Annotated in this window: 415 protein-coding genes, 7 tRNA genes, 3 rRNA genes, 2 pseudogenes and 1 riboswitch (1 of these 428 running past the window's edge); of the genes and pseudogenes, 234 read left to right on the plus strand and 193 right to left on the minus strand. The window is 61.0% G+C overall.

What is annotated here, in order from left to right:
* Positions 1–80 precede the first annotated feature (80 nt).
* From ilvD to J3P92_RS01860, 6 genes are all read right to left on the minus strand, one after another.
* Entirely contained in the window at positions 81–1,922 is a 1,842-nt protein-coding gene (ilvD, locus tag J3P92_RS01835) for a dihydroxy-acid dehydratase (RefSeq protein ID WP_420765062.1), read from the minus strand.
* A 267-nt stretch (positions 1,923–2,189) separates the two neighbouring features.
* Positions 2,190–3,395, minus strand: coding sequence for an MFS transporter (locus J3P92_RS01840; protein ID WP_434649740.1), 1,206 nt, complete (start codon positions 3,393–3,395; stop codon positions 2,190–2,192).
* Positions 3,388–4,341 carry a diiron oxygenase gene (locus J3P92_RS01845; protein ID WP_434649742.1) on the minus strand — a complete coding sequence of 318 codons (954 nt, stop codon included), beginning with the start codon at positions 4,339–4,341 and terminating at the stop codon, positions 3,388–3,390. The genes J3P92_RS01840 and J3P92_RS01845 overlap by 8 nt, the downstream gene beginning before the upstream one ends.
* A complete protein-coding gene (locus J3P92_RS01850) occupies positions 4,338–5,405 on the minus strand; it encodes a SagB family peptide dehydrogenase (RefSeq protein ID WP_434609009.1) in 1,068 nt (355 codons plus the stop codon). The genes J3P92_RS01845 and J3P92_RS01850 overlap by 4 nt, the downstream gene beginning before the upstream one ends.
* A gap of 423 nt (positions 5,406–5,828) precedes the next feature.
* Complete coding sequence (locus J3P92_RS01855) at positions 5,829–7,025, minus strand: class I SAM-dependent rRNA methyltransferase (protein WP_434609011.1); 1,197 nt, start codon at positions 7,023–7,025, stop codon at positions 5,829–5,831.
* A 109-nt stretch (positions 7,026–7,134) separates the two neighbouring features.
* Positions 7,135–7,674: a type 1 glutamine amidotransferase domain-containing protein gene (locus J3P92_RS01860; protein WP_434561773.1), complete on the minus strand. Its 540-nt coding sequence runs from the start codon at positions 7,672–7,674 to the stop codon at positions 7,135–7,137.
* A 178-nt stretch (positions 7,675–7,852) separates the two neighbouring features.
* Here J3P92_RS01860 and J3P92_RS01865 point away from each other — a divergent pair, with 178 nt between their 5' ends.
* Genes J3P92_RS01865 through J3P92_RS01875 form a run of 3 tightly spaced genes read left to right on the plus strand, consistent with a single transcriptional unit; the run spans position 7,853 to position 9,942 of the window.
* The gene (locus J3P92_RS01865; RefSeq protein ID WP_420765056.1) at positions 7,853–8,722 is read left to right on the plus strand and encodes an HDOD domain-containing protein; all 870 of its coding nucleotides are present in this window, start codon (positions 7,853–7,855) and stop codon (positions 8,720–8,722) included.
* Positions 8,723–8,752: 30 nt separating this feature from the next.
* Entirely contained in the window at positions 8,753–9,565 is an 813-nt protein-coding gene (gene mutM / locus J3P92_RS01870; protein WP_420765055.1) for a bifunctional DNA-formamidopyrimidine glycosylase/DNA-(apurinic or apyrimidinic site) lyase, read from the plus strand.
* Positions 9,566–9,621: 56 nt separating this feature from the next.
* Positions 9,622–9,942 carry a multidrug transporter gene (locus J3P92_RS01875; RefSeq protein WP_420765054.1) on the plus strand — a complete coding sequence of 107 codons (321 nt, stop codon included), beginning with the start codon at positions 9,622–9,624 and terminating at the stop codon, positions 9,940–9,942.
* Positions 9,943–10,064: 122 nt separating this feature from the next.
* On the opposite strand, the gene J3P92_RS01880 is transcribed toward J3P92_RS01875, so the two are convergent.
* The 5 genes from J3P92_RS01880 to J3P92_RS01900 form a co-directional block, all read right to left on the minus strand.
* A complete protein-coding gene (locus tag J3P92_RS01880) occupies positions 10,065–10,316 on the minus strand; it encodes a YfhL family 4Fe-4S dicluster ferredoxin (protein ID WP_009683359.1) in 252 nt (83 codons plus the stop codon).
* A 145-nt stretch (positions 10,317–10,461) separates the two neighbouring features.
* The gene (coaD, locus tag J3P92_RS01885) at positions 10,462–10,941 is read right to left on the minus strand and encodes a pantetheine-phosphate adenylyltransferase (protein ID WP_007897855.1); all 480 of its coding nucleotides are present in this window, start codon (positions 10,939–10,941) and stop codon (positions 10,462–10,464) included.
* Between the two features lie 115 nt (positions 10,942–11,056).
* Positions 11,057–12,652 carry a GMC family oxidoreductase N-terminal domain-containing protein gene (locus J3P92_RS01890; RefSeq protein WP_434649744.1) on the minus strand — a complete coding sequence of 532 codons (1,596 nt, stop codon included), beginning with the start codon at positions 12,650–12,652 and terminating at the stop codon, positions 11,057–11,059.
* A 49-nt stretch (positions 12,653–12,701) separates the two neighbouring features.
* Positions 12,702–13,247, minus strand: a complete 546-nt coding sequence (locus tag J3P92_RS01895; RefSeq protein WP_434649746.1) for a twin-arginine translocation pathway signal protein — start codon at positions 13,245–13,247, stop codon at positions 12,702–12,704.
* A gap of 27 nt (positions 13,248–13,274) precedes the next feature.
* Complete coding sequence (locus tag J3P92_RS01900) at positions 13,275–14,705, minus strand: coniferyl aldehyde dehydrogenase (protein WP_434609020.1); 1,431 nt, start codon at positions 14,703–14,705, stop codon at positions 13,275–13,277.
* 148 nt (positions 14,706–14,853) lie between these two features.
* Between J3P92_RS01900 and J3P92_RS01905 the strand changes: the two genes are divergently transcribed.
* Together J3P92_RS01905 and J3P92_RS01910 are read left to right on the plus strand one after the other, a co-directional pair.
* A complete protein-coding gene (locus tag J3P92_RS01905) occupies positions 14,854–15,525 on the plus strand; it encodes a TetR/AcrR family transcriptional regulator (RefSeq protein ID WP_420765050.1) in 672 nt (223 codons plus the stop codon).
* 37 nt (positions 15,526–15,562) lie between these two features.
* Entirely contained in the window at positions 15,563–16,417 is an 855-nt protein-coding gene (locus tag J3P92_RS01910) for a sulfurtransferase (protein ID WP_434649748.1), read from the plus strand.
* A gap of 122 nt (positions 16,418–16,539) precedes the next feature.
* Here J3P92_RS01910 and J3P92_RS01915 read toward each other — a convergent pair whose 3' ends face one another.
* Genes J3P92_RS01915 through J3P92_RS01930 form a run of 4 tightly spaced genes read right to left on the minus strand, consistent with a single transcriptional unit; the run spans position 16,540 to position 21,019 of the window.
* The gene (locus tag J3P92_RS01915; RefSeq protein ID WP_434649750.1) at positions 16,540–17,538 is read right to left on the minus strand and encodes a hydrolase; all 999 of its coding nucleotides are present in this window, start codon (positions 17,536–17,538) and stop codon (positions 16,540–16,542) included.
* Between the two features lie 31 nt (positions 17,539–17,569).
* Positions 17,570–18,181, minus strand: a complete 612-nt coding sequence (gene rsmD, locus J3P92_RS01920; protein WP_420765047.1) for a 16S rRNA (guanine(966)-N(2))-methyltransferase RsmD — start codon at positions 18,179–18,181, stop codon at positions 17,570–17,572.
* Entirely contained in the window at positions 18,181–19,671 is a 1,491-nt protein-coding gene (locus J3P92_RS01925; protein ID WP_420765046.1) for a M16 family metallopeptidase, read from the minus strand. Before J3P92_RS01925 ends, rsmD begins: the two co-directional genes overlap by 1 nt.
* Positions 19,664–21,019 (minus strand): M16 family metallopeptidase, encoded by a 1,356-nt coding sequence (locus J3P92_RS01930; RefSeq protein ID WP_434649752.1) that lies wholly within the window; start codon positions 21,017–21,019, stop codon positions 19,664–19,666. Before J3P92_RS01930 ends, J3P92_RS01925 begins: the two co-directional genes overlap by 8 nt.
* Before the next feature lie 344 nt (positions 21,020–21,363).
* Between J3P92_RS01930 and ftsY the strand changes: the two genes are divergently transcribed.
* The 4 genes from ftsY (at position 21,364) to rpoH (ending at position 25,445) form a co-directional block, all read left to right on the plus strand.
* A complete protein-coding gene (ftsY, locus tag J3P92_RS01935; RefSeq protein ID WP_434649754.1) occupies positions 21,364–22,791 on the plus strand; it encodes a signal recognition particle-docking protein FtsY in 1,428 nt (475 codons plus the stop codon).
* Entirely contained in the window at positions 22,788–23,459 is a 672-nt protein-coding gene (ftsE, locus tag J3P92_RS01940) for a cell division ATP-binding protein FtsE (RefSeq protein WP_024778908.1), read from the plus strand. Before ftsY ends, ftsE begins: the two co-directional genes overlap by 4 nt.
* A complete protein-coding gene (gene ftsX / locus J3P92_RS01945; RefSeq protein ID WP_420765043.1) occupies positions 23,456–24,478 on the plus strand; it encodes a permease-like cell division protein FtsX in 1,023 nt (340 codons plus the stop codon). Before ftsE ends, ftsX begins: the two co-directional genes overlap by 4 nt.
* Before the next feature lie 112 nt (positions 24,479–24,590).
* The gene (gene rpoH / locus J3P92_RS01950) at positions 24,591–25,445 is read left to right on the plus strand and encodes an RNA polymerase sigma factor RpoH (RefSeq protein ID WP_003177476.1); all 855 of its coding nucleotides are present in this window, start codon (positions 24,591–24,593) and stop codon (positions 25,443–25,445) included.
* Between the two features lie 193 nt (positions 25,446–25,638).
* Here rpoH and mtgA read toward each other — a convergent pair whose 3' ends face one another.
* The gene (mtgA, locus tag J3P92_RS01955) at positions 25,639–26,361 is read right to left on the minus strand and encodes a monofunctional biosynthetic peptidoglycan transglycosylase (RefSeq protein ID WP_420765042.1); all 723 of its coding nucleotides are present in this window, start codon (positions 26,359–26,361) and stop codon (positions 25,639–25,641) included.
* A 73-nt stretch (positions 26,362–26,434) separates the two neighbouring features.
* Here mtgA and J3P92_RS01960 point away from each other — a divergent pair, with 73 nt between their 5' ends.
* The 4 genes from J3P92_RS01960 (at position 26,435) to trmB (ending at position 28,691) form a co-directional block, all read left to right on the plus strand.
* The gene (locus J3P92_RS01960; protein WP_420765041.1) at positions 26,435–26,815 is read left to right on the plus strand and encodes a DUF423 domain-containing protein; all 381 of its coding nucleotides are present in this window, start codon (positions 26,435–26,437) and stop codon (positions 26,813–26,815) included.
* Between the two features lie 91 nt (positions 26,816–26,906).
* The gene (gene thiS / locus J3P92_RS01965; RefSeq protein WP_420765040.1) at positions 26,907–27,107 is read left to right on the plus strand and encodes a sulfur carrier protein ThiS; all 201 of its coding nucleotides are present in this window, start codon (positions 26,907–26,909) and stop codon (positions 27,105–27,107) included.
* 54 nt (positions 27,108–27,161) lie between these two features.
* Complete coding sequence (locus tag J3P92_RS01970; RefSeq protein ID WP_003177480.1) at positions 27,162–27,956, plus strand: thiazole synthase; 795 nt, start codon at positions 27,162–27,164, stop codon at positions 27,954–27,956.
* Positions 27,957–27,965: 9 nt separating this feature from the next.
* On the plus strand, positions 27,966–28,691 hold the full coding sequence (trmB, locus tag J3P92_RS01975) for a tRNA (guanosine(46)-N7)-methyltransferase TrmB (protein WP_434649757.1): 726 nt from the start codon (positions 27,966–27,968) through the stop codon (positions 28,689–28,691).
* A gap of 143 nt (positions 28,692–28,834) precedes the next feature.
* On the opposite strand, the gene J3P92_RS01980 is transcribed toward trmB, so the two are convergent.
* The 9 genes from J3P92_RS01980 to J3P92_RS02020 all read right to left on the minus strand — a co-directional run bounded on the left by J3P92_RS01980 (position 28,835) and on the right by J3P92_RS02020 (position 35,614).
* On the minus strand, positions 28,835–29,158 hold the full coding sequence (locus tag J3P92_RS01980) for a DUF3392 domain-containing protein (protein ID WP_014340681.1): 324 nt from the start codon (positions 29,156–29,158) through the stop codon (positions 28,835–28,837).
* Between the two features lie 18 nt (positions 29,159–29,176).
* Complete coding sequence (gene hemW, locus J3P92_RS01985; RefSeq protein WP_434651079.1) at positions 29,177–30,310, minus strand: radical SAM family heme chaperone HemW; 1,134 nt, start codon at positions 30,308–30,310, stop codon at positions 29,177–29,179.
* A 62-nt stretch (positions 30,311–30,372) separates the two neighbouring features.
* Positions 30,373–30,969: an RdgB/HAM1 family non-canonical purine NTP pyrophosphatase gene (gene rdgB / locus J3P92_RS01990; RefSeq protein WP_434649759.1), complete on the minus strand. Its 597-nt coding sequence runs from the start codon at positions 30,967–30,969 to the stop codon at positions 30,373–30,375.
* Positions 30,966–31,400, minus strand: coding sequence for a DUF4426 domain-containing protein (locus tag J3P92_RS01995; RefSeq protein ID WP_434561797.1), 435 nt, complete (start codon positions 31,398–31,400; stop codon positions 30,966–30,968). Before J3P92_RS01995 ends, rdgB begins: the two co-directional genes overlap by 4 nt.
* Before the next feature lie 25 nt (positions 31,401–31,425).
* The gene (gene metW, locus J3P92_RS02000) at positions 31,426–32,046 is read right to left on the minus strand and encodes a methionine biosynthesis protein MetW (RefSeq protein WP_420765036.1); all 621 of its coding nucleotides are present in this window, start codon (positions 32,044–32,046) and stop codon (positions 31,426–31,428) included.
* A 7-nt stretch (positions 32,047–32,053) separates the two neighbouring features.
* Positions 32,054–33,193, minus strand: a complete 1,140-nt coding sequence (gene metX, locus J3P92_RS02005) for a homoserine O-succinyltransferase MetX (protein WP_420765035.1) — start codon at positions 33,191–33,193, stop codon at positions 32,054–32,056.
* A 281-nt stretch (positions 33,194–33,474) separates the two neighbouring features.
* Entirely contained in the window at positions 33,475–34,065 is a 591-nt protein-coding gene (locus tag J3P92_RS02010; RefSeq protein WP_420765034.1) for a YggT family protein, read from the minus strand.
* A 10-nt stretch (positions 34,066–34,075) separates the two neighbouring features.
* Positions 34,076–34,894, minus strand: coding sequence for a pyrroline-5-carboxylate reductase (gene proC, locus J3P92_RS02015; RefSeq protein WP_420765033.1), 819 nt, complete (start codon positions 34,892–34,894; stop codon positions 34,076–34,078).
* Positions 34,895–34,921: 27 nt separating this feature from the next.
* Complete coding sequence (locus tag J3P92_RS02020) at positions 34,922–35,614, minus strand: YggS family pyridoxal phosphate-dependent enzyme (protein WP_434649761.1); 693 nt, start codon at positions 35,612–35,614, stop codon at positions 34,922–34,924.
* Positions 35,615–35,670: 56 nt separating this feature from the next.
* Between J3P92_RS02020 and J3P92_RS02025 the strand changes: the two genes are divergently transcribed.
* On the plus strand, positions 35,671–36,705 hold the full coding sequence (locus J3P92_RS02025; RefSeq protein WP_198796877.1) for a type IV pilus twitching motility protein PilT: 1,035 nt from the start codon (positions 35,671–35,673) through the stop codon (positions 36,703–36,705).
* Between the two features lie 156 nt (positions 36,706–36,861).
* Here the strand turns inward: J3P92_RS02025 and J3P92_RS02030 are convergent, their stop codons facing one another.
* Positions 36,862–37,473, minus strand: a complete 612-nt coding sequence (locus J3P92_RS02030) for a C40 family peptidase (RefSeq protein WP_434649763.1) — start codon at positions 37,471–37,473, stop codon at positions 36,862–36,864.
* A 249-nt stretch (positions 37,474–37,722) separates the two neighbouring features.
* On the opposite strand from J3P92_RS02030, the gene J3P92_RS02035 reads away from it, so the two are divergent.
* On the plus strand, positions 37,723–38,151 hold the full coding sequence (locus tag J3P92_RS02035; protein WP_420765029.1) for an NINE protein: 429 nt from the start codon (positions 37,723–37,725) through the stop codon (positions 38,149–38,151).
* A 133-nt stretch (positions 38,152–38,284) separates the two neighbouring features.
* On the opposite strand, the gene J3P92_RS02040 is transcribed toward J3P92_RS02035, so the two are convergent.
* The 7 genes from J3P92_RS02040 to gshB form a co-directional block, all read right to left on the minus strand.
* Positions 38,285–39,556: a dihydroorotase gene (locus J3P92_RS02040; RefSeq protein ID WP_434649765.1), complete on the minus strand. Its 1,272-nt coding sequence runs from the start codon at positions 39,554–39,556 to the stop codon at positions 38,285–38,287.
* Entirely contained in the window at positions 39,553–40,557 is a 1,005-nt protein-coding gene (locus tag J3P92_RS02045) for an aspartate carbamoyltransferase catalytic subunit (RefSeq protein ID WP_420765027.1), read from the minus strand. Before J3P92_RS02045 ends, J3P92_RS02040 begins: the two co-directional genes overlap by 4 nt.
* Before the next feature lie 24 nt (positions 40,558–40,581).
* Positions 40,582–41,088 carry a bifunctional pyr operon transcriptional regulator/uracil phosphoribosyltransferase PyrR gene (gene pyrR / locus J3P92_RS02050; protein WP_420765026.1) on the minus strand — a complete coding sequence of 169 codons (507 nt, stop codon included), beginning with the start codon at positions 41,086–41,088 and terminating at the stop codon, positions 40,582–40,584.
* Between the two features lie 82 nt (positions 41,089–41,170).
* Positions 41,171–41,608 (minus strand): Holliday junction resolvase RuvX, encoded by a 438-nt coding sequence (ruvX, locus tag J3P92_RS02055; protein WP_434649767.1) that lies wholly within the window; start codon positions 41,606–41,608, stop codon positions 41,171–41,173.
* Positions 41,608–42,177, minus strand: a complete 570-nt coding sequence (locus tag J3P92_RS02060) for a YqgE/AlgH family protein (protein ID WP_186612059.1) — start codon at positions 42,175–42,177, stop codon at positions 41,608–41,610. The genes ruvX and J3P92_RS02060 overlap by 1 nt, the downstream gene beginning before the upstream one ends.
* A 180-nt stretch (positions 42,178–42,357) precedes the next feature.
* Positions 42,358–43,254 (minus strand): TonB family protein, encoded by an 897-nt coding sequence (locus J3P92_RS02065; RefSeq protein WP_434649769.1) that lies wholly within the window; start codon positions 43,252–43,254, stop codon positions 42,358–42,360.
* A gap of 96 nt (positions 43,255–43,350) precedes the next feature.
* Positions 43,351–44,322, minus strand: a complete 972-nt coding sequence (gene gshB / locus J3P92_RS02070) for a glutathione synthase (protein ID WP_420765023.1) — start codon at positions 44,320–44,322, stop codon at positions 43,351–43,353.
* A gap of 222 nt (positions 44,323–44,544) precedes the next feature.
* Between gshB and pilG the strand changes: the two genes are divergently transcribed.
* The 15 genes from pilG (at position 44,545) to madM (ending at position 62,146) form a co-directional block, all read left to right on the plus strand.
* Complete coding sequence (gene pilG / locus J3P92_RS02075; protein ID WP_434561813.1) at positions 44,545–44,973, plus strand: twitching motility response regulator PilG; 429 nt, start codon at positions 44,545–44,547, stop codon at positions 44,971–44,973.
* A 45-nt stretch (positions 44,974–45,018) separates the two neighbouring features.
* Complete coding sequence (gene pilH / locus J3P92_RS02080; RefSeq protein ID WP_420765021.1) at positions 45,019–45,384, plus strand: twitching motility response regulator PilH; 366 nt, start codon at positions 45,019–45,021, stop codon at positions 45,382–45,384.
* 10 nt (positions 45,385–45,394) lie between these two features.
* A complete protein-coding gene (locus J3P92_RS02085; RefSeq protein ID WP_420765020.1) occupies positions 45,395–45,934 on the plus strand; it encodes a chemotaxis protein CheW in 540 nt (179 codons plus the stop codon).
* Positions 45,935–46,087: 153 nt separating this feature from the next.
* Positions 46,088–48,148 (plus strand): methyl-accepting chemotaxis protein, encoded by a 2,061-nt coding sequence (locus tag J3P92_RS02090; protein WP_434561815.1) that lies wholly within the window; start codon positions 46,088–46,090, stop codon positions 48,146–48,148.
* Positions 48,149–48,349: 201 nt separating this feature from the next.
* On the plus strand, positions 48,350–54,277 hold the full coding sequence (locus J3P92_RS02095; protein ID WP_434649771.1) for an Hpt domain-containing protein: 5,928 nt from the start codon (positions 48,350–48,352) through the stop codon (positions 54,275–54,277).
* Positions 54,270–54,731, plus strand: coding sequence for a chemotaxis protein CheW (locus J3P92_RS02100; RefSeq protein WP_434561819.1), 462 nt, complete (start codon positions 54,270–54,272; stop codon positions 54,729–54,731). Before J3P92_RS02095 ends, J3P92_RS02100 begins: the two co-directional genes overlap by 8 nt.
* 162 nt (positions 54,732–54,893) lie before the next feature.
* The gene (gene mdcA, locus J3P92_RS02105) at positions 54,894–56,564 is read left to right on the plus strand and encodes a malonate decarboxylase subunit alpha (RefSeq protein ID WP_434649773.1); all 1,671 of its coding nucleotides are present in this window, start codon (positions 54,894–54,896) and stop codon (positions 56,562–56,564) included.
* Positions 56,565–57,440 (plus strand): triphosphoribosyl-dephospho-CoA synthase, encoded by an 876-nt coding sequence (locus J3P92_RS02110; RefSeq protein ID WP_434649775.1) that lies wholly within the window; start codon positions 56,565–56,567, stop codon positions 57,438–57,440.
* Positions 57,440–57,739 carry a malonate decarboxylase subunit delta gene (locus J3P92_RS02115; RefSeq protein WP_420765013.1) on the plus strand — a complete coding sequence of 100 codons (300 nt, stop codon included), beginning with the start codon at positions 57,440–57,442 and terminating at the stop codon, positions 57,737–57,739. The genes J3P92_RS02110 and J3P92_RS02115 overlap by 1 nt, the downstream gene beginning before the upstream one ends.
* Complete coding sequence (locus J3P92_RS02120; protein WP_434649777.1) at positions 57,732–58,583, plus strand: biotin-independent malonate decarboxylase subunit beta; 852 nt, start codon at positions 57,732–57,734, stop codon at positions 58,581–58,583. Before J3P92_RS02115 ends, J3P92_RS02120 begins: the two co-directional genes overlap by 8 nt.
* Positions 58,580–59,383, plus strand: a complete 804-nt coding sequence (gene mdcE / locus J3P92_RS02125) for a biotin-independent malonate decarboxylase subunit gamma (RefSeq protein ID WP_434609060.1) — start codon at positions 58,580–58,582, stop codon at positions 59,381–59,383. Before J3P92_RS02120 ends, mdcE begins: the two co-directional genes overlap by 4 nt.
* Entirely contained in the window at positions 59,377–60,000 is a 624-nt protein-coding gene (locus tag J3P92_RS02130) for a malonate decarboxylase holo-ACP synthase (RefSeq protein ID WP_434649779.1), read from the plus strand. Before mdcE ends, J3P92_RS02130 begins: the two co-directional genes overlap by 7 nt.
* Entirely contained in the window at positions 59,997–60,917 is a 921-nt protein-coding gene (gene mdcH / locus J3P92_RS02135; protein ID WP_420765009.1) for a malonate decarboxylase subunit epsilon, read from the plus strand. Before J3P92_RS02130 ends, mdcH begins: the two co-directional genes overlap by 4 nt.
* A gap of 66 nt (positions 60,918–60,983) precedes the next feature.
* Positions 60,984–61,376, plus strand: a complete 393-nt coding sequence (gene madL / locus J3P92_RS02140; RefSeq protein WP_434649781.1) for a malonate transporter subunit MadL — start codon at positions 60,984–60,986, stop codon at positions 61,374–61,376.
* A gap of 5 nt (positions 61,377–61,381) precedes the next feature.
* Positions 61,382–62,146 carry a malonate transporter subunit MadM gene (gene madM, locus J3P92_RS02145; RefSeq protein WP_420765007.1) on the plus strand — a complete coding sequence of 255 codons (765 nt, stop codon included), beginning with the start codon at positions 61,382–61,384 and terminating at the stop codon, positions 62,144–62,146.
* 119 nt (positions 62,147–62,265) lie between these two features.
* On the opposite strand, the gene J3P92_RS02150 is transcribed toward madM, so the two are convergent.
* Positions 62,266–63,180 (minus strand): LysR family transcriptional regulator, encoded by a 915-nt coding sequence (locus tag J3P92_RS02150; RefSeq protein WP_420765006.1) that lies wholly within the window; start codon positions 63,178–63,180, stop codon positions 62,266–62,268.
* Between the two features lie 172 nt (positions 63,181–63,352).
* Between J3P92_RS02150 and trhA the strand changes: the two genes are divergently transcribed.
* Positions 63,353–63,970: a PAQR family membrane homeostasis protein TrhA gene (gene trhA / locus J3P92_RS02155; protein WP_420765005.1), complete on the plus strand. Its 618-nt coding sequence runs from the start codon at positions 63,353–63,355 to the stop codon at positions 63,968–63,970.
* Here trhA and J3P92_RS02160 read toward each other — a convergent pair.
* A complete protein-coding gene (locus J3P92_RS02160) occupies positions 63,958–64,881 on the minus strand; it encodes a LysR family transcriptional regulator (RefSeq protein ID WP_434561833.1) in 924 nt (307 codons plus the stop codon). The genes trhA and J3P92_RS02160 overlap by 13 nt on opposite strands.
* Positions 64,882–64,986: 105 nt before the next feature.
* Here J3P92_RS02160 and J3P92_RS02165 point away from each other — a divergent pair, with 105 nt between their 5' ends.
* Both J3P92_RS02165 and J3P92_RS02170 read left to right on the plus strand, forming a co-directional pair.
* Entirely contained in the window at positions 64,987–66,225 is a 1,239-nt protein-coding gene (locus J3P92_RS02165) for a D-amino acid dehydrogenase (RefSeq protein WP_434651081.1), read from the plus strand.
* A gap of 23 nt (positions 66,226–66,248) precedes the next feature.
* Positions 66,249–67,151 carry a transporter substrate-binding domain-containing protein gene (locus J3P92_RS02170; protein ID WP_434609066.1) on the plus strand — a complete coding sequence of 301 codons (903 nt, stop codon included), beginning with the start codon at positions 66,249–66,251 and terminating at the stop codon, positions 67,149–67,151.
* Between the two features lie 115 nt (positions 67,152–67,266).
* On the opposite strand, the gene J3P92_RS02175 is transcribed toward J3P92_RS02170, so the two are convergent.
* Entirely contained in the window at positions 67,267–67,986 is a 720-nt protein-coding gene (locus J3P92_RS02175) for a 16S rRNA (uracil(1498)-N(3))-methyltransferase (protein ID WP_434561837.1), read from the minus strand.
* Between the two features lie 88 nt (positions 67,987–68,074).
* On the minus strand, positions 68,075–69,481 hold the full coding sequence (locus tag J3P92_RS02180; protein ID WP_434609068.1) for an adenosylmethionine--8-amino-7-oxononanoate transaminase: 1,407 nt from the start codon (positions 69,479–69,481) through the stop codon (positions 68,075–68,077).
* A gap of 248 nt (positions 69,482–69,729) precedes the next feature.
* Here J3P92_RS02180 and J3P92_RS02185 point away from each other — a divergent pair, with 248 nt between their 5' ends.
* The 3 genes from J3P92_RS02185 (at position 69,730) to J3P92_RS02195 (ending at position 73,695) form a co-directional block, all read left to right on the plus strand.
* Complete coding sequence (locus J3P92_RS02185; RefSeq protein WP_434649783.1) at positions 69,730–71,490, plus strand: flavin monoamine oxidase family protein; 1,761 nt, start codon at positions 69,730–69,732, stop codon at positions 71,488–71,490.
* Between the two features lie 1,039 nt (positions 71,491–72,529).
* Entirely contained in the window at positions 72,530–73,081 is a 552-nt protein-coding gene (locus tag J3P92_RS02190) for a cytochrome b (RefSeq protein ID WP_434609071.1), read from the plus strand.
* A 32-nt stretch (positions 73,082–73,113) separates the two neighbouring features.
* Positions 73,114–73,695: a YceI family protein gene (locus J3P92_RS02195; RefSeq protein WP_420764999.1), complete on the plus strand. Its 582-nt coding sequence runs from the start codon at positions 73,114–73,116 to the stop codon at positions 73,693–73,695.
* Between the two features lie 244 nt (positions 73,696–73,939).
* On the opposite strand, the gene J3P92_RS02200 is transcribed toward J3P92_RS02195, so the two are convergent.
* The 5 genes and pseudogenes from J3P92_RS02200 to ahcY form a co-directional block, all read right to left on the minus strand.
* Positions 73,940–75,829, minus strand: a complete 1,890-nt coding sequence (locus tag J3P92_RS02200) for a DEAD/DEAH box helicase (protein ID WP_434649785.1) — start codon at positions 75,827–75,829, stop codon at positions 73,940–73,942.
* 233 nt (positions 75,830–76,062) lie between these two features.
* A pseudogene (locus tag J3P92_RS02205) lies at positions 76,063–76,871 on the minus strand (substrate-binding periplasmic protein); the annotation flags it as partial.
* 55 nt (positions 76,872–76,926) lie between these two features.
* Positions 76,927–78,009 (minus strand): hypothetical protein, encoded by a 1,083-nt coding sequence (locus J3P92_RS02210; RefSeq protein WP_434649787.1) that lies wholly within the window; start codon positions 78,007–78,009, stop codon positions 76,927–76,929.
* A gap of 81 nt (positions 78,010–78,090) precedes the next feature.
* Positions 78,091–78,936, minus strand: a complete 846-nt coding sequence (gene metF / locus J3P92_RS02215; protein WP_420764996.1) for a methylenetetrahydrofolate reductase [NAD(P)H] — start codon at positions 78,934–78,936, stop codon at positions 78,091–78,093.
* Between the two features lie 180 nt (positions 78,937–79,116).
* Positions 79,117–80,526, minus strand: a complete 1,410-nt coding sequence (gene ahcY / locus J3P92_RS02220) for an adenosylhomocysteinase (protein ID WP_420764995.1) — start codon at positions 80,524–80,526, stop codon at positions 79,117–79,119.
* Between the two features lie 23 nt (positions 80,527–80,549).
* Positions 80,550–80,656: riboswitch (S-adenosyl-L-homocysteine riboswitch) on the minus strand.
* Between the two features lie 189 nt (positions 80,657–80,845).
* On the opposite strand from ahcY, the gene J3P92_RS02225 reads away from it, so the two are divergent.
* Both J3P92_RS02225 and J3P92_RS02230 read left to right on the plus strand, forming a co-directional pair.
* The gene (locus J3P92_RS02225; protein ID WP_420764994.1) at positions 80,846–81,247 is read left to right on the plus strand and encodes an acyl-CoA thioesterase; all 402 of its coding nucleotides are present in this window, start codon (positions 80,846–80,848) and stop codon (positions 81,245–81,247) included.
* A gap of 91 nt (positions 81,248–81,338) precedes the next feature.
* A complete protein-coding gene (locus tag J3P92_RS02230; protein WP_434561847.1) occupies positions 81,339–82,223 on the plus strand; it encodes a formate/nitrite transporter family protein in 885 nt (294 codons plus the stop codon).
* On the opposite strand, the gene J3P92_RS02235 is transcribed toward J3P92_RS02230, so the two are convergent.
* Positions 82,174–83,343, minus strand: coding sequence for an MFS transporter (locus tag J3P92_RS02235; protein WP_434561849.1), 1,170 nt, complete (start codon positions 83,341–83,343; stop codon positions 82,174–82,176). The two genes, J3P92_RS02230 and J3P92_RS02235, sit on opposite strands and share 50 nt — an antisense overlap.
* 190 nt (positions 83,344–83,533) lie before the next feature.
* Between J3P92_RS02235 and J3P92_RS02240 the strand changes: the two are divergent.
* Together J3P92_RS02240 and J3P92_RS02245 are read left to right on the plus strand one after the other, a co-directional pair.
* Positions 83,534–83,632 (plus strand): annotated as a pseudogene (locus J3P92_RS02240) (EamA family transporter); the annotation flags it as partial.
* 45 nt (positions 83,633–83,677) lie between these two features.
* Positions 83,678–84,061 (plus strand): MAPEG family protein, encoded by a 384-nt coding sequence (locus tag J3P92_RS02245; RefSeq protein WP_420764991.1) that lies wholly within the window; start codon positions 83,678–83,680, stop codon positions 84,059–84,061.
* A gap of 80 nt (positions 84,062–84,141) precedes the next feature.
* On the opposite strand, the gene mltA is transcribed toward J3P92_RS02245, so the two are convergent.
* Complete coding sequence (gene mltA / locus J3P92_RS02250) at positions 84,142–85,329, minus strand: murein transglycosylase A (RefSeq protein WP_434561853.1); 1,188 nt, start codon at positions 85,327–85,329, stop codon at positions 84,142–84,144.
* Between the two features lie 123 nt (positions 85,330–85,452).
* On the opposite strand from mltA, the gene J3P92_RS02255 reads away from it, so the two are divergent.
* Positions 85,453–85,902: a c-type cytochrome gene (locus J3P92_RS02255; protein WP_420764989.1), complete on the plus strand. Its 450-nt coding sequence runs from the start codon at positions 85,453–85,455 to the stop codon at positions 85,900–85,902.
* 69 nt (positions 85,903–85,971) lie between these two features.
* Here J3P92_RS02255 and J3P92_RS02260 read toward each other — a convergent pair whose 3' ends face one another.
* Together J3P92_RS02260 and ligB are read right to left on the minus strand one after the other, a co-directional pair.
* Entirely contained in the window at positions 85,972–86,367 is a 396-nt protein-coding gene (locus tag J3P92_RS02260; protein ID WP_420764988.1) for a DUF1090 domain-containing protein, read from the minus strand.
* 91 nt (positions 86,368–86,458) lie between these two features.
* Entirely contained in the window at positions 86,459–88,132 is a 1,674-nt protein-coding gene (gene ligB, locus J3P92_RS02265) for an NAD-dependent DNA ligase LigB (RefSeq protein WP_434649789.1), read from the minus strand.
* A 207-nt stretch (positions 88,133–88,339) separates the two neighbouring features.
* Here ligB and J3P92_RS02270 point away from each other — a divergent pair, with 207 nt between their 5' ends.
* On the plus strand, positions 88,340–88,960 hold the full coding sequence (locus tag J3P92_RS02270; protein WP_434649791.1) for a LysE family translocator: 621 nt from the start codon (positions 88,340–88,342) through the stop codon (positions 88,958–88,960).
* A gap of 75 nt (positions 88,961–89,035) precedes the next feature.
* Here the strand turns inward: J3P92_RS02270 and metK are convergent, their stop codons facing one another.
* Both metK and J3P92_RS02280 read right to left on the minus strand, forming a co-directional pair.
* A complete protein-coding gene (gene metK, locus J3P92_RS02275) occupies positions 89,036–90,226 on the minus strand; it encodes a methionine adenosyltransferase (RefSeq protein WP_030137860.1) in 1,191 nt (396 codons plus the stop codon).
* Positions 90,227–90,245: 19 nt separating this feature from the next.
* The gene (locus J3P92_RS02280) at positions 90,246–91,241 is read right to left on the minus strand and encodes an ArsR/SmtB family transcription factor (RefSeq protein WP_420764985.1); all 996 of its coding nucleotides are present in this window, start codon (positions 91,239–91,241) and stop codon (positions 90,246–90,248) included.
* A gap of 247 nt (positions 91,242–91,488) precedes the next feature.
* On the opposite strand from J3P92_RS02280, the gene tkt reads away from it, so the two are divergent.
* The 6 genes from tkt (at position 91,489) to fba (ending at position 97,855) form a co-directional block, all read left to right on the plus strand.
* Positions 91,489–93,486, plus strand: coding sequence for a transketolase (gene tkt / locus J3P92_RS02285; protein ID WP_420764984.1), 1,998 nt, complete (start codon positions 91,489–91,491; stop codon positions 93,484–93,486).
* Between the two features lie 167 nt (positions 93,487–93,653).
* Complete coding sequence (gene epd, locus J3P92_RS02290; protein ID WP_420764983.1) at positions 93,654–94,709, plus strand: erythrose-4-phosphate dehydrogenase; 1,056 nt, start codon at positions 93,654–93,656, stop codon at positions 94,707–94,709.
* A gap of 24 nt (positions 94,710–94,733) precedes the next feature.
* Positions 94,734–95,897 (plus strand): phosphoglycerate kinase, encoded by a 1,164-nt coding sequence (locus J3P92_RS02295; protein WP_434649793.1) that lies wholly within the window; start codon positions 94,734–94,736, stop codon positions 95,895–95,897.
* A 31-nt stretch (positions 95,898–95,928) separates the two neighbouring features.
* Positions 95,929–96,153 (plus strand): hypothetical protein, encoded by a 225-nt coding sequence (locus tag J3P92_RS02300; protein WP_420764981.1) that lies wholly within the window; start codon positions 95,929–95,931, stop codon positions 96,151–96,153.
* A gap of 56 nt (positions 96,154–96,209) precedes the next feature.
* Entirely contained in the window at positions 96,210–96,545 is a 336-nt protein-coding gene (locus tag J3P92_RS02305; RefSeq protein ID WP_434609082.1) for an MliC family protein, read from the plus strand.
* A 245-nt stretch (positions 96,546–96,790) separates the two neighbouring features.
* Positions 96,791–97,855 (plus strand): class II fructose-bisphosphate aldolase, encoded by a 1,065-nt coding sequence (fba, locus tag J3P92_RS02310; RefSeq protein ID WP_003177554.1) that lies wholly within the window; start codon positions 96,791–96,793, stop codon positions 97,853–97,855.
* 106 nt (positions 97,856–97,961) lie between these two features.
* Here the strand turns inward: fba and J3P92_RS02315 are convergent, their stop codons facing one another.
* From J3P92_RS02315 to J3P92_RS02335, 5 genes are all read right to left on the minus strand, one after another.
* Positions 97,962–98,276, minus strand: coding sequence for a type II toxin-antitoxin system RelE/ParE family toxin (locus J3P92_RS02315; RefSeq protein WP_434561869.1), 315 nt, complete (start codon positions 98,274–98,276; stop codon positions 97,962–97,964).
* The gene (locus J3P92_RS02320) at positions 98,277–98,555 is read right to left on the minus strand and encodes a ribbon-helix-helix domain-containing protein (RefSeq protein ID WP_420764978.1); all 279 of its coding nucleotides are present in this window, start codon (positions 98,553–98,555) and stop codon (positions 98,277–98,279) included.
* A gap of 177 nt (positions 98,556–98,732) precedes the next feature.
* Positions 98,733–99,017, minus strand: coding sequence for a fructose-bisphosphate aldolase (locus J3P92_RS02325; RefSeq protein ID WP_434649795.1), 285 nt, complete (start codon positions 99,015–99,017; stop codon positions 98,733–98,735).
* 460 nt (positions 99,018–99,477) lie between these two features.
* Positions 99,478–100,146, minus strand: coding sequence for a polysaccharide lyase family 7 protein (locus tag J3P92_RS02330; protein WP_420764976.1), 669 nt, complete (start codon positions 100,144–100,146; stop codon positions 99,478–99,480).
* A gap of 334 nt (positions 100,147–100,480) precedes the next feature.
* Entirely contained in the window at positions 100,481–101,152 is a 672-nt protein-coding gene (locus J3P92_RS02335) for a polysaccharide lyase family 7 protein (protein ID WP_434561871.1), read from the minus strand.
* 323 nt (positions 101,153–101,475) lie between these two features.
* On the opposite strand from J3P92_RS02335, the gene J3P92_RS02340 reads away from it, so the two are divergent.
* From J3P92_RS02340 to J3P92_RS02350, 3 genes are read left to right on the plus strand one after another with little or no spacing between them, the layout of a single operon-like run.
* A complete protein-coding gene (locus J3P92_RS02340) occupies positions 101,476–103,599 on the plus strand; it encodes a putative bifunctional diguanylate cyclase/phosphodiesterase (RefSeq protein WP_434649797.1) in 2,124 nt (707 codons plus the stop codon).
* Between the two features lie 42 nt (positions 103,600–103,641).
* Entirely contained in the window at positions 103,642–104,145 is a 504-nt protein-coding gene (locus J3P92_RS02345; RefSeq protein WP_434649799.1) for a M48 metallopeptidase family protein, read from the plus strand.
* A 3-nt stretch (positions 104,146–104,148) separates the two neighbouring features.
* A complete protein-coding gene (locus J3P92_RS02350; RefSeq protein ID WP_420764972.1) occupies positions 104,149–104,445 on the plus strand; it encodes a winged helix-turn-helix domain-containing protein in 297 nt (98 codons plus the stop codon).
* 99 nt (positions 104,446–104,544) lie between these two features.
* Here J3P92_RS02350 and J3P92_RS02355 read toward each other — a convergent pair whose 3' ends face one another.
* Entirely contained in the window at positions 104,545–104,997 is a 453-nt protein-coding gene (locus J3P92_RS02355; RefSeq protein WP_434609094.1) for a GNAT family N-acetyltransferase, read from the minus strand.
* A 260-nt stretch (positions 104,998–105,257) separates the two neighbouring features.
* Between J3P92_RS02355 and J3P92_RS02360 the strand changes: the two genes are divergently transcribed.
* The gene (locus J3P92_RS02360; protein ID WP_434561875.1) at positions 105,258–105,995 is read left to right on the plus strand and encodes a substrate-binding periplasmic protein; all 738 of its coding nucleotides are present in this window, start codon (positions 105,258–105,260) and stop codon (positions 105,993–105,995) included.
* A 67-nt stretch (positions 105,996–106,062) separates the two neighbouring features.
* On the opposite strand, the gene yccS is transcribed toward J3P92_RS02360, so the two are convergent.
* From yccS to betI, 9 genes are all read right to left on the minus strand, one after another.
* Complete coding sequence (gene yccS, locus J3P92_RS02365) at positions 106,063–108,246, minus strand: YccS family putative transporter (protein ID WP_434609096.1); 2,184 nt, start codon at positions 108,244–108,246, stop codon at positions 106,063–106,065.
* A gap of 176 nt (positions 108,247–108,422) precedes the next feature.
* Positions 108,423–109,601 (minus strand): NAD(P)/FAD-dependent oxidoreductase, encoded by a 1,179-nt coding sequence (locus tag J3P92_RS02370; RefSeq protein ID WP_420764968.1) that lies wholly within the window; start codon positions 109,599–109,601, stop codon positions 108,423–108,425.
* Positions 109,602–109,747: 146 nt separating this feature from the next.
* Positions 109,748–111,085, minus strand: coding sequence for an ATP-dependent RNA helicase DbpA (gene dbpA, locus J3P92_RS02375; RefSeq protein ID WP_434651083.1), 1,338 nt, complete (start codon positions 111,083–111,085; stop codon positions 109,748–109,750).
* Positions 111,086–111,405: 320 nt separating this feature from the next.
* Positions 111,406–112,833, minus strand: coding sequence for a multidrug transporter subunit MdtD (gene mdtD, locus J3P92_RS02380; protein ID WP_420764967.1), 1,428 nt, complete (start codon positions 112,831–112,833; stop codon positions 111,406–111,408).
* 174 nt (positions 112,834–113,007) lie between these two features.
* Positions 113,008–114,345 carry a TldD/PmbA family protein gene (locus J3P92_RS02385; protein WP_434649801.1) on the minus strand — a complete coding sequence of 446 codons (1,338 nt, stop codon included), beginning with the start codon at positions 114,343–114,345 and terminating at the stop codon, positions 113,008–113,010.
* Complete coding sequence (locus tag J3P92_RS02390; RefSeq protein ID WP_434649803.1) at positions 114,345–115,787, minus strand: TldD/PmbA family protein; 1,443 nt, start codon at positions 115,785–115,787, stop codon at positions 114,345–114,347. The genes J3P92_RS02385 and J3P92_RS02390 overlap by 1 nt, the downstream gene beginning before the upstream one ends.
* 255 nt (positions 115,788–116,042) lie before the next feature.
* The gene (gene betA, locus J3P92_RS02395; RefSeq protein WP_434649804.1) at positions 116,043–117,746 is read right to left on the minus strand and encodes a choline dehydrogenase; all 1,704 of its coding nucleotides are present in this window, start codon (positions 117,744–117,746) and stop codon (positions 116,043–116,045) included.
* Between the two features lie 218 nt (positions 117,747–117,964).
* Entirely contained in the window at positions 117,965–119,437 is a 1,473-nt protein-coding gene (gene betB / locus J3P92_RS02400) for a betaine-aldehyde dehydrogenase (RefSeq protein WP_420764963.1), read from the minus strand.
* 79 nt (positions 119,438–119,516) lie between these two features.
* Positions 119,517–120,137 (minus strand): transcriptional regulator BetI, encoded by a 621-nt coding sequence (gene betI / locus J3P92_RS02405; protein WP_434561885.1) that lies wholly within the window; start codon positions 120,135–120,137, stop codon positions 119,517–119,519.
* Positions 120,138–120,502: 365 nt separating this feature from the next.
* On the opposite strand from betI, the gene J3P92_RS02410 reads away from it, so the two are divergent.
* Positions 120,503–122,032, plus strand: a complete 1,530-nt coding sequence (locus tag J3P92_RS02410; RefSeq protein WP_434651085.1) for a BCCT family transporter — start codon at positions 120,503–120,505, stop codon at positions 122,030–122,032.
* Between the two features lie 243 nt (positions 122,033–122,275).
* Here the strand turns inward: J3P92_RS02410 and choV are convergent, their stop codons facing one another.
* From choV to J3P92_RS02425, 3 genes are all read right to left on the minus strand, one after another.
* On the minus strand, positions 122,276–123,454 hold the full coding sequence (gene choV / locus J3P92_RS02415; RefSeq protein WP_420764961.1) for a choline ABC transporter ATP-binding protein: 1,179 nt from the start codon (positions 123,452–123,454) through the stop codon (positions 122,276–122,278).
* Entirely contained in the window at positions 123,451–124,296 is an 846-nt protein-coding gene (gene choW, locus J3P92_RS02420; protein ID WP_420764960.1) for a choline ABC transporter permease subunit, read from the minus strand. The genes choV and choW overlap by 4 nt, the downstream gene beginning before the upstream one ends.
* A gap of 66 nt (positions 124,297–124,362) precedes the next feature.
* On the minus strand, positions 124,363–125,310 hold the full coding sequence (locus J3P92_RS02425) for a choline ABC transporter substrate-binding protein (protein ID WP_420764959.1): 948 nt from the start codon (positions 125,308–125,310) through the stop codon (positions 124,363–124,365).
* Between the two features lie 433 nt (positions 125,311–125,743).
* Here J3P92_RS02425 and J3P92_RS02430 point away from each other — a divergent pair, with 433 nt between their 5' ends.
* Complete coding sequence (locus J3P92_RS02430) at positions 125,744–127,120, plus strand: L-serine ammonia-lyase (RefSeq protein WP_434649806.1); 1,377 nt, start codon at positions 125,744–125,746, stop codon at positions 127,118–127,120.
* Positions 127,121–127,597: 477 nt separating this feature from the next.
* The gene (locus J3P92_RS02435) at positions 127,598–128,701 is read left to right on the plus strand and encodes a GlxA family transcriptional regulator (protein ID WP_013694424.1); all 1,104 of its coding nucleotides are present in this window, start codon (positions 127,598–127,600) and stop codon (positions 128,699–128,701) included.
* Between the two features lie 94 nt (positions 128,702–128,795).
* Here J3P92_RS02435 and J3P92_RS02440 read toward each other — a convergent pair whose 3' ends face one another.
* The 6 genes from J3P92_RS02440 to choX form a co-directional block, all read right to left on the minus strand.
* Positions 128,796–129,059: a hypothetical protein gene (locus J3P92_RS02440; protein ID WP_434561889.1), complete on the minus strand. Its 264-nt coding sequence runs from the start codon at positions 129,057–129,059 to the stop codon at positions 128,796–128,798.
* A 370-nt stretch (positions 129,060–129,429) separates the two neighbouring features.
* Positions 129,430–130,593, minus strand: a complete 1,164-nt coding sequence (locus J3P92_RS02445; RefSeq protein WP_434649807.1) for a gamma-butyrobetaine dioxygenase — start codon at positions 130,591–130,593, stop codon at positions 129,430–129,432.
* A gap of 20 nt (positions 130,594–130,613) precedes the next feature.
* The gene (locus tag J3P92_RS02450; RefSeq protein ID WP_434649809.1) at positions 130,614–131,090 is read right to left on the minus strand and encodes a thioesterase family protein; all 477 of its coding nucleotides are present in this window, start codon (positions 131,088–131,090) and stop codon (positions 130,614–130,616) included.
* Between the two features lie 160 nt (positions 131,091–131,250).
* Positions 131,251–132,216, minus strand: coding sequence for an L-carnitine dehydrogenase (locus tag J3P92_RS02455; RefSeq protein ID WP_420764954.1), 966 nt, complete (start codon positions 132,214–132,216; stop codon positions 131,251–131,253).
* A gap of 142 nt (positions 132,217–132,358) precedes the next feature.
* On the minus strand, positions 132,359–133,246 hold the full coding sequence (locus tag J3P92_RS02460; protein WP_045157164.1) for a 3-keto-5-aminohexanoate cleavage protein: 888 nt from the start codon (positions 133,244–133,246) through the stop codon (positions 132,359–132,361).
* A gap of 227 nt (positions 133,247–133,473) precedes the next feature.
* Positions 133,474–134,418: a choline ABC transporter substrate-binding protein gene (gene choX, locus J3P92_RS02465; RefSeq protein WP_420764953.1), complete on the minus strand. Its 945-nt coding sequence runs from the start codon at positions 134,416–134,418 to the stop codon at positions 133,474–133,476.
* A gap of 187 nt (positions 134,419–134,605) precedes the next feature.
* Between choX and J3P92_RS02470 the strand changes: the two genes are divergently transcribed.
* Positions 134,606–135,565 carry a GlxA family transcriptional regulator gene (locus J3P92_RS02470; RefSeq protein WP_420764952.1) on the plus strand — a complete coding sequence of 320 codons (960 nt, stop codon included), beginning with the start codon at positions 134,606–134,608 and terminating at the stop codon, positions 135,563–135,565.
* Positions 135,566–135,695: 130 nt separating this feature from the next.
* Here the strand turns inward: J3P92_RS02470 and J3P92_RS02475 are convergent, their stop codons facing one another.
* The 3 genes from J3P92_RS02475 to J3P92_RS02485 all read right to left on the minus strand — a co-directional run bounded on the left by J3P92_RS02475 (position 135,696) and on the right by J3P92_RS02485 (position 137,449).
* Positions 135,696–136,112: a DUF3010 family protein gene (locus J3P92_RS02475; RefSeq protein ID WP_420764951.1), complete on the minus strand. Its 417-nt coding sequence runs from the start codon at positions 136,110–136,112 to the stop codon at positions 135,696–135,698.
* Positions 136,113–136,161: 49 nt separating this feature from the next.
* Positions 136,162–136,938 carry a DUF4239 domain-containing protein gene (locus J3P92_RS02480; protein ID WP_434561901.1) on the minus strand — a complete coding sequence of 259 codons (777 nt, stop codon included), beginning with the start codon at positions 136,936–136,938 and terminating at the stop codon, positions 136,162–136,164.
* Positions 136,939–137,047: 109 nt separating this feature from the next.
* The gene (locus J3P92_RS02485) at positions 137,048–137,449 is read right to left on the minus strand and encodes a lysozyme inhibitor LprI family protein (RefSeq protein ID WP_434649812.1); all 402 of its coding nucleotides are present in this window, start codon (positions 137,447–137,449) and stop codon (positions 137,048–137,050) included.
* Between the two features lie 233 nt (positions 137,450–137,682).
* Here J3P92_RS02485 and J3P92_RS02490 point away from each other — a divergent pair, with 233 nt between their 5' ends.
* The 9 genes from J3P92_RS02490 to J3P92_RS02530 all read left to right on the plus strand — a co-directional run bounded on the left by J3P92_RS02490 (position 137,683) and on the right by J3P92_RS02530 (position 153,310).
* A complete protein-coding gene (locus J3P92_RS02490) occupies positions 137,683–138,660 on the plus strand; it encodes a dipeptidase (RefSeq protein ID WP_420765167.1) in 978 nt (325 codons plus the stop codon).
* A gap of 79 nt (positions 138,661–138,739) precedes the next feature.
* On the plus strand, positions 138,740–139,270 hold the full coding sequence (locus J3P92_RS02495) for a DUF5943 domain-containing protein (RefSeq protein WP_018612374.1): 531 nt from the start codon (positions 138,740–138,742) through the stop codon (positions 139,268–139,270).
* 15 nt (positions 139,271–139,285) lie between these two features.
* Positions 139,286–141,346 carry a dimethylglycine demethylation protein DgcA gene (gene dgcA / locus J3P92_RS02500; RefSeq protein ID WP_434649814.1) on the plus strand — a complete coding sequence of 687 codons (2,061 nt, stop codon included), beginning with the start codon at positions 139,286–139,288 and terminating at the stop codon, positions 141,344–141,346.
* 163 nt (positions 141,347–141,509) lie between these two features.
* Positions 141,510–143,459 (plus strand): dimethylglycine demethylation protein DgcB, encoded by a 1,950-nt coding sequence (dgcB, locus tag J3P92_RS02505; protein ID WP_434649816.1) that lies wholly within the window; start codon positions 141,510–141,512, stop codon positions 143,457–143,459.
* Positions 143,459–144,679: an electron transfer flavoprotein subunit alpha/FixB family protein gene (locus J3P92_RS02510; RefSeq protein ID WP_434649818.1), complete on the plus strand. Its 1,221-nt coding sequence runs from the start codon at positions 143,459–143,461 to the stop codon at positions 144,677–144,679. Before dgcB ends, J3P92_RS02510 begins: the two co-directional genes overlap by 1 nt.
* A 15-nt stretch (positions 144,680–144,694) precedes the next feature.
* Complete coding sequence (locus J3P92_RS02515; RefSeq protein ID WP_420764945.1) at positions 144,695–145,465, plus strand: electron transfer flavoprotein subunit beta; 771 nt, start codon at positions 144,695–144,697, stop codon at positions 145,463–145,465.
* Positions 145,466–146,563: 1,098 nt separating this feature from the next.
* Positions 146,564–150,016: a GMC oxidoreductase gene (locus J3P92_RS02520; protein ID WP_434649820.1), complete on the plus strand. Its 3,453-nt coding sequence runs from the start codon at positions 146,564–146,566 to the stop codon at positions 150,014–150,016.
* Between the two features lie 153 nt (positions 150,017–150,169).
* On the plus strand, positions 150,170–152,038 hold the full coding sequence (locus J3P92_RS02525; protein WP_434649822.1) for a hypothetical protein: 1,869 nt from the start codon (positions 150,170–150,172) through the stop codon (positions 152,036–152,038).
* Between the two features lie 27 nt (positions 152,039–152,065).
* Positions 152,066–153,310 carry a metallophosphoesterase gene (locus tag J3P92_RS02530; RefSeq protein ID WP_420764942.1) on the plus strand — a complete coding sequence of 415 codons (1,245 nt, stop codon included), beginning with the start codon at positions 152,066–152,068 and terminating at the stop codon, positions 153,308–153,310.
* A 115-nt stretch (positions 153,311–153,425) separates the two neighbouring features.
* Here the strand turns inward: J3P92_RS02530 and gbcA are convergent, their stop codons facing one another.
* The gene (gene gbcA, locus J3P92_RS02535; RefSeq protein ID WP_434561915.1) at positions 153,426–154,721 is read right to left on the minus strand and encodes a glycine-betaine demethylase subunit GbcA; all 1,296 of its coding nucleotides are present in this window, start codon (positions 154,719–154,721) and stop codon (positions 153,426–153,428) included.
* Positions 154,722–155,005: 284 nt separating this feature from the next.
* Between gbcA and gbcB the strand changes: the two genes are divergently transcribed.
* Positions 155,006–156,106, plus strand: coding sequence for a glycine-betaine demethylase subunit GbcB (gene gbcB, locus J3P92_RS02540; protein ID WP_434561917.1), 1,101 nt, complete (start codon positions 155,006–155,008; stop codon positions 156,104–156,106).
* Positions 156,107–156,286: 180 nt separating this feature from the next.
* Here the strand turns inward: gbcB and J3P92_RS02545 are convergent, their stop codons facing one another.
* Positions 156,287–157,327 (minus strand): low specificity L-threonine aldolase, encoded by a 1,041-nt coding sequence (locus J3P92_RS02545; protein ID WP_420764939.1) that lies wholly within the window; start codon positions 157,325–157,327, stop codon positions 156,287–156,289.
* Positions 157,328–157,520: 193 nt separating this feature from the next.
* On the opposite strand from J3P92_RS02545, the gene J3P92_RS02550 reads away from it, so the two are divergent.
* From J3P92_RS02550 to fdhA, 8 genes are all read left to right on the plus strand, one after another.
* A complete protein-coding gene (locus J3P92_RS02550) occupies positions 157,521–158,231 on the plus strand; it encodes a TraX family protein (protein ID WP_420764938.1) in 711 nt (236 codons plus the stop codon).
* Between the two features lie 191 nt (positions 158,232–158,422).
* Complete coding sequence (gene glyA / locus J3P92_RS02555; RefSeq protein WP_420764937.1) at positions 158,423–159,676, plus strand: serine hydroxymethyltransferase; 1,254 nt, start codon at positions 158,423–158,425, stop codon at positions 159,674–159,676.
* 22 nt (positions 159,677–159,698) lie between these two features.
* Positions 159,699–160,949 (plus strand): sarcosine oxidase subunit beta, encoded by a 1,251-nt coding sequence (locus tag J3P92_RS02560; protein WP_030139293.1) that lies wholly within the window; start codon positions 159,699–159,701, stop codon positions 160,947–160,949.
* A 14-nt stretch (positions 160,950–160,963) separates the two neighbouring features.
* Positions 160,964–161,293 (plus strand): sarcosine oxidase subunit delta, encoded by a 330-nt coding sequence (locus tag J3P92_RS02565; RefSeq protein WP_434561923.1) that lies wholly within the window; start codon positions 160,964–160,966, stop codon positions 161,291–161,293.
* Complete coding sequence (locus J3P92_RS02570; RefSeq protein WP_434649824.1) at positions 161,290–164,307, plus strand: sarcosine oxidase subunit alpha; 3,018 nt, start codon at positions 161,290–161,292, stop codon at positions 164,305–164,307. The genes J3P92_RS02565 and J3P92_RS02570 overlap by 4 nt, the downstream gene beginning before the upstream one ends.
* A 146-nt stretch (positions 164,308–164,453) precedes the next feature.
* Positions 164,454–165,086, plus strand: a complete 633-nt coding sequence (locus J3P92_RS02575; protein ID WP_434649825.1) for a sarcosine oxidase subunit gamma — start codon at positions 164,454–164,456, stop codon at positions 165,084–165,086.
* Between the two features lie 211 nt (positions 165,087–165,297).
* Positions 165,298–166,155, plus strand: a complete 858-nt coding sequence (purU, locus tag J3P92_RS02580; RefSeq protein ID WP_420764933.1) for a formyltetrahydrofolate deformylase — start codon at positions 165,298–165,300, stop codon at positions 166,153–166,155.
* A 226-nt stretch (positions 166,156–166,381) separates the two neighbouring features.
* The gene (gene fdhA / locus J3P92_RS02585) at positions 166,382–167,581 is read left to right on the plus strand and encodes a formaldehyde dehydrogenase, glutathione-independent (RefSeq protein WP_434649827.1); all 1,200 of its coding nucleotides are present in this window, start codon (positions 166,382–166,384) and stop codon (positions 167,579–167,581) included.
* A 45-nt stretch (positions 167,582–167,626) separates the two neighbouring features.
* Here fdhA and J3P92_RS02590 read toward each other — a convergent pair whose 3' ends face one another.
* The 4 genes from J3P92_RS02590 to J3P92_RS02605 form a co-directional block, all read right to left on the minus strand.
* Entirely contained in the window at positions 167,627–168,202 is a 576-nt protein-coding gene (locus tag J3P92_RS02590) for a hypothetical protein (RefSeq protein ID WP_434609135.1), read from the minus strand.
* A gap of 98 nt (positions 168,203–168,300) precedes the next feature.
* Positions 168,301–168,729 (minus strand): DUF3757 domain-containing protein, encoded by a 429-nt coding sequence (locus tag J3P92_RS02595; protein WP_434649829.1) that lies wholly within the window; start codon positions 168,727–168,729, stop codon positions 168,301–168,303.
* A 311-nt stretch (positions 168,730–169,040) separates the two neighbouring features.
* Complete coding sequence (locus tag J3P92_RS02600) at positions 169,041–169,415, minus strand: hypothetical protein (protein ID WP_434649831.1); 375 nt, start codon at positions 169,413–169,415, stop codon at positions 169,041–169,043.
* A 154-nt stretch (positions 169,416–169,569) separates the two neighbouring features.
* Positions 169,570–170,463: an acyltransferase gene (locus J3P92_RS02605; RefSeq protein ID WP_434609142.1), complete on the minus strand. Its 894-nt coding sequence runs from the start codon at positions 170,461–170,463 to the stop codon at positions 169,570–169,572.
* A gap of 189 nt (positions 170,464–170,652) precedes the next feature.
* Here J3P92_RS02605 and J3P92_RS02610 point away from each other — a divergent pair, with 189 nt between their 5' ends.
* The 4 genes from J3P92_RS02610 (at position 170,653) to creD (ending at position 174,825) form a co-directional block, all read left to right on the plus strand.
* The gene (locus J3P92_RS02610) at positions 170,653–171,159 is read left to right on the plus strand and encodes an ATP-dependent zinc protease family protein (protein ID WP_420764927.1); all 507 of its coding nucleotides are present in this window, start codon (positions 170,653–170,655) and stop codon (positions 171,157–171,159) included.
* 69 nt (positions 171,160–171,228) lie between these two features.
* Entirely contained in the window at positions 171,229–171,909 is a 681-nt protein-coding gene (creB, locus tag J3P92_RS02615) for a two-component system response regulator CreB (RefSeq protein WP_434649833.1), read from the plus strand.
* Positions 171,909–173,327 (plus strand): two-component system sensor histidine kinase CreC, encoded by a 1,419-nt coding sequence (gene creC, locus J3P92_RS02620; RefSeq protein ID WP_434649835.1) that lies wholly within the window; start codon positions 171,909–171,911, stop codon positions 173,325–173,327. Before creB ends, creC begins: the two co-directional genes overlap by 1 nt.
* A 124-nt stretch (positions 173,328–173,451) precedes the next feature.
* Complete coding sequence (gene creD, locus J3P92_RS02625; RefSeq protein ID WP_420764924.1) at positions 173,452–174,825, plus strand: cell envelope integrity protein CreD; 1,374 nt, start codon at positions 173,452–173,454, stop codon at positions 174,823–174,825.
* Between the two features lie 179 nt (positions 174,826–175,004).
* On the opposite strand, the gene J3P92_RS02630 is transcribed toward creD, so the two are convergent.
* The 8 genes from J3P92_RS02630 to J3P92_RS02665 all read right to left on the minus strand — a co-directional run bounded on the left by J3P92_RS02630 (position 175,005) and on the right by J3P92_RS02665 (position 184,308).
* Complete coding sequence (locus tag J3P92_RS02630; RefSeq protein WP_434561937.1) at positions 175,005–175,634, minus strand: glutathione S-transferase; 630 nt, start codon at positions 175,632–175,634, stop codon at positions 175,005–175,007.
* Positions 175,635–175,732: 98 nt separating this feature from the next.
* Positions 175,733–175,912 (minus strand): hypothetical protein, encoded by a 180-nt coding sequence (locus tag J3P92_RS02635; protein WP_420764922.1) that lies wholly within the window; start codon positions 175,910–175,912, stop codon positions 175,733–175,735.
* Positions 175,909–177,039, minus strand: coding sequence for a PepSY-associated TM helix domain-containing protein (locus J3P92_RS02640; RefSeq protein WP_434649837.1), 1,131 nt, complete (start codon positions 177,037–177,039; stop codon positions 175,909–175,911). Before J3P92_RS02640 ends, J3P92_RS02635 begins: the two co-directional genes overlap by 4 nt.
* Before the next feature lie 248 nt (positions 177,040–177,287).
* Positions 177,288–179,726: a TonB-dependent siderophore receptor gene (locus J3P92_RS02645; RefSeq protein WP_434561941.1), complete on the minus strand. Its 2,439-nt coding sequence runs from the start codon at positions 179,724–179,726 to the stop codon at positions 177,288–177,290.
* Between the two features lie 227 nt (positions 179,727–179,953).
* A complete protein-coding gene (locus J3P92_RS02650; protein WP_434649838.1) occupies positions 179,954–180,934 on the minus strand; it encodes a FecR domain-containing protein in 981 nt (326 codons plus the stop codon).
* Complete coding sequence (locus tag J3P92_RS02655; protein ID WP_434649840.1) at positions 180,931–181,449, minus strand: RNA polymerase sigma factor; 519 nt, start codon at positions 181,447–181,449, stop codon at positions 180,931–180,933. Before J3P92_RS02655 ends, J3P92_RS02650 begins: the two co-directional genes overlap by 4 nt.
* A gap of 220 nt (positions 181,450–181,669) precedes the next feature.
* On the minus strand, positions 181,670–182,377 hold the full coding sequence (locus J3P92_RS02660) for a 3'-5' exonuclease (protein ID WP_434561945.1): 708 nt from the start codon (positions 182,375–182,377) through the stop codon (positions 181,670–181,672).
* Positions 182,374–184,308, minus strand: coding sequence for a putative nucleotidyltransferase substrate binding domain-containing protein (locus J3P92_RS02665; RefSeq protein ID WP_434611501.1), 1,935 nt, complete (start codon positions 184,306–184,308; stop codon positions 182,374–182,376). Before J3P92_RS02665 ends, J3P92_RS02660 begins: the two co-directional genes overlap by 4 nt.
* Before the next feature lie 259 nt (positions 184,309–184,567).
* On the opposite strand from J3P92_RS02665, the gene J3P92_RS02670 reads away from it, so the two are divergent.
* Entirely contained in the window at positions 184,568–185,014 is a 447-nt protein-coding gene (locus J3P92_RS02670; RefSeq protein WP_060740319.1) for a response regulator, read from the plus strand.
* Between the two features lie 217 nt (positions 185,015–185,231).
* Here the strand turns inward: J3P92_RS02670 and J3P92_RS02675 are convergent, their stop codons facing one another.
* Positions 185,232–187,409, minus strand: a complete 2,178-nt coding sequence (locus tag J3P92_RS02675) for a malate synthase G (protein WP_434649842.1) — start codon at positions 187,407–187,409, stop codon at positions 185,232–185,234.
* A gap of 438 nt (positions 187,410–187,847) precedes the next feature.
* Between J3P92_RS02675 and J3P92_RS02680 the strand changes: the two genes are divergently transcribed.
* Entirely contained in the window at positions 187,848–188,366 is a 519-nt protein-coding gene (locus J3P92_RS02680) for a glycine cleavage system protein R (protein ID WP_420764915.1), read from the plus strand.
* Between the two features lie 217 nt (positions 188,367–188,583).
* On the opposite strand, the gene rarD is transcribed toward J3P92_RS02680, so the two are convergent.
* The 5 genes from rarD to J3P92_RS02705 form a co-directional block, all read right to left on the minus strand.
* Complete coding sequence (gene rarD / locus J3P92_RS02685; RefSeq protein ID WP_434609165.1) at positions 188,584–189,471, minus strand: EamA family transporter RarD; 888 nt, start codon at positions 189,469–189,471, stop codon at positions 188,584–188,586.
* Positions 189,472–189,592: 121 nt separating this feature from the next.
* Positions 189,593–190,567, minus strand: a complete 975-nt coding sequence (locus J3P92_RS02690) for a serine/threonine protein kinase (protein WP_434649844.1) — start codon at positions 190,565–190,567, stop codon at positions 189,593–189,595.
* Between the two features lie 129 nt (positions 190,568–190,696).
* The gene (locus J3P92_RS02695; protein WP_434561951.1) at positions 190,697–192,598 is read right to left on the minus strand and encodes a PhoX family protein; all 1,902 of its coding nucleotides are present in this window, start codon (positions 192,596–192,598) and stop codon (positions 190,697–190,699) included.
* Between the two features lie 67 nt (positions 192,599–192,665).
* Positions 192,666–193,430, minus strand: a complete 765-nt coding sequence (locus tag J3P92_RS02700) for a TOBE domain-containing protein (protein ID WP_420764911.1) — start codon at positions 193,428–193,430, stop codon at positions 192,666–192,668.
* 54 nt (positions 193,431–193,484) lie between these two features.
* Positions 193,485–194,225, minus strand: a complete 741-nt coding sequence (locus J3P92_RS02705; RefSeq protein WP_434649847.1) for a double zinc ribbon domain-containing protein — start codon at positions 194,223–194,225, stop codon at positions 193,485–193,487.
* A 92-nt stretch (positions 194,226–194,317) separates the two neighbouring features.
* Here J3P92_RS02705 and bioB point away from each other — a divergent pair, with 92 nt between their 5' ends.
* The 11 genes from bioB to J3P92_RS02760 all read left to right on the plus strand — a co-directional run bounded on the left by bioB (position 194,318) and on the right by J3P92_RS02760 (position 207,494).
* Positions 194,318–195,373 carry a biotin synthase BioB gene (gene bioB, locus J3P92_RS02710; protein ID WP_434561957.1) on the plus strand — a complete coding sequence of 352 codons (1,056 nt, stop codon included), beginning with the start codon at positions 194,318–194,320 and terminating at the stop codon, positions 195,371–195,373.
* Positions 195,374–195,535: 162 nt separating this feature from the next.
* A complete protein-coding gene (gene bioF, locus J3P92_RS02715) occupies positions 195,536–196,714 on the plus strand; it encodes an 8-amino-7-oxononanoate synthase (RefSeq protein WP_434649849.1) in 1,179 nt (392 codons plus the stop codon).
* Positions 196,707–197,438 (plus strand): alpha/beta fold hydrolase, encoded by a 732-nt coding sequence (locus tag J3P92_RS02720; protein WP_434649851.1) that lies wholly within the window; start codon positions 196,707–196,709, stop codon positions 197,436–197,438. The genes bioF and J3P92_RS02720 overlap by 8 nt, the downstream gene beginning before the upstream one ends.
* Complete coding sequence (bioC, locus tag J3P92_RS02725; protein WP_434609174.1) at positions 197,431–198,243, plus strand: malonyl-ACP O-methyltransferase BioC; 813 nt, start codon at positions 197,431–197,433, stop codon at positions 198,241–198,243. Before J3P92_RS02720 ends, bioC begins: the two co-directional genes overlap by 8 nt.
* Positions 198,240–198,920, plus strand: coding sequence for a dethiobiotin synthase (gene bioD / locus J3P92_RS02730; RefSeq protein WP_420764905.1), 681 nt, complete (start codon positions 198,240–198,242; stop codon positions 198,918–198,920). The genes bioC and bioD overlap by 4 nt, the downstream gene beginning before the upstream one ends.
* Before the next feature lie 119 nt (positions 198,921–199,039).
* Complete coding sequence (locus tag J3P92_RS02735) at positions 199,040–199,336, plus strand: pyrroloquinoline quinone biosynthesis protein PqqE (RefSeq protein ID WP_434649853.1); 297 nt, start codon at positions 199,040–199,042, stop codon at positions 199,334–199,336.
* 275 nt (positions 199,337–199,611) lie between these two features.
* Positions 199,612–201,417, plus strand: coding sequence for a phenylacyl-CoA dehydrogenase (locus tag J3P92_RS02740; RefSeq protein WP_420764903.1), 1,806 nt, complete (start codon positions 199,612–199,614; stop codon positions 201,415–201,417).
* A 368-nt stretch (positions 201,418–201,785) separates the two neighbouring features.
* The gene (locus J3P92_RS02745; protein ID WP_420764902.1) at positions 201,786–203,075 is read left to right on the plus strand and encodes a GGDEF domain-containing protein; all 1,290 of its coding nucleotides are present in this window, start codon (positions 201,786–201,788) and stop codon (positions 203,073–203,075) included.
* 91 nt (positions 203,076–203,166) lie between these two features.
* A complete protein-coding gene (locus J3P92_RS02750; protein WP_434649855.1) occupies positions 203,167–204,963 on the plus strand; it encodes an acyl-CoA dehydrogenase C-terminal domain-containing protein in 1,797 nt (598 codons plus the stop codon).
* 251 nt (positions 204,964–205,214) lie between these two features.
* The gene (locus J3P92_RS02755; RefSeq protein WP_434649857.1) at positions 205,215–206,993 is read left to right on the plus strand and encodes an acyl-CoA dehydrogenase C-terminal domain-containing protein; all 1,779 of its coding nucleotides are present in this window, start codon (positions 205,215–205,217) and stop codon (positions 206,991–206,993) included.
* 342 nt (positions 206,994–207,335) lie between these two features.
* On the plus strand, positions 207,336–207,494 hold the full coding sequence (locus J3P92_RS02760) for a YqaE/Pmp3 family membrane protein (protein ID WP_038436734.1): 159 nt from the start codon (positions 207,336–207,338) through the stop codon (positions 207,492–207,494).
* A gap of 133 nt (positions 207,495–207,627) precedes the next feature.
* Here the strand turns inward: J3P92_RS02760 and J3P92_RS02765 are convergent, their stop codons facing one another.
* The 11 genes from J3P92_RS02765 to J3P92_RS02815 all read right to left on the minus strand — a co-directional run bounded on the left by J3P92_RS02765 (position 207,628) and on the right by J3P92_RS02815 (position 220,849).
* The gene (locus J3P92_RS02765) at positions 207,628–209,454 is read right to left on the minus strand and encodes an alpha/beta hydrolase family protein (RefSeq protein WP_434649859.1); all 1,827 of its coding nucleotides are present in this window, start codon (positions 209,452–209,454) and stop codon (positions 207,628–207,630) included.
* Positions 209,420–210,550, minus strand: coding sequence for a pyrroloquinoline quinone biosynthesis protein PqqE (pqqE, locus tag J3P92_RS02770; RefSeq protein WP_434649861.1), 1,131 nt, complete (start codon positions 210,548–210,550; stop codon positions 209,420–209,422). Before pqqE ends, J3P92_RS02765 begins: the two co-directional genes overlap by 35 nt.
* Positions 210,543–210,818 carry a pyrroloquinoline quinone biosynthesis peptide chaperone PqqD gene (gene pqqD / locus J3P92_RS02775; RefSeq protein WP_420764897.1) on the minus strand — a complete coding sequence of 92 codons (276 nt, stop codon included), beginning with the start codon at positions 210,816–210,818 and terminating at the stop codon, positions 210,543–210,545. The genes pqqE and pqqD overlap by 8 nt, the downstream gene beginning before the upstream one ends.
* Positions 210,815–211,567, minus strand: a complete 753-nt coding sequence (gene pqqC / locus J3P92_RS02780) for a pyrroloquinoline-quinone synthase PqqC (protein WP_434609184.1) — start codon at positions 211,565–211,567, stop codon at positions 210,815–210,817. The genes pqqD and pqqC overlap by 4 nt, the downstream gene beginning before the upstream one ends.
* An 11-nt stretch (positions 211,568–211,578) precedes the next feature.
* Positions 211,579–212,490 (minus strand): pyrroloquinoline quinone biosynthesis protein PqqB, encoded by a 912-nt coding sequence (gene pqqB / locus J3P92_RS02785; protein WP_434609186.1) that lies wholly within the window; start codon positions 212,488–212,490, stop codon positions 211,579–211,581.
* Positions 212,491–212,569: 79 nt separating this feature from the next.
* On the minus strand, positions 212,570–212,644 hold the full coding sequence (gene pqqA, locus J3P92_RS02790) for a pyrroloquinoline quinone precursor peptide PqqA (protein ID WP_003177660.1): 75 nt from the start codon (positions 212,642–212,644) through the stop codon (positions 212,570–212,572).
* A gap of 170 nt (positions 212,645–212,814) precedes the next feature.
* Positions 212,815–215,250 carry a pyrroloquinoline quinone biosynthesis protein PqqF gene (gene pqqF, locus J3P92_RS02795; RefSeq protein WP_434649863.1) on the minus strand — a complete coding sequence of 812 codons (2,436 nt, stop codon included), beginning with the start codon at positions 215,248–215,250 and terminating at the stop codon, positions 212,815–212,817.
* A 48-nt stretch (positions 215,251–215,298) separates the two neighbouring features.
* The gene (locus tag J3P92_RS02800) at positions 215,299–216,093 is read right to left on the minus strand and encodes a carbon-nitrogen hydrolase family protein (protein ID WP_420764893.1); all 795 of its coding nucleotides are present in this window, start codon (positions 216,091–216,093) and stop codon (positions 215,299–215,301) included.
* 10 nt (positions 216,094–216,103) lie between these two features.
* Positions 216,104–217,786 (minus strand): flavin monoamine oxidase family protein, encoded by a 1,683-nt coding sequence (locus J3P92_RS02805; protein ID WP_420764892.1) that lies wholly within the window; start codon positions 217,784–217,786, stop codon positions 216,104–216,106.
* 274 nt (positions 217,787–218,060) lie between these two features.
* Complete coding sequence (locus tag J3P92_RS02810) at positions 218,061–218,522, minus strand: Lrp/AsnC family transcriptional regulator (protein WP_434649865.1); 462 nt, start codon at positions 218,520–218,522, stop codon at positions 218,061–218,063.
* A 35-nt stretch (positions 218,523–218,557) separates the two neighbouring features.
* Positions 218,558–220,849: a hypothetical protein gene (locus J3P92_RS02815; RefSeq protein ID WP_434649867.1), complete on the minus strand. Its 2,292-nt coding sequence runs from the start codon at positions 220,847–220,849 to the stop codon at positions 218,558–218,560.
* Between the two features lie 312 nt (positions 220,850–221,161).
* Here J3P92_RS02815 and J3P92_RS02820 point away from each other — a divergent pair, with 312 nt between their 5' ends.
* Positions 221,162–221,869 carry a CatB-related O-acetyltransferase gene (locus J3P92_RS02820; RefSeq protein ID WP_434651088.1) on the plus strand — a complete coding sequence of 236 codons (708 nt, stop codon included), beginning with the start codon at positions 221,162–221,164 and terminating at the stop codon, positions 221,867–221,869.
* A gap of 99 nt (positions 221,870–221,968) precedes the next feature.
* On the opposite strand, the gene J3P92_RS02825 is transcribed toward J3P92_RS02820, so the two are convergent.
* The 5 genes from J3P92_RS02825 to rpsU form a co-directional block, all read right to left on the minus strand.
* Positions 221,969–222,045 (minus strand) — tRNA-Ile (locus tag J3P92_RS02825).
* Between the two features lie 15 nt (positions 222,046–222,060).
* Positions 222,061–225,804, minus strand: coding sequence for a bifunctional diguanylate cyclase/phosphodiesterase (locus J3P92_RS02830; RefSeq protein WP_420764888.1), 3,744 nt, complete (start codon positions 225,802–225,804; stop codon positions 222,061–222,063).
* A gap of 123 nt (positions 225,805–225,927) precedes the next feature.
* Positions 225,928–227,775, minus strand: a complete 1,848-nt coding sequence (rpoD, locus tag J3P92_RS02835; RefSeq protein ID WP_420764887.1) for an RNA polymerase sigma factor RpoD — start codon at positions 227,773–227,775, stop codon at positions 225,928–225,930.
* Between the two features lie 67 nt (positions 227,776–227,842).
* The gene (dnaG, locus tag J3P92_RS02840) at positions 227,843–229,801 is read right to left on the minus strand and encodes a DNA primase (RefSeq protein WP_420764886.1); all 1,959 of its coding nucleotides are present in this window, start codon (positions 229,799–229,801) and stop codon (positions 227,843–227,845) included.
* Positions 229,802–230,281: 480 nt separating this feature from the next.
* Positions 230,282–230,497 carry a 30S ribosomal protein S21 gene (gene rpsU, locus J3P92_RS02845; protein ID WP_002551877.1) on the minus strand — a complete coding sequence of 72 codons (216 nt, stop codon included), beginning with the start codon at positions 230,495–230,497 and terminating at the stop codon, positions 230,282–230,284.
* Positions 230,498–230,696: 199 nt separating this feature from the next.
* Between rpsU and tsaD the strand changes: the two genes are divergently transcribed.
* Positions 230,697–231,722 carry a tRNA (adenosine(37)-N6)-threonylcarbamoyltransferase complex transferase subunit TsaD gene (tsaD, locus tag J3P92_RS02850; RefSeq protein WP_434609198.1) on the plus strand — a complete coding sequence of 342 codons (1,026 nt, stop codon included), beginning with the start codon at positions 230,697–230,699 and terminating at the stop codon, positions 231,720–231,722.
* 8 nt (positions 231,723–231,730) lie between these two features.
* On the opposite strand, the gene plsY is transcribed toward tsaD, so the two are convergent.
* On the minus strand, positions 231,731–232,300 hold the full coding sequence (gene plsY, locus J3P92_RS02855) for a glycerol-3-phosphate 1-O-acyltransferase PlsY (protein ID WP_420764884.1): 570 nt from the start codon (positions 232,298–232,300) through the stop codon (positions 231,731–231,733).
* A 74-nt stretch (positions 232,301–232,374) separates the two neighbouring features.
* On the opposite strand from plsY, the gene folB reads away from it, so the two are divergent.
* Both folB and folK read left to right on the plus strand, forming a co-directional pair.
* Positions 232,375–232,728, plus strand: coding sequence for a dihydroneopterin aldolase (gene folB, locus J3P92_RS02860; protein ID WP_420764883.1), 354 nt, complete (start codon positions 232,375–232,377; stop codon positions 232,726–232,728).
* Positions 232,719–233,237 carry a 2-amino-4-hydroxy-6-hydroxymethyldihydropteridine diphosphokinase gene (gene folK / locus J3P92_RS02865; RefSeq protein ID WP_434649869.1) on the plus strand — a complete coding sequence of 173 codons (519 nt, stop codon included), beginning with the start codon at positions 232,719–232,721 and terminating at the stop codon, positions 233,235–233,237. Before folB ends, folK begins: the two co-directional genes overlap by 10 nt.
* Before the next feature lie 46 nt (positions 233,238–233,283).
* Here the strand turns inward: folK and J3P92_RS02870 are convergent, their stop codons facing one another.
* From J3P92_RS02870 to J3P92_RS02920, 11 genes are all read right to left on the minus strand, one after another.
* The gene (locus J3P92_RS02870; protein ID WP_434561988.1) at positions 233,284–234,513 is read right to left on the minus strand and encodes a multifunctional CCA addition/repair protein; all 1,230 of its coding nucleotides are present in this window, start codon (positions 234,511–234,513) and stop codon (positions 233,284–233,286) included.
* Positions 234,514–234,577: 64 nt separating this feature from the next.
* Positions 234,578–236,143 carry a SpoVR family protein gene (locus J3P92_RS02875; RefSeq protein ID WP_434561990.1) on the minus strand — a complete coding sequence of 522 codons (1,566 nt, stop codon included), beginning with the start codon at positions 236,141–236,143 and terminating at the stop codon, positions 234,578–234,580.
* Positions 236,140–237,411, minus strand: coding sequence for a YeaH/YhbH family protein (locus J3P92_RS02880; RefSeq protein ID WP_420764879.1), 1,272 nt, complete (start codon positions 237,409–237,411; stop codon positions 236,140–236,142). Before J3P92_RS02880 ends, J3P92_RS02875 begins: the two co-directional genes overlap by 4 nt.
* 117 nt (positions 237,412–237,528) lie before the next feature.
* Positions 237,529–239,451: a PrkA family serine protein kinase gene (locus J3P92_RS02885; RefSeq protein WP_420764878.1), complete on the minus strand. Its 1,923-nt coding sequence runs from the start codon at positions 239,449–239,451 to the stop codon at positions 237,529–237,531.
* A 299-nt stretch (positions 239,452–239,750) separates the two neighbouring features.
* Positions 239,751–240,080, minus strand: coding sequence for a thiosulfate sulfurtransferase GlpE (gene glpE, locus J3P92_RS02890; protein WP_420764877.1), 330 nt, complete (start codon positions 240,078–240,080; stop codon positions 239,751–239,753).
* A gap of 33 nt (positions 240,081–240,113) precedes the next feature.
* Complete coding sequence (locus J3P92_RS02895) at positions 240,114–240,989, minus strand: symmetrical bis(5'-nucleosyl)-tetraphosphatase (protein WP_420764876.1); 876 nt, start codon at positions 240,987–240,989, stop codon at positions 240,114–240,116.
* Positions 240,989–241,369 carry a Co2+/Mg2+ efflux protein ApaG gene (gene apaG / locus J3P92_RS02900; protein ID WP_420764875.1) on the minus strand — a complete coding sequence of 127 codons (381 nt, stop codon included), beginning with the start codon at positions 241,367–241,369 and terminating at the stop codon, positions 240,989–240,991. The genes J3P92_RS02895 and apaG overlap by 1 nt, the downstream gene beginning before the upstream one ends.
* A 108-nt stretch (positions 241,370–241,477) precedes the next feature.
* Complete coding sequence (gene rsmA, locus J3P92_RS02905) at positions 241,478–242,296, minus strand: 16S rRNA (adenine(1518)-N(6)/adenine(1519)-N(6))-dimethyltransferase RsmA (RefSeq protein ID WP_420764874.1); 819 nt, start codon at positions 242,294–242,296, stop codon at positions 241,478–241,480.
* Positions 242,293–243,282: a 4-hydroxythreonine-4-phosphate dehydrogenase PdxA gene (gene pdxA / locus J3P92_RS02910; RefSeq protein ID WP_434609208.1), complete on the minus strand. Its 990-nt coding sequence runs from the start codon at positions 243,280–243,282 to the stop codon at positions 242,293–242,295. The genes rsmA and pdxA overlap by 4 nt, the downstream gene beginning before the upstream one ends.
* Entirely contained in the window at positions 243,279–244,595 is a 1,317-nt protein-coding gene (surA, locus tag J3P92_RS02915) for a peptidylprolyl isomerase SurA (protein ID WP_420764872.1), read from the minus strand. Before surA ends, pdxA begins: the two co-directional genes overlap by 4 nt.
* On the minus strand, positions 244,576–247,374 hold the full coding sequence (locus J3P92_RS02920; RefSeq protein ID WP_434649871.1) for an LPS-assembly protein LptD: 2,799 nt from the start codon (positions 247,372–247,374) through the stop codon (positions 244,576–244,578). Before J3P92_RS02920 ends, surA begins: the two co-directional genes overlap by 20 nt.
* A 130-nt stretch (positions 247,375–247,504) precedes the next feature.
* Here J3P92_RS02920 and J3P92_RS02925 point away from each other — a divergent pair, with 130 nt between their 5' ends.
* The 3 genes from J3P92_RS02925 to J3P92_RS02935 are packed head-to-tail and all read left to right on the plus strand — an operon-like array spanning position 247,505 to position 249,967.
* Positions 247,505–248,530 (plus strand): aminoglycoside phosphotransferase family protein, encoded by a 1,026-nt coding sequence (locus tag J3P92_RS02925; RefSeq protein WP_434649873.1) that lies wholly within the window; start codon positions 247,505–247,507, stop codon positions 248,528–248,530.
* On the plus strand, positions 248,527–249,198 hold the full coding sequence (murU, locus tag J3P92_RS02930; protein ID WP_434649875.1) for an N-acetylmuramate alpha-1-phosphate uridylyltransferase MurU: 672 nt from the start codon (positions 248,527–248,529) through the stop codon (positions 249,196–249,198). The genes J3P92_RS02925 and murU overlap by 4 nt, the downstream gene beginning before the upstream one ends.
* Position 249,199: 1 nt before the next feature.
* Positions 249,200–249,967 carry a TerB family tellurite resistance protein gene (locus tag J3P92_RS02935; RefSeq protein ID WP_420764868.1) on the plus strand — a complete coding sequence of 256 codons (768 nt, stop codon included), beginning with the start codon at positions 249,200–249,202 and terminating at the stop codon, positions 249,965–249,967.
* 172 nt (positions 249,968–250,139) lie between these two features.
* Here J3P92_RS02935 and J3P92_RS02940 read toward each other — a convergent pair whose 3' ends face one another.
* Positions 250,140–251,135, minus strand: coding sequence for an alpha/beta hydrolase family protein (locus J3P92_RS02940; protein WP_434609215.1), 996 nt, complete (start codon positions 251,133–251,135; stop codon positions 250,140–250,142).
* A 74-nt stretch (positions 251,136–251,209) separates the two neighbouring features.
* On the opposite strand from J3P92_RS02940, the gene J3P92_RS02945 reads away from it, so the two are divergent.
* The 14 genes from J3P92_RS02945 to J3P92_RS03010 all read left to right on the plus strand — a co-directional run bounded on the left by J3P92_RS02945 (position 251,210) and on the right by J3P92_RS03010 (position 266,954).
* The gene (locus J3P92_RS02945; RefSeq protein ID WP_434649877.1) at positions 251,210–253,606 is read left to right on the plus strand and encodes a PAS domain-containing sensor histidine kinase; all 2,397 of its coding nucleotides are present in this window, start codon (positions 251,210–251,212) and stop codon (positions 253,604–253,606) included.
* A 57-nt stretch (positions 253,607–253,663) separates the two neighbouring features.
* Positions 253,664–254,341 carry a response regulator gene (locus J3P92_RS02950; protein ID WP_434649879.1) on the plus strand — a complete coding sequence of 226 codons (678 nt, stop codon included), beginning with the start codon at positions 253,664–253,666 and terminating at the stop codon, positions 254,339–254,341.
* A 345-nt stretch (positions 254,342–254,686) separates the two neighbouring features.
* Entirely contained in the window at positions 254,687–255,811 is a 1,125-nt protein-coding gene (locus J3P92_RS02955) for an ABC transporter ATP-binding protein (protein WP_434649880.1), read from the plus strand.
* Positions 255,812–255,861: 50 nt separating this feature from the next.
* Entirely contained in the window at positions 255,862–256,905 is a 1,044-nt protein-coding gene (locus tag J3P92_RS02960; protein WP_042730717.1) for an ABC transporter substrate-binding protein, read from the plus strand.
* 225 nt (positions 256,906–257,130) lie between these two features.
* Positions 257,131–258,378: an ABC transporter permease gene (locus tag J3P92_RS02965; protein ID WP_434649881.1), complete on the plus strand. Its 1,248-nt coding sequence runs from the start codon at positions 257,131–257,133 to the stop codon at positions 258,376–258,378.
* A gap of 12 nt (positions 258,379–258,390) precedes the next feature.
* Entirely contained in the window at positions 258,391–259,215 is an 825-nt protein-coding gene (locus tag J3P92_RS02970) for an ABC transporter permease (protein WP_420764862.1), read from the plus strand.
* Between the two features lie 204 nt (positions 259,216–259,419).
* Positions 259,420–260,568 carry an iron-containing alcohol dehydrogenase gene (locus tag J3P92_RS02975; RefSeq protein ID WP_434562012.1) on the plus strand — a complete coding sequence of 383 codons (1,149 nt, stop codon included), beginning with the start codon at positions 259,420–259,422 and terminating at the stop codon, positions 260,566–260,568.
* Positions 260,569–260,646: 78 nt separating this feature from the next.
* On the plus strand, positions 260,647–261,321 hold the full coding sequence (rpe, locus tag J3P92_RS02980; RefSeq protein ID WP_420764860.1) for a ribulose-phosphate 3-epimerase: 675 nt from the start codon (positions 260,647–260,649) through the stop codon (positions 261,319–261,321).
* Positions 261,318–262,136 carry a phosphoglycolate phosphatase gene (locus J3P92_RS02985; protein ID WP_434609226.1) on the plus strand — a complete coding sequence of 273 codons (819 nt, stop codon included), beginning with the start codon at positions 261,318–261,320 and terminating at the stop codon, positions 262,134–262,136. The genes rpe and J3P92_RS02985 overlap by 4 nt, the downstream gene beginning before the upstream one ends.
* Positions 262,137–262,206: 70 nt before the next feature.
* Positions 262,207–263,688, plus strand: a complete 1,482-nt coding sequence (gene trpE / locus J3P92_RS02990; protein ID WP_420764858.1) for an anthranilate synthase component I — start codon at positions 262,207–262,209, stop codon at positions 263,686–263,688.
* 85 nt (positions 263,689–263,773) lie between these two features.
* The gene (locus tag J3P92_RS02995; RefSeq protein ID WP_420764857.1) at positions 263,774–264,367 is read left to right on the plus strand and encodes an aminodeoxychorismate/anthranilate synthase component II; all 594 of its coding nucleotides are present in this window, start codon (positions 263,774–263,776) and stop codon (positions 264,365–264,367) included.
* 9 nt (positions 264,368–264,376) lie between these two features.
* Positions 264,377–265,426: an anthranilate phosphoribosyltransferase gene (gene trpD / locus J3P92_RS03000; RefSeq protein ID WP_420764856.1), complete on the plus strand. Its 1,050-nt coding sequence runs from the start codon at positions 264,377–264,379 to the stop codon at positions 265,424–265,426.
* Positions 265,423–266,259 (plus strand): indole-3-glycerol phosphate synthase TrpC, encoded by an 837-nt coding sequence (gene trpC, locus J3P92_RS03005; RefSeq protein ID WP_434562020.1) that lies wholly within the window; start codon positions 265,423–265,425, stop codon positions 266,257–266,259. The genes trpD and trpC overlap by 4 nt, the downstream gene beginning before the upstream one ends.
* Before the next feature lie 2 nt (positions 266,260–266,261).
* On the plus strand, positions 266,262–266,954 hold the full coding sequence (locus J3P92_RS03010) for a lipoate--protein ligase family protein (RefSeq protein ID WP_434649882.1): 693 nt from the start codon (positions 266,262–266,264) through the stop codon (positions 266,952–266,954).
* On the opposite strand, the gene crp is transcribed toward J3P92_RS03010, so the two are convergent.
* Positions 266,951–267,595 carry a cAMP-activated global transcriptional regulator CRP gene (gene crp / locus J3P92_RS03015; protein ID WP_420764853.1) on the minus strand — a complete coding sequence of 215 codons (645 nt, stop codon included), beginning with the start codon at positions 267,593–267,595 and terminating at the stop codon, positions 266,951–266,953. The genes J3P92_RS03010 and crp overlap by 4 nt on opposite strands.
* Before the next feature lie 238 nt (positions 267,596–267,833).
* Between crp and J3P92_RS03020 the strand changes: the two genes are divergently transcribed.
* Complete coding sequence (locus tag J3P92_RS03020) at positions 267,834–268,256, plus strand: OsmC family protein (RefSeq protein ID WP_008061600.1); 423 nt, start codon at positions 267,834–267,836, stop codon at positions 268,254–268,256.
* A 238-nt stretch (positions 268,257–268,494) separates the two neighbouring features.
* Positions 268,495–269,289: an adenosylmethionine decarboxylase gene (gene speD / locus J3P92_RS03025; protein WP_039590886.1), complete on the plus strand. Its 795-nt coding sequence runs from the start codon at positions 268,495–268,497 to the stop codon at positions 269,287–269,289.
* 82 nt (positions 269,290–269,371) lie between these two features.
* Here the strand turns inward: speD and coq7 are convergent, their stop codons facing one another.
* From coq7 to hemJ, 6 genes are all read right to left on the minus strand, one after another.
* On the minus strand, positions 269,372–270,019 hold the full coding sequence (gene coq7 / locus J3P92_RS03030) for a 2-polyprenyl-3-methyl-6-methoxy-1,4-benzoquinone monooxygenase (protein ID WP_420764852.1): 648 nt from the start codon (positions 270,017–270,019) through the stop codon (positions 269,372–269,374).
* 74 nt (positions 270,020–270,093) lie between these two features.
* On the minus strand, positions 270,094–270,432 hold the full coding sequence (locus J3P92_RS03035) for a histidine triad nucleotide-binding protein (RefSeq protein ID WP_305498431.1): 339 nt from the start codon (positions 270,430–270,432) through the stop codon (positions 270,094–270,096).
* An 81-nt stretch (positions 270,433–270,513) separates the two neighbouring features.
* Positions 270,514–271,302, minus strand: a complete 789-nt coding sequence (locus J3P92_RS03040) for an SDR family NAD(P)-dependent oxidoreductase (RefSeq protein WP_420764850.1) — start codon at positions 271,300–271,302, stop codon at positions 270,514–270,516.
* Positions 271,303–271,364: 62 nt separating this feature from the next.
* Entirely contained in the window at positions 271,365–272,324 is a 960-nt protein-coding gene (locus tag J3P92_RS03045; protein WP_420764849.1) for a DUF805 domain-containing protein, read from the minus strand.
* Between the two features lie 42 nt (positions 272,325–272,366).
* Complete coding sequence (locus J3P92_RS03050; protein ID WP_434649883.1) at positions 272,367–273,335, minus strand: NAD(P)H-dependent flavin oxidoreductase; 969 nt, start codon at positions 273,333–273,335, stop codon at positions 272,367–272,369.
* Positions 273,336–273,367: 32 nt separating this feature from the next.
* Entirely contained in the window at positions 273,368–273,799 is a 432-nt protein-coding gene (hemJ, locus tag J3P92_RS03055; protein WP_434562028.1) for a protoporphyrinogen oxidase HemJ, read from the minus strand.
* 134 nt (positions 273,800–273,933) lie between these two features.
* Between hemJ and argC the strand changes: the two genes are divergently transcribed.
* Together argC and erpA are read left to right on the plus strand one after the other, a co-directional pair.
* A complete protein-coding gene (gene argC, locus J3P92_RS03060; protein WP_420764846.1) occupies positions 273,934–274,968 on the plus strand; it encodes an N-acetyl-gamma-glutamyl-phosphate reductase in 1,035 nt (344 codons plus the stop codon).
* Between the two features lie 146 nt (positions 274,969–275,114).
* Complete coding sequence (gene erpA, locus J3P92_RS03065; protein ID WP_420764845.1) at positions 275,115–275,465, plus strand: iron-sulfur cluster insertion protein ErpA; 351 nt, start codon at positions 275,115–275,117, stop codon at positions 275,463–275,465.
* Positions 275,466–275,531: 66 nt separating this feature from the next.
* Here the strand turns inward: erpA and J3P92_RS03070 are convergent, their stop codons facing one another.
* Together J3P92_RS03070 and J3P92_RS03075 are read right to left on the minus strand one after the other, a co-directional pair.
* The gene (locus J3P92_RS03070) at positions 275,532–276,623 is read right to left on the minus strand and encodes an anhydro-N-acetylmuramic acid kinase (protein ID WP_434649884.1); all 1,092 of its coding nucleotides are present in this window, start codon (positions 276,621–276,623) and stop codon (positions 275,532–275,534) included.
* Positions 276,624–276,626: 3 nt separating this feature from the next.
* Positions 276,627–278,033 carry a peptidoglycan DD-metalloendopeptidase family protein gene (locus J3P92_RS03075; RefSeq protein WP_434649885.1) on the minus strand — a complete coding sequence of 469 codons (1,407 nt, stop codon included), beginning with the start codon at positions 278,031–278,033 and terminating at the stop codon, positions 276,627–276,629.
* A 212-nt stretch (positions 278,034–278,245) separates the two neighbouring features.
* Between J3P92_RS03075 and tyrS the strand changes: the two genes are divergently transcribed.
* The 56 genes from tyrS to bfr all read left to right on the plus strand — a co-directional run bounded on the left by tyrS (position 278,246) and on the right by bfr (position 321,925).
* Positions 278,246–279,445: a tyrosine--tRNA ligase gene (gene tyrS / locus J3P92_RS03080; RefSeq protein ID WP_434649886.1), complete on the plus strand. Its 1,200-nt coding sequence runs from the start codon at positions 278,246–278,248 to the stop codon at positions 279,443–279,445.
* Between the two features lie 561 nt (positions 279,446–280,006).
* A 16S ribosomal RNA gene (locus tag J3P92_RS03085) occupies positions 280,007–281,545 on the plus strand.
* Between the two features lie 65 nt (positions 281,546–281,610).
* Positions 281,611–281,687, plus strand: a tRNA-Ile gene (locus J3P92_RS03090).
* Positions 281,688–281,714: 27 nt separating this feature from the next.
* A tRNA-Ala gene (locus J3P92_RS03095) sits at positions 281,715–281,790 on the plus strand.
* Between the two features lie 250 nt (positions 281,791–282,040).
* Positions 282,041–284,932 (plus strand): 23S ribosomal RNA (locus J3P92_RS03100).
* A 154-nt stretch (positions 284,933–285,086) separates the two neighbouring features.
* Positions 285,087–285,202 (plus strand): 5S ribosomal RNA (gene rrf / locus J3P92_RS03105).
* The 16S, 23S and 5S rRNA genes sit together here with 2 tRNA genes alongside, the layout of an rRNA operon.
* A gap of 134 nt (positions 285,203–285,336) precedes the next feature.
* Positions 285,337–286,293: a bifunctional biotin--[acetyl-CoA-carboxylase] ligase/biotin operon repressor BirA gene (birA, locus tag J3P92_RS03110; protein WP_434649887.1), complete on the plus strand. Its 957-nt coding sequence runs from the start codon at positions 285,337–285,339 to the stop codon at positions 286,291–286,293.
* Complete coding sequence (locus tag J3P92_RS03115) at positions 286,283–287,032, plus strand: pantothenate kinase (RefSeq protein WP_434649888.1); 750 nt, start codon at positions 286,283–286,285, stop codon at positions 287,030–287,032. The genes birA and J3P92_RS03115 overlap by 11 nt, the downstream gene beginning before the upstream one ends.
* A 7-nt stretch (positions 287,033–287,039) precedes the next feature.
* Positions 287,040–287,495, plus strand: a complete 456-nt coding sequence (locus tag J3P92_RS03120) for a hypothetical protein (protein WP_434562040.1) — start codon at positions 287,040–287,042, stop codon at positions 287,493–287,495.
* 142 nt (positions 287,496–287,637) lie between these two features.
* A tRNA-Tyr gene (locus J3P92_RS03125) sits at positions 287,638–287,722 on the plus strand.
* Positions 287,723–287,746: 24 nt separating this feature from the next.
* Positions 287,747–287,820: transfer RNA gene (locus J3P92_RS03130), tRNA-Gly, on the plus strand.
* Between the two features lie 26 nt (positions 287,821–287,846).
* A tRNA-Thr gene (locus J3P92_RS03135) sits at positions 287,847–287,922 on the plus strand.
* 84 nt (positions 287,923–288,006) lie between these two features.
* Positions 288,007–289,200, plus strand: coding sequence for an elongation factor Tu (gene tuf / locus J3P92_RS03140; protein WP_339481469.1), 1,194 nt, complete (start codon positions 288,007–288,009; stop codon positions 289,198–289,200).
* A gap of 53 nt (positions 289,201–289,253) precedes the next feature.
* Positions 289,254–289,329 (plus strand) — tRNA-Trp (locus tag J3P92_RS03145).
* Positions 289,330–289,374: 45 nt separating this feature from the next.
* Positions 289,375–289,743 carry a preprotein translocase subunit SecE gene (gene secE, locus J3P92_RS03150; RefSeq protein ID WP_024776457.1) on the plus strand — a complete coding sequence of 123 codons (369 nt, stop codon included), beginning with the start codon at positions 289,375–289,377 and terminating at the stop codon, positions 289,741–289,743.
* 9 nt (positions 289,744–289,752) lie between these two features.
* Positions 289,753–290,286: a transcription termination/antitermination protein NusG gene (gene nusG / locus J3P92_RS03155; protein WP_010443972.1), complete on the plus strand. Its 534-nt coding sequence runs from the start codon at positions 289,753–289,755 to the stop codon at positions 290,284–290,286.
* Positions 290,287–290,403: 117 nt separating this feature from the next.
* The gene (rplK, locus tag J3P92_RS03160) at positions 290,404–290,835 is read left to right on the plus strand and encodes a 50S ribosomal protein L11 (RefSeq protein ID WP_003176435.1); all 432 of its coding nucleotides are present in this window, start codon (positions 290,404–290,406) and stop codon (positions 290,833–290,835) included.
* Positions 290,835–291,530 carry a 50S ribosomal protein L1 gene (rplA, locus tag J3P92_RS03165; RefSeq protein WP_030138521.1) on the plus strand — a complete coding sequence of 232 codons (696 nt, stop codon included), beginning with the start codon at positions 290,835–290,837 and terminating at the stop codon, positions 291,528–291,530. The genes rplK and rplA overlap by 1 nt, the downstream gene beginning before the upstream one ends.
* Positions 291,531–291,727: 197 nt before the next feature.
* On the plus strand, positions 291,728–292,228 hold the full coding sequence (rplJ, locus tag J3P92_RS03170; RefSeq protein ID WP_003206099.1) for a 50S ribosomal protein L10: 501 nt from the start codon (positions 291,728–291,730) through the stop codon (positions 292,226–292,228).
* Between the two features lie 78 nt (positions 292,229–292,306).
* A complete protein-coding gene (rplL, locus tag J3P92_RS03175) occupies positions 292,307–292,672 on the plus strand; it encodes a 50S ribosomal protein L7/L12 (RefSeq protein WP_007970414.1) in 366 nt (121 codons plus the stop codon).
* A 220-nt stretch (positions 292,673–292,892) separates the two neighbouring features.
* On the plus strand, positions 292,893–296,966 hold the full coding sequence (gene rpoB, locus J3P92_RS03180) for a DNA-directed RNA polymerase subunit beta (RefSeq protein WP_420767524.1): 4,074 nt from the start codon (positions 292,893–292,895) through the stop codon (positions 296,964–296,966).
* A 64-nt stretch (positions 296,967–297,030) separates the two neighbouring features.
* The gene (gene rpoC, locus J3P92_RS03185) at positions 297,031–301,230 is read left to right on the plus strand and encodes a DNA-directed RNA polymerase subunit beta' (RefSeq protein ID WP_420767525.1); all 4,200 of its coding nucleotides are present in this window, start codon (positions 297,031–297,033) and stop codon (positions 301,228–301,230) included.
* Between the two features lie 216 nt (positions 301,231–301,446).
* Positions 301,447–301,818 (plus strand): 30S ribosomal protein S12, encoded by a 372-nt coding sequence (rpsL, locus tag J3P92_RS03190; RefSeq protein WP_003186084.1) that lies wholly within the window; start codon positions 301,447–301,449, stop codon positions 301,816–301,818.
* A 102-nt stretch (positions 301,819–301,920) separates the two neighbouring features.
* A complete protein-coding gene (rpsG, locus tag J3P92_RS03195; protein ID WP_003186074.1) occupies positions 301,921–302,391 on the plus strand; it encodes a 30S ribosomal protein S7 in 471 nt (156 codons plus the stop codon).
* Positions 302,392–302,421: 30 nt separating this feature from the next.
* Complete coding sequence (gene fusA, locus J3P92_RS03200; protein ID WP_434562044.1) at positions 302,422–304,527, plus strand: elongation factor G; 2,106 nt, start codon at positions 302,422–302,424, stop codon at positions 304,525–304,527.
* A 31-nt stretch (positions 304,528–304,558) separates the two neighbouring features.
* Entirely contained in the window at positions 304,559–305,752 is a 1,194-nt protein-coding gene (gene tuf, locus J3P92_RS03205) for an elongation factor Tu (RefSeq protein WP_339481469.1), read from the plus strand.
* A gap of 155 nt (positions 305,753–305,907) precedes the next feature.
* The gene (gene rpsJ / locus J3P92_RS03210) at positions 305,908–306,219 is read left to right on the plus strand and encodes a 30S ribosomal protein S10 (protein WP_003186070.1); all 312 of its coding nucleotides are present in this window, start codon (positions 305,908–305,910) and stop codon (positions 306,217–306,219) included.
* An 80-nt stretch (positions 306,220–306,299) separates the two neighbouring features.
* Positions 306,300–306,935, plus strand: a complete 636-nt coding sequence (gene rplC / locus J3P92_RS03215) for a 50S ribosomal protein L3 (RefSeq protein ID WP_003186059.1) — start codon at positions 306,300–306,302, stop codon at positions 306,933–306,935.
* 12 nt (positions 306,936–306,947) lie between these two features.
* The gene (rplD, locus tag J3P92_RS03220; RefSeq protein WP_003186057.1) at positions 306,948–307,550 is read left to right on the plus strand and encodes a 50S ribosomal protein L4; all 603 of its coding nucleotides are present in this window, start codon (positions 306,948–306,950) and stop codon (positions 307,548–307,550) included.
* A complete protein-coding gene (gene rplW, locus J3P92_RS03225; RefSeq protein ID WP_002555488.1) occupies positions 307,547–307,846 on the plus strand; it encodes a 50S ribosomal protein L23 in 300 nt (99 codons plus the stop codon). Before rplD ends, rplW begins: the two co-directional genes overlap by 4 nt.
* Before the next feature lie 14 nt (positions 307,847–307,860).
* Positions 307,861–308,685: a 50S ribosomal protein L2 gene (rplB, locus tag J3P92_RS03230; protein WP_007924198.1), complete on the plus strand. Its 825-nt coding sequence runs from the start codon at positions 307,861–307,863 to the stop codon at positions 308,683–308,685.
* Positions 308,686–308,701: 16 nt separating this feature from the next.
* Positions 308,702–308,977, plus strand: a complete 276-nt coding sequence (gene rpsS, locus J3P92_RS03235; protein ID WP_002555486.1) for a 30S ribosomal protein S19 — start codon at positions 308,702–308,704, stop codon at positions 308,975–308,977.
* Between the two features lie 11 nt (positions 308,978–308,988).
* Positions 308,989–309,321 (plus strand): 50S ribosomal protein L22, encoded by a 333-nt coding sequence (rplV, locus tag J3P92_RS03240; RefSeq protein ID WP_003103908.1) that lies wholly within the window; start codon positions 308,989–308,991, stop codon positions 309,319–309,321.
* A gap of 13 nt (positions 309,322–309,334) precedes the next feature.
* Entirely contained in the window at positions 309,335–310,021 is a 687-nt protein-coding gene (gene rpsC / locus J3P92_RS03245; RefSeq protein WP_003176422.1) for a 30S ribosomal protein S3, read from the plus strand.
* A 12-nt stretch (positions 310,022–310,033) separates the two neighbouring features.
* Entirely contained in the window at positions 310,034–310,447 is a 414-nt protein-coding gene (gene rplP / locus J3P92_RS03250; protein WP_003186052.1) for a 50S ribosomal protein L16, read from the plus strand.
* The gene (rpmC, locus tag J3P92_RS03255) at positions 310,447–310,638 is read left to right on the plus strand and encodes a 50S ribosomal protein L29 (RefSeq protein ID WP_002555481.1); all 192 of its coding nucleotides are present in this window, start codon (positions 310,447–310,449) and stop codon (positions 310,636–310,638) included. Before rplP ends, rpmC begins: the two co-directional genes overlap by 1 nt.
* Positions 310,639–310,640: 2 nt before the next feature.
* Positions 310,641–310,907, plus strand: coding sequence for a 30S ribosomal protein S17 (gene rpsQ, locus J3P92_RS03260; RefSeq protein ID WP_003194644.1), 267 nt, complete (start codon positions 310,641–310,643; stop codon positions 310,905–310,907).
* A gap of 23 nt (positions 310,908–310,930) precedes the next feature.
* Entirely contained in the window at positions 310,931–311,299 is a 369-nt protein-coding gene (gene rplN / locus J3P92_RS03265; RefSeq protein ID WP_420767526.1) for a 50S ribosomal protein L14, read from the plus strand.
* A gap of 11 nt (positions 311,300–311,310) precedes the next feature.
* Positions 311,311–311,625: a 50S ribosomal protein L24 gene (gene rplX, locus J3P92_RS03270; protein ID WP_003186046.1), complete on the plus strand. Its 315-nt coding sequence runs from the start codon at positions 311,311–311,313 to the stop codon at positions 311,623–311,625.
* 20 nt (positions 311,626–311,645) lie between these two features.
* Positions 311,646–312,185, plus strand: coding sequence for a 50S ribosomal protein L5 (gene rplE / locus J3P92_RS03275; RefSeq protein WP_030140492.1), 540 nt, complete (start codon positions 311,646–311,648; stop codon positions 312,183–312,185).
* A 13-nt stretch (positions 312,186–312,198) separates the two neighbouring features.
* Positions 312,199–312,504 (plus strand): 30S ribosomal protein S14, encoded by a 306-nt coding sequence (gene rpsN / locus J3P92_RS03280; protein ID WP_003186042.1) that lies wholly within the window; start codon positions 312,199–312,201, stop codon positions 312,502–312,504.
* A 210-nt stretch (positions 312,505–312,714) separates the two neighbouring features.
* The gene (rpsH, locus tag J3P92_RS03285; protein ID WP_017848802.1) at positions 312,715–313,107 is read left to right on the plus strand and encodes a 30S ribosomal protein S8; all 393 of its coding nucleotides are present in this window, start codon (positions 312,715–312,717) and stop codon (positions 313,105–313,107) included.
* A gap of 12 nt (positions 313,108–313,119) precedes the next feature.
* Complete coding sequence (gene rplF, locus J3P92_RS03290; RefSeq protein ID WP_003186039.1) at positions 313,120–313,653, plus strand: 50S ribosomal protein L6; 534 nt, start codon at positions 313,120–313,122, stop codon at positions 313,651–313,653.
* A gap of 10 nt (positions 313,654–313,663) precedes the next feature.
* The gene (gene rplR, locus J3P92_RS03295) at positions 313,664–314,014 is read left to right on the plus strand and encodes a 50S ribosomal protein L18 (protein ID WP_003186037.1); all 351 of its coding nucleotides are present in this window, start codon (positions 313,664–313,666) and stop codon (positions 314,012–314,014) included.
* A 3-nt stretch (positions 314,015–314,017) separates the two neighbouring features.
* Complete coding sequence (gene rpsE / locus J3P92_RS03300; RefSeq protein WP_003186035.1) at positions 314,018–314,518, plus strand: 30S ribosomal protein S5; 501 nt, start codon at positions 314,018–314,020, stop codon at positions 314,516–314,518.
* Positions 314,519–314,520: 2 nt separating this feature from the next.
* Positions 314,521–314,697 (plus strand): 50S ribosomal protein L30, encoded by a 177-nt coding sequence (gene rpmD, locus J3P92_RS03305; RefSeq protein ID WP_003176408.1) that lies wholly within the window; start codon positions 314,521–314,523, stop codon positions 314,695–314,697.
* Positions 314,698–314,700: 3 nt separating this feature from the next.
* Positions 314,701–315,138, plus strand: coding sequence for a 50S ribosomal protein L15 (gene rplO, locus J3P92_RS03310; RefSeq protein WP_003186032.1), 438 nt, complete (start codon positions 314,701–314,703; stop codon positions 315,136–315,138).
* Positions 315,139–316,467: a preprotein translocase subunit SecY gene (gene secY, locus J3P92_RS03315; protein WP_018612224.1), complete on the plus strand. Its 1,329-nt coding sequence runs from the start codon at positions 315,139–315,141 to the stop codon at positions 316,465–316,467. It begins immediately after the preceding gene.
* Between the two features lie 30 nt (positions 316,468–316,497).
* On the plus strand, positions 316,498–316,614 hold the full coding sequence (rpmJ, locus tag J3P92_RS03320) for a 50S ribosomal protein L36 (RefSeq protein ID WP_002555468.1): 117 nt from the start codon (positions 316,498–316,500) through the stop codon (positions 316,612–316,614).
* A 130-nt stretch (positions 316,615–316,744) separates the two neighbouring features.
* Positions 316,745–317,101 (plus strand): 30S ribosomal protein S13, encoded by a 357-nt coding sequence (rpsM, locus tag J3P92_RS03325; RefSeq protein WP_009045849.1) that lies wholly within the window; start codon positions 316,745–316,747, stop codon positions 317,099–317,101.
* A gap of 30 nt (positions 317,102–317,131) precedes the next feature.
* Positions 317,132–317,521, plus strand: coding sequence for a 30S ribosomal protein S11 (gene rpsK, locus J3P92_RS03330; protein WP_002555466.1), 390 nt, complete (start codon positions 317,132–317,134; stop codon positions 317,519–317,521).
* An 18-nt stretch (positions 317,522–317,539) separates the two neighbouring features.
* Positions 317,540–318,160 (plus strand): 30S ribosomal protein S4, encoded by a 621-nt coding sequence (gene rpsD, locus J3P92_RS03335; RefSeq protein ID WP_003176404.1) that lies wholly within the window; start codon positions 317,540–317,542, stop codon positions 318,158–318,160.
* A 22-nt stretch (positions 318,161–318,182) separates the two neighbouring features.
* Positions 318,183–319,184 carry a DNA-directed RNA polymerase subunit alpha gene (locus J3P92_RS03340; protein WP_420767527.1) on the plus strand — a complete coding sequence of 334 codons (1,002 nt, stop codon included), beginning with the start codon at positions 318,183–318,185 and terminating at the stop codon, positions 319,182–319,184.
* A 42-nt stretch (positions 319,185–319,226) separates the two neighbouring features.
* On the plus strand, positions 319,227–319,613 hold the full coding sequence (gene rplQ, locus J3P92_RS03345) for a 50S ribosomal protein L17 (RefSeq protein ID WP_003176402.1): 387 nt from the start codon (positions 319,227–319,229) through the stop codon (positions 319,611–319,613).
* Between the two features lie 240 nt (positions 319,614–319,853).
* Entirely contained in the window at positions 319,854–321,302 is a 1,449-nt protein-coding gene (locus J3P92_RS03350; protein WP_434562046.1) for a catalase, read from the plus strand.
* A 158-nt stretch (positions 321,303–321,460) separates the two neighbouring features.
* Positions 321,461–321,925: a bacterioferritin gene (gene bfr / locus J3P92_RS03355; protein ID WP_420767529.1), complete on the plus strand. Its 465-nt coding sequence runs from the start codon at positions 321,461–321,463 to the stop codon at positions 321,923–321,925.
* Positions 321,926–322,004: 79 nt separating this feature from the next.
* On the opposite strand, the gene uvrA is transcribed toward bfr, so the two are convergent.
* Positions 322,005–324,839, minus strand: a complete 2,835-nt coding sequence (gene uvrA, locus J3P92_RS03360; RefSeq protein WP_420767530.1) for an excinuclease ABC subunit UvrA — start codon at positions 324,837–324,839, stop codon at positions 322,005–322,007.
* Between the two features lie 168 nt (positions 324,840–325,007).
* On the opposite strand from uvrA, the gene J3P92_RS03365 reads away from it, so the two are divergent.
* Both J3P92_RS03365 and J3P92_RS03370 read left to right on the plus strand, forming a co-directional pair.
* Positions 325,008–326,405, plus strand: a complete 1,398-nt coding sequence (locus J3P92_RS03365) for an MFS transporter (protein ID WP_420767531.1) — start codon at positions 325,008–325,010, stop codon at positions 326,403–326,405.
* Positions 326,406–326,414: 9 nt separating this feature from the next.
* Entirely contained in the window at positions 326,415–326,930 is a 516-nt protein-coding gene (locus J3P92_RS03370) for a single-stranded DNA-binding protein (RefSeq protein ID WP_024778338.1), read from the plus strand.
* Positions 326,931–327,021: 91 nt separating this feature from the next.
* On the opposite strand, the gene J3P92_RS03375 is transcribed toward J3P92_RS03370, so the two are convergent.
* Positions 327,022–327,579 (minus strand): cysteine hydrolase family protein, encoded by a 558-nt coding sequence (locus J3P92_RS03375; RefSeq protein ID WP_434649889.1) that lies wholly within the window; start codon positions 327,577–327,579, stop codon positions 327,022–327,024.
* Positions 327,580–327,677: 98 nt separating this feature from the next.
* Between J3P92_RS03375 and J3P92_RS03380 the strand changes: the two genes are divergently transcribed.
* The 3 genes from J3P92_RS03380 (at position 327,678) to J3P92_RS03390 (ending at position 330,721) form a co-directional block, all read left to right on the plus strand.
* A complete protein-coding gene (locus J3P92_RS03380; RefSeq protein WP_434649890.1) occupies positions 327,678–328,673 on the plus strand; it encodes a GlxA family transcriptional regulator in 996 nt (331 codons plus the stop codon).
* Positions 328,674–328,863: 190 nt separating this feature from the next.
* Positions 328,864–329,973: a DUF3182 family protein gene (locus J3P92_RS03385; protein WP_420767534.1), complete on the plus strand. Its 1,110-nt coding sequence runs from the start codon at positions 328,864–328,866 to the stop codon at positions 329,971–329,973.
* Positions 329,963–330,721 (plus strand): alpha/beta hydrolase family protein, encoded by a 759-nt coding sequence (locus tag J3P92_RS03390; protein WP_305498458.1) that lies wholly within the window; start codon positions 329,963–329,965, stop codon positions 330,719–330,721. The genes J3P92_RS03385 and J3P92_RS03390 overlap by 11 nt, the downstream gene beginning before the upstream one ends.
* A gap of 44 nt (positions 330,722–330,765) precedes the next feature.
* On the opposite strand, the gene J3P92_RS03395 is transcribed toward J3P92_RS03390, so the two are convergent.
* Genes J3P92_RS03395 through J3P92_RS03410 form a run of 4 tightly spaced genes read right to left on the minus strand, consistent with a single transcriptional unit; the run spans position 330,766 to position 334,790 of the window.
* Positions 330,766–331,767: a lysylphosphatidylglycerol synthase domain-containing protein gene (locus tag J3P92_RS03395; RefSeq protein ID WP_420767535.1), complete on the minus strand. Its 1,002-nt coding sequence runs from the start codon at positions 331,765–331,767 to the stop codon at positions 330,766–330,768.
* The gene (gene clsB, locus J3P92_RS03400) at positions 331,754–333,052 is read right to left on the minus strand and encodes a cardiolipin synthase ClsB (protein ID WP_420767536.1); all 1,299 of its coding nucleotides are present in this window, start codon (positions 333,050–333,052) and stop codon (positions 331,754–331,756) included. The genes J3P92_RS03395 and clsB overlap by 14 nt, the downstream gene beginning before the upstream one ends.
* A complete protein-coding gene (locus J3P92_RS03405) occupies positions 333,049–333,867 on the minus strand; it encodes an endonuclease/exonuclease/phosphatase family protein (RefSeq protein ID WP_420767537.1) in 819 nt (272 codons plus the stop codon). Before J3P92_RS03405 ends, clsB begins: the two co-directional genes overlap by 4 nt.
* A complete protein-coding gene (locus J3P92_RS03410; RefSeq protein WP_420767538.1) occupies positions 333,864–334,790 on the minus strand; it encodes a DUF72 domain-containing protein in 927 nt (308 codons plus the stop codon). The genes J3P92_RS03405 and J3P92_RS03410 overlap by 4 nt, the downstream gene beginning before the upstream one ends.
* Before the next feature lie 320 nt (positions 334,791–335,110).
* Here J3P92_RS03410 and J3P92_RS03415 point away from each other — a divergent pair, with 320 nt between their 5' ends.
* Positions 335,111–337,198: a mechanosensitive ion channel family protein gene (locus J3P92_RS03415; RefSeq protein ID WP_434562054.1), complete on the plus strand. Its 2,088-nt coding sequence runs from the start codon at positions 335,111–335,113 to the stop codon at positions 337,196–337,198.
* Positions 337,199–337,325: 127 nt separating this feature from the next.
* Here J3P92_RS03415 and J3P92_RS03420 read toward each other — a convergent pair whose 3' ends face one another.
* Complete coding sequence (locus J3P92_RS03420; protein ID WP_434649891.1) at positions 337,326–341,639, minus strand: Lhr family helicase; 4,314 nt, start codon at positions 341,637–341,639, stop codon at positions 337,326–337,328.
* A gap of 339 nt (positions 341,640–341,978) precedes the next feature.
* Here J3P92_RS03420 and J3P92_RS03425 point away from each other — a divergent pair, with 339 nt between their 5' ends.
* A complete protein-coding gene (locus J3P92_RS03425; RefSeq protein WP_434649892.1) occupies positions 341,979–342,863 on the plus strand; it encodes a sugar nucleotide-binding protein in 885 nt (294 codons plus the stop codon).
* The gene (locus J3P92_RS03430; RefSeq protein ID WP_434649893.1) at positions 342,856–343,785 is read left to right on the plus strand and encodes an NAD-dependent epimerase/dehydratase family protein; all 930 of its coding nucleotides are present in this window, start codon (positions 342,856–342,858) and stop codon (positions 343,783–343,785) included. The genes J3P92_RS03425 and J3P92_RS03430 overlap by 8 nt, the downstream gene beginning before the upstream one ends.
* A 204-nt stretch (positions 343,786–343,989) precedes the next feature.
* Here J3P92_RS03430 and J3P92_RS03435 read toward each other — a convergent pair whose 3' ends face one another.
* From J3P92_RS03435 to J3P92_RS03455, 5 genes are all read right to left on the minus strand, one after another.
* Positions 343,990–344,688, minus strand: coding sequence for an OmpW/AlkL family protein (locus tag J3P92_RS03435; RefSeq protein ID WP_434649894.1), 699 nt, complete (start codon positions 344,686–344,688; stop codon positions 343,990–343,992).
* 138 nt (positions 344,689–344,826) lie between these two features.
* Positions 344,827–345,345, minus strand: coding sequence for a DUF3299 domain-containing protein (locus J3P92_RS03440; RefSeq protein WP_420767543.1), 519 nt, complete (start codon positions 345,343–345,345; stop codon positions 344,827–344,829).
* An 11-nt stretch (positions 345,346–345,356) separates the two neighbouring features.
* The gene (locus J3P92_RS03445) at positions 345,357–346,622 is read right to left on the minus strand and encodes an ABC transporter permease (RefSeq protein WP_434649895.1); all 1,266 of its coding nucleotides are present in this window, start codon (positions 346,620–346,622) and stop codon (positions 345,357–345,359) included.
* A gap of 1 nt (position 346,623) precedes the next feature.
* Complete coding sequence (locus tag J3P92_RS03450) at positions 346,624–347,334, minus strand: ABC transporter ATP-binding protein (RefSeq protein WP_434562066.1); 711 nt, start codon at positions 347,332–347,334, stop codon at positions 346,624–346,626.
* A gap of 147 nt (positions 347,335–347,481) precedes the next feature.
* A complete protein-coding gene (locus tag J3P92_RS03455) occupies positions 347,482–348,078 on the minus strand; it encodes a DUF2796 domain-containing protein (protein ID WP_434562068.1) in 597 nt (198 codons plus the stop codon).
* A gap of 120 nt (positions 348,079–348,198) precedes the next feature.
* Here J3P92_RS03455 and J3P92_RS03460 point away from each other — a divergent pair, with 120 nt between their 5' ends.
* On the plus strand, positions 348,199–348,546 hold the full coding sequence (locus J3P92_RS03460) for a hypothetical protein (protein WP_434562070.1): 348 nt from the start codon (positions 348,199–348,201) through the stop codon (positions 348,544–348,546).
* On the opposite strand, the gene trxA is transcribed toward J3P92_RS03460, so the two are convergent.
* The 3 genes from trxA to J3P92_RS03475 all read right to left on the minus strand — a co-directional run bounded on the left by trxA (position 348,540) and on the right by J3P92_RS03475 (position 350,719).
* Entirely contained in the window at positions 348,540–349,412 is an 873-nt protein-coding gene (gene trxA / locus J3P92_RS03465; RefSeq protein ID WP_420767548.1) for a thioredoxin, read from the minus strand. The genes J3P92_RS03460 and trxA overlap by 7 nt on opposite strands.
* 186 nt (positions 349,413–349,598) lie before the next feature.
* Positions 349,599–350,258, minus strand: coding sequence for a class I SAM-dependent methyltransferase (locus J3P92_RS03470; protein ID WP_420767549.1), 660 nt, complete (start codon positions 350,256–350,258; stop codon positions 349,599–349,601).
* Positions 350,255–350,719, minus strand: coding sequence for a YbaY family lipoprotein (locus tag J3P92_RS03475; protein ID WP_420767550.1), 465 nt, complete (start codon positions 350,717–350,719; stop codon positions 350,255–350,257). Before J3P92_RS03475 ends, J3P92_RS03470 begins: the two co-directional genes overlap by 4 nt.
* A gap of 128 nt (positions 350,720–350,847) precedes the next feature.
* On the opposite strand from J3P92_RS03475, the gene nrdR reads away from it, so the two are divergent.
* The 12 genes from nrdR (at position 350,848) to J3P92_RS03535 (ending at position 359,508) form a co-directional block, all read left to right on the plus strand.
* On the plus strand, positions 350,848–351,312 hold the full coding sequence (gene nrdR, locus J3P92_RS03480) for a transcriptional regulator NrdR (RefSeq protein WP_013694316.1): 465 nt from the start codon (positions 350,848–350,850) through the stop codon (positions 351,310–351,312).
* A complete protein-coding gene (gene ribD, locus J3P92_RS03485) occupies positions 351,309–352,442 on the plus strand; it encodes a bifunctional diaminohydroxyphosphoribosylaminopyrimidine deaminase/5-amino-6-(5-phosphoribosylamino)uracil reductase RibD (protein WP_434562074.1) in 1,134 nt (377 codons plus the stop codon). The genes nrdR and ribD overlap by 4 nt, the downstream gene beginning before the upstream one ends.
* Before the next feature lie 46 nt (positions 352,443–352,488).
* A complete protein-coding gene (locus J3P92_RS03490; protein ID WP_420767552.1) occupies positions 352,489–353,151 on the plus strand; it encodes a riboflavin synthase in 663 nt (220 codons plus the stop codon).
* 16 nt (positions 353,152–353,167) lie between these two features.
* The gene (gene ribBA, locus J3P92_RS03495) at positions 353,168–354,259 is read left to right on the plus strand and encodes a bifunctional 3,4-dihydroxy-2-butanone-4-phosphate synthase/GTP cyclohydrolase II (protein WP_434649896.1); all 1,092 of its coding nucleotides are present in this window, start codon (positions 353,168–353,170) and stop codon (positions 354,257–354,259) included.
* A gap of 89 nt (positions 354,260–354,348) precedes the next feature.
* Complete coding sequence (ribH, locus tag J3P92_RS03500; RefSeq protein ID WP_434649897.1) at positions 354,349–354,825, plus strand: 6,7-dimethyl-8-ribityllumazine synthase; 477 nt, start codon at positions 354,349–354,351, stop codon at positions 354,823–354,825.
* Entirely contained in the window at positions 354,822–355,322 is a 501-nt protein-coding gene (gene nusB / locus J3P92_RS03505; protein ID WP_039594265.1) for a transcription antitermination factor NusB, read from the plus strand. Before ribH ends, nusB begins: the two co-directional genes overlap by 4 nt.
* A gap of 22 nt (positions 355,323–355,344) precedes the next feature.
* The gene (gene thiL / locus J3P92_RS03510) at positions 355,345–356,310 is read left to right on the plus strand and encodes a thiamine-phosphate kinase (protein WP_434649899.1); all 966 of its coding nucleotides are present in this window, start codon (positions 355,345–355,347) and stop codon (positions 356,308–356,310) included.
* Complete coding sequence (locus J3P92_RS03515) at positions 356,307–356,810, plus strand: phosphatidylglycerophosphatase A family protein (protein WP_420767555.1); 504 nt, start codon at positions 356,307–356,309, stop codon at positions 356,808–356,810. The genes thiL and J3P92_RS03515 overlap by 4 nt, the downstream gene beginning before the upstream one ends.
* Positions 356,811–356,821: 11 nt before the next feature.
* The gene (locus J3P92_RS03520) at positions 356,822–357,580 is read left to right on the plus strand and encodes a substrate-binding periplasmic protein (protein ID WP_420767556.1); all 759 of its coding nucleotides are present in this window, start codon (positions 356,822–356,824) and stop codon (positions 357,578–357,580) included.
* 109 nt (positions 357,581–357,689) lie between these two features.
* A complete protein-coding gene (ribA, locus tag J3P92_RS03525; RefSeq protein ID WP_434649901.1) occupies positions 357,690–358,307 on the plus strand; it encodes a GTP cyclohydrolase II in 618 nt (205 codons plus the stop codon).
* A complete protein-coding gene (locus J3P92_RS03530) occupies positions 358,304–358,723 on the plus strand; it encodes an MFS transporter (protein ID WP_420767558.1) in 420 nt (139 codons plus the stop codon). Before ribA ends, J3P92_RS03530 begins: the two co-directional genes overlap by 4 nt.
* The gene (locus J3P92_RS03535) at positions 358,723–359,508 is read left to right on the plus strand and encodes a cobalamin-binding protein (RefSeq protein WP_434562080.1); all 786 of its coding nucleotides are present in this window, start codon (positions 358,723–358,725) and stop codon (positions 359,506–359,508) included. Before J3P92_RS03530 ends, J3P92_RS03535 begins: the two co-directional genes overlap by 1 nt.
* 137 nt (positions 359,509–359,645) lie before the next feature.
* Here J3P92_RS03535 and J3P92_RS03540 read toward each other — a convergent pair whose 3' ends face one another.
* The 4 genes from J3P92_RS03540 to J3P92_RS03555 form a co-directional block, all read right to left on the minus strand.
* Positions 359,646–361,526: a TonB-dependent receptor domain-containing protein gene (locus J3P92_RS03540; RefSeq protein ID WP_434649903.1), complete on the minus strand. Its 1,881-nt coding sequence runs from the start codon at positions 361,524–361,526 to the stop codon at positions 359,646–359,648.
* A gap of 149 nt (positions 361,527–361,675) precedes the next feature.
* Positions 361,676–363,574, minus strand: a complete 1,899-nt coding sequence (gene dxs, locus J3P92_RS03545; RefSeq protein ID WP_434649905.1) for a 1-deoxy-D-xylulose-5-phosphate synthase — start codon at positions 363,572–363,574, stop codon at positions 361,676–361,678.
* Between the two features lie 113 nt (positions 363,575–363,687).
* Entirely contained in the window at positions 363,688–364,575 is an 888-nt protein-coding gene (gene ispA / locus J3P92_RS03550) for a (2E,6E)-farnesyl diphosphate synthase (RefSeq protein WP_420767562.1), read from the minus strand.
* Entirely contained in the window at positions 364,572–364,814 is a 243-nt protein-coding gene (locus tag J3P92_RS03555) for an exodeoxyribonuclease VII small subunit (RefSeq protein ID WP_003185917.1), read from the minus strand. Before J3P92_RS03555 ends, ispA begins: the two co-directional genes overlap by 4 nt.
* A 435-nt stretch (positions 364,815–365,249) precedes the next feature.
* Between J3P92_RS03555 and J3P92_RS03560 the strand changes: the two genes are divergently transcribed.
* From J3P92_RS03560 to cyoD, 12 genes are all read left to right on the plus strand, one after another.
* Entirely contained in the window at positions 365,250–366,041 is a 792-nt protein-coding gene (locus J3P92_RS03560) for a YfaP family protein (RefSeq protein ID WP_420767584.1), read from the plus strand.
* Positions 366,042–366,077: 36 nt separating this feature from the next.
* Complete coding sequence (locus J3P92_RS03565) at positions 366,078–367,787, plus strand: DUF2138 domain-containing protein (RefSeq protein ID WP_434562086.1); 1,710 nt, start codon at positions 366,078–366,080, stop codon at positions 367,785–367,787.
* Positions 367,772–368,431 carry a DUF1175 domain-containing protein gene (locus tag J3P92_RS03570; protein ID WP_420767564.1) on the plus strand — a complete coding sequence of 220 codons (660 nt, stop codon included), beginning with the start codon at positions 367,772–367,774 and terminating at the stop codon, positions 368,429–368,431. The genes J3P92_RS03565 and J3P92_RS03570 overlap by 16 nt, the downstream gene beginning before the upstream one ends.
* Positions 368,428–372,996, plus strand: coding sequence for an alpha-2-macroglobulin family protein (locus J3P92_RS03575; RefSeq protein WP_434651091.1), 4,569 nt, complete (start codon positions 368,428–368,430; stop codon positions 372,994–372,996). Before J3P92_RS03570 ends, J3P92_RS03575 begins: the two co-directional genes overlap by 4 nt.
* 1 nt (position 372,997) lies before the next feature.
* Positions 372,998–374,617 carry a DUF2300 domain-containing protein gene (locus J3P92_RS03580; protein WP_434649907.1) on the plus strand — a complete coding sequence of 540 codons (1,620 nt, stop codon included), beginning with the start codon at positions 372,998–373,000 and terminating at the stop codon, positions 374,615–374,617.
* A 3-nt stretch (positions 374,618–374,620) separates the two neighbouring features.
* Entirely contained in the window at positions 374,621–375,451 is an 831-nt protein-coding gene (locus J3P92_RS03585) for a YfaP family protein (RefSeq protein ID WP_434609297.1), read from the plus strand.
* Positions 375,452–375,722: 271 nt separating this feature from the next.
* The gene (locus tag J3P92_RS03590) at positions 375,723–376,607 is read left to right on the plus strand and encodes an MBL fold metallo-hydrolase (protein ID WP_420767567.1); all 885 of its coding nucleotides are present in this window, start codon (positions 375,723–375,725) and stop codon (positions 376,605–376,607) included.
* Between the two features lie 163 nt (positions 376,608–376,770).
* The gene (locus tag J3P92_RS03595) at positions 376,771–377,013 is read left to right on the plus strand and encodes a DUF465 domain-containing protein (RefSeq protein ID WP_434649909.1); all 243 of its coding nucleotides are present in this window, start codon (positions 376,771–376,773) and stop codon (positions 377,011–377,013) included.
* A gap of 14 nt (positions 377,014–377,027) precedes the next feature.
* Positions 377,028–377,954 carry a ubiquinol oxidase subunit II gene (gene cyoA, locus J3P92_RS03600; RefSeq protein ID WP_434649911.1) on the plus strand — a complete coding sequence of 309 codons (927 nt, stop codon included), beginning with the start codon at positions 377,028–377,030 and terminating at the stop codon, positions 377,952–377,954.
* 22 nt (positions 377,955–377,976) lie between these two features.
* On the plus strand, positions 377,977–379,950 hold the full coding sequence (gene cyoB / locus J3P92_RS03605; RefSeq protein ID WP_434649913.1) for a cytochrome o ubiquinol oxidase subunit I: 1,974 nt from the start codon (positions 377,977–377,979) through the stop codon (positions 379,948–379,950).
* A gap of 2 nt (positions 379,951–379,952) precedes the next feature.
* Positions 379,953–380,567 (plus strand): cytochrome o ubiquinol oxidase subunit III, encoded by a 615-nt coding sequence (gene cyoC, locus J3P92_RS03610; protein ID WP_434609307.1) that lies wholly within the window; start codon positions 379,953–379,955, stop codon positions 380,565–380,567.
* Positions 380,567–380,896 (plus strand): cytochrome o ubiquinol oxidase subunit IV, encoded by a 330-nt coding sequence (cyoD, locus tag J3P92_RS03615; RefSeq protein WP_420767572.1) that lies wholly within the window; start codon positions 380,567–380,569, stop codon positions 380,894–380,896. The genes cyoC and cyoD overlap by 1 nt, the downstream gene beginning before the upstream one ends.
* Before the next feature lie 142 nt (positions 380,897–381,038).
* On the opposite strand, the gene J3P92_RS03620 is transcribed toward cyoD, so the two are convergent.
* The 6 genes from J3P92_RS03620 to J3P92_RS03645 form a co-directional block, all read right to left on the minus strand.
* Complete coding sequence (locus J3P92_RS03620; protein ID WP_039594237.1) at positions 381,039–381,971, minus strand: phosphatidate cytidylyltransferase; 933 nt, start codon at positions 381,969–381,971, stop codon at positions 381,039–381,041.
* A gap of 1 nt (position 381,972) precedes the next feature.
* Positions 381,973–382,593 (minus strand): lysophospholipid acyltransferase family protein, encoded by a 621-nt coding sequence (locus J3P92_RS03625; RefSeq protein WP_420767573.1) that lies wholly within the window; start codon positions 382,591–382,593, stop codon positions 381,973–381,975.
* 196 nt (positions 382,594–382,789) lie between these two features.
* Entirely contained in the window at positions 382,790–383,254 is a 465-nt protein-coding gene (locus J3P92_RS03630) for a hypothetical protein (protein ID WP_434649915.1), read from the minus strand.
* Positions 383,251–384,588, minus strand: coding sequence for a phosphatase PAP2/dual specificity phosphatase family protein (locus J3P92_RS03635; RefSeq protein ID WP_434649917.1), 1,338 nt, complete (start codon positions 384,586–384,588; stop codon positions 383,251–383,253). The genes J3P92_RS03630 and J3P92_RS03635 overlap by 4 nt, the downstream gene beginning before the upstream one ends.
* Positions 384,588–386,345, minus strand: coding sequence for a bifunctional alpha/beta hydrolase/class I SAM-dependent methyltransferase (locus tag J3P92_RS03640; RefSeq protein ID WP_434649919.1), 1,758 nt, complete (start codon positions 386,343–386,345; stop codon positions 384,588–384,590). Before J3P92_RS03640 ends, J3P92_RS03635 begins: the two co-directional genes overlap by 1 nt.
* Positions 386,346–386,355: 10 nt before the next feature.
* Positions 386,356–386,979 (minus strand): CDP-alcohol phosphatidyltransferase family protein, encoded by a 624-nt coding sequence (locus J3P92_RS03645; RefSeq protein ID WP_420767576.1) that lies wholly within the window; start codon positions 386,977–386,979, stop codon positions 386,356–386,358.
* Positions 386,980–387,135: 156 nt separating this feature from the next.
* On the opposite strand from J3P92_RS03645, the gene J3P92_RS03650 reads away from it, so the two are divergent.
* Positions 387,136–387,594, plus strand: a complete 459-nt coding sequence (locus J3P92_RS03650) for a GNAT family N-acetyltransferase (protein WP_434609323.1) — start codon at positions 387,136–387,138, stop codon at positions 387,592–387,594.
* 13 nt (positions 387,595–387,607) lie between these two features.
* Here J3P92_RS03650 and J3P92_RS03655 read toward each other — a convergent pair whose 3' ends face one another.
* The 12 genes from J3P92_RS03655 to exaC all read right to left on the minus strand — a co-directional run bounded on the left by J3P92_RS03655 (position 387,608) and on the right by exaC (position 403,229).
* Positions 387,608–387,844 carry a hypothetical protein gene (locus J3P92_RS03655; RefSeq protein WP_420767578.1) on the minus strand — a complete coding sequence of 79 codons (237 nt, stop codon included), beginning with the start codon at positions 387,842–387,844 and terminating at the stop codon, positions 387,608–387,610.
* 181 nt (positions 387,845–388,025) lie between these two features.
* Positions 388,026–388,424 (minus strand): hypothetical protein, encoded by a 399-nt coding sequence (locus tag J3P92_RS03660; protein ID WP_434649920.1) that lies wholly within the window; start codon positions 388,422–388,424, stop codon positions 388,026–388,028.
* Positions 388,421–393,268, minus strand: a complete 4,848-nt coding sequence (locus tag J3P92_RS03665; protein WP_434649922.1) for an RHS repeat-associated core domain-containing protein — start codon at positions 393,266–393,268, stop codon at positions 388,421–388,423. The genes J3P92_RS03660 and J3P92_RS03665 overlap by 4 nt, the downstream gene beginning before the upstream one ends.
* 464 nt (positions 393,269–393,732) lie before the next feature.
* Positions 393,733–394,464, minus strand: a complete 732-nt coding sequence (locus tag J3P92_RS03670) for a LexA family transcriptional regulator (protein ID WP_420767356.1) — start codon at positions 394,462–394,464, stop codon at positions 393,733–393,735.
* Between the two features lie 193 nt (positions 394,465–394,657).
* Positions 394,658–395,185 (minus strand): inorganic diphosphatase, encoded by a 528-nt coding sequence (gene ppa, locus J3P92_RS03675; RefSeq protein WP_434649924.1) that lies wholly within the window; start codon positions 395,183–395,185, stop codon positions 394,658–394,660.
* 121 nt (positions 395,186–395,306) lie between these two features.
* Entirely contained in the window at positions 395,307–396,119 is an 813-nt protein-coding gene (locus J3P92_RS03680; RefSeq protein WP_420767355.1) for a zinc-dependent peptidase, read from the minus strand.
* 7 nt (positions 396,120–396,126) lie between these two features.
* A complete protein-coding gene (locus J3P92_RS03685) occupies positions 396,127–396,783 on the minus strand; it encodes a DedA family protein (protein ID WP_434562106.1) in 657 nt (218 codons plus the stop codon).
* A 388-nt stretch (positions 396,784–397,171) separates the two neighbouring features.
* A complete protein-coding gene (locus J3P92_RS03690) occupies positions 397,172–397,633 on the minus strand; it encodes a GNAT family N-acetyltransferase (protein WP_420767353.1) in 462 nt (153 codons plus the stop codon).
* 106 nt (positions 397,634–397,739) lie between these two features.
* A complete protein-coding gene (gene eutC / locus J3P92_RS03695) occupies positions 397,740–398,564 on the minus strand; it encodes an ethanolamine ammonia-lyase subunit EutC (RefSeq protein WP_434649925.1) in 825 nt (274 codons plus the stop codon).
* An 11-nt stretch (positions 398,565–398,575) separates the two neighbouring features.
* Positions 398,576–399,970 carry an ethanolamine ammonia-lyase subunit EutB gene (locus J3P92_RS03700; RefSeq protein ID WP_434609367.1) on the minus strand — a complete coding sequence of 465 codons (1,395 nt, stop codon included), beginning with the start codon at positions 399,968–399,970 and terminating at the stop codon, positions 398,576–398,578.
* A 57-nt stretch (positions 399,971–400,027) separates the two neighbouring features.
* A complete protein-coding gene (gene eat / locus J3P92_RS03705; RefSeq protein WP_434609370.1) occupies positions 400,028–401,476 on the minus strand; it encodes an ethanolamine permease in 1,449 nt (482 codons plus the stop codon).
* 232 nt (positions 401,477–401,708) lie between these two features.
* Positions 401,709–403,229 (minus strand): acetaldehyde dehydrogenase ExaC, encoded by a 1,521-nt coding sequence (exaC, locus tag J3P92_RS03710; RefSeq protein ID WP_434562114.1) that lies wholly within the window; start codon positions 403,227–403,229, stop codon positions 401,709–401,711.
* Between the two features lie 470 nt (positions 403,230–403,699).
* Here exaC and J3P92_RS03715 point away from each other — a divergent pair, with 470 nt between their 5' ends.
* The 4 genes from J3P92_RS03715 to J3P92_RS03730 all read left to right on the plus strand — a co-directional run bounded on the left by J3P92_RS03715 (position 403,700) and on the right by J3P92_RS03730 (position 407,994).
* Entirely contained in the window at positions 403,700–405,604 is a 1,905-nt protein-coding gene (locus J3P92_RS03715) for a sigma-54-dependent Fis family transcriptional regulator (RefSeq protein WP_434649927.1), read from the plus strand.
* Positions 405,605–405,723: 119 nt separating this feature from the next.
* Positions 405,724–407,073 (plus strand): UDP-N-acetylmuramate:L-alanyl-gamma-D-glutamyl-meso-diaminopimelate ligase, encoded by a 1,350-nt coding sequence (gene mpl, locus J3P92_RS03720; protein WP_434562118.1) that lies wholly within the window; start codon positions 405,724–405,726, stop codon positions 407,071–407,073.
* A complete protein-coding gene (gene ubiX, locus J3P92_RS03725; protein ID WP_420767346.1) occupies positions 407,070–407,717 on the plus strand; it encodes a flavin prenyltransferase UbiX in 648 nt (215 codons plus the stop codon). The genes mpl and ubiX overlap by 4 nt, the downstream gene beginning before the upstream one ends.
* Positions 407,710–407,994, plus strand: a complete 285-nt coding sequence (locus J3P92_RS03730; protein WP_045157038.1) for a YceK/YidQ family lipoprotein — start codon at positions 407,710–407,712, stop codon at positions 407,992–407,994. The genes ubiX and J3P92_RS03730 overlap by 8 nt, the downstream gene beginning before the upstream one ends.
* A 155-nt stretch (positions 407,995–408,149) precedes the next feature.
* On the opposite strand, the gene J3P92_RS03735 is transcribed toward J3P92_RS03730, so the two are convergent.
* The 3 genes from J3P92_RS03735 to J3P92_RS03745 form a co-directional block, all read right to left on the minus strand.
* Entirely contained in the window at positions 408,150–408,791 is a 642-nt protein-coding gene (locus tag J3P92_RS03735) for an oxidoreductase (RefSeq protein ID WP_420767345.1), read from the minus strand.
* A 27-nt stretch (positions 408,792–408,818) separates the two neighbouring features.
* Entirely contained in the window at positions 408,819–410,537 is a 1,719-nt protein-coding gene (locus tag J3P92_RS03740; protein ID WP_420767344.1) for a C13 family peptidase, read from the minus strand.
* Positions 410,538–410,630: 93 nt separating this feature from the next.
* Positions 410,631–411,086, minus strand: coding sequence for a MaoC family dehydratase (locus tag J3P92_RS03745; protein ID WP_039594307.1), 456 nt, complete (start codon positions 411,084–411,086; stop codon positions 410,631–410,633).
* Between the two features lie 189 nt (positions 411,087–411,275).
* On the opposite strand from J3P92_RS03745, the gene J3P92_RS03750 reads away from it, so the two are divergent.
* From J3P92_RS03750 to J3P92_RS03760, 3 genes are read left to right on the plus strand one after another with little or no spacing between them, the layout of a single operon-like run.
* Positions 411,276–411,641 (plus strand): CidA/LrgA family protein, encoded by a 366-nt coding sequence (locus J3P92_RS03750; protein WP_434609378.1) that lies wholly within the window; start codon positions 411,276–411,278, stop codon positions 411,639–411,641.
* Positions 411,638–412,354, plus strand: a complete 717-nt coding sequence (locus tag J3P92_RS03755; protein ID WP_420767341.1) for an LrgB family protein — start codon at positions 411,638–411,640, stop codon at positions 412,352–412,354. The genes J3P92_RS03750 and J3P92_RS03755 overlap by 4 nt, the downstream gene beginning before the upstream one ends.
* A gap of 10 nt (positions 412,355–412,364) precedes the next feature.
* The gene (locus J3P92_RS03760) at positions 412,365–412,955 is read left to right on the plus strand and encodes an LON peptidase substrate-binding domain-containing protein (RefSeq protein ID WP_420767340.1); all 591 of its coding nucleotides are present in this window, start codon (positions 412,365–412,367) and stop codon (positions 412,953–412,955) included.
* Positions 412,956–412,957: 2 nt separating this feature from the next.
* Here the strand turns inward: J3P92_RS03760 and J3P92_RS03765 are convergent, their stop codons facing one another.
* Together J3P92_RS03765 and J3P92_RS03770 are read right to left on the minus strand one after the other, a co-directional pair.
* Positions 412,958–414,274, minus strand: a complete 1,317-nt coding sequence (locus tag J3P92_RS03765) for a bifunctional DedA family/phosphatase PAP2 family protein (protein ID WP_434649929.1) — start codon at positions 414,272–414,274, stop codon at positions 412,958–412,960.
* Between the two features lie 45 nt (positions 414,275–414,319).
* Positions 414,320–415,000 (minus strand): DNA-3-methyladenine glycosylase, encoded by a 681-nt coding sequence (locus tag J3P92_RS03770; protein ID WP_420767338.1) that lies wholly within the window; start codon positions 414,998–415,000, stop codon positions 414,320–414,322.
* Positions 415,001–415,198: 198 nt separating this feature from the next.
* Between J3P92_RS03770 and J3P92_RS03775 the strand changes: the two genes are divergently transcribed.
* The 13 genes from J3P92_RS03775 (at position 415,199) to J3P92_RS03835 (ending at position 428,294) form a co-directional block, all read left to right on the plus strand.
* A complete protein-coding gene (locus tag J3P92_RS03775) occupies positions 415,199–416,470 on the plus strand; it encodes a glutamate-5-semialdehyde dehydrogenase (RefSeq protein WP_434649931.1) in 1,272 nt (423 codons plus the stop codon).
* A 28-nt stretch (positions 416,471–416,498) separates the two neighbouring features.
* Positions 416,499–417,170, plus strand: a complete 672-nt coding sequence (gene nadD / locus J3P92_RS03780; RefSeq protein WP_434649933.1) for a nicotinate-nucleotide adenylyltransferase — start codon at positions 416,499–416,501, stop codon at positions 417,168–417,170.
* Between the two features lie 71 nt (positions 417,171–417,241).
* Positions 417,242–417,736 carry a ribosome silencing factor gene (rsfS, locus tag J3P92_RS03785; protein WP_420767336.1) on the plus strand — a complete coding sequence of 165 codons (495 nt, stop codon included), beginning with the start codon at positions 417,242–417,244 and terminating at the stop codon, positions 417,734–417,736.
* Between the two features lie 9 nt (positions 417,737–417,745).
* Positions 417,746–418,213, plus strand: coding sequence for a 23S rRNA (pseudouridine(1915)-N(3))-methyltransferase RlmH (rlmH, locus tag J3P92_RS03790; RefSeq protein ID WP_003185785.1), 468 nt, complete (start codon positions 417,746–417,748; stop codon positions 418,211–418,213).
* A 10-nt stretch (positions 418,214–418,223) separates the two neighbouring features.
* Positions 418,224–420,119, plus strand: coding sequence for a penicillin-binding protein 2 (gene mrdA, locus J3P92_RS03795; RefSeq protein ID WP_420767335.1), 1,896 nt, complete (start codon positions 418,224–418,226; stop codon positions 420,117–420,119).
* A gap of 31 nt (positions 420,120–420,150) precedes the next feature.
* Positions 420,151–421,254: a rod shape-determining protein RodA gene (rodA, locus tag J3P92_RS03800; protein WP_045157031.1), complete on the plus strand. Its 1,104-nt coding sequence runs from the start codon at positions 420,151–420,153 to the stop codon at positions 421,252–421,254.
* A gap of 17 nt (positions 421,255–421,271) precedes the next feature.
* Positions 421,272–422,282, plus strand: coding sequence for a lytic murein transglycosylase B (mltB, locus tag J3P92_RS03805; RefSeq protein WP_420767334.1), 1,011 nt, complete (start codon positions 421,272–421,274; stop codon positions 422,280–422,282).
* Positions 422,282–423,307, plus strand: a complete 1,026-nt coding sequence (locus tag J3P92_RS03810) for a septal ring lytic transglycosylase RlpA family protein (protein ID WP_434711767.1) — start codon at positions 422,282–422,284, stop codon at positions 423,305–423,307. The genes mltB and J3P92_RS03810 overlap by 1 nt, the downstream gene beginning before the upstream one ends.
* A 168-nt stretch (positions 423,308–423,475) precedes the next feature.
* A complete protein-coding gene (locus J3P92_RS03815) occupies positions 423,476–424,633 on the plus strand; it encodes a D-alanyl-D-alanine carboxypeptidase family protein (RefSeq protein ID WP_420767332.1) in 1,158 nt (385 codons plus the stop codon).
* An 82-nt stretch (positions 424,634–424,715) separates the two neighbouring features.
* Positions 424,716–424,991 (plus strand): DUF493 domain-containing protein, encoded by a 276-nt coding sequence (locus J3P92_RS03820; protein WP_420767331.1) that lies wholly within the window; start codon positions 424,716–424,718, stop codon positions 424,989–424,991.
* A complete protein-coding gene (gene lipB / locus J3P92_RS03825; RefSeq protein ID WP_434649935.1) occupies positions 424,991–425,638 on the plus strand; it encodes a lipoyl(octanoyl) transferase LipB in 648 nt (215 codons plus the stop codon). Before J3P92_RS03820 ends, lipB begins: the two co-directional genes overlap by 1 nt.
* Position 425,639: 1 nt before the next feature.
* A complete protein-coding gene (gene lipA / locus J3P92_RS03830; protein WP_014340371.1) occupies positions 425,640–426,662 on the plus strand; it encodes a lipoyl synthase in 1,023 nt (340 codons plus the stop codon).
* Positions 426,663–427,355: 693 nt separating this feature from the next.
* A complete protein-coding gene (locus J3P92_RS03835) occupies positions 427,356–428,294 on the plus strand; it encodes a S66 peptidase family protein (protein WP_434649937.1) in 939 nt (312 codons plus the stop codon).
* Between the two features lie 112 nt (positions 428,295–428,406).
* Here the strand turns inward: J3P92_RS03835 and J3P92_RS03840 are convergent, their stop codons facing one another.
* From J3P92_RS03840 to leuS, 5 genes are all read right to left on the minus strand, one after another.
* Complete coding sequence (locus J3P92_RS03840) at positions 428,407–429,729, minus strand: lytic murein transglycosylase (protein ID WP_434649939.1); 1,323 nt, start codon at positions 429,727–429,729, stop codon at positions 428,407–428,409.
* Between the two features lie 72 nt (positions 429,730–429,801).
* Positions 429,802–429,966: an alternative ribosome rescue factor ArfA gene (gene arfA, locus J3P92_RS03845; protein WP_030140368.1), complete on the minus strand. Its 165-nt coding sequence runs from the start codon at positions 429,964–429,966 to the stop codon at positions 429,802–429,804.
* Positions 429,967–430,133: 167 nt separating this feature from the next.
* The gene (gene holA, locus J3P92_RS03850; protein WP_420767327.1) at positions 430,134–431,171 is read right to left on the minus strand and encodes a DNA polymerase III subunit delta; all 1,038 of its coding nucleotides are present in this window, start codon (positions 431,169–431,171) and stop codon (positions 430,134–430,136) included.
* Positions 431,172–431,223: 52 nt separating this feature from the next.
* On the minus strand, positions 431,224–431,829 hold the full coding sequence (gene lptE, locus J3P92_RS03855; protein WP_420767326.1) for an LPS assembly lipoprotein LptE: 606 nt from the start codon (positions 431,827–431,829) through the stop codon (positions 431,224–431,226).
* Between the two features lie 90 nt (positions 431,830–431,919).
* Positions 431,920–434,526, minus strand: a complete 2,607-nt coding sequence (gene leuS, locus J3P92_RS03860) for a leucine--tRNA ligase (RefSeq protein ID WP_434649941.1) — start codon at positions 434,524–434,526, stop codon at positions 431,920–431,922.
* Positions 434,527–434,830: 304 nt separating this feature from the next.
* Between leuS and J3P92_RS03865 the strand changes: the two genes are divergently transcribed.
* Together J3P92_RS03865 and J3P92_RS03870 are read left to right on the plus strand one after the other, a co-directional pair.
* Positions 434,831–435,151, plus strand: a complete 321-nt coding sequence (locus tag J3P92_RS03865) for a hypothetical protein (protein WP_420767324.1) — start codon at positions 434,831–434,833, stop codon at positions 435,149–435,151.
* Positions 435,152–435,254: 103 nt separating this feature from the next.
* Entirely contained in the window at positions 435,255–436,016 is a 762-nt protein-coding gene (locus tag J3P92_RS03870) for a YdcF family protein (RefSeq protein ID WP_434649943.1), read from the plus strand.
* Between the two features lie 147 nt (positions 436,017–436,163).
* Here J3P92_RS03870 and lnt read toward each other — a convergent pair whose 3' ends face one another.
* The 5 genes from lnt to miaB all read right to left on the minus strand — a co-directional run bounded on the left by lnt (position 436,164) and on the right by miaB (position 441,600).
* Positions 436,164–437,687 carry an apolipoprotein N-acyltransferase gene (gene lnt, locus J3P92_RS03875; protein ID WP_434649945.1) on the minus strand — a complete coding sequence of 508 codons (1,524 nt, stop codon included), beginning with the start codon at positions 437,685–437,687 and terminating at the stop codon, positions 436,164–436,166.
* 27 nt (positions 437,688–437,714) lie between these two features.
* Positions 437,715–438,554, minus strand: coding sequence for an HlyC/CorC family transporter (locus J3P92_RS03880; RefSeq protein ID WP_420767321.1), 840 nt, complete (start codon positions 438,552–438,554; stop codon positions 437,715–437,717).
* A 40-nt stretch (positions 438,555–438,594) separates the two neighbouring features.
* Positions 438,595–439,053, minus strand: coding sequence for an rRNA maturation RNase YbeY (ybeY, locus tag J3P92_RS03885; protein WP_434562148.1), 459 nt, complete (start codon positions 439,051–439,053; stop codon positions 438,595–438,597).
* Positions 439,046–440,056: a PhoH family protein gene (locus J3P92_RS03890; protein WP_434609410.1), complete on the minus strand. Its 1,011-nt coding sequence runs from the start codon at positions 440,054–440,056 to the stop codon at positions 439,046–439,048. Before J3P92_RS03890 ends, ybeY begins: the two co-directional genes overlap by 8 nt.
* Before the next feature lie 215 nt (positions 440,057–440,271).
* Positions 440,272–441,600, minus strand: a complete 1,329-nt coding sequence (gene miaB, locus J3P92_RS03895; protein ID WP_420767318.1) for a tRNA (N6-isopentenyl adenosine(37)-C2)-methylthiotransferase MiaB — start codon at positions 441,598–441,600, stop codon at positions 440,272–440,274.
* Positions 441,601–441,732: 132 nt separating this feature from the next.
* On the opposite strand from miaB, the gene J3P92_RS03900 reads away from it, so the two are divergent.
* The gene (locus tag J3P92_RS03900; RefSeq protein WP_003185742.1) at positions 441,733–442,062 is read left to right on the plus strand and encodes a DUF1820 family protein; all 330 of its coding nucleotides are present in this window, start codon (positions 441,733–441,735) and stop codon (positions 442,060–442,062) included.
* A gap of 138 nt (positions 442,063–442,200) precedes the next feature.
* On the opposite strand, the gene J3P92_RS03905 is transcribed toward J3P92_RS03900, so the two are convergent.
* From J3P92_RS03905 to J3P92_RS03920, 4 genes are all read right to left on the minus strand, one after another.
* On the minus strand, positions 442,201–442,755 hold the full coding sequence (locus tag J3P92_RS03905; protein ID WP_420767317.1) for a tetratricopeptide repeat protein: 555 nt from the start codon (positions 442,753–442,755) through the stop codon (positions 442,201–442,203).
* A 218-nt stretch (positions 442,756–442,973) separates the two neighbouring features.
* Positions 442,974–444,257: a glutamate-1-semialdehyde 2,1-aminomutase gene (hemL, locus tag J3P92_RS03910; protein ID WP_434609412.1), complete on the minus strand. Its 1,284-nt coding sequence runs from the start codon at positions 444,255–444,257 to the stop codon at positions 442,974–442,976.
* 26 nt (positions 444,258–444,283) lie between these two features.
* Positions 444,284–444,910, minus strand: coding sequence for a thiamine phosphate synthase (thiE, locus tag J3P92_RS03915; RefSeq protein WP_434609415.1), 627 nt, complete (start codon positions 444,908–444,910; stop codon positions 444,284–444,286).
* Positions 444,911–444,925: 15 nt separating this feature from the next.
* Positions 444,926–445,723: a hydroxymethylpyrimidine/phosphomethylpyrimidine kinase gene (locus tag J3P92_RS03920; protein ID WP_420767314.1), complete on the minus strand. Its 798-nt coding sequence runs from the start codon at positions 445,721–445,723 to the stop codon at positions 444,926–444,928.
* A gap of 299 nt (positions 445,724–446,022) precedes the next feature.
* Here J3P92_RS03920 and J3P92_RS03925 point away from each other — a divergent pair, with 299 nt between their 5' ends.
* The 4 genes from J3P92_RS03925 to J3P92_RS03940 all read left to right on the plus strand — a co-directional run bounded on the left by J3P92_RS03925 (position 446,023) and on the right by J3P92_RS03940 (position 452,493).
* On the plus strand, positions 446,023–448,407 hold the full coding sequence (locus J3P92_RS03925) for a 7TM diverse intracellular signaling domain-containing protein (protein WP_434562156.1): 2,385 nt from the start codon (positions 446,023–446,025) through the stop codon (positions 448,405–448,407).
* A 74-nt stretch (positions 448,408–448,481) separates the two neighbouring features.
* Entirely contained in the window at positions 448,482–450,131 is a 1,650-nt protein-coding gene (locus J3P92_RS03930) for an acyl-CoA dehydrogenase family protein (protein WP_434649947.1), read from the plus strand.
* Positions 450,132–450,288: 157 nt separating this feature from the next.
* Complete coding sequence (amn, locus tag J3P92_RS03935) at positions 450,289–451,788, plus strand: AMP nucleosidase (protein ID WP_305501175.1); 1,500 nt, start codon at positions 450,289–450,291, stop codon at positions 451,786–451,788.
* Between the two features lie 138 nt (positions 451,789–451,926).
* On the plus strand, positions 451,927–452,493 hold the full coding sequence (locus J3P92_RS03940) for a pseudouridine synthase (protein WP_434651093.1): 567 nt from the start codon (positions 451,927–451,929) through the stop codon (positions 452,491–452,493).
* On the opposite strand, the gene J3P92_RS03945 is transcribed toward J3P92_RS03940, so the two are convergent.
* Entirely contained in the window at positions 452,488–452,697 is a 210-nt protein-coding gene (locus J3P92_RS03945; RefSeq protein ID WP_003228500.1) for a DUF2788 domain-containing protein, read from the minus strand. The two genes, J3P92_RS03940 and J3P92_RS03945, sit on opposite strands and share 6 nt — an antisense overlap.
* A 251-nt stretch (positions 452,698–452,948) precedes the next feature.
* Complete coding sequence (locus tag J3P92_RS03950; protein ID WP_039594083.1) at positions 452,949–453,428, minus strand: Lrp/AsnC family transcriptional regulator; 480 nt, start codon at positions 453,426–453,428, stop codon at positions 452,949–452,951.
* A 413-nt stretch (positions 453,429–453,841) separates the two neighbouring features.
* Here J3P92_RS03950 and J3P92_RS03955 point away from each other — a divergent pair, with 413 nt between their 5' ends.
* Entirely contained in the window at positions 453,842–454,846 is a 1,005-nt protein-coding gene (locus J3P92_RS03955) for a DUF6515 family protein (RefSeq protein ID WP_434649948.1), read from the plus strand.
* Positions 454,847–455,024: 178 nt separating this feature from the next.
* Here the strand turns inward: J3P92_RS03955 and J3P92_RS03960 are convergent, their stop codons facing one another.
* Together J3P92_RS03960 and J3P92_RS03965 are read right to left on the minus strand one after the other, a co-directional pair.
* Positions 455,025–455,918 (minus strand): cation diffusion facilitator family transporter, encoded by an 894-nt coding sequence (locus tag J3P92_RS03960; protein ID WP_420767310.1) that lies wholly within the window; start codon positions 455,916–455,918, stop codon positions 455,025–455,027.
* A gap of 27 nt (positions 455,919–455,945) precedes the next feature.
* Positions 455,946–456,091: the end of a polyribonucleotide nucleotidyltransferase gene (locus tag J3P92_RS03965; protein WP_420767309.1), read on the minus strand. 274 nt of this gene lie beyond the right edge of the window; the window shows 146 of its 420 coding nt (coding positions 275–420); its start codon lies off the right edge, out of view; its stop codon occupies positions 455,946–455,948.

The following is a 456,091-nucleotide window of genomic DNA, read 5'->3' on the forward strand; positions in this document are numbered from 1 at the left end:
GCACTTGGCCCAAAAGGGTCAGACTGAAGCCCAAAAAATGCCCCGCGCTTGGCGGGGCATTTTGTTCGAAGCTAGGACGCTTATAACCCGTCAAGCATCGCCTTGTTGCGCACCGCACCTTTGTCGGCGCTGGTGGCGAGGAGGGCGTAGGCCTTTAGGGCGGTGGTGACTTTGCGCGGACGCACTTCCACCGGCTTCCAGCCTTTCTTGTCCTGCTCGACGCGGCGTTCGGCCAATTCTTCGTCGCTGATCAGCAGGTTGATCGAGCGGTTGGGAATGTCGATCAATACCTTGTCGCCATCGCGCACCAGGCCAATGGCGCCGCCAGCCGCCGCTTCCGGCGAAGCGTGGCCAATGGACAGGCCAGAGGTGCCGCCAGAGAACCGCCCGTCCGTCAGCAGCGCGCAGGCTTTGCCCAGGCCTTTGGACTTCAGGTAGGACGTCGGGTAGAGCATTTCCTGCATGCCCGGGCCGCCTTTCGGGCCTTCGTAGCGAATGATCACGATATCGCCGGCCTTCACTTCATCGGCAAGGATGCCGCGCACGGCGCTGTCCTGGCTTTCGAAGATCTTGGCGTTGCCTTCGAATACATGGATCGACTCGTCGACGCCGGCGGTTTTTACCACACAGCCGTCCAGGGCAATGTTGCCGTACAACACAGCCAGGCCGCCTTCCTTGGAGTAGGCGTGCTCGACGCTGCGGATGCAGCCGTTTTCACGGTCGTCATCCAGGGTTTCCCAGCGAGTCGATTGGCTGAAGGCAGTTTGGGTCGGGATGCCCGCCGGACCGGCCTTGAAGAAGTGATGCACGGCTTCGTCGGTGGTCTGGGTGATGTCCCACTTGGCGATGGCCTCGGCCATGGTCTTGCTGTGTACCGTTGGCAGGTCGGTATGCAACAGACCGCCTCGGGCCAGGGAGCCGAGGATGCTGAAGATGCCGCCGGCGCGGTGCACGTCTTCCATATGGTACTTCTGGATGTTCGGCGCGACTTTGCACAGCTGCGGTACGTGACGGGACAGGCGGTCGATGTCGCGCAGATCGAAGTCGATCTCGGCTTCCTGAGCGGCAGCGAGCAAGTGCAGGATGGTGTTGGTGGAACCGCCCATGGCGATGTCCAGCGTCATGGCATTCTCGAACGCCTTGAAGTTGGCAATGTTGCGTGGCAGCACCGATTCATCGTTTTCGCCGTAGTAACGCTTGCACAGCTCGACGATGGTCCGGCCGGCCTGCAGGAACAGTTGCTCGCGGTCGCTGTGGGTGGCCAGGGTCGAACCGTTGCCTGGCAATGCCAGGCCCAGGGCTTCGGTCAGGCAGTTCATCGAGTTGGCGGTGAACATGCCGGAGCACGAACCGCAGGTCGGACAGGCGCTGCGCTCGTACTCGGCGACCTTCTCGTCAGAAGCGCTGGAGTCGGCGGCGATTACCATCGCGTCCACCAGGTCGAGGCCGTGGCTGGCGAGCTTGGTCTTGCCGGCTTCCATCGGGCCGCCGGAAACGAAGATTACCGGGATGTTCAGGCGCAGTGCGGCCATGAGCATGCCGGGGGTGATCTTGTCGCAGTTGGAGATACAGACGATGGCGTCGGCACAGTGGGCGTTGACCATGTACTCGACCGAGTCGGCGATGATCTCGCGACTGGGCAGCGAATAAAGCATGCCGTCGTGGCCCATCGCGATGCCGTCGTCCACGGCGATGGTGTTGAATTCCTTGGCAACACCGCCGGCACGTTCGATTTCACGGGCAACCAATTGGCCCAGGTCCTTGAGGTGGACGTGACCCGGTACGAACTGGGTGAAAGAGTTGGCAATGGCGATGATCGGCTTCTTGAAGTCGTCATCCTTCATCCCCGTGGCGCGCCACAATGCACGGGCGCCGGCCATGTTGCGGCCATGGGTGGATGTTTTCGAACGGTAATCAGGCATGGAGCACTCCGGGCGGCTAATCAGGTACTTATCAGGTATCAATGGGGAGTGAGCTTCTGTCGACGTCTGGAACACTCGGGATTGGCGGTGTGTCCGGAAGTGGCCGATGACTTTGCAGGATCGCTGCGTGCCTCAGCATGAGCTCATAAACCCGCCGGGGATGAATGGCGATGAATGCCCCGATTCTACACCGCTGGCGCCAGGATGAAATGACGCAAAGCGCCGATCTGTCGCCAATCTCACGCTCGGGATGACGACTGGCAGCGTTCAGCCGGGCAATAACCTTCGGTGACGAAGCCTGACCAGCGTGTTGAGCGTCATGCCAAGGAGGCTGAACGCGGTCAGGCATAGCGCAAGCGTGAAAGGCAAGGGTAAGGGAGAGAGGCTGATTCCGGCGCTGGCCAGGCCGCCCGTGATGAAGATCAGCACGCTGCCCGCCGATGCGGAGGTACCCGCTTGCTCCGCAAAGGTGTTCATCGCCCGGGTATGGGCGGCCGCGCGCGCAATCGTTGTGCCAGTGGTGCATACAACCATGGGCAGCAGAACGGTCGTGATGGACAGGCCAATGATGTAGAAAAGCACCAGCATCGATAGACCCGCCGTCAGGATCAGGCTCAGGCCGGTGATGATCTGGGTGTGCGAGTCGATTCGGTTGTCGAGTACGGTCGCGAATGCGCCGCCGCCGATATAGGCCAGCCCGTAGCCCAGGAGCATCACTGAGAAAGCCTGCTGCGAGAGCTGCAATTGGTCGATGAAGATCAATGGCGAAATGACAATGAATGAAAAATGACAGGAAAACGCAAGTGCCGAAATCAGCCAATAGGCCATGAAGCTGAAATGACCGCAGACTCTGCGATAAGACGCAAAGAAGTTCATCCGCGTGGATCGGCAGTTTTGGGCCGGGCCTTCAAGTAAAAGACAGGCGCCGGCAAATGCGCCGATTGCCAGTACGATGAACACCAGAAAACTGCCGCGCCACCCCATCCAACCTTGTAGGCCAGTGCCGGCCAGTGGCGAGATGGAAATAAAGACGCCGCCGCAGGTGACCAGAAAGATACGCAGCCGCTGCTGTTGCGTTCCGGTAAACAGGTCCTGGACCAGTGCCTGGGAGAGCACAAAGCAACCGCACCCCAACGCCTGGATGATCCGAAAAACCAGGAACAGCCGGAAGTCGTCAGTCAAGGTGCACCCCGCTGCGCCGACAACCGAGACGGCGATGCCGACCAACAACAGTGTCTTGCGGCCCATGGCATCGGAAAGCGGGCCAATCAATAGCTGTGAGAGCGCAATGCCTACGGCAAACAGGCTGACAGACAGGGCAATGTCTGAGGATGAGTTGCGAAAGTGCCCAGCCAGCGCCGGAAACGAAGGCAGTACAACATCGATCGGAAACACGCCAAGCAGCGTCAACATCGTCAGGAGCCCGACGATGGCTGGCTTGTCCACAGATGGACGACTGGATAGGTCAGCCATCAAGGAACCCCGCCTCGCAAAAGAGCGCTCGGTTGTGGTCATTGTCAAAAAAACCGGCTCGTTGCATGGCCGCGAATGTCGATACCGCACCTGAGCGAACCCGTGCGGCATGGGCATGTGGCGGCACGATGTCGGCAACGACCTGAAGGGATGCCGTCTCGTCGAAGCCCACGCTGGCGAGGCTGCCCATCAACCAGGGGATATCCGGTTCGAAATAGAGCCCGATGATCTCCAACAGCAGCCTCGCCGCCCACTCGTGTTGTGTTGCGTCGAGAATCGGCCAGAGGTAGCCGAAGACCTCGCTGAAGTATCGGCTGTGGCGCGCTTCGTCCTGCAGATGAGTTTTGAACATGCGGTAGACCGTACAGACCAAGGTTTTCCGGGGGAGGGTGAGCAGCTCCCGGGCAATGATCGTTTCGGAGACAAACCCCAACAGGAACCACGCGAGGGGGCGGTCTGGGGGTGGGCATTTTTGGATCACGCCCAACAGCCGACCGATTCGCCTGGCCGGAGGGCGATCCTGGATGCCGTACAAGGCAGCGATCTGTTCAGCCACCTCGTTGGAAAACAGTGCGTGGTAGCCCTCGTCCGTATACAGCTGCAGGGCCGCGGTTTTCATTTCGGTCGGAATCGGCACGGCCAGTTCGCCATGGACCAGTGCCTCCACGGAGCGGTTGACGATCCGGTGTTCCAGCATCGTCGTGTAATCGAGGAAGTACACCAGGTGATTGGCCGCCAGCCGTTGGGCAACGGATTGACCTGCGTGTATGACCAACGGGTGTTCGACATAGGGAATGAAGGCTGGTGGAAACCAGTGCCGGCTCGATAACTGTCGCTCCAGATCGTCAGGCAGGCGATAGTCGTCCTTACCTGCTCGTACGGCGGCTTTGCGATTCCAGTCGGCCAAGGAGTAAAGCGGTGGCTGGACAAAGGTCTGCTCGCTCATGGCGCAGCGTCCTGTTCGTCGAGCAACGATATCAACTCGCGGCAGTGGACCTGGCCGTCACCGTGGCCGCAGCCGACAAAGAACAACGGTTGTTCGGGGGTTCCCTCAAGGCCGAGCAAGTGCTCCACCTGGCAGTCGGCCAAGGCCCCTGTCAGCCATGTATCGAGGCCCATGGCGGTGGCTACCATCAGGAAGCTCTGGGAGACATGGCCGGTCTCGACAAAAGCCATCCGATAGGCGCGCGAATGTTCGTACTTCCACCAGAGCTTGTCGAAGCGCGAAGTAATGAACAGCCCGAACGGCAGGTTGTTGATGAAATGCTGGCCGCACAGCAGCTGGCCCAGGGATTCATCCGGCAGCGTCCGGATCAGGCTGACCGAATGTTCGTCCGGGTGATAGGCATAGAGGCCCGCATCAAGTCCCGTGACGTTACGCACGTACAAATAACCTTCGCAGGCATTAAGACCACCACCCGAGGGGCTGCTTCTTCGCGCGGCGAACCGTTCGAGAGGGCATGATCGTTCGTTCAGGTAACCCAAGGCCAGGTAAAGGAGAGTGCTGACCTGAGCAATGGAAATGGCGCGATTGTCGAATGAGCGGGAGGTGCTTCGGCTGACGAGCGTCCGTACCAGCGACACCTCTTTGAGTTCATCCCATGAAGGGCGCTCAAGGACGGTTCGCCCGACGGGACAGGGTGTTGTCCTGGCTGGGGGCGCGGGAGAGGAGAGGACTTCGGCGCAATGGTGCAGGTAAAGCGTCGCCCATTCGTCCACATCCTGGGGGACGCTCTCGCAGGGAATGTTTTTTGTTCCGATATGAAAGATCCTGGAGAGTTCGTCCCACTTCCAGTCAATATTCTTAGTCCGACCCTCGACCAATATATCGACTTTGGCAAATTCCCTGTCGATGGGGTTTGAACGATCGAATCGTGAAGGGTCGTTTATAAGTTGCGCCAGTCTGGTTGCGTAATAGATGTCCAGTTCGAACTGGGTGTGTTGTTCATAATTCCATACGACTTGATGGGGTGGGCGCGCCAATATGAACAGGCAAGGGTTTATTTGCATGGCATCGTTTCCGCTGTGGCGAAGAGAAAGAAGGGGGCGAGGCGCCGGCAACCGCGTCCCCGTCGTCTTGCTTAGCGGGCTTTAGGCGTCACCAAGCCTGCCAGGTTGGCGATTTTGCTGACTTCGAGGGTAATTGTTTTCATGACGAAACTCCTTGTTCGTTAAGTGTTGTTTTTTACTATGGGTTGTCACTTCCGGTGTGACAGCTCAATCATAGTTTCTAACGAATGCATGGCAAGCAAATATCAGGTAGGACGGCTCCAGTAATTGCGTGGGATAGTTCATACAAGATCCACTAATACAATTATTTGCTTCCTGAAGGGGGTAACTTTTCTTACGACCAAAAAAAACGCAGCCTGGGCTGCGTGGGGACGTTCTAATTGTTGCAGGCTGGGCGCAGCAGCGGCTACGCCCAACAAGGCCTTAGCTGTTGGGCAGCAGACGGCAGGTAATGCTCTTAATGTAGCGCGTTTCGGCGATTGCCGGATGCACCGGATGGTCTGGGCCTTGGCCGCCGCGTTCGAGCAATTGGATGTTGCGGTCCAGGTGACGGGCGCTGGTCAGCAGGATGTTTTGCAGGTCGTCCTCGGGCAAGTGCATCGAGCACGAAGCGCTGACCAGGATGCCGTCCTTGCTGAGCAGGCGCATGGCTTGCTCGTTGAGGCGTCGGTAGGCGCCTTCGCCGTTCTTCAGATCCTTCTTGCGCTTGATGAAGGCGGGCGGGTCGGCCACGATGACGTCGAAACGCTCCTCGCCGGCCTTGAGCTCCTTCAAGGCTTCGAATACATCGCCTTCGATGCAGGTCAGCCGTTCGGCGAAGCCGTTCAGGGCAGCGTTGCGCTCCACGCCGTCAAGGGCGAATGCCGATGCGTCGACGCAGAAGACTTCGCTGGCCCCGAACGCGGCGGCTTGCACGCCCCAGCCGCCAATATAGCTGAACAGGTCCAGCACGCGCTTGCCCTTGGCATACGGCGCCAGGCGCGCGCGGTTCATGCGATGGTCATAGAACCAGCCGGTCTTCTGGCCTTCCATCACCGGGGCTTCGAACTTCACGCCGTTCTCTTCCAGGGCGACCCATTCCGGTACCAGGCCGAACACAGTCTCGACGTAGCGTTCGAGGCCTTCGGCGTCACGGGCCGCGGAGTCGTTCTTGAACAGGATGCCGCTGGGCTTGAGGACCTGGGTCAGGGCGGCGATCACGTCGTCTTTATGGGCTTCCATGGTGGCGGAAGCGATCTGGACCACCAGGATGTCGCCGAAACGGTCGACCACCAGCCCCGGCAGCAAATCGGAATCACCATAGACCAAGCGATAGAACGGCTTGTCGAACAGGCGCTCGCGCAGGGACAACGCCACGTTGAGGCGATGCACCAGCAGGGATTTGTCCAGGGGCAGCTTCACGTCACGGGACAGCAATCGGGCGCAGATCAGGTTGTTGGGGCTCATCGCGACGATGCCCAGCGGCTTGCCGCCCGCAGCCTCCAGGATGGCCTGGTCGCCAGCCTTGAAACCGTGCAGCGGGGTGGCGGCTACGTCGATTTCGTTACTGTAGACCCACAAATGGCCGGCGCGCAGGCGACGGTCGGCGTTGGCTTTGAGGCGCAGGCTAGGCAGGGACATGACGTCGCTCCGGAAAAAAGAGCGGGAGTATACCGTGTTGCAACCGTTGCGGGGCTTATGCTGGACATGCGGCGAAGGAGCGCGCTCGCCTCGCCGCAATGTAACGGCTTCAGGCGGACAGCGCGCTGATCAGCTCGCGGTTGAAAGCAGGAATGTCATCAGGCTGGCGGCTGCTGATCAGTTTGCCATCCTTGACCACTTCCTGATCGACCCAGTTCGCGCCGGCATTGGTCAAATCATCCTTGAGGGTCTTGTAGCTGGTCATTGTCTTGCCTTTGACCAGCCCGCTCGACACCAGCAACCAGCCGCCATGGCAAATCACTGCGATGGGCTTGCCGGCCGCCTCGAAGCCCTTGACCAGGTTCTGGGCGTCGGGGTCGATGCGGATCGTGTCGGAGTTCTGTACCCCGCCGGGCAGCACCACGGCATCGTATTGCTCGACATTGGCGGCCTTGAACGTCAGGTCGACCTGGAAATCGTCGGCCGGCTGGTCATGGTTCCACCCTTTGACCTGGCCTTCGCTGGCCGAAACGATTTCCACCTTGGCCCCGGCCTGCTCCAGCGCCTGCTTGGGACCGGTCAGTTCGGCCTGTTCAAAACCATTTGTCACCAGGATGGCCACGCGTTTGTCATTCAGGGAGCCGGGCATGAAAAATCTCCTCAAGCTGAGTGGGTGAGCTGCCGACCTAAGCCGGTAAGCAGGCTTGGTTGTCGGTCCTACAAAATCCGAAGCCGAGGCTTGAATGAAAGTTCCGCCGGTCTACCCGGCGGTGTGCCGGATTTATCTTTAAGGGTTAGAATCCCCGCCTGGCCCAGAGCGCGTACCCATGTCCAAAGAGCTTTCCACCGAACAGATCCAACAGTCCCTGCAAGGGATCAGCGTCCCGCCGCAGCCGCAAATCATGGTGGATCTGCAGATGGAGCAGTACATGCCCGATCCGGACCTGGAGACCATCGCCAAGCTGATTTCCCAGGATCCGGGCCTCTCCGGGGCCTTGCTCAAGATCGTCAATTCGCCGTATTACGGCTTGAGCAACAAGATCACCTCGATCCAGCGCGCGGTGAACCTGCTGGGCAGCCGTTCGATCATCAACCTGATCAATGCCCAATCGATCAAGGGAGAGTTGCACGACGACACCATCGTGACCTTGAATCGTTTCTGGGACACCGCCCAGGACGTGGCGATGACCTGCCTGACCCTGGCCAAGCGCCTCGGTATGCAGAATGGTGACGAAGCCTACGCCCTCGGGCTGTTCCACGACTGTGGCGTGCCGCTGATGCTCAAGCAGTTCCCAACCTACATGAGCGTGCTGGAGGAGGCCTACGCCAACGCCAGTGCCGAATGCCGGGTGGTGGACACCGAAAACCGTGTGTTCAATACCAACCATGCCGTGGTCGGTTACTACACCTCCAAGTCCTGGCGCCTGCCGGACCATGTCAGCCAGGCCATCGCCAATCATCACAACGCCCTGGCGATCTTCAGCGACGAAAATGCGCGCAATAACTGCCCGCTGAAAAATCTGCTGGCGATCCTGAAGATGTCGGAAAACATCTGCGCGTCCCACCGCGTGCTGGGTAACCAGGCCGACGATCACGAGTGGGAATGCGTCGGACCGCTGGTGCTCGACTATATCGGGTTGTCGGAATATGACTTCCAGACCCAGAAACAGGAAATACGCGACCTGGCCAGTCGTTGAATGCCAGTCTTCGCCTGATTCGAGAACCCCATGCCAGAACTGCCGGAAGTCGAAACCACTCGCCGCGGAATCGCGCCACACCTCGAGGGGCAGCGGGTCAGCCGCGTGGTGGTGCGCGATCACCGCTTGCGCTGGCCGATTCCTGAAGACCTCGATGTGCGCCTCTCGGGGCAACGCATCGTTCAAGTGGAACGGCGGGCCAAGTATTTGCTGATCAACGCCGAAGTCGGCACGTTGATCAGTCATCTGGGCATGTCCGGCAATTTGCGGCTGGTTGAAACCGGCATGCCCGCCGCGAGGCATGAGCATGTCGATATCGAACTGGAGTCGGGCCTGGCTCTGCGCTACACCGACCCTCGTCGCTTCGGCGCGATGCTCTGGAGTCTTGATCCGCTCAACCACGAACTCCTGATCCGCCTTGGGCCTGAGCCGCTGACCGATCTGTTCGACGGCGAACGGCTTTTCCAGCTTTCCCGCGGCCGCTCGATGGCGGTCAAGCCGTTCATTATGGATAACGCGATCGTCGTGGGCGTGGGCAATATTTATGCGACGGAAGCGCTGTTCGCCGCCGGAATCGACCCGCGCCGCGAAGCGGGGGGCATTTCCCGGGCGCGCTATTTGAAACTGGCGATCGAGATCAAGCGCATCCTCGCCCATGCCATCGAGCGCGGCGGGACCACGCTGCGGGATTTCATTGGCGGCGACGGCCAGCCTGGGTATTTCCAGCAGGAATTGTTCGTGTACGGACGAGGCGGGCAGACGTGCAAGATGTGCGGCACGGGGCTGCGGGAGATCCGCCTGGGGCAGCGAGCGAGTGTCTGGTGTCCACGCTGCCAGAGTTGATTCGTCCTACGGTCTATAGTCAGTAGTCATATTGATTTAGCCGAAGGATCGCACCCATGAGTCTGATTCGACCTGTCGTTCTGGCGCTCTCGCTGAGTGTCGGTTTGCCTGTATTCGCAAACACCGAAAGCGGTGATCCGCGCTACACCATCCAGAACCCACCGGCCTACGCCATGATCGGCGACTTGCTGATCGCGCGACCGCTGCTGCTCGCTGCCACTGTGATCGGCGCCGGCGCGTTTGTCGTTTCGTTACCCTTTACCGCGCTGGGCGGCGGCGTGGGCGATGCGGGCAAGGCGTTGGTGGTGGACCCGGCGAAGGCCACATTCGTGCGATGCCTGGGGTGTATCGGTGAGGGGTTCGAGCGGCAGGAGTGAATCGTCACTTGTGTGCATTTGTGGTGTGGCTGATGGCCCTGTCGCGAGCAGGTTCGCTTCCACAGAGATTCGCTGTGTGGCAGAAATAAATCACTTGCTCGCGATAGGGCCGGCAAGGCCGCTCAAGCCTTGCCAGTAATCCTGCGATATTTCGCCATCAGCTGTTCTTCCGTCTCCGGATGAGCCTCGTCCAGCGGGATGCAATCCACCGGGCAGACTTGCTGGCACTGGGGTTCGTCGTAATGGCCGACGCACTGGGTGCACAGGTTCGGGTCGATGACGTAGATCTCTTCGCCTTGGGAAATGGCCTCGTTCGGGCACTCGGGTTCGCAGACGTCGCAGTTGATGCAGTCGTCGGTGATGATAAGGGACATGCAGACTCCGGCCGGGGCGTAGGGCCCGGGCAGTTGAAAACGAATAGACGCAATTGTGCCGCAATCACGCGCGCAGTGCACGCGGGCGCGATGGACTGCGCACGCATGACTGTCGAGCCGCGTTAGGGATCGTCGCCCGGAGGGGTTATTTCTTGAAGCGCAGGGTCAGCGCGTCGGCCACCGCCGGGTGGACGAACTTGGTGATATCGCCGCCCAGGGCCGCGATTTCTCGCACCAGCGTCGAAGAAATGAAGGAATAGCGTTCCGACGGCGTCAGGAAAAGACTCTCGACGTCCGGCGCCAGCTGGCGATTCATGTTCGCCAACTGGAACTCGTACTCGAAATCCGAGACCGCTCGCAGGCCACGAAGGAACACGTTGGCGTTCTTTTCCTTGGCAAAATGCGCGAGCAGGGTCGAGAAACCGACCACTTCCACGTTGGGCAGGTGCTTGGTGACCTCGCGGGCCAGCTCCACTCGTTGTTCCAGCGGGAACAGCGGGTTTTTCTTCGGGCTGGCGGCGACGGCGATGATCACATGGTCGAACAGGCGCGAGGCGCGTTCGACCAGATCGCCATGGCCCTTGGTAATAGGGTCGAAGGTACCTGGGTACAACACTCGGTTCATCGCGTCGTCCTGGCGGGAGTCCGTTGGGGAGTCGGATGGTATCGCAGCCATCTCGGCCGGCCAAGTCGGCTGTTGGCGAAGAAAGCACTATAGACGCTGCGAATAATCCATGTTTTCAAGGTTTTTCCAGACGTTCAACCAGGGATGTCGCCAGTTGTGCCGTCAATCCATACACCGACAATTGCGGGTTGGCGCCGATGCTGGTGGGGAACAGCGAGCCGTCGTGAATGGAGAGATTGCCCAATTGATGATGTCGGCCGAGGCTGTCTGTCACGGCAGCCTTCGGATCTTCTCCCATGGCGCAGCCGCCCATGACATGGGCACTGCCCAGGCGCGTGCGGTACAGGACCATATCAAGCCCGTCGATCATTTCGCGGGCCTGCGCCAGGGTTTTCACATAATGGGCATCGCTGTGCAGGGGCATCACGGCCCGGGCGCCTCCGGCGAACTGGATTTCGGCCATGCTGTGAAATGCCCGGCGCAGGCCATCCCAGGCGTAGGGCGACAGCTGATAGTCGAGCACTGGCGTGCCGTCGCTGCGCAATTCGACGCTGCCGCCGGGGCTATCCGGATGGAAGCCGTCACGCAGCAACGCCAGCATGGCATGGGTATGGGGCAGGTGAGCCATGTGCGCCGCATTTTCGCCGCCGAAGCCACCCAGCAGCGTGGCGGCAAGGGCGGGATGTAATGGCGGCACTTCCAGCTTGTACGACATCCTGCCGCTGACGCCGTCCTGCCATTGGAAATGATCCGAATAAATCGACTGCGGAGCGCCGTAGAACGGGTTGATCACTTCATCGAACTGGCCGGCCGACATGTTCACGAGGTGCAGGAACGTGCGCTGGCCCAGCCGTCCGTGCGGGTCCGGTGCCTCGGAGCGCAACAGCAGGGCAGGGCTGTTGATACCGCCGCCGGCCAATACATAATGCCGCGCCTTGATCGTGATGCGCCGCCCGGTCGGTGCCACGCAATGCTCGTCCATGGCCAGGCAATCCAAGCCGACGACCGCATCGTTTTTGATGACCAGACGCTCAGCCCTCGCGAGGTAAAGCAGCGCGCCGCCCTTGTCCAGCGTGGCGGGTATGGTGGTGACGAGCATCGATTGCTTGGCGTTGGTCGGGCAGCCCATGCCGCAGTATCCCAGGTTCCAGCAACCTCGCACGTTGCGTGGGATGACATGCCAGGCGTAGCCCAATTGTTCACAGCCCTTGCGGATCACGTCGTTGTTGGCGTTGGGTGGAATCATCCAGGGTGCCACGCCGAGGCGTTGTTCCATCCGTTCAAACCAAGGGGCCATGTCGGCGGGGCCGTGGCCTTTGACGTTGTGTTCGGCCGCCCAGTGCTCAAGGGTTTGCGTTGGGGTGCGCAAGCTTGAAGTCCAATTGATCAACGTCGTGCCGCCCACCGCACGTCCCTGGAGGATGGTGATGGCGCCGTCCTTGCTCATGCGTCCGAGGCCTTCCTGGTACAGGCTGGTATAGGCCTGGTCCTCCCGCAGCGTGAAGTCGTGGCTGGTCTTCAGCGGACCTTCTTCGATGAGCAATACCTTGTAACCGGCGGCGCTGAGGATTTCCGCCGTGGTGCCACCGCCGGCGCCGCTGCCGATGATCGCCACGTCCGCTTCCAGCGTGAGGTCCTGGCTCAGTTGCGCGCCGTTGTAGGTGGTCCAGCCACGGGCGAGGCCTTCACGGAACGGGTCGGGTACGGGCATGCTAGGGGTCCCTTGTTGTTATGGACGGCGCTGGAGTCCACTGTGGCTTTCAAACCATCGGTGGTCCCGGGTACCCGCAATGGGCCCAGGACTCGGGCCGGCTGTACCACGCCATCATCACCATTTGCAGCAACGAGCCGTGGCCTTGGCGCAACAAGCTCAGCGAGCTGTTTTCCCACCGCGTCAGAAACTGTCGAATGTCATCGGCGCTGGCGTTTTCCCACGCGCCCCAGATCCCGGTCAGCGGCCCGCGGGTAATCCCCAGCGTCAGCACGTCGAATAGCTGGTGCGTTAGCTTGAGCATGGCGGGCGACAGGTGCGCCAGCCCTCGATCCAGGCTTTGCAGCGTGGCATCGGTGGCGGCGGGGAGCGTTCCAGCTGTTGTGGCCCCGTCGAGCATGACGGCAATCACGGCACGCAAGAACGGCAAGTCGCTGTCGCGCAATGCCGCCAGCCCGCGGGCCGGTTGGCTGGAGGAGCAGCCGCTCAGGCTGGCGCCCAATCCCACCGTGGCCAGGAAGGCGCTGGCGCCGAAGCTCAGTTGCAGTAAACCGCGTCGTGACAGGGCGGGCTTATCGGTCAGGCTTGGGTTCATTATTGTTATTACCCGGGAAGACACTGGTTAGCGGATAAACAGCTTCTGGATCAGTTTCTGCAACGGCTTTCCATAGGGCGGGTAGATCAGTTTCGCCGCGTTGAACCGCTGCTTGACCAGCACACCCTTGGCCTTGCTGAAGGTCAGGAACCCCTCATGTCCGTGGTAGTGCCCCATCCCCGAGGCGCCAATACCGCCAAACGGCATATCGTCCTGGGCCACGTGCAACAGCGTGTCGTTGAGGCAGACGCCGCCGGAATGGGTTTCGTCGAGCACGCGATTCTGTTCGGTCTTGTTGTAGCCGAAATAGTAGAGCGCCAAGGGGCGAGGTCGCTGATTGATGTAGGCAAATGCCTGGTCGAGGTTCTCATAAGGGACGATGGGGAGCAGCGGCCCGAAAATCTCGTCCTGCATGACCGTCATGTCGTCCGTGACATTGAGCAAAAGGCTGTGGGCCATGCGTTGTCCCTGGCTTTGCTCGAACAGCTCGATCAGCAACGCCCCTTTGCTTGTTGCATCGCCGATGTAGCCGTTAAGCCGTGCCAGTTGTCGTTCGTTAATTACGGCGGTGTAGTCCGGGTTGTCAATCAACGTCGGATAGAACCCGCGTACGGCCTCGCGATACGCCTCGACGAACGCCCCGACACGATTTTGCGGCACCAGCACGTAATCCGGTGCGACACAGGTTTGCCCGGCGTTGAGGGTCTTGCCGAAGGCGATGCGCTCGGCAGCGTGTTCAAGCGGGACGTCATCGGAAACGATGGCCGGAGATTTTCCGCCCAGTTCCAGGGTGATGGGCGTCAGGTTTTCCGCGGCCGCACGCATGACGTGCTTGCCGATGCTGGTGGCGCCGGTAAACAGCAGGTGATCGAACGGCAGCCTGGAGAACGCGATGCCTACGTCTGCTTCGCCAAGCACGACGGACACCAGGTCCTGGGGAAATATCCGGGCCAGCAGTTGCTTGAGCAACAAGCCGGTGGCAGGGGTCGATTCGCTGAGTTTTAGCATCACCCTGTTGCCCGCCGACAAGGCTCCGACCAAAGGCCCTATGGCCAGGAAGAGCGGATAGTTCCAGGGCACGATGACCCCGACCACCCCCAGCGGTTGATAGACCACTTTGGCCGATGCCGGCTGGAAGGCCAGGCCAACCTTGCGTCGAGAGGGCTTCATCCAGCCTTTGAGGTGTCGCCTGGCGTAATGGATACCGTGCAGGCTCGGCATCAGCTCGGCCAACAATGTTTCGTCCGCGCTGCGGTGGCTGAAATCCTCGCTGATGGCGTCGATCAAGGCCTGCCGTTCATTGCTCAACAGTTCGCCCAATGCCTTGAGCCATTGCAGTCGCTGCGCCGCCGGTGGCATCGGGTGAGCCGCGTAGGCTTGGCGCTGGGCGATGAAGAGCGCTTGGAGCTCGTCCAGCTGCTGTTGAGACTCGTGCAGGTAAGCGACATCGGCAGGCATGGCGGGCACCGGATTATTATTGGAATCGGTGTTTTCTAGAGCTTATGCTCTAGAAAGTCAAATGAGCCTCTGTAAATCCCTTGGGTTTTATCCTGTGACCGATAGGTCGTAAGATGCCCTTCGATCACTTTTTATTAAAGCCCAAGCCATGGCCCCACGAATGAAAACCAGCGAGCGCATCGTGCAGAACAGCCTCGAGTTGTTCAACCGCCAGGGCGAGCGCAGCGTCAGCACCAACCATATTGCCGCTCACATGGAGATGTCCCCCGGCAACCTCTACTACCACTTCCCCAACAAGCAGGCGATCATCGCCGTGCTGTTCAGTGAGTATGAAAACCTGGTGGACAGCTTCTTGCGCCCGCCCCAAGGCCGCCTGGCCACGGTGGACGACAAGCGCTTTTATCTGCAAGAGCTGCTGTCGGCGATGTGGCGTTACCGGTTCCTGCATCGCGACCTGGAACACCTGCTCGACAGCGACCCGGAACTTGCGGCGCGTTATCGGCGGTTTTCCCAGCGCTGCCTGATCCATGGCACCGCCATCTACGAGGGCTTCGTCGAAGCCGGTATCCTGAAGATGGACCGCGTGCAGATCGAATCCCTGACCCTCAACGCCTGGATCATCCTCACGTCCTGGGTACGGTTCCTGTGCACGACCCGTGAAAACTCCAGCCACTTGAGCGAACAAGCCATCAAGCGTGGCGTATACCAGGTCCTGGTGCTCGAGGCGGGTTTCGTGACTGACCAGGCCCGTGAAGCGGTGGATGCGTTGTTCAAAGAATTTTATGTCCCCCTGGCCCAGACCCTGGAGGAAGGGCAATAAGGATCGGACCTGCTTGATTCAGCCACAGGAGTTCACCATGCCCATCGCGCAACTCATCAGCCCCCAGGCCTTAGAACAGAGGCGATCACAGCCTGGGCTGGTGATCCTTGATTGTCGTTTTGCCCTGGAGGACCCGGACTACGGCCAGCGCAGTTATGCCGAAGGCCATATCGCCGGTGCGTCTCACGCGGACCTTGAGCGCGACCTGAGCGGTCCGGTGGTCAAAGGCGTGACCGGGCGCCATCCTTTGCCCGCACCTGAGGCCTTGGTTACGCGTCTGCAGACCTGGGGCATCAACAATGAGAGTGACGTCGTGCTGTACGACGATGGTCCCGGTACCTACGCTGCCCGGGCCTGGTGGCTGCTGGCCTGGCTGGGCAAGCGCGAGGGCGTCTACATTCTCGACGGCGGCCTCAAGGCCTGGCACACGGTCGGTTTGCCCCTGAGTCTCGATCCGCCGGCCATCCAGGCCGGCTCCTTCAGTGGTTCGCCGGACGCGAATCTGCTGGTCAATGCCGACATATTGCAACAACGTCTCGGCCAGCCGGACATGACGTTGCTGGATGCGCGGGCGTTGCCGCGATTCAAAGGTGAGGTCGAGCCGATCGATCCGGTGGCCGGGCATATCCCGGGCGCGCAATGCGCGGCCTTCACCGATAACCTTGGCGCCGATGGGCGGTTCCTGCCGACCGACCAGCTCAAGCAGCGCTTTGCCGCAAAATTCGGCGATCGCTCGCCGAGCGGCCTGGTGGCCTATTGCGGCTCGGGCGTGACAGCATGCCATAACCTGTTCGCCTTGTGCCTGGCAGGGTATCCGTTGGGCAAGCTGTACGCCGGCTCGTGGAGCGAGTGGATCAATGATCCGCGGCGGGGCGTGGCGAAGGGCGAATAACGAGGCACCTACAACCAATTGGGAGCGAGCTTGCTCGCGATGGCGGTGTATCAGTCATGTCGCTGATCTGTCGCTATCGCGAGCAAGCTCGCTCCCAGAAAAGTTTTCTCGCTTGCGAATCGTCAGCCATGGCCCAGGGTGGCGAGCCATTTGGGGATGCGTCGTTCCAGATAGTAGCCGGGACGCCGTAACGTCCCGTCGACGAATCCGACATGTCCGCCTCGGGCATGCAATTCAAGCCGGGTCGACGCTGACAACTCTTCAGGGGCGGGCAGGCTGTGGGGAAATACGAACGGATCGTCGGCGGCCTGGATAAGCAAGGTCGGCGTTTTGATCTCCGCCATGAAATAGCGGCTGGAGGCGCGACGATAATAGTCCGCCGCATCCGAGAATCCGTGTAGGGGCGCGGTGACGCGCCCATCGAAATCCCAAAACGTGCGCATATTGTCCAGCGAGCCCAGCGCGGCCAGGGCCGCAAGCCCTTCCTGGCGTCCGTCGTGCTGGAATTGGCGCTGTTTGTTGCGCATGTAGGCGACCATCTCCCTCATGAAATGCGCTTGGTAGAATTTGGAGAAGCCCTGCCCGATACGATCGGCGCACTGGTCCAGGCGAAACGGCACCGAAACGGCCACCGCGCCCAGCAGTTGGCTGTCGCTGCCGGTCTCGCCCAGATGCTTGAGCAAGACGTTGCCGCCCAGTGAATAGCCCACGGCAAACAATGGCGCCAGAGGTCGCCGGGTGCGCAGATGCGTCAGGGCGGCGGCCAGGTCTTCGCTCACTCCTGAATGGTAGCTGCGGGGCAGCAGGTTCGGCTCCCCCGAACACCCGCGCCAGTTCAACGCGACGCTGGCCCAGCCTTGGTCGTTGAGTGCTTGTTGCAGCCCGGTCACGTAGGGCGAGTTGGAAGAACCGGTCAGCCCGTGAAGTACCAGTACCAATGGCGCCTCGGCGCTATGGGGTCCATACCAGTCGAGGTCGAGAAAGTCGCCGTCTTCCAGCCACAGCCGCTCCCGTTCGCGATCGATGGGGCAGGACTTCCGCCATAACGGCCCCCACAATGTTTGCAGGTGCGGGTTGCCAAGCCCAGGGGCAGGGACGAAAGGTTCGGATGCGGCGGACATTCTGACTATTTCTCGATGCACGGCCAGCCGTTCAGCCAATGTCCTTTGGTAAACGCTGCCACAACGCGTAATGCACCTGTCCGGATTTCTGCTCGCGATGCAAGCGCCAATTGCTCGGCAAGCCCAGGGTGGACGGAGCGGTCTCGCTTTCAGTGTAGACCCAGGCATCCTCGGCCAGCCACTGACGTTCCTCGAGCAAGGCGCATACCGTCGGCAGCAGATTCTGGTTGAATGGCGGGTCGAGGAAGACGAGGTCGAATGGAGTTGCCGGCTGGCTGTCAAGGTAACGCAGCGCATCGGCTGTCTGCACCTGGCCGACGGTGCAGCGTAGGGTGCCGAGGTGTTCCTTCAGGCTGGACACGGCCAGGCTGCTGGCGTCCAGCGCCTGGCCCATGGCCGCACCACGGGACAACGCCTCGAGAAACAGTGCGCCGCTGCCGGCAAACGGGTCGAGCACCTTGGCGCCCGCCACGTAAGGCGCTAGCCAGTTGAATAGGGTTTCACGAACCCGGTCCGGTGTCGGTCGCAACCCTGGAGCATCCGGAAAACTCAGCCGCCGGCTGCGCCATTCGCCGCCAATGATGCGCAACTGGTTCACGCCGTTGTGCACGGGTTTCTTGCTGGAATTGGATGGGCGGGCCATTAATGCTCCGGAACCCCGAGCGGCTGCTCGGCAGGTTTGTCAGTGGGGGCCGGCAATGGCTTTTGCGGCACGGTCGGGCCAGCGGTGACGATGACCATCTTGTCGGTGCTCAGGTGTTTATTCAACGCAGCCTTGACCTGCTCGACCGTCAGCGCCTGGGACTGGCGCATGAAATCTTCCAGGTAGCTCAGCGGCAAATCATAGAAGCCCATCGCGCCGAGCTGGCCAACGATGTCGGCATTGCTGGCGGTGGACAGCGGGAAGCTCCCGGCCAACTCGCGCTTGGCGTCATCGAGTTCTTTCTGGGTCGGGCCATTGTTGAGGTAATCGGCAAACACGTCCTGCACCAGCTTGAGCGTGCCCTCGCTCATTTCCGCGCGGGTTTGCAGATTGATCATGAACGGACCGCGAGCCTGCATTGCCGTGAAGCCGGAGTACACGCCATAGGTCAGGCCGCGTTTTTCCCGGACCTCGGTCATCAGTCGTGTACCGAAACCCCCGCCGCCCAGGATCTGGTTGCCCAGGGACACGGCGGCATAATCCGGATCGTCCCGGTCGATGCCCAACTGCGCGAGCATAAGGTTGGTCTGCTTGGACGGGAACTCGATATGGTTGACGCTCGCTTTCGGCTCCACCGGTGGCGGAGTCTTGGCCAGCGCAGGGCCCTTGGGCAGCGCGGCTGATACTTGGTTGGCGATGGCTTCGGCGTCAGCGCGGGACAGGTCCCCCACCAGGGCGATCACGGCGTTGCCGGCGGCATAGGCCTTGGCATGGAAGGCCCGGGTTTGGGCCAGGGTAATCGGTGGAATGCTCTGTTCGGTGCCGTCGCTGGAGTGGGCGTACGGATGATCGCCATACAGGCGCTTCATCAACTCCAAGCCCGCCAGTTTGCCGGGGTTCTGCTTCTGATACTCGAAACCGGCGAGCATCTGGTTCTTGATTCGGGCGAACGAGTCGGCGGGGAAGGTCGGTTTGCCGACGACTTCGGCAAACAGCTTCAGCGCCGGCTCACGCTTGTCCGTCGCGCTGAGGCTGCGCAGGGAGGCCACGGCCATGTCCCGATAGGCGCCGTTGCCGAAGTCCGCGCCGAGGCTTTCGAAGCCTTGGGCGATGGCGCTGACATCCTTGCCGGCCACGCCTTCGTTGAGCATGGCATTGGTCAGCAGGGCCAGGCCGGGGGCGTCGCCGTCCTGGCTGCTGCCGGCGGCAAAGGTCAGGCGCAGGTCGAACATTGGCAATTCCCGGGCCTCGACGAACAGGACCTTGGCGCCGTCAGCGGTTTTCCAGGTCTGCACATCGAGCTGGCGGCGGCTCGGTGCCTTGTCATCCAGTTCGGCCAGCGATTGCAACTTGTTGCCTGACTTGGCCTTGTCCAATGCCTGGCTGGCATCGGTGTTCTTCGATGGCGATAGGTAGACGGCCAGGGAACCGGCCAGGGCAACCAACACCAGGCCCATCAGCACCAGGCGTGATGATTGGCGCTTACTCATGGGCTTTCTCCTCGGGCAGGACGTGCGCAACGCTCAAGCGCGAGCGGGTGAAATACAGCTGGGCTGCCTTCTGGATATCCTGCGGGGTCACGCTTTGCAGTTCGGCAAGCTCGGTGTCCATCAGCTTCCAGGACAGGCCGACGGTTTCCAATTGCCCGATGGCGGTGGCCTGGCTGGTGATCGAGTCGCGCTCATACACCAACCCGGCGATGACCTGGGCGCGGACGCGCTCCAGTTCGTCGACGGTCGGGGCCGTGGTTTTCAGTTGTTCGAGCAAGCGCCACAAACCTGCTTCGGCCTGGGCGAGGGTTTTGTTTTTCTGTGTGTTAGGCGTTGCCGACAAAGTGAACAACGAGTCGCCACGGGTGAATGCGTCATAATTCGACGAGCCCCCCGACACCAGTTCCTCGCCACGCTCCAGCTGGGTCGGAATCCGGCCGCTGTAGCCGCCGTCCAGCAAGGCCGAGATCAAGCGAAGCGCGTTGACCGAACCCTTATCCGTCGCGGTGGCGATGCTGGGCACGTTGAAGGCCAGCATGACGCTGGGCAGTTGGGTCTGTACATGCAGGGTGAGCTTGCGCTCGCCCGGTTCGGCCAGCTCCAGAGGGATCTTGGCGGCGGGCACCGGGCGCCGCGCTATCGGACCGAAATAGCGCTGGGCCAGGTTCTTGACCTCATCCGGCGTCACGTCACCCACCACCACCAGGGTTGCGTTGTTCGGGGCGTACCAGGATTCGTACCAGTGACGTAGCTCGCCGACGGTCATCCGGTCCAGATCGGCCATCCAGCCGATGGTCGGCGTGTGATAGCCGCTGGCTGGATAGGCCATGGCCTTGAAGCGCTCGAAGGCCTTCGACATCGGCTTGTCGTCGGTGCGCATGCGGCGCTCTTCCTTGATCACCTCGATCTCGCGGCTGAACTCTTCCGGCGGCAGGCGCAGGCTGGCCATGCGATCGGCTTCCAGTTCGAAGGCCACACCCAGGCGATCCCGGGCCAGCACTTGGTAGTAGGCAGTGAAGTCATCGCTGGTGAAGGCGTTTTCTTCGGCGCCCAGGTCGCGCAGGATCAACGATGCTTCGCCAGGGCCGATTTTATCGCTGCCTTTGAACATCATGTGTTCCAAGGCATGGGACAAACCGGTCTGGCCCGGCGTTTCGTAGCTGGAGCCGACCTTGTACCAGACCTGGGAAACCACGACCGGGGCGCGATGGTCTTCACGCACCACGACCTTGAGGCCGTTGTCGAGGGTGAATTCGTGGGTAGGTTGTGGATCGGCAGCAAAGGCTGAAAAGGGCAGACAAACCGTGCTGAGCAGCAGGCCTGCGGCGCGGCGGGCAAGAGCATTCATTCGTGTTTAAACCTGTCGGGCTGCCTGCCGGGTCTTAGCCTCAGCAGGCGAGGAGGTGCTAGGATAACGGTCCGTTTTACTGGCGGCCACGCCTATCGGGTCTTTTATCGGCCCAAGGCTGTCTGGGTTCCGTGCACAAACGTTGGGTTTGTTCCTGTATCCCCGCGTTTTCGCCGACGATGCCGTACCAGTCCTTCGAAAAAATCGACCATGAGGTGTCCTGGCGACATTTCGACAATCTGTTGCGCGTGAACAAGCTCGATGAAACGCAGTCTGTTCAGCATCGAATATTTATCACCGAGGCGCCCTCCAGGCGCGTCGCTACCGTGAGATAGCCGTCCTCCATGTTTGGTTCCAACGACGACAAGAAGACCCCAGCTGCGGCTGGCGAGAAAAAAAGCCTGTTCGGATGGCTGCGCAAGAAGCCGCAGGAAACCGTGGGCGAACAGCCGCAACCGCAGCCTGAGCCCGCCGACGAGACGGTGGTCGAAGAGGCTGCGCCCATTGTCCTGCCGATCGCCGAGCCGGTGCTGCAACCGGCCGAGGCCGAAGCCGAGCCAGTGGCTGAACCGGTGGATGAGCCGGTGATCGAGCAACCCCTGACCCCGCCTCCCGGGCAGGCCCCTTGGCTCACCTTGCCCGTGGCGGAAGAACCGGTCGCGCTGGTAGAGGACGCCCAGGCACCCCACGTCACGCCGCCAATCCCAGCCCCGACGCAACCGGAGGAGACGCCGGCTGCCGTGCTCGCGCCTTCGACCCCGGAGCTCGCCCCCGAGCCTGAACCTGTCGTGGTAGAGGCTTCGGCCCCGGTCGAACCGCCGCGGCCCGTTGAAGAGAGCAAGGTCGGTTTTTTTGCCCGCCTCAAGCAGGGCCTGTCCAAGACCAGCGCCAGTATTGGCGAGGGCATGGCCAGCCTGTTCCTGGGCAAGAAAGTCATCGATGACGAGCTGCTGGAAGACATCGAGACCCGCCTGCTCACCGCCGACGTAGGCGTCGAGGCCACCTCGGTGATCATCCAGAGCCTGACCCAGAAAGTCGCGCGTAAACAGTTGACCGATGCCGATGCGCTGTACAAGTCCCTCCAGGGCGAACTGACCAACCTGCTCAAGCCCGTGGAGCAGCCGCTGGTGATTGCCTCGCAGAACAAGCCGTTCGTGATTCTGGTCGTTGGCGTCAACGGTGCCGGCAAGACCACCACCATCGGCAAGCTGGCGAAGAAGCTGCAGCTCGAAGGCAAGAAGGTCATGCTTGCCGCCGGCGACACCTTCCGCGCCGCCGCCGTCGAGCAACTGCAAGTGTGGGGCGAGCGCAACAAGATCCCGGTCATCGCCCAGCACACCGGTGCCGACTCCGCTTCGGTGATCTTCGACGCCGTGCAGGCCGCCAAGGCCCGTGGCGTCGATGTGCTGATCGCCGACACGGCCGGTCGCCTGCACACCAAAGACAACCTGATGGAAGAGTTGAAGAAGGTCCGCCGGGTGATCGGCAAGCTCGACGCCGATGCGCCCCACGAAGTGTTGCTGGTGCTGGATGCCGGGACCGGCCAGAACGCCATCAACCAGGCCAAGCAGTTCAACCAGACCGTCGAACTGACCGGGCTGGCCCTGACCAAGCTCGACGGTACCGCCAAGGGCGGGGTGATCTTCGCCCTGGCCAAGCAGTTTGGCCTGCCAATTCGCTACATCGGCGTGGGTGAAGGCATCGATGACCTGCGCACCTTCGAAGCCGAGCCCTTTGTCCAGGCGCTGTTTGCCGAGCGGGAGCATTCATGATTCGTTTCGAACAGGTCGGTAAACGCTATCCGAACGGTCACGTCGGCTTGCACGAGCTGAGCTTTCGGGTCCGTCGGGGCGAGTTTCTGTTTGTGACCGGCCACTCCGGTGCCGGTAAAAGTACCTTGCTGCGCCTGCTGCTGGCGATGGAACGGCCCACCACCGGCAAGCTGCTGCTGGCCGGCCAGGATTTGAGCACCATCAGCAACGCCCAGATCCCTTATCTGCGGCGCCAGATCGGCGTGGTATTCCAGAATCACCAACTGCTGTTCGATCGCACGGTATTCAATAACGTGGCGCTGCCTTTGCAGATCCTTGGGCTGTCCAAGGCCGAAATCAACAAACGCGTGGATTCGGCCCTGGAGCGCGTGGCTCTGTCGGACAAGACCGATCTGTACCCGGGCGACCTGTCCACCGGCCAGCAACAGCGCGTCGGCATTGCCCGCGCCATCGTCCATCGCCCGGCCTTGCTGTTGGCGGACGAACCCACCGGTAACCTCGACCCGCGACTGGCGGCGGAGATCATGGGCGTATTCGAAGACATCAACCGCTTGGGCACCAGCGTGCTGATCGCTAGCCACGACCTGGCACTGATCGCGCGTATGCGTCACCGCATGCTGACCTTGCAACGCGGTCGACTGATCGGCGACGGGGAGGCAGGCGTATGAGTGCTACTCGCAGCCCGAAAGTGGCCGAACGCGTGGCCCCGAAGGGCACCGATCCGCAGCCGCAGAAGAAAAAGCGCGACGATGACGATGGCCCGGATTTCACCACGCTGTTGCACGCCTGGATCGAAAGCCATCGCGCCAGCCTGCTGGACAGCCTTCGGCGCCTGGGCAAGCAACCGATCGGCAGCTTCTTTACCTGCATGGTGATGGCGGTGGCCTTGAGCCTGCCCATGGGCCTGTCATTGCTGCTGAGTAATGTGGAGCGCCTGGGCGGTTCCTGGCAGCGCGCGGCGCAGATCTCCCTTTATTTGCAACTGGATGCGACGCCAGGCGAAGGCGAGGCGCTGCGTGAGCAGATCAAGACCATGCCGGGCGTGGCCGATGCCGAATACGTGGGTCGCGAGCAGGCGCTGGAAGAGTTCCAGCAGCAGTCGGGCCTGGGCGAAGCCCTCAAGGAGCTGCCGGAGAACCCGCTGCCAGGCGTTGTGCTGGTCACCCCAAATGAGGTCGACAAGCCGACCCTTGAAGCATTAAGACAAAGACTTTCCGAGCTGCCGAAGGTACAACAGGCGCAACTTGATCTAGTCTGGGTCGAGCGTCTTGCGGCGATCCTCAAGCTCGGCGACAGGTTTGTCTTCGGCCTGACGGTGCTCTTGGTTTCTGCATTACTTTTGGTGATAGGCAATACCATTCGTCTTCATATTGAAAACCGCCGCACCGAGATAGAAGTGATTAAACTCGTCGGCGGTACGGACAGTTATGTACGCAGGCCTTTCCTTTATATGGGAGCGTTGTATGGCTTCGGCGCAGGCATCCTGTCCTGGGGTGTATTGGCGTTCGGCCTGGACTGGCTGAACGATGCGGTAGTGGGACTGGCCGGTTTGTATGGCAGTGACTTCGCGCTGGCCGGAGTGCCAGTCGCTGACGGTCTGTCGCTCTTGCTAGGCGCGGTGCTGTTGGGTTATATCGGTGCATGGATTGCGGTAGCACGCCACCTACGTGAGCTTGCGCCAAAATAGTTGTTTTTGCGCGTATTGACCTTTCGGTTTTTGTGGGAACTTGTCCTACGGTTCCCGGTCAATTTTCGCAGTGCTGAACTGCACGAGTTATGTGAGTCGGAGGTTTTTTCGTATGACCACTTCTTTGCAACCTGCTTATGCTCTGGTCCCAGGTGCGAACCTGGAGGCCTATGTGCACACGGTCAACAGCATCCCGCTGCTGACCCCCGAGCAGGAGCGTGAACTGGCCGAGAGTCTCTACTATGAGCAGGATCTTGAGGCGGCTCGGCAGATGGTGCTCGCCCACCTGCGTTTTGTCGTACATATCGCCCGCAGCTATTCCGGCTACGGGCTGGCCCAGGCCGACCTGATCCAGGAAGGCAACGTTGGCCTGATGAAGGCGGTCAAGCGTTTCAACCCGGAAATGGGTGTGCGCCTGGTGTCGTTTGCAGTGCACTGGATCAAGGCGGAAATCCACGAGTTCATCCTGCGCAACTGGCGCATCGTGAAAGTCGCGACCACCAAGGCCCAGCGCAAGCTGTTTTTCAACCTGCGCAGCCAGAAGAAGCGCCTGGCCTGGTTGAACAACGAGGAAGTCCATCGCGTGGCCGAGAGCCTCGGTGTGGAACCTCGTGAAGTGCGCGAAATGGAAAGTCGCCTGACCGGCCATGACATGGCTTTTGACCCGGCCGCCGAAGCGGACGACGACAGCGCTTTCCAATCGCCGGCCAACTACCTGGAAGACCACCGGTACGACCCGGCGCGTCAACTGGAGGACGCCGACTGGAGTGACAACTCCAACACCAACCTGCACGAAGCGCTGGAAGTGCTGGACGAGCGCAGCCGCGACATTCTCTACCAGCGCTGGCTGGCCGAGGAGAAGGCCACGCTGCACGACCTGGCGCAAAAGTACAACGTGTCGGCCGAGCGAATTCGCCAGCTTGAGAAGAGCGCGATGAACAAGCTCAAGGTGTCGATTGCGGCTTGACCTGCGACAGCTATCACAAAAACGCCCCGATCATTACTGATCGGGGCGTTTTTGTTTGTGCGATGCAAGCGTCAACTCAGCCTTTGTGGGAGCGAGCTTGCTCGCGATGGCGGTGGGTCAGGCGACATCTCTGCTGAATGCTCGATTGTCATCGCGAGCAGGCTCGCTCCCACAAGAATCCGTGGTATCGCGGCTATTGAGCCCAGGGCGCCGGCCGAGACTCATCTAACCGCAACAGATAACCATCACCTCCCAATTGGCTCATCTGCTGGCGAATCCAACTCGCACGCCTGAGCACATAAGGGCTCGGCCGACTGGCGCTCCAGGCCCTCGGGTTGGGCAGGACTGCGGCGAGCAGGCTGGCCTGTTGTCGGGACAAGGCGTTTGCACCGACACGAAAATGATGCCGCGCCGCCGCTTCGGCCCCAAACACCCCGTCGTCCCACTCGACGCTATTGAGGTACACCTCGAGGATCCGCTGCTTGGGCCAGAACACTTCGATCAGCGCGGTGAACCAGGCCTCCAGCCCCTTGCGCAGCCAACTGCGGCCCGACCACAGGAAAAGGTTCTTGGAAACCTGCTGGCTAAGGGTGCTGGCGCCACGAATCGAACCGCCGCGCCCGTTGTGGGCGAACGCGGCCTGGATTGCGCCGATGTCAAAGCCCCAATGCTCGGGAAATTTCTGGTCTTCCCCGGCAATGACCGCAACCTTGAGATGATTGGAAATCTTGTCCCAGGGTTGCCAGTCACGCTGCAGGTCGATCGGTTCGCCTCCGAACCAGGATTGCACCTTGCGCTCGATCATCAGCGCGGTGAACGGCGGTGGCACCACGCGAAACAGCAGCACCAGCACAACGCTGCAGGCGGCGAACCAGAACAGGGCTTTAATGAATCGTCGAAACAATGAACGCAGCATAGAGATGGCTTGGCCGAACCCGTCGAGCGGGCCATTATACAGACCCTGTCCATCGAGTCTGACCGGAGTTCCCATGTTGCGTAGCTTTCTGATGCTGGCGGCTTTTTTCGGCTTCACGGGCGTGGCGCTGGGGGCGTTTGCCGCCCATGGCCTGAAAAACCGCCTGAGCGCCGATTATCTGGCGATTTTCCACACTGGGGTGACCTACCAACTGGTGCATACCCTGGCGCTGTTCGGCGTTGCGCTGTTGGCCACGCACATCCCGGGTCGTATCGTCACTTGGGCCGGAATTTCATTCGTGATCGGCATTCTGCTGTTCTCCGGCAGCCTGTATCTGCTGACCCTTACCGGTGTCACCAAGCTGGGCATGATCACGCCCCTGGGCGGCGTGGCTTTTCTGATCGGTTGGTTGTGCCTGGGCATCGCGGCCTGGCGCCTGCAACTTGCCGCTTGAAGCTTGTCGCTCGTAGCTGACCAAGGGGCTTGGGTCACCCAGACTGATCGGGCTAGAATGCCAGCCCCTAAAAATGATGGCGGCATCCGGCATGCGCATTCAGTTGAACGGCGAACCCCTTGATCTGCCCGACGGTGAAACCGTCGCGGCCCTGCTGACCCGTCTGGAACTCACCGGACGCCGCGTCGCGGTGGAACTCAATCTGGATATCGTCCCGCGCAGCCAGCACGCCGAAACCAAATTGAACGACGGTGATAGCGTCGAAGTGGTCCACGCCATCGGTGGCGGTTAGTCGCCTCGGTTTCGCAGCCTTTCGCAAGAACCTCACCCCAACAGAGGATTTCCCATGAGCATCGTTCGTAGCGACAAGCCCTTCGTCCTGGCCGGTCGTACCTACCAGTCGCGCTTGCTGGTAGGCACCGGCAAATACCGCGACATGGAAGAAACCCGCCTGGCCATCGAGGCCTCGGGCGCCGAAATCGTGACCGTCGCCGTGCGCCGCACCAACATCGGCCAGAACCCGGGCGAACCGAACCTGCTGGATATCCTGCCGCCGGATCGCTATACCATCCTGCCGAACACCGCTGGTTGCTTCGACGCCATCGAGGCCGTGCGCACCTGTCGCCTGGCCCGTGAACTGCTCGACGGTCACAACCTGGTGAAGCTGGAAGTGCTGGCGGACCAGAAAACCCTGTTCCCCAACGTGATCGAAACCCTCAAGGCCGCCGAGACCCTGGTCAAGGAAGGTTTTGACGTGATGGTCTACACCAGCGATGACCCGATCATCGCCCGTCAGTTGGCGGAAATCGGCTGCATCGCGGTCATGCCGTTGGCCGGCCTGATCGGCACCGGCCTGGGGATCTGCAACCCATACAACCTGCAGATCATCCTGGAAGAAGCCAAGATCCCGGTGCTGGTGGATGCCGGTGTCGGTACCGCATCCGACGCCACCATCGCCATGGAGCTGGGTTGCGAAGCGGTGCTGATGAACTCGGCCATCGCCCATGCCCAGCAGCCGATCCTGATGGCCGAAGCCATGAAGCACGCCATCGTTGCCGGCCGCTTGGCCTACCTGGCCGGCCGCATGCCGAAAAAACTCTACGCCAGCGCGTCCTCGCCGCTGGATGGTCTGATCAAGTAAGAGCCATTGATGACTGAATCGAACGACACGCCTGTCCTGCCGGAAGAAGGCGAAGAGCGCCAGCACCGCCGCATCAAGAGTTTCGTGATGCGCGCCGGGCGCATGACCGAAGGCCAGCAACGCGGCCTGGAACAGGGCGCCCCGCTGTATGTCCTGCCCCTGGCCGATGCACCGGTCGACTTCGACCAGGTCTTCGGACGCTCGGCGCCGCGCTCGCTGGAAATCGGTTTTGGCATGGGCCACTCGCTTCTGGAGATGGCCGCCGCCGCGCCGGAACAGGATTTCATCGGCGTGGAGGTCCATCGTCCGGGTGTCGGTGCGCTGCTCAACGGCGTGCTGACCCAAGGGCTGACCAACCTGCGGGTCTACGATTGCGACGCTATCGAAGTGCTTAATCGTTGCGTGGCCGATAACAGCCTCGATCGGCTGATGCTGTTCTTCCCGGATCCGTGGCACAAAAGCCGACACCACAAGCGCCGGATCGTCCAGGCGTCGTTCGCTGAGCTGGTGCGCAGCAGGTTAAAGGTCGGCGGTGTGTTGCACATGGCCACCGACTGGGAGCCCTACGCCGAATACATGCTGGAAGTGATGAACGTCGCGCCGGGTTATCGCAACCTGGCCGAGGACGGCAAGTGCGTACCGCGCCCGGCTGAACGGCCGATCACCAAGTTCGAACGTCGTGGCGAACGGCTCGGGCATGGGGTTTGGGACTTGAAGTTCGAGAAGGTCGCTTAAGCACCCGAAGACTCTTTGAAAAGCGCCCCCCTGTGGGAGCGAGCTTGCTCGCGATGGCGGCCTGACAATCGACAAAAATGTTGAATGTCATGGCCTCATCGCGAGCAAGCTCGCTCCCACAATTGTTTTTGGTTGTGGCTGGCTCAGCGCCGATCCGCCACCACGCCGATCAACACCAACACCACCAATAACACCGGCGCCAGGCTGTAGTTGTTGAACTGGCTCAAGCCCCGGACGATCCACGGCGTGGCGTAGATCAGCGCGGCGCCGCTGCCGATCATGCACAGCAGGGCGATCAGCGGGACGCGCAAGGCGCCGGCGATGCTGCCCAGGCGCTGTTCGACCCAGCCCTTAATATCCGCACCAAACAACACCAGCAGGCAGCCTACCAACGCCAGGGAGATTTCCGACAGGTTGCTGCGGCTCCAGCGGGATACGGTGGCGAGCAGGTCGAGTACCAGATCCATTCGATTTCCTTGTGTTGATCAGCTCAGAAATTTCTGCAGCAAGTCGTTGAGAAACAGCTGTCCGCGCTCGGTCGCCACCAGACGTGACGGTTCGACCTGCAACAACCCACTTTGTTCGGCCTCGCGCCGGCCGTCGGCCAGGCTTTCCAAAGACAGGCCGGTGCGCTGCGGATAAAGCTGCGCCGCTACACCTTCGGTAAGACGCAGCGCGTTCATCAGGAACTCGAAAGGCAGTTCTTCGTTGGCCAGGCTCTTTTCGCCGGCCAGGAAACGTTTGGCCGGGTTGAGATAATCCTTGGGCAGGCGAGTCTTCCAGGTGCGCACGATGCGCCCGTCCGGATGGCTGAGCTTGCCGTGGGCCCCGGCGCCGATGCCGATGAAGTCACCGAAGCTCCAATAATTGAGGTTGTGACGCGCCGCGCGCCCTGGCTGGGCATAGGCGGAGACCTCATATTGGTCGTAGCCATGCTCGGCGAGCAGCGCCTGCCCGGCTTCCTGGATGTCCCACAGCGTGTCGTCTTCCGGCAAGATTGGCGGCTGGTTCCAGAACACCGTGTTCGGCTCCAGCGTCAGTTGATACCAGGACAAATGGGTGGGCTTCAGGGCAATGGCCTGGCGCAGATCGCTCAAGGCATCTTCGAGGGATTGATCCGGCAGGCCATGCATCAAGTCGAGATTGAAATTATCGAACCCGGCCTGGCGGGCCATGCCAGCGGCACGCACCGCCTCGTCGCCGTTATGGATTCGGCCAAGCGCTTGGAGCTTGGCCTGTTGGAAGCTCTGGATGCCAATGGACAGACGATTGATGCCCAGCGCCCGGTAGGCGACGAATTTCTCTTGCTCGAAGGTGCCTGGGTTGGCTTCCAGGGTGATTTCAATATCGGGCGCAAAAGGGATGCGCGCCTCGACGCCCCGCAGCAGACGCCCCAGGGCTTGGGCGCTGAACAGGCTCGGCGTGCCGCCGCCAAAGAAAATGGAGGACAACGGCCGGCCGTGAACCCCATGCAAATCCTGGTCGAGATCGGCCAGCAAGGCGTCGACGTATTCCTCCTCCGGCAGCTGCGGGCTGGCGGTGTGGGAGTTGAAGTCGCAATACGGGCATTTGCGCACGCACCAGGGGATATGGATGTACAACGCCAAGGGCGGCAGCATGGGCAGCGGCGCCCGAGGTGTCTGTGCGCCGCCGTGGATCAGCGGTGCGGGGGAGTCGGTGGTCATTGCAGGCCCAGGCGTTGGCGCAGCAGGGCCATGGCGCGGGCGCGGTGGCTCAGTTGGTTCTTTTCAACGGGGCCCAGCTCGGCGCTGGAACAATTGCGCTCAGGCACCCAGAACAACGGGTCGTAGCCAAAGCCGTGTTCGCCGCTGGCCTTGGCGAGGATGCGCCCGTGCCACAGGCCTTCGCAGAGGATCGGCAGTGGATCGTCGGCATGGCGCACAAGCGCCAGCACACAAACGAATTGCGCGCCGCGCTCGGCTTCGGGCACGTCCTTGAGGGCTTCGAGCAGCTTGGCGTTGTTCGCTGCGTCACCTTTGCCATCGGCGTAACGGGCCGAAAAGATGCCCGGCGCGCCGCCGAGGAAGTCCACCGCCAGACCGGAATCGTCGGCCAGCGCTGGCAGGCCGGAAATGCGCGCCGCATTGCGGGCCTTGAGGATGGCGTTCTCGACGAACGACAAACCGGTTTCCTCCGGCTCGACCTGGCTGAATTCACCGATCGAGCGCAGCTGCACCGATCCGCCGAGCATCGCCTGGAGTTCCTTGAGTTTGCCGGCGTTGTGGCTGGCCAGTACGAGTTGGGTAAGGTTGATCATTGGCCCGGAAACAGTTCCTGGTTGAAGTTGATGGTGTTGATTTTGTCGCCGGTTTGCACCTTGATCTCGAAGGTGCGGGTTTCCTGCTGTTCCACTGGATACTGGGCGATGTAGTAGATCGCGCCTGCTTCGGTGACCTGGCGGAAGGTGAGCGGGACTGTCTTGCTGGTCAGGTCCTTGACCGTACCGCTGACCTGGGCCATCAACGGCTTGCCTTCCTTGATCACCGAGACGTTGATGACGCCCTGGTGCTTGCTGCGAATCAGCTCGGCGCCCTTGGCGATGTCCGGGGTCAGGAAGGTGGAGTTGAACGTGTTGTAGTGAACGGTGACGTCACCGAACACTTCCTTGCGCTCGGCCTTGATGACATCGGCGGCCATGGCGCCGATGCTCAGGCAGGAGGTGATTAACAGCAACGCTAGACGCTTCATGTCGTGCTCCTGAAAAGGCGGGTGCTCACACCGCGACCTGATGGTCGGCAAGGCCCGGGCTGCTGACCCGGTAAATGCCAATCTCACCTAACAGATTAGGCCATAGCTTGCTGGCCCACCCGTGGCGGTGCTGCTGGTCCACCGCCAGCCGGTCGATGACCTTGGCCTTGCGCTCGCGGCACAGTTCTTCGAAATCCTCGAACGTACAGAAATGGATGTTCGGAGTGTTGTACCAGGTATAGGGCAGGAATTCCGACACCGGCATCCGTCCCTTGCTCGCCAGGTACCAGCGGCAGCGCCAGTGACCGAAGTTGGGGAAGGTAATGATGCACTGGCGCCCGACGCGCAGCATTTCGTCGAGAATCTTGTCTGGGTAATGCACGGCTTGCAGGGCCTGGGTCATGACCACGATGTCGAAGCTGTTGCTGGCGAAGTTGCCCAGCCCTTTGTCCAGGTCTTGTTCGATGACGTTGATGCCCTTGGCCACGCATTCGGCGATGTTGTCCGGGTCGTTTTCCAGCCCGTAGCCCGTCACTTGCTTGTTGTCGCGCAGCCAGGTCAGCAATTCGCCGTTGCCGCAGCCCAGGTCGAGCACGCGGCTGCCGGCGGGGATCCATTCCTGGATGATGTCCAGATCGGCTCTCATGGCGTCCTCACAGCGTAATACGGTTCATGTAGTTGCCGAACGCCTGCAGGTAGCGCGGGATCGGAATCAAAAAGGCGTCGTGGCCCTGGGGTGCGTCGATTTCCAGGTAGCAGACGTCCTTGCGCGCGGCCATCAGTGCGTCCACCAGCTCCCGGGAACGGGCCGGGGAGAAGCGCCAGTCGGTGGTGAACGACATCACGCAGAACTTGGCGGTGGCATTGGCGAAGGTTTTCGCCAGGTCATCGTCGAAGTTCGCCGCCGGATCGAAGTAGTCCAGCGCCTTGGTCATCAGCAGGTAGGTGTTGGCGTCGAAGCGCCCGGAGAATTCCTCGCCCTGATAACGCAGGTAGCTCTCGACCTGGAATTCCACGCTGTGGAAGTCGTAGTTGAGCTTTTCGCTCTTGAGGCCTCGGCCGAATTTTTCACCCATGGAATCGTCGGACAGGTAGGTGATGTGCCCGACCATCCGCGCCAGCATCAACCCGCGCTTGGGAATCACGCCATGTTCCTGGAACGAACCTCCGTGAAACTCGGGGTCGGTGAGGATCGCCTGGCGCGCCACTTCGTTGAAGGCAATGTTCTGCGCCGACAGCTTGGGCGCCGAGGCGATTGCCAGGCAATGGCGCACGCGATCCGGGTAGGTGATGGTCCATTGCAGGGCCTGCATGCCGCCGAGGCTGCCACCGATCACCGCCGCCCATTGACCGATGCCGAGGCGGTCGGCCAGGCGGGCCTGGCTGTGGACCCAGTCTTCCACGGTCAGTACCGGGAAATCGGCGCCGAAGGGCTTGCCGGTGTCGGGGTTGAGGCTGCTGGGGCCGGTGGAGCCGTTGCAACCGCCGAGGTTGTTCAGGCTGACCACGAAGAACCGGTTGGTGTCGATGGGCTTGCCGGGGCCGATGCAACTGTCCCACCAGCCGGGCTTGCGGTCATCGACGCTGTGGTAGCCGGCGGCGTGGTGATGCCCCGACAAGGCGTGGCAAATCAGCACGGCATTGCTCGCCGTGGCGTTGAGGGTGCCGTAGGTTTCGTAGATCAGGTCATAGGCTGGCAACGAACGGCCGCAGGCCAGGGCCAGGGGCTCGCTGAAATGCGCCGTTTGCGGCGTCACCAGACCAACGGAATCGGGGGGAAAGGCAGCTGGCATCGACCCTGCTCTCGTTGAAATGAGGCGTAAGTCTAAAGACCGCTGGGGTTAGCGGCAAGCAAAGGGCGGCGCTGATTGTCCGCTGATGCAAACCCTGTGGTGACTGGATCAATCTGTGGCGAGGGAGCTTGCTCCCGCTGGGCCGGGCTGGCGCTCCAGCGCGAAGCGGCCCTGAATGCTGCCGCCCGGGGCTGTCTGGACGACGGTGGCGCCCGGCTTGGGGCTGCTTCGCGGCCCAGCGGGAGCAAGCTCCCTCGCCACAGGAAAAGTTGCAGCGTGCTTTAGATCAGCACCCGCAGGATCTCCGGCATCATCGTCATCGCCGCCAGGTTGTTGATCACCAGCATATCGATCAGTTTGAGCACCATGAATGCCAGGATCGGCGAGATGTCCAGGCCGCCGAGGTTCGGCACGATGCGGCGGAACGGCGCCAGGGCCGGCTCGCAGATCTGGTTCACCAGTTCGGCGCCCGGGTTGTGGCTGCCCGGCGCGACCCAGGACAGGATCACGCTGATGATCAGGGCAAAGAAAAATATCTTCAGGAACAGTGCGGTAACGCCGATGATCGACCAGATCAGCAATTGCAGCGGATTGCCGGTGATGCCATAGGTCAGCAGCAGCGTCAGGGCCATCAGCGCCATTTGCAACAGGATCGCCAGCAACAGCGAGGACATGTCCAGGCCGAACAGGCTCGGAATGATCCGGCGCAATGGTTTAAGCAGCGGTTGGGTCGCCTTGACGATGAACTGGCACAACGGGTTGTAGAAGTTGGCGCGCACCAGTTGCAGCACGAAGCGCATCAGCACGATCAGCAGGTACAGACTGCCGAGGGTTTGCAGGACATAGACCGCTGCAGTGTTCAATCCAATCATGAATGGCTCCTTATTGGCCCAGTTGTTCGGCCATTTCGGCCGAGCGGTGCGCGGCGGCGCCGAGTGCTTTTTCAACCAGGGCTTCGAAGCCTCCGGCCTGGAATGATTTGATGGCCGCTTCGGTGGTACCGGCCGGCGAAGTCACGCGGCGACGCAGCTCCGCCGCATCGACATCGCTGGCGACCGCCATATGCGCGGCGCCCAGGGCAGTCTGCAAGGTCAGCTGAGCGGCGGTTTCCCGGGGCAGGCCGAGTTTCTCGCCGGCGGCGGTCATGGCTTCGATCAGCAGGAAGAAGTACGCCGGGCCAGAGCCGGAGACGGCGGTGACCGCGTCCAGTTGCTGCTCGGTTTCCAGCCACAGCGCAAGACCCACGGCCGACAGCAATTCTTCAGCCTGCTGGCGTTGGGCGGCCGTCACCTGTTCGGTGGCGAACAGGCCGCTGACGCCCTGGCGCAGCAGTGCCGGGGTGTTGGGCATGCAGCGCACGATGGGCTGGGCGCCGAGCCAGTTGTTCATGCTCGCGCAAGTAATACCAGCGGCAATCGACACGATCAGTTGATGTGGCTTGAGATGCGGGCGAAGGGCTTCGCACACGCTTTTCATTGCTTGCGGCTTGACCGCGAGCACCACGACGTCCACGCCGTCGATGGCCTGGGCGTTGTCGGCGAAGGCTTCGATGCCGTGCTCTGCGCTCACCCGCTGGCGGGTTTCTTCACCCGGATCGCTGGCGCGGATCTGCGCTGCATCCAGGCCCTTGGCCCGCAGGCCGCCGATCAGGCTGGCGGCCATGTTGCCGGCGCCGATAAAGGCAATACGCGTGTTGCTCATGACGGATCCTTATGAAAGATGAGTGAGTCAGCTGGGCGATTGACCGTAGTCGCGAGCCCCAAACAGCGCAGTACCGATGCGCACCCAGGTGGCGCCTTGAGCAATGGCGGATTCGAGGTCATGGCTCATGCCCATGGACAGCGTATCCAGGGGCAGGTCCAGGCTGGCTTGCAGGCGCTGGACAGCAGCAAAAGCCGCGTCCTGTTCAGCGCGATCGTCGGTCGGTTCGGGAATCGCCATCAACCCGCGCAACGTGAGGCGTGGCAACGTGCTGATGGCGCTGGCAAGGGCGGGCAGGTCCGCTGGCGCGCAGCCGGATTTACTGGCTTCGCCGCTGACGTTGACCTGAATGCAGATGTTCAATGGTGGCAGCTCGGCTGGCCGCTGCTCGGACAGGCGCTGTGCAATTTTCAAGCGATCCACGGAATGCACCCAGTCGAAATGTTCGGCGATAGCGCGCGTCTTGTTCGATTGAATGGGGCCGATGAAGTGCCAGATCAAGGGCAGGTCAGTCAGTTCGGCCTGCTTGCCCAAGGCTTCTTGCAAGTAGTTCTCGCCGAAGTCACGCAGGCCGGCGGCGTAGGCTTCGCGCAGGGCCTGGGCGGGCTTGGTCTTGCTGACGGCCAGTAGATGGACGCTGTGTCCGGCGCGTCGGGCGGCCTGTTCCGCCGCATGGATGCGCGATCTAACCTGAGCAATGTTGTCTGCTATCGTGGTCATAAAGAAAGGCCAGCGGGTCTGAGGTTCGCGGCATTCTACTGGAATTGAGGAGCGCTATGGATATCACTGAACTGCTGGCGTTCAGCGCCAAACAGGGGGCGTCGGACCTGCATCTGTCCGCCGGGTTGCCACCAATGATCCGTGTCGATGGCGATGTGCGGCGTATCAACCTGCCGGCGTTGGACCACAAGCAGGTCCATGAACTGATCTACGACATCATGAATGACCGGCAACGAGTGGATTACGAAAAGTTTCTGGAGACCGACTTTTCCTTCGACGTGCCAGGCGTTGCGCGGTTTCGGGTCAATGCCTTCAACCAGAATCGTGGCGCGGGGGCGGTGTTCCGGACCATCCCTTCGAAAGTCCTGACCATGGAAGACCTGGGGATGGGCGAGGTGTTTCGCAAGATCACCGAGGCCCCACGTGGGCTCGTGCTGGTGACCGGGCCGACGGGGTCCGGCAAGTCCACCACCCTGGCCGCGATGATCGATTACCTGAACAGCCACAAGCATCATCACATCCTCACCATCGAGGACCCGATCGAATTCGTCCATGAACCGCGCAAATGCCTGATCAACCAGCGCGAGGTGCACCGCGATACCCAGGGCTTTTCCACGGCGCTGCGCTCGGCCCTGCGGGAAGATCCGGACGTGATCCTGGTGGGGGAAATGCGCGACCTGGAAACCATCCGGCTGGCGCTGACTGCCGCAGAAACCGGGCACTTGGTGTTTGGCACGCTGCACACCACATCGGCGGCCAAGACCATTGACCGGGTGGTGGACGTGTTTCCCGGTGACGAGAAGTCCATGGTTCGTTCGATGCTGTCGGAGTCGTTGCAGGCGGTGATCTCCCAGACGCTGGTCAAGAAGATCGGCGGCGGCCGGGTTGCGGCGCATGAAATCATGCTCGGCACCTCGGCGATCCGCAATCTCATCCGGGAAGACAAGATCGCGCAGATGTATTCGTCGATTCAGACCGGCGGCTCGCTGGGGATGCAGACGCTGGACATGTGCCTGAAGGAGTTGGTGAACAAGGGACTGATCAGCCGCGAGCATGCGCGGGAGCGGGCGCGTACGCCGGATAATTTCTAGCGGGGCAAGGAGGCCTTGTGGCGAGGGGATTTATCCCCGTTGGGGTGCGAAGCGCCCCCAACAATGCATAGGCTTGAATCTTTATTTCAGACTGACCATCTTGGGGCTGCTTCGCAGCCCAGCGGGGATAAATCCCCTCGCCACAGAGGCCGATGATCAGCGCTGAACCACCCGCATCGCACCCGGCTCTTTGGGCAGTACCCGCTTGGCAACCACGTAATGGGTGTTCCAATACGGCTTGTTCAGCGTGTCGATGGTCACCGACTTGCCACGGCGCGGGGCGTGGATGAAGCGGTCATTGCCCAGGTAGATGGCCACATGGTTGACTCGCCGGCTCTTGAGCTTGAAGAAAATCAGATCCCCAGGCTTCAAGTCCTTGCGCTCGATTTTTTCACCGTGGCCGGCTGCCATCGCGTTGGATGTGCGCGGCAAATCGAAGGTGGCGTCGTTGAAGGCGTATTTCACCAGCCCACTGCAATCGAAACCTTTACTTGGGCTGCTGCCGCCCCAACGGTAAGGTGTGCCGAGTACATTCACGGCGCGGCTCAAGACATTGCTGGTGGTCTTGGTCGCCATGGGTGGCACCAGTCGGCTCTGAGCCGTGCTCACGCGCTGGACGCCTTGCTTGTTCTTGCTCGACGGAGCAGAAACATGGGATTTAGGGGTGTAGCCATTGATGTTGGGAAGACGTTGCTCACGGTTGGTGGCGTGGGCGGCCAGTGGCAATAATAGGCAGATAGTCAGCCATGTCTTTAAAAATGGACGCATTAGGCAGGGCTCATAAAGGTTAGCGCGCAACTTTATAACAGCTTTTTTTCGCTTTCCGAGGCCGTTTGTCGATCCGGAACCCAGCGTAAACGCCGCACAATACCGTCATTTTGGCCTGATTGTCCGACACAGGCCCCGTAGTACGGGCGTTTCCCCGGCTCGGGTCGACCAGTACCGCTTGTCGGCGAGACACAAAAAAGTCACAAAAAGTCCGAACAAATTTTTCTATCGAGGCAAAAGAGACCATTCATGAACAGCTATCAACAGGACGCAATCCGCGATACCCACAGCAAAGTCATCGGGTATCTGCTCTGGATTCTCGGGTTTACCGGCGCTCACCGTTTCTATTACGGCAAGCCGGTGACCGGCACGATCTGGTTTTTCACCTTCGGCCTGCTGGGCATTGGCTGGCTGATCGACCTGTTCCTGATCCCGGCCATGGACCGCGAAGCGGACCTGCGCTTTACCCCTGGCCCCATCGAATACAGCGTGGCGTGGATCCTGCTCACGTTCCTCGGGGTGCTTGGTGTGCATCGCATGTACCAAGGCAAGTGGCTCAGTGGGCTCCTTTACCTGCTGACCGGCGGGGTGTTTTTCCTGGGGGTGCTGTATGACTTCTGGACGCTGAATGACCAGGTCTCGATTCGTAATGCGCAGAAGCGTGGGGCTTTCCATTAAGACAGGTAGATCGTGTCGCCTGCATTTGCGAGCAGGCTCGCTCCCACACTGGATCGAGGGTGTTCACATATCCTGTGTTCACCAAAGATCCCCTTGTGGGAGCGAGCTTGCTCGCGATAGGGACGACGCGGTATCAAACCTGGTGAGTGATCCGCCCATCCATCAGGGTATAGCGCACCACCCCCGGCAGGCTGTGACCCAGGAACGGACAGTTGTCACCCTTGGAGCGCCAGGCTTCACCGGCCACGGTGGACGCGGCGGGATCGAACAGCACCAGGTCCGCCGCGGCACCCACGGCCAGTTTCCCGGCAGGCAATTGCAGCGCCTGGGCCGGGCCGGTGCTCAGGCGTGCCAGCAGGGTCGGAAGATCCAGTAATCCGTCTTCCACCAGTGTCATGGCCAGCGGCAGCAACAGCTCGACGCTGCTGATGCCCGGCTCGGTGGCGCCGAAGGGGGCCAGCTTGGCATCGCGCTCGTGGGGTTGGTGATGGCTGGAAATGGCCGAGATCACCCCGGACTTCACCGCCTCGCGCAAGCCATCGCGGTCGGCGCGGGTGCGCAGCGGCGGCTGGACGTGATAGACGCTATTGAAGTCGATCAGCGCTTCGTCGGTGAGGATCAACTGGTACAGCGCCACATCGGCGGTCACTGGCAAACCACGTGCCTGGGCCTGGGCGATCAGCGCGGCGCCGCGGGCGCTGGTCAGTTGGCTGAAGTGCGCGCGCACGCCGCTTTGCTCCACCAGCAGCAGGTCCCGGGCAAGTGCCACGGTCTCGGCTGTTTCCGGGATGCCCGGCAGGCCAAGGAAACTGGCGGTGGGGCCTTCGTGGGCCAGGCCGCCTTCGGCCAGGTCAAGGTCCTGCGAGTTGAAGATCACCGTCAGGCCGAAGGTCGCCGCATATTCCAGCGCGCGGCACAGGGTACGGGTGTTGCGGAAATTGTTCAGGCCATTGCCGAACGCCACGCAACCGGCGTCGCGCAGGGCGATGAGCTCGGCCAGTTGCTCGCCTTCCAGGCCCTTGCTCAGTGCGCCAATGGGGAAGACCTTGGTGTTGCCGGCTTCGCGGGCGCGGTCGAGGATCAGTTCGGCCACGGCCGAGGTGTCCAGCACCGGTTTGGTTTGCGGTGGGCAGCACAGGCTGGTCACGCCACCGGCGGCGGCCGCCCGGGTTTCGCTGATGATGCTGCCTTTGCGGCTGTAGCCCGGCTCGCGCAGGGCGACGTTGAGGTCAACCAGACCGGGGGCGGCTACCAGGCCGTGGGCGTCGAGGGTCTCGACCGCCGCGAAGCCTGTCGGCGCGGCGCCCAGAGCGACGATCTTGCAGGCATCGATATGAATGTCAGTCACTTGATCCAGGCCGCTGGCCGGATCGATCACGCGTGCGCCGAGAATGCTGAGCTTCACTGGGCGTTCTCCTGGTCGAGTTGGCGCTGGGCCGTTTGCCCGCTCATGGCCATGGACAGCACGGCCATGCGGATGGCGATGCCGTAGGTCACTTGGTTGAGAATCACCGAACGCGGCCCGTCGGCCACCGCCGACTCGATCTCCACGCCGCGGTTGATCGGCCCCGGGTGCATGACGATGGCGTCCGGCTTGGCTCCGGCCAGGCGTGCCGTGGTCAGGCCGAACAGGCGGTAGAACTCGCCTTCGCTGGGCAGCAGGCCGCCGGTCATACGCTCGCGTTGCAGGCGCAGCATGATCACCACGTCCACGTCCTTCAAGCCTTCGGTCATGTCGGTGTAGACCTTCACGCCGTACTGCTCGACGCCGATGGGCAGCAGGGTTTTCGGCGCGATTACGCGGATGTCCGGGCAGCCCAGCGTCTTGAGGGCCAGCATGTTCGAGCGCGCCACCCGCGAATGCAGGATGTCGCCAACGATCGCTACCGACAGGTTTTCAAAGCTGCCTTTGTGACGACGGATGGTCAGCATGTCGAGCATGCCCTGGGTCGGGTGGGCGTGACGGCCGTCGCCGCCGTTGATGATCGCCACTTGCGGGCAGACATGTTCAGCGATGAAGTGTGCCGCGCCGGAGTCACCGTGGCGCACGACGAACATGTCGGCGGCCATGGCCTCGAGGTTGCGCAGAGTGTCGAGCAGGGTCTCGCCCTTGCTCGCCGAGGATGTGGACACGTTGAGGCTGATCACATCCGCCGACAGCCGCTGGGCCGCCAGTTCGAAGGTGGTGCGGGTGCGGGTGGAGTTTTCAAAAAAGACGTTGCACACGGTCTTGCCGCGCAGCAACGGGACTTTCTTCACCGCTCGGGCGCCGACTTCGAGGAATGAGTCGGCAGTGTCGAGGATTTCCGTCAGCAGCTCGCGGCGCAGGCCGTCGAGGGACAGGAAATGCCGCAGCTGGCCCTGATCGTTGAGCTGCAGCGGGCGCTTGGTTTCGAGAGGCGTCATCGCGATGGACTCTTACAAGGGCAGTTAAAGGGCAAGGTCTTGCAGTTCGAGTTGCAGCGGCGACGGCCCGGAGAGCTTGACCCGCTCATGGGTGGCCAGCGTCAGCGTCGCGCCGACCACGTTCGGGCGGATCGGCAGCTCGGCGGCGTCCAGGTCCAGCAGGCACACCAGCGTCACGCTGGCCGGGCGGCCATAGTCGAACAGTTCGTTCATGGCGGCGCGGATGGTCCGGCCGCTCATCAGCACGTCGTCGATCAGCACCAGGTGCTGGCCTTCGATCTCGAACGGCAGGGCCGAGGGACGTACTTGTGGATGCAGGCCGTTCTGGCTGAAGTCATCGCGGTAGAAGGACACATCCAGGGTACCCAGCGGCGAATCGCTGCCCAGTTCATCGAGCAAGGCCTGGGCAACCCAGACGCCGCCGGTGCGAATGCCGATGTAGCGCGGTTCGCTAATGCCGCGTTGTTCCAGGTGCGCCGTGAGACGGATCGCCATCTGGCTGATCAGTTCGGCGGGATTGGGCAGGCTCATGCTGGCTCCTTCAGGTTTCCGGGTCGGTGCTGGTGACTCGGTTTATCGCTAAAAGAAAGCGCCTCGCGGCGCTTTCAAAAAATCAGGTTTCGAACAGGGCGGCGTTGGCATCGAGCCAGCCTTGCAGCAGCAGGGCGGCGGCGATGGCGTCCACCGGGTTGTCGCGGTAACTGCCTTTCTGCCCACCGCGGACCAGGCGTTCGCCCTTGGCCTCGAACGTGGTCAGGCGTTCGTCATGGGTATAGAAGGGCAGATTGAAGCGGCCGTTGAGCCGTCGAGCGAACTTCTCCGCGCGCACGCACATGTCGCTGGGCGTGCCGTCCATGTTCAACGGCAGGCCGACCACCACGGCGTCGGGTTTCCATTCCTTGATCAGCGCTTCGACCTGGTTCCAGTCCGGAACGCCGTTCTGTGCTTTCAAGGTGCACAGTTCGCGGGCCTGGCCGGTGACGACCTGGCCGACCGCAACGCCGATCTGTTTGGTGCCGTAGTCGAAGCCCAGCAGCAGGCGGAGAGCCATCAGGCGTGTCCTGCCTGGCTGGTGAGCAAGCTGAGGTTGACGCCCAGCCTGCTGGCGGCCGCTTCCAGGCGCAGTTCGCTGCTGGTGTTGAACAGGATGTCGGCGTCGAACGGGCAGGTCAGCCAGGCATTGTCGGCCAGTTCGGCTTCCAGTTGCCCGGGTTCCCAGCCGGCATAGCCAAGGGCGATCAGGCTCTTTTCCGGGCCGACGCCGTCGGCGATGGCAAACAGCACGTCCTGGGATGTGGACAGCGACACACCGTTCAAATCGACGGTGGCCTGGAATTTGGGACCCGACGGGTGGAGCACGAAACCGCGATCGGTCTGCACCGGGCCACCGATGAAAATCGGCACATGCTGGCACAGCAATGGCGGCTCGACCTCGGGGCGCAGTTGCTCGAGGATATCCGCCAGGTTCAGCTCCTGTGGGCGATTGACCACCAGTCCCATGGCCCCATTGGCCGTGTGCTCGACGATGTAGGTCAAGGTATGGGCAAAATTCGGATCGGCCATGTGCGGCATGGCGATCAGGAAGTGATGCTTGAGGTAGGTGGGGCTGACGTTTTTCATAGGCGCTAGTGTGGCGGCGTGGGGGCGAACTGACAAGCTGGGAAATGCTTGGGGCTGTCACCAATCCCCTGTGGGAGCGAGCTTGCTCGCGATGCGGTGTGTCAGTCGCCATTCATGCTGAATGATCGATGGCAATCGCGAGCAAGCTCGCTCCCACAGGGTATTGATACTGTCTGAAGATCAGTTACTGGACAGCCGATCACCCCGGGCGAACTTCCAGGTGCGGATGATTTCCAGGCGGTCGATGTCCGACAGGTCACCAGTAAACGGTGCGAAGGGCGCGGCCAGGCGCACGATTCGCTGGGCCGCCTGGTCCAGCAGCGGCTGGCCGGAGGATTCGAGCACCAGCACTTCGTACAGCGAGCCATCACGGTTGATCGAAACCATCAATCTCAGGTTGCCGTAGATCTGCTTGCGCCGGGCTTCGTCGGGGTAGTTCAGGTTGCCGATGCGCTCGACCTTCTTGCGCCACTCGTCCTTGTACCAGGCGCCCTTGTCGCGCATGGTCGAAGCTGCGCTCAGGCGATGGATGCGCGGGCGCTTGGCGTACAACTGCTGTTCCTGGGCCAGTTCGGCTTCCAGGCTGGCGATATCGCTGGACAACTGCGAGCTGTCGAAAGTCGGTTCTGGCGCCTTCGGTTTCGGATCGGGCTTGACCTCTTCCTTTACCGGGGCTTTTTTCGGCTTCGGCGCCACGGTGGTCACGGCAGCCTTGGGCGCCGTCTCCTGGACTTCCGGCTTGGCCGTGGGCGGCGGGGTCACCTTCTGCACTTTATTGTCTTGAAACGGCGCGATCTCGGTGGTCTTGGGGGTCGCTTTCGTTTCCAGGGTGCCACTGCCCTGCTGGTTTTCCTGGGCCAGGAAGTCCGCCTTCTGTGGCTTGGTTTCGCTCTTGAAGGTGGCCAGGGTGATTTCCAGGGTCTGGCTGATCTGCTTGGGTTCGACCGTGGCAAAGCCGACGCCCAACAACACCGCCAGGTGGATCAATGCCGCCAGGAAAAGGGTGAAGCCAAGGCGATCAGCCGGGCGCACGCCACGATGGGCGAGCTCTTGGGGCAGATCGGACGGGAGTGTCATGGCAAAAAAACCAACATCGCGGGTTTCACAGGCCGGGCATGATAACGCAATGTTGGTTTTTAACTTCAAGCCTCAAGCAGCAAGCGACAAGCTGCATCAAGCTTGCCGCGTGTGGCTTGCCGCTTGCAGCTGCTTCTCGATGGCGTCCATCAGCATGCCGCCGATGTCCGTGCCGAAGGCATTGTCGATCTCGCGGATGCAGGTCGGGCTGGTGACGTTGATCTCCGTCAGATGCTCGCCGATCACGTCCAGGCCGACGAACAGAAGGCCTTTCTCGCGCAGCGTCGGGCCGACCTGGGCGGCGATCCAGCGATCCTTGTCGGTCAGCGGACGAGCTTCGCCACGACCACCGGCCGCCAGGTTGCCACGGGTTTCGCCGGCCGCCGGGATGCGCGCCAGGCAATAATCGACGGGTTCGCCGTCGATCATCAGGATGCGCTTGTCGCCGTCGACGATAGCCGGCAGGTAGCCCTGGATCATGATCTGTTGCTGGCCATGCAAGGTCAGGGTTTCCAGGATCACCGACAGGTTCGGATGGCCTGCGGTGTGGCGGAAGATCGAAGAGCCGCCCATGCCGTCCAGGGGCTTGAGGATGACGTCGCCATGATGATCGGCAAATTCGCGCAACACGTCCGGGCGACGGCTGACGATGGTGGGCGGCGTGCATTGCGGGAATAGCGTGGCGAACAGCTTTTCGTTGCAGTCGCGCAGGCTCTGCGGCTTGTTGACCACCAGCACGCCGGCGCTTTCAGCTTGTTCCAGCAGATAAGTGGAATACACGAATTCCATGTCGAACGGCGGATCCTTGCGCATCAGGATCACGTCCAGGTCGCTTAGCAGCGCGTCGTTCTCGTCACCCAGTTCGAACCATTTCTCGGGGTTGGCGAAGACTTTCAGCGGCTTCATCCGTGCCCGGGCCTGGCCTTCGGCCTGGTAGAGGTCGCGCTGTTCCATGTAGAACAACTCCCAGCCGCGCTTTTGAGCGGCCAGCAGCATGGCCAGCGAGCTATCCTTCTTATAGGAAATGCTGGCGATTGGGTCCATGACAATGCCGACGCGTACGCTCATGGCTTGGTTCCTCGAAATTTGATGGGCACAAATGGCTGAAAAAGTGGCGTCAGAGTGGCGCCCCGAAGATTGGCGGTCAAGGAAAAACCACCGTACCGAGCGGCGGATAGATCGTTGCTGGAGACTGTGCTAAAAAGGCTGCCATGTGACGTGCGGACCTTGAACATCAAGGGTTTGCGCTGTCGATCACACTTATGCGTTAAAAACCGGTTCGCAGTGGCAATGGCAGAGCATCTTACGCAGCAGCAACCCAGCGCTTTGAAGGTGATGGTCATCGACGACTCGAAGACCATCCGCCGCACCGCCGAAACCCTGCTGCGCAACGTTGGTTGCGAAGTGATAACGGCGGTCGACGGCTTCGATGCCCTGGCCAAGATCGTCGATCATCATCCAGGCATTATCTTTGTCGATATCATGATGCCGCGCCTGGACGGTTACCAGACCTGCGCCCTGATCAAGAACAACAGCGCCTTCAAGGCGACGCCCGTGATCATGCTGTCGTCCCGCGATGGTCTGTTCGACAAGGCCAAGGGGCGCATCGTCGGCTCCGATCAATTCCTGACCAAGCCTTTCAGCAAGGAAGAACTGCTGGGCGCGATACAGGCCCATGTCCCGGGCTTTGCCGCTGTCCAGTCGCACCAGGCACATTAATGACGCTCGGCCTCGGGCCCGAGGTCCAGAAGAATGGGGAACACCATGGCACGCGTTCTGATCGTCGATGATTCGCCGACTGAGATGTACAAGCTCACTGGCATGCTGGAAAAGCACGGCCACGAGGTCCTGAAGGCCGAAAACGGCGCCGATGGCGTGGCATTGGCCCGCCAGGAAAAACCCGATGCGGTATTGATGGATATCGTCATGCCCGGCCTCAACGGTTTCCAGGCCACGCGCCAGCTGACCAAGGACCCTGATACCGGACACATCCCCGTGATCATCATCACGACCAAGGACCAGGACACCGACAAGGTCTGGGGTACGCGCCAGGGTGCGAAGGACTATCTGACCAAGCCGGTGGACGAGGACACCCTGATCACGACCCTGAACAAAGTGCTGGAAGGCTGACGACGCGGGCATGAGCCACTCCCTGACCGCATTCGAACTGTTGCTTCAGATCGATCGACGCTGCCGGTTGCTGGGCGCGGACCTCCCGTCCCAGCCCATGCACCGGGACAGCTGGAGCGGCATCGGTTTTCGCCTGGGCGAACATTGGTACGTGGCGCCCATGGGCGAAGTGAGTGAAGTGCTGCATGAGCCGCGCCACACCTCGTTGCCCGGGGTCAAGCCATGGGTTCGCGGAGTCGCCAACCTGCGGGGGCGCTTGTTGCCACTGATGGACCTGTGCGGTTTTTTCGGCCATGAACTGTCCAGCGTGCGCAAGCAGCGGCGGGTATTGGTGGTGGACCATGACGAAGTCTTCGCCGGTTTGCTGGTGGACGAAGTGCTCGGCTTGCAGCATTTTGCCAAGGACAGCCTTGAAGCGATTCCCACGGCCTCCTTGGATCGCCCGGAATCGGCGTACGTCCAGGGCCGTTTCGCCGGCGAGCGGCAATGGCAGGTGTTCAGCCCGTTTGCCTTGGCGCGTTCGCCGGGGTTCATGGATGTGGCGGTTTAACAGGCCGCAGCGCGGCCCCTGTGGGAGCGAGCTTGCTCGCGATGGCGCCAGTGCAGTCAACATTGATGCAAGCTGTACCGCCGCTATCGCGAGCAAGCTCGCTCCCACATTTGAATGGCGGTGGTTTGGGGTTTTGGGGACAGGCGAGAACCGATGATCAAAGCAAAAACAGGCAAGCCACTGGAAGCGTCGCGCAGTCGTTCGCAGATCATCGTGCTGTTCGTCGCGCTGATTGTCTTCATCATGCTGTTGTTCGCCAATTTCGCGTACCTCAACGTCCAGTCCACCTATGACAAACAGTACATCGGCCATGCCGGTGAGCTGCGGGTGTTGTCCCAGCGCATCGCCAAGAACGCCACAGAGGCCGCGGCCGGCAAGGCGGCTGCGTTCAAGCTGCTGAGCGATGCGCGCAACGACTTCGCTCAGCGCTGGGGCTACCTGAAACAGGGCGATCCGGTGACCGGCCTGCCGCCAGCGCCCGCCACCCTGCGGCCGCAGATGCGTGCCGTGCAGTTGGACTGGGAGCGGCTGCTGAAGAATACCGATGCCATCCTCTCCAGCGAGCAAACCGTCCTGTCGCTGCATCAAGTCGCGGCGACCCTGGCCGAAACCGTTCCGCAACTGCAGGTCGAGTATGAAAAAGTCGTCGAGATCCTCCTGCAACGTGGCGCGCCGGCCGCCCAGGTGGCCATGGCCCAGCGCCAGTCGCTGCTGGCCGAACGAATCCTCGGCGCGGTGAATACCGTATTGGCCGGCGATGAAAATGCCAGCCAGGCCGCCGATACCTTTGGCCGCGACGCCGCGCGTTTCGGCCAGGTGCTCAACGGCATGCTGCAAGGGGACCCGACCTTGAAGATCCCCCAGGTACAGGATCGCGATGCCCGGGCGCGCCTGTCGGAAATCAGCGAGCTGTTCGAGTTCGTCTCGGGCTCGGTGGATGAAATCCTCGAAACCTCCCCGGAACTGTTCAAGGTCCGCGAGTCGGCGAGCAATATCTTCAGCCTGTCGCAAACCCTCCTCGATGAGGCCTCGCACCTGGCCACGGCGTTTGAGAACCTGGCGGGCGGGCGTTCGGTCAACACCATTGGCGGCTATGTATTGGGCCTGCTGGCGCTGATGTCGATTATCCTTATCGGCCTGGTCATGGTTCGCGAAACCAACCGCCAGTTGAGAGAGACGGCGGAAAAGAACGAGCGCAACCAGAATGCAATCATGCGATTGCTCGACGAAATCGAGGACCTGGCCGACGGCGACCTGACCGTCACTGCCTCGGTCACCGAGGATTTCACCGGGACCATCGCCGACTCGATCAACTACTCGGTGGATCAGTTGCGTGATCTGGTGGCGACCATCAACCTCACCGCCGGCCAGGTCGCTGCCGCCGTGCAGGAAACCCAGGCCACAGCGATGCACCTGGCCCAGGCATCCGAGCACCAGGCCCAGCAAATTTCCGAAGCATCGACTTCAATCAATGAAATGGCCCAATCCATCGATCAGGTGTCGGCCAATGCCGCCGAGTCGTCGGCGGTGGCCGAGCGCTCCGTGGAAATCGCCAACAAGGGCAACGAGGTGGTGCACAACACCATCCATGGCATGGACAACATTCGCGAACAGATCCAGGACACCGCCAAGCGCATCAAGCGGTTGGGCGAGTCGTCCCAGGAAATTGGCGACATTGTCAGCCTGATCGACGACATCGCCGACCAGACCAACATCCTGGCACTCAACGCGGCGATCCAGGCGTCCATGGCCGGTGATGCCGGTCGCGGCTTCGCAGTGGTGGCCGACGAAGTGCAGCGGTTGGCGGAGCGTTCCTCGGCGGCGACCCGGCAGATCGAGACGCTGGTGCGGGCGATCCAGGCCGACACCAATGAAGCGGTGATTTCCATGGAACAGACCACCACCGAAGTGGTGCGCGGTGCCCGACTGGCCCAGGACGCCGGCGTCGCCCTGGAGGAAATCGAAGGTGTGTCCAAGACCCTGGCGGCGCTGATCCAGAGCATTTCCAACGCGGCGCAGCAGCAGACCACCTCCGCAGGGCAGATTTCCTTGACCATGAACGTGATTCAGCAGATCACCTCGCAGACCTCGTCCGGCTCCACCGCCACCGCCGAGAGCATCGGCAACCTGGCGAAGATGGCCAGCCAACTGCGCCGCTCGGTGTCGGGTTTCACCTTGCCGCCGGCACCGGCTGGCGATGAGGACAAGCAGTGACTGACCAGCGCTGCACATTGAAAAAACGCATCTGGCGAGGAAGTTTTTGTGGCGAGGGAACTTGCTCCCACTTGAGCGCGCAGCGCTCATAAAATCCTTGGCCGCTGCGCCCGAGGCGTCGAACCGGCCCAGCGGGAGCAAGTTCCCTCGCAATAAGGGCTGAGGTGCTCTGCTGCATATGACTGTTGATTTGGAGTGGATATGGGTGATCGGCACGACTACGTGGCCCTGGAGTGGGTCAAGGGCGAGATTGCCGAAACGCTGAGGCAGGCTCATCTGGCACTCAATCGTCCGGAGGACGACCCGCAGGCGCCGGATGCACTTGCCCTATGCCTGGCCTGTATCCATCAGGTCCACGGTGGCCTGCAGATGGTCGAGTTTTATGGCGCGGCGTTACTCGCCGAAGAAATGGAGCAACTGTGCATCGCGCTGCAGGACAATCGTATTGCCCACCGCGACGAGGCCGTCAGCCTGTTGCGCCAGGCCCTGGGCCAATTGCCGGCCTATCTTGAACGTGTGCAAGGCGCCCGTCGCGACCTGCCGCTGGTGGTGCTGCCGTTGATCAACGACTTGCGCAGCGCCAGGGGCGAAAGCCTGTTGTCGGAGACCAGTCTGTTCAGCCCGCAGTTGCCTGATGTCGCGCCTCTCAGGGATGACGCCTTGAAACGGCTCGAACCCGCCGACCTGCCAGGCACCCTGCGCAAGCTGCGCCAAACCTTGCAGGTCGCGTTGGTGGGGTTGTTGCGCGAACAAGACGACGTCACTCACCTCGGCTACCTGGCCAAAGTCTTCCACCGTTTGGAAACGCTGTGCGCCGGGGCGCCACTCAATGCGTTGTGGCAGGTCGCTTCGGCATTGGTCGAGGGCATGCGCGAGGGGCGCATCGCCAACAGCCCGGCGTTGCGCAGCCTGTTCAAGGATGCCGACAAGGAGCTCAAGCGCCTGCTGGTGCAGGGCATGCCAGGCGTCAATCAACCGGCCCCGTCACACCTGGTCAAGAGCCTGTTGTTCTATATTGCCAAGGCCGAACATCCCAGCGGGCAGATGCAGATCATGAAAGAACGCTACTCACTGGACGACGCGCTGCCCGACAGCGCCATGGTCGATGAGGAACGGGCCCGCCTGGCCGGGCCCGACCGCGATGCCATGCGCTCGGTGCTGGCGGCGCTCTGCGAGGAACTGGTCCGGGTCAAGGAACGCCTGGACCTGTTCGTGCGCAGCGATCGGCAGCACGTCACGGAGCTGGACAGTTTGCTGGCGCCCCTGCGCCAGATCGCCGACACCCTGGCGGTGCTGGGTTTCGGCCAGCCCCGAAAAGTGATCATCGACCAGTTGGCGGTGGTCCTGAGCCTGGCCCAGGGCCAGCGCGAGCCGGATGACGCGACCCTGATGGACGTCGCCGGAGCCCTGCTCTATGTCGAGGCGACCCTGGCCGGCATGGTCGGCACTGTCGAGCCGGAGAGCCGCGAAGACAACCGTCTGCCGACCACCGACCTGACCCAGATCCACCAGATCGTCATCAAGGAAGCCCACACTTGCCTGCAGCAGGCCAAGGACCTGATCGTCGACTACATCGACGCGGACTGGAACAGCGAGCAGCTCCAGCCATTGCCGGCGCTGCTGACCCAGGTGCGCGGTGCGCTGGCGATGATCCCGTTGACCCGTGCTGCCAGCCTCGTAGAGGCTTGCCACGGTTTCATCCACGAGCACCTGTTGCTCGAGCATGCCCGACCGGGCTGGGAAGAGCTGGATCACCTGGCCGACGTGATCACCGGCCTGGAATATTACCTGGAGCGCTTGAGCGAAGACCCCCACAAGCCTGCCGAGAACCTGCTTGATGGGGTCGAGCGCAGCCTGGGCGCCCTCGGGTATTTCCCCGACGAAGCCCGCGTGCCGTTACTCGATGACGTGCTCAGCCCCAACGAAGCCCAGGTCATGCAGGATCTGCAAGAGCTGGACGACCCGCAGACCGTGCAATCCTTGGCCGAAGTCCTGGCCAGCCCGGTCTCGGCGGTCAACCCGCCGGCGAGAAACATGCCGGCCAGCCTGCTGCCGCCCCCGGCGGACGAAAGCCCGATAGACGATGAGCTGCGCGAGGTGTTCCTCGAGGAAACCGCCGAAGTGCTCGATGTCTTGAATGAGTACCTGCCGCGCTGGGCTGCCCATCCGGACGATCACGGCGCCCTCACAGAACTGCGCCGAGCCTTCCACACCCTCAAGGGCAGCGGCCGGATGGTTCGGGCGCTGATCCTCGGTGAGTTGGCCTGGGCCGTGGAAAACCTGCTCAACCGGGTGCTGGAACGCAGCGTGGAGCCGGGCGCTTCGGTCCGGCAGTTGATTGAAGAAACGGTGCAACTGCTGCCGGCCCTGGTCGCCGAATTCGCCGCGCACCGCCAATCCCAGCGTGACGACGTCGATCGTCTGGCGGCTCGCGCCCATGCCCTTGCCAAGGGCAGCGATGAAGACGATGACGACGAGCGAGACGTGACGGCTCTCGATCCGCTGCTCCTGAACATTTTCGACAACGAAGCCCAAGGGCACCTCGCCACGCTCGATCGCTTCCTTGATCAAGCCGCCGAACAACTGCCGTTGCAGGCCAGCGACGAACTGCAACGGGCGTTGCACACCCTCAAGGGCAGCGCATCGATGGCCGGTGTGCTGCCCATTGCCGAGCTTGCCGGGGCGCTGGACGAGCTGGCCCGGGAATACAAGGCGCATTCGCTGGCGCTGGACCTGGATGAGATTGAACTGCTGCTTGAGGGCGAGGGGCTGTTGCGACGCGGCCTGCGCCAGTTGCACAGCGAACCGTTGGCTTCGATAGCCGGTGCCGCCGACTTGATCCAGCGGGCCCGGGCGCTGCTGGCCGAGCGCTTGCAGGCGGCGGTGGGCGCGGCGGATCAAGGCGCGCGGACCAAGCGTGATCCGCAGTTGATCAATAACTTCCTCGCCCAAGGCATGGATATCCTGCTGGACGCAGAGAACCTGTTGCAGCGTTGGCAGCAGCATCCCGCTGAAAGCCAGGAATTGAGTGCCTTGCTCGATGAGCTGACCACCCTGGGCGAAGGCGCGCACCTGGCCGACCTGCACCCGGTGGACGAGCTCTGCGAAGCGTTGCTCGACCTCTACGGCGCGGTGGAGGAAAGCAGCCTCGCAGTCAGCGACGCCTTTTTCCAGGAAGCGCAACGCGCCCACGAAGCGTTGATCGACATGCTCGACGAGTTGGCGGCCGGCCAGCATGTGCATTCGCGGTCCGAGCGGGTGCAAGCCCTGCGCAAACTGCTCGAAGAGAGTCTCGACCCAGCCGCCACGGGGCTGATTCGCAGCGACGGCAGTCGCACCCTTAGCATCCGCGAGCTGGGACAGGCGACCGCCGAAATGGAGCAGGGCGCGACCACCGAGACCTCGGTCGACGACGACATCGCCTCGATCTTCCTCGAAGAGGCGCAGGACATCCTGGAAAGCGCCGCCCAGGCCTTGCAGCGCTGGCTCGCCGATCCGGACAACGGCGCGCCGCTGTCGTCGCTGCAGCGCGATCTGCATACGCTCAAGGGCGGCGCGCGCATGGCGAATATCCGGCCGGTCAGTGACCTCGCCCAGGAGCTCGAAAGCCTCTATGAGGGACTGGTGGATCGCCGCTACAGCTACAGCGAGGAACTGGCGCAACTGCTCGACAGCAGCCACGCGCGCCTCGATCTTTTGCTCGGGCAGTTGCAGCAAGGCCAGCCACTGGGCGATCCCGTTGCGCTGATCGACGCTATCCACCGGTTCCGCCAGGACCGGCCGAACGCCATCGAGACACCGGGGGCGAGTCCGAGCGATGCCACGGGGCATGACCCGGAGCTGCTGGAAATCTTTCTCGAGGAGGGTTTCGACATCCTCGACAGTTCCGGCGCTGCTTTGCTGCGCTGGCAGGAAGACCCGGGCAACCGCCAGGCCGTGGAAACCTTGCTGAGGGACTTGCATACCCTCAAGGGCGGCGCACGGATGGTGGAAATCGCCCCCATCGGCGATCTCGCCCATGAACTGGAAAACCTTTACGAAGGCCTGTCGGCGGGTCTGCTGCAACCGGGCCCCGAGCTATTTGTCCTGCTGCAAAGCAGTCATGACCGACTGGCGCAGATGCTCGACGCGGTCCGCGCAGGGCAGCCGTGTCCGCCAGGCGATCGGTTGATCGCGCGGATCCACGCGGTGGGCCATCCGCAGGAGAACGAGGCGCCCGAACCTGTTGCAACACCGGAGCCTGCCTCGATCCAGGCGCCAGCAACGCTGCCGTCGCGACCCGAGCCCGCAATGTCGGGCGACGGCGTGGACACAGTGAAGGTCTCCGCCGAATTGCTCGACGACTTGGTCAACCTCGCTGGCGAAACATCGATCTTCCGTGGCCGTATCGAGCAACAAGTCAACGACGCGCGTATTGCCCTGGGCGAGATGGAAACCACCATCGAGCGCATGCGCGATCAGTTGCGTCGCCTGGATACCGAAACCCAGGGGCGCATTCTCAGCCGCCAGCAAGCGGAAGCCGAGCGGTTGGGCTACGAAGAATTCGACCCCTTGGAGATGGACCGCCATTCCCAGTTGCAGCAATTGTCCCGGGCGCTGTTCGAGTCCGCTTCGGACTTGCTCGATCTCAAGGAAACCCTTGACCGCAGCAATCACGACGCGGAAAACCTGCTGCAACAGCAAGGGCGCATCAATACCGAGCTCCAGGAAGGCCTGATGCGTACGCGCATGGTGCCGTTCGAGCGCATGGTGCGGAGACTCAAGCGCATCGTCCGGCAAGTCGCCCAAGAACTGGGCAAGGACGTCGAGTTCGTGGTCGACAATGCCGAGGGCGAGATGGACCGCAACGTGCTCGAACGCATGGCGGCGCCTTTGGAGCATATGTTGCGCAACGCCGTCGACCATGGCCTTGAACCCGCCGATGTGCGTATCGCCGCCGGAAAGCCGGCCAAGGGGCGCATCAGCCTCGACTTGTCCCGGGAGGGGGGCGACATCATCTTCGACATTCGCGACGACGGTGCGGGAGTGCCACTGGACGCGGTGCGGCGCAAGGCGATCAAGCGTGGCTTGCTGGCGCCCGACAGCGACATCAGTGACCGTGATGTGCTGCAGTTCATTCTCCAGCCAGGCTTTTCCACGGCGGAAAAAATTACCCAGATTTCCGGGCGTGGCGTCGGCATGGACGTGGTCCACGAAGAGGTGCGGCAGTTGGGCGGCACCATGTCCATCGACTCGACGCCGGGGCAGGGTGTGCACTTTCGCATTCGCCTGCCGTTCACGGTGTCGGTGAACCGGGCGTTGATGGTGCAGTGCCATGAAGACCAGTACGCAATTCCGTTGAACACCATCGACAGCATCGTCCAGGTATTGCCCGCTGAACTGGACGGCTATTACCAGCTCGATCCGCCCACCTACACCTACGCCGGGCAGCGCTACGAGCTGTGTTATTTGGGGGAGCTGCTGAAAACCGCGGCCCGCCCGAAATTACTGGGGCAAAGCCAGCCCTTGCCGGTGCTGCTGGTGCAGTGCAACGAACGGCACGTCGCGGTGCAGGTGGACGCCACCGCTGGGACCCGGGAGATCGTGGTCAAGAGTCTCGGCTCGCAGTTCTCAGCGGTACGGGGTTTGTCCGGGGCGACAATCCTGGGAGACGGCCGGGTGGTGCTGATCCTCGACCTGCTGGCGCCGATCCGCGCCTTGCCGCACCAGGTGCCGCGCCGCCAGTTGTCTACCCAAAGCGAGAGCGAACCCCAGCGACCGCTGCTGATTTTGGTGGTGGACGACTCGGTGACGGTGCGCAAGGTTACCAGCCGCTTGCTGGAGCGCCATGGCATGCATGTCCTCACGGCCAAGGACGGAGTTGACGCCATGGCCCTGTTGAGCGAACACACGCCTGACCTGATGCTGTTGGACATCGAAATGCCGCGCATGGATGGCTTCGAAGTCGCCACCCAAGTGCGCAACGACCCAAGCCTGGCGCACTTGCCGATCATCATGATCACCTCCCGCACCGGCCAGAAGCATCGCGACCGCGCCATGACCATCGGTGTCAACGATTACCTGGGCAAGCCGTACCAGGAATCGGTGCTGCTCGACAGCATCGCCTACTGGAGCAAAAACCATGGATGAATTTCGCGCCAGTCATCTCACCGGGTTATTGCTGCCCTTGGCCGACCGGCATCTGGTATTGCCCAATGTCGCGGTGGCGGAGCTGATCGACTACCAAAGCAGCGCGTTCGACATGGACACACCGCCCTGGTTTCTGGGCTGGGTGAGCTGGCGCGAACGCCAGATCCCACTGCTGAGTTTCGAGTCGGCCTGTGGCCAGAAAACCATGATCGGCGAGCGCGCGCGCATCGTCGTGCTCAACGCCCTGGGCGGCCGCCCGGAGTTGCGCTTCATTGCCCTGCTGGTCCAAGGCATCCCGCGCTCCTACAAGCTCGACAGCCAGTTGAGCTACGTTGACGTGCCGCTGTGCGGGCTGGAGCAGGCCGCCGTGCAGGTCGGGGAACATGTGGCGAAAGTACCGGATCTGTTGGCGTTGGAGGAGCTGGTCCTTGCCGCGGGGCTGTCCCAGAGCTGATATGCGTGGCGGGGAGCAAGCTTTCTCGCCACGAAAAGCGCTGTCCATCGCGCCGCACCCAACCATTACTCCCACCGTAACGATCCACCATCGAGCTTGATTGATGCCCTCGCCACAACACTCCTAAGGTAAGCCCCACGAAAGCGAACCCGTGGAGTGGTCATGACAACAACAATATCCCCCGACTCGCGATGGACGCGGCGGCGCGGCGAAAAGCAGCGGCGCCTGGCGTTGGTCAAAGACCTTGCCGATGGCGTGGTGTTGCCCACCGATAACATCGTTGCGGCGTTGGAGGCATTGATCTTGCCCGGCGACCGTGTGGTGCTGGAGGGCAATAACCAGAAGCAGGCGGATTTTCTTTCGCGCTCCCTTGCCAAGGCCGATCCATCGAAGCTGCACGACCTGCACATGATCATGCCCAGCGTCGGCCGTTCCGAGCACCTGGACCTCTTCGAGCGTGGCATCGCTCGCAAGCTGGATTTTTCCTTTGCCGGCACCCAAAGCCTGCGCATCAGCCAATTGCTGGAAGACGGCCTGCTGGAAATCGGCGCGATCCACACCTACATCGAACTCTATGCCCGGCTGGTGGTGGATTTGATTCCCAACGTTGTGCTCTCGGCCGGTTTCATGGCCGACCGCGCCGGCAATATCTACACCGGCCCCAGCACTGAAGACACCCCCGCGCTGATCGAGCCGGCGGCTTTCAGCGATGGCATCGTCATTGTCCAGGTCAACCAATTGGTGGACGACGTCAGCGACCTGCCCCGTGTGGACATCCCGGCGTCCTGGGTGGATTTCGTGGTGGTGGCCGACAAGCCGTTCTACATCGAGCCGCTGTTCACCCGCGACCCGCGCCACATCAAGCCTGTGCATGTGCTGATGGCGATGATGGCCATCCGTGGGATCTACGAAAAACACAACGTCCAATCCTTGAACCACGGCATTGGGTTCAACACGGCCGCCATCGAATTGATCCTGCCGACCTACGGCGAATCCCTCGGCCTCAAAGGCAAGATCTGCCGCAACTGGACCCTCAACCCGCACCCGTCCCTGATCCCGGCCATCGAAAGTGGCTGGGTCGAAAGCGTGCATTGCTTCGGCACCGAACTGGGCATGGAGAACTACATCGCCGCCCGGCCCGACGTGTTCTTCACCGGCCATGACGGCTCGCTGCGTTCAAACCGCATGGTCTGCCAACTGGCCGGGCAATACGCGGTGGACCTGTTTATCGGCGCTACCCTGCAAGTGGACGGCGACGGTCATTCCTCCACCGTGACCCGTGGCCGACTCGCCGGTTTTGGCGGCGCGCCGAACATGGGCCACGACCCGCGCGGCCGTCGTCATGGCACCCCGGCCTGGCTCGACATGCGCCACGGCGACGGCGAAGCGCCGCTGCTCGAGCGCGGCAAGAAGCTGGTGGTGCAGATGGTCGAGACGTTCCAGGAGGGCGGCAAACCGACCTTCGTCGACACCCTCGACGCGGTGGACGTGGCGAAGAAGGCCGGCATGCCCCTGGCGCCGATCATGATCTACGGCGACGACGTTACCCACCTGCTCACCGAAGAAGGCATCGCCTACCTGTACAAGGCCCGCTCCCTCGAAGAGCGCCAGGCGATGATCGCCGCCGTGGCCGGGGTGACGGCCGTCGGCTTGCGCCATGACCCGAAAGACACCGCGCGCATGCGCCGCGAAGGGTTGATTGCCTTGCCCGAAGACCTCGGTATCCGCCGCACCGACGCCACCCGCGAGCTGCTCGCGGCCAAGAGCGTGGCCGATCTGGTGGAGTGGTCCGGTGGCCTCTACAACCCGCCCGCCAAGTTCAGGAGCTGGTAAATGCGCGCCTTGAATCTGCAACCCAAGCCAATTTCCCTGGCTGAACGTCTGGCCGACCTGGCGGTGGACGCGTTGATCGATGAGGCCGACCTCTCGCCGAAACCGGCGCTGGTGGATCGGCGCGGCAGCGGTGCCCACACCGATCTGCACTTGGGTCTGATGCACGCTTCGGCGTTGTCATTGTGGCCGGCCTTCAAGGAAATGGCCGAAGCCACCCTCGACTGTGGCGAGATCGGCCTGCCATTGCGCGAAGCCCTGGGCCGCATCGGCCGCGACGGTGAAGCCGCGATGCTCGCCACCACGGGTGGGGTGAATACTCATCGTGGCGCGATCTGGGCCTTGGGCCTGTTGATCGCTGCGGCGGCGCTGAAGCCTGAATCCAACGTCGCGGGCGCCGTCACCCTACGCGCCGCTCGTCTGGCCTTGCTCAACGACCGTTATGCGCCCCAACCCTTGAGCCATGGCGTCCAGGTCGCCCAGCGTTACGGCGTACGCGGTGCCCGGGAAGAAGCGCAGCTGGCGTTCCCGGCCGTCACCGGCCTGGGCCTGCCGCAACTCAAGCGCAGCCGCGCGGCTGGGGCGGGCGAACAGAACGCCCGGCTCGATGCCTTGCTGGCGATCATGACCACCCTGGCCGACACCTGCGTGCTCTACCGCGCCGGCGAAGCGGGGCTGCAAGCCATGCAACAGGGCGCCAAAGCGGTGCTCGACGCCGGTGGCAGCGCGAGCCTGGTGGGTCGCCGCCAACTCCATGCGCTGGACCAACAATTGATTGCCTTGAACGCCTCGCCCGGCGGCGCTGCCGACCTGCTTGCCGCCTGCCTCTTTCTCGACCGTATCGAGCGCGGCGATGACCTCTTTCCAGGAGTGTGCTGATGGAAACCTTGTCCTTTGAATTTTCCGCCGGACAGCCGCCACGAGGCCGGGCGCTGGTGGGCTGCGTCGGCTCGGGCGATCTGGAGGTGCTGATCGAACCGGGGCTGGCGGGAAAATTGACCATTCAGGTGCAGACTTCGGTCAATGGCAGCGAGCAACGCTGGCAGCATTTGTTCGCCCGCATGTTCGACGGCCAGACGCCCCCGGCGATGAACATCGACATCCATGATTTCGGCGCCACCCCAGGCGTGGTGCGTCTGCGCCTGGAGCAAGGCTTCGAGGAGATCGGCCATGACTGACAGCGCAACGCTGCTCAACAAGCACAGCTTCGTCGAACTCGGTGCCCGGCAACGGGCCAAGGCCTTGCTCGACGAGGGAACATTCCGTGAACTGCTCGACCCCTTCCAGCGCGTCATGTCGCCATGGCTACTGCGCCAAGGCGTGGTGCCGCAGAGCGACGATGGCGTGGTGATCGCCAAGGGCACGCTCGATGGCCTACCGGTGGTGATCGCCGCCATCGAAGGTGCGTTCCAGGGCGGCAGCCTCGGCGAAGTCGGCGGGGCAAAAATTGCCGGTGCGCTGGAACTGGCGGCTGAAGACAACCGCAGAGGCATCGCGACCCGCGTCGTGCTGCTGCTGGAAACCGGCGGCGTGCGGTTGCAGGAGGCCAACCTCGGGCTCGCGGCGATCGCCGAGATCCACTCGGCGATCGTCGACCTGCGCCAATTCCAACCGGTGATCGGCGTGGTAGCGGGCAGCGTTGGCTGCTTTGGCGGCATGTCGATTGCCGCCGGGTTGTGCAGTTACCTGTTGGTGACCCAGGAAGCGCGGCTGGGGTTGAACGGCCCGCAAGTGATCGAGCAGGAGGCCGGCATCGACGAGTACGACTCCCGCGATCGTCCGTTCATCTGGAGCCTGACCGGTGGCGAGCAGCGCTACGCGACCGGGCTGGTGGACCGATACGTTGCCGATGACGTCGCGCAGATCCGTCGGCAGGTCGGCGAACTGTTGCACCTGGGTGTGCCCGACGAACACCGCAGCGGTCAGGCCGATTTGTTCCTGCAACGCCTGGCCCGCCTGGACACCGACGTGCAAATCGAACCGTCAGCGGTTCGCCAGCTGTATCAGGGAGAACGCCCATGAGTTCGTATTCAATGAGAGGCGCGCGCTGGTTCGAGGCCTTGAGCGGCGGCGCCAAGCCGTTGGATGGCTTGCCGGCTTCGCTGCAAGTGGCCGACGTCCAACTGGGCGAACAAACCGCGCGGTTGATCGCCGTGGTGGCCGATCCCGACAACCGTTTTCCTCGGGCGCGCAATGGCGAAGTCGGGTTGCTCGAAGGTTGGGGCTTGGCCAAGGCGGTGGACGATGCCATCGAAGCCGACCGCAACGCGCCCCGCAAACGTGCGCTGATCGCCATCGTCGATGTGCCCAGCCAGGCATACGGCCGTCGCGAAGAAGCCCTCGGCATTCACCAAGCACTGGCTGGCGCGGCAGACAGTTATGTCCGCGCCCGATTGGCCGGGCACCCGGTGATTGGCTTGCTGGTGGGCAAGGCGATGTCCGGCGCGTTCCTGGCCCACGGCTACCAGGCCAACCGGCTGATTGCCCTGCGCGACCCGGGGGTGATGGTCCATGCCATGGGCAAGGCCTCGGCGGCGCGGGTGACCTTGCGCAGTGTCGAAGAACTTGAAGCCCTGGCTGCCAGCGTGCCGCCAATGGCCTATGACATCGACAGCTACGCCAGCCTGGGTTTGCTCTGGGAAACCTTGTCGGTTGAGCAGATCGAGCAACCGACGGCAGCGGATCTGGGGCGGGTGTCTGATTGCCTGCAACAGGCGATCAACGACGTGGCGGGTGCGCCTCGGGATCTGAGCGGGCGTTTGGGGGCGGCCCATCGCGCAGCTTCCAGCCAAGTTCGCCAGTTGTTGAGGGCGCAGTGGTGAGCACGTTCCTGGCCCATGACCTGCTCTGGGGGATGACTGCCTTGCAGTTGCCTGCGGATGCGCCGGGTTGGGCTGTCGAATCGCTCGACCTCGGGCAGCCGGTGGTGGTGCGTCGGGCGCTCACCTTGCCCGGGCACGTCGCGGTGGGCCTGCGCGGCCCCTCCCGGGAACAGCGTTACGCCGCGTCGATGCCTGTGGTTGCGGTCCAGCGCCGGGTACGCCCGGAAGATCTTTGTCATGTCGAATGCCGTCGTGACCTGCCTGCGCTGATCGCCCTGGCGCAGCTCCGCTCCTTGCTCGACGCCAGTGGTTGGATCTGGGGCGTGAGCGGCAGCGCCGGGTTCGAATTGGCCACGGGTGTCGAGGCGCTGCATGAACGCAGTGACTTGGATTTGATTCTGCGCGCGCCGCGTCGTCTGAATCGTCTCCCGGCCAAGGAACTGCTGGCGCTGTTGGATGCCTCGGTCTGCGCCGTGGACATGCAGTTGCAAACGCCTTGCGGCGCCGTCGCCCTACGCGAGTGGGCGGGCTCGTCGCGTCGGGTCTTGCTCAAGGATGATGTCCAGGCGCGCCTGGTGAGCGACCCTTGGCAATCTCCAGTGGAGCAGGTCGCGTGAGCAGCCTTTTCGTCTTTCCCGGCCAGGGTGCGCAGCGCGTGGGCATGCTCCATGGGTTGGCACCGCTGATCCTCGAAGAGGCGGGGGATGTGCTGGGTGAAGATGTATTGCGATTGGACAGTGCCCAGGCTTTGCAATCGACTCGCGCCGTGCAGCTGTGCCTGCTGATCGCAGGCGTGGCGGCGGCTCGTCGGTTGCTTGAGCAGGCTCGCGCTCCGGATTACGTCGCGGGGCTGTCCATCGGTGCTTATCCGGCGGCGGTCGTGGCTGGGGCGCTGGATTTTGCGGATGCGCTGCGCCTGGTCAGCCTGCGGGGCGAGCTGATGCAGCAGGCGTATCCACGAGGCTACGGCATGACGGCGATCATCGGCCTGGACCTCGCGGTGGTGGAGACCTTGCTTGCCCAGGTACACAGCGAAACAGCGCCGGTCTACCTCGCCAATATCAATGCCGATAACCAGGTAGTCATCGCCGGCAGCGACGAAGCCATGGGCCTCGTCGCCGAAAAGGCCCGGCGTCAAGGCGCGGGCAAGGCTTGCCGGCTGGCGGTCAGCGTGCCGTCCCATTGCCCGTTGCTGGATGCACCGGCCCGGACGTTGGCCCAGGCATTCGCCGACGTGCCGTTGAAGGCGCCAACATTGGGCTATCTCAGTGGCAGCCGCGCCCGGCCGATGTTCAAGACCGATGCGCTACGCGACGATCTGGCGTTCAACATGTGCCGTGTCGTCGATTGGCGCGGCACGGTGCAGAGCGCCTATGAGCGTGGCGTGCGCCTGCAAATCGAATTGCCGCCCGGCGCGGTGCTCACCGGGCTGGCGCGCCGGGTGTTCGAGCAAGGCACTGTCATGGCGTTTGATGGCGCGCGGCTGGATACGCTGCAAGCGCTACTGCATGAGGAGGGACGCCGCCAACCCTAGACACCGACTCAAGCTGGCGAAGCACAAAAACAACAACTTCGACGATGCATTTTGAGGATTACGACAATGATTATCTACGGTGTGGCGTTTCTGGCCTTTTGTACCATGGCGGGTATTTTCATCGGTGAGCTGCTGGGCAAATTGATCGGCGTGCCGGCCAATGTCGGCGGTGTCGGCATTGCGATGCTGTTATTGATCGGCCTGGGCAGCTATCTGAACAAGCGCGGCCTGTTCAAGGGCAAGTCTGAAGCTGGCGTGGAATTCTGGAGTGCCATCTATATCCCGATCGTGGTGGCGATGGCGGCGCAGCAAAACGTCTATGGCGCGCTGAAAGGCGGGCCGATGGCGATCCTGGCCGGGACCCTGGCCGTGGCGATTGCCTTTGCGTTGGTACCGGTGCTGGTGCGCATTGGTAACAAGGACCCTCAATCCAACGTGTCCGTGAAAACGGTCGGGTGATCGCCATGTACGAATCCATGATGAAAGTCATCACCGGCTACGGCCTGATCAGTGGTTTTGCGATTGTCGGGATCACCATGTGGGTGTCCTACTGGATGAGTAACACGTTCACCAAAGGTCGCCTGCATGGCTCGGCCATCGCGATCCTGCTGGGCCTGGTGCTTTCATACATCGGCGGGGCCATGACCGGCGGGCAGAAGGGCGTAGTGGACATCCCGCTGCTGTCCGGGATCGGCTTGCTGGGTGGCGCGATGCTGCGTGATTTTGCGATTGTCGCCACGGCGTTCGGTGTCAGCGTCGAGGAGCTCAAGCGCGCCGGCTTCGTGGGGATACTGGCCTTGTTCGTCGGGGTCGGGACTTCATTTATCGCCGGTGTTGGGGTGGCGATGGCCTTCGGTTACACCGATGTGGTGAGCCTGACCACCATTGGCGCCGGGGCGGTGACCTATATTGTCGGGCCGGTGACCGGGGCAGCGATTGGCGCCAGTTCCGAGGTGATGGCGCTGTCCATCGCCGCCGGGTTGATCAAGGCGATCCTGGTGATGGTGGCGACGCCGTTCGTGGCGCCCTTCATCGGCCTCAACAACCCGCGCAGCGCGGTGATCTTCGGTGGGCTGATGGGTACTTCCAGTGGCGTGGCCGGCGGCCTGGCGGCGACCGATCCGAAGCTGGTGCCGTATGGCTGCCTGACGGCGGCGTTCTATACGGCGCTTGGCTGCTTGCTCGGGCCTTCGCTGTTGTTTCTGATCATGCGCGGGTTGATGGGGTAGGGCTTCAGTTATTCTTTGAATGGACTGGCATCATCGCGAGCAAGCTCGCTCCCACAGGGGATTTGTGAACACCGATCCAATGTGGGTGCGAGCCTGCTCGCGATGGGCGCGGCTCGGTTTCAAGCCAGGCGATTGGCATACATCCGGCACTCCGCCAACAGCGCCAGGAGGTTCGGGTCGCGCTCCTTGGCTTTCAAAAAGACTACGCCGATGTGCTGCTGCAAACGGTACTTTTCCTGCAACGGGATCAGTTTCACCCGGTTTTCGTACACCGCCGCGATCCTGCCCGGCAGCAAGGCATAGCCTACCCCGGAGCTGACCATGCTCAGCAGGGTGAAGATGTCGTTGACCTGCATCGCCACCTTCGGCTCGAACCCCGCCTGCTTGAATACCCGAACGCCGTCCTGATGCGTGGCGAAGCCTTGGGTCAGGGTGATGAAGGTCTCGTCGCGCACTTCGGCCAGGTCCACTTCGCTGCGCTGGGCGAAGGGGGAGTCGGCCGGCGTGGCGAGGAAGATGTCATCGGAAAACAGCTGGATCTGCTCGCAGTCCGGGTCGTTGACGCTGTCGTCCAGCGACACCAGGATCGCATCGACTTCCATGTTCTTGAGCTTGTACAACAGGTCGATGTTGGAGCCCATGATCAAGTCGATATTGAGCTCGCTGCGGCGGATCTTCAGGCCCATGATCAGCTGCGGCACGGTCTTGACCGTCAATGAATACAACGAACCCAACTTGAAACGTTCGGCGGAAAAACCAGCCGCCTCACGGGTCAGGCGCACGCTTTCGATCACGTCCTGGATCAATTTCTGCGCACGCTCTTCCAATACATAGGCGCTTTCCAGCGGCGTGAGGTTGCGGCCCTCATGCTTGAACAATGGACAACGCAGGGCGCTCTCCAAGGAGTGAATGGCCCGATGCACGCTGACGTTGCTGGTTTGCAGATCGGCCGCCGCCCGCGCCAGGTTGCCGGTGCGCATGAAGGCCAGGAACACCTCGAGTTTTTTCAGGGTCAATTCTTCGTCGATCAGCATGGGAGGCAGACTCTTATTCGTATGGGCTGATTGTGCCCGAACCTGCCTTTGTGGCGAGGGGATTTATCCCCTCGCCACACGTGCTGTATCGCAATTTGAAAAGCAATTCATTGCAGTTTCAGGCGCCAGGCCTGAGCCTTGGCGCCAGTTTCGGAATGTGGGGTGGGATTGGATGTATCACGGAGAACGACTCAACGCCTGGACGCACCTGGTGGGGGCTGTCGCGGCGTTTATCGGCGCGGTGTGGTTGTTGGTGATTGCCGGGATGGCCGGCGATCCGTGGAAGATTGTCAGCGTGGCAATCTACGGGTTCACCTTGCTGGCGCTCTACAGCGCCTCGACGGTTTATCACAGCGTGCGCGGACGCAAAAAAGAAATCATGCAGAAGGTCGATCATTTTTCGATCTACCTGTTGATTGCTGGCAGCTACACGCCGTTCTGCCTGGTGACCCTGCGCGGGCCGTGGGGCTGGACGTTATTCGGGATTGTCTGGGGACTGGCCCTGATCGGCATCCTGCAGGAGATCAAGCCACGCTCCGAAGCGCGGGTCCTCTCGATCGTCATCTACGCGGTGATGGGTTGGATCGTCCTGGTGGCGGTCAAGCCGTTGTTGGCGGCGCTGGGTAGCACCGGGTTCGCCTGGCTGGCCTCGGGCGGCGTGCTCTACACCGTGGGCATCGTTTTTTTCGCGCTCGACCAACGCCTGCGCCATGCCCATGGCATCTGGCATTTGTTCGTCATTGCCGGCAGCCTGCTGCATTTCGTGGCGATTCTGTTCTACGTGCTTTGAGCACTTGTAAACAGACGATCCAGTTGCGCCTGGGCCTGGCTGGCGAAAATCTCCAGCAGGGCACCCATTGTATGGGCTGGGGCCTCGTTGGCCCGGGTCACGGCGTACAGGGAAATGGGCAGCGCAGGTGACAACGGGCGGATGGCCGTGCGGGTGCTCGAAGCGCCCAAGGCCGTGAACGGGTCGATCACCGCCAGCCCGGCACCGGACTCGACCATGGCCCGGGCCAGTGAGTACGTCTGCACGGCGATGTTGATGCGCGGCGGCGGTTCCACTGACTTGAGATAGCCGTCCAGCCTGGCCGATAGCGGGTCGGTGCTGGACAGGCCGATCAACGGCGCATCGGCCAGGGCCTGCAATGGCATGGGCGTGCCGATGGCCATTTCGGGCCAGTGCCCGCTGGGCGCCAGGGCCACCAGCACGCCGCTGGCGAGGGGCTGGGCCTTGAGGCCGGGGTGATCGGGCGGTTGCAAAGTCAGGGCGACGTCAATCTCACGCATCAGCAGGTTTTGCGTCAATTCGCGGCTGTGGGCGCTGGATAATTCGCACACGATGTCTGGATACAGTCGGGTCCAGTGATGGATCGCCGCCGGCATCAGCGACAAGGCCAAGGCTGGCGTGGCGCCGATCCGCAGGCTGTGGCCGGGCTCGCGGCGCAGGCTCTGGGCCAGGCGCCGAACGCCTTGCAGGCTTTCGCTGACCTTGTCGACCTCGCGTTCCAGTTCCAGCGCTTCGGGCGTGGCCTGCAGCTTGCCGCGCACCCGCAGGAACAGCGCAAACCCCAGTTGCTGTTCGGCATGCTGCAACACCTTGGTCACGGCCGGCTGGGAGACGTGCAACAACTGCGCCGCCCCGCTGATGGAGCCGGTCTGGCGGATGGCCTGGAAAATCTCGATATGACGAAGGCGCATGGCGAGTCCATAACCTTTGTTTATAGGAGGCCCATCTTTATTCATTGTTCGAACGCTGTCATCCGATCCTAACCTTGACCCATTCAAAACAGGTGTGGGATGAACATGGCTCAGCGGGTTTGCATCATCGGTGGAGGCGTGATCGGGTTGGCGACGGCTTACGCGCTGGTCCGCGAAGGCGTCGATGTCACACTGGTGGAAGCCCGCGACGCGTTGGGCAGCGAAACCAGCTTCGCCAATGGCGGGCAGTTATCTTATCGCTACGTCACGCCGCTGGCGGATGCCGGGGTGCCGTGGCAGGCCCTTGGCTGGATGTTGCGCGCGGACTCGCCACTCAAGCTGCGCCCACGCCTCGACCCGGCCCAATGGCGCTGGATGGCGGCGTTTATCGCCGCGTGCCGGACCTCGGTCAACCGCCGCAACGGTGAACACCTGTTGCGTCTGGCACTGCTGAGCCAAGCGACATTGCAGACCTGGCGTGAAGAGGATCGCCTCGACGGCTTTGACTGGCGGCGCAACGGCAAATTGGTGACGTTTCGCAATGCCAGCCATTTCGCACACGCTCGGCGGCGAATAACGGATCCTGCTCAGCAGGTACTGGGTCACGCCGATTGCGCGAGCCTGGAACCCGCATTGGCCGACGTGCCGTTCGCGGGCGGGATCTATACGCCGGACGAGGAGGTTGGCGATTGCCATGGCTTCTGCCAGCAATTGGCGGCGCGGTTGCGGGCTTCGGGGCGTTGCGAGTTCCTGTTGGGGCGTGCGGTGACTGCTATCCATCATGCCAACGGTGAGGTGCAGGCTATCGACCTGGGCGGCCATCGCCTGGACGTGGACGCCTTGGTGATCGCCGCTGGCCACCGCAGCGCAGCGCTGGCGTTGCCTGGCGTACGAATGCCGTTGTACCCGCTCAAGGGCTACAGCCTGACGGTCCCCATCGAGGCGCGGCACCGGGCGCCGGACCTGAGCATCACCGACTATGACCGCAAGGTCGTCTACGCTCGCATCGGCGAACAATTGCGAGTGGCGGCGATGGTGGACATTGTCGGTTTTGACCCGGCACCGGACCCCAGGCGCCTGGCCTTGATCCGCCGCCAGGCCATGGAAACCTTTCCACAGGCCGGGGACTACGAACGCGCCGTCGAGTGGGCGGGCATGCGTCCGGCCACGCCCAGCGGCGTGCCCCTGATTGGCGCCACCGGCTATCGCAACCTGTGGCTCAACCTGGGCCATGGCGCCTTGGGCTTTACCCTGGCCTGTGGCAGCGGCCGCTTGCTCAGTGAACTGATCCGCCAACGTACACCTTCCATCGACATGCGAGGCCTCGCGCCCCGCGCCGCCTGACCCACCCGCAACGGAGAATAACAATGCAAAGAATCACGTTGATCGGCTGCACCCTGAGCCTGCTGTTGAGCGCCCCGGCATTCGCCAACGAAGCGCCGCCGGCCGGCACGCTGGACAAGATCGCCAGCAGCAAGAGCATCACGCTGGGTTATCGCGACGCCTCGGTGCCGTTTTCCTATGTGGGGGACAACAGCGGCAAACCGATGGGCTACTCCGTGGAGCTGGCGAGCAAGATCGTCGAGCGGATCAAGCAGCAACTGGCGCTGCCGCAACTGAACGTGAAATACAACCTCGTCACTTCCCAGACCCGCATCCCACTGGTGCAGAACGGCACCGTGGACCTGGAATGCGGCTCCACTGGCGTAACGGCCGAGCGGCAGAAGCAAGTGGCGTTTTCCTACGGTTTCATTTACGTGAAGGGCCAGTTGCTGACGGCCAAGGACAGCGGCATTCACAGCTTCGCCGACCTGCGGGGCAAGAACGTGGTGACCACCGCCGGCACCACCAACGAGCGGTTCCTCAAAAGCTACAACCTGGACAACAAGGTCGAGATGTTCGTCATCAGCGCCAAGGACCACGGTGAAGCCTTCCAGATGCTCGAGACCGGTCGGGCGGCGGCGTTCTACATGGACGACGCGCTGCTCTATGGCGAACGGGCGAAGGCGCGCGATCCACACAAATGGGTCGTGGTCGGGGAAGAGCAGTCGCGGGAAATCTACAGCTGCATGGTGCGCAAGGACGATCCGCAATTCCTGGCGCTGGTCAACGCGACCCTGGCGGACCTGTACAAATCAGGAGAAATCAACACCATCTACGACCGTTGGTTCCAGAAGCCGATCCCGCCGAAGGGGCTGAACCTGGAGTTCCCGATGACCAGCGAGTTGAAGGCGATCATTGCCAAGCCGACGAGCGATCCGGTGCAGTAGCTGTCATGTGCCGGTGAGCCCTTGCTCGCGATAGCGCCGGATCAGTCAGCATCGATGTTGACTGGCCCACCGCCATCGCGAGCAAGCTCACTCCCACAGGGATCTACATTCGGCTTCAGAAATCCCCCCACAACTGCTGCGCCACCGCCAGCGCCACCACCGGAGCGGTTTCGGTGCGCAGCACGCGGGGGCCGAGGCGGGCGGCGTGGTAGCCGGCGGCCTTGGCCTGCTCGACCTCGCCATCCGACAACCCGCCCTCGGGGCCGATCAAGAACGCCAGGGACGAGGGCTTGGCATGGCTGGTCAGCGGATCGGCCACCGGGTGCAACACCAGTTTCAATTCGGCGTCGGTCTGCTTCAGCCAGTCGGCCAGCAGCAATGGAGGGTGGATCACCGGCACGGTGGAGCGCCCGCATTGCTCGCAGGCGCTGATCGCCACCTGGCGCCAATGCAGCAGGCGCTTGTCGGCGCGCTCGTCCTTGAGGCGCACTTCGCACCGCTCGGTGAAGATCGGCGTGATCTCGGTGACTCCCAGCTCGGTGGCCTTCTGAATCGCCCAATCCATGCGCTCGCCCCGGGACAGGCCCTGGCCCAAGTGAATGCGCAACGGCGACTCGGCTTGCCCGGCAAATTGCTCGTCGAGCTGCACGCGCACGCGTTTCTTGCCGACCTCGGCCAGGGTGCCACGAAACTCCTGGCCCGAGCCATCGAACACCTGCACCGCATCGCCCTCGGCCATGCGCAGCACCCGGCCGATGTAATGGGCCTGGGCTTCAGGCAACTCGTGATCGCCAAGGCTCAGGGGGGTGTCGATGAAGAAGCGGGACAGTCTCATGTGGAGTCTCTGAAAAGTTAAATCTGTGGCGAGGCGACGTTTCGCTAAATCCCCTCACCACAACAGTGTTTCAACAGGAGGCCGGGATTCAGCCCGGATCGCGATAACCCGGATGGAAGTCCTTCGGCACTGCCACGCTAACCTTTTCCCGGGTGGCAACGTCGATGCCTTCGCTGGCCACTTGCGCCAGGAAATCGATCTGCTCCGGCGTGATGACATAGGGCGGCAGGAAATACACCACGCTGCCCAGCGGCCGCAACAGCGCACCGCGCTCCAGGGCATGCTGGAACACCGCCAGCCCACGCCGTTCCTGCCACGGATAGGCGGTTTTGCTGGCCTTGTCCTTGACCATCTCGATGGCCAGCACCATGCCGGTCTGGCGCACTTCGGCCACGTTCGGGTGATCGGCCAGGTGCGCGGTGGCGCTCGCCATGCGTTGGGCCAGGGCCTTGTTGGTTTCGATGACGTTGTCTTCTTCGAAGATATCCAGCGTTGCCAGGGCTGCGGCGCAGGCCAGCGGGTTACCCGTGTAGCTGTGGGAATGCAGGAAGGCGCGCAGAGTCGGGTAGTCGTCGTAGAACGCGCTGTACACCTCGTCGGTGGTCATGCATGCCGCCAGCGGCAGGTAGCCGCCGGTCAGTGCCTTGGACAGGCAAAGGAAATCCGGGGTGATGCCGGCCTGCTCACAGGCAAACATCGTCCCGGTGCGACCGAAGCCGACAGCGATTTCATCGTGGATCAGATGTACGCCGTAGCGGTCGCAGGCTTCGCGTAACAGCTTCAGGTACACCGGGTGATACATGCGCATGCCGCCGGCGCCCTGGATCAGCGGTTCGACAATCACGGCGGCGACGCTGTCGTGGTGTTCGGCGAGGGTCTGTTCCATGGCCGCGAACAGGTTTCGCGAGTGCTCTTCCCAGCCCATGCCCTCGGGGCGGTGGTAGCAGTCGGGGCTGGGTACCTTGATCGTGTCCAGCAGCAACGCCTTGTAGGTTTCGGTGAACAGCGGTACGTCGCCCACCGACATCGCCGCGATGGTTTCGCCGTGGTAACTGTTGCTCAGGGTGACGAAGCGTTTTTTGTCCGGCCGGCCGCGATTGATCCAGTAGTGAAAGCTCATCTTCATCGCCACTTCGATGCAGGACGAACCGTTATCGGCGTAGAAGCACCGGGTCAGTCCTTCAGGCGTCATCTTCACGAGACGCTCGGACAGCTCGATCACCGGCTGGTGGCTGAAACCGGCGAGAATCACGTGCTCCAGTTGATCGACCTGATCCTTGATGCGCTGGTTGATGCGCGGGTTGGCGTGGCCGAAGACGTTGACCCACCAGGAACTCACCGCGTCGAGGTAGCGCTTGCCTTCGAAGTCTTCCAGCCACACGCCTTCGCCGCGCTTGATGGGGATCAGCGGCAACTGTTCGTGATCTTTCATCTGCGTGCAGGGGTGCCACAGCACCGCGAGATCGCGTTGCATCCACTGGTTATTCAGGCCCATGTACAGTCTCCTCGAGGCGGCTCGCGGCGGGCGCGGGCAAAACAATCGCGCAAGCCTATGCAATGGCGGCCCCGCGGACAACCCATTGTGTCATTCACGCGACTTTGGGCCAGGCGATAGACGTCGCTGGCGGCGCTTTGATGGCTGACGTATTCTTCGCCGTTCCCTGAGCCGACTGGCTCGAAAGACCGAGAGCCGACTGGCTCAAAAAACCGAAAATTCTTACGCTTTGTTCCGGAGTTCGTTGAATGTCTGCTGGTTGGCTGCGCGCCTGTGCGCTGGTGATGATAGGGCTGTTCAGCGTTTCGGCGCTGGCCAAGGACAAGCAACCGACGGCCATCGTCATCGGCGGTGGATTGGCCGGGCTGACGGCGGCCTACGAATTGCAGAACAAAGGCTGGGCCGTGACGCTGCTGGAAGCCAAGCCGAGCCTGGGCGGCCGCTCGGGCATGGCCACCAGTGAGTGGATCGGCAACGAAAAGACCCAGCCGGTGCTGAACAAATACGTCTCCACCTTCAAGCTGAGCACCACGCCGGCGCCGGAATTCGTGCGCACCCCGAGTTACCTGATCGACGGTACTTATTTCACCGCCGCCGACCTGGCGACCAAGCAGCCCGCCACCGCCGAAGCGCTCAAGCGCTATGAAACCACCCTGGACGAGCTGGCGCGGTCCATCGACGATCCGCTGAACCCGACGGCCACCAACACGCTGCACGCCCTCGACCAGATCACCGTGTCCAACTGGCTCGACCGCTTGCAGCTGCCCGCTACCGCGCGGCAGTTGGTCAATCAGGAAATTCGCACGCGCTATGACGAGCCGTCCCGCCTGTCGCTGCTGTATTTCGCACAGCAGAACCGCGTCTATCGCGGCGTATCCGACCGTGACCTGCGCGCCTCGCGCCTGCTCGGTGGCAGCCCGGTATTGGCCCAGGCGTTCGTCAAGCAACTGAAAACGATCAAGACCGGTTCCCCGGTCTCGGCCATCTCCCAGGACAAGGACGGCGTCACCGTCAAGGTCGGCAGCGTGGGTTACCAGGCGGACTACGTCGTGCTCGCGGTGCCGCTGCGGGCGTTGAACAAGATCCAGCTGACCCCGGCCCTCGATGCCCAGCACCAGGGCGCGATCAAAGGCACCAATTACGGCTGGCGCGACCAGATCATGCTCAAGTTCAAGACCCCGGTCTGGGACAGCAAGGCGCGCATGTCGGGCGAGATCTACAGCAACGCCGGCCTGGGCATGATGTGGATCGAGCCGGCTTTGAAGGGCGGGGCGAATGTGGTCATCAACCTGTCCGGCGACAATGCCCGGGTGATGCAGGCTTTTGGCGACAAGCAGATGGTCGACCAAGTGCTGATCCGCCTGCATGCGTTTTATCCCCAAGCGCGCGGTGCGTTCACCGGTTATGAAATCCGTCGCTACAGCACCGACCCTTCCATGGGCGGCGCGTACCTGGCGTTTGGTCCGGGTCAGATCAGCAAATACTGGCGCCTGTGGGAAAAGCCCTTGCAGCGCGTAGCTTTTGCCGGTGAACACACCGACGCCATGTATCCAGGCACGTTGGAAGGCGCGCTGCGCAGCGGCCAACGTGCCGCCAGCCAGGTTGAAGGCCTGGCGGCGGGCAAGTCGTTCGAACCAGCAAAAGTCGCCCCGGCCGCAGCAGCTGCCGCAGGAGCGGTGGCGGCGAAGAAAGGCAATTTCTTCAGTAACCTGTTCGGCGGCTCGGATGACGACAAGAAGCCGGAGCCGGCCAAGGCTCCCGAGCCGGTAGCGCCGCCTCCAGCGCCGGCACCGGCCCCCGTCCCAGCCCCTGCGCCGGTGGAGCCACCCGCGCCGGCGCCGGCGAAGACCGAGCCAGCCAAGAAAGCCACGGCCAAGCCAGCGGCGAAGAAGCCGGCGGCCAAGACCCCGGCTAAAAAGGCCCCGGCCAAGGCTCCAGTGAAAAAGGCTGAGCCAGTGAAGAAACCCGCCGCCAAGCCGGCAGCGACTACTGAGATCAAGGCTCAGTAAGGTCAGGTGCAAAGAACGCTGCCGTTCACTTAAGGCAATCAATAAACCCGTGGCGAGGGAGCTTGCTCCCGCTGGGCCGCGAAGCGGCCCCAGTCCTGCCGAATGCGGAGCATCAGGCACACCGCACCCGCCGGTTTACGACTGCTTCGCAGCCGAGCGGGAGAAAGCTCCCTCGCCACGGGTGGATCATTACGCCGACGTCCTACAGGGCTAGACGAGATATCGGAAACTTCCCACCCTTTAACCGGAAGCAGGCGATATAGCGCACCAAGCCAAAAGTCTAGGCTCCTCGAAAAACAGGAGCGCGTATGAAAATACTAATGGCAATGGTCGTATCGGTTTCGCTGTACGGGTGTGTGTATGGTGAATGTCGGGATCCCCTGATTATTCCGATGATTCCAGAACGGGACCCTCAGTTGGCGTACAAATGCACCTTTGATCCATACAAGCCTGAGTGCTCGGTTAATTGATTCAAAGCGTTAGACGCGTAGAACTGGAGCAACATATGAAACCGGTGGCGGCATTAATATCATTGATCATGCTCTTCGGCAGCGGCTGTACAGATGGCCGTATGATACTTAAAAAACACGATCCTCAATTGTCGTATAGATGCGATATGGATCCTTACAGGCCTGAGTGCGTCAACAGATAACTCTAGAGAGGCGGTAGCGAAAACGACCAAGTTTTTAATTTCCACGTCCTCAAATAAACTTTTGACCCGCTTTGGCTTGGACATCCGTCCCGGGACGAAGCCACGGAAAATATCGATACGAGCGCTTCCCCGGGGCTTGAGGAGACAGGGAATATCACCCAGCACGGCCTTTCGTGGAGCGAGCCTGCTCACGATGAGCCCCTTCCATCTTGCGGGATCCATGCCCGCTTCCCCTCGCCACCACGCAACGCATCCGCTTTAATCTTTCCTTAACCCACCCTCTGCAGACTGATCATCGTATTTCTCGATATTTCAAAGCGAAATTTTCCGCTTTAAATCGATAGATAAGTCGCTAGTCTTGATCGCAGTTTTTACAGGATATGAGCAATGCAGCTTCGCAACTCCTCTTCTCGTTATGGCTGGGTCAGCATCGTTTCCCATTGGGCCGTTGCCTTGGCGGTGTATGGGCTGTTTGCGCTGGGCTTGTGGATGGTCGGTTTGGACTACTACAGCACCTGGCGCAAAGACGCGCCGGAGCTGCACAAGAGTATCGGCCTGGTGCTGTTGGCGGTGATGGTGTTGCGGGTGCTCTGGCGTTTTGTCAGCCCGCCGCCACCGACCCTGGAAACCTACGGGCGACTGACCCGCGTAGGCGCCAAGCTTGGCCACAGCGCGCTGTATCTCGGGCTGTTCGCCGTGATGATTGCCGGTTACCTGATTTCCACCGCAGACGGTGTCGGGATCTCGGTGTTTGGTCTGTTTGAAGTACCCGCGCTGGTGTCCGGACTGCCCGATCAGGCAGACGTCGCCGGCCAGATCCACTTTTACCTGGCATGGGCGTTGGTAATTTTTTCCGGCCTTCATGCGTTGGCAGCATTGAAACACCACTTTATCGACCGTGACGCGACCCTCAAGCGCATGCTGGGGCGCCAAGCCTGATGTTCAACCTCGACTCCAAAGGAATAGAAAGCATGTTGAAAAAGACGCTCGCCGCCCTGGCAATCGGTTCTGCCCTGCTGTCCGCCGGCCAGGCCATGGCCGCAGACTACGTGGTCGACAAGGAAGGCCAGCACGCCTTCGTTGATTTCAAGATCAGCCACCTGGGCTATAGCTTCATCACCGGTACCTTCAAGGATATTGACGGCAAGTTCAGCTTCGACGCCGCCAAGCCTGAAGACAGCAAGATCGAGTTCAACGTCAACACCGCCAGCGTGTTCACCAACCACGCCGAGCGCGACAAACACATCGCCAGCGCTGACTTCCTGAACGCCAGCAAATTCGGCAAGGCCACGTTCGTGTCCACCAGCGTCAAGTCCACCGGCGAAAACACCGCCGACGTGACCGGTGACCTGACGCTGATGGGCGTGACCAAGCCGGTCGTGGTCAAGGCGACCTTCCTGGGCGAAGGCAAGGACCCGTGGGGTGGCTACCGTGCCGGCTTCGAAGGCACTACCACCATCAAGCGTTCCGACTTCGGCAAGCAGAAAGACCTGGGTCCGAAATCCGACGCGGTCGAGTTGTATGTCTCGTTTGAAGGCGTCAAGGCGAAGTAACGTTAGCCCCTGACGAAAAACGCCCCTGGTCTTGCGGCCAGGGGCGTTTTTTATTGCTCTGGATTTCGGCGATACAAAGGATGCTGGGGGGAGCGAGCTTGCTCGCGATAGCGGTGCTTCAGCCAACATCAATGTGGCAGGCCTGCCGCCATCGCGAGCAAGCTCGCTCCCACAGCTGGAAGAGTTCACAAAAAAAATGCCCCGGGTCGTGAGACCCGGGGCATTTTTCATGGCTTGGAGAAACTCAGCGATTGCGTGTCAGCAAGGCCGGTTTTTCGCCACGCGGACGGCTTGGTAATTGGTCCAGCTGCTCAGGCGTCGGGAAACGATCGGTTTTCGATTCCTTGTGGATGATTTTCGGCTGGTTGCCTCGCGGGTTCTGCACGGCGGGTTCCTGGCGAGGCTGGTCGTCACCACGGGCCTGGCGGCGAGGTCGGGAGTCTTCGCGCCGGGCCTGGCCGTCACGTGGGGCGCCGCTGCGCGGGCCGTTGCGCTTGGCCGGCGGGGTGCCGGTGGAAGAACCGTTGCTGTTGCGCGGGCCGTTCTGGCGACCTTGTGACTGGCCACCGCGCGGTGCGCCCGAACCTGCGCCTTGTGCCGGGGCGCCAGGACGGCGACCGCGACCCTGGGCCGGTTTCTGCTGTGGCACGTAGTCGACACGGTTACCGAAGTTATCGATATCGTCGTCGAGGAACTCGTCCGGGGCGCGATCGGCCGGGCCGCGATCGGCCGGGCCGCGATCGGCTGCGGCGCGAGGGGCAGGGCGCTGCTGTTCGCGGGCCGGCGTACCTTCGCGTGGTTTCTGCTCGCGGGCCGGGCGCTCGCCGCGACCGTTGCTGGCCGATTTGTCCTTGCCCTTGCCCTTGTCCTTGTCCTTGCGACCGCCGCCACTGCCATTCGGGCCGTCGCCCCGCGGGCCACGTGGGTTGCGCGGGTTGCGCACATCCGGACGCTCGCGCACTTCAGGCTTTTCGGCCTCGATCGTGCTGGCATCGAAGCCCATCAGGTCGCCGTCGGGGATTTTCTGCTTGGTCATGCGCTCAATGCTCTTGAGCAGTTTTTCTTCGTCCGGCGCGACCAGGGAAATCGCTTCGCCCGAACGACCGGCCCGGCCGGTACGGCCGATACGGTGCACGTAGTCTTCATCGACGTTCGGCAGTTCGAAGTTGACCACATGGGGCAACTGGTCGATATCCAGGCCACGGGCGGCGATGTCGGTGGCGACCAGGATGCGCACTTCGCCGGCCTTGAAGTCAGCCAGGGCCTTGGTGCGAGCGTTCTGGCTCTTGTTGCCATGGATCGCCACGGCCGGCAGGCCATGTTTGTCGAGGTATTCAGCCAGGCGGTTGGCGCCGTGCTTGGTGCGGGTGAACACCAGGACCTGTTCCCAGGCGCCTGTGGTGATCAAATGCGCCAGCAGGGCACGCTTGTGGCTGGCCGGCAGGCGGAACACGCGCTGTTCGATGCGCTCGACCGTGGTGTTTGGCGGCGTGACTTCGATGCGTTCCGGGTTGTGCAACAGCTTGCCGGCCAGGTCGGTGATGTCCTTGGAGAAGGTCGCCGAGAACAACAGGTTCTGGCGCTTGGCCGGCAGGCGTGCCAGCACTTTCTTCACGTCATGGACAAAACCCATGTCGAGCATGCGGTCGGCTTCGTCCAGCACGAGGATTTCCACGTGGGACAGATCGACGCTGCCCTGGCCGGCGAGGTCCAGCAGGCGACCGGGGCAGGCCACCAGCACGTCGACGCCGCGCGCCATGGCCTGGACCTGCGGGTTCATGCCGACACCGCCAAAGATGCAGGCACTGACAAATTTCAGGTCGCGCGCATAGACCTTGAAGCTCTCGTGCACCTGGGCGGCCAGTTCGCGGGTCGGGGTCAAGACCAGAACGCGCGGTTGGCGCGGGCCGTGGCGCTGGGATTTGTCTGGGTGACCGTTAGGGAACAGCCGCTCCAGGATCGGAAGGGCGAAACCGCCGGTCTTGCCAGTACCTGTCTGTGCGGCGACCATCAGGTCGCGACCTTGCAACACGGCGGGGATGGCTCGCTGTTGCACCGGGGTAGGCTGGGTGTAGCCGGCGGCTTCGATGGCGCCGACTAAAGCCTCGGAGAGACCGAGGGAAGCAAAGGACATGAGTAATCCTGTTTTTAGTGAGGGCCTGGCCCAATGGGATAGTCTTGCCTGGCGCGAATGCGGTCGATTGGAGACCTCATCCCGTCCGGTCCCGCCGGGTCTGGAAGACACGTCCGGACAGGGCTCGCGCGGGCTGGAAGCTGCGCTGTAGCGGTGTCGGGATGCCTTTTGCAAGACCGGGCGTCCGGGCGTGAGCCTGGCGGGAAGGCCGGAGTATAACAGAGCAATCGCCCTGCGCTGCTTTCCTGCTGCTCAACGGTGCATTTCAGCGTGACACCGCGTTGTGCCCAGCCGCCTTGGCCGCCGGAGCAGCGCCATAACGAGCACTCAGCTCGGCATAGGCCGGTTCATGCTTGAAACGCTTGAGCTCGGCGCCGAAGCGTTGCACGAGCAAGTCCATGCCCGCCTTGCGTCGTACCGCCAGGTATTGGCTCTGGCGGCTCACCACGGTGGGATTCTCTGTGATCTGGTTGTCCAGTTGAAGCGCCTTGACGGCGTGTCGGCCTACACGACGGTCGGTGATGAGCAGGTCGATGCGGCCCAGCTGTAACTTGCCGAAGTTGGCTTCGTGGGTCGGAGCCGCTTCCCGTTTGAATCGGCTCGATTCCCTGAACGCCTGGCTATACAGATAACCGGGCGACGTGCCGACGGTCAGCCCGTCCAGGTCGTCGAGCGTGCGAAAAGGGTGGGGGCGGGCGTTGGCGTAGAACATGACGAATTCCACCTCCGACAGCGGTTCGCTGGGGTATAGCAGAAGGGCATCGCGCTCGTCGCTGTGGAATATGTCGAGCGCGCCGTCCGCCAAACCTTGCTCCAGCATGGCCAGGCAGCGCTTCCACGGCAGCAGTTGCCATTCCACATCGATGCCCAGGCGTTTGAACACAATGGCCGTGGTTTCATAGTCCAGGCCAAGGGTCTTGCCGTTTTCCTCGTAGACATAAGGTGCCCAGGGTTCGGTGACAATGCGCAACTTCTCGGCCTGGGCGGCAACGCTCAGGCACGAGAGAAGGAGGGCTGTCAGCAACGGGAGGATTACGGGCATGACCGGAGGTTACGACGAGAACTCATCAAATAGCTAGAGCGCTCTAGCACGTGGCTCAGTTGCTCTTTGTCTGCATCAGGTGTCGATAGATGGCTTCTCGGCGTTTACCCAGCACCAGGCGAATCACGGGATGGCTGAGCCAATGTTTGAGCTCATGGTCTTCCAAAGGCTTCTTCAACCGGTGCTCGACGTTCTCCAGGGCCTTTTCCCACCAGACCGGGCCGCACGCCTGGTCGAATGGATTGGTATGGCGATAGCAGCCGTACAGGATCTCGCGCATGAACTGACGTTTGTGACCGGGCAACGCCACGGTAATGAATTTGTAGGCCAGGCGCTGGAAGGTAGGTGGGCGCGGTAGTATGGCAGTGACTTGCCGCGTTTCATCCAGGGCATGTTGGCCCACGGGGGCTGCGCGGTGTTTGTCATACCAGGCCTTGGTCTTGGCCCGAAACAGCTGCTTGCGGCTCCAGTAGTGGTGGATCAGGTCTGGACATTCACGCACCTTGACCTTGCGATAGGCCGCCACCGAGAGGCAGAACTCTTCCAGGGTATAGGCTCCTTGGGCCAACGGATAAAATTCGTCCATCAGCGCAATGGAGTGATCGAGGATTGCCGCATCGACTGCGTACAGGCCAATCACGCCGGAATTGAGTAGCGGCATGTTGTCGTCGGCCAGTTCTCGTTGAGCCAAGGGCTGGGCGAGGGTCAGGTAAAGCCCGGCATCCTTGTTGGCGCCATAGTTCATGCCGACGGCATTGCACAACAGTGTGCCCGGCTCGATCCGCTTGAACAGCTCGATCGGCGAGCAATGGAAGAAGGTGTCCGTGTCGATCAGCAATGCCAGGTCGCTTTCCTCGAGCACCTTCCGCATGACCACGTGCTTGGCGCGGAAATGATAGCCGTGGGGAGCGATCCACCCTTGGCGCGTTTCGTTGTCCAGGTGGCGCACTCGAACGGGCAAATCCACGTAGAGCGCGGCATTGTCGGTGAACACTTGGATGTCCAATGCCTCATCGGGGGTCTCCCGCAGGCCCGCCAAGGCGCTGGCGATACTGAACACCGCTTCCTGGTGATAGGTCTCGGCCCCATAGACCAAATAGATAAGTTGTGGGGTCGTCGACCTTTGACCATTCGGCATCGAGTTGCTCCTGATGTCCTTTTTTTAAAGAAAAAGGCCCTGGTTTTTGCCAGGGCCCTTTTGTACCACTGCATTAAGTCATTAACGCGGCAGTTTGAGATTGTTCCATACCGCTAGGCTAGGCTCGGCCTGGTTCAGGGTATAGAAATGCAGCCCCGGTGCGCCGCCTTGTAACAAACGCTCACACATTTGCGTGATGACCTCTTCGCCGAAGCGCTGGATGCTGGCGGTGTCGTCACCATAGGCTTCCAGCTGCTTGCGGATCCAGCGCGGGATTTCCGCGCCGCAGGCGTCCGAGAAACGCGCCAGCTTGCTGTAGTTGGTGATTGGCATGATTCCCGGAACCACGGGAATGTCCACACCCATCTGGCGAACACGCTCGACAAAGTAGAAATAGCTGTCGGCATTGAAGAAATACTGGGTGATCGCGCTGTTGGCGCCGGCGTTGGCCTTGCGCACGAAGTTGTGCAGGTCATCCTCAAAATTGCGCGCCTGCGGGTGCATCTCCGGATAAGCGGCGATTTCGATGTGGAAGTGCTCGCCGGTTTCCTCGCGAATGAATTCAACCAGTTCATTGGCGTGGCGCAGCTCTCCGCTGGCCATGCCCATGCCCGACGGAAGGTCGCCGCGCAGGGCAACGATGCGCTTGATGCCGGCTGCCTTGTATTGGGTCAGCAGGCTGCGCAGGTCGTCCTTGCTGTCGCCCACGCAAGAAAGGTGTGGCGCGGCGGGGACTTTGACTTCGCTTTCGAGCTGCAACACGGTGTTCATCGTGCGGTCGCGGGTCGAACCGCCAGCGCCGTAGGTGCAGGAGAAAAAATCAGGGTTGTAGCTTGCCAGCTGGCGGGCAGTGGCGATCAGCTTTTCATGCCCAGCATCGGTCTTCGTCGGGAAGAATTCGAAGCTGTAGCGACGGTCTTGGGACATGGTCATATCCTTGGAAACTCGTAGGCCGTGAGGCTTGCAGAGCCCTGTGGAGGCGGGCCAGTGTGGGAGCGAGCCTGCTCGCGATGCAGGCACCTCGATCGGAGTGTCAGACCGAGGCGACGTCGATCGCGAGCAGGCTCGCTCCTACAAAAGTGCATCCCCCCGGAAGGGGGGCGCCGATCAGTAACGGTAAGCGTGCGGCTTGAACGGGCCTTCGACGGTAACGCCGATGTAGTCAGCCTGTTGCTTGGTCAGCTTGGTGACCACGCCGCCGAAACCGCGGACCATTTCCAGGGCCACTTCTTCGTCGAGTTTTTTCGGCAGTACTTCCACAGTCAGGCGCTCGGCTTTCTGGGCCGGTGGCAGGTCGGCGTATTTCTGGCCGAACAGGAAGATCTGGGCCAGGACCTGGTTGGCGAACGAGCCATCCATGATGCGGCTTGGGTGGCCGGTGGCGTTGCCCAGGTTGACCAGGCGGCCTTCGGCCAGCAGGATCAGGTAGTCATCGTTCTGCGGATCGAAGCTGCCAGTGCCGGTGCGGTGAACCTTGTGGACCTGTGGCTTCACTTCTTCCCATGCCCAGTTCTTGCGCATGAAAGCGGTGTCGATCTCATTGTCGAAGTGGCCGATGTTGCAGACCACGGCGCGCTTCTTCAAAGCCTTGAGCATGTTGGCATCGCAGACATTGACGTTGCCGGTGGTGGTCACGATCAGGTCGATCTTGCCCAGCAGGGCTTTGTCGATGCTGGCTTCGGTGCCGTCGTTGATCCCGTCGATGAACGGCGAAACCAGTTCGAAGCCGTCCATGCAGGCTTGCATGGCGCAGATTGGGTCGACTTCGGACACCTTGACGATCATGCCTTCCTGACGCAGGGACTGGGCCGAGCCCTTGCCCACGTCACCGTAGCCGATCACCAGGGCCTGCTTGCCGGACAGCAAGTGGTCGGTGCCGCGCTTGATGGCGTCGTTGAGGCTGTGGCGGCAGCCGTACTTGTTGTCGTTCTTGCTCTTGGTCACCGAGTCGTTGACGTTGATGGCCGGGATTTTCAGCTCGCCCTTGGCCAGCATGTCCAGCAGGCGGTGTACGCCAGTGGTGGTTTCTTCGGTCACGCCATGGACCTTGTCCAGCACGGCCGGGTACTTCTTGTGCAGCAGCTCGGTCAGGTCGCCACCGTCGTCAAGAATCATGTTGGTGTCCCATGGCTGGCCATCCTTGAGGATGGTCTGCTCCAGGCACCACTCGTACTCTTGCTCGGTCTCGCCTTTCCAGGCGAAGACCGGGATGCCGGCAGCGGCAATGGCGGCGGCAGCCTGGTCCTGGGTCGAGAAGATGTTGCAGGAGGACCAGCGCACTTCGGCACCCAGTGCAACCAGGGTCTCGATCAGCACGGCGGTCTGGATGGTCATATGGATGCAGCCGAGGATCTTCGCGCCCTTCAATGGCTGTTCGCCAGAGTATTTGCGACGCAGGCCCATCAGGGCTGGCATTTCGGATTCGGCGATGATGATTTCGCGACGGCCCCAGTCAGCCAGGGACATGTCGGCGACTTTGTAGTCGGTAAAAGCAGCAGGCGTGATAACAGCGCTCATCAAGAGCCTCCATTCGTAATGTATGCGAATGGGCGCCGTTGTGCGTTTAGTGCCTGTGCGGGGAGCCCCGTACAAGCAACGCCCCATCCGAGCCTGACAGGTCGAGCCTGCTGCAGCGCCCCTCGGACAGGTGGCGGGACCGGACCAAAGGGTGGGCCGGGTAAAGCGGGGCGATTATAACGGGCTAAGCGGATCTTCCAAAGGGTTTCTGTCGGCAAATCAAAATTGCCGATGATCGTTATAGGCGCCGCGGCGTAGAGCGGATCTGCACGGTCTGCCATGATGCGGGCATTCATCGGCCAGACGTCCAGGAGTGATCATGAATTTCCACACCCGCAAATGGGTCAAGCCCGAAGACCTCAATCCCAATGGCACGCTGTTCGGTGGCAGCCTGTTGCGCTGGATCGACGAAGAGGCGGCCATCTATGCCATCGTCCAGCTGGGCAACCAGCGCGTGGTCACCAAGTACATCTCCGAAATCAATTTTGTCAGCGCTTCGCGCCAGGGCGACATCATCGAACTGGGTATCACCGCCACGGAGTTTGGTCGTACCTCCATCACCCTCACCTGCGAAGTGCGCAACAAGATCACCCGCAAAAGCATCCTGACGGTGGAAAAAATGGTCTTCGTCAATCTTGGCGAAGACGGCTTGCCCGCCCCCCATGGCCGGACCGAGATCAAGTACGTCAAGGATCAATTCCAGGACGATGCCATCGAATAGGATGGCGATATGCCTCTCATTTGCGGGCACCACTGAACAGCTCCGTACGCCGCGTGTCGTAGCTACATCACGCCACCGGTTCAGGAGCTGTATGGACACTCATAAAGACGGCAAGACCCCTGATCTCTCGGCAGAGGAGCAGCACGAAGTCGACCGCAACCAGCCGCCTCGCGCCGCGGTGTTGCATGAAATCATCCGCACCCAGGGTGACCAGGAATTGGAGCGCAGCGTGGCGGCGCTGTGGTGGTCGGCCCTTGCGGCCGGGTTGACCATGGGGCTGTCGCTGATGGCGATGGGGCTGCTCAACTCGCGGTTGCCGGATCATGAAGGTTTCAAGGTGATCGCCAGCCTCGGCTATTGCGCGGGCTTCCTGGCGGTGATCCTCGCGCGCCAGCAATTGTTTACCGAAAATACCCTGACCGCTGTGCTGCCGATCATGAGCAAGCCGACACTGGGCAACTTCGGCCGGTTGTTCCGGCTATGGAGCGTGGTGCTGGTGGGTAACCTCTGCGGCACGCTGCTGGTGGCCTACGTGATGCTGCATCTACCGATTTTTGACCAGCGCACCGACCTGGCCTTTCTCGATATCGGTCGCAAGGTCATGGAAAACGACACGGGCCAGATGTTCGCCAAGGGCATCATCTCCGGCTGGATGATCGCCACCATGGTCTGGATGATCCCGTCCATGGAAAGCGCCAAGATGTGGATCATCGTGCTGATCACTTACCTCATGGCGCTTGGGGATTTCACCCACATCGTCGTCGGCTCGGCCGAGGTGTCTTACCTGGTGTTTGCCGGCCAGCTGTCGTGGGAAGACTTCTGGATGGTGTTCGCCGCACCGACGTTGGCGGGGAACATTATTGGCGGCAGTTTCATCTTCGCGCTGATCAGCCACGCCCAAGTGCGCAGCGAGACCAATACGCCCCTCAGTCGGCAAGGCGTGCCACGGCGCCCAAGCGACGCTGCCGAAAAATAAAGTAAAGCGCGGCCAGTACGGTCAGCCCGCCAACCAGGGCGCCGGTCCACGGCAGATCCGCAAGGTCGGCCCCGCTGGCGACGACCAGGCCGCCGATCCACGCGCCGGCGGCATTGCCAAGGTTGAACGCGCTCTGGTTCAGGGTCGAGCCGAGGTTCGGGGCCTCATGGGCCTGGTCAATGATCAGCAGTTGCAGGATCGGACAAAGGGCGAAGGCAAAGACGCCCCACAGCACCAGGGTAATCGCCGCCGGGATCACCGATCGGCTGGTCTGGCTGAAGGCGGCGAGCACCAGCACCACGGCCAGCGCCATGCCCACCAGGGATGGCAGCAAGCGCCGGTCGGCCAGGCGTCCACCGAGGAAACTGCCCGCCGTCAGGCCGACCCCGAATAGCAATAGCATGACGGTGACGCCGTGAGGGCTGACGCCGGTGATGTCCTGCAGGATCGGCGCGATGTAGGTGAATACGCTGAACAGGCTGGTGGAGGCCAGCACGCTCATGCCCAGGGCCAACAATACGTTGGCCTTGCCCAATACCTTGAACTCGCTGGCGAGGTTGGCCTTGTCCATCGGGATTTCCTTGGGCAGCCAGACCCACTGGGCGATGGCCGCGATCACACCGATCACCGACACAGCCCAGAACGTCGACCGCCAGCCGGCATATTGGCCCAAGGCCGTACCCAGCGGCACGCCCAGGACATTCGCCAAGGTCAGGCCGGTGAACATCATCGCGATCGCCTGGGCTCGTTTGTTCGGCGCCACCAACCCGGCCGCCACCACCGAGCCGATACCAAAAAACGCCCCGTGGCATAACGCGGTGATGACCCGGGCGGCCATGAGGGTGGTGTAGTTCGGCGCCAGGGCGCAGAGCACGTTGCCCAGAATGAACATCAGGGTCATTCCCAGCAGCGTGGCCTTGCGCGGCATGTTCGCGGTGCCGATCGCCAGGATCGGCGCGCCGAACACAACCCCCAGGGCATAACCGGTAATCAGCAACCCGGCGTGAGGAATACTCACGGCCAGGTCTCGGGCGACGTCGGGCAGCAAGCCCATGATGACGAATTCGGTCGTGCCGATGCCAAAAGCGGCAACGGCCAAAGCAAGCAAGGCGAGTGGCATGCGCAAGGTCTCTGTCTATAGTCTTGACGCTCGGATCAGGCATACGCATGCCGACGCCTTGGTTCGGACGAACGAGGCGGCGGCAGAATTATTGGAATTGGTCTATGCGCAACTGAGTGCGGCGTGGTCGAGTGCAGTATAAACGGCTGCTAACGGATCGCGAGTCTATTCTGCAGGCGTAATGGAGCGCGTGTTCTTAGGCATGCACTGCCTGAAAGAACCTTTCGGCTGGCAGCGACTCTTAGCCTGCGGGCTGGTGCAGGTTGGCATGCTGGTGATGAAATCCTGAGATGCTTGCCTTCGAATCTCTAAAACTAATAAAGGAAAATGCGATATGACGGTTGCCCTGTGGTGTGTTTTGATCGCTTTTCTCCTGCCTTACCTGTGTATCGGCATCGCCAAGGCAGGCGGGAAATATAGGCTGCAAGATAACCACGATCCCCGGGACTTTCTCGACTCACTCGAAGGTGCTCCCCGGCGCGCCTACGCCGCGCAACTGAACAGTTTCGAAATCGCTCCGTTCTTTGCCGCCGCCGTGATCGTTGCGCACCTGGCCGGCAATGCCGAACTGGTGACCATCAACGTCCTGGCTGTGTTGTTCATCACCAGCCGCCTGCTCTACATCATTTGCTATTTGGCCGACTGGGCAGTCTTGCGTTCGCTGGTATGGTTCGTGGGGGTAGGGTTGGTGGCGAGTTTCTTCTTCGTTTCGGCTTGAACCCGGCTTTGGCGTTTCGGTGTTTTTGCCGGCCTCTCGCGAGCAAGCTCGCGATGGGGCCGGGACAATAAACACGTCCTTCAAGGATTGGCGCTGACCGCATTCGCCACCTGCGGCACCTGAGGCAACGCCATCCCCTTGGGCCACAGCATCCAGATCTGGCCTTGTTGCTTCATATCCCCCGCCAATTGCCCGGCGGCCTCGCCCGTGCCCCAGAACAGGTCCGCACGCACTTCGCCGGTAATCGCACCTCCCGTGTCCTGTGCTGCAACGGGGCGGTTCAAAGCGCTGCCGTCGGGTCGAGTCGTGGACAGCCACAACAGACTGCCCAAGGGAATTACCTTGCGGTCCACGGCCACGCTGTAGCCCGCGGTCAAAGGGACGTTCAGCGAGCCTCGCGGGCCTTCATTGCTGTCGGGGTTGCGGTTGAAGAATACGTAGCTCGGATTGCTGGCCAGCAATTCGGGAATACGGTTCGGGTGGGCCTTGGCCCAGGCACTGATGGTGCCCATGGTCACGTCTTCTTTTTTCAGCTCGCCCTGCTCAACCAGCCAGCGGCCAATGGGGCGATACGGGTGGCCGTTCTGGTCGGCATAACCGATGCGCAGTTGGCGGCCATCATCGAGACGGATGCGCCCCGAGCCCTGGATTTGCAGGAATTGCAGGTTCATCGGATCTGTCAGCCAGGCGATGACAGGCGCCTTCACCCCGCTGTTCTCGATGGTGGCGGCGTCGTCATACGGCTTGAGCACCCGGCCTTCGAGACGGCCGCGCAGGCGTTTGCCCTTGAGCTCGGGATAAATGCTGTCCAGCGACACAATGATCATGTCCTCCGGTACACCGTAGACTGGCACGTTGGCGGTGGCAGTCTGGGTGAGGCTGCCGGGATAGACCGGTTCGTAGTAGCCGGTAATCAGGCCGTTGGGGCTGTTGTCCCCCGAACGCAGACCATAGACATCCAGGGTCTGCTTGAGGAAGTTGCGAACATCCTGTGGGGTCTGCGGCACATTCACCGCTGCCGCGCAGGTTGGGCCCCAGCTCGCGTCCGCCTTGAGCCGGACGCACGCGCTGCGCCAGGAGCCGAAGCCGGCCAGCAAGTCCTCATCGGACACCGGCGGCAACGCTTCCCAAGGTGCGTTGACGTAAGTGGCAAGGGCGTGAGTCTTGGGTTCTTCGACCTTTTCGCCGCGGTTGCAGCCGGCCAGCAGCACGATCAACGGCAGTGTCAGCGCCAGGTTTTTGTGCCATGACTTGAAGCGGCTATTCATGAAGGTTTCCTTTGCAATCGTCGGGTGCCTTCGCGCACTGGACAACCCGTATTGTTGATAGGGCCATTGGTCTTTTCTGGCGACCCGGGGATACTAACGGCCGTTTCCTGTCCCGAGGCAAAGATGTTTGTAAGACGATTTTCCATGGCTGTGCTGGCCTGCCTGATGTTATCCGGCTGCGGTGGCGTCGATCCCAACTCTCCCCTGGGCCAGCGCAAGGCGATTTTCAAACAGATGCTCAAGACCAGTGAAGAACTGGGCGGCATGCTGCGCGGCCGTGTTCCGTTCGACGGCGTGCGTTTTGCCGACGGCGCGGTAAAGCTGGACCAACTGTCTCACGAACCTTGGAAGCACTTCCCGCCGGTTCGTGAAGAAGACCACACCAGCGCCACGGATGAGGTTTGGCAAAAGCAGGCGCGCTTTCAGGAACTGGCCCGCAATCTTGAGGCGGCCACCGGTGAATTGGTGACGGCCAGCAAGGTCCAGCCTTACAGGGCCAGCAACCTGGGGCCGGCGGTGCAGAAAGTCGAAGATGCGTGCAGTGCCTGCCATAAAGAGTTTCGCAATCACTGATCGTGAAGCAGTGGGCAGTTTCAAAGCATGGAGCTTTGAGCTTGCCGCTTGAAGCTTGCAGCTTGCCGCTTATTTATCCAACTCATCCACCGCTTCCTGCAATTCCTTGCGGGAAGCCGCCAGTTTGTCTTTACGCTTGTTGATTCGCTCCGCGTCGCCTTTCTTCATGGCTTTTTCCAGGTCGGCCTGGCGACGACTCACCTCGTGCTTGGCCTCGAGGACCTTGTTTTCCCGCTCCTTGCGCAAGGATGCGTCCGTGCAATGAGTGGTCACTTCGTTCAGCGCTGTTTCGAGCCCGGCTTGCTGGGCCGAATTGCCTCGGGACTTGGCCAGTTCGATCTGGTTGATGATGCCCTGGCGCTTTGCCGCGCACCCGGTCAGCTCCGGGGGTTGCTCAGTTGCCATCAAAGGCGAAGCCATGGCACCGCACAGGGCGAGCAGGGCAACGGGGGACAGGAAATTCATAGCAACTCCGTATAAAGGCTCTCGGGCGGTCGGTGTAGATGCGCTGTTGGAACGCATGTCCGCCCCTTGGGTTCAACCGCGCCGGGTCGAATCAGAAACCGTCGACGCCAGCGGTGTGTAGTGTTTCTCTCAAGGCCAGCACCTGCGGGTCGCGAAAAAAAGCGCTCAGTTGCGCGGCGCGTCCCGGCCCGATACCGGCTTCGGCTTGCCATTGTTCAATGCTGCGCCCAGCCAGCGCCTGCCACGATCCGTCCAGCTTGGCCTCAGCAGTGGGCGGCAGGCCAAGGGCCTTGAGCCATCGCCGAAAAGGCTGCTGCCGTGCGCTGTGCAGGCTGGCCAGCAGGCGGGCGCTGCTGCGCTCGCCGAAACCGGCAATATTAGCAAGCTCCGTGGCATCGAGGGTCAACCAATCCAGTAATCCGTCGAGTCGACCCGCGGCCAGCAGCTTTTCCCAGGTGCCGGGGCCGACATGGGGCAGGCCGAGCCCATGTTTGCCACTGAGCCAGTTCAAGCGCGCAAGGAACTGGCTTTCGCAACCGGGCGTCGGCTGCCAGCAACTCAGGAAGTGGTAGTTGGCGGCGATCGGTACCTCGAGGTCCGGGCGCTCGACGCTGCGCAGTACAACGCTGTCGAGCCGTGGAATGGTCAACCCGGCCAGGCTGATGGCCACCTGGTCGCCGGGGCGGATGTCCATCTGCTCCCAACGCTTGAGCGAGCTGACGCTTACCCGCTGGATCTGGCGATCATCGAGCGTCACGGGCTCAAGCTCCAGCACGGGTGTGATGCGCCCGGTACGGCCGATCTTGAAACGCACCTTGCGTACCTGCGCCAGGGCCTGGGCGTACGGGTACTTCCAGGCCACGCTCCAGAACGGCGCCCGGGCCTGCCAGCGGTCGGCCGGTGGGCGGTGGCTCTGGCGCAGCACGATTCCATCGCTGGCAAATGGCAGGGGCGTGCGATACCAGTGGTTGCGCCAGTGTTCGGCATCGGCCAATGCCTCGACAGGCTGGCTGTAGCCGGTCGTATCGGCAAAGCCCAGCTCGTTCAGCGCGGCGATCCGTTCGGGCAGGGTCGCCGGGCCCTCGGGCCAGTCCCAAACAAACAGGCCGATTCCTGATGCCTGGCCGGGGGGCAGGTCTTTGCGGGCCATCAACCCGGCCACCGCCGATCGGGCATTGAGTCCGCCACGAGTGGCTTGTACATGATCGTCGAGCCGCCAATACAACTCGCCCTGAACGAGCAGGTCCGTGGGTTGACGCAACTGGCGGGGAATGGCCTCGATCTTGTGGGCGTTCGAAGTCCAGTCGTGCCCGTGGTTGCCATCGCCGCGGCTGATTGCCTGTTGCAGGTGCCCACCCTGATAGATAAGGGTCACCGCGACACCATCGACCTTTGGCTGGACCCAGACGTCCGATCGCCCTTCAAGCCAGTTCCCCACGGCTTTGGCATCCTGGAGTTTATCCAGGCCCGTATGAGCGACAGGGTGCGGTACTTTTCCGCCCGCCGTTCGCAAGGACGAGGCTAGGGGGGCTAGGCCCTGGCAACGGCGCCATTGCTCCAGCTGCATGCGGGACTGGTCGTACAGCTCGTCGGCCACCAGGGCGCGGCCGAGGCGATGATAGGCATCGTCCCAGGCGTCGACTTGTCGCTGGAGGATGTCGACCTGCGCCTGGGCGCGCTCCTTGGGCCAATCGGGGCACGGCGCAGCAATGGCCGGGGCCACGAGTGATAGATAACAGGCGAAGACGCGCAATAACGGCAGCATCGAAGCATCCTTGCTAAATGAGGTACTCGAAGGCTAGCCGCTGCCGTGAAAGGCGCGAGGCCTGGAGCGTTACCGGGTTTTACGAAGAAATGAAGGCGAATCGCCGACGGTACAGTCCGGGTCGATCTGGCTGCGCAACTGTCCCTTGAACCCGTCGGTGGCCGGTGCAGAATGGGCGCTCGATCCGATCTGCCAGGAGTGCAAACGATGGACCTGACGACGCTCGCTGTCTTCATCCCTGCCTGCTTCGCGCTGAACATGGCGCCGGGCCCGAACAACCTGCTATCGATCAGTAACGCCTCGCGTTATGGGTTCGTCCGAGCGTGCAGCGGCGGAGTGGGTCGATTGGTGGCCTTTGCCATCATGATTGCCCTGGCGGCGGTGGGGCTGACGGCTGTGTTGCACACCTCGGAATTGTTGTTCCTGGGCATCAAGCTTGTCGGCGCCGGCTATCTTTTTTACCTCGCCGTGCAGTTATGGCGCGCGCAGCCTGACGCCGGCAGCGAGGCGGCGACCAACTCGATGAGCATGGCCAGCCTGGCGCGCCAGGAATTTCTGGTGGCAATCGGCAATCCCAAGGCGATTCTTTTATTTACCGCTTTCCTGCCGCAGTTCGTTGATCGTACTGGCACTGTCACTCAACAGTTCGCCGTATTGGGCGGGCTGTTCCTCGCCCTGGAATGCGTGGCGATCGGCTTGTATTGCTACATGGGCATTTATGCGCGGCGATTGTTTGCCCGGCCTAGCGGCAAGCGCTTGTTCAACCGGATGTGTGCGGCGTTGCTGGCGAGTGCTGCTTCGTTCTTGCTGGTGGCGCGGCGGACGTAGCAATACCCCTTTGTCAAAACGCAAAAAAAGCCCCTGGCGACCGAGTCGCCAGGGGCTTTTTCATTGCAGCGCGTATTACAGGCCAGCAGCGGCGCGCAGGGCGTCGGCGCGGTCGGTTTTTTCCCAGGTGAACGTGGTGAAGGTGTCGTCGCCCACGGTCTTGGTCTGCGGCGTGCGACCGAAGTGGCCGTAGGCTGCGGTGTCCTGGTACATCGGGTGCAGCAGGTCGAGCATAGTGGTGATCGCGTATGGACGCAGGTCGAACACTTCACGCACCAGCTGGATGATCTTGTCGTCGCCGATCTTGCCGGTGCCGAAGGTATTCAGCGAGATGGACGTAGGTTGGGCTACGCCGATGGCGTAGGAAACCTGAATCTCGCAACGCTCGGCCAGGCCGGCGGCGACGATGTTCTTGGCGACATAACGACCGGCGTACGCCGCCGAACGGTCAACCTTGGATGGGTCCTTGCCGGAGAACGCGCCGCCGCCGTGACGCGCCATGCCGCCGTAGCTGTCGACGATGATCTTGCGACCGGTCAGGCCGCAGTCGCCCACCGGGCCGCCAATGATGAACTGGCCGGTCGGGTTGATGTGGAACTGGGTGTCCTTGGACAGCAGTTCGGCAGGCAGCACGTGCTTGACGATCAGTTCCATCACGCCTTCGCGCAGGTCCTTGTAGGACACTTCCGGGTTGTGCTGGGTCGACAGCACGACGGCATCGATGCCGACGACCTTGCCGCCTTCGTAGCGGCAGGTCACTTGCGACTTGGCATCCGGGCGCAGCCAAGGCAGCAGGCCGGATTTGCGGGCTTCGGCCTGACGCTGGACCAACTGGTGCGAGAAGGTGATCGGAGCCGGCATCAACACGTCGGTTTCGTTGCTGGCGTAGCCGAACATCAGGCCCTGGTCGCCGGCGCCCTGGTCTTCTGGCTTGGCGCGGTCAACGCCCTGGTTGATGTCCGGGGACTGCTTGCCGATGATGTTCATCACGCCGCAGGTCGCGCCGTCGAAGCCGACGTCGGAGCTGTTGTAGCCAATGCCGAGGATCACGTCGCGAACGATCTGTTCCAGGTCGACCCAGGCCGAGGTGGTGACTTCGCCGGCGATGATCGCCACGCCCGTTTTCACCAGAGTCTCGCACGCCACGCGGGCGAACTTGTCTTCAGCAATGATGGCGTCCAGCACCGCATCAGAAATCTGGTCGGCGATTTTGTCCGGATGCCCTTCAGACACGGACTCGGAGGTGAAAAGGGAGTATTCGCTCATCTCGATGTTTTCCTACAAGTTACCGATGGTGAGTGTCGCCAGCCGGCCGCTGAAAATGGCGGACCTGTATCTGGAAACCATTACGTAAGCCTACATAGAGGCTTTCCCCGGGCACGAGGCCCGCAGCGGTGGCCCAACGGGCCAGATCGTCCTGTTCAAACCCCAGCCAGAGATCACCGCAGGCCTCCTTGGCCCAACTCTGGTTGTGGCTGCATAACTCTGTCACCAACAGGCTACCGCCCGGTTGCAGCAGGTTGGCCATGTGCTTGAGCGCGTCGGCCGGTGCGGCAAAGTGGTGGAGCACCATGTTCAATACAACGCAATCGGCCCGCAGGCTCACGCCGTTCAGGGCATCGGCCAATTGCAGGCTGACATTAGCCAGGGACTCGCGCTCACATACCTGGCGGGCCAGTTCGAGCATCGCCGGGCTGTTGTCCAACGCTGTCACCTGGCTGAAGCGACGCGCCAGTTCCGGCAGGAAAGCGCCGTCGCCGGGGCCGACTTCCATCGCCGTGGCACAGGGGCCGAAGCTCAGCTTGTCGAGCAGTGCCACGACGCTGTCACGGTATTGCGGCAGCCCGGCGATCAGGTCCTGCTGGGCGCGAAATTTCTCTGCTACTCGTGCGAAAAAATCCTGGCTGGCGGCGGCGCGTTGCCCGTGGACCTGGGCAATGCGGTCCTGTACCTCCATCGGCAGGTCCAGCTCGTCCACTTCTTCGAGCAGCGCGGCGTGCAGCTTGCCACCCAGAAGCTCGGTGTGGGGCAGGGCGCGCCGATAGAAGATCGCGTTGCCTTCGCGCCGCGTCGCCACCAGGTCGGCCTGGGCCAGGACCTTGAGATGATGGCTCATGCCGGACTGGCCAATGCCGAAGATCTGCGCCAGCTCCAATACACCGAACGAGTCGTTCGCCAGGGCGCGCAATACATTGAGCCGCAACGGATCGCCGCCGGCCTTGCAAAGGGCCGCCAGCTCATCGCTGTCATCATGGCGAATGGAAGGCACGCGTAAGTTCATGGGCGGCAGTCTAGTGACGGGCCTGGTCCATCGCAAGGCCAATATCAAAAAGTTTTGATATTGCTCGATAAATGGCACTTCCTTGCGTGTGCTTGACTCTACCCACCATCAGCGGAAAGGTTTCACCTGCCCGATGCGACTTTCTCCGCCGCAAATATCGCCTTTGGACGAGTATCTGATTGCCCCGGGGCGGGTGGGTGAGGGAAAATGCTCGCCTTTTCGTTATTCAAAACCCAGGAGATCAGCGATGCCCAGCCGTCGTGAGCGTGCCAATGCCATTCGTGCCCTCAGCATGGATGCCGTGCAAAAAGCCAACAGCGGCCATCCCGGCGCCCCCATGGGTATGGCGGATATCGCCGAGGTGCTTTGGCGCGATTACCTCAAGCACAGCCCGAGCAACCCATCGTTCGCTGACCGTGACCGCTTCGTGCTGTCCAACGGCCACGGCTCGATGTTGATTTACTCGTTGCTGCACCTGACCGGTTATGACCTGTCGATCGATGACCTGAAGAACTTCCGCCAACTGCACAGCCGCACCCCGGGCCACCCGGAATACGGCTACACGCCAGGCGTGGAAACCACCACCGGTCCACTGGGCCAAGGCCTGGCCAACGCCGTGGGCTTCGCCCTGGCGGAAAAAGTCCTGGCGGCGCAGTTCAACCGTCCCGGCCACAACGTCGTCGACCATCACACCTACGTATTCCTGGGTGATGGCTGCATGATGGAAGGCATTTCCCACGAAGTCGCTTCCCTGGCTGGCACTCTCGGCCTGGACAAGCTGATCGCTTTCTACGATGACAACGGCATCTCCATCGACGGCGAAGTCGAAGGCTGGTTCACCGATGACACGCCCAAGCGTTTCGAAGCCTACAACTGGTTGGTGATCCGTAACGTCGACGGTCACGACCCGGAAGAAATCAAGATCGCCATCGAGACGGCCCGCAAGAGCGCTCAGCCAACCCTGATCTGCTGCAAGACCACCATCGGTTTCGGTTCGCCGAACAAGCAGGGCAAGGAAGATTGCCACGGCGCGCCATTGGGTGCCGAGGAAATCGCCTTGACCCGTGCCGCGCTGAAGTGGGAACACGGCCCGTTCGAAATCCCGGCCGACATCTATGCCGAATGGGACGCCAAGGAAAAAGGCCGCGCGGCCGAAGCCGAGTGGGACCAGCGTTTTGCGGCCTATTCCGCCGAATTCCCTGAACTCGCCAACGAACTGGTGCGTCGCCTCAGCGGCGAGCTGCCGGCCGATTTCGCCGAAAAAGCTTCGGCGTACATCGCCGAAATCGCGGCCAAGGGCGAAACCGTCGCCAGCCGCAAGGCCAGCCAGAACACCCTGAATGCCTTCGGCCCGCTGTTGCCGGAGTTGCTGGGCGGTTCGGCCGACCTGGCTGGTTCCAACCTGACCCTGTGGAAAGGCTGCAAAGGCGTGACGGCTGAAGACGCCAGCGGCAACTACATGTACTACGGCGTTCGTGAATTCGGCATGAGCGCGATCATGAACGGCGTTGCCCTGCATGGTGGTCTGGTGCCCTACGGCGCGACTTTCCTGATGTTCATGGAATACGCTCGCAACGCCGTGCGCATGTCGGCACTGATGAAAAAGCGGGTGCTGTATGTGTTCACCCACGACTCCATCGGCCTGGGCGAAGACGGCCCGACCCACCAGCCGATCGAGCAACTGGCGAGCCTGCGCTGCACGCCGAACCTGGACACCTGGCGCCCATGCGACGCCGTGGAGTCGGCCGTGGCCTGGAAACACGCCATCGAGCGCAACGACGGCCCGTCGGCGTTGATCTTCTCTCGCCAGAACCTGCAACACCAGGTCCGCGATGCCGGCCAGATCGGCGATATCAGCCGTGGCGGCTATGTGCTCAAGGACTGTATCGGCGAGCCTGAGCTGATCCTGATCGCCACCGGTTCGGAAGTTGGCCTGGCCGTCCAGGCCTACGACAAGCTGACCGAGCAGGGCCGCAACGTGCGCGTGGTTTCCATGCCATGCACCAGCGTGTTCGATGCCCAGGACGCCGGCTACAAGCAAGCGGTGTTGCCACTGCAAGTCAGCGCGCGGATTGCCATCGAAGCCGCTCACGCCGATTACTGGTACAAGTACGTGGGCCTGGAAGGTCGCGTGATCGGCATGACCACCTATGGCGAATCGGCGCCTGCCTCGGCGCTGTTCGAGGAATTCGGCTTCACCCTGGACAATATCCTGGGGCAGGCTGAAGAGCTGCTGGAAGACTGATCCACATAAGTTGTCTGTTCTGCCATCGTCGGATCGCCGCCCGGAGCAAGCTCGCTCCCACAAGGATCTCCACCGACCCTGTGGGAGCGAGCTCGCTCCGGGCGGCGATCCGACGATAGCGGTGGTTCCGACGACGCAGCCTTTGGACTCACAGGTCAGAGAACCCCATGCCCCAACCGCGTCCCTACAAAGTTGCACTCAACGGCTACGGCCGCATTGGTCGTTGCGTCTTGCGTGCGTTGTTCGAGCGAGGGGCGAAGGCTGGGTTCGAGATCGTGGCCATCAACGATCTGGCCGACATGGCCAGCATCGAATACCTGACACGCTTTGACTCCACCCATGGCCGGTTCCCCGGCGAAGTGCGGGTCGAGGGCGACTGTCTGCATATCAATGGCGATTGCGTGAAGGTCCTGCGCAGTGCCACCCCCGAAGGCATCGATTGGGCGTCCCTGGGTGTCGACCTGGTGCTTGAATGCTCCGGCGCCTACAACACTCGCGACGATGGCCAGCGTTTCATCGCTGCGGGCGCGCCAAGGGTGCTGTTTTCTCAGCCGATGGCCAGCGAGGCGGACGTCGACGCCACCATCGTCTTTGGTGTCAACCAGGATTGCCTGACCGGCGAAGAGTTGCTGGTGTCCAACGCCTCATGCACCACCAACTGCGGCGTGCCGCTGTTGCGCCTGCTGGACCAGGCCATTGGCCTGGAATACGTGTCCATCACTACGATCCACTCGGCAATGAACGATCAGCCGGTGATCGACGCCTATCACCACGAGGACCTGCGCCGTACCCGCTCGGCCTTCCAGTCGGTGATCCCCGTGTCCACTGGTCTGGCGCGCGGCATCGAACGGCTGTTGCCGGAACTTGCCGGACGAATTCAGGCCAAAGCCGTGCGGGTGCCGACGGTCAACGTGTCCTGCCTCGACATCACGATGCAGACCGTGAGCGATACCGACGCCACCGAGGTCAACCGGATCCTGCGCGAAGCCGCCACCCGCGGCCCGCTCAAAGGCCTTCTGGCCTATACCGAGTTGCCTCATGCCAGCTGTGATTTTAACCACGACCCGCATTCGGCCATCGTCGATGCCAGCCAGACACGTGTTTCCGGGCCGAGGCTTGTGAACATCCTGGCGTGGTTCGACAACGAATGGGGTTTTGCCAATCGAATGCTGGACGTTGCCGAGCACTACCTGCAAACAGCTTCCAATAAACCTGCTCTCTAAACAGTTACCCAGGAATTGCGACCCATGACCGTGTTGAAGATGTCCGACCTCGATCTGCAAGGTAAGCGCGTACTGATCCGCGAAGACCTCAACGTCCCCGTCAAGGACGGTGTCGTCACCAGCGACGCGCGCATCCTGGCCTCGCTGCCGACCATCAAGCTGGCCCTGGAAAAAGGCGCTGCGGTGATGGTCTGCTCGCACCTGGGCCGTCCGACCGAAGGCGAGTTCTCGGCGGAAAACAGCCTCAAGCCTGTCGCCGACTACCTGAGCAAGGCCCTGGGCCGTGACGTGCCCCTGGTGGCTGATTACCTGGGTGGTGTCGACGTCAAGGCTGGCGACGTCGTGTTGTTCGAAAACGTGCGCTTCAACAAAGGCGAGAAAAAGAACGCCGATGAGCTGGCCCAGCAATATGCCGCCCTGTGCGACGTATTCGTGATGGACGCCTTCGGCACCGCGCACCGCGCCGAGGGCTCGACCCACGGCGTGGCGAAATTCGCCAAGGTCGCCGCTGCTGGCCCGTTGCTGGCTGCCGAGCTTGATGCGCTGGGCAAGGCCCTGGGCTCTCCAGCTCAACCGATGGCCGCTATCGTTGCTGGCTCCAAGGTGTCGACCAAGCTGGATGTACTCAACAGCCTGAGCCAGGTCTGCAACCAATTGATCGTCGGTGGCGGCATTGCCAACACCTTCCTCGCCGCCGCTGGACATCCCGTCGGCAAGTCGCTGTACGAGCCGGACCTGCTGGAAACCGCCCGTGAAATCGCCGCCAAGGTCAGCGTGCCGCTGCCGGTGGACGTGGTGGTCGCCAAGGAGTTCGCCGAGAGCGCCGCCGCGACGGTGAAGCTGATCGCTGATGTGGCCGAAGACGACATGATCCTCGACATTGGCCCGGAAACCGCAGCCAATTTCGCCGAACTGCTGAAATCCTCCCAGACCATCCTGTGGAACGGCCCGGTTGGCGTATTCGAATTCGATCAGTTCGGCAACGGCACCAAGGTACTGGCCCAGGCCATTGCCGAAAGCGCTGCGTTTTCCATCGCGGGCGGCGGCGACACCCTGGCCGCCATCGATAAATATGGCGTCGCCGAGCAGATCTCCTACATTTCTACCGGCGGTGGCGCGTTCCTCGAATTCGTCGAGGGCAAAGTGCTGCCTGCCGTGGAAGTCCTGGAAAGCCGGGCCAAGGCCTGAGGCGACGTTGACCAGGCAAAGGAGTGTTCCGATGGTCAAGACGTTCATGGCGCTGATGGCCGCGACGTTGCTGGTAGCCTGTTCCAGCAGCCCGCAAGGCACGGCGCCAGATAATACGGTGCCGGCGCCCGAAAAAGGCTGTTACCAGGCTGACTGGCAGGCCGAGACCAATCCGGTGCTGAACAAGCGCTCAGGACCGGACGGCCTGGATAAATACGAGACGCAAGCGCCGGTCAAGGAACATGGTTGCCCTTGACGGGTCAGACTCATTAGCTCATGGCGGGCGGCTCGGCCGTCAGCCGAGGAACACGGATGAAAGGCTTTGTCGCCGTTGTGGCGTTGGCATTGTTGGCCGGTTGCTCGCAACTGGGTTTTCTACAATCGTCCGAGCCCGTTGCAGAAGGCTGGACGAGTTGGACATGTGATAGCGGGGCCAAGGTGCTCTGGCGTTATACCGATGCAACGCGCAAGGAAGTGGATGTTCGCCTGGGCGGCGCAGACAAGGTCTACCGTCTCAAGCTTGAGCCGGGCGCTGAAGGATCGCTGTACAGCGATGACATGCTGGCGCTGCACGTCAAGGGTGAGGAAGGCCTGGCGTATTGGGTCGCCACCAATGACTTGATTGGGCGTGGCTGCAAGGCTGACTGATCTGCCGAAACCCAATGTGGGAGCGAGGATGCTCGCGAAAGCGATGCCTCAGGCAACAGAGATGTTGACTGCTAGGCCCTCATCGCGAGCAGGCTCGCTCCCACAGGGTTTCTTGTTTGTAGTGAGATTTTGTTTCATTGGACACGCAGATCGGGTCAACCCCCGATCCGCAATGACTTGAATAGCCGCCGCCGCTCCGGCAGGCTGGCACGATTAACGACCCTCGACCGGGAGAGATACACACAATGGCACTTATCAGCATGCGTCAGATGCTGGACCACGCAGCCGAGTTCGGCTACGGCGTCCCAGCCTTTAACGTCAACAACCTTGAGCAGATGCGCGCCATCATGGAAGCCGCTGACAAGACTGACTCCCCGGTAATCGTCCAGGCCTCGGCCGGTGCCCGCAAATACGCCGGCGCGCCGTTCCTGCGCCACCTGATCCTGGCAGCGATCGAAGAATTCCCGCACATCCCGGTGTGCATGCACCAGGACCACGGCACCAGCCCTGACGTCTGCCAGCGCTCCATCCAACTGGGCTTCAGCTCGGTGATGATGGACGGCTCCCTCGGCGAAGACGGCAAGACCCCGACCGACTACGAATACAACGTGCGGGTCACCCAGCAGACCGTCGCCATGGCTCACGCCTGCGGCGTTTCGGTGGAAGGCGAACTGGGTTGCCTGGGCTCGCTGGAAACCGGCATGGCCGGCGAAGAAGACGGCATCGGCGCCGAAGGCGTGCTGGATCACAGCCAGATGCTGACCGACCCGGAAGAAGCCGCGGACTTCGTCAAGAAAACCCAGGTCGATGCCCTGGCCATCGCCATCGGCACCAGCCACGGCGCCTACAAGTTCACCAAGCCGCCTACCGGCGATGTACTGGCGATCGACCGCATCAAGGAAATCCACAAGCGCATCCCCAACACCCACCTGGTGATGCACGGCTCGTCCTCGGTACCGCAAGAGTGGCTGGCGATCATCAACCAGTACGGCGGCGACATCAAGGAAACCTACGGCGTGCCGGTTGAAGAAATCGTCGAAGGCATCAAGTACGGCGTGCGCAAGGTCAACATCGATACCGATTTGCGCCTGGCTTCTACCGGTGCCATGCGTCGGTTGATGGCGACCAATCCGAGCGAGTTCGACCCGCGTAAATTCTTTGGCGCGACCGTGACCGCTATGCGGGATGTGTGTATCGCGCGTTATGAGGCGTTTGGTACTGCGGGTAATGCTTCGAAGATTAAGCCGATCTCGTTGGAAGCCATGTATCAGCGGTATTTGAAGGGTGAGTTGAACGCTAAGGTCAACTGAGGCTTCAACGTTGTGAGAAAAACCCGCAGTGATGCGGGTTTTTTAATGGGGCGGATTTGTGTGTATAGCCGGTGCTTGGGTTGGCCGCTTCGAGAGTGAGCTGGTTTTAATCGTCCAGTCCACTCTGCAAAGCGCCCTCAAAGTCTTGTCCGCCATAAAACACGCCCAGAATGGAAACCAGCTCGGCTTCAACAGCAAAGGCGATCACGGTCCGTTTACGGTAGTTTGTGATACGCAAACCCGGGCGTATCTCGTGCCTTTGGTTCCCTCGGTGCGGGAACGTCTGTAGTTCTTCACAGTAGGTCACGATGGCGTCGGTATACCGACGGGCCATTTCCGGCGAAGCCGCTGTGGCAATGTAGCGGTAGAGGGCAGCTAATTGCTCAAGGGCTTCCGGTGCAAACTCGACGGTGTAAGCCATTCACGGTTTCACAGTGGAATTTTCGTGCTCTGCCGCCAATCGGGAGCGCACCTGGTCCACGTTCAATGCTCGCGAGGGATCGGTTTTCAACGCGTCATAAGCTGGGGCCACTTGGCCTACGAGCCAGTTTTCCAACGCACGATCACGAGCTAGCAGTGCTCGGAGGCCATCCCGAATGACTTCGCTTTCAGTGGCGTACTCACCGGCAGCCACCTTGGCTTTCACTACGTCAGCCATCTGGTTAGGCAGCGTGATGCTGAACTGTTGAGTGCTACGCATGATGAGCCTCCTGGGTAAGATGGGATTTAATCCTACTCTGCTCAAAAGAATATGCACATGACCTCCTATCGTCCGATGACTTTGCCTGCGGATTAGGTGAGCTTGCTCGCGCTCGCGGTGTGTCAGTGGATATCACTGCTTTGCCGATTCGCGAACAGGCTCGCACACAGGGGACCTCTATTGGTCTTCGAGGCCGCGCTGTTCAATGACACCGAACACGTCCGTCACGTCTTGGTCGAGGATCCGGGCGACGTTCGTTAGGGTGTTGAAGTCGCCAGCAGCCGAGTCGCGCAAGGTGGCGCAGGCCATGAGCGTCAGGTAGTCGAGCGTGGCATGCAAGCGTCCGCTGGCGCAGGCGTGGAGCTCGGTCAGTGGGACGGTTTTATCGATGAACAGGACGGGCTGGGTGGTGGCGATCGGGGTGAGCGGAGTGAAGCGAGTGGGCAATTGTTCGGCTTTCATGACAAACCTCTAACTCAAATAGGTATTTGCCACCGTTCGCTGCGAAACAAATTTGGTGGCAGCCATGTGCGGGTTCGCAGACCGAGGAGTTAGAGAAACCCGGCAGACCCGAAGATCTCCCACACACAGCCGCCATGAAAAGCCGAGCATAGACAGGAGTGCCTATGTCGATTTCTGACGGTCGTGATTCTAACTCACACGGGCTGCGAAACCCTTGTCCACCAACCAAAGCCAGCAGACCCACCGAACTATAGAGCAGATTCCCAAGGCCAAAATCGGCCCTGTAGGACGCACCGGCCCCCTGTGGCGAGGGAGCTTGCTCCCGCTCGGGGGCGCAGCCCCCGCAAAACCGGTGCATGAGATGGGGCTGGCGGAAAGAAGGGGCCGCTTCGCAGCCCAGCGGGAGCAAGCTCCCTCGCCACATGGTGTAAATTCCTACGAGATTTTAGGACGTGAAAACTCAGGTGTTGTGATCGATATCCAGCACGCTGAACGTCACCTTCCCGCCTTCGCTGGTGTAGCCCGAGTTGTCCTGCACATATACCCCGGCCTTGAAGTACAACGGCTTGTCGCGCCAGGCGCGGCCGACGGTGGTGTACCAACTGTTGCCGGCCGCGGTGATGCCCAGGTCACCGGTACGATCGAGGTGAATCCGGTAGGAGAAGGACCGATTGAGCTTCACCCCCGTGGCGACGGTGATAACCCTGCCTTCGCTGTCATCGGGGCGCATGCGGACCTTGGCGACGATGTTCCCGGTGTCGCTGTCGTCCTTGTATTGGTATTCCAGCTTGACCATGGGTTTGCTGCTGTCCTTGGCATGGATCTGACCGATGACGATCTTGCCGCTGCTAGGTACTTGATTGACGGCGAGCGTTGCCCTCAGGAAGTTGTCGGCGTCTGGGTAGACCCAATTGCGCAACCTTCCGTCTTTATAGGTTTCGCGCAGTTCACTGCGCGGGTAGATCGCATTTTCAGTCTTGGAGCCCGTCACCGGCGACCAGAAATACACCGTGCTGCCTTGGGAATTGAAATACTTATCCTTGAACCCGTCCACCAGGCGCGGCGTTTCGATGGTTTTCGGCGGGCTGCCTTCGGGAATGCTCAGGTTCCAGGTTGCAAGATCGACCATGTTCGGATCCTTTCTGAGAAAAAGAAATGATTTACGCCACAGCCGGAGGCTCTAAGACGCGCTTTTGCTGAGGCCAGACGCAGGCGCGGACGAAAAATTGGCACGTTCGTCCGGCGAAGGGTTGGCGTCAGCAGACCGTCAGAGTGGCGTTTTGCGGTTTTGTGCCCGAGAGAAGGGACCGCTGGTCGAGAAATTGGATTTTCGAGGGAACGATTACACGATGGCCTTTTGACGCTTGTTGCGTGAAGACATCATGGGCCTGTTGAAACCGAGGGATGAAGGCGGGAACCCATCGCAGCGTCCCTGCTGCAATGGCGGCGGAGCGGGTCGGCGATCAAAGCGTGGTGTGCTTGATTTCCAACTTGCTGAACGTCACTTTCCCGCCTTCAGTGACATAACCGGTGTTGTCTTGCACGTACGCGCCTGCCTTGAAGTAGAGCGGTTTGACTTTCCAGCTTGGGTCAACGGTGGTGCGCCAGTTGTAACCCGCCGCGGAAATGCCCAACGCGCCCTTGGGGCTCAGGTGGATCATGTAGGAAAAGTTGCGGTTGAGCGTCACACCGGTAGCGACGGTGATGACCTGGCCCTCCTTGTCATCCGGGCGCATGCGCACTTTGGCGACGATGTTGCCGGTCGAACTTTTAGTCTTGTATTGGTATTCCAGCTTCACCATCGGGCTGTTGCTGTCCTTTGTGTGAATCTGGCCGATCACGATCTTGCCGGTGCTGGGCACCTGGTTGACCGCCACGGTCGCGCGTAAGGTGTTATCTGCCGCAGGGTAGAGCCAGTTGCGCAATCGTCCGTCGGGAAAGGTTTCCCGCAGCTCGCTCCGCGGGTAACTCGCGTTGGCCGTTTTGGTGCCGGTCACTGGCGCCCAAAAGAATACGGTGCCGGTTTCGGCGTTGAAATATTGGTCCTTGAACCCTTGGGCCAGGCGAGGGGTGTCGATGGTCATCGCCGGGCTGCCTTCGGGGATGCTCAAGTTCCAGGTTGCGAGATCGATCATGTCCAGGTTCCTACGTATCTGATGTAAAAGGTGCACGCCGTGTCGGGAGGCTTTAAACCGCCCTTTGAAGCGTCTCGAAACGCTGGATGGGGCTTTTTGTTGTTGACCGGTCGGCGAATGTTTGACGTCAATTGTTCGTCGAGTAGGTCATTGCAGTTTCTGTGCCTGGAGAGGGTGACCGTTAGTCGGCTATTTCGGGCTTTGTCTGGATGATGGCGCGATGACACCTACTGCTTTTCAAAATCCCGGTCTAGAGTGAGATCACTGTATGTTGTCCGCCTTGTTCCATAAGACGGACATGGCGCCCCGATAAGAGAAGCAGCATGGAATGCGCGCAACCCCCGTTTGGCGAAGACAGCTCCGTCCTTTTGATCGTTGATGACTACCCTGAAAACCTGCTCAGCATGCGAGCGTTGTTGCAGCGTCCGGATTGGCGGGTGATGACCGCCGCCTCTGGTGTCGAGGCGCTCAACATGCTCCTGGAACACGACATCGACCTGGTGCTGCTGGATGTGCAGATGCCGGACATGGACGGCTTCGAAGTGGCGCGCCTGATGCGTGGCAGCCAGCGCACGCGGCTTACGCCCATCATCTTCCTGACGGCCAATGAGCAATCCCAGGACGCGGTCATCAAGGGATACGCCAGTGGCGCGGTGGATTACCTGTTCAAGCCATTCGATCCACAGATCCTCAAGCCCAAGGTGCATGCCTTGCTGGAGCACCAGCGCAACCGGCGCGCGTTGCAGCGTCTGAGCCAGGATCTCGAGGCTGCCCGGGCCTTCAATGCCTCGGTGCTGGACAACGCCGCCGAGGGAATCCTCGTGGTGGATGAGAACGGATGCATCCGGTTCGCCAACCCTTCCACCTGCCGCTTGCTCAACGCCACCGCCGACCGGTTGCAGGGCTCGGCGTTCCTCGATTTCCTGCAAAAACCCCACATTCCCGAATGGCTTGATTCCGACATCCATACCGCCTACATGCGCGGCGAAACCTGGCGCTTGCACGATGCCGTGTTGCGTACCGCGCCTGGCCAGCAGGTGTCGGTAGCCTTGTCCTGCGCGCCATTGCCTGCGGAGCAGAGGGCGATGGTGGTCACGCTTCAGGACATGTCGGTGGTTCGTCATCTGCATCAGCAACTCGAATTCCAGGCTGTCACCGACCCCTTGACCGGCCTGCTCAACCGCAGGGGGTTCTATCAGACGGCGGAAAACCTGCTGATGCGCAGCGAGCGGCTGGAAAGCAACTGGGTGTTGCTGTACCTGGATCTGGATGGATTCAAGCGGGTCAACGATTCCCTGGGCCACGATGCCGGTGACCGGGTGCTGCGCTGGGTCTCGGAGCAATTGAAGACGTGCCTGCGTCCGTTCGACATCCTGGCGCGCCTGGGGGGCGACGAATTCACCGCGCTGCTGGATCTGGAACTGCCTGAGCAGGCGGCGAAGATTGCCGAAAAGCTCATCGAGCGGGTCTCGGTCTGCCAGCAGATCGACGGCATGGACGTGACGCTGGGGGCGAGCATTGGTATCGCGACCTATCCGGACTGCGGCTCCAACCTCGACGGTTTGCTGCGCGCCTCCGACATCGCCATGTACGAAGCCAAGCGTGCCGGCCGCCAGCAATACCGTTTCTACGACCATGAAATGAACGGTCGAGCCCGTTCACGGCTCATGCTCGAAGAGAGCGTGCGTTCGGCAATCGAGAACCGTGATTTCAACATGGTCTATCAGCCGCAGGTCAGCATTCGCGATGGGCGCACTCGCGGCTTCGAAGCGCTGTTGCGCTGGCAGCATCCGAGCGTCGGCGACGTGCCGCCAGGCTTGTTCCTGCCGTTGCTTGAGGAGGTACGGTTGATCAGCCGGCTGGGCAGCTGGATTTATCATCGCAGCGCGGCCCAGCGCAAAGTCTGGGAACGCATGTTCGCGGATGACCTGGTGCTGGGTGTGAGCCTTAGCAGTACGCAGTTCGGCATGCCGAACCTGGTCACCGAATTACGCCAGGTGCTGGAGCGCCATGCCTTGAAGCCCCGGCAACTGGAGGTTGAAGTGACGGAAGATGCGTTGATGCGCAACCCCGACGAGACCCATAAACAGTTGCGGCTGCTGCGTCACCTGGGCGTGCGGGTGGCATTGGACGATTTCGGTTCGGGCCCTTGCTCGCTGGCGCATCTGCGCGATCTTGAGCTCGATACCCTCAAGCTTGATCGGCATTTGATTGCCCGCTTGCCGGACTCGCCACGGGACGCCGCGTTGGCCGCCTCGGTGATCGATCTGTGCGGTCAACTGGGGTTGCGGGTGATCGCCGAGGGGGTTGAAACCGCGGCGCAGTACCAGTGGCTCAGGGATCACGGTTGTGAATATGTACAAGGTTTCCTGGTGGCCCGGCCCTTGATGGCCGAGGATACCGATGCCTTTGCCCGGCCCTTCGACTGGAGCGCGGTGCAGGCCTGAATTCGCTACACTGGCAACCTTTTTGTGATTTGTTGCCGGCCGATGACCACGCTCAAGTACCTCCAGGTGTACCCCGCCGCCCTGCAAGCCCAGGTGCAGCAATTGATTGCCCAGGATCGGCTGGGCGACTACCTGCACCAGCGCTATCCCGGCCGCCATCCGATCCAGAGCGACAAGGCGTTGTATGGTTATGCGCTGCAAATCAAGCAGCAATACCTGCGCAACGCACCGGCGATCGACAAGGTGCTGTTCGACAACCGTCTCGACCTGACCCACCGCGCGCTCGGCCTGCACACGGCGGTCTCGCGGGTGCAGGGCGGCAAGCTCAAGGCCAAGAAGGAAATCCGCATTGCCTCGTTGTTCAAGGACGCGGCGCCTGAGTTTCTGAAGATGATCGTGGTTCACGAGCTCGCCCACTTCAAGGAGTCGGACCACAACAAGGCGTTCTATAACCTTTGCGAACACATGCTGCCGGGCTACCACCAGCTGGAATTCGACTTGCGCGTGTACCTGACCTGGCGCGACCTGCAACAAGACAAGGAATAGTGGATGGACGTCAGCAAGACCAAGAGCAGCTTCTATCGTCGCCTGTATGTGGCTTACCTGATCGACAGCGACCTGGCCAGCAACATTCCCGCGCTCACCGAGGCCACCGGCATGCCACGGCGTACCGCGCAGGATACTGTCGCGGCATTGGCGGACCTGGACATCATCTGTGAGTTCGAACAGCAGCAAGGCGCGCGCAACCATGCCGGGCAGTATCGAATTCGTGATTGGGGGGCGATTGATCGGCGGTGGATCGAGCAGAACCTCGAGCGGATCAAGGCGGTGCTTGGGTATCCCTGAAGTTTTACTGGCCCCATCGTCGGACCGCCGCCCGGAGCTAGCTCGCTCCCGTATTTGAATGCAACCTTGGTGGAAGCGAGCCTGCTCGCGAAGCGGACCTCAGGGACGATGCATACCGATATGTGGAATCCCATCTTCCAGGTACTCCACGCCCACCGCCTCAAACCCATATCGCCCGTAATAACCTTGCAGATGCGCCTGGGCCGACAATGAAATCGACGTATCTGGCCAGTGTTTTTCCGCCTGCTTGAGGGCGTGTTCCATCAGCGCGTGTCCCAACCCCTGGCCTCGTGCTTCGGGCGCGATGACCACCCGACCAATCACCACATCGCTGTTTTGCGAATGTGGATCGAGCAAGCGCAGGTAGGCGACCAGATGGTTGTCGCGCCAAGCCATCAGGTGGCACGTGTCGCCCTCAAGGTCCAGTCCGTCGACATCCGGATAGGCACAGTTCTGCTCTACGACGAACACCTCAGCGCGCAATTTTAGGATGGCGTACAGCTGTTCCTTGTTCAGGTCGTTGTGATGTTTGCAGACCCAGTCGATATCCATTTTTTGAATTTCCTTGAGAACCTGATGCCGATATTAGGCGCCCTTGCGTCGGAAGTCTCTTCTGCGATCAGACGAAAAAACTGTGATAAAGGCCAAAATGCCATCATGGATGTGTCGCGGTCCCGTCTTCTTTGTGTAATCTTTATTCGAGCACTGCGCAGCGGTTTCGATGAGCTAACGTTAGGACCGGATGTCTCAGGACTTCCCTTGAGTTTCGGCTAAAAACAAACCGGGCTTTGAACCCGTCAAGGATGTTTGGCATGCCGCGATTGCATCGAGCTCTTGCTTTGGTCGGACTGCTGTTGCTGAGCCACCACGCCTGCGCGCAGAAGTTGCGCCTGGTCGCGGATGCCTGGCCGCCCTTCACCGATTCGACGTTGATCAATGGCGGCTTGGCCACCGATATCGTCACCACTGCACTGGCACGGGCCGGTTATGCCAGCGACTTCGAGCAGGTGCCCTGGGCCCGGGCGATGCTGGGTATCAGTGAAGGGCGCTACGACGTGTTGATCAACGCCTGGTATGCCGAAGAGCGCACCCATGTGGGCCAGTTTTCGGCCGAATACCTGCTCAATCGCGTGCGCTTCATCAAGCGCAAGGACGCGGCCATCGAATTCGACAATCTGCAACAGCTTTACGCTTTTCCTGTCGCCGTGGTGCGCGGCTACGCCTATGCCAAGGCGTTCGACGAGGACGGGCAGATGCAGAAGGTCCCTGTGCATAACTTCGCGATGGCCGTGCGCATGGTGGCCGCCGACCGGGTGAAGCTGACCCTGGAAGACGAATACGTCGCCCGTTACTACCTGGCTCGAGAATCCCCCAAGGTGCGCAATGCCGTGGAATTCCTGCCCAAGCCCCTGAGCGAGAACAGCCTGCACATCCTGGTCAGCCTGAAGACCCCCGAGCATGAGCGGATCGTGGCCGGTTTCGATCGCGAGATTGCGGCGATGAAGGCCGATGGGAGTTATCAGCGGCTATTGAAGGCGCACGGGATGTGAGACCGCAGCGTGGCTGATCTCCTTCGCGAGCAGGCTCGCGAAGGGGCTGGTTTGGCCACCGCAACACTCAAGCCTCACTGGTGTCCTTGATCAAATGCGCCGCCAATGTGCGCAACGGCCCCAGCTGGCGGCAGATCAATGCCAGTTGCGTCTGCACCAGGCGCTGGCCTTCGTCGATTTCATCGGGCATCTGCTCAAGCTCGCTGGCGAGGGTTTCTTCCTCGTCGCTCTGGATTGCAATCGGCTGCTTGCTCGCCAGGCCTTGGGCGATTTCGTCGATGCTGGTGGCCAGTTTCACCCCCGCGCCGTCGATCAGGTACTCGCGCACGTCCGTGGGCAATTCCGTGCCCCGGTGTGCGCCCAGGCCCGACAGGTAGCTGAGCAGGGTATGGGAGAGCACCAGGAAGCGGAACCCGACATCGGCTTCCTTACGGAAGTGCCCGGGCTCCATCAGCATGTTCGCCAGCGTCGTGGACAGCGCGGCGTCGGCGTTATGGGCGTTGCGTCGGGCCAGGCGATAGGCCAGGTCGTCGCGCTTGCCGGCCGCGTATTGCTGCATGATCTGGCGCAGATAGATGCTGTTGCAGGTCAGCGTGTTGGCGAGGACTTTGTTCAGCCGCCGCCCTTGCCAGTCGGGCAGGAACAGGAAAACCGCCAGCCCGGCGATCAGGCTGCCCAGCAGGGTATCGAACAACCGTGGCAGAAGCAGTCCATAGCCGTCCCCGACCTGGTTGAAGCAGAACAGCACCATGATCGTGATGGCGGCGGTGGCCAGGGTGTAGCGGGTGGTGCGGTTGGTGAAGAACACTACTCCGGCGACGATGGCGAAGCACGATTGCACCAGCGGGTTGGGAAACAGGTCGAACAGCGCCCAGGCCACCGTCAGGCCGATGGCGGTGCCGATGATCCGCTGGCCGAGCTTGCGCCGGGTGGCACCGTAATTGGGTTGGCAGACGAACAACGTGGTGAGGATGATCCAGTAGCCCTGGGAAGGGTGGATCAGATGCACCATGGCGTAGCCGACGCTCAGGGCCAGGGGCAAGCGCAGGGCGTGACGAAACAACAGCGAAGTGGGCGTGAGCTGTGTGCGCAGGCGCAGCCAGACGTCCTTGAGGTTGCGCGGCGAGCGGTCGAGGAGGCTACTGTCGGAGGCATCGGCCAGGGCGTCGGGGTTGCTCGCATCACTGAGCAGGCGGTCCATCGTGCCCAGGTTCACCGACAGCGCCCGCAGCGAGCGCAGCAAGCCACGCCAGGCCGGGTTGCTCTGGATGCGCAGGTGTTCAAGGGACGCATGCAGGTCATTCAAGGCTTCGGCGAAGCTGTCGTCGTAGACGAACGGTTGGCGTAGCTGGATCGACTCGGCCAATGCCTGGCAGGCCTTGCCTTGCTGGCGCAGCAGACGCTGGCAACGGAACAGCACATCGCTGTGGAAGAAGGCCTCGGCCAGGGCGTTATAGGGGTAGTGGGACGAGCTCGCGCGTTCGTGGATGTCCTGGGCGAGGAAATAGAGTTTCAGGTAGCGGCTGACTTTCGAGCCCGGCCGGCCATTGCCGACGCGGTGCAGGATGATTTCCTTCGCGCTGTTGAGCGCAGCGACCACCCGGCCGTTCTGCTGGGCCAGTTCCAGGCGTCGTGCCTCGACGTCCAATTGTCGGACCGGTTCGAGCAACGACGACTTGAGCTTGAGGTAACGCCCCAGTTCACGGAAAAGTCGCGCCAGGCTCTGCTGCACCGGCTGGTTCGAAAACAGCGCGTGCCACACCACCGAGAGCAGGCCGTACCATGCGGCGCCCGCCACCAGAAGCAAGGGTTCATGCCAGAAATCCGTGACCGCGCCACCGCGTTGGTCCACGCCGATCATGGTATAGACCGACAGGATCAGAGTCGCCGAAGCAATGGCGCCATACCGCTCGCCCAGGGCGCCGAGCATGGTCAGGCCGAATGCCGCCAGGGCCAGGGCAACGATGAAGAGGATGGGGTAGGGGAACAGCAATTCCACCGACAGCGCGGCGACGCTGAAGCACACCAGCGTCACCGCGAGTGCGTTGAGGCGGCCTTGCCAGCTGTCGTCGGTTTCGGCCAGGGCGCTGGCGATGATGCCCAAAAACAGGGGAATCAGCAGCGCCATCTCGTCCAGGTACCAGCACAGCCCCATGCTGCCGGTCAGGGCGATGAACACCCGCACGCTATAACTGAACTTGTCCAACGCCCAAAGGCGACGCAGTGACTGGCTAAACGAGGTCGATGACATGAAGTGCAAGGGCCTGACGGGCAATGACGCTAAATTGAGGCAGTAATGACGCCGATGCAATGGCGGCGATCACATCTGGCAGCAAAAAGTGTTCCTGCATGCCAAGGACACACCTTTACCCTGTGGCGAGGGAGTTTGCTCCCTCGCCACAAAAGCAGGCTCCACATCGGTGAGAATCAAACGTACTGCGCCGCCGCATACCCTGACGCCCATGCCCACTGGAAGTTGAACCCGCCCAGGTGCCCGGTGACGTCCAGCACTTCGCCAATGAAATACAGGCCAGGGCTTTTCAACGATTCCATGGTCTTGGACGAGACTTCCCGCGTATCGACGCCACCCAGAGTGACTTCGGCGGTGCGGTAGCCTTCGGTGCCGGCCGGCACCACGTTCCAGCTCGCCAGTTTTTCGGCGATGTCGGCGAGCTCCGCGTGGGTGTATTGCTTCATGGGTTTGGAGACGAACCAGGTGTCCGCCAACAGGTTGGCCATTTTCTTGGTGAACAGCTCGCCCAGCAAGGTCTTCAGCTCGCTGTTGGGGCGTTCGGCTTGTTGCTGTTGCAGCCATTGCGGCACGTCATGGTCGGGCAGCAAGTTGATCTGCACCGTGTCCCCTGGCTCCCAGAATGATGAAATCTGCAGGATCGCCGGACCGCTCAGGCCGCGGTGGGTGAACAGGATGTTTTCGCGAAAACTCTGGTCGTTGCAGCTCACCAGGCAATCCACCGAGGTGCCCGACAGTTCGGTACACAGGGCCTTGAGTTGATCGGTAATGGTGAACGGCACCAACCCGGCGCGGGTCGGCAGCAATTGATGGCCGAACTGCTTCGCGACTTGATAACCGAAACCGGTCGCGCCCAGGGTCGGGATCGATAGCCCGCCGGTGGCGATCACCAGGGACTGGCAGGCGATCGGTCCGAGGGTGGTCTGCAACTGGTAGCCGCCGTCGGTCTTTTCGATCTGCTCGATGGAAGTGTCCAGGTGCAGATTGACGCCCGCCTGGTCGCATTCATCCAGCAGCAGGCCAAGGATGTCGCTGGACTTGTTGTCGCAGAACAACTGACCGAGTTTTTTTTCGTGATAGGGCACGCCGTGCTTGGCCACCAGGGCGATGAAATCCCACTGGGTGTAGCGGGCCAGGGCCGACTTGCAGAAGTGCGGGTTCTGGGAAAGGAAATTGCCCGGCTCGGTATACATGTTGGTGAAATTGCAGCGTCCACCGCCCGACATGAGGATTTTCTTGCCAGCCTTGTTGGCGTGGTCCAGCAACATCACCTGGCGCCCGCGCGCGGCAGCGGTGAGCGCACACATCAACCCCGCGGCGCCAGCGCCAATGATCACGACTTCGGTAGAGCGCAAAACGGTGTCCTCTAAATGTGTCGCCACAAAACCCAGTGTGGGAGCGAGCTTGCTCGCGATGGCGGACTGTCAGACAACATCAATGTTGAATGTACCGGCCTCATCGCGAGCAAGCTCGCTCCCACAGTTTGATCTCTGTCTATCGGTCAGAGGATCCGCACCCGCAACGACCGACCCTTGATCTTGCCATCGTTCAGGCGTTGCAGCGCCTGTTTGGCGATCCCGCGTTCCACGGCCACATAGGCCTGGAAATCGAAGATTGCGATCTTGCCGACCTGGGCCCCGGGGATGCCGGCCTCGCCAGTCAGGGCGCCTAGGATGTCACCGGGGCGGACTTTGTCCTTGCGCCCGGCGCCGATGCACAGGGTGCTCATGGCCGGCAGCAACGGGCCGCCTCCCTGAGGCTTGAGGTTGTCCAGTTGGTCCCAGTTCAACGGCGATTTCTGCAGTTGCTCGATGGCCTGGGCGCGATGGGCTTCGGAGGGCGCCACGAGGCTGATGGCGATGCCTTTCTCACCGGCGCGACCGGTGCGGCCGACGCGGTGGATATGGATTTCCGAATCCCTTGCCAGTTCGACGTTGATCACCATGTCCAGGGCATCGATGTCCAGGCCGCGGGCCGCGACGTCGGTGGCCACCAGCACCGAGGTGCTGCGGTTGGCGAACATTGCCAGCACCTGGTCGCGGTCGCGCTGTTCCAGGTCGCCGTGCAGGCCGACGGCGGAGATGCCCTTGGCCGTCAGATGGTCGACGGTTTCCTGGACCTGCTGCTTGGTGAAGCAGAACGCCACGCAAGACGCCGGACGGAAATGCGCCAGGACCTTGACCACCGCGTCCATGCGCTCCTCGGGAGAAATCTCGTAGAACCGCTGTTCGATCTGCGCGTCGGAGTGCAGCGCTTCGGCCTTCACCTGCTGCGGGTCGCGCATGAATTTGGAAGCAAGTTGCTTGATGCCCACCGGGTAGGTCGCGGAGAACAACAGCGTCTGGCGGCGTTCTGGGGTCTGCTGGATGATGTCTTCGATGGCGTCGTAGAAGCCCATGTCGAGCATGCGGTCGGCTTCGTCGAGAATCAGTGTGTTGAGGCCATCGAGCACCAGCGAACCCTTGCGCAGGTGCTGTTGGATACGCCCTGGCGTGCCGACGATGATGTGGGCGCCGTGTTCGAGGGAGGCGATCTGCGGGCCGAAAGACACGCCGCCGCACAGAGTCAGGACCTTGATGTTATCTTCGGCGCGGGCCAGGCGGCGGATTTCCTTGGCGACCTGGTCGGCCAGCTCGCGGGTCGGGCAAATCACCAGGGCCTGGCAGCCGAAATAGCGTGGGTTGATCGGGTTCAGCAGGCCGATGCCGAAGGCCGCGGTCTTGCCGCTGCCGGTCTTGGCCTGGGCGATCAGGTCCATGCCCTTGAGGATCACCGGCAAGCTTTGCGCCTGGATCGGCGTCATCTGGGCATAACCGAGTGATTCGAGGTTAGCCAGCATGGCGGCGGACAACGGCAAAGTATTAAAAGCGGTGGCGATGGTGGTCACGGGACGGGCCTGCAAAACAAAATGTCGCGCAGTGTAGCAGCCTCGTGCCACTTTCTTCGAAAGATCTGGACGAGCTGTGGCGCAGTTCTGAAGTGGGCGAATTCCCTGTGGCGAGGGAGCTTGCTCCCGCTGGGGCGCGAAGCGGCCCCAAACCGGCCAACACGGTGCACCTGAAAGTTCGCATTGCCTGGATTGCGACTGCTGCGCAGCCGAGCGGGAGCAAGCTCCCTCGCCACAAAAGCCCTGAAGCCTTAAAACCGTTCGAGTCCTATCTAGTGCTCGATATGCTCATCCGGACGCTTGACCCGTCGCCCATCCTGCTTCGACAGCTGGGAAAAGATCGTCGCCGCCAGCATCGCCATGATCCCCACCGTCACAAAAGTCAATTGAAAGGCGCCCAGCACCGTGTCCACTCCGTCGTTGCCGACCTGGGCGGTAAAGCCTCCCAGCAGGGCACCTGCACAAGCCACGCCCAGGCTCAGGGACAGTTGCGCCACCACCGACAGCAGGCTGTTGCCACTGCTGGCGCTGGCGTCGTCCAGGTCGATCAGGGTCACGGTGTTCATCGCGGTGAATTGCAGCGAGTTGATCGCTCCCAGCACTGCCAGGTGCGCCAGCAACAGCCAGTACGGTGTTTGCTCGCTGACCAAGCCCATGCTCGCCAGCATCACGCCGAGGGCAAGGGTATTACCGGTCAGGACGATGCGATAGCCGAAGCGTTCGATCAGCGGGCGGGCCACGGACTTGGCGACCATCGCGGCGGCCGCCAGGGGCAGCATGCTCATCCCCGCCTGGGACGGTGAATAACCCAGGGCGACTTGCAACAGCAACGGCACCAGGAACGGTAGTGCACCGCTGCCCAGGCGCGCGAACAGGTTGCCGAGGATGCCCACCGCGAAGGTCCGGGTCTTGAACAGCGACGGTGGAAACAGCGCGTTCTCGACGTGCCCGGCGCGCACCCAGTAAGCCGCCAGGCAAGCCATGCCGCCAAACAGCAGCAGCATCACCCGCAGGTGCGGCAGGTGCAGTTCACCCAGCCCCTCCATGGCGACGGTGATCAGCACCATCGCCGCGCCGAACAACAGAAAGCCCACGCCATCGAAGCGCGTGCGCTCAGTGCCGCGCAGGTCCGGGATGAATTTCCATACCGCGTAGCAACCGACCACGCCCACCGGCAGATTGATGAGGAAAATCCAGTGCCAGGTCATGTACTCCACCATCCAGCCGCCCATGGTCGGGCCGATCAGCGGGCCGAGCAGCCCGGGGATGGTGATGAAGCCCATGATTCGCACCAACTCCGAGCGCGGGTAAGCCCGCAGTACCACCAGCCGGCCCACCGGCAACATCAGCGCACCGCCCAAGCCTTGGACGACCCGTGCGCCGATCAACATGCTCAACGAGTTGGACAAGGCGCACAGCAGCGAGCCGAAGCTGAACAGCAGGATCGCGCCGAAGAAAATCTTCTTGGTGCCGAAGCGGTCGGCGATCCAGCCCGAGGCCGGGATCAGCAAGGCCACGGTGAGCATGTAGGCAATGATCACGCCTTGCATGCGCAGCGGGTTTTCCGCCAGGTCGCTGGCCATGGCGGGCAGGGCGGTGTTGAGGATGGTGCCATCCAGGGACTGCATGAAGAAGGCAATCGCCACCACCCACGGAAGCCAGCGGGCGGTGACGGCGTCGAGGGGAGCGCGGTTGGGCATGGGACCTCTTGTGTGAAATAAAACAATTACCTGTGGCGAGGGAGCTTGCTCCCGCTGGGGTGCGGAGCACCCCCAAACCGGTGAACACGGTGTGCCTGACAGATAGCGTCGCCTGGATTACGACTGCTTCGCAGCCGAGCGGGAGCAAGCTCCCTCGCCACGGGGCACTGCGTGTTATAGCGTCAACGTGAGCTTCTTGACCAACGCCCCCGGCAGCAACATCGAGGCCGTGGCCCGCTGGCTGTAGGTGCTGGCCGAAAGCAGAAGTTCCCGCTCCCGGGTCAGCGCTTCGAGTTGCGAGCCGAGCAAACTGTAGACGCTGTCGTCGAAGCGCATCGTGCTCACCGGCGCCTGGATCTGACCGTTCTCGACCCAGAACGTGGCGAAGCGGGTCATGCCGGTCAGACGCGCCGCCGGTTGGTCGGAGTAGTTCAGGTACCAGAGATTGCTGATGTACAGCCCGGTGCCGAGCTGCTCGAGGATGTACTTCTGTTCCAATTGCCCGCCCTGCATGTCCAGCGCCGTGGGGTATTCATAGCTGCTGGCGCCGTTGGCGGCGAGGCCGTATTCGGCGGCGCTGCGGGAGTTGACCAGTTGCGCGTTGGCCATGCCCTTGGCGATCAGCCCCAGGTCATCGCGGGGATAACCTTCGTCGGAAAATGCCGGGCTCAATGAGCCGCTGACCTGCTCCGTCAACCACACGTTGGGACTGAAGTGGGCTTCGCCGGCGTAGAATTTCTGCAACGGGCTTTGCTTGCTGGCGATCGCCCGGGCCGAGAATCCGCCCCAACTGAGCATGCCCATGATTTCTTCCAGCGCGGCCGGCGCCAGGTAGGCGCGGTATTCGCCCGGCGGCAGCGTACGTAGGGGCAGGCCGAGGAATTGCAGCTGCTGGCGTGCCTGCTCGAAACGTTGGGCGAATCCTTCGCTGCTCCAGGCGTGTCCCGCGTAGCTGGCCTTCACGGCCTGGCCGTTTTCATGGAACAAGCTGAAGTCGAAGTTGAAACTGTTGGCCTGATGCCAGCCGAACGCTCCCGAGGAACTGGCGAAGCCACGACTGATGGGGCCTGCGGCGTAAAAGCCGACCAAGTCCAGGCCCTCGGCGGCACGGCTGATTTCAGCGACGGCTTGCTCGGTGTCCGGCAGGGGATGGCCCTGCACGTTGTTGCTCTGCCAATGGTTGTGGTTGAGCAGCAGGTAGGGATCGGCTGGCAGCAGCGGCAACGTCTCGCGCAACTGTTGCAACCCGTCGGCCAAGCGTCGCAGGTCGGTCTCGGTGTCGCCGGACAAGGTGATCTGCAGATCGGCATGACGGCCGTCATTGATCAACTTGAAACTGACGTTGGCCTGTTGCACCTGGCCGGCCTGACGGACCTTGCCGTGGTTGAAGCGCACGAAGGCCGACGACTCGGCGGCGTAGCCGAGGGTGAATTGCTCAGGTTCGCGCAACGCATCGCGCAGCCAATCGACCAGCGCCTTGAACGCTCCAGCTTGATTATCGACGGTGCTCATCAGGCGTCTCCCCCAAACACATCCACGTTGCTGAACACACAGGCCGGCGACGCATGGCCGACGCGGATGACCTGGTTCGGCTCGCCCTTGCCGCAATTCGGCGTGCCAAGTACCTGGGACGTGCTGGCGTCGCCCACGGCCCGCAGGCTCTTCCAGAACTGCGCGGAGATGCCCCGGTAGTTGGGGTTCTTCACTACGCCCTTGAGCTCACCGTTCTCGATCAACTGGCCCCATTCGCAGCCGAACTGGAATTTGTTGCGGGCGTCGTCAATGGACCAGGAGCGGTTGGTGCGCATCAGCACGCCATGCTCGATGCCTTGGATCAACTGCTCCAGGGATTGGTCGCCGGGCTCGATGTTCAGGTTTGCCATGCGGTCGATGGGCGGACGATTCCAACCGCAGGCGCGGCTGTTGGCAACACCGTCGAGGCCGGCGCGGAACTGCGACAGCGCGCCGCCCAATGGGCGCAGCAACAGGCCTTCGCGAATCAGGAACTGCTTGCTGGCGGCGGTGCCGTCGTCGTCATGGCTGTAACTGGCCAATTCCTCGGGAATGTCCGGATCGAAGGTCACGTTCAACAGGCTGGAGCCGTACTGCAGGTGGCCGAAATCCTCGGTCTTGACGAAGCTGGTGCCGGCGTAATTGCGCTCGTCGCCGAGGATGCGGTCCAGTTCCAGCGGATGGCCGATGGACTCGTGGATCTGCAACATCATCTGGTCGGGCATCAGCAGCAGGTCGCGGGGACCTTGGGGCGTGTTGGGCGCCATGAGCAATTGCAGGGCCTGGTCGGCGATCCTTGGACCGGCGCCGATCAGGCCGCAACGGCTGATCACATCGAAACCGCCTTGCTGGCCGAAATTTTCCCGGCCCAGGGTGCGGGTCTGGCTGTCGTTGCCGTCGAAGGCGGTGACGTCCAGGGCCGGGTAGATGAAGCGTTGGGCCTGGCGCAGTTCAGCGCCGGCGCTGTTGAGGTAGATCTGCTCGACCTGGGTCAGGCCGATGCTGGCCTGCCAGTTCACCAGGCGCTCGTCGACGGGCACCGCGGCCGATTCGTCGCCGAGCAATTGGTAGCAATCGCTCAGGGGCGGGAAGGCCTGGTCGAAATGCGGCGAGAAGTAGTCGGCGCGGTCGCTGGACACCGGTTGGTCGCGCAGGTCCAGCAGGGCGTGGGGCTTGAGCTGGCGAGCGTATTGCTCGGCCCGCTCCAGCGCCGCTTGCAGGCCGGTCTGGGACAAATCATTGGTGGCGGCATACGCCTCGACACCGTTGACCCGCACGGTGAGCATCGCACCTTCGTCGTGGCTCAGGCTCGGAGGTTCGGCGACGTTCTTGCGCACCGACAAGTGTTGGCCGGACTCGCGTACGTAACGCAGGGAAAAGAACTCAGCGCCCGTGCGCAAGGCAGCGAAACGCTGCTTGAGCTGGGGTTGGAAGTCGAACATGGAACCTCCTTGTCTGGAGTGGCGATGCAGCGAGGTGCGGCGCATTGGCGCGGGCGGCTCTAGAGTAGGCCTGGGGCGGGGGAGGGATCAAGGCAGATGGGGATTTGCGGTGTCAGGTCGGACGTCATCGCGAGCAAGCTCGCTCCCACAGTGGATCTTTGGTAGTCACAAAATCTGTGTTCACCGCCAATCCCCTGTGGGAGCGAGCTTGCTCCGGGCGGCGATCCGACGAAGGCCGCGCCGCGATCTGGAGTCTTACTGCGCGGCCGTCGCCACTTCACGCAACGGCTTGCCGCGCACCGGCGCGTCGCCGGCGACGTAGTAAGGTGCGGTGCTGCGCGGCAAAGGCTTGCGGCCACGGATCTTGTCGGCGATTTTCTCGGCGATCATGATCGTCGGCGCGTTCAGGTTGCCGGTGGTGATGATCGGCATGATCGAGGCGTCGACCACGCGCAACCCTTCCATGCCGTGCACGCGGCCTTCGCCATCCACCACGGCCATATCATCGGTGCCCATCTTGCACGAGCAGGATGGGTGGAACGCGGTTTCGGCGTGCTCACGGATGAACTGGTCCAATTGCTCGTCCGTCTGCACCTCGATGCCCGGGCTGATTTCGCGACCACGGAACGGATCGAGCGCCGGCTGCTGCATGATCTCGCGGGTCAGGCGGATGCCGTCGCGAAATTCCTGCCAGTCCTGCTCGGTGGCCATGTAGTTGAACAGGATGCTCGGGTGCTGGCGCGGGTCCTTGGACTTGGCCTGGATCCGGCCACGGCTTGGCGAACGCATGGAGCCCATGTGCGCCTGGAAACCGTGCTCTTTCACGCCGTTGCTGCCGTTGTAGTTAATCGCCACCGGCAGGAAGTGGTACTGGATGTTCGGCCAATCGAACTCGGGGCGCGTACGAATGAAGCCGCCGGCCTCGAACTGGTTGCTGGCGCCGATACCAGTGCCGTTGAACAGCCACTCGGCACCGATCGCCGGCTGGTTGTACCAGAGCAGCGACGGGTACAGCGAGACCGGTTGAGTGCAGGCGTATTGCAGGTACAGCTCAAGGTGGTCCTGCAGGTTTTCACCGACGCCCGGCAGGTCGTGGACCACCGGGACGTCGAGGTTTTCCAGCAGCTTGGCAGGGCCGACGCCGGAGCGTTGCAGGATCTGCGGCGAGGCGATGGCGCCGGAGCACAGCAGCACTTCCTTGCGCGCCCGGGCCTCGACGCGTTCTTCGGCGGCGCCCACCAGGTAACGCACGCCGACCGCGCGTTTGCCTTCGAAGAGGATCTTGTCGGTCAGGGCGTGGGTGACGATGGTCAGCGTCGAGCGCTTCTTGGCGACGTCCAGGTAACCGCGCGCGGTACTGGCGCGACGGCCATTGGGCGTGACGGTACGGTCCATCGGGCCGAAACCTTCCTGCTGGAAGCCGTTGAGGTCCTCGGTACGCGGGTAACCGGCCTGAACGCCGGCTTCGACCATGGCGTGGAACAGCGGATTGTTGCCAGGCTTGGGCGTGGTCACACTGACCGGGCCGTCGCCGCCATGGTAGTCGTTCGGGCCGATGTCTCGGGTTTCGGCTTTACGGAAATACGGTAGGCAATCGAGATAGGTCCAGTCTTCCAGGCCGGGCAGCTTGGCCCAGTTGTCGTAGTCCAGCGCGTTACCGCGGATGTAGCACATGCCGTTGATCAGCGAAGAACCACCCAGGCCCTTGCCGCGACCGCATTCCATGCGACGGCCGTTCATGTGCGGCTCCGGATCGGTCTCGTAGGCCCAGTTGTAGCGGCGACCCTGGAGAGGAAATGCCAGGGCGGCGGGCATCTGGGTACGGAAGTCGAGGCGATAGTCCGGGCCGCCGGCTTCGAGCAGCAAGACGGTAACGCCTTCGTCTTCGGTCAGGCGGGTAGCCAGGGTGTTACCGGCCGAGCCGGCACCGATGATGATGTAATCGAATTCTTGGGACATGAAATGTACCCTCTTTTGGAGTTGGTTCAGGTCGCGGGTATCGAGTGCCACATTTTCTGTGGCGAGGGAGCTTGCTCCCGCTCGGCTGCGCAGCAGTCGCAAACAGGGCGACCGTGTTCTGTCTGGATGAACCTGGGAGCTGGGTCGGGGCCGCTTCGCGGCCCAGCGGGAGCAAGCTCCCTCGCCACAAGGGCCCCGGCCTCAGGCTCGGTCTCAGATCAGAACACCGACGTGTAATCGCCCATTTCGACCTGCACCGACTTGATGCGCGTGTAGTTGGTCAGCGAGCTGATCCCATTCTCCCGGCCCACGCCCGATTGCTTGTAGCCACCGACCGGCATTTCCGCCGCCGATTCGCCCCAGGCGTTGATCCAGCAGATGCCTGCTTCGAGCTGGTGGATCACGCGGTGCGCGCGGTTCAGGTCGCGGGTCACGACACCGGCGGCCAGGCCGAAGTCGGTATCGTTGGCGCGGCGGATCACTTCTTCTTCGGTTTCGTAGGTGAGGATGCTCATCACCGGGCCGAAGATTTCTTCACGCACGATGGTCATGTCATCGGTGCAATCGGTGAACACGGTCGGGGCCACAAACGCGCCCTTGGCCAGTTCGCCTTCCGTCAGGCGACCGCCGCCGCACAGCAGGCGCGCGCCTTCGGCCTTGCCTTTATCGATGTAGCCCAGCACGTTTTCCATGTGGGCGAAGCTCACCAGCGGGCCGAAGTTGGTGTTCTCGTCTTCCGGGTTGCCGATGCGGATGCGCGCCACGCGCTCGGCGATCTTGGCTTCGAAGGCAGCCTTCAGGTGGCTCGGCACGAACACCCGGGTGCCGTTGGTGCAGACTTGGCCGGAGCTGTAGAAGTTGGCCATCATCGCGGTGTCGGCGGCGCGGTCCAGGTCGGCGTCGTCGAAGATGATCAGCGGCGACTTGCCGCCCAGCTCCATGGTCACGTCCTTGAGCGAAGAGCTCGAGGCACTGGCCATGACCTTCTTGCCGGTGTCGGTGCCGCCGGTGAAGGAGATTTTCTCGATGCGCGGGTGCTCGGTCAGCCAGGTGCCGACCTCACGGCCGCTGCCGGTCAGCACGTTGAACACGCCTGCTGGAACGCCGGCCTCGGTGTAGATCTCGGCCAGTTTCAGGGTGGTCAGCGAGGTGACTTCGCTGGGCTTGAAGATCATCGCGTTGCCAGCGGCCAGGGCCGGGGCGGATTTCCACAGGGCGATCTGGATCGGGTAGTTCCATGCGCCGATACCGGCGACGACGCCCAGGGGCTCGCGGCGGGTGTAGACGAACGACGTGGTGCGCAGCGGAACCTGTTCGCCTTCGATAGCGGGCACCAGGCCTGCGTAATATTCCAGCACGTCGGCGCCAGTGACGATGTCGACGTAGCGGGTTTCGGAATAGGCCTTGCCGGTGTCCAGGGTTTCCAGGGCCGCGAGCTCATCGTTGCGTTCGCGCAGGATGTCCACGGCGCGACGCAGGATGCGCGAGCGCTGCATGGCGGTCATCGCCGCCCAGACTTTCTGGCCTTTTTCGGCGCTGACCACGGCACGCTCGACGTCTTCTTTCGTTGCGCGCTGCACCAGGGCGAGTACTTCACCGTTCGCCGGGTTGATGGCTTCGAAAGTGGCGTCGCCGCTGGCATCGCTGTACGCGCCATCGATGTAGAGTTTTTGCAGTTCGAAACGGGCCATAAAGTCCTCGCAAGTGCATAAGTGGTTGGCTGACCACCGAGCGTGTCGTTTACAGCTGACTACGCGCTGCGGTGGGGGTTCAGGAGTCGAGCGGTTCTGTGTGCTCTGGCGCTCCTGCCTTGGCCAGTTGGAAATCCATGTATTCGTACGCGATCCGATGTGCCTGGGCGGTGTCGAACGCGTCTCCCGACAGCGCTCCGCGCAGCCACAAACCGTCAATCAGAGCGGCCAGGCCCCGGGCCGCGCTGCGTGCCTGGTCGACAGGCAACACGCGGCGGAACTGGCAACACAGGTTGGAATACAGACGGTGATCGTTGATCCGCTGCAACCTGTGCAATGACGGGTGATGCATGCTGGTGGCCCAGAAGGCCAGCCAGGTTTTCATTGCCGGGCCGTTGACCTGGCTGGCGTCGAAGTTGCCCTCGATGATCACCTTCAGGTGAGCTCGCGGGCTCGGGTCCGTCAGCGCTTGACGACGCGCGGTGACGTTCTCGCTCAGGACGGTCATCAGGTACTGGGCCGTAGCCGCGATCAGGCCATTCTTGTCCTGAAAGTAGTGACTGATGATGCCGTTTGAAACACCGGCCAAACGGGCGATCAGCGCAATGCTGGCGTCCCCCATCCCGACCTGATCGACAGCCTGCAAAGTGGCTTCGATCAATTGCTGGCGGCGGATGGGTTGCATACCGACCTTGGGCATCTGCAAATCTCCTTAGGCCATCGGGCGGATGAGTAAGGTCCGCCGTCATGAGGGCCAGTCTATTTTGTTTTGATTGAACGTTCAATCAACAAAGAATAAGCTCTGCGACAATTCGTCGCGATTTACCGGTTTTCCTACGGGGTAAATGGCGCAGAAACGAGACATCAAGAGCCCAGAGACCCGCGCAATCGCGGGGCAAGGGCTTTCCGGGTGTCTTTATATCACCCGCCGGTCGGCTGCCAACCCACCGATTGGCCGGGTATCGCGTTGCCTTGTCCTTCTCTCGCACTGCCTGGAGCATCCGTGCAATGAGTTCTGCCTTGCTAATAAAGACCCCGCCGCAGAAGGTGACGGTCAACGGTTGGGTGTTCTACACCTCCACCGCGCTGATTCTGTTGCTGACCGCCATTCTGATCATCGCCCCGCAGGAGGCCGGCCGTCTGCTCGGCATTGCCCAGGCGTGGTTGTCCCGCAGCTTCGGCTGGTACTACATGGTGGTCATCGCTGCCTATCTGGTGTTTGTGGTCGGCCTGGCATTTTCCTCCTATGGCAAGCTCAAGCTGGGCGGCAAGGACGATACGCCGGACTTCAGCTACGGCGCCTGGGCCGGGATGCTGTTTTCGTCGGGCATCGGCATTTCATTGCTGTACTTCGGCGCATCCGAGCCGCTGGACCATTTCTTCAACCCCCCTGAAGGCGTGGCCGGCAGCCAGATGGCCGCGCGCCAGGCCGTGCAATTGACGTTCTTGCACTGGGGCCTGCATGGTTGGGCGATCTATGCCCTGGTGGGCTTGGCCGTGGCGTATTTCGCCTATCGGCACAACCAGCCGCTGGCGCTGCGCTCGGCCCTGTATCCATTGGTGGGCGAGCGCTGGGTCAAGGGCGCGGCCGGCCATGCGGTGGACGGTTTCGGCATGTTCGTGACGCTGCTGGGGCTGGTGACCAACCTGGGGATCGGTTCGCTGCAAGTCGCGTCCGGTTTGGAAAACCTGTTTGGCATCGAGCACAGCAACACCAATTTGCTGATCGTGATCATCGTGATGAGCACCGTGGCGACCATCGCCGCCGTGTCCGGCGTGGAAAACGGCATCCGCCGGTTGTCCAACCTGAACATCGTGTTGTTCAGCGGCTTGCTGATTTTCGTGTTGCTGTTCGGTCCGACCCTGCACCTGCTCAACGGTTTCGTGCAGAACATCGGCGACTACCTCAACGGCGTGGTGCTCAAGACATTCGACCTGTACGTCTATGCCGACGACACCGCGAAATCGGGCCGTTGGATGGGCTTGTGGACCCTGTTCTACTGGGCCTGGTGGATCTCCTGGGCGCCTTTTGTCGGCATGTTCATCGCGCGCATTTCCCGTGGCCGCACCGTGCGTGAGTTGGTGGCGGGCGTGTTGCTGATTCCCCTGGGCTTCACCCTGGCCTGGTTGTCGATCTTCGGTAACTCGGCCCTGGACCTGGTGATGAACCACGGCGCGGTCGAGCTGGGCAAGACGGCGTTGACGCAGCCGTCGATGTCGATCTATCAGCTGCTCGAATACTATCCGGCGTCGAAGGTCGTGATCGGCGTGTCGATCTTCGTCGGTTTCGTCCTGTTCCTGACCCCGGCTGACTCCGGCGCGGTGATGATGGCGAACCTTTCGTGCCAGGGCGGCAACGTTGACGAAGACGCGCCGCATTGGCTGCGGATCTTCTGGTCGGTGGTGATCACGCTGGTGACCATCGGCCTGTTGTTCGCGGGCAACTTCGAGGCGATGCAAACCATGGTGGTGTTGGCTGGCCTGCCGTTCTCGGTGGTGCTGGTGTGCTTCATGTTCGGGCTGCACAAGGCCATGCGCGAGGATGTGCAGGCGGAGCAGCAGAAATTGGTGGAGTTGGGCCGGGTCTATAGCTGACCCGTTCGAGGGTTGAGAACACTGTTGTGGCGAGGGGATTTATCCCCGCTGGGCTGCGAAGCGGCCCCCAATAGATGCGACTCAATTTACCTGAAGACACGAGTCGTCTGGTTTCGGGAGTGCTGCGCACTCCAGCGGGGATAAATCCCCTCGCCACAAAAGTATTCCAATTCTGGTTCCTGCACACACACACACAAACAAAAACGCCGCGATCATCTCGCGGCGTTTTTGTGTGCATTGGCTTTAGCCCAGGTTCTTGCCGAGCAGGGCGTGATACAGCTCGCTGTCGCCGAGGATGCCGACGACTTGCTGATTATCGTGAAGCACCAGTTTGTTGCCGGTCTGGTAGCGGATCTGCAACGCGTCGCGCATGCCGATGCTGGAGTCGACCAAGGTCGGGAAACGCCCCAAGCCTTCGACGGACTGCCCTGGCGCCCAGTTCTGCAGGTCTAGGGCGGCGCCGTTCTGCCGGGCGCCCTTGATGGTGTTGCCTTCGGCCAGGTCAAGCCAGGAATCGCCGCCCGGATCCAGGCACACCGAGCCGTTGATGCGCTTGCAGTTGTCCAGGGTGCGCATCAGGCTGCGGCCGCAGAGCACATTGAGCGGATTGGTATGGGCGACGAACGTGCGCACATAGTCGTCCGCCGGGTTCAACACGATCTGTTCCGGCTTGCTGTACTGGATGATGCGGCCGTCTTTCATGATCGCGATACGGCTGCCCAGCTTCAGGGCTTCGTCCAGGTCGTGGCTGACGAACACGATGGTCTTGCTCAGCTTGCGTTGCAGTTCCAGCAGTTCGTCCTGCAGGCCTTGGCGGATCAGCGGGTCGAGGGCCGAGAACGGTTCGTCCATCAACAGGATGTCGGCGTCCATCGCCAGGGCGCGGGCCAGGCCGACCCGTTGCTGCATGCCGCCAGACAGCTCGTCGGGCTTCTTGTTGCGCCACTGGGTCAGGCCCACCAGCTCGAGTTTTTCATCCACCAGCTTCTTGCGTTCCTTCTCCGGCCGGCCCTGCATTTCCAGGCCGAAGCTGATGTTTTCGCGCACCGTCAGCCAAGGCATCAGGGCGAACTTCTGGAACACCATGGCGATGCGCTTGGTGCGCATCATCTTCAGTTCGGCGGGAGTGCAGGAGGCGATATCGATCTGCCGGCCTTCGTGCTCGACGAACAATTTGCCGCGACTCACGGTGTTCAAACCGTTGATGCAACGCAGCAAGCTGGATTTGCCGGAGCCGGAAAGGCCCATCAGCACGCAGATCTCGCCTTTTTCGATGTCGAGGCTGGCTTTTTCGACGCCGACGATCTGCCCGGTCTTCTTCAGGATTTCGTTGCGCGTCATGCCCTTGTCGAGCAATTTGAGGGCTTCGCGTGGATCTTTGGAGAAGATCACGTCGACTTCTTCGAAGCGGATTATGCTCATGCGTCACCCCCTACTTTGGCGTCGGGTTGTTTGCAGATTCGGTCGAGCATGATCGCCAGCAATACGATCGCCAGGCCGGCTTCGAAGCCCAGGGCGATATCAGCGGTGTTCAATGCGTTGACCACGGGTTTGCCCAGGCCGTCGGCACCGACCAGTGCCGCGATGACCACCATCGACAGCGACAACATGATGCATTGGGTGATTCCGGCGGCGATGCTCGGCATGGCGTGAGGCAGTTCGATGCGCGACAGGAGCTGGCGCCGGGAGCAGCCGAAGGCTTTACCGGCGTCCATCAGTTCGTCCGGAACGTCGCGGATGCCCAGGTAGGTCAGGCGGATGGGCGCGGCGATCGCGAATACCACCGTGGAGATCAGGCCCGGGACCACACCCAGACCGAACAGGGTCAGGGTAGGAATGAGGTAGACGAAGGTCGGTACGGTCTGCATCAGATCGAGCACCGGACGCATCATGGTGTAGAACATCGGCTTGTGCGCGGCAACAATGCCCAGCGGCACACCGATAAGCACGCAGACCAGGGTCGCGAAGAGCACCTGGGCGAGGGTTTCCATGGTCTCTTGCCAGTAACCCAGGTTGAGGATCAACAAGAAGGACGCGATAACGAAAACGGTCAGGCCCCATTTGCGCTGGATGAAGTGCGCCAGTAGCGCGATGAGGCCGATAAGCACCAGGGGATTGAACCAGGTCAGCGCAAACGTCACGCCGTGAATCATCGTTTCCAGAAACATTGCGATTGCATCGAAGGTGTCGGCGCCGTTTTGCGTCAACCATTCGACAAAGCCCGCGATGTACTGGCCCAAGGGTATTTTCTGATCAATAAGCATGGTAGTGAACGTCCGCATGCAAGGAATAAACAGCCCGGGCGAGCGAACTCGCCCGGCATAAGCTTTTTACTGCGCGAGCTTGGCTTTCACGGCCTCCAGGCCAGGTTTACCGTCAACGGTGGTGACGCCGGCGAGCCAGGTATCGAGTACTTGTGGGTTTTTCTTCAACCAGGCCTTGGCGGCGGCTTCAGGCTTCATCTTGTCGTCCAGCACGTTGCCCATCAGCGTGCTTTCCATGTCCAGGGTAAAGACCAGGTTTTTCAGCAACTGGCCAACGTTGCTGCATTCCTGGGCATAGCCCTTGCGGGTGTTGGTGTAGATGGTCGCCTGGCCGAAGTTCGGGCCGAAGTATTCATCGCCACCGGTGAGGTATTTCATCTTGAAGCGGGTGTTCATCGGATGCGGTTCCCAGCCCAGGAACACCACGGCGGTGCTGCGACGCTGGGCCCGATCGACCTGGGAAAGCATGCCGGCTTCGCTTGACTCGACGACCTTGAAGCCGGCGTCCTTGAGGCCGAAGGCGTTCTTGTCGATCATGCTCTGGATCAAGCGGTTGCCGTCGTTGCCCGGTTCGATGCCGTAGATCTTGCCGTCCAGTTCCTTCTTGAACTTGGCGATGTCGGCAAAATCCTTGAGGCCTTTGTTGTACAGCTCTTCGGGGACCGCCAGGGTGTACTTGGCGTTTTCCAGGTTGGCGCGCACGGTTTCCACGGTGCCCGCTTCACGATAGGCCTTGATGTCGTTTTCCATGGTCGGCATCCAGTTGCCGAGGAACACGTCCATGTTCTTGCCATCGGCCAGGGACTTGTAGGTCACCGGCACGGAGATCATCGTGGTCTTGGTCTTGTAGCCGAGGGCGTCGAGCACGACGCTGGTGGTGGCGGTGGTCACGGTGATGTCCGTCCAGCCGACATCGGAGAAGTTGACGGTACTGCATTGGGCGGGTTCTGCAGCGTTGGCCAGCATCGGAAGACTCAGCATGGCGGCCAACAACAACGGCGTGGAACCTTTCATGGGTGGACTCCTGGTGTTTTATCGGCAGTGTCCGGTCGGGACAACCGCGCTTTTTTGCTTTTTTTAAGTTGCGGTTGGCGGCGCGTGGGCACTCTTCGTGGCACGCGGCCTTGCAAACGAGCCGTAACCGATCATGTACCAGTGCAAATCCGACGCCTACAGGGCGCGTCGTATCCAGTACAGGGAGGGTCGCATCCAGTGTTGGTGACGTCGTTTACAGATTTTTTCGGCCCTCGGCTGGCTTCTGATACGTAAAAAACGTCGTAAAACCTGGGCGACAAAGACGCGGCGTTGGTGGGCATGATTGCGTCGGTGTCAGACGTCGAAAGCCCATTCAAAAGCCGGATGATGCGGCCATCCCGGCGTTGAGCGTAGCAGCTGCGCCACCGGACGCTCCCGCGCCCGGATGTGTCCGTTCTGGAGAGTCAAGGCAATGGCCATCAGCGTGTTCGACCTGTTCAAGATTGGTATCGGCCCGTCCAGTTCCCACACCGTGGGGCCCATGCGCGCAGCGGCGCTGTTTGTCGAAGCGTTGCGGGCCAAGTCGCTTTTAAATGACGTGCGGCGGGTCGAGGTGCAATTGTTTGGTTCGCTGTCGGCCACCGGCATCGGTCACGGCAGCGATACCGCCACGATCATGGGCTTGATGGGCGAATGGCCCGACTCGATCGATCCGTCGCAAATCGGTACGCGCATCGAGCTGCTGCGCGAGACCCAGACCCTGCTGCTCGATGGCCGCCTGCCGGTGCCTTTCGTCTGGTCCCGCGATATGCGCCTGCTCGACGAAAACCTGCCGTTCCACCCCAACGCGATGACGCTGGTGGCGGAGGGTGAAAACGGCGAACTGCACCGCGACACCTATTATTCGGTCGGTGGCGGCTTTGTGGTCGACCAGGCCCAGGCGTCCAGCGGCGTGATGGACCTGGACACCACCGAGTTGCCTTACGATTTCTCCAGCGCCGAGGAACTGCTCGGGCTGTGTCGCATGCATAACCTGCGAGTGGCTGAGCTGATGATGGCCAACGAGAAGGTCTGGCGTTCGGAAGAAGAGATTCGCAGCGGCCTGATGAGACTCTGGCGGGCCATGCAGGACTGCGTCGAGCAGGGCCTCAAGCACGAGGGCATCCTGCCTGGCGGCTTGAATGTGCGCCGGCGCGCGGCCAAGTTGCACCGCAGCCTGCAAGAATTGAACAAACCGAACGTGATCGGCTCGACCCTGAGCGCCATGGAGTGGGTCAACTTGTACGCCTTGGCCGTCAACGAGGAAAACGCCGCTGGCGGGCGCATGGTCACGGCGCCGACCAACGGCGCGGCGGGGATCATTCCGGCGGTGCTGCATTACTTCATGAAATTCAGCGAGGCCGTTACTGACGCCAACGTCGTGGATTATTTCCTCGGCGCGGCGGCGGTGGGCATCCTGTGCAAGAAGAACGCCTCGATCTCGGGCGCCGAAGTCGGCTGCCAGGGTGAAGTCGGCTCGGCCTGCGCCATGGCGGCGGCAGGCCTGGCGGAAATCCTCGGAGCCACGCCGGAGCAACTGTGCAACGCGGCGGAAATCGGCCTGGAGCACAACCTCGGCCTGACCTGCGATCCGGTGGGCGGCCTGGTCCAGGTGCCGTGTATCGAGCGCAACGCCATCGCCGCGGTGAAAGCAATCAATGCCGCGCAGATGGCCCTTCGGGGTGATGGTCAGCATTTCATCTCCCTGGACCGTGTGATCCGCACCATGCGCGATACCGGCGCCGACATGCACGACAAATATAAAGAGACTTCACGGGGCGGGCTGGCGGTAAGCGCGGTGGAATGCTGATTCAGCACTGCAAGATAATCCCGTGGCGAGGGAGCAGGCTCCCTCGCCACGGGTGTTGAAAAATCGCTCGTAAAACGCACACCGCAGGAAAAACACGCCACGTTTTGGCGCGTCGCAAACAGATAAGGCGTGACTTGGCGGTCACGCCTTTGTACGCCGCCCTACCGTCCGTCCCCGCGCTTGCGGTGACAACCATCGCGCAAACGGCGCGGGCCAGTGACCACAAGTGCTACCGATCTGCTCACAGCCCGCCCTGGCGTTCGCCCGCAGCCCATGATGGCACTTGGAACCCGGCCTCGACGGGGCCCTTATATAGACACGCCGGCATGTCGTTTTCAGGAGTTATTGAACGCGCATTCAAATTTAGGCATGGCAATTGCTCTGTCCCGATAAAGCCCCTCTCACGCAAGAGAATGAGGGCAATAACAAGAGCCTCCGCCTGAGGCCATCACCCGCTTTGTGTGAGGAGATACCGCGATGACGACGTCCAACTCCGGGGCCCAACCCCAGAACCGTGCGCCTCAATCCATCGGCTTTCTGCTGCTGGACAATTTCACGCTGATTTCCCTGGCGTCCGCGGTGGAACCGCTACGCATGGCCAACCAGCTGTCGGGGCGCGAGCTGTACCGCTGGACCACCCTGACCGTCGATGGCGGCCAGGTCTGGGCCAGTGACGGTTTGCAGATCACCCCGGACGCCTCCATGCACAAAGCCCCGGCCCTGGACACCGTCATCGTGTGCGGCGGCATCGGCATCCAGCGCACCGTAACCCGCGAACATGTCTCATGGCTGCAAGGCCAGGCCCGTCAATCCCGTCGTCTTGGCGCAGTCTGCACCGGCAGTTGGGCCCTGGCGTGCGCCGGCCTGCTGGACGGTTTCGATTGCAGCGTGCACTGGGAATGCCTGGCCGCGATGCAGGAAGCTTTCCCACGGGTTTCGATGAGCACGCGCCTGTTCACGCTTGACCGCAACCGCTTCACAAGCTCCGGCGGCACCGCGCCGCTGGACATGATGCTGCACTTGATCAGCCGTGATCACGGTCGCGAGTTGTCGGCGGCGATTTCGGAAATGTTTGTCTACGAGCGTATCCGCAACGAGCAGGATCACCAACGTGTGCCGCTCAAGCACATGCTTGGCACCAACCAGCCGAAGTTGCAGGAAATCGTCGCGCTGATGGAGGCCAATCTCGAGGAGCCGATCGACCTGGACGAGTTGGCGGTGTACGTCGCTGTGTCCCGCCGTCAGCTGGAGCGCCTGTTCCAGAAATACCTGCATTGTTCGCCGTCGCGCTATTACCTCAAGCTGCGACTGATTCGTGCGCGGCAACTGCTCAAGCAGACGCCGATGTCGATCATCGAAGTGGCCTCGGTGTGCGGCTTCGTCTCCACGCCGCATTTCTCCAAGTGCTACCGCGAATACTTCGGCATTCCGCCACGGGACGAGCGCGTCGGCTCCAACACCACGCAACAAGTGGCGATGATGCCGCTGCCGCAGGCGTTGGTGCTGTCGCCGCTGTCCGGCCCGCTGTCGGCGCTGAGCCAGGCGCGCAATGAGTCGACGTTTGCGAGTGTGAGGCTCTAAGACTTCAGCGCGTTCATCGCGAGCAGGCTCGCTCCCACAGGTTTTGTGTCGTTCACAAATCCTGTGGGAGCGAGCTTGCTCGCGATGGGTTTCATCAGGCGTTATGGTTCTGCTGGTACTGCGCCAACGCCGGCAACAGTTGCTGATCGATTGCCTGGCGCACCGCCGGCAGGATGGTCGCGCTGCTGGTGTACATTTCCTTGACCAGCCTGCGCAGCTCATTGGCGCGAGCCCTGTCCAGGCCTCGTACGGCGCACTCGCACGCCTGCTCGGCAGTCGCGCCACTGGGTATCTGCAACCCCAGGGCCTTCAGATGGCCCAGCAGGTCTTCCTGGTCGATCAAATCGGCGTACATCATGACGCTTTTCCTTGTTCAGGGATTGGGGTCGTGCCTGGATTCTGGTAGCCACCCGAATCGGCGGCAAGGGCAAATCGTCGTTCTGTCATGATTGACTATGAACGCGTCGTTTTCGGCTAACTCGCTGGGTCCGGGACTGGGCACACTGGCCCCAAGCTGCATCACGATGGTTTGGTCACCCTCGCGCCACAGCTCCTCCAGTAACGCTCCTGCCCCGATCCTGTCACGGCTTGATCGGGGATTTTTTTGCCTGTGTGAATCCGCAAATAATCGGTTGTCTGGCAGGCCGCTATCGCGAGCAAGCTCGCTCCCACAGGGAAATGCTTTCACCTGTGGCAGCGAGCTTGCTCGCGATGAACGATGACGCGGTCTAACGTTGCAACACCAGAATGCGCGACAGCAATTCATCCCGATCCACATAACACCCCTGGAAATGCCGCGCCCCGGTAGCAGGGTCGAAGGCGTTGCGCGCGTGAAGCGTGCGGCGGTTGTCGAAGCACCAGAGCTGCCCGGGTTCGAGTCGTTGCACCAGGCGAAAGCGTGGCTCGCGGGTCAGCGCGATGAAGCGGCGGTAGGCGCGGTAGAGCCTGGGCATCTGCTCCACCGAGGTGTCAAAGGGGCCGCGCAGAAAGTTCGCCATGCGGATCTCCGAGACTTGCCCAAGGGCGTCCAACGCAATGATCGGCGCCAGGCAGCGGTAGTCGCTGTGGCGGTCCTTGTTACGAAATTCCACCGGGATCTGGCACAGCGCCTCGAAGGCATCGGGATCTTCCTGGCGCAGCGCCTGGGCAATGGCGAAACCGTCGACGAAGATACTCTCGCCACCCACGGCCTCGTTCACCAGGCAATGCAGGAACTGCAACCCCGGCTGCAATTCCCGCGTCGGCAAGTCGCTGTGCAACGGCAGGTTAAAAGCGGTGTAGGCGTTGCTGTCGGCGTCGGCCTTGGATTGCACGTTGAAGAGCACGCCGAAATTGCTCTCGCGAACGAAGGAAATGCGTTGGGCAATCTGTTTCAGCGAGCCGGGCTCGGTGGGCACGCCCCGCACTTGGGTCAGGCCGATGTCGCGTACCGCCAGCAGCCATTGCAGCAGCGCGTCGGCATCCTCCATCAGCGCCTGGTATTCGAACACTGGCAGCTGCAGGTCGCACTGCCATAGCTGGCGTTGCGGCCTGCCGTCGAGTCGTTCGGCCCTGGAGACTTCGTCATAGGCGTGAGCGCGCAGCCAGCCCGGGTCGAATTGGCTTTGGTGGCCGTCCCGCCAGGCCACGCGCAGGCGGCCTTCACCATCAACGCGGATTTCATCCGGCGCCAGATCTTCGGGCACATCGACAATCTCCAGGACCTGCTCACGGGTCACGCTGTAGACGCATGCCTGGCAAGGGCAGTTGTCCCGCAGCCACTGGTGATGAAAAGGACTGATCCGACCATCGGCCCACGTGACGTGAACCCGGTCGGCCAAGGGGATTGCGGCAGTCAAGGCGTGGACCAGAGGGTAGCTGCGGAAGTCGGCAATTGCGGCGGCGGTGTGCATGTCGGTCTCCTATAGGAGGCTTATCGGGCGGGTGGCAGGGCGATGACACGCCCGATGCAGGATGGCGCCGGCAGGTCGGACTGGCTGTCGAGCAGGGCTTTGAGTTGGCCCAGGGTCTGTTCGCTAAACGGCGCCGAACGTGGCCCCGCCAGATCGACGTGCAGTAGCATCTGCTCATTGCCGGCCAGCTCTTTGTCGCCGCCCGCCAAGTGCAGGCTGTGGTAGAGGTGCAGGCGTTTGGCATCGTGGCCGATGATGTGCGTATGCACCTCGACATCGGCGCCGAGCTTCACTTCGTGCAGGTAGTTCAGGTGCATCTCGAGGGTGAACAGCGAATGGCCGCTGGCTTCGCGGCTCTGGCTGTCCAGGCCGAGCCGGTCCATCAACGCATCGGTGGCGTAGCTGAAGATCAGCAAGTAGAAGGCGTCGCGCAGGTGGCCGTTGTAGTCGACCCATTCTGGGAGGATGCGGGTTTGGTAGGTAGTGAGGGTGGGCATGTTGGACTCCAATGCAATCGTGGCGAGGGAGCTTGCTCCCGCTGGGCTGTGAAGCAGCCCCAAACCGGTTGTACGCGGTGTATCAGCCAAATGGCATTCGCTGGTTTTGCGACCGCTGCGCGGCCGAGCGGGAGCAAGCTCCCTCGCCATAGGAATGGTGTTATTCGCTAAAAATCATTCCGTGCTTTTGCTTGGTGGCCTTCACCGCCTCCAGCACCGCCAACAGGCAATCATCACGATAGCGTTCCAAAGCTGAAATGCTGTGCTGCCCCAACTGTTCGCTCGTCCCGTCCACCACATCGTCGATCAGTTTCTCGGTCAGTTCCGGTGCCGGCAGGTAGGTCCAGGGCAGTTGCAACGCCGGGCCGAACTGAGCCATGAAGTGACGCATCCCAGCGTCGCCGCCGGCCAGGGTGTAGGTCAGGAATGTGCCCATGAATGACCAGCGCAGGCCGGCGCCAAAACGGATGGCATCGTCGATTTCGCCGGTGGTTGCCACGCCGTCATTGACCAGGTGCAACGCCTCGCGCCAGAGCGCTTCAAGCAAGCGGTCGGCAATGAAACCGGGCACTTCCTTGCGCACGTGCAGCGGCCGCATGCCGAGGGATTCGTAGACTTGAATCGCCGCTTGCACGGCCTCGGGTGCGGTGTTTTTGCCGCCGACCACTTCCACCAGGGGCAGCAGGTAGACCGGATTGAACGGGTGACCGACCACGCACCGTTCCGGATGGGTCGAGCTTTCATAGAATTCGCTCGGCAGCAGCCCGGAGGTGCTCGACCCGATCAATGCGTTCGGCTTGGCGGCGGCGCTGATCTGGCTGTGCAGCTGCAATTTGAGCTCCAGGCGCTCGGGGGCACTTTCCTGGATGAAGTCGGCGTCGCGCACGCATTCCTCGATGGTCGCGACAAAACGCAGCCGATCCTGCGAAGCGCCAGGGGCCAGGCCTTGTTTCTCCAGGGCGCCCCAAGCATTGGCGACGCGCTTGCGCAACGCGGCTTCGGCGCCGGGCGCCGGGTCCCAGGCGACCACGTCGAGGCCATGGGCCAGGGCGCGGCTGACCCAGCCGCTGCCGATGACGCCACTGCCCAGGGCGGCGAAGGTCTTGATGTCGGTGATAAAGCTCATGGTGGTTTCCTGAAAAGAGTGAAAATCACCTGTGGGAGCGAGCTTGCTCGCGATGGCGGCGGTACATCCGACGCATCGTCGAAGTCTGGAATATCGCTATCGCGAGCGAGCTCGCTCCCACAGGGTTATGCGTCGATTCGGTTTAGCCGCGCTGGACCAGGCCCATTTTCTTGCGACCTTCGGCAGGCGTAAGCACCCGTGCGCCGAGGCGGCTGAGGATTTCGCCGGCTCGCTCCACCAGTTGGCCGTTGGTGGCGAGCACGCCTTTGTCCAGCCAGAGGTTGTCTTCCAGCCCGACCCGTACGTTGCCACCCAGCAGCACGGCTTGGGCCGCCATTGGCATTTGCATGCGGCCGATGCCAAAGCCGGCCCACACCGCGTCGGCGGGCAGGTTGTCGACCATGGCTTTCATTGTGGTGGTGTCGGCCGGCGCGCCCCATGGAATGCCCAGGCAGAGTTGGAACAGCGGATTGTCCAGCAGGCCTTCCTTGATCAATTGCTTGGCGAACCACAGGTGGCCGGTGTCGAAGATCTCCAGCTCGGCCTTCACGCCGAGCTCGGTGATGCGCTTGGCGCCGGCCCGCAGTTGCGCCGGAGTGGAGACGTAAATGGTGTCGCCGTCGCCGAAGTTCAGGGTGCCGCAATCCAGGGTGCAGATTTCCGGCAGCAGCTCTTCAACGTGGGCCAGGCGGGTCAGCGGGCCCACCAGATCGGTGTTGGGGCCGAATTCCATCGGTCGTTCGCCCGCGCCGATCTCCAAGTCACCGCCCATCCCGGCGGTGAGGTTGACGATGATGTCGACGTCCGCCTCACGGATGCGCTCCATCACTTCGCGATACAGCGCCACATCGCGGCTGAACTTGCCGGTCTGCGGATCTCGGACGTGGCAATGGACCACCGTGGCCCCGGCTTTCGCGGCCTCGACGGCAGCGGCGGCGATCTGTTTCGGGGTGACCGGCACGTGAGGGCTCTTGGCGGTCGTGTCGCCAGCACCGGTGAGTGCGCAGGTGATGATGACGTCGTGGTTCATGGTGCGGATTCCTTCAGGCGTGGTGAGTCACCGCGCAGTTAGTGGCCTGTGTGGCTGATTCGTGCACCCAACTTCGGCGCCAGAACTTGCCAGACTGCGTTGCCATTCCTCGCCGTAGCGAGCTACGACTCGTCATGGCGCCTTGCCTGGCAAGTCCTGACACTCGAATTTGAGTGCTCGAATTAACCGTACAGGCCACAAGTGCTGCGCAGAGAATTAACGTTCAGTCAGTTGCTAGTGAGTTTCAGGTTGTCGGCGGCGGGCTTGCCATCGAAGGTGGTCACGCCTTCGAGCCAGCGCTGTTTGTCCTGTGGATGATCCTTGAGCCATTGCCGGGCCGATTCGAGCGGATCCTTGTGATCGAGCAGCGGCTGCATCATCCGGCTCTCGTCTTCGGCGGTGAAGGTCAGGTTGCTCAGCAGACGGCTGACGTTCGGGCATTGCTCGGCGTAGTTCGGCGCGGTGACGGTCCACACGGTGGCCATGCCTTCGTTCGGACCGAGGGCGTCTTCGCTGCCGGTGAGGTAGGTCATTTGCACGTTGACGTTCATCGGGTGCGGCGCCCAGCCGAAGAACACCACGGCTTCCTTGCGTCGCACGGCGCGGTCCACGGCGGCGAGCATGCCGGCCTCGCTGGACTCGACCAGTTGGAATTTGCCCAGGCCGAACTGATTCTTGGCAATCATCGCCTTGATCTGGGTGTTGGCGCCGGAGCCGGGCTCGATGCCGTAGATCTTGCCGCCCAGCTCCTTCTCGAATTTGGCGATGTCAGCGAACGTCTTCAGACCCTTGTCGGCCAGGTAAGTCGGCACGGCCAGGGTGGCGCGGGCGTCCTTCAGGCTGGGCTGCTCAAGCACCTTGACCTGCTTGGCTTCGACGAACGGGGTGATGGTCTGGGTCATCAGCGGGTTCCAGTAGCCCAGGAACATGTCCAGGCGCTGATCGCGGATGCCGGCGAAAATGATCTGCTGGGAGGCGCTGGTCTGCTTGGTCTTGTAGCCGAGGCCGTCGAGCATCACTTGGGTCAGGGCGCTGGTGGCAATGACGTCCGTCCAGTTGACCACGCCCAGGCGCACATTCTGGCAGGCGGCGGGTTCGGCTGCGAGGGCGGCCTGGTTCAGTAAAGAAGTGGTGCTGAGTGCAATAACGCAGCAGCTGATCAGTCGTTTCATTGTCGGGTTCCTCGGCAGCTTATTGTTATGGGGCCCGGTGTCTGTGCGCCGGTGATGCCACGTTACGCAGGCCCGGGCGGGGCAAAACGCACAGCGGCGACGTGCTCTTGCACTACAGCGACTCTTGAACGGTTGTTGCAACTGGCGTATCAAGGTCCGCACGCTGCCCGCCAACCGAGAGCGTTTCATGTCCCAGGATTTCTATTTCTTATTGATGCCGGGTTTCTCGGCCATCGGTTTCATTTCGGCCATCGAGCCGTTACGGGTCGCCAATCGGTTTCGTGGCGAGCTTTACCGCTGGCATGTCCTGAGTGCCGATGGCGGAGCGGTGCTGGCGAGCAATGGCATGTCGGTCAACGCCGATGCTGCGCTGGAGCCGCTGAAGAAGGGCGCGACGCTCTGGATCGTGGCGGGCTTCGAGCCGTTGAAGTTCGTCAGCCCGGTGCTTGAGAGGTGGTTGCACCGGCTGGATAACGACGGTGTCATCCTCGGCGGAATCGACACCGGCAGCGTGGTGCTCGCGGAGGCGGGATTGCTGGATGGCCATCGCGTCACCCTGCATTGGGAGGCGATCGAGGCGTTCAAGGAGTCCTATCCCCAGCTCGCCGTGACCCAGGAGCTCTTCGAAATCGACCGCCGCCGCATCACTTGCGCCGGCGGCACTGCCTCGATTGACCTCATGCTCGACCTGATCGCGCAGGCCCACGGCCCGGAACTCGCAATCCAGGTCAGCGAGCAGTTCGTGCTCGGTCGCATTCGTCCACGCAAAGATCACCAGCGCATGGAAATCGCCACCCGCTACGGCATTCGCAACAAGAAGCTGGTGCATGTGATTGGAGAAATGGAGGCCAACAGCGAACCGCCACTGAGCACCCTGGCGCTGGCCGAATCGATCAACGTCACGCGCCGCCAGCTTGAACGCCTGTTCCGCCTGCACCTGAACGACACGCCGAGTAATTTCTACCTGCGCCTGCGCTTGGAAAAGGCCCGGCAACTGCTGCGCCAGACCGACATGAGTGTGCTGGAAGTCAGCATTGCCTGTGGATTCGAATCGCCGTCGTATTTCACCCGCAGCTACAGGGCACGGTTTGCACGTTGCCCTAGGGAGGATCGGCGGCGGCAGGGGGATGAGCGGGAGGTGGTTTGACAGGCTGGCCCGGCCGCCCCCAAAACCAGACACCGCGGTGCAACAGGTAACCTCTGTAAACCGGTTCACGACTGCTGCGCAGCCGAGCGGGAGCAAGCTCCCTCGCCACGGTTACTGTGTTTGGAAAGGGCTACTTCTTCATCAACGCCGAGCACGCCGCCTTGTATGCCTCATGCTGATACTTGTTCAGCGTCGTCGGCAGGGCGAAGTCATGTTTTTTGCTCTGTGCGTTGATGGTCTGTGGCGACAGCAGTGTCACTTCGCAGCCTTCGAGCAATTGGAAAACGCCTTCGATCTTGAAGGTGGTCGGGCCGCCCGCGAACTCACCTTTCTTGCTGCGCTTCTTGATGGCGATGCGGTCGATGCCATTGTCCGCCACGAAAGCCCGCACTTGCGCGGCGAAGGCTTTGACGTTGGCGGCTTCGTCGTCATCGTCCAGGGCGATTTTTTTTGTGTTCAGCGCGACGTGGCTCAACGCCTGCTGGTCCAGCGAGGCAACGGCGATGATCGCTTCGCTGCCTTTGATTTCGATGCCGCAGATGATCATGCTTGGCCTTGGATTCCGGAGGTCTGGAACGCCAGTCTATCCGCCTTGCTCAATTCATGCTCGCCCGCAGGTCCAGCATGATCTTGTCGAAATAGTCGACCCGGATCACCCCAAAGCGCGGGTACTCGAAATCCAGGATCACATACAACACGCAGACCATCACCGCCGCATAGCCCAGGCTGTGCAGCCAGTTGCGCTGCCGGGTGCCGGCCATGCCGTAGCCGATCAGCATGGCGCTGATCAGGGTCATGGTCACGAGCATCAGGTAAATGGTCAGGGGTGGGTGGGTTTCGTGAGCCACGGCGCGCGTCGTGGTTATGTCGATCATTTCGTTTTGCGCCTGCAGCACAGGCGTTCCCAAGGTTGGGGTGGGCATCTGTTGCAGGGCGGCGACGGTACGTTTCCAGATGGTTTGCTGCAGATCATTGGCTCGGTCATGGGCCGCTTCGTCGACTTCGTCTTCGCGCAAGTCGCGGTAATACTCGATACGGGCATCGACATACTCTCGGAATGCCTGGCGGATGTCCGGTTGTTCGCTGGCGGGCAGAAGATCCAGGCGCAACCAGGCGGTGCCCATGGCATTGGTTTCGGCAACGATCAACGCGCGGCGCTGGTCCAGGCGCGAGGCCGCCCCGGAAAAGGTGAAGGCAATCAGCAGTGCTAGCAGGCCAAACACCGCGCCTTCGATGGCCCCGATGCCCTGGCGAGCGCCGTCCGGGTCCTGGGCCAGGTGACGGTTGCCGACTTGGCGACCGGCCTCGATGCCCAGCACGATGGCGATAAAGATGGCTAACCCGTAGAAGGGCAAGGCTGTAAGAGAGTGCATACGAAAATCCTCTGATCGTCGTGTGTGACTCGTCTGTACAGCCCGGCTCGGACGGGTATGCAGCCAGTGTAGACGGCGTTGCGCAGTTCTTCCTATAACCGCTGTTCGTTCACTCCTGCCCAATCGATTCCAAGAACTCCGACCGGTCATCGCTCACCTGGGCCATGCAGTCGTTTTCGGCGATTTTGTAGGCGTTGCTGCCGGGCTTGGCCGGGAAGGCGGCGATGGCGCAGTCGGCTTCGCGCTGTTTTTGCCAGAGTTGTTGAGCGGCCTTGATCTTGGCGGTGATGTCGTTGAGCTGGGCCTTGTCGCTGGCGTAGCGGGTTTGCAGGCGTTCGTTGAGGCTCTGCAGGTTGTCGCTGAGCAACTGCTCGGCGGCGGCTTTGCCATAGGCGGAACAGGCCAGGGTCTGGACGTCGTTTTCAACTTCGTCGCAGGGGTTGGGCTCGGTGTCTTCGGTCGCGTGGGCGACGGTGCTGATCAGTGCCAGGGCAAGGAAGATCGATTTCATCGGGTTGTCGCTCAAATCCAGTGAAAGCCAGTGGTGCCGCGGATTCTGGCCCAAGCGCCGGGTAAATAACAGATGGACAGAGGGGGCCCGTCGCAGCCCATTATCGTGGATTGACGCTTTCGGCAATTCCCCTGTCGTTTTTGCACCCGGTCGCCACGGCCCTCCGGCATATGCTGGCCCCAAAGCGCCGGCACACGATTCGGCGCATGAATCGCCAACAAGGGGACTGCCTGATGAGCCCAGCCGAATTGCACGCCGACAGCATCGTTATCGACGGGCTGATCATTGCCAAGTGGAACCGCGACCTGTTCGAAGACATGCGCAAGGGCGGCCTGACCGCAGCCAACTGCACGGTGTCGGTGTGGGAAGGTTTCCAGGCCACCATCAACAACATCGTTGCCAGCCAGAAACTGATCCGCGAGAACAGCGACCTGGTGATCCCGGTGAAAACCACCGCCGACATCCGCCGCGCCAAGGAACAGGGCAAGACCGGCATTATCTTTGGCTTCCAGAACGCCCATGCCTTCGAAGACCAGCTCGGCTACGTCGAGATCTTCAAGCAGCTCGGCGTCGGTGTGGTGCAGATGTGCTACAACACCCAGAACCTGGTGGGCACCGGTTGCTACGAGCGCGACGGCGGCCTGTCGGGCTTCGGTCGCGAAATCGTCGCCGAGATGAACCGCGTCGGCGTCATGTGCGACCTGTCCCACGTTGGCTCCAAGACCTCCGAGGAAGTCATCCTCGAATCGAAGAAACCGGTCTGCTACTCCCACTGCCTGCCGTCCGGCCTCAAAGAACACCCGCGCAACAAATCCGATGAAGAGCTGAAATTCATTGCCGACCACGGTGGTTTCGTCGGCGTGACCATGTTCGCGCCGTTCCTGGCCAAGGGCATCGATTCGACCATCGACGACTACGCCGAAGCCATCGAGTACACCATGAACATCGTCGGCGAGGACGCCATCGGCATCGGCACCGACTTCACCCAGGGTCACGGCCAGGACTTCTTCGAAATGCTGACCCACGACAAGGGCTACGCCCGTCGTCTGACCAGCTTCGGCAAGATCATCAACCCCCTGGGCATCCGCACCGTGGGCGAGTTTCCGAACCTCACCGAAACGCTGCTCAAGCGCGGTCACCCGGAGCGGGTGGTGCGCAAGATCATGGGCGAGAACTGGGTCAACATTTTGAAAGATGTCTGGGGCGAATAAACGCCGTCGCGTCACTGAATCCTTTACCTGCGGCCACTCGCGCCGCAGGCACATCACGAATTTCCGGAGTCAAGTTTTCATGGCCAAGATCGCCCCGCAACTGCCTATCGAAGTCGACAGCGAAACCGGTGTCTGGACCTCCGACGCCCTGCCGATGCTGTACGTGCCGCGCCACTTTTTCGTCAACAACCACATGGGCATCGAGGAAGTGCTGGGCGCCGACGCCTACGCCGAGATTCTCTACAAGGCTGGCTACAAATCCGCCTGGCACTGGTGTGAAAAAGAAGCCGAATGCCACGGCCTGGAAGGCGTCGCGGTGTTCGAGCACTACATGAAGCGCCTTTCGCAGCGTGGCTGGGGCCTGTTCAAGATCCAGGACATTGACCTGGACAAAGGCACCGCCAGCGTCAAGCTCGAACACTCGGCGTTCGTCTATGTGTACGGCAAGGTCGGGCGCAAGGTCGACTACATGTTCACCGGCTGGTTCGCCGGGGCCATGGACCAGATCCTCGCCGCGCGCGGCAGCCAGATCCGCACCGTGGCCGAGCAGGTCTACGGCGGTTCCGAAGAAGGCCACGACGACGGCCTGTTCATCGTCAAGCCGTTGTAAGTCGAGGATCGCGCCATGGCTTTTGAAGCAATGTTCCAGCCGATCCAGATCGGCAAGCTGACCATCCGCAACCGCGTGCTCAGCACCGCGCACGCGGAGGTCTACGCCACCGACGGCGGCATGACCACCGACCGGTACGTGAAGTATTACGAAGAGAAGGCCAAGGGCGGCATCGGCCTGGCGATTTGCGGTGGCTCGTCGGTAGTTGCCATCGACAGCCCGCAGGAATGGTGGAGCTCGGTGAACCTGTCCACCGACCGTATCATCCCGCATTTCCAGAACCTGGCCGACGCCATGCACAAGCATGGCGCCAAGATCATGATCCAGATTACCCACATGGGCCGTCGCTCGCGTTGGGACGGCTTCAACTGGCCGACCCTGATGTCGCCGTCCGGCGTGCGTGAGCCGGTGCACCGTGCCACCTGCAAGACCATCGAGCCGGAAGAAATCTGGCGGGTGATCGGCAACTACGCCCAGGCCGCGCGGCGTGCCAAGGCCGGGGGCCTGGACGGCGTCGAGCTGTCGGCCGTGCACCAGCACATGATCGACCAGTTCTGGAGCCCGCGGGTCAACAAGCGTACCGACGAATGGGGCGGCAGCTTCGAAGGCCGCATGAAGTTCGGCCTGGAAGTGTTGAAGGCCGTGCGCGCCGAAGTGGGCGACGACTTCTGCGTGGGCATGCGCCTGTGCGGTGACGAGTTCCACCCGGACGGCTTATCCCACGAGGACATGAAGCAGATCGCCAAGTACTACGACGACACCGGCATGCTCGACTTCATCGGCGTCGTGGGTTCGGGTTGCGACACCCACAACACCCTGGCGAACGTCATTCCGAACATGAGTTATCCACCGGAGCCGTTCCTGCACCTGGCCGCCGGTATCAAGGAAGTGGTCAAAGTCCCGGTGCTGCACGCGCAGAACATCAAGGACCCGAACCAGGCCACGCGGATCCTGGAGGGCGGCTACGTCGACATGGTCGGCATGACTCGCGCCCACATTGCCGACCCACACCTGATCGCCAAGATCAAAATGGGCCAGGTCGACCAGATCAAGCAGTGCGTCGGCGCCAACTATTGCATCGACCGCCAGTACCAGGGCCTGGACGTGCTGTGCATCCAGAACGCCGCGACGTCCCGTGAATACATGGGCGTGCCGCACATCATCGAGAAGTCCACCGGGCCCAAGCGCAAAGTCGTGGTGGTCGGTGCCGGCCCGGCCGGGATGGAAGCGGCGCGCGTGGCCGCCGAACGTGGACACGACGTGACCCTGTTCGAGAAGAAGGAATTCATCGGCGGACAGATCACCACCGCCTCGAAAGCGCCGCAACGGGACCAGATCGCCGGTATCACCCGCTGGTTCCAACTGGAACTTGCGCGGTTGAAAGTCGACCTGCGCCTGGGCGTGGCGGCGGACGCGCCGACCATCATGGACCTGCGTCCGGACGTGGTGGTGCTCGCCGTCGGCGGTCATCCGAACGTGGAGCAGAACGAACACTGGGGCGCCGCCGAAGGGCTGGTGGTCAGCAGCTGGGACGTGCTCGACGGCAAGGTCGCGCCGGGCAAGAACGTGCTGGTCTACGACACCATTTGCGAATTCACCGGCATGTCGGTGGCCGACTTCCTCGCCGACAAGGGTAGCCAGGTCGAGATCGTCACCGACGACATCAAGCCGGGCGTGGCCATTGGCGGGACTTCGTTCCCCACCTACTACCGCAGCATGTACCCCAAGGAAGTGATCATGACCGGGGACATGATGCTGGAAAAGGTCTACCGCGAAGGCGACAAGCTGGTGGCGGTGCTGGAGAACGAATACACCGGCGCCAAGGAAGAACGCGTGGTCGACCAGGTGGTGGTGGAGAACGGCGTGCGGCCGGACGAAGAAATCTACTACGCGCTCAAGGAAGGTTCGCGCAACAAGGGCCAGATCGACGTCGAAGCCCTGTTCGCGATCAAACCCCAGCCGTGCCTGGAGCAGAGCGGCGACGGTTACCTGCTGTTCCGCATCGGCGACTGCGTGGCCCAGCGTAATACCCACGCGGCCATCTACGACGCCCTGCGGTTGTGCAAGGATTTCTAACGGCTTGCACATGATCCTGTGGGAGCGAGCTTGCTCGCGAAAGCGGTGGGTCAGTCAATGCAAATGTGACTGACAGAATGCAATCGCGAGCAAGCTCGCTCCCACAGGCACCGAGTAAGGCATCTCGACCTGCAAGACCCTGAGGTCTTTGGGAGCAACACCTATGTTGAACACCCTTCTTCCAATCCTGCTGTTCGCAGCCCTGGGCCTCGCTGCCCTCGGCGCCTTGCGGCGGGTGAACATGTGGCGCCGGGGACGACCGGCCAAGGTCGATCTGATCGGCGGACTTTTTGCCATGCCCAAACGCTACATGGTGGATCTGCACCATGTGGTGGCGCGGGACAAATACATTGCCAACACCCACGTCGCCACGGCGGGTGGTGCGGTGGCGTCGATTGTGTTGGCGATCCTGGTCCACGGTTTTGGCCTGCACAACCGCATCCTCGGCTACGCCTTGCTGCTGATGTCGGCGGTGATGTTCGTGGGCGCGATCTTCATGTACCTGCGTCGGCGCAACCCGCCGGCGCGCTTGTCGAAAGGCCCGTGGATGCGCCTGCCGAAAAGCCTGCTGGCCTTCTCGGTGTCGTTCTTTTTGGTGACGCTGCCGGTGGCGGGCATCCTTCCGGAAAACTTTGGCGGCTGGCTGGTGGCGGCGATCCTCGGTGTCGGCGTGTTGTGGGGCGTGTCGGAATTGTTCTTCGGCATGACCTGGGGCGGGCCGATGAAACACGCCTTCGCCGGTGCCCTGCACCTGGCCTGGCACCGCCGCGCCGAGCGCTTCGGTGGCGGCCGTTCCACCGGTCTCAAACCGTTGGACCTGAACGATCCTGCCGCACCGCTGGGCGTGGAAAAACCCAAGGACTTCACTTGGAACCAACTGCTGGGCTTTGACGCATGCGTGCAGTGCGGCAAGTGCGAAGCGGCTTGCCCGGCGTTCGCCGCCGGCCAGCCGTTGAACCCGAAGAAACTCATCCAGGACATGGTCGTCGGCCTGGCCGGCGGCACCGATGCGAAATTCGCCGGCAGCCCTTATCCAGGCAAACCGGTGGGTGAGCACGGCGGCAATCCACATCAGCCGATCGTCAACGGCCTGGTGGACGCCGAGACCCTGTGGTCCTGCACTACCTGCCGGGCTTGCGTCGAGGAATGCCCGATGATGATCGAGCACGTCGATGCCATCGTCGACATGCGCCGTCACCTGACCCTGGAAAAAGGCGCGACGCCGAACAAGGGCGCCGAAGTATTGGAAAACCTCATCGCCACCGATAACCCCGGCGGCTTCGCCCCGGGCGGGCGAATGAACTGGGCGGCGGACCTGAACCTCGACCTGCTCAGCGAGAAGAAATCCACCGACGTTCTGTTCTGGGTCGGCGACGGCGCCTTCGACATGCGCAACCAGCGCACCCTGCGCGCCTTCGTCAAAGTGCTCAAGGCGGCGAAAATCGACTTCGCCGTGCTCGGTCTCGAGGAGCGCGACAGCGGCGACGTGGCCCGGCGCCTGGGTGATGAAGCGACGTTCCAGCTGTTGGCCAAGCGCAATATCCAGACCCTGGCCAAATACAGCTTCAACCGCATCGTCACGTGCGACCCCCACAGCTTTCACGTGTTGAAAAACGAATACGGTGCCTTTGATGGCAATTACCTGGTGCAGCACCACAGCACCTATATGGCCGAGATCATCGACGCCGGCGCCCTGAATCTTGGTCAGCACAAGGGCGACAGCGTGACCTATCACGACCCTTGCTACCTGGGCCGCTACAACGGCGAATATGAAGCGCCGCGCCAAGTGCTTCGTGCGCTCGGCATCGAGGTGAAGGAAATGCAGCGTTCCGGTTTCCGTTCCCGTTGCTGCGGCGGTGGCGGCGGCGCGCCGATCACCGACATCCCGGGCAAGCAGCGCATCCCGGACATGCGCATGGAAGACATCCGTGAAACCGGCGCCGAGCTGGTGGCGGTGGGTTGTCCACAATGCACCGCGATGCTCGAAGGCGTGGTCGAACCTCGGCCGATGATCAAGGACATTGCCGAACTGGTGGCCGACGCGCTGCTAGAAGAAGCCGCGCCGCGCAAGCCTGTGGCGCCGGCCAAACGTGAACCTGCGGAGGTGCATTAATGAGCGACATCATCCGCCGCGACCCTCGCGCCGAGTGGATTGCCCGCAACCGCCTGCATCCGTTGCACACAGCCATGCAACCGGTGCAGCACAGCTGGATGGGGCCCAACGGCGTCATTCGCAAGAACGTCCATGGCGTCGGTTTCATCGGCCCCAACGGCATCAAGCGCATCGACCGTAGCGGTGCCCAGCAGGGCGGTGCAACCAAACGCACCGCCGCGACGCAAGTGCAATTGCCGCTGCATCAAGTCGTGCAACCGGCGTTCTACATCAGCGTTGTGCCGGATATGGTCGGCGGCCGCCTCAGCAGCCACGACCGCGATTTGCTGGGCCTGGCCCATCAGCTGGCCGGCAGTGACGGGGCGGTGCTGGCCGTGGTCTTCGGCGAGCACAAGGAGAACACCTTCACCACGGCGGGCGTGGACCGCTTGCTGGTGCTCGATGGCGAGGAATTCAGCGGTTATGCACCGGAGCAGCGGGTGCAAGGGTTACGGGCTGTGGATAACCAATTCAACCCACGCCACTGGCTGCTGCCCGACAGCCGCAGCGGTGGTGGCGAACTGGGTCGGCGCTTTGCCGCGGCCTTGGGCGAACGCCCGGCCACGCGGGTCTGGCAGGTCCAGGGCGAGGCCTGCATCGGCCGCGCCGGTGCGGGGCTGCAAGACCTCGCACGGCCATTGGCGCGGTTGATCCTGGCCGCCGCCGAATGCGCCGAGCCGGTCAGCGAAACCCGTCACGAAGCCCTGCCGGTGGAGTTATCCACAAGCGTGGCGCGCAGCCTGTCGCGCATTGAAGACCTCGGCGCGGTGGCGGTTGACCCGGGTGCGATTCCGATGGCCGAGGCCGAGTTCATTTTCTCCGGCGGCAACGGCGTCAAGGACTGGGCGCTTTTCCACAGGACAGCGGCGGCCTTGGGCGCGACCGAGGGTGCCTCGCGGGTAGCGGTGGACGACGGTTTCATGGCCCGGGATCGCCAGGTCGGTGCGTCCGGCACCTGGGTCACGGCGAGGGTCTACGTGGCCGTCGGGATTTCTGGGGCGATCCAGCACCTGCAAGGCATCGGCGCCTGCGACAAGGTGGTGGCGATCAACCTCGATCCGGGCTGCGACATGATCAAACGGGCGGACCTGTCGGTGATCGGTGACAGCGCGGCGATTCTCCAGGCCCTGATCGCGGCGGTAGAGGCTTACCGCAACGAAGCCAGGCGCGATGCGGCTTAAGCTAAGGAAACGCTCATGAGTACCCAAGTGATCAGCCTTGTCTCCATCGGCGCCCACCCGACCTCCGGTCGGCCACGGCGCGCCGAGCAAGACGCCCGTGCCGTGGAACTGGGCCTGCAGCTGGCCGGCAACGACCTGCAAGTGCTGCATGCCGGGGATGTGGCGGAACCGGCGTTGCGCGCTTATCTGGGCATGGGGCTGGATGAACTTCACGTCCTGGAAAACCCCGTCGGAGCCGACGCGCTGCCGGCCCTCACCGACTATCTGCGTGACGCCGGCGCCCAGGTGGTGCTGACCGGCAGCCAGGCGGAAACCGGCGAAGGTTCGGGCATGCTTCCATTTTTGCTAGCGGAGAGCCTCGGTTGGCCGCTGGTGGTGGGGCTGGCCCAGGTCGAATCCATCGAAAACGGCGCGGCCCTGGTGTTGCAAGCCTTGCCCCGTGGTCAGCGGCGGCGGCTCAAGGTGCGCCTGCCATTTCTCGCCACTGTGGATAACGCCGCGCCAAAACCTCGGCAAAGCGCCTACGGCCCGGCGCGGCGTGGGGCGTTGCATGCTGAAGAGGTCGAGGTCATTGACGATACGTTGTTGGCCGTGGCGACCCTGCAACCGGCCAAGCCAAGGCCCAAGCGCCTGAAAGTGATCAAGGCCAAGAGCGGCGCCGATCGCATGAAAGCCGCCACGGCCAAGGCCAGCGGCGGGGGCGGGCAGGTGCTCAAGGGCGTGAGCCCGGAGGCAGGGGCAGAGGCGATTCTCAAATTGTTGGTAGAGGAAGGGGTGGTTCGTTAAACCTAATTCAAAACAAAACCCTGTGGGAGCGAGCCTGCTTGCGAAGACATTCCGTCAGCCGCTGAAGGTATCTACCGATGCGCCGTCTTCGCGAACAGGCTCGCTCCCATAGTTGGTTCGGTGTTACTCACAATCCCTGTGTGCGCCTCTGTGGATAACCTGTTCGCCCCTCGCTACGGCCCACGCCAATCAGGCGCTGTAGCCCTTCGATCAAAAAACAGCCAGCCTAACTTACGGTTTTTATTGGCTTTTCTCCGCGGATAAAACCCCGCTTCGAGCAAAACTTGCCCCCAATCTCTGTTGGCGCTTCTGTGGATAAGATGTTCGCTGTCCGCTACAGGCCAAGCGCTTCGCGGCTTTCACAGCGCTGATCAAATAATAGCCAGATTCGCGCCGTCACCCGGAAAACCACTGGAAAACATGGATCTATAGGGCGTGAAATGGGTTTTCCACAAAACCGTCAAAGTTACCCCCAAACCCTGTTGGCGCTTCTGTGGATAAGGTGTTCGCTATGCCCTGTAGCCCTTTAAATCAAAGGCTCTCAGAGTGCTGATCAAAAAACAGTCACACCGTCAGGAAACTGTTGTCGTTAGATAACTCACGGATTTTATTCACATTGGCCCTCAGCAAATTGCCGGCGCGTGCACATTTGTCCCCATTTGCTGTGGGTGGTCATGTGGATAACTTGTTCGCGGAACTCTGGGAGCCACGGCCGGCTTAGTGCTAATCGCGATAGATCAAATTTCATACAGTTCTAAGGAACTGCCTTGACGTAGGGGTGTCGCCTGTCTTCACTCATGGCACAAGGACAGCGAACATTATCCATATCTGGTTCAGGGAGAACGCACGATGGATAGCAAGGCCCCCCAACCGTTTCCCGCTTCAGCCCCGACATGCATCCCCACGCCTGCCGTCTCGCCGCTTCGACGCACCCATCGTCGCGGGGCCAATCAGCGTGCACGCCTATAACACCTGAGCTTTTCCCCAGTCACCGTTGACTGCCGCTTCAACCCATACGGGATAGTGGCCAGGCGTTCCTGCGCCTGTGAATTTACAGGCAACCGCAGAGTTGCCCCTTCTGCCTGAGAGGACTTGAACATGACACGGATCTCGACCCCCATCAGTGAAATCAAGGAGCACTACGACGTTATCGTCATTGGTTCCGGCTACGGCGGCGGTATCGCCGCGTCACGCTTGTCCCGGGCCGGGCGCAAGGTCTGTCTGCTGGAGCGCGGCCGGGAGATCCAGCCCGGCGAGTATCCCAATACCTTGCTCGCCGCCACCGAAGAATTGCAGGTGCATGACCCGGACGGCCACATTGGTTCGCGCACCGGGTTGTTCGACCTGCACGTCAACGCCCAGCAGAACGTCGTGGTCGGGTGTGGCCTGGGCGGTACCTCGCTGATCAACGCCAACGTAGCGCTGGAAGCCGAGCCCGGTGTCTTCGAGGACCCGCGCTGGCCCCTGGCGATGCGCGAGCACAGCGATACGTTGCTCAAGGACGGCTACGCCCGGGCCCGTGAAATGCTCAAGCCCAACCCTTATCCGGCGTCCTCGCCGAACCTGCCCAAGCTCGACGCCCACAAGAAGTCGGCGGACTACCTCAAGCAAGGCGCCCACTTCTACAAACCGCCGATCAACGTCACCTTCGACAAGCTGCCCAACAATCTCAATCACGTCGGCGTTGAGCAACTGCCGTGCAATGGCTGTGGCGACTGCGTCTCGGGCTGTAACAACAAGGCCAAGAACACCACGCTGATGAACTACCTGCCGGATGCCTGGAACCATGGCGCGGAGATTTTCTGCCAGGCCGAGGTGCGTCACCTGGAGCGCGAGGGTGACGGCTGGATCGTGCATTTCCAATACCTGGACAGCGGTCGCGAAATGTTTTCGGCGCCGACGCTCTTTGTGCGCGCGGACATCGTGGTGGTGTCCGCCGGCACCCTGGGTTCCACCGAAATCATGCTGCGCTCGCGGGACAAGGGCCTGTCGATGTCCGCCCAGTTGGGCGAAAACATGAGCGGCAACGGTGACATCCTCGGTTTCGGCCACAACTGCGATCAAGTGATCAACGGCATCGGCTTTGGCGCCCATTCGGCCAAGGAACTCGAGCCGGTGGGGCCATGCATTACGTCGATCATCGACATGCGCACCGAGGGCGACTGGCGCAGCCGCATGGTGATCGAGGAAGGCTCGATCCCCGGCGCCCTCGGCCGAGCCATGGTGCCAAGCATGGCGGCGTTCGCCGAAACGATCGGCGTGCCCACCGACACCGGCTTCGGTGCCAGCCTCAAGTACAAGGGCCGCGAGGCCGAGAGTTTCCTGCGTGGGCCGTATTACGGCGCGCTGCACAACATGCAGACCTATTTGATCATGAGCCATGACAACGGCAAGGGCCGCATGGTGCTCGATAACAAGGACCAACTGCGCATCGACTGGCCCGGTGTCGGCGAGCAGGAAAACGTCACCCTTGGCAACGAGCGTCTGCACCAGAGCACCAAGGCCCTGGGCGGGATCTGGGTCGAGAATCCGATCTGGACCAAGTTGCTCAAGCACAGCATCGTTTCGGTTCATCCACTGGGCGGTTGCGTGATGGGCGAGGACGCGGTCCAGGGCGTGGTCAACCACAAGGGCCAGGTGTTCAGCGGCGCCAGCGGCACCGACGTCTACCCGGGCCTGTATGTGACGGACGGCTCGGTGATTCCGACCTCTCTGGCGGTCAATCCCTTGCTGACGATTTCAGCAGTGAGTGAGCGCAACATGGGGCTGCTGGCGGCTGATCGCGGCTGGCTGATCGATTACACGCTACCGTCGGCGCCGCGCAAACCGGTGGCGGCGCCAACCCTCGGCGTGCAGTTCACCGAAACCATGAAGGGCTTCTTCTCCACGGCGTTCACCCAGCCCCAAGGCACCGACCTCAGCCTTTACGAAGCGGCGGCCAAGCGCGGCCAGGCGGACAACTCACCCATCGAGTTCACCCTGACCATCACCGCCGCCGACCTCAATCGCCTGATCAAGGAGCCGGAGCACGCCGCGACGCTGGTGGGCACCCTCGATGCGCCGCTGCTGTCGCCCAAGCCCCTGGTTGCCAGCAATGGCGTATTCAACCTGTTCGAGCAATACCAGGAGCAGGTCGGCGTGCGGCACATGAACTACGACATGAAGCTGACCGCCGAAGACGGCAGCGATTATTACTTCAGCGCCTTCAAGACCGTGCCCGAGGACAACGGCGTGCTGAACATCTGGCACGACACCAGCACGCTGTACGTCACGCTTTATCGCGGGCCGGACAAGACCGGCGCGGTGCTCGGCTCCGGCGTCATGCACATTCTGCCGGCCGACTTCGCCAGGCAGATGACCACCATGAAAGTGCTCAACGCCCGCAATGAGCGTGAGCGCGTGGAGGCGTTGGCGCGGTTCGGCAAGTTCTTCGCGGGTATCTTGTGGGAAAGCTACGGCGGCGTCTTCTCCGGCGACGTCTACTTCAACCCGGACGCGCCGCCACGCTTGAAACGCCCCTTGGATGCGCCGGCCCCGGTGGTGCATTTCTTCCAGACCGAAGATAACGTCGAGCTTCGCCTGACCCGCTACCAAGCTGGCAGCAAGGGCCCCGTGATGTTGGTGCATGGCCTGGGCGTGGGCTCGAATATCTTCTCCACCGACACCATCCACACCAACCTGCTGGAGTACCTGTGCAAGCACGAATATGACGTCTGGCTACTGGACCTGCGCGTCAGCATCCTGCTGCCGGCCAGCAAGCATGAATGGAATGGCGACCAGGTGGCCCAGTATGACTTCAAGGCGGCCATCGAGCAGATCCAGCAGGCAACCCTGGCCCGCGACGTGCAATGCGTGGTGCATTGCTATGGCGCGACGACCTTCTTCATGTCGATGCTCGCCGGGTTGCAGGGCGTGCGTTCGGTGGTTTGCTCGCAGATCGCGGCCGACACGGTGGTCGCCACCGCCACGGGGCTCAAGGCCGGTCTGCACCTGCCGGGAGTGCTCGATGCCATCGGCATCAAATCCATGACGGCCTACGCCGACACCAAGGAAAGCTGGTTCAACAAACTCTACGACAAGGCCCTCAATGGCTATGCCCGGATCGAGGCTCAGGGTTATTGCACCAACCCGGTCTGTCATCGCATCACGTTCATGTACGCCTCGCTGTACCGCCACGACACCCTCAACGAAACCCTGCACGACAACCTGCACGAATTGTTCGGCGAGTCGAACATCCAGACCTTCGAGCATCTGGCGTTGATCGTGCGCAAGGGGCATCTGGTGGACTTCAAGGGCAACGACGTCTACATGCCGCATTTCGATCGGTTGAGTTTGCCGATCTGCTTCATCAGCGGTGCCGACAACCAGTGCTACCTGCCGCAAAGCACCCTCAAGACCTACGAGCGGCTGTGCGACATGCATGGCCCGCAACTGTTCAGCCGCCACGAGATACCCGGCTACGGTCACATCGACTGCATGTTCGGCAAGGATGCGGTGGTGGATGTGTATCCGATCATTCTTGAGCACCTGGAGAAAACGGCGCTGGGCTAGCTGGCTGCCCTCGGTGGCGAGGGAGCTTGCTCCCGCTCGGCTGCGAAGCAGTCGTCGCTTTTGAAGTCTTGGGGGCCGCTACGCGGCCCAGCGGGAGCAAGCTCCCACGCCACATGGGTTTTGTGGTGAGTCAAGAATAAGGAAAAGGATGCCATGAACGCTCACATCCGCTGGTTCCAACGCATCATCTGGATCGGCATCGTCATGAACATGGTCTTCGCGATCCCGGCGCTGTTCGCGCCGGCGTTGCTGACGTCCATGCTTGGCCTGCCGCCCGTGCTGTCCGATCCCTGGTTGGAGAACACCGGCATGTTGCTGGTGGGGATCAGCCTGTTCTACATGCCTTCGGGCTTCAACGCGCCGCGTTTCGTGGTGCATTCGTGGTTGTGCGTGCTGTCGCGGCTGGTGGCGGTGGTGTTCTGGATCTACCTGATCAACACCAACAACCAGGGCTCGTTGTTCGTGCCGATGTTGATGGGCGACCTGAGCATGTTCCTGATCCTGGGCGTGCTGCTTTACCTGGGCAGCCCGGTGGCCAACCGTCCGCTGGCCTTGCTCCAGGCCGGTTGGCGCGAGTGGCGCGCCGGCTGGGCGCTGCGCTGGCAGAGCCACGCGTTCAGGGTCGGCACGTTGGTGGTGATCTTGTTGTTGGGTTTCATCGGCTACCAGACCTGGTACCAGATGATCCGGGAAGTGCCGCAACCGGACTTTGCATCCGATGAAGATCACTACAAATACGCCGCCATCGGCCTGGGCATCGAGGCGCGGATTCCCTATTACCTGTTCGCCGTGCTGCCGCAGATGTGTCCGGAAAAAATGCCCAAGCCAGGCGGCTACGAGGTGTTCGGTTTTCTCTATGAAAATGGCAACGACCTGCCCATCGGCATGGCCAAGCGGCAGCTCGGCTACCCCACCGTGGAGCCGAACTGCGCCCTGTGCCATACCGGTTCGTATCGGGCCAATGCCTCCGACGTCGCGGTGCCCGTCGCCGCCGCGCCGGCCAATACCCTGCAACTGCAAGCCTTTCAATGGTTCGCCTACGAGTGTGCCAGCGACCCGAAATTCACCCCCGACGCCGTCATGGCAGCGATCAACGGCAAGTTCCAGCTGGGCTTTTTCGAAAAGCTCTACAACCGCTACCTGATCATCCCAATGGCAAAAAGCGCGTTGCTCAAGCAGAAGCAGGCCTATGCCTGGCAGAAGCTGCGTCCGGCCCAGGGGCCAGGGCGGACCGACACCTTCAACCCGACCAAGATGGTGGTCTTTGGCTTCCCGGATGACTCCACCATCGGCACCGTGGACTTGCCGCAGGTGTGGAACCAGAAACCTCGCGAGTCCATGTACCTGCACTGGGACGGCAATAACAACAAGATCCACGAACGCAACTACGCCGCCGCCATGGCCGTGGGCGCGACGCCGGGATCGGTATTGCCGCCTAGTTTCAACCGCGTGACCAACTGGCTGCTTGGCCACAAGGCGCCGGCGTGGCCGTTCGCCCTGGACCAAGGAAAAGTTGCCCAGGGCAAGCCGATCTGGGATCAAAACTGCGCCGGTTGCCACGATTTCGGGCGCAGTGATACCGGGCAAGTCACCACCAATATCGACCAGTTGGGCACCGATCCCCATCGCCTGAACTCCTTTACCACCGGCCTGGTGAGCGCGTTCCACGGCTTCAAGAAACCACCGTTCGACTTTGGCGCCTACCGCAAGACCCAGAGCTACAGCAACACGCCCACCGACGGCATCTGGTTGCGTGCGCCGTACCTGCACAACGGCTCGGTGCCGACCTTGTGGGATTTGCTGCAAGCGCCGGAGCAGCGTCCGCAAGTCTTTTACACCGGCTCCGATATCTACGACCAGGAGAAGGTCGGCTTCATCACCAGCGGCGCGCAGATGAAGGCGTCGGCCGATTTCAAATACGACACCCGCCTGGAAGGCAATCACAACGGCGGTCACCTGTATGGCACGCAACTGTCGGACATCGACAAGCGGGCCCTGATCGAATTCATGAAGACCCTGTAGCCCAGGGCACAACGAAGGAGCGTCCACATGTCATTACTGCATCATTGGGAACATGAGTTCGACAAGGTCAAGGTCCGCCTGCATGGGTTGGTCACGCGGCTGGAAATGTCCTGGAAAAAACTCGTCAACGACCTGGAACCGGAGGAATTCCAGGCCATCGTCAAGCTGCTGCAGCGAGGCCATGACCAGGCCCGGCACGTCATCGATCACGGCGATCTGCCGGACGATGAGCCGGCCGTGCCCTGGGAGCTCGCTCATGGCTTGTCGATCCTGAAGATCGGCAACGCCAGCGCCTTGCCGCAAAGCGAAGACGAACTACGCACCCGAGTACTCAAGGACGGCACCTTGCTGGGGTGCCGCAAATGGGAATTGCTGGACCTGCTCTGGAGCGAGGCGCTGCTCAAATGGATTGAAAACCTGCGCCACCACGCGACGTTCGCCACCACCCCGGCGCTGGTGAAAATGGACAACGACGTGGTGCTCGCCATCGCAGGCGACTGGGGCACCGGGCCGTTCGACAGTCACGCACCCGCGGTGGCCGTCGCCAACCAGATGCAACTGGCCCAGGCTGACTTCACCATCCACCTGGGCGATGTCTACTACGCCGGCACGCATTCCCAGGAAGATGTCGACATGGCCGGGTGGCCGCAGGGCAAGCATGGGTCGTTCACCCTCAACTCCAACCATGAGATGTACAGCGGCGCCCATGGCTACTTCAAGGAGCTGGCGTCGCGTTTTCCGGTGCAACAGGGCACCAGTTATTTCGCCTTGTACAACGACGACTGGCTGGTGGTCGGGCTCGACAGTGCCTACGCTTCGGACGCAATGAACCTGTACATGGACGGCACCCTCAACACCCAGCAGATCGAGTGGATGAAAACCCTGCCCAAGCGCAAGAAGCTCATGGTGCTCAGTCATCACCAAGGCTTCGACATTTCAGGGCACAACAAGACCGCGCTTTATCAACCGGTCTGCGACGCCCTGGGGCGCGAGCCGGATTATTGGTATTGGGGCCATTTGCACAATGGAATCTGTTACGCACCCCAAGGTGGGCTGCATGCGCGCTGCGCCGGGCACGGGGCGATTCCCTATGGCACCACCAGCGAGTTGAACGGGCATGCCCGGGTGCTATGGTCGGAAACTGAACTGGCGGGGGACGAGACGTATCCGGAGCGGGTGTTGAATGGGTATGTGAAGGTTCAGCTGAGGGGGGAGGAGATTGTCGAGACGTTTTATGGGGAGGATGGCAGTGTGCGGTGGTCTTCCAGGTAGTCGGTGAATGTCAGGCCGCTATCGCGAGCAGGCTCGCTCCCACAAGGGTCTGTGTCGGTCACAGAACCTGTGGGAGCGAGCTTGCTCCGGGCGGCGATCCAACGATGCTTCTGACTTAGCCCTGGACCGGAACGCCCTTGAGGTACGGCGCAGGTTCGGCCCCCAGGTTGTTGAGCAGGCGCTCGCTGTACCAATCCACGAAATTCACCACGCCGAACTCGTAGGTCTTGGAGTACGGGCCCGGTTGGTAGGCGGTGGAGTTGATGCCGCGCTGGTTTTCCTCGGCCAGGCGACGGTCCTGGTCGTTGGTGGCGTCCCAGACCTGGCGCATGCGCTCTACGTCGTAGTCGACGCCTTCGACCGCGTCCTTGTGCACCAGCCACTTGGTGGTGACCATGGTTTCCTGAGCGCTGATCGGCCACACGGTGAACACGATGATGTGGTCGCCCATGCAGTGGTTCCACGAGTGCGGCAGGTGCAGGATGCGCATCGAGCCCAGGTCCGGGTTCTTGATGCGGCCCATCAGCTTGGCGCAGCCTTGCTTGCCGTCCATGGTCATCGACACGGTGCCCTTGAGCAGCGGCATGCGCACGATTCGGTTGCGCAGGCCGAAGCTGGCGTGGGCGTAAGGGATCTTCTCGGCTTCCCAGGCGGCGGCGGAAGCGGCCACGTGGTCCTTGAACGCCTGGTCGGCGCGTGGGTCGGTGACGTCGTCCCATTCCAGCAAGGTTTTTAGCAGTTCAGGGTGCGACGCGTTGCAGTGGTAGCACTCGCGGTTGTTCTCCAGCACCAGTTTCCAGTTGGCCTTTTCCATCAAGGTGGTTTGCACCGCCACCTTGGTGTTCTCCATGTCGTAGGGTTCCATGTAGTGGTTCAGGGTCGACAGGAAATCATCGATGGCCGGTGGGTTCTCGGCCAGGCTGATGAAGATGTAGCCGCCGGCGGTCTTCACGTTCACCGGCTTGAGGCCGTACTGCTTCATGTCGAAGTCGGCACCCATCTCGGTGCCGGCGAACAGCAGGCGACCGTCCAGTTCGTAGGTCCACTGGTGGTAATGGCAGACCAGTTTGGCGACCTTGCCCTTGTCGCTGGTGCACAGCCGCGAACCACGGTGGCGGCAGACGTTATGGAAGGCATGCACCACGCCCTCGGCGCCGCGAATCACAATGATCGGGTTCTTGCCGATCTGCAGCGTCAGGTAGTTGCCCTTCGCCGGGATTTCGCAGGTCATGCCGGCGATCAACCATTCCTTCTGGAAAATTTCCTGCATGTCGATATCGAACAGGCGCTCATCGGAGTAGAACGGCTGCGGCAGCGAAAAGGTGCGCTCGCGCTCTTGCAGCATCTGCGCGGTGGCCTTGCGTGCGGGTTCCAGCGGATCGCCCAGGCTCAGGGTGGTGGTGACGTCCATCGTTTTGTCCTCATGGTCCTCTACGAGACCATCAAAAAAGTGGCTGATCGGTTGTGCTACGCAAGGCAGAAATTTGTGATTGTCTGTTGGGGCGAGTGTGGGGCCGCGCAGGGGCGCAACCTTATCCATGGGCGACATGGCCCAATCTGTTCCCGACGCGCAAGCCCCGGTAGTTGGGGGCTGGTCGCGATAAGTATGTGAATGTCGCAGATAGGTAAATGGCGGTACAGGCGCCTAAGCACAATCGCCATCATTAAGGCCGACAGTCGGCCGTGGAGATCAGCATGTCCAATAATTTCCTGAACCCGGTCACCACCCAGACCTGGGCCAATGGCCGACATATCGTTCGTTGCGTCAAAGTCATCCAGGAAACCTGGGATGTGCGCACATTCTGTTTCATGGCCGACCAGCCGATCATGTTCTTTTTCAAGCCCGGGCAATTTGTCACCCTGGAGCTGGAAATCGAAGGCCAGCCGATCATGCGTTCCTACACCATTTCCAGTTCGCCGTCGGTGCCCTACAGCTTCTCGGTGACCATCAAGCGCGTGCCGGGGGGCAAGGTTTCCAACTGGCTGCACGATACGCTGCACGAGGGCCAGGAACTGGCGGTGCACGGGCCGGTGGGGCTGTTCAACGCCATCGATTTCCCGAGTCCGAAAGTGCTTTACCTCAGCGGTGGCGTGGGAATTACGCCGTGCATGTCCATGGCGCGTTGGTTCTACGATACCAACGCTAACGTCGACATGACCTTCGTCCACAGCGCTCGCTCGCCCAAGGACATCATCTACCACCGCGAGCTGGAGCACATGGCGTCGCGGATCGACAACTTCAGCTTGCACCTTATTTGCGAAAAACATGGCCTGGGCGAGCCGTGGGCCGGGTACCGCGGATACTTGAATCACAAGATGCTGGAATTGATGGTGCCCGATTTCCTCGAGCGCGAAGTGTTCTGCTGCGGCCCGACGCCGTACATGAGTGCGGTCAAGCGCCTGCTGGAAGCCGCCGGCTATGACATGAAGCGTTATCACGAGGAATCCTTTGGCGCCACGCCACCGGAAGCCCGCGCCGATGCGGTGGAACAGGCCGAACAGGCCGCTGACGCACCGGAAGTTGACCAGGCGGACCTGCACCAGGTGGAATTCGTCGCCTCCGGCAAGAGCATCGGCGTAGCACCGGGCGAAACCGTCCACGCGGCCGCCGCCAAGCTCGGCCTGATGATCCCGAAGGCTTGTGGCATGGGCATCTGCGGCACTTGCAAGGTGTTGAAGCTGGGCGGGGAAGTGGAGATGGAGCACAACGGCGGGATCACCGAGGACGACGAGGCCGAGGGTTATATCCTGTCGTGCTGCAGCGTGCCGAAGGGGGATGTGCGGATCGAGTTTTGATCCGTTCTCTCAGGCGCGCGATGAGCTCTTGTGGCGAGGGGATTTATCCCCGTTGGGCTGCGAAGCAGCCCTAAAGCAATCAACTCGATCAATCTGATACATCGCGTCCGCAGATTTCAGGGCCGCTTCGCGGCCCAGCGGGGATAAATCCCCTCGCCACAGGTGAACCTGCAATATTTCCTAGCCCGCCATCACTTCCCGAATATCCGCCGCCAATTCCCGCACCCGCGCCTCTTCTGTATCCCAGGAGCACATGAAGCGTGCGCCGCCCTTGCCGATGAAGGTGTAGAAGCGCCAGCCCTTGGCCGTCAGCGCGGCGATAGCCGGCTCCGAGAGTTGCAGGAACACCCCGTTGGCCTGGACCGGGAACATCAGTTCCACGCCCTCGATGTCGCTGACCAGCTCCGCCAGCAATTGCGCGCAGCGGTTGGCGTGGCGGGCGTGCTTGAGCCAGGCGTCGTTTTGCAGCAGGCCGACCCAGGGCGCGGACAGGAAGCGCATTTTCGACGCCAGTTGCCCGGCCTGTTTGCAGCGGTAGTCGAAGTCTTCGGCCAGGTCGTGGTTGAAGAACAGAATTGCTTCGCCCACCGCCATGCCGTTTTTCGTCCCGCCGAAGCACAACACGTCCACGCCGGCCTTCCAGGTCAGGTCTGCCGGGGTGCAGCCGAGGAAGGCGCAGGCGTTGGAGAATCGCGCGCCGTCCATGTGCAGGTTCAGGCCCAGCTCCTTGCAGGTGACGCTGATGGCGCGGATTTCCTCCGGCGTGTAGACACTGCCCACTTCCGTGGCCTGGGTCAGGGTCACGACGCGCGGCTTGGGGTAGTGGATATCCTGGCGCTTGAGGGCGACCTCGCGGATCGAGTCGGGCGTCAGCTTGCCGTTCTCGGTGCGTGCCACCAGCAGCTTGGAGCCGTTGGAGAAGAATTCCGGCGCGCCACATTCGTCGGTCTCGACGTGGGCGGTTTCCGAGCAGATCACGCTGTGATAACTCTGGCACAGTGAGGACAGCGCCAAGGAGTTGGCCGCCGTGCCGTTGAACGCGAAGAACACTTCGCAGTCGGTTTCGAACAAGGCACGGAAATCATCCGCCGCGCGATGGGTCCACTCGTCGTCGCCGTAGGCGCGCTGGTGGCCCTGGTTGGCTTCTTCCATGGCCGCCCAGGCTTCAGGGCAGATGCCGGAATAGTTGTCGCTGGCAAATTGTTGACTCTTGTCGGTCATGGCCGTGCTCCTTGATTAGAGAGTCCTGGGTAAGAGATCCCTGGCGGAATTCCCGGATGGGGGTTCCTTGGTCCGGCGTGCTTGAGTGCGCAACGCCGTGGTTTATGTTGGTGCGCACTTTACCCAAGATTAGCGGGGGAACATACGGGATGTTTCTGTCAGAAAATCACAAAGCCCCAGGGCCGCGACGCACATGAGTCGACGCGACGGCGCCCTGGACCTGCTCAAGTGGCTGGCTCTGTTGTCGATGGTCCTCGATCATCTGCGATATGTCGGTTTTTCCGTCGATTGGCTGTATGTGCCGGGGAGGTTGGCGTTTCCGTGGTTCTGCCTGGCGATGGCGGCAAACCTGGCGCGCAGCGGCGGCGCCGCCGGCACCGATGCGTGGCGCTACCTGGGCTGGCTGTTGCTGTTCAGCGCCGTCAGCGAAATTCCCTATCGCTTGTTCATTCCCGCCCCCGCCACCTTGAATGTCATGCCTACGTTGGTGCTTGGGTTATTGGTAGCGCGTTGTTGGCAGACGCCCACCTTGGAAGCGCGATGCCTGGCCGCGATGGCGTTGCTGCTGGCGGCGCTGTTTTCGTCGCGGTTGATGTTTGGCTTCTATGGGGTGCTGCTGCCACTGGCGACATTGCTGGCGTTCAAGCGCTCGCTGTTTCTGGCCTTGCTGCCGGGACTGGTGTGCGTGGCGGCCAATCAATGGCGGGTGCTGTATGGCGCCGCGTGGCTGGGGGATGCGGTGGCGTTGTGGGGGTTGGTGGCTTGCCTGATCGCGCCAGGGCTGGGCCTGGTGCTTTTGCGACACGCGGGTCGTTTTCATCCGGTGCCGATGCGACGTTGGGCCTATCTGCTCTATCCCGCGCACTTTCTGCTGTTGCTCGCGGTTCGCCAAGCCTTTGCATAACCCTTGTTCTCTCACCACAAGGGAAGGTGTTCGATTCCATTTGATCCCATGTCGTAAACGCACCTTTGCGTGGCGTCCATAGGCATTTGACCTGCCTGCGCCGGCCATACCATCGCATCCAAAGGGCACGACCGAAACGGTCCGTGCCTCACCGAGACGAAAGGCGCACCGCCGCCGCTGGGAGAGACGCGATGTTCAGCAAGCAAGACCAAATCCAAGGCTACGATGATGCACTGCTGGCGGCGATGAATGCCGAGGAGCAACGCCAGGAAGACCACATCGAACTGATCGCGTCCGAGAACTACACCAGCAAGCGTGTGATGCAGGCCCAGGGCAGCGGCTTGACCAACAAATACGCCGAAGGCTATCCGGGCAAGCGCTACTACGGTGGCTGCGAGCACGTCGACAAGGTCGAGGCCCTGGCCATCGAGCGCGCCAAGCAGTTGTTCGGCGCCGATTACGCCAACGTCCAGCCCCACTCCGGTTCGTCGGCCAACAGCGCCGTCTACCTGGCCCTGCTGCAAGCCGGTGACACCATCCTGGGCATGAGCCTGGCCCACGGCGGTCACCTGACTCACGGTGCGAAAGTGTCGTCCTCAGGCAAACTCTACAACGCGGTGCAATACGGCATCGACACCACCACCGGCCTGATCGACTACGACGAAGTCGAGCGCCTGGCGGTCGAGTGCAAGCCGAAGATGATCGTTGCCGGTTTCTCTGCCTACTCCAAGACCCTGGATTTTCCACGCTTCCGCCAGATCGCCGACAAGGTCGGTGCGCTGCTGTTCGTCGACATGGCCCACGTCGCTGGCCTGGTTGCCGCCGGCCTGTACCCAAACCCACTGCCGTACGCCGACGTGGTCACCACCACCACCCACAAGACCCTGCGCGGTCCCCGTGGCGGTCTGATCCTGGCCAAGTCCAACGAAGAAATCGAGAAGAAGCTCAACGCCGCGGTATTCCCCGGCGCCCAGGGCGGCCCGCTGATGCACGTGATCGCCGGCAAGGCCGTGTGCTTCAAGGAGGCCCTGGAACCAGGTTTCAAGGCCTATCAACAGCAAGTGATCGAAAACGCCCAGGCCATGGCTGGCGTGTTCATCAAGCGTGGCTACGATGTGGTATCCGGCGGCACCGATAATCACCTGTTCCTGGTCAGCCTGATTCGCCAGGGCCTGACGGGCAAGGACGCCGACGCCGCCCTGGGCCGCGCCCACATCACCGTCAACAAGAACGCCGTGCCGAACGACCCGCAATCGCCGTTCGTGACCTCGGGCCTGCGTATCGGTACCCCGGCGGTGACCACGCGCGGTTTCAAGGTCAGCCAGTGCGTCACGCTGGCCGGTTGGATCTGCGACATCCTCGACAACCTCGGCGATGCCGATGTCGAGGCCAATGTCGCGCAGCAAGTGGCGGCCCTGTGCGCGGACTTCCCGGTTTATCGCTGAGTCGGTTTTGGAGTAAATGACTATGCAACGCTATTCGGGCTTCGGCCTCTTCAAACACTCACTCAGCCACCATGAAAACTGGCAGCGGATGTGGCGCACGCCGACGCCGAAAAAGGTTTATGACGTGGTCATCGTCGGCGGTGGCGGGCATGGCCTGGCGACCGCCTATTACCTGGCCAAGGAACACGGCATCACCAACGTGGCCGTGGTCGAGAAGGGCTGGCTGGGCGGCGGTAACACCGCGCGCAACACCACCATCGTGCGCTCCAACTACCTGTGGGACGAGTCGGCCCACCTGTACGAACATGCGATGAAACTCTGGGAAGGCCTGTCCCAGGACCTGAACTACAACGTGATGTTTTCCCAGCGTGGCGTCTACAACCTGTGCCATACCCTGCAGGACATCCGTGATTCCGAGCGTCGCGTCAGCGCCAACCGCCTCAACGGCGTGGACGGCGAGCTGCTCAACGCCAAGCAAGTGGCCGACGAAATCCCATACCTGGATTGCTCGAAAAACACCCGCTACCCGGTGATGGGCGCCACCGTCCAGCGTCGCGGCGGCGTGGCCCGTCACGATGCCGTGGCCTGGGGCTTTGCCCGGGCGGCGGACGCGTTGGGCGTGGACCTGATCCAGCAGACCGAAGTGATCGGTTTTCGCAAGGAAAACGGCGTGTGCATCGGCGTTGAAACCAACAAGGGCTTCATTGGCGCCAAGCGTGTCGGCGTGGTGACCGCCGGTAACTCCGGGCACATGGCCAAGCTCGCGGGCTTCCGCCTGCCGGTTGAGTCCCATCCATTGCAAGCGTTGGTATCGGAGCCGATCAAGCCGATCATCGACAGTGTGATCATGTCCAACGCCGTACACGGCTATATCAGCCAGTCCGACAAGGGCGACCTGGTGATCGGCGCCGGTATCGACGGCTACAACGGCTACGGCCAGCGTGGTTCGTACCCGGTGATCGAGCACACCATCCAGGCCATCGTCGAAATGTTCCCGGTGCTCTCGCGGGTGCGCATGAACCGCCAGTGGGGCGGCATCGTCGACACCACCCCGGACGCCTGCCCGATCATCTCCAAGACCCCGGTGCCGAACATGTTCTTCAACTGCGGTTGGGGCACCGGTGGTTTCAAGGCCACACCTGGCTCGGGCAACGTGTTTGCCGCAAGCCTGGCCAAGGGTGAAATGCACCCGCTGGCCGCGCCGTTTTCCATCGACCGTTTCCACAACGGCGCACTCATTGACGAACACGGCGCTGCTGCCGTCGCCCACTAACAGGAGAAATCCCCATGTTGCACATCTTCTGTCCTCACTGCGGCGAACTGCGCTCCGAAGAGGAATTCCATGCATCCGGCCAGGCGCATATCCCGCGTCCACTGGACCCGAACGCCTGCACCGACGAGGAGTGGGGCGACTACATGTTCTTCCGCGACAACCCTCGCGGCCTGCATCACGAGTTGTGGATCCATGCCGCCGGTTGCCGCCAGTACTTCAACGCGACCCGTGACACCGTGACCTACGAAATTCTCGAAACCTACAAGATCGGTCAAAAGCCGCAATTCACCGACAAGGCTGACAGTCCGAAAGCGGCCGCGCAGGCTCTGGGAGAGAAGGTATGAGCCAGATCAATCGCCTGTCCAACGGCGGACGGATCGACCGTAACAAAGTGCTGAGCTTCACCTTCAACGGCCAGACCTACAAAGGCTTCGAGGGCGACTCCCTGGCCGCCGCGCTGCTGGCCAACGGGGTCGACATCATCGGTCGCAGCTTCAAGTATTCCCGTCCGCGCGGCATTTTCGCCGCCGGCGCCGAAGAGCCGAACGCGGTGCTGCAGATCGGTGCCACCGAAGCCACCCAGATTCCGAACGTAAGGGCAACGCAACAAGCGCTGTACCAAGGCCTGGTCGCCACCAGCACCAACGGCTGGCCGAACGTGAACAACGACATGATGGGGATCCTCGGCAAGGTCGGCGGCAAGCTGATGCCGCCGGGCTTCTACTACAAAACCTTCATGTACCCGCAATCGTTCTGGATGACCTACGAAAAGTACATCCGCAAGGCCGCAGGGTTGGGTCGCTCGCCGACCGAGAACGATCCGGACACCTACGACTACATGAACCGTCACTGCGACGTGTTGATCGTCGGCGCCGGCCCTGCTGGTCTGGCCGCCGCACTGGCCGCGGCCCGCAGCGGTGCGCGCGTGATCCTGGCTGACGAGCAGGAAGAGTTCGGTGGCAGCCTGCTCGATTCCCGCGAGAGTCTGGACGGCAAGCCGGCGACCGAGTGGGTCGCTGCCGCGGTGGCTGAACTGCGCTCGATGCCGGAAGTGGTGTTGCTGCCTCGCGCCACGGTGAACGGCTACCACGACCATAACTTCCTGACCATCCATGAGCGCCTCACCGATCACCTGGGTGATCGCGCTCCGATCGGCCAGGTTCGCCAGCGCATCAACCGGGTCCGCGCCAAGCGCGTGGTGCTGGCGACCGGCGCCTGCGAGCGGCCATTGGTCTACGGCAACAACGACGTGCCGGGCAACATGCTGGCTGGCGCGGTTTCTACTTACATCCGCCGCTACGGCGTGGCGCCGGGCAAGAAACTGGTCCTGAGCACCAACAATGACCACGCCTATCGCGTGGCCCTGGACTGGTTCGACGCCGGCCTGCAAGTGGTAGCCGTGGCCGATGCCCGCAGCAACCCACGTGGCGCACTGGTGGAAGAAGCCCGCGCCAAGGGCATCCGCATCCTTACCGGCAGCGCCGTGATCGAAGCCCTTGGCAGCAAGCGCGTCACCGGGGCACGGGTTGCCGCGATCGATGTGCGCGCCCATACAGTCACCAGCCCCGGCGAATGGCTGGACTGCGACCTGGTGGCGAGCTCCGGCGGCTACAGCCCGGTGGTCCACCTGGCTTCGCACCTGGGCGGCAAGCCGATCTGGCGTGAAGACATCCTCGGTTTCGTACCGGGCGAAGCTCCGCAGAAACGGGTGTGCGTCGGCGGTGTAAATGGCGTGTACAGCCTCGGCGATAGCTTGGCCGACGGTTTCGAAGGCGGCGTGCGCGCGGCCAGCGAAGCGGGTTTCAAGGCAGTGGAGGGCGTGTTGCCCAAAGCCCTGAGCCGTCACGAAGAACCGACCCTGGCGCTGTTCCAGGTGCCCCACGAAAAAACCACCGCTCGGGCGCCGAAGCAATTCGTCGACCTGCAAAACGACGTCACCGCCGCCGCCATCGAACTCGCCACCCGCGAAGGCTTCGAGTCGGTGGAACACGTCAAGCGTTACACCGCCCTGGGCTTCGGCACTGACCAAGGCAAGCTGGGCAACGTCAACGGCCTGGCCATCGCGGCCCGTTCGCTGAACGTGAGCATCCCGCAGATGGGCACCACCATGTTCCGTCCGAACTACACGCCGGTGACTTTCGGCGCGGTGGCCGGCCGTCACTGCGGGCACATTTTCGAGCCGGTGCGCTTCACCGCGCTGCATGCCTGGCATGTAAAAAACGGTGCCGAGTTCGAAGACGTCGGCCAATGGAAGCGCCCTTGGTACTTCCCTAAGAACGGCGAAGACATGCACGCCGCAGTCAAGCGCGAATGCAAGGCCGTGCGCGACAGCGTCGGCCTGCTGGACGCCTCGACCCTGGGCAAGATCGATATCCAGGGCCCGGATGCCCGTGAGTTCCTCAACCGCATCTACACCAATGCCTGGACCAAGCTCGACGTGGGCAAGGCCCGCTACGGCCTGATGTGCAAGGAAGACGGCATGGTCTTCGACGACGGCGTGACAGCCTGTCTGGCGGACAACCATTTCCTGATGACCACCACCACTGGCGGCGCGGCTCGTGTGCTGCAATGGCTGGAGATCTACCAGCAGACCGAATGGCCGGACTTGAAGGTGTACTTCACCTCGGTCACCGACCACTGGGCAACCATGACCCTGTCGGGGCCCAACAGCCGCAAGCTGCTGAGCGAAGTCACCGACATCGACCTGGACAAGGACGGCTTCCCGTTCATGACCTGGAAGGAAGGCCTGGTGGGCGGCGTGCCGGCGCGGGTGTTCCGTATCTCGTTCACCGGTGAGCTGTCATACGAGATCAACGTGCAGGCCGACTACGCCATGGGTGTGCTCGAGCAGATCGTCGAGGCCGGCAAGAAATACAACCTGACCCCGTACGGCACCGAGACCATGCACGTCTTGCGGGCTGAGAAAGGCTTCATCATCGTCGGTCAGGACACCGACGGTTCGATGACCCCGGACGACCTGAACATGGGCTGGTGCGTCGGCCGCACCAAGCCGTTCTCTTGGATCGGCTGGCGCGGGATGAATCGCGAAGATTGCGTGCGCGAAAATCGCAAGCAACTGGTGGGGCTCAAGCCGATCGACCCGAATGTCTGGCTGCCGGAAGGCGCCCAGCTGGTGTTCAACCCCAAGCAGGCGATCCCGATGTCGATGGTCGGCCACGTCACCTCCAGCTATGCGCATAACTCTCTGGGTTATTCGTTTGCGATGGGTGTGGTCAAGGGTGGCTTGAAGCGCCTGGGCGAGCGGGTGTTCGCGCCATTGGCCGACGGCCGGGTGATCGAGGCAGAGATCGTTTCTTCGGTGTTCTTCGATCCGAAGGGGGATCGGCAGAACATCTGATTGGCTTGAGATCCTGTGGGGCGCAATCGCGAGCAAGCTCGCTCCCACAGTTGATCGCGTAACCCTTGTGGGAGCGAGCTTGCTCGCGATGACGGCCTGAAGGTCGCCACAAGGTTGGCTCAATAGTATTCAGACAGGTGCTCCATATGACCGCAGTCAACGTGTATCAACAACGCCCAACCACCGGGGCCAAGGCCGAGTCGTCGCTGCACCATGCCGACCTCGCAAGCCAGGTGGGCAAGGGTCGCAAGAACGCCGGCGTGACCGTGCGCGAGAAAAAACTCCTGGGCCACCTGACCATTCGTGGCGACGGCCATGACCCAGCGTTCGCCGCTGGCGTGCATAAGGCCCTGGGCCTGGAATTGCCGGCCGCGCTGACCGTCGTCATCAAGGGCGAAACCAGCCTGCAATGGCTCGGCCCGGATGAGTGGCTGCTGGTGGTGCCCACCGGCGAGGAATTCGCCGCCGAGCAAAAGCTGCGTGAAGCCCTCGGCGACCTGCACATCCAGATCGTCAATGTCAGCGGCGGCCAGCAGATCCTCGAACTGTCCGGCCCGAACGTGCGCGACGTGCTGATGAAATCCACCAGCTACGATGTACACCCAAGCAATTTCCCGGTGGGCAAAGCCGTGGGCACGGTGTTCGCCAAGTCGCAACTGGTGATCCGCCATACGGCTGAAGACACCTGTGAACTGGTGATCCGCCGCAGCTTCTCCGACTACTGGTGGCTGTGGTTGCAGGATGCCGCGGCGGAGTATGGGTTGAGCGTGCAGGCCTGATACACAGAGGCTAAAGCTGAACACTGTTGTGGCGAGGGGATTTATCCCCGCTGGGCTGCGAAGCAGCCCCAAAAGCTTGATGTGATCAACCTGACACTCTGAAGTAGCAGGTCTAGGGGCTGCTCCGCAGCCCAGCGGGGATAAATCCCCTCGCCACAGGGGTTCTGTGCTTAGCGGGGGGATTTGTCCATAACAAACAGGAGTCACCGCAATGAGCCGCGCCCCAGACACATGGATCCTGACTGCCGATTGCCCCAGCGTGCTCGGCACGGTGGACGCGGTGACCCGCTTTCTGTTCGAGCAGGGCTGCTACGTCACCGAACACCACTCGTTCGACGACCGACTCTCGGCGCGCTTCTTCATTCGCGTGGAGTTTCGCCAGCCTGACGGTTTCGATGAGCAGAGTTTCCGCGCCGGCCTGGCCGAGCGTGCCGAAGCCTTTGGCATGGTCTTCGAACTGACCCCGCCCAACTATCGACCCAAAGTGGTGATCATGGTCTCCAAGGCCGATCACTGCCTCAACGACTTGCTCTACCGCCAGCGCATCGGCCAGTTGTCGATGGACGTAGTGGCCGTGGTGTCCAACCACCCAGACCTCAAGCCGTTGGCCGACTGGCACCAGATTCCCTACTACCATTTCCCCCTTGACCCGAACGACAAACCGGCCCAGGAGCGGCAGGTGTGGCAGGTGATCGAAGACACCGGCGCCGAACTGGTGATCCTCGCCCGCTACATGCAAGTGCTGTCGCCAGAGTTGTGCCGCAAGCTTGATGGCAAGGCGATCAACATCCATCACTCGTTGCTGCCGGGGTTCAAGGGTGCCAAGCCGTATCACCAGGCCTACAACAAAGGCGTGAAGCTGGTGGGCGCCACGGCGCATTACATCAACAACGATCTGGACGAAGGGCCGATCATTGCCCAAGGCGTGGAAGTGGTGGACCACAGCCACTACCCCGAAGATTTGATTGCCAAGGGCAGGGATATCGAAGGGCTCACCTTGGCCCGGGCGGTGGGGTATCACATTGAGCGGCGGGTGTTCTTGAACGCCAATCGCACGGTTGTTCTTTAGACCGTCATCGCGAGCAAGCTCGCTCCCACAGGATCTGTGTAGGCCTGCAGATTCTGGACGCACCAACAGTCCATTGTGGGAGCGAGCTTGCTCGCGATAGGGCCTTTACTGACAACACCAAAACAAGCACCGAACACAGAAACAAGCCACAAGCACCAACCCGAGCAATCAACGCGCTGCCTGCCTGGGCAGCGCAGTTTCATAAAAACAACAGCGAGGTGAAAGCATGTCCGGTAATCGTGGTGTCGTGTATCTCGGCAACGGCAAGGTCGAAGTACAGAAAATCGACTATCCCAAAATGCAGGACCCGCGCGGCAGGAAGATCGAGCACGGCGTCATCCTGCGCGTAGTCTCCACCAACATCTGCGGCTCCGACCAACATATGGTGCGCGGTCGTACCACCGCCCAGACCGGGCTGGTCCTGGGCCATGAGATCACCGGTGAAGTGATCGAGAAGGGCAGCGACGTCGAGAACCTGAAAATCGGCGACCTGGTGTCGGTACCGTTCAACGTGGCTTGCGGGCGCTGCCGTTCCTGCAAGGAAATGCACACCGGCGTCTGCCTGACCGTCAACCCGGCCCGTGCCGGCGGTGCCTACGGTTACGTCGACATGGGCGACTGGACCGGCGGCCAAGCCGAATACGTGCTGGTGCCGTACGCCGATTTCAACCTGCTGAAGCTGCCGGATCGTGACAAGGCCATGGGGAAAATCCGTGACCTGACCTGCCTGTCCGACATCCTGCCCACCGGCTACCACGGCGCCGTCACCGCCGGCGTTGGCCCAGGCAGCACCGTCTACATTGCCGGTGCCGGTCCGGTTGGCCTGGCGGCCGCTGCGTCCGCTCGCCTGTTGGGCGCGGCCGTGGTCATCATCGGCGACGTGAATCCGGTCCGCCTGGCCCACGCCAAGGCCCAGGGCTTCGAAATTGCCGACCTGTCCCAGGACACTCCGCTGCATGAGCAGATCGCCGCGCTGCTGGGCGAGCCTGAAGTCGACTGCGCGGTCGACGCTGTAGGCTTCGAAGCTCGCGGCCATGGCCATGACGGCGTCAAGCACGAAGCCCCGGCCACCGTGCTCAACTCATTGATGGGCGTGGTCCGCGTCGCTGGCAAGATCGGCATCCCCGGCCTGTACGTCACCGAAGACCCGGGCGCGGTCGATGCCGCAGCGAAAATGGGCAGCCTGAGCATCCGCTTCGGCTTGGGCTGGGCTAAATCCCACAGCTTCCACACCGGCCAGACCCCGGTGATGAAATACAATCGCCAACTGATGCAGGCGATCATGTGGGACCGTATCAACATTGCCGAAATCGTGGGTGTGCAGGTCATCAGCCTGGACGACGCGCCGAAGGGGTATGGCGAGTTCGATGCGGGCGTGCCGAAGAAGTTTGTGATCGATCCGCACAAGTTGTTCAGCGCGGCGTAAGGTTGTAGGCAAGACGGAAAAAGGGCGGCAGTGGTGTCGCCCTTTTTATTCAGGACCCTGCGGTGTCAGGACCCGTTCGCAGAATTCGGGATAAAATCCCCGGGCACTGGGGCCACGGCAATATTCCTGGGCCCGGGTCAAGGCCTCGCGACTGAACACCATGCTTTGCGGCATGCTGGCAAAGGTCACGTAGCCGCCCTGTTGCGTCTTGATTGCGTCAAAACCCGGCATGTCGTAAACCAGTTCCACATCATCATCGACAAGCATCCGCGCCTTGATCGTGACGTGTGTGTATTGCTTGGCGCCGGGCGCGTTGTTGAGTGCGGCCAGGCCATGCCCAACCACGCGCAACATGTGCTCCACCCACGGTTCTGACGCCTGCGTGGCAGCGTCTGGACGGTAGAGGACGGTCAAGGATTGCTGGTTGCGGATGACTTCGGTAAGGGCCGGGTCCGAGCGTTTGATGCGATGTTCGATGGTCAGCCATGCCTTCTGCTCGTCACTGAGGTTGTCGGCAAGATCCGGATTCAAAGGGCCACGCTGGCATTCATTGACGCCCAGGACAATCAGCATGCCGGTCAGGATGACGGCGAGGGTGGCGCCACCGATTTGTACATTCATGAGCAAGCTCTGGTAAGAAGATGCCGCACTTTACGGTAACCCCAGCGGGAATGGCAGAGCAGGTTTGGAGTAGCGAAACTCGGACTACGTACCTGACCTTAATCAAAGCTGACTTGAAAATAATCGGCATTGATGAGTTGGCACTCGTTAACATCCTGGCTTTTACAGTTATTGTTTATCCACGGCGAAAAGGTGGGTTCTTGAACGTGGGGATATTGCATGACCAGATTCATATCGCCATATCGGCATGTGATGGTGGTACGAATGGCAAGTTCTTCTTCGTCCTCGCTCTCTTCGTGCTGTACATATTCCGCGCCTTCGAATAACAGTTTTCTCGGGTTGACCGAATCCACGAGGTTTTCGCTCCGCCATTCGAACTCATCGTGCCCTTCGACAAAATAAACATCTTCTACCGCCTCGATGTTTCTGTGTATGTCCGTGGCCGCGGGGCAGGTTATTTCGCCAGCGTTAACCTGGCCAATAACCCCTAGCAATAACCCCACGCCGCGGGCTCGTATCTTAAACATGTCGCGCCTCCTGGCTCGGCCCATGGCTATTCTTACGGCTGTTTCCAGGTCGGGCTACTGTCAGAGTTGACAGTCCTTTATGTCAATCCGTAATTATGTATAGATATATATCGGCTCACTGCTCTAGCGTGAGATAAATACAAAAGAAATTGGAAGTTTCGGAGTTTGCTGTAGGAAGTTTCTCTGTTATGTAGAAACTTGTGAGCGATAGAAAAGCTATTCTTCAGCGGCGGCCAGCCTGGCTTTCCCGCAGTGCGGCTGGCGCAGGTGTCTGATGAAGGTGGCGACCTCGAAAATCCGCCACGGACTCATCAAAATCTGAGACTGAAATAATCGCTGCTGTTCCGAAATTGGCAAGCACGGGTGCCGAGGCTTGTGCAATGACCGTTCAATCCCGGTGTAAGGTAGTCAAGGGTAAGTTTCGTCTCGCAGTGCTGGTAGATCACGCTGACCTGTTGATATTCGTCAGGTTCCTGGATCGCGAATTCCGCTTCGTCGAATTGTAGTGACGCAGGGTTGAGCTCTTGCACGATGGTTTGGCTCTGCCAGTCAGGAGCATCCTGGATATTGACAGTTGCAGTGTCGTCCTGGAGTTGTGTCAACGCCGGACAAGAAGCTTCTCCAGCCTGAACATGGCCGATTATCAGCAGGATCATTCCCGCGCCGCCTCCAATGAAATATCGCATGTGCATGTCTCCAATTTAATTCTCGGCGACATCGTTACGGCTGTGTCCGGTGAGGGCTACTGTCAACCCTGACAATTTTTTATCTCGATTTGGAACTACCCATGGCGGGATCTGATTTTTTCGCGATAAACCTCAATTCTCAGCTTAGAAGGTGTTACCCAAGCCGGCCTTCGCTGCGCAGCGCAGCAATACGCCGATCTTTTTCGGCCCACAGCAAGTTGACCCAGTCCTGGACGTGCTGGCGAAACACGGGGTCGTTCTCGTAATCGCCCTGCCATAGCGTCGGGTCCAGTTCGCGGGTCTGGATGTCGATGATGACCTTGGGCACCGCCCCGCTGATCAAGTCCCAAAAACCTGGAATCCGCTCTTGCGGGTAGACCACTGTTACGTCCAGCACCGCGTCCAGTTGCTCGCCCATCGCCGCCAGCACGAATGCCACCCCGCCGGCCTTGGGCTTGAGCAGGTGAGCGAAGGGCGATTGCTGCGCCTGGCTTTTGGCCGTTGTGTAACGCGTGCCTTCAAGGTAGTTCACCACAGTGACCGGTTGGCGCTTGAACAGCTCACAGGCGGCCTTGGTGATTTCCAGATCGCGACCAGCCAGTTCCGGGTTCTTCGCCAGGAAGGCCTTGGTGTAGCGTTTCATGAAGGGGTAATCCAGCGCCCACCAGGCCAAGCCAAGGAAGGGCACCCAGATCAGTTCCTTCTTGAGGAAAAACTTGAAAAAAGGCGTGCGCCGGTTGAGGGCCTGGACCAGGGCGGGGATGTCCACCCAGGATTGGTGGTTGCTGATCACCAGGTAGGAGGTGTCGCCGCGCAGGCCTTCGCCACCGCGAATGTCCCAGCGAGTGGGGATGCACAGGGCAAAGATCAGTTTGTCGATTTCGGCCCAGGTCTCGGCGATCCACATGACCGCCAACGAGGCGTAGTCGCGAAAACGCCCGGGCAGGACCAGTTTCAAGAGCGCAAACACCATGAGCGGTCCGAACAGCACCAAGGTGTTGAGCAGCAGCAACAGGGTGACGAGACAGCCGGTGAGCAGGCGGCGCATAGATGACTCTTGCAAACGGGTGGGCGGGCCATGATAAGCAGCTTCGAGCGACAGGCCAAATCGCGATGTACGAATGTTTCACCTTTTGATCGATAGGCTGGTTTTCCCGTAGCCATCCCTGTCGAAGTTAACCGAACGAATTCACGGACCACGGTCTAAAATCCCACTCCCACAATGGAAGCCTCCTACATGAAATCCGTTCTAGCCCTGCTTTCCCTGGTGGCCCTTCCAGTACTGGCCGCCGAACCCACCTTGTACGGGCGCTATGAATACATAGCGCTGCCGGAAATGGGCGGCGAAGTGCTCAAGGCGAAAATGGACACCGGTGCGCTGACCGCTTCGCTGTCGGCCAAGGACATCGAGACGTTTACCCGTGACGGCGATGATTGGGTACGGTTTCGCCTGGCAACCAAAGATGCGAGCAACAAGATCTATGAGCATAAGATTGCCCGCATCAGCAAGATCAAGACCCGTTCAGAAGAGGACGAGGACGACGATGAAAAGATCGCCCCGAGTAAACGTCCGGTGGTGGAACTGGAAATGTGCCTGGGTAACGTCAAGCGCACCGTCGAGGTCAACCTGACCGACCGCAGCAGCTTCAACTACCCGCTACTGATCGGCGCCAAGGCCTTGCGCGAATTCAAGGCGGCGGTCAACCCGGCACGGCGGTTTACAGCGGATAAACCGGACTGTTGATTTGCGCGATTGACGTGCCCCGAGGCTTGGGGCACCGTTCCGGCAACTTTCCTGTCGGGCTCGGACGCCATGCCTCATATTCTGATTGTCGAAGACGAAGCCGCCATTGCCGATACGCTGGTATTTGCCCTGCAGGGCGAAGGCTTTGACACCACTTGGCTGAGCCTTGGCGCAGCTGCCCTCGAGCACCAGAAAAACACGCCGGCGGACCTGATCATTCTCGATGTAGGCTTGCCGGATATCAGTGGTTTTGAGACGTGTAAGAATCTCAGACGTTTCAGCGACGTCCCGGTCATCTTTCTTACAGCTCGGGACGGCGAGATTGATCGGGTGGTGGGCTTGGAGATTGGTGCCGACGACTACGTGGTCAAACCCTTCAGCCCTCGGGAAGTGGCCGCCAGGGTCCGCACCATCCTCAAGCGAGTGGCGCCGCGACCGATCGCCGAAACGGGGACAGCGTTGTTCCAGGTCGACCCTGATCGCATGCAGATCAACTATCGCGGCAAACCGCTGAACCTCACGCGCCACGAGTTTCGCTTGTTGCACTGTTTGCTGGACCAGCCCGAACGGGTCTTCAGCCGCGAACAGTTGCTCGATGCCCTAGGCGTGGCCAGCGACGCCGGTTACGAGCGCACGATCGACAGTCATATCAAGAGCCTACGTGCCAAACTGCGCCTGGTCCGGGCCGAGGCCGAGCCGATCCAGACTCATCGGGGGCTCGGCTACAGCTACAGCCCGGGGCACAGCTGATGTCACTGGGCATTCGTATCTTCCTTGCCTATGTGTTGTTTATTGGCTTGGCCGGGTATTTCGTGCTCAACACGGTCATGGAGGAAATCCGCCCCGGTGTGCGCCAGTCCACCGAGGAAACCCTGGTGGACACGGCCAACCTGATGGCTGAGATCCTGCGGGACGATTTCAAGGCCGGAACGCTTAGCCAGAACCGCTGGCCGCAACTGCTCAAATCCTATGGTGAGCGCCAGCCGGCCGCGACAATCTGGGGGCTGCCGAAAAACCAGGTCAGCCACCGCATCTACGTCACCGACGCCAACGGCATCGTGGTGCTCGATTCCAGCGGCGCGGCAGTGGGGCAGGACTATTCGCGCTGGAACGACGTCTACCTGACGCTGCGCGGTCACTATGGCGCCCGTTCGACCCGCAGCGATCCGGATGACCCGGCGTCTTCGGTGATGCACGTCGGGGCGCCGATCCGTGACAACGGCCGGATCATAGGCGTGGTGACGGTGGCCAAGCCCAATAGCTCCTTGCAGCCTTACGTCGACCGCACGGAACGGCGTTTGCTCGCCTACGGCGCCGGTCTGATCGGCCTTGGCCTGTTGCTCGGCGCCTTGCTGTCGTGGTGGCTCAGCGCGGCATTGCGGCGCTTGACGGCTTATGCCCAGGCGGTCAGCCAGGGCCGTCGGGTGGAGGTGCCGCACTATCGCGGCGGCGAGTTCGAACAATTGGCGGGGGCGGTGGAGCATATGCGCACCCAGCTTGAAGGCAAGGCGTATGTCGAGCGATACGTACATACCCTGACCCATGAACTCAAGAGTCCGCTGGCGGCGATTCGCGGCGCCGCCGAGCTGCTGCAGAGCGACATGCCGGCCGCCCAGCACCAGCGTTTCGTCAGCAACATCGACAGCGAAAGCGTGCGGATGCAGCAGTTGATCGAGCGTTTGCTCAACCTGGCCCAGGTCGAGCAGCGGCAAGGCCTGGAGGAGGTGGTAGCGGTGCCGGTGACGGCGTTGATGGATGAGTTGTTGCAAGCGCGTGGCGGCTGGATCGAAAGTCGCCAGTTAAAGATCGAGCAGCACATCGCTGCCGACCTGGCGCTGACCGGGGAGCCTTTTCTGTTGCGCCAGGCGTTGGGCAATCTGCTGGAAAATGCCCTGGACTTCACGCCTGTCGCGGGCCTGCTACGGCTCAGCGCCGAGCGTATCGGCAGCGCGGTCGAGATCCGCCTGTTCAACCAGGCCGAGCCAATTCCCGACTATGCGCTGCCCCGTTTGAGCGAACGTTTCTACTCCTTGCCTCGCCCGGACAGCGGCCGCAAGAGCACTGGCCTGGGGCTGAACTTCGTTGAGGAGGTGGTGCAGTTGCATGGCGGGGCGTTCAGCATAGGCAATGTCGAGGGAGGGGTGGAAGTGCTGCTGCGGTTGCCCTGAACCACTGTTGCTGATTTCCCACAGGTTCCCGGTCGCGATTCTCTACACAATCTCCACATTCGCCCCATAAACCCCCCACACGGCCACGCCAGACTCTCCCTCATTCGAACAGGGAGAGCCTCACATGAACCGCAGTCTCGCTATAAAACTGGGCATGATTGCCCTCTTGATCCTCTTGCTGATGATTCCGTTGTTGATGATCAGCGGCCTTATCGATGAGCGCCAAGAGCTGCGCGACGGGGTGCTGCAGGACATCGCCCGCAGTTCCAGCCACAGCCAGCAACTGATCGGGCCGATGATCGTCGTGCCGTTTCGCAAGGACGTGAAAGTCTGGAATACCAACGAAAAGACGGGCGTGCGTTTCCTGGAGACCGTCGAACGAAGTGGTGAGTTGTACTTTTTGCCGGAGCAATTCGAACTCGACGGCCAGGTGCGCACCGAAACCCGCGCCCGGGGTATCTACGAGGCGCGCTTGTTTCACGCTGACAATCGGATCGATGGGCGCTTCAAAGTGCCGGAGCGTTATGGCGTCGCCGCGAAGGATTTCGCCGACTATCGCTTTGACGAGCCGTACCTGAGCGTCGGTATCAGCGACATTCGCGGCATCGAGAATGCCTTGACCCTGACGTTGAACCAGCAGACCGTCGACTTCCTTCCCGGCTCGCGGCTTGGCTGGCTTGGGCAAGGCGTGCATGTACCGCTGCCCATGATCACCGCCCAAGGCAGCCCCGAGCTGACCTTCGGTTTCGACCTGCGCCTGCAAGGTACCGGTGAATTGCAGATCCTGCCGGTGGGCAAGTCCACCAAGGTGCACCTCTCCGCCGACTGGCCGCACCCCAGCTTTATCGGCAACTACCTGCCGGTCGATCGCGAGGTCAACGAGCAGGGCTTCAGTGCCGATTGGCAGACCTCGTTTTTCTCCACCAACCTCTTGGAAACATTGCAGGCATGCGAGCCCAGCGATGGCTGCGAAGCATTCCGCAGCCGTGCATTCGGCGTGAGTTTCGTCGATCCGGTGGACCAATACCTCAAGAGCGATCGGGCGATCAAATACGCGCTGCTGTTCATTGCGCTGACGTTCGCCGGGTTCTTCCTCTTCGAAGTGCTCAAGAGCCTGGCGGTGCACCCGGTCCAATACGCACTGGTGGGCGTGGCCCTGGCCTTCTTCTATCTATTGCTGTTGTCGCTTTCGGAACACATAGGCTTCACCCTGGCGTACCTGGTCTCGGCCAGTGCCTGCGTGGTGTTGATCGGCTTTTATGTCTGCCATGTGCTGCGCAGCGTCAGCCACGGCCTGGGTTTTTCAGCCGGGTTGGCGGGGTTGTACGGTTTGCTCTATGGGTTGCTAAGCGCTGAAGACTACGCGCTGTTGATGGGCTCGCTGCTGCTGTTCGGCCTGCTCGGTGTGTTCATGGTGTTGACCCGCAAGTTGGACTGGTACGGCGTGGGCGCGAAGCCTGTTGCGGCGATGAGCTTCGATCTGGGAGAGGTGAAATGAGTCGGTCGCTGGGGTTGCGGGAGGATCAGTGGTTGGGAGAGCTGCTGGTGAAGCGAATTGCTGGGTTGTTTCCGATGGATCCGGAGCGCGGCCTTCGCGAGCAGGCTCGCTCCCAAAGGGACCACACGATCAATGGGGGGCGAGCCTGCTGGCGAAAAAGTCGTGATATTCAGTAAAAATTAAACCCTGGGCACCGTCTCGAGCATCGAAGGCCGCAAGCTCACCTCGGCAAACCACGCCGCCAGCTGGGGATTGGACTTGCGCCATTCCAGGTCCGGATGGCGCAGGTCCAGGTAACCCAGGGCGCAGGCGACGCTGATGGAGGCGATGTCGAAATGACAGGCCAGTTCGGCAATCGCCTCGGCTTCGAGCAGGGCCACGGCGCGCCGAATCTTGTCCCGTTGCGCATCGAGCCATTCGGCCCAGTGTTTTTCCGTGGGGCGCAGCGCGGTCTCGTAGCGGATCATCACCGCCGCGTCCATGATCCCGTCGGCCAGGGAGGCCAAGGTCAAGCGCCGCCAGCGGGCCGCGCCCTCGCGGGGGATCAGCGGGTTGCCGACATGCTGGTGATCGAGGTAATCAAGGATGACGCGGCTGTCGTGGATCACCGTCCCGTTGGCCAGGCGCAGGGCCGGGATCTTGCTCAACGGGTTTTCTTCGATCAGCGCCCGGTCGGGCTTGACCGGCGTGAGTTGACTCAACTGCAACGCCACACGGTCCTGCTGGCCGGTTTCGTGCAGCAGCACCAGCACCTTGCGGACGAAGGGGGACGCGGGGTTGTGGAACAAGGTCATGCTGGGGCTGGACATGCAGAGATCCTCGATGGGGCGGGCTGGGGCTTAGCCTAGACAGTTGCACGGCGGCTGGCGAGTATCGATTGCTCCCACAGGTTTATTGCGCGCTGGAATTATCGGCGCTTGAACAAACCCCAGGTCCCCAGCACCGTCGGTACGCCCAAGCCCACCCAACTCACCGCATCCCACGCGCCATCGCCCAACAATGCTGAAAACAGCCCCGCCGCGCTCAAAGCGCCGATGACCACGGGGATACCAAACACCTTCCAGAAATTAGACTGCCGAGGCCTCACGCTTCGACCTCCGCGCCGACGATTGCGCGCTTGGCGGTCTTGCGCCGAACCACCCACAGATAAACACCACTGCCCAGGACGATGATGGTCAGGATGTCCAGGGTCGCCCAGAAGATCTGCATTGGCCGGCCACCGTAGTCGCCGAAATGCAAGGGCAGGGACAGGCTCATCATGTCCATGTACCAGGGCCGTTCGGCCACGGCGGTGACGTCCAGGGTGCTGGCGTCGATCAGTACAGGCGTCAGCAGATGAGAGGTCAGGTGAGCGCTGCCTTTCATGAACACGCTGTAATGGTGCTCGCTGGAAAACAGCGTGCCGGGGAAGGCGATGAAGCTCGGCTCCATGCCGGGAGCGACATCCTTGGCAATGTCCAGCAAGCGGGTTGCCGGGGCCAGCTCGGTCAATGGTGGCGCGTTGCGATAGGGCTCGACCATGGCGCTGAGGCTATCGTTGCGCCATGCGGCAATGATCAGGTCGGCGCAGGCGGCGATCACGCCAGTCACGCCGACGGTCAGCGCCCAGACCAGGGTGACCACACCGATCAGGTTGTGCAGGTCGAGCCAGCGCAGGCGCGTGGATTTGTCCTGGCGCACCGTGGCGAACTTCAAGCGGCGCATGAATGGCAAATACAGCACCACGCCGGAGACGATGGCGATCACGAACAGCAAACCCATGAACGCCAGCAGCAACTTGCCCGGCAAACCGGCGAACATGTCCACGTGCAGGCGCAGCATGACCATCATGAAACCGCCGTTGGCCGAGGGCATTTCCAGGGCTTCGCCCGTGCGTGCATCGAGCATGAACGTGTGGGAGGAGTTGGGTTCGGTGCCCGGCGTCGGCGCCATGATGGTGATGATGCCGTTGGGGTCGTCCTCGTCCCAGCCAAAATACTGGACCACCTCGCCCGGACGATGGGCCTTGGCTTTTTCCACCAGTTGTTGCAGGTCCAGCGGCGGCGTGCCGGCCGGCATCTCCCGCAGCTCTGGCGCATCGCCCAACAGGTGCTCGATCTCATGATGGAAAATCAACGGCAACCCGGTGATTGCCAACATCAGCAGGAACACCGTGCAGATCAGGCTGGTCCAGGTGTGGACGAAGGACCAGCGGCGGATGGTTTTGCTTTTCATGATCGATCCGAATGCTGAAGGGCGACGATGCTTGAGGTCGTTCAGCCAACCGTGAAACCTACGGGAGCCAGCTTGTGTGGGAGCGAGCTTGCTCGCGAAAGCGAAGTGTCAGTCAAGATCAACGCAGCTGACTCACCGCCATCGCGAGCAAGCTCGCTCCCACAAAGACTCGTCCCACAGGCATTTCATCTGACTGATTGAGCTCAGTTGCAGGTGCCCTCAAAGAGGTTTGCGCAAATGCTAACCGTTTACCATTTGTAATTCACGCTGGCGACGACGTTGCGTTGGTCGCCGTAGTAGCAATAGAAACCATCGCAGGTGGACAGGTAGTCCTTGTTGAAGATGTTTTTCGCGTCCACTGCCACCGTGACGCCCTTGAGCGTCTTGTTCAAACGGCCCAGGTCGTAGTGGGCCGAGGCGTCGTACACCGTGTAGGAGCCGACGTGACCCCAATCGGTGTTGGTGGTGTTGCCATAGGTGTCGCCGACATAACGCACGCCAGCCCCCACGCCGAACCCGTCCAGAGGGCCGTTATGCCAGGTGTAGTCGGCCCATGCGGTGGCCTGGTTACGCGGTACCTGGGCCATGCGCTTGCCTTCTTCGGCCGCGGCGCCCTTGGTGATTTCGCTGTCGTTGTAGGTGTAGGAACCGACCAGTTTCAGGTTGTCGGTGACGTCGCCGGACGCTTCCAGTTCCAGGCCACGCACGCGGACCTCGCCCACCTGCCGGGTGATGTTGTTCTCCGTGACGGAGTTGTTTTGCTGAGTCAGGTCGAACACCGCGGCGGTCAACAGGGTTTTGGTACCCGGTGGCTGATATTTGATGCCGACTTCGTACTGCTCGCCTTCAGTTGGTTTGAACGAGTCAGTGCTGTTGACGGCTGAGCCCGCCACGGCCTGGAACGACTGGGCGAAGGAAACGTACGGTGTCACGCCGTTATCGAACACATAGCTCAATGCGGCGTTGCCGCTGAATTTCTTGTCGCGCTGGGTGTTGGTCGCGTCGTTCTGGTTGTGGAAAACGGTGCCGGTGTGAATCCAGTCCTCACGGCCGCCAAGGGTCAGGCGCCAGTTGTCCAGAGCGATCTGGTCTTGGATGTACAGGCCAGTCTGGTGGGTTTTTTGGTTGTAGTGGTACATGTCGAAATACTGGACGTTGGAGAAGTCCTGTCCGTAAGTCGGGTTGTTGACGTTGCTGGTGGGCACACCACCAGAACCCCAGCGCCAGCGAGCGTTGCTATTGGAGCGCTGGTGGTCCAGGCCCAGCAGCAGCGTGTGGCTCAAGGCTGCGGTCTGGAAATCGGCCTGGAAATTGTTATCCACGGCGTATTGGCTGATGTCTTCATCAACAATACTTGCGCTGCGCCTGACGGTGCCATCGGCGCTCACGGATTCGTCCGGGCCATCTGGGAAAAAAGCCCCACCGGCGGAGATGCCCTGAAATTCCAGATCGCTCTTGGTATAGCGCAGATTCTGGCGGAACTGCCAGGTGTCGTTCAGGCGATGCTCGAAGTTGTAGCCCAGCGCATAGTAGGTGCGATCGTAGAACTCCCAGTCCGGATCACCCAGGTTCTTGTGATGAGAAATCTTGCCCGCCGGCGAGGCCAGCTTTGTGCCTTGCAGCGGCAGGAATTGCCCAGTGATACCCGTGTCATCGCGGGTGTATTGCGACAGGAAGGTCAGGCGAGTGTCGTCGTTGATATTCCACGTCAGGCTTGGAGCAATGTTGTAGCGTTTGTCCGGGATGTGGTCGACCTGGGAGTTGCTGTCGCGCACCGTGCCGCTGAGTCGGTACAGGAACTGGCCTTCGTCATCGACTTTGCCAGTGCTGTCGAAGTTGATCTGCTTGTGCTCGTAGCTGCCGGCCTGCAATTGGACTTCATTGCTGCTTTCAGCCTGTGGGCGGCGGCTGACCATGTCGAGCATGCCGCCGGGGGGCGTCTGGCCGTAGACCGAGGAAGCAGGGCCGCGAAGCACTGCGATGCGCTCAAGGTTCCAGGGTTCGATTTTCGTCGTGATGTAGTTGCCCTTGGGCAGCGGCAGGCCATCGAGGAATTGCGTTGGCACGAAACCGCGCACCAATAGCCAATCGTTACGCGAGTCCGAACCGTAGCCGCTGCTCTGCACGCCGGCGGTGTAGCGCAGCGCGTCATTGAGGTTGAGGACGGAGCGGTCTTCCATCTGCTGGCGCGTGACCACCGAGACCGAGCGTGGCAGCTCGACTATCGGGGTATCGGTCTTGGTGCCGGCGGCGGTGCGGGTCACAGCGTAGCCCTCGCTAGGCCCCCACGCCGTTTCGCTGATTCCCGCGCCGATCACGCTGGTTTCCGGCAGCACCATGACGCCTTCGGGCACGGCCACCAGGCTGTAAGTGCCGGCGCTGCTTTGTTCCAGTTGCAGGCCGGTACCGCGCAAGGCCTCGCGCAAGGCGCCGGTGGCGTCGAATTGGCCTTGAACCGGGGCCGAGGTCTTGCCCGACGCCAATGACGGGTTCAGGCTCAAGGCGAGACCGGCCTGGCTGGCGATCTGATTCAGGGTGCTGGCCAATGGCGCCGCGGGCAGATTGTAGGCACGAACGCCAGATGCCTGTTCGGCGGCGAGCAACGGGCCGCAGGCCAACGGGGTGCTCAAGGCAATGGCAACGGCCAATAGACTGGGGCGCAACAGGGTCTCAAACGGACGGGACATACGGCGGCTCCTGAATGGAAATATTTCTCAATTGCCTGTGTGCCGGATGAAAGTCGAAAAGTGATAGGGCTGGATGAAAATAATTTAGATTCAGATTGCGGCCGGTGGCTTTGTGGTGGGGCCAATGGCCTCATCGCGAGCAAGCTCGCTCCCACATGGGACTGAAGTGCAAACCCCTGTGGGAGCGAGCTTGCTCGCGATGAGGCCATCACTGGCAACAATACGCTTCAGCGCTTGGCTTCAGCCCTAGGCCCCACCACCACCCACCAACGCGTGTGATGCTCGATTTGCACCGGCAAGGTCGGCAGCAGGGCGGTCAGGGCCAGGTCGGTGTCGTGCAGCGGAAAGCTGCCGGTGATGCGCAAGTCCGCCACCTGGGGCTCGACGCCGAGATATCCACGCCGGTAACGCCCCAGCTCCCGGATCAAATCTTCAAGGCGCGCGTTGTCCACCACCAGCATCCCGCGGGTCCAGGCATCGGCCCCCGCGTTCAAGGCCACGGCCGGCCCGAGGCCATCCCGGTGCATCAGCACTTGCTGGCCTTCGCGCAGGATCTGTTCTCCTTCGCTGCGCTGCGGGTGCGCCGCCACCGCCGATTTCAACACACTCAAGCGTGTGCCCTGGTCTTCGAGCTTGACCAGAAAACGCGTGCCCAAGGCGCGCATGCTGCCTTCGCGAGTCTCGACGATGAACGGCCGCGGATCGTTGTGGCCGGTCTCCACGAGAATCTCGCCTTCCTGCAAAACGATAAGCCGCTGCTTGTCGTCGAAACGTACATCCAGCGCACTGTGGGTATTGAGGTTGACCACCGTGCCGTCCGCCAGGCGCAACGTGCGCTGTTCGCCCGTGGCGGTGCGCTGGTCGGCCAGCCAATAATCCAGCGGCAGGTAACGGTCGCCGGCGAACAGCGCCAGGCCGATGACCGCGACGACACTGGCCAGGCCACTGCCAACCTTGCGCACCCGTCGCCGGATGCTGGCCTTCGATTGCAGCAACGCGGCCCGGGCAGGTCCGCTGGCGATGCTGAAGCGTTGGTCAAGCATGCCGAGCTGTTGCCAGGCGCGGGCGTGCTCTTCATCGGCGGCGTGCCATTGAGCGAATGCTTCCCGCTCCTGGGGACTGCCGCAGCCAGAATCCAGGGACAGCTGCCAGGCAATGGCCGCATCGAGAACGCGCGCCGAGACCGGTTTGCCAAGGGCTGCGGTCATGTCGGCTCACCATAAAGCGCGATGTAGCATTGCCGCATGCCTTGGGCCAGGTATTGCCGTACCCGCGGGACCGAAACGCCAAGGCGCTCGGCGATCTCAGCGTGGCCGAGGCCGTCGAGGCGGTTGTAGAGGAATGCCGCCCGGGCCTTGCTGGATAATTTTCCAAGCAGGCGATCGATATTCTTCAGGTCTTCGAGAATCAGTTGTTGCTCTTCCGCCGACGGCTGCTCGCCTTTCGGGACCAGCATCAGTTCGGTCAGATAGGCCTGTTCGAGCGCAGCCCTACGGAAGTAGTCGAACAACAGCCCCTTGGCGATCGCCAGCAGGAACGCGCGCGGCTCGCGGGGCGCCTTCAACTCCTCGCGCCCCAGCAAGCGCACAAAGGTGTCCTGGCTCAGGTCCTCGGCCCGTTGCGCACAGGCCACGTTGCGTCGCAGCCACGCCAATAGCCAAGCGCGATGGTCGCGGTATAACGCACCAACCAGATCACTATGAGGACTGGGGACTGACGACACAGAGCATCACCGACGTTTTAAGTAACGAGAATTGTTCGCGATTGTGGCAGAGGCGGGGGAGGGAAAGCAATTGGCGCTGGTCGGAGCCCATAACTCGATAGTTCTGTGGGAGCGACCCTGCTCGCGATAACGGTGGGTCAGTGGCATTGAGGTTCACTGACACTGCGCCATCGCGAGCAAGCTTGCTCCCACAAAAGCTCCCGAGCGCTCGGGTCTTGGATTAAAGCGAAGGCGCCTGCTGCCGCCGTTTCCATTGTCCCAGGCGTTGCTGCAGGTCGAGCGGGCTGTGGATATCCTTCTGGCGGGCGCGGCTGAACAGGATCAGCGCCAGCTCCGCGGTGGCCAGGGCGTCGGCGCTGGCGTTGTGGCGATCGAAGACTTGCAACTTGAACCAGTCGATCCAGTCGTCCAGGCCTCCTTGGCGGATATGAGCCTGTGGGCAAAGCATCGGGGCCAGGTCCGCCACGTCGATGAAGGGATGCTGTAAGCGATAGCCCAGGTATTCCTTTAACGCTCGTCCGAGCATGTGGCTGTCGAAAGGCGCATGAAACGCCAGCAGTGGGCTGTCGCCGACGAACTCCATGAACGCCAGCAGCGCGTCGGCCGGGTCGCTGCCGGCGGCGATGGCGCTTGGCGCCAACCCGTGTATCAACACGCTTGGCCCGAGTTTTTGTTTGTCGCATTGCAACGTCCGCTCGAACTGCTGGCTGAAGTCGATGGCGCCGTCTTCTATCACCACCGCACCGATGGACAACACTTGGTCTTTGTTCAGGTTCAGGCCGGTGGTTTCCAGATCGACCACGACCCAACGCTGTTCCCGCAGGCTGCATTCAATCAGTTGTGCTGCCGCGGGCAGGGCTTCCAGGCGCTGTTGCAAATCCTGCGACAACGTCGGCTGGACCGGACGCAGCCAGGAAAACAGGCTCACAGCTGATACCTCAACGTCAGGCTGCTTTGCAGACGTTGGGCCTGGCGCAGGGATTCGCGCAGGATCCGCCGGTCCAGGTGGTTGAGGCTGTCTGGATCGACGCGGTTGGAGTAGGGAAGGTTCTCCCGGGTTTGCAATTGGTGTTGTTGCATCCGGGTCTGCTGAATGAAGTGATAGGCCTCTTCATAAGCGGCGCCATCAAGCGGCTCGATGACTTCCTTGACCACCAGTTGCCGCAAGCGCTCCAGGGTATTGTTGGCTTCGATGCCATTGGCCAAGGCCAGCAGTCGCGCGCCGTCGACGAAAGGCGTCAGCCCTTGTACCTTCAAGTCGAGGGTGGCTTTTTCGCCGTTCTTGCGGGTCAGCACAAAGTCCCTGAAGCGTCCAACAGGCGGCCGATGGCGAAGAGCGTTTTCGGCCATCATGCGCTGGAACAATCGGTTGTCGGCCACTTGATCGAGAATCTGCTGGCGCAGTTGCTCGCAGCTTTGTTCATCTCCCCAGACCACTCGCAGGTCGAAATAGATGCTTGAGCCCAGCAGGTTCTCCGGCGTCGCTTCGCGGATGAAGGCCGCGAAGCGACGCGCCCATTCCGCGCGGGACAGGCACAGCTCGGGGTTGCCGGCCATGATGTTGCCTTTGCACAAGGTAAAACCGCACAGCGCCAGACTCTGGTTGACCTGTTGGGCGATGGGCAACAGCAGGCCACGGATCTGCGCGGCGTGGGCGGCGTCCCGGGCTTCGAACAGGATGCCGTTGTCCTGGTCGGTATGAAGGGTCTGCTCGCGGCGGCCTTCGCTGCCGAAACACAGCCAACTGAAGGGCACGCCTGGGTCGCCTTTATCGGCCAGGGTCAGTTCGATGACCCGGCACACGGTGTGGTCGTTGAGCAAGGTGATGATATGGGTAATCTGGGTCGATGACGCGCCGTGGGCCAGCATGCGCTCCACCAGTTGGCCAATCTCTCCGCGCAGGGTGACCAGGTTTTCCACACGAGGGGCATTACGAATCGTGCGCGCCAGATGCACCAGGTCGACGCGTTGCAAGGAAAACAGATCCCGTTCCGACACCACGCCACACAGGCGATGCTCCTTGACCAGGCAGACATGGGCAATATGACGCTCGGTCATGGCAATGGCGGCATCGAAGGCGCTGTGCTCCGGTGACAGGAAAAACGGCGCCTGAGTCATGTGCATCGCAATCGACTCGGAAAAATCCCCGGTACCGTCGGCCACGACCTGACGCAGGTCGCGCAGGGTGAAAATGCCTACCGGCGCTTTCTGTTCGTTCACCACGACGATGCTGCCGACTTGTTGCTCATGCATGAGTTTGACGGCTTCGCGCAACGGTGTTTCAGGTGAACAACTGACCGGATGACGCATCGCCAGCTCGCCCAGGCGGGTGTTCAGCGAATATTGCGTGCCCAGCGTCTGGGCAGATTTTTGCTGCACTTGCTGGTTGACCAGGTCGAGCAGGCTGCTGACGCCGCGCAAGGCAAAGTCGCGAAACGGGCCGGACAAGGCAAACAGCTTGATGAACGCCAACTTGTTCAGTTGCAGACAGAACGTATCTTCACCGGCCCGATGCTCGGTGCGGGTAGCGCGCTCACCCAACAGGGCGGCGAGGGGGAAGCATTCGCCCGTGGTGATTTCAAAAGTGGTCTCGGTGCCGCCCTTCGCCGAATGGGGACGCTCGCCCACCACCCGGCCCTGCTTGACGATATAGAAGTGTTCCACCGGGCCGTCGGCCGGCTTGATGATCGTTTCGCCCGGCGCGTAGAAGCGCAGCAGGCATTGCTCCACCAGATAGGCCAGGTGGGCGTTTTCCATCTGGTTGAACGGGGGGAAGCGCTGGAGGAATTGCAACGTCCCCTGAATGTTCTGCAACACGGCGGTTTTCCCTGCCTGGATGAAGGCGTCCGCTTTTTTCATAACCATTGCGCAATCTTTTTCGAATTGTTGTGGTCGGATCTGTTCGCCATGGTCGGCCTCTGGACGTGGAGTGCCCATTGGACGTAAGTCTAGGTCGCCACGATAGAGCCGGAACTACGGAAATATCCCACGCCTCGCCTCGGAAAATTCTTCAGGGAAGACTCTTGGAAAAAAATCCGACGAAGTGCACATTGAAGCGCCGCAGAACGATGTCTGACCACTGTGCCAAGGGATCGATTCAAGGAACGTAGAGAGCACCATGTCCGACCACGATATTTTGAGTGACGCCGAGCGCGAGGCGCTGAGTGCCGTCATGCTGGAACCCGACCTGCCGCCGCAGCGTGTGTTGATCGTCGACGACGACAAGGACGCCCGCGAGCTGTTGTCGGAAATCCTGGCATTGGACGGCATCCACTGCATGACCGCCGCGAGTGGCGAAACCGCGCTCAAGATGCTGGAGACCAAGCCGTCCATCGGCCTTCTGATCACGGACCTGCGCATGGGCAATGTCGATGGCCTTGAACTGGTGCGCCTGGTGCGCGAGTCGGAGCGTGCGGCGCTGCCGATCATCATTGTGTCCGGCGACGCCGACGTGAAGGATGCCATCGAGGCGATGCACTTGAGCGTGGTGGATTTCCTGCTCAAGCCGATCGATACCGACAAGCTGCTGGGGCTGGTCAAGCATGAGTTGGGGATGGATCTCTAGACCGCTGTACTGGCTGGTTTTTTTGGCGAGGGAGCTTGCTCCCGCTCGACTGCGCAGCAGTCGCAAGTCCGCAGATTAAGGTTTCAAAATAGCTGAAAAGAAGGGCTGCTGCGCACCCCAGCGGGAGCAAGCGCCTTCGGCACAAAAGCAGTTAGGGATCGCAAATGAAAAAGCCCTGGTCTTTCGGCCAGGGCTTTTTCATTGCTCTACCGCTCAATCACAGCCCATTGGCGGCCTTGAACTCGCGTCGGCGACGGTGCAGCACCGGCTCGGTGTAGCCGTTTGGTTGCCGGGTGCCTTCGATCACCAGCTCGACCGCCGCCTGGAAGGCGATGTTGCTGTCGAAGTCCGGCGCCAGCGGGCGGTACAGCGGGTCGCTGGCGTTCTGGCGGTCCACGACCGGTGCCATGCGCTTGAGGCTTTCCATCACCTGCTCTTGCGTGACGATGCCGTGGCGCAACCAGTTGGCGATGTGCTGGCTGGAAATGCGCAGCGTCGCGCGGTCTTCCATCAGGCCGATGTCATTGATGTCCGGCACCTTGGAGCAGCCGACACCCTGGTCGATCCATCGCACCACGTAGCCAAGGATGCCCTGGGCGTTGTTGTCCAGTTCGTGTTTGATCTGCTCTGCCGTCCAGTTCGGGTTGACGGCCAGCGGGATGGTCAGGATGTCGTCAACCGAGGCGCGCGCACGCTTGGCCAGTTCGGCCTGGCGGGCGAACACGTCGACCTTGTGGTAGTGCAGCGCATGCAGCGCGGCGGCGGTCGGCGACGGAACCCAGGCGGTGTTGGCGCCGGCCATCGGGTGAGCGATCTTTTGTTCGAGCATCGCTGCCATCAGGTCCGGCATCGCCCACATGCCCTTGCCGATTTGCGCGCGGCCTTGCAAGCCGGTGCTCAAGCCGATATCGACGTTCCAGTTTTCATAGGCGCCGATCCACTTCTCGGCCTTCATGTCGGCCTTGCGCACCATCGGGCCGGCTTCCATGGAGGTGTGGATTTCGTCGCCGGTGCGGTCCAGGAAGCCGGTGTTGATGAACACCACGCGCTCGCTGGCAGCCTTGATGCAGGCCTTGAGGTTGACCGTGGTACGGCGCTCCTCGTCCATGATGCCGACCTTGAGCGTGTTGCGCGGCAGGTTCAACACGTCTTCGACGCGGCCGAACAGTTCGTTGGTGAACGCCACTTCTTCCGGGCCGTGCATCTTCGGCTTGACGATGTACACCGAACCGGTGCGGCTGTTGCGGCGCGAGGTGTTGCCGTTGAGGCTGTGGATCGCCGCGAGGCTGGTGACCAGCCCGTCGAGGATGCCTTCCGGCACTTCGTTGCCGTCCTTGTCCAGGATCGCGTCGATGGTCATCAGGTGACCGACGTTGCGCACGAACAGCAGCGAGCGACCGTGCAGCGTCAAGCCCGAACCGTCGACGGCGGTGTAGGCGCGGTCGGGGTTCATGGTGCGGGTGAAGGTCTGGCCGCCCTTGGCGACTTGCTCGGACAGGTCGCCTTTCATCAAGCCGAGCCAGTTGCGGTAGATCACCACTTTGTCATCGGCATCGACCGCGGCAACCGAGTCTTCGCAGTCCATGATGGTGGTCAGCGCGGCTTCCATCAGGATGTCTTTGACACCGGCGGCGTCGGTTTGGCCGACGGGGGTGCTGGCGTCGATCTGGATCTCGAAGTGCAGGCCGTTGTGTTTCAGCAGAACCGCGCTCGGCGCCGATATATCGCCTTGGAAACCGATCAGTTGGGCGTCGTCGCGCAGGCCGCTGTTGGCGCCGCCCTTGAGGGCCACCACCAGCTTGCCGTCGACGATTTTGTAGGCAGTGGAATCAACATGGGAGCCGGCCGCCAGGGGGGCCGCTTCGTCGAGAAATGCGCGGGCGAAGGCGATGACCTTGTCGCCGCGCACCTTGTTGTAGCCTTTGCCTTTTTCCGCGCCATCGGCTTCGCTGATGGCGTCGGTGCCGTACAACGCGTCGTACAACGAACCCCAGCGGGCGTTCGAGGCGTTGAGGGCGAAGCGGGCGTTCATCACCGGCACTACCAGTTGTGGGCCGGCCATGCGGGCGATTTCGTCATCGACGTTTTGAGTCGTGGCCTGGAAATCCGCCGCTTCTGGCAGCAGGTATCCAATGTCTTGCAGGAAGGCTTTGTAAGCCACGGCGTCGTGGGCCTGGCCGGCACGGGCCTGGTGCCAGGCGTCGATCCGTGCCTGGAAGTCGTCGCGTTTGGCGAGTAGGGCTTTGTTCTTCGGAGCCAGGTCATGGATGACCTTGTCGGCGCCGGCCCAGAATGCGTCGGCGGTGAGGCCGGTTCCGGGAATGGCTTCGTTATTAACGAAGTCGAACAGGACTTTGGCGACCTGCAGGCCACCGACTTGAACGTGTTCAGTCATTGCTTGCCTCACTCTGCTCAGCTATTTCGCTTTTCAGCTCTTCGATTTTGACAATGAAGCCTCGGGACATTTAAACCACAAACCCCTGAACCAGTACATGCCATCGCTGGCGGCTGGGTTGTTAAGCCTTGCTGGACGGGGCTTTCAGGGGTGCGACTGGCCTTAAGCAGACATCGGTACAACAGGATTGCCGCGATTATGTAGTGCTCGCTGGGGAATACTACATGATCATTTGCGCTTGTGAAAATTAGACTAATTGCGTCGTTCTGCGACCGACTAAAGCAGTACAGTCATTGCGCGGCATGGGATGTTCTCAAAAAACAGATAGATTGTTCCAGATAAATCTCAATAACTGTACACATTAACGAAAAATGCCCCGGCCGCGCTGTAGGCGGGCCTTGCCTATACTGTCTTCTCCATCCATAACAGGGCTGCGCCATGGACCATCTCGTCATTACTGTTTTCGCCCCGGACAAACCAGGGCAGGTCGAGCGAATCGCCCAATGCATCGCCGAACATGGCGGAAACTGGCTGGACAGCCGCATGTCCCACCTCGCCGGGCAGTTTGCCGGAATCCTGCGTCTCAGCGCCCCGGCCGAGTCCCATGAAGAGTTGATCGAAGCCTTGCAAGGCCTGTCGGCCCATGGCATTCGCGTGCTGATCGCCGAGAACGCGATCGAAGAATCCTGCACCTGGAAACCTATCGCGATGGAATTGGTGGGCAATGACCGTCCGGGTATCGTGCGCGACATCACTCGTCTGCTGAGCGAGCAGGGCGTGAACGTCGAGCGCTTGATCACCCAGGTGCGACCGGCACCGATGAGCAGCGAGTTGCTGTTTCATGCCGAGGCGATCCTTGGGGTGCCGTTGACCTTGTCGCTGGACACGCTGCAGGCATGCCTGGAAACCCTGGCCGATGAATTGATGGTTGAGTTGAAATTCAGCGACGAAACCTGACAGGTGTTATCCAAGGAAAAACTGCGCCTGCCTGTGGATAACCTGTAGAGACCTGGCGCCAGCCCAGGCCCGTCGGGCCTCAGCCAGCGATGATCAAAAAATCACCAGTTTTCAAGGGGTTGTGCACAAACGGCGGGGATCACGTTGTGGATAACCTTTGGAAGGATAAGCGCAGGCCACGCAAAACGTGGCCTGTAGAGGTGTGTGCGTTTTTTGATCAGCTGCGACGGCGCATGCCGATAACGGCATCGATGCTGTACACAGCCAAACCGGCCCAGATGAACAGGAACGCCATCAGCGTGCTGGAGGACAGGTGCTCGTCGAACAGCAGCACTGCGAGCAGCAGCACGAGGGTTGGGGCGATGTATTGCAGGAAACCCAGCGTGGTATAGGGCAGGTGTCGCGCCGCCGCGTTGAAGCACACCAATGGCACGAGCGTCACGGGGCCGGCCGCCACCAGCCACCACGCTTCGGACGTGGTCCAGAACGCGGCCTGGGCACTGGTGGCTGTCGGGTTGAACAACAGCCACGCGATGGCGATCGGCACCAGCATCCATGTTTCCACCACCAGCCCGGGCAAAGCCTTCACTGGTGCTTGCTTACGGATCAAGCCGTAGAAGCCAAAAGTCAGCGCCAGCACCAGCGATACCCACGGCAGGCTGCCCACCTGCCAGACCTGCTGGGCCACGCCAACCGCCGCCAGCCCTACGGCCACCCACTGCATGCGCCGCAGCCGCTCACCCAGGATCAACATGCCCAGCAACACGTTGACCAGCGGATTGATGTAGTAGCCAAGGCTGGCTTCAAGCATCCGACCATTATTCACAGCCCAGACATAGGTCAGCCAATTGGCCGCGATGAGCGTGCCGCTCAGGGCCAGAATAGCCAGCCGACGCGGATTGTCCCGCAACTCGCGCCACCAGCCAGGGTGTTTCCAGACCATCAGCAACGCCCCGCCGAACAAGGCCGACCAGAGTACTCGGTGGATGATGATTTCCACCGATGGGACGCTGGCGATGGCTTTGAAATAAATCGGGAACAGACCCCAGATGATGTAGGCGCTCAGGCCCAGGATGTACCCGCGACGCGGGTTGGCGGCTTGCATGCAGAATCCTTGCTTAGGCAGCTAACAAAAAATTGATTGTAAGGAGATTTGTCTGGTTGTGCAGCGAACCTTTCATTGCCGATCCCACAGGGATTTCCAGTGGCTTTGGGACCCAGCCCAATCAGAACAACTTCAGCGGCTCTTCATTGAGCGCCGCCAATTGCTCGCGCAATGCCAACACCTGGTCGCCCCAATAACGCTCACTGCCAAACCACGGGAAGCTTCGCGGAAACGCCGGATCATCCCAGCGGCGGGCCAGCCAGGCGCTGTAGTGCATCAGGCGCAGGGCACGCAGGGGTTCGATCAGTGCCAGTTCGCGCGGGTCGAAGTCATGGAATGCCTGATAGCCGTCCATTAATTCCGATAGCTGGCCCAGGCACTCCTGGCGATCCCCGGCGAGCATCATCCATAGATCCTGCACGGCCGGGCCCATGCGACAGTCATCCAGGTCGACGATGTGGAACACCTCGTCGCGGCACATCATGTTGCCGGGATGGCAATCGCCATGCATGCGGATGTTCTGATGGGGCGTGGCGGCGTAGACCTCTTCGACACGCTTGAGCAGATCCCTGGCCACCGACTCGTAGGCGGGTAGCAGGCTCGTGGGGACGAAACCACTTTGCAGTACCGTCTCCAGCGAGTCATGGCCGAAGTTCTTCACGCCCAGCGCTTCACGGTGCTCGAACGGGCGGGTGGCTCCGATCGCATGCAAGCGCCCGAGCAGTTGGCCCAGGCGATAGAGCTGATCGAGATTGCCCGGCTCCGGCGCTCGTCCACCTCGACGGGGAAACAGGGTGAAACGAAACCCTGCGTGCTCATGCAGGCTGGCGCCGTTGTGAATCAGCGGTGCCACCACCGGCACTTCGTGATCAGCCAGTTCGAAGGTGAAGCGGTGCTCTTCCAGGATGGCTTCGTTGGTCCAGCGCTGCGGACGATAAAACTTGGCGATCAGCGGTTCTGCATCTTCGATGCCCACTTGATAAACGCGGTTTTCGTAGCTGTTGAGGGCCAGCACCCGGGCATCACTGAGAAAGCCGATGCTTTCGACGGCATCCAGGACCAGGTCGGGCGTGAGGGTTTCAAACGGATGGGACATGCTGACTCCTGCGCAGCGGCAGGGCTGCCGCGTCCGGCCCAGCATGGTAGCGCAAAGCGGTCATGATGGGTCGGTAGGCATTGGGTCGCTCTTCGTGGCGAGGAAGCAAGCTCCCCCGCCAGGAAAGTGTCAGGCGCCGATGACGCCGCCGTCTTCGCGGGTAATCACCATCACCGAAGAGCGTGGCTTGCCGTTGGGCAGATGCTCGGGGAACGTCGAGCCGCCGTTTTCGCCTGGATGCTGGATGCCGACGAATATGGCCTTGTAGTCCGGGGCGAAACTGATCCCGGTGACTTCACAGCCCACCGGTCCGACCATGAAGCGGCGAATCTCACCGCTGTTGGGGTCGGCGCACAGCATCTGGTTGTTGCCCATTCCCGCAAAGTCCCCCGTGTTGCTGGAGTCGCCGTCGGTCTGGATCCACAGCCGCCCGCTCTTGTCGAAACCCAGGCCGTCAGGGCTGTTGAACATGTTTTGCGCGTTGACGTTGGACGATCCGGCCTTGGGCGTGCCGGCGTGTACCGTCGGGTTGCCGGCGACCACGAACAGGTCCCAGTCGAAGGTGTTGGCGGCGTGATCGTCGCGGTCGGTGCGCCAGCGCAGGATCTGCCCGTAGACGTTTTTCGCCCGGGGGTTGGGCCCGTCCACCGGCTGGCCGTCTTCGCCGCGCTTGGCGTTGTTGGTCAAGGTGCAATAGACCTGGCCGTCCTTGGGGCTTACCACGATCCACTCTGGGCGGTCCATGCGAGTGGCGCCAACGACGCTGGCGGCCAGTCGCGCATGGATCAGGACTTCGGCCTGGTCATTGAAGCCTTTTGCCGCGTCGAGGCCATTTTTGCCATGGGTCAGCTCGATCCACTGGCCTTTGCCTTTGGGATGGTCCGGATTGCCGTCGCCTGCGTCGAAGCGCGCCACGTACAAGGTGCCGTGGTCGAGCAGGTCGCGGTTGGCCTTGGCATTGCGGTGATCTATACGATCACGGCTAACGAATTTGTAGATGAATTCGCCACGCTCGTCGTCGCCCATGTACACCACCGCGCGACCGTCATCGGTCTGCGCCAGGGCGGCGTTTTCGTGTTTGAAGCGACCCAGGGCGGTGCGTTTCACCGGGGTGGATTTTGGATCGAACGGATCGATTTCCACCACCCAGCCGTGGCGATTGAGTTCGTTGGGGTTCTTCGCCAGATCGAAGCGAGGGTCGTGCAGGTGCCAGTTGATTTCGCGGCTGGTGACGGTAGCGCCGTAGCGCTTTTGACCGTCATCGAATTTCAGGTCGGGCTGGCTGCTGCCAAAGCAGTCGGTGAAGTTTTCTTCGCAGGTCAGGTAAGTGCCCCATGGCGTCATGCCGTTGGCGCAGTTCTGGAAGGTCCCCAGCACATTCTTGCCGCTCTTGTCGGCGAGGGTTTTCACCCAGTCGTGACCGGCAGCCGGGCCGCTCAGGCGAATCGGCGTGTTGCCATGAATCCTGCGGTTGTAGCGCGAGTCCTGGACGAACTGCCATTGGCCTTGACGACGCTCGATCTCGATCACCGACACGCCTTCGCTGGCCTGGGCCTTGTGCACTTCTTCGGCCGACTGCGGTTGGCCGCCGTGGGGGAAGAGGTAGCGGTAGTTGGTGTACTCATTGTTGATCGCCATCAGCGCCCGGTTTTCGTCGCCAGGGAACGGGAACAGGCTCATGCCGTCGTTGTTGTCGCCAAACTGCACTTCCTGGGCGCGGGCGGTGCCGTTGCCGCTGGGGTCGAAAGCCGGGGCGTTTTTCTGTAGCGGCTGGCCCCAACTGATCAACACCGAGGCCTTGTAGCCTGGTGGGAGGGTAATGGTGTCGGTCGTCGCGGCGGCAATGCTGTCGAAGCCCAGCATGCTTTTGTTGCCTTCGCTCACGGCGGCGGCCATGACGCTGCGGCTCAGCAGGTTGCCGCCCAGGAACATCGCCGCGCCGCACAGGGCACCCGCGCCGATGAAACGTCGACGGCTCAGGCCGACGATCTTTTCCAGATCGGTGGATTGGTTTTCTTCTAATAGGCTCATCATCGGGCTCCCTGCTGGTTTTGGCAGCCACCTTAAAGCGGGTCGATGACGATTTTGTTGCAGCGCTTTATAGGGGCGTGCCCAGCAGTACATTTGTCGAAGAAAACCGCACCTGCACCGGCGAATCGCAGGCCAGGTTGCGTTCGCCCAATTGAGACGGGGCGGCGAGGGCGCAAAGGGTCTGGCCGTTGGGCAGACCGATACGCACTTCGCTGGGGCCGTCTTCGGCGATGGCGATGTGTTCGATGATGCCGTGGAGCGTATTGGTCGACGGATCCTCCGGCTGATCGGAGGGGTACAGTTCCAGCCAGCCGGCCTTGATCAGCGCGACGACTTCGGTGCCGGTCTCCAGCTCCAACCGCTGCGTACTGTCATGAGTGATCTGCGCTTCGATGACCAGCCCGCGGGCCAGTTCAAGGCGAACACGATCGTTGTGGCCCTGGGCGGTGATATCGAGGACCTTGCCATGCAATTGGTTTCGGGCGCTGGTGCGCAGCATCAGGCGACCGAGCAAGCCCAGGTCGCCTGCGTCCTCGCTCGCTTCCAGAAGCTGCGCCTGCAAGGTTTGCAGGCGCTGGTAAAGACGCAGCACGCGCTGGCCTTCCTCCGACAGCTTTGCACCGCCTCCGCCCTTGCCACCAACGCTGCGCTCGACCAGTGGCCGGTCGGCCAGGTTATTCAACTCATCGATCGCGTCCCATGCCGCTTTGTAGCTCAGCCCGGCGCTCTTGGCCGCCCGAGTGATCGAGCCCTGCTCGGCGATGTGCTGCAACAGCGCGATGCGTTGTGGTCGGCGGACGATGTGTTGGGTCAGGAGCGTAGGCAATGACATGACGGAAACTGCGCGGGATCGAAGCAAGGACGTTGGCGCCTCGGCGCCCGCGCGTCAAGCCGGGTCGCCGGGTTTCGGCGTGCGAGCCAGGCAATACACATCGACCCGGGCGGCGCCGGCTTCGAGTAGCAGATGCGCAAGCGTCTGGGCCGTCGCGCCTGTGGTGAGCACATCGTCCACCAGCGCCAGGTGACGGTTTGCCAAGGTTGCGTCGGGCGTCAGGGCGAAGGCATGGCGCAGGTTTCGACGTCTTGCCGGGGCGTCGAGGGCTTGTTGTGCAGGCGTGTCCTGGATGCGCTGCAACAGGTTTTCTTCGCAAGGGATGTGCAGCGGCCCGCTGAGCCAGCGGGCCAGCAATGTCGCCTGGTTGAACCCGCGTTGGCGCAGTCGACGAGCCGCCAGCGGTACCGGCACCAGCGCATCGGGTCGCTCCAGCCCTTCATCGAAATGATGTTGGACCGACTGCGCCAACAGTTCGCCAAGCAAACGGCCAAGCGGCCACTTGGCCTGATGCTTGAAGCGGGTGACCAGCGTGTCCACGGGAAAGTCATAGACCCATGGCGCCACGACCCGTTCGAAGGCCGGCGGTCGCGTGGCGCATTGTCCACAGCGGAGCCCGGCCATCGGCAGCGGAAGCGCACAGACGCTGCATTGATCGCCGAGCCAGGGCAACTCGCTTTCGCACGGCGTGCAGATGGGTTGCGGTGTGTCGGTGGATTCGCCGCACAGCAGACAGGTCTGTTTGTTTTTTAACCAGATGTAAACCGGTGTTGTGTGTCGTGGTTGACAGCGCATGACTCTTCCTTAAATATGCCGAACATCCGTGTCGCGCCTGTGGGTATTCGATTTCCCCCGGGCGCCAGCCAAGCATAATCAAGGAAATGCCCATGAGCGCCAGCACCACTGCCAACCTGCGTCATGACTGGTCTTTGGCCGAAGTCAAAGCACTCTTTGTCCAGCCATTCAATGATCTGTTGTTCCAGGCGCAGACCGTGCACCGCGCGCACTTCGACGCCAACCGCGTCCAGGTTTCCACGCTGCTGTCGATCAAAACCGGCGCTTGCCCGGAAGATTGCAAATATTGTCCGCAGTCCGGCCACTACAACACCGGGCTGGAAAAAGAGAAATTGCTCGAAGTGCAGAAGGTCCTCGAAGAGGCGGCGCGCGCCAAGGCCATCGGTTCGACCCGATTCTGCATGGGCGCGGCGTGGAAGCATCCGTCGGCCAAGGACATGCCTTACGTGCTGGAGATGGTCAAGGGCGTGAAGGCCATGGGGCTGGAAACCTGCATGACCCTCGGACGCCTCGACCAGGAGCAGACCGAAGCGCTGGCCCAGGCTGGCCTGGATTACTACAACCACAACCTGGACACCTCGCCTGAGTTCTACGGCAGCATCATCACCACCCGCACCTACAGCGAGCGCCTGCAGACCCTGGCCTATGTACGGGATTCGGGGATGAAAATCTGCTCCGGCGGCATCCTGGGCATGGGCGAATCCCTGGACGACCGTGCCAACCTGCTGATCCAACTGGCAAACCTGCCGGAGCACCCGGAATCGGTGCCGATCAACATGCTGGTCAAGGTCGCCGGCACGCCGCTGGAAAATGCCGAGGACGTCGATCCGTTCGATTTCATCCGCATGCTCGCCGTGGCGCGGATCATGATGCCCCAATCCCATGTACGTCTTTCCGCCGGCCGTGAAGCGATGAACGAGCAAATGCAGGCCCTGGCATTTTTTGCCGGCGCCAACTCGATTTTCTATGGCGACAAGCTGTTGACGACCGCCAACCCGCAAGCCGATAAGGATATGCAGTTGTTCGCACGCCTGGGCATCCAACCCGAAGCCCGCGAAGAACACGCTGACGAAGTGCACCAGGCGGCCATTGAACAGGCATTGGTGGAGCAGAAGAGCAGCGAGCAGTTTTATAACGCCGCTGTTTGATCGCTCGGCAATTCCCCTGATTGGAAGCAGGACACTGTGGGAACGAGCCTGCTCGCGATAGCGATGCAACATTCAACATTCATGTCGACTGGTACACCGCAATCGCGAGCAGGCTCGCTACCAAAAAGGTCCTGGGCCAATCCATAGACAGTTGAGGCCTGCATGCCCTTCGATCTCGCCGCACGCCTGGCTGCCCGTCGTGCCGAAAATCTATATCGCCAGCGACCGCTGCTCGAGAGCCCCCAGGGCCCGGAAGTCGTAGTGGACGGCCAGCCGTTGTTGGCGTTCTGCAACAACGACTACCTGGGCCTGGCCAATCACCCGCAAGTGATCGAGGCCTGGCGCGACGGCGCAGCGCGCTGGGGCGTCGGCGGTGGAGCGTCCCACCTGGTGGTCGGCCACAGCGCGCCTCACCACGCCTTGGAAGAAGCCCTGGCCGAGCTGACCGGCCGGCCGCGGGCGTTGCTGTTCACCACCGGCTACATGGCCAACCTTGGCGCGGTCACTGCCTTGGTGGGGCAGGGCGACACCGTGCTGGAGGATCGCCTCAACCACGCCTCGTTGCTCGATGCCGGGCTGTTATCCGGCGCGCGCTTCAATCGTTATCTGCACAACGATGCCCGAAGCCTGGCCCAGCGTTTGGAGAAAGCCATTGGCAACACGCTGGTGGTGACCGATGGTGTTTTCAGCATGGACGGGGATGTCGCGGATTTGCCGGCGCTCGCCCGCGAAGCCAAGACCAAGGGCGCCTGGCTGATGGTGGATGATGCCCACGGCTTCGGCACGCTGGGCGGTACCGGCGGCGGTGTCGTCGAACATTTCGGCATGAGCCAGGAAGACGTGCCCGTGCTGGTCGGCACGCTGGGCAAGGCGTTTGGCACCGCCGGCGCCTTTGTGGCGGGCAGTGAGGAACTGATCGAAAGCCTGGTCCAGTTCGCCCGGCCCTACATCTACACCACCAGCCAGCCACCCGCTTTGGCCTGCGCCACGCTCAGGAGCCTTGAACTGCTGCGCAGTGAGCATTGGCGGCGAGAACATCTGAGGCAGTTGATCAGCCAGTTCCGCCAGGGTGCCGAGCAGATCGGCTTGCGCTTGATGGACAGTTTCACCCCGATCCAACCCATCCTGATCGGTGATGCGGGGCGGGCGATGGAGCTGTCCCGGATGCTGCGCGAGCGCGGGCTGATGGTAACGGCGATCCGGCCGCCCACCGTGCCGGCCGGTAGCGCCCGCCTGCGGGTCACCTTGACCGCCGCCCACAGCGAGGCCCAGGTCCAGCTATTGTTGGATGCATTGGCCGATTGTTATGCAAGGCTGGGACCGGAGCCAAACCATGCGTGATCGATTGATCTTGTTGCCAGGATGGGGCCTGGGTACTTCGCCCCTCGAACCGTTGGCCGCTGCGCTGCGAGGGCTCGATGAGCACTTGCAGGTGGAAATCGAACCCTTGCCCGCTTTGGCGTCGAGTGCGCTCGATGATTGGCTCGATGAGTTGGATGCTGCGTTGCCCCAGGATGCCTGGCTGGGAGGCTGGTCCCTGGGCGGCATGTTGGCCGCGGAACTGGCCGCGCGCCGGGGCGAGCGCTGCTGCGGCTTGCTGACCTTGGCCAGTAATGTGTCTTTCGTGGCCCATGAACAATGGCCGGGGGCGATGGCCCCAGAAATATTCGATGGGTTTCTTGCCGGGTGTGTTGCCGATCCGCGCCAGACGCTCAAGCGCTTCAGTTTGCTGTGCGCCCAAGGGTGCGACGACCCACGCGGGTTGTCGCGATTGCTGCTCGGCGGTGCACCGAACACCGCGCCTGACGTGTTGATGGCCGGGCTCGAATTATTGGCGCAACTCGATACCCGGGCTGCGTTGCAGGGCTTTCGCGGTCCTCAGCTGCATTTGTTTGCCGGGCTCGATGCCTTGGTGCCGGCCGAAGCGGCGGGCGAGTTGCTGGCGTTGCTGCCGGATGTCGAAATCGGCCTGATTGAACAGGCCGGCCACGGATTTCTGCTGGAGGATCCCCACGGCGTGGCGGGGGCGATCCAGGCTTTCTTGCATGAGTCCGGTGATGACTGACTTATCCGTTGTGAAGCTACCGGGTGCTTTGCCTGATAAACGTCAGGTAGCGGCCTCGTTTTCCCGGGCGGCGGCCAGTTATGACAGTGTTGCCGAGCTACAGCGCGATGTAGGCGGGCAATTGCTCGGGCGCTTGCCTTCGTCGCTCGATCCACAGCGCTGGTTGGACCTGGGCTGCGGCACGGGCTATTTCACCCGAGCGCTGGGCGCGCGGTTCGGCGAGGATGCGGGCCTGGCGCTGGATATCGCCGAGGGGATGCTCATCCATGCCCGCCCGCAGGGCGGTGCTGCGCATTTTATCGCTGGGGATGCGGAGCGTTTGCCTTTGCACTCGGCGAGCTGCGACTTGGTTTTTTCCAGCCTCGCGGTGCAGTGGTGCGATGATTTCGCCTCGGTGTTGCGCGAGGCCCATCGTGTTTTGAGGCCGGGTGGACTGTTTGCCTTTACTAGTCTGTGTGTCGGCACGTTGTACGAACTGCGCGACAGTTGGCGTCAGGTGGATGGCTTGGTACACGTCAACCGTTTCCGTGATTTCGAGACTTATCGACAGTTATGCGCAAGCAGTGGTTTGAACGTCCTAAGTCTGGAAAATCAGCCCCACGTCTTGCATTACCCGGATGTACGTAGCCTGACCCACGAATTGAAAGCATTGGGCGCCCATAATCTGAATCCCGGCCGTCCCGGTGGGTTGACGGGCAGGGCACGGATCCTGGCGCTGGTTGAAGCCTATGAACAGTTTCGCCAGGTCCAGGGCCTGCCCGCGACTTACCAGGCGGTCTACGCCGTGTTGGAGAAACCGCTATGAGCCAGGCTTATTTCATCACCGGCACCGATACCGATGTGGGCAAGACCACCGTGGCGGCGGGCCTGCTGCACGCGGCGCGCCAGGCCGGCATGAGCACGGCCGCCGGAAAACCGGTGGCTTCCGGTTGCGACGTGACGCCCAAAGGGCTGCGCAACGCCGATGCCTTGGCCTTGTTGGCCGAATGCTCGGTGCCGTTGAGTTATGCACAGGTCAATCCGGTGGCGTTCGAACCAGCCATTGCGCCGCACCTCGCCGCCCGGGAGGCGGGCGTCGCGCTCACGGTGCAGTCGCTGCTGGGGCCGATGCGTGAAGTGCTGGCGCTGGGCGCCGATTTCACCCTGATCGAGGGCGCGGGCGGTTGGCGCGTGCCGCTGGCCGGCCAGGACAATCTGTCCGACCTGGCGATTGCGCTGGGCTTGCCCGTCATCCTGGTGGTGGGCGTGCGCCTGGGCTGCATCAGCCACGCCTTGTTGACCGCCGAAGCAATCGCCCGCGACGGCTTGCAACTGGCCGGATGGGTGGCGAACATCATCGATCCGGCCACCTCACGCCTGGAAGAAAACCTGGCAACCCTGGCCGAGCGCCTCCCGGCGCCTTGCCTGGGCAGGGTGGCGCGGATCCAGAGCGTAACCGCCGAGGCTGTGGCCGGGCACCTGCAGATGGACCTGTTGGACTGACGACTTGCCAAGGTTTTGCCTATGACAAGGCACTGTGCCATTAGTGTTTTTGTCGGGCCTTTTGCCAAGCCTTCTGGTTCAATGCCAGTGCCGACCCTTTCAAGAAAACGAGCCCCGCCATGGAAATCTCAGGAAATACCGCGTTCTACGCCGGTCTGAGCACGATTCAGACAGGGCAGAACCGTGTCGACCAGGCTTCCAGCCAGATCGCCAACAACACGATCGAGCGTTCGGTCACCAGCCAATCCTCCGAAGTCCAGGTCGATCGCCTGCGCTCGGTGGATCGCAGCCGGCAATCGGACCTGGCCAGCAACATGGTGGACATGGCCCAAGGCAAGTTCCAGGTCCAATTGGGCGTGAACGTCGCCAAGGCTTCCGACGAAATGCTCGGCACTTTGATCAACACATTTGCCTGATCCGACCCGACACGGACTTTGAAAACGCCGCGATAATCGCGGCGTTTTTGTCTCTAACTCCTTCTCCCTCAACTAATCTTTCCCTGCGCGTCCTGCGCACAATTCATAGCGATGGATTTCTCTCGTCCCGAACGCCTGCTAATCGATGACGAATGGCAAAAGATCGATGCTTGACAAGTTTTGGGCGTAAACGTATGTTTCAAACAACTGTTTGACCGCTACAACAAATCCGCGCGGTCGTTCATCCCCGGTTACATCAGCAGAGGTTTATCGCTATGCCTGACTACAAGGCCCCCTTGCGTGATATTCGCTTCGTTCGTGACGAACTGCTCGGCTACGAAGCGCATTATCAGAGCCTTCCGGCTTGCCAGGACGCAACTCCAGACATGGTTGACGCCATTCTCGAAGAAGGCGCCAAGTTTTGTGAGCAGGTGCTGGCACCGCTGAACCGCGTGGGTGACCTTGAGGGTTGCACCTGGAGCGAGTCCGGCGTGAAAACTCCGACCGGCTTCAAGGAAGCCTACAAGCAGTTCGTCGAAGGCGGCTGGCCAAGCCTGGCCCATGACGTCGAGCACGGCGGCCAAGGCCTGCCGGAGTCCCTGGGCCTGGCGGTCAGCGAGATGGTCGGTGAAGCCAACTGGTCGTGGGGCATGTACCCAGGCTTGTCCCATGGCGCGATGAACACCATTTCCGAACACGGCACGCCCGAGCAGCAAGAGGCGTACCTGACCAAGCTGGTGTCCGGCGAATGGACCGGCACCATGTGCCTGACCGAACCTCACTGCGGCACCGACCTGGGTATGCTGCGCACCAAGGCCGAACCTCAGGCCGACGGTTCCTACAAAGTGACCGGCACCAAGATTTTCATCTCGGCTGGCGAACACGACATGGCCGACAACATTGTCCACATCGTGCTGGCACGCCTGCCGGATGCACCCGCCGGCACCAAGGGCATCTCGCTGTTCATCGTTCCAAAATTCCTGCCGAACGCCGACGGCACCGTCGGCCAGCGCAACGCCGTGAGCTGTGGTTCCCTGGAACACAAGATGGGCATCCACGGCAACGCCACCTGCGTGATGAACTTCGACGCGGCCACCGGTTTCCTGATCGGCCCGGCGAACAAGGGCCTGAACTGCATGTTCACCTTCATGAACACCGCACGCCTGGGCACTGCGCTGCAAGGCCTGGCCCACGCCGAGATCGGCTTCCAGGGCGGCCTGAAATATGCCCGTGATCGCCTGCAAATGCGTTCTTTGACCGGCCCGAAAGCGCCAGACAAGGCCGCCGACCCGATCATCGTGCACCCTGACGTGCGCCGCATGCTGTTGACTATGAAGGCCTTCGCCGAGGGCAACCGGGCGATGGTGTACTTCACCGCCAAGCAGGTGGATATCGTCAAGTACGGCGTGGATGAAGAAGAGAAGAAGAAAGCCGATGCGCTGCTGGCGTTCATGACGCCGATCGCCAAGGCCTTCATGACCGAAGTCGGCTTCGAATCGGCCAACCATGGCGTGCAGATCTACGGCGGCCACGGCTTCATCGCCGAGTGGGGCATGGAGCAGAACGTTCGCGACAGCCGCATCTCGATGCTGTACGAAGGCACCACCGGCATTCAGGCGCTCGACCTGCTGGGCCGTAAAGTCCTGATGACCCAGGGCGAAGCGCTCAAGGGCTTCACCAAGATCGTCCACAAGTTCTGCCAGGGCAACGAAGGCAACGAAGCGGTCAAGGAGTTCGTCGAACCCCTGGCTGCGCTGAACAAAGAATGGGGCGAGCTGACCATGAAGGTTGGCATGGCGGCCATGAAGGATCGCGAAGAAGTCGGCGCGGCCTCGGTGGATTACCTGATGTACTCCGGTTACGCCTGCCTGGCCTATTTCTGGGCCGACATGGCGCGTCTGGCAGCGGAAAAACTCGCAGCCGGCACCACCGAAGAAGCGTTCTACACCGCCAAGCTGCAGACCGCGCGCTTCTACTTCCAGCGCATCCTGCCGCGTACCCGCACCCATGTTGCGGCCATGTTGTCGGGCGCCAACAACCTGATGGACATGAAAGAAGAAGATTTCGCGCTGGGCTACTAAGCCTTAGGCGATTCTCCACAAGCCGCTGCTTCTTCGGGAGTAGCGGCTTTTTCATGCCTGCCATAACCCCAATCAAGGCCTTCGACGAACCCGTGGCGAGGGAGCTTGCTCCCGCTGGGCTGCGAAGCGGCCCCAAACCTGCCGAATGCGAGCATCAGACACACCGCACCCGCCGGTTTACGACTGCTTCGCAGCCGAGCGGGAGCAAGCTCTCTCGCCACGGGGATTTATAGCGATCCTGAAACAATATTCATCCAACAAAGCCTTAAGAAAACTCCGGCCTCTGCCGTTACAGCGATGGCAGTGTGACATCGGTCACACAGCGCAGGCACAATGCCATCCTTGATCAGCCGGGTCGGAGCTTACCCTTGCCGCGTTCTTCCGCTGTACGTCTCAGCCATTTCCTACCGTCACTGTTGCTGTTGTTGGCAGGGCTCGCGGCTGCCTACGTCAAGGATCTCAACGTATTCTTTACCTCCCTGTTCAATGTGCTTCCTACATTGGTATTGCTACTGGGGGGCGCGTATTGCTCCGTTTACCGGCGCCAGCGTGAGCTGTTTCTGATGGTCACGGTGTACATCGCCTACTTCCTGCTGGACACCCAAACCGATTTCTACCGCGATAACGGTAAGGTGCGTGAAGACGCGGCGGTGGTGTTCCATCTCGTCTGCTTGTTGCTGCCGCTGTTGTTCGGGCTGTTCGCGGCGTGGCAGGAGCGCACCCATCTGTTCCAGGACATGGTGGCGCGGTTCGCGGTGTTGCTGGTTTTCGGCAGCGTGGCGCTGGCCCTGGAGCAAAGTTTCCCCCAGGCCTTGTTGTTGTGGCTTTCGGAGATCCGCTGGCCCGCGTTGCACGGCGCCTGGATGAGCCTGATCCAATTGTCCTACCCTATGTTCGCCGCCGCGTTCCTGCTGCTGGCCTGGCAATACTGGCGTAACCCCCGGCCTCTGCACGCGGCGCAACTGGTGGGGCTGCTGGGATTGTTCTGGATGCTGCCGAAAACCTTCATCTTGCCGTTCACCCTGAACATCATGTGCAGCCAGGTGATGCTGATGATTGCCGCCGCGGTCGCCCACGAGGCGTATCAAATGGCGTTCCGCGACGAGCTCACCGGCCTGCCGGGACGTCGTGCCTTGAATGAGCGCATGCAGCGCCTGGGGCGCAATTACGTATTGGCGATGAGCGACGTGGACCATTTCAAGAAGTTCAACGACACCCACGGCCACGACGTCGGCGATCAAGTGCTGCGCCTGGTGGCCAGCAAGCTGTCGAAAATCGGCGGGGGCGGTAGGGCTTATCGCTATGGTGGTGAGGAATTTGCGCTGGTGTTCGCCGGTAAAACCATTGATGAGTGCATGCCCCATCTGGAAGTCATCCGTCAGTCCATAGAGACCTACGCTATTCAATTGCGTAATTCCGACAGTCGCCCCCAGGACGATCAGCAAGGGCGCCAGCGTCGCTCGGGCGCTGGCGCCTCCAGCGTATCGGTAACCGTCAGCATCGGCGTGGCCGAGCGAATCGAGCAGCGTACGCCCGAAGAGGTGCTCAAATCGGCGGACCAGGCGCTGTATAACGCCAAGGGCGCGGGGCGAAACTGTGTGGTCGCCTTCGGGCAGAGTCGTCGTGGTGCGGTGCGCATGGAGGCCGCCGCGGGTTGAGTGATGATGGCGCATTCAGCGTCTGGACTGTGATTGTGGGCCCCGGTGGCCGGCAGTAGGTTTAAACGATCTGCTACCGGAGAAAACCACCATGCCCGAGTACAAAGCTCCCCTGCGCGACATGCGCTTTCTGATCGACCACGTCTTCGATTTCCATGGCCGCTATGCCGAACTGGGTGCCAGCGATGCCAGCCCGGACATGGTCAGCGCCATCCTCGAGGAAGGTGCTCGGTTCTGTGAGAATGTGCTGGCGCCGCTCAATCGTCCAGGTGACGAGGAGGGCTGCCATTTCGACAATGGCGTGGTGACTACGCCTACAGGTTTCCGGCAGGCGTTCGCACAGTATGTGGAAGGCGGCTGGCACGGCCTGGCGGCGGACCCAGCGTATGGCGGCCAAGGCCTGCCCAGTTCCCTGGGCCTGGTCATCAGCGAAATGATCGGGTCGAGCAACACTTCCTGGGGCATGTACCCTGGCCTGACCCACGGCGCCATGTCGGCGATCCACGCCCATGGCACCGAGGAACAGAAGCAGACCTATCTCAGCAAACTCACCGCCGGCCAGTGGACCGGTACCATGTGCCTGACCGAAGCCCACTGCGGCACCGACCTGGGCATTATCAAGACCCGCGCGGTGCCCCAGGCTGACGGCAGCTATGCGGTGACCGGCAGCAAGATCTTCATCAGCGCCGGCGAGCACGACATGAGCGACAACATCATCCATCTGGTGCTCGCCAAGCTGCCGGATGCTCCGGCCGGAACCAAGGGCATCTCGTTGTTTATCGTGCCGAAGTTCCTGCCCGACGCCGCAGGCGAGGCCGGGGAGCGCAATGGCGTTTCCTGCGGGTCGATCGAACACAAGATGGGCATCAAGGCCTCGGCGACCTGTGTGCTGAACTTCGACGGCGCCAAGGGGTTCCTGATCGGCGAGGCGAACAAGGGCCTCAACTGTATGTTCACCATGATGAACCATGCCCGCCTCGGCACCGGCATGCAGGGTCTTTGTCTGGGCGAGGCGAGTTTCCAGGGCGCGGTCAGATACGCCAATGATCGTCTGCAGATGCGCTCGCTGACCGGCCCCAAGGCGCCGGAAAAAGCGGCCGACCCAATCATCGTCCACCCTGACGTGCGCAGGATGCTATTGACGATGAAGGCCTTCAACGAAGGCAACCGGGCGCTGACGTACTTCACTGCGCAATTGCTCGACACCGCGCACTTGAGCCGCGACGAAACCGCCCGCCAAGAGGCCGAAGACCTGTTGGCCTTCCTCACGCCTATCTGCAAAGCGTTCATGACCGACACGGGGCTTGAGGTAACCAACCACGGCATGCAGGTTCTCGGCGGCCACGGCTTTATCCGCGAGTGGGGCATGGAACAATTGGTACGCGATTGTCGGATCGCGCCGATCTACGAAGGCACCAACGGCATCCAGGCCTTGGACTTGCTGGGACGCAAGGTGCTGGGCAGCCAAGGCAAGCTGCTGCGCGGGTTTACCAAAATTGTTCATCAGTTCTGCGCCGCCAATACCGGGCATGCGCAACTCCAGGGATACATTGCGCAACTGGACGGGCTTAATCGGCAATGGGGTGATTTGACGACCCAGGTCGGCATGGCTGCCATGAAAAATCCCGATGAGGTGGGGGCCGCCTCCGTGGATTACCTGATGTACAGCAGTTACATCATCCTGGCTTACCTGTGGTTGCGCATGGCGTTGGTGGCTCAGGCGCAACTCGACAGTGGCGATGGCGACGCGGATTTTTGCCAGGCCAAGCTGGCGACTTGTGAATTTTATTTCAAGCGCCTGTTGCCGCGCACGGCCGCTCATCGCTCAGCTGTCGAGGCGGGAAGCGAATGCCTGATGAAGTTGCCGGCGCAGTTGTTTGCGCTTTGAAGGGCTGAAATATCTCCTTGGCGAGGGAGCTTGCTCCGGCTTGAGTGCGTAGCTCTCAAAAAAGGGCTGCTGCGCACCCCAGCGGGAGCAAGCTCCCTCGCCACGATAAAACATCAAATTTCGATCGTGACTAAAAATTACAAAACGGTCATGGGTTGACCCTATGTGTCGCAAAAGTTGTTGGGGTACACTCTGGCCCATTGTGAAACGCTTTCCCACGAACCAATTGTTTAGATCCTGCGAGGTTTGCCATGGCTGACTACAAAGCGCCCCTGCGCGATATGCGCTTCGTCCTCAATGAAGTATTCGAGGTCGCGAAACTTTGGGCTCAATTGCCGGCGCTGGCCGACACTGTGGACGCTGAAACTGTCGAGGCGATTCTTGAAGAGGCCGGCAAGGTCACCAGCAAAAGCGTAGCGCCCCTCAGCCGCGCGGCTGACGAGGAAGGTTGCCACTGGGCTGACGGCGCCGTCACGACCCCGGCAGGTTTCCCACAGGCTTATAAGACTTATGCCGAAGGCGGCTGGGTGGGTGTCGGTGGTGATCCGGCGTATGGTGGCATGGGCATGCCCAAGGCTGTTTCGGCCCAGGTCGAGGAAATGGTCAACTCCGCCAGCCTCTCATTTGGGCTGTACCCGATGCTGACCGCCGGGGCTTGCCTGTCGATCAATGCCCACGCCAGCGAAGCGTTGAAGGCCGCGTACTTGCCGAATATGTACGCGGGCATCTGGGCCGGCTCGATGTGCCTGACCGAGCCTCACGCCGGTACCGACCTGGGGATCATCCGGACCAAGGCTGAACCCCAGGCCGACGGTTCCTACAAAGTCAGCGGCACCAAGATTTTCATCACAGGCGGCGAACACGACCTCACCGAAAACATCATTCACCTGGTGTTGGCGAAGCTCCCGGACGCACCGGCCGGGCCGAAAGGCATCTCGCTGTTCCTCGTGCCGAAATTCATGGTCAATGCCGACGGCAGCCTGGGCGCACGCAACGCAGCCAACTGCGGTTCGATCGAGCACAAGATGGGCATCCAGGCGTCCGCCACCTGCGTGATGAACTTCGACGAAGCGGTAGGTTATCTGGTCGGCGAGCCCAACAAAGGCCTGGCGGCGATGTTCACCATGATGAACTACGAGCGCCTGGGCGTCGGTATCCAGGGCCTGGCCACTGGCGAGCGTTCCTATCAGAACGCTATCGAATACGCCCGCGATCGCCTGCAAAGCCGTTCGCCAACCGGCGCGCAAAACAAAGACAAGATCGCTGACCCGATCATCGTCCACCCGGACGTGCGCCGCATGCTACTGACCATGAAAGCCTCGAACGAAGGTGGCCGCGCATTTTCTACCTACGTGGCGATGCAACTGGATACCGCGAAATTCAGCGAAGACCCAGCCACGCGCAAGCGCGCGGAAGACCTGGTCGCGCTGCTGACGCCGGTGGCCAAGGCTTTCCTGACCGATCTGGGCCTGGAAACCACGGTCCATGGCCAGCAGATCTTCGGCGGTCACGGTTACATCCGCGAATGGGGCCAGGAGCAACTGGTGCGTGACGTGCGCATCACACAGATCTATGAAGGCACCAACGGTATCCAGGCGCTGGATCTGGTAGGGCGCAAGATCGTCGGCAGTGGTGGGGCGTTCTATAAATTGTTCGCCGATGAAATCCGTCATTTCACCGCCACCGCAAGCAACGATTTGTCGGAGTTCACCCAACCGTTGAACGATGCCGTTGGCACGCTGGACGAGCTGACCGAATGGCTGCTCGGTCGGGCAAAAAACAACCCGAACGAAATTGGCGCGGCTTCGGTGGAATACCTGCAAGCGTTCGGCTACACCGCTTATGCCTACATGTGGGCGTTGATGGCCAGGGCGGCCCTGGGCAAGGAAAGCCAGGATGATTTCTACGCAGGCAAGCTGGGCACGGCGCGATTCTACTTCGCCCGCCTGTTACCGCGAATTCATTCGCTGAGCGCTTCGGTGAAGGCGGGCAGTGAGTCGCTGTTCCTCTTGGAGCCGGGTCAGTTCTGAAAACGTGTCGTGATGTAAGCAAATGCTTACATCACGTGCTGGCGATTTCCCTCTATCGGCAGATTGGATCCACGGCTAATCTAGCTTCCATGGACGTAGCGCAGGACGCGCAAAAGTAACAACACGGACACGTAGGATTCTGCCAGGAAGGCGGAGTGAAATGGATGTCAGGGAAACAGTCTGCAAAGCCCCGCTTCGGCGGGGTTTTCTTTTGCCTGCGTTTTTTGTCCGCGCATAACCTTCCCTTTGGGCGCCCCTTGATGGTCCGCACTGAACCCTGACGAGCGGTCAGGTGTCCATGAGCATATGGCAATATGGCCATCGCCAATCAGGGAGTCATCCATGGATATCATTCGCATCATCATCGCCATTCTTCTGCCGCCGCTGGGTGTTTTTCTGCAAGTCGGTTTCGGCGGGGCTTTCTGGCTGAATATTCTGCTGACGCTGTTGGGCTACATCCCGGGCATCGTGCATGCGGTGTACATCATCGCCAAGCGCTGAAAGTTTGCAGCTAGAGGATTGCTCTTGTGGCGAGGGAGCTTGCTCCCGCTGGGTCGCGGAGCGGCCCCAAGCCCTGCGATTGCTGCGCAATCGAGCGGGAGCAAGCTCCCTCGCCACAAGAGCTCGCCACTTTTTATAAGCTCGCTTCTATCACTTTTCGATAAAACAACCACTCATGCTCCAGCGCATGCGCCTGGTTCAACGCCTTGCGAAAGCCGTGGCGCTCGTCCGGGTAGTAGTGCGCCTCCACCGGAACACCGTTGTCTTCCAAGGCCTTGACCATATCGCGGGTTTGCTGCGGCACGACCACGGCATCGAGTTCACCTTGGAAAAAAATCATCGGCGCGCGGATCCGGTCGGCGTGAAGCAACGGCGTGCGGGCCCTGTAGCGTTCGGCGTCCAGCTGTGGATCGCCGATCAGCCAGTCCAGGTAGTCCCCTTCGAATTTGTGTGTCGCGCGGCCCAGGGCAGCGGGGTCGCTGACGCCGTAGAGGCTGGCGCCGGCACGGAATACGTTCCGGAACGCCAAGGCGCAAAGTGTCGTGTACCCACCGGCGCTGCCGCCACGAATGAAGGCGCAGCGGCTATCGATCAAGCCCTGCTCATCCAGATACGCGACAACCGCGCAGGCATCCTCGACATCCACCACGCCCCAGTTCAAATGCAATGCCTGCCGGTAAGCCCGGCCGTAGCCACTGCTGCCGCGGTAGTTGAGATCGGCCACGGCAAAGCCGCGCTGGGTCCAGTATTGGATGCGCGGGTCGAAAATGGGATAGCAGGCCGACGTCGGCCCGCCATGGATAAACACCACCAGCGGCGGTTTAGCCTCGGCGTCCATCGCAGGATAAAAGAACCCGTGGGCCTCGCTTGAAGCGACGGGATAGCGCAAGGTTTGCGGACAGCTGATGTGCTCGGCGGGTAACGGCGAAACGCCGCCGGCCACGATTATGGCTTCGTGGTTTTGTCGTTCAATAGCAATGACCGCCGACGGGCTGGTCGGCGAAGCGGCAATTGCATAAACGAATTGCTCATCCAAGGCCAGGCTGCGAAAGCGGCTGTAGGGTCCGGTGAACTCCTCAATCGCGCCGCTATGGCGCAGGCCCAGCCGGCCAAAACCCGCTTCGGTCCAGCTCGCCAGGTAAATGTCCTCGCCCAGGGGCAGCCACGTACAGCCGCCCAATTGCCAAGGCGCCGGGGCGTGATCGGCTTCGGCGGCAGCCAATGGTTTCAAGAAGCCGGCGTCTTCGACCCAAGGCTGCCAATAACCACCCCGATCCGTCAGGCAATAAAGACGATTCGCCGCGTCGAATCGTGGTTGCTGGATGGACTCATCCTCACCTTGGCCGGCCACGCAGCGCGGCTCACTCCAACCTGCATCGTTACGCTCTGCCAACATCAGTCGCGTGGCCGTCCAGGGTTGATGAGGACGGCTCCATTCGATCCAGGCGAGGCGCTTTTGATCCGGGCTCAGGATCGGCGCGGCGTAGAAATCCGCACCTTCGGCCAGCACCCGTCGCTTAAAATCGGCCAGCCCAATCGACACCAGACGATGCTGATTGGCCTGTTCCTCAACCGCCAGCACTCGCCCCGCGGCGAAGTGCAGGTCGCCATATCGCCTCTCGCCCGAAGTCAGCGCCACGGAACGATCGCCGTCCAATGACTGGTGATACAGCTGTTGGTCGGCCTCGTTGACAAACAGCACGCCGTCATCGCTCAGGCAAAACGACCCGCCACCGTATTCGTAGACCCGACTGCGCGCGCTGAACCCGTCCGGGGTCAGACAGCGGGCCTTGGCATCTTGCCAATGCCAGATCCGGCAGGCGCCATCCGCTGGGCGGTATTCATTCCAGAACAGGCCCAAAGGCCCGAGTTGCAGTTCGGCAAAGTCGATGCCTGCCGCGACAGCCTGGGCGGCGCTGAGCGGATCAGCCTTTAACGATGAGGCGCGAGTTTCGTTCATTGCGAAAGGCCAGTTGTTCAATGGTTTGCGTGGCATGCTCGGCGTCTTCGCGCGCCTGGAGAATCATGCCGTGGTGTTCGGATTTGCTGCACACCGGGTCGGCGTTGCTGGCGTCGCCTGTGAGCATGAACGCCTGGCAGCGGCAGCCGCCGAAATCCTTTTCTTTTTCATCGCACGAGCGGCAGGGCTCGGGCATCCAGTCGTATCCGCGGAAACGGTTGAAGCCGAACGAGTCGTACCAGATGTGCTGCATGCTGTAATCGCGCACATTCGGAAACTGCACCGGCATCTGTCGGGCGCCATGGCACGGCAATGCGGTGCCGTCCGGCGTGACGGTCAGGAAGATGCTGCCCCAGCCGTTCATGCAGGCTTTGGGGCGTTCCTCATAGTAGTCTGGGGTCACGAAGATCAACTTGCACGGATTGCCTTCGGCTTCCAGCTTGGCCCGGTATTCGTTGGTAATGCGTTCGGCCCGCACCAGCTGTTCCCGGGTGGGCAGCAGGCCGACGCGGTTGAGGTGCGCCCAGCCATAGAACTGGCACGTGGCGAGCTCGACGAAGTCGGCTTGCAGGGCGATGCACAGCTCGATGATGCGATCGATCTTGTCGATGTTGTGCCGATGGGTCACGAAGTTCAGCACCATCGGATAGCCGTGGGCCTTCACCGCCCGGGCCATTTCCAGTTTTTGCGCGAAGGCTTTCTTCGAGCCGGCCAGCAAGTTGTTCACCTGCTCATCGCTGGCCTGGAAACTGATCTGGATATGGTCCAGGCCGGCCTTCTTGAAATCGCTGATTTTCTGTTCGGTCAAACCGATACCGGAGGTGATCAGGTTGGTGTAGAAACCCAACTTGCGCGCCTCCCCGATCAGCTCGGCCAGGTCCTGGCGCACCAGCGGTTCGCCACCGGAAAAGCCCAACTGCGCAGCGCCCATCTCCCGGGCCTCGCGGAACACCTTGAACCACTGCTCGGTGCTCAGTTCGTTGCCTTGCTCGGCAAAGTCCAGCGGGTTGGAGCAGTACGGGCATTGCAGCGGGCAGCGATAGGTCAGCTCGGCCAGCAGCCACAACGGCAGGCCGACGGCGGGCTTCTCAGGCAAGGGTGATCCAGTGCTCAGCACGGGCGACCTCCATGAATTGCTCGATGTCGTCACCGAGCTCAGGCACACCGGGAAATTGTTTGTCCAGCTCAGCGATGATCGCCGCCACATCGCGCTCGCCATCGATCAGGCCACCGATCAGCGCAGCGCTGTCGTTCAGCTTGATCATGCCTTCAGGATAGAGCAGCACGTGACCTTTCTGGGCCGGTTCGTACTGAAAGCGATAGCCGGGGCGCCAATCGGGGATTTGGCTGCGATCGAAACTCATAAGGCGATTCCTTTGTGCCAGACCCGTTGGTCGGTCACGGTGTGATAGGGCGGGCGGTTCAGTTCGTAGGCCATGCTCATGGCGTCGAGCATGCTCCAGAGAATGTCGAGTTTGAACTGGAGAATCTCCAGCATGCGTTCCTGGCCTTCACGCGTGGTGTAGTGCTGCAAGGTGATCGCCAACCCGTGCTCCACGTCGCGCCGGGCCTGGCCCAGGCGGGTGCGGAAGTATTCGTAGCCGGCCGGGTCGATCCATGGGTAGTGCTGCGGCCAACTGTCGAGGCGCGACTGGTGGATCTGCGGGGCGAACAGTTCGGTCAGCGAGCTGCTGGCGGCTTCCTGCCAAGAGGCGCGGCGGGCGAAGTTGACATAGGCGTCCACGGCGAAGCGCACACCTGGCAGCACCAGTTCCTGGGAACGCAATTGATCGGGATCGAGGCCCACCGCTTGGCCCAGCCGTAGCCAGGCTTCGATGCCGCCGTCTTCGCCAGGGGCGCCGTCATGGTCAAGCAAACGCTGGATCCACTCGCGGCGGACCTCCCGATCCGGGCAGTTGGCCAGGATCGCGGCGTCCTTGAGCGGAATGTTCACTTGGTAATAGAAGCGGTTCGCGACCCAACCCTGGATCTGCTCGCGTGTGGCACGGCCTTCGTACATCGCCACGTGGTACGGGTGATGGATATGGTAGAAGGCGCCCTTGGCGCGCAAGGCTGCTTCAAATTCTGCGGTGGTCAATGGCGTGTCAGTCATTTCGGGGCCTCCTACAGTTCGATGCTCATGCCGTCGTAGGCGACTTCGACATTGCGTCGCACCAGCTCGGCCCGCTCGGGTGAATCCTCGTCGAGTATCGGGTTGGTGTTGTTGATATGAATAAGGACCTTGCGCTGCTCGGGCAGTTGCTCCAGCACTTCAAGCATGCCGCCAGGGCCGTGCTGCGCCAGGTGGCCCATTTCCCGACCGGTGCGGGTGCCGACGCCACGGCGCTGCATTTCATCGTCGTCCCACATCGTGCCGTCCACCAACAGGCAGTCGCTGCCGGCCATGATGTCCAGCAGCGGACCGTCGACCTTGCCCAGGCCTGGTGCATAGAACAGCTTGCCGCCGGTGCGCAGGTCTTCGACGATCAGCCCGATATTATCGCCCGGGTGCGGGTCGAAGCGGTGCGGGGAATAGGGCGGGGCGGCGCTGCGAAGTGGCAGTGGGGTAAAGCGCAGGCTTGGGCAAGCGGCAATAGTGAAACTCTGATCGAGTTGGATGCGGTTCCAGCTCAGGCCGCCGTTCCAGTGGGTGAGCATGTTGAACAGTGGGAAACCCGTGCTCAGGTCTTCATGGACCATGTCGGTGCACCAGACCTGGTGCGGGCAACCTTCGCGCAGGCTGAGCAGGCCGGTGGTGTGGTCGATCTGGCTGTCCATCAGAATGATCGCGCCGATACCGGTGTCCCGCAGGGCCCGGCCAGGCTGCATCGGGGCAAATCCCTGGAGCTGGGCGCGAATGTCCGGCGAGGCGTTGCACAGCACCCAGCTCACGCCGTCGTCGGAAATCGCGATGGACGACTGGGTACGCGCCTGGGCCCGCAGGCTGCCGTTGCGAAAACCTGCGCAATTGGCGCAGTTGCAGTTCCACTGGGGAAAACCGCCGCCCGCGGCGGAGCCTAGAATCTGGACGAACATGGTCGCTCCATCTGCAAACCGAAAATAAAAACGCCCCGGATGACCGAGGCGTGGTGTTGCGTACTACCGCCTGCAGCAATCAACGGCTGGCGAAGTACATGGTGACTTCGAAGCCGATACGCAGATCGATATATGCGGGTTTGGACCAGGACATGGGAATACTCCTTTGGTTGGGATACTTCGGTTAGATGGTACGGGTGGAACCTATACATATAGTCCACCTCCGCTCGGAGATGTTCAGATGCTTAGGCGGCTATGTTACTAAATCTGACAAATTCCTTCGCCGCGATTCTTTGAGAAAGCTCGTTGCATGGCCGGTAACGATCATCGCACCGCGCGCCAGGGCGTTCCCGGGCACGGCGCGTTGCTCAGGCAGGAACGTCCGCCGAGGGCTTCTTTCAAACGGTGCGCGGCGTCGACCAGTTGTCCGCGTGTCATCGATATTATGACGTCGGGTAACCGTTGCAGGTAGTCCGTTGGACGACCGGCCAGTTTGCCCTGCCAGAGCAGTTCGGCTGCCTGGGCGATGGGCATCGCCGCGCTTTGAATCTGGCTGGCCAAGGCCTGTTGCTGGCTGGTCAGGGTCGAGTCGTCTGGCTGCTGGATCAACTCAGGCAAGGTTTCCAGGAACTGCTCCATATGTTCAGCCAACTGCGCTGCCGAGGCACCGGGTGATTGGGCGCCCAGTAGCAGGCCGGTGCGTCCGTCGATCTGCTTCAAACCACTGAACACCGCATAGCCCAGTTGCAGGTCCACTCGCAGGCGTTGGTAGTACGGGGTTTGGCTCAGATGGGCGAGCAAACGCCACGCAGCCTCGTCGCAAATGTCCTGGGTTGCCGTGGGGCAGAACATCAGTACAGCGTGGTCGTCTCCTGGAGTTTCGAGCGTGTGCCAGGCGCGTCCCGGAGCAGCCACGAGCGTCGACACCGCTTCTTCTCGGGCGATCCCAGGAATTCGCGCCAGAACGGGGCCCAGCGCCACTTGAGTGGCCGCCGCCAGACCGACGGCCAAGCCGTCCCATCGGGCGTTCGTCCAGACGCTCTGATCGCTGTCGGACGATGATGGCGATCGTGGGGTTTGCCGCAAGAGCTCCGGCAATTCACGCAACAGCTGTCGGATCGGTATCAGGGGAGGCTCGCTATTGGCCGGGACTGGCGGCAGCGGCTGGCCCAGTTCCACCAGCAGGTGTTCAAGTACTCGCGGCATCGGTGCCTGCAAGCCGGTCAGTTTCAGCAGGCATTGTTCGTCATGAGTCTCGAAGGTAATGTCCACGCCGGCCTGGCGGGCGTCTTCGCGCAGATCCGCCAATTGCCGATCGAGCCTGCGTTGGTGGCCGGGCGATACGGGGGCCGCCAATAGCCAGCGCAGGTACACCGCGCCTTCCGGCGAGGTATCCGGCAATGCCTGGCTGAACTGCATGGGCGAGCGTTCGCGCCGGCCCCGGCTGCGGTCTTGTGCGAATGTTCGTAAGCCGCGGTGGGCACTGGTTTGGCCGCGAATCAATCCGGCGCGGGGTGGTTCGTTGATGCTTTGCAGAAACGGGTTGGGCGAGGGCAATTGCCACGGTTCGACGGGCTGATCGACGGCGTGTAATTGCTTGAGGATTTCCCTGAGGCGCATCAGGTCGTTTTCCGACAAGGGGCCTTGGCGTCCTTCGCTGTCCCAACGAGCCAGTTGCAGGGCTGCTGCCGTCTCCAGTTGGCGTTGGCGTAGCGCAGTGAACGCCTGGCGAAGTGATGCCCAGTCATCCTGAGCGGCAAAAAAACCCAGCCAATCGCGCAGCAGCGGTTGGATATCAGTCGGCACCTGGTCGCGGTCGTGCTTGAACTCGATGTGAAGCAGTGCCTGACCAGAAAATTCATACAGGGGCACGGCTTTGAGGCTGTCAGCCAGACCGCGTTGGCGCAACGTTGCAAGCAACCCGCCCGGTTTAGGGGCGTTGAGCCAGTGGCAGAGGAAATCCAAGGCTTGGGGCGAGGCGGCAGGCAAGTTTTCGAAGGCGAACAGTACGTCGAGCGAATCTTGCCGGACCTGCTGGTACCCGGTCTCGGTTGCTGCCATGAGCCTCGGCGGTGGCTGCCTGACCTGCGTCCTGCCGGTTGGCAGGCTTTCACCGAACTGAGTGGCCAGCGCCTCCAGGGTCCCGATGCGTTGCGGGCCGGCCAGGCTCAAGGTCATCTGGCCGCTCTGATAGAAACGCTGATAGAAATCGCGCAGCGCGCTCTGGAATTCTGGCTGTGGTACGGCGAGGCTGTCGCGATTGCCCGCATGAAAGCCGCGCAGTGGGTGACCCTTCGACAGTCCTTCATACAAGGCAACCTGCCGCTGGGCCGCCGCATCCTGGGACCAGGCAATAAACTCTGCGTGCAGCACTTCCCGCTCTCGCAACTGGTCGGTCTCATCCAGACGCGGATGGGCCAGCATGTCCGCCAACCGCTCAAGCCCACCGGGCAGGGCGGCAGGTGGCAGCTCCAGGATAAAATCCGTGGTGCGTTCACTGGTACGCGCGTTGACCTGCCCGCCGTGGTCCCGCACGTAGGCCATCAGGTTCTGCCCAGTGGGAAAACGCTCCGTCCCCAGAAAGAAAAGATGTTCAAGAAAGTGCGCCAGCCCCGGCCAGGCCTTGGACGCATCATGGCTACCGGCGGCCACGCGCAACACCGCAGCGCTGCGCTTGAGGCCAGGAGCATGACGCAACGTCAATTTCAGTCCGTTGGACAGGGTTTCGGTATGGGGGCGGAGGGAATCGGGGGCCGGCATGAGCGCTTCCAGGACTGGGATGTGCTCATGCTAGCGGATTAGCCCGGATCAGTGTTTATGCAAGTCGCCGTACAGTGCGGCACGCCGATCGTGCAGGTAGTTGTAGGCTGCCCGCGATTGCTCCATCAATTGCCGATCCAGCTCACCCACAATCAACGCTTCGTCCAGCCCCGCCAACGCCGGACGGCTGCCGTTCGGGGCGGCAATGCTGCTCTGACCGCAATACTGCAACTCACCTTCGTGGCCGCAATAGTTGGCATAGGCCACGAAACATTGGTTCTCGATGGCCCGGGCGCGCACGGTGACGTCGGCGATGAACTCGTACGGATGCATGTTGGCGGTGGGTACCAGGATAAGCTCGGCGCCGGCCAGCGCCAGGCGCCGGGCATTTTCTGGAAACTCCAGGTCATAGCAGATCAGGAAGCCGAGCTTCCAACCGTTGAGCTCCACGATCGGCAACGCTGAGTCGCCCGCGCTGAACATCGTGCGGTCGAGGTCGCCGAACAAATGACTCTTGCGATAATTGGCCAGGCGCTCGCCGTGGGCGTCGATCAATTGGACCGAATTGTAGATCTGCCCATCTTCGCTGCGCTCCGGGTAACCATAGAGAATGGCCAGGCCGGCCGCCTTGGCGATGCGGCCGATTTGCTGCGCCCATTCGCCGTTGTAGACCTCGGCCAGTACATTCACCGCATCGACCCCAATGTTGTAGCCAGTCAAGAACATCTCCGGCAACACCAGCACATCGGCACCCCTGGCTTCCAGCGCGACCTGGTGCAGTCGCTGCAGGTTGCCGGCCGGTTCCATGGGCAGCGGTGGGCATTGGTAAAGGGCTACGCGCATCGACAACTCCTTATTCGGGCAAGGCGATCGGACCGATTTCGTCGAACACATCGCCTGGCCCCGGGTTCTCGGGGTGAGTTTCACCGCCGAAATGTTTCATGATCCCCCACACGGCATTGAGCGAGGTCTGGACCGCGCCTTCTACCCAGGCGGGTGTCCATGAGACGTCATCACCGGCGATAAAGATCCCTTTTTGTTCAGCCGGCATGTCGTCTTGCATGAAGTGTGCATACATGCGTTGGTTGTATCGGTAGTGGCCCGGCAGGGCGCCTTTGAATGCACCGAGGAAATAGGGGTCGGCTTCCCAGGAAACTGTGATCGGATCGCCAATGATCCGCGCGGCGATGTCGACGTTCGGATAGATTTTTTTCAGCGCATCAAGCGCCAGTCTCACGCGTTTTTCCACGGGATACGGCAGCATTTTCAACGCATCGCTCATCCATGAGTAGGACAGGCAGATGACGCCTGGCTTGTCGTCGCCGTTGTCGAACAGGTAAGTGCCGCGAGTCAGCCGGTCGGTGAGGGTCATGCTCATCAAGTCGCGGCCGGTCTGCGGGTCCTTGTCCTTCCAGAAGGGCCGGTCGACCATCACGAATGTCTTCGATGCTTGCATGTAGCGGGTGCGGTCCAGGGCCATCCACATTTTTTGCGAGAACAGCGCTTCTTCACATTCGATCTGGGTGGTCAGCAGCCAAGTCTGGCACGTCACCAGCACGGCGGCGTATTCCCGGGTGTCACCCCAGACGTCGGTCACGGTGAAGCGGTCGTTATCGGCACGGGCAATGCGCTTCACGCCGCTGCGAGGCGCGCCCAGGTGCAACGAATTCAGGCTGGTGCCTTCCGGCCAATGCACGCAGCGCTCTGGCACGTGTTTCCAGATTCCGTGGGGGACCTGCTCGACGCCGCCGACCACCAGGTGCTGATGATCGTCGCAGTTGGTCATCACCACGCGAAAGATTTCGAGCATCGAGTTGGGAAAGTCCGAGTCCCAGCCGCCAGTGCCGAAACCAACCTGGCCGAACACTTCGCGATGCTGGAACGAGAGCTTGGCGAAGGCCTTGGACGTAGCGACAAAGTCGTAGAAGGTGCGGTCATCCCACAGCGGCACCAGGGTGTTCCACAGCTCCTTGAGACGCGGGACGTCGCGGTCGCGGATCGCTTGCTGGATATCGCCGAAGCGCGAGCCAGCCTCCAATGCGTCGGCCCAGGCGTCGGCCACTTCTTGGAATAACGCCGGAAGGTCAGCCATGCTTTCTGCGTAATAGGTCTGCCCTTCAAGGTCGATGACCGTGCTGCCCGAGGCCGACGTCAACGGGTTGGGAAAGGGTTTTGTCTCCAGGCCCAGCTTGTCGACGTAGTGGTAGAACGCCGTGGACGACACTGGGAAACGCATGCCGCCGAGTTCGGCGACGATACCTTCGGCGCCGTTGAACGCTTGGGAGCGCAGGCGTCCGCCCAGCTTCGACGCCTCGTACACCACCGGTTTGAGGCCCATTTTCATCAGCTCGTAAGCCGCCACCAGGCCGGCGATCCCGGCGCCGACAATCGCTACCTCGGCGCCGTGATTGTGCTTCGGAATCATGCCCAGGCCAGCTGGGTGTTCGATCCAGTCGTCAAAGGCGAAGGGAAAGTCCGGTCCGAAAATGGTGATGGGTTTCTTGCCGTTGGCAGGGTGGCGATTGTTCTTGTTCATGGCTGACCTTGGTAGGCGACTCGGCGCGGTGTTCGCGTCTGAGTATAGGAAAGATGCCAGCCATTCTAGAGAGCATGAAACACGTTAATAAGACGCAATGTGTCGTCGTTTTGTACGTATCGCCGTCATTTTCACTGGCTAGATAGGCTTAATGACGAAACCAGCTCTTGTAGGAGCGAGCCTGCTCGCGATAGCGGGCCGTCAGCCCGTGCAAATGTTGACTGATCCGCCGCCATCGCGAGCAGGCTCGCTCCCACAGGATTTTGGGCAGGTTCTAGACGGGATGCCCCCGGTCGATCTTGCTGCTGAGAATGATCGAAGTGGTGGTTTTCTCCACCCCGTCCACGCTGCCGATCTGGTCCAGCAGTTGATCCAGCTGTTCCGGCGAGTCGGTGCGCAGCCAGGCCACGTAATCGAACTCGCCGCTCACCGCGCACAACTGCTGGACCTGGGCCATCGCACTCAAGCGCCGCAATACGTCTTTACCCGAGCGTGGCTGGACCTTTATGCCGACGTAAGCCTGCAAACCGCCATCGATCACTCGCTGCCCCAGACGCACGCCGTATCCGGTGATGATCTTGGATTTTTCCAGTCGAGCCAGGCGCGAGGTCACGGTCGTGCGGGCGATGCCCAACTGCCGGGCAAGCACGGCGACGCTTTCCCGGGCGTTGATTTGCAGCGCCGCGATCAGCTGGCGATCAATTTCGTCGAGGACGGGAGGGCGGGTATCAGTCAAGGTCAGCTCCGGCGCAGGCATCATTGGCGGGCATGTTACAGGCTCCGGCGTTCGAAGTAGCTGATGGCAGGCAAGGCCAGCGCTTGCCAGGCTGGGGCGAGGTGCGCTTGCGAAGACCTGAGCCAGAGGCCGTCCTCGCCGATCAGTTGTTCCGCGGGCAGCAGCAGCAAATCGTCGAGCGTAAACGACTGCGCCGCGCCTCGATCCTCATCGTCTTCGGTTTCCCAGTCGCGTTCGAAACACCGGACCCGCAGCTTTTCTTCATCGAAGCCTTCGAACTCGGGCCGATTGCCCAGCCATCGCGGATGAATCCGCAGCGTGTGCGCCTGGACATCGAGAAGCATCAGTTGCCAGCCCCGATAACTTCCGCACAGCTGCGCCACGTCAGTTGCCATGCGGGTCAGGGCCAGGTAGCGGCCATCCGAGGACCAGATCATCGAAGGGGCCAGATCGACCAAGGCGCAGCCTGAAGCCGTCAGCAGATAACCGCCAAGCCGCGGCGTACCGGCGCGCACCCAGCTGTCGGCATATTCGGTCTCGCTGCCGAACAGCCAGGCGGCGTCCCGATGAGTCGGCGCGGGCTGGATGAAATCGCCATCGGCAGTCGCCGCCTGCGGCCGATCCACCAAGCGCCATGGGGGGATGACGCTCAGTTGCGAGTCTGTGGGCTGCAACTGCACCGTGTTATAGAACAGCCGGGATTGCTCGTTGGGGCGACAGAAAGACGCGTCGCTGCCGACCTCTGGCGCCGCGACATTGAAGCGCCGGAGCGGGCTGCTCTGCAGATCATTGTCGAGACGACCTACGACCACCGCCAGACTCAACCGACCATCGCGAAAGTCGAGGATCCGTTCTACCCACATGGCGGGCCCTTTCAGCAGGCGCCGCTCTTGCACGTCGGCCACCACTGCATGGGTGGCAACGGTCGTTGCCCCTCCAAAAGGCAGCAGCGCCAGGTAGCGACCACAATCCGAGGCGCGATGATCCAGCAGCCAGCGTTCCGGCAGGAGCCAGTCACCGATCTGGCAGCGATAGCCACCAAGCCCTTCGCGATTGTCACCCTGCCAGCTCAGGCGCGCGCTTGTGCCGCCCAGCAGCGCTTGTGTCTCGATGTGCGAATCGCCCCGGCGGCCCGGGCTGTCCAATGGCATGACGATGGCCATGCGCGTCAGCTTGAACTCGCCCACCTGCACCCGACCCTGAATGTCGTGGCCCGTCTGGGTCTCGGTATCGCTGTGGATACTGTCCAAGCGGTAGCCATACTGGCCGGAACCCGGTCGTGGATAGTCGAGGTAAGCGTCGATATGCACCTGGCCTGCATCGAGCTTCAGCAAGTCATGCCAATAAAAAGACGGTTCGGTGGTGCTCTTGATCCAAGGCAAGGGCAGGTCGCGCCAGCCTTTGTCCACTTGCCACGACCAATACCGTTCGCCTTGCGCCTCGTTGGCCTGTTCCCCGGCCAGGCACACCAGGGCGCGGTGATCGGTGCTCCACACCAATGGCGCATCGGCGGTCATCAAGAGCCCGGACGGCTGCCCATTGATGCTGACGGCATAGCGCGGCGAATACAGTGGCTCCAGGGGTCGGTCCAAATCGCGCAGCGTAGCCGGCAAGATGATGTTGCCAGCCAGGCATTGTCGACCATCAGCGGACGGACGTTCGAAGGTAGGCTGGAGATTGTCCGGGTGCAGGCCAGGCTCCAGCCAAAGATCCGCGACGGGAATCAGGTCGACTGCCTCTGCGGTTTGTAGCAGCTTTTCCAGGCGAACCTGACGGACGCCGTTATCGACCAATGGGCTGTAGCGGCCGCTCAGTTGATCAGAATCAAAAGCGTCCAGCTCCCAGAATTCGCTTTCGGCGCAGCGGTATAAGGTGCGCTGCTGGCGGTCGAGAATGACCAGTCCCCAGTCCTGCCGTGACGGCACCGGCGCGGCAAAATAGCGCCCTTCGCTGGAAAACACCGCCGAAGAGCCGATCCCTTGCAAAAGTACGCCGTCTGGAAACAAGTAATCGCAATACACAGGACCGCCCATGGCGATTTCACTGTGGTTGAACACCCGGATTGGCTCGCCTTCCGGGGTCAGAAGCGGCTCGTTACCGCCCCAGGCGCTTGGCCCCTTGGTGGAAACCGGTGCCAACCCAAGGCGCCGCTCCCATTTGCTGACACAGGCGAGCCCGACAATGATGGCGATGATCGCCACGAGAATGCCCCACCACTCCGGCAGCGCCCGGCCCAGGCTGAAGCCCAGGCCAAATACGGCACCCACCGTCAGCCTCGCGATGCCCCGGCCCATCGTCAGAGCGCCCAGGCGCGCGGCGAGGCCCATCAGCGACCCTAGGAAAATCACTGCCAGCAAGGCCAGCGGCGGGGGCAGAACGGTAACGAAAAAGGCTGGCACCACGAGGATGGCGAGTTGCCAGAAGAGTTCGAGGAACAGGCGGGACAGGCTGGGAGTGGCGATGATGGAGGTCTCTCGAAGGCCGGGGTTTGCAATTGTAAGTGAGCCGCACTGAAAAAAACGACGGGTCGAGGCTAACCGGCTTCATGAGGATTTTCGGAATGGCCTGACATACACGGCCCGGTATCTCTGCTGCAATTGCGTTCCGCTATGAACTGCTTTGCAGTCTTGGGAAACAAGATGGGATCGTTAAAAGATTTTTACTGGAAGCGTTGGGTCAAGAGACACCGGTGCAAGCTTGCTGGCGGCCTCCAATCGCTGAGCAGGAGGACAAAGCTGACCCTGGAGGAGGGCGTTGCCCTTGGGCACGTCGACATTGACTCGCCGCGTCTCGCGATCGGCGCCCACACTTATATCCGCAGTGGCAGCCATCTATCCCTGGTGGCATCGATCGGTCGCTTTTGCTCAATGGGCACTGGCGTGGTGATAGGCCAGGAAAAGCACACGCATCCCACCGATTGGCTCAGCTCTCATCCTTTCCAATACACGGCTTCCCCGCTGAGTTACCGTGCCAGGACCCAAATGGCCACGATTGGCCACGACGTCTGGGTGGGCAGCCATGCCATGGTCATGGAGGGCGTCAACGTCGGCACGGGCGCGGTGATTGCAACCCGGGCAGTCGTGGCTGGGGATGTGCCGGCCTACGCAATCGTAGCGGGCGTCCCGGCCAAGGTAGTGCGGTTCAGGCACGCTCCTGATGTTATCGAGCGCCTGTTGGCGAGTCGGTGGTGGGAAATCGAGGTGGAGGAATTGAAGACGCTGCCCCTCGACGAACCTGAAACCTGCCTGGAGCTGCTGGAGCGCAAAGCTCCGGTGGCTGCTCAGTACCGAAAAATCAGCGTGACACGTAAGGGTTGTCGCGCGGGGGAAATGATGACCGTGACGTAGTGCTTGCGATTGATGGTTGTACGCTTTTTTCTGGCCCCGACAAGTCAAGATGATGACCGTCAGGAAAAGCAAAAGCCGCGCAATGCGCGGCTTTCGAATTGGTGGGCCCACACGGACTCGAACCGTGGACCAAAGGATTATGAGTCCTCTGCTCTAACCAACTGAGCTATGGGCCCTCAGTAGGCCGCGGATTATAGCGACGGTTTCTCGGCTGTGCTATCCGAAAAATCCGATACGGTTACACGCAGAAACGTTGCGGCGAACTCTTCGGCGCACAGGGGCAGGCTGACAATGTAGCCCTGGATCTGTTCGCAGCCCTCCTCGGCGAGGAATTGTTGTTGGGCCAGGGTTTCGACGCCTTCGGCGATGATGGTGAATTGCATGCTGCGACCCAGGGCGATAATTGCCCGTACGATGGCCGCGTCGTGGGGGTCATCGGGCAGGCCGCGGACGAAGGATTGGTCGATCTTGAGGATATCCAGCGGCAGGCGCTTGAGGTAGCTGAGTGAGGAATAGCCGGTGCCGAAGTCGTCGATGGCCAGTTGCACACCGAGTTTTTTCAACTGGTGCAACACTGCCAGGGCTTCTTCGGCCTGGCTCATGATGAAGTTTTCGGTAATCTCCAGTTGCAATAAGCCCGGTTCGAGATGGTTTTCCCGCAAGAGTTGTTCGATACGACCCAGCAGGTTGGGTTGGCGCAGTTGGACGCCAGCCAGGTTCACTGACAGCGGGCCGAGGCTTTCGTGAGTGCAATTCCATTCGCATAGCTGTCGGCAGGCGGTCTCTAGCACCCAGTCGCCGATCTGCAGGATCATCCCGTTTTCTTCGGCCAGTGGGATGAAGTGTTCCGGGGGCACGTCGCCGAACGTCGGATGGGTCCAGCGAATCAGTGCCTCGGCGCCCACCAGGCTGTTGTCGACCAGGCTGATTTTTGGCTGGAAAGACAACGACAACTCGTTGCGCTCGATCGCCCGTCGCAGTTCGTGTTCCAGCGCCACGCGCTCGCTGGCTTGGGCCGTGAGGTCGCGGGTGTAGCTTTCTACCCGGTTGCGCCCCTTGGCTTTGGATCGGTACATCGCCGCGTCGGCATTCTTGACCAGCGTGGCCACGTCGCAGCCATCCTGAGGATACAGGCTGGTACCAATGCTGGCGCTGATGAAAAACTCGTGTTCACCTGCCTGGAAAGGCGCGCCAAAACAGTTCAGGAGTTTTTGGGCGATGTGCTCGGCGTCGCTGGGCTGTTGCAGGCCAGGCAGCAGGATGATGAACTCGTCGCCTCCCAGGCGCGCCACTGTGTCGATGTCCCGTAGCTGCTCGCGCAGCCGTACGGCGATGCCCTTTAGCAGCAGGTCACCGACCGGGTGCCCGAGGCTGTCGTTGATGTGTTTGAAACGGTCCAGATCAAGGAACAACACTGCGCCTTGTCCCCCGTTTTCCTGCTGGCTGTTCAGGGCGGTCAGCAAGCGGCTTTCGAACAAGGTGCGATTCGGAAGGCCGGTGAGCGGGTCGTGGTGTGCCTGGTAATCGAGTCGGGCCTGGGCGTGCTTGAGGCTTGAAATATCGGCAAAAACCGCAACGAAGTGAGTGATTTGATGGCCCCGGTTGCGAACGGCGCTGATGGTTAGCCAGCTGGGGTACAGTTCCCCGTTTTTACGTCGGTTGGAAATCTCTCCTTGCCAATGACCCTCCGCCGTCAGCTGATGCCACATTGCCGCATAGAAGGCACTGTCATGTAGGCCGGAGGCCAGTAAGCGGGGGGTGTGGCCCAATGCTTCGCTTTCGCTATAGCCGGTGATTTCGGTGAAGGCGCGGTTGACGGCGTTGATGTGCTGTTGCGTGTCGGTGATCAGGACGCCCTCGGCGGTGCTTTCGAACACGGTGGCTGCCTGTTGCAGTTTTTCCTGCATGAAGTGGCGCTCAGTGATGTCCCGGGCGATGGTCAGCATGCAGTCTTCATTGCCGATGGGCAGGGGACGGCTGGACACCTCGCAGAGCCGGATCTGCCCATCGTTGCGGCGGATATGGCAGCTGAAATCCTTGACGAAACCGTCCCGTTGCAGCAGGTCGAGCATCTGTTTGCGTTCGTTGAGGTTGACCCAGATGCCGAGGTCCAGCGTGGAGCGATCCACCGACAGGGCGCTGTTGAAACCGGTGATGCGACTGAAGCCCTCGTTGACTTCTATCAGCAGGCCGTCGCTTTGCCGGGACAGCAACAGGCCGTCGGGCGAGGCATGAAAAGCCTTGGCGAATTTTTCTTCGGAGGTCTGCAGTTGTTGTTGGGTTTCCTTGAGTTGGCTGATGTCGCGCACGACCACCACCAGGGCGGGGGTGGTGTCGAGATCGAAGGGTTCGGCCGAGATCAGGCCGGTAAACACCTGGCCGTTGCTGCGTCGAAAGGGCATTTCGAGGTTGCGGATGCTTCCGGCCTGCAAACGCTGCAACAGGCTTGGCCCGACGCCTTGGATGCCCCAGATGTCCAGGTCCGTAGTGTTTTTGCCAATCACCTGGTCGGCACTGATGCCGATCTGTTCCTCGAAAGCTTTGTTCACTTCCAGCAGGCAGCCGTCCTGCAGGCGCGCAATCACCAGGATGTCGGGGCACTGGCGAAACACCGAGGCGAATTTTTGTTCGGAAAGACGTAACGCTTCCTCGGTGTGCTTGGCTTCACTGATGTCGATCATCAAGCCACGCATCAGCGGCTCGTGGCCGTGCTGGATGAGGCTGACGATATCCCTGACCCAGAGGCAGCGACCATCAGCAGTGATAACCCGGTAATCGACGCAGTGATCGCGGCCGGCAAGCACTTCGTGGTCGCAATAAGTCTGGGCGCGTATGAGGTCTGCCGGGTGGATGATGTTGCGCCAGAAGCCAGGAATGAGCCAATGGGCGAGAGGGTAGCCGAGCAGCTCTTCGGCGTGGGGCGACACGTAGCTGTAGGTGAAATCGCTGACCCTCGCTTCCCATGCGATGGCCGAAAGGCTCTCGACCAATCCCCGATAATGGTATTCGCTGCTGCGCAGTTCCTGTTCAAGATCGACTCGCCGGGCTATTTCCGAGCTGAGGCGACGATTGATGCGAATCACCACGGCCAGGATGCCGCCCAGCAGAAGCATTCCGGGCAGGCCGTAAAGCAGCAGATCTGACCAGAGTTGACGATAATCGCGCACATTGCCGATCCACTTTTCCTGGATCTCGCTGATTTCGGCTGACGTCATGTCTGCCATCACTTTGTCCAGAATGCCCACGAGAATCTTGTTTTCCTGGGGGACGGCCATCGCCAATTGATACCGGTAAGGCGTTTCCCCGCTTACATAAAGCCCATCGAGTTTGAGCTGGCGCAGGCTCCAGACGCTTGAAGCAAGGTCACCCACCACGGCATCCACCTGATCCGTCGCCAGCGCCTGCAAGGCCGAGCTGACGTTGGGCAGGGCAACCAGATTCAGGTCGGGATGGTGATTGCGCAACAACTCGTGGGGGGCATAGTTTTCCACCACGGCGATCTTCAAGCCGTACAAGTCCTCCAGCCTGCGCGGTTGGGCGCCCCCGTGATGGGCGAGGATGACAATCGGGAAATCCAGGTAGGGACGGGTAAAAGCCAGATAATTCTGGCGTTCGGGGGTGGACATGATGCCCGGCAAAAGATCGATTTTGCCCTGTGCGACCTGCTCCAGCACCACGGTCCAGCTCACTGGCTCGATGGGCGTCAATGTAATCGCCAATCGCTGGCGAATGATATCGACGTAATCGGCAGCCAGGCCTTGGTAGCGCCCCTGATCGTCGCGGAATTCGAACGGCGGCCATGAGGCATCGACACCCAGGCGCAGGTCGGGGTGGTCCTTGAGCCAGCGGCGCTCTTCGTCGGTGAGCGTCAACGCGCCGGCCGTCGCGGTCCATGTCATCAGTGACAGCAAAAGCACGGCCGTCAGTCTGGGCATCACGGTCTCGTCTTGGCTTGGGGAGGATGTTTCGAGTGTAGACGGGCAAAAGGGCGGGGGTGGCAACGAAAGCGTTTTATCTGCGCATAGCAAAACCCCCGGCAGGGCCGGGGGTTTTGAAGGTCACTCGTCGAGGAAGGAGCGTAGATGCTCGCTTCGCGTCGGGTGGCGCAGTTTGCGCAACGCCTTGGCTTCGATCTGACGAATCCGCTCACGGGTCACATCGAACTGCTTACCGACTTCCTCGAGGGTGTGGTCGGTATTCATGTCGATGCCGAAACGCATGCGCAGAACCTTGGCTTCACGGGCCGTGAGGCCGGAAAGTACTTCGCGAGTCGCTTCCTTGAGGCTCTCAACGGTGGCGACATCGATCGGCGACTGCATGGTGGAGTCTTCGATGAAGTCACCCAGATGGGAGTCTTCATCATCGCCGATCGGGGTTTCCATGGAGATCGGCTCTTTGGCGATCTTCAGTACCTTGCGGATCTTGTCCTCAGGCATTTCCATGCGTTCGCCCAGCTCTTCCGGGGTCGGTTCGCGACCCATCTCCTGCAACATCTGCCGGGAAATACGGTTGAGCTTGTTGATCGTCTCGATCATGTGCACCGGGATACGGATGGTGCGGGCCTGGTCGGCGATCGAGCGAGTGATCGCCTGACGGATCCACCAGGTAGCATAAGTCGAGAACTTGTAGCCGCGACGGTATTCGAACTTGTCCACCGCTTTCATCAGGCCGATGTTGCCTTCCTGGATCAGGTCGAGGAATTGCAGGCCGCGGTTGGTGTACTTCTTGGCGATGGAGATCACCAGACGCAAGTTCGCTTCGACCATCTCTTTCTTCGCGCGGCGGGCCTTGGCTTCGCCGATCGACATGCGACGGTTGATGTCCTTGATTTCAGCGATGCTCAGGCCGGTCTCGGTCTCCAGCGCGCTTAGCTTCTGCTGGCAACGAATGATGTCCGGTTGCAGGCGGGCAATGGCTTCGGCGTATTTGCTCTTGCCCTTGGCCAGTGCATCGGTCCAGCTTTCGTCGACTTCGTGACCAGGGAACTGGCGCAGGAAGTCTGCACGGGGCATGCGCGCATCACGAACGCACAATTGCATGATCGCGCGCTCTTGCTGACGCAGGCGATCCAAGGCACTGCGAACACGCTCTACCAAGCCTTCGAACTGCTTGGGTACAAGCTTGATCGGCATGAACAGCTCGGCCAGCGCCAACAGCTCGGCGATTGCCTGCTTGTTGTTGCGACCATGCTTTTTCAGGGCCTTGCGGGTGATCTCCATCTGGTCGGCCACGGCACCGAAGCGCTGGGCAGCGATGACCGGATCGGGACCGCTTTCGGCCTCTTCTTCGTCGTCGCTCGCTTCGGCGTCTTCGTCATCGGTATCGTCGTCAGCCTTGGCGGCTTTCGCGTCGATCGGCGGCGGCACTTCAGCGGCAGGCGGCGCGATGCCGTCGTCCGGGTCGATGTAGCCGCTCAGGACGTCGGACAGGCGGCCACCTTCGGTGGTAACGCGGGTGTACTCGGAGAGAATATGGTCGACCGTGCCAGGGAAGTGCGCGATCGCGCCCATCACTTCACGGATGCCTTCTTCAATACGCTTGGCGATTTCGATTTCGCCTTCACGCGTGAGGAGCTCTACCGTACCCATTTCACGCATATACATGCGCACGGGGTCGGTGGTGCGACCAATGTCGGTCTCGACCGCCGCCAACGCTGCGGCCGCTTCTTCAGCGGCCGCCTCGTCGGTATCGGCGTCGGCCAGCATAAGGGCATCCTTATCTGGAGCAACCTCGAATACGTTGATCCCCATGTCATTGATCATGCGGATGATGTCTTCCACCTGTTCCGGATCTGAAATATCCTCCGGCAGGTGGTCGTTGACCTCCGCGTAAGTCAGGTAGCCCTGCTCACGACCCAATAGGATCAACTCTTTGATACGAGACTGCTGTTGCGCTTTTCCGGACATAACACCCTATCCACTGAAGGTCTTGGCGGGCAAAAAACAAGCAGAGGATTATACCTGAGCTGTGACCTCACGCGCCAGTTGAGGTCGGGTTTGATGCGCAAACATTGCGGCTGAGTAAATCCCGCAATTGGTTTTTCTCTTCGCTGGTCAACTCGCTCTGGCGAGCTTTGCGCAGAAGTTGTTCCAGGTTTCGCTCGCGTTGGCGGGCGGACAAGCTAGTAATGGTGTCGAAAAACTGTTGTTCAAGGTTGTCTCCCTCTATCAGCCATTCCTTCTCGGCCAGCGCCTTCAAGAGGCGCCCCTGCTCGGTGCCATGCCACCGAGCGATCAACTGGAATGAGTTTAGCTTGGGGTTCTTCTGCACGGCTTCAAGGAGTGCGACCAGCAATTGTGTATTGCTGTGGTCCTCGGCGGCAAAATGTCCGGCGTCCTCGACCTTCTCAGCCAGTTGCGGGTGATGCAGCAAGGTGCGCAGGGCGGCCAGTGTTGGTGGTTCGACGGCGGCCGGCACGCGCGGGACACGTGGCTGGTCGCGATCGCCCCGCTTGCCGTTCTTGTCCCAGGGTTTCTTGTCCCATTTCTTGCCGCCACCGGCGGTTTTTTTCGACGTCCATTCCTGCTGAGGCGCGTAATCCTGCTGAGGTTGATGATAGTCGGCGAAATCCGGCATCGCGTCGTAATCGATGCCAGGGTCATACGCTGGCGGTGCTTCCTGCGGAGCGCTGTGCACCAATTGATTCATCGCTTCGTTGTTCAGGCCGGTGATTTCGCTGAGCCGTTGGCGCATGAGTGTGCGCAGGTTGGCGCCGGGCACCTTGTCGATCAGCGGTGCCGCGAGAGTGGCCATGTGGGCCTTGCCTTCAAGGGAGCGTGGATCGGCTTCTTCGGTCAGTTGCTGGAAAAAATAATCGGCCAGCGGTTGGGCGTGCTGGTTGATCCGCGCACGAAATGCGTCGGTGCCTTCGGAGCGCACCAGGGTATCCGGGTCCTCGCCTTCGGGCAGGAACAGGAAACGTGCACGTCGCCCGTCCTGCAGGCATGGCAATGTCGCTTCCAATGCGCGCCAGGCGGCGTTGCGTCCCGCCTGGTCGCCATCGAAGCAGAACAGCACGCTGGGCACCACGCGAAACAGGCGCTTCATGTGTTCTTCGCTGGTGGCCGTTCCCAGGGTCGCAACGGCGTTGCGCAAGCCTTGCTGTGCCAGGGCGATAACGTCCATGTAGCCTTCCACGACAATGATCTCGTCGAGGTTGCGGTTGTTCTTGCGTGCCTCGTAAAGGCCGTAGAGTTCTTGGCCTTTATGGAAAACCGGGGTTTCCGGAGAGTTCAGGTACTTGGGCTTGTCATCGCCCAGAACCCGGCCGCCGAAGGCGATGATGCGCCCCCGTGTATCGCGGATCGGAAACATCACTCGGTCACGGAAGCGATCGTAGCGCTTGCCTGTCTCGGCGTTCTCGATGAGCAGGCCTGCGTCGATCATGGCGCGCTGCTGGAGCGTGTCGCTGCTCAGGTGTTTGTACAGATTGTCCCAGCCGGGCGGGGCGAAGCCGAGGCCGAAATCCCGGGCAATCTCGCCAGTCAATCCGCGACCCTTGAGGTAGTCCACCGCCGCCTTGCGCGCGGGGTGGCTTTTAAGCGCCTGGCGATAAAAATCCGCTGCCGCCGTCAGCAGCGGATAAAGCGGCGAATCGGTGGGTTGGCGTGGCTTGTGCTGCCGGCCGCTCTCTTCCCGTGGAATTTCCATGCCTGCGGCTTTGGCCAGTTCTTCGACTGCCTGGGGGAAGTCCAGGTTGTCGTGGTCCATGATGAAGCCGAGGGCATTGCCGCCCGCGCCGCAGCCAAAGCAGTAATAGAACTGCTTGTCGGGGCTGACGCTGAAGGACGGGGTTTTCTCTTTGTGAAACGGGCAGCAGGCGGTGTAGTTCTTGCCTGCTTTCTTCATTTGCAGGCGAGAGCTGACCACGTCGACGATGTCGGTGCGGTTCAGGAGGTCGTCAATAAAGCTCTGGGGAATTAGCCCGGCCATGGCGTTCTCATCATCACTGCGCGAAATAGGGATCCGAAACCAGCAGGCATGATCGATTCCAGGTTTCGAGGCACGGCAAAAAGGTGGCTCGACCGGATCGTTTGCTTCATTGCTGTCGGAAGTGTATCTGCCGATTGTCCACTGACGTTAATTACTATCAGTACTCGACTGTATGAATGTGTTGCGCTGAATCCGGTAACGGCCGATCTGGCCACGGATAGCTCATGAAGCGGGCACGCAGGCAGGTGCCTTGGGCTGATCGTCGTTAGAGGAATCAGGGTGTGCTCGTCAGTAGCCTTGGAAGGCTCGTCAGAAGAGACGTGCACCGCTGGCAAAAGAGCCAGGTCTGACGCGGTGAAGCGGGTTGTCTAGGTCGCGTCTGCGACTTTGACGGTGAAGCATCAAGCGTTGTTCCGCAAATGCCATAAGCCCGGCTTGAAGGCCGGGCTTGGCAAGAAGCTTGCGACGGGCGTCTGTGTATTAGTACAGACGTACGGCGCGGCGCTGTTCGCGCTGAACTTTCTTGGCGTGACGCTTAACAGCGGCTGCTGCTTTGCGCTTACGCTCGGAAGTCGGCTTCTCGTAGAATTCGCGGCTACGAACTTCAGCCAGAACACCGGCTTTTTCGCAGGAGCGCTTGAAACGACGCAGAGCTACGTCGAAGGGTTCGTTCTCTTTTACTTTGACGGCTGGCATCCAGAGCTACCTTCATTCATTACCGGGGTCAACATCCTCGCGGCAAAAGAGCACTTGAAGACGTCGGTTTTTAAGGGTTGCGGATGTTAACCCCTCATCGCTCGGAATGCAAAGCCTCTGATCGAAAACCGCTGGTCGGGGCACAACGCGGCGACTATTATGCGCGCCTTCGAATTCAGCCTCTACAAGGCGCAAACCCATGCTAGTACTGGGATTAGAAACATCCTGCGACGAAACCGGCGTTGCCCTCTACGACAGTGAGCGCGGCCTGCTGGCTGACGCTTTGTTCAGTCAAATCGACCTGCATCGCGCCTACGGCGGCGTGGTGCCCGAGCTTGCGTCCCGCGACCACGTCAAGCGCATGCTGCCCTTGATCCGCCAGGTCCTGGCCGAAGCCGACTGTGTGCCGACCGAGATCGATGCCATTGCCTATACGGCCGGGCCGGGCCTGGTGGGCGCGCTGCTGGTCGGCGCTTCCTGCGCCCAGGCGCTGGCCTTTGCCTGGGGCATCCCGGCGCTGGGCGTGCATCACATGGAAGGCCATCTGCTGGCGCCGATGCTGGAGCCGCAGCCGCCGCAATTCCCGTTCGTCGCTTTGTTGGTGTCGGGTGGGCATACCCAGCTGGTCCGCGTGGATGGGATCGGTCAATACGAGCTCATGGGTGAATCGCTCGATGATGCCGCCGGGGAAGCTTTCGACAAAACCGCGAAGATGATGGGGCTCAACTATCCGGGCGGGCCGGAAATCGCACGGCTGGCAACCCAGGGTGTTGAAGGACGTTTCGTCTTTCCGCGTCCGATGTGCGATCGACCGGGTCTGGATTTCAGCTTCAGCGGCTTAAAAACCTTCGCGCTGAACACCTGGCAGCAATGTGTCAGCGCCGGGGACGACAGTGAGCAAGCCCGTTGCGACATCTCCCTGGCGTTCCAGCAGGCCGTGGTAGAGACTTTGACCATCAAGTGCAAGCGCGCGTTGAAGCAGGCCGGGCTCAAGCGTCTGGTTATCGCCGGCGGCGTGAGCGCGAACAAGGCGTTGCGGATATCCCTGGAAAAAATGCTCGGCGACATGAAGGGCGACGTTTACTACGCTCGACCACAGTTCTGCACGGATAACGGCGCGATGATTGCCTTTGCCGGCTGCCAGCGCCTGCAAGCGGGCCAGCAGGAGAGCCTGGCGATCAGCGTGCAGGCCCGTTGGCCAATGGAGCAGTTGTCGCCGCTGTGAAGCGATGTTTAGAAATGCCGTTCGCGCCCGGCGAACAGGTCGCGTAGATTGCCCCGGTGACGCCAGACGATCAGCGCGACGAGCGCTGTCATCGGCAGCAGGGCCGCCGGCTCCTGCCAAGCCAGTAATGGCAGGGTGAGCGGTGTGGCGATCAGCGCGGCCAGGGAGCTGGTGCGGGTCAGGTAGAAGGTCAGCAGCCAGGTGCAGACGGCAAGCAGGGCGGCGGGCGGATACAGGCCCAGCAGCATTCCAGCGGCGGTGGCGACACCCTTGCCGCCACGAAAGCGAAAATACAATGGGAACAGATGGCCGATGACGGCACAGACGCCGATCCAGGCCTGTTGCTGTAACGACAGTCCTGCAAGGCTGGCGATCAGTACCGGGAAGAGGCCTTTGCAGAGGTCTCCGAGCAGGGTCAGGATGGCGAGTTTTCGTCCGGCCAGGCGTAGCATGTTGGTGGCGCCGGCATTACCCGAGCCACTCATTCGCGGATCCGGACGACCGGTCAGGCGGCTGAGCAAAATGGCGAAGGACAGTGAGCCGAGCAGGTAGGCGAGGATCGCCAGTAACCAAAACATGCTAACCATTCCGGGCGGGGACGCCCTGATTCTAACGGCGCAATGCGCCCTTGTCGTGCTGCGGAGAAGAGTGCTTGGACAGAGTTTTTATCGAAGGCCTTGAAGTCGACACGGTAATCGGTGCCTACGACTGGGAACGAGGCATCCGACAGTGCCTGCGCCTTGACCTGAGTTTTGCCTGGGACAACCGTCCGGCCGCTGCGGGCGACGACCTGACCCTGGCGCTCGATTACGCCAGCGTATCGTCACGCATCCAGGCGTTCGCCGAGCAGGCGCAGTTCCAGTTGGTCGAGACCTTTGCCGAACGACTGGCCCAGGTGCTCATGGATGAGTTCGAAATCACCTGGCTGCGCCTGAAAGTGACCAAGCCTGGCGCCGTACCGGCTGCCAGCGGTGTGGGCGTGGAGATCGAGCGCGGATGTCGCTGACACAGGTTTTCCTCGGGCTTGGTAGCAATATCGAGCGCGAAACCCATCTATGCGCGGGGCTTGAAGCACTGGCCGGTTTCCTGGTGGACATGCGCTGTTCGGCCGTGTTCGAGAGCCAGCCGGTGGGTATCAAGAGTGGGCCTTTTTTCAATTTCGTCTTGTCGGCCTTCACTGACCTGTCGCTGATTGAGTTGGACCGTCGCCTCAAGTTCATCGAGGCCGACAACGGTCGTTATGCACCGGACCGCAAGGGCCTGCCGCTGGACATCGACGTGTTGTTGTATGGCGAGCAGGTAGGCAACTTCGACGGCTTGATCCTGCCGCGTGCCGAAATTCTCAAGAATGCCTTTGTCCTGTGGCCTTTGTCTTTGATCGCGCCGGATCGAATCCACCCTGGCGTGGGCAAAAGCTTTGCCACGTTGTGGGACGAGGCGCAGATCGACCAGGTATTGGCCCCGGTGGCTTTCCAATGGCGAGGGCAGCAGCTTACGCCACCGGATCTGCTCTGAGGCGGCGGAACCCCCGGCGAACACGTGGAAACTGGCACGACCGTCTTTAGTTCGCTGCTGCTTCCTTGTAGGCCTTCAATGCCCTGAGGCGCTCACGCTTGATTGCCTCACCCAGTTCCTGTCCCTTGAAGCCCTTTTCCAACAGCGGCTGCACCGCCACTGCGCGAGCCGCTGCCGCGGCTCCCCGCAGATAATCAGCCTGTGGATAATTCCGTTCCTCAAGCCCCTTGCGCCCCCGTGCATCCATTTCGCAGGCCATGATGAACTCCTCGAAGCGCTGGGGACGGCGGTACACATCAAAGCTTTGCAACAGTTCCAGCAGCGTAGACGCCTTCAATTCAAGCGCGCGGTGTCCATGCGTGTGATATTGGCCAACCAGCAGTGCCAATTCCTGACAGTCGCGTGGCGCCTTGAAGCGTTCGTTGACCGCTTTGATCAGCTTCAGCCCCTTGTGCTCATGGGCGATGTGTCTCGGCCATTCATGCTCGGGTGTCAGGCCTTTGCCCAGGTCATGCAGCAGGCAAGCCCAGCGCACGGTCAGCGGTTGCTTGTGCCGTGCCGACTGTTCCAGCACGCTCAGCGTGTGAGCGCCGGTGTCGATTTCCGGATGATGGACTTCGGGTTGTGGAACGCCAAACAGCGCATCCACTTCGGGCATGAGGATTTTTAGGGCGTCGCAGTCGCGCAGTACCTGGATAAATACCTGGGGCTGGCTCTCCATCAGCGCTCTGGAAATTTCCTTCCAGCTGCGTTCAGCCGTCAATGCCTCCAGTTCGCCGGATTCGCTGAGCTGGCGCATCAGCTCGAGCGTCTCGTCGGCCACCTTGAAACCCAGGGGGGCATAGCGTGCCGCAAAACGGGCAACGCGCAAGACTCTAAGGGGATCTTCGGCGAATGCGGGGGAAACGTGACGGAGCAAGCGTGCTTCCAGATCGCGCTGCCCGTGGTAGGGATCGGTGAGATTGCCGTGGTCGTCCTCGGCCATCGCGTTGATCGTCAAGTCTCTGCGGACCAGGTCTTCTTCGAGCGTGACCTCGGGGCTGGCATGGAACACGAAACCACCATAACCTCGGCCGTTCTTGCGCTCGGTGCGGGCCAGGGCGTATTCCTCGCCAGTCTTTGGATCAAGAAATACCGGAAAATCAGCCCCTACGGGGCGAAAACCCTTGGCGAGCATCTCCTCGGCAGTGGCGCCCACCACGACCCGGTCAACGTCGGTGACGGGGATGCCTAGCAGGCGATCGCGTACAGCGCCGCCGACTTTGTAGATCTGCATAAAAAACCTCCGTTGGGCCGACAGGATAAACCTTTATGTCGGACGTTCGGAGGCGAAAGCGTGATCAAAGATGAATGACGGCCAGATCCAGGCGCCCATAATCTCCTTCGGCTTGTTCGGTGCGTGGCGGCACATGATGGGTTTTCATCACTTGATCGCCCTGCAGGGTTTCCAGATGGATGTCGAACCCCCATAGACGATGCAGGTGCTTGAGTACCTCATCCGTTGATTCGCCCAGCGGTTTGCGGTTGTGCTGCTGATGACGCAGAGTCAGTGAGCGATCACCGCGGCGGTCGATGCTGTAGATCTGCACGTTGGGCTCGCGGTTGCCCAGATTGTATTGCGCCGCCAGGGTTTCCCGGATGACGCGGTAACCACCTTCGTCATGGATGGCGGGCACCAGTAGGTCATCTTTTTGATCGTCGTCAAGGATGCTGAACAGCTTGAGGTCGCGTATTACCTTGGGCGACAGGTATTGCAGGATAAAACTTTCATCCTTGAAGCTGCTCATCGCGAATTTGATCGTCGACAGCCAGTCCGAGCCGGCGATTTCCGGGAACCAGCGGCGATCTTCCTCCGTAGGGTTTTCGCACATGCGCCGGATGTCCCGATACATGGCGAAACCCAGAGCATAGGGATTGATGCCGCTGTAATACGGACTGTCGAAGCCGGGCTGAAACACCACGCTGGTATGGGAGGTCAGGAACTCCATCATGAAGCCGTCCGTGACCAGACCCTCGTCGTACAGGTCGTTCATCAAGGTGTAGTGCCAGAACGTCGCCCACCCTTCGTTCATGACCTGGGTCTGGCGCTGCGGATAGAAATACTGGGCAATCTTGCGCACGATACGCACGATTTCCCGTTGCCAGGGCTCCAGCAGGGGCGCATGTTTTTCGATGAAGTAGAGAATGTTTTCCTGGGGCTCGGCCGGAAAGCGTGCATTGTCCTTCTCGTTGTACTTGTCGGCGCCTTTGGGAATGGTCCGCCATAGGTCATTGATCTGTTTCTGCAGATGTTCCTCTCGATCCTTCTGGCGTCGCCGTTCCTCTTCGGCGGAGATCGGATAGGGTCGCTTGTAGCGGTCCACGCCGTAGTTCATCAGGGCATGGCAAGAGTCCAGCAAGTCCTCCACCGCGTCGATGCCATGGCGCTCTTCGCACTGCATGATGTACTGCTTGGCGAAGACCAGGTAGTCGATGATCGAGCTGGCATCGGTCCATGTGCGGAACAGATAGTTGCCCTTGAAAAAGCTGTTATGGCCATAACAGGCATGAGCCACCACCAGCGCCTGCATGCAGATCGTGTTCTCCTCCATCAGATAGGCGATGCATGGGTCGGAGTTGATCACGATCTCATAGGCCAGGCCCATCTGGCCCCGGCTGTAGGATTTCTCGGTACTGAGAAAGTGCTTGCCATACGACCAATGGTGATAACCCAACGGCATACCGACGGATGCATAGGCATCCATCATTTGCTCGGCGGTGATCACTTCGATCTGGTTGGGATAGGTGTCCAGGGCATAGCGATCCGCGATACGGCTGATCTCGCGGTCGTACGCTTGTATCAGCTCGAACGTCCATTCGGAGCCGGTGGAAATAGGCTGGCGTTTCTGCTCTTTTTTGGCGGTCATGTCACTAACCTGCGCTGGAAGAGTTCACGGAAGACCGGGTAGATATCCCCGGCCGAGACCAGTTGCTGCTGGGCAAAAGTATCGGAAAACGCTTCGGCAATGCGTTCGTATTCATACCACAGCGCTTGATGTTCGCGCGGCGTAATCTCGACGTACGTGTAGTACTGGACGAACGGCATGATCTGGTTGATCAGGATGTCGCGACAAATCGGCGAGTCGTCGTTCCAGTTGTCACCGTCGGACGCTTGGGCCGCATAGATGTTCCATTCGTTGGCGGGGTAGCGTTCGGCCATGATTTCCTGCATCAGCTTCAGGGCGCTGGAAACAATGGTGCCGCCGGTTTCCCTTGAATAGAAAAACTCTTCTTCGTCGACTTCCCTGGCGCTGGTGTGGTGCCGGATGAACACCACATCGATCTTGTCGTAATTCCTCTTGAGGAACAGGTACAAGAGGATGAAGAACCGCTTGGCGATGTCTTTGGTGGCCTGCGTCATTGAGCCGGACACGTCCATCAGGCAGAACATGACCGCTTTGGAGCTAGGATTCGGTTGCTTCACCAAAAGGTTGTACTTGAGGTCGAAGGTATCGAGGAACGGCACGCGATGGATGCGCGCGCTAAGACGCTCGATTTCTGCTTCCAAGGCCTGGATGTCGCCGAAATTGTCCGGCTCCTCCTGCTTGAGGCGGGCAAGCTCCTCCTTGGCCTCGCGCAGTTTTGCCCGGCTGCTGCCCGAAAGCGCGATGCGACGTGCGTGGGCTGAGCGCAGGGTGCGGATGATATTGATCCGCGCCGGATTACCCTCATTGCTGATACCGGCGCGCACGGTCTTGAAAGTATCGGTGCCGGTCAGGTTGCGTTTGACCAGGTTTGGCAGTTCCAGGTCCTCGAACATGAATTCAAGGAACTCTTCTTGGGTGATCTGGAAGACGAATTCATCCATGCCCTCGCCGGAATTGCCAGCCTTGCCCGGGCCCTTGCCGCCGCCTCCACCGGGTGGACGAGGGATATGCTCGCCGCTGGTGAATTCCTTGTTTCCGGGGTGTACGACGGTCTGCTTGCCGCCCCGGCCATGGTGAAGCACCGGCTCGTCAATATCCCGGCCAGGGATGCTGATCTGCTCGCCATGTTCCATATCCGTAATGGAACGACGACTGACCGCCTCCTCGACGGCCTTCTTGATGTGGTCGCGGTAGCGCCGCAAGAAACGCTGGCGATTTACCGTGCTCTTGTTCTTGCCATTCAGGCGTCGGTCGATCACATAGCTCATGGGTGCCCTCCGGGCAGCTTCAAGTGGTGAGCTGCAAGCTGCAAGTGGAAGCAGTAACCCGGCTCCAGGGTTCACGCGCTTTCCTCTTGCAGCTTGTCGCTTGCGGCTTGTTGCTGGCTATTGTGATTTACGGACCCGCAGGTACCACTCGGACAGCAGCCGTACCTGTTTGTCGGTATAGCCACGTTCGACCATGCGTGTAACGAAGTCGTTGTGTTTTTGCTGGTCCTCTTTGCTGGCCTTGGCATTGAAGCTGATGACGGGCAACAGGTCTTCGGTGTTGGAGAACATTTTCTTCTCGATGACCACCCGAAGCTTCTCGTAGCTGAGCCAGGTAGGGTTCTTGCCGTTGTTGTTGGCCCGGGCGCGTAGGACAAAATTGACGATTTCGTTGCGGAAGTCCTTCGGATTGCTGATGCCCGCGGGTTTCTCGATCTTTTCCAACTCTTCGTTGAGCGCTACGCGATTGAGAATCTCGCCCGTTTCCGGATCGCGATATTCCTGGTCCTGGATCCAGAAATCCGCATACAGCACGTAACGGTCGAAAATGTTCTGGCCGTACTCGCTGTAAGACTCCAGGTAGGCCGTCTGGATCTCCTTGCCGATGAACTCGATGTACCGTGGCGCCAGGTACTCCTTGAGGAAACGCAAGTAGCGCTCCCGGGTCTCCGCCTGGAACTGCTCCTGCTCGATCTGTTGCTCGAGAACGTACAGCAGATGGACAGGGTTGGCGGCGATTTCGTGGGGGTCGAAGTTGAACACCTTGGACAGGATCTTGAACGCAAAACGGGTGGACAGTCCGTTCATCCCTTCGTCCACGCCCGCGTTGTCCCGGTATTCCTGGATCGACTTGGCCTTCGGATCGGTGTCCTTGAGGTTTTCGCCGTCGTACACCCGCATCTTCGAATAGATGTTGGAGTTCTCCGGCTCCTTCAGGCGCGACAACACAGTGAACTGTGCGAGCATCTTCAGCGTGTCGGGCGCGCAATGGGCCTTGGACAGCGAGCTGTTGAACAGCAGCTTGTCGTAGATCTTCACCTCATCGGAGACGCGCAGGCAGTAAGGCACCTTGACGATGTAGATCCGGTCGATGAAGGCTTCGTTGTTTTTGTTGTTGCGGAAGGTATGCCATTCCGATTCGTTGGAGTGAGCGAGCAGAATGCCGCTGAATGGTATTGCCCCCAGTCCCTCGGTGCTGTTGTAGTTACCCTCCTGGGTGGCGGTCAGCAATGGGTGAAGCACCTTGATCGGCGCCTTGAACATCTCGACGAACTCCATCAGGCCCTGGTTGGCCCGGCACAGCGCGCCCGAATAGCTATAGGCATCGGCGTCGTTCTGTGGGAATTCTTCTAGCTTGCGGATATCGACCTTGCCCACGAGGGCCGAGATGTCCTGGTTGTTTTCGTCACCTGGTTCGGTCTTGGCCACCGCGATCTGGTTGAGGATCGAAGGATAGAGCTTGACCACGCGGAACTGGCTGATGTCGCCGCCGAACTCCGCCAGGCGCTTGGTGGCCCATGGCGACATGATGGTGTTGAGGTAGCGACGGGGAATGCCGAAGTCCTCTTCGAGGATCGCGCCGTCCTCGGTGGCGTTGAAAAGCCCCAGGGGCGATTCGAAGACAGGAGAGCCCTTGATGGCGTAGAAGGGCACTTTTTCGATCAGTTGCTTGAGTTTCTCGGCCAGGGACGATTTACCGCCACCGACGGGGCCGAGCAGATAGAGAATCTGCTTCTTCTCCTCCAGGCCTTGGGCGGCATGGCGGAAATAGGACACGATCTGTTCGATGCATTCCTCCATCCCGTGGAAGTCTGCAAAGGCCGGGTAGCGCCGGATCACTTTGTTGGAAAAAATCCGCGAGAGCCTCGAGTTGGTCGAGGTGTCCAGCAGTTCCGGTTCTCCGATTGCCAGCAACAGACGCTCCGCAGCCGATGCGTAGGCACTGCGGTCTTGCTTGCAGAGTTCGAGGTATTCCTGCAGCGAGTACTCCTCCTGCCGCGTGGACTCGAAACGTTGCTGGAAGTGGCTAAAAATACTCATGACGTCACCTCGCTCGATACGTGGAGCCGGTGTCGGATCAATCAGTCGATGCTGGACAGCCGCTGGGACCCCAGTTGCCGTTTTACCCCCCAGAATGCTTTCAAGAATGCGGCTCCTGAAAGCTGACTCCCGATGATCCGCGCGCCGGTGTACCGGCTCTCCCCTGTTTTGGATGGCCTGAGGCTAAGGATAGTTCGGAATCCGAGAGGTAAAGGTTGAATACGTAATTAGTTGTGGCAGACCGTTCGTCCGCCATGGCCCAAGCCCGCGGTTCTCGTGGGCTTGGGTGTCATAAAAAATTATTCGTGGGTGCCTTGCTCTGTTTCATCAGGATAAACCGTGCGCCACAGCTCAAAGCCGCCGTCCATGCTGTACACGTCACTGAAACCCTGGCTGACCAGGTAAGCCGCTGCGCTTTGGCTGGAGTTGCCGTGATAGCAGACTACGATGGTAGGCGCATCGAGATCAGCGCCCTGGATGAAAGCGTGAAGGGAATGGTTATCCAGATGCTTGGAGCCACTGATATGTGAAGTTGCGTAAGTGGCCGGGTCGCGCACATCGACGAGCACCGCGCCTTGTTCACGCAGGGCCTGGGCCTGCTCGGGGGAGATGCGTTTGAATTCGGTCATGAGGTACTCCTGTGGCCTTGGGCGCAACGCCGGTCAAGCGTCGGTGCCGGCCGGCAATGATGCAATGGTCGATGTATTGAGTCTGGCGTGGCCCTTCTCGTCGCAATCGCAGCGCAGCAACTCGCCGGTGTCGACGTTCATCAGTGTCATCGCGCTGCCCCAGACGCAGCCGGTATCGAGGGCAATAACCCCGGCTTCGTCAGTTTGGCCTTCGAGTGCCGCCCAGTGCCCGAAAATGATCTTCAGGTCGCGGGTTTTGCGCTCCTTGTGCTTGAACCACGGCGCGTAGCCGGGCGGGGCGGTCTCGATGCCTTCCTTGCCCTTGAGATCGAGCTTGCCGTCGCGGGTGCAGAAGCGCATGCGCGTGAAATAATTGGTGATGACGCGAAGACGGGCCGTGCCGGTGAGGTCGTTGTCCCATTTGACGGGTTCGTTGCCGTACATGCCGTCCAGGTAGGGGCCGAACAGGTTGTCGTCGCGCAACGCCTGTTCCACTTCGCCAGCGCACTTGAGCGCTCTGCGCAGCGACCATTGGGGTGGGATGCCGGCATGGACCAGCGCGAGGTTGCGCGCCTCGTCGTAATGCATGAGTTTTTGCTGGCGCAACCATTCAAGCAGCTCGACGCAATCGGGGGCGTCGAGAATCTCGCTCAAGGTGTCGGATTTTTTCAGGCGCTCGATGTTTTGCCAGGCGGCTAACAGGTGCAGATCGTGATTGCCGAGCACGCATACCAAAGAGTCGCGGATACCATAGAGGAAACGAAGGGTTTCCAGCGACTGCGGGCCACGGTTGACCAGGTCGCCGACTAGCCACAGCGTGTCTTTGCGTGGGTCGAACGCTACCTGCTCCAGCAGGCATTTGAGCGGGTCCAGGCAGCCCTGCAGGTCACCAACCGCATACGTGGCCATCAGTGCAGCGCTCCGGGCACCGCCAGTCGAAAGGGCTTGATGATCGCATCGAAGCGCTTACCGTCTTCGGCGAGCATTTGATAGGTGCCCTCCATGGTGCCGACCTTGGTGGTCATCACTGTTCCGCTGCTATAGCTGTGGCTCTTGCCGGCATCGATCAACGGTTGCTGGCCAACCACGCCTTCACCGCGCACTTCTTCTACATGGCCGTCGCCGTTGGTGATGATCCAATGCCGTGACAGCAGCCTGGCGGGCAGCGAGCCATTGTTGCGCACTGTGATGGTGTAGGCGAAGGCGAAGCGGTCGTGCTCGGGTTGTGACTGTTCAGCGAGGAAGCGGGTGGCGACGCTGACGTCGACCTGGTAACGAGGATCGGACATGCAAAAAGGCCTTGAAAGCGGGACGCGGGAAGAACTGAGGGAGTCAGTCTAGGCCAAGTGTCGGGTAGTAAACCAGACCGGCGTACTTCCCGATAACGGCCTCGCATGTCAAATGGCGTTGTCTTTTGGCGCGACCTGTTCACTGAGCTTGTCGGCCAGGCGCACGAAGGCCGCCAGGTCCAGTTGCTCGGGGCGCAAGCTGCCGTCAACACCCGCGGCTTCGATTTCAGCGCTGCTGAGCAGCAGTTTCAACGTGTTGCGCAGGGTTTTGCGACGCTGGTTGAAAGCTTCGCGCACTACGCGTTCCAGCAGGCGGTGATCCTTGGCCGGGTGCGGAAGGACCGCATGAGGTACGAGGCGGACGATCGCGGAATCGACTTTAGGGGGCGGGTTGAATGCTCCCGGGCCCACGTTGAACAAATGGTCGACCCGGCAATGGTACTGGACCATGATCGATAGTCGGCCCCAATCACCACCGCCAGGACCGGCGGCGAGGCGCTCGACCACTTCTTTCTGCAGCATGAAATGCATGTCGCGGATCAGTGCGGCATTGCTCAGCAGATGGAAAATCAGCGGCGTGGAAATGTTATAGGGCAGGTTGCCAACCACCCGAAGGCTGCCCGGCGCGGCGTCCAGGCTGTTGAAGTCAAACTTCAGTGCGTCGCCCTGGTGCAGGTTGAAATTGCTCTTGCCGGCAAATTGCTGGTTGAGAATCGGCACCAGATCCTTGTCCAGTTCCACCACGTCCAGTTGCGCGCCGCTACCGAGCAGGCCTTGGGTCAGTGCACCCTGGCCTGGACCGATCTCCAGCAGGCGATCATCGGGCTTGGCATTGATGGAACGCAGGATGCGGTCGATCACGCCAGCGTCATGCAAAAAATTCTGGCCGAAGCGCTTGCGCGCGCGGTGTTGGTATTGCTCGGTCATAAGTGGGTCTCGGCCATCTGGTAAGCGGTTTCCAAGGCGACTTGCAGGCTGCCGGTGTCGATCCTGCCGCTGCCGGCCAGGTCCAGGGCGGTGCCGTGGTCCACGGAGGTGCGGATGATCGGCAAGCCCAGCGTCACATTGACCGCCGCGCCGAAGCCTTTGTACTTCAGCACGGGCAAGCCCTGGTCGTGGTACATCGCCAGCACCGCATCGCAGTGCTCCAGATATTTGGGGGTAAACAGAGTGTCGGCAGGCAGCGGGCCACGCAGGTCCATGCCCTCGCTACGCAGGCGTTCCAATGTAGGTTCGATGATGTCGATTTCTTCACGGCCCAGGTGTCCGCCTTCGCCGGCATGGGGATTGAGCCCACACACCAGGATTCGTGGCCGGACGATGCCGAATTTTTCCTGAAGGTCGGCGTGCAGTATGCGCGTGACCCGTTCCAGGCGTTGCGGTGTGATCGCGTCGGCGATATCTCGCAAGGGCAGATGAGTGGTGACCAAGGCTACGCGAAGGCCGCGCGTGGCGAGCATCATCACGACTTGCGAGGTTCGGGTCAGGTCTGCCAGGAATTCCGTGTGTCCGGAAAACTGAATACCGGATTCATTGATGACACCCTTGTGTACCGGGGCGGTGATCATCCCGGCGAAAGCCCCATCCAGGCAGCCTTGGCCGGCGCGGGTCAGGGTTTCCAGAACAAACGCCGCGTTTGCCGTATCCAATTGACCGGTGACGACCGGTGCGCCTAGGGGCGTATCCCAGACATACAGGCTGCCCGCAGGTGCCGGGGCATCGGGCCAGGCGTCTGGCGTAACCAAGCGCAGATCGACGGCCAGCCCCAGTTGCGCGGCCCGCTCGAGGAGCAGGTCGCGGCTGGTGATGGCAATCAGGGGGTGAGGCTGGGCTTGCGAGGCGAGCAGCAGGCACAGGTCGGGACCAATGCCGGCAGGCTCGCCGGGGGTCAGCGCGAAACGCTTGGGTTTCACTGCGCGGCCTGGTCTGCACCAGGGAGTTTGATCTCGACGTAGGCTTCGTCGCGAATCTGGCGAAGCCAGGTTTGCAACTCTTCGTCGTATTTGCGGTTACGCAATACCGTCATCGCCTGTTGCTCGCGCGCCTGGGTGGTACTGTCCGTGGCGCGACGGCCAAGGACTTCCAGGACGTGCCAGCCGTAAGGGCTCTTGAACGGCTTGGACAGTTGGCCCTGGGGTGTTTCGGCCATGACCTGGCGGAACTCGGGGACCAGCGCATTCGGGTCGACCCAGTTCAGGTCGCCACCGTTAAGGGCGGAACCCGGGTCTTCCGAGAAGCTTTTGGCCAGCTCGGCGAAGTCTTCGCCGGCGGTGATCCGCTCGTAGAGCTTCTCGGCCAGGCGCTTGGTCTCGGCTTCGCTACGGATCTCGCTCGGCTTGATCAGGATATGGCGGACATGTACTTCGTCGCGCACCTGTGTGCCGCCGCCGCGTTTTTCCAGCAGTTTGAGGATGATGAAACCACCTGGAGTGCGGGCCGGCTGGGTGATGTCGCCCACGGCCATGGCGCTGAGCTCGCGATCAAACGGAGGCGGCAATTGAGCGGCTTTACGCCAGCCCATGTCACCACCTTCCAGGGCGTTCTCACTGCCCGAACGCGCCACGGCCATCTGGCCGAAGTCAGCACCTTGCTTGAGCTGCTGGTAAACATCCATCGCCTGGCGATAGGCACTCTGAATCGCTTCGGAGTTGGCGCTCTCGGGGGTTGGGATCAGGATGTTCGCCAAGTGCAGTTCTTCAGACAGCTGCATCTTGCCCAGGTCGGAAGCGAGGAAGTTCTTCACTTCCTGCTCGGACACCTGGATGCGCTCGGCCACGCGTCGCTGACGTACGCGGCTGATGACCATCTCACGGCGGATCTGGTCGCGGGCGTCATCAAAGGACAGGCCGTCGCGAGCCAGGGCGGCGCGGAACTGATCGATGGACATGTTGTTGCGCTGGGCAATGGTGCCGACGGCCTGGTTCAGTTCCTCATCGGTGATGCGGATACCGGAACGTTCGCCAATCTGCAGCTGCAGGTTTTCGACGATCAGGCGCTCGAGCACCTGCTGGTCCAGCACGCCCGGTGGTGGCAAGCCGCCGCCACGCTTGGCGATGGTTTGCTGCACTTCATGGACACGCTGGTCCAGTTGGCTCTGCATGACCACGTCGTTGTCGACGATGGCCACGACCTTGTCGATGGACTGTACCGCAGCGTTCGCTGCGGTACCCAGGAACAGCGCGCCCAGCATCAGCGGGCGCAGACAATCAGAAAGCTTGGTCTTCACGTTCACGATAACCTTGAATGCCTTTGTCGAGGAAACTCTCTACTTTGGCGCCGGTAAGGCCGCCGAGTCCCTTCAGAACAATTTGGAGGAAGACGCCGTGGTCGCCTTTTTCGTTTTGCGGGGCGGCTTGACTGAATTCTTCATAGTCGACCCAGTAACGGTTGATCAGGCGCAGTTTCCAGCAGCAGCTGTCATATTCGAAACCACCGAAGGCTTCCAGGGTACGGTTGCGGTTGTAGTCATACTGCCAGCGGCTGATGGCGTTCCACTGCGGCACGATCGGCCAGATGATCGAGAAATCGTGCTGCTTGATCTTGTAGTAGTCCTTCACGTAGTTCGGATCGCCCGGACGGCCATAGTCGCCACCGCCCACTTGCCATTGGCCGGTGGATTCGTCATAGCGGACCTGGTCGTTGCGATAGCGATAACCGGCGTTGATGACCTTGTTCGGGTTGTCTTCAGGCTGGTAGTGAAACATCGCGCTGCCCGAACGGGGGCTGCGGGTGTCCGGGTCCCAGTTGTAGGTCGCCGTGGTGCGCCAATCGCGGTTCCAGCGATATTCGTATTCCAAGGCATACGGGGAAACGTCGGACTTGGCGTCTTCACGTGTCTTGAAGTCGATGCCTGGCAGTTGGACTTCACGATCCTTGAAGTACAGAGCCTGGCCGACGCTGACGCGCTGACGCTCGAACCCGTTTTCTTCGATCCAGCGACTGGTCACGCCAAGGGACAATTTGTTTTCGTCGCCAACACGGTCGGAGCCGGTGAAACGGTTATCCCGGAACAGCGAGGAGTAGCTGAAGGTCGATTCGCTGGTGTCGAACACGGGGATATCGCTCTGGTCCTTCTCCGGTACATAGAGATAGAACAGGCGAGGCTCCAGGGTCTGGCGATAGTTGGTGCCGAACCATTGGGTGTCACGGTCGAAATACAGGCCACTGTCGATGCTGGCGATTGGAACACCACGGCTCTGGCTGCTGCTGTAGGTGCCGCGCAGGCGATCGGCCTCGGCGTTCTGCGCAGCGACCTGAGATCTGCCCCTGCTATCCAGGTCCAGGTCATATTGAGTGTACTGGTACTTGAGCGACGGCTTGATGTAGCCATAGCTTGCGGTCATCGGCAGGCTCATGACGGGTGCCAGGTTCAGACGGTCGCCGTTAGCCCTGGCCAAGCCGCGGATGTTGTTATCCAGGAACGGCTCGGTATTGCCGTCTTCATCGGTGTAGTCACCGGTGCGCAAATCACGATCAAACCGCACCAGTTCGGTCTTGTACGCGAAATCCAGTCCATACGGATGTTCGGGCAGCGAGCCATTGAAGGTGATCTGAGGCAGGCGATTGTACGGCGTGATTTTTGAAATCGTCGCCATCTGGTAAGCCTGGGCATTGAGCCGAGCGGTGTAGTTGTCGCCGCGATAGCTGACAGCGCCTTGCTGGTTCACGTAGTCCCGCGACTCGACGCCGATCTGATCGGTCTGCAGATCCTGGAAATAATACGGATCGCTGATCTTGGTGTAGTCGACTTCTGTCAGCACGCGCGAGTCGAGGCCGCCCTTGTGCTGCCAGTTATACATGTAGCGGGTCTTGTCGTAGTCGCTCTGCCCGCTGCGCTCATCGTCTTCGTCGTTGAGGTACGCGGCGCCGAACTGGCCTTCGCTGGACTTGGTCAGGTAACGGAACTCGCCTTCCATCAACAGGCCGCGCTTGCTCATGTAGCGTGGGTACAACGTGGCGTCGTAGTTCGGCGCCAGGTTGAAGTAGTACGGGGTGACCAGCAGGAAGCCGGTATCACTGCCGCTGCCGATGGTCGGCGGCAGGAAGCCGGACTGACGACGGTCGTCGATCGGGAAATAGATATAAGGCGTGTACAGGACCGGGAAGTCCTTGACCCGCAGCGTGACGTTGGTCGCGGTGCCGAAGCCCGTGGCCGGGTTCAAGGTGATGTTGTTGCCCTTGAGTGTCCACGCGTTGCTGCCCGGTTCGCACGTGGTGTACGTACCGTCCTTGAGGCGGATGATCGCGTTTTCGGCGCGGCGGGCGTACAGCGCGTTACCGCGGATGCGCGACTTGTGCATCACGTATTCGGCGTTGTCGACCTTGGCTTCACCGGTGTCCAGCTGCACATCGGCGTGGTCGCCGACAATCAGCGCGCCGTTGTCGCGGACCCGCACGTTGCCGTTCAGCTCGCCACGGTTCTCGGCCTGGTACAGGCTGGCCTCGTCGGCTTCGACCTGCATGCTGCCCTGGCGCATGACCACGTCGCCGGCCAGGGTCGCCACCTGTTGCTCCTGCTCGTAGCGCGAAGCCTTGGCGCCCAGGAAGGTCGGCGCGTCGCTCTTGGCGGTCTTGTCGTTCATGCCCGGACGCGTCGGCTCGATGTACGCGCCAGCGCAGTAAGGACCGGTTTCAGCCAGTTGAGCGGGCGTGAGGTTCTCGCGCGGAACCCAGTCCAAGTGACTGTAGTCTTCACTGCGCGTCTTCAAGCCGCGGCCCTTGGCTTCGGTGACGAGCATCGGCTTGTCGCCGGCCACCTCGCCCGAATCGCTGTCGGCCGGTGCGCTGCCGCTGCCGGCAACCGCGCTGCCTTCATGCACGGGACGTGGCGGCAATGCAGCGGCCGGCGTCTTGGGTGAACAGTCCCAGGCACCCGAAGCGGAGACGGAACAGTCATACTGTTGCGCCGCAACGACGAATGAAGAGGCCAGGGGTTGCAGGGCCAGCAGACTGCCGGTAACCAGCAACGGAAATTTTTTACGAAACGCGGGGGATTTCAATGCCATCTTATTAGTCCGGGCTTCCTGCGTGCCATCTGCCCGCGGTGTGGGCCGCACGCCTCTCGATGGTCTGAAAAAGATGCTGGATAATAAAGCATGACCCGCTTGACGGCTAGCGCCGTCGGAGACCCTTGCAATGCCTGACCAAGATGTACGCTTGCAACACCTGAAAGTTTGGCTCGATGAGCAGTTACCGATCCTTTTCAATCAACAGGGGTGGGGTGCCGTACCCCCGGCCACGTTGACCGCGGCCAGCAGCGACGCGAGTTTCCGGCGATATTTCCGCTGGGAAGGCGCGGGCCGCAGCCTGATCGTGATGGATGCACCGCCGCCCCAGGAAAACTGCAAACCCTTCGTGGATATCGCGTTTTTGCTGGCGAAATCCGGCATCAATGTGCCAAAAATTTATGCCGAAGACCTCGATCGCGGTTTTCTTTTGCTCAATGATCTGGGTAACCAGACCTACCTGGATGTAATCAACGGCGAAAATGCCGACGATTTATTCCGCGATGCCTTGCAGGCATTGTTGGCTTTTCAGCAATTGCCGATGGTGGCTCCGCTGCCCAGTTATGACGTTGCTTTGCTGCGTCGCGAGTTGGAGCTGTTTCCGGAGTGGTACGTCAAGCGCGAGTTGGGCATCGAACTCGATGCGACACAGCAGCAACTTTGGCAGCAGGCTTGCGAACTGTTGATCAACAGCGCCCTGGCCCAGCCGAAAGTGCTGGTGCACCGCGACTACATGCCGCGCAATCTCATGCTCAGCGATCCCAATCCAGGTGTGCTCGATTTCCAGGACGCGGTCTACGGGCCGGTGACCTACGATGTGACCTGCCTTTTCAAGGATGCTTTCCTCAGTTGGCCCGAGGCGCGAGTGCGCGGTTGGCTGGAGGATTATTGGCAGCAGGCTGGTGCCCTTGGCATTGCTGTGCAGCCGGACTTCGAAGATTTCCTGCGGGCCAGCGACTTGATGGGCGTGCAGCGCCATCTCAAGGTGATCGGCATCTTCGCGCGCATTTGCCACCGCGACGGCAAGCCGCGCTACCTGGGGGACGTACCGCGCTTCTTCGACTATATAGAAGCGGTCATTACCCGCCGTCCCGAGTTGGCGCCGCTGGATGAACTGCTCCGCAGCCTGCGCCAATCGGCCGAGGCAAACGCATGAAGGCGATGATCCTCGCGGCGGGCAAGGGGGAGCGCATGCGCCCGCTGACGCTTACCACGCCCAAGCCTTTGATCCGTGTCGCCGCAATTCCCTTGATCGAATATCACCTGCGGGCGCTGGTCGCCGCCGGGTTTGGCGAGATCGTCATCAATCACGCCTGGCTCGGGCAGCAGATCGAAGACCACCTGGGGGACGGCTCACGGTTCGGCGTGCGCATCGTCTATTCCCCGGAAGGCGAGCCGCTGGAAACCGGCGGGGGGATTTTCCGGGCGCTGCCGTTGCTGGGCGATGAAGCGTTTCTCGTGGTCAATGGCGACATATGGACTGATTTCGATTTCAGCACCTTGCCTCGTTCGCTCGACGCGTCGGCTCATCTGGTGCTGGTGGACAATCCTGAACATCACCCAGATGGCGATTTCGTCCTCACCGACGGAAAGGTTCATGAAGGCGCGTCCACGGCCGACAAACTGACCTACAGCGGTATCGCCGTCCTGCATCCGCGATTATTCGACGGTTGCGCGGCTGGCGCGTTCAAGCTCGCACCGTTGCTGCGCAAGGCCATGGACCATGGGCAGGTCAGCGGCGAGCGGCTGCAAGGTCATTGGGTAGATGTCGGAACCCTTGAACGTTTGGCGCAGGTTGAAAAATTGATAGAAGCGAGCCGTTGATATGTGGTGGCCAGGGACTCTGATCGGAGCGGGAGCAGGCTTTGCCATAGCCAGCATCCCGGGGGCCATGCTTGGCGCATTGCTGGGACAGGCGCTGGACAGGCGCCTGAACGTCCACAGCTGGGCGCAAGTGCGTGAACGGCTGGGCGGGCGCCCGGCGTTGCGCAACGATGAATTATTGTTCGTGTTGCTCGGACGGCTGGCGAAAAGCGATGGGCGGGTTGTGGACGGTCACATTCAGCAGGCTCGCCTGGAAATGCGCGCCCTCGACTTGAGCGAACCGGCGCAGCGTCGTGCCATTGCGGCATTCAACCGAGGCAAGTCCGAGCATGATCGCTTGCGCGGTTATCTGCGTCGCCTCGCCACTCAGCCACACGCGGCCGAAGGCGTGCTACGCGCCTGCTGGAGGATGGTCTGGGCTGACGGTCGCGCTGGCGCCAGCGAGCGCGAGTTGCTTGTCCAGTGGGGCAAATGGCTGGGCTGGACGCCGCAGCAGGTCCAGGCGTTGGCGATGGATTACGAACCGCAGAAACTGTCGCAACCCTCAAGCGGCGTGACTTATCAGGAGGCATTGCGATTGCTGGGTGTTTCGGCCACCAGCGAGCCGTCGCAAATAAAGCGGGCTTATCGCCGCTTGCTCAGCCGGCATCACCCGGACAAGATCGCCGGCAGCGGCGCCACGCCTTTACAGGTGCGTGAAGCGACCGACAGGACCCGAGAGCTGCACAATGCCTATCGTTTGATTCGCGAGCGGAGGGATTTCCGCTAATACGGGGTGCCTGTGGCGAGGGAGCTCGCTCCCGCTGGTTCGCGAAGCGGCGCCTCAACCTGGCGCCGAATTTCTTACGGAGTCTCAGTTGGCTGACGACTGCTGCGCAGCCGAGCGGGAGCAAGCTCCCTTGCCACAGATAGCTAGCGTGTCGCTTACCGCTGGGAAGGTCTCACTCCCCAGGGTTTTGCGGATTCAACCAACCCCGGACCCGACGGAACAATTGCTCTTGCTCCGCCGAACGGTTCGGCACGGCTTTGAGGGCAACCTGGCTGAAGGTTGATCCTTTCAGGCGTTTGCTCGCTTGCAAGCGCTCCAGTGCCGCGTTGCGGTCCAGTGGCTTGTCCATATAGAAGATATCGGCGGTCGCCAGCTTCAGGGTGGGTGTCAGCTCTGCCAGGCCAGGCTTGGCGGTTACCGGAGTCTGGGCCGCGACCATCACGAAGCGTTCGATCTGCGAGGGTTGCTTTTCGCTAAGGTAGCGCGCTGCCCAATAGGCGCCCGTGCCATGGCCTAGCAGCACAATGCTGCGGGCGCTCTGCTGTTCGGCGTAGGCCAGCGCCGCATCGATGCGGGCGAAAATGCGCTCGGCATCGGCGTTGGCGTGTTCTTCACCGGTTTCGGCGATGGCGGCATCCGCTGCCTCGGCTTCGCCCCCCGTCACTTGCTCGATCGGTGCGGCGGTGGTGGCGTCCGGTGCCGCGGCCGCGACGTCGGCGGGTTTGGTCTCGGGTGGCGTTTCCACGGTGCGCGGAGCGATGACGTCGCCTTGCAGGTCCGGCAGGGTGATACTCAGGCTGCTCCATTGGGCATCAGGCAGTTTCTTGCGCAGGGGGCCGACTGCTTGAGGCCAGTCAGCGGTTTCACCGGCGCCAGGGATGATGATGACGGCGCCCTTGGGCTCGCTGGTATTGGCTGGCTTCCACAGCGCGAGGAAGGCGTCGCTACCGGTTTGTAGCTGTTGCTGCTCTTGAGCGGGGACTTTTCTTACGAGCGCCGCTGCCTCTTCCTGGCTACGCTCGAGCAAGGGTTGGCGTTCGACCGGCTTTTCCCCAGCGGATGGTTCCACTGCGGCGGGTGCCGTTTCGCCAGCCTGCACAGAAAATGCACTCGGCAGGATCAGCGACAGGCACAATGCTGGCAACGCCAGGCGATAAACAGAGGGCATCGGATATTCCATGACCAGAAGTATTTCCGGCAGCCTAATGGGTTGGTCAGTATTTGTCAGTGCATGAGACTTCGATGATGCGTTATTGCTGCCTGTGGGTTATCGGCTGTTTATGGCTTCCCTTGATGGCTTGGGCTGCGCCTGCGCCGCAGGTTCATGGCGTGCAACTGAGTGCGGAACAGCGTCAATGGCTGACGCAACATCAACAGCTGCGGGTCGGCGTGGTATTGCAGGCCCCCTATGCACAATACGATCGGCGTTTACAGCGGTTGTCCGGTACCCATGTCGAGTTGATGCAATGGCTGGGTAAGACGCTGAACGTCGAGTTGACCTGGCGCAATTTCCAAGACGTCGCGCAGCTGGAAGCAGCGGTACGTGACGGCGAAATCGATGTCGCGCCCGGCCTGACCCAAACCCCGGTCGGGCTCAGGCTCTGGCAGTTTTCCGACCCTTACATGCGAGTGCCGCAATTGATCGTCGGCGCGCAGAAAAGCGCCGAGGGCGTGGAGCTGGAGAAGCTCGACGGCCAGGTCCGCGTTGCGGTGCGCATGCCCAGCGCCACGGCGGATTATCTGCGCAGCAATTACCCAGCGTTGAACCTGCAAGGGGTGCCGATGGAGCGCGAGGCGCTGCAATTGTTGCTGACCCAGCAGGCGCGGTTCGCGGTGGTCGATGAGGCGCAGCTGGGACGGTTGATGGTCGAGCCCGAGTTCTCGGAACTGGCGGTGGTGGGCGATATTGGGTCGCCACAGTTGCTACGGGTCGCCACGCGCCGGGACTGGCCCCAGTTGGCCGAAATTATCGACAAGGGGCTGCAAGCCATCCCGGCCAAGGAACTTGAGCAACTGCACAGTCGTTGGCTCAAGCCGAAATACCCGCGCCTGACCGAAACTCCGGGTTTCTGGCAGAACCTGACCTTGCTGTTGCTGGCATTGCTGCTCGCCAGCGTGGCCACCGTGTCTTGGCAACGCCGCCAGCAACGTGGACTGGAGCGCCGGTTGCGTGCCGCGCGAGAGGACATCGCCCAACGCACCGCCAGCGAAGCAGCCTTGCGGCTGACGCAGTTTTCCATCGATCAAAGTACGGTCGGCATCCTCTGGGTCAACTGGGACAGCCATGTGCGCTACGCCAACCGCGCCGCCGAAACCATGCTGGGCTACGGCCCGGGCGGGATCATCGACCGACCGCTGATCGATTTCGAGCCGGGCTTGCACATGGACCGTTGGTTGAATTTGTGGAAGCGCGCCCGAGCCAGTGAAGACGGGCCGCAGAGTTTCGAGACCGAATGTGTGCGCGCCGATGGCAGCATCCTGCCGGCCGACGTTTCCCTGAGTTTCCTGCGTTTTCGCGATGCCGAATACCTGGTCGTCTACCTTAACGACGTGACGGAGCGTCGACGCGCATTGGCGGCTTTGCGTGAAAGCGAGGCGCGCCTGCAAGGCATCGCGGCGAACGTGCCGGGGTTGGTCTTTCGACTGGAGCGGGCTCCGGTGACTGAACAAATCGACTTTGCCTACATCAGCGAAGGCAGCGAAAGCCTGGTGGGCTACTCCCCGGCGACTTTGGCCCGCAGTGATACCGGTCTGCGCAGCCTGGTCCATCCGGACGACAAGGCCGATTACCACCGCACCCAGGACCAGGCGCTGGACAGCGACAGCGACTGGTCATGGCAAGGCCGCATCCTGACGCGCGAAGGGCAGCAACGCTGGGCCGAGATCAAGGCAATCACACGTCGTCTCGAGGATGGCGCCTACGTCTGGGACGGTATCGTCTGGGACATCACTGAAAGCAAGCGCATCGAACTGGAGCTGGCCAGCTCGCGTGAACAGTTGCGTGAGTTGTCGGCGCACCTGGAAAGCGTAAGAGAGGAAGAAAAAGCACGTATTGCCCGGGAGGTCCACGACGAGCTGGGCCAGATGCTGACGGTGCTGAAGCTGGAGACTTCCATGTGCGAATTGGCCTACGCGCAGCTGGATCCTGGCCTGCAGGAGCGGCTCAACAGCATGAAGCGCTTGATCGCCCAGCTGTTTCAACTGGTGCGAGACGTGGCCACAGCGTTGCGCCCACCTATCCTGGATGCCGGTATCGCTTCGGCCATTGAATGGCAGGCACGGCGCTTCGAGGCGCGTACCCACATCCCGTGCCTGGTGCAGGTGCCTGACAACTTGCCACCGTTGAGCGACGCGAAGGCCATCGGTCTGTTCCGGATTCTCCAGGAAGCGCTGACCAATGTGATGCGCCACGCCCAGGCGCATACTGTGGAACTGACGCTGACCCAGGAAGGCGGCCATCTATGCCTGACGGTCAGCGATGACGGTGTAGGATTCATTGCCGACGCCAGTAGGCCAACGTCCTTTGGCTTGGTTGGCATGCGTGAGCGTGTGTTGATCATGGGCGGACAGTTGACTCTGGGCAGCGAGCCGGGGGAGGGGACGACCTTGTCGGTGCGCGTGCCGTTGGGTGAGGCATGACGGGAGTGGTTATCCGGGGTGACCGCATCGCGAGCAAGCTCGCTCCCACATGGATTAATGTTACGCGAGCTTGCTCGCGATGAGATTCTGAATCTGGAGAACAATGTGATCCGTGTACTGGTAGCCGAAGACCACACCATCGTCCGCGAAGGGATCAAGCAGTTGATCGGCCTGGCCAAGGATCTGGTGGTGGCGGGGGAGGCGAGCAATGGCGAACAACTGCTCGAGACTCTGCGACACGTGCCCTGCGAAGTCGTGCTGCTGGATATTTCCATGCCGGGCGTCAACGGCCTGGAGGCGATCCCACGGATCCGGTCGTTGAACAACCCGCCGGCCATCCTGGTGTTGTCCATGCATGACGAAGCGCAAATGGCGGCTCGCGCCCTTAAGGTCGGCGCCGCCGGCTATGCCACCAAGGACAGCGACCCGGCATTGCTGCTCATGGCGATTCGGAAGGTCGCTGCCGGCGGACGCTACATCGACCCGGACCTGGCCGACCGCATGGTCTTCGAAGTGGGCCTGACCGACACCCGACCGCTGCATTCACTATTGTCGGAGCGCGAGTTCTCAGTCTTCGAACGCCTCGCCCAAGGCGCCAATGTCAACGACATCGCCCAGCAACTGGCCCTGAGCAGCAAGACCATCAGTACCCACAAGGCGCGGCTGATGCAGAAACTCAACATCACCTCGCTGGCGGAACTGGTGAAATACGCGATGGAGCACAAGTTGCTCTGAATCCCACCATCGTCCCCTTGTGGGAGCGAGCTTGCTCGCGATAGCGTCGGACCATACAGCGCATAGGTAGCTGACAGACCGCCATCGCGAGCAAGCTCGCTCCCACAGGGTTTGTGTTGGCATATCCATTTGCGACACGCCCTAGCACAGCGCTTGCCCCGGTTTGCAGCTCGCTGCTTGAAACTTGCCACTGCACTTATCCAATCCCGCCACCCGTGTAGGGAAATCCCTACCCCGACTCTTCCATCCGGCTGAGGCGATTCTCTCCTGCGGCCCGATTTGCGCGGGTCCCGGGCTCCACTAGGCTTGGACTCACAAGCAGTCATCAATACAAAAGGTGCGGGTATGAGCCAGGTCGATTCAAGCGCGGGGGCCAGTGATGTGCTGGTCAGCTTTCGTGGTGTGCAAAAGAGCTACGACGGCGAGAACCTGATCGTCAAAGACCTCAACCTGGACATTCGCAAAGGCGAATTCCTGACCCTCCTCGGACCTTCCGGCTCCGGCAAGACCACCAGCCTGATGATGCTCGCCGGTTTCGAGACTCCGACCGCCGGTGAAATCCTGCTGGCTGGCCGTTCCATCAACAACGTGCCGCCTCATAAGCGCGACATCGGCATGGTGTTCCAGAACTACGCCTTGTTCCCCCACATGACCGTCGCCGAGAACCTGGCCTTCCCGTTGACCGTTCGCGGCTTGAACAAGAGCGACGTCGGTGATCGGGTCAAGCGAGTCTTGAGCATGGTCCAGCTGGAAACCTTCGCCCAGCGTTATCCGGCGCAATTGTCCGGTGGCCAGCAGCAGCGCGTGGCCCTGGCCCGGGCGCTGGTGTTCGAGCCGCAACTTGTCTTGATGGACGAACCCCTTGGTGCATTGGACAAACAGCTGCGCGAACACATGCAGATGGAAATCAAGCACCTGCACCAGCGCCTCGGCGTCACCGTGGTCTACGTGACGCACGACCAGGGCGAAGCCCTCACCATGTCCGACCGTGTGGCCGTGTTCCACCAGGGCGAGATCCAGCAGATCGCCCCGCCGCGCACACTGTACGAAGAACCGAAAAACACCTTCGTCGCCAACTTCATCGGCGAAAACAACCGCCTCAACGGCCGCCTGCACAGCCAGACCGGCGATCGCTGCCTGGTGGAGTTGGGGCGCGGTGAGAAAGTCGAGGCCCTGGCCGTCAATGTCGGCCAGCCTGGCGAGCCGGTGACGCTCTCGATCCGGCCGGAGCGGGTGAGCCTCAACGGCTTCAGCGAACAATGCGTCAACCGCTTTTCAGGGAGGGTGGCGGAATTCATCTATCTGGGCGACCACGTCCGGGTTCGCCTGGAGGTCTGCGGCAAGAACGACTTCTTCGTGAAACAGCCCATTGCCGAGCTCGATCCCGCGCTCGCCGTCGGGGACGTGGTTCCGCTTGGCTGGCAAGTCGAGCATGTGCGCGCGCTCGATCCCCTTTTAGAGGCGAACTGATCGCCCCCCTGCTGTACCAACACCAACCCTGCACGTGGAGAGAACAATAAATGTTGAGATCCTTGAAGTTCACAGCCCTGACATTGGGCATGATGGGTGCGGCAAGCGCGATGGCGGCGGGCCCGGACCTGACCGTGGTGTCTTTCGGCGGGGCGAACAAGGCGGCTCAGGTCAAAGCCTTTTACGCACCGTGGGAAGCGGCCGGCAATGGCAAGATCGTGGCGGGCGAGTACAACGGCGAAATGGCCAAGGTCAAGGCCATGGTCGATACCAAGAGCGTCTCGTGGGACCTGGTGGAAGTCGAGTCGCCGGAATTGTCCCGTGGCTGCGACGAGGACATGTTCGAGCAGCTCGATCCGGCCTTGTTCGGCAAGACCGAAGACTACGTCAAGGGCGCCATCCAGCCTTGCGGCGTGGGCTTTTTCGTCTGGTCGACCGTGCTGGCCTACAACGCCGATAAGCTGAAAACCGCGCCGACCAGCTGGGCTGATTTCTGGGACACCAAGCAGTTCCCGGGCAAGCGTGGCCTGCGCAAGGGCGCGAAGTACACCTTGGAATTTGCCTTGATGGCCGACGGCGTGGCGCCCAAAGACGTCTACAAAGTGCTGGCTGGTAAAGATGGCCAGGACCGCGCCTTCAAGAAGCTGGACGAACTCAAGCCGAACATCCAATGGTGGGAAGCTGGTGCCCAACCGCCGCAATACCTCGCTTCCGGTGACGTTGTCATGAGCTCGGCCTACAACGGCCGGATCGCCGCGGTGCAGAAAGAAAGCAACCTGAAAGTGGTGTGGAACGGCGGCATCTACGACTTCGACGCCTGGGCTATTCCTCGTGGCCTGGACAAGACGCGCGCAGAAGCGGCGAAGAAATTCATCGCCTTCTCTGTGGCGCCACAGCAGCAGAAGACCTACTCGGAAAACATCGCCTACGGCCCGGCCAACACCCAGGCTGTTCCGTTGCTGGCCAAGGATGTCCTGAAGGACATGCCGACCACTCCGGAGAACATTGCCAACCAAGTGCAGATCGACGTGAGCTTCTGGGCTGACAACGGCGAGCAACTGGAACAGCGCTTCAACTCCTGGGCGGCGAAGTAACCCACGTCTTCCTGGGAGGCGAGGCTTTTTGTGGCGAGGGAGCTTGCTCCCGCTTGAGTGCGCAGCACTCACGAGATAGGCATTGCCGACATTTTTGGGGCCGCTTCGCGGCCCAGCGGGAGCAAGCTCCCTCGCCACGATCACGCGTACGTCCAGGTTGTGGTTTCAAAAGAACAGAGGCGGCCCGCCGCCCCTGTAACGATAAAAAGATTTGCGGAGTTCGCCATGGCCATCGCCGTTCCACTGAACGCGGGCACCAGCCCCACCCTAAAGCAGCGGCTCAAGCGCGCCGAGCGGGTCAACCGCTGGAAGGCCCAGGCCTTGATCGCGCCGTTGGTGCTGTTTCTGTTGCTGGTGTTCCTGGTGCCCATCGTCGCGCTGTTGTTCAAAAGCGTCAGCAACCCGGAAGTGGTCAACGCAATGCCGCGCACCGTGGCTGCGGTCGCCACCTGGGATGGACGTGGATTGCCAGGCGAGCCTGTTTACAAGGCAGCCAGCGAGGACCTGGCCGAAGCCCGGAAAAATCAGACTTTGGGCGACCTGTCCAAACGATTGAACATGGAACTGGCCGGCTATCGCAGCCTCCTGACCAAGACTGCCAGGGCGCTGCCGTTCGCTGCCGAACCGGCTTCCTATAAAGAAGCGCTCGAAGGCCTCGACGAACGTTGGGGTGACCCGGCCTATTGGCAGGTGATCCGCCGCAACACCAGCGACGTCACGCCGTACTACCTGCTAGCGGCGGTCGACCATCGCATCGACGATCTCGGTGAACTCGCGCCGGCCACTCCCGACCAGGCGATCTACCTGGACATTTTTACCCGCACCTTCTGGATGGGCCTGGTCATTACAGCCATTTGCCTGGTGCTCGCCTATCCGTTGGCTTATCTACTGGCGAACCTACCGTCGCGCCAGAGCAATCTGTTGATGATTCTGGTGCTGCTGCCGTTCTGGACCTCGATTCTGGTGCGTGTGGCGGCGTGGATCGTGCTGCTGCAATCGGGAGGCTTGATCAACAGCGCCTTGATGGCCATGGGCATCATCGATAAACCTTTGGAACTGGTGTTCAACCGCGTCGGTGTGTACATCTCCATGGTCCACATCCTGCTGCCGTTCATGATCCTGCCGATCTACAGCGTGATGAAGGGTATCTCGCCCACCTACATGCGCGCGGCGATTTCCCTGGGTTGCCACCCGTTCGCCAGTTTCTGGCGGGTGTACTTCCCGCAGACCTACGCAGGTGTCGGTGCCGGTTGCCTGTTGGTGTTCATTCTCGCCATCGGCTACTACATCACCCCAGCGCTGCTGGGCAGCCCGAACGACCAGATGGTCAGCTACTTCGTCGCGTTCTACACCAACACCAGCATCAACTGGGGCATGGCCACGGCGCTCGGCGGCCTGCTGTTGCTGGCGACCATCGTGCTTTATCTGATTTACAGCTGGCTGGTGGGCGCCAGTCGCCTGCGCCTGAGCTAAGGGGAGATCGAAATGCTGAGTCCTTACATGTCCCCCGTCGAACGGGTGTGGTTCTACAGCTTGCGCATACTCTGCGGGCTGATCCTGTTGTTCCTGATCCTGCCGGTGCTGGTGATCATTCCATTGTCGTTCAACTCCGGCAGCTTCCTGGTTTACCCGTTGCAGGGCTTTTCGCTGCAGTGGTACCACGACTTCTTCGCTTCGGCGGAATGGATGCGGGCCTTGAAGAACAGCATCATCGTCGCCCCGGCGGCGACGCTGTTGGCGATGGTGTTTGGCACATTGGCCGCTATCGGACTGACCCGTGGCGACTTCCCGGGCAAGGCGCTGGTGATGGCCCTGGTGATTTCGCCCATGGTGGTGCCGGTGGTGATCATCGGCGTGGCCAGCTACCTGTTCTTCGCGCCGTTGGGAATGGGTAACAGCTTCTTTTCACTGATCGTCGTCCACGCTGTGCTGGGCGTACCGTTTGTCATCATCACCGTTTCGGCGACCTTGCAGGGCTTCAACCACAACCTGGTCCGGGCTGCCGCCAGCCTCGGAGCGTCGCCATTGACGGCGTTTCGCCGGGTGACCTTGCCGTTGATCGCCCCGGGCGTCATTTCCGGCGCGCTGTTCGCCTTCGCGACGTCGTTCGATGAAGTGGTGGTGACCTTGTTCCTGGCGGGGCCGGAGCAGGCGACGTTGCCTCGGCAGATGTTCAGCGGCATCCGTGAAAACCTCAGCCCCACCATCGCGGCGGCAGCAACGCTGCTGATCGCCTTCTCGGTGATCCTGTTGCTGACCCTGGAGTGGTTGCGTGGGCGCAGCGAGAAGCTGCGTACTACCCAGGTCTGAGACTTGCGGTAAAGCAGTGTGGGAGCGAGCCTGCTCGCGAATGCGGTGGCATATTCAACGTTTTATGTCGGCTGACACTCCGCTTCGCGAGCAGGCTCGCTCCCACATTGGGATTCGTTGGGGCATTCACACGCTGAATAGCAGACAACCCGCCATACCGAGCTATCCTTGTGCCAGCCCACTCTCGAGCAAGAGGCCGCGCACATGAGTCTTTCCTCGTTCAAGATCGCCCACAAACTGATCACCGGTGCCGCTGCCATCGAGCAACTGGCGGCGGAACTGACGCGGTTGGATGTCGACAACCCGCTGATCGTGACCGATGCGGCGCTGGTGAAGTCCGGCACCGTGGAGTTGGCGCTGCAGCATCTTGGCGGTCGCGACTACGAGATTTTCGACCGGGTCATGCCGGACCCGGAAATCGCCATCGTCGAAGACTGCATGCAAGCCTACCGCGACGGTGGCCATGACGGCCTGATCGGCCTGGGTGGCGGCAGTGCCATCGATATCGCCAAGTGCGTGGGCGTCTATGCCGGTTATCACGGCGAACTGCAAGACATGTTCGGCGTCGATCAGGTGCCGCGCAAAGGCCCGCCGATGATCGCCATCCCCACCACGGCCGGTACCGGGTCGGAAGTCACCAACGTGGCGATCCTCTCCGACAAGGCTGCACAGCTGAAGAAAGGCATCGTCAGCGATTACCTGTTGCCGGACGTGGCGCTGGTCAGCCCGCAAATGACCCTCACCTGCCCGCGGGGGGTGACCGCCGCCAGCGGTGTCGATGCGCTGGTGCACGCGATCGAGTCCTATCTGTCGCTCAATGCTTCACCGATCACCGATGCCCTGGCCATCGGCGCAATCAAACTGATCACCCGCGCACTGCCCAAGGCCTACGCCAACCCTTCGCACCTGCAAGCCCGCGAAGACATGGCCACCGCAAGCCTGATGGCGGGCATGGCGTTCGGCAATGCCGGGGTGGGGGCTGTGCACGCGCTGGCTTATCCGCTGGGCGGGCGGTTCCATGTATCTCATGGTGTGGCCAACGCGTTGCTGCTGCCTTATGTCATGGCGTGGAACAAAATGGCCTGTGTCGAACGCATGCGAGACATCGCCGACGCCATGGGCATCAAGACCGCCCATCTGAGCGACCTCGAAGCCGCGGACGAGGCGGTGCAAGCCATGGTTGCGTTGTGTGCCGCCGTTGAAATCCCCTCAGGGCTCAGCGGCTTGGGCGTGACCGAGGATGTGATCCCGTCCATGGCAGCGGAGGCTGCGGGGATAGAGCGGCTGATGCGCAACAACCCGCGGCAACTGAGCGCCGCCGATATCGAGAAGATCTACCGCGCGGCGTATTGATCGTCTGCCACGGTGGGCGCGCCAAATCTTGAGGTATACAATGCGCGCCATCGTGATTTCGCTCAAAACAGGTGCGTCATGCAGCCCTTCGCTATTGCTCCGTCGATTCTCTCCGCCGACTTCGCCCGCTTGGGCGAAGAAGTGGACAACGTTCTGGCCGCCGGGGCCGACATCGTGCACTTCGATGTCATGGACAACCATTACGTACCCAACCTGACCATCGGCCCGATGGTCTGCGCGGCGCTGCGCAAGTACGGCATCACCGCTCCGATCGACGCGCACCTGATGGTCAGCCCGGTGGATCGCATCGTCGGTGATTTCATCGAGGCAGGCGCGACCTATATCACCTTCCACCCGGAAGCCTCGTTGCATGTCGACCGCTCCTTGCAGTTGATCCGCGAAGGTGGCTGCAAGGCTGGCCTGGTGTTCAACCCGGCAACGCCCTTGGATGTACTCAAATACGTGATGGACAAGGTCGACATGGTCTTGCTGATGAGCGTCAACCCCGGCTTCGGCGGGCAGAAGTTCATCCCGGGCACCCTCGACAAGCTGCGCGAAGCCCGGGCGCTGATCGATGCCTCGGGGCGCGACATCCGGCTGGAGATCGACGGTGGCGTGAACGTGAACAACATCCGCGAAATCGCCGCGGCCGGCGCCGACACCTTTGTCGCCGGTTCGGCGATCTTCAATGCGCCCGACTACAAAGAGGTCATTGAGAAAATGCGCGCCGAATTGGCCCTGGCGCGCCCATGAGCGGTTTCGAGCAGCTGTTTCCCGGCAGCCTGCCGCGCCTGGTGATGTTCGACCTCGATGGCACGCTGGTTGATTCGGTCCCGGACCTCGCGGCAGCCGTGGACAGCATGCTGCTCAAACTTGGACGTCCCCCCGCTGGTATCGACGCGGTTCGCCAATGGGTTGGCAACGGCGCGCCCATGCTGGTGCGCCGGGCCCTGGCCAACCACATCGATGCCCAGGGCGTCGATGAAGCCGAGGCCGAGCGGGCGATGGAGCTTTTCAACGAAGCCTACGAAGGCAACCACGAACTGACAGTGGTCTATCCCGGAGTGCGTTCCACGCTCAAATGGCTGCACAAGCAAGGCGTGGAGATGGCGTTGATCACCAACAAGCCGGAACGCTTCGTCGCGCCGCTGCTGGACCAGATGAAAATCGGCCGATATTTTCGCTGGATCATCGGCGGCGACACCCTGCCGCAGAAAAAGCCAGACCCGGCCGCGCTGTTCTTCGTGATGAAAATGGCCAATGTCCCGGCTTCCCAATCGCTGTTCGTCGGCGACTCGCGCAGTGATGTGCTGGCGGCAAAGGCGGCCGGAGTCAAATGCGTGGCGCTGAGTTATGGCTACAACCACGGCCGGCCGATCGCCGAAGAGTTTCCGACACTGGTGATCGATGATTTGCGCCTGTTAATTCCCGGTTGCCTGGACCCGGCCGCTGAGATAACGTTGCCCGACGCTGTTCAATCCTCTTCTGGAAACGCCATCGTGGTGGTCACTCGCAAACTCTGGATGAAAGTCATGAAGGCCTTGGCCCGCTGGCGTTGGCGCGCCTGACTTGTTCCTGGCCGGTTATCCGGCGCGTTTGCATACCTGACTGACAGCTCCTCTTGCCACGAGGCACCCCATGATCCGCGAAGAATTCCTGCGTCTAGCCGCTGCCGGCTACAACCGCATCCCGCTCGCCTGCGAAACCCTGGCCGACTTCGACACGCCGTTGTCGATCTATCTCAAGCTGGCTGACCAGCCCAACTCCTATCTGCTCGAATCGGTGCAGGGCGGTGAGAAATGGGGCCGTTATTCCATCATCGGCTTGCCGTGTCGCACCGTGTTGCGGGTGCATGGCCATCACATCAGCGTGACCCAGGACGGCGTTGAGATCGAAAGCCTCGAAGCCGAAGACCCGCTGGCGTTCGTCGAGACCTTCAAGGCTCGCTACAACGTGCCGACCATCCCCGGCCTGCCCCGTTTCAACGGCGGCCTGGTGGGTTATTTCGGCTACGACTGCGTGCGCTATGTGGAGAAGCGCCTCGGCACTTGTCCCAACCCTGATCCGTTGGGCGTACCGGACATCCTGTTGATGGTCTCCGATGCGGTTGTCGTCTTCGATAACCTGGCGAGCAAGATGCACGCGATCGTCCTGGCCGATCCGTCTCAGGAAGATGCCTACGAGCAAGGTCAGAAAAGCCTGCAGGCGCTGCTGGAAAAACTCCGCCAGCCGATCACGCCACGCCCAGGCCTGGATTTCAGCAAGCAGTCGGCGACCGACCCGGTGTTCCGCTCCAGCTTCACGCAGGACGATTACGAACGGGCCGTCGATACCATCAAGGAATACATCCTCGCCGGCGACTGCATGCAAGTCGTGCCGTCGCAACGGATGTCCATCGACTTCAAGGCCGCGCCTATCGACCTCTACCGGGCGCTGCGCTGCTTCAACCCCACACCCTATATGTACTTCTTCAATTTCGGCGACTTCCACGTCGTGGGCAGTTCGCCGGAAGTGCTGGTGCGAGTCGAAGACAACCTGATCACCGTGCGTCCGATTGCCGGCACTCGTCCTCGCGGCGCCACGGAAGAAGCGGATCGGGCTCTGGAAGAAGACCTGCTGTCGGACGACAAGGAAATTGCCGAACACCTGATGCTGATCGACCTTGGCCGCAATGACACCGGGCGGGTATCGGAAGTGGGTTCGGTGAAGCTCACCGAGAAAATGGTCATCGAGCGCTATTCCAACGTGATGCACATCGTGTCCAACGTCACCGGCCAGTTGAAGGCCGGATTGACGGCCATGGATGCGTTACGGGCGATCCTGCCGGCGGGGACCTTGTCTGGCGCGCCGAAAATCCGGGCGATGGAAATCATCGACGAGCTGGAACCGGTCAAGCGCGGTGTGTACGGCGGCGCGGTGGGTTATTTCGCCTGGAACGGCAACATGGACACGGCCATCGCCATTCGCACCGCGGTCATCAAGAACGGCGAACTGCATGTACAGGCGGGCGGTGGCATTGTCGCCGACTCTGTGCCCGCGTTGGAGTGGGAAGAAACCTTGAACAAGCGGCGGGCGATGTTCCGCGCCGTGGCGTTGGCGGAGCAGACTTCAGGCAACTGAATTGCTCCCCGACAACCTGTGGCCCGGAGCTTTTTCGCGCTCCGAGGCCGTATTTAAAGTCAGTGAATCCAAAGGTTGCTACGCCATGTTGCTGATGATCGATAATTACGACTCCTTTACCTACAACGTTGTGCAATACCTCGGCGAGCTGGGCTCCGAGGTCAAGGTGGTGCGCAACGACGAGCTGACCATCGCCGAGATCGAGGCCCTCAAGCCCGAACGTATCGTGGTCTCGCCCGGCCCGTGCACGCCGACCGAAGCGGGCGTATCCATCGAGGCCATCAAGTATTTCGCCGGCAAATTGCCGATCCTCGGTGTCTGCCTGGGCCACCAGTCCATCGGCCAGGCGTTCGGTGGCGACGTCGTGCGCGCCCGGCAAGTCATGCATGGCAAGACCAGCCCGGTGTTCCACCAAGACAAGGGCGTATTCGAAGGCCTGAATCATCCGCTTACGGTCACTCGCTACCATTCCCTGGTCGTCAAGCGCGAAACCTTGCCTGATTGCCTGGAATTGACCGCCTGGACCCAGCGCGAAGACGGCTCGGTGGACGAGATCATGGGACTGCGACACAAGACGTTAAATATTGAGGGTGTGCAATTCCACCCCGAGTCTATCCTCACAGAGCAGGGCCACGAGCTGTTCGCCAACTTCCTCAAACAAAGCGGCGGCACGCGCTAAGGACTTTTCATGGATATCAAGGCAGCCCTGAACCGTATCGTCGGCCAGCTCGACCTGAGCACCGATGAAATGCGCGACGTGATGCGCGAAATCATGACCGGCCAATGCACGGATGCGCAGATCGGCGCGTTCATGATGGCCATGCGCATGAAGAGCGAGAGCATCGACGAGATCGTCGGTGCAGTCACGACCATGCGTGAATTGGCGGACAAAGTTGAACTCAAGACGCTGGACGGCGTGGTGGATGTCGTGGGTACGGGGGGCGATGGCGCCAACATCTTCAACGTTTCCACGGCCTCGGCGTTTGTGGTTGCGGCAGCCGGCTGCACCGTCGCCAAACACGGCAATCGCGCTGTCTCGGGTAAGAGCGGCAGCGCCGACTTGCTGGAGGCCGCCGGTATCTACCTGAACCTGACGCCAGTCCAGGTGGCGCGGTGTATCGATAGCGTCGGCATCGGTTTCATGTTTGCCCAGACCCACCACAGCGCCATGAAGCACGCGGCGGCACCGCGCCGTGAACTGGGGCTGCGCACGCTGTTCAACATGCTCGGCCCGCTTACGAATCCGGCCGGCGTGAAGCACCAGGTCGTCGGCGTATTCAGCCAGGCGCTGTGCCGCCCCTTGGCCGAGGTCCTGCAGCGCCTGGGCAGTAAACACGTATTGGTGGTCCATTCCAAGGATGGCCTGGATGAGTTCAGTCTCGCCGCGCCGACCTTCGTGGCTGAGCTGAAAAACGATCAGATCACTGAATATTGGGTCGAACCTGAAGACCTGGGCATGAAGAGCCAGAGCCTGCATGGCCTGGCGGTGGATGGACCGGCCCAGTCGCTGGAGTTGATCCGCGATGCCCTGGGACGTCGTAAAACGGAGAATGGCCAGAAAGCGGCGGAAATGATCATGCTCAACGCGGGTGCCGCGTTGTACGCCGCTGATCACGCCAGCAGCCTCAAGCAAGGCGTAGAGCTCGCCCACGATGCATTGCACACCGGGCTGGCCAGGGAAAAACTGGAAGAATTGGGCGCATTTACCGCCGTATTCAAAGTGGAGAATGAAGGATGAGCGTGCCAACGGTTCTGGAAAACATTCTGGCCCGCAAAAGGCAGGAAGTCGTCGAGCGCAGTGCCCGGGTCAGTCTGACCGAGCTTGAAGCCCTCGCACGTTTGGCGGACGCGCCACGTGGCTTTGCCCAGGCATTGATCGACCAGGCGAAGAGAAAGCAACCGGCGGTAATCGCCGAGATCAAAAAAGCTTCCCCCAGCAAGGGCGTGATCCGGGAGCATTTTGTTCCGGCCGACATTGCCAAGAGCTACGAGAAAGGCGGCGCGACCTGCCTTTCGGTGCTGACCGATGTCGATTTTTTCCAAGGTGCGGACGATTACCTCAAGCAGGCTCGGGCGGCATGCAAGTTGCCGGTCATCCGCAAGGACTTCATGATCGATCCGTATCAAATCGTCGAGGCGCGAGCGTTGGGCGCCGATTGCGTGCTGTTGATCGTCTCTGCCCTGGACGACGTGAAGATGGCCGAGTTGGCTGCGGTCGCCAAGGACGTTGGCCTGGATGTGCTGGTGGAAGTTCATGATGGCGACGAGCTGGAGCGTGCCCTCAAGACGTTGGACACCAAACTGGTTGGCGTGAACAACCGCAACCTGCACACCTTTGAAGTCAGCCTGGAGACGACCTTGGACCTGTTGCCACGGATCCCCCGTGATCGGCTGGTCATCACCGAGAGCGGCATCCTCAACCGGGCCGATGTCGAGTTGATGGAAGTCAGCGATGTGTATTCGTTCCTGGTGGGCGAGGCGTTCATGCGGGCTGAAAGCCCGGGCACGGAATTGCAGCGGTTGTTTTTCCCTGAGCGCGGCGTTCCGGTAAGCGGCTCGACGCTGGACTGATGATGCCTCCAGCCATAGCCTTCACCGTTGAAAACGGACTCCAAGCCGAACAGGACCTGCTGGCCAGCATCTGCGCCGGGGACGCTGAGTCCGGCTTGCTGTTCTGGCAGCCCAGTGACCGCGCGTTGGTCATGCCGCGGCGCTTGAGCCGTTTGCCTGGCTTCGAGCTGGCTTGTGAAGTATCGGCCGCCAATGGGTGGCCCGTGCTGTTGCGTGAAACCGGCGGTGAGCCGGTGCCTCAATCCGCTGCCACCGTCAATATCGCGTTGGTCTACGCACCACCGCGAAGCGAGGGTGACCACGGTCGGATCGAAATCGCTTACCGCCGCTTGTGCGATCCCATCTGCCAGTTGCTCGATGAGTTGGGCGGGGTCGCTTCGCTGGGTGAAGTGGAGGGAGCGTTTTGTGACGGGCGCTTCAATGTCAATCTTGACGGTCGCAAGATGGTCGGCACTGCGCAGCGCTGGCGCCAGAGCAAGGGCGGGCAACGGCCTGTAGGGCTGGTGCATGGCGCGTTGTTGCTGGAAGACGAACGCGACTGCATGGTGGATGCGGTCAATCGTTTCAATGAGGCGTGTGGCCTGGAGCAGCGCGTGCGCGCCGAGAGCCACATCGCCCTCCATGAAAAATACCCGGCGCCTCACGCGCTGGAACGGCTCCAAACGCTCTATCAGAACTTGCTCGACAGCCTTTAGCGGGTTCCGAACACCACCATGGTCTTGCCTTTGACATTGACCAGGTTACGTTCTTCCAGATCCTTGAGTACCCGGCCGACCATTTCCCGCGAACAGCCCACGATCCGACCGATTTCCTGGCGGGTCACCTTGATCTGCATGCCGTCCGGATGAGTCATGGCGTCGGGTTGCTTGCACAGTTCCAGGAGGCAGCGGGCAACGCGGCCTGTTACATCAAAGAAGGCGAGGTCGCCGACCTTGCGAGTGGTGTTGCGCAAGCGCTGTGCGATTTGTCCACTTAGGACGTAAAGGATGTCCGGGTCTTGCTGCGACAGTTCCCGGAACTTGCCGTAACTGATTTCCGCAACTTCGCATTCGACCTTGGCTCTCACCCAGGCACTGCGTTCCTGCTCTTTCCCCGCCTGTTCGAACAACCCTAGCTCGCCAAAAAAATCCCCTGAATTGAGGTAGGCGATGATCATCTCTCGCCCATCGTCATCTTCAATCAGGATAGTGACCGAACCCTTGATGATAAAAAACAGCGTGTCGGAACGATCACCTGCGCAGATGATGTTGTGCTTGGCGGGGTAACGGCGACGCTGGCAATGCATCAAGAGTTTGTCGAGATTCTTGATCTTGGACGTGGGAGTAATAGCAACCATGGTTGTGTCCCGGAAAACTGCGCTTTGTGTTGGTTTGGTGTTGTTGTGGGTGCGAATAGCTTTCGCAAAAAAAGCTGGCCATACGCCAGCGATTGGGCGCCAGCTTAACAGAGGCGTTCAAAATTGATTCGAGAATTTACTTAGCTGTATCAGCTCCAAGTAACCCCAGGCGACCGCTGCCATGACGGGGCCCTGTGCTAAGCTGGCGCCCCCTTTTTTTGACAGTGGAGTCTTGGCGATGAAGGCACGCATCCAATGGGCTGGCGAAGCCATGTTCCTCGGTGAGTCGGGCAGTGGTCATGTAGTTGTCATGGACGGCCCGCCGGATGCCGGAGGTCGGAACCTGGGTGTTCGACCAATGGAAATGCTTCTGCTGGGTGTGGGTGGCTGCAGTAATTTCGACGTGGTCAGCATCCTCAAGAAGTCGCGCCAGGCAGTGGAAAGCTGCGAAGCTTTTCTGGAAGCCGAGCGCGCGACCGAGGATCCAAAGGTGTTCACCAAGATCCATATGCATTTTGTAGTAAAGGGCCGAGGGTTGAAGGAGGCCCAGGTCAAGCGCGCCATTGAGCTGTCGGCGGAGAAATACTGCTCGGCCTCGATCATGCTCGGTGCGGCAGGCGTCGAAATCACCCATGATTATGAAATCATCGAGTTGGGTTAAATCGACATCCAACCATCACAAAAGCGGTGCAAGCTCTGGCGATCAGAAGCTGACGTCTGCATAATGCGCCACTTTTTTCAGGGCAGTGATCGGCCAGCGGCCGCTCACTTGTCTGGACAGACAACCAAAATCGCCATCGCGAAGAGGTGTTAACCGTCCTACGCAGGTGCGTCGTTCGCATCTGACGGGCATGCTTGATCACGCGGCCAGGCCGCAATACACAGAGAGTTTTCAAACGGTGAAAAGCAAACTCAAGCTCCATGGGTTCAATAACCTGACAAAGACCTTGAGCTTCAACATCTATGACATCTGCTATGCGGAAACCCCGCAAGACCAACAGGCCTACGTCGAGTACATCAATAAAGAGTACAACGCCAAGCGCCTCACGCAGATCCTCACGGAAGTTGTCGATATCATTGGTGCCAACATCCTGAACATCGCCAGTCAGGACTATGAACCCCAAGGCGCCAGCGTGACCATTCTGATCTCGGAAGAGCCGGTGACACCGACCGACAGCCAGATCGAAGAGTCGCCGGGCCCGTTGCCTGAAATTATCCTGGCCCACCTCGATAAGAGCCACATCACGGTACACACCTACCCGGAAATTCATCCGGTGGACGGTATCGCGACGTTCCGAGTGGACATTGATGTGTCGACCTGTGGCGTCATTTCACCGCTCAAGGCGCTCAACTTCCTGATTCACCAGTTCGATTCCGACATTGTGACGGTGGATTATCGTGTGCGTGGGTTTACCCGGGACGTGGAAGGGCACAAGCACTTCATCGATCATGAAATCAACTCGATCCAGAACTACCTCTCCGAAGACACCCGCGACGCGTACCAGATGACCGACGTGAACGTGTATCAGGAGAACCTGTTCCACACGAAAATGCTCCTCAAGGACTTCGAACTGGACAACTACCTGTTCGGTGACGCCACCAGCAACCTGTCCATCGAACAGCGTGGCCAGGTGGAAGAGCGCGTGAAACACGAAATGCTGGAGATCTTCTACGCGCGCAACATGCCGCGCTAAGGTTTCGGCTGAAAAAAAAGGCGACTGCCCTGAATGGACAGTCGCCTTTTTTGTTTTTGAAGGTTTGGTTCCGCGTCCGCTGTCAGATCCGATAGGTGCTCTTGGTCATCACTTTGGCCAACAAGCTCATGCCGAATTTGACGGGGGCCGGGAATCGGAAGCCGCCTGCATCGAGCGCGCTTTCAGCATGATGTTCTTCGTCCTGGCGCATCTGTTCGAGAATCGCCCTGGACTTTTCGTCCTCGGCCGGCAATTGCTGCAAATGTTCGTTCAGGTGCTTGCACACTTGATGTTCGGTTGCCGCTACGAAGCCGAGGCTGACCTTGTCGCTGATCAACCCGGCGACTGCGCCGATCCCGAAAGACATGCCGTAGAACAAGGGATTCAGCACGCTGGTGTGGCTTCCCAGTTGGTGGATACGTTGCTCGCACCAGACCAGGTGATCGATTTCTTCCTCGGCGGCCTGTTCCATCGCCTCCCGGACCTGCGGCAGTTTCGCCGTCAGCGCCTGGCCCTGGTATAGGGCCTGGGCGCAAACTTCGCCGGTGTGGTTGATGCGCATCAGCCCAGCGACATGGCGAGTCTCTTCATCGCTCATCTGCACTTCCGGCTGCACGATTGCCGGTGATGGGCGGTACGGTTGGCCACTGAAAGGCAGCAGCGTGCGCATCGCGGTATCGGCCTGCAGCAACAGACGGTCAATGGGCGAGTAGTGACGTTGGGTAGTCATGCTTACCTCCGGAAAAAATCACGGCGGCCAGTCTAACTCAATCGGCCGCTGAGGATTTGCGTTGGGTCAGGGTATCAACCCGGCGGCCAGTTCATCTGGCGCTGTCCCAGCACGTGCATATGGATGTGATAGACAGTCTGCCCGCCAAGTTCATTACAGTTCATCACCACGCGGAAGCCTTCCTCGCAGCCAAGTTCGAGCGCCAGGCGCTGGGCGGTGAACAGGATGTGCCCGGCCAGTCCCTTGTCTTCCTCGGTCAGGTCGTTGAGGGTTCGGATCGGCTTTTTCGGAATGACCAGGAAGTGCACCGGAGCCTGTGGGGCAATGTCATGGAAGGCCAGGACCTGATCATCCTCGTAAATGATCCTGGCTGGGATTTCCCGGTTGATGATCTTGGTAAACAGAGTATCCACAGCTGTTTCTCCGTTGAGTTGTTTGAGCCAAGTTTACTGAAGGCTCGGTCATCGAGCCCGGGTTTTTCAGGGGAAGGGGCTTCAACGTGCGTAACAGGCTCTGTTGGATCTGCCGGCGAGGATTCGAACCAGCCAGCGCGGCCCGAGTCGTGGCAGCAGGGCAATCCAGCGATTGCGGCGCCCAGGAATGATGATGGCCCGGTTTCTTTCCAGTGCACGGACGGCGTACAGCGCGACCTCTTCAGGGGGCATCGAGTTGCTAGTGCTGCGCAGCGTCTTCCCGTCGGGCTGGGCCTTGCTAAAAAAGGCAGTTTGGGTGGGGCCTGGGCAAAGTACCGATACGTTGATTGCATATTTCTTCAGCTCTATTCGAAGGGCTTCGGAGAAGTGCAATACATAGGCTTTGCTGGCGTGATAGGTGCTCATCCAGGGGCCAGGCTGGAACGCTGCGATAGAAGCAACGTTGAGAATCTGACCGCCTCCGTGCAACGCCATGCTATTGCCTACGGCATGACAAAGGCGGGTCAGGGCAAGGATGTTCACCTCGATCAGGTCTTGCTCGGTCATCCAGTCCTGGCCCAGGAACGGACCGCAGGTGCTGATACCGGCGCAGTTGACCAGCAGGTCGATCTGGCGTTCACCTTCCTCCAGCTCGAGCAGGAAACCTGAAAGCCGCAGGGGCTCGCTCAGGTCGCAGGCCCGAAACAAAACCTCCACGCCAAATCGTTGGGTCAGTTCGATCGCAATGCTTTCCAGCCGATCGCGCTGTCGAGCTACCAGTAACAGGTTGCGCCCGCGCCGAGCCAGTGCTTCGGCCATGGCCAGGCCGATACCACTGGAGGCGCCAGTGATCAGAGCGTAACGGGTCATGCGGTTCTCCATCGCAACGGCTTCGCGCCGGTGGATGGGGCAGTCACCGGCACGAAGTACGCTTATTGTTCCTCTTCTTCTTGATAGTCTACAGAAGGCGAGGCGGGCTCGGCTGCCTCGACGGCGGGTTCTTCGGCGCTCTGGTCGCTGTATTCGCTGCTCTCATAGCTGCTTACGTCGCTGCTGTCGTAATCCTGGAGGGCTCCGAAGATGCCGGCAAACGTGGCCATGAAAATCAACACGATCATCACCAGCCAGAGCGACGCAAGTACTTTGACTGCCGTGGTATTGCGTGGCGGAGGTGGGCCGTATTGGTTCGCGCCGGTATTGCCCGGGGCGATGATGAGGATGAACGGGAAAATACTGCCCACGAAAGGCACGAGGTTGATCAGCCACAACCAACCTGACCAGCCGAGGTCATGCAGGCGCTGGACGTTGAACTGGATACTCACGAAGGCAAAAGCCAGCACAACCACGGCAGCGACCAGGCCGCCGACGATCAGCCCCGCTATCGAATCGGAAGCGAGGAGCCAGGTCGTGGCGAGCCAGAATCCCAGGCCGACCAGCGGCAGGACGGCCAGAGTCAAAACCATGGTCCATGCCAGGTAGCGCAGGCGCCCGATACGGCCTTCGAAACTGAAGGGCTTGAGCGTGCCGTACTCGGCGAATGCTTCACCTACCTGTGCCCGAGGAGGCGCGTAGGGAGAGACTGGGTCGATGACCGACTCGGGATGACGCGCACTCGACTGGGGCGATTCCTGCACTTCGCCAAGGTTCAGTTGGAGGGACGGTTCCGTTTCGATCCGTGCATCGATCCCGGTTTTATGGAGCGCTTCCAGATACTGCTGCGCTTCATTCTGGGAGAGGTTGTGCTTCAGGGACACTTTGCGACCGCTGAACAGACGTTCTATGGCACTGACATCGCTTTTGAACAGTTCGGCGAGATTGAGCTTGGCGGTAGTTGTATCGACGCCAGGCAGCAAAGCCCCGTCGAATACAATGTTGAAGCGGTTTTCGCTCATGCCTGGCATCCTTGTCTTTCCAAGTTGTATTTGTGGTTGGTTTCAGCGGGGCCATTGGCCGCCAAGCTGTGCCGCCCGCGCTTGCGCCTGGCGGTATTCTTCATCCAGGCGTGCGATCAGTTGGTCGACGCTTGGCAAATCATCGATCTCGCCCACGCCTTGACCTGCGGACCATACGGTTTTCCAGGCCTTGGCTTCATCATTGAGCGGTTTGAGTTTCGAATCGGAGCCCGACGCACCCTTGCCTTGCAGGGCGGCCAGGTCGAAGCCAGCACTTTCCAGGCTCTGGCGCATGAAACTGGCCGGCACTCCAGATACAGCGGGAGTATGCACGATGTCCGCGGCTCTGGATGTGAGCAACATCTCTTTATAAGCGTCGGACGCGTGACTTTCGATCGTGCCGATAAAGCGCGTTCCGAAGTAGGCCAGATCCGCGCCGAGCAATTGAGCCGCCAGGATCTGATGACCGTGGTTCAAGCATCCTGCGAGTAGCAGGGTTTTATCAAAGAATTGCCGGATTTCCGCAACCAGTGCGAACGGGCTCCAGGTCCCGGCATGCCCACCCGCACCGGCCGCGACGGCAATCAGGCCGTCGACGCCTGCTTCGGCGGCTTTTTCGGCATGGCGGCGAGTCGTCACATCGTGGAAGACCAGTCCGCCATAGCCATGGACCGCATCGACCAGTTCTTTCACTGCGCCCAGGCTGGTGATGACGATCGGCACCTTGTGTTCGATGCAGATCGCCAGGTCGGCCTGAAGCCGTGGATTACTGTTATGAACGATCAGATTGACCGCGTAGGGGGCCGGTTTTTCCAGCTTGGCCAAGCCCGCTTCGATTTCTTCCAACCACGCCTTGAAGCCGCTGCTCTCGCGTTGGTTCAAGGCCGGAAAGCTGCCGACTACACCGTTGCGACAGCAGGCCAGCACCAATTGGGGGTTGGAAATGAGAAACATGGGTGCTGCCACGACGGGCAGCCGCAGACGTTGTTCAAGCAAGGCGGGCAGTGACATTGGAGGTACCCCGGGTCAGTGTGCGTTTGAAATCAGAACGGCCGGACCACGACGAGAATTACGATAGCCAGCAATATCACGACCGGTATTTCATTGAACCAGCGATAAAAGACATGGCTGCGGGTGTTTTCGCCACGGGCGAAGCGCTTCACCTGGGCTCCACACATGTGGTGATAACCGATCAGTAATACCACCAGGGTGAGCTTGGCGTGCATCCAGCCGCCTTGAGTGAAGTAGGCGCCGGCGTTAAGGCTGAGCAGCCAGATGCCAAACACCAGGGTAGCGATCATCGCCGGACCCATGATGCCGCGATACAACTTGCGTTCCATGATGCTGAAGCGTTCCTTGCTGACGCTGTCTTCGCTTTGGGCGTGATAGACAAACAGGCGAGGCAGATAGAACAGGCCGGCAAACCAGCAGACCATGCTGACGATGTGAAGTGCTTTGAGCCACAGATAGAGCATTTTTGGTTATTCCCAGATTCACGGTAGGCCGATAGTAGAGGTTAGAGCGGCCACACGTCACCTTGGCGGTTGTCGCGGCGACGCGTGCCCCCTATCATCGACGGCTTTCCAGTGGGTTCGTTGAGGGCAGGTCTATGGTCAAGGTCGGTATTGTCGGCGGCACGGGTTACACCGGTGTCGAACTGCTGCGTCTGCTGGCACAGCATCCGCAGGTTGAGGTAGTGGTCATCACCTCCCGATCCGAGGCCGGCCTGGCCGTCGCCGACCTGTATCCGAACCTGCGTGGTCATTATGATGGCCTGGCATTCAGTGTTCCGGATATCAAGACCCTTGGCGCCTGCGATGTGGTGTTCTTCGCCACCCCCCACGGCGTGGCTCACGCGCTGGCAGGCGAATTGCTCGCCGCCGGAACCAAGGTCATCGATCTGTCAGCGGACTTTCGCCTGCAGGACGCCGACGAATGGGCCAAGTGGTACGGCCAGCCTCACGGCGCGCCGGAGCTGCTTGACGAGGCGGTCTATGGGCTGCCGGAAGTCAATCGGGAGAAAATCAGGCAGGCACGGCTGATCGCTGTCCCTGGTTGCTACCCGACTGCAACGCAACTGGGGTTCCTGCCGCTGCTGGAAGCCGGCCTTGCAGATACCTCGCGGCTGATTGCCGACTGCAAGTCCGGTGTCAGCGGTGCCGGGCGTGGCGCCAGTGTCGGTTCGCTGTATTCCGAAACGTCGGAAAGCATGAAGGCCTACGCGGTGAAGGGGCACCGCCACCTGCCGGAGATTCGCCAAGGGTTGCGCCGGGCAGCGGGCAAGGATGTCGGCCTGACCTTCGTGCCGCACCTGACACCGATGATACGTGGTATCCATTCCACCCTGTATGCGACCGTCGTCGACCGTTCGGTGGACCTGCAGGCGTTGTTTGAAAAGCGTTACGCCAATGAGCCGTTTGTCGACGTAATGCCCGCCGGCAGCCACCCTGAGACCCGCAGCGTGCGTGGTGCGAACGTTTGCCGGATTGCCGTGCACCGTCCGCAGGATGGCGACCTGGTAGTGGTATTGTCGGTCATCGACAACTTGGTCAAGGGTGCGTCCGGCCAGGCAGTGCAGAACCTGAACATCCTGTTCGGCCTGGATGAACGTCTGGGCCTGTCCCACGCAGGGATGTTGCCGTAACCGCAACTGCAAGCTTCACCGCGGCAGCTATAGGCTCGGGCTTGTAGCTGCCGTTGCTTTTCTAATAGTTGACCAATTTTGTAGGAGAAGCGGATAATGCCCGCCATCACGCATTATGGCGGCGTAAGCGCCGGGAGATATTCAGCATGAGCGTCGAAACCTTCACCCCCACGGCTTTGCAATTCACCCAAGGTGCCGCGCACAAGGTGAAGAGCCTGGTCGATGAAGAGGGCAATGATCGTTTGAAGCTGCGCGTATTTGTAACGGGCGGCGGTTGTTCAGGTTTCCAGTACGGCTTCACTTTTGACGAAGAAGTGGCTGAGGATGACACCATTGTCGAGCGCGAAGGCGTGAGCCTGGTGGTCGATCCGATGAGCTTCCAGTATCTGGCCGGGGCCGAGGTGGATTACCAGGAGGGCCTGGAAGGGTCGCGTTTCGTGATCAAGAATCCAAACGCTACCACTACTTGTGGCTGCGGCTCTTCATTCTCGATCTGATAGCTTCATAAAAAAACCGCGGGTGCCTTACGGCACTGCGGTTTTTTGTTGCCTGCAATTTTGACCTCAGGCCGGGTAGATAGCGCCGAGAACGCGCAGGCCGCGGGCGCCTGTGACGCTTGGGCGATTGCCTGGAATACCGCCAAGGCAGCAATGGGCAAGCCAGGCGAAGGCCATGGCTTCGACCCAATCCGGATCAACGCCGTAAACTGCAGTACTGTTGACGGTAGCATGCGGCAGCAAGTCAGCCAGGCGCTCCATGAGCGTGTGGTTGTGCGCGCCGCCGCCGCAGACCAACAATTCTTGGGTATTTGACTGGGCATGTTGCAGTGATTCAACAATCGTCAGGGCAGTGAGTTCGAGCAGCGTGGCCTGTACGTCTTGCGGGGCGATGCCTGGCAGCTGCGACAGATGCCGGGTCAGCCAAGGCAAGTTGAAGACTTCACGCCCGGTGCTTTTCGGCCCCTTGGTGACGAAGAACGGGTCGCTGAGCAGAGTCTTCAGCAGGACTGGTTCGACTTTCCCGCTGGCGGCCCATTGGCCATCGCGATCGAAGTGCTCGCCTCGTTGTTGAAGTATCCAGGCATCGAGCAATACGTTCCCCGGACCGCAGTCGAAACCGGCTACGGGTTTCGCGGGCTCTATCAGGCTGAGATTGCTGAAGCCGCCGACGTTCAGAACGGCGCGATTTCCGACTCGCTCTTCAAACAGCGCCTCGTGAAACGCAGGAACGAGTGGGGCGCCTTGTCCGCCAGCAGCCACATCACGGCTGCGGAAATCGCTAACGACGGTGATGCCGGTCAACTCAGTCAGCAATGCTGGATTGCCGATCTGCACGGTAAATCCACGGGCCGGCTCATGGCGAATGGTCTGGCCATGGCTGCCAATTGCCGTGATGTCCGCCGGCTTGAGTTTCTGTTCGTTGAGTAAGGCGTGTATGCCCTGTGCGGCCAGCTTTACCCAGTTTTGCTGGGCAATCGCCGAGCGAGCAATCTCGTCGGGCCCGCTGGTGCACAATTCGAGCAGCTCGGTGCGCAGGGCGGTGGGCATGGGGATGTAATGGGTGGCGATCAATTTGATCGCCGGGTCCAGTTCGACCAGTGCGATATCCAAGCCATCCAGGCTGGTCCCGGACATCACACCGATATAACGCGCCATGACTTAGCGCTTGCTCGAGGCTAGCATCGTGGCTTTCTCTTGATCCATGCGAGCCATCAAGGGTTGGCTCTGAGCCAGGAAGCGCGTGCGCTCGGCCTTGGCAATCGGATCGGCCATCGGCAGTTTCTGGCCAAGCGGGTCGACGTGGACGCCGTTGACCTGGAACTCATAATGCAAGTGCGGACCGGTGGACAGGCCGGTGGTGCCAATATAGCCGATGACTTGGCCTTGCTTGACGGTGCCGCCCGTTTTCACGCCTTTGGCAAAGCCCTGCATGTGACCGTACAGCGTGCGATAGGTATTGCCGTGCTGGATGATCACCGTATTGCCATACCCGCCGCGACGTCCGGCCAGCAGTACCTTGCCATCACCGGCAGCCTTGATTGGCGTACCGCGAGGAGCGGCGTAATCGACACCTTTGTGGGCGCGGATCTTGTTCAGGATCGGATGCTTGCGACCGGCGGAAAACTTCGAGCTGATGCGGGCGAAATCAACCGGTGTGCGGATGAATGCCTTGCGCATGCTGTTGCCGTCAGCGGTGTAGTAACTGCTATTGCCTTGTTTGTTGGTGTAGCGCACCGCGGTGTAGGTTTTTCCACGGTTGGTGAAGCGCGCGGAAAGAATCGGGCCGTTGCCGACGCTCTTCCCATTAACCATCTTCTGTTCATAGATGACGTCAAATTCGTCACCCTGGCGAATGTCCTGGGCAAAGTCGATGTCGTAGCCAAACACATTGGCCATGTCCATGGTCAGACTATGGGAAAGGCCGGCGCGCGCTGCCGACTGAGACAACGAACTGTTGATGACGCCATGAACGTAGGCTGAGCGAACGGTAGGTTTGGCGGTGACGCGGTTGAACACATAACCCTTGTCGTTCTTGGTCAGGGTGATGGTTTCCAGATCGCTCAGCTTGGTGTGCAGGTTGGTCAGTTGGCCTTCTGGATCGATTTCGAATTCCAGCTTCTGGCCGCGTTGCAGTTGGGCGAATTGTTTGGCTTGCTTGTCGCTGGCCAGGATTTCATGGACGGCAGTCGGGGGCAGGCCGACCTTTTCAAAAAGGGTAGAGAGCGTGTCGCCTTTCGCAACGATCACTTCGCGATGGTCCGGTCCTTTCTGTTCTTCTGCGACAGGTGCTGCAGCCTGGGCAGTATCTTCCGGGCTGTTTTCAATCTGCGCAAAAGGAGAGGCGGCCGCTTCGTTTGTGGCCTGAACGGCTTCGGCGGCGTCTTGTTCTTGTGTCAGTTGTTCAGCAGGGCTTTCCAGTTCGAGACTCAAAGTCGTCTTTTTGGCTTCAACATCGCTGGAGGGAAACACCAGGAGCGCCAGGCTAAGGAGGGCTGCGATGCCACTTGCAGCAAGCAGGTGGGTCTTCGGGTAAAGCGGCGGCGCTTTAGACGGTTCTGAGGTCATAAGTAATTTTGACTTTTAAAAAATGAATTGGAAAAGATGAATGACATGATGAAGATGAAATAACTGTATAAAATATAACCAAAACCCCTGCGAAGCAAGCCCGCGAGCCTTCTGTTCTGTTGGATGGGCTTCCTCATGCCCGGCAAACCTTGTATTTGGTGCGCGATCTTGTATGGTTGGGGCCCTTTGAATCTGAGCCTTACGGGTCTGTTATGAAGTCGGTTGAAGAGCAGCTAGCGCTGATCAAACGTGGTGCGGAAGAACTGTTGGTCGAGTCCGAGCTGATCGAAAAGCTCAAGCGCGGGCAGCCGCTGCGCATCAAGGCTGGTTTCGATCCGACGGCGCCTGACCTGCACCTTGGCCATACCGTGCTTATCAATAAGCTGCGCCAGTTCCAGGACCTTGGGCACCAGGTCATCTTTCTTATAGGTGACTTCACCGGGATGATCGGTGATCCGAGCGGGAAGAGCGCGACACGCCCACCGTTGACCCGTGAGCAGGTTCTCGACAACGCGGAAACCTACAAGACTCAGGTTTTCAAGATTCTTGACCCCGCCAAGACTGAAGTGGCTTTCAACTCTACGTGGATGGATCAGATGGGGCCGGCTGATTTCATTCGCCTGACGTCCCAATACACTGTCGCCCGCATGCTCGAGCGTGATGATTTCGACAAGCGCTACACAACCAACCAGCCGATCGCCATTCATGAGTTTCTCTACCCGCTCGTGCAGGGTTATGACTCGGTCGCGTTGCGCGCGGACGTTGAGCTTGGCGGAACCGACCAGAAGTTCAACCTGTTGATGGGGCGTGAGCTGCAGCGCGGTTATGGCCAGGAGGCTCAGTGCATCCTGACCATGCCTCTGCTGGAAGGGCTCGATGGCGTGAAGAAGATGTCCAAGTCCCTGGGCAACTACGTAGGCATCCAGGAAGCGCCAGGCGTCATGTATGGCAAATTGGTCTCTATTCCTGATGTTCTGATGTGGCGTTATTTCGAGCTGTTGAGTTTCCGGTCCATGGACGAGATCAATGGGTTCCGTGCGGATGTGGAGGCTGGGGCGAATCCGCGTGACATCAAGATCAAGTTGGCCGAGGAAATCGTTGCGCGTTTCCATGGTGAGGAGGCTGCGGCCAATGCTCATCGTGCAGCAGGTAATCGCATGAAAGATGGTGAGTTGCCGGATGATTTGCCTGAGGTCGAGTTGATCGCCGCTGAGGATATGCCGATCGCTGCGGTGCTTAATAAGGCAGGTTTGGTCAAGAATGCCGCAATGGCGCGGGACCTCCTGGGTTCGGGAGGTGTGCGTATAGATGGTGAGGTGGTGGATCGCACCTACATATATAAGCTGGGTTCTACCCGTGTGTGCCAGGCCGGCAAGAAGGCTTTCGCACGTATTACGCTGAAATCTGCGTAAAGCTGAAAATAACGGTTGACGGCAAATTCTGGATGTCTATAATTCGCCCCACTTCCGGCGCAGTCGAAACGGAAAACTCCTTGAGTTTCAATGAGTTAACCAAGTTTCGGTAAGTGCTTCGCTTCAGTTCATCGAGGCGTGGAAGGAGTGGGTAGGCCGGTTTGTTGGGCACTATCAACGGTTCGATCTTCTCGGTCGAAAGCGGTAAAAAAGAGGTGTTGACAGCAGCGAGCAACGCTGTAGAATTCGCCTCCCGCTAACGAGAGATCGAAAGCGCAAGTGGTTGAAGTTGTTAAGGATTTCCAAGCGAAACTTTGAAAGCTTCTTAAAATAACCGCTTGACAGATAAACGGGGCGCTGTAGAATGCGCGCCTCGGTTGAGACGAAAGGCTCAACCCACCGCTCTTTAACAACTGAATCAAGCAATTCGTGTGGGTGCTTGTGGAATCAGACTGCTAGTCAACAGATTATCAGCATCACAAGTTACTCCGCGAGAAATCAAAGATGTAACCAACGATTGCTGAGCCAAGTTTAGGGTTTTCTCAAAACCCAAAGATGTTTGAACTGAAGAGTTTGATCATGGCTCAGATTGAACGCTGGCGGCAGGCCTAACACATGCAAGTCGAGCGGCAGCACGGGTACTTGTACCTGGTGGCGAGCGGCGGACGGGTGAGTAATGCCTAGGAATCTGCCTGGTAGTGGGGGATAACGCTCGGAAACGGACGCTAATACCGCATACGTCCTACGGGAGAAAGCAGGGGACCTTCGGGCCTTGCGCTATCAGATGAGCCTAGGTCGGATTAGCTAGTTGGTGAGGTAATGGCTCACCAAGGCGACGATCCGTAACTGGTCTGAGAGGATGATCAGTCACACTGGAACTGAGACACGGTCCAGACTCCTACGGGAGGCAGCAGTGGGGAATATTGGACAATGGGCGAAAGCCTGATCCAGCCATGCCGCGTGTGTGAAGAAGGTCTTCGGATTGTAAAGCACTTTAAGTTGGGAGGAAGGGCATTAACCTAATACGTTAGTGTTTTGACGTTACCGACAGAATAAGCACCGGCTAACTCTGTGCCAGCAGCCGCGGTAATACAGAGGGTGCAAGCGTTAATCGGAATTACTGGGCGTAAAGCGCGCGTAGGTGGTTCGTTAAGTTGGATGTGAAATCCCCGGGCTCAACCTGGGAACTGCATTCAAAACTGTCGAGCTAGAGTATGGTAGAGGGTGGTGGAATTTCCTGTGTAGCGGTGAAATGCGTAGATATAGGAAGGAACACCAGTGGCGAAGGCGACCACCTGGACTGATACTGACACTGAGGTGCGAAAGCGTGGGGAGCAAACAGGATTAGATACCCTGGTAGTCCACGCCGTAAACGATGTCAACTAGCCGTTGGGAGCCTTGAGCTCTTAGTGGCGCAGCTAACGCATTAAGTTGACCGCCTGGGGAGTACGGCCGCAAGGTTAAAACTCAAATGAATTGACGGGGGCCCGCACAAGCGGTGGAGCATGTGGTTTAATTCGAAGCAACGCGAAGAACCTTACCAGGCCTTGACATCCAATGAACTTTCCAGAGATGGATTGGTGCCTTCGGGAGCATTGAGACAGGTGCTGCATGGCTGTCGTCAGCTCGTGTCGTGAGATGTTGGGTTAAGTCCCGTAACGAGCGCAACCCTTGTCCTTAGTTACCAGCACGTTATGGTGGGCACTCTAAGGAGACTGCCGGTGACAAACCGGAGGAAGGTGGGGATGACGTCAAGTCATCATGGCCCTTACGGCCTGGGCTACACACGTGCTACAATGGTCGGTACAGAGGGTTGCCAAGCCGCGAGGTGGAGCTAATCCCACAAAACCGATCGTAGTCCGGATCGCAGTCTGCAACTCGACTGCGTGAAGTCGGAATCGCTAGTAATCGCGAATCAGAATGTCGCGGTGAATACGTTCCCGGGCCTTGTACACACCGCCCGTCACACCATGGGAGTGGGTTGCACCAGAAGTAGCTAGTCTAACCTTCGGGGGGACGGTTACCACGGTGTGATTCATGACTGGGGTGAAGTCGTAACAAGGTAGCCGTAGGGGAACCTGCGGCTGGATCACCTCCTTAATCGACGACAGCAGCGGCTCCATGAGCTCCCACACGAATTGCTTGATTCATTGAAGAAGACGATTGGGTCTGTAGCTCAGTTGGTTAGAGCGCACCCCTGATAAGGGTGAGGTCGGCAGTTCGAATCTGCCCAGACCCACCAATTTCATGGTGTACCCTGTAGCGATACGGGGCCATAGCTCAGCTGGGAGAGCGCCTGCCTTGCACGCAGGAGGTCAGCGGTTCGATCCCGCTTGGCTCCACCATTACAGATTGGTTCCAACGTTTAAAGCTTAGAAATGAGCATTCCATCCGCGGGATGATGAATGTTGATTTCTAGTCTTTTGATTAGATCGTTCTTTAAAAATTTGGGTATGTGATAGAAAGATAGACTGAACGTTACTTTCACTGGTAACGGATCAGGCTAAGGTAAAATTTGTGAGTGGCTCTTAGAGCCAGATCGAATTTTCGGCGAATGTCGTCTTCACAGTATAACCAGATTGCTTGGGGTTATATGGTCAAGTGAAGAAGCGCATACGGTGGATGCCTTGGCAGTCAGAGGCGATGAAAGACGTGGTAGCCTGCGAAAAGCTTCGGGGAGTCGGCAAACAGACTGTGATCCGGAGATGTCTGAATGGGGGAACCCAGCCATCATAAGATGGTTATCTTGTACTGAATACATAGGTGCAAGAAGCGAACCAGGGGAACTGAAACATCTAAGTACCCTGAGGAAAAGAAATCAACCGAGATTCCCTTAGTAGTGGCGAGCGAACGGGGACTAGCCCTTAAGCTTCTTTGATTTTAGCGGAACGCTCTGGAAAGTGCGGCCATAGCGGGTGATAGCCCTGTACGCGAAAGGATCTTAGAAGTGAAATCGAGTAGGACGGAGCACGAGAAACTTTGTCTGAATATGGGGGGACCATCCTCCAAGGCTAAATACTACTGACTGACCGATAGTGAACTAGTACCGTGAGGGAAAGGCGAAAAGAACCCCGGAGAGGGGAGTGAAATAGATCCTGAAACCGTATGCGTACAAGCAGTGGGAGCCCACTTTGTTGGGTGACTGCGTACCTTTTGTATAATGGGTCAGCGACTTATTTTCAGTGGCGAGCTTAACCGAATAGGGGAGGCGTAGCGAAAGCGAGTCTTAATAGGGCGTCTAGTCGCTGGGAATAGACCCGAAACCGGGCGATCTATCCATGGGCAGGTTGAAGGTTAGGTAACACTGACTGGAGGACCGAACCGACTACCGTTGAAAAGTTAGCGGATGACCTGTGGATCGGAGTGAAAGGCTAATCAAGCTCGGAGATAGCTGGTTCTCCTCGAAAGCTATTTAGGTAGCGCCTCATGTATCACTGTAGGGGGTAGAGCACTGTTTCGGCTAGGGGGTCATCCCGACTTACCAAACCGATGCAAACTCCGAATACCTACAAGTGCCGAGCATGGGAGACACACGGCGGGTGCTAACGTCCGTCGTGAAAAGGGAAACAACCCAGACCGTCAGCTAAGGTCCCAAAGTTATGGTTAAGTGGGAAACGATGTGGGAAGGCTTAGACAGCTAGGAGGTTGGCTTAGAAGCAGCCACCCTTTAAAGAAAGCGTAATAGCTCACTAGTCGAGTCGGCCTGCGCGGAAGATGTAACGGGGCTCAAACCATACACCGAAGCTACGGGTATCACGTAAGTGATGCGGTAGAGGAGCGTTCTGTAAGCCTGTGAAGGTGAGTTGAGAAGCTTGCTGGAGGTATCAGAAGTGCGAATGCTGACATGAGTAACGACAATGGGTGTGAAAAACACCCACGCCGAAAGACCAAGGTTTCCTGCGCAACGTTAATCGACGCAGGGTTAGTCGGTCCCTAAGGCGAGGCTGAAAAGCGTAGTCGATGGAAAACAGGTTAATATTCCTGTACTTCTGGTTATTGCGATGGAGGGACGGAGAAGGCTAGGCCAGCTTGGCGTTGGTTGTCCAAGTTTAAGGTGGTAGGCTGAGATCTTAGGTAAATCCGGGATCTCAAGGCCGAGAGCTGATGACGAGTTACCCTTTGGGTGACGAAGTGGTTGATGCCATGCTTCCAAGAAAAGCTTCTAAGCTTCAGGTAACCAGGAACCGTACCCCAAACCGACACAGGTGGTTGGGTAGAGAATACCAAGGCGCTTGAGAGAACTCGGGTGAAGGAACTAGGCAAAATGGCACCGTAACTTCGGGAGAAGGTGCGCCGGTGAGGGTGAAGCACTTGCTGCGTAAGCCCACGCCGGTCGAAGATACCAGGCCGCTGCGACTGTTTATTAAAAACACAGCACTCTGCAAACACGAAAGTGGACGTATAGGGTGTGACGCCTGCCCGGTGCCGGAAGGTTAATTGATGGGGTTAGCTAACGCGAAGCTCTTGATCGAAGCCCCGGTAAACGGCGGCCGTAACTATAACGGTCCTAAGGTAGCGAAATTCCTTGTCGGGTAAGTTCCGACCTGCACGAATGGCGTAACGATGGCGGCGCTGTCTCCACCCGAGACTCAGTGAAATTGAAATCGCTGTGAAGATGCAGTGTATCCGCGGCTAGACGGAAAGACCCCGTGAACCTTTACTATAGCTTTGCACTGGACTTTGAATTTGCTTGTGTAGGATAGGTGGGAGGCTTTGAAGCGTGGACGCCAGTCTGCGTGGAGCCATCCTTGAAATACCACCCTGGCAACTTTGAGGTTCTAACTCAGGTCCGTTATCCGGATCGAGGACAGTGTATGGTGGGTAGTTTGACTGGGGCGGTCTCCTCCTAAAGAGTAACGGAGGAGTACGAAGGTGCGCTCAGACCGGTCGGAAATCGGTCGTAGAGTATAAAGGCAAAAGCGCGCTTGACTGCGAGACAGACACGTCGAGCAGGTACGAAAGTAGGTCTTAGTGATCCGGTGGTTCTGTATGGAAGGGCCATCGCTCAACGGATAAAAGGTACTCCGGGGATAACAGGCTGATACCGCCCAAGAGTTCATATCGACGGCGGTGTTTGGCACCTCGATGTCGGCTCATCACATCCTGGGGCTGAAGCCGGTCCCAAGGGTATGGCTGTTCGCCATTTAAAGTGGTACGCGAGCTGGGTTTAGAACGTCGTGAGACAGTTCGGTCCCTATCTGCCGTGGACGTTTGAGATTTGAGAGGGGCTGCTCCTAGTACGAGAGGACCGGAGTGGACGAACCTCTGGTGTTCCGGTTGTCACGCCAGTGGCATTGCCGGGTAGCTATGTTCGGAAAAGATAACCGCTGAAAGCATCTAAGCGGGAAACTTGCCTCAAGATGAGATCTCACTGGAGCCTTGAGCTCCCTGAAGGGCCGTCGAAGACTACGACGTTGATAGGCAGGGTGTGTAAGCGCTGTGAGGCGTTGAGCTAACCTGTACTAATTGCCCGTGAGGCTTGACCATATAACACCCAAGCAATTTGTAGACTCGAAAGAGGCCAGATTGCGGTGTTGTGAAGACGAAACGAACCGAAAGTTCGAGATACTCACAAGCAACACGCTATCACATACCCATTCGCTGGAACGTGACCGTAAGGCACGCGCTGGCTACCGAATTTCTTGACGACCATAGAGCATTGGAACCACCTGATCCCATCCCGAACTCAGAAGTGAAACGATGCATCGCCGATGGTAGTGTGGGGTTTCCCCATGTGAGAGTAGGTCATCGTCAAGATTAAATTCCGAAACCCCTATCTGCTAATGCAGGTAGGGGTTTTGTTTTTGCGCTTGGTAAAGCCGTTTCGAGTTTCTATGCAACAGTCCTGTGCATGGCTATCATGCTGGCCTCGGTAATCAGGCGCGGTTCGTATGCTCACGTTGTTAAAACTTCTGAAGGATGGTCGTTTCCATTCAGGCCAGGCACTAGGTGCCGGGCTGGGCATCAGTCGCAGTGCTGTCTGGAAGCAATTGCAGCATCTGGAGGCCGAGTTGGGATTGTCTGTTCATAAAGTTAGAGGCAAGGGGTATCAGTTGGCTAGGCCGCTGTCACTTTTGGATGCTGCGAAAATCTGCGCGAAAGAAGGTCTTGAGTGGCCTATCTATATCCATGACTCCATCGACTCTACTAATGCCGAAGCGTTGCGTTCCATAGAGCGCGGAGTGGATGCGCCATTCTTGGTCTTGGCTGAGCGGCAGCTCGCTGGGCGCGGTCGTCGTGGCCGTAAGTGGGTCAGTCCGTTCGCTGCCAATCTTTATTACAGTCTGGTCTTGCGCATTGATGGCGGTATGCGGCAAATCGAAGGGCTGAGTCTCGTCGTTGGGCTCGCTGTCATGCATGCGCTTCGTGATTTTGGAATCGCTGAGGCTGGGTTGAAATGGCCCAACGATGTGTTGGTGGGCAACAAAAAAATTGCCGGTATCTTGCTCGAATTAGTGGGTGATCCGGCGGACGTCTGTCATGTCGTCCTGGGTGTCGGGGTCAACGTGAATATGCAATCAACTGACGAGGTTGATCAGCAGTGGACGTCCATGAGCCTAGAGGCAGGCCGTGTATTTGATCGTAACGATCTTGTGGTCCATATGAGCGCGAAGCTTCAACAGTACCTCGAGTTGCATCATGCGTCGGGGTTTGCGGCGATCCAGCTGGAGTGGGAAAACTATCATTTATGGCAGGGCCGTGCCGTTTCGCTAATTGCGGGTGTGAACCAGATTGACGGCGTAGTGATGGGCATTGACCACCAGGGAGCGCTGCGTTTGAAGGTGGATGGTGTGGAAAAGAGCTTTAGCGGCGGTGAGCTCAGTTTGAGGTTGCGTGATGATTCTTGAGCTCGATTGCGGCAACAGTTTTATCAAATGGCGGGTTCTTTGCTCCGACGGTGTTACGCCTGTTGAAGGTGGTGTGGTCGGTTCCGATGATGATCTGCTCGCCAGCCTGAGCGATGCCCAGAAGTTTCAGCTAAAGAAATGCCGTCTGGTCAGCGTCAGGACGCCCGAGGAAACTGACACGTTGGTCGCTTCCTTGACACAGACCTTCGGGGTGTCCGTGGTACGTGCCGTACCGGCTCGAGAAATGGCGGGCGTGACAAATGGTTACGAAGAGTACGATCGGTTAGGTCTTGATCGTTGGCTTGCCTTGCTTGGCGGTTTCCATCTCGCTTCCGGCGCTTGCCTGGTGCTCGATTTTGGCACGGCCGTTACAGCCGACTTCGTGGCGGCGGACGGTGAGCATCTAGGGGGGTTCATTTGTCCGGGCATGCCTTTGATGCGCAACCAGTTGCGTACCCATACTCGGCGAATTCGCTACGATGACACTGCTGCTGAGCGAGCGCACGAGACTCTTGCTCCGGGAAGGGCGACGGTCGAGGCGGTTGAGCGCGGTTGTATGCTGATGCTCAGAGGTTTCGTCCTGACCCAGCTTGAATTGGCGCGGCAATACTGGGGGCAGGATTTCGAGGTGTTTTTAACGGGAGGGGACGCCAATCTGGTTGTTGGGGTTGTACCGCAAGCCAAGGTTGCGCCTGACCTGGTTTTTGTTGGCTTGGCGATGGCTTGTCCTTTGTCTTGAGGTTTCTATGCGGTGGCTGTTTCTGTTGTTACTGGTTCTGAATGGCTTCTACTATGTCTGGCATCAGCAGGAGGCCCCGCTGCGGGCCAAGGATGTAACGCCACTGAGCTTGTATCGCGGCTCGCAGCAGGATATTCATCTTCTGAGTGAAACGGCGGATTCGCTTGTCAGGCGTGATTTCGGCAAGTCCGGAGAGGTGCGCAAGAATTGTAATTATCTAGGCGGTTTTGCTCGTGCTGAGCTGGCCAGGCAGCTGGAGCAGCGATTGGTTTCCTTGGGCGTGATGGGGCGTACATCTGTGCTGAGCTCCGAAGGTGCGCCTGAGGGCGGAGGATTTTGGGTCCAGGTTGTTCCTGAAAGCGCAGGAAAGGTTAATGAAGGGTTGGTTCAAAACCTTTCTAAAGAATTCAATGAGTTAAAACATAAAATAATGCCATGCGAAGGGGTTGCGCCTGCTGGGTAGTTTGCATAGAATGGCGCCCGCTTCGCAGTGAAGGCCTTTAACGGTTATCAGTGCGGAGCGATGTCAACGCAGCTAACCTCAGGTTTTTAATGAGAAAATGCTTGACAGAAGGCTGGCATGATATAGAATGCCGGCTCGCTTAGGAGGGGTTCCCGAGCGGCCAAAGGGATCAGACTGTAAATCTGACGTCTACGACTTCGAAGGTTCGAATCCTTCCCCCTCCACCAGTTTTAGCGTGAGCTGCAAGCTCCGCGGGTATAGTTTAGTGGTAGAACCTCAGCCTTCCAAGCTGATGATGCGGGTTCGATTCCCGCTACCCGCTCCAAGTTTGCAGGTTGTGCAAAATGTTTTGCTCTTGTAGCTCAGTTGGTAGAGCACACCCTTGGTAAGGGTGAGGTCAGCGGTTCAAATCCGCTCAAGAGCTCCATATTACAAGGCAGATATGAAAATATCTGCCTTTGTTTTAATGGCTCGTGTGACTTGCTAAATTCTTCTCCTAGGGGTGATTTCGATGGCTAAGGAAAAGTTCGAACGTAATAAGCCGCACGTCAACGTTGGTACCATCGGTCACGTCGACCACGGTAAAACCACGCTGACCGCTGCTCTGACCCGTGTCTGCTCCGAGGTTTTCGGTTCGGCCAAGGTTGACTTCGACAAGATCGACAGCGCCCCGGAAGAGAAAGCTCGCGGTATCACCATCAACACCGCTCACGTTGAATACGATTCGTCCGTGCGTCACTACGCACACGTTGACTGCCCAGGTCACGCCGACTACGTAAAAAACATGATCACCGGTGCTGCCCAGATGGACGGCGCGATCCTGGTTTGCTCGGCTGCTGATGGTCCGATGCCACAAACCCGTGAGCACATCCTGCTGTCCCGTCAGGTAGGCGTTCCGTACATCGTTGTCTTCCTGAACAAGGCTGACATGGTTGACGACGCTGAGCTGCTGGAACTGGTTGAGATGGAAGTGCGCGACCTGCTGAGCACTTATGACTTCCCAGGTGATGACACTCCGATCATCATCGGTTCGGCTCTGATGGCTCTGAACGGCCAAGACGACAACGAAATGGGCACCACTGCTGTCAAGAAGCTGGTGGAAACTCTGGACAGCTACATCCCAGAGCCAGAGCGTGCTATCGACAAGCCGTTCCTGATGCCAATCGAAGACGTATTCTCGATCTCCGGTCGCGGTACTGTTGTGACTGGTCGTGTTGAGCGTGGCATCGTCCGTATCCAGGAAGAAGTTGAGATCGTCGGTCTGCGCGACACTCAGAAAACTACCTGCACCGGCGTTGAAATGTTCCGCAAGCTGCTCGACGAAGGTCGTGCTGGCGAGAACTGCGGCGTACTGCTGCGCGGCACCAAGCGTGACGACGTTGAGCGTGGCCAGGTTCTGGTCAAGCCAGGCACTGTCAAGCCGCACACCAAGTTCACCGCAGAAGTCTACGTTCTGAGCAAGGAAGAAGGCGGTCGTCACACTCCGTTCTTCAAAGGCTACCGTCCACAGTTCTACTTCCGTACAACTGACGTGACTGGTAACTGCGAGCTGCCAGAAGGCGTTGAAATGGTAATGCCAGGTGACAACATTCAGATGACTGTCACTCTGATCAAGACCATCGCGATGGAAGACGGCCTGCGTTTCGCTATCCGTGAAGGCGGTCGTACCGTCGGCGCCGGCGTCGTAGCCAAAGTCATCGAGTAAATAGTTGTAATGTCTTTTTCGGGCCGGCATAATGGTCGGCCTGATTTTGTTTTAGGTCAGTAGCTCAATTGGCAGAGCGACGGTCTCCAAAACCGTAGGTTGGGGGTTCGATTCCCTCCTGACCTGCCAGATTCACTCGGTGTGTCTGGCTTTCTTTTCACAGGATCTTCATAGATGACTCCTAAAGCTGAAGCTCAAGGCTCTCGCTTCGATCTGCTCAAGTGGCTAGTGGTAGTCGCTTTGGTGGTTGTTGGCGTTGTTGGCAATCAGTATTTTTCTGCTTCGCCGATCCTGTACCGTGTACTTGCATTGCTTGCCATTGCTGCTGTAGCTGCCTTTGTAGGCCTGCAGACAGCCAAGGGCAAGTCTTTCTTTGTACTCGCTAAGGAAGCTCGCACCGAGATTCGTAAAGTCGTATGGCCGACTCGCCAGGAAACCACGCAGACCACGTTGATCGTTGTGGCTGTTGTTTTGGTGATGGCGTTGCTGCTGTGGGGGCTCGATTCCCTGCTCGGTTGGCTTGTTTCCTTGATTGTTGGCTAAGGGTGTCCCGTGGCTAAGCGTTGGTACGTTGTGCATGCTTACTCGGGTTACGAGAAGCATGTTATGCGCTCGTTGATAGAGCGTGTGAAGCTGGCAGGCATGGAAGATGGCTTTGGCGAGATTCTGGTTCCCACTGAAGAAGTGGTTGAAATGCGTAATGGCCAGAAGCGCAAAAGTGAACGTAAGTTCTTTCCAGGCTATGTGCTGGTACAGATGGATATGAACGAAGGGACTTGGCACTTGGTCAAGGATACCCCTCGGGTGATGGGCTTTATTGGCGGTACCGCCGACAAGCCGGCGCCGATCACAGATAAAGAGGCGGAAGCGATTCTGCGTCGTGTCGCTGATGGTAGCGACAAGCCGAAGCCGAAGACATTGTTTGAGCCAGGTGAGGTTGTACGCGTCACTGACGGTCCATTCGCTGACTTCAATGGCACGGTTGAAGAGGTTAACTACGAAAAGAGCCGGATTCAGGTCGCGGTGCTCATTTTCGGTCGCTCTACTCCGGTAGAGTTGGAGTTCAGTCAGGTCGAAAAGGTCTGATTGGACAGGCATCCCAACCCCGCAGCCCAAGGCTGTGGGGTTTTGTCGTCACTGGGATAAACGCGCAAGCAACCGGGGAGCCTTTCGAGGCGTTCGAACCCGTAATTGGAGTGCCTCATGGCCAAGAAGATTACCGCTTACATCAAGCTGCAAGTGAAGGCCGCTCAGGCTAACCCAAGCCCACCTGTTGGTCCTGCACTGGGTCAGCACGGCGTGAACATCATGGAATTCTGCAAGGCTTTCAACGCCCGTACTCAGGGTCTTGAGCCAGGTCTGCCGACTCCAGTGATCATCACTGTCTACAGCGACCGCAGCTTCACTTTCGAAACAAAAAGCACCCCTGCTTCGGTTCTGCTGAAGAAGGCTGCAGGTTTGACCAGCGGTTCCGCTCGTCCAAACACCGTTAAGGTTGGCACCGTTACCCGTGCTCAGCTGGAAGAAATCGCGAAAACCAAAAACGCGGATCTGACTGCAGCTGATATGGATGCAGCCGTGCGTACTATCGCCGGTTCTGCTCGTAGCATGGGCCTTAACGTGGAGGGTGTGTAATGGCTAAGCTGACCAAGCGTCAAAAGGCTATCGCCGGCAAAATCGAAGCAGGCAAGGCCTACAACTTTGTAGACGCCGCCGCTCTGCTGGCCGAGCTGTCGACTGTCAAGTTCAGCGAGTCGTTCGACGTTGCTGTTAACCTGGGCGTTGACCCACGTAAATCCGACCAGGTCGTACGTAGCGCTACCGTGCTGCCACACGGCACTGGCAAGACTGTTCGTGTTGCCGTGTTCACCCAGGGCCCAGCAGCTGAAGCTGCTCTGGCCGCTGGTGCTGATCGCGTAGGCATGGACGATCTGGCTGCTGAAATGAAAGGCGGCGACCTGAACTATGACGTCGTGATCGCATCCCCGGATGCCATGCGCGTTGTAGGCCAGTTGGGTCAGATCCTCGGTCCACGTGGTCTGATGCCTAACCCTAAAGTCGGCACCGTAACCCCAGACGTAGCCACCGCGGTTAAAAACGCCAAGGCCGGTCAGGTTCGTTATCGCACCGACAAGAACGGCATCATTCACACTTCCGTTGGCAAAATCGGCTTCGACGCCGTCAAGCTGAAGGAAAACGTTGAAGCTCTGATCGCTGATCTGAAGCGCATCAAGCCAGCTTCTTCGAAAGGTATCTACGTCAAGCGCGTTACCCTGAGCACCACTATGGGCCCAGGTCTGATCATCGATCAGAGCTCGCTCGACGCGTAAGACAAAGGTTGGCGCAAGCGATTGCGCCAATCAAATATTGGGGTCCCTGCCTGGCGGGGGCTGTCCAAGACCGTAGGCGACGAAAGTCTTAAACCACAAGCCTACGCAGATGGTGCTCCCGGTTCCTTACCGAATCAGACACCAAAACGACATTCGGTTTCGATCGGATGAAACGGTAACAAGCAGGAGTTAAACCCGTGGCAATTAAACTCGAAGACAAGAAGGCCATCGTCGCTGAAGTCAACGAGGCTGCCAAAGCTGCTCTGTCCGCTGTCGTGGCTGATGCCCGTGGCGTAACAGTAGGCGCTATGACCGGACTCCGTAAAGAGGCTCGTGAAGCTGGCGTTTACGTACGTGTAGTACGTAACACCCTGCTCAAGCGCGCTGTTGCTGACACTGAATACAGTGTCCTCAACGACGTGTTCACCGGCCCGACCTTGATCGCGTTCTCCACCCAACATCCTGGCGCTGCTGCCCGTTTGTTCAAGGAATTCGCCAAAGGTCAGGACAAGTTCGAGATTAAGGCAGCTGCGTTCGAGGGCAAGTTCCTCGCAGCTAACCAGATCGACGTACTGGCAACTCTGCCGACCCGTGACGAAGCAATCTCCCAGCTGATGAGCGTGATTCAAGGCGCTACCAGCAAGTTGGCTCGTACTCTGGCGGCACTGCGCGACCAGAAAGAAGCTGCCGCAGCCTAAGGCTCGACACTCCTTTTCGCGTTTTTTGTTTATTTCGATGGTCGCGTAGGCCGTCCCCCAATCCAGGAATTTAGAGTCATGTCTATCTCTCAAAACGATATCCTCGAAGCCGTTGGCAACATGTCCGTAATGGAAGTTGTTGAGCTGATCAAAGCTTTCGAAGAAAAATTCGGTGTTACCGCTGCTGCTGCTTCCGCTGGTCCAGCTGTTGCCGCTGCCGTTGCTGAAGAGCAAACCGAATTCAACGTCATGCTGACCGAAGCTGGCGAGAAGAAAGTAAACGTGATCAAGGCAGTACGTGAACTGACCGGTCTGGGCCTGAAAGAAGCCAAGGCTGTAGTTGACGGCGCTCCTGCCATGGTTCTGGAAGCTGTTGCCAAAGACGCAGCTGACAAAGCCAAAGCAGCACTGGAAGAAGCAGGCGCTAAAGTCGAGCTGAAGTAAGCATCGACTTTGCGTCTCCAGCCCGAGCGTTAAGCGACAGGCTGATGGCTGGTGGCTCTTGCCACCGGCCTTTTTCCGTTATTGGCAGCCGACTGGGTCGGTGCTGATCGCGAGCTGTAACCACCCGATGTGGTGGCGCAAACCATGGGGTTTGCACGATTTTCTGGCTGCTCCCGTCGGGAGGGGCCAAACAAGCAGGTGACCAAGCTGGGGAACGCTGATGGCTTACTCATATACTGAGAAAAAACGTATCCGCAAGGACTTTAGCAAGTTGCCGGACGTCATGGATGTGCCGTACCTCCTGGCCATCCAGCTGGATTCGTATCGTGAATTCTTGCAAGCGGGAGCGACTAAAGATCAGTTCCGCGACGTGGGCCTGCATGCGGCCTTCAAATCCGTTTTCCCGATCATCAGTTACTCCGGCAATGCTGCGCTGGAGTACGTCGGTTATCGCCTGGGCGAACCGGCATTTGATGTCAAAGAATGCGTATTGCGCGGTGTTACTTACGCCGTACCTTTGCGGGTAAAAGTGCGCCTGATCATTTTCGACAAAGAATCGTCGAATAAAGCGATCAAGGACATCAAAGAGCAAGAAGTCTACATGGGTGAAATCCCCCTGATGACTGAGAACGGTACCTTCGTAATCAACGGTACCGAGCGTGTAATCGTTTCCCAGCTGCACCGTTCCCCGGGCGTGTTCTTCGACCACGACCGTGGTAAGACGCACAGTTCCGGCAAACTGCTCTACTCCGCGCGCATCATTCCTTACCGCGGTTCGTGGCTGGACTTCGAGTTCGACCCGAAAGACTGCGTATTCGTGCGTATTGACCGTCGTCGCAAGCTGCCTGCATCGGTACTGCTGCGCGCGCTCGGCTATACCACCGAAGAAGTGCTGGACGCGTTCTACACCACCAACGTCTTCCATGTGCAAGGTGAGAACCTGAGCCTGGAGTTGGTGCCTCAGCGCCTGCGCGGTGAAATCGCGGTCCTGGATATCCAGGACGACAAGGGCAAGGTTATTGTCGAGCAAGGCCGTCGTATTACTGCTCGCCACATCAACCAGCTGGAAAAAGCCGGTATCAAAGAGCTGCAGGTGCCGATGGACTACGTCCTGGGTCGCACCACCGCCAAGGTCATCGTGCATCCAGCCACCGGCGAGATCATCGCTGAGTGCAATACCGAGCTCACCGTCGAGATCCTGGCGAAGATCGTCAAGGCTCAGGTCGTTCGTATCGAGACCCTGTACACCAACGACATCGACTGCGGTCCGTTCATCTCCGACACGCTGAAGATCGACTCCACTGGCAACCAGCTGGAAGCCTTGGTCGAGATCTATCGCATGATGCGTCCTGGCGAGCCGCCAACCAAGGATGCTGCCGAGACCCTGTTCAACAACCTGTTCTTCAGCCCTGAGCGCTATGACCTCTCCGCGGTCGGCCGGATGAAGTTCAACCGTCGTATCGGTCGTACTGAGATCGAAGGTTCGGGCGTGCTGAACAAGGATGACATCGTTGCGGTGCTCAAGACCCTGGTCGACATCCGTAACGGCAAAGGCATCGTCGATGACATCGACCACCTGGGTAACCGTCGCGTTCGCTGCGTAGGCGAAATGGCCGAAAACCAGTTCCGTGTTGGCCTGGTGCGCGTAGAGCGCGCGGTCAAGGAACGCCTGTCGATGGCTGAAAGCGAAGGCCTGATGCCGCAAGACCTGATCAACGCCAAGCCAGTGGCCGCGGCGGTGAAGGAATTCTTCGGCTCGAGCCAGCTGTCCCAGTTCATGGACCAGAACAACCCGCTGTCCGAGATCACCCACAAGCGTCGTGTTTCCGCACTCGGCCCAGGCGGTCTGACCCGTGAGCGTGCAGGCTTCGAAGTTCGTGACGTACACCCGACTCACTACGGTCGTGTATGCCCGATCGAAACGCCGGAAGGTCCGAACATCGGTCTGATCAACTCTTTGGCCGCCTATGCGCGCACCAACCAGTATGGCTTCCTCGAAAGCCCGTACCGTGTGGTGAAAGACGCCCTGGTCACCGACGAGATCGTGTTCCTGTCTGCCATCGAAGAGGCTGATCACGTGATCGCCCAGGCTTCGGCCACGATGAACGACAAGAAAGTCCTGACCGACGAGCTGGTAGCTGTTCGTCACTTGAACGAGTTCACCGTCAAGGCGCCGGAAGACGTCACCTTGATGGACGTATCGCCGAAGCAGGTAGTGTCGGTTGCAGCGTCGCTGATCCCGTTCCTCGAGCACGACGACGCCAACCGTGCGTTGATGGGTTCGAACATGCAGCGTCAGGCTGTACCGACCCTGCGTGCCGATAAGCCACTGGTAGGTACTGGCATGGAGCGCAACGTTGCGCGCGACTCCGGCGTTTGCGTCGTGGCTCGTCGTGGCGGTGTGATCGATTCCGTCGACGCCAGCCGTATCGTGGTTCGTGTTGCCGATGACGAAGTAGAGCCGGGCGAAGCCGGTGTCGACATCTACAACCTGACCAAGTACACCCGCTCCAACCAGAACACCTGCATCAACCAGCGTCCGCTGGTAAGCAAAGGTGATCGGGTTCAGCGCAGCGACATCATGGCCGACGGCCCGTCCACCGACATGGGTGAACTGGCGCTGGGTCAGAACATGCGCATCGCGTTCATGGCATGGAACGGCTTCAACTTCGAAGACTCCATCTGCCTGTCCGAGCGTGTGGTCCAGGAAGACCGCTTCACCACGATCCACATCCAGGAACTGACCTGTGTGGCTCGTGACACCAAGCTTGGCCCAGAAGAAATCACTGCGGACATCCCGAACGTGGGTGAAGCTGCACTGAACAAGCTGGACGAAGCCGGTATCGTTTATGTAGGTGCTGAAGTAGGCGCGGGCGACATCCTGGTCGGCAAGGTCACTCCGAAAGGCGAGACCCAACTGACTCCGGAAGAGAAGCTGCTGCGTGCGATCTTCGGTGAAAAAGCCAGCGACGTGAAAGACACCTCCCTGCGCGTGCCTACCGGCACCAAAGGTACCGTCATCGACGTACAGGTCTTCACCCGCGACGGCGTTGAGCGTGACGCTCGCGCACTGTCGATCGAGAAGACTCAGCTCGACGAGATCCGCAAGGACCTGAACGAAGAGTTCCGTATCGTCGAAGGCGCGACTTTCGAGCGTCTGCGCTCCGCCCTGGTCGGCCACAAAGCCGAAGGCGGCGCCGGCCTGAAGAAAGGTCAGGAGATCACCGACGAAGTCCTCGACGGTCTTGAGCATGGCCAGTGGTTCAAGCTGCGCATGGCTGAAGATGCTCTGAACGAGCAGCTCGAGAAGGCCCAGGCCTATATCGTTGATCGCCGCCGTCTGCTGGACGACAAGTTCGAAGACAAGAAGCGCAAACTGCAGCAGGGCGATGACCTGGCTCCAGGCGTGCTGAAAATCGTCAAGGTTTACCTGGCAATCCGTCGTCGCATCCAGCCGGGCGACAAGATGGCCGGTCGTCACGGTAACAAGGGTGTGGTCTCCGTGATCATGCCGGTTGAAGACATGCCGCACGATGCCAATGGCACCCCGGTCGATGTGGTTCTCAACCCGTTGGGCGTACCTTCGCGTATGAACGTTGGTCAGATTCTCGAAACTCACCTGGGCCTCGCGGCCAAAGGGTTGGGCGAGAAGATCAACCGCATGATCGAAGAGCAGCGCAAGGTCGCTGATCTGCGTAAGTTCCTGCACGAGATCTACAACGAGATCGGCGGGCGCAACGAAGAGCTGGACACCTTCTCCGACCAGGAAATCCTGGACTTGGCGAAGAACCTGCGCGGCGGCGTTCCAATGGCTACCCCGGTGTTCGACGGTGCCAAGGAAAGCGAAATCAAGGCCATGCTGAAACTGGCGGACCTGCCAGAAAGCGGCCAGATGCAGCTGTTCGATGGTCGTACCGGCAACAAGTTCGAGCGTCCGGTTACCGTTGGCTACATGTACATGCTGAAGCTGAACCACTTGGTAGACGACAAGATGCACGCTCGTTCTACCGGTTCTTACAGCCTGGTTACCCAGCAGCCGCTGGGTGGTAAGGCGCAGTTCGGTGGTCAGCGTTTCGGGGAGATGGAGGTCTGGGCACTGGAAGCATACGGTGCTGCATACACTCTGCAAGAAATGCTCACAGTGAAGTCGGACGATGTGAACGGCCGGACCAAGATGTACAAAAACATCGTGGACGGCGATCACCGTATGGAGCCGGGCATGCCCGAGTCCTTCAACGTGTTGATCAAGGAAATTCGTTCCCTCGGCATCGATATCGATCTGGAAACCGAATAACACGTGACGCGAATCGAGAGCGGGGCTGTTTTGCCCGCTCTCTGCTCCGCCAGGAGGAAAGGCCTTGAAAGACCTACTGAATTTGCTGAAAAACCAGGGTCAAGTCGAAGAGTTCGACGCCATCCGTATTGGATTGGCCTCGCCTGAGATGATCCGTTCGTGGTCGTTCGGTGAAGTAAAAAAACCGGAAACCATCAACTACCGTACGTTCAAACCCGAGCGTGATGGTCTGTTCTGCGCCAAGATCTTTGGCCCGGTAAAGGATTACGAGTGCCTGTGCGGTAAGTACAAGCGCTTGAAGCATCGCGGCGTGATCTGCGAGAAGTGCGGCGTTGAAGTCGCGCTGGCAAAAGTTCGTCGTGAGCGCATGGCGCACATCGAACTGGCCTCGCCGGTTGCCCACATCTGGTTCCTGAAATCGCTGCCGTCCCGTATCGGCCTGCTGATGGACATGACCCTGCGTGATATCGAACGCGTTCTCTACTTCGAGAGCTATGTCGTTATCGATCCAGGCATGACCACTCTTGAAAAAGGTCAGCTGCTCAACGACGAACAGTACTTCGAAGCGCTGGAAGAGTTCGGCGACGATTTCGATGCCCGCATGGGTGCCGAAGCTGTCCGCGAACTGCTGCACGCTATCGACCTGGAGCACGAGATTGGTCGTCTGCGTGAAGAGATTCCGCAAACCAACTCCGAAACCAAGATCAAGAAGCTGTCCAAGCGTCTGAAGTTGATGGAAGCCTTCCAGGGTTCCGGCAACCTGCCAGAGTGGATGGTGCTGACCGTTCTGCCGGTACTGCCGCCAGACCTGCGTCCGCTGGTTCCGCTCGATGGCGGTCGTTTCGCGACTTCCGACCTCAACGATCTGTATCGTCGGGTGATCAACCGTAACAACCGCTTGAAGCGCCTGCTCGATCTGTCCGCTCCGGACATCATCGTGCGCAACGAAAAGCGTATGTTGCAGGAAGCGGTGGACGCATTGCTCGACAACGGTCGTCGTGGCCGCGCTATCACCGGTTCGAACAAGCGTCCTCTGAAATCCCTGGCTGACATGATCAAGGGTAAGCAGGGTCGTTTCCGTCAGAACTTGCTCGGTAAGCGTGTTGACTACTCCGGTCGTTCGGTAATTACCGTAGGCCCGACCCTGCGTCTGCACCAGTGCGGCCTGCCAAAGAAAATGGCCCTGGAACTGTTCAAACCGTTCATCTTCGGCAAGCTGGAAATGCGTGGTCTTGCGACCACCATCAAGGCCGCCAAGAAGATGGTCGAGCGCGAGCTGCCAGAGGTCTGGGACGTTCTTGCCGAAGTAATTCGCGAACACCCAGTGCTGCTCAACCGTGCACCGACCCTTCACCGTCTGGGTATCCAGGCGTTTGAACCGGTACTGATCGAAGGTAAGGCTATCCAGCTGCACCCGCTGGTCTGTGCTGCGTACAACGCCGACTTCGACGGCGACCAAATGGCCGTGCACGTACCGCTGACGCTGGAAGCCCAGCTCGAAGCGCGTGCGTTGATGATGTCGACCAACAACATCCTGTCGCCAGCCAACGGTGAGCCAATCATCGTTCCGTCCCAGGACGTTGTATTGGGTCTGTACTACATGACTCGTGAAGCGATCAACGCCAAGGGCGAAGGTCGTGTGTTCGCGGACCTGCAGGAAGTTGACCGTGTGTTCCGTGCCGGCGAAGCCGCACTGCACGCCAAGGTCAAGGTGCGGATCAACGAAACCGTAAACGATCGTGATGGCAACAGCGTGACCAACACTCGTATCGTCGACACCACCGTCGGCCGTGCGCTGCTGTTCCAGGTCGTGCCGAAAGGCTTGTCCTTCGATGTCGTCAACCTGCCGATGAAGAAAAAGGCGATCTCCAAGCTGATCAACCAGTGCTACCGCGTGGTTGGTCTGAAAGAGACCGTGATCTTCGCTGACCAGTTGATGTACACCGGTTTTGCCTATTCGACCATCTCCGGCGTTTCCATCGGTGTTAACGACTTCGTTATCCCTGATGAAAAAGCCCGCATCATCGGTGCAGCCACCGAAGAAGTGAAAGAGATCGAAAGCCAGTACGCGTCCGGCCTGGTAACCCAGGGCGAGAAGTACAACAAGGTGATCGACCTCTGGTCCAAGGCGAACGACGAAGTATCCAAGGCCATGATGGCCAACCTCTCGAAAGAGAAGGTCATCGACCGCCATGGCAAGGAAGTCGACCAGGAATCCTTCAACTCGATGTACATGATGGCCGACTCGGGTGCGCGGGGTTCTGCTGCGCAGATCCGTCAGCTCGCCGGTATGCGTGGCCTGATGGCCAAGCCGGACGGCTCCATCATCGAGACCCCGATTACTGCGAACTTCCGTGAAGGTTTGAGCGTACTCCAGTACTTCATCTCCACTCACGGTGCTCGTAAGGGTCTTGCGGATACCGCGTTGAAAACGGCGAACTCCGGTTACCTGACTCGTCGTCTGGTAGACGTTGCCCAGGATCTGGTCGTGACCGAGATCGATTGCGGCACCGAGCATGGCCTGGTAATGACTCCGCACATCGAAGGCGGTGACGTTGTAGAGCCGCTGGGTGAGCGCGTATTGGGTCGTGTCATCGCCCGTGACGTATTCAAGCCGGGTACCGAGGACGTCATCGTTCCTGCTGGCACCCTGGTTGACGAGAAGTGGGTCGAATTCATCGAACTCAACAGCATCGACGAAGTGATCGTGCGCTCGCCGATCAGCTGTGAAACCCGCTACGGCATCTGCGCCAAGTGCTACGGTCGCGACCTGGCACGTGGTCACCAGGTGAACATCGGTGAAGCGGTCGGCGTTATTGCTGCCCAGTCCATCGGTGAGCCGGGTACCCAGCTGACCATGCGTACGTTCCACATCGGTGGTGCGGCAAGCCGGACCTCCGCGGCCGACAGCGTTCAGGTGAAGAATGGCGGTACTGTCCGCCTGCACAACCTGAAGCATGTTGAGCGTGTCGACGGTCACCTGGTCGCCGTTTCCCGTTCCGGTGAGTTGGCGATTGCCGACGACTTCGGTCGTGAGCGCGAGCGCTACAAGCTGCCGTACGGTGCCGTGATTTCGGTGAAGGAAGGCGACAAGGTCGACGCTGGTGCCATCGTGGCCAAGTGGGATCCGCACACTCACCCAATCGTCACCGAGATGAAAGGTACCGTGACCTACGTGGGCATGGAAGAAGGCATCACGATCAAGCGTCAGACTGACGAATTGACCGGTATGACCAACATCGAAGTGCTCGACGCAAAAGATCGTCCAGCTGCAGGCAAGGACATCCGTCCGGCCGTGAAGATGGTCGACGACAACGGCAAGGATCTGTTGCTGCCAGGTACTGACGTAATCGCTCAGTACTTCCTGCCAGCCAACGCCCTGGTCGGTGTTGCGGACGGTGCGCGGATCGCGATCGGTGATGTTATCGCTCGCATCCCGCAAGAAACTTCGAAGACCCGCGACATCACCGGTGGTCTGCCGCGTGTTGCCGACTTGTTCGAAGCTCGTCGTCCGAAAGAAGCCTCGATTCTGGCTGAAGTCAGCGGCACCATCGCGTTCGGTAAAGAAACCAAGGGCAAGCGCCGCCTGGTTATCACCCCGAACGACGGTAGCGATCCGTACGAAGAGCTGATTCCTAAGTGGCGTCACCTGAACGTCTTCGAAGGCGAACAGGTAAACCGCGGCGAAGTTATCTCCGACGGTCCGAGCGATCCACATGACATCCTGCGTCTGCTGGGTGTCAGTGCGCTGGCCAAGTACATCGTGAACGAAATCCAGGACGTTTATCGTCTGCAGGGCGTGAAGATCAACGACAAGCACATCGAGACCATCCTGCGTCAGATGCTGCGTAAAGTTGAGATCTCCGAGTCTGGCGACTCCAGCTTCATCAAGGGCGACCAGATGGAACTGACTCACGTGCTGGTGGAAAACGAGCGTCTGGCGAACGAGGACAAGTTCCTTGCCAAGTTCACCCGCGTACTGCTGGGTATCACCAAGGCGTCGCTGTCCACCGAATCGTTCATCTCGGCGGCTTCCTTCCAGGAAACCACTCGCGTACTGACCGAGGCGGCGGTAACCGGCAAGCGCGACTACTTGCGCGGCCTGAAAGAAAACGTGGTCGTGGGTCGTCTGATCCCGGCCGGTACCGGTTTGGCCTATCACAGCGAACGCAAGCGTCGTCGTGATGCAGACAAGCCGCTGCGCGTGAGCGCCAGTGAAGTGGAAGCTGCACTGACCGAAGCACTGAACTCGAGCGGTAACTGAGTTCGGCGTTGATTAAGTGCCTGGCCCTGGCCATCCCGTTCGGCGGATCGAGACAAATTGTCGAGATTCGGTGGGCGGGGAGGTCGGGGCCTTGCCTTGACTGGGGACAAGATCCTCTTTAGACTCTTGATCCCCTAAATTTGGCGGGAATTCGTTCCTGCCATTTTGCTTTTCTTGTAAGACAATAGCGTCGCAAGACAACAGTGGAGCTAGTAGATGGCAACTATCAACCAGCTGGTACGTCAGCCGCGTAAGCGTATCGTCGAGAAATCCGACGTGCCTGCGCTGCAGAACTGCCCGCAACGTCGTGGCGTATGCACCCGTGTGTATACCACCACGCCGAAAAAACCTAACTCGGCACTGCGTAAAGTATGCCGTGTGCGCCTGACCAACGGTTTCGAGGTTTCCTCGTACATCGGTGGTGAAGGTCACAACCTGCAAGAGCACAGCGTGGTACTGATCCGCGGCGGTCGTGTAAAAGACTTGCCAGGTGTTCGTTACCACACCGTCCGCGGTTCTTTGGATACTTCCGGCGTTAAAGGTCGTAACCAGGGTCGCTCGAAGTACGGTACCAAGCGTCCGAAGTAATCGGTCGTTTTGCAGTTTTTCATTTTTATTGAGTCGATAAGAGTAAGGTCGGGCACGCATCCGCTGTCCCGGGCTAACCTGAAGACCGCTTGAGGGCTTATCATGCCAAGACGTCGCGTAGCAGCCAAACGTGAGATTCTGGACGATCCGAAATACGGAAGCCAGATTCTCGCCAAGTTCATGAACCACGTTATGGAAAGCGGCAAGAAAGCCGTTGCCGAACGTATCGTTTATGGCGCACTGGACAAAGTTAAGGAACGCAAGAACAGCGATCCCCTGGAAATCTTCGAGAAAGCTCTCGACGCCATCGCTCCGCTGGTCGAAGTGAAGTCGCGCCGTGTAGGCGGTGCTACTTACCAGGTTCCGGTCGAAGTTCGTCCTTCCCGTCGTAACGCCCTGGCAATGCGCTGGCTGGTAGACTTCGCCCGCAAGCGCGGCGAGAAGTCCATGGCCCTGCGTTTGGCTGGTGAACTGTTGGACGCTGCTGAAGGTAAAGGTGCTGCAGTTAAGAAGCGTGAAGACGTGCACCGTATGGCTGAAGCCAACAAGGCTTTCTCGCACTACCGCTTCTAATTTTAGCGTCACTCAATTTGCGAGGGCTTTATGGCTCGTACTACACCGATTAACCGCTACCGTAACATCGGTATCGTTGCTCACGTGGATGCTGGTAAGACCACCACCACCGAGCGCGTCCTTTTTTACACCGGCAAAAGTCACAAAATGGGCGAGGTGCATGACGGCGCCGCGACCACAGACTGGATGGTTCAGGAGCAGGAGCGTGGTATTACCATTACTTCTGCTGCTATCACCGCCTTCTGGAAAGGTTCCGAGAAGCAGTACCCGCACGAGCATCGCTTCAACGTTATCGATACCCCGGGCCACGTAGACTTCACCATTGAAGTTGAGCGTTCCCTGCGTGTACTCGACGGCGCGGTCGTTGTGTTCTGTGGTACTTCGGGCGTTGAGCCTCAGTCGGAAACCGTATGGCGTCAGGCCAACAAATACGGTGTTCCACGTCTTGTTTATGTAAACAAGATGGACCGTGCTGGTGCCAACTTCCTGCGCGTGATCGGTCAGATCAAGCAGCGTCTGGGTCACACTCCGGTGCCTATCCAGCTCGCTATCGGTTCGGAAGACAACTTCCAGGGCCAGATCGACCTGATCAACATGCAGGCCGTGTACTGGAATGACTCCGACAAGGGCATGGTCCCTGTTCGTAAGGAAATTCCTGCCGAGCTGTTGGAAGAAGCCGAGCAATGGCGCAGCAACATGGTTGAGGCTGCGGCCGAAGCCAATGAAGAGCTGATGAACAAGTACCTCGAGGGCGAAGAACTCTCCAACGAGGAAATCAAGGCCGCTCTGCGTCAGCGTACTATCGCTGGTGAGATCGTTCTGGCTGTTTGCGGTTCTTCCTTCAAGAACAAGGGCGTTCCCCTGGTTCTCGACGCCGTTATCGACTTCCTGCCTGCTCCAACCGACATTCCTGCTATCAAGGGTTCCAACCCGGATAACGAGGAAGAGGAAATGGAGCGTCACGCAAGTGACGACGAGCCGTTCGCGGCTTTGGCGTTCAAGATCGCTACTGACCCATTCGTGGGTACCTTGACCTTCGTTCGAGTTTACTCGGGCGTGTTGGCATCCGGCGACGGCGTGATCAACTCGGTAAAAGGCAAGAAAGAGCGCGTGGGTCGTATGGTGCAAATGCACGCAAACGCCCGTGAAGAAATCAAGGAAGTGCGCGCTGGCGACATCGCGGCCTTGATCGGCATGAAGGACGTCACCACCGGTGAAACCTTGTGCAACGCTGACAAGCCAATCATCCTGGTTCGCATGGACTTCCCGGAGCCGGTTATCTCGGTTGCCGTTGAGCCTAAGACCAAGGACGACCAGGAAAAAATGGGTATCGCTCTGGGCAAGCTCGCTCAGGAAGACCCTTCTTTCCGCGTCAAGACTGATGAAGAGACTGGTCAGACGATCATCTCCGGCATGGGCGAGCTGCACCTGGACATCCTGGTTGACCGGATGCGCCGTGAGTTCAACGTCGAAGCCAACATCGGTAAGCCTCAGGTTTCCTATCGTGAGCGCATCACGAAGAGCTGTGAAATCGAAGGCAAGTTCGTTCGCCAGTCCGGCGGTCGTGGCCAATTCGGTCATTGCTGGATCCGTTTTGCACCGGCTGACGAAGGTCAGGAAGGTCTGCAATTCCTGAACGAAGTCGTTGGTGGTGTGGTTCCTAAGGAATACATCCCGGCGATCCAGAAAGGTATCGAAGAGCAGATGAAGAACGGCGTTGTTGCCGGCTATCCGCTGATCGGCCTGAAGGCGACTGTGTTCGACGGTTCTTACCACGACGTCGACTCCAACGAGATGGCGTTTAAGGTGGCTGCTTCCATGGCTACCAAGCAACTGGCCCAGAAGGGCGGTGGTGAGTTGCTTGAACCTATCATGGCGGTAGAAGTCGTTACGCCTGAAGACTACATGGGTGATGTCATGGGCGACCTTAACCGTCGTCGTGGCATGATTCTGGGTATGGAAGATACGGTTTCCGGCAAGGTTATCCGCGCCGAGGTTCCGTTGGGTGAGATGTTCGGTTACGCAACCGACGTTCGCTCCATGTCTCAGGGTCGCGCAAGCTACTCTATGGAATTCAAAAAATACAATACAGCTCCGTCGCATATCGTCGAGACTGTTACCAAAAAGCAAGGCTGATCCAGCCCCTTTAAGCTAGGAGTTAATTGTCGTGGCTAAAGAAAAATTTGAACGGAACAAACCGCACGTCAACGTTGGCACCATCGGCCACGTTGACCACGGTAAAACTACCCTGACCGCTGCTCTGACCCGTGTCTGCTCCGAAGTTTTCGGTTCGGCCAAGGTTGACTTCGACAAGATCGACAGCGCCCCGGAAGAGAAAGCTCGCGGTATCACCATCAACACCGCTCACGTTGAATACGATTCGTCCGTGCGTCACTACGCACACGTTGACTGCCCAGGTCACGCCGACTACGTAAAAAACATGATCACCGGTGCTGCCCAGATGGACGGCGCGATCCTGGTTTGCTCGGCCGCTGATGGTCCGATGCCACAAACCCGTGAGCACATCCTGCTGTCCCGTCAGGTAGGCGTTCCGTACATCGTTGTCTTCCTGAACAAGGCTGACATGGTTGACGACGCTGAGCTGCTGGAACTGGTTGAGATGGAAGTGCGCGACCTGCTGAGCACTTACGACTTCCCAGGTGATGACACTCCGATCATCATCGGTTCGGCTCTGATGGCTCTGAACGGCCAAGACGACAACGAAATGGGCACCACTGCTGTCAAGAAGCTGGTGGAAACTCTGGACAGCTACATCCCGGAGCCAGAGCGTGCTATCGACAAGCCGTTCCTGATGCCAATCGAAGACGTGTTCTCGATCTCCGGTCGCGGTACTGTTGTGACTGGTCGTGTTGAGCGTGGCATCGTCCGTATCCAGGAAGAAGTTGAGATCGTCGGTCTGCGCGACACTCAGAAAACTACCTGCACCGGCGTTGAAATGTTCCGCAAGCTGCTCGATGAAGGTCGTGCTGGCGAGAACTGCGGCGTACTGCTGCGCGGCACCAAGCGTGACGACGTTGAGCGTGGCCAGGTTCTGGTCAAGCCAGGCACCGTCAAGCCGCACACCAAGTTCACCGCAGAAGTCTACGTTCTGAGCAAGGAAGAAGGCGGTCGTCACACTCCGTTCTTCAAAGGCTACCGTCCACAGTTCTACTTCCGTACAACTGACGTGACTGGTAACTGCGAGCTGCCAGAAGGCGTTGAAATGGTAATGCCAGGTGACAACATTCAGATGACTGTCACTCTGATCAAGACCATCGCGATGGAAGACGGCCTGCGTTTCGCTATCCGTGAAGGCGGTCGTACCGTCGGCGCTGGCGTCGTAGCCAAAGTCATCGAATAAGACTCTTTCAGAGTCGACTCGATGAACAGGAAAGCCCCCGCTTAGCGGGGGCTTTTTTATTAGGTTGACACCTATCAGGGGCGTCTATAGAATTGCGCCTCCTTTTAACGGGCGTATTGCGCCCGGTGGGAATAGCAGCCGGAGTCTGAAATCCAATGCAAAATCAGCAAATCCGTATCAGGTTGAAGGCTTTTGACCATCGCCTGATCGACCAATCCACCCAGGAAATCGTGGAAACCGCGAAACGTACTGGTGCTCAAGTGCGTGGTCCAATTCCACTGCCTACCCGTAAAGAGCGGTTCACCGTTCTGGTCTCCCCGCACGTCAACAAAGACGCGCGTGACCAGTACGAGATCCGTACTCATAAGCGCGTTCTGGACATCGTCCAGCCAACGGATAAAACCGTTGATGCTCTTATGAAGCTTGATCTTGCGGCCGGTGTGGAAGTGCAGATCAGCCTCGGCTAAGACTCGGTCTTAGTCGTGTAACGCTCTGAAATGGGCGGCCATAGCGGGTGAAAGCCCCGTACACTCATGAGGTTTACAACATGACTATTGGTGTAGTCGGTCGTAAATGCGGTATGACCCGTATTTTCACCGAAGAAGGTGTCTCCATTCCGGTCACGGTCATTGAGATCGAGCCGAATCGCGTCACCCAGTTCAAAACTGAAGAGACCGATGGCTATCGTGCAGTGCAAGTCACTGTCGGCGAGCGTCGCGCTTCGCGTGTAACAGCTGCTCAAGCTGGCCACTTCGCCAAGGCGAACGTAGCCGCTGGTCGTACCGTAATGGAATTCCGCCTTGAAGAAGGCGAGTACCAGGCCGGCGATCTGATCAACGCTGAAATCTTCGCTGCTGGTCAACTGGTTGATGTAACCGGTCAGTCCAAAGGTAAAGGCTTCCAGGGTACGATCAAGCGTTGGAACTTCCGCGGGCAAGATAACACCCACGGTAACTCCGTATCCCACCGCGTTCCAGGCTCTATCGGCCAGTGCCAGACTCCTGGTCGTGTATTCAAGGGCAAAAAAATGTCCGGTCATATGGGCGCTGAGCGCGTGACCGTGCAGTCCCTCGAAGTAGTGCGCGTGGACGCTGAACGCAATCTGTTGTTGGTCAAGGGCGCTGTTCCTGGCGCTACTGGCGGCAACTTGGTTGTACGTCCAGCAGCCAAGGCTCGCGGTTAAGGGGAAGCTGACATGCAATTAAATGTAAATGACGCTCAAGCGATCGAAGTTTCCGAACTGACATTTGGCGGCGAATTCAACGAGACGCTGGTTCACCAAGCAGTCGTGGCCTACATGGCCGGCGGCCGTCAAGGTAGCAAGCAGCAAAAGACCCGTTCCGACGTTTCTGGTGGCGGTAAGCGCCCATGGCGTCAGAAAGGTACTGGCCGTGCTCGTGCCGGTACTATCCGTAGCCCAATCTGGCGTGGCGGCGGTACCACTTTCGCAGCTCGTCCTCAGGATCACTCCCAGAAGCTGAACAAGAAGATGTACCGCGCAGCAATGCGTTCCATCCTTGCTGAGCTGGTGCGTACTGATCGTCTGGTCGTGGTTCAGGACTTCGCTGTTGAAGCACCGAAAACCAAAGATCTGCTGAACAAGCTGAATGGCATGGGTCTGACTGACGTCCTGATCGTGTCTGACGCTGTTGATCAGAACCTGTACCTGGCTGCTCGCAACCTGCCACACGTCGACGTTCGTGACGTGCAGGGTTCCGATCCGGTCAGTCTGATCGCATACGACAAGGTGTTGATCACCGTGTCGGCCGTGAAGAAATTCGAGGAGCTGCTGGGATGAACCAGGAACGCGTATTTAAAGTTCTGCTTGGCCCGCACGTTTCCGAGAAGGCTACGGTTCTGGCAGACAAGAAAGGCCAGTTCGTTTTCAAGGTTGCAACCGATGCAACCAAGCTGGAAATCAAGAAGGCCGTCGAAAGCCTGTTCAGCGTCAAAGTAGAGCGCGTTACTACCCTGAATGTTCTGGGTAAGAGCAAGCGCACTGCTCGCGGTCTGGGCAAGCGTAATGACTGGAAGAAGGCAGTTATCTCCCTTCAGCCAGGCCAAGATCTCGATTTCAGCAGCAGTGCTGAGTAAGGAAGGGGTGCATCATGGCAATCGTTAAATGCAAACCGACTTCCCCTGGCCGCCGTTTTGTGGTCAAGGTGGTCAACCAGGAGCTGCATAAAGGCGCTCCTCACGCACCGCTGCTCGAGAAAAAATCGAAGTCTGGTGGTCGTAACAACAATGGCCGTATTACCACTCGTCACGTTGGTGGTGGTCATAAGCAGCATTATCGTCTGGTCGACTTCCGTCGCAACGACAAGGATGGCATCGCTGCCACCGTCGAGCGTATCGAATACGATCCAAACCGTACTGCTCACATCGCTCTGCTGCTGTACGCAGATGGCGAGCGTCGCTACATCATCGCCCCTAAAGGCGTGAGCGCTGGCGACCAGCTGATCGCAGGTGCCTTGGCGCCGATCAAGCCGGGCAACGCTCTGCAACTGCGTAACATTCCAGTTGGTAGCACCGTACACGGCATCGAATTGAAGCCAGGTAAAGGCGCGCAAATCGCTCGTTCCGCTGGTGCTTCGGCTCAGCTGATCGCTCGTGAAGGTGTCTACGTGACCCTGCGTCTGCGTTCTGGTGAGATGCGTAAAGTACTGGCTGAATGCCGTGCGACCCTGGGCGAAGTCTCGAACTCCGAGCACAGCCTGCGTTCGTTGGGTAAAGCTGGTGCCAAGCGCTGGCGTGGCGTTCGCCCAACCGTTCGTGGTGTTGCCATGAACCCGGTTGACCACCCACATGGTGGTGGTGAAGGTCGTACCTCTGGTGGTCGTCATCCGGTATCGCCATGGGGCTTCCCGACTAAGGGCGCGAAGACTCGTGGTAATAAGCGTACCGACAAAATGATCGTCCGTCGTCGCAAGTAAATAGAGGGATACGACAGTGCCACGTTCTCTGAAAAAAGGTCCTTTTATTGATCTTCACCTACTGAAGAAGATCGAAGTGGCGGCGGAAAAGAACGATCGCAAACCAGTTAAGACCTGGTCGCGCCGTTCGATGATCCTGCCACAAATGGTCGGTCTGACCATCGCTGTACACAACGGTCGCCAGCACGTCCCAGTTCTCGTGAACGAAGACATGGTCGGCCACAAACTGGGCGAGTTCGCCGGTACCCGCACATACCGTGGGCACGTGGCTGACAAGAAAGCCAAGCGTTAAGGGGTAAGGAAATGGAAGTAGCCGCTAAGTTGTCGGGCGCTCGAATCTCCGCCCAGAAAGCCCGCTTGGTCGCCGACCAGATCCGCGGGAAGAAGGTGGGCGAAGCGCTCAACCTGTTGGCTTTCAGCAGTAAGAAAGCCGCCGAGATCATGAAAAAAGTGCTGGAGTCGGCCGTAGCCAACGCCGAGCATAACGAAGGCGCAGACGTTGATGACCTGAAGGTCAGCACCGTTTTCGTCAACGAAGGGCGTTCGCTGAAGCGCATCATGCCACGTGCCAAAGGCCGTGCTGATCGCATCGTCAAGCGGTCTTGCCATATCACTGTCAAGGTTGCTGACAAGTAACGGAGTCGAAGAGATGGGTCAGAAAGTACATCCCATTGGCATTCGCCTGGGAATCGTCAAGGAGCACACCTCCGTCTGGTACGCAGACGGTCGGACTTATGCGGACTACTTGTTCGCTGATCTGAAGGTGCGTGAGTATCTCCAAGACAAACTAAAAAGCGCGTCCGTCAGCCGTATCGATATCCATCGTCCGGCTCAGACTGCACGTATCACCATCCACACCGCTCGCCCAGGTATCGTTATCGGGAAGAAAGGTGAAGATGTTGAGAAACTGCGTCAGGACCTGACCAAGCAAATGGGTGTGCCTGTGCACATCAATATCGAAGAGATCCGCAAGCCGGAACTCGACGGTATGCTGGTTGCGCAGAGCGTAGCTCAGCAGCTGGAGCGCCGTGTAATGTTCCGTCGCGCTATGAAGCGCGCTGTACAGAACGCAATGCGCATTGGTGCCAAAGGCATCAAAATCCAAGTGAGCGGTCGTCTCGGCGGTGCTGAAATCGCACGTACTGAATGGTATCGCGAAGGTCGTGTGCCACTGCACACCCTGCGTGCCGACATCGACTATGCCAACTACGAAGCTCACACCACCTACGGTGTGATCGGTGTAAAGGTTTGGATCTTCAAAGGCGAAGTAATTGGTGGTCGCCAAGAAGAACTGAAGCCACAAGCACCAGCGCCTCGTAAAAAAGCTGCTAAGTAAGGGGTACGCCAAATGTTGCAACCAAAGCGTACGAAGTTCCGCAAGCAGATGACCGGTCACAACCGTGGCCTGGCATTGCGCGGTAGCAAAGTCAGCTTCGGCGAGTTCGCGCTGAAGTCTGTTGCTCGTGGTCGTCTCACCGCTCGTCAGATCGAGTCAGCGCGTCGTGCTCTGACCCGTCACGTAAAACGTGGCGGCAAGATCTGGATCCGTGTATTCCCGGACAAGCCTGTCACCAAGAAGCCACTCGAAGTTCGGATGGGTAAAGGTAAGGGTAACGTGGAGTACTGGGTTGCCCAGATTCAGCCAGGCAAAGTCCTGTACGAAATCGAGGGTGTTTCTGAAGAGCTGGCGCGTGAGGCTTTCGCCCTGGCTGCTGCAAAGCTGCCGCTCGCCACCTCCTTTGTTAAACGGACGGTGATGTGATGAAAGCGAATGAACTTCGTGAAAAATCAGCACAGCAGCTGAACGAGCAACTGCTCGGCCTGCTGCGCGACCAGTTCAATCTGCGTATGCAGAAAGCAACTGGCCAGTTGGGGCAGTCTCATCTGCTCTCGCAAGTTAAGCGTGACATCGCTCGCGTGAAAACTGTGCTCAACCAGCAGGCAGGTAAGTAATCATGGCTGAAGCCGAAAAAACTGTCCGTACGCTGACTGGCCGTGTTGTCAGCGACAAGATGGACAAAACCATCACCGTTCTGATCGAGCGTCGCGTTAAGCACCCGATCTACGGTAAATACGTTAAGCGTTCGACTAAGCTGCACGCGCACGACGAAACCAATCAGTGCCACATCGGCGACAAGGTCACTATTCGTGAGACTCGTCCGATGGCCAAGACCAAGTCTTGGGCACTGGTTGATGTTCTCGAACGCGCTGTGGAAGTCTAAGGGCTAGGGGTCGGAGAAATTATATGATTCAGACTCAATCCATGCTCGATGTGGCCGATAACAGCGGCGCTCGCCGTGTTATGTGCATCAAGGTGCTGGGTGGCTCCCATCGTCGTTACGCTGGTATCGGTGACATCATCAAAGTTACCGTCAAGGAAGCAATTCCTCGCGGTAAGGTGAAAAAAGGCCAAGTGATGACTGCTATCGTAGTCCGCACTCGCCACGGTGTTCGTCGTGCTGACGGCTCCATCATCCGCTTTGATGGCAACGCTGCTGTTCTGTTGAACAACAAGCAAGAGCCAATCGGCACCCGTATCTTTGGGCCAGTGACCCGTGAACTTCGTACTGAGAAGTTCATGAAGATCGTCTCGCTCGCCCCAGAAGTGCTGTAAGGAGATCCGACATGCAAAAGATTCGTCGTGACGACGAGATCATCGTGATCGCCGGCAAAGACAAGGGTAAGCGCGGTAAGGTGCTGAAGGTTCTTGCTGACAACCGTCTGGTTGTTGGTGGTCTGAACCTGGTCAAGCGTCATACCAAGCCTAACCCGATGTCGGGCGTACAAGGCGGTATCGTCGAGAAAGAAGCGCCACTGCACGCTTCCAACGTCGCCATCTTCAACGGCGAAACCAACAAGGCTGACCGCGTTGGTTTCAAAGTAGAAGACGGTAAGAAAATTCGTGTCTTCAAGTCGACCCAAAAAGCGGTTGATGCTTGAACACTGCTAGGTAGAAGACCATGGCACGACTAAAAGAGATTTACCGGAAGGAAATCGCACCGAAACTTAAGGAAGAACTTAAGCTTTCGAACGTGATGGAAGTTCCGCGCGTTACCAAAATCACCCTGAACATGGGTCTGGGCGAAGCGATCGGCGACAAAAAAGTCATCGAGCATGCCGTTGCCGACCTGGAAAAGATCACCGGTCAGAAAGTCGTTGTGACTTACGCTCGGAAATCCATCGCTGGCTTTAAAGTCCGTGAAGGTTGGCCGATCGGCGTCAAAGTGACCCTGCGCCGTGAGCGTATGTACGAGTTCCTGGATCGTCTGCTGTCGATCTCCCTGCCTCGGGTTCGCGACTTCCGCGGCCTGAATGCCAAGTCCTTCGATGGTCGTGGCAACTACAGCATGGGCGTGAAAGAGCAGATCATTTTCCCGGAAATCGATTACGACAAGATCGATGCTCTCCGCGGTCTGGACATTACCCTGACCACCACTGCTCGGACGGATGAAGAAGGTCGCGCGCTGCTGCGTGCTTTCAAATTCCCGTTCCGCAACTGATTGGAGTAGGACAATGGCCAAGAAGAGCATGAAGAACCGTGAGCTGAAGCGTCAGCTCACCGTTGCCAAGTACGCCACCAAGCGTGCAGCGCTGAAAGCTATCATCGTTGATCTGAACGCAAGTCCAGAAGCGCGTTGGGAAGCTACCGTAGCACTGCAGAAGCAGCCACGTGACGCCAGCGCCTCGCGCATGCGTAACCGCTGCCGCCTGACTGGTCGTCCGCACGGCGTGTACCGCAAGTTCGGCCTCGGCCGTAACATGCTGCGTCAAGCCGCTATGCGTGGTGACGTTCCAGGTCTGGTCAAAGCCAGCTGGTAAGCACTGTCAATGTCCTGGTGTTCGGGGTCGCGAGATCCTGACCGCCGGTGACCTTGAACTTGAATCAAGCCCCTTTTGGGGCTTGATTCATTTCTGGGGTGTGTCTAGAATACCCGGCTCGTCTGAGCCCGTGTTTTTATTGCGCGGATGCGCTCGGCGACACGTACTAGCCGAAAGGCTAATTTTTTGTGTATTAGGAGCGTCTAGCCCATGAGTATGCAGGACCCGTTAGCGGACATGCTAACTCGTATCCGTAATGCCCAGATGGCTGAAAAGTCCGTCGTAAGCATGCCATCTTCCACGTTGAAGGTAGCTGTTGCCAAAGTCCTGAAGGACGAAGGTTACATTGCGGGTTATCAGATCAGCAGCGAAATCAAGCCTCTGCTGTCCATCGAGCTGAAGTACTTCGAAGGCCGTCCGGTCATCGAGGAAGTGAAGCGCGTTAGCCGTCCTGGCCTGCGTCAGTACAAGTCCGTTGAGGATCTGCCGAAAGTTCGTGGCGGCCTGGGCGTGTCTATCGTCTCCACCAACAAAGGTGTGATGACGGATCGTGCTGCGCGCGCTGCCGGTGTCGGCGGCGAAGTTCTTTGCACTGTGTTCTAAGGGGGGATAAGCATGTCACGCGTCGCTAAGAACCCCGTTAAGCTGCCAGCCGGTGTCGAAGTCAAATTCGCAGGCCAACAGCTTTCGGTGAAGGGTGCCAAGGGCACTCTGCAACTGAACATCCATTCGTCCGTTGAGATCGTTGAAGAAGCTGGTGAGCTGCGTTTCGCTGCTCGCAATGGCGATCAACAGACTCGCGCAATGGCTGGTACCACTCGTGCGTTGGTTAACAACATGGTCCAAGGCGTAAGCCAAGGCTTCGAGCGCAAGCTCCAGCTGGTCGGTGTTGGTTACAAAGCGCAAGCAAAAGGCACAGTGCTGAACCTGGCTCTTGGCTTCTCGCACCCAGTGGATTATGAACTGCCGGAAGGCATCACCGCTGAGACTCCTAGCCAGACCGATATCCTGATCAAGGGCATCGACAAGCAGCTGGTAGGTCAAGTGGCCGCCGAGATCCGCGACTTCCGTCCACCAGAGCCGTACAAAGGCAAAGGTGTGCGCTACGCGGACGAAGTCGTCCGTCGTAAAGAAGCCAAGAAGAAGTAGGGCATAGCAAATGACCGACAAAAAAGTTACTCGACTGCGTCGCGCTCGCAAAGCACGCCTGAAAATGCACGAGCTCGAAGTCGTGCGTCTCTGCGTGTTCCGCTCGTCGCAGCACATCTACGCCCAGGTCATTTCGGCCGACGGCAACAAAGTCCTGGCAAGTGCCTCGACTTTGGATAAAGAACTGCGTGATGGCGCCACTGGCAACATCGACGCGGCCACTAAGGTTGGCCAGCTGGTCGCTACGCGTGCTAAAGCCGCTGGCGTCTCGCAGGTGGCTTTCGACCGCTCTGGCTTCAAGTACCACGGCCGCGTCAAGGCGCTGGCTGATGCTGCTCGTGAAGCTGGGCTGGAGTTCTAAGTTATGTCAAATAACGACCAAAAGCGCGACGAAGGCTACATCGAGAAGCTGGTTCAAGTTAACCGCGTAGCCAAAACCGTTAAAGGCGGCCGTATCTTCACTTTCACCGCGTTGACCGTGGTAGGTGATGGTAAGGGCCGTGTTGGCTTCGGCCGTGGCAAGTCGCGTGAAGTGCCTGCTGCGATCCAGAAGGCAATGGAAGCTGCTCGCCGCAACATGATCCAGGTTGATCTGAACGGCACCACCCTGCAGTACGCAATGAAGTCTGCCCATGGCGCTTCGAAGGTGTACATGCAGCCTGCTTCTGAAGGTACCGGTATCATCGCTGGTGGCGCTATGCGTGCTGTCCTCGAAGTTGCTGGCGTTCAGAACGTTCTGGCCAAGTGCTACGGCTCGACTAACCCAGTAAACGTGGTTCACGCCACTTTCAAGGGTTTGAAAGCAATGCAGTCTCCTGAATCCATTGCCGCCAAGCGTGGCAAAAGCGTCAAGGAGATCTTCTGATCATGGCTACCGTAAAAGTTACGCTGATCAAAAGCATGACCGGCCGCATCCCTAACCACAAACTGTGCGTTAAGGGTCTGGGTCTGCGTCGCATCGGTCACACTGTAGAAGTCCAGGATACTCCCGAGAATCGCGGGATGATCAACAAGGCTTACTACATGCTGCGTGTCGAGGGTTAATCGATGAAACTCAATGATCTGAGTCCAGCGCCGGGTTCCCGTCGCGAAAAGCATCGTCCGGGCCGTGGTATCGGTAGTGGTTTGGGCAAGACCGGTGGCCGTGGCCACAAAGGTCAGACCTCCCGCTCCGGTGGCACCATCGCTCCAGGCTTTGAAGGCGGCCAACAGCCGCTGCATCGTCGCCTGCCGAAGTTCGGTTTCGTTTCCCTGAAAGCCATGGACCGCGCTGAAGTGCGTCTGTCCGAGCTGGCCAAAGTGGACGGCGACATCGTCACCGTGCAGTCCCTGAAGGATGCCAACGTGATCAACCAGAACGTACAGCGTGTGAAAATCATGCTGTCGGGCGAAGTTGCTCGTGCTGTCACCATCGGAAAGGGAATCGGCGCCACCAAAGGTGCGCGTGCGGCTATCGAAGCAGCTGGCGGCAAGTTCGAGGAATAAATGGCTAAGCAAGGTGCTCTCTCTGCGCTCGGCAAAGGCGGTATGTCTGAACTCTGGGCTCGTCTGCGTTTTCTGTTCCTGGCGATTATCGTCTACCGAATAGGCGCACACATCCCGGTTCCAGGTATCAACCCGGACCGACTCGCGGACCTGTTTCGACAGAATGAGGGGACCATTCTTAGCTTGTTCAACATGTTTTCCGGCGGCGCGCTGGAGCGGATGAGCATCTTTGCACTGGGGATCATGCCGTACATTTCGGCATCGATCATCATGCAGCTGATGTCCGCTGTCAGTCCGCAGTTGGAGCAGTTGAAGAAGGAAGGTGAAGCTGGCCGTCGCAAGATCAGCCAGTACACCCGCTACCTCACTGTCGTCCTCGCTCTCGTCCAGGCCGTTGGCATGTCCATCGGTCTGGCGGGGCAGGGCGTAGCGTTCACTGGTGACTTTGGCTTCCATTTCGTCGCGGTAACCACTTTTGTGGCGGGCGCGATGTTCATGATGTGGCTGGGTGAGCAGATTACTGAGCGTGGTGTTGGCAACGGTATCTCGATGTTGATCTTCGCAGGTATCGTCGCCGGTCTTCCGAGAGCGATCGGGCAGTCTTTCGAGTCTGCGCGTCAGGGCGATATCAACATCTTTGCTCTGGTTGCCATCGGTTTGCTGGCAGTAGCGATTATCGGTTTCGTGGTGTTCATCGAGCGTGGTCAGCGTCGTATTGCTGTTCACTACGCCAAGCGTCAGCAGGGCCGTAAGGTTTTTGCTGCGCAGACCAGCCACTTGCCGTTGAAGGTGAACATGGCCGGTGTTATCCCGGCCATTTTCGCGAGCAGCATCTTGCTGTTCCCGGCTTCGTTGGGTGCCTGGTTCGGCCAGTCTGAAGGTATGGGCTGGTTGCAGGACATCTCGCAGTCGATCGCTCCTGGTCAGCCGTTGAATATTCTGCTGTTTAGTGCAGGGATTATTTTCTTCTGCTTCTTCTATACGGCGTTGATGTTCAATCCGAAAGACGTAGCGGAAAACCTGAAGAAGTCCGGTGCCTTTATTCCGGGTATCCGTCCTGGTGAGCAGTCTGCGCGCTACATTGATGGCGTTCTGACTCGTTTGACCTTGTTCGGTGCTCTTTACATGACGGCCGTCTGCTTGCTTCCCCAGTTCCTGGTGGTTGCGGCAAACGTTCCGTTCTACCTTGGCGGGACCTCGTTGCTGATCGTGGTCGTGGTTGTGATGGACTTCATGTCCCAAGTACAATCGCACCTCGTTTCGCACCAGTACGAATCCCTGATGAAGAAAGCCAACCTGAAGGGCTACGGCAGCGGCATGTTGCGCTGAGTAGCGTCCATAAGGTTCGAGGAGTTGGTGATGAAAGTTCGTGCATCGGTGAAAAAGCTGTGCCGCAACTGCAAGATTATTCGCCGCGAAGGTGTTGTTCGGGTAATTTGCAGCGCGGAACCGCGTCACAAACAGCGCCAAGGCTGAGTGTGATTGTGCTTTAAGCCCGGCAGCTAGTGCGCTGCCGGGTTGATTATTTGTTATTACAGCGATATTATCTCGCGCCCTATTTCTTGGCTTCCGGGGCGTAGGTAGCTGTCAATTGGAGTCCCACTGAATGGCCCGTATTGCAGGCGTTAACATTCCAGATAACAAGCATACTGTTATCTCGCTGACCTACATCTATGGTGTTGGTCGCACTACTGCACAGAAAATTTGTGCAGAGACTGGGGTCAACCCAGCCGCAAAGATCAAGGATCTGAGCGACGAGCAAATTGAACAGCTGCGTGGCGAAGTGGCGAAGTTCACCACTGAAGGTGACCTGCGTCGCGAAATCAACATGAAAATCAAGCGCTTGATGGACCTCGGTTGCTATCGCGGTCTGCGTCATCGTCGTGGTCTGCCAGTACGCGGTCAGCGTACCAAGACCAACGCGCGTACCCGTAAAGGTCCGCGTAAGCCGATCCGCAAGTAATCGCCCCAGCGAATCGACAGGAATTTAATCATGGCAAAACCTGCTGCTCGTCCTCGTAAAAAAGTTAAAAAGACAGTGGTTGATGGCATCGCCCACATCCATGCTTCTTTTAACAACACCATCGTGACCATTACCGACCGTCAAGGTAACGCTCTTTCCTGGGCTACCTCCGGTGGTTCGGGTTTCCGCGGTTCCCGCAAGTCCACCCCGTTCGCTGCTCAAGTAGCTGCTGAGCGTGCTGGTCAAGCTGCGCTGGAATACGGCCTGAAAAACCTCGACGTCAACGTCAAAGGTCCAGGTCCAGGTCGTGAATCCGCAGTCCGCGCTTTGAACGGCTGTGGCTACAAGATCGCCAGCATCACCGACGTGACGCCAATCCCGCACAACGGGTGCCGTCCGCCGAAGAAGCGCCGCGTGTAATCCAGGAGATTGTAAAGAATGGCTCGTTACATTGGTCCAAAATGCAAACTCGCTCGTCGCGAAGGCACCGATCTCTTCCTGAAGAGCGGCGTGCGCGCGATCGAATCGAAGTGCAACATCGAAGCAGCACCTGGTATCCACGGCCAACGCCGCGGTCGCCAGTCCGACTACGGCACCCAACTGCGTGAAAAGCAGAAGGTCCGTCGTATCTACGGCGTTCTCGAGCGTCAATTCAGCGGCTACTACAAAGAAGCTGCTGGCAAGAAAGGCGCAACCGGCGAAAACCTGTTGCAGTTGCTCGAATGCCGCCTGGACAACGTTGTATACCGTATGGGTTTCGGTTCTACTCGTGCCGAATCCCGTCAGCTGGTATCGCACAAGTCGATCAGCGTTAACGGCCAGACCGTGAACGTTCCGTCCTACCAGGTTCGTGCTGGTGACGTGGTTGCTGTTCGCGAGAAAGCAAAGAACCAACTTCGCATTGTCCAAGCTCTCGATCTGTGTGCCCAACGTGGCCGCGTAGAATGGGTAGAAGTAGACACTGAGAAGAAGTCGGGCGTTTTCAAGAACGTTCCTGCTCGCAGTGATCTGTCCGCCGACATCAACGAAAGCCTGATTGTCGAGCTCTACTCCAAGTAAGGGCTAGAAAATAGGTGCATCCATGCAGATTTCGGTAAATGAGTTCCTGACACCCCGCCATATTGATGTGCAGGTTGTCAGTCCAACCCGCGCCAAGATCACACTCGAGCCTCTCGAGCGTGGTTTCGGCCACACCCTGGGCAACGCGCTGCGCCGCATCCTGTTGTCCTCAATGCCCGGCTGTGCAGTAGTCGAGGCCGAGATTGACGGTGTGCTCCATGAGTACAGCGCCATCGAAGGTGTACAGGAAGACGTAATTGAAATCCTGTTGAACCTTAAAGGTCTGGCTATCAAGCTGCACGGTCGTGACGAAGTTACGCTGACCTTGTCGAAGAAGGGTTCGGGGGTGGTTACCGCTGCCGATATTCAGCTGGATCATGATGTCGAGATCGTTAACCCCGATCACGTAATCGCTAACCTGGCGTCTAACGGCGCCCTGAACATGAAGCTCACCGTAGCTCGTGGTCGTGGTTATGAACCGGCAGACTCGCGTCAGAGCGATGAAGACGAAAGCCGCAGCATTGGTCGCTTGCAGCTTGACTCTTCGTTCAGCCCGGTTCGCCGTATCGCATACGTGGTGGAAAACGCCCGTGTCGAACAGCGTACCAACCTGGACAAGCTGGTTATTGATCTGGAAACCAACGGTACCCTGGATCCTGAAGAGGCAATCCGCCGCGCTGCAACCATTCTGCAACAGCAGTTGGCTGCGTTCGTCGACCTCAAGGGTGACATCGTGCCTGAGGCTATCGAGCAGGAAGACGAGATCGATCCGATCCTGCTTCGCCCGGTTGACGATCTGGAACTGACTGTACGTTCGGCTAACTGCCTTAAGGCGGAAAACATCTACTACATCGGCGACCTGATTCAGCGTACCGAAGTAGAGCTGTTGAAGACTCCGAACCTTGGCAAGAAATCCTTGACTGAAATCAAGGACGTTCTGGCCTCCCGCGGTCTGTCCCTCGGCATGCGCCTCGACAACTGGCCGCCTGCAAGTCTTAAGAAGGACGACAAGGCGACTGCCTGATCGTCGTAATCACCGAACGTTGTGTTTGGTAAGGAATGAACCATGCGTCATCGTAAAAGTGGTCGTCACCTGAGCCGCACCAGCTCGCACCGCAAGGCCATGTTCCAGAACATGGCGGTGTCGCTGTTCGAGCACGAGCTGATCAAAACTACACTGCCGAAAGCCAAAGAACTGCGCCGCGTTGCCGAGCCGCTGATCACTCTGGCCAAGACAGACAGCCTGGCTAACCGCCGCCTGGCCTTCGACCGTACTCGTTCGAAAGCCATCGTTGGTAAGCTCTTCAACGACCTGGGCAAGCGTTACGCTACCCGTGAGGGTGGCTACCTGCGCATCCTCAAGTGCGGTTTCCGCGCTGGCGACAACGCGCCTATGGCGTACGTCGAGTTGGTTGATCGTGCTACTGCTGGCGAAGCTGTAAGCGCCGAGTAAGACGACAGTCTGAAACGAAGAACCGGGCCCAGTGCCCGGTTTTTTGTGCTCGCAAGAAAACAGCTTATTCATACAAGCTTGCTTGGGTCGCAAACGCCACTATATGGCGTTGGGGTTGTTGTTAGATAATTTCTATTGAAGCGCACAATTTAATGAATTTGTGGCGCTCATCTTGTTGATCAATACTCCTCACCAGCCGATTAGCCGGCAGTCCGAAGACCGACCTAGGAAGAATTGAGCATGAGCCAGATCAAAACGCTTACGACCGCTAGCGGCGCCCCCGTCGCCGATAACCAGAACTCTCGCTCCGCAGGTCCTCGTGGCCCGCTGCTGCTCGATGATTTCCACCTGATCGAGAAGCTTGCTCATTTCAACCGCGAAAATATTCCCGAGCGTCGTGTGCACGCTAAAGGGTCGGGCGCATACGGTACGTTTACCGTAACGCGTGACATTACCCAATACACCAGCGCCAAGCTGTTCGAATCGGTCGGTAAACAGACGCCTACGTTCCTTCGCTTCTCTACCGTGGGCGGCGAGCGCGGTTCTGCGGATACCGAGCGCGATCCTCGAGGCTTCGCCCTTAAGTTCTACACAGAAGAAGGTAACTGGGACATCGTTGGCAACAACACCCCGGTGTTCTTCATCCGCGACCCGCTGAAATTCCCAGACTTCATCCACACTCAGAAACGCTTGCCGCAAAGCAACCTCAAGAGTGCCCAGATGATGTGGGATTTCTGGTCGCATTCCCCAGAGGCGCTGCACCAGGTCACCATTCTGTTTTCCGATCGGGGTATTCCTGACGGCTACCGTCATATGCACGGCTTCGGCAGTCACACCTACAGCCTGATCAATGGCCAAGGCGAGCGTCACTGGGTTAAATGGCACTACAAGACCAAGCAAGGCATCAAGAATCTCGCGCCGGCCGAAGCCGCGCGCCTGGCGGGCACCGATCCGGATTACGCCCAGCGTGACCTGTTCAATGCGATTGAGCGCGGTGACTTTCCAAAATGGAGCGTCTGCATCCAAATCATGAGCGAAGCCCAGGCTGCAGCCCATTACGAGAATCCGTTCGACGTGACCAAGACCTGGTCGCAGAAGGAGTTCCCGCTGATCGAAGTCGGCGAACTCGAGCTGAATCGTAATCCCTTGAACTACTTTGCTGAAGTGGAGCAAGCTGCGTTCGGGCCGAGCAACATGGTGCCGGGCGTGGGTCTTTCGCCTGATCGCATGTTGCAGGGCCGTGTATTCGCCTACGCCGATGCTCACCGCTACCGCGTAGGTACCAACCACCAGCAACTGCCAGTGAATGCTCCGCGCAGCCCGGTCAATACCTACCAGCGCGACGGTTCCATGGCTTTTGGCAGTAACGGCGGCGCAGCGCCAAACTATGAGCCCAACAGTTACGTGGAGGCGCCGAAGCAAGCCCCGCGTTATGCGGAACCGGCACTGGCCCTCAGCGGTGCAGCGGATCGTTATGATCATCGCGAGGACACCGACTACTACAGCCATGCAGGTGCGCTGTTCCGCTTGATGAACGAGGAACAGAAGGCGCTGTTGATCAGCAATATCGCCGGTGCAATGGCAGGCGTGTCGGCTGACGTGATTGATCGCCAACTGCAGCATTTCTTCAAGGCAGACCCTGCTTACGGAGAGGGTATCGCGAAGGCGTTGGGCGTACAGCTTAACTAAGTCTAAACGAGAAGCAGAACCGCCCTCATTTGGGCGGTTTTTGCGTTATTTAGCGCTCTTTTCTTAGATTTTCTTCGCTTTTGTTGCGCTGGGCGAGTGACCTTGCAGTCAGCTTGGTTCAAACTAGAGCCTTTCAAAGCTTGTGGAGATGTAGGGCGATGCAAGGTCACCCAGACGTAATCGATTACCTCAACACGTTGCTGACCGGCGAACTGGCGGCCCGTGATCAATATTTCATCCATTCGCGGATGTACGAGGATTGGGGTTTTACCGAGCTCTACGAACGTATCAACCATGAGATGGAAGAAGAGGCTCAGCACGCCGATGCGCTGATGCGCCGGATCCTGATGCTTGAAGGCACGCCACGCATGCGTCCGGACGACCTGGACATCGGCACTACCGTGCCTGACATGCTCGCTGCCGACTTGCGTTTGGAGTACAAGGTTCGCGCTGCTTTGTGTAAAGGCATCGAGCTGTGCGAGCAGCACAACGACTATGTAACTCGCGAGATCTTACGTGTGCAGCTCAACGACACCGAAGAAGATCACACTTACTGGCTGGAAAAACAGTTGGGCCTGATCAAGCTGATCGGGTTGGAGAATTACCTGCAATCGCAATATTGATCGTAGGCAGGTTCTCTCTGGAAAACGAAAAGCCCCTGGCATCGATGGGATGCCAGGGGCTTTTTCGTGTCCGGGCCAATCAGTCCCGGTCACGCTCCAGCAATGGCTTGAGGTAATGCCCAGTGTGGGACTGCTTCATTTCCGCCACTTGTTCCGGCGTACCCACCGCGATGATCTGTCCGCCCTTGGATCCGCCCTCCGGCCCCAGGTCCACCAGCCAGTCAGCGGTCTTGATCACGTCCAGGTTGTGCTCGATAACCACCACGGTGTTGCCGTGATCGCGCAGGCGGTGGAGCACGTCGAGCAACTGCTGGATATCGGCGAAATGCAGACCGGTGGTCGGCTCGTCGAGGATATACAGGGTCTTGCCGGTATCGCGCTTGGACAGCTCGCGGGATAGCTTCACCCGTTGGGCCTCCCCACCGGACAAGGTCGTCGCCGACTGCCCGAGCTTGATGTACGAAAGGCCTACATCCATCAATGTCTGGAGCTTGCGCGCCAATGCCGGCACCGCGTCGAAGAAGACCCGGGCCTCTTCGATGGTCATCTCCAGGGTTTCGTGGATGTTCTTGCCCTTGTACTTGATCTCCAGTGTTTCCCGGTTGTAGCGCTTGCTCTTGCATACGTCGCACGGCACGTAGATATCGGGCAGGAAGTGCATTTCCACCTTGATCAAGCCATCGCCCTGGCAGGCTTCGCAGCGTCCGCCCTTGACGTTGAACGAGAACCGGCCTGGCCCGTAGCCCCGTGAACGCGATTCCGGTACGCCGGCGAACAGCTCACGGATCGGTGTGAACAATCCGGTGTATGTCGCGGGGTTGGAACGTGGCGTCCGGCCAATCGGGCTCTGGTCGATGTCAACGACTTTATCGAGATGCTCGAGGCCCTTGATGCTGTCGTGGGCGGCGGCTTCCAGGGTCGTGGCACCGTTCAAGGCCGTGGCGCTCAGCGGGAACAGCGTGTTGTTGATCAACGTCGACTTGCCGGAGCCGGATACGCCGGTGACGCAGGTCAGCAGACCAATGGGAATTTCCAGGTCGACATTGCGCAAGTTGTTGCCGCGGGCGCCCTTGAGGGTCAGCGACAACTTCTTGTTACGCGGCGTACGTTTGGCCGGCACCTTGATCTTCACTCGGCCAGACAGGTACTTGCCGGTCAACGAGTCAGGGTGCGCCATGACCTCGGCCGCCGTCCCTTGGGCGACAATGTGGCCGCCGTGCACGCCCGCGCCGGGACCGATGTCCACTACATAGTCGGCCAGGCGGATCGCGTCCTCATCGTGCTCGACCACGATGACTGTGTTGCCAATGTCCCGCAGGTGTTTCAGCGTTCCGAGCAAGCGGTCGTTGTCCCGCTGATGCAGGCCAATGGACGGTTCGTCGAGGATGTACATGACGCCCACCAGGCCGGCGCCGATCTGGCTGGCGAGGCGGATACGCTGGGCCTCGCCACCAGACAGCGTGTCAGCGCTGCGGTCGAGGGTCAGGTAGTCCAGGCCTACGTTCACGAGGAACTGCAAGCGCTCGCGGATTTCCTTGAGGATCTTGTCGGCGATTTCGCCCCGACGGCCCGTCAGCTTGAGCCCACCGAAATAATCGGTCGCATCGCCGATCGGCAGGCTGGTCACCGCCGGCAAGGTTTTCTCGCCGACCCACACGTGCCGCGCCTCCCGGCGCAAACGGGTGCCGCGGCAGTCCGGGCAGGGCTGGGTGCTGAGGAACTTGGCCAGTTCCTCACGCACGCTGGCCGACTCGGTCTCGCGGTAGCGCCGCTCCAGGTTGGGCACGATGCCTTCGAACGGGTGGGAGCGCTTGACGATATCGCCACGGTCGTTCAGGTATTTGAAGTCGACGTTTTGCGAGCCGCTGCCTTGCAGGATGAACTTCTGCTGTTCGGCGGGCAGTTCGTTGAAGGGTTTGTCCAGGCTGAACTTATAGTGAGCCGCCAGCGACCCGAGCATCTGGAAATAGTAGACGTTACGCCTGTCCCAGCCGCGAATCGCGCCCTCGGCCAGGGTCAGTTCGCCATTGACCAAACGCTTGGTGTCGAAGAACTGCTTGACCCCCAGACCGTCGCAGGTCGGGCAAGCGCCGGCCGGGTTGTTGAACGAGAACAGCTTGGGCTCCAGCTCGCTGATGGCGTGGCCGCAGATTGGGCAGGCAAAGCGCGCGGAAAAGATGATCTCTTCGCCGGGTTCGTCGTCCATCGGCGCAACCAACGCTATGCCGTCCGCCAGTTTCAGGGCCGTCTCGAAGGATTCGGCGAGGCGCTGTTGCAGGTCGCCCCGGACCTTGAAACGGTCCACTACCACGTCGATCGAGTGCTTCTTCTGTTTATCCAGCTTCGGCAGTTCGTCCAGCTCGCACAGCTTGCCGTTGACCCGGGCACGTACGAAGCCTTGAGCGCGCAGTTCTTCGAACACCATAAGGTGTTCGCCCTTGCGCTCGCGTATGACCGGCGCCAGGAGCATCAACTTGCTGCCTTCGGGTTGGGCCAGCACCAGGTCGACCATCTGGCTGACGGTCTGGGCTTCCAGCGGGATGTCGTGGTCGGGGCAGCGGGGCATGCCGACACGCGCATACAGCAGGCGCAGGTAGTCGTAGATCTCGGTAATGGTGCCTACCGTCGACCTCGGGTTGTGGGAGGTCGATTTCTGCTCGATGGAGATCGCCGGCGACAGGCCTTCGATGGTGTCGACGTCGGGTTTTTCCATCATCGACAAGAACTGCCGGGCATACGCCGACAGCGATTCGACATAGCGTCGCTGGCCTTCGGCGTACAAGGTATCGAAGGCCAGGGATGATTTACCGGATCCGGACAGGCCGGTGATGACGATCAGCTTGTCCCGGGGCAGGGTCAGGTCGATGTTCTTCAGGTTGTGGGTACGGGCCCCACGAATCAGGATCTTGTCCAAAGTGGCCTCGCTCGGCGGGCGTCGAAAACGTAGGAGTATACGGGTAAACACTGGATGGATACACACTATCAAGTGTCATACATGAAGACTGCGCGGCAAACGGTCGCCATATACCCCCTCAATCGATGGGACTGGTAGAATCCCCGCCGGTTCACACGAGGTTTTTCCATGCACGATCCCCACAGCGAACGCATGAGTAGCGGCGAGACCCGCGCGGCAAGCGGTCTGGCCCTGGTGTTCGCCTTCCGCATGCTGGGCATGTTCATGGTGTTGCCGGTACTGGCGACCTATGGCATGGACCTGGCGGGCGCGACCCCGGCCCTCATCGGGTTGGCGATCGGCGCCTATGGCCTGACCCAGGCCATTTTCCAGATTCCCTTCGGCATTATTTCCGACCGTATCGGGCGACGTCCCGTCATTTACCTGGGGCTCATCGTGTTTGCCCTCGGCAGTGTGCTGGCGGCGAACGCGGATTCGATCTGGGGCGTGATCGCCGGACGGATCCTGCAAGGGGCGGGGGCGATTTCCGCCGCCGTCATGGCCTTGCTGTCAGACCTGACTCGCGAACAGCATCGGACAAAAGCCATGGCCATGATCGGCATGACGATTGGTCTGTCGTTCGCGGTCGCCATGGTTGTAGGACCATTGGTGACGCGTGCCTTTGGCTTATCGGGCCTGTTCCTGGCAACCGGTGCCATGGCATTGGTCGGTATCCTCATCGTCGCGGTCTTCGTGCCGCGCTCTACCGGGCCCTTGCAGCACCGCGAATCCGGCGTGGCCCGCCAGGCGCTGGTGCCGACACTCAAACATCCCGACCTGCTGCGCCTGGACCTGGGCATCTTCGTCCTCCACGCCATGCTGATGTCCAGCTTCGTGGCCCTGCCGCTGGCACTTGTGCAAAAGGCCGGCCTGCCCAAGGAGCAGCATTGGTGGGTATACCTGACGGCACTGGTTATTTCGTTCTTCGCCATGGTCCCGTTCATCATCTATGGCGAGAAGCGACGCAAAATGAAACGAGTTTTACTCGGCGCCGTCGTGACCCTCATGCTCACTGAGCTATTCTTCTGGCAGTTCGGCGACAGCCTGCGGGCCCTGGTGATCGGCACCGTGGTTTTCTTTACCGCGTTCAATCTGCTGGAGGCGTCGTTGCCGTCGCTGATCAGCAAGGTTTCACCGGCGGGCGGCAAGGGCACGGCGATGGGGGTGTATTCCACCAGCCAATTCCTCGGTTCGGCGTTGGGCGGGATTCTCGGCGGCTGGCTGTTCCAGCATGGCGGTTTGTCGGTTGTGTTCCTGGGTTGCGCCGCGCTGGCTGCACTTTGGTTGGCCTTTGCTGTTACCATGCGCGAACCTCCGTATGTGACGAGCCTGCGCTTGCCGTTGTCGCCCGAAGCCATTCGCGAAGCAGGCCTGGCCGAGCGCCTCAGGGCCGTCGTTGGAGTAACCGATGCAGTGGTGGTCGCCGACGAGGCGGCCGTATACATCAAACTGGACACCGAATTATTGGATCGTGCGACGCTCGAGCGCCTGGTGAACAACCCGGCCCCGGCAGCGTGCGAAGCCTAGGAGAACGTTATGGCCCGTGGGGTTAACAAAGTCATATTGGTCGGTACTTGCGGCCAGGATCCAGAAGTTCGCTACCTGCCTAACGGCAACGCCGTGACCAACCTGAGCCTGGCGACCAGCGAACAATGGACCGACAAGCAGACCGGCCAGAAGGTCGAGAAGACCGAATGGCACCGCGTGTCGATGTTCGGCAAAGTGGCCGAGATCGCCGGCGAATACCTGCGCAAGGGTTCGCAGGTGTACATCGAAGGCAAGCTGCAGACCCGCGAGTGGGAAAAGGACGGCATCAAGCGCTACACCACTGAAATCGTGGTCGACATGCAAGGCACCATGCAATTGCTTGGTGGCCGTCCGCAAGGCGACCAGCAGCAGGGTGGCAACAACTACCAGCAGTCCGCCCCGCGCCAGCAAGCCCCTCGTCCGCAGTCAGCGCCACAGCCACAACGCGAGCGCCCGGCCCCACAACAGGCCGCGCCGCAGCCGGCACCGGATTTCGACAGCTTCGATGACGATATTCCGTTCTGAGGCAGCTCTGAGCATCAAGCCCCAAGCTCCAAGCTGAAACAAAACCGCGCTTCGGTTCTCGAGGCGCGGTTTTTTTCTGCCTGAGAGTTGGTTAGGGCTTTTCGACAGCCAGTAGTTGTTCCGTACTCACCACCTTCGCATAGGCAAACCCCAGCGCCGACATGAACGCGGCATGGACATGGGCAGCAGGGACGACAAGCCCATTGAATTCCAGGTCGCGGCTGGCGCAGGCGTCGTGGACCACCGTCACCTCATAACCCATGTCAGCGGCCGCCCGCGTAATGCCGTCAATGCACATGTGGCTCATGCTACCCGCGACCACCAGCCGTTCGATACCGTGATGCTCGAGTGTCGCTTGCAGCTCGGTTTCGCGAAACGCATTGACGAAGTGTTTGAGCACCACGGGTTCGTCGGCGCGGTTGGTTACCTTCGGGTGCAACTGCGCGCCTTCGGAGCCTGGCGTGAAGAAAGGGGCCTGGTCGGAAGTGAATTCGTGGCGGATGTGAATCACCTGGTTTGCGGCCTGGCGAAACGCCTCGATCAACCTGGCGGCGTTATCGGCGGCTGCTTCGGCGCCGGCCAGAGGCCATTTCCCTTGGGGGAAGTAGTCATTCTGGATATCGACTACGATGAGCGCTTGCTTTGACATGGGGTCTTCCTCGTTTAATCAGGATGTGGCGCCAGTATTGGCGTTTGTCCGGGATTCGACGATTGGCCGCAACGACAATAAGCGAGGGAAAACTGACAATGGCGCAGGAAAGGGCATTCGTCGAACTCGGCGTGCTGATCTACCCCGGCGCGCAAATGGCGGCGGTGCACGGTTTGACCGACCTGTTTGCGGTGGCGGATGCCATCGCGGCGGAGCAGGCCAGTGTGCAATTGCCACGGCTGCGCGTAAGTCACTGGCAAACGGCGAACGGCGAAGTGCCGTCGCGGGTGTTTGCCAGCGATGCCGGTCCGCACGCGCCCTTGATCGCCTTGTTGATACCGCCCTCTATTGCCGGCTTCAATGAAGCTATCGCGACGCCGACACTGATGGATTGGCTACGGACGCAGCACGCAGGCGGCACCGTTTTGGGAGGGGTTTGCGTCGGCTCGATCCTGCTGGCCGAAAGCGGTTTGCTGGATGGGCGCAGCGCGACCACCCATTGGACTTCAGCCACGACCTTCGCGGCGCGTTATCCCAAGATCAAGCTGGACGCCGATAAACCCATTGTGGACGACGGCGATCTGATCACCACCGCCGGGCTCATGGCCTGGGCGGAGCTTGGGCTGCGGCTGGTGGATCGTCTGCTCGGGCCAAGCATCGCCACACGCACCGCGCAGTTCCTGGTGATCGAGCACAGCGACAGCGCGAGCCAGTGCGGCAGCAATTTCGCGCCAATCCTGGGGCATGGCGACGGTGCGATCCTGAAGGTGCAACACTGGCTGCAACGCAGCGGCGCGGTGGATGTTTCCCTTGGCGCGATGGCCGAACAGGCGGGACTGGAAGAGCGCACCTTCCTGCGCAGGTTCCGCGCGGCCACGGGCCTCAAGCCCACCGAATACTGCCAGCACCTGCGAGTTGGCAAGGCCCGGGAAATGCTGGAATTCACCAACGGCACCATCGATCACATCGCCTGGACCGTCGGCTATCAGGACCCTTCTGCCTTTCGAGCGACTTTCAAGAAAATCACCGGCTTAGCGCCGAGTGACTACCGGGCGAAATTTGGCGTGACCCCTCAGAACGCACCCAGAGGCTGAGGGGGATGTGCGCAACGGTCGTGCAAATTGCCGGACGGCCGCTTGCAGTCGTGCAGAATGAAACAGGCCCCGTGCCACATTATTCGCCCATCCCCCCGTTTCCTCGACCGTTCGTCCCCCGCTGAGCCGTTGGCCTGATCTCTGCAATCCTTATAGCTACGGCTATTGAGCGCAGTTAAAAGGACAACGCATGACGTCGATCCCTCGTGACAAATTAGTGGTGGCCCACTCGGTCAATCCCCAGGCCCCCCTGCATGAAGTCGAAACCAATAGGGCTCTGGCCCGCTGGTTGGCGAATATCCTTGGCTTGGAATACGGCGGCAGTTACGACAGCCAGCAACACGCCGAGCGGGATTTGTATCTGTTGCCTACGCAAACTCTGATCGGTCCAGAGGCCGCGTTGCGTCTGGGCGTCAAGGGACCGGACGATCTTTGGGGCGGCTATGTCGATCACGATTTCATCTGCACCAAGGCGATTGCCCATGGTCTGTTGAATAAGGACGCGGTCGCGCCGAAGGGCTGGTCACCGCTGTTCGGCAAGTTGACCCGTGGCGTCGTGCTTGATGGTGTCAGCGTCTTCTCGCTCAAGGATGCGCGCCAGGCCGCCGAGCATTTGCTCTACGCCGGGCCGATTCGCTTCAAGCCAATCCATGCTTGTGCCGGACGGGGTCAGCGGGTTATCCGCAGCATCGCGCAATTCGATGAAATCGTCGCGGCTCCAGACGCCCAGGCGTTATTCAGCGAGGGGATCGTGCTGGAGCAGAACCTCAATGAGGTCAAGACCCAGAGCGTGGGCCAGAGCTTTATCAACGGCAAGGTCCTGAGCTATTGCGGCGTCCAGCACCTGACCCGCGACAACCAAGGCGAAGAGGTCTACGGCGGCTCTGACCTGCTGGTGGCCCAGGGTGGCTACATCGAGTTGCTCGGCCTGGAATTGCCGGACGATGTACGCGAAGCGGTGCGGTTGGCGCAGGTGTTCGATGACGCTGCCAACCAGGCGTATCCCACGTTCTTTGCTTCGCGGCGCAACTACGACATTGCCCAAGGGACCGACACCGGTGGCCAATTTCGCGGCGGCGTGCTGGAGCAGTCGTGGCGAATGGGCGGCGCCAGCAGCGCGGAGCTCGCGGCATTGCAGGTGTTTGTCGAGGATCCCGCGACCCGCGCGGTTCGGGTGTCCTCGGTTGAGACCTACACCGACCAACCACTGCCGGCCGGCGCTACGGAGGTTTATCGCGGCGCGGCAGAGAATGGTGATTTCCTACTCAAATACGTAACGGTCCAATCCTATGACGGCTAGAAGCGAAACCATCCAGATTGCCATTGACGATGAGCATATGAACGGGACCTTCCTCAGCCCCAAGTCGAAGGTCCCCGGCGTGTTGTTCGTACACGGTTGGGGCGGCAGCCAGGAGCGCGACCTGGAGCGGGCCAAGGGCATCGCCGGCCTGGGCTGTGTCTGCCTGACGTTCGACTTGCGCGGGCATACGGGGGGCGCCGGGATCCCGCTGTCACGGGTCACGCGGGAGGACAATCTGCGGGACCTGCTGGCGGCCTACGACCGATTGCTCGCCCATCCCGCCCTCGATACCTCGGCGATAGCCGTGGTTGGCACCAGCTACGGTGGCTACCTGGCCTCGATCCTGACCTCGCTGCGTCCGGTGCGTTGGCTCGCCTTGCGCGTGCCGGCACTTTATCGCGACGAGCAATGGCACACGCCCAAGCGCGACCTGGATAAAGCCGACCTGCTCGATTATCGCAGCACGCTCGTCCATGCCGACACCAATCGCGCCTTGCACGCGTGCTCGCAGTTCACAGGCGATGTGCTGCTGGTGGAGTCCGAGACCGACGATCATGTGCCCCATGCCACCATCATGAGCTACCGCGCCGCCTGTCAGCAGACCCATTCGCTGACCCACCGGATCATCGACGGCGCCGACCATTCCCTGAGCGACCCCGTGTCACAACAGGCCTACACCTCGATCCTGGTGAGCTGGATCACGGAGATGGTGGTGGGCGAGCGGTTGAGCATCATTCAGGAGCGGTAGACATAAGTGTCCAGGCGGGCCTGTTCGTCGGATCAGGCACCGCATCACTTGACCCCAGGCTTGACCCGCAACGCCTTGGCCTTCGCCTCGATCACCAGGTACATCACCACCGTGATCAACAACGGCAGGATGAAATAGATCGCCCGATAGGCAATCAGCCCCGCGATCAAGCTGCCCCGCGACACCTCATGCTGCAGCAGCGCGACGAACACCGCTTCCAGCACGCCGAGCCCAGCGGGAATGTGAGTGATCACCCCGGCGATACTGCTGATCAGCAACACCCCGAGCACCACCGGGTAATCCAGTTTGCTCGGCAGCAACGTAAAGATCACCGCCGCCATCAGCGACCAGTTCAACGCCCCGAGGGCCAGTTGCAGCACGGCCATGCGCAGGGAAGGCAGGTTGATCTCCATCCCACGAACCGTCCAGGCGCGGCGTTTTGAAAAGCGGCAGGCCAGCAGGTAGCCGGCGCTTGCCAGCAACAACAGCGCCCCGACGCCTTGCAGTGCATTGCTGCTCAGCTTCCAGCCTGGAGGCATGGTCACCAGGCCGCTGCTGAACACCACGCCGGCCAGGGTCATATAACCGAACCAGTTGGTTGCCAGGCTCAAGCCCAGGATCTTGGCGATATTGCCCGTGCTCACCCCCAGCCGCGAATAAAGTCGATATCGCATGGCGATGCCACCTACCCAGGCGCTGAGGTTGAGATTGAACGCATAACTGATCACCCCCACCGGCAGGATCTGCCGCCACCCAAGTTTCTGCCGGATGTAGGTACGGCCGATCAGATCGAAGCAGGCGTAGGTGACGAAACTGGTGATGGTCAGGGCGGCGGCAATGAAAAGCGTGCGCAGCTTGAAGTCCGCCAGGGTGGTGAAAACCTCGGACCAGTCGATGCGCCGAGCCAATGCGGTGAACAGCACAATCAACAGCAGGAAAAAAGCCAGGGTCAGCGGGCGTTTCCAGCGGCTCCAGCGGGACTTGGGCTTGGCCTGTTCCGGCGCATGGGCATCTCTCGGCGCGGTGTGCGCGTCAGAGTGGTTCATGGGGTTCGCTCCGGACCGCCGTCGGCGGTGAAAAAGGTTTCAGACGTGGTTTATGGGCCGGCAGCCATCCGGCCCAGGCCGGAAAATGACGCAGGAAGTGGAACACCATGAAACCGATAGTCATGCGCCAGAGCAGCCCGCGCGGGGCGTGGTTTTCTGGCATGACGGTGCAGTGATTGCGGCTCAGGTGTTCGAGACGCTCGAACAGCTCGCGGTTGAAGCCGCGGTCGCGGATCAGCACGTTGGCTTCCAGGTTCAGCGACAGGCTCAGCGGGTCGAGGTTGCTCGAACCCACGGTGGCCCAGTCCTCGTCCACCAGGGCGACCTTGCCATGCAGCGGGCGCTCGCAATATTCGTAGATCGTCACGCCGGCCTTGATCAAATGGTCATAAAGCATCCGCGCCGCGAGCTTGGCGATCATCATGTCCGGTTGCCCTTGCAGGATCAGCCGCACCTCGACGCCGCGTCGCGCGGCGTTGCGCAGCTCACGCAGCAACCGATAGCCGGGGAAGAAATAGGCGTTGGCGATCACTACCCGGCGCTGGGCGCTGCGCAGCACTTGAAGGTAGACCTCCTCGATGTCGGTCTGATGCTCGTGGTTATCGCGATAAACCAGGCGCACCTGACCGTCATGATCATTGAATGCCAGCTCGGTACGGCGGCTGCGGCGACGTTGCCACCAATACTTGGCCCGGGCCGGACGCCCGGTTTGCAGCAGCGCGAAGTGATGGATATCCACCACCGCCGGGCCTTTGATCTCCACCGAATAATCCTGCTTGGCCTCGGGGCCGAAATCGCCCAGGTGGTCAGCGGAAAAGTTGATCCCGCCGATGAATGCGATCACGCCATCCACTACCACGATCTTGCGGTGCAGGCGGCGGAACCAGTTGGTGCGGATGCCCAGGTGCCGTGGGGCAGGGTCGAACATTTGCAGGCGTACTCCGGCATCGCTCAACGACGCGAGAAACGCAGTGCTCAGCTCACCGCAACCAAAACCGTCGAGGTTGACGGTGATGCGTACGCCGCGCTTGGCCGCGTCCACCAATATGTCCCGCAGTTCGAAGCCGACCTTGTCCTCGAACAGAATGAAAGTCTCGAGGAGAACTTCTTCCTGGGCACGGCGAATCGCCTCGAAGACACGTGGGAAATACTCCTCTCCGTTTTCCAGGAGCGTGACGCGGTTGTTGCCATGCCAGCCATATTCGACGTCGGCCAGCGCCGGGTTGCGCTCGGTGGGCGGTACCTCGACCTTTTCCACCGTCGCCTTGTTCATCGTCGCGCTCATAATTCAATCTCCACCGACAGCGGTGCGTGGTCGGAAAGGTGCGACCAGGGTCGTACATTCAGTACCTGGGCGTGATGGGCCTTGAGGTTGCGCACATAGATCCGGTCCAGGCGCAAAATCGGCAGGCGTGCCGGAAAACTTCGGGCCGGTTTGCCCCACTGTTCAGCGAACACCTCCCGCAAACCGCAAGGTTCGAGAAGGTCAGTGGCCTTGCCGCGCCAATCGTTGAAATCCCCCGCGACGATCACCGGGGCCTCGGGCGGCAGCTCGCCCAGGCGTTGGCAAAGCAACTTCAATTGTTCGACGCGATGGCCTTCACGCAGCCCCAGGTGGACGCAAATGGCGTGCACGTCCCGTCCACCCTCAGCGTTCGGCAGGCGCAATACGCTGTGCAGCATGCCGCGGCTTTCATGGCCGCTGATGGACACGTCGAGGTTGTCGTGGCGGATGATCTGGAATTTCGACAGCAACGCGTTGCCATGGTCGCCCGCCGGATACACCGCGTTGCGCCCGTAGGCGAACTGCGGCCAGAGGGTGTCGGCGAGGAATTCGTATTGGGGAATGCTCGGCCAGTTGCTGTAGCGCTGGGGATGGTGCTCGTGGGTGCCATGCACTTCTTGCAGGAACACCACGTCGGCGGAAACGCTGCGCACGGCTTCGCGCAGTTCCGGCAGGATGAAACGCCGGTTCAACGCGGTGAAGCCCTTGTGCGTATTGACCGTCAGCACCGTGAATCGATTGACCTGGTCGAGCAAGCGCTGCGCGGCGTCCTGCAACGGCTCGCGGGTGGCTTCGCTGGATTCTGGCGTGCTCATGGCAATACTCCTTCTGCCGGGCGCTCACCGGGAGCGGTGGCGAGGTGCTTGTCCAGGTCGAAGCGCTCCAGCAGGTGGCGCGCGTCGTAGGGCGCGCGGACCTTGATGTCGTTGTCGAAATAGCAGAACACCTCTCGGCTCTTGCGTGCCCGAGGCTTTTTTTTCGGATCGATCAACTGGGCGTCGCTCGGCTGCGTGCCGTGGCTCCAGGCCTCGATCCGGTCGCCCCAACGCTTGAGCGCCTCGTCGGTATAGCCGCTGGCGTACAGCTCTTCGGCGCCGTGCAGGCGCAGGTAGACGAAGTCACTGGTCACGTCCTCGCGATAGGGCCATTTTCCGGCGGTATCGGCGACCACCAGGGCGACGTCGTAGCGTTTGAGCAGGGCGACGAAGCGTGGGTCGACGAAGCTTTCATGTCGGATCTCCACCGCGTGGCGCAATGGTCGCTTTTTATCGGTCTCGGTGCTGGCGTGGCCGTCCAGGCGCGACTCGTGCTCGCGTGCCAGCGCGGCGGCGGCGTGGGTGTCGTGGGGCAGCTGCTTGAGGAAGTCCTCGAACAGCTCCGGGTCGAATTTGAAGTTGGGCGGAAACTGCCAGAGGATGGCGCCGAGTTTTTCCTTGAGCTCCAGCACCCCGGAAGCGAAGAAATTCGCCAACGGCTTGTGGATATCCCGCAGGCGTTTGACATGGGTGATGAAGCGCGGCGCCTTGACGCTGAACACGAAGCCTGGCGGCGTCTCGGCGTACCACTGGGCATACCGCTCGGGACGTTGCAGGGCGTAGAACGATCCATTGATTTCGATGCTGTTGACCGCTCGAGAGGCGAATTGCAGTTCCCGTTTCTGCGCCAGCCCCTTGGGGTAGAAGTCGCCCCGCCAAGGCGTGTAGCGCCAACCGGAAATGCCAATGTGGATCGCCGTCATGTATCCCTCCCGTGCCAATGACCTCGTACCGCCTGTGTCTTTTGATGACCGCTGGGCGGGCTGGAAAGTTTCGATGGCCTTACCGACGGAAGGGGCTGAGCAGTTGTGGCGAGGGGATTTATCCCCGCTGGGCTGCGCAGCGGCCCCAATAAGGTCGGGCATGATCAGCCTGAGACACCGAGGGGCTGCTTTTGGGGCCGCTGCGCAGCCCAGCGGGGATAAATCCCCTCGCCACCAGGGTTGTATTGGCCTTCCGAGCGAACTTGCCGGCCCGTTGTTGATCAGTTCCTTACCGATCCTGCGTGAAGGAGCCCTGCGTCTTGTCCCGATTGAGCACTGTGTTGCTGCTTTTCCTGCTGGCCATGACCGGCACCAGCGCCTACGGGACCGCTGCGATCCCCGGCACCTCCAAGCCCGCCGAAGCCCCGGCCGAACCCGAGCCGCTGGTACAGGGGGGCCTGTTGGGGGCCATCAGCTCGAGCATCGACGATGTCCAGGACAAGCTCGACCTTGACCGCAGCCTGGTGGGCGCGTGGCGTCTGCGGGCGGATCGTGCGGCGGACGAGGTGGATCGCCTGGTGGATCAGACGTCCCGCTCGTCGTGGCGTGTGGCGGGGGATTTCCTGTTGCTTTCGGGCGTGTGGCTGGGGACGTTTGCGCTGATATGGAGCAGCGCGCGATTGCTGATGCGCCGTTTGAGTCGGCGCCGCTGGCTGCGCACTCGCCAACGGATGCTGGACCTGCTCGGCTACCTGCTGCCTTACACGTTACCGGCCGTGGCCTGTCTGCCGCTGACCCTCTATGTCAGCCATTTCCTGCAAGTGTCGGTCGGCCGGGCGTTGGCGTTGTGTTTCGCCTACGCCACCAGCAGCGGCATTGTTTCCACATCGGTGCTGCTCTGCGTCATCGTCATGTTCAATGGCGGCCACAAGCGGCGAGCAGTGGCGATCCTTCGTCGTTTCAGCCCGCGGCCGTTGTTCCTGATCGGCTTCCTGGCCGCGCTGAGCGATGCCTTGACCAGCCCGCAGATCGCTCGACAGTTGGGTGGCAACATTACCAGCAGCGTCGCGGTGTTCACCGGCCTGTCGGCTTCGATGATCTTCGGTTGGCTGGTGATCCACATGCGCCGGCCGGTGGCCCATCTCATCCGCAACCGGTCGCTGGCCCAGCGCTTGAAGCAACCCGCATTGCAGGAGTCGCTGCGGATCTTTTCCGGCCTTTGGTACTGGCCGATCCTGCTGATGGTGCTGGTGTCGGCGGTGAGCCTGGTCGGTGTCGGCGAGGACAACCAGAAAGCCCTGCGTTGCGCCTTGTTTACCACCATTTTGCTGATCGCGACGGTGTTCCTCAGCACCGTGTTCCAGCACATCTTCAAATCACCCAAAGCCGAGGCCATCCAGCGCCACAGCGCCTACAAAGGGCGGCTGTTGAGCCTGTTGCATGGATTGTTGCGCATCGTCATGGCCGTGGCATTCATTGAGATCCTCGGGCGGATCTGGGGCGTGTCGCTGTTCGAGTTCGCCTCGCGCAATGCCGTGGGGCGGGCGATCAGTGATTCCCTGAGCCGCATTGGCTTGATCTTCCTGGTGACGTGGTTGACGTGGGTAGTGCTCGACACGGCGATCCAGGAAGCACTGAAACCACCGCTCAACAAGCGCGGCGCTCGCCAGCCCAGCACGCGGGTCAAGACCATCCTGCCGCTGTTGCGCAACGCGTCGAAAATAATCCTGGTGGTGATTTGCGCGATCACCACCATGGCCAATCTCGGCATCAACGTCGCGCCATTGCTCGCGGGGGCCGGCGTGGTGGGGCTGGCGATTGGTTTTGGATCGCAACAATTGGTCCAGGACGTGATCACCGGGCTGTTCATCATCATCGAGGACACGCTGTCCATTGGCGACTGGGTGGTGCTCAGCTCCGGCCATGCCGGCACCGTCGAAGGCCTGACCATCCGCACCCTGCGCCTACGCGACGGCAAGGGCTTCGTGCATTCGGTGCCGTTCGGGCAGATCAAGGCCGTGACCAACCAATCCCGGCAATTCGCCTTTGCGTTTTTCTCGGTGCAGTTCACCTACGACACCGACGTGGACCGCGCCATCGAGCTGATCCGCGAAGCCGGCGATTCGATCTCCGAGGACCCATTTCTCAAGTTCAACCTGCAAGGGCCGCTGGATGTATTCGGCGTGGACAAGATGGACCTCAACGGCGTGGTCCTCACCGCCCAGTTCCGCACGGTCTCGGGCGGACAATATGCCGTGAGCCGGGCGTTCAACCAGCGGTTGAAAAAGCTTGTGGATAACGAGCCGTCGGTGCACTTCGCGCAGACTTATCCACAGCAGGTGGTGTTGCCGAAGCGCTTGGTTGAGGAGCCGAAGGCAGGGGGCGAGCAGGCTGATCAAGCTCAATGATTACTTCAGGTTTGTGGTGGGGCTTATGGCTCCATCGCGAGCAAGCTCGCTCCCACAGTAGGTTTGTGGTGATTGGACAGCCCCTGTGGGAGCGAGCTTGCTCGCGATGGGGTCCAGCCAGACACCCTCAACTTTTCTGAATAAGCTTGTTCCTGACCCCCGCCATCCCTTCTGCATCCAACTCCACAAACAGATGCTGCTTGCCCGCAACCACCGCAGCCACCGGCAACCCGTCCCGATAAACCAGCCGATTACTCGCCAGCGCCGGTACTTTCGCCCCCGGCAGCAACGTGCCAGCGAGGTTCAACGGATCGACCCCGCACACCGCGACCAGGCTGCCATCGGCGGGTCGACGTCTTGCGTCGCGTAGCAGCGCAATGGCTTCAGGCAGGGCGAACTGTTCGCCGGCCAGCCCGCTGACGAAACGCCCGCCCCGAATCTCGCCTCGCGCCTCCAGGCGATGAAACGTGCGCAGCAACTCACGCCAGCTCGGCAGCCAGTCGGCTTCGCGTTCCAGCAAACGCCAGAACACCACGCCATAACGGCGCAGCAGGGTCATGGCGATGTGTTCCAGGGTGTCGGGCGGTGTGGGCGCGGGCCGGTTGCCGGGTTCTGGCGCTGGCGAGCTGCGGCGCAGCAAGGCCCAGCGCCCGGCATCGTCCATGCCACCGACAAACGCCCCGCGCCCGCGCCGGCTGCTGCGGGCCTGGCGTTTGCTGGCGGGGGTGATCAAGGCCCGCAGCCCGGCGAAGCTGTCGGCATTCACGAGCCCGGCACCGACCAATTCCTGCAAGGCGGTTTCCAGTTCGCTGCGCAGCAGGTGGGCCTCGTGCAGCAATTCATCGAAAAACAACGCGCCGTGTTCACTGAGGGCTTGATGGACTTTTTGCGTCTTGAGCGACAGTTCGCTGATCGGTGTCTGCTCGGCGAGGCTGCTCCACAGCGCGACCTTGGCGCGCGGCAGCAACACGATTGGCGTGCTGCGCAGGGCGCTGGCGGACAGCTTCTGGCGGGCCCTCAGGCGCGTCCAGACGAACTTGCCGCTGCGGCACAGCTCGTCAAGCCAGCTCGGCGAATAATCCTTGATCCGCGCCGGCAAAAGGTCGCTGTCCCAGGCCGAGGCGGCGGCCGGGTAGCCTTCGAACTGGCTGATGATCGATGGCAGCACAGCGCTGCCCCGGCCCTGGCTGGACGGCGACAAGTGCTGCCAGTCGAACAGGAACCGCATGAAATCCTGCAACGTTACCGGCTCGATTTCCCGGCGCAGGCGCTTGACCGTGTAGCGGTGGATCCGCGCCAGCAGATGCCGTTCGCACCATTCCTCTTGCCCGGTGCCCGGGGTAAAGCGACCGCGCAGCACATAGCCTTGCTGTTCCAGCTGGGCCAGGGCCTGGGTCGCTTGCGCCGGCGACAGCCCGAGCGGGTAGGCGATCGCAGTCAATGGCTGCGGGCCAAAGGCACTGAGACGCGCGCGCAGCACTTCCACCACGGCCTCGTCGCTGTCCCACGGCGCATCAAACCCCGGCAGCGGTGCCAGCGGCGGCTGCCATTGGGCTTGTGGATAAATTGCTTGCAAGCATGTCAGTCGCTCCAACGGCACCCACAGGCCGCGTTCATCGCTGATTCGCACATGGCTGGCGCGGCCGCGCTCGGCCAGGGTTTGCAGCCCCTCCCGCCACGACGGCTCGGCGCTGGCTTCGCTGTCGGCGATGCAGGCCAGGCTCATCAGCGCTTCGTGGATTTCATCGATACTGGTCGGCGTCGGCCAGGCCTCTTCCCGCACGGCCTGGATGGCATCGGCGTCCAATGCGCCCAGGTCATCGGTGGACTGCGGATCGCTCCAGCGTCGATTGATCACCGCTTGGGTGCGGCGTTCTTCCAGCGGCGCGTCGTCGAGAAAGGTATAGGGCCGGGCGCTGAGGATTTCTGCCGCCAGGGGCGAGGGCGCAGGCAGGTCGCGGCTGACCAAGTGTATCTCGCCCGCCTCCATCCGTCGCAGCAGGGCCAGCCAGCCTTCGCTGTCCATGGCTTCATGGAGGCAATCGTCGAGGGTCTGTTCCACCAGCGGGTGGTCGGGAATCTCACGCTCGCCGGCGAGGTTTTCCAGGCACGCGATCTGGTCGGGAAATACGCTGGCGATCAAATCTTCACTTTTCATGCGCTGGATCTGCGGCGCGACTTTGCGCCCGCCCGTGTAGCGCGGCAACGCCAGGGCCACGCCGGCGTTCCAGCGCCAGCGCACGCCGAACAACGGCGCGTCCAGCACCGCCTGGACCAGGATCTGTTCGGCGCTCTGGCTGTTGAGGTAGCGCCAGACTTCGTCGAGTTCGAAGCTGTGGCTGGTGGACAGCGACAGCACGATGGCGTCCTCGCTGGCGGCGGCCTGCAATTCGAAGTTGAAGGTGCGGCAGAAACGCTTGCGCAGGGCCAGGCCCCAGGCGCGGTTGATGCGACTGCCGAAGGGCGTGTGGATGATTAGTTGGGTTCCGCCGGATTCGTCGAAAAACCGTTCCATCACCAAGGTGTCCTGGGAGGGCAGGGCGCCGAAGGCCAGGCGCGCCGGGGCCAGGTAGTCGAGGATCTGTTCGGCGCTGGCGAGGTTCAGGTGCAAGGTGCCGGTCAGCCAGTCGAGGGCCGGTTGCAGGTTGCCCGGCGTGGCGCCGAGCAACTGATCCAGCTGGGCTTGCAGCCGGGCCACGGCCAGGGACAGTTCGGCGCTGCGCCCTGGGGCTTCGCCGAGCCAGAACGGAATGGTGGGCGGTTGGCCCTGGGCGTCCTCGACCCGCACGCGGCCGGTCTCGACGCGAATGATCCGGTACGAGGTATTGCCGAGTTGGAAGACGTCGCCGGCGATGCTCTCGACGGCGAAGTCTTCGTTGACGCTGCCGATGTTCAAGCCCTGCGGTTCGAGCAGCACGCTGTAGTCAGCGTTGTCCGGGATGGTGCCGCCGCTGGTCACGGCCGTCAGCTTGCTACCCCGCCGTCCACGCAAGGTCCGGGACACGGCATCGCGGTGCAGGTAGGCACTGCGTACGCCTTGCCGGCCATTGAGGCCTTCGGCGAGCATTTGCAACAGGGCCTGGTAATGATCTTCGTCGAGCCCGGCATAGGGCGAGGCGCGGCGGAACATCTCCAGCAACGCCTGCTCATGCCATTCCTGGCAACTGACCTCGGCGACGATCTGCTGGGCCAGGACGTCCAGCGGCGCCTTGGGGATGTGCAGGATGTCCAGCTCGCCACGGCGCACACAATCGAGCAGGGCGGCGCACTCGATCAAGTCGTCGCGCGTGGTAGCGAACAGGCGCCCCTTGGGCGTGCCGCCGACCTGGTGACCGGAGCGGCCAACCCTTTGCAGGAACGCCGAGATCGAACGGGGGGAGGCGATCTGGCAGACCAGGTCGACGTCGCCGATATCGATGCCCAACTCCAACGACGCCGTGGCGATCAGTACCTGCAGCTCGCCGCGCTTGAGGCGTTGCTCGGCGTCGAGGCGAAACTCCTTCGCCAGGCTGCCGTGGTGGGCCGCCACCGAGTCTTTGCCCAGGCGCTCGCTCAAGTGACGACTCAGGCGTTCGGCCAGCCGCCGGGTGTTGACGAATACCAGTGTGGTTCGGTGCGCCCGGGCCAGCTCGGCGAGGCGGTTGTAGACCAGTTCCCAGACGTCATTGGCCATCACCGCAGAAAGCGGCACCGGCGGCACCTCGATGTCCAGGTCGCGGGGGCGGGCGTGGCCGATGTCGACAATTTCACAGGCGCGTCCTTCACCGACGAGAAACCGCGATACCGCCTCGATGGGCTTTTGCGTGGCGGACAAGCCGATGCGCACCAACGGTTCGGCGCACAGTGCTTGCAGCCGTTCCAGGCTCAAGGCCAGATGGCTGCCGCGCTTGCTGGCGGCGATGGCGTGGATTTCATCGACGATCACCGTGCGGGTGCTGGCAAGCATCTGCCGGCCGGAATCGGAGCCGAGCAGCACATAGAGCGATTCGGGCGTGGTCACGAGGATGTGCGGCGCGGTCTTGCGCATCGCCGAGCGTTCTTTTTGCGGCGTGTCGCCGGTGCGCACGGCGGTGGTGATGGGCAAGGGCGGCAGCCCCATTCGCTGCAATTGCTCGGTGATGCCGGCCAGGGGATTCTGCAGGTTGATCTGGATGTCGTTGCTCAAAGCCTTGAGCGGCGAGACGTAGACCACGAGTGTCTCGTCCGGCAGCCCGCCTTGCTCCAGGCCACGATGTACCAAGTCATCCAGGACCGCGAGAAATGCGGTCAGGGTCTTGCCCGAACCCGTGGGCGCGGCGACCAGCACCGAGCGGCGCTGGCCGATCAACGGCCACGCCCGGGCCTGGGCGGCCGTGACGGCCGGGAATGTCTGGCTGAACCAGGCGCGAACGGCGGGATGAAAGCCTGCCATGGCGTGGTCGGCTGCAAGGGGCAGATTCATGGGGGCAGTTTAGGCGGGTGGGGTGGGGAGGATGCAAGTGGCGAGGGGATTTATCCCCGCTGGACTGCGCAGCAGTCCCTTTGATTAACACCTGGGTGGGTCAGGCTCGCCTCATTTGCTTGGTTGGGGCTGCTGCGCAGCCCAGCGGGGCGGTGCGACGTTTCGCTAAATCCCCTCGCCACAAGAGCTCGGCAACCGCCTTGGAAGACGGCAAACCCGGCGATCTACACATTACGGATGACGGTTGCGCACTAAACCCGCAAAATGCAACGATTCCGGCGACGCCCTCGGGCGTTGTCGACCAAATTCTTGTGCCAACAGACTGGGCCTGCTGACTTTATGCGAATGCGCCTTATGTTATTGGGCGGCGGAAATGCCCTTGGGCAGGCGCTGATTCGCCTCGGTGCGGAAGAAGACATCGGTTTTCTCGCCCCCCGCCCCCCCGAAGACGGCTGGGATGCCGCGAGCCTCACGCAGTTGCTCGACGACACCCGGCCGGACGCCTTGATCAACCTGGCGTACTACTTCGACTGGTTCCAGGCCGAAACCGTCAGCGAGCAACGCCTGGCCAGCCAAGAGCGGGCGGTCGAGCGCCTGGCCGAACTGTGCCAGCATCACAACATTGTCTTGCTGCAACCGTCGAGCTATCGCGTATTCGACGGCTCCCGCGCCACCGCCTACAGCGAAAAGGATGAACCGGTGCCCCTGGGCCTGCGTGGCCAGGCGTTGTGGCGCATCGAGCAAAGCGTGCGCGCCACTTGCCCGCAACATGTTCTGCTGCGTTTTGGCTGGCTGCTGGACGACAGCGCCGACGGCATCCTCGGCCGTTTCCTGGCCCGGGCCGAGCAGCCTGAAGAGCTGTTGCTGGCCGACGACCGTCGGGGTAACCCCACGCCGGTGGACGATGCCGCGAGGGTGATCATCTCGGTGCTCAAGCAACTCGATTGCGCGGCGCCGCTGTGGGGCACCTATCATTACGCCGGGCATGAGGCGACCACGCCGCTGGCTTTGGGCCAGGCGATCCTCACCGAAGCCCGCGCCCTGCACCCGCTGGCCATCGAGTCGCCGACGCCCCAGGCCCACGCCGCAAGGCCGGACGCGGCGCAAGAACCGCAGCACGCGGTATTGGCCTGCAAGAAAATTCTGCACACCTTCGGGATCAAGCCCCGCGCCTGGCGCGCCGCACTCCCGGCCCTACTGGATAGGTTCTATCGCCATGGCTGAAGGCCCAGTTCTCATCACCGGCGGCGCGGGTTTCATTGGTTCGCACCTGACCGACGCCTTGCTTGCCAAAGGGCATTCGGTGCGCATTCTCGATGACCTGTCCACTGGCAAGCGCAGCAATCTGCCGCTGGATAACCCGGCTCTGGAGCTGATCGAGGGCGATGTCGCCGACGCCGCGCTGGTCGCCCGGGCCGTGGCCGGTTGCAGCGCCGTGGCGCATCTGGCCGCCGTGGCCTCGGTGCAAGCCTCGGTGGATGACCCGGTGCGCACGCACCAGAGCAATTTCATCGGCACCCTGAACGTCTGCGAAGCCATGCGCCAGGCCGGAGTGAAGCGGGTGCTGTTCGCCTCCAGCGCCGCGGTCTACGGCAACAATGGCGAAGGCCAGTCCATCGACGAGGAGACGCCCAAGGCGCCGTTGACGCCTTATGCGGCAGACAAACTGGCCAGCGAATTCTATTTCGACTTCTATCGTCGCCAGCATGAACTGGAGCCGGTGGTGTTCCGCTTCTTCAACATCTATGGTCCGCGCCAGGATCCATCCTCGCCGTATTCAGGCGTCATCAGTATCTTCAGCGAACGGGCGCAGAAAGGCCTGCGGATCACCGTGTTCGGCGACGGCGAGCAGACTCGGGATTTCGTCTACGTTGAGGATCTGGTGGACGTGCTGGTCCAGGCCATCGAAAAACCTGAAGTGGAGGTCGGCGCGGTGAATGTCGGCTGGAACCAGGCCACGACCTTGAAGCAGATGCTCCAGGCCCTGGCCGTGGTGGTGGGCGATTTACCTACGATCAGCCATGGCCCGGCGCGCTCCGGCGACATCCGCCATTCGCGGGCAAACAATGCTCGTTTACTGGAGCGCTTCAACGTCCCGAAGCAAACGCCGATGAGCGTGGGACTGGCGCGGTTGTTGGGGCGCTGAGTTTCGCAGCCGAAAAAAAGGCGCCTTTCGGGGCGCCTTTTTTGTAAGTCATGCATCGCTTTTGTGGCAAGTGAAACCTGTGGCGAGGGAGCTTGCTCCCGCTCGAGCGCGAAGCGGTCGCAAATTCGTCGGGCCTGCTTCGCAGTCCAGCGGGAGCAAGCTCCCTCGCCACGGGGTGTGTAGGCATGTCAATGTCGTGTGGGGTCAGAACTTGTAACCCAACCCAACCATGTAGACGAACGGGTCCACATCGACGTCCACTTTGGCCCGGGTACCGCCGGCCACGGCGTTGTTGTCGACATAGGCCGTGGTGTCGATGTCGATGTAGCGGATCTGGCCGTTGATCATGATGTTGTCTGTCAGCATGTAGTCGGCACCGACTTGCCACGCCATGCCCCAGCTGTTTTTCGCGCGAAAGTTGCTGAACCCATTGGCGCTGGCTTCGCTGCCGACGTGTTCGTCATAGATCCAGGTGTAGTTGATGCCGGCGCCGACATAGGGTTGGAATGCCGACTTGGCGTCGAGCGGGTAGTAGACCACGCTCAGGGTCGGCGGCAGGTGCTTGAGGGTGCCGAGCTTGTTGTTGGCGGGGCCGAGTGCGGTGCCCTTGAGTTTCACGTCGTGCTCGAATGGCGAGGCCGCCAGCAATTCGATTCCCCAGTTGTTGGTGAGCATGTAGGCGAAGTTCAGGCCCAACTGTGTGTCGCTGCTCAGGGTCGCCTTACCGCCCAGGTCGGCGCCGGCCAGCGGGCCACGGTCGACCTTGACGCTGGAGCTGTCGGCGTCCGGGTTGACCGTGATCGCGCCGGCGCGAACGATGATGTCGCCGGCGGTATGGGCTTGGGCAAACGGCGCAGCGAGGGCTAGCGCGATGAGGGAGGCGCTGAGCAGAGACTTGTGCATGGGGGCTCCAGAAGGCATCGAAAATTGATGTCCCATGGTACGGAGCCGTCTGGTCCGGTCTTTTGACTCAGCTCAATGAAAATGTGATGAAGCCCATCGCGAGCAAGCTATCGCAAAAACAACGCATCACTGCGGGGTTCACTCCGGCAGTTCATAGACATAAATCTTCTGCGCCTCCATCTGATACCCGGCATCGGCCAGTTCACTGGTGGACGGCTTGACCTGCATCGGTCCTTCGACCCAGTACGGTTGGTACAGCTCGTCGAGCTTGACCCCGACTTCGCTTTTCACATGCACGATCTGGTTCGACGGCGGGGGCGGCACGTGGATGCAGGCGCCGAAATACGGCACCAGCAGGAAATCGGTGGTGCGGCCTTCCTCGCTGACTTCCAGCGGCACGATATAACCCGGCAAGCGGATCTGCTGGCCATCGAGGGCCTTGACCACCGGGGCATTGGGCAGGTCCTGCTTGGCCGCCGGGGCGGATTCGGCGGCCAAGGCATCGCTCATCTTCGACAGGTCGTGCAGGGGCGTCATGTTCGGCACTTCCGGCGGCGCATCCGGTGGGATCATCTCCGACCAGGCCAGGTCCCTCGGCTCGGCCGCCCACAGCGGCAGGGAAACCATCATCAACAGCGCAAGCAGGGCGCGGGGCATTTTCAACGTCCTCATAAACGGATCGACAGGCCATCGGCCAACGATTGGCGATAGGCGCGCCAGGCCGGCACGCTGCCCATCAGCAGGGCGGCGACCAGAATGCCAGCCAGCAGCGTCCATTCATACTCACTCGGCCAGCCCAATGGCAGGTACAAACCGTAGGCCGACTGCACATAACCCTGGGCGGCGGCGATGCCGATGTACAACAAGGCCAGCCCGGCGGTGACCCCGGCCAATGCCAGGGCGAAGGCTTCGAGTACCAGCAGGCTCGCGATATGCCAGGGCCGCGCGCCCACCGAACGCAGGATCGCCATCTCCCGGCGCCGCTCGTTGAGGCTGGTGAGAATCGCCGTGAGCATGCCGATCAAGCCAGTCAGCACGACGAACAGCGAGATCACGAACAAGGCTTTTTCCGCCGTGCCCATCAGGCTCCACAGTTCTTGCAGCGCCACGCCCGGCAGGATCGCCAGCAGCGGTTCGCCACGAAACTCATTGATCTCGCGTTGCAAGGCGAAGGTGGAAATCTTGCTGTTGAGGCCAAGCATGAACGCGGTAATCGCTTTCGGCGTGAGGTCCATGTTGCGGGCCTGGTCGGCGCTGATGCGCCCATTGCCCTGGGCCGGCACGCCATTTTTCCAATCGATATGGATGGCCTCCATGCCGCCGAGGCTGATGTGCAGCGTGCGATCCACCGGCGTGCCAGTGCGCTTGAGAATCCCCACCACGGTAAAGGGTTTGTCGTCGTGCTTGACCAGGCTGATCGCCGCCACGCCGTGGGCCAGCACCAGCTTTTCCCCGAGTTTGTAATGCAGCGCCTCGGCCACTTCCGCGCCGAGCACCACTTCGAATGGGTCGGTGGCGAACGCCCGGCCATCGGCCAACGCCAGGTGTTGCCGGCGGCCGTACTGGTAATGCTCAAAGTAGGCCTCGGTGGTGCCCATCACCCGGTAACCGCGATGGGAGTCGCCAAGGGACATGGGGATCGCCCACTTCACTTTCGGGTTGTTGGCGAACTGCTCGAAGCTGTCCCAGCGGATGTTGTTGGTGGCGTTGCCGATGCGAAACACCGAATACAGCAACAGATTCACGGAGCCGGAGCGGGCGCCGACGATCAGGTCGGTGCCGCTGATGGTGCTGGCGAAGCTGGCCCGCGCCTCGGTGCGCACTCGCTCCACCGCGAGCAACAGGCACACCGAGAGGGCAATGGCAAAAGCGGTAAGGATCGCGGTGAAGCGACGGTTCGCCAGGCTGGCCATGGCTAGACGGAGCAAATACATCTCAGACCTCGAGTGGCTTGGCGGCGCGATTCAGATCGGCCAGCGAGAGGTGACGGTCGAACAGCGGCGCCAGGCTCTGGTCGTGACTGACGAACAACAGGCTCGACCCGGCTTCGCGGCATTCGGCGAACAGCAGACGCAGGAAGTTTTCCCGGGCGTCGTAGTCCAGGGCTGAGGTCGGTTCGTCGGCGATCACCAGTTCCGGTTGGCCGATCAAGGCCCGAGCGGCGGCGACCCGTTGTTGTTGGCCGATGGACAGCGAGTCGGCCCGGCGCTCCAGCAGGTTCGTATCGTTCAGCCCCAGGTGGGCCAACAATGTGGCGGCGGCTTGATCGACACTCCCGTGGCGCTGGATGGCCCGTTGCGCGCGCAATTTCGAGAAATGGCAAGGCAGTTCGACGTTCTCGCGCACCGAGAGAAACGGCAGCAGGTTGAACTGCTGGAAGATGTAGCCGGTGTGGTCCACGCGAAAGCGGTCGCGGCTGCCCGCGCCCAATTCGGTGAGCTCCTGGCCAAGCAGGCGGATGCTGCCGCGATCCGGCGTTTGCACACCGCCCAACAGCCCCAGCAAAGTGGTCTTGCCGCTGCCGCTCGGCCCTTTGAGGAACAAGGTTTCGCCGGCATCCAGGCGAAACGCCGGGATGTCCAGCAGTGGCGGATGCCCGGGCCAGCTGAAGCCCAGGTCGGACAGTTCGATGAGTGCTTGGGTCATATGAAACCGGTCAGATTAAAAATCAACCCTGTGGGAGCGAGCTTGCTCGCGATGGCGAAGGGTCAGACAACATATGTGTTGGATGTGCCGGCCTCATCGTCGGATCGCCGCCCGGAGCAAGCTCGCTCCCACAAGGGGGGTAGTGAATCAGAATTTCAGGGCTGGCGCCTTGGCCGTCACTTCCACGCCTTGCTGGCCGCTCGGGCTGATCAGTTGTACCTGAATTTTCTGCGTGGCCGGGAAGGTTTTGAACAGTGTCGCCAGATCCAGGTTCTTCAAGGCGCCAGGGGCCGTGCAAGTGAATTGATAGTCGGCATGGATCTCGCTGTGTTCGCCATGGTGCTCGTCGCCATCTGCCTCTTCGTCGTGGTCTTCGTGGTCCGGCTCATCACCGAACAACGGGCTTTCCAATTCCTGCTGGGCCACGGTGCACTTGGCGGCGGCCGGCAGGTTGAACAACGCCAGGGGTTTATCCAGCTGCGCCCGCACGGCGGCGACCTTGGCTTTGTCGGCATCGCTGCTGGCGGCGTGTTCGAAGCCCACCAGGTTCATCGCCGGGCTTTCCAATTCCAATTCCAGGGTCTGGCCATCCAGGGCCGCATTCAACCGGGCGACGCCGTGCTCATGGGCGCCCAGGCTGCCGTGCTCGTGATCATGCTCATGATCGTGGTCATGCTCCACCGCCGCGTGAGCGACAGCCAATGGCAGCAGGGCGAATGGCAGGGCAAGAAGCAAACGACGCATGACGAATCTCCAGAAAGGTTATGTAATCTTATAACGATAGTGCGAGGAGTTTGACCATCTGCTTGGCGTCGCGCAAGGCCCATGGGAGCATGGGCAGATGAAATCTTCAGGAGCACGCTGATGTTGCGGATACGCGGGACGGTCGGTGATTGGCCGGTGGACTTGACGATAGAGATGGATGAAGGCGACTGGGCGCAGCTCGGCGCGCGGTTGCAAGTGGCCAAGTCCGAAGGCGCGGCGGCGGCGCCCGCCAAGTCGACGAATCAGGATGACGCCCAGTGGCAGATCGCCCGGGAGTTGTTGCGCAAGGCCGGGCAACTGAGCGGCCCGGACTTGCTCGAACAGCTTGAGGGCCTGACCGGCAGCACCTCGTCAGGCAAGCGCTTGCTGGTGCGCCTGCGCCACAGCGCCGAGGTCAAGGTGCTGAGCGGCGGGGATACGCCGCTCTATAGCTGGATCGGTCAGTAAAGCGCGGCGAACAGCTTGCGACGGTAGGTCGTCACCAGCGGGTGATCGTTGCCCAGCAGTTCGAACACTTGCAGCAAGGTTTTATGGGGCAGGCCTTCGCTGTAGCTGCGATTGCGGATGAACAACTTGAGCAGCGCCTCGAGCGCTGGCTCGTACTGCTGGCGCGCCAGTTGCTGGATCGCCAGTTGATACACCGCCTCGTCGTCCTGAGGATCTTTCGCCAGCCGCGCCTTGAGGTCGGCGGCGTCCGGCAGATCCTTGGCCAGGCCGAGAAACTGGATCTGCGCCTTGGCGCCGGCCAGTGCGGCCTTGTGTTCATCGCTTTTCACGGCGTCGAGCACCGTTTGCGCCTCGCCCAGCTCGCCGCGCTCGGTCAGGCAACGTGCGTAAAGGATCAGCGCCTTGGCGTTGGTGTTGTCTTCGCCCAGCAACACGGTGAGCACGGCTTCGGCATCGGCGAAGCGGCCCTCATCGAACAGCGCCTGGGCCTGTTCGAAAGGGTCGGCTGCGGCTGGAGGCGGCATCTGCACATGGGGTTCGAGCATTGCCCGCACCGCCGATTCCGGTTGAGCCCCGGCAAAGCCATCCACCGGCTGGCCGTCCTTGAACAGCACCACGGTCGGCAGGCTGCGAATGCCGAAGCGGGCGACGATGTCTTGCTCGACGTCGCAGTTGACCTTGGCCAGCAGCAATTCGCCCCGATAGCTCTCGGCGATACCTTGCAACATGGGCATCAGTGCCTTGCAGGGCGCACACCACTCGGCCCAGAAATCCACCAGCACCGGTTTGTGAAAAGAGTTGGCGATCACCGACTGGTCGAAATCGGCCGTGGTGGCGTCGAAGATGTAAGACGTGTCCTGGGTCATGGGGAATCTCGTAGAACGCTTGAATGGGGCAACTATACGGCTTGGTGGGGGTGGCTGAAAGCGGGGGCTTGCGGCGCCTGATAGACCGCTATCGCGAGCAGGCTCGCTCCCACCGTGTTTTATGCTGCCTGCATTTTTCATGAACTGAACAAAGTTCTATGTGGGAGCGAGCCTGCTCGCGACGCTTTAAGACAAGCGCCGCGCGTGGTACAGGCTCACATGCCGAAACTCCTCCGGCTCAGCCAGGTCCGGCAAGGTCATGGCCTCGAGCATTTCGATGCGTCGGTACAGCGGATGCTGGAAGTCCCGCACCCGGGAATCCGCCACCAGTGCCTCGCGGCCACGGCTGAGGAACTGGTCCAGCAGCGGCAGGTTCGCCCGGTCGTAGAGCACGTCGGCGACGAGGATCAGATCGAAGCGATCAGCCTCGGCGAAAAAATCCGTCGAATAACCCAACGTCACGCCGTTAAGCACTGCATTGGCCTGGCACGCGGCAAGCGCCAGCGGATCCAGGTCGCAGGCCACCACTTCCAGCGCCCCGGCCTTGACCGCCGCAATGCCCGCCACGCCGGAGCCGGCACCGAAATCCAGCACTCGCTTGCCCTCGACCCATTGTGGCTGTTCGGCCAGATAGCGAGCCATCGCCAGGCCGCTGGCCCAGCAGAAGCTCCAATACGGCGGCTCGTGGAGGATGCGCCGGGTTTCTTCCGGGCTGAAGGCTCGGTCCATGTTGTCGCCGTCGATCAACCACAGCTTCAAGTCTGTGTCCGGCAGCGCACAGGCCACCAAACGTGCATCGCCAAGTAACTCGTCCAGCGCTTGTTGCAGGTCCTGCGGTGGCCTCATGGCGCTTTGACGAATTGCAGGACGCCCAGCGCCTGGGTGGTCGGTTGGCTGATGCGTTGCTCCGGCAGGTGCAGGATCAACTGGCCCGACTGGCTGGCCCGGCCGCGCAGTTCCACGCGGGCGCCAACGGGGAAGGCTTCGGGGTTGAAGCGCAGGCGGAAGGGCAGTGCCTGGTTGGTGCCGATCAGGCTGGAACTGGCGAGCAGTTGCTGCGGGCGATCCTTGTCATCGATCACCAGCAGCGCCAGTTCCACCTCGGCCCCTGCCGGCACGCCTTGCAAGGTACCGCTCAGTTCTCGCTGATGCGCCGGCAGCGGCCCAAGCTCGGTGGCTTGGCGGGCCTTTTCCTGAGCCTGTTTAGGCGCGGGCGCCGGGGCTGGCGCGGCGGGTTTCGGGGCGTCGCTGCTGCACGCCATCAGCAGGCTGAAGAGACTGAGCAGAACAATGGATCGTAGCGGCATGGGTGGCTCCAGCAAGGTGAATTCGATGGATCTGGCGTTAAGCCCGTCTGTATACCGTAAACCCTATGGCTTGTCTTGCCAGTGGGATGCGCTACCATGGCCCTCCCTTTTTTTGTTGCCTGCCCACCATGCACTGTCCCTTCTGCGGTGCCAACGACACCAAAGTCATCGACTCGCGACTGGTCGCCGAGGGCGAACAGGTCCGCCGCCGCCGCGAATGCCTGGCCTGCGGCGAACGTTTCACGACGTTCGAGACCGCTGAACTGGTGTTGCCGCGCCTGATCAAGACCGACGGCAGTCGCCAGCCGTTCGATGAAGAAAAACTGCGCGCCGGCATGCAGCGCGCCCTGGAAAAACGCCCGGTGAGCGTCGAACGCCTGGAAGCCGCGCTGGTGCACATCAAGCACAAGCTGCGGGCGACCGGCGAGCGCGAGGTCAAATCCCTGGTGGTCGGCGAGCTGGTGATGGCCGAGCTGCAGAAGCTCGATGAAGTGGCCTACATCCGTTTCGCCTCTGTGTACCGGCGTTTCCAGGACCTCAATGAGTTCCGCGAGGAAATCGACCGCCTGGCCCGCGAGCCGGTGAAAGAATGACCAGCCCGGCGCAACAAGCCGTCCTCGACGCCCATTACATGGCCCGCGCCCTGGAATTGGCGCGACGCGGTCACTACACGACCCATCCCAACCCACGGGTGGGTTGCGTGATCGTGCGGGACGGCGAAGTCGTCGGCGAAGGCTGGCACATCCGCGCTGGCGAACCCCATGCCGAAGTCCATGCCCTGCGCGCCGCCGGTGAAAATGCCCGGGGCGCCACGGCCTACGTGACCCTCGAACCGTGCAGCCACCATGGGCGCACACCGCCCTGTGCCGATGCGTTGGTCACCGCCGGGGTGGCGCGGGTGGTGGCCGCGATGCAAGACCCGAACCCGGAAGTCGCCGGGCGCGGCCTGCAGCGGCTGGCCCAGGCCGGCATCGCCACAGAAAGCGGCGTGCTGGAAGGCGAAGCGCGCAAGCTCAATGAAGGTTTCCTCAAGCGCATGGAACATGGCCTGCCGTTCGTGCGGGTCAAGCTCGCCATGAGCCTTGATGGGCGCACCGCCATGGAGAGTGGCGAGAGCCAGTGGATCACCGGCCCCGCCGCGCGCTCGGCAGTACAACGCCTGCGGGCCCAGGCCAGCGTGGTGCTGACCGGCGCCGATACGGTGCTGGCGGACAATGCCCGGCTGACCGTGCGTGCCGACGAGCTCGGGCTGGACGCCGAGCAGACCGCGTTGGCCATGAGCCGTCCGCCGCTGCGGGTGCTGGTGGACGGCCGCTTGCGAGTGCCGCTGGATGCGCCGTTTTTCAGGGCCGGCCCGGCGCTCGTCGCTACCTGCATGGCGGTGGAAGAACAGTACGCCAACGGCCCCGAATGCATGATCGTGGCGGGTGACGACGGTCAGGTCGATCTGCGCCGCCTGTTGGCGGAGTTGGCGGCCCGAGGCGTCAACGAAGTGTTGGTGGAAGCCGGCCCGCGCCTGGCGGGAGCCTTTGCCCGTCAGGGCCTGGTGGACGAGTTCCAGATTTTCATCGCCGGCAAGTTTCTGGGCTCCTCGGCGCGACCGCTGCTGGACTGGCCGCTGGCGCAGATGAAGGACGCCGCGCCGCTGAAAATCACCGAAATCCGCGCCGTGGGCGATGACTGGCGAGTCATCGCCGTTCCCGTTTCATCGGCCAGCGTATAATTCCCGGCTTTCGCTCAAGCGGCGGCCCGTTCTCGAGGAGGACTCCATGTTTACCGGCATCATCGAATCCATCGGCAGTATCCGCGCACTCACCCCCAAGGGCGGCGATGTGCGGGTGCATGTCGAAACCGGCAAGCTCGACCTGAGCGACGTCAAGTTGGGCGACAGCATCGCCGTGAACGGCGTCTGCCTGACTGCCGTCGAGCTGCCCGGCAATGGCTTCCTGGCTGACGTCAGCCGCGAAACCCTCGACTGTACCGCGATGAACGATCTCAAGAGTGGCAGCCCGGTCAACCTGGAAAAAGCCCTGACGCCGACCACGCGCCTCGGCGGGCACCTGGTCAGCGGCCACGTCGACGGTGTCGGCGAAGTGGTCTCGCGTACCGATAACGCCCGGGCCGTGGAGTTTCGTATCCGGGCCCCGAAAGAGCTGGCCAAGTACATCGCCCATAAAGGCTCGATCACCGTCGATGGCACCAGCCTGACGGTCAACGCGGTGGACGGCGCTGAGTTCATGCTGACGATCATCCCCCATACCCTGAGCGAAACCATCATGGCCTCGTACCGGCCTGGTCGTCGGGTCAACCTGGAGGTCGACCTGCTGGCCCGCTATCTGGAGCGTCTGCTGCTGGGCGACAAGGCCGCGGAGCCAGCAGCCGGCAATATCACTGAAAGCTTTCTGGCCGCTAACGGCTACCTCAAATCCTGACCCAAGGGGGTGCCGCGTGGCGCTCAATAGCATCGAAGAACTGGTTGAAGACATCCGCCAAGGCAAGATGGTCATCCTCATGGATGACGAAGACCGCGAGAACGAAGGCGACCTGATCATGGCCGCCGAATGCTGCAAGGCCGAACACATCAACTTCATGGCCAAGCACGCCCGTGGCCTGATCTGCATGCCGATGACCCGCGAACGCTGCGAGCTGCTGAAGCTGCCGCTGATGGCGCCGCGCAATGGCTCGGGCTTCGGCACCAAGTTCACCGTGTCCATCGAGGCCGCCGAGGGCGTGACCACCGGTATCTCCGCCGCTGACCGCGCGCGCACCGTACAAGCCGCCGCGGCCGCCGACGCCAGGGCCGAAGACATCGTCAGCCCCGGCCACATCTTCCCGTTGATGGCCCAGGCCGGCGGCACCCTGGCCCGCGCCGGCCATACCGAGGCGGCGTGCGACCTGGCGCGCATGGCCGGCTTCGAGCCCGCCGGCGTCATCTGCGAAGTGATGAACGACGACGGCACCATGTCCCGTCGCGCCGAGCTGGAAGCGTTCGCCGCCGAGCACAACATCAAGATCGGCACCATCGCCGACCTGATTCACTACCGAATGATCCACGAACGTACCGTTCAGCGGATTTCCGAGCAGCCGCTGGACAGCGAACTGGGCCAGTTCAACCTGGTGACCTACCGCGACTCGGTGGAAGGCGACGTGCACATGGCGCTGACCCTGGGCACTGTTTGTGCTGAAGAGCCGACCCTGGTCCGCGTGCATAACATGGACCCTCTGCGCGACCTGCTGATGGTCAAGCAACCGGGCCGCTGGAGCCTGCGCGCGGCCATGGCCGCCGTGGCCGAGGCGGGCAGCGGCGTGGTGCTGTTGCTGGGGCATCCACTCGATGGTGACGTGCTGTTGGCCCACATCCGTGAGACCACCGAGCAGCAACCGGTGAAAAAACCGACCACCTACAGCATTGTCGGCGCCGGTTCGCAGATCCTGCGCGACCTGGGCGTGCGCAAGATGCGTCTGATGAGCGCGCCGATGAAATTTAATGCGATATCCGGTTTCGACCTGGAAGTTGTAGAATACGTGCCCTCCGAATAATGGCCCGGGATTTCCCGCCCTGTATTCGTGGCTAATATCACTGAGGAGCGCGTATAGAACGTGCTCCGGCTCTTTAAGAGATCTGACGAATGACCCTGAAGACCATCGAAGGTACCTTCATCGCCCCCAAGGGCCGCTACGCGCTGGTAGTCGGCCGTTTCAACAGCTTTGTGGTTGAAAGCCTGGTCGACGGCGCGGTGGATGCGCTGGTTCGCCATGGCGTGAGCGAAGACGACATCACCATCATCCGTGCGCCTGGCGCCTTCGAAATCCCGCTGGTTGCGCAGAAAGTCGCCCAAAAGGGCGAATTTGCGGCAATCATCGCCCTCGGTGCGGTCATTCGTGGCGGTACTCCGCACTTCGAATACGTGGCCGGCGAATGCACCAAGGGCCTGGCCCAGGTGTCCATGGAGTTCGGCGTGCCGGTCGCTTTCGGCGTGCTGACCGTCGATTCCATCGAGCAAGCCATCGAACGTTCCGGCACCAAGGCCGGTAACAAAGGTGCCGAAGCTGCCTTGTCCGCCCTGGAAATGGTCAGCCTGCTGGCGCAGTTGGAGGCCAAGTGATTAGCGACGAGAGCGATCGTTTCAACCCGCGCGATCCAAAGCCTGCGGACGCCGGCAAGCCTTCGAAAAGCGTCAAGCGCCGCGAAGCCCGTCAGCTCGCGACCCAGGCCCTGTATCAGTGGCACATGGCCAAGCAATCGCTGAACGAGATCGAAGCGCAGTTTCGCGTCGATAACGATTTCAGTGATGTCGATGGTGCGTACTTCCGCGAGATCCTGCACGGCGTCCCCGCCCACAAGACTGAAATCGACAACGCACTGGCACCTTGCCTGGACCTGACCATCGATGAGCTGGACCCAGTCGAGCTCGCCGTGTTGCGCTTGTCCACCTGGGAGCTGATGCAGCGCGTCGACGTGCCGTACCGCGTGGTGATCAACGAAGGGATCGAGCTGGCGAAAGTCTTCGGTTCCACCGACGGCCACAAGTTCGTCAACGGTGTGCTCGACAAGCTCGCCCCGCGCCTGCGTGAAGCCGAAGTGAAGGCGTTCAAGCGCTGATTGGCGTTTGTGACGACTGACTATGGGTGAATTCGAGCTGATCCGTAACTACTTCGCCGCTGCGCCATGCGCGCAGGGCGGCGAGGGCGTTGCGCTGGGGATCGGCGACGACTGCGCCTTGCTGGCCGTCCCTCCCGGGGAACAGCTGGCGGTTTCCACCGACACGCTGGTCGCCGGTGTGCATTTCCCGGATCCTTGCGATCCGTTCCTGCTCGGCCAGCGCTCGCTGGCCGTGGCGGTCAGTGACTTGGCCGCCATGGGCGCGAGCCCTTTCGCCTTTACCCTTGCCCTGACCTTGCCGATGGTTGCCGCCGATTGGCTGCAAGCCTATGCCCATGGTTTGAGTCAGATGGCCCGGGCATGCGGCGTGGCGTTGGTGGGCGGCGATACCACGCGGGGGCCCCTGAGCCTGACCCTGACCGTGTTCGGCCGCGTCCCGTCCAGCCAGGCCTTGACCCGCGGCGGCGCGCAGCCCGGCGATCTGCTGTGTGTCGGCGGTGAGCTGGGCAATGCCGCCGGCGCGTTGCCGCTGGTCCTCGGCCAGCGCAGCGCTGCGCCTGCAGTCGCCGATCCATTGCTGGGCCATTACTGGGCACCGCGACCGCAGATCGACCTCGGCCTGGCACTGCGGGGCAAGGCCAGCGCGGCGCTGGACATTTCCGACGGCCTGCTGGCCGACTGTGGGCATATCGCGCTGGCGTCCGGCGTGGCGTTGACGGTTGAACGTGACCGGCTTCCGCTGTCCAATGCACTTCTGGCGTTGCTCGGCCCGTCAGGCGCGCAACACGCCGCCCTGAGTGGTGGGGACGACTATGTATTGCTGTTCACCCTGCCGTCGGTCCGATTGTCGGCACTTCTGGCCGAAGGCTGGCCGATCCATGTGGTCGGCAGTGTCACGCAGGGGCAGGGCGTCATGCTGGTTGACGACCTCGGGCGCGACATCACCCCGCAAACACGGGGCTATCAACATTTTGGGGAGACACCGTGACAGATCATCCCAACCAGGTACCGGCCGAATTCGTTCCGCCCTCGGTCTGGCGCAATCCCTGGCATTTCCTGGCGTTCGGCTTCGGTTCGGGTACCTTGCCCAAGGCGCCGGGCACCTGGGGCTCGCTGGTTGCGCTACCCTTTATACCGTTGTGGCAGATGTTGCCGGATTGGGGCTACTGGCTGATGCTGGGCATCACCATGCTGTTCGGCTTCTGGCTGTGCGGCAAAGTGGCGGATGACCTGCGGGTACACGACCACGAAGGCATCGTCTGGGACGAAATGGTCGGCATGTGGATCACCTTGTGGCTGGTGCCTGAAGGTTGGCAATGGCTGTTGGCCGGTTTCCTGGTGTTCCGCTTCTTCGATATCCTCAAGCCATGGCCGATCCGCTGGATCGACCGGAAGGTACACGGGGGTGTCGGCATCATGCTCGACGACGTGTTGGCCGGCGTTTTTGCCTGGCTTGCAATGCAAGGGTTGGTGTGGTGTTTCACCTGAGGGAACGAGGCATGGGCGTAAGCCGCGCACTTTTGCTGTTGCTGTGTATCGGAGCGTTGTTCGGCGTTCGGGTGGCCGAGTCGGCGCCGCTGCCCGGCAAGATTCGCGCCGCCAGTGAAGAGTGGGCCGATTACACACAGGCCGATGGGCAGGGCATGGGGTGGGAGCTTTTGCGCGCGGTATTCGAGCCTGAAGGCGTCAAGCTGGAAACCCGTAGCGTGCCCTACACGCGCTCGATCGGGTTGGTGCAGCGCGGCGAGGTCGATGTGCAGGTCGGCGCCTATCGGAATGAGTCCGCAGGAGTGCTTTACCCAAAGTGGCACTACGATGTTGATCATATCTATGCCCTCGGACTGGCCTCCAAGCCGTCCCCAACGTTAGCCACCATCGGCAACTATCGACTGGTGTGGATGCGCGGCTACGAGTACGACAACTACCTGCCCAACGTACGACGTTTCAACGAAATTCATCGCGCCGTGGGAATCCTGCCGATGCTGGCCCATGACCGTGCCGATTTCTATATCGATGCTTCCATGGAGATCGAAGAGGTGCTCGCCAAGGCCGACGATCCCCAGCAATTCAAAATGTCGCCGCTGATCAATCTACCGCTGTACCTGGGCTTCGCCGACAACGAAAACGGTCGCGTGCTGCGTGCGCTGTTCGACCGACGCATGGAAGTGTTAGTGAAGAGCGGTGAGCTGAAACCAATTTTCGAGCGTTGGAATCAACCCTATCCCTTCGATGAGCACGGCAAACCACCGAAGTTGTGATCAAACTTTTCGATGGTTATGCGTGATAATTCAGCCTAAGCGCCCATCGGATCGTGCTGTTACAATGCCCGCCTCTGCGAATCTCCAGTACTAGATCAGGAGCACACCGGTGCCTGTCGTTTTTGTTGCCGCTTCCAAGCTGCCAACGCCTTTTGCTCAATTCACCATGCATGGTTTTCTCGATGAAGCCACCGGTCGCGAGCACGTCGTGCTGAGCCTGGGTGATTTCGCCGACGGCGCTCCGGTACTCGGTCGCCTGCACTCCGAATGCCTGACGGGCGATGCGTTGTTCAGCCAGCGCTGTGATTGCGGCTCGCAGCTTGAAGCCGCGCTGCAAGCCATCGCCCGTGAAGGTCGCGGCGTGCTGCTGTATTTGCGCCAGGAAGGGCGCGGCATTGGCCTGTTGAACAAGATCCGTGCCTATGAATTGCAAGACGGCGGGGCCGACACCGTGGAAGCCAACGAGCGCCTCGGCTTCGCCGCCGATTTGCGCGATTACAGCATCTGCCTGCCGATGCTGGAACATCTGGGCGTCAAGGCCTTGCGGTTGATGACCAACAACCCGCGCAAGGTCAAGGCACTGACCGACATGGGCATCGTGGTGGCTGAACGCGTGCCGCTGCACACCGGCCACAACCCTCACAACAAGCTCTACCTGGCGACCAAAGCCAGCAAACTCGACCACATGATGGGCAACGAGCACCAGGGCGAGGTCGACCGGGCGTGACGCGCGGCCAGGTTCGGCGGCGGCTGGCCGTCAGTTGGTGGCAGTACCTGGCGCTGGCCTTGCTGCCATTATTTGTGATCAACACGGTATTTGGTCAGGGCGAGGCGATCCTGCCGGTGCTGGCGATGCCGCTATTCATCGCGGGCGTCGCGTCGATGTTCGTCAGTCTGAGGTTTTTTGGCGGCTATAAAAACGCCTTGATCGCCACGCAAAAATCCCTCGATACGCCTGAAGAACCCGAGGCCTGGATCACCCTGGCAGCCCGGCGTCGCGCAGCTTTCCTGGTGGCAGGCCTGCCGGCCTGGATTGGCGCGTTGGCGGTATTCGTCGGCCTCGAAGCGGTGCCGCTGATGCTGTTGGCGTTATCCACCGCCGTGCTGTTCTACCTGTATCGCATCCCGCGTCAGCTCGGTTGATGCGTCTCTGGCTGGCGGTCCTCCTGCTGGCCGCCAGCGCCTCGACCATGGCGGCTTCGCGCGTTGTCAGCCTGGCGCCCTCGCTTTCTGAAATAGTCGTTGAGTTGGACTCCGCTGACCTGCTGGTGGGTGTGTTGGACGGTGGTGAACGTCCGCCGGCCCTCAAAGAGCTGCCTTCCGTTGGGCGTTACGGCCAACTGGATATGGAACGCCTGCTCAGCCTCAAGCCTGATCTGCTCCTGCTTTGGCCAGGCAGCGTGGGCCCGGCCCAGCGCCAGCAGCTCAAGGCGTTGGGCATCCCGATCTACATCGCCGAGCCCCACGATCTCGATCAACTCATTACGCAAATTCAAGATATAGCCACCCAACTCGGCCGCCCGGAGCGGGGCGTGCAGCGAGCGGCGCAACTGCGCCAGCGCCTGGAGGCGCTACGCCAACGCTACCGACGGGAGAGGCCTGTGCCGGTGTTCTATCAGGTCTGGGACCGGCCGCTGTATACCGTCGGCGGTGGGCAGATCATCAGTGACGCCTTGGCGATATGCGGCGCGCGCAATGTGTTTGCCGACCTGAGCGTACCGGCGCCGCAAGTGAGTGTGGAATCGGTACTCCAGCGCCAGCCGCAGATGATCCTCGCCACGGATCAGGCACAGCTCGATGCCTGGAAAGCCTGGCCGGTCGCGCAGGGGCGACTTTTGCTGGTGGATGACAAAGGGCTGGAGCGGCCCAGTGGGCAGATGATCGAGGCGACAGCGCGGCTGTGCGGGTTGATTGCGCCCGACCGGTAGACCGCGGTGCCTTCAATCGCGAGCAAGCTCGCTCCCACAAGGATTCGTAGCGCCGCTGATTTTGGATTCACATCGAATCAAATTGTGGGAGCGAGCCTGCTCGCGATGGGGGTGGCCCAGGCACAACAGATTCTGGATCAAAATTCCGGGGTCCAGGTCACCCCAAACAACCACGCCCGACCCTCCTCCCGATACCCGTGCTGCAACCCCTCATGGCTATACAGCGCCCGGCTGTAACCTTTGTCCAGCAGGTTATCCACCTTCATCTCCAACTTCACTTCCCGGCTCAGCGCCCAACTGCCGCGCAACCCGAGCAGGGCATAGCCGCTCAGGGCATTGCGGTTGTTTTGGTCGTCATAGCTGCTGCTCACCGCTTGCCAGGTGGCGCCGAAACCCAGGCGATCGAATTGTCGGTCCAGGTCCAGGCTCAACGTGCGCCGAGCGCGGCGGGCCAGGGTGTGGCCGCTGTCACGGTCCCGTGGGTCGATGAAGGCCAGGCCCAGGTTGCCCTGCCAACCGAACAATTCCTGCCGCAAGGCCGCTTCGAAACCATTGATCCGCGCCGACGCAACGTTCTGCGGGCGTGAGCCGCTGCCGAAGATGATCGCGTCCTCCAGGTCCGTGCGGTACAGCGAAGCCTCCAGGCGGGCGCTGTCGCTCAGTTGGCTGCGCCATTGCACTTCGTAGCTCTTGGCCGTTTCGGGTTTCAGGTCTGGGTTGCTGAAGTCCGGGTAATACAAGTCGTTGAATGTGGGGGCGCGAAAGCTTTCGCTGTAGGTCAGCAATACGTCGTTGTCTGAGTTCACTGGCAAGGTGAAGGTGCCGCTCCAACTGTTCTGGCCACCAAATTGCTGGTTCTGGTCGCGGCGCAGGCCCAACTCTGTCGAGAAGGTTTCGGCCTGGTAGCGATGCTGGATAAACGCCGCGCGGTTCCAGCGGCTGTCTTCCTCGAACGGCGTGCTGCTGTTGACCCGGTCCTGATACCAGTCGCCGCCCACGATCAGGCTGTTGCGCTCGTCCAGTGTCACGTCGTTCTGCCAATTCACCGAATCGCGGTAGGTGTTGAAGACTTCGCGAACATCACTGAGCTTGTCGAACGTTTTCTCACGGTTCTCGCTGTGGCTCAGTTCGAGGCGGGACGTCCAGGCGTCGTTGATCCGAGCGTCCGCGTAACTGCTGAAACTGCTTACCGCAAACTCGCTGTACGGCTGCTGGGGCAAGGACTCGAAGGTGCTGGGGTCGAAGCGGCCGAACGGGTTGTCGTATTCACTTTTGCCACGGTTATCCAGCAGGTTCAGGCCGAGCTCCAGATCGTCGTTGGCGGCATGGCTCAAGCTCAGGCTGAAGGACCGGTTGCGGTTGGCGTCGGCGTCTCGGTCGCTGGCGTAGGACTCGTGGGTCCGATTGCTTCCTGCGGTTTCGTCCAGGCTGGCGCCGAGGTTGAAACGCGTCTGCTCGTCGCCTCCGGACATGCCCACGCTGCGCTCCCAGGTCTGGTGGCTGCCAATACCCAGGCGCAGGCGTGGTCGCAGCCCTTGATCGTTGCCGCGCCGTGTGAAGATCTGGATCACCCCGCCCACCGCATCGGCGCCGTAGATCACCGAGCGCGAGCCACGCAACACTTCTACCCGCTCGATCTGGTTGATATTCAGGCGTTGCAGGTTGCTGTCGCCAGAGGTGGCGTTGCCGATGCGCTGGCCGTCCACCAACACCAGGCTCTGGGCCGACTTGGTGCCGCGGATGTAAATCCCCGGCAGGCTGCCGCGCCCGCCCAATGGCGCCACTTGCACGCCCGGCACGCGGCTGAGCAAGTCGGTGACACTGGCCGGTTGCAGGCGGTCGATGTCGTCACGGGTGAATACCGTGTTGGCGGCGCTGCTGTCGTTGCGGGCCTCTACCTGGCGGTTGGCGCTGATGAGGATGTCGGGCAGCTTGAGGGCTTGGTCGCGTTCGAAGGTATTGGCCAGCAGGTCGGGGGTGGGGAGCAGGGCGAGGGCGAGGGCGAGGCGGCGTTTCATCGGTGTTCCATGATTTCGTGGTCCACACACAAACCAATGTGGGAGCGAGCCTGCTCGCGATAGCGGTAGGTCAGTCAGCACAGCATCGACTGGTCTACCGCTATCGCGAGCAGGCTCGCTCCCACAGGGGGGCCGTGTGGTCTGAAGAGTTACAGGCCCAACAGCTGCAACCGCAGTCGCACCGCCGCTTCGATCCCCGCCTCGTCCAGCCCGCATTCGGCCAGCATTTGCGCAGGCTTGGCGTGTTCGACGTAGAGATCCGGCAGCCCAAGGTGCAGTACCGACTTGAGGATGTTTTCCCGCGCCAGGAATTCGCTGACCGCGGCGCCGGCACCACCCATGATGGCGTTTTCCTCGATGGTCACCAGCAGTTCGTGGCTGTCGGCCATCTCGCGCACCAGGTCTTCGTCGAGGGGTTTGACAAAGCGCATGTCCACCACGGTGGCATCAAGCTTTTCGGCGACTTTCAAGGCTTCGGCCAACTGCACGCCAAACACCAACAGGGCCGCTTGCTTGCCTTGACGGCGGATCACGCCCTTGCCGATCTCGATGGGCTCAAGGTCAGCCTCGATCGTCGCGTTCGGGCCGGTGCCGCGAGGGTAGCGCACTGCCGCCGGGCCATTGAACAGGTGGCCGGTGGTGAGCATCTTGCGCAGTTCGTTTTCATCGCTCGGCGTCATCACCAACATGCCCGGGATGCAGCGCAGGTAGGACAAGTCGAAGCTGCCGGCGTGGGTCGGGCCGTCTTCGCCCACCAGCCCGGCGCGGTCGATGGCGAACAGCACATCGAGGTTCTGCACAGCCACGTCGTGGACGAGTTGGTCATAGCCGCGCTGAAGGAAAGTCGAATAGATTGCCACCACCGGCTTGGCGCCTTCGCAGGCCATGCCGGCCGCAAGGGTCACGGCATGTTGTTCGGCAATCGCTACGTCGAAATAACGCTGCGGGTAGCGTTCGCTGAACGCTACCAGGTCGGAGCCTTCCTTCATCGCCGGGGTAATGCCCACCAGGCGCGGGTCAGCGGCGGCCATGTCGCACAGCCATTGGCCGAACACGCCGGAATACTTCGGCCCACCGGTCTTTTTCGGCGCGGCGGCCGGGGCATCCAGGGGTTCAAGCTTGGTGATGGCGTGGTAACCGATCGGGTCGACTTCCGCCGGGGCGAAGCCTTTGCCTTTCTTGGTGACCACGTGCAGGAACTGCGGGCCCTTGAGATCGCGCATGTTGCGCAGGGTGGCGATCAGCGTGGGCAGGTCATGGCCGTCGATGGGGCCGATGTAGTTCCAGCCCAGCTCCTCGAACAGCGTGCCGGGCACCAGCATGCCCTTGGCATATTCTTCGGTGCGTCGGGCGATTTCCCAGGCGCCCGGCAGGCGCGACAGGACCTTCTTGCTGCCTTCGCGCATGCTGGCGTAGGTGCGGCTCGAGAGGATCTTCGCCAGGTAATTGGACAATCCGCCAACGTTGCGCGAGATCGACATGTCATTGTCGTTCAGTATCACCAGCATGTTGGCGTTGACCTCCGGCGCATGGTTCAGCGCCTCGAAGGCCATGCCTGCGGTCAGTGCACCGTCGCCGATCACGGCAATTGCCTTGCGCTCGCTGTTTTGCAGGCGGGCGGCAATCGCCATGCCCAGGGCGGCGCTGATGGAGGTGCTGGAGTGACCGACGCCAAAGGTGTCGTATTCGCTCTCGGAGCGGCGCGGAAAGGCGGCGACACCGTCCTTCTGGCGCAACGTGCCCATGCGGTCGCGACGACCGGTGAGGATCTTGTGCGGATACGCCTGGTGCCCGACGTCCCACACCAACCGGTCGTCCGGGGTGTCGAAGACGTAGTGCAACGCGATGGTCAGCTCGATGACGCCCAGGCCCGCGCCAAAGTGCCCACCGGTCTGGCCGACCGTGTAGAGCAGTTCCAGGCGCAACTCATCGGCCAGGGCCTCCAGCTCGGCTTCACCCAGTCGACGCAGGCCGTCCGGCGTGTTGGCGCGGTCCAGCAGGGGCGTGGTCGGGCGTGTGCGGGGGATCTCTTGAAACGTCGTGGGCATCAGGCGAATCGTTATAGGTATAGAAAGAGGCGGCAGTTTACCTTATGCATCGCAAGCTGCCCACGCGTCGGCCGGAACTTGGCCGATACGCACTTAAATGGGTTGACCGTGGATCAGCTGCGTCGTTCGACGATATAACGCGCCAGATCGCGCAACGGTTCGGCCGCCGCGTCAAAGGGTCGCAGCGCGGCCAGGGCCTGGTCGCGCAGTTCCAGGGCGTAGGCCTTGGCTGCATCGAGGCCGAGCAAGGCCGGATAGGTCGGCTTGTCGCGCGCAATGTCGGCACCCTGGCGCTTGCCCAGGGTCTGGGTATCGCTTTCGACGTCGAGGATATCGTCCTGAACCTGGAACGCCAGGCCGATGGCCCGGGCGTAGGTCTGCAAGGCTTGCAGTTGTTCCGGCGTGGCCCGGCCGCTGGCCAGGGCGCCGAGCCGGACGCTGGCCTCGATCAGAGCGCCGGTCTTGTGCCGGTGCATGTATTCCAGCGCGCTCTGATCCAGCTTCAGGCCCACCGAACCCAAGTCGATGGCCTGGCCGCCCACCATGCCGGCCGGGCCCGCCGCCAACGCCAGGGCGCTGACCATGTCCAGGCGAACCTGCGCCGGGCATTCGCTCAGGGTCGGGTCCAGCAGGGCGCTGAAAGCCAGGCTCTGCAAACCGTCGCCCGCAAGAATTGCGCAGGCTTCGTCGAATTTCTTGTGGGTTGTCGGCTGGCCGCGACGCAGGTCGTCGTCGTCCATGGCGGGCAGGTCGTCATGCACCAGGGAATAGGCATGAATCAGCTCGACCGCGCAGGCCGCGCCGTTGGCCTGCTCGGCCACGCCGCCAAGGGCTTCGCACGCGGCATAGGCCAGCAGCGGGCGCACGCGCTTGCCGCCGTTCATCACGCTGTAGCGCATGGCTTCGTACAGGCGCGCCAGTTCCGGGCTCGGGGCGCTGAACAGGGTCTCCAGTGCAGCATTGACCCGGGCCTGGCTGCTGGCCTGATAGGCGCCGATCATTCAGGCTGTTCCGCGTCGAAAGGTTCTTCGGTCAGCTCGCCGTCGCGTTCGAGCAGCAATTGTACCTTCTGCTCGGCCTGGGCCAGCGCTGCCTGGCAGTCGCGAGTCAAGCCGATACCTTGCTCGAAAGCAGTCAGCGAGTCTTCCAGCGACAGTTCGCCGTTCTCCAGGCGTTCGACCAGCGTCTGCAGGTCGGCCAGAGATTGTTCGAAATCCAATGCAGCTTTTTTGCGGGCCATGGCGGCTATTCCGGTTGACTGTTAAACCGGCGCGACACTAGCAGACATGGGGTGCTCGGGCAAATCAGGGCGGGGTAACGCAGGCTATGATCCAGTGCTTTTGTGGCGAGGGAGCTTGCTCCCGCTCGCGCGCGCAGCGGTCGCAAACTGGATCAACACGGCGGGTTTGGGGCTGCTGCGCAGCCCAGCGGGAGCAAGCTCCCTCGCCACGGGACTTCGTCAGAAGTGACGTCGGGTTCCGTATTCGGCTCACATCAGCTTCGATACGTGATTTCCCACACAGAATCGCGCGTCCCCCGATTGTGAAAAATCCGTCAAATGGCTACTCTTCGCGCCATCTACGGCCCTCTTGCGACGGGGCCTTCAGACGAAACCCGAACAATGACAAGCAGCGCCGAGGAAGGGCGCCGGGTTGCGTCGTGCATGGCAGGAGGCATAGTGCGTTTTCTTTCATTGTTGATCGTGCTGCTCGGCGCGCCGCTGGCGTGGGCCGGGCCTTCGGCTGAAATGTCGGAGCCGGTCGGCGGCTGGCGTTACCACGGCTTGCTCGATCGCACGCAAAACCCGCAAGTCGCCTACCCCACGCCACCGATCGATCGGGGCGTGCAGCGCAACCGCACGATGATCGAAGGCCGGATCAAGGACATGGGCACGGCGCGCCAGCCCCATAGTTTGTCGGTCAACGGCAACCCGCTGAATCTCTACACCGATGACGAGGGGCGTTTCGCCCGGCCGTACGCGTTTGGCGCCGGCTCCAACAGCGTCGAGGTGCGCAGCTCCGAAGGCCAGTCCCTCAAGCGCGTGCAATTCTATGAAGCCAACAACTTGCGCACTCCGGCGCAAATCCGCGTGGTGCTGGGCTGGGACGATCCGAAAGCCGAACTCGACCTGCATATCGTCACACCCGACGGCCAACATGCTTTTTTCGGCCGGCCGGCCCTGACCAACGGCGGCGGCCTCGACCCGGACGGCGTCGACGGCCCCGGCCCCGAGATGTTCACCATGACCGCACCCATGCACGGCACTTACCTGGTGTACGTGAACTATTGGGGCAACTACGGCAGCGGCGGCTACAACTTCGACGAAGCCAGCAACCAGAACGAGGTAATCACCTCGCAGATCAACCTGGTGCTCAACGAAAACACCGTCGATGAAAAACGCGAAACCTTTGTCGTGCCCCTGCGCGCCATTGGCGATCTGCTGCTGGTCAAGACGTTCAACTACTAAGTACTCCGCTCCACGGATGAATAGGCCCTTGTGAATATGAGCGACAACACTGCTTCCCCGACCACGCCGACACCTGTCGCCAAACCTGGGCGCCGTTGGCCGGCGATTCTGATCGGGCTGTGCCTGGTGGCCGGCGCTGCCGCCGGGTTGGGCTGGTTCATGACCAAGCCCAAGGCCCCGCCCATGGCGCTGGCGTTGGAAAAACTCGGCGTGAGTCGTCCCGACGGCTTGATCGAGGCGCATTCCCTGAGCCAGTTGCCCAAGGACCTGTTAACGGTGCCGTTTCTCAAGGCCACGCTCACCGAGGATTTTGTCTTCTATTACGAAGCCCACGCCGACCGTCTCGGCCTGATCGGCAGCCTGCGCCGGATCATCTACGAGCATGACCTCAAGCTGCAGGACAGCCTGATCGAGCAGCTTTTCGACCAGCCGGCGGACGTGGCCTTGTGGCGCGGGGCGGACGGTCGTCTCAAGGATTTCCTGCTGGTGATGGATCGCGGCGGGTTGGCCAAGGTCCTGGAACCGCTGGCGAAAGTCGCCCTGGATGACACCCAGTTGAGCAAGCTCGGCGACCTGAAGGTGAGCGGCGATGAGGTCGCGCTCTATCAACTGAGCTATAACGCCAGCAAATCCCTGGTTTTCGCCTCCCACGGCGACAAACTCGTCGTGCTCTCCAACCCGAGCAAGCTGTACGACCAAGGCCATGGCCCTACCGATGAAGCCGGCATGGTTTCGACCCAGGCCTTAGAAGCCCTGCTGGCGGGGGAAAAACTCTTCCCCGAAGCATTCGGCCTGGCGGCCAAGGCACCCGAGGTCAAGCAGCGCATCTCGGTCAACGCCAGTGTGCTTGCCATGGGCTACCAGCGTTTCATCCCGAACTTCGCCGGCTTGCGCTTCGACATGGACGACAAGGGCTGGCACAGCTTTTTGGCCATGGACGAACTGGAAAACCAGCCGGACTTCGATTTCAAGCCGATCTGGCAAGCCATGCCCATGGGCGCCAGCGCCTGCGTAGCGTTGCCCCTGGCCGCCGAGCAGCAGAAACCGTTGCTGGTGAAACTGGGCGCCGAGGAAAAAGCCGCCCAGGCCATGGTTGATCATGTGGCGGGCGCGGCGGGCCTGTGCTGGTACGCCGATTCTCGCCTGTACACGCCATTGCTGGTGGCGAGCCTGAACGAAGACGATGGCAAGCTCGACGCCGATTTGGGCAACCTGTTTGGTTCGATGGTGGGGGCGTATGAAAACAACGTCGCTGAACACGCGTTCCCGGTGGTAGAGAAACAACAAGGTTCGACGCACCAATGGCAACGCCAGGTCAGCACCAACTTCGGCCCTTACGCGGCCAAAGAGGCGGAGCAGCCTGAAGCGATCACCGGCAAGGCGTTCATGCGCGTGAGCCTGGCGCGCCACGGTTCGACGTTGCTGTTCTCCCTTGATGACAAGCTGGTCGACAAAGCCCTCGGTACCCTCGACAAGCGCTTCCCGCCCATGGCCGACGTGGTGCCCAAGGACTTGCTGATGCCGGTCTACTTCGGCCCGGATTCCATGGCGCAACTGATGCAACGCGAAACCCTCGACAGCCTGCCTCAAGACATGGAGCCGGTGTTCTACAACGCCGCGCAAACCTATCTGATCCCTAAACTGCGCACCCTCGGTGGCTATGGCAAATACGCCCTGACATTGCCTGAAGGCAGCGAGCCGGACGGTCGCTGGCAGTGGTTGCCGCTGGAATGGAAAGCGCTGTGACGGGATTGATCCGCAACCGCGCATGGGCGTTGCTGCTGGCTTTGCTGCTCGGCGGGCCGGCGCTTGCCGTCGAGGCGCCGGCGCTGGATGCACAGCAATCCCAGGTCTTTCGCGCCTGGTTCGTGCGCATCGCCCAGGAACAGCTGACCAAAGGCCCGAGCCCGCGCTGGTACCAGCAGGACTGCGCCGGGCTGGTGCGTTTCGCGGCCAACGAAGCGCTCAAGGTCCACGATGAAAAATGGCTGCGCAGCAATGGCTTGTCCAATCGCTACCTGCCGCCGGAACTGCCCCTCAGCGATGCGCAACGGCGTCTCGCCCAGCAATGGCAACAGGGCGGCGGCAAGATCGGGCCCTACGTCAATGCGATCAAGCTGATCCAGTTCAACAGCCGCCTGGTGGGCCGGGATGTCACCCAGGCCCGCCCCGGCGACCTGATGTTCTTCGATCAGGGCGACGATCAACACTTGATGATCTGGATGGGCCGCTACATCGCCTATCACACCGGCACCACCACCCCAACCGACAACGGCATGCGCTCCGCAAGCCTGCAACAACTCATGAACTGGAAGGACACCCGATGGATACCCGACGCAGCCAACCCCAACTTCATCGGCGTCTATCGACTCAACTTTCTCACCCAATGACCGGTGCCCGCATGCTGCGCTTGTGTTCGAAACTGCCCCTGCTGTTTGCTCTGTTGTTGGCGCCCCTCGTGAATGCCGAAGACACCGTGGAGCCCAGCGGCTATACGCCGGTGTCCGGCGAAAGCTTTTTCCTGCTGGCCGACAGCAGCTTCGCCAGCGACGAGCAGGCGATGGTCCGCCTCGAAGCCCCGGGGCGTGATTACCGACGGTTTCGCATGGAGCCCTACGGCGGTGCTGATATCCGGGTCTATCGGATCGAAAAGCCGTTGGAGTTCCTCAAGCGCCAAAAGAACCTCCACAGGGTGGTCAGCGACGGCCAGTTCAAGGGTGAAGGCCTGTCCAACACCCTCGCGTACCTGTGGGACAACTGGTACCGCAAATCCCGTCGCGTGATGCAGCGGGCGTTCTCCTACGAATCCCGCCAGCAGGTTACCGAAGAGGTGCCGGAGCTGAAGATCGGCAACGCCCTGATCGCGCCGACGCCATACGATGCGCCGGCACAATTCGCCTTGATCCCCGGTTTGCCGGTGGTCAGCCAGTTCCGCTATCCGCTGTGGCAGGCCAAGCCGATCCAGCCGCCAGCCGGCGTCAACCTGGCCGGTTCGTCCAGCGAGTTCGTCAGCGTCGCGCCGGGTAACGTCTACGTGCCGTTGGGGCAGTTGAAACCGGGCCTGTACCTGGTGGAAGCGCTGATTGGCAAATACCGCGCGACCACCATGGTTTTCGTGTCCAATACCGTGGCCGTAAGCAAGATCGCCGGGGACGAATTGCTGGTCTGGGCCGCGCGCAAGCATGAAGGGCGCTCGGTACCCAAGGTCAATGTGCTGTGGACCGACGGCCTGGGCGTGATGAGCAGCGGTGCCACTGATGAAGACGGCCTGGTGCGTCTCAAGCACGTCAGCCCGGAGCGTTCGTTTGTCATCGGTGAAGACGAAGAGGGCGGAGTATTCGTCTCGGAAAACTTTTACTACGACAGCGAAATCTACGACACCAAGCTCTACGCCTTCACTGACCGGCCGCTGTACCGGCCAGGAGATTGGGTGTCACTGAAAATCGTCGGTCGCGAGTTCAAGAACGCCCGCGACTCGGTGCAACCAGCGGCCGCCGACGTCAACGTCAGCGTGCTCGATGCCACCGGCACGGCGTTGCAAACCCTGGCCCTGAAGCTCGATTCCAAGGCCGGTACACAAGGTCGTTTCCAACTGCCGGAAAATGCCGTGGCCGGTGGTTATGAATTGCGCTTCAGCTACAAGGACCAGCTCTACAGCAGCGCCTTCCGCGTGGCCGAATACATCAAGCCGCATTTCGAGATCGCGCTGAACCTGGCCAAGCAGGATTACCGCACCGGTGAGCCGGTCAAGGGCAATCTGGTGCTGCTGTACCCGGACGGCAAGCCAGTGGCGAACGCCAAGGTCAGCCTGAGCCTGCGGGCCCAGCAGTTGTCGATGGTGGATAACGAGCTGCAATACCTTGGGCAATTCCCGGTCGAGCTGACCAGCAGCGAAGTGACCACCGATGACAAGGGCAACGCCACGCTCGATTTGCCGGCCGCCGACAAACCGAGCCGCTACACGCTCACGGTGTTCGCCAGTGATGGCGCGGCGTATCGGGTCAAGACCACCAAGGAAATCCTCATCGACCGCGGCGCGGCGAATTTCCGCCTGGGCGCGCCTCGACGTTTCAGCGCAGCCGGCGAGAAAGTCGCGTTCAGCTACGCCAACGAAGGGGGCAGCGAACAAAGCAAGGCCGTGACACCGGGCAGCTACGCCTGGGTGCGTCTGGAAGACCAGACCACCGGCGAAGGCAAGCTCGCCGCCAACGACAAGGGCTTCAGCCTGACCTTCGACCGTCCCGGCACCTACAACCTCACGCTCAAGGACGATCATGGACGGGCCATCGGCGCGACCAGCCATGCGGTGACGGGCGAAGGCATCAAGGCCGTGCCGGGCACGGTCGAAATCGTCCTCGATAAAGCCGAGTACAAGACCGGTGACGAAGCCCTGGCGCTGATCACCTTCCCGGAGCCGGTCAGCGACGCGCTGTTGTCACTGGAGCGGGACAAGGTCGAGGCCACCGCGATGCTCTCCAAGGGCGCCGACTGGCTGAAGATGGAAAAACTCAGCGATACCCAGTACCGCGCACGCATCGCCGTGAAGGATCATTTCGCGCCGAACCTGACCTTCTCCGTGCTGTACACCAAGGGCGGCCAGTACAGTTTCCAGAACGCAGGCATCAAGGTCGTCGCGCCGCAGATCGACGTAGCGATCACCACCGACAAAGCGACCTATCGCCCCGGCGACACGGTGACCGTCGACCTGGGCACCCAGTTCGCAGGCAAGGCGATCCCGGCGCACCTGACCGTCAGCGTTGTCGATGAGATGGTCTACGCGCTGCAACCGGAAGTCGCGCCAACCATCGACCAATTCTTCTATCACCCGCGCCGCAACAACGTGCGCACCAGCGCCAGCCTGTCGTTCATCAGCTACGACGTGGCACTGCCGGGCAGCCCCGGCGCGCCGGGCAAGGCCAACCGCAGCGAGCGCGGGGTCAAGGTGCTGGAGCGGCCGCGTCGCGAAGATGTCGACACCGCAGCCTGGCAACCGGAGCTGGTCACTGACGCCAACGGCAAGGCCCGCTTCACCTTCAAGATGCCTGACTCCTTGACCCGCTGGCGCATCACCGCCAAGGCAATCGCGGACGACGGCCAGGTGGGCCAGAAGAAGCAATTCATCGCGTCGGAAAAACCGCTGTACCTGAAGTGGAGCGGCCCGACCCGCTTCCGCACGGGCGACAAGCCGCAATTGGGCCTGTTCACTTTCAGCCAGTCCGAGAAACCTTTGAAAGCCGAGCTGCTGATCCGCTACGCCGGCGCCGAACAGCGCGTGGTGGCGGAACTGAAAAATGGCATCAACTACGTAGCGTTGCCGGCCCTGGAACTGAGCAGCGGCGACTTGAGCGTCCAGTTGCAGTTGAACGGTGAGACCCAGGACGCCCTGGCCATGCACCTCAATGCCATCGGCAACGGTTGGCAAGTCACCCAGAGCCAGCGCCTCGATGTGGCCGGCGGCGACACACCACTGAACCTGCCGGCCGACGCCAGCGATATCCGCCTGCGCCTGGACGATAGCCCGCAAGCGCTGTTCCGTTCGGCCCTGGACGAATTGCTGAGCTACCCGTACGGCGGCGTCGAGCAGACGGCCAGCCGCCTGTTGCCATTGAGCATCGCGTATCCGACCCTGGCGTCGAACCCGCAGATCCGCGACCGCTTGCGGTTGATCATGCAGAACAGCCGCTTGCGCCTGGTGCAGATGGCCGGGCCGTCGGCGAGCTTCACCTGGTGGGGCCAGGACGGCGAGCCGGATGCATTCCTCACCGCTTATGCCTATTACGCCGACTGGCACGCCAGCAAGGCTTTGGACCTGAACCTGCCGGCGGAACACTGGCAGCGGGTGCTGGAGGTCTATGCCAAGCAGGCCGCTGACACGCCGCTGTTGCAGCGGGCGTTGATCCTGTCGTTCGCCAAGCAGATGCAACTGCCGGTGAATACCTTGCTCAGCGGGCTGATGGACGACCTGGCGAAAGCCAGTGAAGACAGCACCGAGAGCGTGCTGGACAGCGGTGAAGACAGCCTGGTCATGTACGCGCCGGATTCGGCCCTCGGCCTGGCCAGCGCCCGGGTGCTGACCGCATCCCTCGCCAAGCAGGCGAAGGTGCCGTTGCCCGCAGCGTTCAGCCGTCAGGCCGAGGCCGCGCAACAGCAGTTGGAGCTGAGCTCGCAGCCGTTCGTGGAAGCACTGCTGCTGTCGTTGCAGGGCTTCGATCAGGCCCGCGCCAGTGCATTGCTGGAGCGCGTGCTGCCGCAGCAATCCACCCTGGAACGCGCGTTGGCCCTGACCTGGCTGCAACGCAGCATCGAACAGGCCGCGCCGGCCGTGGCATTGACGCCGGGCGAAGGTTGGAAAGCCCAGCAAGGCGCCACGGGTGAAACCTACTGGCAATGGCAGGGCGCGCAGTTGCCGACCTTGCTGACGCTCAGCGGCGCCCAGGAGCGTCCGTTGCAAGCGGCATTGAGCTTCCAGAGTCAGCAAGCGCCCGTCGCGCCGATGGCGGTGTCCATCACCCGTCGCCTGTCGCGCCTGGTGCCGGGCGACGAGGCTTTCACCTTCAAGCTTGAAGCCGTGGGCAACAAGCCGTTGTCCAGCGACGCCCTCTACCTGGATGAAGTGATCATCAACAGCAAGGCCGCGACACCGCTGCGCTACGGCATGCTCGAAGTGCCGTTGCCACCGGGCGCCGATGTGGAGCGCACCACGTGGGGCATCCAGTTGATGGGCAAGGCCGACAGCGAGCCAACTTCCCTGGAAAAGGCGCGCTTCGAGCCGGGCCAGATGGCCTACGCGGTACCGGTCGATGCCCTCAGTGGCGAGTTGCGCCTGCGACATTTGGTGCGCTTCTCCCAGAAGGGTCAGTTCACCTTGCCGCCTGTGCGTTTCACCCAGGTCTATGCGCCACAGAACCAGGCGCGGGAACAGAAACCGGCGCTGGGTCAGGTGACGGTCAACTGACATGCGCAGGGCTTGGGGCTGGTGGTGGTTGTGCCTGATTCCTGCGCTGACGACAGCGCAGGAGGAGCCGTTGCGCCTGGCCTTCGACGGTCAACTGTTGCGGGTGAGCCAGACCCAGGTGCTGGATCGCCAGCCGTTGACCAATTCCTTGCAGGCACCGTTGGGCAGTTTGTGGAAACTCTTCGTCTACGCCTGGCTGGTGGACACCGATGCTCGCGAGCCGGTTTACGAATGCCGCGGCGAATCGAAGGAAGAGGTCTATTGCTGCAACGCTGGGCAGAGCATCGGCCGCGATCAGGCGCTGGTGAAGTCCTGTGGTTTGTATTTCGAACCCCAGCGACTCGGGATTTCCGCGCCGGGATGGCGTGATTACTGGCAGGCGCGCCAGGCGCCGAAATGGTTGTTGGACCTGCCGACATTGCAGCCGCAAACCCAGGTGCCGGTGGCCGAACTGCTCAAGGCGCTGGCGATGCTACCGGCCCAGGAGCAGGCCCGTCGGGTATTGCTCGACGTGGTGCTGGGCGCGGCGGATGGTCGGTTGGTCGGCCAGTTGGGCGCTCGCCTGCGGGTCAAGACCTGGAGTTGGTTGGGCGACCAGGGGCCCTCGTCGCGCCAAGGCGGTTTCGCCGGTTGGCTGGCTGATGGCACCCCGGTGTGGGCCGGTGGCCGCGGCACCAGTCAGCAGGTCCTGAAGAAATTCGGCGATGGCTTGGCCACGGCGCTGCCGTCCCGCTGGCCTGTGGACACCGGACGCTGCGTGGAAGTCGACCTGTTTGCCCGTTACCCGTTGCAACGGGTGATGGCTGGCGAGCGACCCGCCACGCCGGGCCAGTTGCGCGGCGACTACCGCGTCGAGTTCACCAACGGTAACCAGCTGGACATCCACAGCGACGGCGAACTGTTCCTGCTGCCGGGCAAACTGGTGGCGCGACTGGACCGGGAGGAATACGTCGCCCGGGTCCTGCAACGCGAAGCCAAGGCCGAACCCGCCGAAGCGGCCAAAGCCCTGGCCGTGGCGATTCGCACCTACCTGCTGCAAAACGCCCAGCGCAACGGCGATTGCCTGAGCATCGACGACAGCAGCCATCGCCAGCGCGTCGCGCCACGTCCGGCGGCGCCTGAAACCCGGGCCATTGCCGCTTGGACCAGCGACCTGGTCCTGGCTGGCACCGACGTCACTTATCACTCCGATCAACCCGGCCCGGACAAACTATCCTGGGTCCAAGCCGTCGAACAAGCCCACGACGGCCAGCGTTACGACGCGATCCTGCTGCATGCCTATCCGCGCGCGAGCCTCAGCCGTTGGGACAATCCGGTGGCATCCTGCCAAGCATTGCCCGCCGCCCAGGAATGGTTGCTGAAGCAGCGTCGTGGCTGGCGTCAACGCTTGGAAAGCGAAGTGGGCTACAACGAAATCAGTTCCTTCGCGGTGTGCCGCGTCGCCTTCGGCCGGCCGTATGTGGACCGCGAGCGCCAGCGCATCTACGTGCGCGGCGTGCTGTCGCTGCAAGACCGCCTCGACCTGACCCATGAATATCTGCACCTGGCCTTTGAAGCTCACCCCAACGGCCAGGACGAAACCTATATCGAAGGGCTCGCCCGTCACCTTTTGCTGGAATAGACCATGACACTCCGTTATCCACAGGTCTTGCTGTTGCTTTGCGGCCTCGCTGCGTTGCCATCGGCCATGGCCGCCGACCCGATCAAGCTAGAAACCCCAGTCGGCGGCTGGCGCAGCGGCGCGCCGGGCGGCGAGGGCGAAAGCTTCAGCCAGACCGTCAACTACCCGGCCTCGTCCGTCAACACGCCCCAGGGCCAGGCGAACACGGCGCGCATCAGCGGTCAGATCAAAGGCACGCCGAAGAGCAATGAGCCAGGCCAACTCATCGTCAACGGTGTGAGCCTGCCGTTGAAGGTTGATGAGGAAGGCCGCTTCGATCGGCCGTTCTCGTTCCCCAACGGCAGCAACAGCGTGGAAGTGCGCAGCGCCGATGGCCAGCAGCGCCACCGCACGCAATTCCTCAACACCAGCGGCGGCGCGACCCCGGCCAAGCTGCGGGTATTGCTGACCTGGGACAGCGATGGTACCGACCTGGACCTGCACCTGGTTACGCCCGACGGCGCCCACATCTGGTACGGCGACCGCGCCGTCGCCAACGGCGCCGCCCTCGACGTCGACGTCACCACCGGCTACGGCCCGGAAATCTTCGCCATGCCCGCGCCGATCAAAGGCCAATACCTGGTGTATGTGAACTACTACGGCGGCGGTTATCGCAGTGACGAGGATGAAGAAGGCGATGGCGAACAAGTCGAACAGGCGCAACAGGCCCTGACCACGGCGAAAGTCACCGTCATCACCGAAGAAGGCACGCCGAGCGAGAAGATGGAAACCTTCGTGGTGCCCATGCGGGCGGTGGGGGAGCTGACGTTGGTGAAGAGCTTCAGCTACCCATAAACCTGTGGTTATGATCCCTTTGGTGAGGGAGCGCTCAAACACCAAAATACCCGTGGGAGCGAGCCTGCTCGCGAAGACGAGGGCACATTCAACATCAATGCAAGCTGACCCAGCGCTTTCGCGAGCAGGCTCGCTCCCGCCCAATCCGTGGTTTGGCCAGGCATGGGCACCGCCTGTCGCCTTTGCGGAATTGAGCCTGTCGCCTTCCTGTCGATTTCTTAGAGTCCGGAAATAACCCGAAATCGACGCGCCATTCGTGCAGGAGGCCTCCATGCATATCCACCACCTCAACTGCGGTTGCATGTGCCCGGTGGGCGGAAAGCTGTTCGACGGTTACAGCCGGGGGCTGACGGCGTGCCTGGTGTGTCATTGCCTGTTGATTGAAACCGACACCAACGGTCTGATACTGGTGGACACCGGTTTTGGCCAGCGCGATGTGCAGACGCCCGAGCGTCTGAGTCGATTTTTCCGCGCGTTCAACAACATCAAGTTCGAGCATCGCCTCACTGCATTGGAGCAAGTGCGGCGCCTGGGCTTCGATGCCAACGACGTGCGGCACATTCTTGTTACCCATCTGGATTTCGACCACGCCGGCGGGCTGCAGGATTTTCCCCAGGCCCGGGTTCACGTCATGCGCGACGAAATGGCGGCGGCCCGCACCGCCGACACTTGGATCAGTCGACGCCGGTTCCAGGCGCGTCAGTGGCAGGGCGTCGATAACTGGGAGTTTTATGCTCCGGATGGCGACACCTGGTTCGGATTCGACTCGGTGCGCGCATTAATCGGCGCGGAAGAAGAGGACATTTTCCTGGTGCCGCTCCAAGGCCACACGGCCGGGCACGCGGGTATTGCCGTGCGCACGTCCGACGGCTGGTTGCTGCACGCCGGCGATGCCTATTTTTTTCACGATGAAGTCCATCAAGCCGAGCGTCGCTGTCCGCCGGGGCTGAAGTTTTATCAATACATGATGGACACCTATCGTTCGGCGCGGATGCGCAATCAGCAACGGCTGCGGGAGCTGGCACGGGTCCAGGATGGGCACGTGGAAATTTTCTGCAGTCACGATGCCAAGGAATGGGAGCGGGCCGTCCAGCAGCACCCAGTCCGTGTCGATTCCAATGCAATGCCGTCGGCCACCGGCAAACAATCTTCCTGACCCGATCCAAGTCAAAACGACTCTTCCCTTTGCCCACGTCTCGTGGGCTTTTTTTTGTTCACGATGCCGTTCGTCACCGTTTCCAGATGTTTCTTTCAACTTAGCCGAAGGGGCCAATTCTAAAAATCGTGTACCCCAACAACACCGTTAAAAGGAGAAGGCCATGCCTGCTTCTCATGATCTTTATCAGGATTTGAATTGCAGCAAAGAGGCGGTTCAACAACGTCGTCAGCAGGATCCGGAACTTGATCGCCTGCTCGGTGAATACACGGATTTGGATAACCAAGTGCTAGCGGCCGAATCGATTTCGGCGGGCAATGTCGAGGGTGACGATATCCGTAAGCTCAAGGAACAGCGCCTGTCGATCAAAGACAAGATCGCGCAGCAACTGGCAAACACTCAATAAGCGAAGCGTAAGACATGCGAACTCGACTGCCTTGTTACTTATCAAGGTTGTTGCTGGTCGGCGGGATGCTGTTGCTCGGCGGTTGCGACATGGTGTTGTTCAATCCCAAGGGACAGGTCGGCGTTGACCAACGCAACTTGATCATTCTCTCGACGCTGTTGATGTTGCTGGTGGTGGTGCCGGTCATCGTCATGGCGTTCGTCTTTTCGGTGAAGTACCGCGCTTCCAACACAAAGGCGAAATACACGCCGGAGTGGGCGCATTCGCGAAAGATCGAAACGGTGGTCTGGGGTGTCCCGCTGGTGATCATCATCATTCTGGGCGTGGTCACCTGGAAGTCCACCCATGCGCTGGACCCTTACCGGCCGCTGGATTCGGACGTGAAGCCGCTGGTGGTGCAGGTCATCGCGGCGGATTGGAAGTGGGTCTTCATCTATCCGGAACTGGGGATCGCTACGGTCAACGAGTTGGCGATGCCGCTGGACACACCGGTGAACTTTCGCGTGACGTCCGACGGTGCCATGACCTCGTTTTTCATACCGGCACTGGGCGGGCAGATCTACGCCATGGCCGGCATGCAGACCCAACTGCACCTGATTGCCAACGAGGCCGGGGAATACCGGGGCATCGCCGCCAACTACAACGGCCCGGGTTTTTCCGACATGCACTTCCGAACCCTGGCCACCGATGCGGCGGGCTTCGACAAGTGGGTCGCCGACGTCCGCGCAGGGCAAGGGCGGTTGGACAAGGACAGTTACGCCCGACTCGCCCGACCCACGGTCAAACACCCGGTGGAGCACTACGCCTCGCTCCAGCCGGACTTGTTCCAGAGCATCATAGATAAGTACGAAGGCATGAACCGATCCCGTGAGGTCGAGCATCGCATGGAGCACATGCAAGGCAGCATCGAATCACCCGTCGGGGCCCCGCAAGGGCAGTAACAAGATCCTGGAGTAGAACAGCATGTTTGGAAAACTCAACCTTGAGGCGATCCCGACGGATGAGCCCATCATCATGTGGACCCTCGCGGTGGTGGGGCTGGTCGCCTTGGCGGGCATCGGCGCCATCACCTACCGCCGCAAATGGACGTACCTGTGGAAAGAGTGGTTCACCTCGGTCGATCACAAGCGCATCGGCGTGATGTACATCGTCGTGGGCCTGGTGATGCTGCTGCGCGGGTTTTCCGACGCGATCATGATGCGCACGCAGCAGGCGATGGCGTCCGACGGTTCGCCCGGTTATCTGCCACCGGAACACTACGACCAGATCTTCACCGCCCATGGCGTGATCATGATTTTCTTCATGGCGATGCCGTTGGTGGTGGGGTTGATGAACATCGTCGTGCCCTTGCAGATCGGTGCCCGGGACGTTGCGTTCCCGTTCCTCAACGCGTTGAGTTTCTGGCTATTCGTGGCCGGCGCGATGCTGGTGAACATTTCCCTGGCGGTCGGTGAGTTCGCCCGCACCGGTTGGGTCGCTTATCCGCCGTTGTCGGGGCTTTCCTACAGCCCCGGGGTCGGGGTGGACTATTACATCTGGTCATTACAGATATCCGGGGTCGGAACGTTGCTCACCGGGGTGAATTTCTTCGTCACGATCCTGAAAATGCGTACACCGGGTATGACGCTTTTCCGCATGCCGGTGTTCACCTGGACGGTGCTGTGCACGGCGGTGCTGATTCTTGCATCGTTCCCGATTCTTACCGCGACGCTGTTCATGCTCAGCCTCGACCGCTACCTGGACATGCACTTTTTCACCAACGAGCTGGGCGGCAACCCGATGATGTACGTCAACCTCATCTGGGCCTGGGGCCACCCGGAGGTGTACATCCTGATCCTGCCGGCGTTCGGCATCTTTTCCGAGGTGGCGTCCACCTTCAGCCGCAAGCGTCTGTTCGGCTATCACTCGCTGGTGTGGGCGACAATCGTCATCACCATCCTGTCGTTCATCGTCTGGGTGCACCACTTCTTCACGATGGGCTCGGGGGCGAACGTCAACGCCTTCTTCGGCATCATGACCATGATCATCGCCGTGCCTACGGGAGTGAAGATTTTCACCTGGCTGTTCACCATGTACCGCGGGCGAGTTCGCTTTGAAACGCCGATGCTGTGGACGGTGGGCTTCATCGTCACGTTCAGCATCGGTGGCATGACCGGCGTGCTGCTGGCGGTGCCCGGGGCGGATTTCCTGCTGCACAACAGCCTGTTCCTGATCGCCCACTTCCACAACGTGATCATCGGTGGCGCCGTGTTTGGCTACCTGTGCGGCCTGACCTATTGGTTTCCCAAGGCATTCGGCTTCAAGCTCCATGACGGCTTTGGACGGGCGGCGTTCTGGTGCTGGATTGTCGGCTTCTACTTCGCCTTCATGCCGTCCTACTTCCTGGGCTTCATGGGCATGACGCGGCGTTTGAACCACTTTGATGTTCCGCAGTGGCGGCCCTGGCTGGAGCTGGAGTTGATCGGTGTCGGCATCATCCTGTGCGGCGTGGTCTGCCAGATCTTGCAGTTCTACTTCAGCATCCGCCACCGCCACCAGAACCGCGACCTGACGGGCGACCCATGGGACGGTCGCACGCTGGAGTGGTCCACGACGTCACCGCCGCCGTTCTATAACTTCGCCCAGCAACCGGTGGTGGAGGGCATCGACGCCTATTGGGGCATTAAGGAGCGTGGGCAGAAAACTGCCATCGAAGCCGACTTCCAAGCCATCCACATGCCGCGAAACACCACCATGGGACTGGTCATCAGCCTGTTCAGCCTGATCATGTGCTTTGCCCTGGTGTGGCATATCTGGTGGCTGGCCATTGTCGGGTTGGTCGCGACCATCGGCGGCGTGATCTGGCGCAGCGCCGATGACGACATCGATTACTACGTGCCCGCCGAGGAGGTGGCGCGCATCGAAAATCAACGCATCAAGATGTTGGCGGAGGCTTGATCATGTCCAATCTCGTTCAACCCAACGCCACCGCGCCGGAATCCGAACACGGGCACTCGGACGCCAGCTCCATGACCCTGTTCGGGTTCTGGATCTACCTGATGACCGACTGCATCTTGTTCGCAACGCTGTTTGCGACCTATGCGGTACTGGGGCAAAGCGTCGCCGGTGGCCCTGGCGCCGCCGACATTTTCGAATTGCCCTACGTCCTTACGGAAACTTTCATCCTGCTGTTCAGCAGCATCACCTACGGTTTCGCCATGCTCGCGCTGAGCGCTGGCCAGAAGCAAAAAGTGCTGGCCTGGCTCGGCGTGACGTTCCTTCTCGGCCTTGCGTTTATCGGCATGGAAATCCATGAGTTCGAGAAACTCATCGCCGAAGGCTATGGCCCGAACCGCAGCGCCTTCCTCACGGGCTTCTTCACCCTGGTGGGCACTCACGGCCTGCACGTCGCCACCGGCCTGTTGTGGATGGCTGTCGTTATGTTCCAGGTTCAACGCAAAGGCCTGACCACCGTCAACGCGACCCGCATGGGCTGCCTGAGCCTGTTCTGGCACTTCCTCGACGTGGTGTGGATTTGTGTGTTTACCGTGGTCTATCTGTTTGGAGTGATGTAATGAGCAGTCATCAGAGCAGCGTCGATGCCAGCCATGGCAGCGCAAAATCCTACCTCACCGGGTTCGTGCTGTCGGTCATCCTCACCGTCATCCCCTTCGCCCTGGTGATGTATCCCACATTGCCCAAGCCCGTGACGGCCGGGATCGTGGCGATATTCGCGGTGATCCAGATCGTCGTCCACCTGGTGTATTTCCTGCACCTGAACTTCTCACCGCAGCAACGCTGGAACCTGACGGCGCTGGCGTTCTCAGCGGTGGTGATTGCGCTGCTGGTGGGGCTGTCGCTGTGGATCATGTACAGCGTGCATCACAATATGTTGGCGCATTGAATGTGCACTACACCGCTTTTGTGGCGAGGGAGCTTGCTCCCGCTGGGGCGCGGAGCGGCCCTAAGATCTGGGGGCTGCTGCGCAGCCCAGCGGGAGCAAGCTCCCTCGCCACAGTTAAGCGGTGCCTCAGGACAGGGTTATCTCAAGTCCACCAATACCGAACCAGATGAAAGAAGATCGGCGCGGCGAAGCACACCGAGTCCAAGCGGTCGAGCATGCCGCCGTGGCCTTCGATCATGTGGCCCCAATCCTTCACGCCCCGGTCGCGCTTGATGGCCGACATGACGATGCCGCCGGCAAACCCAAGCAGGTTGATCAGCAAAGCGATAAGGAATGACTGCCAGGGGTTGAACGGCGTGATCCACCACAGCGCGCCGCCGATCAGCGAGGCCAGGAAAATGCCGCCGACAAAACCTTCAACGGTCTTCGACGGCGACAGGTTCGGCGCGATCTTGTGCTTGCCGAACAACTTGCCGCAGACGTACTGCAACACATCCGAAAGCTGCACCACGATCACCAGGTAGGCGATCAGCAACAGGTTGCGCCCTTCAAAACCTGCAATGTCCAAGGTCAGCAGGGCGGGCACGAAGGAAATGCAGAACACCGCGATCATCAACCCCCACTGCACTTTCGACGCGCGTTCGAGGAAGTGCGTGCTGTCACCGCCCAGCGACGCGAGGATCGGCAACAGCAGGAACACGTACACCGGAATGAAGATCGAGAACAGTCCGTACCAGTCGTAGTAGATCAGCAGGTATTGCAGCGGCAGTGCCAGGTAAAACGCCGCCACGAGGGCGGGATAGTCACTGCGCCGGGTCGGCGTCAGGGTCAGGAATTCGCGCAACGCGTAGAACGACACGGCGTAGAACAGCAGGATTACCGCCGCGTTGCCGAGCCAGAACGCGATGCCGATCACCAGCACCATGATCCACCAGGCGTTGATCCGCGCGTTGAGGTTCTCGATGACTGAGTTCGGCGCGCCTTTGGTCCGCAGCTTGAGAATGAAACCGATCAACGAAGCCAGCAGCAGAATCGCGCCGATCCCGCCAAACAACATCAAGGTATATCGATCCATGTCAGACGTGCTCCGGGGCCAGTGCCAGCAGCGCGGCACGGCTGCGTTCTAGAAATTGCTCTTTGCTTTCGCCTTCCTCGATGCACAGCGGCGCGCCGAAGCTGGTGGTGCACAGCAGCGGCAAGGGCAGCACGCGGCCCTTGGGCATGACGCGGTTGAGGTTGGCGATCCACACCGGGATTACCTCCACCTCCGGGTGGCTTTTCATTAAGTGGTAGATCCCGCTCTTGAACGGCAGCAGGCCTTCGTCCGGGTTGCGCGTGCCCTCGGGGAAGATGATCAACGAGTCGCCGTTTTCCAGCGCGTCGAGCATCGGCTGCAATGGATTGTAGGCAGGGTCCTTGCGCTCGCGATCCACCAGCACGCCGTTGAACACCCGGTTGATGATGTAGCGGCGCACCGGGCTGGTTTGCCAGTAATCGGCCCCGGCAACCGGGCGGGTGAGCTTGCGTAGCGCCGGTGGCAGCGAGGCCCAGAGCAACACGAAATCACCGTGGCTGCTGTGGTTGGCGAAATAGATCCGCTGTACCGGCGTCGGCGCGCAGCCGAGCCACAGGCTGCGAGCGCCGGTGACCATCCGCGCGGCGGAGGTGATGAGATTGGCGACCACGGGTTCGAACATGAGGATTCCTTGTCCTGAAAGCTTGAAGTTATGCGACATCTATCGCAGGCAAACAATGTGGCGAGGGAGCTTGCTCCCGCTGGGCTACGAAGTAGCCCTAACACTGAGGTCGCGGTTTATCAGGCAGATCATAGGGGAGGGCTTCGCCCTCCAGCGGGAGCAAGCTCCCTCGCCACAAAAGCCATTTATTTCCTGTTTAAGTTCCAAGGTCCGAATAAACCAGCCAGGGACTGGCCAGGACGAAGCTCACGGTCAACAAAGCTTGCGTAAACACCAGCCAGGCTTGGCGGCGAAGCAGGCGCATCGAGCCGTGGCTGCGCTCGGGCCACGACCGCCCGCCACGCTCGGCCGGTTGCAGGCCGAGATTGGCGAGGGCCTCGTCCAATGCTTGGGTGCGTTCGGTCAGTGGCTTGCCGGCATCCGCGACGATTTGAAACAGATCGGCATCAAAGGCCACGCGAAACGCCAAATATTTTTCCTGCATGCCGAGGACGAACACGCCGAAGCTCAGCAACAGCAGCCACGGATCGACGCTGCCCACCAGCCATTGGCCCAGGCCGATCAGCGCCGCCAACAGGGTCAGGCCAGTGGAAAGCTGATCCAGCGAATGACCCCGGCGCAACAAGCTCGCCACGGTGTGCAGTTCGATGTCACTGCTCATGACCATTCCCCGAACCCTGCGGATATTTGCCCCAACGCCTGGCGATGGGCCGGGTGCAGGACGACACGCGGGCGCACACGCTGGATCTGCGCAATGGCTGCGTCGACACTGGCAGCACGGCCAGTGCTTAGCAACCACGCCGCCACGGCGGTGGCGCTGCGCGAATAACCCAAGGCGCAGCAGACCAGCACCGGCCCGTGCTGGCGCAACTGCTCGATATTCTGCGCGGCCTCCAGGCATTGCTCGGTGGTCGGTGCGGTCAGGTCGAGCACAGGCAAGGTGCGATAAGCGATTGCCGTGCTGTCCATGGACAACTCGGCGCACAGGTCGAGCACCCCGTTGAACGGTCTGTCCTTCAGCGCTGTCGACGTAGGAATCCGCCCGAGCCAGACGTCATCCATGATCTGGTCAGGTTGCGGGTGCTTGCGCGTCCACAGGCGGGAATTGATCCACGCCGCCATCAGATAAGGCGCCAGCAACCAGCGCACCGCCGGGCTCAGCCGGCCGTCTTCACGTTTCTGGAACCCGCTCGCGCCGAACACCAGATAATTCAGTGCCACCATGAGCAGCGCCACCGCGGGCCATATCAGCCAGAGCCACGCGCCACCGAAGGCAAACGCCGGGATGAACATCGCCGCCGCGCCCAAGCCATAACGCATGGCCAAGCGTCGACGGGCTGGATCGGTCGCCAGGCGCGCACTCAACAGCGGACTTGGTCGGTCCAGCGGCCACAACCAGACACACAACCACCCGGCCAGCGCGCCGGTCGGCACGTCGACGAAATGGTGTTGGTAAGTGGTCAGCACCGACACGCCGATCAACGCGAACCAACCGTGCATCAGCCAACGCCAGACGCCTTGCAGGTGGCGCTCATAACAGACCCAGAGCACCACCAGCAGCGCGATGTGCAGCGACGGCGCCTGGTTGAACGGCTTATCGAAGCCGGCCAGTACGTCGAACATCCAGCCGAACACCCCGTCCATTTCCGGCCGAGGGAAGGTAAAAGTCAGCGGCCAGAGCAGGAAGCAGCTGACGGCAATTCCTTGGGCCGTGAGCAGGCGCAAGGCGTGGCGCTTGAGTTCGTCGCGGCTGTTGGGCAACAGCAGTGATAGGCCGTATAACAGGTCAATCGACCAGTACGGCACGATCGTCCAGGCCATGAACGGCATGTGGCTTTCCCAGCCGAACACCAGGCTGCCGACGTCGTCACGCTGGGCCGTGACCCAGGTGGCGAAGCCGTACGTGGTGAAGAACAGAGGCGCCAGCAACAGCAGCCACAGCACCGCCGGTTTCAGCAGCGCGGGTTCGCGGACCGGAGCGATGACGGCGCTCATTACTGGACCCGCTGCGCCAGCGACACGCTGAAAATGCCCCACTCATCGACACGCAGTGTGATCTTGCGAAAGCCCGCCGCCTCGACCAACTGATCCATTTCCGCCTGGGTGCGCCGACGCATCACCCAGGCCTGGCCGGCGCGGTGGCTGGTCAGGGCGCGGGCGATCAGTTCCAGTTGCGGGTGCCACGGCTGACCGGTGTAGACCAGGAAACCGCCGGGCTCCACCGCTTCGGCCAGGCCCGCGAGGGAGCCGCCGACCATCTGGTTATCGGCGAACAATTCGTACAGGCCGGACACCACGGCGAGGGTCGGCTTGGGCTCCAGCGCCGCCAGGTCCTGGCGGTCGAAGGCATCGCCCTTGACGAATCGGGCGATGTCGCCCAAGCCCTTCTCGACGATCAGCGCACTGCCGTCGCGCACGTTGATGTCGCTGTAGTCGCGCAGCAGGATCGACTCCGGCAACGGGCTGACGCCTTGCAGCGCTTCCAGAATGTAGCGGCCATGACCGGCGGCGATGTCGACGATGCGCACCTCGCGGTCCTGGGCGCGCAACTCGGCCATCGCCAGGCGCAGCAACTCCTCGACGTGCACCTTGCGCTGGCGAATACCGCGCCAACCGATGGAGTTCAGGTAGTTCTGGTCGATCATCTTGCCCAGCGCCGACGTGCCGGTGGGGCGGTTGCGGTAGACGTAGTCCAGGGTGCTGCCGGAGTCGAAGCCGGTGTCGAAGCCCAGTTTCACGCCGGCAGACAGCTTGCTGCCTAAGCGCATGCTGGCGCGGGTCATGCGCCAGTAAAGATCACGCAGCGAGTTGTGCGGCAGCGGCGTCGCCAGGGTTTCGGCTTCGGCGCAGGTCACGCCGAGGCGATCGGCGTCCAGCAGGGAAGGGCGCTCCAGCGGGCGGGCAAAATTCTGCAGGATGAAACGACGGGCGCTGGCGATGGCTGGCGCACGGTTCTTTTCGCCCAGAGTGTCGTGGAAGAAGCCCGGCAGGATGTGCTTCTCCTTGTGCAGGCTGCCCAGGCGCTCGAAGAACTGCTCCTGGGGTTTGCGATGCACCACGAAGTCGGAACCGGAGATCAACAGCTGCGTCGGTACCTGGATCGCCTGGGCATCGGCTACAACCCGGTCGGCCGCTTCGTACAGGCCCAGCAGCACGTTCACCGAAATGGCCTTGGTGATCAACGGATCGCTGTCGTAGGACGCCACCCGCTCCGGGTCATGGCTGAGGAACTTGGCCTTGACGTAGCTGTTGACGAAGAAGTTGCCACGGAACTTGCGCATCAGCGCCAGGCCCGGACGGGCGAATGGTACGTAGAGCTTGACCTTGAAGGCTGGCGACGCCAGCACCAGCGAGCGAATGCGCGGCGCGTAGTCGTGGACCCAGGTAGACGCGATCACCGCGCCGACGCTTTGCGCGACCACGGCGATGTTCTGTTCGTCGATCTGGTGCGTGGCGCCGATGTGATCGCAAAAAGTCTGCACGTCACGGGCGCTGGTAGCAAAGCTAGGGCTGTCGCCGCGCTCGCCCGGCGACTGGCCGTGGCCACGTGCGTCCCAGGCGAAAAATTCGAACCCGGGCAGATCCAGCTCATCCACAAGGTGCGCGATGCGCCCCGAGTGTTCATGACCGCGGTGAAACAACAACACAGCCTGACGGGGTTCACCCGCCGTGGCCTCGACAGCCGGCCAGTGCCGGTAGAACAACTCCACGCCGTCGTGGGTGGTGAACGTCAGTTCCTGGGCTTCACGCATTGCAATTTCCTTATGCTGAGGGAGCGTTTTCCGACACCTGGCTCAGGCCATGGCGGACCCGATTGACCAAGGTATAAACGAGCAGGGCGGCAACCACCGCCATCACACCATCAACCCACAGCGCCCCGAGCCAACCCAGGGCAATACCGGTCGCCAGCACGCCAAACACAAACGCGCGGTCACTCTTGCCCATCGGCCCGTCATAGCGCCGCGAAGCCCCGACCATCGCGCCCAGCACGCCAGCGTATTCGCTGAACAACGCCAACAGCGTGACCAACAACACGAGCAACAGGCTGGTATCGGGAAACAGGGCAAAAGGCAGGATCAAGGCCGCGTCGGCGATGATATCGCATAGCTCATTGAGGTAGGCGCCCAGATTCGATTGCTGGCCGAACTCCCGCGCAAGCATGCCATCCACCGCATTCAACGCCATGCGCAGGAACATCCACACCGGCACCAGGACGAAAACCCACGGATGGCTGGCGAACCATGCAATCACCGCCCCCACCAGCACGGAAACGAAGCCGGCGAGCAAGGTCACCTGGTTGGCGGTGATGCCTTTGTCGTAAAGGCGTTGTACGGTGGGACGAAGCAGGTTTTGGAAGGCAGGCTTGAGCTGATAAATGGAAGGCATGTGAAATGAGATCTCGGCCGGATTCGGGGCTGGGCTTGTTCAGCTGCGAGATTACGATAGGTTGAGGCCTTGCAGGTGGGTATTTGCTGGGAATGAGCGCGGGTAGGCATCTGCGCCGTATACGCGGTGGAAAAAGACTACAGAAGGATGGTTAAGATGCTGCAAGTGGATTGGCTCCTCAACCACATGGATAAATGCAACCTGATGGCCGAATGGCTGTATCGAGAATTTACCTATGAATTCGCCCACCAATCATTGGCCCACTGGCAGGAGGAATTCTCGGCAGGCCAGCGCGATGGCCGCTGGAAATGCCTGATCGCCATGGAACATGACCAACTGCTGGGCGGAGCCTCGCTGGCACATGACGACCTGCCCGACCACCCCGAGCTCGGCCCGTGGTTGGCCTGCGTATTCGTCCACCCGGATGCCCGACGAAGGGGGTTGGCCGCGCAATTGATCGAAGGCATCTGCAACCATGCCAAAGAAGCAGGTTTTGCGACGTTGTTCCTGCACACCCACAGTGAACGGGATTACTACGCCAAGCTTGGCTGGGAAGTGCTGGAGCGCTTCGAGGCTTGGGGCAAGGAGCAATGGCTGATGGTGCGGTGTTTGTAATGTCGATTGAGCGCTAGCCTCCAGCCCGCAGCGGGCCACCTACCGGGACGTACTCGACCGGCGCTTCCTCGGGCAGGGGTTTTATTGGGTCTTCTGCGTAGCCGTAGCCTTCTTCCTTCAGATTGATCGAATGCACGCTGTGCTCTCGGGCGGTGCTGTCGGTGAGCTTGGTGAATAAACGGTGATCGGCCGGTAGGGTGAAGCGGTCGCCGGGGTGGAGTTGGGCGAAGGTGAGGGTAGGGTTGTTCATGGCGGCGGGGCTCCGTCTTGGGTTGGTCTCTTTAAAATTGAGCGGGGCCGCTGGGATTGGGTTCCGTTTTTTTGATTGTTGGCTCAACGGCCGGTTCGAAGTACGGCTCTGGCAGCAATGTTGCCTCCCTCGGTGGAGGTGAGCTGCTCGCGATAAACACGTACAAACTAGACACGGTTAACTAATCTATCTGTATCGATTTCATCCAAGCAGAGAAAAAGTCTTTCTGTAATTGGGGGTCGTTAATGATGTCCTGATCATCAAAATCAAATATGTTTACGAGATTTTGCCTAGAAGCTGGCTCACCCAAAGTGTTTTCGTAGGCCATGATTCCTGATGTCATCTGAGCGGACATGCTTGAAGGACGCACGTTTCGCTTCGCCCCCTTGCATAAAAAATTCACGTCTGAATGCTCTTTTATAATATTTCCCAAGCAATTATAGATGTTTAGATCTGTGTAATTTTTCGCCCAGCCATTCTGGAAAGTTAGCAAGATACTGCATGTTTTTTCATTAATATCGAGTTGGGCTTTTTCTTTGTGCCCATTCCTGATAACCCAAATAATCTTTTTATCTGTCATGGCTGTTTCCTTTGAGGGTTGGGCAATGAATAGCCTACATAGGAGCCGTCTTTTTTCAAAGGTGTCACGCCTATGATGTCCTCGGGTTTTATGCGGTCGGGAATCGCAATCTCATGTTCATAGCTGAAAGGAATGTCTTTTTTGGGTAACTCCTTGTTAACATCACGGCCAGGAATTCTCTTGAGCACGTATAAGTATCCCTTCCGAGTCCCGTATCTTGATCCAAAATCGATCCCGACATCGACGTCAGTAGTCGCACTGACATATTTGCTCGGTGGATTCGTATTATCTAATGCATGAAGTAATAGGTCGGTGCTTTCTCCTAAGCTAACGAAGCCTTCTTCAAATATGACCTCGGGCCCTCTTGAGTCTCCTCGATAAAGGTACGGTGGTTTTGGAGGAGATGTTTCACCTTCGTTCACCCCAACCTTATCTGTCGGCTCCTCAACCCCAACCGCCGGCTTACACCCACCGCTCCCAGGACAATCCACCAACCCCAACGGATCCACCCACCCCGTCGGGTTCAGGGTGTACCGATACCCATTGAGCCCACCCTTGAGCTTGCTCGGATCCAGCGTCAGATACCGCCCCGTCTCCGGATTGTAGTACCGGTGCCGGTTGTAATGCAGGCCGCTTTCCCGGTCGTGGTATTGCCCCTGAAAGCGCAGCGGTTGTTCCAGTCGTTTGCCGTCGCCGTGGCGCAGTTCGGTGAGTTTGCCGTAGCCGTTGTAGCGCGCGGCCCAGACGACTTCGCCTTGGTGGCTGGTCAGTTCCTGAGGGGTGCCGAGGTGGTCGAGGTGGTAGTAGAACGGCGTGGCTTTTTCCGGGCCTGCGCCTTCCAGCAGGGCCAGGGGGCGGAAGGTGCCGGGTTCATAGACGTAGCTCTGGTAGTGACGGTCGCTGCTTTCAGCGATGACCTGGTCGCCCTGCCAGATGAATTCCGTGGTAAGGCCGTCCACGGTCTTTTCGATGCGTCGGCCGAAGGCGTCGTAGCGGTAGGAGGTTTCGCTCCCGTCGGGGGTGGTGACGCCGATGAGCCGATGTTGGCTGTCGTAGCGGTATTGCGTGACGAGGCACTGGGCATGGCCGCGGCGTTCGCGGACCAGGTTGCCGTAGGCGTCGTAGTCATAGTGACGATCGCCCTCCATCAGCAGGCGGTTGCCCTTGAGGGTGGTCGGGCCGGGACGGTCGTTGAACAACACATTGCCGGCCGGGTCGTGGGAGAAGTGTTCCGGGGGTTGGCTGTGGGCGTAGTCGATGCGCACCAGGCGATCCAGCGCGTCGTACTGGTAGCCGCGTCGGTTTCGCGTGTCGGAAAGCGCGGCGAGGTTGCCGTTGGCGGTGTAGGAATAGTCACGCCAGAACAGTTGTTTTTGCTGGCTTTGCCACACGGTCTGGGCCTTGAGGCGACCCTGTTCGTCGTAGCTGTAGTCGCTGAGCAACTGGCCCTGCTGGCGCTGGCGTTCGCGGCCGCCCTTGAAGCGGTGTTCGGTCAGGCACGTGCCGTTGAGGTCGATGGCGATCAGCGCCCCGCCTCGCAGGTGGCGGTAATCCAGGGTGCTGCGATCGGGCAGGCGGCAATGGACCAGCCGGCCGACATCGTCGTAGCGATAATGCAGGCTCGCCCAACCCTGGTGTTCGGCGACGAGGCGGTCCTGGTTGTCGTATTCGTAGGCCAGCGGCCAATGGCCGTCTTCAACGCTGATCAGTCGCCCGAGGGCGTCGTAGCCGTACTCGACCGTGGCACCGTCGGGCAAGGTCTTGCGCAGCAGGCGGCCGGCGGTGTCGCGTTGGTAGGCGGTGATCCGCTGGCTGCCGTCGGCGCCGAATTCGGTCTTTTCCAGCAGGTGGCCGTTGAGGTCGTAGGCGTAGCCGGTGCGCTGGCCGTCGAAGCCGGTTTCCTGTCGGATCAGTCCGTTGGGCGTGTAGTCCAGCTGATACTTTTCGCCGGATTCGTTCTCGATTTCGGTCAGCAACAGCCGCGCCGAGTCGTAGCGGTACTTCAGTTCGCTGCCGTCGGGGTTGAGGCGGCGGCTGACCAGGTGCAGATCGTCGGCGTATTCGTAGCGGGTGATGCGCCCCAGTTCGTCCCGCTCCGCGGTGACCTTGCCGTAGGCGTTGTAGCTCCATGCACGGGTCGCGCCGGTGGGCAGGGTGGTCTGTAGCAAGCGGCCCACGGCGTCCCATTGGTAATGGGTGACGGCGCCGCGTTCGTCTTGACGGGTCAGCAGACGGCCCAGGGCGTCGTAGGAAAAAACTCGCTGGCCGTCGTCCGGCAGGATTTCTTCCGTCAGTTGGCCCAACGGGTTTCGCACAAAATGATGGGCACCGCCGTCCGGGTAGCTGATGGTGTTCAGTTGCCCCTGGTCGTCATAGTGATACCAGGTGCTTTGGCGAGCCGGGTCGACGACTTCGATGATGTCGCCCTGGGCATTGCGCCAGTAGGTCCACACGGCCTTGCCGCGAGTCCGGGCGTGTAGGAAACCGTTTCGGTATTCGTAGGACGTGGGCTCGCCTTCCGGCGGAATCAGCGCCACCAGCCGTCCGACTTCGTCGTAGCGGTATTCGGTGACGGCGCCCAGCGGGTCTTGCTCGGCGATCAGACGGCCCTGTTCGTCATAAGCCTTGAGGTGTTCGCCGCCGGCGGGATCGACCTGGCGCACCAGCCGCGCGTGGTCGTCGTGGACATACACGTCCTGGCTGCCATCGATATGCCGGACCGTGACGCTGCCGTCGTCGCCCCAGGTGTAGCGGCTGTCCATCTGCGCGAACGAGGCCCAATGCCGGACACAGCGCGCCGCCGGGCCGAGGCCTTGCCACTCCCAGTAGAAACTCGCGCCCCCGGCCAGTTGCCGCTGGAGGATGACGTGCTGGTCGTCGTAGTCGTAGCGCTCGCTCTCGCCGGCGGCGTTGGTCGCTTCGATGAGGCGCGAACGCGCATCGTAGCGGTAGGTCACCAGGGTCTGTTCAGTGCGCCAGGCTTCGTCAAGGGTCAGCGCCGGGTGGAAGCTCTGATAGTCGATGGCGACCAGGTGCCGATGTTCGTAGCGCAAACGCAAACAGCGGCCGGCACCGTTGTCCAGACGGCTGATGTCGCCGTAGATGTTGCGTTGGACGGTCAGGCGGTTGTCGTACCGATCGCTCAGGGCCGTCAGATGACCGTCGCGAAAATGTAGGAAAGGAGCGTCTTCGCCGGGCTGGGCGACGATCAATTCGTCCGGCTCGTTGCTCAGGTAAATCGCCGCGCGGGCCAGGCTGTTGTGGATGGCTGGGCGTTGCAGGCTGGGCCGGGGAAACGTGGTGCGGCGGTTTTCCTGGTCGATCCAGGTCACCTGCTCGCCGTCGATCAACAGGCGATGGGCCAGGGCATGGGTCCATCCGCGGCCGAGCCCGATGTCCAGGTCGGCGGCGCTGGTGCGGTAGAGGCGGGTGAAGACGAAGGGCAAGCGTCCGTCGAGGGTGCCGTCTTCGAGGGTGAGCAGCTCTTCGCCGGTGACCATGGACACCGGGCAACCGTCGGTGCGGGTCTGGGCGGCGCTGTCGGCGGGGTCGCCGTTGGGGTTTTTCGATTGGGCGGGGGCGTCGTCGTGGTGTTCTTGTTTGCTCAGTTGCGTAGACGGCTGGGATTTTTCCCGCACGATCGCGGCAGGATTGCTGACCGACAGAGGTGGGGAGTCTCCCGTGGTGATTTGCAAGGGTCTGACAGGCGCCGGCCCCACTGAAGGTCCTCGCCCCGCAATCACGACCGGCTTGAGCACATCGGCATGAGCGTTAAGGCTGTCGCCACCGAGTTGGCCCAGGCGTTGGCTCGAGGCCTGCAACCATGCGCGGGCTCGTTCCGAGCGAACCAAGCGCAGCGCCTTGCCGCTCAGGCGCAGGCCTATGCCTAAGCCGCCGGTAACGATTGCCAGGATGAAGTTGATCAGCACCGCAGCGCGCACTTCGCCCAGGACTTCGGCCAAATATTGCGGTGGCAACATCCGCAGCCAACTGGTGAACGCCGCCGTGTAAACGAAGAGCAAGGGCTCATCGCTCACAATCATCAGCGCTTTGGCGATCGCCTCTGACGAAGTTTCCAGCAGTTGCTCAAGCTCGGCCCCGGTGAGGTATTCCAGGAGCTTTTCACTGTTGGCCTTAAGGTCCGCCAGCAGATCGAAGATCTGTTTGATGTCGTCCCACAGTTCAAACAGGCCTTTTTCAAAGCCGCGTAACTGAGACTGCTCCAACAGGTCGACGCGCTTGAAAAAACGGCTGTCGGAGAATTCCTTCCACTGTGGTTGAAACTCGTTCCACTCGGCTTTCAGCCAACCTTCGAGCTCGGCGATCGCTGTTTGATAAGAGGCATACAGCGCCCTGACGTGATCGCTCGTGACATTCGGAAAAAAGCTGATGCGGTAACGCTGGCCGCGGTCGCATTCAGGGATTTCCAGGATGCCGCTGGGGCCGATGACGTATGGGATTGGATCGCCAAACGTTTCTTTCCCCAGCGCGTCCCGAATGATGGGCTCGAGCACCACCGGTGTGTCGCCGATTGGCACGAAACGTGATGCCTGGAACATATGCACAAGGGTCAATGGACCTTGTGCCGGACAGCTCGCCACCACGGCACTGACTTGCTTGCCGCCGTCCTTCGTAGGCGCGAGCGAGACCTCATTGCCGACCTTGAACACCTGCTCGATGTCCAGCGTCTGGCCGTTCCAGAACTTTTGCGCCCAGGTGTCGTAGTCGCCCAGGCAATTGCGAAAATCCTGTAGCACCGCCTCGACATTGGGCTTGTTCATGACGGCCAGGACCAGCGAACCAATGGCGCCGCTTAGAGACGGGGTCTTGTCAGGGAAACGCATTCAGACATCTCGCAACGCAGGAAGGCGCGAGACTTTGCCGGGGATGGCTGGAGAAATAAGTCAGGAAAGGAGATAGGGTCTGTAGGGCAAATCTTTAATTGGTTCCGGATAGGCAAGAACCCGCTGGACCCCTTGGAATTCAGACAATAAAAAGCCGGCTTATGGCCGGCTTCTCGTTGACTGATTCAGTTCGTTTTTGACAAACCTTACCAGCCTTCAAAACGTACATCCGGCTCTTGCGGCCGGCTGTGGGACTTGGTCAGAAAGTGATCTGCCTTGTCGGTGCGAGGCGTGGGCTCGCAAATGTGGGGCGGAGGATACGCGGGTTTGCTTTGGAATCCCAGTGGTAAGTGGTGTGGAATCATTGGGTTAGGGGTGAATCAGGGGGAACAGCGGGGGGCTGCTGCGCAGCCCAGCGGGAGCAAGCTCCCTCGCCACGAAAAGCGATCCCTGCCGTTGGGAAGTCAATCGGACACCGGCGGTCTCTGTTTGTTGAGGGTTGACCACCAGAACACCCAGCCGATCACGTGGATGTGTTGTGCGTCGATCTGTTCGGCGCTGAAGACTTCGTCGGGGTAGGCGGCGCTGTTGTGGCTGCGCAGCCGAAGTCGGTTACCGGGGATGCGGTGCAGGTATTTGATGCGCAGCATGCCGTCGTGTTCGAGGGCGTAGATTTGGCCGTCGACGATTTGGGTCAGACCCCGGTCGATGGCGAGGGTGGAGCCGTCTTCGATGCGTTCGGCCATGCTGTCACCGACCATGGTGGTGCAGATGGCGTCGCTGGGGTCGATTTCCAGGGATTCTAGGTGGGTGCGGGGCAGGCGGATGGATTGATCGGGGATTTCGGTGATGTAAGTTTTGGTTTCGCCGGGGGCAATCGGGACTTCCTTGTAGAACGGCAGTTCGATGTCCGTGGTTTCCGCCACGCTGTAGACGCCGTCGTTTTCGGCGGCTTCATAGGTGGTGCCGGGGCCGAGGCCCAGTGGGGTTTGCGGGCCTTCACCGGTGGCGAGCCATTGCGGGCTGACGGTGAGCAGGCCGGCGATGCTGTAGATGCGTCCCGGTGGGATGCCACGGTTGAACCAGTTATTTACATGCTGCGATTTTACGCCGTACAACTTCGCGAAGTCGGCGGATCGGATGTTGGCTTCTTTGAGAAGGGCTCTGAAGCGGTCGCCACTGGAATGTATTTTCATAAACGGAAAGTTTAGGGGCGACTGTGCTTTCGGCAATAAACATGTCGTGTGAATTTATAAGATGATCTTTCCGTTTGCAGGAACCAAAACTAGCGGGATAAACGCAGGTAAACGCTGGTAATACGAAGTTGTATTAGCCAGGGTCCAAGCATAAAAAAACCCCGGTTAACCGGGGTTCTTTTTAAGTTCGGTCTCAGCCTTTGTAGGCGGCAACCGACTTGGTGATCGCTTCGCGGGCGGCGTCTGCGCCGGCCCAGCCTTCGATCTTGACCCACCTGCCTTTTTCGAGGTCTTTGTAGTTCGCGAAGAAGTGCTCGATCTGCTGGATCAGCAGTGGTGGCAGGTCGGTGTATTCCTTCACATCGACGTACAGTTGCGACAGTTTGTCGTGGGGTACTGCGATGACTTTGGCATCGCCGCCGCCGTCGTCGGTCATGTTCAGAATGCCGACTGGACGGGCGCGGATGACCGAGCCTGGAGCCACTGGGTAAGGGGTTACGACCAGCACGTCGAGGGGGTCGCCGTCGTCGGCCAGGGTATTGGGGATGTAACCGTAGTTGGCCGGGTAGAACATCGGGGTGGCCATGAAACGGTCAACGAACAGGCAATCGCTGTCTTTGTCGATTTCGTATTTGATCGGGGCGTGGTTGGCCGGGATTTCGATCGCGACGTAGATGTCGTTCGGCAGGTCTTTGCCAGCCGGAATCTTGCTGTAGCTCATTGGGCGGTGCCCCCGTTAGTTGACCAGATGACTGGTCGGATTGACCAAAAAGTGGCGGCGATTATAGGCATATTCGGCCGCTGTTGCCACGCTACCAGGGTCTTGGGCTTTGCCCTAGACCTTAGTATGACGCCTGATAGACCGGATCTTCGGCCTGAAGTTGCCGCAGCCGGGCCAACGGATCCTGGCGGTAAAACGCCTTGAGCTGTTCATACACCCGAGGATAGGCCTGGTGCAGCAGATCCGGGGCGCTGAAGAAGTATTCGCTGGTGACGGCGAAGAACTCGGCGGGGTTTTCGGCGGCATAGGGATCGATGGCGGTTTCTGCGTCGGGGTTGTGGTCGAGTTGGCGGTCCAGATCATCGAATGCATGTTGCATGGCGTCGGCCCAGTCGCTGACGCGCATGTCGGCGTGGAGCGGTGGCAGGCCGTTGGCGTCGCCGTTGAGCATGTCGAGTTTGTGCGCCAGTTCGTGGATCACCAGGTTGTAACCGTCCCAGCCGCCGCTGGCCATCACGCCGTCCCAGGCCAGGATGATCGGGCCTTGGGGCCAGGCTTCGCCGCTGTGTTCGCCGTCCCACTCGTGCTCGATGCCGCTGGCGTCGCGGTAGCGCTGGGGGCTGAGGAAGTCGTCGGGGTAGAGGACGATTTCGTGGAAGCCCTGGTACCAGTTCAGGTCGCCGAGGTGCATCAGCGGCAATTGGGCCTGGGCGGCAAGCAGCAGGCGTTGTTCCTGGTGCAGTTCGACGCCGGGCAGGGCGGTGAGGTGTTTGTCGTGCAGGAACAGTACGCAGGCTTCACGCAGCCATTGGTCTTCTTCGGCGCTGATGCCGTCGAGGAAGCTCAATTGCTGGCGCACCCGTTGCCAGGTGTCCTCGGCCACGGGGTGTTTGGCGAGGGCGCGTCGGCGGCGCCAGTTGCTCAAGGACCACATGGAGCGATCAGCGCGTTTCGGCTTTTGAGCCGCGCTGGCTCATCTTGCTGCGCACCAGGCCAATGATCATCGGCAGCAACGACAGCAGGATGATGCCCACCACCAGCAGCGACAGGTTTTGCTTGATGAAGGGCACGTTGCCGAAGAAGTAGCCGAGGGTCACCAGGCCGCCAACCCATAGGATGGTGCCCAGGACGCTGAAGCCGAAGAAACGTAGGTAGTTCATCTTTCCGACGCCGGCGACGAAGGGCGCGAAGGTGCGGATGATCGGCAGGAAGCGCGCCAGGGTCACGGTTTTGCCGCCGTGTTTATCGTAGAAATCGTGGGTCTGCTGCAGGTAGTCGCGGCGGAAGATTTTCGAGTTGGGGTTGCTGAACAGTTTTTCGCCAGCGGTACGGCCGATGAGGTAGTTGGTGCTGTCGCCGAGGATGGCCGCGAGCATCAACAGGCCCCCCAGCAGTACCGGGTCCATGGCGCCACCAGCGGCTACGGCGCCGGCGATGAACAACAGGGAGTCGCCCGGCAGGAACGGCATGACCACCAGGCCGGTTTCACAGAAGATCACCAGGAACAGGATGGCGTAGATCCACGTCCCGTAGTTGGTCACCAGCATGTCGAGGTAGACGTCGAGATGCAGGATGAGGTCGAGGGGGTTGAAATCCATGCGTAACACCTTGGTGGCGGCCCGACTCGGCGGGGCTGGTGGGTCTGGCTTTGAGTATGGGCTACAGGGTGTGTAGCTTTTTCTTACAAGCAGGGAAGAGCGGCATTATACGGTGGGGATTGTGAAGCGCGTGTTGAGTTTGTAGCGGGGGATTTCCAAGGGGACTGGCTGGATGAGGCGTGGCTCGGACCGATTTTGTGGCGAGGGAGCTTGCTCCCGCTGGACCGCGTAGCGGTCCCAAAGCAGGCAGCTCGGTCGGCCTGATGTACCGCGTGCTCAGGTTTTGGGGCTGCTGCGCAGCCCAGCGGGAGCAAGCTCCCTCGCCACGAGGGTTTCACTCAGTCACAAGGTTTCATCTGGCCACAGAGGCTTCATCTAGCCGCAGGGGTCAAAGCCCTTCACTGATCGGCAGCACGTAGTTCTTGAACTCGGAGTCTTCCTTGAAGCCGATCGACTCGTAGGTTTTCTGCGCGACGTCGTTGTTGCTGCTGGTGGAGACGCGCATGCGGACGGCGTTGGTTTCCTTGGCCATTTTTTTTGCGGTGCGGATCAGGTTGTCGGCGACGAGTTGGCGGCGGGCGTCTTCGGCGACGTAGATGTCGTTGAGGATCCAAACGCGCTTGAGCGACAGCGACGAGAAGCTGGGGTAGAGCTGGCAGAAACCGAGCAACTTGCTGTCGTCGTCATCCGGCAGGGCCAGGTAGATCACCGACTCCTTGCGGCGCAGGCGTTTTTCCAGGAAGGCCCGGGACGAGTCCGGAAAAGGCAGCGAGCCGTAGAACTCCCGGTATTTGACGAACAATGGGGTCAGCAGGTCCAGGTGTTCCAGCGTCGCTTGGATAATCCGCATGGTAGGTCTCGTCTGCAAAGGTCGACATCAAGTCTGACAACAACGGCGGACTGCCGTGCCCAGATGCTGCCTGAAAGCGGATCAAAAGCGCAATTGCATGACAGGTTCAGCTTGGGGGCGGCGCCAGTAGGAAATTACCTTTCATATCGGCACCGTTTTCCGCCTCTAAAGTGTTTACCTGGGCTTCGTCCTTCAGATTGACCCCCGAGAGCTGTCGGCGACAGGCCTCGCGCATCAGATAGATCAGGCGATGGGCCGCCATGCCATAGTTCAGGCCTTCGAGGCGCACGTTGGAGATGCAGTTGCGATACGCATCGGTCAGGCCGACCTTGGGGGCGTAGGTAAAATACAGCCCCAGGCTGTCGGGGGAGCTGAGGCCGGGGCGTTCACCGATCAGGATCACCGACATTTTTGCGCCGAGCCGCTGCGCCACTTCATCGGCCACCGCGACGCGGCCCTGTTCCACCAAAACGATGGGCGACACAGACCAGCCTTCGGCGGCGATCTGTTCTTCCAGGCGCGCCAGGAACGGCAGCGTATGGCGATGTACCGCCAGCGCTGACAGCCCGTCAGCCACCACAATGACCAAGTCCACACCGCCGGGATGGGCGGCGGCGTAGTCCTGAAGGATTTGCGCGGAGGCGTCGTCGAGCCGTCGACCCAGATCCGGGCGTTGTAGATAGCTATTGCGGTCGCTGGCTGCGCTGTGGAGCAACAGGCTTTCACGGCCACGCTCAGTCAGTTGTGCGCGGATGCCCTGGTGATCGAACGCCAGGTGCACCGCATCGCGGGCCTGGGCGTGGGCGAATTGGAAGTCCAGTTGCGCCGAGGTGGGCAGGCTGGTGCCGGTGCGGCCCAGGGCGATGCGCGCCGGGGTGAGGTTGCGCAGGTTCAGCCAAGGGTTTTGCGAGTCGACGGGGTTTTTATCCATGGGCAGGTCTCTTATCCCAAATGCGCGAGGGCGTGACGAAACGCCGGTGGCAGGTTGTCGCCGAACCGCACCCGGCCATCGGCCTGAGTGAAGATGCCCATGTTCGCCAGCCAGGTTTCGAATTCCGGCGCGGGCTTGAGGCCCAGGGTCTGGCGGGCATAGAGGGCGTCGTGGAACGAGGTGGTCTGGTAGTTGAGCATGATGTCGTCGGAGCCGGGGATGCCCATGATGAAGTTGATCCCGGCCACGCCCAGCAGGGTCAGCAGGGTGTCCATGTCGTCCTGGTCGGCTTCGGCGTGGTTGGTGTAGCAGATGTCGCAGCCCATCGGCACGCCGAGCAGCTTGCCGCAGAAGTGGTCTTCGAGGCCGGCGCGGATGATTTGTTTGCCGTTGTAGAGGTATTCCGGACCGATGAAGCCTACAACCGTGTTCACCAGGAACGGGTTGAAATGTCGCGCCACGGCGTAGGCCCGCGTCTCGCAGGTCTGTTGATCGACGCCGTGGTGGGCATTGGCCGACAGCGCGCTGCCTTGGCCGGTTTCGAAATACATCAGGTTGTTGCCCAAGGTGCCGCGATTCAGGCTGAGCCCTGCGTCGTAGCCTTCCTTCAAAATGTTCAGGCTGATGCCGAAACTGGCGTTGGCCGCTTCGGTGCCGGCGATGGACTGGAACACCAGGTCCAGGGGCACGCCCCGGTTCGCCGCTTCGATGGAGGTGGTGACGTGGGTCAGCACGCAACCTTGGGTGGGGATGTCGTAGCGCTGGATGATGGCGTCGAGCATTTCCAGCATGGCGCAGATCGAGGCGGTGCTGTCAGTGGCCGGGTTGATACCGATCATGGCGTCGCCGTTGCCGAAGAGCAGGCCGTCGAGGATGCTCGCGGCGATGCCGGCGGGTTCGTCGGTGGGGTGGTTGGGTTGCAGGCGCGTGGACAATCGCCCGCGCAGGCCGAGGGTGCCGCGAAACTTGGTCACCACGCGGATTTTCTGCGCCACCAGCACCAGGTCTTGCACGCGCATGATTTTCGACACGGCGGCGACCATTTCCGGCGTCAGGCCAGGAGCCAGTGCCCGCAGGCTCTGTTCGTCGGCGGCTTCGCTGAGCAGCCAATCGCGAAAACCGCCGACCGTGAGGTGGCTGACGACGGCAAAAGCTTGTTTGTCGTGAGTGTCGACGATCAAACGGGTGACTTCGTCGGCCTCGTAAGGAATCAGCATTTCTTGCAGGAAATGGCTGAGGGGCAAGTCAGCCAGGGCCATTTGCGCGGCCACGCGCTCGCCATCGTTGAGCGCGGCGATCTCGGCCAGGAAATCCCCGGAACGCGCCGGGCTGGCCTTGGCCATCAGGTCTTTGAGGCTGTCGAAGCGGTAGGTCTGGGCGCCGACCGTGTGTGCAAAACTGGCCATACAGGTTCTCCGTGACGGCGCCGCTGGGCGGCGCCGTGTTTTTCGGCACGTTACGGCTTAGTGCAAGGCTTCTTCGGCTTTTTGAATGGCCGCGAATTCCTCTTCGGGCGTGCCTGCGACCAAGTGATGCCGACTGTAGAAAGCAAAGTAAGCAATTAACACTCCATAGATGATCGCGGCGCCGATCACCACCCGAGGATCGACCAGGAAGCCCGCCACCACGGCGATACACGCCAGCACCAGCGCCACGCCCGAGGTGAAGATGCCGCCCGGCGTGCGGTATGGCCGGTCCATTTTGGGGCGACGGATGCGCAGGGTGATGTGCGCGGCCATCATCAGCACGTAGGAAATGGTCGCGCCGAACACCGCCACCAGAATCAGCAGGTCGCCCTGGCCGGTCAAGGACAGGCCGAAACCGATGATGCCGGGGATGACCAACGCCAGGACCGGCGCTTTGCTTTTATTGGTTTCCGAGAGTTTGCGCGGCAGGTAGCCGGCGCGGGACAGCGCGAATATCTGCCGCGAGTAGGCGTAGATGATCGAGAAGAAACTGGCGATCAAACCGGCCAGGCCGACCAGGTTGACGAAGTTGCCCATCCAGGTCGAGCCGCCGTAGGCCTTGGCCAGGGCTTCCACCAGTGGGTTGCCCGACGCCATCAACGCGTTGGAGCCCGCGCCGCCCGGGCCGATCACCAGAATCAGCAGGGCAAAGGCCACCAGCACCAGCATCGCGCCGATCAGGCCGCGCGGCAGGTCGCGCTTGGGGTTCTTGGTTTCTTCAGCGGCCAGCGGCACGCCTTCCACGGCGAGGAAAAACCAGATCGCATAAGGGATGGCCGCCCAGACGCCGACGTAGCCGAACGGCAGGAACGAACTGGCCCCAGCGGCCTCGGTGACCGGAATGTCCAGCAGGTTGGCGACGTTGAAGTGCGGCACCATCGCCACCAGGAAAACCCCCAGTGCCAGGGCGGCGACGGCGGTGATGATGAACATCAGCTTGAGGGCTTCTCCGACGCCGAAAATGTGGATGGCAATGAAGATGATGTAGAACGCCAGGTAGATCATCCAGCCGCCAATGCCGAACAGCGACTGGCAATAGGCGCCGATGAACACGGCAATCGCCGCCGGGGCAATGGCGTATTCGATCAGGATCGCGGTTCCCGTGAGGAATCCGCCCCAAGGCCCGAATGCGCTGCGGGCAAAACCGTAGCCGCCGCCGGCGGTGGGGATCATCGAAGACAGCTCGGCGAGGGAAAAACACATGCACAGGTACATCGCGGCCATCAGCAGCGTGGCGAGGAACATCCCACCCCAGCCGCCCTGGGCCAGGCCGAAGTTCCAGCCAGCGTAGTCGCCGGAAATGACATAGGCCACGCCCAGGCCCACCAGCAGGACCCAGCCCGCCGCGCCTTTCTTCAGTTCACGTTGTTGGAAATATTCGGAGCCGACTTTTTCGAAATCGACCGAGGACGTTGCCGGTTGCGGGGTTGCATGATCGCTTGGCATAAGGGTTCACCTGTTTTTATTTTTTTTGGCCCTGTGAAGCGGGCTTGCTCATGACGCGTGATTCAGTTGTAGCTGTGCTGGATGTGCCGCCGCCATCGCGAGCAAGCTCGCTCCCACAGTGGATCGGTTCCAACCCTGAAGAAGAGTTATCCACAAATCCCTGTGGGAGCGAGCCTGCTCGCGAAGGCAATCTAAAGGGCGAAGCAGGGTTGCCTGCCTCGCCCTATTTTACTTAGAAGAACCCCAGCGGATTGATGTCGTAGCTCACCAGCAGATTCTTGGTCTGCTGGTAGTGGTCGAGCATCATCTTGTGCGTCTCGCGCCCGACGCCGGACTTCTTGTAGCCACCGAACGCGGCGTGGGCCGGGTACAGGTGGTAGCAGTTGGTCCAGACGCGACCGGCCTTGATCGCCCGGCCCATGCGGTAGGCGCGGTTGATGTCGCGGGTCCAGAGGCCCGCGCCGAGGCCGAACTCGGTGTCGTTGGCGATGGCCAGGGCTTCGGCTTCGTCCTTGAAGGTGGTGATGCTCACCACCGGGCCGAAGATTTCTTCTTGGAAGACGCGCATCTTGTTGGTGCCCTTGAGCAGGGTCGGCTGGATGTAATAACCGCTGGAAAGGTTGCCTTCGAGTTTCTCCACCTGGCCGCCGGTCAACAGTTGCGCGCCTTCGCCCTTGGCGATTTCCAAGTACGAAAGAATCTTGTCGAATTGCTGCTCGGATGCCTGGGCGCCGACCATGGTGTCGGTGTCCAGCGGGTCGCCGCGCTTGATCTGCTCGATTTTCTTCATCACCACTTGCATGAATTCGTCGTAGATCGACTCCTGCACCAAGGCGCGGGATGGGCAGGTGCAGACTTCGCCCTGGTTGAAGAACGCCAACACCAGGCCTTCGGCGGCTTTTTCGATGAAGCTTGGCTCGGCCTGCATGATGTCTTCGAAGAAGATATTCGGCGACTTGCCGCCCAGTTCCACGGTGGACGGGATGATGTTCTCGGCGGCGCATTTCATGATGTGCGAGCCCACCGGGGTGGAACCGGTGAAGGCGATTTTGGCGATGCGCTTGCTGGTGGCGAGGGCTTCACCGGCTTCCTTGCCGAAACCTTGCACCACGTTCAGCACGCCCGGTGGCAGCAGGTCGCCGATCAGTTCCATCAGCACGCAGATGCCCAGCGGGGTTTGCTCGGCCGGCTTGAGTACCACACAGTTGCCGGCGGCCAGAGCCGGGGCGAGTTTCCAGGCGGCCATCAGCAGCGGGAAGTTCCACGGGATGATCTGCCCGACCACGCCCAATGGTTCATGGATGTGATAGGCCACGGTGTTGCCGTCGATCTCGGCGGCGCTGCCTTCCTGGGCTCGCAGGCAACCGGCGAAGTAGCGGAAGTGGTCGGCTGCCAATGGGATGTCGGCGTTGAGTGTTTCACGCACGGCCTTGCCGTTGTCCCAGGATTCGGTGATCGCCAGGGTTTCGAGGTTCGCTTCGATGCGGTCGGCGATTTTCAGCAGGATCAGCGAACGGGCCTGGACCGACGTAGCGCCCCAGGCATCAGCGGCGGCGTGAGCGGCATCCAGGGCTTTGTCGATGTCTTCGGCCGTGGAGCGCGGGAATTCGGCAATGGGCTGGCCATTGACCGGCGAAGTGTTGGTGAAGTACTGACCTTTGACAGGCGCGACGAACTCGCCGCCGATGTAGTTACCGTATTTGGCCTTGAACGAAACGATAGCGCCTTCAGTACCGGGGTGAGCGTAACGCATGATGAGTTCTCCTTGGCTTTTGTGCTTATTAGGGAGCCGCGCAAATTCGCGCTGGTACTTAAGCCTAGAGCAAAGGTTGGGCCATTGCCTTGCAGGGCCCGGAAATCAAGACTTTGGGAGGAATTCGTCAGACAAACGGAGGGGCTGTGTCACGGTTGCGATACGCAGGGTGTGACAGTTTGTGCCATGGCTGAGACAGTCTGTGACCGGCAGGTCGCGCCAGCATTGCAAAGGTCGGTGGGCTGGAGGATGCTGGCTTCGACGGCGAGGCCATGGGCGGACCGCTTATGTGGCGAGGGAGCTTGCTCCCGCTGGATCGCGAAGCGGTCCCCCAAAGCCAACTCGGTCAACCTGATGCACCGCGTGCTCAGGTTTTGGGGCCGCTGCGCAGCCCAGCGGGAGCAAGCTCCCTCGCCACGGGGCAATGTGTCTGCAGGTCCAAAAAGGTCCTTCGGGGAGAACAATAAGAAATGCACAGCAACCATTTGAGTCGCCATGCCCAGCAAGTCTTGACGGTCACCCAGGGCAAGGCCCATTTGCAGGGGCCTGGCAGCGATCCGTCGATTGCCCGTTCCTGGCTGCGCTGCCTTGAGGACTATCACCTCGACCCGGCGCAGAACCTGGCGCCGACGGTGCTTGAACATGGCCGCGTGCTGGAAAGCCGCGAGCGTTTGCAGCAAGTGCTGCATATCGCCGGCACGGAAATGACCAGCCTGCATCAGCAACTCTCCGGCGCCGGCCACGCTGTGCTGCTCACCGACGCTCGGGGCGTGATCCTCAACTGCGTCACTGCCCCCAGCGAGCGAAAAATTTTCGAGCGGGCCGGCCTTTGGCTGGGCGCCGACTGGAGCGAAGCCTGCGAAGGCACCAACGGCATCGGCACCTGCCTGGTGGAACGCCAAGCCCTGACCATCCACCAGGAAGAACATTTTCGCGGCCGTCACACCGGCTTGACCTGCTCGGCGAGCCCGGTGTTCGACCCTCATGGCGAACTGCTGGCGGTGCTCGATGTGTCCTCGGCCCGGCCAGACGTGTCGCGCCAGAGCCAGTTCCACACGATGGCCCTGGTCAATCTCTCGGCGAAGATGATCGAGAGCTGTTATTTCCTGCGTTGCTTCGACAATCAATGGTTGCTGCGCTTCCACTTGCAGGCCGAGTCCGTGGGGCTGTTCAGCGAAGGGCTGATGGCGTTCGACGGCGAAGGGCGGATCTGCGCGGTGAACCAGAGCGCGCTGAACTTGCTCGGGCACATTCGTGGCGGCTTGCTTGGTCAGCGGGTCGAAGACTTTTTTGATTGTTCCCTGGATGAGCTGATGGGCCGGGCCAGTGCCCAGGCCAGCGCCAGTTGGCCGTTGCGCACCCGTGACGGCCGACATCTGTTTGCCGTGTTGCGCGGCCAGCCGCGTAGCGTCCCGGCCCCGGTCGCGCCGGCCCTCAAAGTCATCGAGTCGGCACGTCTGCCGGGGATCTGCCTGGGGGATGCGGCGTTGCAGGAACATTTTCGCAAGGCACTGCGGGTCTACGAACGCGATGTGCCGCTGCTGATCCACGGCGAGACCGGCTCCGGCAAGGAGGCGTTTGCCAAGGCTGTGCACCATGCCAGCCAGCGCGCCGAGAAAAACATCGTCGCCCTCAACTGCGCCGCGATTCCAGAAAGCCTGATCGAAAGCGAGCTGTTCGGTTATCGCGGCGGCAGCTTCACCGGCGCGAGAAAAGAGGGCATGCGCGGCAAGTTGCAACAGGCCGACGGCGGCACGCTGTTTCTCGATGAAATCGGCGACATGCCGCTGGCCTTGCAGACTCGCTTGCTGCGGGTGCTGGAAGATCGCCTCGTGGTGCCCATTGGCGGCGAACCCGAGGCGGTGAACGTACGCATCATCAGCGCCACTCACCGGCAATTGCTCGACCGGGTGCGCGATGGCAGTTTTCGCGAGGATCTGTATTACCGCCTCAATGGCTTGGAAATCCCGTTGCCGGCGTTGCGTGAGCGCAGTGACAAATCTCAGCTGCTGGATTTCCTGTTGGCTGAAGAGAGCGGCGCCGAGACGGTGTTTATCGACGAGCCGGCGCGCCAGGCGTTGCTGGGCTTCGATTGGCCGGGCAACGTCCGGCAGCTGCGCAATGTGCTGCGTACCCTCGCTGCGTTATGCGACGGCGGGCGGATTGGTTTGGAAGACTTGCCGGCGATGATCCGCCAATGCCCGGTGGAGCAGGTAGAAGCCCCGACAGAACACCCGCTGGAAGATGCCGAGCGGCTGGCGTTGCTCGATGCGCTAGAGCGCCAGCGCTGGCATATGACCCACACAGCTGAACAGCTGGGGATCAGCCGCAATACCCTCTACCGCAAACTGCGCAAGCACGCGATTGCCCGATAACCGCGTCGCGGCCCTTCGCGAGCAGGCTCGCTCCCACGGTGGATCTCGGTGAAGGCTAAACACAAGGTGCGATTTTCCCCTCCCTACGCTAACCTGCGGCCATGTTTACGAGGTCGACTATGCACATCCATATTCTCGGTATTTGCGGCACTTTCATGGGTTCGATGGCGGTTTTGGCGAAGGAATTAGGCCATCACGTGACGGGTTCCGACGCCAACGTCTATCCGCCCATGAGCACTCAGCTGGAAGCCCAGGGCATCGAGTTGACCCAGGGCTATGACCCGGCACAGCTGGACCCGGCGCCGGACCTGGTGGTCATCGGCAATGCCATGTCCCGTGGCAACCCGGCGGTGGAGTACGTGCTCAACAAAGGCCTGCCGTACGTGTCCGGGCCGCAATGGCTGGCCGACCATGTGCTGCAGGGTCGTTGGGTCCTGGCCGTGGCCGGCACCCACGGCAAGACCACCACCAGCAGCATGCTCGCCTGGGTGCTGGAGCACGCGGGCATGAGCCCGGGCTTCTTGATAGGTGGCGTGCCGCAGAATTTCTCGGTGTCGGCGCGCCTGGGTGGCACGCCGTTCTTCGTGATCGAGGCCGATGAGTACGACAGCGCATTTTTCGACAAGCGCTCGAAGTTCGTCCACTACCGTCCACGCACGGCGATCCTTAATAACCTCGAGTTCGATCATGCGGACATCTTCCCCGATTTGCCGGCCATTGAGCGGCAATTCCACCACTTAGTGCGCACCATCCCCAGCGAAGGCCTGGTGATCCACCCGACTACCGAGCCGGCGTTGCAGCGCGTCATTGAAATGGGCTGCTGGACGCCGGTGCAAACCACCGGTGCGGGCGGTCAGTGGCAGGTCAAGCTGCTCAAGGATGACGGCTCTGAGTTTGAAGTGATGTTCGAAGGCCAGCCCCAAGGCGTGGTCGAGTGGGACATGACCGGCCAGCACAACGTCGCCAATGCCCTGGCGACCCTGGCGGCGGCCCGGCATGTCGGCGTGGTGCCGTCCATGGGCATCGCCGCGTTGAGCGCGTTCAAAAGCGTGAAACGGCGGATGGAAAAGGTTGCCGAAGTCCGCGGCATCACCATTTACGACGACTTCGCCCACCACCCGACGGCTATTGCCACCACCCTCGATGGCTTGCGCAAGCGCATCGGTGATGCGCCGTTGATCGCTATCATCGAGCCGCGCTCCAATTCCATGAAGCTCGGTGCCCACCGCGACGGCTTGCCGGAAAGCGTGGTCGATGCCGACCAGGTGATCTGGTATGCGCCGGCCAACCTGGGTTGGGATCTGGCCGCCACCGCCGCGCTGTGTACGGTGCCGTCGATTGTCAGCGATTCCTTGGAAGGCATCATCGAACGCGTCAAAAGCCAGGCCCAGCCCGGTACCCACGTGGTGATCATGAGCAATGGCGGCTTCGGCGGCCTGCACGGCAAACTGGCCGAGGCGCTGAAATGAACACTCGCTTGCAGGGCAATGGCCCGGAACGCATCACGCTGGCGATGACTGGTGCGTCCGGCGCCCAGTACGGCTTGCGCTTGCTCGATTGCCTGGTGCGCGAAGACCGCGAAGTGCATTTCCTCATCTCCAAGGCCGCGCAACTGGTGATGGCCACCGAGACCGACGTGACCTTGCCACCCAAGACCCAGATGATGCAGGCCTTCCTCACCGAGTACACCGGAGCGGCGGCGGGGCAGATTCGTGTGTATGGCAAGGAAGACTGGATGTCGCCGGTGGCCTCCGGCTCCGGCGCGCCAGCGGCGATGGTGGTGGTGCCGTGTTCCACCGGGACGCTGTCGGCGATTGCCACCGGTGCCTGCAACAACCTGATCGAACGGGCGGCGGACGTCACGCTCAAGGAGCGTCGCCAGTTGATCCTGGTGCCCCGGGAAGCGCCGTATTCGAGCATTCACCTGGAGCACATGCTCAAGCTGTCGAACATGGGCGTGACCATTTTGCCGGCCTCGCCGGGTTTCTATCATCAGCCACAGACCATCGATGACCTGATCGATTTCGTGGTCGCCCGGATCCTCAACCTGATGAACATTCCCCAAGACATGCTGCCACGTTGGGGCGAGCATCATTTGAGCAGCGATGAATAAGCTGCTGGCGGTGTTGCTGGCGTTGCAACTGACCGGTTGCGCCACCGCCCGCACCCTCGACGCCGCCAAGCCGGGTGCGCCGGTGGTGTACGCCGGGACGCGCCTGGATCTTTATGCGCTGAACGGCGGTTGCTGCGCCAAGGACCGCTTTGGCGCTGAGGCGCCGAGCTATCCGGGCCTCGATCTGCCTGGGAGCGCGTTGCTCGATACTTTGTTGTTGCCGTTGTCGTTGTTTACGGCGTTGGGTGTGGGGTTCCAGGCGACTGGGGGGTTGTAGCAAGCAATTGCCTCACAACCTGTGGCGAGGGCGCTTGCTCCCGCTGGGCTGCGGAGAAGCCCCCAGCTTTTTCCCCTGAGATCCAAGGCGACTGCTGCGCAGTCGAGCGGGAGCAAGCTCCCTCGCCACTATGCATCCACGCAGGCGCTACAGAATCATTTCCCAAGCCTGCGCAACTCATCCGACTCCACCACCCGCACCCCATCCTGCTCTTCCAGCGCCAGACGCCACATGGCCCGGGCCAGTTGGCAGGCTTCGATACCGTGGTACTTGCCGGGAATCAGCTTGGACAACGGCCCGGCCAGTTGCTCGGCCAGGCGCGGTTCAACCCGCTCGCCGAGCAGCAGGGAAGGGCGGCAGATGGTCAGTTGCGGCCAATCCTGGGCCTTGAGGGCCGCCTCCATTTCGCCTTTGACCCGGTTGTAGAAGATCGACGACTTCGCGTCGGCATTCAACGCACTGATCACGATGAGATGCCGCGCGCCCAGCTCCCGGGCGCGTTTGGCGAAGGCCACCACCAGGTCCAGGTCCACGGCGCGAAACGCCTGTTCGGAGCCGGCTTTCTTGATGGTGGTGCCGAGGCAGCAGAAGGCGATGTCGACCGGGCCTTCGAGCCGTTGCAGCAACTCGGCCGGTTCCCCAACCGGATTTTCCAAGTGCGGATGCTCGGCCAGTGGCCGGCGGGAAGGCGCCAGTACCCGGGTGATGGTCGGCTCATTGAGCAGCCGATCCAACAGATGTTCCCCGGTCAATCCGGTCGCGCCGGCGAGCAAAACATGCTGAGGCGTCAAGTACATAGTGTCTCCCCCTTGATACGGTTCAGCTTAGTTGCTCTTTTTGCCCTCGTCGTTCAATGCAGCACTTCGCAATGCTTTTCGCGCTTGTTGCTTGCGCAGCAATTGCCAGTGGGACAGCACCGTCCTCGGCGCCCAGATCTGCGGTTCCGAGGCTTCGAAATTGTCCGCCTGCTCGCGTTCGGCAACGATGCCCTTGGCGCGCTTGAACGCTTGCTCCAGGTCGTCGGTCTGGTTCAGCGCCTGGGCGAACAGGGCGTCGCCGAAATAAGTGAAGTTGGCCTCCTCGGAGCAGCCGAATGACACCCGGTCGGCCCGGGACGCGGTCATGATCAACGTGCGTTCATCCTTGAGCGCCGGAATGAACCCACCGGAATAACAGGCCGAGATCACCACGATCTTGTCGCGATGCTTGAGCGGCGCCAGGACAACGGCCAATTCGTCGGCGGGCAGGTCGGCCAGTTCCATGCGAGGTTGGTCGAGCACCAGTTCGTGCTCGCTGGTGCCGTGGCTGGTCAGGTAGATGAATATCAGGTCTTCCGGGCCGCTGCGCTCGGCCAAAGTGACGGCGGCGCGGCGCAGGCTTTCGCGGCTGGCCATGGGCCGGTCGCTGAGGTGATCGCGGTGGTTCACCAGGCGGATCTGGCCGGTCGCGCCGAAACGGCTGGCAAGCATATTGGCAACGTAGTCGGACTCACGCAGGAACACGCTCTGCTTGCCGTCGCCGCCCAGGGTCAGGCTGTACAGTTCCACCTCAGGCGTCGACGCGGGGATATCGGCCAGCGCTTCGTCGAGCAGGCGGCCTTGGGCCAGGATGCCGCGTTCGAGCACGTCCGGCAGCAGCTTGCCGTCGGCGTCGCGTATCCGCAGGCCGTTGGCCCAGGTGCCGCTTTGCACCGTGCCGTCGGTCAGTACCAAGGTGCCGCGCCCGTGGTAGCTGTCGCTTTCGAACTGGCCCACGTAGAAGCTGCCGTCGGGTAGGTTGAGGCGGCCCTCGCCAGTGAAGCGCCATTCGTTGAACTGGCCGAGATAATGACTGCCGTCCGCGCCAATCAGTTCGCCTTTGCCGGTCAGCGCGCCGTCCTTGAACTGGCCGATCCAGACATCGCCGTCGGCATTTTCATAACGCCCCCGACCGTTGAGTTGGTTGTTGCGGAAACCGCCGATGTAAACGTCGCCTTCGGCACTGTTGAACGTGCCCTTGCCCTGGAGCTGGCCGTCGACGAAATGCCCGGTGAACTGGTTGCCGCTGGCATCGAAGCGCTGGCCTTCGCCGTTGGGCTTGCCGTTGGCGAACGGGCCTTGATACTGGCTGCCATCGTCGAGTTCGAGACGCCCGAGGCCGGAGTAACGGTCGGCCTTGAATTCGCCCCGGTAGGTCATGCCGTTTTCCTTGAGCGTCCCTTCGCCGTCCCGCCGGCCTTGCTTGAAGCCGCCGGTGTAGCTGCTGGTCGGTGTGGTCAGGCTGCCCTGGCCATGGAACAGGCCTTGCTCGAATTGGCCGCGATAGACCTCGCCATTGCTGCCATGCCACTCCCCGGTGCCGTGCCACTGGCCCTTGTCGAACTGGCCGGCGTACCAGCTGCCGTTGGGGTAATCGATGCGTCCCTGGCCTTGCAACAGGCCGTCCACCAGGTCGCCGCGATAACGCCCGCCATCGGGCAGGCGTGCATCGGGAGGCAGCAGCGATTCGCCATCGCCGCAGGCTGTGAGCAGGAGGGCCAGGGTCAGGGGTACAAGTGCGCGCATAACGGGATCCAGGTAATCAGGCGACGAGTATGCCGCAGCTATGCGCGTTGACGCGATGCGAAACTGCATGAGCGGTTTCGCGACCGCGAGGGTCTACACGAAGCAGAGCGACAGTGGCTCGGCGATGTAGGCCGGTTTTTCCGAACCTTCGATTTCCAGCGTGGCGGTGGCCTTGAGCAGCCATTGGCCAGGTTTTTTCTCGGTCACGTCCACCAGATCGACCTTGAGCCGGACCTTGGAGTCGACCTTCACCGGCTGGATGAAGCGCACGCTGTCGAGCCCGTAGTTGACGACCATCTTCACACCCTCGGGCAGGATCAGGATGTCTTCCATCAATTTGGGCATCAGCGACAGCGACAGGAAACCGTGGGCGATGGTGCTGCCGAACGGGGTCTGCGCGGCCTTGACCGGGTCGACATGGATGAACTGGAAGTCGCCGGTGGCTTCGGCGAACAGGTTGATGCGGTCCTGGTCGATGGTCAGCCAGTCGGAACATCCCAGTTCCTTGCCGACATAATCCTTGAGCGCTGTAACGGGAACGTAGGGCATTGAGACTCTCCTTGGTTCATCTGTCCTGCTTTTATGGAACGGAGGTCTGCGCCCCCGAGAACCACTGTAGATCAACATGGCCGACCGGGAAGGTCATCGACCATGCTTTTTACGAATGCCGAACCATAGCGTGGGCGTGCTTATAATGCCGGCGCATTCTTTGAACACGTGTTGCGGGGGAAAGAGCGGATGTTGCTACGGGGCCTGACCTGGCTGGTGCTGTTCCAATTGCTGGGCACTGCCATCAACCATTTGTTCCTGCCGATCCTGCCGGGGCCGATCGTTGGCCTGCTGCTGATGCTGGGCTACCTGATCACTCGCGGCGAAGTCAGCGAGCCGTTGAACCTGGCCGCCAGCAGCCTGTTGCGCTACCTGCCGTTGCTGCTGGTGCCGCCGGCGGTTGGGGTGATGGTATATGCCCGGGCGATCGCCGCCGATTTCTGGGCGATTGTCGGTGCGCTGATGTTGTCGTTGGTCCTTTCGGTGGCGTTGACGGGCGTGATGATGCAGCGCCTGGCCCGGCGCCACAGTGTCGAGCCGGAGGACGCCCCATGATGTTCGATTGGCAAGGCGCCTGGACCTCGGTCATCCATCACCCGCTGTTCGGCATCGGCATTACCCTGGGCGCCTATCAATTGGTGCTGGCGGCGTTCGAGAAGACTCGCTGGGTGTTTCTTCAGCCGGTATTGATGTCGATGCTGGTGTTGATCGCCGTGCTGGTGGGCTGCGGCATCAGTTACGCCGAGTATCGCAAGAGCACCGAGATCCTGAGCATTCTGCTGGGGCCGGCAACCGTGGCCCTGGCGGTGCCGTTGTACTTGAACCTGCGGCGAATCCGCCAATTGTTCTGGCCGATTTTTACTACGCTGGTGGTAGGCGGGGTGTTCGCCACCGGTTCCGCGGTGGTGCTGGGCTGGGCGTTTGGCGCCGAGCACATGATCCTCATGACGATGGCACCCAAGTCGGTGACGTCGCCGATCGCCATGCTGGTGGCCGAGCAGATTGGCGGCGTGGCGGCCATGGCGGCGGTATTCGTGCTGATCACCGGTGTGCTGGGGGCGATCCTGGGGCCGAGTATTTTGACCCGATTGGGTGTCCACAGCCCTGAAGCGCGGGGCATGGCCCTGGGCCTGACCGCCCACGCGGTGGGCACCTCGGTGGCGTTGCAGGAAAGCGAGGAGACCGGCGCCTTCGCGGCCCTGGCGATGAGTTTGATGGGCGTGGCCACGGCGGTGCTGCTGCCGCTGGTGGTGTCGATGACTGTTTAAGGAATGGGTTATGAGCTTGCCGCTGTTCCCGTTGAACACTGTGTTGTTCCCCGGTTGCACTCTTGATCTGCAAATCTTCGAGGCGCGTTACCTCGACATGATCGGGCGCTGCATGAAAAAAGGCGAAGGTTTTGGCGTGGTGTGCATCCTCGATGGCGAGGAAGTCGGCATTGCGCCCGATGGCTACGCGCGGGTCGGGTGTGAAGCGCTGATCACCGATTTTTCCCAGCAGGAAAACGGTTTGCTGGGGATCCGCGTGCAAGGCGCACGGCGTTTCCTGGTGCACAGCACCAGCGTCCAGGCGGATCAGCTCACCGTGGCGCAGGTCGAGTGGCTGGAGGACGAGCCGGAACAACCGTTGCAAGATGAAGATGCCGACCTGGTGGCGCTGCTCAAGGCCCTCGCCGAACACCCGATGGTCGAGGCGCTGAACATGGGCACCGAAGCCAAGGGCCAACAGTCCCTCGCCAATCAGCTGGCCTATCTGCTGCCGTTCAATGAACTGGACAAGATCGACCTCCTGCAACTTGACGACCCGCAACAGCGGCTGGATGCGATCCAAGCGCTGTTGGATGAATTACAGGGCGAACTGTTTGCCTGACATCAATAGGCATACCGCAACATCGCATGCGGCAGGTGCCGCAGGGCGAAGAAGCTGAAGGCCGCCAACAGCGCCGGCAGGACCAGCCACCAGACTCTTGGCGACATGGCGCGCAGCGGTTCCTGGCGCTGGGTCAGCCACAGGACGGCGGCGCAGACGGTGGCGGCGAGCATGGCGCCGGCAACGATGTCGCTCGGCCAATGCGCCCCGAGATACACCCGCGACAGGGCGATGGCCAGGGCCGGCAATGCGCCTAGCAGCAGCCAGGTCAAGCGCAGGCGCGGCGGCTGTCCCCGGCCGGCCAGCACGGCGAGGGTCAGGAACAGCGCGAATGCGCCAGAAGCATGGCCGCTGGGCATGCTGTAGCTGGTCAACGGTTCGCTCAGGATCTCAGGGCGCACGCGGGCGAAAAACAGTTTGGAGCCGGTGTTGGCCAGGGCCGTGAGCAGCATCGTGCCCCCGGCAAAGATTGCCTGGCGCCATTGGCGTCCCAATAACAACAGTCCGGTAACCAGGGCGCTGAAGATCAGCATGTAGCGGAATTCGCCGATCAGCGTGAAGGTCACGGCGATTTCATCCAGCGTTGCGCTGCGATGTTCCTGGACCAGGGCAATCAGGCCCTGGTCGAAAGCCGTCAGGTAGCGAAAACCAGTGAACAGGCCGATCAGGATGGCCAGGCCAACACCCGCGATGATTGCCGAGGCATGACGGTGACGACGCAGGCTGCTGTTGACGCTCAGGCCGAGCATCACCGCGATGCTGCCGATGACGACGGCGGCTTGTGGCCAGAAGCCTTCGGGCAGTGGCAGGCGGAACGCCGCTCCGGTGGCCCAGCCGGGAAGCAGGTAGGCAACGGTCCAGCCTGCCGCCGCCACCACGCTGACGACCGCGAAGCGTGGGAACGGCATGTCGCACATCCCGGCCACCATCGGCAGCATCGGCCTCAGCGGGCCGATGAAACGCCCCACCAACAGGCTGGCGATACCGTAGCGCTGGAAATAGCTTTCCGCTGCGCTCATCCATTCCGGATGTTGTCGCAGCCCCGGCAGGCGCCGGATGTTCTGGTGGAAATGCCGTCCGAGAAAGTACGAAACCAGATCCCCCAGCAATCCGCCGAGAAGGCCCAGCAGTAAGGTTTCGCCCAGGGACAACGCCCCACTGCCGGCCAGCACCGCGATGGCGAACAACAACACCGTGCCCGGCACAATCAACCCGGCAATGGCCAGGCATTCAACGCAAGCGACGACAAACACCGCCACCGCCAGCCATTGTGGGTTGACGGTCAGCCAGCCGGTAATGCTATCGAGCCATTGGCCCATAAAGACAACTCCATTGAATATTGATGGGCATGCACGGCGTTGTGTTCAGGACAGCAAAACATAATCCCGGCCCTCGACCTGTCCGCGCCGCAGCGGGTTGCGGGTACACCATTGCGCGTAGGCGGCATCGACGAAGCGGTAGGGCAGGTGTTCGTCTCGTCCCAGTGGAATGCCCAGGCGAGTGGTCTGGATCACATTCACCGTCGGCACGCCCACATCTTCCACCAGCAGCCGTTCAGGGTCGAAGCGTTTGGCGTCCCAGTCCGGCACTTTCAGGCCCAGGGCCTTGCACAGCAAGGTCTGGCCGGCACACAGCTTTTGTGGCGCGCGTGGTCGGCCTTGGGCGTCGGGGTTGTTGAGGAGCATCCGCGCCAGGCTGTCCGGGCCGCTGATGGCATCCACCCAGGGATACGCAGACTTGATCAACACCGCATTACCCGGGCCTTGCGCACTGAAATTCAGAGAATCGCCGCCCCGGGCGTAATACATATAGATGTGGCCGCCATCGAGAAACAACGCCCTGCGCTTTTCCGTGTAGCCCAGGGAGGCGTGGCTGCCTTTCTCGGCGAAGTAATAGGCTTCGGTCTCGATGATCCGCGCACTGAGCCACAGGCTGCCGACCTTGTGCCGAATGACCTTGCCCAGCAGGTCCCGGGCGAGCACCTGGGCGTCGCGATCAAAAAAAGCGTGTGGCAAAGCGATGGGTACGGAAGGCGATTCGGTCATGTCGATGGACGAAGTAAGGCCAAAAGTAGCGCGATGATAACAATGGAAAGCTTAATTACCGCTGAACATTCACGGAAACATTCGCGTTCGATGGCTGTTTTGCGCCTCCGCCGGTCACCGCTGTGAGTCCATGCTGTTAGTCGAGGGTTACGACAGCTATAATCTGCCGCTTTCCTCTTTGCCAAGACCACACAGACCATGACTGAGTCCGTTCTTGACTACATGACCCGCCTGGGTCGCGCCGCCCGCGAAGCGTCGCGCGTCATCGGCCGTGCCAGCACCGCGCAGAAAAACCGCGCCTTGCAGGCCGCCGCCAACGCGCTGGACGCGTCTCGCGCCGAGTTGTCCGCCGCCAATGAGCTGGACCTGGCCGCTGGCCGGGCCAATGGTCTGGAGCCGGCCATGCTCGAACGCCTGGCGCTGACACCGGCGCGCATCGACGGCATGATCGTCGGTCTGCGCCAGGTCGCGGCACTGCCGGACCCGGTCGGGGCGATCCGCGACATGAGCTATCGGCCATCGGGTATCCAGGTCGGCAAGATGCGCGTGCCCCTGGGCGTGGTCGGGATCATCTACGAGTCGCGGCCGAACGTGACCATCGACGCCGCGAGCCTGTGCCTGAAGTCCGGTAACGCGACCATCCTACGTGGCGGTTCCGAGGCGATCCATTCCAACCGCGCCATTGCCGCCTGCATCCAGCGTGGCCTGGCCGAAGCCAACCTGCCGGCCGCCGTCGTGCAAGTGGTGGAAACCACCGATCGCGCCGCGGTCGGGGCGCTGATCACCATGCCCGGGTTTGTGGACGTCATCGTGCCCCGCGGCGGCAAGGGCCTGATCGAGCGCGTCAGTCGCGACGCCCGCGTGCCGGTGATCAAGCACCTGGACGGCATCTGCCATGTCTACGTCAGCGCCCACGCCGAATTGCCGAAGGCCCAGCGCATTGCCTTCAACGCCAAGACTTATCGTTATGGCATCTGCGGTGCGATGGAAACCCTGCTGGTGGACCAGGCCGTAGCCAAGGATTTCCTGCCGTCGATGGCTGCCCAGTTCCGCGAAAAAGGCGTCGAGCTGCGTGGTTGCGAGCGCACGCGGGCAATCATCGAGGCCATTGCGGCCACGGAAGAAGACTGGGATACCGAATACTTGGCGCCGATCCTGTCGATCCGCGTGGTCGATGGGCTCGACCAGGCGATCGAGCATATCAACCGTCATGGCTCCCATCACACCGACGCCATCGTCAGCGAACTCCAGGGCGAAACCCGGAGTTTCGTGGCGCAAGTGGACTCTGCTTCGGTGATGATCAACACCCCGACCTGCTTCGCCGATGGCTTTGAATACGGATTGGGTGCCGAGATCGGCATTTCTACTGATAAGCTGCACGCCCGCGGTCCGGTGGGCCTCGAAGGCCTGACCTGCGAGAAGTACATCGTGGTCGGTGACGGCCAGTTGCGCGGACAGGAGCCGGCCTGACTTGGGCGACCTCGACCCACTGGCCTCTATGACGATGCCCGTTGTGACGGCGATCGCGCCAAAGCGCATTGGTATCCTGGGTGGCACATTCGACCCGGTGCACATCGGCCATCTGCGCGGTGCGCTGGAAGTCGCCGACGGGCTGGCCCTCGATGAGTTGCGCCTGACGCCCAGCGCCCGGCCGCCTCATCGGGACACGCCGCAGGTGTCGGCCCGGGATCGCCTGGCGATGGTCGAGTGCGCGGTGGCCGGCGTGGCGCCGTTGGTGGTGGATGCCCGCGAATTGCAGCGGGACAAACCGTCCTACACCATTGATACCCTGGAGCTGATGCGTGCCGAACTGGCCACCGATGCCCAGGTTTTTCTGCTTCTGGGCTGGGACGCTTTTTGCGGCCTGCCCACTTGGCATCGCTGGGAAGAGTTGCTCCAGCATTGCCACATCCTGGTGCTGCAACGCCCGGATGCCGACAGCGAACCGCCGGATGCCTTGCGCAACCTGCTGGCGGCGCGCTCGGTGAGCGACCCGCTGGCCCTCAAGGGGCCGAGCGGACAGATTGCATTCGTCTGGCAGACGCCGCTCGCGGTATCCGCCACCCAGATCCGTCAACTGCTGGCCAGCGGTAAGTCGGTACGTTTCCTGGTGCCCGACGCGGTCCTGGCCTACATCGATGCGCACGGGCTGTACCGTGCGTCGAACTGAACAAGGCGTGCTCCGCCGACACGAATCCACGTGTACCGAGCACCCGAACACATGAGCAAAACGAGTTTTCTATGACTGACAAAGACCTGAACAAAGTTAAGCGCAAGGGCACCTTCAAGAGCGCCCCGCTGCCGGTAGAAGCACACGCCGGCGTGGCGCTGACCGGCGAAGAGCTGGTCAAGGTGGCCGTGGCGGCCCTGGAAGACGTCAAGGCCCAGGACATCCAGGTGATCGACGTTCGCGAGAAGCAGAGCATCACCGACTACATGATCATCGCCACCGGTACCTCCAATCGCCAGATCAATGCGATGCTGGAAAAAGTTCGCGAAGAAGTCAAAAAGCAAGGCGCCAAGCCGTTGGGCGAAGAAGGCAAGGGCGAAAGCGACTGGGTGCTGCTGGACATGGACGATGTCATCGTTCACATGATGACCGCGTCGGCGCGCCAGTTCTACGACCTGGAACGCCTGTGGGCAGGCGCCGAGCAGAGCCGTTCGGCCAGTGCCGCGCACCACAGCCCGGAAAACTCCCATGAGCACTTCACCAAGCTCAACAAAGACCAGCAATAAGGGATCGCTGTGCGACTGCGCCTGATCGCCGTCGGTTCTCGCATGCCCAAGTGGGTGGAAGAAGGCTGGCATGAATATGCCAAGCGTCTTCCGTCCGAGCTGGCCCTGGAACTGGTGGAAATTCCGCTCAATACCCGTGGCAAGAACGCTGACGTGGCGCGTTTCATCCGCCAGGAAGGCGAAGCCATGCTGGCCAAGGTCGGGCCGAACGAGCGGATCGTCACGCTCGAAGTCCACGGCAAGCCCTGGAGCACCGAGCAACTGGCGGTGGAGCTCGATCGCTGGCGATTGGATTCGCGCACGGTCAATTTCATGGTCGGTGGCCCGGAAGGGCTGGCGCCTGAAGTCTGTGCGCGGGCCGATCAGCGCTGGTCGTTGTCGCCCCTGACGTTGCCGCACCCACTGGTGCGGATCCTGATCGGTGAACAGTTGTACCGTGCCTGGACAGTCTTGTCCGGGCACCCTTATCACAAGTAATCCTGCCCTCATGCCTCAGCCGATCCGCATCAAGGACCACGAAAAAGACGCCCGTCTGGTGCGGGGCCGCGTCGTGTTCGGGGCTATCGCCGTGGTCACGCTGATCGGCGTGCTGATCGCGCGGCTGTATTTCCTCCAGGTCATCCAGTACGAGTATCACTCGACCCTCTCGGAGAGCAACCGCGTCCACGTACAGCCGATTCCGCCGACCCGAGGGCTGATTTTCGACCGCAATGGCGTGGTGGTGGCCGATAACCGGCCCAGCTTCAGCCTGAGCATGACCCGCGAGCGCTCTGGCGACTGGCAAAAAGTCCTCGACGTGATCGTCGAGGTACTGCAGTTGACACCTGAGGACCGGGCGATTTTCGAGAAGCGCATGCGCCAGGGCCGGCGCCCCTTCGAGCCGGTGCCGATCATGTTCGAGCTGACCGAAGAGCAGATCGCGCTGATCGCGGTGAACCAGTTCCGCCTGCCCGGCGTCGAGGTGGTGGCGCAGTTGGTGCGGCATTATCCGCAAGGGCCGCACTTTGCCCACTCGGTCGGCTACATGGGACGGATCAACGAGAAAGAGCTCAAGACCCTCGATCCGGTCAACTACAGCGGCACCCACCATATCGGCAAGACCGGTATCGAGCGTTTCTACGAGGCCGAGCTGCACGGCCAGGTGGGATACGAGGAAGTCGAGACCAACGCCCGAGGCCGGGTGTTGCGGGTGCTCAAGCGCACCGACCCGATTCCTGGCAAGGACATCGTCCTGAGCCTGGACATCAAGTTGCAGGAAGCCGCCGAAGCGGCGCTGGGCGGACGGCGTGGCGCCGTGGTCGCGTTGGACCCCAGCACCGGCGAAGTCCTGGCGATGGTCAGCCAGCCAAGCTTCGACCCGAACCTGTTCGTCACCGGCATCAGCTTCAAGGCCTACGCCGAGCTGCGCGATTCCATCGACCGGCCGCTGTTCAACCGCGTGCTGCGCGGCCTGTATCCGCCGGGGTCGACCATCAAGCCGGCCGTGGCGATCGCCGGGCTGGATGCCGGCGTGGTCACTGCATCGAGCCGGGTCTATGACCCCGGTTATTACCAACTGCCGAACTACGACCACAAGTACCGCAACTGGAACCGCACCGGTGACGGCTACGTGGACCTGGAAACGGCGATCATGCGCTCCAACGATACCTACTTCTATGACCTGGCCCACAAGCTGGGGATCGATCGGTTGTCGTCCTACATGAACAAGTTCGGTCTCGGCCAGAAAGTCTCCCTGGACATGTTCGAAGAATCGCCGGGCCTGATGCCGTCTCGGGAGTGGAAGCGCGCGACCCGCCGACAGGCCTGGTTCCCGGGCGAAACCTTGATCCTGGGGATCGGCCAGGGCTACATGCAGGCCACGCCGTTGCAACTGGCCCAGGCCACGGCTCTGGTGGCGAGCAAGGGCAAGTGGTATCGCCCGCACCTGGCCAAGACCATCGAGGGCCAGAAGCCCGTGGATCCGGACCCGGTGCCGGACATCATCCTGCGCAATCCATCGGACTGGCAGAAGGTCAACATCGGCATGCAACAGGTAATGCACGGTGCCCGGGGCACGGCGCGCAAGGCTTCCATCGGTGCGCAATACCGGATCGCCGGCAAGAGCGGGACCGCCCAGGTCGTGGCCATCAAGCAGGGTGAGAAGTACGACCGCTCCAAGGTCCAGGAGCGCCACCGCGACCACGCCTTGTTCGTCGGTTTCGCGCCGGCCGATAACCCGAAGATCGTCGTCTCGGTAATGGTCGAGAACGGTGAGTCCGGTTCTGGTGTCGCCGCGCCGGTGGTGCGCCAGGTCATGGACGCCTGGCTGCTGGATGAGCACGGCCAGCTCAAGCCCGAATTCGCAAGCCCGATCAGCGCGGAGGCTACGGCCCGTGAAGAATAATTTCGACCGCATCCTCTCCAGCGAAGATGTGATGCGCCGTCGCGCCACGTTGCTGCAGCGCATGCACATCGACGGTCCGCTGCTGATCCTGCTGCTGACACTGGCGGCCGGCAGCCTGTTCGTACTTTATTCAGCCAGCGGCAAGAATTGGGACCTGCTGGCCAAGCAGGCCACCTCGTTCGGCATCGGCCTGGTGTCGATGATCGTCATCGCCCAACTCGAACCACGCTTCATGGCGCGCTGGGTGCCACTGGCCTATGTGGTCGGCGTGGGGTTGCTGGTGGTGGTGGACATCATGGGTCATAACGCCATGGGCGCCACCCGCTGGATCAACATCCCCGGGGTGATCCGTTTCCAGCCCTCGGAATTTCTCAAGATCATCATGCCGGCGACCATTGCCTGGTACCTGGCCAAACGCTCGTTGCCGCCGCAACTCAAGCATGTATGTATCAGCCTGTTGCTGATCGGTATCCCGTTCATCCTGATCGTGCGCCAGCCGGACCTGGGCACTTCGCTGCTGATCCTGGCCGGCGGCGCGTTCGTGCTGTTCATGGGCGGGTTGCGCTGGCGCTGGATCCTCAGCGTGATCGCCGCTGCCGTGCCGGTGTCGGTGGCCATGTGGTATTTCGTGATGCACGACTACCAGAAGCAACGCGTCCTGACATTCCTCGACCCGGAAAGCGATCCGCTGGGCACCGGCTGGAACATCATCCAGTCCAAGGCCGCCATCGGTTCCGGTGGGGTGTTCGGCAAGGGTTGGCTGATGGGCACCCAGTCGCACCTGGACTTTTTGCCGGAAAGCCACACCGACTTCATCATTGCCGTGATGGGCGAGGAGTTCGGCCTGGTAGGCATCTGCGTGCTGCTGCTGATCTATCTGCTGCTGATCGGGCGAGGCCTGGTGATCACCGCCCAGGCCCAGACCCTGTTCGGCAAATTGCTTGCTGGCAGCCTGACCATGACTTTTTTTGTTTATGTTTTCGTCAACATCGGTATGGTCAGTGGCCTGTTGCCGGTCGTGGGGGTGCCGTTGCCATTCATTAGCTACGGAGGAACTTCGCTGGTGACGCTACTGTCAGCGTTTGGGGTTTTGATGTCGATTCATACGCATCGCAAATGGATCGCGCAGGTTTGAATAAGGTGAAGAGTTCAATGCAAGCAATGCGTGGCTGGTCGACGCGATATGCGCCGTGGGTCGGCCTGGTCGGCTTACTGGGCTGTGCGCCGCATGCCTTGGCGGGCGAATACGAAGGCTCGCCGCAAGTGGCCGAATTCGTCGGTGAGATGACCCGCGACTACGGGTTTGCCGGCGAGCAGCTGATGGGGGTGTTCCGCGAGGCCGAGCGCAAGCAGTCGATCCTCGATGCGATCTCCCGGCCCGCCGAGCGCGTCAAGCAGTGGAGCGAGTACCGGCCGATGTTCATCACCGAGGCGCGTATCGCCCGGGGCGTGGACTTCTGGCGTCAGCACGAGGCGGCCCTGGCTCGCGCCGAGCAGGAATATGGCGTGCCGGCCCAGGTCATCGTGTCGATCATTGGCGTTGAAACTTTCTTTGGCCGCAACACCGGCAATTTCCGGGTCATCGACGCATTGTCGACCCTGGGCTTCGATTATCCGCCGCGCGCCGAGTTCTTCCGCAAGGAGCTGCGCGAGTTTCTGCTGTTGGCCCGCGAAGAGCAGGTCGATCCGCTGACTCTCAAGGGTTCCTACGCCGGAGCCATGGGCCTGCCGCAATTCATGCCCAGCAGTTTCCGCGCCTACGCGGTGGATTTCGACGGTGATGGCCACATCAATATCTGGACCAACCCGACCGATGCGATCGGTAGCGTTGCCAGTTATTTCAAGCGCCACGGCTGGGAAGCCGGCGAGCCGGTGGTCAGCCGTGCCGACGTGCGCGGCGAGCAGGTTGACGAGGGCTTGACCGAAGGGATCGAGCCGACGAAAACCGTCGGGGAGTTGCGAGCGCTGGGCTGGTCGAGTCATGATGCGCTGCGTGACGATATGTCCGTCACCGCGATGCGCCTGGAAGGCGAGCAGGGCCCTGAATATTGGATGGGCCTGAAGAATTTCTACGCGATTACGCGTTATAACCGCAGCGTGATGTACGCCATGGCTGTATATCAACTGTCTGAAGAGCTGGTCAAAGCACGGGGCGTCAAATAATGCAGGCATTGCCTACCTATCAACCCCTGAAAGCCAGGCCCCTCAAGCTGGTGGCATTGGCGGCACTGTCGTTACTGGTTGTCAGTTGTTCGACCAGCCGCGCACCCACCCAGAAAAGCCCCAGCGTCGTGCGCGCCACCCCAGGCCTGGACATCAACCGGGCCCACAAGGACGGCGCGCCGTGGTGGGACGTGGATGTCTCGCGCATTCCCGACGCGACGCCGACCCTGCACACCGGCCCCTACAAGGCCAACCCGTATACAGTGCTGGGCAAGACCTATTTCCCGATGGCTGAATCCAAGCGCTACGTCGCCTCGGGCACGGCGTCCTGGTACGGCACCAAGTTCCACGGCCAGAACACCGCCAATGGCGAGGTCTACGATCTCTATGGCATGAGCGCGGCCCACAAGACCTTGCCACTGCCCAGTTATGTGCGGGTGACCAACCTGGACAACAACAAGACGGTGATCCTGCGTGTCAACGATCGTGGGCCGTTCTATTCCGATCGCATCATCGACTTGTCGTATGCGGCGGCGAAAAAGCTCGGTTACGCTGAAACTGGCACCGCGCGGGTAAAAGTCGAGGGCATCGATCCGCAGGAATGGTGGGCCCAGCGCGGCCGTCCGGCGCCTTTGATGCTCAACGAGCCAAAAGTAGCGCAGAATGCCGCGCCAACCGTGACGGCTTCCACCGGCACGGTCGAGCAATGGACCCCACCGCCGCAGCAGCATGCGGCGGCCGTGGTGCCCGTGCAGATCGACGCAAAAAAAAACGCTTCTGCAACAGCGTCTGGCCAGTATCTTCAAGTGGGCGCGTTCGCCAACCCGGACGCTGCAGAGCTGTTGAGATCGAAGCTGAGCTCGATGGTCAGCGCACCGGTGTTCATCAGCTCGATCGTGCGCAACCAGCAGACACTGCATCGGGTGCGCCTGGGGCCGATCGGTTCTCCGGGTGAGGTCCAGCAGGTACAGAACAGCGTGCGCCTGGCCAATCTCGGTTCGCCGAGCCTGGTCACCGCTGAATAATTGATTGAGGCCCGCTTGTGGTTTGGGCGGGTCAGGTTGTTGGCTCGATGAATAACAAAAGCCCGGCAAGGGTTGTGAGTGAGCAACTTAAGTGCGCGGCGGCCCGTTAGAAAGCTGCCTGTTTAGTATTGCCTCCGGGCAGTTTCCATTAGCGATTTCGAGAGACGGATGAACATCACCACCTTTGCCAAACGCCTTTGCCTGCTAGTCCCGCTGCTTCTCTCACCGGCCGCGTTCGCGGTCGAGATGATGCCGGCGCCGCCTCAATTGGCCGCCAAATCCTTTGTGCTCATGGATGCCAGCAGCGGCGAGGTGCTGGTGGAGAACAACGGTGACCAGCGCCTGCCACCGGCCAGCCTGACCAAGCTGATGACGGCCTACATCGCCACGCTGGAAATCCGTCGTGGCCAGATCGGTGAAAACGATCCGGTGACCGTCAGCGAGAACGCCTGGCGCACCGGCGGTTCGCGGATGTTCATCAAGGTCGGTTCGCAAGTGACCGTCAGCGACCTGCTGCACGGGATCATCATCCAGTCCGGCAACGACGCCAGCGTCGCCCTGGCCGAGCACATCGCCGGCAGCGAAGACGCATTCGCCGACATGATGAACAAGACCGTGGCCGACCTGGGCATGACCAACAGTCACTTCATGAACCCGACCGGTCTGCCGAACCCGGAGCATTATTCGTCGGCTCACGACATGGCGATCCTGGCGCGGGCCATCATTCATGAAGACCCGGCGCACTACGCCATCTATTCCCAGAAAGAGTTCTTCTGGAATGGCATCAAGCAGCCCAACCGCAACCTGCTGCTGTGGCGCGACAAGACTGTCGACGGTCTGAAGACCGGCCACACCGAGGAAGCGGGTTACTGCATGGTGTCGTCGGCCGTTCGTGACGGCATGCGCCTGATCGCCGTGGTGTTCGGCACCAACAGCGAAGTGGCCCGCGCCGCCGAGACCCAGAAGCTGCTGACCTATGGTTTCCGCTTCTTCGAAACCCAGACCTTCTACCAGAAGGGCACCGAACTGGCCCAGGCCCAGGTCTGGAAAGGCGCCACCAACCAGGTCAAGGCCGGCCTGGCCCAGGACCTGACCATGACCTTGCCTAAAGGCCAGCTCAAGAAGCTCGCCGCCAGCATGACCATGAACCCGCAACTGACCGCGCCGATCGCCAAGGGTGACGTCATCGGCAAGGTCGAAGTCAAACTGGACGACAAAGTGGTGCACAGCGCCGACCTGATCGCGCTGGATGCGGTCGAGGAAGGTGGTATTTTCCGCCGCATGTGGGATAGCATCCGTCTATTCTTCTACGGCTTGTTCAACTGATTTCAAGTGTTGACCTGCATGGCCCCGTTCCTTTCCGGCACGGGGCCATGTTCGTTACCACGGCTTGCGAGGCCGTTACGCCATGACAGACTCCGAAGTAAAGGCGCCAAAGATCGAGTTTCCTTGCGAGGACTACCCGATCAAAGTAATCGGCGACACCGGTGTGGGCTTCAAGGACAAGATCGTCGCGATCCTTGAGAAGCACGCCACCGTTGACCTCAAGACGCTGGCCGAGCGCCAGAGTACCAACGGCAAGTACACGACCATCCAGCTGCATATCATTGCCACCGGCCAGGAACAGCTCTACGACATCAACAGCGAGCTGCGAGCGACCGGTTTCGTGCACATGGTGTTGTGATGCCGGGCACGCTGGGCTTTCGCGAGCTGGGCACGATGGCTTACGAGCCGGTCTGGCATGCCATGCAACGCTTCACGAACGAACGCGGTACCACCGCCGACGATGAAGTCTGGCTGGTCGAGCACCCACCGGTGTTCACCCAGGGCCAGGCGGGCAAGGCCGAGCACTTGTTGTTGCCCGGCGACATCCCGGTGGTGAAGGTCGACCGGGGCGGGCAGGTGACTTACCATGGGCCCGGCCAACTGGTCGCCTATCTGTTGCTGGATGTGCGCAAGCTGGGATTCGGTGTACGCGAGCTGGTCACCCGCATGGAAACGTGCCTGATCGATTTGCTCGCCAGCTACGGCGTAAGCGCGGCGGCAAAGCCCGATGCGCCGGGCGTGTACGTCGACGGGGCGAAGATCGCCTCCCTTGGGCTGCGGATCCGCCATGGCTGTTCGTTTCACGGCCTGGCGTTGAACGTGGACATGAATCTTGAGCCGTTTCGACGGATTAATCCCTGTGGCTACGCAGGGCTGGCGATGACCCAGCTGCGCGATCACACAGGATCGATTGAATTTGCCGAGGTAAATGCCCGGCTGCGCGCGCAGCTCGTCAAACACCTCGACTATGCTGAGCAGACGACCCTCACGGGCGGAATCGACTGATATGACTACTGATGCAGTGCAAACCATGATCCCGACGCTGGACGTCACCGAGCGTCCGGCCCCGCGTGCCAAGGTAGAGGCCGGCGTCAAGCTGCGCGGCGCCGAGAAGGTTGCACGCATCCCGGTCAAGATCATCCCGACCACCGAATTGCCGAAGAAGCCCGACTGGATCCGCGTGCGCATCCCGGTCTCTCCGGAAGTCGACCGCATCAAGGCGCTGCTGCGCAAGCACAAGCTGCACAGCGTCTGCGAAGAAGCCTCCTGCCCGAACCTGGGCGAATGCTTCTCCGGCGGCACCGCGACGTTCATGATCATGGGCGACATCTGCACCCGTCGCTGCCCGTTCTGTGACGTCGGCCACGGCCGTCCGAAGCCATTGGACACCAACGAGCCGGAAAGCCTGGCCATCGCCATCGCTGACCTGAAGCTCAAGTACGTGGTCATCACCTCGGTGGACCGCGACGACCTGCGTGACGGCGGTGCCCAGCACTTTGCCGACTGCATCCGCGAAATCCGCAAGCTGTCGCCGAATGTCCAACTGGAAACCCTGGTGCCGGACTACCGCGGCCGCATGGACATCGCCCTGGAAATCACCGCCGCCGAGCCGCCGGATGTGTTCAACCACAACCTGGAAACCGTGCCGCGCCTGTACAAGGCCGCGCGTCCGGGTTCGGATTACCAGTGGTCGTTGACCCTGCTGCAACGCTTCAAGCAAATGATGCCGCATATTCCGACCAAGTCCGGCTTGATGCTGGGCCTGGGTGAGACCGATGAGGAAGTCATCGAAGTCATGAAGCGCATGCGTGAGCATGACATCGACATGTTGACCTTGGGGCAGTACCTGCAACCTTCGCGCAGCCACTTGCCGGTGCAGCGTTTTGTGCACCCGGATACCTTTGCCTGGTTTGCTGAGGAGGGGTACAAGATGGGCTTCAAGAATGTGGCCTCGGGGCCTTTGGTGCGTTCTTCGTATCATGCTGATGAGCAGGCCAAATTGGTCAAGGCTGAGCTTCTGGGGTCCTGATCTTTTAGCTTTGGGTGGTGTGTAGATCCGTTATTGTGTGATGGCGGCTTATGGTTCCGCCCTTACGGCGGGTTACTTTTTTCAGACGCCAAAAAAGTAACCAAAAAGGCTTTGCCCCACCACTCGGTGCCTCGCCTAGGCTCGGCATGCCTGAACGAAGGCATCGTGGTTAACGGGGCGTTTCAGATCAAAAGCAAAAGCAAAAGCGAGGCGGCCTTTAGGCCGACCTGTTTTTTGGTGAGCGCGTTTCTTCTGTGGGGGGCTTGCTTGCGATAGCGATGTGTCAGTTTGCGGTTATGCCGAATGTGCCGGCCTCATCGCGAGCAAGCTCGCTCCCACAGGAGTTTGCGGCGCATATGAATTTTGTGTCGCTCTTGCTTTGGACCTTGATCTTGATCTTGATCTTGGCGCCCCGTTAAACCACGCTGGCCGAACGCAGGCATTGCGCAGTGGGTATCCCGGCATGGATGCCGGGATAGCCGCGCTGGGCCATGGATGGCCCTTCGCGGCGGGCCCACGGAGCAATGCCGGAGTGAGGGTACGCCGAGCCTAGGCGAGGTGCCGAGTGGTGGGGCGGAGCGTTTTTGGTTACTTTTGGCGCTCTTTCCAAAAGTGACCCGCTGTAAGAGCGGAACCATAAGCCGCCGTTACCGCAGAAACGGATATTCACACGATTTAAAAATCGGAAAACCCATGGTCCACACCCTAACCCCACATCACCCCGTCCCAGCCCTCCCACCCGAAGGCCTGGTCGGCGTGATCGCCCCCGCCGGCCCCGCCCCCCTGGATACGGAGAAAGCGATCCAATGGATGCGCGCAAGGGGCCACGAACTGCGCATCTTCCCAGGCGTCTACGAAACGAACGGCTACCTCGCCGGCAGCGACGAAACACGCCTCAACGACCTCCACGCCGCCTTCGCCGATCCAGAAGTCAAAGCCATCATCTGCCTGCGCGGCGGCTACGGCACCCCGCGTCTACTCGATCGCATCGACTTCAACCTCTTGAAAGGCAACCCCAAGCCATTCGTAGGTTACAGCGACATCACAGCCCTGCACCTGGCCATCAGCCGCTACGCAGGCTTCGTCACCTTCCACGGCCCCTTGCTCAATGCCGACCTGTTGGGCGACAAGGAGCCATCGACCATTACCTCATTCTTCAGCCTGCTACGCGGGCAATTGAAGGCCGGTGACGTGTTGAGCCATCCGGCAGCGTATCCGTTGACCACAGTCGAACCGGGCATCGCCCACGGCCGTTTGCTGGGGGGCAATCTGTCGATGATTGCCGCGACCATGGGCACGCCCTACGAAATCGACGCCGAAGGGGTGATCCTGCTGGTGGAGGACGTCAACGAGCCGCTTTACCGCATCGATCGCCTGCTCACCCAGCTGCGATTGGCGGGAACCCTGGCCAAATTGCGAGGAGTGCTGTTGGGAGACGTGGCGGGTGTGGACGTCGAGGCGTTGAATCGCTTGTTCAAGCAGACCTTCGCGCCGTTGCGCATCCCGGTGTTGTCGGGTTGGCGCAGCGGGCACTGTGATCCGAACCTGACGTTGCCCATGGGGGCGCTGGTGACGCTGGATGCGGGGGAGAAGAGGCTGGTGTTGGGGCAGGATGTGGTGGTCAGTCGCTAGTTATTGAGCGTTTGCAAATCAGTCATCGCGAGCAGGCTCGCTCCCACAGGCTTTCCAAGGACCTTGTGGGAGCGAGCCTGCTCGCGATGGCGATACTCCGCCATAAGCGGCTTCAACGGCTACGCAACGCTTCCAGCAATTTGTGCGTCGGATACCCATCCGCCGGCCAGCCAAGCGACTGCTGGGCGCTGCGGATCGCCTTGCGGGTATTGGCGCCGATGATGCCGTCGGGGTTGCCAGCGTCGTAATTATGTTTGCCCAGCAGGGTCTGCAATTCGATGCGTTCGCTGCGGCTCAGGGGCAAGTCGTCCTTTGGCCATGAGCCGTCAATCAGCCCTGCGCCGCTGAAACGCTCCGACAGCAGGCTGACCGCCAATGCATAGGACGACGAGTTGTTGTATTTGAGAATTGCACGGAAGTTATCGAGCACCAGGAACGCCGGGCCGCGATAGCCCGCGGGCAACAGCAGGGCTGCCGACAAATGTTCGGAGCCGGCCGGCGGCTGGGCGCCGTTGGGCAGGCTTACACCCAGTTGCAGCCACTCGGCGACGGGCTTGCGGATCAAGCCGTCGGCCAGCGGATAGTCGAAGCCTTCCTTCAGCCGCACCTCGAACCCCCACGGCTGGCCGCGCTGCCATCCGGAGTTTTGCAAGTAATGCGCGGTCGAGGCCAGGGCGTCGGTAGAGCTGCCCCAGATGTCCCGGCGGCCGTCGCCGTCGAAGTCCACCGCATGGGTGTTGTAGGTGGTTGGAATGAACTGGGTCTGGCCCATGGCGCCGGCCCAGGAGCCGAGCATTTTTTCTGGCGTGATATCGCCCTGTTGCAGGATCTGCAGCGCGGCGATCAGTTGTGCGTGGGCAAAACCTGGGCGTCGTCCTTCATAGGCCAGGGTCGCCAAGGAGTTGATGACCGACTTGGTGCCCTGGAACTGGCCGAAATTGCTCTCCATGCCCCACACCGCCACCAACGCGGCGCGATCGACGCCATAGCGTTGCTCGATGCTTTGCAGGATATCGGCGTGCTGCTGGACCAACGCCTGGCCCTTGCGTACCCGCAGAGGCGACAACGCTCCGTCGAGGTATTCCCACACCGGCCGGGTGAATTCAGGTTGGCTGCGATCGGCCTTGATCACGCTCATGTCCGGACTGACGCCGATGAAGGCGCGGTCGAACAGGTCGGCTCGAATCCCGGCGGCCAATGCCTGCTTGCGGAACCCGGCTTGCCATTCGGCAAAGGTCTGGGTGGGCACGATGGCCAGGTCGTCCCCGGTAGGCACGACAGGCGGCACGATAGCCGGCGCTGTCACGACGGGAGCGGTCTGGAGCGGTTGGGCGTCGGCGGCGGTGGGTTTCTCTGCACAGGCCACCAGCAGGACAACGCTTGTGGCGGCAATCAATTGGCGCAAAGGCCAACCACGGGGAAGACAGAAGGGCATTCAGGGGTCCAGAAAATCAAATCAGGTGCTGACCTTAACATGCGAAAGGGCTGTAGGGCTTGTCCAGGTGTTTCATGCCGCCAGAAAGCAAGAAGCCTCCCAGTTGTCAGACTGGAAGGCTTCGCGGCGGTAGCTGCCTTTGCCCTTGGCGGGTCGTTCCTGGCGGCTGCGGAACAGGGGTTGGGCGACGATGGACTTGGCTTTGTTGGGGCCATGCCTTGATGGCTTTTTGCTCATGATTGGATCTCTCGTGGGGTGGTTGTGCGGGGGGAAATCATGGGACAGGACTGGGGTTTTGTCCAGTCCCTGCATTGCGTAGGAAATTTCAAGATGGCGAGGGGATTGTGGCTCCCTCGCCACAAAATCATGCTTGACACAGAAAATCTGTTGCTTGGAAAAGAGGTTTATTCCGCGGGTAAAGGGAGTCGTTGTCCGGCCATCAACAACGACAACCGACTGAGGCTCATCCACGGCGAGCCGGCGGCCTGGCCCTTGATCTGCGCGTCGATGCGCTGGGCCTCGAGCAGCAATTGGGCCCAGCGTGACGCGGAATAGCGTTGCAGCGCCTTGCTCATCAGCGGTTTGCGCTTGTCCCACACTGGCGGGCGAGCCTGACTGAAGGCCTTGTCCAGGGGCACCCCCTGGCTGTATTGCAGCGACAGGTTGGCCAGCAGCCGCAGCTCCCGGGCCAGGGCCCAGAGGATCACCGGAGGTTCGACGCCTTCGCCCCGCAGGCCTTCGAGCATGCGCAAGGCATGGGCGGCTTCGCCGTTGAGGATTGCGTCGGTCAGCCCGAAGACATCGAAGCGGGCGCTGTCAGCCACGGCGGCCTGCACCGTTTCCACGGTGATCTGGCCGCCCTCGGCCATCAGCTTGAGCTTTTCGACTTCCTGGGCGGCGGCCAACAGGTTGCCTTCGACCCGGGCGGCAATCAGTTCAACCGCGTCCTGGCTGGCCGATAGACCGGCCTGGGACAGGCGTTGGCGGATCCAGTTCGGCAGCTGGCTGGCATCCACCGGCCAGATCTGCACGAACTGGGTCTGTGGACCTTCGACCAGCGCCTTGCCCCATTTGGTTTTCTGCGCGCTGCCATCGAGTTTCGGCAGGCTGATGAGCAGCACCGTGTCTTCGGCCGGTCGCGAGCAATATTCGATCAGCGCGGCGGCGCCTTTGTCACCGGGTTTGCCCGAGGGCAAGCGCAGTTCCAGCAGGCGTTTTTCGGCAAACAGCGACATGCTCGCCCCTGCCAGCAGCAGCGTGCCCCAGTCGAAACTGGCGTCGGCCGCGAACACCTGGCGTTCGTCGAAGCCTTGTTGGCGAGCGGCGGAGCGGATGGCGTCGGCGGCTTCCTGGCACAGCAGCGGGTCATCGCCGCTGATGATGTAGACCGGCGCGAGGGCGCCTTGCAGGTGTTTGCCGAGTTGGGCGGGGGCCAGTTTCATAAACGCTGTTCAGGAGAGAAGGCGAGCGGGGCACCGAGGCGCCCCGCAAGGCTTATGGAGCAGGAATTTGCATAGGCGATTGTTGCGGGGTTTCCGCTTCCGCCTTGCGTGCTGCTTCCAGCGCTTCGGCTTCGGCCTTGGCCTTGGCGTCGGCGGTCTGTTGCAGCTGCTCCAACTGGGCCGGGCTCAGTTGTTGCAGCCGCAGCATCATCCGTTGTACCAGGTCGCGACGCATCTCTTCGCGTACTTCGCTGGACTCCTGGTCGGAGCCGGTGATGTTGTTGCCGTCATGCAGGTAGACCTTCTGTACTTGCAGCTTGTCGTCCAGCAGCACCAGGTTGTTTTGCCCGCGGATTTCATAGTTCAGCACGTTGTTGAGCTCGTATTCGGCCGAGCGACCGGCGCCGGCATAGCTCAGGCTGCGCTGGCTTTGCTGTTCGCGGGTCAATACCAGCTTGTACGGCGCACCGCTGTAGACTTTCACGCCGCTGTCTTCCAGCGTGTCGCGCAACGCTTTTACGGTATCGCCATAGGCGTCGCGCGCGCTGAGGTCCAGTTCGGTGATGGCCAGTTCGGTGGTGCCGGTGCCGCGCAGCTGGAAGCCGCAGGCGCTCAACAGGACCGCCAGGCCCATAACCAGCAGATTACGTTTGATCATCTTGTTGCTCCCCTTGAAACCCATGGGCCGAGCGTGCGGCCCCGCAGGTCAAATTCGGCGCCGGGCCCCTGGCCCGGACGCCCGATCCAATTAGCTTGCGACGATGTTGACCAGTTTGCCGGGCACGACGATCACTTTGCGAATCGTCAGGCCATCGACGAAGCGCAGCACGTTTTCATTGGCCCGCGCGGCGGCTTCGACTTCTTCGCGCGTGGCGGCGGCCGGCATTTCGATCTGGCCACGCAGTTTGCCGTTGACCTGGATGACCAGGGTCAGGCTGTCCTGCACCAACGCACTTTCGTCCACCAGCGGCCAGCGGGCGTCGATCACCGGGTCAGCGTGACCCAGGCGATTCCACAACTCGTGGCTGATGTGCGGGGTGATCGGCGCCAGCAACAGTGTCACCGCTTCCAGGCCTTCCTGGATCAACGCGCGATCCTGCTCGGTGCCTTGGGCGGCTTTTTCCAGTACGTTCATCAGCGTCATCACCTGGGCGATGGCGGTGTTGAATTTGTGGTTCTGGCCGACGTCATGGCTGGCCTGCTTGATGGCCAGGTGGATCGCGCGGCGAACGACTTTCTGCTCGTCGTTCAGGCTGGCGACATCCAGTTTCCCCGGCAGGCCCTGGGTGACGTGGGCCTGGGCCAGGCGCCAGACGCGCTTGAGGAAGCGGTGCGAGCCCTCGACGCCGGAGTCGGACCATTCGGCGCTCATGTCCGGTGGCGAGGCGAACATCATGAACAGGCGGCAGGTGTCCGCGCCGAACTGGTCGATCATCGACTGAGGGTCGACGCCGTTGTTCTTCGACTTGGCCATTTTCTCGGTGCCGCCGATTTCCACCGGCAGGCCGTCGGCGATCAGCTTGGCGCTGATGACCTTGGCCTTGCTGTCGCGTTCGAGTTCGACGTCGCTCGGGTTGAACCACGTGTAGGCACCGTTGGCTTCGCGACGATAGTACGTCTCGGCGATCACCATGCCCTGGGTCAGCAGGTTCTTGAACGGCTCGTTTGAACTCACCAGGCCTTCGTCACGCATCAGCTTGTGGAAGAAGCGCGCGTAGAGCAGGTGAAGAATGGCGTGTTCGATGCCGCCGATGTATTGATCCACCGGCAACCAGTGGTCAGCCGCGGATTTTTCCACCAGGCCGCCTTCAAAGTGCGGCGAGGCGTAGCGGGCGTAGTACCACGAGGACTCGACGAAGGTGTCCATGGTGTCGGTTTCACGCTTGGCCGGTGCGCCGCATTTCGGGCAGCTGCACTCGTAGAACTCGGGCATGCGCGCCAGGGGCGAACCGGCGCCGTCGGGTACGACGTCTTCCGGCAGGACCACCGGCAGCTGATCTTCCGGCACCGGTACGTCACCGCAGGTGTCGCAATGCACGATGGGGATCGGGCAACCCCAGTAGCGCTGGCGGCTGATGCCCCAGTCGCGCAGGCGGAACTGGGTGCGCGAGGCACCGAGGTTCTTCTTGATCAGGGCCACTTCGATGGCATCGAAGGCGCCAGCGAAATCCAGGCCGTCGAACTCACCGGAATTGATCAGCTCGCCGTGTTCGCCGTAGGCGTCCTGCCAAGGCGCTGGTGTCTGGTCGCCGGCGCTGGTGCGCACGACCGGCTTGACCGGCAGGTTGTATTTGTGGGCGAACTCGAAATCACGCTCGTCGTGGGCGGGCACCGCCATGACCGCGCCGTCGCCGTAGTGCATCAGCACGTAGTTGGCGACCCACACCGGCAGTTTCTCGCCGGTGAGCGGGTGCTCGACGAACAACGAAGTCGGCAGGCCTTTCTTCTCTTGGGTGGCGACGTCGGCTTCGGCGACGCTGCCGCCCTTGCATTCGGCGATGAACGCCTGCAGCTCGGGGTTGTTCCGCGCTGCCAGAGTCGCCAGCGGATGCTCGGCGGCCACGGCCACGTAAGTGGCGCCCATCAGGGTGTCCGGACGGGTGGTGAAGACCTTCAGGGTGCCGGCTTCGCCAATGGAGGCGACGTCGTAGGGGAACTGCACTTCCATGCCCCGGGACTTGCCGATCCAGTTGCGCTGCATGGTCTTGACCTGCTCGGGCCAGCCGGTCAGCTCGTCGAGGCTCTCCAGGAGTTCATCCGCGTAGGCGGTGATCTTGAAGTAGTACATCGGGATCTCGCGCTTTTCGATCAGCGCGCCGGAGCGCCAGCCGCGACCGTCGATCACTTGCTCGTTGGCCAGTACGGTCTGGTCCACCGGGTCCCAGTTCACGGTGCCGTTCTTGCGGTAGATCACGCCTTTCTCGAACAGGCGGGTGAACAGCCATTGTTCCCAGCGATAGTAGTCGGGCTTGCAGGTGGTGACTTCGCGGGACCAGTCCACCGCCAGGCCCAGGCTGCGCAGCTGGGTCTTCATGTACGCGATGTTTTCGTAGGTCCACTTTGCGGGGGCGACGTTGTTCTTCATCGCGGCGTTTTCCGCCGGCATGCCGAAGGCGTCCCAACCCATGGGTTGCAGGACGTTCTTGCCTTGCATGCGCTGGTAGCGGGAGATCACGTCGCCGATGGTGTAGTTGCGCACGTGCCCCATGTGTAGCTTGCCGCTGGGGTAAGGGAACATCGACAGGCAGTAGTACGTCTCCTTGCCTGGCTGTTCACTGACTTCAAAGGACTTTTGCTCGTCCCAGAACGACTGGGCGGCGGCTTCGATTTCACGGGGCTGGTAGTGTTCGTGCATGGCTACTTTTGTACTGAATGGGGTGGCCCAATCCTCTTCATTGCCATGCTGGACGCAGATGACGCCGAATGCGGCGTTTTCGATGCCCAGCCAAGCTGGAAGTGGAGTTACAGGAAGCGCCGTAGCATACATGACCGCGCTCCGCCGAGGGAAACCCTGATTGCTGCTCAACCATTGCCGAGCCTTTTGCCGACCATTGGCGACGACCGGGGTTCTGGGCCGTTGGTCGCGGCGTCCAGCCGGTTTGCCCAGCGAAGCTAAGCTTCTGAATGGGGAGTGAGTCTTATCTTCAATGAGGTGAGGGATGGTTGAATCACAACGAAAAGTCGCTACACCTGAGTTGTATGAAAAACTGATCGATCGCCTGGGGATGGCCTTGGACGCCGCAAGAACCGCCGGTCGCTTGCGTGATGAACGCCCGGCAGAGCTGGAACTGCGAGGCCTGAGCCCCGCAGAGTTCGAGCTGGTCAAGGCTTACCTTGAACAGGCCGGGCACCAGGCCTCAGCAAATGGGGCCCAGGCAAACAAGCGTCTCGAAGCGCCCCGATCGGCCAAGGTTGTCTGGCTCAAGGATCGGACGCCCGACAAGGATGCTGTAAAGGTCCGGTCCCTGCAGTTCAAGTAAAGGCCGGATTCACGCGTGTCGCTTTTTTTGATTCGAGGTTCTTGGAATCTGTTGTCGCTTTGCGTCAACCCACCTAGGCTTCGGGCATCTATGGAGATGCCCGATGCCGTTTCGCTATTTCATCAAACAACTTCTATTGCCGCCTGGCATTCTTTTGCTTTTGCTGGCGCTTGCCTGGTGGTGGCGTGATTCCCGGCCGCGCCTGGCCCGCGTGTGTTTTATCCTGGGGCTGGGTGGTTTCTGGCTGATGAGCCTGCCGATAGTGGTGCAGTGGAGCGCGAAGGCATTGGAGCGCGAACCGCCGCTGCTGCGCAGTGAATGGGCGACCCTGGCCCAGCGCGCCGACGCCATTGTGGTGCTGGGCTCGGGCCGCGAGCGCGGTGACCTGGCCTGGGGCACCGACCAGCCCACCGGGGTGGGCCTGGAGCGCCAGCGTTATGCGTCGCGGTTGGCCAAGGCTTCGGGCTTGCCCGTGTTGACAACCGGCGGCTTGCATTACGGCACCCCGCCCAGCGAGGCCAAGCTGATGGCTGACTCGATGCGTGAGGATTTCGGCGTCGACGTGCGCTGGCAGGAGGGCCACAGCCGCACCACGTGGGAGAACGCCCAGATGAGCGCGCAGATCCTACTGCCCGAAGGGGCGAAGCGCGTGGTGGTGGTGACCCAGGCCTGGCACATGCCAAGGGCGGTCTGGAGTTTTGAACGTTCTGGATTTGAAGTGGTGCCTGCGCCTGTCGGTTTCCTGGGTCAGGATAACGCCCGGCCGTTGGGTGGCTGGATGCCGGAATTCAAATCGGTGTGGCAATCGGGGCAGTTGATGAACGAGGCGGTGGGGTTGGTGGGGTATTGGTTGTTTTATCGCTGAATCATTGAAGTGAACGCTTATTGTGGCGAGGGAGCTTGCTCCCGCTGGGGCGCGCAGCGGCCCCAAAAAGCGGGGCCTGCTGCGCCCGAAGCGTCGGACCGGTCCAGCGGGAGCAAGCTCCCTCGCCACAGGGATGGGGGGAGCGAGTTAAACCGTCTTGGCCATCCGCCCCGCCACCAGCGCCCAACCCAAAAGCAATACACACAAAATGATCAGCGGCCACGAGCGCCATTGAAGGTACGGCGTCAGGTCGTGCATCGGCACCACTTCACCGTAGAGGATGCCGCGTTGGAACTGCGGGATCTGGACGGTGATCTGGCCGAAGGGGTTGATCAGGCCGGTCACGCCATTGTTGGTGGCGCGAATCATCCAGCGCCCGGCCTCCAGCGCGCGCATCTGGGCCATTTGCAAGTGTTGCAACGGGCCGATCGACGTACCGAACCAAGTGTCGTTGCTGATCGTCAGCAACAGATCGCTTCGCGCTGAAAGGTTGGCAGCGAATTCCGGGTAGACCACTTCGTAGCAAATGAATGGCGCGATCTGGTAACCCTTGGCCTGCAGCAATGGCTGATCAGCCGGGCCCCGGGCGAAATCCGACATTGGCAGGTCGAAAAACGCGATCAGGCCGCGCAGGATATCCTGCAATGGCACGTACTCGCCGAAGGGCACCAGCTTCTGCTTCAGGTAAGTGCCGTCGCCTTCGCCGGTCACGGTGATGCCGTTGAAATAGCGCTTCTCATGACGTACTTCCTGGCGGATCGGTACGCCGGTGATCAGTGCCGAATGCCGCTCGGCGGCGAAACTGCCCATCATGTCCAGGTAGCCCTGGGCGGACTCCTTGAGTACCGGCACGGCTGTTTCCGGCCAGACCAGCAGGTCGACGCGCTTGGACGTGAAGCTCATGTCACGGTACAGCGCCAGTTGCGCGTTGAGCTGCTCGGGGTCCCACTTCATGCTTTGTTCGATGTTGCCCTGGATGGCCGCGACACTCAGCGGCTCGCCCGAGGGGCTGGTCCAGGCATGCCCCTTGAGCGCAAAGCCGGCCGCCCAGGGGCCGATCAGCAAGGCCACACCCGCGACGACGAAGCCTTTGCGCCCGGAACGCAGCAATCGGGGCGCGTTGTACAACAGCGCGGCGGTCAGGGCCAGGGTGAAGGAGATCAGCCACATGCCACCCAGCGGTGCAAGGCCGGCCAGCGGGCCGTCGAGTTGACTGTAGCCAGAGTAAAGCCAGGGGAATCCGGTCAGGAACCAGCCCCGAAAGGCTTCCTGGCCCAGCCAGAGCGCGGCGAAGGCCAGGGCATCGGCCAACGGTGCCTCGTTGCGCCGCAGCCAGCGCGCCCAGAGCCAGGCGGGCAGGGCGAAGAACCAAGCGATCGCGGCAATGAACAGCAGCATCAAAAGCCCGGCCAGCAGCACCGAGGCGCCACCGAAGTTATGGATGCTGACGTAGATCCAACTGGTGCCGGCGCCAAACAGGCCGAAACCGAAACACCAGCCGCGCCCCAGGGCCTGGCGCGGCGAGAGCTCGCGCAGGCCAGCATAGAACAGCCCGACCGCCAGCAATGCCAGCGGCCAGATATCGAACGGCGCCAGGGCCAGGGTGGTGATCGCACCGGCCGCCACGGCCAGCAGGTTACCGGGCCAGCCGGGGCGGTTTATCCAGCGCATGTGTTTCCTTAGCGGCTCTTGCAGAGTTTAACGGGCAATGGGTGACAGGCGCAGCAGATGAATCCGGCGGCTGTCGGCATTCAGGATGCGGAAGCGCCAGGAGCCGATCTCGGTGGTTTCGTTGCGCTTGGGCAGGTGGCCGAAGGCACTCATCACCAGGCCGCCGACGGTGTCGAACTCATCGTCGGAGAATTCGCTGTCGAAGAACTCGTTGAAGTTCTCGATCGGCGTCAGGGCCTTGATCAGGAAGTCGCCGCTGGGCAAGGGCTTGATGTAGCTGTCTTCCTCGACGTCGTGCTCATCCTCGATGTCGCCGACAATCTGTTCAAGCACGTCTTCGATGGTGACCAGCCCGGCCACGCCGCCGTATTCGTCGATGACGATGGCCATGTGGTTGTGGTTGGCGCGGAATTCACGCAGCAGTACGTTCAGGCGCTTGGACTCGGGCACGAACGTGGCCGGGCGCAGCAGGTCCTTGATATTGAAACTGTCGCCGTTCTCCTGGAGGATCAGCGGCAGCAGGTCCTTGGCCAGCAGCACGCCCATGACGTCGTCATGGCTCTCGCCGACGACCGGGTAGCGCGAGTGAGCGGAGTCGACCACGGCGGGCAGGAATTCGCGGGGAGTCTGGGTCGCCTTGATGCTGATCATCTGCGAGCGCGGGACCATGATGTCCCGAACTTGCAGGTCAGCCACCTGGATGGCGCCTTCGACGATGGCCAGCGCTTCGCTGTCCAGCAATTTGTTCTGGTGTGCATCGCGCAGCAGCTCCAACAGCTCCTGGCGGTTTTTCGGCTCATGGGCAAAAGCCTGGGTGAGCTTGCCCAGCCATGACTTCTGCCCGTTGGTCGATCGATCTTCGCTCATAGCGATTACTCTGAATCCTTTGTCGTTACAGGTTGATGTTTCAGTGTTCGTCGCCGGCATACGGGTCGGGATGACCCAGCTCGGCAAGCAACGTTCGTTCCAGCGCTTCCATTTCCTCGGCTTCGTCCTCTTCCATATGGTCGTAACCAAGCAAATGCAAGCAGCCATGGATCACCAGGTGGGCCCAGTGGGCTTCGGGTGACTTGCCTTGTTCGGCGGCCTCGCGCTCGACGACCGGGACGCAGATCACCAGGTCCCCCAGCAACGGGATGTCGAGCATTTCGTCGGGCACGTCGGCGGGAAACGACAGCACGTTGGTGGCGTAGTCTTTCTGCCGCCAGGTGTGGTTCAGCTCGCGGCCTTCGGCTTCGTCCACCAGGCGGATCGTCAGTTCCGAGTCGGCGCTGCGCTGGCGCAGCGCCAGTTCGCACCATTGGCGGAACTGGGCTTCGCTGGGGGCGGGGTGTTCACTGGCCTCTTGCAGGTCGAGTTCAAGCATTGTGGCGATTGCCTTTGCTTTCGGCCGAATCTTCATCGGCGCGGTTCTCGAAACGCTCGTAGGCTTCGACGATGCGCTGCACCAACGGATGGCGTACGACGTCCTTGGGCATGAAGTGCGTGAAGCTGATGCCCGGGACGTCCTTGAGCACCTGGATCACGTGGTTCAGCCCGGACTTGGTGCCTCGGGGCAGGTCGACCTGGGTGATGTCCCCGGTGATGACGGCGGTGGAGCCGAAACCGATCCGGGTCAGGAACATCTTCATCTGTTCGACGGTGGTGTTCTGGCTTTCGTCGAGGATGATGAAGCTGTTGTTCAGGGTCCGACCACGCATGTAGGCCAGCGGCGCGACCTCGATGACCTGTCGCTCGATCAGCTTGGCGACGTATTCGAAGCCGAGCATTTCGTACAGCGCGTCATAGAGCGGGCGCAGATACGGGTCGATCTTCTGGGTCAGGTCGCCGGGCAGGAAACCGAGTTTTTCCCCTGCTTCGACGGCGGGACGCACCAGCAGGATGCGGCGCACCTGTTCGCGCTCCAACGCGTCGACCGCGCAGGCTACGGCCAGGTAGGTCTTGCCGGTACCGGCCGGGCCGATGCCGAAGTTGATGTCGTTGGCCAGGATTTCCTTCACGTAGCGCTGCTGATTCAAGCCGCGAGGGCGAATCATGCCTTTTTTCGTGCGCAGGGCCACGGCAGGTTCCGACGGGGCGTGATTGTCGAGTTCTTCGACCGCCGACTCTTGCAGGAACAGGTGGACCATGTCCGGAGACAGCTCGCTCGCCTTGGTTTCTCGGTAGAGACGGCGCAGCAGGTTTTCCGCGGAGGTGGTGTGCTTGGGATCGCCGATCAGTTCGAACTGGTTCCCGCGATTGCGGATCTCGATGGCCAGGCGCTGTTCGATCAAGCGAAGATGCTCGTCGAATTGCCCGCACAGATTGGCGAAGCGGCGAGCCTCAAAGGGCTCGAGAATGAAACGATGAGGTTCGATGGGTGCGTTCAAGGTCGTTTTTAGCCGCCCAGGGGCAATTAAGGTTAAATCAAGGATAACGCCAGTAGGCTGGGTGCGAAAGGTCTTAAGCGGCGCAATCTGACAACAGGACTTACACAGCCCATTGTGGGAGCGAGCCTGCTCGCGAAAACGGTCTTGTATCCAGCGCATCTGTTGGCTGATAGACCGCTTCGCGAGCAGGCTCGCTCCCCCAGGGATCTGTACAGTTACTGCACCAGCGAACCCCGCAGCGAGTGCGGTTGCGCGGCGTCGATGTGTACGTCGGCGAACTGGCCGATCAGGGCTGGCGTGTCGCAGCGGAAGTTGACGATACGGTTGTTTTCCGTACGCCCCTGCAATTCGCCCGGGTCTTTTTTCGAGTAGTCGGTGACCAGGATCCGCTGGATCGAACCGACCATCTGTCGGCTGATTTCAAAGCCCTGTTGGTTCAAGCGGTGCTGCAAAGCATTGAGCCGCTCCTTCTTCACTTCCTCGGGCGTCTCATCCGCCAGGTCGGCCGCCGGCGTGCCGGGGCGCTGGCTGTAGACAAAGGAATAGGAGAAGTCGAAGCCCACGTCTTCGATCAGCTTCATGGTCTGCTGGAAATCTTTCTCGGTTTCGCCAGGGAATCCGACGATAAAGTCCGAGCTGATACAGATCCCCGGCACTGCGGCGCGCAACTTGCGCAGTTTGGATTTGTACTCCAGCGCCGTGTGGTTGCGCTTCATCGCTGCGAGGATTCTGTCCGAACCCGATTGCACCGGCAGGTGCAGGTGCTTGACCAGCTCGGGAACTTCGGCGTGGGCCTGGATCAGGCTGTCGGAAAACTCCAACGGATGGGACGTGGTGTAGCGGATCCGGTCGATACCGTCCACCGCCGCCACGACGCGGATCAACTCGGCGAGGTCCGCCAGGCGACCGTCGTGGGTCAGGCCGCGATAGCCGTTGACGTTCTGCCCCAGCAAGGTCACTTCACGCACGCCGTTTTCCGCCAGGTGGATGATCTCGGCGATCACGTCGTCGAACGGCCGGCTGACCTCTTCGCCGCGGGTATAGGGGACCACGCAGAACGTGCAGTATTTGCTGCACCCTTCCATCACCGACACATAAGCGCTGGGGCCGTCGATGCGCGGCTCGGGCAGGTGGTCGAACTTTTCGATTTCGGGGAACGAAACGTCGACTTGGGGCAATTTGGTCACGCGTGCCGCGTCGATCATTTCCGGCAGGCGGTGCAGGGTCTGGGGGCCGAAGACCACGTCCACGTACGGCGCGCGGTCACGAATGGCCGCGCCTTCCTGGCTGGCGACGCAGCCGCCGACCGCGATGACCATTTCCGGGTTGGCCAGCTTCAGTTCACGCCAGCGGCCCAGTTGGGAATACACCCGGTCCTGGGCGCGCTCGCGGATCGAGCAGGTGTTGAGCAGGATCACGTCTGCGTCTTCGGCGCGGGCGGTGACTTCCAGGGCCTGGTGTTCACCCAGCAGATCGACCATGCGCGAGCTGTCGTACTCGTTCATCTGGCAACCGTGGGTTTCGATGTAAAGCTTCTTGGCCATGGACGGATCATCACGTGATTCAAAGAACCGCGCATTATAGGCAACAAGTCCCCCGGTTCCTACCGCTGCGCGAGCAGTGGCTATGCTATAGTTCGCGCCCTCATTTTTACCCGCCGATGTGTTTCGCCAGCCATGACCAAACGTGAAGCTCCAATCTACAAGGTGATTTTCCTCAACCAGGGCCAGGTGTTCGAGATGTACGCCAAGCAGATCTATCAGAGTGATCTGTGGGGCTTTCTGGAAGTGGAAGAGTTCGTCTTTGGCGAGCGCACACAAGTGGTCGTCGACCCAAGCGAAGAAAAGCTCAAGGCGCAATTCGAAGGTGTGGTACGCAGCTTCGTGCCGATGCATTCGATCGTGCGCATCGATGAGGTCGAGCGCCTTGGCACTCCGAAAATCAGCGAAGCCCGCGGCGCGGTCGGCAATGTGATGCCGTTTCCGATGCCGATGCCTGAGAAGTAGGGTTCAAGACCGGGTTGCTCCCAATCGCGAGCAGGCTCGCTCCCACAGTAAATCGCCGAGCACAAATCTTGCGTCGCCAGAGAGCCAACTGTGGGAGCGAGCTTGCTCGCGATGAGGCCTTCAAGGCCAGAACATTAATCAGGGCAGTGGCGAGAACGGCGTGCGTCCGTCGGCGTTCTGCAATTCCATCAGGTATTTGCGAAAAATCTGCCCCAGCACCTGGGTGGCCACTTCCAGCTCGTCGCGGGGCATCTGCTCGGCGACTTCGTCGGCGGTGTCCAATGCCTCTTCGGCGCCGTTGACCGCCGCCATCTTCAAGACGATATACGCCTGGACATTGTTGGCCGGTACGCCTTCGCCATGGAAGAACATGCCGCCAAGCTTGAACTGCGCCTGGGCGTGGCCTTGTAGCGAGGCTTTTTCGAAATAGTTGAGGGCCAGCTTGAGGTCGCGGGGCGCGGCCTTGCCGTCGTAGTAGAACTCGCCCAATTCATATTGCGCTTGGGCATCGCCCTCGTCGGCCGCTTTTCGACAGGCGTCAAGTGCCGGTGCGAGATCTTGTGGCTGGGTGTTGAGGGTGCAACGGCCCATCGCCGGGATCAACAACGAGTTACCGCCTGCCTGTGCATGAGCGAGCAGGGGCTGAAGGAGCAACAGGCAGCCCAAGGCAAGGGTGCGGCCGGTGCGGTTCATGGGAATCGACTTACCTCTGAGGGGCGCGTGGACCCTTCGGGGGATCCAATAAGCGCGCATTATGAAATAAGCGGGGCCATCCTTACAAAGTCTTTACTCGTTTTTCTGCTGCAAAGGAACCGCAACGACGGTTTGTTGGGCAGATATGTAGGAAAAGGCACGGTGGGTTATGGGCAATAACTGACGCTGGTGTCAGCCAGCGTCAGTTATCCACAGGCTTATTTCAGTGCCGCGAAGGCTCGTTCAGCCGCGTCGAGGGTAATTTTCAGTTCCGCCTCGCCATGGGCGATGGAGGTGAAGCCGGCTTCGAAGGCGCTTGGCGCCAGGTAGACGCCGCCTTCGAGCATCAGGTGGAAGAAGCGCTTGAAGCGGTCGGCGTCGCTGGCCATCACGTCGTCGAAGGTCACGATGTCATCGGCGCCGCTGAAATACAGGCCGAACATGCCGCCGGCCTGGGTGGTCACAAACGGAATGCCGGCCGCGTCGGCGCGCACCTGCAGGCCATCGAGCAGGCGCGTGGTGAATTCGGTCAGTTCGGCGTGGAAGCCCGGGCGGCTGATCAGGCGCAGGGTGGTCAGGCCAGCAGCCATCGCCAACGGGTTGCCCGACAGCGTGCCGGCCTGATAGACCGGGCCCAGCGGCGCGATGCATTCCATGATGGCGCGTTTGCCGCCGAAGCAGCCCACGGGCATGCCGCCACCGATGATCTTGCCGAAGGTGCTCAAATCCGGCGTCACGCCATAGTGGGCCTGGGCGCCACCAAGGGCGACACGGAAGCCGGTCATCACTTCATCGAAAATCAGCACCACGCCATGCTGGTCGCACAGGCTGCGCAGACCTTCGAGAAAGCCTGGCGCCGGCGGCACGCAGTTCATGTTGCCGGCCACCGGCTCGACGATGATGCATGCCACCTCCTGACCGACTTCGCCGAGCATCTTCTCGACTTCTTCAAGGTCGTTGAACGGCAGGGTCAGGGTGTGCTTGGCAAATGCCGCTGGCACGCCCGCCGAGCTCGGAACGCCTTGGGTCAGGGCGCCGGAACCGGCCTTGACCAGCAGGCTGTCGGAGTGGCCGTGGTAGCAGCCTTCGAATTTGATGATGCTGTCGCGGCCGGTGTAGCCACGGGCCAGGCGGATCGCGCTCATGGTCGCTTCGGTGCCGGAGCTGACCATGCGCACCATTTCCATCGACGGCACGATGGAGCAGACCAGGTCCGCCATCTCGGTTTCCATCGCCGTCGGCGCGCCATAGGACAGCCCGTGCTCCAGCTGCTGGCGCACCGCATCCAGCACGTCCGGATGGCTATGGCCGAGGATCATCGGCCCCCACGAGCCGACGTAGTCAACGTAGCGCTTGTCGTCTTCATCGGTGACATACGCGCCTTCGGCGTGCTTGAAGAACAGCGGTGTGCCGCCGACGCTCTTGAACGCGCGAACAGGCGAGTTCACGCCGCCGGGGATATGTTTCTGGGCGTTGGCAAACAGGGTTTCGGAACGGGACATGGTAGGGCTCTCGAAAACGGAAATGACTATTTGATGTGCAGCAGGTCGTTGAAGGCGCGGGCGCGGCGCGTCACCTCAGCGGTGCTGTCGGCGCCGAACAGGCCGTGGACCACCGCAAGCAGGTCGACCCCATGGGCCACCAGCGGGGCGGCGTTTTCCAGGGTGATGCCGCCGATGGCGCAAACCGGTATATGCAGTTTGATGCGGGCCTGTTCGAGCAGTTCAAGGTTTGCGCTGGGTGCCCCAGGCTTGGTGCTGGAGTTGAAGAAGCGCCCGAACGCGACGTAGCTGGCGCCTTCGTTGACGGCCTGTTCGGCCAACTCCAGGCTGGCGTGGCAGGTTGAGCCGACGATTGCCTTGTGGCCCAGCAACGCCCGCACCGGCGCCAACGGGCCATCGGTCTGGCCCAGGTGCACGCCGACGCCCAGGCGCGCAGCCAATTCGGCGTCATCATTGATGATCAGTTGGGTCTTGTAGCGCTCGCACAGGTTGCGCAGGGCCTCGGCCTCACGAAGGCGGCGGGCCTCGTCGCTGCTTTTGTCGCGGTACTGCAGCAAGGTCACGCCGCCTTCCAGCGCGGCTTGCACATAGGCAAGGAACTTGCCGGCCAGCAGTTGGCTGTCGGTCACGGCATAAAGGCCACGTAATTTCATTCCACGGCTCCTGTGCTACGAGCAGAAATCCAGCGGTAGGCGACGCGGTACGAACTGGCCTTTGCCCAGTTGTTCGGCATCGCGCAGCGTGCGCCACGTGTAGTCCAGGGCTGTCTTGACCGCGCTGGAGAGTTGTTCGCCCTGGGCCAGTCGGCCGGCGATGGCGCTGGCGAGGGTGCAGCCGGAGCCGTGGTAACTGCCGGGCAAGCGCTGGCAGGTGAACGTTTCGCGGTGTCCGTCGCGGCTGTACAGGCGATTATGGACTTCATGCTCGTCGCCATGACCGCCGGTGATCAGCAGGTGCTTGACGAAGGGCAGCAGTTTTTCGGCGCATTCATCGGCGCTGCCTTCGGGCAGTTCGGCGAGGATGCGTGCTTCAGGCAGGTTGGGCGTGGCGATGGTGGCCAGGGGCAGCAGGCGCTCGCGCATGGCGTAGCCGACTTCATCCTTGCCCAGCCGTCCGCCACCGCCGGCGCGCAGCACCGGGTCGCAGACCATCGGCAACTGCGGGTGTGCCTGGAGCAGCTCGACCACGGTGTCGACCATTTCCAGCGAGCCGAGCATGCCCAGCTTGACCGCCGCGACGGGGGAGTCGTTGAGCACGGCATTGGCTTGCGCCAGCACCCACTCGCGATCCAGCACGCGGAAATCGCTGACGTTGACCGTGTCTTGCACGGTCAACGCAGTAACGGCCGGGGCGGCATGACATCCCTGGGCAAGCAGGGCTTCGATATCTGCCTGCAAGCCGGCGCCACCACTGGGGTCGTGGCCGGAGAGACAGAGGACAACGGGGCGAGAGCTGTAGATATTCATGGTGCGCGAGCTTATCACCAAACCTCTTTTATCGGTGATTGGCCTCAGAGGGTTTTGTTGGCGACCGCTTTTGTGCTTCACCAATTGGCAACCTGACCAAAGCAACAGCTCTATCTCAATGGTTGGCGCTGAGACGCCCGTGCTAGAGCCTTTTGTCGGAAAAATTTCCGTGGTGCAAATTGGCCATCAACGGCTATGCTAGAGATGGATCCAACCAATAACAGGTAATGCCGGTTTTACGTCTACTCAGGGAATGGGGGGCTTCCTGACTCAACCGGACAGGCCACGCTGGGGCTTAAATGCGCTATTTGCTGATGTTGCTGCTGTGCTTGTCCCCCTTGGCAAGTGCGCTCGAATTCGATGAATCAACCCAAAGCCTGCCTTTGGGCCACGCTTTGCAAGTGTTGGAAGACCCCAGTGGCACGGCCTCCATCGATGAGATTCTGGCCCAGGCCGCGGCCGGTCGTTTCAAGCCCCATGACAAAGCCACGCTGAACGCCGGTTACTCACGTTCGGCGTTCTGGTTGAAAGTGGACCTGCACTATCGTCCTGCCAATCCCGATGCCCAGCGGACCTGGTTGCTGGAGCTGGCGTATCCGCCGCTGGATCATCTGGACCTGTACCTGGCCGACGGCAGCGGAGCCTATCGCCTGGTCCGCCAGACGGGCGATGCTCTGCCTTTTGCCAGTCGCGAGGTCCGCCAGAACAATTACCTGTTCAGCCTGGACTTCCAGCCGGATCAACGCCAGGTCGTGTACTTGCGTCTGCAAAGCCAGGGTTCGATCCAGGCGCCGTTGACGCTGTGGTCGAGCACGGCGTACCTGGAGCAGCAGCCGGTGCGCCTGTATGTGTTGGGGATCATCTATGGCGTGCTGCTGGGGATGCTGGTCTACAACCTGTTCATTTACCTGAGCGTGCGCGACACCAGTTATTTGTACTACATCTTCTATATCGCCTCGTTCGGCCTGTATCAGTTGTCGGTCAATGGCGCGGCGGTGGAATATTTCTGGCCGGACAATCCCTGGTGGGCCAATGCCGCAACGCCGTTCTTCATCGGCTGCGCGGGGCTGTTCGGCAGTCAATTCGCCCGCAGCTTCCTGCAGACCTCACAACACAGTCGCTGGCTCGATCGACTGCTGCTGGCGCTGATCGCCTACAGTGCCGTGGTGGTAGGGCTGTCGCTGATGACCAGCTACGCCTTGGCCCTGCGCCTGGCGACGGCGTTGGCCCTGGTATTTACCGTGGTGATTTTCGCCGCCGGGCTGTTCGCCTGGTGGCGTGGCCTGCGGGTGGCGCGTTATTTCATTATCGCCTGGTCGGCGTTCCTGCTGGGGGGGATCGTCAACACGATGATGGTGCTCGGTTACCTGCCGAACATCTTCCTGACCATGTATGCCAGCCAGATCGGTTCTGCCATCGAGGTGGCATTGTTGTCCCTGGCCCTGGCGGACCGCATCAACGCCATGCGCGAGCAGCAGGCCCAGACGCTGTTCGACGCCGGACAGAAACTGGAAGTGCTCAACCAGCAATTGGCCCACGGCAACAAACTCAAGGATGAATTCCTCGCCACCCTCACCCATGAATTGCGCACCCCGATGAACGGTGTGATCGGCTCCCTGGAGCTGATGGAAACCGTCGAGATGGACGAGGAGCTGACCCAGTATCAACAGACCGCCGCCGGTTCGGCGCGGGACATGATGCGCATGGTCAACGGCATCCTCACCCTTACCGAGTTGCAGGCCGGCAAGCTCAAGGTCTACCCGACGCCGTTCAGCCTGCGTGGTGTGATTGATGCCCTGCAGGTGCAGTTCGGTGCCAACGCGGCGGCCAAGGGCTTGGACTTCAAGGTCGACATAAGCCCCAGCCTGGCGGATCGGTTGGTGGGCGACAGCGCTAAATTGGCCCAGTGCCTGGAATGCCTGCTGGACAACGCTATCAAGTTCACCCGCTCGGGTGGCATCGCCCTGCGGGTCAGTGGACGACCGTCGGAGCTCGATCGCCTGGTGCTGTCATTCGCGGTGATCGACACCGGCATCGGTTTCACCGATCTTGGCGAGGCGACGTTGTACCAGCGTTTCTTCCAGCTCGATGGCTCGATGACGCGCGAGTACGGGGGGCTCGGCGTAGGCTTGGCGATCTGCCGCCAACTGGTCGAATTGCTCGACGGGCGCCTGACTCATATTTCCGAGCCGGGGCGCGGCAGCCGTTTCCAGCTGGACGTGGAATTCGAAATCGCCTTGCCAGTGGAGGTCCCGACGCCTTTTTCGTTCGGTGGGCGCCGGGATTCCCGCCAGCCCCAGGACTGCACGGTACTCCTGGCGGACGACAACCCCGTCGATCAATTGGTCATGCGAGGCATGTTGCTCAAGCTGGGCTATCGGGTGCGCACCGCCGACAACGGTCGGGCGGCCCTGGACCTGCTACAGGGCGAGAGTGTTGACGCGGTGCTCCTCGATTGCCATTCGGCGCCATTGGACGGGGTGTCGCTCTGCTGCCAGATCCGAGCGCTGTCCGGTTGTGAGGATCTGCCCGTGCTGGTAGTCAGTCCGAACCTCGAACAGGAGCGATGCCCGTCTGGAGCGTTGATCGACTATCTGAGCAAACCGGTGAAGTTCGAGGTGCTCCAGGCGATTCTGCAGCGACGGGTGCTTTGTCCGAAACAGGGTGAAAGCGCCGATATTTAGGCGGATATGCCACTTTGATCGACCTGGAGGCGGTGCTTAACTGATCCTCTGCTGGCCGACCGAGGAGCCCCGTCATGAACTTGCATCAGTTCGCCGAAACCCACGACGTCACCAATCAGCCGCCGTCCTTGGACGGCGCCAACCTGTACCGCATCGATCTGCCGTTGCAACAGTGGTCCCAGCGTTTCGGTGCCGGTTGGGCGCAGGCGCGGATCGATGCCTACGGTGCGTTGGCCGGCGGGCCGTTGATGGAAGCGGGGTTCCTGGCCAACCAGAACACGCCGGTGTTTTCCAGTCATGACCGGTATGGCCATCGCATCGACCTGGTGGAGTTTCATCCCGCGTATCACGAGTTGATGCGCACCGCCGTCGAGCACGGCTTGCCCAGCCTGCCGTGGGCTCATCCGCAACCCGGCGCCCATGTCGCCCGTGCGTCGATGACCTATCTGCACAGCCAGGCCGAAGCCGGCACCGGTTGCCCGTTGACCATGACTTTCGCCAGCGTGCCGGCCCTGCGCCTGCAACCGGACCTGGCCGAGCGCTGGGTGCCGAAAGTGCTCACCACCGAGTACGACCCGCGCAACGTCGGCATCGCCCACAAGGCCGGGGTCACGATTGGCATGGCGATGACCGAAAAACAGGGCGGCACCGACGTGCGGGCCAACACCACCAAGGCGTATCCGGTAGGCGCCAGCGGGCCTGGCCAGGCCTACGAACTGGTGGGGCACAAATGGTTCTGTTCGGCGCCGATGTGCGACGCTTTCCTCACCCTGGCCCAGACCGACAAGGGCCTCACCTGTTTCCTGCTGCCGCGCCATCGCCCGGACGACACGCGCAACCAGTTCTATATCCAGCGACTGAAAAACAAGCTGGGCAACTGTTCCAATGCATCCAGCGAAGTGGAGTTTCGCGGTGCGCTGGCCTGGATGGTCGGGGAGGAGGGCCGAGGCGTGCCGACAATCATCGAGATGGTTGCCATGACTCGCTTCGATTGCATGGTCGGCTCCAGCGCACTGATGCGCCAGGCGCTGACCCAGGCCAGTCATCACTGCGCGCACCGCAAGGTCGGTGGCAGAGTATTGAGCGAACAGCCATTGATGCAAAACGTGCTGGCCGACCTGGCGCTGGAAAGCGAAGCCGCGCTGGCCCTGAGCCTGCGCATGGGGCGGGCGCTGGACCACTTGAACGACGACCACGAGGCCAAGTTCGCCCGACTGGTGACGGCGGTGGGCAAATACTGGATCTGCAAGCGCGCCCCCGCGATGATCAACGAAGCCGCCGAGTGCATGGGCGGCGCCGGCTACGTCGAAGACAGCATCCTGCCTCGCCTGTATCGTGAGGCGCCGGTCAATTCGACCTGGGAAGGCTCCGGCAATGTGCAATGCCTCGATGTGTTGCGGGCCCTGTCCAAGGAACCGGGCGTACTGGAAGTGCTGTTCAACGAACTGGGCGATGGCCATGGCGATAAACGCCTGGCCCGCCACATCGACCAATTGCACGCGGCATTCAAAGACACCGACGACATCCAATACCGCGCCCGGCAATTGACCGAAGACATCGCTGTTGGGCTGCAGGCGCGATTGCTGCTTGAAGCGGGCAACAGCGACGTCAGCGATGGGTTCATTGCCAGTCGCCTTGGGGCCGGCGCCAGGGTCTACGGCGCATTGCCCCGAGGCTTGAACGTGGAGGCCATCGTCGCTCGCTCGACCCCACGGGGTTTCTAAAAAGGGCTCAGTTCGGCACATGACCCTGTGGGAGCGAGCCTGCTCGCGATAGCGTCGGCACAACCCTTCCCAGTGCCTGACACACCGCTATCGCGAGCAGGCTCGCTCTCGCAATACCCATACGCCACTGTTCCCGTCGGACCACGATGCAGGCAAGATGAAGGCCTGCAAGTCAGAACACAGGAAGCTGATCGTGACCGAAGCGTTTATTGTCGTTCAAACCGCCGAGCAAGCCGTGGATCGGCTGGCGGCCCTGCACGAGCGTGCGACCACTGCGCTGAACCAGGCGCTCAAGCGGTATCTCAAGGACCGCATCGAGCCGGATGCCGAGCAACGGGCCTTGTTCCGCTATCCGGCCCTGCGCCTGACCTACCATTGCCACGGCGAGGTCCCGCAAACCACCCGCGCCTACGCCAAGGTCCAGTTGCCAGGCACCTACAGCGTCACCGTCACCCACCCGGCCGCGTTCCGTAAGTACCTGCTGGAACAACTCGTTCCGTTGATGCACGACTTCACTGTCACCGTCGAAGTGGGCGTCAGCGAGCAGAACATTCCGTACCCGTACGTGGTGGAGCAGGGCGATGAGCTGGCCGGCTCCGGTGTGACCGCCGCCGTGCTGGCGCGGGTTTTCCCCAGTACCGACCTGTCGGCCGCCACCGATGGCATCGCCGACGGCCTCTACGATTGGGAAAACACCGACCCGCTGCCCCTGGCGCTGTTCGACGCCGCGCGGGTGGACTTTTCCCTGCGTCGGCTGGTGCATTACACCGGCAGTGACTGGCGCCATGTGCAGCCGTGGATTCTGCTGACCAACTACCACCGTTATGTCGACCAATTCATCGTCCATGGCCTGGAGCAATTGCGCAGCGACCCGCGCTTCGTGCGCATGGTGCTGCCGGGCAACGTGATCATCGACAAGAACATGGACCACGGCGAAGCCTCGGCCATCGCCGCGGGTGTGGTCTGGCACCGCTACCAAATGCCGGCCTATCATTTGCAGGCCAGCGACGGCCATGGCGTAACCCTGGTGAACATTGGCGTCGGGCCGTCCAACGCCAAGAACATCACCGACCACCTGGCCGTGCTGCGTCCGCATTGCTGGCTGATGATCGGCCACTGCGGCGGCCTGCGACAATCCCAGACTATCGGCGACTACGTGCTGGCCCACGCCTATATGCGCCGCGATGGCATCCTCGACCGCGTCGTGCCGCCGAACATCCCGATCCCGGCCCTGGCCGAAGTGCAACTGGCGCTTCAGCAGGCGGCGGCGAACATCACCGGCGAGAAAGGCGACGAGCTGAAAAAGCGCCTGCGCACCGGCACCGTGCTGACTTACGACGATCGCAACTGGGAGCTGCGCTGGGCCCAGGAGAGACCGTTGATCAACCTCTCCCGCGCCGTCGCGGTGGACATGGAAAGCGGCACCATCGCTGCCCAGGGTTATCGCCTGCGGGTGCCTTATGGCACGTTGCTTTGCGTTTCGGACAAACCGCTGCACAGCGAGATCAAGCTGCCGGGCTCGGCCAACGCGTTTTATGAGCGGGCGGTCAACCAGCATTTGAAGATCGGCATCGCGGCGCTGGACCTGCTGCGCAACGAACTCAACTCGTTGCACTCGCGCAAACTGCGCAGTTTCGATGAGCCGCCGTTCCGCTGATCAGGTGGTGGTCATTTAACGGTCGGGCCACTAGCATGGTCGGCCCAGACCGTTAGATGTTTCACTGCCATGCCCCGACCGCCCCGTCCCGTTTCCCGCCGCCCTGGCGCAAAGCCCTCAGCCTCCGCCCCGCGCCGCGTGGCCAAGGCGCCGCCGTCCGAGCCGAAGCTGATCCTGTTCAACAAACCCTTTGACGTGCTGACGCAGTTCAGCGACGGCGAAGGGCGCGCCACGCTCAAGGATTTTATCGACGTGCCCGGCATCTACCCGGCCGGTCGGCTGGACCGTGACAGCGAAGGGCTGTTGTTACTCACCAACGACGGGCAGTTGCAGGCGCGAATCGCCGACCCCAAGCACAAAATGGCCAAGACGTATTGGGTACAAGTCGAGGGGGAGCCGAGCGACGAACAGCTGCTGCGCTTGCGCGATGGCGTGGAATTGAACGACGGCATGACGCTGCCGGCCGAGGCCCGCCAACTGGACGAACCGCAGTTGTGGCCGCGCAACCCGCCGGTGCGTTTTCGTAAAAGCGTGCCGACGAGCTGGCTGGAACTGGTGATCCGCGAAGGGCGCAACCGCCAGGTACGCCGCATGACTGCCGCCGTGGGATTGCCGACTCTGCGGCTGGTGCGGGTCAGGATCGGCGATTGGACGATCGAAGGGCTCGACCAGGGCCAATGGAAGGAAGTACCGGCGCGCTTATAACGCGCCGGATTCGATCAGGCCGATCACCACGCTCTTGATGATGAACGCCGCGACGCCCAGGCCCAGCACAAAAAACAGGATGAACGAACCAAAGCGCCCGGCCTTGGACTTCTTCGCCAGGTCCCAGACGATGAAACCCATGAAAATGATCAGGATGCTGACCAGGCCGGTCATCATCCACTCTTCGAAAACAGCAGGATCCATCGGGGCACTCCGGCATTGGCGGGGTTGTAAAGGCGCGGCGAGTATACGGCATGGGGGCGGGGCGCAGGATTGGGCTGCGGCGGTGTGTCGCAGCTATTCATCGCAAGCTGGAGCTTTTGTGGCGAGGGAGCTTGCTCCCGCTGGGTTGCGCAGCGACCCCAAAAAGATCTGACCGGTTCCTGATTGCCAGTGGGCCGGTTTGCGACTGCTGCGCAGTCGAGCGCGAGCAAGCTCCCTCGCCACAAAAGCGGTCAGCTGCGCAGATGTGTCAACGGCAGTTCGGTGCTGTTGAGCACCTGGTTCAACACGAAACTCGACCGCACGCTGGTGACCCCTTCGATTCGGGTCAGATGCCCCAACAGCAATTTCTGATAGTGGTCCATGTCCGGCACCACCACCTTGAGCTGGTAGTCTGCATCGATGCCGGTGACCAGGCTGCATTCCTGTACTTGCGGCAGGTTGCGGATCGCGGCTTCGAAGGTCTCGAAGCGATCGGGGGTGTGGCGATCCATGCCGATCAGCACGTAGGCGGTGAGGCTCAGGCCCAGCATCTTGCGATCGAGCAGGGCAACCTGGCGGGTGATATAGCCGTCGTCTTCCAACTGCTTGACCCGCCGCGAGCACGGTGAGGGCGAGAGGCCGATGCGTTCGGCCAGTTCCTGGTTGGAGATACGTGCGTCGCGCTGCAATTCCGCCAGAATACTCAGGTCGTAACGGTCAAGTTTGCTCATCGAGCGGGCCTTTATTCGGTTAATTGCGTTGGATTATCCATCCTGAGGTAAAAATTGCGCAAGTGGAGTTTATTCGAGCAATCTTCGCAATCGCCTGCCGACGCCTCGGGCCTATGCTTATCACCAAGATCACTGCTCGGACAAACAGTCCAGTGCAGCCCGCCCAATCCGGCCGGCTGCGGTCGCAGTACCCACCGGTACTGGCAGACCCCCGAGCTGCACACTGTCCAGAAGACGGCGTGAGGTGAGCCGACGTCAAAAGCGTCGAGCACGGACTAGATTCTCAAGGGGAGGCCGACGGGCCTCCCTTTTTTATGCCTGCGAAATAAACCCCGCGGCTGATAACCTATCGCCGAACCGGCCTGGGCTTTTCCAGTCTTACGTCCAGGCCCCGAACCGTTGTGAGGAATTTCATGAAGTCGCGCATCTGGCGTTTGGCAGGTGTTGGTCTGTTGTGGGCAAGTGTCAGTGCGCAGGGGGTGGCCGACGATCAGCAAAACCGTGGCGGCCCGGACGGTGACCGCGGGCAGGACGGACGAGGCGGCAACGGCCAGGGTTATTCAGGGCAACCCAGGCAGCAAAGCAACGAGATCATCCGGGGCGATAACAGCCGACAGTTCGAGGTCAGGCCGCAAAACCCGGGTGGACAGCAATATGAGCGTCCACCGCAGGACCCCAACAGTCACGGCCGCCCACCGCAACAGCCGGGCAACAACCTGCCGATCCAGGGCCGGCCCGACAGCGTGAACCAGACCCGTGAACCGCAACCGGGCTACTACCGCGACATCCCGCGCCGCAACGATGGCTACCCCAATGGCGGGCCTCGTCCCGGTCATGAGGGGCGTCCCGAGCAGCACTGGCCCGGCCGGCCTGACGGCCATGGCAACGGCTGGGGGCCGGGGCCGCAATATCGCCCGGGTTATGTGATCGATCGCTTCCCGGATCGCAATTATCGTGTGCCTTATCGCGGCCACGATTATTTCTACTCCGGTGGCTACTGGTATCGCCCTCAAGGGCCGCGTTATGTCGTGGTCCAGCCGCCACGGGGCATTCGCACCCGTTATCTGCCCGATTATGCCCGCGAGGTCTGGATCGGCAGTTCGCTGTTCTTCCTCGCCGCCGGCGCCTATTACATCTACGAAGCCAATACCCAGGACTACGTCGTGGTCGACGCGCCGGTCGCCAACCCGCAGCCGCAACCGCAGGGCAACAGTTTTGATGTGGTGGCTTATCCGGCCAACGGCCAGTCCCGGGAACAGGTCAACCAGGACGGCTACGATTGCTATCGCTGGGCGGTGCAGCAGAGTGGGTTCGACCCGCGCAACTACACCTACCCGCCGGCGCCGGAGGTGGTGCAGACCTATCGCCAGGCGCAGGGCAATTGCTTGAGCAGCCGTGGGTATCAGGTGACGTACTGAGGCGTGGCAAAGATCGTGCGGACGCTGCTTTTTGTGGCGAGGGGATTTATCCCCGCTGGGGTGCGAAGCGGCCCTGAACCACCGCCTCGGTGTGCCAGGCAGATTGAGTTGGCTGCTTTGGGACTGCTTCGCAGTCCAACGGGGATAAATCCCCTCGCCACAAGTTTGTGTGCACGAGCTAGGCGCTGGCGCGCTTCACCACTTCCGACGGATCGGCATGCACCAGCACTTCGGCCTTCGGATAAGCACGCTGGATCGCATCGGCGGCCTGGTCGCTGATGCCGTGGGCCACTGACAGGGTCAGTTCCCCTGGCAGTTCCAGGTGCAGTTGCACGAACCAATGGTTGCCGGAGACCCGCGTGCGCAGGTCATGGGCGCCGATCACGCCGGGCACCGCGCAGGCCAGCTCGAGCATGCGTTGGCTGACGTCGGGCGGCAACTCCTCATCCATCAGCACCGCGAAGCTTTCCCGGGCGATCTGGATCGCGCTCCACAGGATGTATACCGCGATCCCCAGGCCGAACCAGGCGTCGAGCTGATACCAACCGAACCCGGCCAGGACCAGCGCCACCAGGATGCTGCCATTGAGCAACAAATCCGAACGGTAATGCAGCGAGTCGGCGCGCACGGCATTGGAGCCGGTGGCGCGGATGACCCGATGCTGCAGCGCCAGCAGGGCCAAGGTAAGCAACAGGGAAAACACGATCACGCCGACGCTGAGCCAGGGCGCGTCCACGGGCACCGGGTCCTTCAGCCGCTCGAAAGCCTGCAACGCGATCAATACCGCGCTGCCGCCGATAAACAGCGCCTGGGCCATGCCGGCCAAGGATTCGGCCTTGCCATGCCCGTAGCGGTGATCTTCATCGGCGGGGCGCAGCGCGTAATGCACCGCCAGCAGATTGAGCAGCGAGGTGACGCCGTCCAACGCCGAGTCGGTCAGGCCGGCGAGCATGCTCACCGAGCCGCTGAGCCACCAGCCCAGCGCCTTGGCGACGATCAGCACGAGCGCCACGGCCACCGATGCCCGGGTGGCCATGCGCAGCAGGCGAGCGTGTTCGGTACGGGTGGTCATGGCGCGGTCTTCCTTGGGCTGCGCCTCTTATGCGGCGGGTTTGAGACCGAACGCGGCCAGTTGCTGGACGTTGCCCTTGTGCTGGATAAGACGTGGATCATCCAGCGGGAAACTGCGGCCCAGCTCGCTTTCCAGGATCGCTTGCAGCTTGTGGTTATTGACCGTGCCGTCGG

The organism is Pseudomonas sp. D3-27, assembly GCF_051132165.1.
Classification (GTDB): Bacteria; Pseudomonadota; Gammaproteobacteria; order Pseudomonadales; family Pseudomonadaceae; genus Aquipseudomonas.

Excerpts from the sequence above, each read along its gene's own strand:
- J3P92_RS02950 (WP_434649879.1), top strand. The coding sequence starts at position 253,664 with ATGTTACGCGAGCTTGCTCGCGATGAGATTCTGAATCTGGAGAACAAT.
- J3P92_RS02820 (WP_434651088.1), top strand. The coding sequence starts at position 221,162 with ATGGGATCGTTAAAAGATTTTTACTGGAAGCGTTGGGTCAAGAGACAC.
- rpsG (WP_003186074.1), top strand. The coding sequence starts at position 301,921 with ATGCCAAGACGTCGCGTAGCAGCCAAACGTGAGATTCTGGACGATCCG.
- J3P92_RS03340 (WP_420767527.1), top strand. The coding sequence starts at position 318,183 with ATGCAGATTTCGGTAAATGAGTTCCTGACACCCCGCCATATTGATGTG.
- madL (WP_434649781.1), top strand. The coding sequence starts at position 60,984 with ATGATTATCTACGGTGTGGCGTTTCTGGCCTTTTGTACCATGGCGGGT.
- J3P92_RS02025 (WP_198796877.1), top strand. The coding sequence starts at position 35,671 with ATGGATATCACTGAACTGCTGGCGTTCAGCGCCAAACAGGGGGCGTCG.
- J3P92_RS02270 (WP_434649791.1), top strand. The coding sequence starts at position 88,340 with ATGGACCTGACGACGCTCGCTGTCTTCATCCCTGCCTGCTTCGCGCTG.
- J3P92_RS03635 (WP_434649917.1), bottom strand. The coding sequence starts at position 384,588 with ATGAGCGCCGTCATCGCTCCGGTCCGCGAACCCGCGCTGCTGAAACCG.
- J3P92_RS03840 (WP_434649939.1), bottom strand. The coding sequence starts at position 429,729 with ATGCCCTTCTGTCTTCCCCGTGGTTGGCCTTTGCGCCAATTGATTGCC.
- J3P92_RS02120 (WP_434649777.1), top strand. The coding sequence starts at position 57,732 with ATGACTGACAGCGCAACGCTGCTCAACAAGCACAGCTTCGTCGAACTC.
- J3P92_RS02700 (WP_420764911.1), bottom strand. The coding sequence starts at position 193,430 with ATGTCATTGCCTACGCTCCTGACCCAACACATCGTCCGCCGACCACAA.
- J3P92_RS02645 (WP_434561941.1), bottom strand. The coding sequence starts at position 179,726 with ATGTCCCGTCCGTTTGAGACCCTGTTGCGCCCCAGTCTATTGGCCGTT.
- J3P92_RS02870 (WP_434561988.1), bottom strand. The coding sequence starts at position 234,513 with ATGCAGATCTACAAAGTCGGCGGCGCTGTACGCGATCGCCTGCTAGGC.
- pilG (WP_434561813.1), top strand. The coding sequence starts at position 44,545 with ATGGCAGAGCATCTTACGCAGCAGCAACCCAGCGCTTTGAAGGTGATG.
- J3P92_RS03955 (WP_434649948.1), top strand. The coding sequence starts at position 453,842 with ATGAAGTCGCGCATCTGGCGTTTGGCAGGTGTTGGTCTGTTGTGGGCA.
- J3P92_RS03045 (WP_420764849.1), bottom strand. The coding sequence starts at position 272,324 with ATGAGCGAAAACCGCTTCAACATTGTATTCGACGGGGCTTTGCTGCCT.
- creB (WP_434649833.1), top strand. The coding sequence starts at position 171,229 with ATGCCTCATATTCTGATTGTCGAAGACGAAGCCGCCATTGCCGATACG.
- rplE (WP_030140492.1), top strand. The coding sequence starts at position 311,646 with ATGGCACGACTAAAAGAGATTTACCGGAAGGAAATCGCACCGAAACTT.
- J3P92_RS03750 (WP_434609378.1), top strand. The coding sequence starts at position 411,276 with ATGTTGCTACGGGGCCTGACCTGGCTGGTGCTGTTCCAATTGCTGGGC.
- J3P92_RS03375 (WP_434649889.1), bottom strand. The coding sequence starts at position 327,579 with ATGTCAAAGCAAGCGCTCATCGTAGTCGATATCCAGAATGACTACTTC.
- rplN (WP_420767526.1), top strand. The coding sequence starts at position 310,931 with ATGATTCAGACTCAATCCATGCTCGATGTGGCCGATAACAGCGGCGCT.
- J3P92_RS03775 (WP_434649931.1), top strand. The coding sequence starts at position 415,199 with ATGACTGAGTCCGTTCTTGACTACATGACCCGCCTGGGTCGCGCCGCC.
- J3P92_RS02885 (WP_420764878.1), bottom strand. The coding sequence starts at position 239,451 with ATGAGTATTTTTAGCCACTTCCAGCAACGTTTCGAGTCCACGCGGCAG.
- J3P92_RS03925 (WP_434562156.1), top strand. The coding sequence starts at position 446,023 with ATGCGCTATTTGCTGATGTTGCTGCTGTGCTTGTCCCCCTTGGCAAGT.
- ilvD (WP_420765062.1), bottom strand. The coding sequence starts at position 1,922 with ATGCCTGATTACCGTTCGAAAACATCCACCCATGGCCGCAACATGGCC.
- J3P92_RS01980 (WP_014340681.1), bottom strand. The coding sequence starts at position 29,158 with ATGGATCTGGTACTCGACCTGCTCGCCACCGTATCCCGCTGGAGCCGC.
- J3P92_RS03870 (WP_434649943.1), top strand. The coding sequence starts at position 435,255 with ATGCCGTTTCGCTATTTCATCAAACAACTTCTATTGCCGCCTGGCATT.
- J3P92_RS03880 (WP_420767321.1), bottom strand. The coding sequence starts at position 438,554 with ATGAGCGAAGATCGATCGACCAACGGGCAGAAGTCATGGCTGGGCAAG.
- J3P92_RS02340 (WP_434649797.1), top strand. The coding sequence starts at position 101,476 with ATGGAATGCGCGCAACCCCCGTTTGGCGAAGACAGCTCCGTCCTTTTG.
- folK (WP_434649869.1), top strand. The coding sequence starts at position 232,719 with ATGTCGCTGACACAGGTTTTCCTCGGGCTTGGTAGCAATATCGAGCGC.
- J3P92_RS03735 (WP_420767345.1), bottom strand. The coding sequence starts at position 408,791 with ATGTACTTGACGCCTCAGCATGTTTTGCTCGCCGGCGCGACCGGATTG.
- J3P92_RS01960 (WP_420765041.1), top strand. The coding sequence starts at position 26,435 with ATGTTGCGTAGCTTTCTGATGCTGGCGGCTTTTTTCGGCTTCACGGGC.
- mdcE (WP_434609060.1), top strand. The coding sequence starts at position 58,580 with ATGAGTTCGTATTCAATGAGAGGCGCGCGCTGGTTCGAGGCCTTGAGC.
- rpsU (WP_002551877.1), bottom strand. The coding sequence starts at position 230,497 with ATGCCAGCCGTCAAAGTAAAAGAGAACGAACCCTTCGACGTAGCTCTG.
- J3P92_RS01905 (WP_420765050.1), top strand. The coding sequence starts at position 14,854 with ATGGCCCCACGAATGAAAACCAGCGAGCGCATCGTGCAGAACAGCCTC.
- J3P92_RS02695 (WP_434561951.1), bottom strand. The coding sequence starts at position 192,598 with ATGAGCCTATTAGAAGAAAACCAATCCACCGATCTGGAAAAGATCGTC.
- J3P92_RS03660 (WP_434649920.1), bottom strand. The coding sequence starts at position 388,424 with ATGACAGATAAAAAGATTATTTGGGTTATCAGGAATGGGCACAAAGAA.
- pqqF (WP_434649863.1), bottom strand. The coding sequence starts at position 215,250 with ATGCCGGCCCCCGATTCCCTCCGCCCCCATACCGAAACCCTGTCCAAC.
- rpsL (WP_003186084.1), top strand. The coding sequence starts at position 301,447 with ATGGCAACTATCAACCAGCTGGTACGTCAGCCGCGTAAGCGTATCGTC.
- J3P92_RS02160 (WP_434561833.1), bottom strand. The coding sequence starts at position 64,881 with ATGCGCCTTCGTCATATCGAGATTTTCCAGGCCATCCGCCAGACCGGC.
- rsmD (WP_420765047.1), bottom strand. The coding sequence starts at position 18,181 with ATGGCCCGCCCATCCAATTCCAGCAAGAAACCCGTGCACAACGGCGTG.
- J3P92_RS01865 (WP_420765056.1), top strand. The coding sequence starts at position 7,853 with ATGTCCAAAGAGCTTTCCACCGAACAGATCCAACAGTCCCTGCAAGGG.
- rpsQ (WP_003194644.1), top strand. The coding sequence starts at position 310,641 with ATGGCTGAAGCCGAAAAAACTGTCCGTACGCTGACTGGCCGTGTTGTC.
- J3P92_RS02225 (WP_420764994.1), top strand. The coding sequence starts at position 80,846 with ATGAATTTCCACACCCGCAAATGGGTCAAGCCCGAAGACCTCAATCCC.
- rpmD (WP_003176408.1), top strand. The coding sequence starts at position 314,521 with ATGGCTACCGTAAAAGTTACGCTGATCAAAAGCATGACCGGCCGCATC.
- J3P92_RS03920 (WP_420767314.1), bottom strand. The coding sequence starts at position 445,723 with ATGAATATCTACAGCTCTCGCCCCGTTGTCCTCTGTCTCTCCGGCCAC.
- J3P92_RS02100 (WP_434561819.1), top strand. The coding sequence starts at position 54,270 with ATGGATGAATTTCGCGCCAGTCATCTCACCGGGTTATTGCTGCCCTTG.
- rpsH (WP_017848802.1), top strand. The coding sequence starts at position 312,715 with ATGAGTATGCAGGACCCGTTAGCGGACATGCTAACTCGTATCCGTAAT.
- J3P92_RS03960 (WP_420767310.1), bottom strand. The coding sequence starts at position 455,918 with ATGACCACCCGTACCGAACACGCTCGCCTGCTGCGCATGGCCACCCGG.
- J3P92_RS02150 (WP_420765006.1), bottom strand. The coding sequence starts at position 63,180 with ATGCTGATCGACGAAGAATTGACCCTGAAAAAACTCGAGGTGTTCCTG.
- J3P92_RS03520 (WP_420767556.1), top strand. The coding sequence starts at position 356,822 with ATGGGCGTAAGCCGCGCACTTTTGCTGTTGCTGTGTATCGGAGCGTTG.
- J3P92_RS01970 (WP_003177480.1), top strand. The coding sequence starts at position 27,162 with ATGAGCATCGTTCGTAGCGACAAGCCCTTCGTCCTGGCCGGTCGTACC.
- cyoC (WP_434609307.1), top strand. The coding sequence starts at position 379,953 with ATGTCCAATCTCGTTCAACCCAACGCCACCGCGCCGGAATCCGAACAC.
- rplV (WP_003103908.1), top strand. The coding sequence starts at position 308,989 with ATGGAAGTAGCCGCTAAGTTGTCGGGCGCTCGAATCTCCGCCCAGAAA.
- J3P92_RS02630 (WP_434561937.1), bottom strand. The coding sequence starts at position 175,634 with ATGTCCAGCCCCAGCATGACCTTGTTCCACAACCCCGCGTCCCCCTTC.
- J3P92_RS02030 (WP_434649763.1), bottom strand. The coding sequence starts at position 37,473 with ATGCGTCCATTTTTAAAGACATGGCTGACTATCTGCCTATTATTGCCA.
- mutM (WP_420765055.1), top strand. The coding sequence starts at position 8,753 with ATGCCAGAACTGCCGGAAGTCGAAACCACTCGCCGCGGAATCGCGCCA.
- J3P92_RS02020 (WP_434649761.1), bottom strand. The coding sequence starts at position 35,614 with ATGACCACGATAGCAGACAACATTGCTCAGGTTAGATCGCGCATCCAT.
- J3P92_RS02595 (WP_434649829.1), bottom strand. The coding sequence starts at position 168,729 with ATGTTTAAGATACGAGCCCGCGGCGTGGGGTTATTGCTAGGGGTTATT.
- J3P92_RS02460 (WP_045157164.1), bottom strand. The coding sequence starts at position 133,246 with ATGAACCACGACGTCATCATCACCTGCGCACTCACCGGTGCTGGCGAC.
- J3P92_RS02280 (WP_420764985.1), bottom strand. The coding sequence starts at position 91,241 with ATGAACTTACGCGTGCCTTCCATTCGCCATGATGACAGCGATGAGCTG.
- J3P92_RS02675 (WP_434649842.1), bottom strand. The coding sequence starts at position 187,409 with ATGACTGAACACGTTCAAGTCGGTGGCCTGCAGGTCGCCAAAGTCCTG.
- ribD (WP_434562074.1), top strand. The coding sequence starts at position 351,309 with ATGACCAGCCCGGCGCAACAAGCCGTCCTCGACGCCCATTACATGGCC.
- rplF (WP_003186039.1), top strand. The coding sequence starts at position 313,120 with ATGTCACGCGTCGCTAAGAACCCCGTTAAGCTGCCAGCCGGTGTCGAA.
- J3P92_RS03075 (WP_434649885.1), bottom strand. The coding sequence starts at position 278,033 with ATGACCTCAGAACCGTCTAAAGCGCCGCCGCTTTACCCGAAGACCCAC.
- rplC (WP_003186059.1), top strand. The coding sequence starts at position 306,300 with ATGACTATTGGTGTAGTCGGTCGTAAATGCGGTATGACCCGTATTTTC.
- J3P92_RS03570 (WP_420767564.1), top strand. The coding sequence starts at position 367,772 with ATGGAAAGCGCTGTGACGGGATTGATCCGCAACCGCGCATGGGCGTTG.
- thiE (WP_434609415.1), bottom strand. The coding sequence starts at position 444,910 with ATGAAATTACGTGGCCTTTATGCCGTGACCGACAGCCAACTGCTGGCC.
- choX (WP_420764953.1), bottom strand. The coding sequence starts at position 134,418 with ATGAAACGACTGATCAGCTGCTGCGTTATTGCACTCAGCACCACTTCT.
- J3P92_RS03815 (WP_420767332.1), top strand. The coding sequence starts at position 423,476 with ATGAACATCACCACCTTTGCCAAACGCCTTTGCCTGCTAGTCCCGCTG.
- J3P92_RS02185 (WP_434649783.1), top strand. The coding sequence starts at position 69,730 with ATGTCTGCTGGTTGGCTGCGCGCCTGTGCGCTGGTGATGATAGGGCTG.
- proC (WP_420765033.1), bottom strand. The coding sequence starts at position 34,894 with ATGAGCAACACGCGTATTGCCTTTATCGGCGCCGGCAACATGGCCGCC.
- J3P92_RS02510 (WP_434649818.1), top strand. The coding sequence starts at position 143,459 with ATGAGCGACATCATCCGCCGCGACCCTCGCGCCGAGTGGATTGCCCGC.
- J3P92_RS01880 (WP_009683359.1), bottom strand. The coding sequence starts at position 10,316 with ATGTCCCTTATCATCACCGACGACTGCATCAACTGCGACGTCTGCGAA.
- J3P92_RS03380 (WP_434649890.1), top strand. The coding sequence starts at position 327,678 with ATGGCGCAGGAAAGGGCATTCGTCGAACTCGGCGTGCTGATCTACCCC.
- J3P92_RS02495 (WP_018612374.1), top strand. The coding sequence starts at position 138,740 with ATGGCCAAGATCGCCCCGCAACTGCCTATCGAAGTCGACAGCGAAACC.
- J3P92_RS02830 (WP_420764888.1), bottom strand. The coding sequence starts at position 225,804 with ATGCCCAGACTGACGGCCGTGCTTTTGCTGTCACTGATGACATGGACC.
- J3P92_RS02210 (WP_434649787.1), bottom strand. The coding sequence starts at position 78,009 with ATGCCGAATGGTCAAAGGTCGACGACCCCACAACTTATCTATTTGGTC.
- holA (WP_420767327.1), bottom strand. The coding sequence starts at position 431,171 with ATGAAACTGGCCCCCGCCCAACTCGGCAAACACCTGCAAGGCGCCCTC.
- J3P92_RS03730 (WP_045157038.1), top strand. The coding sequence starts at position 407,710 with ATGAATAAGCTGCTGGCGGTGTTGCTGGCGTTGCAACTGACCGGTTGC.
- tuf (WP_339481469.1), top strand. The coding sequence starts at position 288,007 with ATGGCTAAGGAAAAGTTCGAACGTAATAAGCCGCACGTCAACGTTGGT.
- J3P92_RS01930 (WP_434649752.1), bottom strand. The coding sequence starts at position 21,019 with ATGAATGCTCTTGCCCGCCGCGCCGCAGGCCTGCTGCTCAGCACGGTT.
- J3P92_RS02295 (WP_434649793.1), top strand. The coding sequence starts at position 94,734 with ATGACCGTGTTGAAGATGTCCGACCTCGATCTGCAAGGTAAGCGCGTA.
- rpsN (WP_003186042.1), top strand. The coding sequence starts at position 312,199 with ATGGCCAAGAAGAGCATGAAGAACCGTGAGCTGAAGCGTCAGCTCACC.
- J3P92_RS03395 (WP_420767535.1), bottom strand. The coding sequence starts at position 331,767 with ATGAACCACTCTGACGCGCACACCGCGCCGAGAGATGCCCATGCGCCG.
- J3P92_RS03595 (WP_434649909.1), top strand. The coding sequence starts at position 376,771 with ATGCCTGCTTCTCATGATCTTTATCAGGATTTGAATTGCAGCAAAGAG.
- lptE (WP_420767326.1), bottom strand. The coding sequence starts at position 431,829 with ATGATCAAACGTAATCTGCTGGTTATGGGCCTGGCGGTCCTGTTGAGC.
- nadD (WP_434649933.1), top strand. The coding sequence starts at position 416,499 with ATGACGATGCCCGTTGTGACGGCGATCGCGCCAAAGCGCATTGGTATC.
- rpoD (WP_420764887.1), bottom strand. The coding sequence starts at position 227,775 with ATGTCCGGAAAAGCGCAACAGCAGTCTCGTATCAAAGAGTTGATCCTA.
- purU (WP_420764933.1), top strand. The coding sequence starts at position 165,298 with ATGAGCCGCGCCCCAGACACATGGATCCTGACTGCCGATTGCCCCAGC.
- J3P92_RS02755 (WP_434649857.1), top strand. The coding sequence starts at position 205,215 with ATGGCTGACTACAAAGCGCCCCTGCGCGATATGCGCTTCGTCCTCAAT.
- J3P92_RS02475 (WP_420764951.1), bottom strand. The coding sequence starts at position 136,112 with ATGATCATCTGCGGCATCGAAATCAAAGGCAGCGAAGCGATCATCGCC.
- clsB (WP_420767536.1), bottom strand. The coding sequence starts at position 333,052 with ATGAGCGCGACGATGAACAAGGCGACGGTGGAAAAGGTCGAGGTACCG.
- J3P92_RS02305 (WP_434609082.1), top strand. The coding sequence starts at position 96,210 with ATGAAAGGCTTTGTCGCCGTTGTGGCGTTGGCATTGTTGGCCGGTTGC.
- J3P92_RS01900 (WP_434609020.1), bottom strand. The coding sequence starts at position 14,705 with ATGCCTGCCGATGTCGCTTACCTGCACGAGTCTCAACAGCAGCTGGAC.
- gbcA (WP_434561915.1), bottom strand. The coding sequence starts at position 154,721 with ATGGACGTCACCACCACCCTGAGCCTGGGCGATCCGCTGGAACCCGCA.
- lipA (WP_014340371.1), top strand. The coding sequence starts at position 425,640 with ATGACTACTGATGCAGTGCAAACCATGATCCCGACGCTGGACGTCACC.
- rodA (WP_045157031.1), top strand. The coding sequence starts at position 420,151 with ATGCGCCGTCGCGCCACGTTGCTGCAGCGCATGCACATCGACGGTCCG.
- rpsK (WP_002555466.1), top strand. The coding sequence starts at position 317,132 with ATGGCAAAACCTGCTGCTCGTCCTCGTAAAAAAGTTAAAAAGACAGTG.
- rplW (WP_002555488.1), top strand. The coding sequence starts at position 307,547 with ATGAACCAGGAACGCGTATTTAAAGTTCTGCTTGGCCCGCACGTTTCC.
- bioF (WP_434649849.1), top strand. The coding sequence starts at position 195,536 with ATGCCCTTCGATCTCGCCGCACGCCTGGCTGCCCGTCGTGCCGAAAAT.
- J3P92_RS02815 (WP_434649867.1), bottom strand. The coding sequence starts at position 220,849 with ATGGGCCTCGCCGCGCGCCTGGGCGCTCTGACGATGGGCCGGGGCATC.
- J3P92_RS02360 (WP_434561875.1), top strand. The coding sequence starts at position 105,258 with ATGCCGCGATTGCATCGAGCTCTTGCTTTGGTCGGACTGCTGTTGCTG.
- metF (WP_420764996.1), bottom strand. The coding sequence starts at position 78,936 with ATGTCCCAAGACCGTCGCTACAGCTTCGAATTCTTCCCGACGAAGACC.
- J3P92_RS02880 (WP_420764879.1), bottom strand. The coding sequence starts at position 237,411 with ATGAGCTATGTGATCGACCGACGCCTGAATGGCAAGAACAAGAGCACG.
- gshB (WP_420765023.1), bottom strand. The coding sequence starts at position 44,322 with ATGAGCGTACGCGTCGGCATTGTCATGGACCCAATCGCCAGCATTTCC.
- J3P92_RS03645 (WP_420767576.1), bottom strand. The coding sequence starts at position 386,979 with ATGCCTTCCATTTATCAGCTCAAGCCTGCCTTCCAAAACCTGCTTCGT.
- J3P92_RS02045 (WP_420765027.1), bottom strand. The coding sequence starts at position 40,557 with ATGACGCCTCTCGAAACCAAGCGCCCGCTGCAGCTCAACGATCAGGGC.
- J3P92_RS02975 (WP_434562012.1), top strand. The coding sequence starts at position 259,420 with ATGAGTCTTTCCTCGTTCAAGATCGCCCACAAACTGATCACCGGTGCC.
- J3P92_RS02965 (WP_434649881.1), top strand. The coding sequence starts at position 257,131 with ATGGCCATCGCCGTTCCACTGAACGCGGGCACCAGCCCCACCCTAAAG.
- J3P92_RS01995 (WP_434561797.1), bottom strand. The coding sequence starts at position 31,400 with ATGAAGCGTCTAGCGTTGCTGTTAATCACCTCCTGCCTGAGCATCGGC.
- J3P92_RS02940 (WP_434609215.1), bottom strand. The coding sequence starts at position 251,135 with ATGCCCTCTGTTTATCGCCTGGCGTTGCCAGCATTGTGCCTGTCGCTG.
- J3P92_RS03740 (WP_420767344.1), bottom strand. The coding sequence starts at position 410,537 with ATGCGCGCACTTGTACCCCTGACCCTGGCCCTCCTGCTCACAGCCTGC.
- J3P92_RS01890 (WP_434649744.1), bottom strand. The coding sequence starts at position 12,652 with ATGCCCGTACCCGACCCGTTCCGTGAAGGCCTCGCCCGTGGCTGGACC.
- J3P92_RS02570 (WP_434649824.1), top strand. The coding sequence starts at position 161,290 with ATGAGCCAGATCAATCGCCTGTCCAACGGCGGACGGATCGACCGTAAC.
- cyoB (WP_434649913.1), top strand. The coding sequence starts at position 377,977 with ATGTTTGGAAAACTCAACCTTGAGGCGATCCCGACGGATGAGCCCATC.
- coq7 (WP_420764852.1), bottom strand. The coding sequence starts at position 270,019 with ATGACTACCCAACGTCACTACTCGCCCATTGACCGTCTGTTGCTGCAG.
- trmB (WP_434649757.1), top strand. The coding sequence starts at position 27,966 with ATGACTGAATCGAACGACACGCCTGTCCTGCCGGAAGAAGGCGAAGAG.
- creC (WP_434649835.1), top strand. The coding sequence starts at position 171,909 with ATGTCACTGGGCATTCGTATCTTCCTTGCCTATGTGTTGTTTATTGGC.
- J3P92_RS02920 (WP_434649871.1), bottom strand. The coding sequence starts at position 247,374 with ATGGCATTGAAATCCCCCGCGTTTCGTAAAAAATTTCCGTTGCTGGTT.
- ybeY (WP_434562148.1), bottom strand. The coding sequence starts at position 439,053 with ATGCTTGAACTCGACCTGCAAGAGGCCAGTGAACACCCCGCCCCCAGC.
- J3P92_RS02230 (WP_434561847.1), top strand. The coding sequence starts at position 81,339 with ATGGACACTCATAAAGACGGCAAGACCCCTGATCTCTCGGCAGAGGAG.
- rplQ (WP_003176402.1), top strand. The coding sequence starts at position 319,227 with ATGCGTCATCGTAAAAGTGGTCGTCACCTGAGCCGCACCAGCTCGCAC.
- J3P92_RS03070 (WP_434649884.1), bottom strand. The coding sequence starts at position 276,623 with ATGGCGCGTTATATCGGTGTGATGTCCGGGACCAGCCTGGATGGCTTG.
- J3P92_RS02450 (WP_434649809.1), bottom strand. The coding sequence starts at position 131,090 with ATGCCCACCCTCACTACCTACCAAACCCGCATCCTCCCAGAATGGGTC.
- J3P92_RS02805 (WP_420764892.1), bottom strand. The coding sequence starts at position 217,786 with ATGAACAAGAACAATCGCCACCCTGCCAACGGCAAGAAACCCATCACC.
- J3P92_RS02740 (WP_420764903.1), top strand. The coding sequence starts at position 199,612 with ATGCCTGACTACAAGGCCCCCTTGCGTGATATTCGCTTCGTTCGTGAC.
- J3P92_RS03575 (WP_434651091.1), top strand. The coding sequence starts at position 368,428 with ATGACCGGTGCCCGCATGCTGCGCTTGTGTTCGAAACTGCCCCTGCTG.
- J3P92_RS03440 (WP_420767543.1), bottom strand. The coding sequence starts at position 345,345 with ATGCCCCGCGCCCTGCTTGCGCTGTTGATGATGGTTTCCCTGCCGCTG.
- pqqD (WP_420764897.1), bottom strand. The coding sequence starts at position 210,818 with ATGAGTTTCGATCGCAGCCAAATCCCCGATTGGCGCCCCGGCTATCGC.
- cyoD (WP_420767572.1), top strand. The coding sequence starts at position 380,567 with ATGAGCAGTCATCAGAGCAGCGTCGATGCCAGCCATGGCAGCGCAAAA.
- J3P92_RS03475 (WP_420767550.1), bottom strand. The coding sequence starts at position 350,719 with ATGCCGCTACGATCCATTGTTCTGCTCAGTCTCTTCAGCCTGCTGATG.
- J3P92_RS02385 (WP_434649801.1), bottom strand. The coding sequence starts at position 114,345 with ATGAGCACCGTCGATAATCAAGCTGGAGCGTTCAAGGCGCTGGTCGAT.
- J3P92_RS03835 (WP_434649937.1), top strand. The coding sequence starts at position 427,356 with ATGGTCCACACCCTAACCCCACATCACCCCGTCCCAGCCCTCCCACCC.
- J3P92_RS03410 (WP_420767538.1), bottom strand. The coding sequence starts at position 334,790 with ATGACGGCGATCCACATTGGCATTTCCGGTTGGCGCTACACGCCTTGG.
- J3P92_RS02760 (WP_038436734.1), top strand. The coding sequence starts at position 207,336 with ATGGATATCATTCGCATCATCATCGCCATTCTTCTGCCGCCGCTGGGT.
- J3P92_RS02525 (WP_434649822.1), top strand. The coding sequence starts at position 150,170 with ATGAACGCTCACATCCGCTGGTTCCAACGCATCATCTGGATCGGCATC.
- J3P92_RS02560 (WP_030139293.1), top strand. The coding sequence starts at position 159,699 with ATGCAACGCTATTCGGGCTTCGGCCTCTTCAAACACTCACTCAGCCAC.
- fusA (WP_434562044.1), top strand. The coding sequence starts at position 302,422 with ATGGCTCGTACTACACCGATTAACCGCTACCGTAACATCGGTATCGTT.
- J3P92_RS02875 (WP_434561990.1), bottom strand. The coding sequence starts at position 236,143 with ATGACCGCCAAAAAAGAGCAGAAACGCCAGCCTATTTCCACCGGCTCC.
- rplK (WP_003176435.1), top strand. The coding sequence starts at position 290,404 with ATGGCCAAGAAGATTACCGCTTACATCAAGCTGCAAGTGAAGGCCGCT.
- J3P92_RS02350 (WP_420764972.1), top strand. The coding sequence starts at position 104,149 with ATGGACGTCAGCAAGACCAAGAGCAGCTTCTATCGTCGCCTGTATGTG.
- J3P92_RS02590 (WP_434609135.1), bottom strand. The coding sequence starts at position 168,202 with ATGAATGTACAAATCGGTGGCGCCACCCTCGCCGTCATCCTGACCGGC.
- J3P92_RS03490 (WP_420767552.1), top strand. The coding sequence starts at position 352,489 with ATGTTTACCGGCATCATCGAATCCATCGGCAGTATCCGCGCACTCACC.
- J3P92_RS03540 (WP_434649903.1), bottom strand. The coding sequence starts at position 361,526 with ATGAAACGCCGCCTCGCCCTCGCCCTCGCCCTGCTCCCCACCCCCGAC.
- betA (WP_434649804.1), bottom strand. The coding sequence starts at position 117,746 with ATGTCCCAAGAATTCGATTACATCATCATCGGTGCCGGCTCGGCCGGT.
- rplR (WP_003186037.1), top strand. The coding sequence starts at position 313,664 with ATGACCGACAAAAAAGTTACTCGACTGCGTCGCGCTCGCAAAGCACGC.
- trpC (WP_434562020.1), top strand. The coding sequence starts at position 265,423 with ATGAGCGTGCCAACGGTTCTGGAAAACATTCTGGCCCGCAAAAGGCAG.
- tsaD (WP_434609198.1), top strand. The coding sequence starts at position 230,697 with ATGCTAGTACTGGGATTAGAAACATCCTGCGACGAAACCGGCGTTGCC.
- erpA (WP_420764845.1), top strand. The coding sequence starts at position 275,115 with ATGAGCGTCGAAACCTTCACCCCCACGGCTTTGCAATTCACCCAAGGT.
- J3P92_RS01915 (WP_434649750.1), bottom strand. The coding sequence starts at position 17,538 with ATGTCCGCCGCATCCGAACCTTTCGTCCCTGCCCCTGGGCTTGGCAAC.
- J3P92_RS03420 (WP_434649891.1), bottom strand. The coding sequence starts at position 341,639 with ATGAATCTGCCCCTTGCAGCCGACCACGCCATGGCAGGCTTTCATCCC.
- J3P92_RS02440 (WP_434561889.1), bottom strand. The coding sequence starts at position 129,059 with ATGATGTACGCCGATTTGATCGACCAGGAAGACCTGCTGGGCCATCTG.
- J3P92_RS03435 (WP_434649894.1), bottom strand. The coding sequence starts at position 344,688 with ATGCACAAGTCTCTGCTCAGCGCCTCCCTCATCGCGCTAGCCCTCGCT.
- J3P92_RS03625 (WP_420767573.1), bottom strand. The coding sequence starts at position 382,593 with ATGTTCGAACCCGTGGTCGCCAATCTCATCACCTCCGCCGCGCGGATG.
- hemJ (WP_434562028.1), bottom strand. The coding sequence starts at position 273,799 with ATGCTCTATCTGTGGCTCAAAGCACTTCACATCGTCAGCATGGTCTGC.
- J3P92_RS03405 (WP_420767537.1), bottom strand. The coding sequence starts at position 333,867 with ATGAGCACGCCAGAATCCAGCGAAGCCACCCGCGAGCCGTTGCAGGAC.
- J3P92_RS02335 (WP_434561871.1), bottom strand. The coding sequence starts at position 101,152 with ATGATCGATCTCGCAACCTGGAACTTGAGCATCCCCGAAGGCAGCCCG.
- rpmJ (WP_002555468.1), top strand. The coding sequence starts at position 316,498 with ATGAAAGTTCGTGCATCGGTGAAAAAGCTGTGCCGCAACTGCAAGATT.
- J3P92_RS03535 (WP_434562080.1), top strand. The coding sequence starts at position 358,723 with ATGCGTCTCTGGCTGGCGGTCCTCCTGCTGGCCGCCAGCGCCTCGACC.
- rpe (WP_420764860.1), top strand. The coding sequence starts at position 260,647 with ATGCAGCCCTTCGCTATTGCTCCGTCGATTCTCTCCGCCGACTTCGCC.
- plsY (WP_420764884.1), bottom strand. The coding sequence starts at position 232,300 with ATGTTTTGGTTACTGGCGATCCTCGCCTACCTGCTCGGCTCACTGTCC.
- rsfS (WP_420767336.1), top strand. The coding sequence starts at position 417,242 with ATGACTGACAAAGACCTGAACAAAGTTAAGCGCAAGGGCACCTTCAAG.
- trpD (WP_420764856.1), top strand. The coding sequence starts at position 264,377 with ATGGATATCAAGGCAGCCCTGAACCGTATCGTCGGCCAGCTCGACCTG.
- argC (WP_420764846.1), top strand. The coding sequence starts at position 273,934 with ATGGTCAAGGTCGGTATTGTCGGCGGCACGGGTTACACCGGTGTCGAA.
- rpsC (WP_003176422.1), top strand. The coding sequence starts at position 309,335 with ATGGGTCAGAAAGTACATCCCATTGGCATTCGCCTGGGAATCGTCAAG.
- J3P92_RS02995 (WP_420764857.1), top strand. The coding sequence starts at position 263,774 with ATGTTGCTGATGATCGATAATTACGACTCCTTTACCTACAACGTTGTG.
- coaD (WP_007897855.1), bottom strand. The coding sequence starts at position 10,941 with ATGAACCGAGTGTTGTACCCAGGTACCTTCGACCCTATTACCAAGGGC.
- mltB (WP_420767334.1), top strand. The coding sequence starts at position 421,272 with ATGCAAGCAATGCGTGGCTGGTCGACGCGATATGCGCCGTGGGTCGGC.
- eat (WP_434609370.1), bottom strand. The coding sequence starts at position 401,476 with ATGCCAAGCGATCATGCAACCCCGCAACCGGCAACGTCCTCGGTCGAT.
- J3P92_RS03670 (WP_420767356.1), bottom strand. The coding sequence starts at position 394,464 with ATGAAAATACATTCCAGTGGCGACCGCTTCAGAGCCCTTCTCAAAGAA.
- J3P92_RS02985 (WP_434609226.1), top strand. The coding sequence starts at position 261,318 with ATGAGCGGTTTCGAGCAGCTGTTTCCCGGCAGCCTGCCGCGCCTGGTG.
- glyA (WP_420764937.1), top strand. The coding sequence starts at position 158,423 with ATGTTCAGCAAGCAAGACCAAATCCAAGGCTACGATGATGCACTGCTG.
- J3P92_RS03050 (WP_434649883.1), bottom strand. The coding sequence starts at position 273,335 with ATGTCACTGCCCGCCTTGCTTGAACAACGTCTGCGGCTGCCCGTCGTG.
- J3P92_RS03770 (WP_420767338.1), bottom strand. The coding sequence starts at position 415,000 with ATGACCGAATCGCCTTCCGTACCCATCGCTTTGCCACACGCTTTTTTT.
- J3P92_RS02300 (WP_420764981.1), top strand. The coding sequence starts at position 95,929 with ATGGTCAAGACGTTCATGGCGCTGATGGCCGCGACGTTGCTGGTAGCC.
- metK (WP_030137860.1), bottom strand. The coding sequence starts at position 90,226 with ATGAGCGAATACTCCCTTTTCACCTCCGAGTCCGTGTCTGAAGGGCAT.
- mtgA (WP_420765042.1), bottom strand. The coding sequence starts at position 26,361 with ATGCTGCGTTCATTGTTTCGACGATTCATTAAAGCCCTGTTCTGGTTC.
- J3P92_RS03640 (WP_434649919.1), bottom strand. The coding sequence starts at position 386,345 with ATGCGTGAAGCCCAGGAACTGACGTTCACCACCCACGACGGCGTGGAG.
- J3P92_RS02680 (WP_420764915.1), top strand. The coding sequence starts at position 187,848 with ATGGACCATCTCGTCATTACTGTTTTCGCCCCGGACAAACCAGGGCAG.
- J3P92_RS03120 (WP_434562040.1), top strand. The coding sequence starts at position 287,040 with ATGCGGTGGCTGTTTCTGTTGTTACTGGTTCTGAATGGCTTCTACTAT.
- J3P92_RS02970 (WP_420764862.1), top strand. The coding sequence starts at position 258,391 with ATGCTGAGTCCTTACATGTCCCCCGTCGAACGGGTGTGGTTCTACAGC.
- rpsJ (WP_003186070.1), top strand. The coding sequence starts at position 305,908 with ATGCAAAATCAGCAAATCCGTATCAGGTTGAAGGCTTTTGACCATCGC.
- fdhA (WP_434649827.1), top strand. The coding sequence starts at position 166,382 with ATGTCCGGTAATCGTGGTGTCGTGTATCTCGGCAACGGCAAGGTCGAA.
- J3P92_RS03760 (WP_420767340.1), top strand. The coding sequence starts at position 412,365 with ATGAGCTTGCCGCTGTTCCCGTTGAACACTGTGTTGTTCCCCGGTTGC.
- J3P92_RS01860 (WP_434561773.1), bottom strand. The coding sequence starts at position 7,674 with ATGCCCGGCTCCCTGAATGACAAACGCGTGGCCATCCTGGTGACAAAT.
- J3P92_RS01855 (WP_434609011.1), bottom strand. The coding sequence starts at position 7,025 with ATGTCCCTGCCTAGCCTGCGCCTCAAAGCCAACGCCGACCGTCGCCTG.
- J3P92_RS02765 (WP_434649859.1), bottom strand. The coding sequence starts at position 209,454 with ATGAACGAAACTCGCGCCTCATCGTTAAAGGCTGATCCGCTCAGCGCC.
- J3P92_RS03945 (WP_003228500.1), bottom strand. The coding sequence starts at position 452,697 with ATGGATCCTGCTGTTTTCGAAGAGTGGATGATGACCGGCCTGGTCAGC.
- J3P92_RS03115 (WP_434649888.1), top strand. The coding sequence starts at position 286,283 with ATGATTCTTGAGCTCGATTGCGGCAACAGTTTTATCAAATGGCGGGTT.
- dxs (WP_434649905.1), bottom strand. The coding sequence starts at position 363,574 with ATGCCCACGACGTTTCAAGAGATCCCCCGCACACGCCCGACCACGCCC.
- J3P92_RS03565 (WP_434562086.1), top strand. The coding sequence starts at position 366,078 with ATGAGCGACAACACTGCTTCCCCGACCACGCCGACACCTGTCGCCAAA.
- trpE (WP_420764858.1), top strand. The coding sequence starts at position 262,207 with ATGATCCGCGAAGAATTCCTGCGTCTAGCCGCTGCCGGCTACAACCGC.
- J3P92_RS02605 (WP_434609142.1), bottom strand. The coding sequence starts at position 170,463 with ATGCGCCGCCTGCTCACCGGCTGTCTCGTCACCCTGTTGCTGCTGCTC.
- J3P92_RS02435 (WP_013694424.1), top strand. The coding sequence starts at position 127,598 with ATGACGACGTCCAACTCCGGGGCCCAACCCCAGAACCGTGCGCCTCAA.
- J3P92_RS02355 (WP_434609094.1), bottom strand. The coding sequence starts at position 104,997 with ATGGATATCGACTGGGTCTGCAAACATCACAACGACCTGAACAAGGAA.
- J3P92_RS02085 (WP_420765020.1), top strand. The coding sequence starts at position 45,395 with ATGAGCCACTCCCTGACCGCATTCGAACTGTTGCTTCAGATCGATCGA.
- J3P92_RS03765 (WP_434649929.1), bottom strand. The coding sequence starts at position 414,274 with ATGGGCCAATGGCTCGATAGCATTACCGGCTGGCTGACCGTCAACCCA.
- madM (WP_420765007.1), top strand. The coding sequence starts at position 61,382 with ATGTACGAATCCATGATGAAAGTCATCACCGGCTACGGCCTGATCAGT.
- rsmA (WP_420764874.1), bottom strand. The coding sequence starts at position 242,296 with ATGACCGAGCAATACCAACACCGCGCGCGCAAGCGCTTCGGCCAGAAT.
- J3P92_RS03745 (WP_039594307.1), bottom strand. The coding sequence starts at position 411,086 with ATGCCCTACGTTCCCGTTACAGCGCTCAAGGATTATGTCGGCAAGGAA.
- J3P92_RS03460 (WP_434562070.1), top strand. The coding sequence starts at position 348,199 with ATGTTGCGGATACGCGGGACGGTCGGTGATTGGCCGGTGGACTTGACG.
- rplX (WP_003186046.1), top strand. The coding sequence starts at position 311,311 with ATGCAAAAGATTCGTCGTGACGACGAGATCATCGTGATCGCCGGCAAA.
- rpsE (WP_003186035.1), top strand. The coding sequence starts at position 314,018 with ATGTCAAATAACGACCAAAAGCGCGACGAAGGCTACATCGAGAAGCTG.
- J3P92_RS02110 (WP_434649775.1), top strand. The coding sequence starts at position 56,565 with ATGCGCGCCTTGAATCTGCAACCCAAGCCAATTTCCCTGGCTGAACGT.
- J3P92_RS02425 (WP_420764959.1), bottom strand. The coding sequence starts at position 125,310 with ATGAAAGGTTCCACGCCGTTGTTGTTGGCCGCCATGCTGAGTCTTCCG.
- ftsY (WP_434649754.1), top strand. The coding sequence starts at position 21,364 with ATGTTTGGTTCCAACGACGACAAGAAGACCCCAGCTGCGGCTGGCGAG.
- J3P92_RS02430 (WP_434649806.1), top strand. The coding sequence starts at position 125,744 with ATGGCCATCAGCGTGTTCGACCTGTTCAAGATTGGTATCGGCCCGTCC.
- J3P92_RS03690 (WP_420767353.1), bottom strand. The coding sequence starts at position 397,633 with ATGCGGATTATCCAAGCGACGCTGGAACACCTGGACCTGCTGACCCCA.
- J3P92_RS03630 (WP_434649915.1), bottom strand. The coding sequence starts at position 383,254 with ATGAGCAGTGACATCGAACTGCACACCGTGGCGAGCTTGTTGCGCCGG.
- J3P92_RS02470 (WP_420764952.1), top strand. The coding sequence starts at position 134,606 with ATGTCCCAGGATTTCTATTTCTTATTGATGCCGGGTTTCTCGGCCATC.
- ftsX (WP_420765043.1), top strand. The coding sequence starts at position 23,456 with ATGAGTGCTACTCGCAGCCCGAAAGTGGCCGAACGCGTGGCCCCGAAG.
- lipB (WP_434649935.1), top strand. The coding sequence starts at position 424,991 with ATGCCGGGCACGCTGGGCTTTCGCGAGCTGGGCACGATGGCTTACGAG.
- J3P92_RS03655 (WP_420767578.1), bottom strand. The coding sequence starts at position 387,844 with ATGAACAACCCTACCCTCACCTTCGCCCAACTCCACCCCGGCGACCGC.
- J3P92_RS02260 (WP_420764988.1), bottom strand. The coding sequence starts at position 86,367 with ATGAATTTCCTGTCCCCCGTTGCCCTGCTCGCCCTGTGCGGTGCCATG.
- J3P92_RS02255 (WP_420764989.1), top strand. The coding sequence starts at position 85,453 with ATGTTTGTAAGACGATTTTCCATGGCTGTGCTGGCCTGCCTGATGTTA.
- mdtD (WP_420764967.1), bottom strand. The coding sequence starts at position 112,833 with ATGCCCAACCGCGCTCCCCTCGACGCCGTCACCGCCCGCTGGCTTCCG.
- J3P92_RS02195 (WP_420764999.1), top strand. The coding sequence starts at position 73,114 with ATGTTGAAAAAGACGCTCGCCGCCCTGGCAATCGGTTCTGCCCTGCTG.
- J3P92_RS03820 (WP_420767331.1), top strand. The coding sequence starts at position 424,716 with ATGACAGACTCCGAAGTAAAGGCGCCAAAGATCGAGTTTCCTTGCGAG.
- J3P92_RS02565 (WP_434561923.1), top strand. The coding sequence starts at position 160,964 with ATGTTGCACATCTTCTGTCCTCACTGCGGCGAACTGCGCTCCGAAGAG.
- ftsE (WP_024778908.1), top strand. The coding sequence starts at position 22,788 with ATGATTCGTTTCGAACAGGTCGGTAAACGCTATCCGAACGGTCACGTC.
- J3P92_RS02170 (WP_434609066.1), top strand. The coding sequence starts at position 66,249 with ATGCAAAGAATCACGTTGATCGGCTGCACCCTGAGCCTGCTGTTGAGC.
- ubiX (WP_420767346.1), top strand. The coding sequence starts at position 407,070 with ATGAACACTCGCTTGCAGGGCAATGGCCCGGAACGCATCACGCTGGCG.
- crp (WP_420764853.1), bottom strand. The coding sequence starts at position 267,595 with ATGGTTGCTATTACTCCCACGTCCAAGATCAAGAATCTCGACAAACTC.
- J3P92_RS02485 (WP_434649812.1), bottom strand. The coding sequence starts at position 137,449 with ATGAAATCGATCTTCCTTGCCCTGGCACTGATCAGCACCGTCGCCCAC.
- J3P92_RS02520 (WP_434649820.1), top strand. The coding sequence starts at position 146,564 with ATGACACGGATCTCGACCCCCATCAGTGAAATCAAGGAGCACTACGAC.
- J3P92_RS02665 (WP_434611501.1), bottom strand. The coding sequence starts at position 184,308 with ATGAAAAAAGCGGACGCCTTCATCCAGGCAGGGAAAACCGCCGTGTTG.
- J3P92_RS02165 (WP_434651081.1), top strand. The coding sequence starts at position 64,987 with ATGGCTCAGCGGGTTTGCATCATCGGTGGAGGCGTGATCGGGTTGGCG.
- rplD (WP_003186057.1), top strand. The coding sequence starts at position 306,948 with ATGCAATTAAATGTAAATGACGCTCAAGCGATCGAAGTTTCCGAACTG.
- J3P92_RS02320 (WP_420764978.1), bottom strand. The coding sequence starts at position 98,555 with ATGCGTAGCACTCAACAGTTCAGCATCACGCTGCCTAACCAGATGGCT.
- J3P92_RS03930 (WP_434649947.1), top strand. The coding sequence starts at position 448,482 with ATGAACTTGCATCAGTTCGCCGAAACCCACGACGTCACCAATCAGCCG.
- eutC (WP_434649925.1), bottom strand. The coding sequence starts at position 398,564 with ATGGATAAAAACCCCGTCGACTCGCAAAACCCTTGGCTGAACCTGCGC.
- J3P92_RS02010 (WP_420765034.1), bottom strand. The coding sequence starts at position 34,065 with ATGATTGGATTGAACACTGCAGCGGTCTATGTCCTGCAAACCCTCGGC.
- J3P92_RS03020 (WP_008061600.1), top strand. The coding sequence starts at position 267,834 with ATGAAGGCACGCATCCAATGGGCTGGCGAAGCCATGTTCCTCGGTGAG.
- cyoA (WP_434649911.1), top strand. The coding sequence starts at position 377,028 with ATGCGAACTCGACTGCCTTGTTACTTATCAAGGTTGTTGCTGGTCGGC.
- rplL (WP_007970414.1), top strand. The coding sequence starts at position 292,307 with ATGTCTATCTCTCAAAACGATATCCTCGAAGCCGTTGGCAACATGTCC.
- J3P92_RS02955 (WP_434649880.1), top strand. The coding sequence starts at position 254,687 with ATGAGCCAGGTCGATTCAAGCGCGGGGGCCAGTGATGTGCTGGTCAGC.
- J3P92_RS02480 (WP_434561901.1), bottom strand. The coding sequence starts at position 136,938 with ATGCACTCTCTTACAGCCTTGCCCTTCTACGGGTTAGCCATCTTTATC.
- bioD (WP_420764905.1), top strand. The coding sequence starts at position 198,240 with ATGAGCCAGGCTTATTTCATCACCGGCACCGATACCGATGTGGGCAAG.
- J3P92_RS03350 (WP_434562046.1), top strand. The coding sequence starts at position 319,854 with ATGAGCCAGATCAAAACGCTTACGACCGCTAGCGGCGCCCCCGTCGCC.
- J3P92_RS02390 (WP_434649803.1), bottom strand. The coding sequence starts at position 115,787 with ATGTTCGACTTCCAACCCCAGCTCAAGCAGCGTTTCGCTGCCTTGCGC.
- J3P92_RS03430 (WP_434649893.1), top strand. The coding sequence starts at position 342,856 with ATGGCTGAAGGCCCAGTTCTCATCACCGGCGGCGCGGGTTTCATTGGT.
- J3P92_RS03755 (WP_420767341.1), top strand. The coding sequence starts at position 411,638 with ATGATGTTCGATTGGCAAGGCGCCTGGACCTCGGTCATCCATCACCCG.
- dbpA (WP_434651083.1), bottom strand. The coding sequence starts at position 111,085 with ATGCTGGCTAACCTCGAATCACTCGGTTATGCCCAGATGACGCCGATC.
- J3P92_RS01850 (WP_434609009.1), bottom strand. The coding sequence starts at position 5,405 with ATGCAAATAAACCCTTGCCTGTTCATATTGGCGCGCCCACCCCATCAA.
- hemL (WP_434609412.1), bottom strand. The coding sequence starts at position 444,257 with ATGTCCCGTTCCGAAACCCTGTTTGCCAACGCCCAGAAACATATCCCC.
- J3P92_RS02530 (WP_420764942.1), top strand. The coding sequence starts at position 152,066 with ATGTCATTACTGCATCATTGGGAACATGAGTTCGACAAGGTCAAGGTC.
- J3P92_RS03865 (WP_420767324.1), top strand. The coding sequence starts at position 434,831 with ATGGTTGAATCACAACGAAAAGTCGCTACACCTGAGTTGTATGAAAAA.
- J3P92_RS03365 (WP_420767531.1), top strand. The coding sequence starts at position 325,008 with ATGCACGATCCCCACAGCGAACGCATGAGTAGCGGCGAGACCCGCGCG.
- J3P92_RS02445 (WP_434649807.1), bottom strand. The coding sequence starts at position 130,593 with ATGCACACCGCCGCCGCAATTGCCGACTTCCGCAGCTACCCTCTGGTC.
- J3P92_RS02180 (WP_434609068.1), bottom strand. The coding sequence starts at position 69,481 with ATGGGCCTGAATAACCAGTGGATGCAACGCGATCTCGCGGTGCTGTGG.
- J3P92_RS02200 (WP_434649785.1), bottom strand. The coding sequence starts at position 75,829 with ATGTCCTTTGCTTCCCTCGGTCTCTCCGAGGCTTTAGTCGGCGCCATC.
- J3P92_RS02705 (WP_434649847.1), bottom strand. The coding sequence starts at position 194,225 with ATGCGCTGTCAACCACGACACACAACACCGGTTTACATCTGGTTAAAA.
- J3P92_RS02650 (WP_434649838.1), bottom strand. The coding sequence starts at position 180,934 with ATGACCGCAGCCCTTGGCAAACCGGTCTCGGCGCGCGTTCTCGATGCG.
- J3P92_RS02735 (WP_434649853.1), top strand. The coding sequence starts at position 199,040 with ATGGAAATCTCAGGAAATACCGCGTTCTACGCCGGTCTGAGCACGATT.
- J3P92_RS03950 (WP_039594083.1), bottom strand. The coding sequence starts at position 453,428 with ATGAGCAAACTTGACCGTTACGACCTGAGTATTCTGGCGGAATTGCAG.
- J3P92_RS01925 (WP_420765046.1), bottom strand. The coding sequence starts at position 19,671 with ATGAGTAAGCGCCAATCATCACGCCTGGTGCTGATGGGCCTGGTGTTG.
- J3P92_RS03685 (WP_434562106.1), bottom strand. The coding sequence starts at position 396,783 with ATGGATTTCAACCCCCTCGACCTCATCCTGCATCTCGACGTCTACCTC.
- exaC (WP_434562114.1), bottom strand. The coding sequence starts at position 403,229 with ATGCGTTACGCTCACCCCGGTACTGAAGGCGCTATCGTTTCGTTCAAG.
- mrdA (WP_420767335.1), top strand. The coding sequence starts at position 418,224 with ATGCCTCAGCCGATCCGCATCAAGGACCACGAAAAAGACGCCCGTCTG.
- betB (WP_420764963.1), bottom strand. The coding sequence starts at position 119,437 with ATGGCCCGTTTCGAACTGCAAAAACTCTACATCGATGGCGCGTACAGC.
- J3P92_RS02115 (WP_420765013.1), top strand. The coding sequence starts at position 57,440 with ATGGAAACCTTGTCCTTTGAATTTTCCGCCGGACAGCCGCCACGAGGC.
- J3P92_RS02330 (WP_420764976.1), bottom strand. The coding sequence starts at position 100,146 with ATGGTCGATCTTGCAACCTGGAACCTGAGCATTCCCGAAGGCAGCCCG.
- J3P92_RS01910 (WP_434649748.1), top strand. The coding sequence starts at position 15,563 with ATGCCCATCGCGCAACTCATCAGCCCCCAGGCCTTAGAACAGAGGCGA.
- J3P92_RS02945 (WP_434649877.1), top strand. The coding sequence starts at position 251,210 with ATGATGCGTTATTGCTGCCTGTGGGTTATCGGCTGTTTATGGCTTCCC.
- trxA (WP_420767548.1), bottom strand. The coding sequence starts at position 349,412 with ATGACCCAGGACACGTCTTACATCTTCGACGCCACCACGGCCGATTTC.
- ppa (WP_434649924.1), bottom strand. The coding sequence starts at position 395,185 with ATGAGCTACAGCAAGATTCCGGCTGGCAAAGACCTGCCGAACGACATC.
- J3P92_RS03455 (WP_434562068.1), bottom strand. The coding sequence starts at position 348,078 with ATGCGTCGTTTGCTTCTTGCCCTGCCATTCGCCCTGCTGCCATTGGCT.
- J3P92_RS02670 (WP_060740319.1), top strand. The coding sequence starts at position 184,568 with ATGTCCGACCACGATATTTTGAGTGACGCCGAGCGCGAGGCGCTGAGT.
- arfA (WP_030140368.1), bottom strand. The coding sequence starts at position 429,966 with ATGAGCAAAAAGCCATCAAGGCATGGCCCCAACAAAGCCAAGTCCATC.
- J3P92_RS02490 (WP_420765167.1), top strand. The coding sequence starts at position 137,683 with ATGAGCCCAGCCGAATTGCACGCCGACAGCATCGTTATCGACGGGCTG.
- rpoB (WP_420767524.1), top strand. The coding sequence starts at position 292,893 with ATGGCTTACTCATATACTGAGAAAAAACGTATCCGCAAGGACTTTAGC.
- betI (WP_434561885.1), bottom strand. The coding sequence starts at position 120,137 with ATGCCCAAGGTCGGTATGCAACCCATCCGCCGCCAGCAATTGATCGAA.
- murU (WP_434649875.1), top strand. The coding sequence starts at position 248,527 with ATGAAGGCGATGATCCTCGCGGCGGGCAAGGGGGAGCGCATGCGCCCG.
- J3P92_RS02325 (WP_434649795.1), bottom strand. The coding sequence starts at position 99,017 with ATGAAAGCCGAACAATTGCCCACTCGCTTCACTCCGCTCACCCCGATC.
- epd (WP_420764983.1), top strand. The coding sequence starts at position 93,654 with ATGCCCCAACCGCGTCCCTACAAAGTTGCACTCAACGGCTACGGCCGC.
- rplA (WP_030138521.1), top strand. The coding sequence starts at position 290,835 with ATGGCTAAGCTGACCAAGCGTCAAAAGGCTATCGCCGGCAAAATCGAA.
- rarD (WP_434609165.1), bottom strand. The coding sequence starts at position 189,471 with ATGCAAGCCGCCAACCCGCGTCGCGGGTACATCCTGGGCCTGAGCGCC.
- rpsM (WP_009045849.1), top strand. The coding sequence starts at position 316,745 with ATGGCCCGTATTGCAGGCGTTAACATTCCAGATAACAAGCATACTGTT.
- creD (WP_420764924.1), top strand. The coding sequence starts at position 173,452 with ATGAACCGCAGTCTCGCTATAAAACTGGGCATGATTGCCCTCTTGATC.
- J3P92_RS02750 (WP_434649855.1), top strand. The coding sequence starts at position 203,167 with ATGCCCGAGTACAAAGCTCCCCTGCGCGACATGCGCTTTCTGATCGAC.
- J3P92_RS01875 (WP_420765054.1), top strand. The coding sequence starts at position 9,622 with ATGAGTCTGATTCGACCTGTCGTTCTGGCGCTCTCGCTGAGTGTCGGT.
- rdgB (WP_434649759.1), bottom strand. The coding sequence starts at position 30,969 with ATGATCAACCTTACCCAACTCGTACTGGCCAGCCACAACGCCGGCAAA.
- J3P92_RS03385 (WP_420767534.1), top strand. The coding sequence starts at position 328,864 with ATGACGTCGATCCCTCGTGACAAATTAGTGGTGGCCCACTCGGTCAAT.
- hemW (WP_434651079.1), bottom strand. The coding sequence starts at position 30,310 with ATGCTGCCGCCCTTGGCGTTGTACATCCATATCCCCTGGTGCGTGCGC.
- J3P92_RS03905 (WP_420767317.1), bottom strand. The coding sequence starts at position 442,755 with ATGAACCGCACCGGCCGCACCCTTGCCTTGGGCTGCCTGTTGCTCCTT.
- tkt (WP_420764984.1), top strand. The coding sequence starts at position 91,489 with ATGCCCAGCCGTCGTGAGCGTGCCAATGCCATTCGTGCCCTCAGCATG.
- J3P92_RS03470 (WP_420767549.1), bottom strand. The coding sequence starts at position 350,258 with ATGAGGCCACCGCAGGACCTGCAACAAGCGCTGGACGAGTTACTTGGC.
- J3P92_RS02455 (WP_420764954.1), bottom strand. The coding sequence starts at position 132,216 with ATGAGCTTTATCACCGACATCAAGACCTTCGCCGCCCTGGGCAGTGGC.
- J3P92_RS02960 (WP_042730717.1), top strand. The coding sequence starts at position 255,862 with ATGTTGAGATCCTTGAAGTTCACAGCCCTGACATTGGGCATGATGGGT.
- J3P92_RS03555 (WP_003185917.1), bottom strand. The coding sequence starts at position 364,814 with ATGGCCCGCAAAAAAGCTGCATTGGATTTCGAACAATCTCTGGCCGAC.
- ligB (WP_434649789.1), bottom strand. The coding sequence starts at position 88,132 with ATGCTGCCGTTATTGCGCGTCTTCGCCTGTTATCTATCACTCGTGGCC.
- J3P92_RS02575 (WP_434649825.1), top strand. The coding sequence starts at position 164,454 with ATGACCGCAGTCAACGTGTATCAACAACGCCCAACCACCGGGGCCAAG.
- J3P92_RS02190 (WP_434609071.1), top strand. The coding sequence starts at position 72,530 with ATGCAGCTTCGCAACTCCTCTTCTCGTTATGGCTGGGTCAGCATCGTT.
- J3P92_RS02515 (WP_420764945.1), top strand. The coding sequence starts at position 144,695 with ATGAGTACCCAAGTGATCAGCCTTGTCTCCATCGGCGCCCACCCGACC.
- J3P92_RS02065 (WP_434649769.1), bottom strand. The coding sequence starts at position 43,254 with ATGACACTCCCGTCCGATCTGCCCCAAGAGCTCGCCCATCGTGGCGTG.
- J3P92_RS02720 (WP_434649851.1), top strand. The coding sequence starts at position 196,707 with ATGCGTGATCGATTGATCTTGTTGCCAGGATGGGGCCTGGGTACTTCG.
- mltA (WP_434561853.1), bottom strand. The coding sequence starts at position 85,329 with ATGAATAGCCGCTTCAAGTCATGGCACAAAAACCTGGCGCTGACACTG.
- J3P92_RS02245 (WP_420764991.1), top strand. The coding sequence starts at position 83,678 with ATGACGGTTGCCCTGTGGTGTGTTTTGATCGCTTTTCTCCTGCCTTAC.
- dgcB (WP_434649816.1), top strand. The coding sequence starts at position 141,510 with ATGTTGAACACCCTTCTTCCAATCCTGCTGTTCGCAGCCCTGGGCCTC.
- lnt (WP_434649945.1), bottom strand. The coding sequence starts at position 437,687 with ATGCGCTGGATAAACCGCCCCGGCTGGCCCGGTAACCTGCTGGCCGTG.
- gbcB (WP_434561917.1), top strand. The coding sequence starts at position 155,006 with ATGTCCAATAATTTCCTGAACCCGGTCACCACCCAGACCTGGGCCAAT.
- rplP (WP_003186052.1), top strand. The coding sequence starts at position 310,034 with ATGTTGCAACCAAAGCGTACGAAGTTCCGCAAGCAGATGACCGGTCAC.
- dnaG (WP_420764886.1), bottom strand. The coding sequence starts at position 229,801 with ATGGCCGGGCTAATTCCCCAGAGCTTTATTGACGACCTCCTGAACCGC.
- J3P92_RS03580 (WP_434649907.1), top strand. The coding sequence starts at position 372,998 with ATGCGCAGGGCTTGGGGCTGGTGGTGGTTGTGCCTGATTCCTGCGCTG.
- J3P92_RS03445 (WP_434649895.1), bottom strand. The coding sequence starts at position 346,622 with ATGTATTTGCTCCGTCTAGCCATGGCCAGCCTGGCGAACCGTCGCTTC.
- J3P92_RS02175 (WP_434561837.1), bottom strand. The coding sequence starts at position 67,986 with ATGAGACTGTCCCGCTTCTTCATCGACACCCCCCTGAGCCTTGGCGAT.
- pqqC (WP_434609184.1), bottom strand. The coding sequence starts at position 211,567 with ATGACTGACACGCCATTGACCACCGCAGAATTTGAAGCAGCCTTGCGC.
- J3P92_RS02315 (WP_434561869.1), bottom strand. The coding sequence starts at position 98,276 with ATGGCTTACACCGTCGAGTTTGCACCGGAAGCCCTTGAGCAATTAGCT.
- J3P92_RS03900 (WP_003185742.1), top strand. The coding sequence starts at position 441,733 with ATGACCAAACGTGAAGCTCCAATCTACAAGGTGATTTTCCTCAACCAG.
- J3P92_RS02690 (WP_434649844.1), bottom strand. The coding sequence starts at position 190,567 with ATGTCCCATCCGTTTGAAACCCTCACGCCCGACCTGGTCCTGGATGCC.
- J3P92_RS02640 (WP_434649837.1), bottom strand. The coding sequence starts at position 177,039 with ATGAAAAGCAAAACCATCCGCCGCTGGTCCTTCGTCCACACCTGGACC.
- leuS (WP_434649941.1), bottom strand. The coding sequence starts at position 434,526 with ATGCACGAACACTACCAGCCCCGTGAAATCGAAGCCGCCGCCCAGTCG.
- rplO (WP_003186032.1), top strand. The coding sequence starts at position 314,701 with ATGAAACTCAATGATCTGAGTCCAGCGCCGGGTTCCCGTCGCGAAAAG.
- pilH (WP_420765021.1), top strand. The coding sequence starts at position 45,019 with ATGGCACGCGTTCTGATCGTCGATGATTCGCCGACTGAGATGTACAAG.
- J3P92_RS03590 (WP_420767567.1), top strand. The coding sequence starts at position 375,723 with ATGCATATCCACCACCTCAACTGCGGTTGCATGTGCCCGGTGGGCGGA.
- J3P92_RS01845 (WP_434649742.1), bottom strand. The coding sequence starts at position 4,341 with ATGAGCGAGCAGACCTTTGTCCAGCCACCGCTTTACTCCTTGGCCGAC.
- ruvX (WP_434649767.1), bottom strand. The coding sequence starts at position 41,608 with ATGGCTCTCCGCCTGCTGCTGGGCTTCGACTACGGCACCAAACAGATC.
- J3P92_RS03810 (WP_434711767.1), top strand. The coding sequence starts at position 422,282 with ATGCAGGCATTGCCTACCTATCAACCCCTGAAAGCCAGGCCCCTCAAG.
- pyrR (WP_420765026.1), bottom strand. The coding sequence starts at position 41,088 with ATGAGCCTGCCCAATCCCGCCGAACTGATCAGCCAGATGGCGATCCGT.
- J3P92_RS02235 (WP_434561849.1), bottom strand. The coding sequence starts at position 83,343 with ATGCCACTCGCCTTGCTTGCTTTGGCCGTTGCCGCTTTTGGCATCGGC.
- rplB (WP_007924198.1), top strand. The coding sequence starts at position 307,861 with ATGGCAATCGTTAAATGCAAACCGACTTCCCCTGGCCGCCGTTTTGTG.
- apaG (WP_420764875.1), bottom strand. The coding sequence starts at position 241,369 with ATGTCCGATCCTCGTTACCAGGTCGACGTCAGCGTCGCCACCCGCTTC.
- secY (WP_018612224.1), top strand. The coding sequence starts at position 315,139 with ATGGCTAAGCAAGGTGCTCTCTCTGCGCTCGGCAAAGGCGGTATGTCT.
- pqqB (WP_434609186.1), bottom strand. The coding sequence starts at position 212,490 with ATGTTCGTCCAGATTCTAGGCTCCGCCGCGGGCGGCGGTTTTCCCCAG.
- J3P92_RS03450 (WP_434562066.1), bottom strand. The coding sequence starts at position 347,334 with ATGACCCAAGCACTCATCGAACTGTCCGACCTGGGCTTCAGCTGGCCC.
- J3P92_RS02935 (WP_420764868.1), top strand. The coding sequence starts at position 249,200 with ATGTGGTGGCCAGGGACTCTGATCGGAGCGGGAGCAGGCTTTGCCATA.
- J3P92_RS02800 (WP_420764893.1), bottom strand. The coding sequence starts at position 216,093 with ATGCGCGTAGCCCTTTACCAATGCCCACCGCTGCCCATGGAACCGGCC.
- bioC (WP_434609174.1), top strand. The coding sequence starts at position 197,431 with ATGACTGACTTATCCGTTGTGAAGCTACCGGGTGCTTTGCCTGATAAA.
- ribH (WP_434649897.1), top strand. The coding sequence starts at position 354,349 with ATGACCCTGAAGACCATCGAAGGTACCTTCATCGCCCCCAAGGGCCGC.
- trhA (WP_420765005.1), top strand. The coding sequence starts at position 63,353 with ATGTATCACGGAGAACGACTCAACGCCTGGACGCACCTGGTGGGGGCT.
- J3P92_RS03665 (WP_434649922.1), bottom strand. The coding sequence starts at position 393,268 with ATGCGTTTCCCTGACAAGACCCCGTCTCTAAGCGGCGCCATTGGTTCG.
- J3P92_RS03620 (WP_039594237.1), bottom strand. The coding sequence starts at position 381,971 with ATGGATCGATATACCTTGATGTTGTTTGGCGGGATCGGCGCGATTCTG.
- metX (WP_420765035.1), bottom strand. The coding sequence starts at position 33,193 with ATGCCAGCTGCCTTTCCCCCCGATTCCGTTGGTCTGGTGACGCCGCAA.
- J3P92_RS02550 (WP_420764938.1), top strand. The coding sequence starts at position 157,521 with ATGAGTCGACGCGACGGCGCCCTGGACCTGCTCAAGTGGCTGGCTCTG.
- J3P92_RS02545 (WP_420764939.1), bottom strand. The coding sequence starts at position 157,327 with ATGACCGACAAGAGTCAACAATTTGCCAGCGACAACTATTCCGGCATC.
- birA (WP_434649887.1), top strand. The coding sequence starts at position 285,337 with ATGCTCACGTTGTTAAAACTTCTGAAGGATGGTCGTTTCCATTCAGGC.
- J3P92_RS03680 (WP_420767355.1), bottom strand. The coding sequence starts at position 396,119 with ATGTGGTCCTTGAGCAACTGGCGCCGCCGACGCGCCCTCGCCAAACAC.
- bfr (WP_420767529.1), top strand. The coding sequence starts at position 321,461 with ATGCAAGGTCACCCAGACGTAATCGATTACCTCAACACGTTGCTGACC.
- J3P92_RS01895 (WP_434649746.1), bottom strand. The coding sequence starts at position 13,247 with ATGAACCCAAGCCTGACCGATAAGCCCGCCCTGTCACGACGCGGTTTA.
- amn (WP_305501175.1), top strand. The coding sequence starts at position 450,289 with ATGAAGGCCTGCAAGTCAGAACACAGGAAGCTGATCGTGACCGAAGCG.
- J3P92_RS03700 (WP_434609367.1), bottom strand. The coding sequence starts at position 399,970 with ATGGCCAGTTTTGCACACACGGTCGGCGCCCAGACCTACCGCTTCGAC.
- fba (WP_003177554.1), top strand. The coding sequence starts at position 96,791 with ATGGCACTTATCAGCATGCGTCAGATGCTGGACCACGCAGCCGAGTTC.
- ahcY (WP_420764995.1), bottom strand. The coding sequence starts at position 80,526 with ATGAGCGCTGTTATCACGCCTGCTGCTTTTACCGACTACAAAGTCGCC.
- J3P92_RS03390 (WP_305498458.1), top strand. The coding sequence starts at position 329,963 with ATGACGGCTAGAAGCGAAACCATCCAGATTGCCATTGACGATGAGCAT.
- J3P92_RS01840 (WP_434649740.1), bottom strand. The coding sequence starts at position 3,395 with ATGGCTGACCTATCCAGTCGTCCATCTGTGGACAAGCCAGCCATCGTC.
- rpmC (WP_002555481.1), top strand. The coding sequence starts at position 310,447 with ATGAAAGCGAATGAACTTCGTGAAAAATCAGCACAGCAGCTGAACGAG.
- tyrS (WP_434649886.1), top strand. The coding sequence starts at position 278,246 with ATGAAGTCGGTTGAAGAGCAGCTAGCGCTGATCAAACGTGGTGCGGAA.
- J3P92_RS03010 (WP_434649882.1), top strand. The coding sequence starts at position 266,262 with ATGCCTCCAGCCATAGCCTTCACCGTTGAAAACGGACTCCAAGCCGAA.
- J3P92_RS02095 (WP_434649771.1), top strand. The coding sequence starts at position 48,350 with ATGGGTGATCGGCACGACTACGTGGCCCTGGAGTGGGTCAAGGGCGAG.
- rpoH (WP_003177476.1), top strand. The coding sequence starts at position 24,591 with ATGACCACTTCTTTGCAACCTGCTTATGCTCTGGTCCCAGGTGCGAAC.
- rpsD (WP_003176404.1), top strand. The coding sequence starts at position 317,540 with ATGGCTCGTTACATTGGTCCAAAATGCAAACTCGCTCGTCGCGAAGGC.
- glpE (WP_420764877.1), bottom strand. The coding sequence starts at position 240,080 with ATGACCGAATTCAAACGCATCTCCCCCGAGCAGGCCCAGGCCCTGCGT.
- J3P92_RS02895 (WP_420764876.1), bottom strand. The coding sequence starts at position 240,989 with ATGGCCACGTATGCGGTTGGTGACCTGCAGGGCTGCCTGGACCCGCTC.
- J3P92_RS02035 (WP_420765029.1), top strand. The coding sequence starts at position 37,723 with ATGAACAGCTATCAACAGGACGCAATCCGCGATACCCACAGCAAAGTC.
- J3P92_RS02090 (WP_434561815.1), top strand. The coding sequence starts at position 46,088 with ATGATCAAAGCAAAAACAGGCAAGCCACTGGAAGCGTCGCGCAGTCGT.
- mdcA (WP_434649773.1), top strand. The coding sequence starts at position 54,894 with ATGACAACAACAATATCCCCCGACTCGCGATGGACGCGGCGGCGCGGC.
- J3P92_RS03585 (WP_434609297.1), top strand. The coding sequence starts at position 374,621 with ATGACACTCCGTTATCCACAGGTCTTGCTGTTGCTTTGCGGCCTCGCT.
- choV (WP_420764961.1), bottom strand. The coding sequence starts at position 123,454 with ATGAGCATAATCCGCTTCGAAGAAGTCGACGTGATCTTCTCCAAAGAT.
- J3P92_RS02600 (WP_434649831.1), bottom strand. The coding sequence starts at position 169,415 with ATGCGATATTTCATTGGAGGCGGCGCGGGAATGATCCTGCTGATAATC.
- yccS (WP_434609096.1), bottom strand. The coding sequence starts at position 108,246 with ATGTCATCGACCTCGTTTAGCCAGTCACTGCGTCGCCTTTGGGCGTTG.
- bioB (WP_434561957.1), top strand. The coding sequence starts at position 194,318 with ATGAGCGCCAGCACCACTGCCAACCTGCGTCATGACTGGTCTTTGGCC.
- thiL (WP_434649899.1), top strand. The coding sequence starts at position 355,345 with ATGGGTGAATTCGAGCTGATCCGTAACTACTTCGCCGCTGCGCCATGC.
- J3P92_RS03425 (WP_434649892.1), top strand. The coding sequence starts at position 341,979 with ATGCGAATGCGCCTTATGTTATTGGGCGGCGGAAATGCCCTTGGGCAG.
- J3P92_RS02060 (WP_186612059.1), bottom strand. The coding sequence starts at position 42,177 with ATGAAAAACGTCAGCCCCACCTACCTCAAGCATCACTTCCTGATCGCC.
- J3P92_RS03370 (WP_024778338.1), top strand. The coding sequence starts at position 326,415 with ATGGCCCGTGGGGTTAACAAAGTCATATTGGTCGGTACTTGCGGCCAG.
- J3P92_RS03040 (WP_420764850.1), bottom strand. The coding sequence starts at position 271,302 with ATGACCCGTTACGCTCTGATCACTGGCGCCTCCAGTGGTATCGGCCTG.
- dgcA (WP_434649814.1), top strand. The coding sequence starts at position 139,286 with ATGGCTTTTGAAGCAATGTTCCAGCCGATCCAGATCGGCAAGCTGACC.
- J3P92_RS03715 (WP_434649927.1), top strand. The coding sequence starts at position 403,700 with ATGCACAGCAACCATTTGAGTCGCCATGCCCAGCAAGTCTTGACGGTC.
- mpl (WP_434562118.1), top strand. The coding sequence starts at position 405,724 with ATGCACATCCATATTCTCGGTATTTGCGGCACTTTCATGGGTTCGATG.
- J3P92_RS02925 (WP_434649873.1), top strand. The coding sequence starts at position 247,505 with ATGCCTGACCAAGATGTACGCTTGCAACACCTGAAAGTTTGGCTCGAT.
- nrdR (WP_013694316.1), top strand. The coding sequence starts at position 350,848 with ATGCACTGTCCCTTCTGCGGTGCCAACGACACCAAAGTCATCGACTCG.
- ispA (WP_420767562.1), bottom strand. The coding sequence starts at position 364,575 with ATGATCGGCGCCTATCAGGCCAGCAGCCAGGCCCGGGTCAATGCTGCA.
- secE (WP_024776457.1), top strand. The coding sequence starts at position 289,375 with ATGACTCCTAAAGCTGAAGCTCAAGGCTCTCGCTTCGATCTGCTCAAG.
- thiS (WP_420765040.1), top strand. The coding sequence starts at position 26,907 with ATGCGCATTCAGTTGAACGGCGAACCCCTTGATCTGCCCGACGGTGAA.
- choW (WP_420764960.1), bottom strand. The coding sequence starts at position 124,296 with ATGCTTATTGATCAGAAAATACCCTTGGGCCAGTACATCGCGGGCTTT.
- J3P92_RS02610 (WP_420764927.1), top strand. The coding sequence starts at position 170,653 with ATGAAATCCGTTCTAGCCCTGCTTTCCCTGGTGGCCCTTCCAGTACTG.
- metW (WP_420765036.1), bottom strand. The coding sequence starts at position 32,046 with ATGAGAGCCGATCTGGACATCATCCAGGAATGGATCCCCGCCGGCAGC.
- J3P92_RS03650 (WP_434609323.1), top strand. The coding sequence starts at position 387,136 with ATGCTGCAAGTGGATTGGCTCCTCAACCACATGGATAAATGCAACCTG.
- miaB (WP_420767318.1), bottom strand. The coding sequence starts at position 441,600 with ATGGCCAAGAAGCTTTACATCGAAACCCACGGTTGCCAGATGAACGAG.
- J3P92_RS02345 (WP_434649799.1), top strand. The coding sequence starts at position 103,642 with ATGACCACGCTCAAGTACCTCCAGGTGTACCCCGCCGCCCTGCAAGCC.